A 353,649-nucleotide genomic window follows, 5' to 3' on the forward strand; every position below is an offset into this window, starting at 1 on the left:
CCCACCCGGTTCAGGAACTCGGGACGATCGAGGCAGGCTCGAAGGAGGTAACCACCGCATCGAATGACGAGGGCCGCCCGCCGCCGCGGTCGAAGAGTGTTCGCCGTTCGAAAGCGCTCGAACGCAGAAACGGATAGCGGGCCAGAACCCTGTCACGCACCGTCGGCAAATGCGCAGCCATCAGCCCGACAGGCTTGACGAGGCCCGGATACGATCGCGGCTCGCACCAGGTTTCATGCAGGAACACGCGCCGGTAGAACGCCTGATGCTCGGGACGTACGATCGCCAATCCATAGTCGGCATTGAAATAGACGCCGGCCATGGAGCCCAACCTGACAGTTACGTAGGGAAGCTCAGGAAAATTTCGCGCCTTTTCGGGGTCGGCAACGAAGCGCGTTGAATCGATAATGACCCTCCCCTTGTCAAGCTCGGGGTGGAGGACCTCGCCAAACAGCTCGACTGAAGGCGACATCCGCCATTCGGACGTCAGCACGCTCACGCGAATTGAGCTGTAGAGCTCACCGTGAAAATAGACGCCGAAGGTCCAGGCGTTGGGAGCGTCTTCATATTGATCGATCACGCGCCCGTCAGTCGAAGGCTGGATAGCCCCCTCGCGAAGGTAGGCCCGGTAGCGGAGCCTGTAGATCTCGTCCTTTTCTTCGGGAGTCTGCGCCAATCGATAGTCGACTTGATCCAGCGGATCGGGACTCCGTCCCAAGGCCATGGGGCGTGCTTCGGCCGGGGACCTCATACTGTACTCCTAACGCTTCCAAGCAACTTCTGCGAGCGGGGAAAGGATTAACAGCTTGTTAACAAGATTGCAAAGCTTTCAGGAAGTTAAGGTTACTCCGAGGGGGCAAATTCCCCCGTATTTTCACGGGGATGGGGGATCAGGCGATGGACCGTGAGGGGACCGGAACCAGCACGCTGTCCGGCGGACGGCGGCCGTGCGAGGCATTCAGCAACTGACGAACCCGCACCGCGGGCACCGGCGGGCTGAACAGATAGCCCTGGGCCTCGGTTACCGCACCATCGGCGCTGATCAACTCGAGCTGCTCGTTGGTCTCGATGCCCTCGACCACGACGGACATTCCGAGGTCGGCCGACAGCCGTGCCACGCCGCGCAGCAGCGTCAGCGGCCGGTCGCTGTCGATCCCTTCCAGGAAGGAGCGGTCGATCTTGACCTTCTGCAATGGGAAGTTGTGCAGGTAGCTCAGGCTCGAATAGCCGGTGCCGAAATCGTCGAGCGAGATCCGCACGCCGAGCGAATGCAATTGCGACAGCACGTCGTGCGTCAGTTGCGTGTTACGCAGCAGCGAGGATTCGGTGATCTCGATTTCGAGCCGGTTGGCCTGTAGGCCGGAGACCTCAAGCGCGTAGCGGACTTCGCTCAGCACGTCGCGCTGATGGAATTGCTGCGGCGAGAAGTTGACCGCGACGCTGACGCCCTCGGGCCACTTCATGCATTCCATACAGGCCTTGCGCAGAATCCAGCGGCCGAGATCGACGATCAGGCCCATGTCCTCGGCGACCGGAATGATATCGGTCGGCGAGACCGTGCCGCGAACCGGATGATTCCAGCGCAGCAGCGCCTCGCAGGTGGATATCCGGCCCGACTTGAGATTGACGAGCGGCTGGAAGAACAGCTCGAACTCCTCGTTGGCCAGCGCCTTGCGCAGGTCCAGTTCGAGGATGCGGCGGGATTCGACGACCTGCGCCATCTCTTCCCGGAAGAAGCAGAACGTGCCGCGGCCATCGGCCTTGGCGCGGTACAGCGCCATGTCGGCGTTCTTGAGCAGCGTGTCGGCGCTGACGCCGCGCGAGGTCATGGCGATGCCGACGCTGGCGCCGATCTCGACCAGATGATTGTCGATCTTGTAGCGCTCGCTCAGGCGATCTACGATGCGCCGGGCGAGACCTGCGGCGTCATCGGCCGAATGGATGTTCTGCTGGAACACCACGAACTCGTCGCCGCCGAAGCGCGCCACGAAGTCCTCGGGCCGCAGCATCTCGCGCAACCGTTCAGACACCGCGCACAGCAACTGGTCGCCGCAGGGATGGCCGAGCGTGTCGTTGACCTGCTTGAACTGGTCGAGGTCGACGAACAGCAGCGCCGACAATTGTTCGGCGCCCTGCTGGACAGCCAGAAGCCGCCCGATCTCATCCCGGAAATTGACCCGGTTCGGCAGCGCCGTCAGTTCGTCGTAACGCGCCAGATGACTGATCCGGGCTTCTGCATTGCGGCGTTCGGTAATATCTTCCAGCAGCACGACCGCGCCGCCGCCGGCCATCGGCTGGAAGGTCCACGACAGCGACCGATTTCTGGCGAAGTCGGGATCAGCGGTAACGACGCCCCTCGCCTGCGAATTCTCGATTTCATCGAGGATTATCTTGCCGCTCGCCGCCGAGATCGATCCGGCGCTGACACAGGCCGCGATGATGTCGGAAGCACTCGCGCCGCTTTGCACGAGACCGTCGGATAGCTCCATCATTTTGCTGAAACGATAGTTCATCACCGCAAGCCGGCCGTCGGCCCCAAACATACACAGACCATGCGGCATGTTGTTCAGCGCGGTATCGAACTGATCAGCCAGCGCCGCCTCGCGCTCGCGCGCGACGTGTGCTCGAACGAAGATCCGCTGCAAGTCGGTCGAAATCTGCTTCAGCGCCAAAAAAAACACCGCGCTGACGATCGCCATTCCGATGTAATAGGGGGTGCCGCGAAGCGCCAGCGCAATCGCCGTCGGTCCGCAGGCGAGTGCAATCTGCACGTGGAATATCCACGGCCTTCCATAGGTCCGGCCCGCACCTCCAGCCACGTACCCGGTGGTGACGGTCAGGCAAATCATGTGGGCCACAGCATCATCGCTGCCGAGCAGAGTCACCGTGCACCATAGCCCGAGCGCAACGGCATAGATCATCGCCCCGATCTGATAGCGCACCTCCCAACGCGCGGCTTCATCGGCGGTCAGAGCGGATCTGCGGCTGCTGTAGCGGTGCATGTCGAGGGCGCGGGCGGTGCCGGACAGCACGAGAAAAGCAACGCATGGCCAGAGCAGGTCTTGTCCGGTCTTCACGGCGGTCATGGCCGCGGCAAAGGCAACCATCACCGCGCCCGCGAACAGCGGCGCGGGATTTTGGAAAAGCGAATCGATCAGCGCCGAGTAAGTTGACGGCGAGACCTTCTGATCCGGCTCTTCGGTTTGACTTGCAAGCTGCATTTTAGGGGCGCGCATCCTATTCGGGTAGGTAGTTTTACCCGCTGCAGATGAAGTCTTTCTGAGGGAATATCGTTACCGAGACGTTGTTTTTTGCGGCGCACGACTAAAATATGCCCGAAAAATCAGTGGGCTAGGCAATGTTTGCCGGTTAACAGCTGGTCCCTTGCGGGACCGGGTTCCATTATGACAACAGCGGCGACCATGCCGGGTCGGAGGCAAAACCGGGCGTTGGTACCCGCAATTCGTTACGACCTGAGATATCGACCGTGTAGAGCGAGGGTCCGCCGCTGCCGCCGGGCTCGCGAAAGAACATCACGACCCGGCCGTTCGGCGCAAAGGTCGGCCCCTCATTGTGGAAGCCCGAGGTAAGGATCCGCTCGCCCGAACCGTCGGTCTTCATGATGCCGATCGCGAACTGCCCGCCGCCCTGCTTGGTAAAGGCGATGTAGTCGCCGCGCGGCGACCACACCGGCGTCGAATAGCTGCCCTCGCCGAACGAGATGCGCTGCGCGCCGCCGCCGGTGGCCGGCATCACGTAGATCTGCGGCTTGCCGCCGCGATCGGATTCGAAACAGATGCGGGCGCCGTCGGGCGAATAGGACGGCGAGGTGTCGATCGCCGGCGTGTCGGTCAGCCGCGTCGTCGATTTCGAGCGCAGATCCATCACGAACAGGTTCGAGTTGCCGCCCTGCTGCAGGCTCATGATGATGCGCTGGCCGTCCGGCGAGAACCGCGGCGAGAACGACATGCCGGGGAAGTTGCCGACGATCTCGCGCTGCCCGGTCTCGACGTTGAACAGATAGACGCGCGGATCGCCCTGGCCGAATTCCATGTAGGTGATTTCCTGGGTCGACGGCGAGAACCGCGGCGTCAGCACCAGGTCGGAGCCCTTGGTCAGGTATCGGACGTTGGCGCCGTCCTGATCCATCAGCGCCAGCCGCTTGACGCGGCGCTCCTTCGCCCCGGTCTCGTCGACGAACACGACACGGCTATCGAAATAGCCCTTCTCGCCGGTCGTGCGTTCGTAGACCTGGTCGGAGATGATGTGCGCGATCCGCCGCCAGTATTCCGGCGAGGTCTGGAATTGCTGGCCGGCGAGCTGCTGCTGCTGATTGACATCCCAGAGACGGAATTCCGCTTTCAGGCGGCCGTCGCCCTGCCGCGTCATGCGGCCGGTGACCAGGAACTGCGCGCCGATCTGCTTCCAGCTCTGGAATTGCGGCGCCTTGTCGCTATCGACGATACGCTCGATGAAGGCGGCCTGATCGATCGGCGCGAACAGCCCGCTGCGCTTGAGGTTGTTGGTGATGACCTGCGTCACACCGACGCCGACCTCGGCATCGCCGGGCGTGCCCGCCACGAAATTCGGGATCGCGATCGGGAGCGGAACGAACTCACCTTCGGGAATGGGGATCCGCTTCGGCGCTTGCGCAAATGCGCTGCGAACCGGCGCGGCGGTGATCGTGCCAAGCGCGGCCATTCCAGAAATGATCTGCCGGCGGCTCAGGCGGAACGGCATGTTCGGCAATCCATCTTTGTCAGTCATCGCTTCAAACTTTGCTCATATCTGTCATTGCCAACGGGTGTCCGCTGCGTGACAAAACCGTTAGACTTTTTCCTTGAACACCGGCGCGAAATATTTCCATTCCTCGTAAAGGGCCGCCGGCAGCTTGTACGGCTGGCATTCGATGATCGCGCGCAACGCGCTCTCCTGATAGACGCGAAGGTAGGGGGTCGCCGGAGCGCTTTCCGGAATTGGCGAGCCTTCAAGGGTGCCGTCGCGCTTCAGACGAATGGCAAACGCGGCTTCAGGCTTCTGCGATTCGATTCCGCCATAGGGCTTCTTCCAGCATCGCTCGACCTGCTGCTTGAACATCGCGCCCCAGGTTGCGGAATTGTCCGCAGCCGTGCCCTTCGCAAGGCCGAGCGCTGCGTTCGAATTCAGCGTGTCTCCGGTCGTGGCCTGACGCGACGGGTCACGCTTGTCGAGCAGGGCCGCGATCTGGTTCTGATCGAAGTGCCGTTCGACAATCCGCTTCTGCGGCTCCGGCGGCTTGGCCGCCTGCACCGGCTTCGGCGGCGGCTTCTTCTCTTCCTTCTTGATCGCCTCGGCGATCGGATCGGGCTTGACCGGCTCGGGCTTCTTCTCGACCGGCTTCGGCTCTTGCTTCGGCTCTTCCTTCGGCTTCTCGACGACCTTCGGCGGGTCGGGTTTCTTCTCGACCGGCTTTTCCTCGGCCTTCGGCTGCGGCGGCGGTGCGGTCTCGGTCACAACCGGCGCCTTCTCGGTGATCTTGCCGACGGCATCGTCGACGGGCTTGGCTTCAGCGACCTTCTCGACCAGCGGCTTCGGGTTTTCCTTCTTGCCGGTCTTCATGCCGGCCATGACCTTGGCGAGCTCATTGGGCGAAATGACATCGACCGCGACCGAATCTTCCGGCTGCATTTCTAGGGCCCTGGTCGAGAACGACAGCATCACCCATCCCAGCACGAGGACGTGCAGGGCAACCGATGCCAGGACCGTCTTGTCGACCTTGACCTTCACTTGAGCTTTCCCGCTCCCTCGTCAGCCGTCGCGTGCCGCTTCATGGCTCATGAGCCCTGCTCTGGGATGATGACGATATTCGCCTTGAATCCCGCCGTCCTAATATACCCCAATAATTTCATCATATCCGTGTAACAGACGTCCTTGTCGCCGCGCAGGTATACCACGCTCTCGGCTTCCGACCGGGTCTCCCGGATCGCCTTGATCTTGGGCAGCAGGTCATTGGCCGAAATCAGCGTATCCCCGAGATAGAGCTCGACGTTCGAATTGCAGGCCCCGCCGGTGCGCTTGACAGAGAGCGTCAACGGCGGCGTGTTGGCCTGGATCTGCTTGCTGCCGCTGGCGACCGGCAGGTCGATATCGATGCTCGAGGTCATCAGCGGCGCCGCCACCATGAAGATGATGAGCAGCACCAGCATCACGTCGACCATCGGCGTGACGTTGATCTCCGCCATCACGGCGGCGCGACGCCGGCCGCGGCGTCCACCGCCACCGGACGAACCTGCCATGTTCATCGCCATGATCTTGATCTCACGATGCGCTCGTCATTTGCCGTCCTCACGCCCGCTCGTCGATCTGGCGGGACAGGATCGCGGAAAATTCGTCGGCGAAGCCTTCCAGCCGCTGCGCCTGCCGGTTCACCTCGGACGTGAACTTATTGTAGAAAATGGTCGCGGGGATGGCGGCGATGAGACCGATAGCGGTCGCAAACAGCGCTTCCGCAATGCCGGGCGCCACCACCGCGAGCGAAGTGTTTTTCGAGGCCGCGATCGACTGGAAGCTCGACATGATGCCCCAGACGGTTCCGAACAGGCCGACGAACGGTCCGGCCGAGCCGACGGTCGCCAGCACCAGGAGCCGCCGTTCCAGCCGCTCGACCTCGCGGGCGATGGAGACATTCATCACCTTCTCGATCCGCATCTGCAGGCCGGCAAAGGAGCGTGTCTGGCTCTCGAACGAGCGCTTCCACTCGCGCATGGCCGCGACGAAACACGCCGCCATCGATTGCGTCGGTTTCGCTGACAACGCGCGGTAGAGTTCTTCGATCGACTGCCCCGACCAGAACGCCTGCTCGAAACGGTCCATGGCGCGCTTGGTGCGGCCATAGAGGAAAATCTTGTCGATCGCGATGGCCCAGACCCAGACCGAACAGGCCAACAGCCCCAGCATGACTGTTTTCACGACCCAATGGGCCTGCATGAACAGGGCGATCAGCGATACGTCGGCGGAGACCAACGGCAGGGCTGCCGGAGCCACGTCGGCGGGATTCATGAGCGGTATCCTCTCAACGCAAGTGTCCCTATTTCCTCCGGGAGCAAACGGCTGCCGGTACCACAGCCGCGCGTCGGGCGCGGCGATATGCGCCAGCGCGAGAGCCTCTCTAGGTGTCGCATGGGGGCCCGCCGAAAGCCGGGTATTTGCTTCCCCTGCCAACATGTCAAAACGAGGGCTGTCAGCGCGTCATTCCGTCCCTAACCAGACGCCAAGCTTGGTTAACTTTAGGTTACCAAAGGGAAATCCGGCTGCCGGAAATCGAGGCAGGCCGGGCGGTTACGGGGCTCGGGGTCCGGGTTCCATGCCCCCGAAAGTGGTGCCCGGCCGGTCGCCTCGCCCTTCGCGACGGCCGCTTTGCGGCCTCCGCCTTTCCGCGTCATGCAGTCCCGTAGGATGGGTGGAGCGCAGCGATACCCATCGCCACACACACCGACGTGATGGGTATCGCTTCGCTCCACCCATCCTACGAAAAAACGATTTCGCCTTCTCGCGGCGCATCGCGCCCGAGGTTGCTTGATAACTTCCCGCCCTCTTGTTCAGAGGGCGCAGGGAAGACCGGGTGCTCGCCGCACCCGCGGTCTCGCGTGCCAATGCACACGGCAAAAGGCGGCACACGAGCATACAGGTTCAGCGGAAACACTCCGGCCTTCCCTGCGCAATGGCTTTACGGCTTACTTCGTGCTCTTCCCGGAGAACGGCTTTTTTGCCTCCGTCGCCCCCGAGAAGCTTCGCTTCTCCTGGGACTTAGCGCCAGCACCGCGACGCCCGAACCACACGACTTCGCCGTACGCTCGAGCCACACACGTCAGTCGCAGCTCTCGCGTCCATCGCATCTCACCGCGCGTTCGTGACGATGGCCAACGCCCCTCATCCGCCGTGAGACGGGCGGAGTTATGGGACTGATTTGGGTGAGAACGAAAGCAGAATATTTTTGTGCCAGGGGCTGGACAGGTTTTGGGTGATTTGCCCGTCGTGCCGGTTTGTCGCAGGCCAGCGAATGAAATTGCGCTTGTGCGCGAAGCAAATCAGTTCGCGGTGCGTAATGAATTGTAGCCCGCATGAGCGCAGCGATATGCCGGTTTTCTCTCGCATGGGTCCCGGGGTCGCGGAGCCTGTCATCGGGCGCGCATTCGCGCGACCCGTTGGCTCGCCCGGGCTACACTCAGACGGAAACCTTCTCCGGACAATTCGTTAGCCGCGCGGGAACGCCGACCGCGGTGCAGCCGGGCGGTACGTCATGCTCGACCACGGCGCCGGCGCCGATCTTGGCGAAATCGCCGATGCTGACGCCGCCGATAATGCTCGACCCGGCGCTGAGTAAAACGCCCCTGCCGATTTTCGGGGCGCGGTCCGGCTCCGAATGTTTTCGGCCGATGGTGACGTTCTGCAGGATCGTCACCTCGTCGCCGATCACGGCGAAGGCGCCGATGATGATGCCGGTGGCGTGATCGAGAAAGACCTGCGTGCCGATCGATGCGGACGGATGAATGCTGACCTGAAGCTGATCAGACGACAGGCTTTGCAACAGCAGCGCGAGATCGTAACGGCTCTCGCGCCAGAGCAAGTTGGAGACGCGCCAGGCCTGCAGCGCGACGTATCCCTTGAAGTTCAGCAGCGGCGGCAGCAGCGTCGTCGTCGCGGGATCGTGAACGGCGATGCTCTGCAAATCGCGGCTTGCGGCGTCGACCAGATCGGGCGAACGACCAAACGCGTCGCAGGCAAGCTGCGCAAACCGCGCGCGATCCGCCGGACTCTTGCCGAGCCGCGCGCCGATCTGGTGCGCCAGCGCGTGAGCGAAGTCAGGATGATCGAGAATAGCCGTTGACAGCGCCGCGCCGAATACCGGGTCGCGCGCCATAGCGCTTTCCGCTTCACGCCGGATCGTTTGCCAGAGCAGATCGACAGATGGCGTTGCATTCATGGAAGCCGTCCCGAAATAGCCGCTGGTTCGTAACATATGCCGGCCCTGGAACAATGCCAGAGATACAGTTCAAAACGTGCCGCCCGCCTGGCGCTGCTATTTTTGCGCGGGCAGCAAGACGAGCGCCGCGACCAGTCCGGCTACCGATGCAATCGCGGCTACCGAAAACAGCCAGACATAACTGATCGCCGATCCCTCGGCATGGAGCACCGCGCCGAGAACGGCGATACCGACCGCGAAGCCGGCCTGGCGCATAACGACTGTCACGGCAGATGCCATGCCGGCCTGATCGGGAGGCACGAGCGCGACGGCTGCGCCGGACAGTTGCGGGTGCGCGAGCGCCACGCCAACCCCAATGGCGACCATGCCGCAGAAGATCGGAATCATCGGCGGTGCCGAGCCGCCTGACATGAGCGCGATCACAATGGCGGCATTGCCGGCTGCCACGAATGCAAGGGCCAGGGCGAAATGCAGCCGCCATCCTGCCCGGCCGATAAGCCAGCCGCCCAATGGCGGCAGGAACAGCATCGGCAGCGTGGCCGTCAGGAGCGCAAGCCCGGCCACCTCCGAAGACCAGTCGAAGGCGGTAGCGAAGAACAGCGGCAAATAGACCAGCACCGCCCAATAGCCGATCGACACCGCGAACAGCAGTATCGCAATCCCGATCATGGCCCGCTGAACGAACACGCCGGGATCGAGGATCGGTTTGTCGAGGCGCCGCTGCTGAATCGCGAATGCAGCGAGCAGCACCGCACTCAGCGCGAGCCCGCCGGCCAAATGCAGGGTCGAGGTGCGGCCAAGCAGCAGCGCCTCCACCAGCACAGCGAGCGCAGCGGTGAGCAGCATGACACCCAGGAAGTCGAGCGGCCGGGGCGCCGTCTCGCGCGCTTCCGCGACCAGCCGCGGCATACCCCACGCGATCAACGCGCAGGCCGGCAGGTTGATGAGGAAGATCCAGCGCCAACCGATCCACGATGAGACAAGACCGCCGATGGTCGGACCGAGAGACATGGCGATGCCGGACATGACGCCGAGCCAGGCGAATGCGCGCGTGCGCGCCTGCGTTTGCACATAGACCGTTGCGATCAGCGCGAGGCCGCCGGTCACGAGGAATGCTGCGCCAACGCCCTGCAGGGCGCGGGCAGCCCATAAGCTCGGTCCGTCCCAGGCCATCCCGCACGCCAACGACGCGAGCGCAAAAATGCCGTTGCCGGCGAGCATCGCCCGCCGCCGCCCATACCGATCCGCCAACGCCCCCGCAAAGAGCAAGGCGCCCGTGAACGCCAGACTGTAGGCGTCCATGACCCAGGCATATCCAGCCACGCCGAACCCGAGCTGACGTGCGATCGCCGGCAAGGCGATGACCACCGCCGTCACGTCAAAGTTGGCGAGGAAAGCCGCCATCCCCAGAAGCAGCGCCGGCGCCATGGATGGTGCAGGCTGAGCATTGTCGCTGTCGGGCATGTTCGTCGGCTGTGTCATCGGGAGGTCTCGGCGCTGTGCGGTGACTACTGGTGTCCTGAGCCGCCGCCATGTGCCAACGCCAATTGTTCACATCGGCATGAATCTCCTTCATAGTCCCTCGCTATGCGTGCCCTTCCCCCTTTTGATGGTCTGATCGCGTTCGACGCGGCGTTGCGTCATCGCAGCATGACGCTCGCGGCCGGTGAGTTGGGGCTCACGCAGAGCGCGATCAGCCACCGACTGAAAAAGCTCGAGGCCTTTGTCGGCGCGCCGTTGCTGAACCGCACCGGGGTCGGCCTGTTGCCGACGCCGGCCGGCATGACCTTGGCCGAGGGGTTGGGGCGGATGCTCGATGAGATGGCGGAGCTACGCGCCCGCTCGCGCGCGGCGGTGCAGCCGGCGACGCTAAAGATCGGGCTCGGCGCCGCCCTTGCGAACTACTGGCTGGTCAGGCGCCTGCCGGCGTTTGCGTCCACCTATCCGGATGTGGCGATCGAACTCTCCGTCGTCGAAAGCGATGTTCAGGCGCGTGCCCTTGATCTCGACGTGCAGATCCGGTGGCTGCCCAAGGCCGGCGCGCGCGCGACCTCGACCCAACGCCTGCTATTCGACGAGATGGTTTTCCCGGTCGCCATCCCGTCGCTTCTGCCACGCGGGCGGCCGTTGAAGGATCCGGGCGCGCTCGGCACCTTGCCGATCCTGCACAAGGGTTACGTTGGCCGCAACGATGGCGCGGAGTGGTCGTGGCCGGTCTGGTTCGAGCGGCTCGGGATCATGGCTCCCGTTCCAGCCGGGCTTCGCTTCGACAATCTCGGTACGGCACTCGCTGCGGCCTTGCAGGGCAGCGGTGTCGTTGTGGGCCGGTCACTGCTGGTTCACGATGCTCTCGCGGAGCGACGACTTTGCCGCGTCGTATCGTCAAGCTGGGATATGGCGTCCAGCAAAGCGCATATCATCCGCTGGCCCGCGGCGCTCGCCAACGACAAGCGGGTCGCACTGTTCGTCGCCTGGATTGCAAAGGAGGCGGCGAAAACTTCTCTTCGATGAAGGCGCGTCACCGCCTACTTTCGCTCAAGGGTCGGCAACGGACCTAGACGCGTGCGAGAAACGAAGTCCTGCCCAGACGAACGCATCGCAGCAAAAATTGATCAGTTTGGAATTGCAGTAACAACATCGAACTTCCATGCACTCACAACCAGCTTTAAGCCCAGCGCACTCAATCTGAGTTGACCATTGCTGTTGTAAGCGAAAATGGACGCGAAGCAGCTCCCCGCCGTGGCGGCCATGGTTCGCAAGCAACTCCATCCCCGTCGCGATCGTGGCGCTTCCAATAGCCGGGCTCCCCCCGTCTCGCGGGTGCCAAGTCGACCAAGCGAGCAAAACCGCAGTTGGGGGCTGACGCGATATGTCTGAGCGTCGCCATGACGGGCCAAGGGCTCGAAGCCAGGCCCCAAACGACCGCAAAGGCAGCCGCAAAGGCAACGACTACGGTCGCTGCCCTTATAACCCGGCGCAACTTATTAGCACGATCATGGCGCGCCGATACCGCACGGAAACGACGCTGTAAGTTGCCCAGTCGCTGTTCAGGACCTCGGCCAGGACGAACGGGATTGGGGTTTGGAAGGTGCGGCATGGGCTGGCTTGGCCAAGCAATGCGGTCACGGCGGAAAATGATTTAGAACAACATCTCTAATACCTTGTATCACGAATTAAGCGACGAGGCGCGCCCGCATTGGGGGACCTCGGATTCCTAAATGTCCGATATGGGGGTCAAGAACGGACCTCGTGCGTAGCTGGAAGATATCCGTTCTTTCCCTCAGGACCAAACATGAAGCAACGACTACGGCATGTCGGTTTCGGGTCAAAGCGGAAGCCGGACCGGGCTGTTTCCCGAGAACGCCAGGTGCTTAAAAACAAGCCGCCCACCTGTTCTCGCAGATGCGCGGCTGTATCGCCATCAGGCATCATGGGAAGGGCAAGCCCGGTCGGCCGCCAGATGACGAACCGAATGATGGTCACGGCGATCCAGCCGGAATGAGCGATGGCGATTAGAGCGAACTCGTGCTGGGCGCGCGGGCCGAGGAATTCAATTGGTCAAGCGTCCGGATACGCCGAGCGCCTCTACTTTGTTGCCTCATCGGTTATGTCGCTCAACGTCTTTGTGAACGCCGAATAATTGGGTGGCGCTTCCAGTCCATGCCGTGGGTAGATTGTCTTATACAAATAGTCGGCTGAATTATAGGACAGCCATACCTTGCCCTGATCATCCTCCCAAACCAGAGCCTTCGGAGGGTTGTCGATCGCCAGCAATGGCGTCTTTGCCATTACCGGCGTGCCGAGCTTGGGATTTCCAAATATGACCACTGTACGAGGGCGCATATCGATGCCGAATTTCTTTCCCGCGGCAGCGTGGTCGATTTCGGTGAACACAATGAAGCCGGCGCCTTCCCTTGATTTCACGGCCGCCTCAAAGCGCGAAATCGTATCCTTCACCGAAAAATTGCTGGGCTTCGTGATGATGCCGTTGTCCGCGCAAGCCGGCGCCGCGATGATCAGTGCCAAGAAAACGAACATGAACTTCATCGGAACTTCTCCCTAGCTGGATTTCAAACTCCTCAAGAAGCAACTGGCATTCGTCCGACGGGCCCTGCAAGTATGAGCCTCCAAAGGCTATGAGCCTCTAGAAGCGCGTGGTGAGATTAGTCAGCCATTCCGGCGAAACGTCGACCAGGAAGGTTTCAAGCGCCTTGTCCGCTCCGGAAATGATGAGGATGCCGATGACAAGGAGCAGAAGGCCGAGCATGGATTTCATTCCGCCGCCCGCGGCGAGCAATCGGCCCCGCCAGCGCGCCATCGTTTCCCGGGAAAGCCATCCCAATCCCACCAATGGGAGCCCCGCGCCGACACCGAATGCAAGCATTGTCAGCGCGACCTGACCAAGATCCTTGCCTTGGGCGGCAAGCAAGGACGCGGTTCCAAGTGTCGGCCCGACGCATGGGCTCCATACGGCTCCCAGGAGCGCGCCGATCCAAAACTGTCCGGCAACGCCGTTGGTACGGCTCGTCGCCAATCTGCTGTCGGCCCAGTTTCCGATCGGGCCCGCCGCAACTGCGATTTGCGCCTGTAGCCGCGGCACAACAAGCACGACGCCGACGAGCATCATCAGCGTCGCCGCAAGGTAGCGAAGCCGGTCCGCATCCAATCCTATCGAGTGGCCGACCGTCGCCGCAAATAATCCAATGCCGACAAACGAAAGGGACAGCCCGGCAGCCAGAGCCAAAGGTCCCTGACGATGACTTGATGCCGCGCTACCCAGGACGATCGGAAGTAGAGGGAGCACGCAGGGCGAAAGGATCGAGAGGATCCCTGCGAGGAATGCCAACAACATGCTGCCGATCGTCATCGCGGGTTTCCCATCGAACGGGTCAGATCGCTTTTCCGACCATCGCAAAGATCGAGGCCCGCTTGGTATCGCCGACCGAGCGCGCCTCTTCCTTTTCGCCCTTGAAGGCTATCAGGGTCGATTGCGAGCGGACGCCGAAGCGACTGAGCAGATCTTTCTGGCTGTCGAAATCGATGACGAAATAAACGAGATCCCTAAATCTCGGATCGGCCCTTAGATCGCTCAGGATCGGCGCCTGCGCTTTGCAGGTCGGACACCACGGGGCGTTGACCGCAATCAGAATTGGCTTGCCGGCCTTCTGAGCTGCGGCGAACGCCTTGGCATCGAACGCAGGGCCGTTTTCCACCCTTGCCGGCGAAGCGGCGAGAATTCCGACCACGAGCGTGGCGCCCAGAATGGAACGGCGGGTCAGCATGATATTCTCCTTGTTGATCTGAACGAAGTTCGTTTCGGAGGCCACAAATGTTACGCGCCCGTACCAGCAGCGGCATGGACCGCGCGGAGTTCACGGCTGGAAGTTCCCGGCTCAGGTCCCACGAGACTGTAGTGCTGGCTGTACCCGTCGCCGCGGAGGGGTGGCGCCGGTATCAGGCGACTCCCAAAAACAAACCGCCCACCTGCTTTCGCAGATGGGCGGCTGTATCGCCATCAGGCATCATGGGGGCATCACGCCTGAGGCTGAACTCTCACTCGCGACGCGCGCTTTACTTTTGACGCGTTTTCTTCACGCGAACCGGTACCCAACTTCGCTTGAAAACGCTATGCGCGCTTAACCCTGCTGCGGCTGGTCGTTCGGCGGGGTCGGACGCGTCTTGTGCTGCGCCATGAACTGGTCGAACTCTTCCTTGTCCTTGGCGTGACGCAGGCGATCGAGGAAATTCTTGAACTCGACCTGCTCTTCCTCGAGCCGGCGCAGGGTTTCCATGCGGTACTCGTCGAAGGCGCGGTTGCCGCTGGTCGGCGGGCCGAAGCCGAAGCCGCCAAAGCCGCGGCTCTCCATGCGGTTACGCATCCGGTCCATCTTGTACTGCATCCGCTCCATCTTGTTCTGCCAGCGATCTCCGTTGCTCCAGCAACCCATTTTTCTGCTCCCTAGTGTGAAAAAGAGGAGGGCAAGGCCGATCGGCCACCAGATGATGAAGCCGAGAATGGTCACCGCGATCCAGCCGGGGTGCCAGGGGCTCTCAAGCATATGCGGGCGATAGTTCTCTTCCCTCGGGCCGCGCCATCGATTGACATCTGCGGTGTAGGCCATTTCCCTCTCCATGACGGCGATCACGCCGTTGTGAATGTAAATAACATTTACATACCTAAACCATCCCGCGTTTTTGTCAAGCGCGCGGCTCGCCGCACCGTCGAAAAATTATTTGGGGGTTCCCCAGGGACCACCGGCGGGCGGCACTGGCGGCGGCCCCGGCGGTTTGGATTCCGGCCGGCGGTCGGTCGGGAAGCCGAGGCCGCGCAGATAGATCAGCACTTCGGCTTCCAGGAGTTCTTCCGGCGACATCGGCAGCTTGCGCCGCGCCGCATCGCCGCGGCCGAACAGCGAGGCCACGCCATGCGACATCGACCAGATGTGCAGCGCCATCATCATCGCCGGCGGCCGCGGCATGCCGGGCGGTGCCAGCGCAGCAAGTCGCTCGGCAGCAGCGCGAATGATCGCGAAAGCGCGCTCGCTGGCGGCCATCAATGTCGGGTTTGCATCAACGGGAAGCCCAGATTCGAACATCGCCGAATAGAACGCGGGCTCGTTGCGCGCGAAGGCGAGATAGGCCTTCCCTACCCGCTCAAACGCCGTGACCGTGTCCGGCCGGCCGTCGTCCCAGGCCTGCGTCAGCAGCGCCTCGAACTGCTCAAAACCGCGCTGGGCGATCGAGGACAGCAATTCATCGCGATCGCGGAAATGGCGGTAGGGCGCGGCGGGGCTGACGCCGGCCATCCGCGCCGCGTCGGCAAAGGTGAAGCCGGCCGCGCCTTTCTCGGCGATCAGGCCGAGCGCCGCCTGCAGCAGCGCTTCTTTCAGATTGCCGTGGTGGTAGCCGCGCTCGCTGCGGCCTTGGTCCTTTCGCCAGCTCATGTGAAAGGCTTTTACATGAGCCGGCTGAAAAGGTCACTTATTTTGAGGCCGTTAACTGATGTTCATCAAGATTAACGGCGTCAAATTCCGGGCGATTCCAGCCCGCTCCGGTCTAACCGCCCGGGATCGGGAGGACCGGCATGATCTCCACGCGCTCGCCGGGAAAGATCGCAAAGTGCGGGTGGTTCTCGAACAGTTTCGCGGCGGCCTCATGCGAGCCGGCGCGCACCACCGCGAAGGCGCCCATCTCGTTGGCGATGTCGGCAATACCGCTTGCATCGACCTTCTTGGTCTTGCCGAGCGGGCCTCCCATGGCGGCGATCGCCGCCTGGTGCTTTTCGACCCAAGCCTTCCACGCCGCGATTCCCTGCGCCTCCCTGGCGCGCCGCTCAGCCTCGGGCAGCGCATTCCAGGCCGCCATTTTCGCACTGGTCTTGCTGCCGAGAAAGACAGCGAGGAACGTATCGTTGGTGCTCATGAGGTTTCTCCTCTCCTGCGGTTGACGGATCGCGATAGGCGTAGGGTCAGGACCCATAAACTCTCAGATGACGGCTTCGAGCGGACCTCAATCAGCCGGCCGGTGGCTTGTTGACCGCCAATTGAGCGTCGAAGGCACGCTTATAGGCGGGCCGCGCTTCGCCGCGGGCCACATAGGCGGAGAGGCTCGGATATTCGTCCAGTAAACCCGACGCTTTCAACCTGAGCAGCACCGACACCATCATCAGGTCGCCCGCGCTGAACGCGCCATCGAGCCAGTCGGCATCGCCAAGGCGACGGGAAAGTTGGCCCAACCGGTCACGGACGCGATCCTCGACGAGAGGCATGCGTTGCGCGGTCCAGGACTTGTCGCCCTCAAGGATCCTGGCGGTTGCGAGTTCAAGGATCGGCGGCTCCACCGTGCTGAGCGCGGCGAACATCCATGTGATCGCGCGCGCCCTTGCATTCGCATCGTCCGGCAACAGGCCCGCATGGCGCTGCGCGATGTGGAACACGATCGCGCCCGTCTCGAACAAGCCGAGATCGCCTTCCTCAAAGGTCGGAATCTGCCCGAAAGGATGAAGCGCCAGATGTGCGGGTTCCTTCATCGCCCCGAACGAAACAAGACGAACCTCGTAAGGTTGGCCCACTTCCTCCAGCGCCCAGCGAACGCGCGTATCACGCGCCAGCCCCTTGCCGCCATCGGGTGACCGTTCAAAGGCGGTAATGGTGATGGTCATCGTGAGGCTCCTCCTTGGCCGGAATCATCGGCTGCGGGGCTGGCAAGTTATCAAAGCAAACTCACCGCGCCTTGTGCGCATTTCCCTTCTGCAACTCGTCGAAGCCTTTGGCTGCCTGCTGCACCTCTTCGGAGAAATCGGATATCTCCTGCACCTGGCGGATTTCGATGATCTCGTTCTCGGAAGCCGGGCATTTCCTGGCCCAAGCGATCGCCTCCTCGCGCGACTTCACATTGATCATCCAGTAACCGCCGAGCACTTCCTTGGCCTCGGTGAAGGGGCCGTCGGTGACGACAGGCTTGCCGGTGGCAAAGGAAACCCGTGCGCCCATCGAAGGCGGATGCAGCCCATCGAGCGCGATCAGTACGCCGGCGTCCTTGAGCGCCTCGTTGTATTTCATCATCGCCTTGACCCGTTCGGGATCGAGCTGGACGTCCGGCGGCGCGGTCTCATAGCCCAGGGGGATCATCAGCATCATGAATCGCATGGTGGGTGTCCTTTGTTGTTTGGCGCCGGGGCGCGAAGCGAACCCGGAATCTCACGCAACAATCTCGGGATTCCGGGTTCGATGCTTCGCATCGCCCCGGAATGACGGCGGCTATTTCTTCGCGGTCTGCGTCCGCAGCCGCTCTTCCTGCTCGCGCAGTTCGGGGGTGAGCGCTTCGCCGAAATCTTCCGCGGCAAACACCTGGCGGATCTCGATCTCGTCGCCATCGAGGAACGGGGCGCGCTTCATCCAGTCGATCGCTTCATCCAGCGATTTGGTGTTGATCAGCCAGAAGCCGGCGACGAGATCGCCCGAGAGAGCGAACGGCCCGCGGCTGACGTTGCCCTGCCCGCTTCCATACCTGATCCGCACGCCCTTCGCGGTCGGATGCAGGCCCTCGCCCGCCTCCATCACGCCGGCCTTCACCAGCTCCTCGTTGAACTTGCCCATCGCGGTGAGCAGTTCCGTGCTCGGCATTACGCCTGCTTCCGTATCCTTGCTGGCCTTCACAATCACCATGAATCGCATCGCTATTCTCCGTTTTGATCTCCTTGGGCCGGCTACTGTCGCGGCGGCCTTCGTCAACAAGACGAGCGGGCTTTTACGCCCCCGACATGTCAGTGGAAATTATTTTTGGAGACAGATGGCTCCCTTTTCGTCACATAAACAGAGAAGACGTGGATGGCCGGGACAAGCCCGGCCATGACGAAGAAGAGACGTTTGAGGGAGCGGCTCCGCGGGCTACCCGAGCTGTTTGACGAACGCGCCGTTGTCGTAAGCCGCGCCGAAATAGACGTCGATGCGCTTCACCTTGTCGCCCTCGAAGCCGAAAAACTCGGTATTGCGAAAGCTCCTGCCGCCCTTGGCGACGCAACGGTAGGTGACAAAGGCCTCATCGCCTTCGACGAAAATCCGCTCCAGCTTGTGTCGTTCGATCCAGTCGCTGTTGTTCCAGCACCGCTCGAAATAGGCCGGCTTGTCGATGTTATCGTCGTAGGGACTGGTGAAGCGGAAATCCTCGCTGAATGCGTCCTCGACGAACGCGCGATCGTTGGCGAGATAGGCTGCGAAGATCCGGCGGATCGTCTCTGCCTTGCTTGCGTGAACCATTCAACGCTCCTTCTTAGCGCTCCTTGGGCACCATCTGGAAATAGGGCTCGGCCTCTTTCAGCACGCGCACGAATGAGGGACGCGCCTTCAACCGCTCGAGATAGGCCGCGAGATTCGTGTGCATTCCGCCGAACGGCTCGGCCATGTTGCCGTAGAACAGCGACGGCGCCGCGGCGCAATCGGCGAGAGTGAAATCGTCGCCCATCGCCCAGCCGCCACGTGCCATCTGCTGCTCGATCATGGCGTAGGAGGTCCGTAGTTGCGCCCTCGCCTCTTCGACACCGTGCGGATCCGTCTTGTCTACGGGCCTCAACCGGTCGATCATGATCTTCTGCATCGGCAGATGCACATAGAGATCGTAGAAGCGGTCGCGCAGCCGCGTCTGCAGGGCGCGGCCGGCATCGTCAGGAATGAACCGCGTTCGGCCGCGGTAGTTCCTGTCGAGATATTCGACGATGATGCTGGACTCCGGCACGGTCTCGTTGCGCGCATCGTCGCGCAGCACGGGAAATTTTCCTATTCCCCACAGCTTCACCAGCGCGGCGCGCTCGGCGGGATTGCCGAGATCGACCAGGTTCGGCGTGAACGGCGTGTCGTTCTCGTACAGCGCAATCAGCGGCTTCCAGCAGTACGAGGCCAGCGGGTGGAAATGCAGGGTGAGCGACATCGAAAAACTCCCGGTGTAACAAGACGGCCCGCATTCGCGCGCGCCGACATTTGAGCCAAAGATTATTTTGCCACCGCCGGCGTGTAGCGCAGGATCACGATGCCGGTCGACAATGGCCGGCTGTCGACCAGCTTCAGCCTGACCTTCTCGCCCGGCTTGAACAGCGGCGTTCCACCGCCAAGGATGATCGGGTTCACGGCGATGCGGAACTCGTCGATCAATCCGTGCGGGATCAGGCTGGCGGCGAGATCGGCGCTGCCGAACAGGAAAATATCCTTGGCGCTGTCGCGCTTCAGCCTGGCGACGGTCTCGGGTACATCAGCGCCGAACATCTGGGTGTTGTTCCAGTCGGATTTCTTCACCGTGCGGGAGAAGACGTATTTCGGCGCGGCATTCATGAAATCGGCGACCTCGCCGGTCGCGCTCGGCCAGTGATTGGCCATCAGTTCGTAGGTGACCCGGCCGAACAGCAATCCGCCGGCGGCGTTCAACTGCTCGATCGACAATTGCTCGAGTTCCTCGCCCCAGACGTCGGAATGCCAGGAAATGTCCCGGTTCGGGCCTTCGACGAAACCATCCAGCGTCATCAGGTTCCACATGATCAACTTCGCCATCGCGATACCTCCTTTGAAAACCGATTGCGATTTGCAACTGGTTGTATCCTGAGACAACCGGTGCAATATTGCAAGCAGTTTTTGGGGCGCGCTATGACCGCCCGTCTGGAACCGAACATGACCGACACCAGCCGCTCCGGCTGCCCGATCAATCTCTCGCTGGAAGTGCTCGGCGATAAATGGAGCCTGCTGATCATCCGCGACATGATGTTCGGCAACCGGCGGCATTTTCGCGAGCTGCTCACGAAGTCGGAGGAAGGCATCTCCTCCAACATTCTGGCCGACCGGCTGAAGACCCTGCTCGACGAAAAGATCATCACCCGCGAGGACGATCCCACGCACAAGCAGAAGGGAATCTATTCGCTGACGGAACAGGGCATCGAGCTGTTGCCGGTTCTCGCGCAGATGGCGGCCTGGGGTTACAAATATCTTCCCGTCAGCGAGGAGCTCGGCATCCGCGCGCGGCTGCTCAGCGAGGGCGGACCGAAAATGTGGGCCGAGTTCATGGATGAGTTGCGCGAGAGCCATCTCGGCGTGAAGCGGCGCAAGCGAACCGGTCCGTCAGTCGGCGAGCGGCTGCAGGCGGCGTATGAGGACGTCGTCAGCCGCAAATAGTGTTTGCCCGACGTGACCGACATATGCGCGCGCACAACGAGTGGCGCGCGCATAGGTATCTTAACAGGCTATGTCTTTTGCGATGCTATCCGTCATCCTACGGAGAACAGCGTTAACGCATTCTTCTTTCCTTTGATCGAAACATTTGTTCGGGGGCGACGAGGCCTGAAATTGATCGTTCGCCCCATCATTTCCCCCCGCATCCTGGATGAGGTGACCCGTGTTCCAGTTCCTGAACAATTCCTCGACGGACAAGGCGCTTGCCGCCGCCCTCGGCCGCTCACAGGCCGTGATCGAGTTCGGCATGGACGGCACCGTCCTCACCGCCAACGACAATTTCCTCAAAGCCCTCGGCTACACGCTCGGCGAAATCCAGGGCAAGCATCACAGCATGTTCGTCGATCCGTCGGAGCGCGACAGCGCGTCGTATCGTGATTTCTGGGCGGCGCTCAGGCGCGGCGAATACCAGGCCGCCGAATACAAGCGGATCGGCAAGGGGGCCAAGGAAGTCTGGATCCAGGCGACCTACAACCCGGTTCTCGACGGCGGCGGCAAGCCCATCAAGGTGGTGAAATTTGCGACTGACATTACCGCGCGCAAGATCAAGAGCATGGAGGATGCCAGCCAGATCGCCGCAATCAGCCGCGCGCAGGCGGTCATTGCGTTCGAGATGAACGGCACCATCGTCACCGCCAATGAAAACTTCCTGAAGGCACTCGGCTACACGCTCGCCGAAATCCAGGGCAAGCATCACAGCATGTTCGTCGAACAGGCCGAGCGCAACAGCGCGGCCTATCGCGAGTTCTGGGCAAAGCTCAACCGCGGCGAAACCCAGTCGGCCGAGTACAAGCGTATCGGCAAGGGCGGTAAGGAAGTCTGGATCCTCGCTTCCTACAACCCGGTGCTCGACGAGAAGGGCAAGCCGTTCCGGGTGGTGAAATTCGCCACCGACGTCACCAGCCAGAAGCTTTCGACAGCAGACCTCGCCGGGCAGATCGCAGCCATCGGCAAAGCGCAAGCCGTGATCGAATTCAACATGGACGGCACCATCATCGGCGCCAACCAGAACTTCCTCAGGACGGTCGGCTACACGCTGGACGAGATCCGCGGCCGGCACCACAGCATGTTCGTCGATCCGTCCGAGCGCGACACCACGGCCTACCGCGAATTCTGGGCGGCGCTCAACCGCGGCGAATATCAGGCCGCCGAATACAAGCGGATCGGCAAGGGGGCTAAGGAAGTCTGGATCCAGGCGTCCTACAATCCGATCCTCGATCTCAACGGCAAGCCGTTCAAGGTCGTCAAATACGCCACCGACACCACCGCGCAGGTGCTGGTGCGCATGGGCAACGAGCGCGTCCGTGGCATGATGGAAACGGTGGCAGCGGGCGCGGAGGAACTGAACGCCTCGGTTCGGGAAATCTCCGAAGCCATGACCAAGTCGCGCGAGACGGCGGCGACCGCGGTCGGGCGGGTCGAGGCGGCCGACGCCCAGGCCAAGCGCCTGAACGAAGCGGCGCAGGCCATGAGCGGCATCGTGGAACTGATCGGCAACATCACCGGCCAGATCAACCTGTTGGCGCTGAATGCGACGATCGAATCGGCGCGTGCCGGCGAGGCCGGGCGCGGCTTTGCCGTGGTGGCTTCCGAGGTCAAGAACCTCGCCACCCAGGCCAAGCAGGCGACCGACAAGATCGGGGCGGAGATCGGAAATCTCAACGGCATCTCCGGCGACGTCGTCGGCGCGCTCGACAGCATCAGGCAGGCGATCCAGGGCGTCAGCGAATATGTCACGGCCACCGCAGCCGCGGTCGAGGAACAGAGCACCGTCACCAGCGAGATGTCCTCCAGCATGCAGCGCGCCGCCGCGGAAGCGAAGGCGATCTCGCAGCGGTAACGGCTCGGCATCGGCCGGCGCATTGACCCGATACGGGACGTTTCCCGTATCGCATTGGGCCTGCCCGAATCTGCATTGAATTTCACTGCACCGCAGCCGGGACACGGAACGGGGCATGGGTTATACGAGCGGGAAATTCATCGCTCGCCAACGGACCCGCCCATGTCCCCCTCCCCGCAAAAAGTTGCTCTCGTCACCGGCTCCGCGCGCGGCATCGGGCTGGCGACGGCCAAACGCTTTCTCGCCGAGGGCTGGCGGGTGGCGATGCTCGACATCGAGGGCGAATTGCTGCGCGGCGCGGTCGCTGACCTTGCGAACGCTGACAACACGCTGGCGCTGCATTGCGATGTTTCCGATGCGGGCGCAGTGGCGAATGCCATGGCGACGATGAACCGTCACTTCGGCCGGCTCGACGCGCTGGTCAACAATGCCGGCATCGCGGTGTTCGCGCCTCTGCTCGACACCTCGGATGAAGACTGGAGCCGCATCCTGCAGGTCAACCTCACCGGGCCGTTTATCTGCACCAAGGCGGCGGCGCCCCTGATGCGCGAACATGGCGGCGGCGCGATCGTGAACATCACGTCGATTTCGGCGGTGCGCGCCTCCACGCTGCGCTCGGCCTACGGCACCAGCAAAGCGGGGCTGGCGCATCTGACAAAGCAGCTCGCGGTCGAACTGGCTTCGCTCGGCATCCGCGTCAATGCGGTCGCGCCGGGCCCGGTCGAAACCGCGATGGCAAAGCAGGTCCACACGCCGGAAATCCGCGCCGACTATCACGACGCCATTCCGCTCAATCGATACGGCCTCGAGGAGGAGCTGGCGGAAGCGATCTTCTTCCTGTGCAGCGATCGCGCAAGCTACATCACCGGGCAGGTCCTCGCCGTCGACGGCGGTTTTGATGCCGCCGGCATCGGCCTGCCGACGCTGCGCGGCGCGCGGCGGAACGGGTAAGCCTGCTGCTTCCCTCTCCCCGAGTGGGACGACGGAAACGCGGCAAACAAAAAATGCTGGTGCATAACCGGTTCCGATTGAATCAGAACCGAAGCTCCAGGTTCTTGATTTGACGCGTTTTCTCCACGCAAACGCGAATCCATTTCACTCGAAAACGCCATGGCGCCCTTCGCTGCCGCAGCGTGACCTACACGTCGTAAACGCTTAGGTTGTGTCGGCGCGGCGATGGTCCGGCGCCCTGCTCATGGAAAAACTTCACACCGGATCGCGGGAGTGTTGTGTCATGTCGGGAATGCTCATCAACCTGATCATCCAGATCGTCAGCGGCGCCATCGGCGGCAATGTCGCAGGGGGCGCTGCCAAGAACATCGATCTCGGCATGCTTGGAAACACCATCGCGGGCGCCATCGGCGGTGGTGCCGGAGGGCAGCTTCTGGGCATGCTGATTCCACTGCTGGCCAATAGCGCCTCGACGCCCGATATCGGCAGCATCGTCGGCCAGATCGCCGGCGGCGGCGTCGCCGGCGCCGTTCTCACCGCGATAGTCGGCGCCATCAAGAACCGGGCGGCCTGAGCGGTTCGCAATCACGCGCCTGCATAATTGGCGGCGGACATCTGCAAAAAAAATCGCATTTGTCCGCTTGAAAACGCTATTGGTCTTTCGAGCGCTGGTTGACCGCAACCACGCGCCAACCTTCCTCAAGCCGATCGATGCGGGTCAGCGACAGCGGATCGATCACGAAACGAAGCGCCTGCTCGGGCATAAGATCGAGCGCGGTGGCGAGCACGGCGCGGATGGTGCCGGAATGCACGACGAGGATCGCCTCGCCTGCGGGGAGAGCCGCAAGCCCAGCGCTCGCGCGCGCGATCTGGTCGACAAAACTTTCGCCGCCAGGCGGCCGGTTGCTTCCCGGCGATTTCCAGAACTCGCGATAGGCTGGGCCGAGTTCGCGTTCGATCTCGTTGTGACGCCGTCCGGTCCACGCGCCAAAATCCTGTTCGCGAAAGGCCGCCTGTTCGACTGCAACGAGACCCAGTCGCTCGGCCGTCTCCCGCGTGCGGCGCGCCGGACTGCACACCGCAAATGCGCCTCCCGGCAATCTTGCCTTGAGCGCGGCAAAGGCTGCGGCATCGCCGAGATCAGCCGGCGCGTCGGGTCCGTGAATCACCCCGCGCGGTCCGTCGACCGGCGCGTGGCGGATCAGCCAGAGATTTGTCTGGGCGTTCACGGCTGCGCCAACCGTGCGGCGAGCAGGACAAGGATCGCGGTCTCGGCCACCTGCTCGGCGCCGCCGAGCACGTCGCCGGTCTGGCCGCCGACCTGCCGCAGCGCCAGCCACGCGATGCCGAGCCCGCTCAAGCCCGCCATCGCCGCCGCGTAGAACGCGTTGCTCCATGACAACGACAACAGCGCGATCAGCAGCGCCAGCCCGCCGGCGATGGCCGCCGTCGCCGCATCAGGCTGGCCGGCATTGCGGGCCAAGCCATCCTTGCGCGCATAAGGCAGGTTCAGCGACATCGCAGGCAAGACGCCGCGCCCCAGCGCGTGCGCGGCGATCAGGCTCGGGATGACATAGCCGTCCGGGATCGCCGCCAGCGCCGACAGTTTTGCGGCAAAACTCACCAGCAGGATCATGGCGCCATAGGTGCCGAGCCGGCTGTCGCGCATGATCTCCAACTTCGATTCGAGATTGCGGCCGCCTCCGAATCCGTCGGCGACGTCGGCAAGGCCATCCTCATGCAGCGCGCCTGTCATGATGGCGCTGCCGCCCAGGGCCAATGCGGCGGCGGCCAAATCAGGCACGCCGACGGATCGCAGGCCGAGGCACAGCAATCCCACGACGGCGCCGATCAGCGCGCCGACCACCGGGAACATCCGGTGCGCGCGCACGAAATTCGCAGGGATAGCGCCATCGGGATGCGGCATCGGCAACCGCGTCAGGAACGCGACGGCGGTTTTGAAATCGTCGAACCATTCATTCATGGCAGTGTCCGGAGAATCGTTTTAGCGTGCGGCCCCGCCCCGACGTCCCGAGAGAATCGCATGCCCTTCGACAGTCTAGACGACATCCGCGCCTTCTGTCGCGACTTGCCCGGCGGCTATCGGCGATTCGCCGATATCGCCACGCAGCGTCAACAGAATCTGACAAAACCGTCGGGCAGCCTCGGCCGCCTCGAAGAACTCGCGATATGGCTGGCGCAATGGCAGGGCCGCGAGAAGCCGCTTCTGGATCGCGTCACCATTGCCGTGTTCGTCGGCAATCACGGCGTCGCTTCGCGCGGCGTCTCGGCCTATCCGCAGGCCGTCACCGCGCAGATGGTGGCGAATTTTGCCGCAGGAGGCGCGGCCATCAACCAGATCGCAAAGACCGCTGCCGCCGAGCTTCGCGTGGTGCCGATCGAACTCGAACGTCCGACGCGCGATTTCACTGAAGCGGCGGCGATGAGCCCGGAGGAATATCTCGAAGCCGTCGACGCCGGATATCGCACCGTGCCTGAGGATTGCGATCTGCTGGCGGTCGGCGAGATGGGCATCGCGAACACGACGACGGCGGCAATGCTGTGTGCGGCCTTGCTCGGCGGCGGCGCGGCGCGCTGGGCCGGCCGCGGCACCGGCGTCGACGATGACGGGCTGGCGCGCAAGCGCGCGGCGATCGAGACCGCGCTGAATTTCCATCGCGGCATTTTGGGAGACCCGCTGGCGGTGGCGGCAGCGCTCGGCGGCCGCGAACTCGCGGCGATCGCCGGCGCTGTGCTCGCCGCAAGGCAACATACCGTTCCGGTGCTGCTCGACGGTTTCGTGGCAACAGCGGCGGTGCTGCCGCTCGCGCGTCTCGATGCATCCGCGCTCGATCATTGCCGCGCCGGGCACGTCTCGGCCGAATCCGGCCATCGCGATCTCTTGCGCGAAATGAGGCTGCTTCCGCTGCTCGACCTCGACATGCGGCTCGGCGAGGCGTCCGGCGCGGGGGTGGCGATCCTGCTGGCGCGCGCCGCGCTGGCCTGCCACGCCGGGATGGCGACATTCGCAGAGGCCGGCGTCTCCGGCGCGGAGGATTGACGAAACCTTGCCACATATGTCTGCGTAACTGTCTGAGGGCAGACAATGCTGAGGAGCCGCGTATGCGAATAGCGGTCGTCAAGGTAGTCGTTGTCGCCGCCGCGCTGTTCGCGGCGATCGCCCCTGCGCGGGCCGAGGTTCGCATTCTCGCGAGCCCGGGCGGACAGGTCGGCCCGTTTATCGCGCTGTTCGATCGCGTGAACGCCTCCGGCGAGCGGGTCGTAATCGACGGGCCATGCCTGTCGGCGTGCACACTGGTGCTGATGATGGTGCCGACTGAGCGCATCTGCGTGACGCGCCGTGCGGTGCTCGGCTTTCACGCCGCACGGTCGATCGACGGCCGCGGGCGAATTTACGCCGAACCGGAAGCCTCGCGGGATGTGGAGGCAGCCTATCCGGCGCCGGTGCGGGATTGGATCGGCCGCCGCGGCGGATTGACGTCACGGCTGCTGCTGTTGCGCGGGCGCGAACTCGCCGCGATCTACCCGCGGTGCAGGTAGGGATCTGTAGGGTGGGTTAGCGAAGCGTAACCCACCGACCTCTTTGCCGTGATGGTGGGTTACGGCTGCGCCTAACCCACCCTACCAATCACGCGTTACATGTCTTCCTTCGGGCAGTTCACCATCCAGGGAATGCCGAACTTGTCGACGCACATGCCAAAGCCGTTGGAGAAGAAGGTCTTGCCGAACGGCATCCGCACCGTGCCGCCCTCGGCGAGCGCGTTGAACCGACGCTCGGCGTCCGCGGGATCCTCGACCGCGAGTGCGACGGAGATGCCCTGCGGCTGATGGTAATCGCCGGGCGTGGCGTCGGACGCCATCAACACCTCGCCGTCGACGGTGATGCGGGCATGCATGATCTTGGTCTTCCAGTCCGGCGGCATCGGCATGTCGGCGGGACCGTCACCATAAGGCATCATTGCCTCGATCTGCGCGCCCAGCGCCTTTTGATAGTACTTCAGCGCTTCCTCGCAATTGCCGTTGTAGAACAGATAGGGATTGACTTGCATCGCGGTCTCCTTGGGTAACTGGAATTCGAGTGACGAGTTATTTCTCGGTGAGCTTCTTCAAATTGGCAAGACCGGCTTCGAAATCCTTTCCGATCATGTTGTCCAGATTCATGAACACCTGGATCAGCCTGGACATGAAATTTGCGGGACCATGCATCAGCCATGTGACATGGGTGCCATCGCCCTGCGGCAGCATTGTGAACTCGGCAGTGTTGTGGCCTTCAAACGGCGTGAAGAAATCGAGCTTGATGACGATCTTTTGCGGCGCGGAGGCTTCGAGAATTTCCATGCGGCCGGAACCGACATTCTTGTCGCCGGCCCAGGCATAGACCGCGCCCTTGCCGCGCTCTGCGCCGCTATAGGTGCGCTTCATCGCCGGATCCTTCTGCTCGTAGGGCGACCAGCTCAGCCACTGATGAAAGTCGGAGATCAACGGAAAGATCCCTTCCGGCGGCGCCTTGATGCTCACCGAGCGCTGTACCCGCAGCATGCCCGGCTTGGTCGCAGCGAGAATGAGGACCGCGGCGATGGCAACCGCCAATATGACAGCGATGATGACAAGAACTTCAGACATGTCTGGCTCCACAAGATGTTGCCGCTGATCAACGGCGGAACGGGATCAAGGTTTGCAAATTCCGGTCGCGCAGCCACAGCCCACCCCATACCATCAAGCCGAGATAGAGTCCGAACAGCGTGTGCGTGAACAGAGGACTGCCGATCCGTACATGCGAAGCGATCGCGCCGCCGAGATAGCCCGTGAGCAGGATCGCGCCGAGGATCGAGGTCGGCGGTATCGCGTAGAGCACGGTGCAGACGATGGTGATAGCGCCGAGGCCGCGCATCAGCGCATCGCTCGAACCATAGCCCATCCTGTCCATGGTTTCGGTGACGACCGGCCACGGCACCAGCTTGATGGCGCCGTCGATCATCAGGAACACGATGACGAGTGCGCTGAGGACACGGCCGGTCCAGCGCGCGGGCTTCGCGACTGGCGTAGTCTCAGTGATCGTTGTCATGGCTTGCTCCTGTCGTGTCGTCTTGAATGGCTGCTCGAATTCAAGACGAACGACGGGAGGCGGAAACCGACAGAGGGAGTGAATTTTTTTGTGGCGTTCGGCCTTCTTCCCTTCTCCCCTTGTGGGAGAAGGTGGATCGAATGAGCGTCAGCTCATTCGAGACGGATGAGGGGTTTGCATCCGCGGAGAGAACCCCTCATCCGCCCTCGCTTCGCAAGGGCACCTTCTCCCACAAGGGGAGAAGGAAAAAAGCAAGGGGAGAAGGGAAGAAGAAACTACTTCCCCGCTTTTTTGCCGAGGGGCTGGCTGTCGCGCTGGAGGCGGTCGAGATGCATGCGGATGTGGGCGGCTTCGGCCGAGGTGTTCGCCAGCGCAATGGCGCGGTCGAAGGCGGTGCGGGCCTCGTCGTTACGGCCGAGTTGCATCAGGAAGGCGCCGCGCACGCCGAAGAAATGAAAATAGTTCGACAGCCGCGCCGCCAACGGCTCGATCATGTCGAGCCCGGCCTGCGGTCCCTTCACCTTGGATACGGCAACCGCGCGGTTCAGCGTCACCACCGGCGACGGCTGCATGATTTCGAGCGCGCCATACAGCAGGTCGATCTGGGTCCAGTCGGTATCTTCGGGCTTTTCGGCGCGGGCATGCAGCGCCGCGATCGCGGCCTGCACTTGATAAGGCCCGCTGCGGCGATGGCGCATCGCCTTGTCGATCAGCGCCAGCCCCTCGGCGATGAGAGACTTATTCCACTTTGAACGGTCCTGATCGTCGAGCAGGATCACCGCGCCATCCGCATCGAAGCGGGCCGCAGCGCGCGCGTGCTGTATCAGCAGCAGCGCGGTCAGCCCCATGATCTCGGGCTCGCTCTGGAACAGCCGCAGCAACAGCCGCGCCAGACGAATCGCCTCCTCGCACAACGGCGCGCGAATCTCGGCGGTATCGCCCGAGGCCGAATAGCCCTCATTGAAGATCAGGTAGATCATGGCGGCGACGGAGGCGAGGCGTTCCGAGCGCTCCACCGCATCAGGCGTTTCGAACGGCACGTTGGCGTCGGCCACGCGCGCCTTGGCCCGCGTGATGCGCTGCTCCATCGCGGCTTCCGAAACCAGGAAGGCGCGCGCGATCTGCTTGACCGTGAGCCCTGAGACGATGCGCAGCGCGAGCGCGATCTGCTGGGTCGCCGGCAGGTCCGGATGGCAGCAGATGAACAACAGCCGCAGGATGTCGTCGCGGTAGTGCGAGCCGTCGAGACGCTCGGCCAACTGTTCCTCGGCGTCATCGAGATCGGAGATCGCCTCGTCCTCGGGCAACGCCTCCTGCTTCTTGCTTCGTCTGATGTCGTCGATCGCGACATTGCGCCCGACCATGATCAGCCACGCCGCAGGATCGCGCGGCGGGCCGTTCTGCGGCCAGCTCTTCAGCGCACGGAGGCAGGCGTTCTGAAACGCCTCCTCGGCGGTGTCGAGATTGCGGAAATAGCGCAGCAACGCGCCGACCGCCTGGGGGCGAGCCGAAGTCAGCGCGGCATCGATCCAGGCGGCGTCGGTCATGGCTGCACACTCCCCGGCACAAACTGACCGACGGGACGGATCTCGTAAGCGCCGCCGGGATTGGCCGCGCCGAGGTCGCGGGCGACATCGAGCGCCTCATCGAGGTTCTTGCAGTCAACGAGATAGAAGCCGAGCAACTGTTCCTTGGTTTCGGCATAGGGGCCGTCCAGCACCAGCGGCGGATCGTCCTTGCGCAGCGTGGCCGCCGACGTGGTCGGCAGCAGCCGCGCCACCGGGCCAAGCCGGCCCTGTTTGGTCAGTTTGTCCTGCACGACGGCAAGCTTCTTCATGACCGCGGCGTCCTGTTCCTTGGTCCAGGAACCGACGGTATCTTCGTCGTGATAGCAAAGGATGGCGTAAAGCATGGGACCAAGCATCTCCGTTGTCTTGATGACGAACGATTATGCCTTTAGCCGACAGGTGCGTCGAAGAAATTTTGAAATGTTCCGTCGCCGGTCAGGGACCGATGATCGGCGGCGGTGGCGGATTGAAGTGCCGGTAGGTGTGGACGACCGCCTTGGAACAAAGGCCGCACACGACGAGGACCAGAAAGATGATCTTCATCCTGGTCCTGAGGGCCTCGCGCCTCGTCATGCCAGCGTCGCGGTGACAGTTTCGCCAGCAAAGCACCAGCGAAAGCACCACCACCGCGATGATGACGGCCTGGATCACCAGGAGATGCCATACTGCGCGGCGATTTGGCGCGCCTTTTGCTCGTCGGTCTGACGCCGGGTCGCCCCGGAGCGGGAGGCCTGCTTCCCGAAGGCTTGCTTCCTTGAGGCCTGCTGCCTGAAGGCTTGCGGCTTCGCGGCGTCAACGGTGGCAGATGGCGCGGCGGCGGGCGGCGCGGCAACGGGCGTCGCAGATACGGCCGGCGCATCGTCGCCGGCCGGTACCCGATCGATGCGTTCAGCGGCCTGCGCCGAGACGGAAGCGAGAGCGAAAGCAGCGATGAGGACCAATTTGCGCACTTGAAGTCTCCCTTGTTGGATGAAAGGAGGCTAGAGAAGCGGCTCGATCGATTAAGTGATGGAAGTCACGCCGGGTGACGATGCGAAAGGGACGACTGAGAGAATGACAGTGAACAAAGGTGCGCTCGCTATCCTGGTGCATGGCGGGACTGAAAACTGGTCGCCGCGACGCTGGAAAAGCCGGTTCGACGACGTCTGCCCGGACCGCCGCGTGCTGCTGGTGCCGGATAATTCGTTCGATCCCGCCGAGGTGCATTACGCCGCGGTGTGGAAGCCGCGTCCGGGCGAACTTGCCGCCTTCCCCAATCTGCGTGTCATCTTCAACCTGGGCGCCGGTGTCGATGCGCTGATGGCGGACCGCTCATTGCCCGACGTAACGCTGGTGCGCGTGGCCGTCACCGATCTCACCGCGCGGATGACGGAATATGTCGTGCTGCACGTGCTGATGCACCACCGGCAGGAGCTTTACTTGCGGGAGTCGCAGCGCGCCAAGCGCTGGGCGCCGAAATTGCAATGGGCGGCGAGCGCGATCTCGGTCGGCGTCATGGGGCTGGGCATGCTCGGGGCTGATGCGGCCGATGCGCTCAAGCGTCTCGGTTTTCGCGTTTCCGGCTGGAGCCGCAGTCCCAGGACGATCGACGGCATCGATTGCTTTCACGGCGAAGCGCAGTTCGACGCGTTCCTGCGACAGACCGACATCCTGGTCTGCCTGCTGCCGCTGACGCCGGAGACGCGGCACATTCTCAACCGCGCGCTGTTTGAAAAGCTGAACCGCAAAAGTCCGCTCGGTGCGCCGGTGCTGATCAATGCCGGCCGCGGGGGCTTGCAGAACGAGGCCGACATCCTGCAATGCCTCGATGACGGCACGCTCAGTGGCGCCTCGCTCGACGTCTACGCCACCGAGCCGCTGCCCGTGGACAGCCCGTTCTGGACCCACCCAAAAGTGGTGCTGACCCCGCACAACGCCGCCGACACCGATACCGACGAGATATCCAAATACGTCGCGCAGCAGATCGCGCGCTTCGAGGCCGGCGACGCGCTGGAAAATGTGGTGGACCGTGGGCGGGGGTATTAGTATGGCGGCTGAAGCGCGGCCTCATTCAGGCTTGATGTTGCCGGCCGTGACGACATGGCGCCATTTCTCGATCGAAGTATCGATATGGGCCATGTATTGCTGCGGTGTGGAACCGATCGGTTCGTAGCCGATCTCGTCGAGGCGCCGGCGCAGGTCGTCGGATTTCAGCGCCGCCTGTGCCACCGTGCCGAGTTGAGTGACGATGGCTTCCGACAGATTGGCCGGTGCGACGATTCCAAAGTCGGGCGCGGCGTCCACCATCGGCAGACCGGCTTCCGCCATGCTGGGCACGTCGGGGAGTTGCGCGATCCGTCCCGTCGTGCTTCCCAACGCCCGCAGCTTGCCACCGCGAACATGCTCGAGAACGGCGGGGATCGTGCTGAAAGTGAAATCGACCTTCCCGCCGAGCAGGTCGATAATGGATGGCCCGCCGCCGCGATAAGGCACCGGGACAACGTCGATGCCGGTTTCCTGCCGGAATTGTTCGCAGCCGAGATGAACCGCCGTGCCGAGGCCGGCGGTCGCCATGCTCAGCGTGCCCGGCTTCGACTTGGCCAGCGCGATCAGCTCCTTGACGTTGCTGACCGGAAGAGATTCCGAAACGACCAGCAGCAAGGAGGTGCGGGCCAGCAGGGATACCGGCGTGAAATTCTTTTTGGTGTCGTACGGCAGCTTGCTCCCGAACAGGCTGGGATTGATCGTGAACGCGCTGTCGACGACGCCGATGGTGTAGCCGTCGGGCGCAGCAGTCGCAATCGCCTGGGTACCGATGATGCTCGCCCCGCCGCCCCGGTTGTCGATGAAGAGTGATTGGCCGAGCTTCTCGCCCATCGCACCGGCGACGAGGCGTGAGACGATATCCGATGCGCCGCCGGCGGCATAAGGGACGACGACACGGATGGGACGCTGCGGATATTGTTGCGCCTGCGCGCGCCGTCCAGCGAGCGATGTGGCCGCGACGGATGTCAAGCTGGCCAAAAGCGAGCGTCGATCTATACGGATCATGATTTTGTGTCCCGGTTTCTGGTCGGTCGTCAGGCGCGATATCGATCGATGAGGTCCATATCCGGATCACCGCCGAGACCCGGCCCATCGGGAATATCGATAAAACCGTCCGCAATCGGCGCGAAGCTGCCGCAGGGATCGAAGGCAAGATCGCAATAAAATCGTTCCAGGGCGCTCGCGCGCGCCTTGGCTGCCAGCACCTGGATCGTCGCGAGATAGCCCGGGCCGAAGAATGGCGAGTGGGGAACGCAGGTTGTTCCGGCCGCTTCCGACTCGGTGCAGATCCGCCAAAGCGGCGTAAGGCCGCCGATCTTGATCACGCTGGGTTGAACATAGTCGACGCAGTCATCTGCGAGCATCTTTTTGAAATCGAGCGCATTGCTGGCGTTCTCTCCGATGGCGGTCGCAACGCCCGTCGCATGCCTCAGCGCGGCAAGCGATGCGAAATCCTCCGGCGGCCAGATCGGTTCTTCGATCCACAGCAGATCGGATGGCGCCATTTCGGCAACGGCATCGATGGCATTCGCGGGCAACCACGCACAATTGGTATCCACCATCAACGGCACACCGGGGCCCGCCACGCCGCGGGCCGCGGCGACCGCGTCGGCCGTACGCTCGTGCAATTTGATCTGTTTAAACCCCTCACCGAGGGCGCGGCCGACGATGCGTCGAACCCGTTCCAGTTCGCCATTGTACTGCAGCAGGGACGCATAAACCTCGATGCGATCGCGCCTGCGACCGCCAAGCAAGGTCGAAACCGGCACTCCGGCAAGTTTGCCGCGGATGTCCCATAGCGCGATGTCGAGACCGCTGATGGCGTGAATGGTGGCGCCCGCGCGACCTAGATTATGCAGCGTTCGCTCAATCCGCGCCGGCAACGCCACATCGTCGACTTTCTGGCCGATCGCCAGCGGCGCGACCCATTGGTCGATCGCCGGAACCACCGCCGACCAAAAGCCGCCATAGGCTTCGCCCCAGCCCACCGTGCCACCATCGGTCGTGACCCGTACCAGAACGGTATCGAGCGTGGTGCGTGGCCGGCCCGCGAAGGCCGGTGAGGGCCCCCAATGGTCAAATGGAATCCGCAGCGCGAATGCCGTGATCGCCGCAATCCTGGGCGTGCTCATGGAAATGAACCTTCGACGATCCGGCTTGCCCTTTGATGACCAAAGGCCGGCCATACGGCCTGTCTGGGCGTCCCAAGCCATTGTCGCCGCAACATGCATGTGTTCAAAATACCAAAAGCTGCATCAATCATGCTCTGAGGTTATGATGTTGAGCGTTCGGGAGTTGGAGGTCTTTCGCCGGGTGATGGAGCTGGGCACCGTTACCGCGGCCGCAGAGGCACTTCATATTTCTCAACCGGCCGTCAGCCGGACCCTCCAGCAGGCGGAACGACGGCTCGGCTTCCCGCTGTTTTTGCGCCGCAAGAAGCGATTGCTGGCTACGCCGGAGGCGCAGTCGTTGTTTTCGGAGACCGTCAGGGCGTTCGCCGCCTTCGATCTCGTCCAGAAGCGCGCGGCCGACCTCGGCGCGGGGCGCGCGGGCGGGCTCAACATCGCGGCGATTTCGGCCTTCGCAAATGCGTTGCTTCCGAAGGCCGTCGCAACGTTCTGCAAATCGCGGCCTGATGTCGTTGTCACGCTTCAGTCGATGAGCGCGTTGCAGGTCGCCACCCACGTCGCCAATCACCAGGCAGATCTGGGGTTCGTCATCGATTCCATCGCGACGCCGGGCGTGTCTGTGAGCGACCTCTGGGCCACCGACTTCGGATGCGTCATGCCGCGCACGCATCCGTTGGCGTCAAAGCTTCATGTCGTGCCCGCCGATCTCGAGCAGGAAAGGTTGATATGTCTGAGCCGGCAGCTGCCTTTGGGGATCCTCGCGGTGCGCGTTTTTGCCGATGCAGACATCCCGTTGAAGACTGCAATCGAGGTATCGCAGTCCACCGTGGCATGCGCGCTGGTGCGGGCCGGCGCAGGTCTGGCGCTATTGGACGGGCTCGGAACGATGGGGATGCCGGCAACAGATCTGGTGATGCGGCCGTTCCATCCTTGCCTCAAGGTAATGGGCAGGCTCGTCCGGCCGCGCCACATGCTGCAGTCCCGGTTGACCCGCGATTTTATCGACACACTGAGCGAGGTCATAAAAACCCAGGATAGCTGCGCCGATAGCGTCGCGATATCCTGGGCCGTCAGCGAGAAGAATTCGTGAGGTTGGCGCTTCCCGGCCTGGGCACAATGCTGGAGGACAGATCCGTCATCCCGTCCAGCGTGATCGCACCGGTTGCGAGACTGGTGCGCAATGGCGCACCAGTCGGGGACGATATTGGCGTTCGCCGGCCTCACCCCTTCGCGGGCAGCGCGTGCGCAAAGCTCCAGGAATGGCCGAACGGGTCCATGATGCGGGCGTAGCGCGCGCCCCAGAACGAATCCCACGGCTCCAGCGTGACGGTGGCGCCGGCGTCCCTGGCGCGTTTCACCGCCGCATCGCAGTTCTCGAATTCGAGATGCATGGTCACCGACGTGCCCTTGATCTGATCCGGCGGAAACACCGCGTCGACACCGTGGGAGCCACGATGTTCGGGAAAGTCGTCCATGACGAAGATCCGCGCGCCGTTGACCTGGATTTCCGAGTGCATCAGGCGCTTGCCGTCCTCGGCCGGCATCCGGACAGTTTCGGTGGCGCCGAGCGCCTTCTTGTAGAATTCGAGGGCTGCGTTGGCGTCGCGGACGACGAGATGGGGGGTGACGATCTGGACGGCTTCAGTCAAGGCGCACTCCTGAGTTGGACACGTTATGAAGACGAGCGAGGAAGCTGGAAACCGACAGCTACTCAAAGAAAGATCGTCGTCCCTGCTTTCGAACGCAGGGACCCATAACCACCGGCGTTTGTCGTATGGGAGGTCCCCCACCACCGCGTTCTACCGATAGATCACGCGGTATGGGTCGCCGCGTTCGCGAGGACGACGGAAGAGCTATTTCGCCGGCCCGACCATCACGTCGATCGCGCCATTGACGATCGCCTCCAGTTCTCCGCGCGGCGTTCGCGCGCGGGCGCGAACGGCGATCGAGTGAAGGGTGGCGGAGGCGAGTTGCGCCAGCACGGCCGGATCGGCGCTGTCCGATAGTTCGCCCTGCTCTTTCGCCCGCCGGAAACAGGCCGCGAAGGCCTTGTCCATTCCGGTCAAGCCTTCCTGCACCATGGCGCGGATGTCGGGATCGGCGACCGCCTCGGAGGCGGCCGTCATCAAGGTGAAGCAGCCGCGGGGACCTGCTTCCCCGGACAAATAGATGTCGAGCGCCACCGCATAGATGCGGCCGAGGCGCTGCCGGATCGGCAGTTCGTCGCGGAAAATATCGGCCATCGCCGCGCTCGCGTCCTCGCGATAGCGGCGGTAGCTCTTGATGAACAGCTCGCGCTTGTCGCCGAACGCGCCGTAAAGGCTCGGCCGGTTCATGCCGGTGGCGGCAGAGAGATCGTCCAGCGAGGTCGCCGCGAAGCCATCCTTGCGGAACAGATCGAGCGCCTTGCCGAGCGCGACGTCCGGCTGGTAGGCGCGCGGCCGGCCGCGACGCTTCGGCGCCACGGGATCGTCGATCTTCGTCACAGGCGGCTTTTTACTTTTTTGTACCATTTCGCAATAAATTCCTTGACCACGCCTATATTATGCGGAACAGTATAAAAATCAATCCCTGCCCGCCTGAGCGCTGGCCCGGTTGATCAACCGCCAAGGAGGCAAACTATGGATCTGTATTTTTCGCCGCTCGCCTGCTCGCTGGCGACCCGGATTGCGCTGTATGAAGCCGGCGCCGAGGCCAACTATCTCGAGGTCGATCCCAAGACCAAGGTGGTGCAGAAGGACGGCTCGGATTTTCGCGCCGTCAACCCGCTCGGGCTGGTGCCGACGCTGCGCACCGATGACGGCACGGTGCTGACCGAAAACGCCGCGATCCTGCAATATGTCGCCGATCGTTTTCCCAACGCCGGCATCTCGGCGGCATCTGCGGAGGAGCGCAGCCGCCTGCATCAATGGCTCTGCTTCATCGGCACCGAACTGCACAAGGCGCTGTTCGTGCCGCTGCTCGACAAGACGGCGCCGCAGGACGCCAAGACCTACGCGCTGACCAAGAACCTCTCGCGGCTCGACTATCTCGATAACTACCTGAAGGGCCGCGAATTCCTGCTCGATCATTTCAGCGTGGCCGATGCCTACCTCGTCACCATCATCAACTGGACGATGGCGACGCCTCCGGTCGAGCTGGCGAAATGGCCTAACGTGAAAGCCTATTACGAGCGGCTGCGCGCCCGCCCCAGCATCGCGAAAGCCTCCGCCGAGGAGTTCGAATTGTACAAGGCCGAACTCGCGCGGCACAAGGCTGCGGCGTAAGCAAGCGTAGCCCGGATGGAGCGGAGCGAAATCCGGGTAAACTCGCGCGACGTGCTGAGCCGTCCCGGATTGCGCTGCGCTTCATCCGGGCTACGAAACGTCAGACTGGCGGCGCGAGCAACCGCGCCGTCAGATCGCTCAGCGCACGGCGAAAGATGCCGGCGTCATTGCGCGCCCGTGCCAGCACCAGCGCACCCTGAATGGTGAGCAGCGCATCCTCGGCGCGCCGCTGCGCCTGGCTCCTGCTCAATCCGGATCGCCGCAATAGCGCCGCCAGCGCGACCTGCCAGCGCGCAAAATAAGCATCGACCGCTTCGGCAAACGTATCGCGCGCCGCTCCGAGCGCGACCAGGCCGACCAGACAGACGCGATCGCCGGAATGAAAATACTGGTCGACGCCCGCGATCATCGCGGCGATCGCGCGCGCGGGGTCGTCGGCTTCGCGCAACGGCGCATAGATGTTGAGTTCGAACCAGCCGTCGATGTCGGCCAGCACCTCGGCAGCCATCTGCTCTTTGCCGCCGGGGAACAGGTGATAGAGGCTGCCCTTGCCGAGCCCGGTGGCCTCCGTGATCAGCGTCAGCGAGGCGCCTTCATAGCCATGCGCGCGAAACACCTCGCCGAGCGCGCGCAACACTTGGCTGCGCTCGACGCCCTTCTTCAGCATGGCGTCACAGCGGGTCCTCGCCCAGCCCCGCGACATCGGCCGGGCGCGGCCCAGGCGCCGGCCAGTGGAAGCGCCGCTCGCTCTCCTTGATGGCGATATCGTTGATGCTGGCCTCGCGCCGCCGCATCAGGCCGTGTTCGTCGAACTCCCACTGCTCGTTGCCGTAGGAGCGATGCCACTGCCCGGCATCGTCGTGCCATTCATACTGGAAACGCACGGCGATGCGGTTTTGATCGAACGCCCAGAGATCCTTGATCAGGCGATAGTCGTACTCCTTCGCCCATTTGCGGGTGAGGAATTCGACGATCGCATCGCGTCCCTGGAAGAATTCGGAGCGGTTGCGCCAGCGGCTGTCCTCGGTATAGGCGAGCGACACCTTGACCGGATCGCGCGAATTCCAGGCGTCTTCCGCCATGCGCGCCTTCTGGGCGGCGGTTTCGCGGGTGAAGGGCGGCAGCGGCGGACGCGACATGAGGCTTCTCCGGGATTGGTGATCCCGAGATCATTGTACCGATCGGTACAAGGAGTCAATCGGCAAGAATCAATCCGGCGCCAGGTCAGCCTTCATCAACTGCCGCAGCGATTTCGGGATCGGCTGCGCTTTGCCGTTGCAGATGAAGGCGACGCGCACCGCGGCCTTGATCAGCACCTCGTCGGCGCGCCGCACCTCCTGCGCCAGCGTAATCGAAGCGCCCTTCACCGCGACCGGCCAAGTCACGACGTCGAGCACGTCGTCCATGCGCGCGGGGCGCAGGAAATCGAGCTGCATCGAGCGCACCACGAAGGCAAAGCCCGGCGTCTCCTCCTGCGCCTGTTCGAACAGCGCATGCTGCGACGCGCCCATGAGACGGAGATGATTGGTGCGCCCGCGCTCCATGAAGCGCAGGTAGTTGGCGTGGTAGACGATGCCGGAGAAATCGGTGTCCTCGTAATAGACGCGGACCTGCATGTGATGGCGGCCGTCACGGATCTCGCCGTCGAGATTGAGTAATGTCACTTGCGGTTCCTGATCGCGCTGCAATGCACTGGTTTTGCGCAAAATCGGGTAGGCACGCAAGCGCTGCGGTGTTCCTGCAGGCTACGCCACCGCGGGCCGCGCCGCGCCCAGCGTCACCAGCACGATTTCCGGCGGCACCCCGAGACGGAACGGCATGATGCTGCAACCGAGGCCGCCGGAGACCACGACGTCGCAGTTCATCTTGATGTGGCCGTAGGCGAGTTGCTGTCCGGACGGCGCGACCGGCGACCAGCCGAGCATCCGCACCTGGCCGCCATGCGTATGCCCGGAGAGCTGCAGCGCGACGCGCGAAGGCACGCGCCGGGCGACGTCAGGCTCATGCGCCATCAAAACGACGGGGGCATCGTCGGTGATTTTCGTCAGTGTCGCGCCGAGATCGTCGACGCCGATGCGCTTGAGCGGCCTGAAGCGGCGCGCCGGCATATAGGCGAGCTGGTCGCCGAGACCTGCCAGCCAGAACGAATGGCCGTTCTTGCTGAGTTTCTTGGCGTCGTTCTCGTAAACCGGAATGCCGGCAGCCTCCAGCGCTCGGCCTGCGGACGGCAATCCCTGCCCGTGGCGCTGCACGTCCTTGTCTTCCCACCAATCGTGATTGCCGAGCACGGCGTGCACGCCGAGCGGCGCCTTCAGGCCGGCCAGCACGGTCGCCCATTCGGCATCGGGAATGAAGCGCGTCACCTTGCGATGTCCGGCCACATAGTCGCCGAGCATGACGACGATGTCAGGCTTGAGCGCATTGGTACGCTCGACGATCTCCTGGATATGATCGAGCGACATCCAGGGATCGCAGGCGTGGAGGTCGGCGATCGCAGCGATCCTGAGCTTGAGCCCAGCGGGCCATTGCGGCGGTGAGATATTGTACCGCACGACGCGAAGCCGGACGACCGGCGCACTGAACCCGTAAGCGGTGGTCGAGACGCCCAGCGCGCCCAATCCACCCATGGCTTTCAGAAAATGCCGGCGAGTTAACATGTGATCCAATCGTGATGCAGTGCAAACATGGTGGCGGATTGAGCCTGAATTGCGGTGCGATTGTGCAGTTCGTCAGCAGAGCTCCAGCAGCTTCTCACCAGCGGTTCTGCCCCACCAGCGCATCCAGCCGCGCCTTCAGCTCATCGGGCGCGCGGTAATACCATACGCCGCCGAGCAGATCGTGGAAACGCTTGTCGGCAGACGCCTCGCGCTCGATGCGGTCGATGGTCTCCACGCTGATGACGTCCTCTAGCGGACCGGCGGCAAGCAGCGACAGCATCACCGGGTTGGTCTCGATCTTAAGGATCTCGACGATGAGGTCGATTGCCTTATCGGGGTACTCCTCCCGCAGATCGCGCTCGTAGTCCATCATGGCGAAGAAATTGTCATCGCGGTCGCGCGTCGAACCCATAGTTTGTTGCACTCCACGGCAAGCAGACCCGGCGCCGAAGCGCGCCTGGCATTTGGCATTGCTGGAATGATCAGGTTCGAAGCGATCAATCGTCGCTGTCGCCGTTGCCGAAAAGGCCGAACTGCGCAGGGTCGCGCGCGGGTTCGGCGAGGCCGAGATGGCGGAAGGCGTGCGAGGTCAACAATCTGCCGCGCGGGGTGCGCTGCAAATAACCGCACTGGATCAGGAACGGCTCGATGATGTCCTCGATGGCGTCGCGCGGCTCCGACAGCGCCGCCGCCATGGTCTCGACCCCGACCGGCCCGCCGCCGTAGTTCAGCGCGATCGTCGTGAGATAGCGCCGGTCCATGGCATCCAAGCCTGCGGCATCGACCTCCAGCGCGCTCAGCGCGTGGTCGGCGATGGCGCGGTCGATGGAGTTCGCGTCCGCCGCGGAAGCAAAATCCCGCACGCGGCGCAGCAGGCGGCCGGCAATGCGCGGCGTGCCGCGGGCGCGGCGCGCGATCTCGTTGGCGCCATCCGGCGTCATGCCGATGTTGAGCACGCGGGCGCCGCGGGTGACGATCTTCTCCAGCTCTTCCTCGGTGTAGAAATTCAACCGCACCGGAATGCCGAAACGGTCGCGCAGCGGGTTGGTCAACAGCCCTGCGCGCGTGGTGGCGCCGACCAGCGTGAACTTTGCCAAATCGATCTTGACCGAACGCGCCGCCGGGCCCTCGCCGATGATGAGGTCGAGCTGAAAGTCCTCCATCGCGGGATAGAGCACTTCCTCGACCGCCGGGCTGAGGCGATGGATTTCGTCGATGAACAGAACGTCGCGCTCTTCGAGATTGGTGAGCAGCGCGGCGAGATCGCCGGCTTTTGCGATCACCGGGCCTGATGTCGCGCGAAAACCAACACCGAGTTCGCGCGCCACGATCTGCGCCAGCGTGGTCTTGCCGAGGCCGGGAGGGCCCACGAACAGCACGTGATCCAGCGCCTCGCCCCGCTTGCGCGCGGCCTCGATGAAGATCGAGAGATTCTTGCGCGCCTGCGCCTGCCCGACGAACTCCGACAGCAATTGCGGACGCAGCGCGGTGTCGCCGACATCGTCGGAACGGCGCTCGGGGGTGACAATGCGGGAGGGAGGATTCATGTGGCGATGCTACCACGATGCCACGGCTTCGCGAGCCACCAGCACAGGGACGTCGGCCCGATCGCAAGGACAGCGAGCATCACGGAGAGAGTAAGGGCGGCGCGCGCAGACCGGACATCCGGCAAAATCACGGCCGATGATTCCAAGGGCACGACGAACATGCCGAACACGACGAAGCCGGCGACGGCAATGGCCGCGGCCAGCCACGCCATCGAGATCATATTGATGCCGCCATAGACTGCAGCCAGCGCGAATATCAGCCCGGCTGACCGACGGCAAGAACGACGCGAGCGCCGTCACGAATGCAAGCAGTCCTACGGCAACCGAGATCACGGTGCGCAGCGCGTCGAGTTCGAGAAGTGCGAGAAACATTTGCAGCAGCGCCGCGCCAAACGCGACCACGATCAGCGAAATCAGCGCCGCGATCGTCAGCGGTCCTACAATGGAGAAAATCAGGACGATGCCGATCGCGCGCGCGAAACGGCCGACGATGGCACCGGCTGAATAATCGCTGGCCGCAGGCGTGACGATGCGGGGGGACGGGTTCACTCGCTGCCCCGCTTGTACTTGTTGGGCAGGAGTTCGCCGATGGTCACGACTTTCGGCGCACGGCCGTTGTCGGGAACGATGACCCGCGCGTTGGCGTCATAGTCGTGGATCAGCTCGCGACAGATGCCGCAGGGCGAGACCACCGCGATCTTGCCGGGCTCCCCGGGCTTGGGGTGACGCACGGCGACGATGGTTTCGATGCCGTGGTCGCCGGTTTCGGTGATGGCACGGCCGATGGCGATCGCTTCGGCGCAGACCGCGATCCGGCCGATATAGGCGTCGATATTCACGCCGGTGACGATACGGCCGTCCCGGGTGCGCATGGCGGCGCCCACCTCCTGCCAATCGTCGCGATAGCGCTGGCTGATAGCTTCGGTGGCGGCGGCAATCAGCTCCTCGTCATTGTTGCTCAGCATGGTGGAGAATGCATTCCTTTGTCAGTCGGTGGCCGGCCGACCCCAGTCTATTTCGACAATTCCTTCAAGCCCAGCCGGATCAGTTGCGCGATCTCGGCTTTCTCGCCCGCGCTGCGGGAGGCGGCGGCGATGGCGGCGGCGGCCTGCGGCTGGCCGTAGCCTAGATTGACCAGCGCGGAGATCGCGTCGGTCACCGGGCGCGGCGCGCGGTGATCGTCGATTGCGCCGGCAAGATGCACCACGGCGGGATCGACATTGGCGAACGCCGGCGCCTTGTCTTTCAATTCAGAGACGATGCGCTCCGCGACTTTCGGGCCGACGCCCGGCGTGCGCGACACCGCGGCCTTGTCGCGCAGCGCGATGGCATTGGCGAGTTCGGCCGGCGGCAAAGTCGACAGCACCGCGAGTGCTACCTTGGCGCCGACGCCCTGCACGGTCTGCAGCAGGCGAAACCATTCGCGCTCGGTATCAGTGCGGAAGCCGAACAGTTTTATTTGATCCTCGCGGACATAGGTTTCGATGGAAAGCACCGCCGCATCGCCGGGCGACGGCAGCGCCTGCAGCGTGCGCGAGGAGCAATGCACCTGATAGCCGACGCCGCCGACGTCGAGGATCACGTAATCCTCGCCGTAGGAATCGATCAGGCCTTTGAGCTTGCCGATCATAGGCTCGCCACCTTCAGCCGCAACGCCGCGCCCTGGCGGTGATGGGCGTGCGTGATCGCGATTGCCAGCGCGTCGGCGGCGTCGGGGGATTTCGGCTCGGCCTTGGGCAGCAGGATCTTCAGCATCACGGCGATCTGGTTCTTGTCGGCATGCCCCGCGCCGACCACGGTCTTCTTGACCTGGTTGGGCGCATATTCCGCGACCGATATGCCGAACATCGCGGGCGCCAGCATGGCGACGCCGCGGGCCTGGCCGAGTTTCAGCGTGGCGACGCCGTCCTTGTTGACAAAGGTCTGCTCCACCGCGGCCTCCGCCGGCCTGAAATCGCCGAGGACTGTGGCGAGCCCCTCATGGATCGCCAGGAGGCGGCTGGCCAGCGGCAGATCGTCCGGCGGCTCCACCGAGCCGCAGCCGATGAAGACAAGCCGGTTGCCCTCGGTCTCGATCACGCCCCAGCCAGTGCGGCGCAGGCCGGGGTCGATGCCGATGATCCGGACGGGTTGGCGAATCGGTGGGGGTGTCATGGCGTAGTGATAACGCCAGAGCCGGGTGAACGAAACATAAAGAGAACGGAAATCCCCGCGAAAGCGTGCCCCGGGCGTCGGCTCACCTCAGTTACTCGTCGTCCCTGCGAACGCAGGGACCCATACGCCGCGGCCCTAATTGTTTTGGGAGGTGTCGGTCATCTCGCTTTTATCGATAGGACAACGCGGTATGGGTCCCTGCGTTCGCAGGGACGACCAACTACCTGCAACCAATTACCCGCCCATCTTCGCGACCAGCGCGTCGGAAATCTCGAAATTGGCGTAGACGTTCTGGACGTCGTCGTGCTCGTTCAACAGGTCCATCAGCTTCAACAGCTTCTCGCCGGTCTCGTCGTCGACCGCGATCGTGTTCTGCGGCTTCCAGGTCAGCGCTGCCTTGCGGGCTTCGCCGAATTTCGCTTCCAGCGCCTTCGCAACCTCGCGAAAGGTTTCCTGCGAGGCGTAGATCTCGTGGCCGCTTTCGCTGGAGACCACGTCGTCGGCGCCGGCCTCGATCGCCGCATCCAGCATCGCGTCGTCGGAAGCTTTGCTGGCGTCATATTCGATGACGCCAGTGCGGTCGAACATGAAAGCGACCGAGCCGGTTTCGCCGAGATTGCCGCCGGACTTGGTGAAGAAGGTGCGGACATCTGAGGCGGTGCGGTTGCGGTTGTCGGTCAGCGCCTCGACGATCACGGCGACGCCGCCGGGCCCGTAGCCCTCGTAGCGGATTTCGTCGTAGCTCTCGCTGTCGCCGCCGGTCGCCTTCTTGATGGCGCGCTCGATATTGTCCTTCGGCATGTTCTCCTGGCGCGCCGCGATGACGGCCGCGCGCAGCCGCGGATTCATGGCCGGGTCCGGGGTCCCCAATTTGGCCGCCACCGTGATTTCCCGCGCCAGCTTGCCGAACAGTTTCGACCTCTGGGCATCCTGCTTGCCCTTGCGGTGCATGATGTTCTTGAACTGGGAATGGCCGGCCATGCAGGGGTCTCTTGGATTCGTCCGGGAGGGATGCGGGTGAAGCGCGGCCTTATAGGCCGCCAATCGGCCGAAATCAAAGATTTGCGAACCCATGAGGGTATGCAAGTACTGCCGCCTGCCGGAATGTCAGGCAGTTGTTAACCATGATTTCATGCTCGGATGAGAGGATTTCGCACCTGTCCTCAACTTTTAAGAGACGTCATGGCGTTCGGTTTGTTCAAAAAGCGGGTGCCGGAACCGGCTGCGCCTGCCGCTGAAGCCAAGGTTCCACAGGCCATGGCCGGGACTGAGGCCGTCATTGCCGATGGCGATTCGGCCAAGGCAATCCTTGAACTGCTGGAGCTCGAACTTGGCGCGATGATCCGCCAGCTCGAACGCGCGGCCAACTCGGTCGCCGGGGGCGCCGAGGCGACGGCTGCGACGCTGTCGACCATCCGCCGGCGCACCGATGCCCTGACGAACCGGACCAACGCCGCCCAGGGCACCGCGACCACCTTTTCGCACGCCGCCGACAAGTTCACCCAATCGGCGCAGGGCATCGGTTCCCAGGTGCGCGACGCCAGCAAGCTTGCCGACCAGGCCAGCGAGGCCGCCCGCGAAGCCAGCGCCAATGTCGACCGCTTGCGGGAATCCTCGGCGGCGATCGGCAATGTCGTCAATTTGATCGCGCAGATCGCGCGGCAGACCACGCTCCTGGCGCTCAATTCAACGATCGAGGCCGCACGCGCCGGCGAGGCCGGGCGCGGCTTCGCGGTGGTCGCGACCGAGGTGAAGGCGCTCGCGGTGCAGACCCAGAACGCGACTGAAGAGATCACCAAGAAGATCGAGGCGCTGCAGCGCGACGCCGCGGGCTCGGTCGACGCCGTCCATCGCATCTCGCAGGCAATCGAGGCGATCCGCCCGGTATTCGAGAACGTCAATGGCGCGGTTGCCGAGCAGAACGCGACAACAGGCGAAATGGCTGACAATGCGGCTTCCGCGTCCAGTTTCATCGGCTCGGTCGGCGACAGCGCCACCGAGATCGATCACGCGACCAAGGAAGCCGAAGTGCATGGCGAAAGCGTCGCCCAAGCGGGACGGGCCGTCACCACATTCGCGCAGAAGCTCAAGTCGCGGTGCGCCGTGCTGCTGCGCCAGGGAGAGAAAGAAGGCGACCGCCAAGACCGCCGCAAGGACCAAAGGCTGCCCTGCAGCCTCAAGATCGAAATTGCCGCCCCGCGCGGGACGATATCAGCACCGGTCTACGAAATTTCCATGGGTGGCCTTCTGGTCAGCGGGGCAGACGCGGAAACGCTGGCGCAGGGCCAGAGCTTCAACGCGACGCTGCAGGATATCGGCGCCTGCCGGATTCGCATCGTCCAGCGGTCGAAGGCCGGCACACACGCGCAGTTCGAAAGGCCGGATGCGGCGCTGACCGAGAAGATCGAAGACAAATTATGGTCGATCCAGGACGACAATACCGAAGCCGTCACCCGCGCGATGGAAGCCGGCGCGGCGCTGAAGAAGATTTTCGAGAATGGCGTCGATAGCGGCGCTATCTCGATCGAGGACATGTTCGACACCAACTATGTCGAGATCGCAGGCAGTAACCCGGTGCAGTACCGCACCAAAATCCTGGACTGGGCCGACCGCACGCTGCCGCCGTTTCAGGAGGCGTTCCTCGCCAGGGACAAGCGGATGGCGTTCTGCGCCATGATCGACACCAACGGCTATTTGCCTGTTCACAACAAGATCTATTCGCATCCGCAGCGGCCGGGCGATGTCACCTGGAACACCGCCAACAGCCGCAACCGCCGCATCTTCAACGATCCGGCAGGCCTTGCCGCCGGGCGCAACCAGCGCGCCTATCTGATCCAAAGCTACGCGCGCGACATGGGCAACGGTAACACGGTGATGATGCGCGAGATCGACGTGCCGATCCGCGTCAAAGGGCGCCACTGGGGCGGGTTCCGCACGGCCTATCGCCTCTAGTGCGCTCTCAGGCAAGACGCCAAGGCGCGAATCACTCTCTAAACTTGGAATTGGAATGCGATCGCCGCGGCGTGCCGATCGTCGGCTCTGACTGGAGAAAGCTCGAACATGTCCGTTGTGCAGCGTGCAGTGCTGGACACTCATTCCAACCAGACACTGGCCGAACGACTCATTGACCAGCTTGCCGACCGCATCGGCGGGCTCGGCGTGGAGCTTGCCGATATCGCCGGCAACGTCCAGGAGGTCGCAAGCCGCGTCGCGAACCAGTCGGAGCGGTTCCATCACTTACAGAAGACGGCCGAGACGATGGTCTCGGCCAACCGCGACATCGCTAACGCATCGCAAGCGGTGCAATCGACCACGTCCGCAGCCGTCGAAGAAATCGTTCAGTCGCACAGCGCGGTGAATACGGCTGTCAGGCACATCGCCGAACTCGTCGAAGCGGTCGGCCGCATCGAGGCCCGGCTCAGCGCCGTCGGCTCGGCCCTGTCGCAGGTCGCAAAAGTTTCCGGCTCGATCGAGGCGATTGCGAAGCAGACTAACCTGCTGGCGCTCAATGCCACGATCGAGGCGGCGCGCGCCGGAACCGCCGGCCGCGGCTTTGCCGTGGTCGCGAGCGAAGTGAAGAGCCTGGCGGAGGGGACTCGCCAGGCCACGCAGCAGATTTCCGATACCATGCGCGATCTCGACGGCCAGATCGGCAGCCTGATCAGTGAGAGCAGCGACGCCTCACTCCGCGCCAAGAGCGCCGGTGAAGGCGCACAGCAGATCAGCGGCATCATCGCGCGCGTGCACCAGGGCGTCGCGTCCGTAGGCCAGGAGATTGACGGCGTCGCCAGGGCTGCGACCTCCAATCTCGGCCATTGCGACACCGTTATCACCGAGCTCAGCGAGCTCGCCAAGGGCGTCGACCTTTCCTCGCGCGACCTCAAGCACGCGGACGACCAGGTGGCAAAGTTGCTCGAGACCTCCGAAGGCCTGATCGCGCTGATCGCCGACAGCGGCGTCGAGACCTCGGATGCACCGCTGATCCGCGTCGTCGTCGACACCGCGAAGCGCATCGCGGCCGAGTTCGAGGCCGCGATCGACCGCGGCGAGATCACGGCCGACCAGTTGATGGACGAAAAGTATCGCGAAATCGCCAGCACCGATCCGAAGCAATATCTGACCGACTATGTCGCCTTCACCGACCGCGTGCTGCCTTCCATCCAGGACCCGATCCAGAAGAGCGATCCGCGCATCGTGTTTTGCGTCGCCTGGGCCAAAGGCGGTTATCTGCCGACCCACAATCCGAACTACCGCCTGCCGCAGGGCAAGGACCCGGTCTGGAACAATGCCAATTGCCGTAACCGCCGCCTGTTCAACGACCGCGCGGTGAAGAAGGTGGCGGCGAACACAAAACCGTTTCTGCTGCAGACCTACCGGCGCGACATGGGCGGCGGCAATTTCGTGCTGATGAAGGACCTGTCGTCACCGATCTTCATCCGCGGCCGCCACTGGGGCGCATTCCGGATGGGCTTTCGGCAGAGCTAACCCGTAATCGGTTGTCGAGACTTGGCCTCGGCGTGCCTGCCAGCGTCAAGGGCCGCAACTGGGGCGGCCTCCGCACGGCCTCCGAGCCGTAGCCACGCGCCTGACCTGCGCAGATTTCATCTAAGTCGCGCATCGCTTCGCGCGATTCGTCGCAGGCTGCCTGGAAAATGCGCAGCACAACGGCCCTTTGTGTAAGAGCCGTCCGATTTTTTCGTAATGGCACGATTATCAGGGATGCAGCCAGACTCCGGGATTGGCATATCGCTCCCTCTCCTTGAACCTTCGTCGCCTGAGCTGGTTGTAGACAAGCTCAGAATCCAGGCTTGAGAAATCCGGCCTCTTCTTGCGCACGACAGCGGGCCGGTGAGGGTCATCGTACTGACGCGTGGATATGACATCCACAGGCGGTAAAGCAGGCGGAGAAGAAGAATGACGCATTCTGGGACAGCAGCGCCCGCAAGGCGCATCACCGCAGTGCCCGAGAAAATTCCGGTAACGCTGAGTGTCAACGGCAAGTCGGTCAAACTTCTGGTCGCACCATGGACAACGCTCCTGGATGCTCTACGCGACCATCTCAATCTGACAGGCACCAAGAAAGGCTGTGACCACGGCCAATGCGGTGCATGCACCGTTCTCGTCGGGGGACGGCGGATCAATTCCTGCCTGACGCTCGCCGTGATGCAGGAAGACAGCGAAATCACCACCGTCGAGGGCCTCGCGCGCGACGGCGAGCTACATCCGCTGCAGCAGGCCTTCATCGATCACGACGCGTTTCAGTGCGGCTATTGCACGTCGGGACAGATCTGCTCGGCGGCCGGGCTGATCGCGGAGGGCAAGGCAAGAACGGCCGACGAGATTCGCGAACTCATGAGCGGCAACATCTGCCGCTGCGGCGCCTATCCGAACATCGTGGCAGCGATTCAGCAGGCGATGGAGCGATCATGACCCCGTTTCAGTACACGCGCGCAACCGACGTCGCCGACGCCATCAAGCAGATCGCGACAGATCCTTCCGCAAAATTCATTGCGGGCGGCACCAATCTGATCGATCTGATCAAATATGATATCGCGACGCCCACACGGCTGATCGACATCTCGCGTCTGCCGCTCAGGAATGTCGAGGAGACCGCCACCGGCGGCGTTCTGATCGGGGCGATGGTGCCGAATACCGACCTCGCCTATCATCCCCTGATCGAACAGCGCTATCCGCTACTGTCACGGTCGATCCTGGCTGGCGCGTCGCAGCAGCTGCGCAACATGGCCTCGACCGGTGGCAACCTCGTGCAGCGCACGCGCTGCTTCTATTTCTACGACGCCACAACGCCCTGCAACAAACGCGAACCGGGCAGCGGCTGCTCAGCGATCGACGGCGTCAACCGTATCAATGCAATCCTTGGAACAAGCGGCTCCTGCATCGCGACGCATCCGTCGGACATGTGCGTGGCGCTCGCAGCGCTCGAAGCGACCGTGCATGTCACAGGCCCGGCCGGGACGCGCACCATTGCGTTTGCGGATTTTCACCGGCTGCCCGATAACACGCCGCAGAGCGACACCAATCTAGAGCCCGATGAGATCATCACGGCGATCGAGCTTCCGGCAAAAGGTTTCAGCACGAACTACTCCTACCTGAAGATCCGCGATCGCCTGTCCTACGCGTTCGCACTCGTATCGGTGGCCGCAGCGCTCGAACTTGACGGCGACACGATCAAGGAGGCACGCTTGGCGCTCGGGGGCGTTGCGCACAAACCATGGCGCAGTTCGGCGGCCGAAGCGGCCCTGCTCGGACAACGCGCCGACGCGGCTGCATTTGCGCGAGCCGCCGATTGGCTGCTGCACGGCGCCAGAGGCTACGGACACAACGACTTCAAGATCGGCCTGGCGCGGCGCGCCATCGTGCGAACGCTTGGTCAGGCTGCGCGGGGAACGCCGCAGTCGATCTCCGACAAGAAAATACGGTGAGCGCCATGGCAAGCTATATCGGAACAGCGACCTCCCGCGTCGACGGCCGGGCCAAGGTCACCGGCGAAGCCAAATACGCCGGCGAGTTCAGCGTTCCCGGTCTCGTCCACGGCTACGTCGTCGATTCGACCATCCCGAAGGGGCGGATCGTGCGCATCGATACCAGCGGCGCGCTGGGCATTGCCGGTGTGATCGACGTGCTCACCCATCGCAATCGGCCGCCAATGGCTGACAAGGATGACGCCTACAAGGACGACGTCGCGCCCGAGAAGGGTTCGCCCTACCGCCCGCTCTACGACGACAGGATCCAGTTCACCGGGCAGCCGGTCGCGCTGGTGCTGGCGGAAGACTGGGAAACCGCGCGTGTCGCCGCCTCGCAGGTGAGGATCGAATACCAAAAGGAGCCACACGTCACCGACCTGCACGCAGAGCGCAGCAGGGCGTTCGCCATCGACGTGCCGGAGAAGCCGCGCGGCGATGCCGAAAAGGCATTTGCGTCCGCCGCCGTGCGCCACGCGGCCGAATACTCCATTCCGACCGAGCACCACAATCCGATGGAATTGTTTGCCTCGACCGCGATATGGGAAGCCGGCCAGCTCACCGTCTATGACAAGACGCAAGGCGTCCAGAACGTCCAGCAGTATCTTTGCAAGGTGTTCAAGCTGCAACCGGGTGCAGTTCGAGTCATGTCGCCCTATATGGGCGGCGGTTTCGGCGCGGGACTGCGTCCGCAATACCAGGTCGTGCTGGCGGTGCTGGGAGCGAACGCGCTCAAACGCCCGGTGCGCGTCATGCTGACGAGGGCGCAGATGTACGCGCTCGGCTACCGGCCGGCGAGCATCGAAAGGCTTGCGCTCGGCGCGAGCAGCAGCGGCACCCTCGATTCGATGCAGCATGAAGCCATCGCCGTGACGTCGCAGTTCGAGGAATTCGCGCGCAACGATACTGGCTGGGGCAACCTGCTTTACAGAAGTCCCAACGCGAAATTCGAGCACAAGCTCGTCAAGCTCGATCTGCCGACGTCCTGCGACATGCGGGCGCCGGGCGCGGCGACCGGCGTCTACGCGCTTGAATGCGCGATGGACGAACTCGCCATCGCGCTGAAGACCGATCCGGTGCAACTGCGGCTGCAATGCTACTCTGACCGCCATCAGGGCGAGGACCTTCCCTACACCAGCAAGCAACTGCGCGAATGCTACCGGCAGGGAGCGGAGGCGTTTGGCTGGGACACGCGCAACGCGGAGCCACGCTCGATGCACGACGGCAGCGAGGTGGTCGGCTGGGGCATGGCATCGGGCGTATGGGAAGCGCTGCAGATGCCGGCCACGGTCCGCATCGTGCTGACGGCTAACGGTCACGCGGAAGTCGCGACCGCCGCCTCCGATATCGGCACGGGGACCTACACGATCATGGCGCAGGTGGCCGCCGACATGCTCGGCCTTCCCATCGACAATATCAGCGTCAAGCTCGGCGATTCGACCCTGCCGCAATGTCCGGTGGAAGGCGGCTCGTGGATTGCGTCATCCGTGTGCAACGCCATCGCGAATACGGCCCGCGCGATTCGCGGCGACCTGCTGGAGCTTGCGAAGGCGACGAAGGATTCGCCGCTCTCCGGCGCCGGCGTAGACGACGTCGCGCTGGTGGATGGCAGGATTGCCAGCAAGCGCGATGCGAACCGTGCGGTCTCGATCGCGAGCGCGATGCAGTCGGGCAAGGCCGAGCGCATCACGCGCGAGGAAACCAACATGCCCGCCGAAGACAAGTCTCACGCACGCAATGTCCACTCCGCGATCTTCGCGGAGGTCAAGGTGGACGAGGAACTCGGAGTGATCCGCGTGACGCGCGTGGTCAAAGCCGTCGCCGCGGGCCGCATCCTCAACCCAAGGACGGCCCACAGCCAGATCATGGGCGGCGTGGTCTGGGGGATCGGCATGGCGCTGCACGAGGAAACGCTCTACGACCATCGCTTCGGGCGGGTGATGAACGCCAACATTGCCGAATACCATGTGCCCGTGAATGCCGACATCCATGACATCAAGGTCATCTTCGTCGACGAACCGGACGAGATGGTCAACCCGCTCGGCATCAAGGGCCTTGGCGAGATCGGCATCGTCGGCGTCGCGGCGGCGGTCGCCAACGCAGTCTATCATGCGACCGGAAAGCGCGTGCGCGACCTGCCGATTACGCTCGACAAGGTGGTTCAGTTCGATTGAAGCGGTCGCGGCTGGTGGTGGAAATGTAAAGAGCCGGCGCAACAATCACCAGCCTGCGCATCGACGTTCTCTCCGTGTCCGTATTCGTCAGACCCAGAATCCCGGCACTGCCGGCTCGAGCCTGCCGCCGATCCGCACCGGCGCGACGCGCAGCGCGAGGCCGGTGGCATCATCGGTCTCGACCGCAACGCCTGAGAGTGTCGCAACGCCGGCCGCCGGTTCGAAGCGGCCTGAGGGAATGCCGGTCGTGAAGCGCCGCAGCGGCTCTTCCTTCTGCATGCCGATGATGGAATCATAATCGCCGGTCATGCCGGCATCGGTCATGTAGGCGGTGCCACCGGAAAGGATCTGATGATCGGCGGTTGGCACATGGGTGTGGGTGCCGACGACGAGGCTGGCGCGGCCGTCGCAGAAAAAGCCGATGCCTTGCTTCTCGCTCGACGCCTCGCCGTGGAAGTCGACCACGATCGCGTCCGCCGCCTCGCGCAGCGGACAGGCCTCGAGTTCACGGTTGAGCACCGCGAAGGGATCGTCGAACGGCGTCATGAAGACGCGGCCGATGGCGTTGATAACAAGCGCGCGCTTGCCGTTCTTGGTATCGACCAGCGCCGCGCCGCGGCCCGGCGTGCCCGTTGGGTAGTTCGCGGGGCGGATCAGCTTCGGCGCGCGCTCGATGAACACCAGCGCCTCGCGCTGATCCCAGGCGTGATTGCCAAGCGTGATGGCATCAGCGCCGGCGTCGAGGAATTCCTGATAGATCGCCTCGGTGATGCCGAAACCGCCGGCGGAATTCTCGCCGTTGACGACGACGAGGTCGAGGGCCCAGTCACGGACCATGCCAGGCAGATATTCCGCGATCGCGGCGCGGCCTGCCCGGCCGACCACGTCGCCAACGAAGAGAATACGCAAAGTTCAGCTCCGGAAATCGAACACTTTCTTTTCCGTTAGCACATAATCCAGCGCCACGTCGTGCGGCAGCGCGGGAACGCCTTTTATTTCCTGCAACGAGAAGGCGGTGCCGACAGCCGTGATGGCCTTCACTTTACGCAAATGGGCGAGCGTGAAGTCATAATGGCCTGCGCCATAGCCGATGCGGTGGCCCTCGCGGTCGAACGCCGCCAGCGGCACCAGCATGATATCGGGAATGAGTTCGGCGGCGGCCGGCGACGGCTCGAGGATGCCGAGCGGCCCCATCATCAGCCGGTCGTCGGGCGACCATGCGCGAAACGCCAGCGATTTTCCGCGCGCCATCACCGCCGGCAGCGCCAGCTTCGCGCCTTGTTCGGCGAGCTTGCGCATCAAGGGTGTGGGATCGATCTCGCTGCGGATCGGCGAATAGCCTGACACGACCATGCCGGGCAGAATCGTAAACGGCACGCCGTGCTTTGCCATGGCCTGCGCCGCAGCGGCGCGCTGCTCGTCGCTCAACGCATCGCGTTTCGCCAGCGCGGCGGTGCGGAGGTCGGCTTTGGACAGGGGTGCCGTCATGCGGGGTCTTGTTCTGCCGTCATCAGCAAGCACAGGATTTCGACGCAATCGTAGCCCGGATGGAGCGCAGCGAAATCCGGGGCCTTGCCGCAATCGAACAGCCTGTCCCGGACTGCGCTTCGCTCCATCCGGGCTACGCTGGGCACGCCGCAGCAACGGCAATGCACCGAAGAACTTTGGAAACAAACCTACCAACAAACAAAAGTGCGAAGCCGCGAACGCCGTTGAAGCACTCGATCCCGGAGTTCCCTACGAAAGTAGGTGGGCACCATATGCCCGGATCCACGGACCCGGCCAGGGACAGTTCCCTAAAGGATCGATAAGGCCCCGGGGATATATGGCTCCTGACGCACGACGCAGCTTCGCGGAACCAATGTAGGGGTTACGGACCGAATCCGCCAGCGCTAACCCAGCCCTTCACCCGATCGCGACGCCGCTGCCGATGGTGCGGTTGAGCATCTGCGTGGTTTTTTCGATGCGGTCGGCGGCGGCGTTGAGCGCGTTGGCGACCGCGACCTGGGTGGCCTTGGCGCGGTCAGAGGCGGCGACACGAACGTTGCGCAGGGTTTCGAGTTCGCCCTCCAGCGCGCGGATGCGCGCGTTGGCATCGAGCAGTTCGTCGCACACGGTGAGCGCGGCCATCACCGTGAGGCGCGCATCGCCGATCTCGCCGAACTTGCCGCGCAACTCGCCGACCCGCGTTTCCAGGCTCTCGGCGAGCTTTAAGAGCCGCACTTCCTGCCCTTCCTCGCAGGCCATGCGGTACTGCCGGCCGTTGATGGTGACGTTGATGTGGCTCATTCACTCTCTCCGGCATCGAGCACCGCCCGGATGGTGCCGATCGCGACATCCAGTTTTTCTGATACCTCGCGATTGGTGCGCTCCAGCCGCCGCGTCTTCACCAGCGAGCCGTCGAGTTCGTCGGCGAGCCGCGAGCGATCGGCGCCAAGCGCCTGGATGCGGCTCGCCAGTTCGTTCTCGTCGCGGTCGGCGTCGCGCCGCCGCTCGGCCGCGGCCTCGAGCGCATCGAGCGCCATCATCAGACGCCGCGTGGCGGCGTCGATGTCGGCATAGACCGGCTCGGCATTGCCGGCCCCGTTGGTGTAACGATCGCTCATGGGAGGCGCGCGCACCTTGGCGTAGGCCCGCCGCACGGCAGCAAAATCCGCGGTTCGGCAAGCGGTTAGAGCACGAAATTTACGTGGCAAGCGAGCCGAGTGCAACGCCGACGCGAAGCTATGCACTGCTAAGCAACTTTTAGCACCGGAACGGCGTTTCCTCGCCTTGGACTCATGGGTTTGAGGTGCTATCCAGCCCGGACTTCCCCCCAGGCTCACGCCCGTATTGCGGCCTTTCGCCCGGTACGTACCGCAACCAAGCACCTCATTTCAGGCGGATTTTCATCATGACGCAGGTCGATCATACCCGTATGGCCAATGCGATTCGCGGGCTTGCCATGGATGCCGTCGAAAAGGCGAAATCCGGCCATCCCGGCTTGCCGATGGGCACCGCCGACATTGCGACCGTGCTGTTCACACAGTTCCTCAAATTCGATGTGACGGCTCCGACCTGGCCGGACCGCGACCGTTTCGTGCTCTCGGCCGGACACGGCTCGATGCTGCTCTATGCCTTGCTGTACCTGACCGGCAACAAGGACATGCCGCTCGACCAGCTCAGGAACTTCCGCCAGCTCGGCTCCAAGACGCCGGGGCATCCGGAAAACTTCGAGACCAGCGGCGTCGAGACCACCACTGGCCCGCTCGGCCAGGGCCTTGCCAACGCGGTCGGAATGGCACTTGCGGAAAAGATGCTTGCCGCCGAATTCGGCAAGAAGGTGGTGGCCCATCATACCTATGTGCTCGCCTCCGACGGCGACCTGATGGAAGGCGTGTCGCAGGAAGCGATCGCGATGGCCGGGCACTGGAAGCTTAACAAGCTGATCGTGCTGTATGATGATAACGGCATCTCGATCGACGGCCCGACTTCGATGGCCGATTCGGTCGACCAGGTGAAGCGATTCAAGTCCGCGGGCTGGGCGGCGGAGCTGATCGACGGCCATGATCCGAAGGCGATTGCGGCCGCGATCACCCGCGCGCAGAAATCCAACAAGCCGTCACTGATCGCCTGCAAGACCACCATCGGCTACGGCGCGCCGACCCGGGCCGGCACGGCGAAAGCCCATGGCGAGGCGCTCGGCGCCGACGAACTCAAGGGCGCCAAGGAAAAGCTCGGCATCTCGCTTGAGCCGTTCTCCGTACCCGACGATGTCTTGAAAGCATGGCGTGCGGCCGGCAGCCGCGGCGCTGCCGCGCGCGAGGAATGGGAAAGCCGCTTCGCTGAACTCGGCAGCCGCAAGCGCGCCGAGTTCGAACGGCGCATGCGGCACGAGCGGCCGGCTTCGCTGGCAAAGGCGCTGCGCGCGCACAAGAAGGCGCTGCTGGAAACGCCGCAGAATGTCGCGACGCGGAAATCTTCCGAGTCCGCGATCGAGGCGATCGCAGCAGCGATGCCGATGGAATTTTTGGCCGGCTCCGCCGACCTCACCGGCTCCAACAACAACAAGGCGAAATCGGCCGTGGCGTTCTCGGCCAAGACGCCGAAGGGCCGCTTCATCCATTACGGCATCCGCGAGCACGGCATGGCGGCGGCGATGAACGGCATCTTCCTGCATGGCGGTTTTGCGCCGAACGGCGCCACCTTCCTGGTGTTCACGGACTACGCGCGGCCTGCGATGCGGCTCGCCGCGCTGATGGGCGCGGGTGTCGTCTACGTGATGACCCATGATTCAATCGGGCTCGGCGAGGATGGCCCGACGCATCAGCCGGTCGAACATCTCGCCGCGCTGCGTGCGATTCCCAACATGCGCGTGTTCCGGCCCTGCGACGCCGTCGAGGTAACGGAATGCTGGGAGCTGGCGCTCAACCGTATCGACGGCCCGACGGTGCTGGCGCTGACCCGCCAGAACCTGCCGCAACTGCGCACCTCAGCGCCAAACGACAATCCTTGCGCGCATGGCGCCTATGAGCTGGTCGCGGCGCAGGGCGAAGCCAAGGTGTCGCTGTTCGCCTCGGGCTCGGAGGTCGAGATCGCGGTGGCCGCCCAGAAGCAGCTGGCTGAGCGCGGCATCGCGTCGCGGGTGGTCTCGGTGCCCTCGCTCGAACTTCTGCTTTCACAGCCGGCGGAGCGGCGGAAGGCCATCATCGGCAACGCCCCGGTCAAGATCGCCATCGAGGCCGCGGTGCGCTGGGGCTGGGATGCCGTGATCGGCCCGGATGGTGAATTCGTGGGCATGCACGGTTTCGGTGCCAGCGCGCCCGCCAAGGACCTTTTCAAGCACTTCGGAATTACCGCCGAGACCGTCGTTAACGCTGCCGTGAAGCGCTTGGGCTGACGGTTGAGATTGCTGGGAAAAAGGACTACCTAGACCCCCATCTTGACCGTTCCCGCCCGGCCGAACCGGGCGTTCCGCCGTAAGCACCTCCGTGGAACGTCTCCGCGGGGCCGGCACCGGCTATTAGAGGAGAAACGAGCATGGCAATCCGCGTCGGGATCAACGGATTTGGCCGCATCGGCCGCAATATCTTGCGAGCCATCGCCGAATCCGGCCGCAAGGATATCGAGGTGGTCGGGATCAACGATCTTGGCCCGGTCGAGACCAACGCCCACCTGCTGCGCTTCGATTCCGTGCATGGCCGCTTCCCCGGCACCGTGACCGTCGACGGCGACTCGCTCAGCCTCGGCAATGGCAAGATCAAGGTTTCCGCCGAGCGCGATCCCTCCAAGCTGCCGTGGAAGGCCCTCGGCGTCGATATCGCGCTGGAATGCACCGGCATCTTCACCGCCAAGGACAAGGCCTCAGCCCATCTCACCGCCGGCGCCAAGCGCGTCCTGATATCGGCGCCTGGCGAGAACGCCGATGCGACCATCGTCTACGGCGTCAACCATGACACCCTGACCAAGGATCATTTGATCGTCTCCAACGGCTCCTGCACAACCAACTGCCTCGCGCCGGTCGCCAAGGTGCTGAACGACACTGTGGGCATCGAGACCGGCTTCATGACCACGATCCACGCCTATACCGGCGACCAGCCGACGCTCGATACCCTGCACAAGGATCTCTATCGCGGCCGCGCGGCGGCGATGTCGATGATCCCGACTTCGACCGGTGCTGCAAAGGCGATCGGCCTCGTGCTGCCTGAACTGAAGGGCAAGCTCGACGGCGTCGCGATCCGCGTGCCGACCCCGAATGTCTCGGTGGTCGATCTCAAGATCGTCGCCAAGCGCGCCACCGACGTCAAGGAAATCAACGCGGCGATGAAGCGCGCCTCCGAGCAGCAGCTCAAAGGCATCCTCGGCTATACCACTGCGCCAAACGTCTCGATCGACTTCAATCACGATCCTCACTCGTCGACGTTCCACGAGGACCAGACCAAGGTGCAGAACGGCACGCTGGTGCGGGTGATGTCCTGGTACGACAATGAGTGGGGTTTCTCCAATCGCATGGCCGACACGGCCGTGGCGATGGGGAAGCTGCTGTAACTGATTTCGTCATGCCCAGCCTTGTGCCGGGCATTCTTGTCTTGTTGAACCGTCATTCCGGGATGGTCCGAAGGACCAGACCCGGAATCTCGAGATTCCGGGTTCGATGCTTCGCATCGCCCCGGAATGACCGCCGAGAGTCCGAGTCCGCCAATGTCGAAAACATTCCGCACCCTCGATGACGTCGACGTGAAGGGCAAGCGCGTGCTGCTGCGCGTCGACCTCAACGTGCCCATGGAGAACGGCCGCGTTTCCGACGCGACCAGGCTCGAGCGCGTCGCGCCGACCATCACCGAAATTTCGGACAAGGGCGGCAAGGTCGTCCTGCTCGCCCATTTCGGCCGGCCAAAGGGACGCGACGCCAAGGATTCGCTCAAACCCGTCGCCGCGGCGCTTGGGCAGGTGATCAAGAAGCCGGTCGCCTTCGCCGACGACTGCATCGGTGAGGCCGCCGCCAAGGCCGTGGCCGCCATGAAGGATGGCGACATCCTCTGCCTGGAAAACACCCGCTTCCATAAAGAGGAAGAGAAGAACGATCCCGCGTTCGTAGCCGAACTCGCCAAGCTCGGCGACATCTGGGTCAACGACGCGTTCTCGGCCGCGCACCGCGCGCATGCCACGACCGAAGGCCTCGGCCACAAGCTGCCCGCCTATGCCGGCCGCACCATGCAGGCCGAACTCACTGCGCTTGAGAAGGCGCTGGAAGCGCCGACCAAGCCGGTCATCGCGATCATCGGCGGCGCCAAGGTATCGACCAAAATCGACCTCTTGGAAAACCTCGTCAGCAAGGTCGATGCCCTCGTCATCGGCGGCGGCATGGCCAACACCTTCCTGCACGCGCAAGGCGTCGGCGTCGGCAAGTCACTGGCGGAGAAGGATCTCGCGGCGACCGCGCTGCGCATCATGGAAAAGGCCAGCGCCGCGAACTGCGCCATCATCCTGCCCGTCGATGCCGTGGTCGCCTATCACTTCGCGGCCAACTCGCCCTCGCACGCCTATGGGCTCGACGCCATTCCGGCCGACGGCATGATCCTCGACGTCGGCCCGCAATCGACCGCGCGGATTCACGCCGCGATCGACGACGCCAAGACGCTGGTCTGGAACGGCCCGCTCGGCGCATTCGAAATGACGCCGTTCGACCGCGGCACGGTGGTTGCGGCCAAGCACGCGGCAGAGCGGACCAAGGCGAAGAAACTGATTTCGGTTGCGGGTGGCGGCGACACCGTTGCGGCGCTGAACCAGGCCGGCGTATCAGGCGATTTTTCCTATGTTTCGACGGCCGGCGGCGCGTTTCTCGAATGGATGGAAGGCAAACCGCTGCCTGGCGTGGAAGTTCTGAAGCAGCGTTAAACCAAGATTTAATGGAGCGCCAAAGGCGCGGCAAGTACAGGAGAATTTGAATGGCTCGCATTACCTTGCGTCAACTGCTCGATCATGCAGCAGAACACGATTACGGGGTGCCGGCTTTCAACATCAACAATATGGAGCAGGCGCTCGCCATCATGGAGGCCGCCTCCGCGCTCGATGCGCCCGTCATCATTCAGGCCTCGCGCGGCGCGCGCTCCTACGCCAATGACGTGATGCTCAGGCACATGATGGACGCGGTGACCGAAATCTATCCGCAGATCCCGGTCTGCGTGCATCTCGACCACGGCAACGAACCTGCCACCTGCATGACCGCGATCCAGGCCGGCTTCACCTCGGTCATGATGGACGGCTCGCTGAAGGCCGACGGCAAAACGCCCGGCGATTGGGACTACAATGTCGGCGTGACCAAGACCGTCACCGACATGGCCCATCTCGGCGGCATCTCAGTGGAAGGCGAGCTCGGCGTGCTCGGCTCGCTCGAGACCGGCATGGGCGACAAGGAAGACGGCCACGGCGCGGAAGGCAAGCTGTCGCACGACCAGCTGCTCACCAATCCCGATGAAGCCGTGAAGTTCGTCAAGGAGACCAGGGTCGACGCGCTGGCGATCGCGATGGGCACTTCGCACGGCGCCTACAAGTTCACCCGCAAGCCGGACGGCGACATCCTCGCCATGAAGGTGATCGAGGAGATCCATCGCAAGCTGCCGAACACGCATCTGGTGATGCATGGTTCGTCCTCGGTGCCGCAGGACCTGCAGGAGATCATCAACGCCAACGGCGGCAAGATGAAACCGACCTGGGGCGTGCCGGTTTCCGAAATCCAGCGCGGCATCAAGAACGGCGTGCGCAAGATCAACATCGACACCGACAACCGCATGGCGATGACCGGCCAGATCCGCAAAGTGCTGAAGGACAATCCGGAAGAGTTCGATCCGCGCAAATATCTCAAGCCCGCGATGGAAGCCATGGCCAAGCTGTGCAAGCAGCGGCTGCAGGAATTCAATACCGCAGGCCAGGCCAGCAAGATCAAAAAGGTGCTGACGACGGCCGAAATGGCCAAGCGGTACAGCAAGGGTGAGCTGGACCCCAAGACCGCCTGACAAGATCGCCTGAGCAGGCCGCCCGCGCCTCGCAAACACCCCCGCTGCGACGAACGTTTTCTAGGCAATTGCCCGAGAACCGCCTATTTTGGTGCGCAAGGGCATGATGTTTCTGGAGAACTTCGATGAATCTTGCTGACCTCAACAAGGTTGCCCTCGCCATGGTCACCCCGGGCAAGGGCATTCTCGCCGCCGACGAATCCTCGGGCACGATCAAGAAGCGTTTTGACGCCATCAAGGTCGAATCGACCGAGGAGAACCGCCGCGACTATCGCGAGATGCTGTTCCGCTCCACCGAGGCGATGAGCAAGTACGTCTCGGGCGTGATCCTGTACGACGAGACGATCTGGCAGAACGCGAAGGACGGCACGCCGCTGGTCAAGCTGATCGAGCAGTCCGGCGCGATCCCCGGCATCAAGGTCGATGAAGGAACGCAAGCGCTGCCGCAATGTCCGGGCGAATTGGTCACCGTCGGTCTCGACAAGCTCGCCGAGCGCCTGAAGAAATATTACGAACGCGGCGCGCGCTTTGCGAAGTGGCGCGCGGTGATCGATATCGGCAGCGGCATTCCTTCCATGACCGCGATCAGCGTCAACGCGCACGCGCTGGCGCGCTATGCCGCGCTGTGCCAGGCGGCGCAGATCGTCCCCATCGTCGAGCCGGAAGTGCTGATGGACGGCGATCACGACATCGACCGCTGCTATGACGTCACCCAGCGCGTGCTGAACGAGACGTTCCAGGAATTGCGGGTCCAGCGCGTCGAACTCGAAGGCATGGTGCTGAAGCCCAACATGGCCATTTCAGGCAAGAAGTGCGCGAAGCAGGCTTCCGCCGAGGAAGTCGCGGAGAAGACTGTTCGTCTCCTGAAGGCGTGCGTGCCCGCAGCCGTGCCCGGCATCGCCTTCCTCTCCGGCGGACAATCCGATGAGGATGCTACCGCGCATCTGAACGCCATGAACCGGATCGGCGGCCTCCCTTCCCGTTTGCCTTGGCGGCTGACCTTCTCCTATGGCCGGGCGTTGCAGGCGGCGCCGCAAAAGGCATGGTCGGGTAAGGCCGAGAACATTGCCGCGGGCCAGCGCGCCTTCACACACCGTGCGCGGATGAATGCGCTGGCGAGCAAGGGCGAGTGGGAAACCGGCCTTGAAAAGAAGGTCGCCTAGACTTGGCGAATAAACACTTGGCTAATAAACCTGTTCCGCCGCGCCCGGCGCCGCGCCTCTATCTCGCGACATCAGAGGTGGACGATCCGTCGCAGCTCGCAAGCATCCTTCCGGAGCTATTGGCGGCGGCCGACGTCGCGGCGGTGCTGCTGCGGCTGAAGCAGACCGACCAGCGCACCATGATTTCGCGTGTGAAGACACTGGCGCCCGTGATCCAGAATGCCGGCGCGGCGCTGCTGCTCGACGGCCATGTCGAACTGGTGGCGCGCGCGGGCGCCGACGGCGCGCATCTGAACGGCCTCGCCGCGCTGGAGGATGCCTTGCCGTCGCTGAAGCCGGACCGCATTGCCGGCGTCGGCGGTCTTGCCACGCGGCACGATTCGATGGCCGCGGGCGAACGGGGCGCGGACTACGTGCTGTTCGGCGAACCCGACGCCGAGGGCCAGCGGCCCTCGGTGGACGCGATTGCCGAGCGCCTGCAATGGTGGGACGAACTGTTCGAACCGCCTTGCATCGGCTTTGCCGCCTCGCGCGAGGAGGCTTTCGAATTCGCAGCCGCCGGCGCGGATTTCGTGCTGGTCGGCGATTTCATCTGGGCCGACCCGCGCGGCGCCAAGGCGGCGCTGACCGATGCCGGACAGGCGATCGCGCAAGCGTACGAAGCGGCGTTCGGAAAAGCCAAGGCTGGCATTGATAAGACCGGCACTGACAAGGCCGGGCACGGATAACGCCGGACCATGAAACTCCTGCGACCCATATCGCTGCTTGCGGGCCTCTTGATGACGACGACCGGCGCCACCGCGCAGATCTCGCTGACGCCGCCTGCCGCGCAGCCGCCTGCGAGCGCCGCGAAAAAGGAGGCGCCCAAGCCCAATGCTCCGACGGCTGCGAAAAAGCCTGCTGCGACACCGACGCCGACGCCGTCGGCGCCGCTCAAGCCTGCGGTAACGACCAAGCCCGCAGCAACGCCTGTGCCCTCGCCCTCGCCGACGGCCGCTTTCGAGGACCCGAACGTCGACAGCGTCTACGGCGCCTACCAGCGCGGCCTCTACAAGACGGCCTTCGACCTCGCGACCACGCGTGCGCAATATAACGGCGACGCCAAGGCGATGACGATGCTGGGCGAACTCTATGCCAACGGGCTCGGCATCAAGCGCAACTATGCGAAGGCCGCCGAGTGGTACCAGCGCGCGGCGGACGCCGGCGACCGCGAGGGCATGTTCGCACTCGCCATGATGCGGCTGGCGGGCCGCGGCGGCCCCACCAATCGCGAACAGGCGGTCAAGCTATTGGCGTCCGCGGCCAAGCTCGGCAACCCCAAGGCGGCCTACAATCTGGCGCTGCTCTATCTCGACGGCAATACGCTGCCGCAGGACGCCCGGCGCGCCGCCGAGCTGCTGCGCGTCGCAGCCGACGCCGGCAACCCGGAAGCGCAATACGCGCTGGCGACCTTCTACAAGGAGGGCACCGGCGTGCCGAAGGACATCGAGCGGGCGGTGCGGCTGCTGCAGGCGGCTGCGCTGGCCGACAATGTCGATGCCGAGGTCGAATACGCCATCGCGCTGTTCAACGGCACCGGCACGCCGAAGAACCAGCCGGCCGCGGTCGCGCTCTTGCGCAAAGCCGCCCGGCAAAACAGCCCGGTCGCGCAAAACCGGCTGGCCTGGCTGCTGATCTACGGCGTAGGCACCCCCCCGGACAAGGTCGAGGGCTTCAAATGGCATCTCGTCGCCAAGACTGCCGGCAAGGGCGACCCCAAGCTGGACGAATTGCTTGCCGAGCTCAGCCCCGAGGATCGCGCCAAGGCCGAGGCGGCGGCGCGCAAATGGACCGGAACCGCCGACAAATCACGCCTTGACGGCGGCACATCAGCAGGGCACCCAGTCCCTAAACCCTGACGGCATTGCGCCGTTCCCTCACACCATAAGCTCACATCATGCTCTACTCAGCCCTCATCAACGTCATGGTGAAAGCCGCGCGCCGCGCCGGCCGCAGCCTCAAGCGCGACCTCGGCGAGATCGAGCATCTGCAGGTGTCGCTGAAGGGGCCGGCGAACTTCGTCACCAAGGCCGACAAGCGCGCCGAGGAAATACTGTACGAGGACCTCGCCAAGGCGCGGCCGGGCTACGGCTTCATCGGCGAGGAAGGCGGCAGCCGCGAAGGCGCCGACAAGACCCACACCTGGATCGTCGATCCCCTGGACGGCACCACCAACTTCCTGCACGGCATCCCGCAATTTGCGATCTCGATCGGCTTGCGCCGTGAAGACACCATCATTGCCGGCGTGATCTACAACCCCGCCAATGACGAGCTCTACATCGCCGAACGCGGCAAGGGCGCGTTCCTCAACGACCAGCGCCTGCGCGTCGCCGGCCGCCGCAGGCTCGATGAATGCGTGGTCGCCTGCGGCCTGCCGCATATCGGCCGCGGCGACCACCAACTGGCACTGAACGAAATGGCCGCGCTGCAGAACAAGGTCGCCGGCTTCCGCCGCTTCGGCGCCGCCTCCCTCGACCTCGCCTTCGTCGCCGCCGGCCGCCTCGACGGCTACTGGGAACGCAATCTCTCGCCTTGGGATATCGCGGCGGGGCAGATCATGGTGCGGGAAGCGGGCGGGACGGTGACGGGCATCGAGGGCAAGGATGATGCGCTGAAGACGGGGAATGTGTTGTGCGGGAATGAGTACGTGCACGGGGAACTGGTGAAGATACTCGGGCCGCTGGGAAAATAGGGCGACGGTTCCAGGCCACGCCCCGTCGCATCATCCGCGATCGGGTGAGGCAGCCTTCCGGAGGCGGCGGAAGGACACGGAGGAGCCTTAGCGCTCCCAGCCAAAATATTGAAAACAACCCCATGCACAGTAGCCGGTACTCGTCGAGTGCCGAAACAGACATTTGACACGTCGGGCAAATCAGCGCGACAAGACCATCATCCACCGAAGGTCGCGATTGTAACAAGTCGTGCGGGGACCATAGGTCGCCGGCAGGTCGCGCCATGGCGCACCTGAACCCAGGACCCAAAAGATGCCATCGCGCACGCGGCGGTCATCTACTCGCCGAACGCCGCGGTGACATTCCATGCCAGGCAGCGTAACCTTGCATTTCTGAGGTGTGTACCTTTGGAGGCGATGCATGAAGCCGCACCTTGAGCAGTTCGCATCCTACAATCGTTGGGCCAACGCACGCCTCTATGAGGCAGCGCTGGCGATCGACGAAGCCGACTATCAGCGCGACGTTGGCGCGTTCTTCAAGAGCTTGCACGGAACGCTCAATCACCTCCTGCTGACCGATCGCATCTGGATGAAGCGCCTGACCGGCGAGGGCCAACATCCCAATCGGCTCAACTCCATCCTCCACGAAGATCGGTATGACCTCGCATTGGCCCGTGCTGACGAGGACGACCGGATCGCGAGCTTCGTTTATTCGCTCGATGAGGCGGCAATTTCCGGGACTCTCACGTATGTAACGACATCCGGGAAGTCGTTCGAGCAGTCCAGAGCGGCAATCCTTGCGCACCTATTTAACCACCAGACCCATCATCGTGGTCAGGCTCACACGATCCTTTCGATTTGTACTGGTCGGGAACCGCCGTCACTGGATTTGGTCGGAATGCAGAGAGGAGTGCCAGCGCCAGATCTTCGTTCCCTCGCAAACCGTGGGACTTCGTGACGGTCAAAGCCAGCATTCGGGAGCCAGCGGCAGCTCCTGGCACTTTTGCGAAGTGCCAACCGACGCGGAGAGTGTCTGCTTATCGGGGTAGACGGGAAGTGGTCGGCCTAAATTCTCGGGTCGCTGATTTCACGACATATTGGTCGACTTCTCTCCCGTAAAGGCGCACCGTTCCTGTGACGGTTGAACTGAAGCGTCCCAACGTTTGCGCAAACTTATCTAAACCACACTCAAGGCGGCCTAACATGCGCGCCCCAGACCCCGTCGTAACGTTTATTGTAGTTCTCGTAATCGGCCTTGCCGCTGGCTTTCTGTTCGACCGGCTTGCGGGGCCGTCATGGCTTGCTCGTCAGTTCTCCGGATCAACCCGCGGCATCGTCACAAGCGCATTGGTGGGTACGGCTGGCGCGTTGATTGGCTATCACATCGCGGTGCTTCTCGCGCTCGGCGGCGGGATAGTGACGTCGGCAATTGCAGCGGCGCTCGGAGCGACTGTGGTGCTGTTCGCTTGGCGGATGACGAAATAGTAAAAATATTTCTGCTCGTGGTACTTTCGAGACATGCCGACCGACGCGGAACGCCCTCGATATAGGCGCCGGTGCGCTGCGTGAGCGGCACCGCCGTTTCGAGCATGGATTGCATGGCCGGGGTGTTTTGGGTTGGTACCAAAATCGTCTTCATCGTCAGCCCCGCTCGTTGCAAATGAACGAAAGTCCCACGCAGCCAAGACGGCACTGACGTTCGACAGGCTAAGATCTTCGAGGCAAGACCGCCAAGACTTCGGCCTAAGGTTCCGTCGGCGTTGCTTGTGACCCCAGCGGAGGTGATCGAATAAACGGGAGTGATGTCGCTTTTTGGCCGACTCGAGAGCGCCGCACTGCAGCATTTCGCTCCCGCAAACCGACCGTCCCCTCGCGGCTTTTGATGATCAGGGCTATTCTTTCTCTCCGATCGTGGTTTCGGCGAAGCGCGTGAATGGCAAGAAATGAGCCGCACAGCTTTCGTTTGGTGATCAAATGGCGCACAGCGGTCAAAAGGGCTTCGGCATGACCAAGCACGGCCGATCAGGGCACGCGACCCGATCGCCGCGTTTCCGCTTCCTGCAGAAGATCGAAGCACAAAAGAACGATCGCAGGGACCGCTCTCGGATCAAGGACCCGAAACAGTCCGTCGAAGAGCTATTCCATCCCCGGAAGCCAACATGAACCTGACGAACTAGCTAAGTCCGGGTCTATGTCGGTTGCTGGAGGAAAAACGGGCTACGTTTGCGCTGTTAGAGACTTCCGAGTCTGCCCCGAAGGTCGACCTGCTGTGCTGTTGTGGGCAACACTCGGAATCGCCTCCCCGTTCATGCGCTCGCGGGGCCGTAATTCGCTTCGACGCTCCGGGAGTCCTTCGGCTGACTGTGAGTGCTCCTCCTTCCCACCGCCGCTCCACCATTAACACTGGTCTGACGCAGCTCTGGCCTCGCAGGATGCAAAGTACTCTTCGGATTGCGACCGAAGGCCTGCTCGGCCTGGCGCGAATCCGAAAGTACGCGTGGACTTGGGTGACTGCCCAGAGACGACTCGCTCGATGCCAGAGGCTTTCAGGTGACTCCCACCGTCAGACGGAAATGAGCGCATAGGGTAACCCTGAAGGCTTCTGCACGCCCATGGCGACGTTGTACACCCGCGCTCCGGCGGGCGTGCGGCCCTCATACTTCCCGCGATGCGCATGACCATGCACGACGGCGCATACTTTGAAGCGGTCAATGGTCTCTGCAAGGCGCGAGCACCCGAGGAAGGGATAAATTTCGAGAGGTTCACCCTCCACCGTGTCGACAATCGGGGCATAGTGAAGGACCACGACGGCGCGCCGGCTGTTCACCGTGCGCATGATGTTCTCCAGCCGCATCGCTTCATTCATCGCTTCGGCAACAAACGTCTTGATCGCCGGCTCGCCGAAAGAGCTTAGCATTCGTGGACCAAATCCGCCGACAAAGCCCTTCACGCCAATAAATGCCACGCCATTAACTTCGGCTGCCTGGCCATCGAGCAGGTGTACGCCCGCGTCACAAAGGATTCGCTTCACCTCGTCGGCATGTCCCGACTCGTAATCGTGGTTCCCAAGGACGCCGATTACCGGGACAGAGCAGACACGCAGCTCTTTAGCGAGGATTTCCGCCTGTGCCGGAGTTCCGGTATCGGTGAGGTCGCCGCAAAGGACCAGGGCGCCGGCACTCTTCGAGATTGCTTGAAACAATTCGCGAAGCGAGCCCGACTGCCCATCCTTCACATGAAGATCGCCGATGCTTGCAAATGTGAATGAACTTGCATCATCGGTCATTGCCGCACTCGTCTTCGACGTTCAGGAAGCCCCATTTCTCGGTCGCACTTCGGTAATCGGAGCTGGAAAGCAACCGACCGCGGCAGAGTTTCGTCGCCGGTGGCGGACCTTCCCGCTGCCGACTCAATCGTTCAAGAAGATCGTCAAGCAGCCAATCTGGAATGGCATCTCGCTCACTCGGATAGATCCAACGAAACATGAGCAGATGACAAAGCAGTATCTCCCAATGTGGGTTCATGTACATGATCAGGCGCTGCCAATCGATTGCCTCTCGCTGCTTAAGAATGAGATGGACGATATCGACGCCATCATGACGGTTCCGCTTCTGGATAAACGCCTTGGTCCAGATCAGCTCGGTGGGGTTGATCACAGGCACGCAATGCCCGAGCACTTGAGCCTGTGCTGCATACTGAAACCACTCTTCCTGAACCGGCACGGCGCCATTGCTGGAACCAAAGATGACGTCAACGAAATCGCGACCGCAGTGAACTTTTCCCAGCCAACTCTCATCCGCCGATACCCGATTGTTCCGCTGTAGGTGAGAGAGCAGGCGAGGGAATTCCGCGGCAGTCGTAAAAATGTCCAGGTCCTTTGTCGGGCACCGCGCGTGGGTATAAAGATTTACGGCGTACCCGCCTCCGATCATGAACGGAAGGTCCGATTCGAGGAGATCCCTCAGGACACTTGAATAGAACTGCTCCGTATGGGTAAGCGACGCGAGCTTGAACGCATCGACATCTGTCGAACATTCCGTACCCGGCGCTGGGCGATCTCGCGCGTGCACTGATCACTCCCATTTGGTCCTGAATACTAATCGGCGCGCATCGTGGAAGTTCCTTTGAGTTCCGAGTTGAACGACTCGGCGCGAACGGCCGGGCGCGTGCGAAAGAGCAGGACAAACGCTTCCTAGCGACGCGCGCTCGCGACGAAAGGTGGCGGATGTCCTTCAAATTCGTCTCGAGAGGCAAACGGTCACGCACTGCGAGCGCGCTTCAACATTGCAATAACAGCGGCGATGACCTGGCGCGATCACTCTCAAAACGAACGGTCGCCGCAATCATTCCGATAGTCTCATCCAGGCGGCTGCAACCCCGGCGAAGTCAGCCATTCGTCGATATGAGCGGCATCGCGCGCCTTCTTCAAAAGAAAGTCTCGATCCTCTAAAAGAAGATCTCGATCCTCTCCCGGCGGCAGACGCTCGGCTTGCCTTCTGACCTGCTCGGCTTCTCGGAGAAGGCTCTCTTCAATCGAGGTCGAGGGCCTGCTACGGTGCTTCATGAGGGGCCTCCGTCGTTTCGGTTCCCCGCCCGAGGCCCATTGATAACCCCGCTGACCAGGGCCGGGTTCCCTCTCCGCACGGTAGGAGCATCATGTTGATCGGCATGCTATCGGGCGCTTTCCCAGGCGCTACGTGCCTGCGCTCGAATTGCAGAATTGAACGGGATTTCCCTTCCTCCATCGCGGTCCTATCAGACCAGACCTTTGCTGGGTTTTTTGCTTCAGGAGTTCGGTACCATCCCTACCATTGGCGATAGAATTGATGTTAAGGGATGGCGATTCGAAATCGTCGACCTCGACGGCAGGCGCATAGACAAGGTTTTGGTCAGCTGGCTTGGAGCCTCAATAAATGCTTGATAGCTGCTCCTGGCACCTTGAGACATGTCCGCCTATCCTGAGAATGTCCGTTCGCCGGGGTAGACCGGAAGTCGCCGTCATCCGGTCTAACCGACGCGATTGACTCCAAACGGACATCCGACCAGAGACGCCCCGCAACGCTAGGTCTGGAAATGTTCGTCTTTCTGCTAATTCGTTCGCGGACTTGCAGCGACTAGGTAGAGCCCGACCACCAGACAAATGATGGCGGTCACGAGAAGGCCAGCCAAGACCTTCTCTGAACCAAAGGATAGACTGACGGTGTACATGTGGTCCTTCCACACGATCCATCCGGCCACGACGAGCACCACGGGCAATACCCCTAAGACGAGAAGCGCTATCCCGATTGGCCTCTGCATTTGCGATGTCCTAGTTTTTGCCCGGCTCCGGGATGATGCCCATTTCGCTGAGCATTCCCTTCCATCCGCAGTTCGGACACTGAACAGCAGCTCTTTCATCATCGTGAGCATTTGCGCCTTCCTGATAATCAAAACCAGGGCTTCGGCATTTCGGGCAACAACCCACGCCAATTCGTTTGACGATCTTTTCCCAAGCCATTTCGTTCATTCCAGCCCAAGGCGACCTCTTTCCTATCAGGCCAAGCCCGCGATGTCGCCTCCTGACCCTGGCTGTGTGAAAACGCTGCACTTGATGTGATTCGTGCGATATGATTCCCGCACGATTTGCGGGGGGCTCGGATGAAGCGCTTCATTGAGGGTGCGGATCGTGGGCAGAGCATGCTGTTTCCTGAATGCGTGGAAGACTGGATCGGCGAGGACAATCCAGTTCGCGTCATCGACGTCCTCGTCGACGGCCTCGATCTGGCCGAGCTTGGGTTCGGCGGGGTCGATCCCGAGGCAACCGGCCGGCCGTCGTACCACCCCTCGATTCTCCTCAAGCTGTACATCTACGGCTATCTGAACCAGGTGCAGTCGAGCCGGCGGCTCGAACGAGAAGCCGGACGCAATGTCGAGGTCATGTGGCTGCTGGGTCGGCTTGCGCCTGATCACAAAACGATCGCGGACTTCCGCAAAGACAATGGCCTGCGCTTCGCAAGGTATGTGCGCGCTTCGTCGAACTCTGTCGTGAGATGGGTCTTCTCGCGACGACGAGCGTTGCCATCGATGGCAGCAAGTTCAAAGCCGTGAATAACCGGGACAAGAACTTCACACGGGCGAAGGTGGAACGGCGGCGGGCCCAACTTGAGGAGAGCGTCGCGCGCTATCTGAGCCAACTTGACACGGCCGACCGGCAGGAGCCGACGGAGGCGCTGGCCGCGAAGGTGACAAGACTTACCGAGAAGCTCACAAAACTGAAGGAGGAGATGGGCAAGCTTGCCGTCTACGAGAGGCAGATGCTTGCGTCACCTGACCAGCAAATCTCGCTGACCGATCCTGACAGCCGTTCGATGGCGACGAGCGGCCGCGGCTCCGGCGTCGTCGGCTACAACGTGCAGGTCGCCGTGGATACCAAGCACCACCTGATTGTGACGCATGAGGTAACGAACAGCGGTTCAGATCGGGCTCAATTGGCGAGTGTGGCCAAGCAGGCGAAGGCCGTTCTACAGACCGAGACGCTCGAGGCTGTTGCCGATCGCGGCTACTTCAGCAGCGTGGAGATCCTCGCCTGCCACGAGGCCGGCATCACAGTAACTCTGCCCAAGCCGCAGACGTCTGGCGCCAAATCGGATGGGCGTTTCGGCAAGCAGGACTTTGTCTATTTGCCGGAGGAGGACGCCTATCGCTGTCCGGCTGGAGAGCAACTGCCATATCGCTTCACAAGCGAGGAAGATGGCAAGCGGATAAGACGTTACTGGACCAACGCTTGTCAAAATTGTTCGCTCAAGTCCCAGTGCACGACAGGGCCAGAGCGGCGGATTCCACGATGGGAGCATGAGCACCTGCTCGACGCCGTGCAGCAGCGCCTTGATGCGAACCCGCTCGCCATGCGCCAGCGTCGCGAGACGGTCGAGCATCCGTTCGGCACGATGAAGGCCCGCATGGGGGCGACACACTTCCTCACCAAAACGCTTCCAAAAGTAGCTGCCGAGATGGCTCTCTCGGTCCTGGCCTATAATCTGACGCGGGTCATGAACATCGTCGGGACCAAGCCGCTGATGGCTGCGGTCGCGGCCTGAGACCGAACGAGTCCTGGCTTCTCACCAACTTCCCTGGAAGAGCGTTTTTACACGACCAAGACCCAACGCGGAAGTCAGGCGCCTTCCGTCTTCATTGGCCACCGACGCGCGGAAACTTGTTGGCGCTCTTACTCGGGGCAGCCATTGGACAGGCGGATGTTCTGAAGGCGAACGTTGTTCTGGCCTGGGATTAGAACAACCCGCTCGACTTCGAGAAGCTTGGCGTCGCGAAGGCTGAAGAGAAAGCGGACGCCCAGATGCGCCGGCAAGCCCTCTGGAGATGGCGAGTCGCGGAACTGAACTCCGATATAATGCGGCACTATCGACTCGTCATGATACCAGGAGCCTGTGATAAAAAGGCTGCGAAAGGAGCCACTCGAAACCAGCCTTAGTAAGCATGGTTGAACGCGGGTTTCCCCTCCAGAGGACAGGAAGTTCAGTTGCTGCAAGGTCCCCGCATCGGCTTCTGAGAAGGCAACGTGTAGGCGCGTTGTCTGATAGGCCGACGGAAGCTCCGGGATGACGCCATCCGCGTGGACGGAAAGGATACGATCCTGGTGCGCAAATGCCGCGGTGGCGATCACCATAAAAGCGACAAGAAGCGTGGTGCGTTTCATTGGCTTGACATTCGATCACAGTTGCTGCGGCACGCGGGTTCGTCCGCGGCGCAATGCGGACTGCCTCTAGCACGAGACGTCTTATTTTGACGATCTCAGAGTCCGGAAATGGCACTTTTCGGAAGTGGTGGTCCCGATGCGTGATGTCCGCAGTTGGGTGAAGACCGGAAGTAGTCGGCCGACGACCAAGATGACGCGATTGACCCACTTCAGACATTGGCTTTGGGCAGCCGAAAACTCGACACAATTCTATCGTCGGTGGGTTGATCAATTCTCTTGGCTGAATTTTTGGGGGCGGTTTTGGTGCTCAAAAAGTATTTTGCTTTTGCCTTGGTCCTTTGTTGTTTGGTCTCTCCTGCCGAGGCAGCAGGCATCCAGCTTATCGACTCAGGCCCCGGCTTGGCTGGCGCTATTTGGTATCCATGCGTAGGTGAACCGAAAGATGTAGCACTCGGCAAACTTGCGCCTCCCGTCGATATCGCTTTACCTGGCGTAAAGAATTGTCCCGTCGTTGGGGCGAAGTTGCCGCTTGTTATTTTCTCTCACGGTCGGGGCGGTTGGTTCGGCGGTCACAATGATACTGCAGAGGCGTTGGCCAACGCTGGCTTTGTAGTCGCAGCCGTCAATCATCCCGGCGACAGCGGTAGCGATTCTTCGCAGCGAGACAGCTTGTCCGTCCTGGCGTCACGTCCGGCGGATATGATCCGCTTGCTCGATTTCATGTTGAGTAGCTGGAAGGACCGAGCCGCCATCGATCCCGCCAAAGTCGGTTTCTTCGGCTTCTCCGCCGGTGCCTATACAGGCCTGGTGTTGGCGGGAGGAAATCCGGATTTCCGCAGGATAGCGCCTCTCTGTACGGAGTCGAACAAATCGAGAGGTTGCGAACAGTTTCGCAACAACGACATTCCATCCAACCTGCCGCATGAGCCCCGAATCCGGTCCGCTGTGCTTGCCGATACCGCAGTGAACTTTGCATTTACAAAGGAAGGCTTGGCCGGGGTCCAAATCCCGCTGCTGATCTGGCGATCTGAGTTGGGAGGTGGAGGCGTGGACCCGAAAAATTCGCTACTCACCGCCAACAATCTTCCGGGCAAACCAGACATTCGCACCGTGCCGGCCAATCACTTTGCCTTCCTGCCACCGTGCCCACCGCAACTCGCAACGGCGGTGCCGCGCATCTGCACCGACCTGCCCGCTGGCTTCGATAGAGCGGCCTTTCATCGCGATTTCAACGCGAGCGTTGTGACGTTTTTTCGGGATAGTTTGGCTAGTGATGGCGCAGCTCGCTAACTTTGTGGGATTGCTGGAATGACCGCTGTTGGCACCTTTGAGACATGCCCGCCTGTCATGAGAATGTCCTTTCACCGGGGTGGACCGGAAGTCGGGTTAAATCGACGCGATTGACCCAAAAAATGCGACGTCACGCAGCACTTAGGCGGATCGCTTCCAAGCGTCGACAGGCCGACACCAGAATGGTATAAGCCCGGCTTCCATCTAGGATTTCCCGATGTTGATCAGGATTATTTCCGAGTTCTGAGCCGATAACGCGCCGCCGGTCCATCGCAGGATGGACTCGACGAGTACATTCACGGCACGGAGCGATCCAGATGGCTTCATCATCTCTTCCGGTTCTCTATTCAACGCCGCGCGCAGAGGCGGTGGCGGATTTTGTCTCAATGCACTACGACTTGCCCGGCTCGATTGCGTGCAAGCTGTTGCGCCGCGGCTTCAACGACACCTTCGAGGTTCGGACCAAGAACGGCGAGCGTTTCATTTTTCGCATCTCAACGCGACGCGCGCGCGGTGACGCCGACGTTGCCTCGGAAACCGCGTTTCTCGCTCATCTGGACAGCCAGGGCATTCCCGTGGCTGCCGCCATTCCGATGCGTGACGGATCGCTTTTTACGTCGGCATTTTTTCCGGAAGGTCAGCGTCCCGCTGTCCTGTTCCGCTATGCAGAAGGACGCCCGTCTCAGGCAGGAAGTTCCGCCGCCGACGCAAGAGCAAACGGGGTGACCCTGGCGCGGATTCATGATGTCGCCGGCAGCTTCGCCTCAGGCGACGAGGGCCGCTACCGGCTCGACATTGACCATCTGCTGCACAGACCCTTATCCGCCATATTGGCGCTTGAGGATCTCAGCGATTCCGTGCGCACAGGGTTGGTCGATTTGACTGGGCGATTGTCAGCTGGGTTCGCGGAACGGGACGGACTTTCCTGGACGCGCTGCCACGGTGATTGCCACGGTTACAACGCCGTCGTTGCGCTGCAGGGACCCATGGCCGGCCAAGCGGTCTTCTTCGATTTCGACGATGGCGGTCCGGGATATCTGGCTTACGATGTCGCGGTATTTCTCTGGCGTTGTGTTACGTTCGGGCGAAAGCAACACGCATTCTGGCACGCCTTCATTGAAGGCTATCGCACGATACGCGAAGTGCCGCCTGCGGATCTTGAAGCCGTGCATCTTTTCGTTCCCATCCGTCACATCTGGCTTATGGGGGAGTATGCCAGTCGTATCCACGAATGGGGCAGGCAAGCCGCGGCCGCTGATTGGATCGCCGCACAGCTGGATTTCATGCTGTCGTGGGAAAGGAGAAACTGGCGCCAGGGCTGTTCTGAGCAAATCGGATTCTCTGGGGCAAAGGCCCCTATGTCGCTTGTTGGCACTTTTCAGACCTGCCGATCCTCGCAGCGAACGTCGGCTTTGAGGGGTAAAGCGGAAGTGGCGCGGGCGTCGCCAAACCGGCGCGAGGACGGAGAAGTCAGTGGAGCCGTTCTCGCCGGGTGTGAGGCCGTCGTGAAGGTCGTTAAACCTCATGAAGCGCGCAGCGAGTTCAACTTCAGTCGAGCGGCTAGCGCTTCGGCTTCCTTTTGGGTTCCTTCAGAAGCATCCGTTGCGCCCTCAACTCCGCACGTTTCTTTATCTCGGCCTTGATCTTAGCAATCAAGGTCTTCGCTTCAGGTGGGCGTACTTTGAGGGTTGAACCCACTAGCGCCTCGACGTTTTCGCTTTCTTTTTCTTCGCAACGTTCTTCTTCCCAACAGCCTTACGCCCGGCAGTTGCGGGTGAATGCTTGGCCGCCCTCTTTGATTTTTTAGCAGCGGATTTCTTTGCAGACTTCTTGGCGGTTTTCTTAGCCGCCTTTTCTGCGGCTGCTTTCTTCGGCGGCGTCTTCATCGATGCGCGTTTGACCCGGGCCTTCCGCTTCTTTGGAGCAACAGGGGGTATAGGCATCGCCGCCGCATCGGCGACTAACGGCACGTCCATTACGGTCATCTTCTCTTCTTCACCTGGCGTAGCGGCTGACTTCGCAGCGTCCGCTATCGAACTCGCCATATCCTTCACGGCCTCTGTCGCCTTCTCAATTCGAGACCTATCGCCCTCGTCGTCGTCCATGGCGCCCTCCCATGAGTCGGAAGGGCAATATAGCTCATTTGGCGCTCGCCGCATACGTGGCGGGCAACGTGCCCGACCATCCCATCGCTAATCTCATCCTGACGGAGGAGAACACGGCCAAGGCGGCCAGTGCGGCAAGGGCGCGCAACAACCCGCCCAGGAAATACTGACTGCCGCCAACGCCGGGGTACGCGCAGGGTCACGAGCTTGCCGCCGTCCGCCAACGCGATAGGCTCGTCAAACTTGCGGCTCCAGCCTGTTGAACGCTTCGACATCTCCCTCGCCCCCGGGCGCATACACGAACTACTTTTTTTGCTGATGTCGGAGAGCACGAGCAAAAAAGTCGCGAGCTATCGTGTCCAAGACCGCGGAGATTTGTTCGCCTGACTCCGGAGCCCTTTCGAGTCGTTCGGCCTCGCGAATGTAGTCTAACGACAATTCGCGCAAGCGCTGGACTTCGGAATCATCCGGCAAGGGAGCGATTTGAGCCAGCAAGTGTAGTGCGCGCGCACGCGCGCGTTCGCTTCTGGAGCCATCCATGATGGGCCTCCAAGATTGTTATCGTGAGCTTCTGATATTGAAGACCGCGGTTGCGGTCTGTTCTCCCCAGCCCGAACCATAACATTCGGCACACATTGGGAGGGCCGTTGAGCCCGGCTCGATTAAACTAAACGCGCTTCCTTGTGTCTGGTTCCCGACACTAGGGCTTCGCGCTGTGAGCCGCTTAAACGGCTGCCATCCCGATCAGCCGCGCGGTCAGGGCGCCGGCATCACAATTCGTTTTTCGTCACCGGATTGGGCTCTGGCGCACGGTCCCGAGTTAGCTGCTCGCCCGCGCCGAAGAGGTGATCGAATAGAGCTGTTGTTTTCTGCGGTGCATGAGTCCGTTCATGGCACATATCGTCGTTTCGCTGCTATGCAGCAGCACGTCGGGTATCGGGGCATAGCGGACGCCGGCGCGGTGTCAGCCCGGCAAATTTATGGCTTCATGGACTGGATGCATCGGCCGCCGCCTGCGCCAAGGCTTCTCGACGGCCCGAACCCGCAAGTCCCGGCGAGGTGCTGGCGTCGCGGGGTCACGGAGCATGACAACGTCTATCGCTTCACTGGCGCCGGCGGGCCGACCAACTCGGCTCCCGCGGTCTCCTCTACCTTCTCCCGGTCTCCCGCCAGCACGCGCTGCACGGAGACGAAGAACACCGGCACCATCAACAGCGCCAGGATCACCACCGCGATCATGCCGCCCATGACGCTGGTGCCGAGGGCCTGCTGGCTGGCGCCGCCGGCGCCGGTCGCGATCGCCATCGGCAGCACGCCGCAGACGAAGGCGAGACCCGTCATCAGGATCGGGCGGAAGCGCAAGCTGCACGCTTCGATCGTTGCCTCGACCAGCGGCTTGCCCTGCGCGCGCAGATCCTTGGCGAATTCGATGATGAGGATGGCGTCTTTTGCGGCCAGGCCGATGATGGTGATCAGGCCGACGGTGAAATAGACGTCGTTCGGCAGGCCGCGCATGGTGGCGGCAATCACCGCGCCGCAGATGCCGAGCGGCACCGTCAGCAGCACCGCGAGCGGAATGGTCCAGCTCTCATAGAGGGCGGCGAGCAAGAGGAACACCACCAGCACCGAGAGGCCGAGCAGGAACGGCGCCTGCGAACCCGACAGCTTTTCCTGCAGCGACTGCCCGGTCCATTCGAAACCGAAGCCGCGTGGCAGCTTGTTGGCCAGCCGCTCCATCTCGGCGATGGCGTTGCCGGACGTGAAGCCGGGCTTGGCTTCGCCGGAGATGCGCACGGCGGGATAGTAGTTGAAGCCCGCGATCTGGGTCGGCCCCCTCGACCACTGCACCGTGGCAAAGGCGGAGAACGGCACCAATTGCCCGCGACTGTTCTTGACGTTGTAGTTGAGGATGTCGTCGGCGTTCATGCGGCTGGCGCGGTCGGCCTGCACGATCACGCGCTGCATCCGGCCGCGGTTCGGGAAGTCGTTGATGTAGTTCGAGCCGAGATTGGTCGAAATCGTCTGGTTGATGTCCTCGAAGGTGACGCCGAACGCGCCTGCCTTTTCCCGGTCAATCATCAGATTGACCTGCGGCGCCGGCGGCAGGCCCTCGACATAGACCTTCTGCAGCACTGGGCTGGCATTGGCTTCGGTGATCAGCCGGTCCGCGGCGGCGACCAGCGCCGGATAGCCTTTCTGTCCGCGGTCCTGCAGGCGGAACGAGAAGCCCGAGGAATTGCCGAGATTGTCGATCGGCGGCGGCTGCAGCGCGGAAATTTTTGCGTCGCGGATCGAAGACAGCTCGCGGTTGACGTCGGCGACGATCGCCGCAGCGGAGTCCTTTTTGCCCCGCTCCGACCAGTCCTTCAGCGTGATAAAGGCCTGCGCGGTGTTCATGCCCTGGCCGAGGAAGCTGAAGCCGGTCAGGAACGTGACGTCCTCGACGCCGGCGCGCTCGCGGAGATATTTTTCGACCTGCTCGACCGCGGCCTCGGTACGGGCATAGGACGAGTCGGACGGCGTTTGCACGTCGGTGGTGATAAAACCTTGGTCGTCGACCGGCAGGAAGCCGCCGGGCAGCCGCACGAAGGCCCAGCCGAGGCCGATGAACAGCACCGCGTAGATCGCCATCAGCCGGCCGGTGCGCTTCAGCGATCCCTTGACGGTGCGCGTATAACCGCCGCGGCCGCTCTCGAGCACACGGTTGAACCAGCCGAATACGCCCTTCTTCGCATGACCATGGCCTGCTTCAACCGGCTTCAGCAGGGTCGCGCACAGCGCCGGCGTCAGCGAAAGCGCCAGCAGCGCGGAGAACGCGATGGCGGACACCATGGTGACCGAGAACTGGCGGTAGATGATGCCGACCGATCCCGGGAAGAACGCCATCGGCACGAACACCGCCATCAGCACCAGCGTGATGCCGATGATGGCGCTGGTGATCTGCGACATCGCCTTGCGGGTCGCTTCCTTCGGCGGCAGGCCCTCCTCCGCCATGATGCGCTCGACGTTCTCGACCACGACGATGGCGTCGTCGACGAGGATGCCGACCGCCAGCACCATGCCGAACATCGTCAGCATGTTGATGGAATAGCCGGCGGCCATCAGCATCGCGCAGGTGCCGAGCAGCGCCACCGGCACCACGATGGTGGGAATGATGGTGTAGCGGATGTTCTGCAGGAACAGGAACATCACGATGAAGACCAGCACCACCGCCTCGACCAGCGTCATCAGCACCTTGTTGATCGAGGCCTTGACGACGGGGGTGATGTTGTAGGGGATTTCGTAGCCGATATTGGTCGGGAAGAACTTTGACAGTTCTTTCATCTTGGCTTCGACGGCGCTGGCGGTCTGCAGCGCGTTGCCGGTCGGCGACAGCAGCACCGAAAGGCCCGCGGTCGGCTTGCCGTTCAGCCGCGTGTTGAACTGGTAGCTCAGGCCGCCGATCTCGATGCGGGCGACGTCGCGTAGCCGCACGGTCGATCCGTCCGGATTGGCGCGCAGCGTGATCGCGCCGAATTCGTCGGGCGAGGACAGCTGGCCCTTGACCAGCACCAGCGCGGAAATCTTCTGCTCCGGCGTGCTCGGCTCGGCGCCGACGCTGCCCGAGGCGACCTGCGCGTTCTGGGCTGTTATCGCCTTGTTGACGTCGTCGGCGGTGAGGCCGTAACCGACCAGCCTGGCCGGATCGACCCAGATCCGCAGGGAACGCTCGGTGGAATACAGCGTGGCGCGGCCGACGCCGGGAATGCGCCTGATTTCGCCGAGCACGTTGCGGATCATGAAATCGCCGAGACCAATTTCGTCGAGCGAGCCATCGGTGGAGTTCAGCGTGATGATCTGCAGCACGGCGGAGGAGGCTTCCTCGACCAGGATGCCCTGCTGGATCACCGCGCGAGGCAGCCGCGCCTCGACGCGCTTGAGGCGGTTCTGCACTTCGACCGAGGCCGCGCCGGTTTCGGTACCAGGCACGAAGTTGGCGATGATTTCGACCTGTCCCAGCGAGTCAGAGGTGGATTCGAAATTGAGGATGCCGGAGGCGCCATTGAGCTCCTCCTCGATCAGGCGCGTGACGCTGTTGTAGAGATTTTCGGGCGACGCACCGGGATAGCTGGTCGAGATCGAGATCGAGGGCGGCGCGATGATCGGATATTGCGCAACCGCGAGCAGCGGAATCGAAATCGCGCCGATCAAACAGATGAAAAGCGCAACCACCCAGGCGAAGATCGGCCTGTCAATGAAGAAGGAGGGCATATCCCGATCTCAGCGGGCGGCTTGCGTCGCCGGCGCACTCGGTGTCGCCGGCGCGCCCGGTATGGTACCCACCGAGGCATCCGCATCGATCCACGCCTTCGCCTTGACCTTGTCGCCGGGCACGAATTTCTGGAACCCGTCGACGACGACGCGGTCGCCGTCCTTGAGGCCCTCGCTGACCAGCCACAGGCCGTCCTGCACCGCGCCGGTGCGGACCGGCTGCGTCGCGATACGGCCGTCATCCTTGACCACGAACACCTCGCTGCCGCCGCCGGCATCGCGTTGGATCGCCTGCTGCGGCACCGCGATGGCGTCGGAATCGATACCCTGTTCGATCAGGACGCGGACATACATGCCGGGAAGCAGTTCGCGACTGGGATTCGGGAACTGCCCGCGCAGCGTGACCTGTCCGGTATAGGCATCCACCTTGGCTTCGGAAAACAGCAGCTTGCCGGGAATCGGATAGACCGTTCCGTCGTCCAGCACGAGGCGGACCTTGGCTGCGTCGGGCGCAATCCGGTCGAGATCGCCATTGTCAAAGGCACGGCGCAGCTTGTGCATCTCCGAGACCGATTGGGTGAAGTCGGCATAGATCGGGTCGAGTTGCTGGATCGTGGCGAGACTGGTGGTCTCGTTCTGCACCACCAGCGCGCCTTCGCTTACCAGCGCGGCGCCGACGACGCCGCTGATCGGCGCACGGATCGTTGCATAATCAAGGTTCAGCTTGGCGCGCGCGACTTCGGCCTTGCGGCTGCCGACCTCGGCCTCGGCCTGGCGCTGGGCCCCGATGGCCTTTTCATTCTCAGCCTCGGGCGCCGCGCGCTGGCTGGTCAGTGTCGAGATGCGCCGAGCATGCTGCGAGGCGAGATCGAACGCGGCCATAGCCTTGTCCAGCGCGGCTTCGCTCGCCTGCAGTTCGACCTCGAACGGCTTGGGGTCGATCCGGTACAGCGGATCGCCGGCGTTCACCTCGGTTCCCTGCTGGAACAAACGCTCGACGATAATCCCGGAAACGCGCGTGCGAACTTCCGAAACCCGGGTGGGCGCGATCCGGCCGGGCAATTCACGCAGGAGGGCGCGGGACTGAGGCCGTACGGTGAAGGTGCCTACTTCAGGCTCTTGCGGTTTTGCCGCGGCGGTAGCGGCGATCGGTTCATTGCAGGCAGCCAAAAGCGGCGCTATCGCAGTCAACATCAAAACGATGCATGCCGATCGCGTTTGTAGTCCGGACATTGAAAGCATTGCCCCAGTTCAGGTTGGAAAGCGCGAATTGAGCATTCGCGACGTTATCGTCGGAAGACGTCGTAAGCGGTCTTTGGAACTCACGGTTGTTGATGGAACATAGGATAGGGAGAGCCTGCTGCGACGCAATACGGTTTCGTGGCGGCCCAATGTCACACAACGCTACCGCGCTGAATTAACGTCGGTTTTTCCGGAGTCACTCGATTGTGAGCCGGGGTTCCATCTACTTATTCGCAGGAGTAGCCCGGATGGAGCGAAGCGCAATCCGGGGAATCGGCATCCGTTCGACGGCCCCGGGGTTCGCGGAGCCTGTTATCGGGCGCGCATTCGCGCGACCCGTTCGCTCACCCGGGCTACGGGCTAACCGGCGGCCGCCTTCAGCCGGTAATGGCTGACGCCCCACTCGCTGCCGCCGGCGTAACCGAACAGGCCTGCGGTGGCGAGCAGCAACCAGCGCCAGCGCCGCATCCACAACGCGGTCTCGCCGCCATGGACCTTGCGAAGCACGCGCTCGATTTCGTAGCGATGCGTGTCGAAGTTCTCCAGCCAATCCTGCGCGGTGCGCTGATAATGCACGCCGCTCCAGCGCCATTCCTTTTCGACCCCGAACAGATCGGCATATTGCCGGATCAGATGATGGCTCGGCATCACGCCGCCGGCAAAGAAACGTTGCGCGATCCAGTCCTCGCCATCGGCGCGATCGAACAGATAGGCGCCGGAGCGGTGGGTGAAGATGTGCAGGAAGAAGCGGCCATCGGGCTTCAACCACGCGCACACGCGGGTCATCGATTCGCGCCAGTTCATCATGTGCTCGAACATCTCGACGGAGACGACACGGTCGAACTGCGCATCGGGCGCGAACACGTTCATGTCCTGCGTAATGACGCGCAAATTGGCCAGGCCTCGCTGGGCGGCTTCGCCCTCGACGTATTCGCGCTGCGCGTTCGAGTTGGAGACCGCCGTGACCAGCGAATGCGGAAATTGCCGCGCCATCCAAAGCGACAGCGAACCCCAGCCGCAGCCGAGTTCGAGGATCGATTGCCCGTCGGCCAGGTCGGCATGCTCGACAGTCTGGCGCAGCGCTTCCTCCTCGGCCTCCTGCAGGGTCGAGGCCGCCTCCCGGTAGAAGCAACAGGAATATTTGCGATTGGGACCGAGCACGCGGGCAAAGAACTCGGCCGGCACCTCGTGGCCGCGGACATCGGGCTCGTCGCTATATTCGGCGATGGCGCGCGCCGCCATTTCGTCGGCGAGCCAGGCATCGCTCTCCGCATTCCCGGTGGCGAGCCGCGTGGCGGCGCGCGAGCAGAGCTGGTGGATTGCGGCCCGGATAATGGCGTCGGGCAGCGGCACGCGCTCGGCGGTTCCCATGATCGTGGAGACGAAGCTCATGTGACCACTCCCTTGGGTGGAGAACGGGCTGCAGTGGCTGGTCTATCTCGGAGCAGGTGCTTCTTTCGAACAGCCGCTGGACCGGGCGACCGCCCCACGGGGGGCCCGTCACGACTGAAAGCGATACGGGGACGGCCCGCCGGTCCCTCGTGATACAAGGCCGTCATGAAAAATCCCGGTTGGACATCGAAACGTTCCAAAATACGCTGATGTCAAAGCCGGGTTTCGGGAAGAGGTTCCACCATCGTCCACTCGAAATCGCGGCTTCGCAGCTTTTTTCTCCAGCCCGCTGTGCCATATTGGTTCCCAGCTCGGCTTTTCGTAACGGATGACACCCCGCAAATGCCCCCAGGCCACTCCTCCCGCTCCGAAATGGAGATCGAACTGAGCAAACTGTCCTCGCCCCGGATTTTTCTGGTGCGGATGCTGGTGTTCCTGGTGCTGTGTGCGCTGGTGACGGTCGTGCTCTACAAGCAGATCATCGCGGCGTTCTTTGCCAATCCCGGCCTCAACGCCCTGATCGGCGCGGTGCTTCTGATCGGCATCATCCTGTCGTTCCGGCAGGTGATCCGGCTCTATCCCGAGGTCTCCTGGGTCAACAATTTCCGCATCGCCGATCCGGGTCTCGCGATCGACCGGCGTCCGAGACTGCTGGCGCCGATGGCGGCGATCCTTGGCGGCGAGCGCTCGGGGCGGATGACGATTTCGCAGCAGACCATGCGGCACCTGCTGGATTCGATCGCGACGCGGCTGGATGAAGCGCGCGACATTTCCCGCTACATGACGGGCTTGCTGGTGTTTCTCGGCCTGCTCGGCACCTTCTGGGGCCTGATCGAAACGGTCGGCTCCGTCGGCAAGGTGATCGACGGCTTGAAGGTCGGCGGCGATTCGGGCGCCCTGTTCGATACCCTGAAGGACGGGCTGGCCGCCCCGCTCGGCGGCATGGGCATTTCGTTCTCGTCCTCGCTGTTCGGCCTCGCCGGCTCGCTGATCCTGGGCTTCCTCGACCTGCAGTCGAGCCAGGCGCAGAACCGCTTCTACACCGACCTCGAGGACTGGCTCGCCTCCACCGTTCGCGAATATGGCGATGGCGCGTCCGGCCTCGGCGGCGAATTGCAACATGCGATGGAACGGATACGCGCGGTGGTTGAAGAGAGCGGCAGCGGCCGCAGCACCACGGCGGCGATGGCCAACCTCGCCGAGGCCATCCAGGGCCTGGTCGCACATATGCGCACCGAGCAGCAGATGATCCGCGAATGGGCCGACGGCCAGGGCGAGCAGAACCGCGAGATCAAGAAGCTGCTGGAGCGGATCGCCAAGCAGCCCGAGAAGAGCTGAAGAAGTGGAATGTTCGTGTCCCGGACGCGGCGCAGGCGGCGTTGCACGCCGCACCGCGTCCGGGACACGAGATTGTCGGAGAATCGGAAATGGCCCTCGCCCGTGCACGCCGCAATGATTCCGGTTTCAACTACTGGCCGGGGTTCGTCGACGCACTGTCGACACTGGTGCTGTCGATCGTGTTCCTGCTGTCGGTGTTTTTGGTGGTGCAGTTCTTCCTGTCGCAGGAGGTCACCGGCAAGGACAAGGCACTGGAACAGCTCAACGCCAAGATCGCGCAGCTCAACGACCTGCTGTCACTGGAAAAGCTCGGCAAGATCACGCTCGACGACCAGGTCGGGCAATTGCGCGCCGGCCTCGCCGCCGCGGAAGGCGAGCGCGACCGTATCAAGGGGCTTTACGAGGGGCTGGCCGGCGCCGGCAGCGACGCCCAGGGCCGCACCAACGAGCTCAACAAGGCGCTGGAATCCGAAAAGACAGTGTCCTCGCGCGCGCTCGCCCAGATCGAGGTGCTGAACCAGCAGATCAGCGCGCTGCGCCGCCAGCTCGCGGCGCTCGAGGAAGCGCTGGAAGCGTCCGAAAAGCGCGACAAGGAATCGCAGGGGCGGATTGCCGATCTCGGCCAGCGCCTGAACGTCGCGCTGGCGCAGCGCGTGCAGGAATTGTCGCGCTACCGTTCGGAATTCTTCGGCCGCCTGCGCGCCATTCTGGGCAATCGCCCCGATATCCGGATCGTCGGTGACCGTTTTGTCTTTCAGTCGGAAGTATTCTTCGATACCGGCCAGGCGCTGTTGCTCCCCGAAGGCCGCGCCGAACTCGACAAGCTCGCCACCGCACTGATCGACCTGGACAAGCAGATTCCAAGCGAGATCGCCTGGGTGCTGCGGGTCGACGGCCACACCGACATGCGGCCGATCAACTCGCCGCTGTTCAAGTCGAACTGGGAATTGTCGTCGGCGCGCGCCATCTCGGTGGTGCAATACCTGGTTTTCCTCGGCGTCCCCGCGCAGCGGCTGGTCGCCGCCGGCTTTGCCGAATTCCAGCCGCTCGATCCAGCACCCAACGAAGACGCCTACAAGCGCAACCGCCGCATCGAACTGAAGCTGACGGAACGGTAGGGTGACCTTCACGCACACCACGTCGTCATGGCCGGGCAAAAGCGCGAAGCGCGTCTTCGCGCGGACGTCCCGGCCATCCACGTCTTGTGGATCGGCTAAAAGAAAGACGTGGATGCCCGGGAAAAGCCCGGGCATGACGATTTGGGTATCGGCTTGACCCCATCCTTCACACTCCGTCCCTATCGCGCCGAGGACGAAGAAGCGGCAATCGAGCTGTGGCGGCTGACCTGGCAGCAGGCCTATCCCGGAATCGACTTCACCGCACGCGTGCCGTGGTGGCGCGAGCGCTGGCGCAATGAGCTGGTGGCGAACGCTGCGATCATCGTCGCCGAACAGGCGGACGCGCTGATCGGGTTCGTGACCATCGACGGATCAGGCTATCTCGACCAGCTCGTGGTCAGCCCCGATCACTGGGGCTCGAAACTTGCTACCGCACTGGTCGATGAAGCCAAGCGCCTGTCGCCCGATGGCGTCACGCTTCTGGTTAACAAGGACAACGCGCGCGCCATCCGCTTCTACGAACGCAACGGCTTTGTGCACGATGGCGAGGACGTCAACCCGACATCGGGGCGGCCGGTCTTGAAGATGGCATGGAAGGGGTAGCAGCGGGCGACGCCCAACTTGGGCGCTCTCTTCGTCGTGCCCCGCGAAGGCGGGGCATCCAGTACGCCGCGGCCTTTCGATTCCACCACTGACGTCTCTGGAATACTGGGTCACCCGCCTTCGCGGATGACGACAGCGGCGCAAGTTCAAATCCCCTCAAATTGCAGCCGCGCCAATCGCGCGTAGAGCCCGTTCGCTGCAACCAGCTCCGCATGCGTGCCCTGTTCGACGATCCGGCCCTGGTCCATCACCATGATGCGGTCGCAGGACAGCACGGTGGCAAGGCGATGGGCGATCACGAGCGTGGTGCGGTGGCGCATCAATTCTTCCAGCGCGGTCTGCACCAGCGTCTCGCTTTCCGCATCGAGCGCGGAAGTGGCTTCGTCGAGCAATAGCAACGGTGCGTCGCGCAGGATCGCGCGCGCGATCGCGATGCGCTGGCGCTGGCCGCCGGACAGCGTCACGCCACGCTCGCCGAGCTGCGCCTCAAAACCACCCGGCAGCCGGCGGAGGAATTCGGTGGCATGGGCGAGATCGGCGGCGCGCTCGACTTCGGCATCGCTGGCGTCAGGTCGGCCAAAGCGGATGTTTTCGCGCGCGGAGGCCGCGAACACGACCGAGTCCTGCGGCACCAGCGCGATGCGCGAACGCACGTCAACCGGATCGGCCGATCTGACCGGCACGCCGTCGAGTGAAATCGTGCCGCGTGCCGGATCGTAGAAGCGCAGCAGGAGGTGAAACAGCGTGCTCTTGCCCGCCCCTGACGGGCCGACGATCGCGACCTTCTCGCCGGCCTTGACCGCGAGCGAGACATTGTCGATCGCAAGCATGTCCGGCCGTGTCGGATAGGCGAAGCTGACATTGTCGAAACCGACGTCGCCGCGCGCCTGCTGCGGCAGTGCGGCCGGCTGCGGCGGCGCGGTGATCTGCGATTTGACCCGCAGGATTTCGAACAGCCGCTCGGCGGCGCCCGACGCAGCCGAGACTTCGCCCCAGACTTCGCTGAGTTGCCCGAGACCGGTCGCGGCGAACGCCGCATACAGCACGAACTGGCCAAGCCGGCCCGGCGTGATCTGGCCGGTCAGCACGTCGTGCGAGCCGACCCAGAGGATCGCGACGACGCTGGAGAACACGATGAAGATGATGATCAGCGTCAGCACCGCGCGCGCCCGCGTCGAGCTGCGCGCCGCCTCATAGGCCTGCTCGACCTCGCCGCCGAAGCGGTTGGTTGCCATCCGCTCGCTGGTATAGGCCTGCACGGTCCGGATCGCGCCGATCAGTTCGGAGGCGTAGGCGCTGGCGTCCGCCAGCGTATCCTGCGCGTTGCGCGACAGCCGCCGCACCCAGCGCCCGAACGCGACCAGCGGAATCACGATCAGCGGGATCGCCAGCAGCACGAAGCCGGACAATTTCGGGCTCGTGATCACCATCATGGCGGTGGCGCCGATGAACAGCATCATGTTGCGCAGCGCGATCGATACCGACGCGCCGACCGCTGATTTGATCTGGGTGGTATCGGCGGTCAGCCGCGACACCAGTTCGCCCGAGCGCGCGGAATCGAAGAACGCCGGCGACAGCGAGACCAGATGCGTGAACACGTCGCGCCTGATATCGGCGACGATGCGTTCGCCGATCGTCATGACGAGGTAGTAGCGCGACGCGCTTGCCGCAGCCAGCACCGCGACAATGGCGATCATGACGCTGAAATAGCTGTTGATCAGGGCGATGCCTTCGGGGCTGAAGCCGAAATCGATCATGCGCCTGACCGCGATCGGCACCACCAGCGTGGTGATTGCCGCGACCGTCAGCGAGATGAAGGCGAGAGCCGCCCGTCCGCGATAGCGCGCGACGTAGGGCGCCAGCGCCAGCAGCGGGCGGAGCCTGGCGCTCGTCTTGGCCGGCGACTGCGTCAGCTGGGCCTCGATAAAGGCCTCTTCCTCGAGCAGGGCGTCGCGCCGTGGAGGCGTGCCAGGGGGGGCTTCAAACTGTTCCGCTGCGCTCATGAAATCCGACCGGTTTTGCCGCCCCCAGATAGGCCCCGCAGCCCCCTCTGGCAAATCCGGGAGATTCCCAATCGGGGGTTATACGTAGCTTGTTTTGGCGGGCGGCTTACGTTATAGAGCCGCCAAATCCCGTATCCCCTGACTTTTGCGACGGGCGCCGGCGCGCCGAAGGATATGCCATGAAAGCCGAAATTCATCCGAATTATCATACGATTACGGTCGTGATGACCGACGGGACCGAGTACCAGACCCGCTCCACCTGGGGCAAGGAAGGCGACAAGCTGAACCTCGATATCGACCCCAAGTCGCATCCGGCCTGGACCGGCGGATCCCAGCAGCTCCTCGACCGGGGCGGCCGTGTGTCGCGCTTCCAGAAGAAGTTTTCGGGCTTCCTCAAGAAGGACTGAGGGTTTTCGGACCCTCCCCGTACCGATCCAGAATGCAAAAACGCCCCGGTTTTCCGGGGCGTTTTTTTGTTTGCTGTTCGCTGTCGTCATTCCGGGGCGATGCGAAGCATCGAACTACGATGCGCAATTGCGCATCGGAGAATCTCGCGATTCCCCAGTGCGCAATTGCGCACCTGAGGTCTGGTCCTTCGGACCATCCCGGAATGACGGTTGTGGTTTTTAGACTTACTGCTCGAACGCCGCTTTCAGGCGGTTGAGCTGCGGCACCAGCGGATTGCCGATCGGGGCCCGTTCAGCAACGGGCGCGTGGATCGAGGTGTCGAGGCGGCGGACCCGCGTCTGCAGGCTCATCGAGCGCGCAATCAGATCCTGCAATTGCTGCGGCAGCTTTGCGATCATCTCCTCAGTGCCGGGATCGGCAGCCGTGAGCTTGACCTTGGTCTTTTCCCGATTGGCCTGGGTCAGCGTCATCTCGCCTTCCTTGACCGCGCGATGCAGCAACAGCCAGGACGCGAGCTGCATCAGGCGGGTGGTGAGGCGCATGCTTTCGGTTGCGTAAGTCAGGCTGACGGAGCGTTCGAGCGCCTTGGCCTCATTACGGCCGTCGCCGTCGAGATAGGCAGCGGTTTCCTCGACCAGATCCATGCCTTCCCGGAACAGGGTTCCGAACGCCGCAGAATTGGTGAGCCGCTCGCTGAACAGAACGAGCGCGGATTCGCTTTGCGAACGGTCCGCCATGGTTAACGCCCTCACGCCACTATTTGCCCCACCGGCTGTGAACCACCGGCTTATGATGAACAAATCATTGCTCGGGCGAGATCGAGAGTCCAGCGGCAACCGGATTTATGGTTTCCAGCGTATGGGGGCACAAAATAGCCGCGCTCCGCACAAAAAAGAGCCGCCGTTTCCGGCGGCTTTTGAAGTTGATAACAGGGAGGCGTCAAACAGAGTGGACAGGAGCCACTCGGTGTCCAAACGAGGACGATGCCAGTCATAAAGGAGAAAGCTTAATCCTTCGTAAACGAGCGATTTTCTTCAGAGATTATTTGCCATGTCGGCCAGTGGCCGAGTTTTTGGATTGACTCCAGCCCCTCGTCGTCCCTGCGAACGCAGGGACCCATAACCACCGGTCGTGATGAGCGAGGGAAAGTCGGCCAACGGCCTTGCCAAAACAGACGGGCCGCGGCGTATGGGTCCCGGCGTTCGCCGGGACGACGTGGTGAGAGATCGCGTTCGAAGATCTTACGTTTTGAAAAAACTGTCCGCAGCGTCCTTTGACGCGCGCTTTTTGGTGACGGCTTCTTGCAGCCGTTCGATCTCCGAATTCATCAGCGCGATCCGTTCGGTCAATTCCTCGACTGACAGCAGCGACAGGTCCTGGCCGATTTCGTGGGTGATCTTCTTCCGCGGCTTGTCGTCATCCTCGATCGCCATGCGTTTCTCCTTGGGCTCGGCGGTCCCCGGAGCGGTTGCCAGCCGGGGCCGGGCTGGCTAATCAGGGGCCGCCTCAATTCTCAGCCTTTCGCAAGGACAAATCATGGAAAAGCTGCCCGCGCAAATGACCGTCGTCGGCATCAGCAAGCCCGGCGGCCCCGAGGTGCTGTTGCCCGAAACCCGCGCCGTGCCCCTGCCCGGTCCGGGCGAAATCCTGGTCAAGGTGATGGCCGCCGGCGTCAACCGTCCCGACGTTGCCCAGCGTTCCGGCGCCTACCCGCCGCCGCCCGGCGCCAGCGACCTGCCCGGCCTTGAAATCGCCGGCGAAGTGGTAGCCCTCGGCGAAGGCGCGGCCAAGCACAAGCTCGGCGACAAGGTGATGTCGCTGGTGGCGGGCGGCGGCTACGCTCAATATTGCATCGCGCAAGACGCGCAGGCGATGGCGGTGCCGCCATCGCTTTCGATCCAGGAAGCCGGCGCGCTCCCGGAAACGCTGATGACGGTCTGGCACAATGTGTTCGAGCGCGGCGCGCTGAAGCCGGGCGAAACCTTGCTGATCCATGGCGGCTCATCCGGCATCGGCACCATGGCGATCCAGCTCGCGAAAGCGTTCGGCTCGAAAGTGATCGTGACCGTCGGCTCGCAGGACAAGATCGACGCCTGCCTGAAACTGGGCGCTGACCGCGCCATCAACTACAAGACCGAGGACTTCGTCGCCGTGGTCAAGGCGGAGACCAACAATGCGGGCGCCAACCTGATCCTCGACATGGTCGCCGGCGAATATGTCGATCGCAACTACGACGCCGCCGCGGTCGATGGCCGAATCGTGCAGATCGCAACCCTCAACGGACCCAAGGTCACCGTCAACATTGCCAAGGTGATGGTGAAGCGGCTGACCCATACCGGCTCGACACTGCGCCCCCGTACTAATGCGGATAAGGCCGCGATGGTCGCGGCAATCGAGGCCAAGGTCATGCCACTCTTGCGCGAAGGACGGGTAAAACCGCTGATGGACAGCTCATTTCCGCTGGAAAAGGCCGCCGATGCGCACCGGCGGATGGAGACCAGCGCACATATTGGCAAAATTGTGTTGGCGGTTTAGCCGATCGCAAGTGGAGCGAAGGTGGAAACCCTTTGATTCACTTTGCTTTCATGTCATTTATCGCGGCAACGCCGACCCGTTCGCTGGGCCGGGAGGGTCGTTGTTCGCGGAGTACTGACATTGCGTCTGATCAGGTGCCTTGCGCAGTTTGCGCTGGGCCTCATGATTGTTGCGGCGGCGCCTCCGGCGCACGCCATTGACGCTGTCAGCGTCCGCAGCGACGCGCCTGCCATCGACCTCACCGCCGTCCTCGACCACCAGCGCAGCGAAACCGACCGCATCCAGGTTTCGACGGCGCCGGGAACCGACGGTATCGTCCGCCGCATCGAGGTCCGCGCCCGCGAAGGCGGGCAGAACTGGGTGGTGTTCGCGCTCGCCAACAACACCGACGACCAGCTCGACCGCCTGATCGTCGCCCCGCACTATCGCATCGTGTCGTCCGGCCTGCTGTGGCCCGATCTCGGCCTGTCGCGCATCGCGACCATCACGCCATCAGTCGGCGATCGTCCCGAGCGTCAGGAAAGCGCGACCGCCGACATCTTCCGCATCACGCTCGATCCCGGCGCCGTCGTCACCTTCGTGGCGGAATTGCGCACCGACAAGCTGCCGCAGCTCTATCTGTGGGAACCCGACGCCTACAAGGACAAGGTGAACTCGTTCACGCTCTACCAAGGCATCGTGATCGGCATCTCCGGCCTCCTGGCCCTCGTGCTCACCATTCTGTTCGTGGTCAAGGGCAGCATCATGTTCCCCGCCGCCGCCGCGCTGGCATGGGCGGTGCTGGTCTATATCGGCGTCGATTTCGGCTTCTGGGGCAAGGTGCTGGACATGTCGAACAACGCCGAGCGCGTCTGGCGCGCGGCGGGCGAAGCGATCCTGGCGGCGACGCTGCTCGTGTTCCTGTTCGCCTATCTCAATCTCAGCCGCTGGCATGTGCGCTATTCCCACATCACCGTCGGCTGGCTGGCCTTCCTCGGCTCACTGGTGGCGCTGGCGCTGTTCGATCCCGCGGTCGCCTCCGGCATTGCGCGGATCTCGCTGGTGCTGATCGCCTTCGCCGGCTTCACGCTGATCGTCTATCTCTCGACGCATGGTTTCGACCGCGCGGTGCTGTTGATTCCGACCTGGTTCCTGCTGGTGGTCTGGGTGATCGCGGCCGGCATGACCGTGGGGGGCTCGGTCACCAACGACATCGTGGGCCCGGCTTTGCTCGGCGGCCTCGTGCTGATCGTGATGCTGATCGGATTTACGGTCATGCAGCACGCCTTCGCCGGCGGCGGCGCGACCACCGGCATCGTATCCGACATCGAGCGCCGCGCGCTGGCGCTAACCGGCTCCGGCGACCTGATCTGGGACTGGGACGTCTCCGCCGACAAGGTGTTCACGAGTCCCGAAACCGAAAGCCTGCTCGGGCTGAAACGCGGCACGCTGGAAGGTCCCGCCGCAAAATGGCTCGAGGTGCTGCACCCGCTCGACCAGGATCGCTTCCGCGCAGCGCTGGACAGCGTGCTCGACCAGCGCCGCGGCCGGCTCGTGCAGGATTTCCGCCTGCGCACGCCCGACGGCCATTTCATGTGGTTCGCGCTGAAGGCGCGCCCGGTGGTCGGCTCCGACGGCGAGGTCTCGCGCGTGGTCGGCACGCTCACTGACGTCACCGACATCAAGAACGCCGAAGAGCGCATGCTCCACGACTCCGTGCATGACAACCTCACGGGTCTTCCGAACCGCAAATTGTTCATGGACCGCCTCGGCGCGGTGGCCAATTTCACCAAGAGCATGCCAACGCTACGGCCGACGCTGATGGTGATCGACCTCGACCGCTTCAAGCAGGTCAATGATTCCGTCGGCATCGCGGTCGGCGACTCCATCCTGCTGACGCTGGCTCGGCGGCTGACGCGCATCCTGAAACCGCAGGACACGCTGGCGCGGCTGGCCGGCGACCAGTTCGGCCTGATCCTGATATCGGAGCAGGACCCGGCGCGCATCACCGCGTTCGCCGAAACCATCCGCAAGACAATCCGCGCGCCGATCGCCTTCAACGACCGCGAGATCTTCCTGACCGCCTCCATCGGGCTCGCGCTGTCGGATCCGCAGACGCAATTGACGGAGGAGATCATCAAGGACGCCGAGCTTGCGATGTATCACTCCAAGCGCATCGGCGGCGACCGCATCGATGTGTACAAACCGGCGATGCGCGCGCGGAAAACCGACCGGCTGACGCTGGAAAGCGAATTGCGCCGCGCCATCGAGCGGCAGGAAATCACGATACTCTACCAGCCGATCGTGCGGCTGGAAGACCGCTCCATTGCCGGCTTCGAAGCGCTGGCGCGCTGGGACCATCCAAAACTCGGCCGGATGTCGCCGTCGGAATTCATCACGATTGCCGAGGAAATCGGCCTGATCGTCGATCTCGGCATGTTCGTGCTCGACCAGACCGCGCGGCAGCTTTCGGTGTGGCAGCGCGCGATGCGCTCGCGCGAACCGATCTTTGCCTCCGTCAACGTCTCCTCCCGGCAGTTGCTGCGCCACGATCTGATCCACGATATCCGCACCGTGCTGTCACGCTCGTCGGTGGCGCGTGGCACGCTCAAGCTCGAACTGACGGAATCGCTGGTGATGGAGAATCCGGAGCACGCGGCGCAGATGCTGACGCGTATCCGCGAGCTTGGCACCGGGCTGTCGCTCGACGATTTCGGCACCGGCCATTCCTCGCTGGCCTATCTGCAGCGTTTTCCGTTCGACACCATCAAGATCGACCAGTCCTTCGTGCGCACCACCAGCCGCGGTACGCGCCCCGTGATCCTGAAATCGATCATCGCGCTGGCGCACGACCTCGGCATGGACGTGGTGGCGGAAGGCGCGGAGACGGATTCGGATGCGGTCGAGCTCTATCAATTGGGCTGCGAATACGCGCAGGGCTTTGCTTTCGGCGAGCCGATGGATGCGGATGCCGCGATGCGGCTATTGACGGAAGAGCGGCTGGAAGCGGCGAGTTAACTGTCGTCCCGGCGAAGGCGGCGACCCATAGCCGCAGCTTTTCTGTGAGACGATAACGCCCTGTGGTGATGGGCCCCCGCCTTCCCTACACGCGGCGTGCCACGCCTTACCACCAGCCCGGTTGCATCGGACGATAGTACTGGCCGCTGCCGCGGCGGCGCGTATTGCCGGTTTGGGGGGCCGGATCGCGCGGGAAATTGAAGAAGCCAAAACCGTTGTCGCCCTGGACGTCGTCGCTCGCAATGAGGACATCGGCCGACGGCCGGCGCGTTATAAAGCCGCCCTGCGGCTCGGTGCTCAGCACCGCGACGAACTCGGTGCGATAGTTGGTCTCGCTGCTCAGCGGCTCGTCCGAGATGACGATCGAGGATCGCGGCAACGCGGTCGGCGCGATGCGATCGAGCACATCCTGCGGAATCGTGATGCGGTCGAGCGCGGCCTTGGCGTTGTCGCCGTTGTCGATCGTGACCGCGGTCCAGCGCAGGGCCGCCCCGTTGCGCGCCACCGCCGTGAGCACATGCGTGCCGATCGGTCTTTCCGGATTACGGATCGTGACCGGAACCTCAATCGTCGCATCGAACACGATGCCGCCGCCGTCCGGTGCCGGCTTGTGCGTGGGGCGGCGCACGTAAAGCTTCTGCGTTGCGCGGCTGATGTAGATCGAGACCGGCTCGAGCGCGAGCTTCGCCTCGCTCGCCGCTCTGGCGGTGTCGGCCTTCCTGGTCTCGGCCGCCTTGGCGGCGTCCTTTGCGGCAGCAGCGGCGCCGGGTTTCGACTGCGCGTCATTCCTGGCAGTGTTGATCTGGTTCGCCAGTTCCGCGGACTTGGCGGCGGCCTTTTGCTTGAGGTCCTCGGCCCGCGCCTTGGCCTCGTCGGTCTTGGCGGCAGCGAGCGTCTTGTCGGCGTAAGCGAACTCGGCGTCGGCGCGGGTCTTGAGCTGTTCCAGCTTGCGCAGCGACACCTTGAGCGACGCCGCCTCGCGCGCCACTGCCGCGGCGGCTTTCTTCGCCTCTTCGGCCGTCCTGGCGGCCTCCGCCGCCTCGCGGGCGAGCGTCTCGGCGCGCGTCGGTGCAGCCGCAATGGCCTCCGACCTCGGCACGAATAGCACCGGGTGGGAGAACTCGACCGGCTCGGCGTCATCAGGCGAGACGATTACCCGCATCCCGATCCGCGTCCTGTCGAACAACTTCTCGGCAAAGCCAAAGGGCATCCGGACGCAGCCGTGCGAGGCCGCATATCCGGGCAGCGGCCCGCCGTGCAGCGCGATGCCGTTCCAGGTGATGCGCTGCATGTTCGGCATCTCGGCATCGTCATAGAGGCTTGAGCGGTGGTCCTTGTTCTTCTCGAGGATGGCGAACACGCCCGCGGGCGTCTCGCGTCCCGTGGTGCCCGTCGATACCGGCGCGCGCAGGATCCAGCCGTCGGCGTCGTAGATAGTGACCTGCTGGGTCTTGATCGACACGATCGCCATGATCGGCTCGCCTGCATCGCGCGGCGCCGCCGTCTCGGTGGCAGGCTTGGGGCGCGCCTGTTTCGCCGCGGCGTCGGCGGTCAGCGCCGTCAGTGCGGCCATCACCGCGAGCGTCACAATGGCGGGGGAACCCCAACGCTGCATCGCCACGGTGGATCGCGCCGTCGTAGATCGATTCGCCATGCCATGCCCCGGTTGAAATGACCGTCCGTGCTTGCGTCGATCAGGTGTCAGATCGCGACTCCTGGACCAACTAGCCGCTGCCACCATCCGCGCCGCCAATTCGCTCCTTAAGACGATCGGCACGTTCCGTTGGCAGTTCTCTCAATATACGACAGCCCGCGCAGCAGGAAGAGAGACTCGCGGCTGAAATTGGCGCTTTTTGGACGTGCAGCATGAAGCGAGAGGACGTCTACCCGAGAGGGAGAGCGGACGTCCCCGTCATAATGCCCGACTTCCCAAAGTGACGCAAAGCGCCATTGCACAACGTGCGCCATTCGGTTCGCTCGATCATGCTTTCCTCGCTGTCGCTATAGCGCTTCCGCCGCGTCATGCACATAGAGCCAGCCGATATTGGCGATCGAGCGGTCGCCGGACGCGGCCAGCGCCTCGTCGCGGGCGCGTTGCGCTTCGCCGTCGGGCAGATGGAAGCGGCTGCGGTTGGCGGCACTCGCCTCCTGCAGTTTCGTGGCGCGCGGCTTGCGCACCGCCTCATAGCGTGCCAGCGCGCTCGCGATGTCGTCGGGCATGGCCTTAAGAAGCGTTGCGAGCGCGGCGCCGTCCTCGATCGATTGCGCGGCGCCCTGCGCCATCATGGGCAACATGGGATGGCAGGCGTCGCCCAGGAGCGTGACACGACCGGCGCTCCAGCACGGCAGCTCGGCGCGATCGTGCAGCGCCCAAATGAAGGTCTGTGGAAAGGCGCTGATCAGGCTGCGTACCATCGGATGCCAGCCCTCATAGCGCGCGAGCACATCGGCTACCTCGCCTTTGTCTGTCCAGGACTCCCGTGTCCAGTCGCCGTGCTCGACGACGCAGACGACGTTCATCATCCGCCCGCCCGAGACCCAGTAGTGCACGACATGGCCGTCCGGTCCCAGCCAGCAATACGAAACAATCTCAAAGCCGAGATGCCTGATGCGCTCGGCCGGAACCAACCCGCGCCAAGCGACGCAACCGGTGAAGCGCGGCTTCTCGGGACCGAAGACGAATTCCCGCACGCGTGAATGGATGCCGTCGGCGCCGACCAGGAGGTCAGCTTCCGCAGTCGCGCCGTTTTCGAACCGCGCAATCACGCGCTCGCCCTTCTGCTCCAACCCTGTGAGCTTGTGACCGACATGCAAACGCTCTTGCGGCAGCGCGTCGGCCAGAAGATTTACAAGGTCCGCGCGATGGAAGTGGTAGTACGGCGCGCCGAAGGCAGCCTCGACCTCAGGCCCGAGTGGAGCGCGCTGCAAGATGCGTCCATCGTCCCAGCGCCGCTGATGCACCGCGCGTGGCCGTGTGCCGAAGGCGTCCATCGCGGCCCGGAGGCCCAGCCGCAGCAGGATCCGAGAGGCGTTGGGGCTGATCTGGATGCCTGCGCCGATTTCGGCGATGTGCGGCGCCTGCTCATAGACGTGAACGTCGAGCCCCACCTGAAGGAGCTGCAGCGCCGCCGAAAGCCCGCCGATGCCGCCGCCGATAATTGCGACTTTCATGGGAACTGTTTTGGACCGCGAATCTGTTTGAGCATAGGCGTCGGGCATCGCGCACTCTTCTACCTGGCAGGCTGGCGTTACCGCATTGTTCGCCAAAATCCCGGCAGTTGTGAGATCACAGGAGCGCGAGCCTTCGGATCCGGATCATGCCCTAATCCCTGGCTCGCAATATGCTGATCCGCGTTTCATCGACGAAACTCTTGATGTCCTGATCGGGCCGGCGGAACAGACTGCGTTCGACAATGAGCGAACGGCCGGCGACCGTCTTGGTGCAGCGTTCCCTGAGATAGACGCCACCCACCGGCTGGTCTCCTGCTTCGGGCCGACCTTCACTGCACGTCCAGCCTTCCGGGCCGTAGCGCGATTTGGCCTGTAGCCCCAGGAGAAACGCCTTCTTGCGGATATAGAGCCGCGCCTTCGGATCGGTCTCGATCTGCAAACCGGCGACATGGCCGGTATCGTCGATCAGCAAGGTCAGGATCGCGGGATGACCCGCCACCATCGTGCCGTCGCGGCTGGTCGATGGATCGTAGCCAAATCGGATCGCCCGCGTTCCGCTCGCGTCGGCAGGACAGTCACGCCAGTTCTTCCAGCCAGCCAACGTTCGCTTCTCTTCCGCCGCGCAAGAGAAGTCGACATAGCCGGACTCCGCCAATTCGGCCGCAGCCATTCCGAGGCGAATGTCGCGCAGATCGTTGCCGCCGAACTCTTCCGCCCGTGCCGGAGAGTGCGCAAGTGCGACGGACTGCCAGGCAAGCAGGCCTGCGGCAAGAACTCCCGATAGCGTCAGTCTGTCCATCACTGGCCCTTCCCCGTGCTGGCGGTCGTATGATCCGGCTGCTGAGTCTTGTAGACGTCGCAGACCCGCGACGTGCTCGAGAAGAAAGCGACGCATTCCGCGTAAGTGGGTTCGCCGGCTCCCTTGATGTGGGCGATCACGTAATCGGCGACGGCTTCGATATCTTTCGGCCGCAGGAACGTTGCACCCTCGGGCGGTATCTGTGCCCCCGCATCCTGGCGGTTCATGCCGTGGCATTTCACCTCATCGTAGCCGCCGCGTATAAAGAACGGCATCCCCGTGCCCGGCCGCCCGCAGCCGACGGTTTCAATGATCTGATCCCGCGTCAGCTCGGTCTTGCGCAGCGACAGCGCATCGCCGCCATAGCCGCCGCCGCCATTGCCGTGCCATTTGTGACAGCCCACGCAGTTTGCGCGACTGAATACCGCCTTGCCGGCATTGGTCGGGTCCGAGGCCGGCGGCTGCGCCGACTGACCGCAGGCAGCGGCTAGCATCGAAAAATTCAGGGCGACGACGCTCGCGAGCAGCACGCCCGCACGCGCCGCTAGTCTGTTGAAGATCATCATTGCGTCTCTTGTCGAGGAAGCGGAGGCCCGCGGTTGACGGGCCTCCACTTTCGAGAATGTCAGAGCGAGAATACGTAGAGCATCGATCCCGGCTGTATTTTCTTCAGTTCGGGCGTCGAATCGATGAACCACTTGTCCCAGGCGCCGCCCAGGCCGACCAGAATGGCGATGTACTGCTTGCCATCGACCGTAAAGGTCATCGGCGGTGCGTTGACGCCGCCGCCCGTGTTGAACTCCCAGAGCTTCTGCAATGACTTGGCGTCAAGCGCATGCACTTCGCCGGATGGCTGACCGGTGAAGACGAGATCGGGAGTCGCAAGCATGCCGCCCAGATTGGGGAACGGCGTTTCCATTTTGCCGGCTATCTTGCCGGTCGTTACATCGATCGCCGTCACGCTGCCGGTGATCTTGAACGGCTGGCTCGGGCCGCCGCCGGTCCAGAACTCCCGCGGTTTCAGTTTGTCCGGCGTCATCACCTCCACCTTGATGCGATTGCAGCTCTCGATTACCGGGATGTACCAGAGCTTCAGATCCGGATTGTAGGCCGTCGGCGGCCAGTTCTTGCCGCCCATGTTGCCGGGGCAGATATCGGTTTCCATGTTGGTGCGGCTTGGCGTCACCGACGCGATATAGGTCTGCACGGACTTGTTCGGGTCATACTCGATCGGCTTGCCGCTCTCCGGGTCGAGCCCCTTGGTCCATGTGACTTTCTTCACGAACGGAAGGCCCCAGACGAACTTGCCGTTGGTGCGATCGATCGCATAGGCGAAGCCGTTGCGGTCCGCTTCGAGCGCGAGCTTCCGCGGACCACTGGGCCCGGGGACATCGACCAGCACGTTTTCCGCCACGCTGTCATAGTCATAGGGGTCATTTGGTGTGTGCTGATAGTGCCACTTGATCTTGCCGGTCGTGGCATCGAGCGCCAGCGAGCTGTCGGTGTAAAGGTTGTCGCCCGGCCGATATTCATTATCCCAGTCCGGTCCGGGATTGCCGATGCCCCAGATGATGGTGTCGGTTGCGGGATCGTAGGTGCCGGTCACCCAGGTCGAACCGCCGCCGGCCGCAGCCGCGTTGTTGCTGTCTTTCCAGGTTTCGCTGCCGGGCTCGCCCTTGCCCGGGATCGTGTGGGTGCGCCAGACCTCCTTCTGGGTCGCCAGATCAGTTGCGGCGATCCAGCCACGGATGCCGTACTCTGCGCCGGCCACGCCTGTTATCGCCATGTTCTTGACGATCAACGGCGCGCCGGTGATGACCTCACCCTTGTCCGGATCGGCCACATTACGCTGCCAGGCGACCTGGCCGGTTTCCTTGTTGGTCGCGATCAGCCGTCCATCCAGCGTATGGGAAATGACGAGATCGCCCCACAAAGCGACGCCGCGGTTATCGACGCCGCAACACGCCACCGCACCAGCCCAGTCACGGTCCGTCTTGGGATCCATCTTCCAGACCAGCACGCCGCGGCCGCCATGCGCGTCGATCTTGTAGACCGAACCCCATCCATCGGTGACGTAGAGGAAGCCGTTCTCGGCAATCGGCGTGCCTTCGAGCCCGCCATGGCTCCAGATGCCGCCGCCTTCGATACCGCCGAGATGCATGGTCCAGGCGACCTTCAGGTTCTTCACGTTATCGCGGTTGACCTCCTTCAGCGTGGAGAACCGGTGAGCCGCGTAATTCTGATGATGATGAAGCCAGTTGCCCGGCTCCTTGTCGACGTTGAGCAGCCGTTCCTGATTGACCTGGTCTGCAGCGGAGACTGTCAGTGCGCCCATCACGCTTGCGGCAGCACCTGCTACGACAAGCAGACAAGCTCGCGTCAACATTTTTGTGTGACCTGAAGATCGCTCCATGAGTAATGCCCTCCCTTGTTGGCAAGTTCTTGTGGCAGTTCATGTTGGATTGAACGTCCGGCATATCCGGGCGTTTCGCTGTCGGGCCCCATTCAGCGGACTTCACCAGTCCGCTGTCGCGATCACGGCGTTCGTGAAACCTGCACCTCCGTTTCCTTGGTTCCGGCTTTCTGGAAAACGACGGCGCATGTAAACGTCTCGCCGTCGAGGAGCTTCTGCCGCGTCTGCAGCAGCATCACGTGATAGCCGTCGTGCTTGAGTTCGATCGTCTTGCTCTCCGGGATCGGAATGGACTTGATCTCGCGCATGGCGGGCGCGCCTTCGCCGCGATCGACGGTGTGCTTTACAGCGAAATTCGCAAACGGACAGCGGACGCGCAGGATCGCGTCGGCTTCGGCCGCATCGTTTCTGATCGTCATCAGCAGCGGGAGATCGATACCAATCTCGTCGGACGCGGGCACCCGCGCGCTCGTCACCTGCAGTGCGTCGCCGGCAGCAGCGAAACCGGGCGTCAGCCCAAGTCCAGCGCCAAGGCCGGCAACCAGTCCGAGCGCGAGAAACCGGGATCTGCCGGGCAGCGCAGCCCACCCTGCCCGATCAAGCGCACCATCAAGGCTCGATGTCGCTATGGCGGTCATCGGCTATCGCCGCGGCCATCAGAGATTTACAGGCGTGGGACGCCCAAACGACCCTGTCGTCGGAATCATCGGCGCCATCCTCCCAGATCGATTCTTCTTGTCTTTTTACTTGCGCCCCAGGGAGAACCAAATCATCCCAAATTGAGGCGACGGTAGGGCCGGTGCTTGGAAAATGATTCCAACAGCAGCTGGTCCACCGTATTCCATACCAATCGATATCCGGCACGGAAGACCGGCGCTGCGTGCGCCGGCGTGAGCCACGCGCGCTCACCGCCTCGCCGGAATCTTCTTGAACTTCACGCTCTTCCCATCCGCTTGCCGCGTTGCGATGTAGCCTGCTTCGAGACAGGCTTCGCGCTGCGGCATCTTCTCCTGCGGGCTGCGCAACGTCTCCCACCAGGACGCGCGCTGCGCGGCGCGCGGCAGGGCCGCGTCGATGATCTCCTCGATCTGTTCGAAGCTCAGCACGAATTCAGGAAGTTTCTGCTTCTTCAGATAGTCCCTCAGCAGGTCGTAGTCGTTCACCCGTGTCTCCAAATGGCGATTTGCATAAAACCGTAGCTCCCGGCAACCAAGCGTTAACTGATTATCCTATCGCTGTCGCCGTTTAAGGCCGCAACAACATATCCGGCCGCATACCGGAAGGGTTGGAGCGGACTATGCCATTTGGACGGCAAAGCGATGTGACCAGAATTGCCTGGTTCAGGAGAGATTCCGGCCGCCGGCCCTGGCGGTTGTCGGCGAAGCTGTTGATCGCGTCGTCGATCGCGACCGTGATCGGCTTCTCCACGATTTGCGCCAGCGTCATGCTCGACATGCGCCGCGGCGAGGAAGAGCTCGCGCGCCAGACCCTCGAAAATCTCGCCGCGGGCATCGATGCCGACATCAGCCGGAACATCGAACTCTATGACCTCTCGCTACGCAACGTCGCCAGCAATCTGGTGATGCCGGAGATCATGAGCGTCAGCAAGGAGATCCAGCATCTGATCCTGTTCGATCATGCCGCCACCGCCAAACATTTCGGCGCAATCCAGGTGTTCGACGCGCAGGGCAAGCTGACACACGATGCGGCCAGCCTCGATCCGGCGCCGGAGGATCGCAGCGACGAGGAGTATTTCCAGGTCCATCGCGCCAATCCCGACGTAGGCCTGTACATGAGCCGACCGATGCTGCGCCGCAGCGCCTATTCGATCGTGCTCAGCCGGCGCATCAACGACACCGATGGTGGTTTCCTCGGCGTCGTGGTGGGCTCGATCCGCTTCACTTATTTCCATGACTTGTTCGGCCGGCTCACCCTCAACCCCGGCGATACGATCACCGTGTTGCGCCGCGATCGAACGATCATCATGCGGACGCCGTTCGACCTGGATGTCATCGGGAAGAACCTGGCGGAGCGGCCAAAATGGCGCGCGGACAATTTGAAGGAAGGCATCGCCTATGCCGGCGTCGGACCGGTCGATCCGACACCGCGGCTTTACGTCCGAAGCGGCAGCACGAACTTGTTCTTTGTCGTGGTCGGAAAGCCGCTGGCGAGCATCCTGAACCTTTGGCACCGGGAGGTGCTGCGGATCGGGGCGGTCATGACGACGCTGATCCTGTTCGTGGTCGGCACCACGCTGTTCCTCGCCCGCGAGATCGGCCGCCGCGCCGAGGCGGAAGAGAAGCTCGAGGAACTCGCGACGACGGACGCGCTGACGGGGCTGAAGAACCGGCGCAAATTCGATATCGAGATCGATCTGGAGTGGCGGCGGGCAGCGCGCAACAAGACCCCTGTCGCGGTGCTGATGATCGATGCGGACCACTTCAAGGCCTACAACGACACCTACGGACACCAGGCCGGCGATCAGGTGCTGGTCGGCATTGCGATCTGCATTTCGGACTCGGTGCGGCGGTCGGGCGACTGTCCGGCGCGCTACGGCGGCGAGGAATTCGCGATACTCCTGCCGGGCCTCTCGGCGGTGGAAGCCTTCACCGTTGCCGAGACCATCCGCCTGAAGGTCGAACAATGGGCGGAAGACCCCAGCGTGACGACCGTCAGTATCGGTGTGGCGAGCATGACGCCCACGGCAGCCATCGACTGGTCCTATCTGATCGAAGCGGCTGACAAGGCGCTCTACGCCGCCAAGGCCAACGGCCGCAACCAGTCCGTGCTCGCCGCGGTCCCGCAGCTCGCGCTGGTGGCTTAAGGCACGGCTGTCACACAACCGTCATTGCGAGCGAAGCGAAGCAATCCATCCATCAGCGTATGCGGAGCGATGGATTGCTTCGTCGCTACGCTCCTCGCAATGACAGGGAAAGGCCGCTACGCCTTCGCCCGTCACTTCTCCAGATACTTCTTCATCTCCGCGCGCAGGCCATCACGAAGGTCGTCGCGCGCCATGCCGTAGGCGATGTTGGCGCGCAGGAAGCCGGACTTCGAGCCGCAATCGTGCCGCTCGCCCTCGAACTCCACGCCGTAGAAGCTTTGCGTTTTGGCGAGGGTTTTCATCGCGTCGGTGAGCTGGATCTCGTTGCCGGCGCCGCGCTCCTGGGTCTCCAGGATCTTGAAGATTTCCGGCTGCAGGATGTAGCGCCCGGTGATCGACAGGTTGGACGGCGCCGTGCCCTTTGGCGGCTTCTCCACCATGCCGTCGACCTCGAACATGTTTTTCGCGAGCCGCTTGCCGACGCCGCAGATGCCGTATTGGTGGGTGAGATCGTCGGGCACCGCTTCCACCGCGAGCAGATTGGACTTGCCGCCGAGCTTGGCCGCAGCCTCGATCATCTGCTTCAGGCAACCCGGGCTGTTCAGCACCAGCTCGTCCGGCAGCACCACCGCGAACGGCTCGTCACCGACGATGTCGCGCGCGCACCAGACCGCGTGGCCGAGGCCGAGCGGCGCTTGCTGGCGGGTGAAGCTGGTAGCGCCGGCCTCGGGCTGGTCGCGCGCCAAAATATCCTGCTCGGCCTTCTTGTTCCCGCGCGCAGCCAGCGTGGTGTCGAGCTCGAACATCCGGTCGAAATGATCCTCGATCACGCCCTTGTTGCGCCCGGTGACGAAGACGAAATGCTCAATGCCGGCCTCCTTGGCCTCGTCGACCACGTATTGGATCAACGGCTTGTCGACGATGGTCAGCATTTCCTTCGGCATCGCCTTGGTGGCGGGCAGAACGCGGGTGCCGAGACCGGCGACCGGGAAGACGGCTTTGCGGATTTTCATGGGATGTCGAGGGCCTTGGAAATGAGGAATTTTGGAACGGGGAAAGTGCTCTGATTGCACGTTGGTAGCCGGTTTGCATCCCCCAACAAAGGCGGATGTATGGTGCCAATTGTTTCGCCTGCCCTTGCGCCGACCGGGGGCGACGACGAAATTCCGCCTCTGTTAAGCTGTTGGAAACCGTGGCAGAGCCTTCTGAACCGGGGTGAGAAGCAACGGACGGACACTGAATGGGTTTGCCTGAACGAGCGATGACCAATCGAGCCGGCGCGATTCTAATCGCGGCCGCGCTGGTGTGTTCCAGCCAAGCCGTTTTTGTCAGCCCATCTCAAGCCCAATCCTCCGACAACGGGATTTCGAACTTCTTGGGCAACATCTTCCAAGGTCCGAAATCCGGCCCGGCGCCGCAGGCCGCGCCCGGCCCCGACGGCGGTCCGCCGCCCTGGAGCGGCGAGGACGGCGCCTCCGGCCATCCGCTGATGACGGCTTCCGCGATCCGGGAGGCGGCTGCGAACTTTCAAAATTGCGTTGCCGCGATGTGGCCTGATGCCGCACGGCGCAACATCACGCAAGCGAATTTCGAGCGCTTCACCGCAGGTCTCGCGCCTGATCTGCGCATCATGGACCTGATGGATTCGCAGCCCGAATTCACCAAGGCGATCTGGGACTATCTCGACATCCTCGTGAACGACAACCGCCTCGCCAAGGGGCGCGAGATCCTCGCCAAGTACAAGCCGCAGTTCGACGCGGTGGAGAAAGCCTACGGCGTCGACCGCTACGCAATCGCCTCGATCTGGGGCATCGAGTCGAACTACTCGACGCAGATGGGCGACCGCAACGTGGTGCAGTCGACGGCGACGCTGGCCTGCGTCGGCCGCCGGCAGGCCTATTTCAAGGACGAATTCCTCACCGCGCTTGAAATCCTCAACCGCGGCGATCTGCGTCCCGAACAGATGCGCGGCTCCTGGGCCGGCGCGTTCGGGCCGACGCAGTTCATGCCGACCGCCTTCAAGCGCTACGCCGTCGATGCTGATGGCGACGGCCGCCGCGACGTCGTCGACAACGCCGCGGACCTGATCGCCTCCACCGCCAACAACCTCAAGAAGGACGGCTGGCAGACCGGCCGGACCTGGGGCTACGAGGTAGTGCTGCCGGAAGGTTTCAATTTCATGCTGGCAGACAAGGCCAAGGCGATGACGATCGCGCAGTGGCAGAGCCAGGGAATGAAGCGGGCCGACGGCAAGCCGTTCCCGGATTCGACCGAGAAGGCCTACCTGCTGGCGCCTGCCGGCACGCAGGGGCCCGGCTTCCTGATGCTGCAGAATTTTCGGGTGATCATGAAATACAACCCGGCGGAGGCCTATGCGCTGGCGATCGGCCATTTTGCCGACCGCCTGCGCGGCGGACCCGCCTTCGTGCAGCCCTGGCCACGGCAGGAACGAGTGCTGTCGCGCGCCGAACGGCTGGAACTGCAGCAGCTTTTGGCCCAGCGCGGCTTCTACAAGGGCACACCGGACGGCCAGTTCGGTGGCCAGACGCGGGAGGCGCTGCGCAGCTTCCAGGCCTCGATCGGGGCGCCGGCGGACGGATTTGCCTCGTCCGACGTGCTGGAGCGGCTGCGGGGGCGTTAAATCCCTTCGGTTTGACGCGTTTTCTTCACGCGAACCGGTCCACTTCGCTCGAAAACGCTATGAAAGTAACCCTGAAAACCACGATTCGGCTTGAGCCTTGACGGTCAGGCCGGAACCCCGGTTTATGGGGAAAATCTGCCCGCTTGCGGCCCGATTTCGCTATTATATTTGACACATCCACGACCCATTGCGACCGAGCCGGAATGCGAAAGCCAAAGTCCTTCTTGCACGTGTTCACCGACACCGGCCCGCTGGTGGCGCTGGCGGTTGCGATCGCGCTGCTGATCGGGATCGTGGGCCCTGCCTCGGCGCAGTTTTTCAATTTCGGAGGGCCCTCCCGACCCGCCCCGCGCAGCGGCGGCAGCTGGTTCGGGGGCGATTTCTTTGCGCCATTCCAGCAGCAGGCCCCGCAACAAGCGCCGCGCCAGGATTTTTCCCGCGCGCCTGGGCCCGCCAAGCGCGACACCGTGCCGGAACGTAACGTGCTGGTGCTGGGCGACGCGATGGCGGACTGGCTCGGCTATGGCCTGGAAGACACCTATACCGAGCAGCCCGACATGGGCGTGATCCGCAAGCACAAGACCGTCTCCGGCCTGATCAAGTATCAGCCACGCGGCGAGCCCGCCGATTGGGCCGCGGCCGCCAAGGCCATCCTCGCCACCGAAAAGCCTGATGCCATCGTCGTCATGCTCGGCCTCCACGACCGCGTGGCCATCCGCGAGGCGGCGCCTGAGAAGAAGAGCGACAAGAAAGACGACAAGAAGGACGCGCGCGCCAAGCCGGGCGATGCAAAGCCCAGGCCCGAAGGCTCGACTGATACCGCCAAGGCCGATGCCGGCAAGGCTGATGGAACCAAGGCAGACACTGCCAAGGTTGATACTGCCAAGGCTGACACTACCAAGGCTGATACCGCGAAGGCTGACGATGCCGAGGACGATGATGCGGCACAAATCGCCGCCCCCGAAAAGAGCGCGCGCGCGGGCGGCGGGCTTTACGAGTTTCGCGACGAGCGCTGGGTCGAGCACTACGCCAAGAAGATCGAAGAGCTGATCGGCGTACTGAAATCCAAGGGCGTGCCGGTGTTGTGGGTCGGGCTGCCGGCCATCCGCGGCCAGAAGGGAACGTCCGACATGCTGTTCCTCGACGCGCTGTATCGTGACGGCGCGGGCAAGGCCGGCATCACCTATGTCGATGTCTGGGATGGCTTCGTCGATGAAGCCGGCCGCTTCCTGCAAAAAGGTCCCGACTTCGAAGGCCAGATCCGCCAGTTGCGCACCGCCGACGGCGTGTTCTTCACCAGGCCCGGCGCGCGCAAGCTCGCGCATTATGTCGAGCGCGAGGTGACGCGCCTGCTTGCCGCCCGCTCCGGGCCGATCGCCGTGCCGATCGAGCCGGCAACCCCAGAGGCCAATGTCGCGCCTGGCCAGCCGGCGCCGCGTCCGCTGGCCGGACCGGTCATGCCGCTGGTGGCCTCTTCCGTCGGCACCGATCAGTTGCTCGGTGGTCCCGGCTCGCGTCCGGCCGGGGTGGATGCACTGGCTGCGCGCACGCTGGTAAAGGGTGAAGCGCTGGCGGCACCGGCCGGCCGCGCCGACGATTACGCCTGGCCGCGCCGGGAAATCGGCCGCGAGCAGGCCAAGGGCGATACGCCGGTAGCAGCCGCATCGCCGAGCGGAACGGTGGCGGCGGTGCCCGGACAGAGGCAGCTTTTGCTTCCGCCGCCGCAGCAAACGTTACAGCAACAGAAGAAGCCGCCACAGCAGCCGATGCAGATCCGACCCCCGCAAAACAACGGGCCGTCGCTGCGCGATTTCTTCGGCGGGTTCGGCGCGGCGCCGCGTCAGCCCGCGCCGCCTGCGGCCGCACCGCCGCGTGGACCCGTGGCCCCGGGACCCATGGCCCCGGGCGTGCCGCGCCCGCCGGGCAATGTCGGACGATCGGCCGAGGTCCCGCCGGGCAATCTCACGCGATTCTGACGCCTCACGGTGAGACGCGGGCCGGACGATGCATCCGCATCGCCGGGGCCGGACGATGCATCGCATCGCATCGCCCGGCAAACCAATGAAGACCGTTCTAGAGCCCCGTTCCGATGGAATCGGAACGGAGCTCTAGATTTTTGCTTTGACGCGTTTTCTTGACGCGAACCGGTCGCCACTTCGCTGGAAAACGCTCTAGCCGTAATAGCGCCAGCGCGGCGGCGGACGGCGCGGCGGACGTGTCATCAACAGTGCCAGCGCAAATCCAATTCCACCTGCGACCAACAGCGCGCCGAGCGGATTTTCCCGCACGGTCTTCGCCACCACTTGCTGACTGCTGCGAACGGTGTCGCCGCTGTTTTCATAGGCGTCCTTGGCATAGTTGACGGCGGCGTCGGTGGCGTCGCGGGCCGCATCCTTGGCCTGGCCGTAGAGATTCTGCACCGTGCCGGCCGCCTCGCGCGCGCGGCCTTCGGCTTGCGTCTTCGCATCGCCAGCCATGTCCCCGACAGTGCTTTCGACCTTACCCGCAAAATCCTTGGCCGAGCCGACAATCCGATCCTTGTCCATCGCGGTCTCTCCTGTTTTCAGGGAAAACTAACCGGCGAGACCCCGTTCGGGTTCCTAAAGCGCTCGAAATGCCCCGGTTCAGAACGCTTGGCTCAAAGTATAAGCCCGCCATCTACCACGATGGTCTGGCCGATGATGTAGGACGAAAGCGGCGAGGCCAGGAACAGTGCCGCACCGGCCATGTCGGCGGGCGTACCGAGCCGCTTCAGCGGGATCCGCTCCAGCGCGCCTTCGAGGCGTTTCGGATTTGATGTCGTCGCCTTGGTCATCTTGGTGTCGACCAGGCCGGGCGCGATGCCGTTGACGCGGATGCCGTTCTCGGCCCACGCCTCGCCGAGCGTGCGCGTCAAGCCCATCGCGCCGGTCTTCGAGGCGTTGTACGCCGGATTACCCATGGTGGAATGATAGGCGGCGGTCGAACTGACAATGATGAGCGAGCCTTGGCTGGCGCTCAGCATCGCGTGAAATTTGGTCGCGCACGCCATCAGGCTCATCAAATTGACTTCCAGCACCTTGCGAAAGCCATCCATCTCGAATTCGCCGCGGCGGTAGATCACCGCGCCCTGCGCCAGCACCAGCACGTCGAGTTTTGCAAATGGCGGCTTCAAGGCTTCGATCGCCTGCGGGTCGCTGACGTCGAGCCGGAAGTAATCGAGACCTTCGAGATGTGATCCTTCGTCAGGCGAATAGTCCGCTGCACTTGCGCGGGTACCGCAGACGGCGACATGCGCGCCCTTGGCGCGGAAGGCCTGCGCGATGCCGTTACCGATGCCGCTGGAGCCGCCGACCACCAGCACCTGCCTGCCGCTGAAATCCAGTTCGTTCATCGCTCGCGATCCTTCTTTGTTGATTTGTTGGGCTCTAGTTCCAGCCTTCGCCGAGGCAATTGACCATCAGGACACGATCGTAATATCGCCCGTCCCGCTTGAGACCCCTCTTTTCATAGCCGTACTCGACAAAGCCCGAGGCGCTGTAAAGCCGGCGCGCGTCGTCGTTCTCGCTTACCACGGTCAGTTGAATCATCTCGACGCGTTCGCGTGCATGGTTGAGAACCGCCGCGACAAGCTTCTTCCCAAGCCCCAGATTTCTTGCGGTGTTTCGCACGTACATGCCCCAAAGCGTCGCCTTATGCGCTTGCTTCGAACCTTCCTGCGCGGCATATGCCGCCACGCCCGCAAGCGTCCCATCGAGGAAAGCGCCGAAGATGTCGGCGCGGCCAAGGACGGCTTCGAACCACGACAGCGGCTGCGCGTTTTCCTTCTCAAACGTGCTGCCGAATGCTTCGGGACTTATCCGAAGACCTTCCAGCCGGATCTCCCTGTACAGGGCAGCATCCGAAGGCTCCAGGCGTCGGATCTGCAGGTCACGAATAGTGGTCATGTTTGCATCTCGCTCGACGTCGTTTGACCTGTCTGCGGATCGGTGCCAGCCTTGTCAATCCTGCACCTTTCCGGACCCCATCATGTCAGACTTCAAACGGCTCAGCCGCTCGGTCAAAGGCCTGACCGTCCTCGTCACCGGCGCCGCGAGCGGCATGGGCCGCGCCACCGCGCGGGTGTTCGCCGCCGACGGCGCCAACGTCGCCGTCACCGACATCAGCGCCGAGGCCACTCAGGCCGTGGCCAGCGAAATCGCGGCAAGCGGCGGCGCCGCAAAAGCGTGGACGCTCGACGTCGCCGACCGCTACAACATCACCGCCGTCGTCAACGAGGTCGCGGCGCATTTCGGCGGGCTCGATATCGTCGTCAACAATGCCGGCATCTCGGTGCGCGTCGCAATTGACGACGAGGGCTATGACGAGGCCTGGGCAAAAGGGTTGGCGGTGATGCTGACCGCGCATCAACGCATCATCCGCGCCGCGTTACCCTATTTGCGCAAATCGAAATCGCCGCGGATCGTCAATATCGCCTCCACCGAGGCGCTCGGCGCTACCGCATTGCACAGCCCCTACTCCGCCGCCAAGGCCGGCGTCGTCGGCCTGACGCGTTCGCTTGCGGTCGAGCTCGGCCGCGACGGCATCACGGTGAACTGCATCTGCCCGGGGCCGATCCTCACCGGCATGACCGCCCGGATCGCCGCCGAGCACAAGGCGATCTACGCCAAGCGCCGCACTGCGCTCGGCCGCTACGGCGACCCCGAGGAAGTCGCGCACATGACGCTGAGCCTGTGCCTGCCGGCGGCCTCGTTCCTGACCGGCGCCGTGATCCCCGTCGACGGCGGGTTGATGGCGCGAAACGCGTAACGGGCATGCGTCCGTAGCGTTGACTTGGGCACGTCAGGGAGTAATTTTTATCGCAAAGGGAGCGGGACAAACCGCCCGCGGCATACAGGACAGACGCCATGACGGTCACGATCCGGCAGCTTCATCCGCATTTTTTCGGCGAGGTTTCGGGCGTTGATTTGCGCAATCCCCTGACCCCGCAGGAAGCGGCCGATATCGAAGCCGGCATGGACAAATACGCAGTGCTGTTGTTTCGCAATCAGGACATCACGGACGAACAGCAACTGGCCTTTGCGTTGAATTTCGGCGAGCGCGAGAAGGCGCGGGGCGGCACCATCACCAAGAAGGAAGACTACCGCCTGACGTCAGGCCTGAATGACGTTTCAAACCTCGGCAAGGACGGCAAGCCGCTGGCGCGCGACAACCGCACCCATCTGTTCAATCTCGGAAACTGCCTGTGGCATTCCGACAGCTCGTTTCGCCCGATCCCGGCAAAATTTTCGCTTTTGTCGGCGCGAGTGGTGAACCCCAAGGGCGGTAACACCGAATTCGCCGACATGCGCGCGGCCTATGACGCGCTCGACGATGAGACCAAGGCCGAAATCGAGGACATGATCTGCGAGCATTCGCTGATGTATTCGCGCGGTTCGCTCGGCTTCCTGGATTATAGCGACGAAGAGAAAGCGATGTTCAAGCCGGTGCTGCAACGGCTGGTGCGAACGCATCCGGTGCACCGCCGCAAGTCGCTGTATCTGTCATCGCATGCCGGCGCCATCAAAGGCATGAGCATGCCGGAGGCGCGGCTGTTGCTGCGCGACCTCACCGAGCACGCCACGCAGCCGGAATTTGTCCACGTCCACAAATGGACGTTGCATGACCTCGTGATGTGGGACAACCGCCAGACCATGCACCGCGTCCGCCGCTACGACCAGTCGCAGCCCCGCGACATGCGCCGCGCAACAGTGGCGGGCACCGAACCGACGGTGCAGCAGCAAGCGGCGGAGTAGGAAATCTCTACGTTGTCGTCCCTGCGAACGCAGGGACCCATACCGCGTGATCCATCGATGAGGTGCGGTAGCAGACGCGCTGCGTTAGCCGGTTGCTGTTGTGAGTTGTTGAAGCGAAGCCGTCGCCCAGTGTGCCCATTTCGCCGGCCGCGGCGTATGGGTCCCTGCGTTCGCAGGGACGACACCGAGAGTGTGGTACAGTTCGCAGACGCCGGCCTACGCGTGCCCGGCCTCGTTCGACAGCATGCCGGGGTCGATGCCGATCTTGCGCAGCGCGCGCAGGTATTTGTCGTCGACGTCGTCGCCGAAGATCAAATCCGGATCGGCGTCGCAATGCAGCCAGCCATTGTGCTGGATCTCGTTCTCGAGCTGGCCCGGCGCCCAGCCGGCATAGCCCAGCGCCAGGATCGCGTGCTTCGGTCCGGTGCCCTTGGCGATCGCCTTGAGGATGTCTACCGTCGCGGTCAGGCAGATGCCCTCGTCGATATTGAGCGTCGCATCCTTGATGAAGAAATCGCTGGAATGCAGCACGAAGCCGCGGCCGGTATCGACCGGGCCGCCCTTCAGCACCTGCATGGTCTCGGCGTTTTCCGGCAGCTTGATCTGGTCGGCCTTCTGGATGATGTCGAGTTGCACCAATAGGCCGGGAAAATCGATGCTGCCGGCCGGGCGGTTGACGATGATGCCCATCGCCCCTTCCGAGGAATGCGCGCACATGTAGATGACGGAGCGCTCGAAGCGCGGATCGCCCATGACCGGCATGGCGATCAGCAGCCGGCCGTCCAGGTAGCCCTCGCCGGACGAATTGTCGCCAATACCGGCGGCTTTGCGGCGAACGGGCTTCGATGTCTTGCCTTCAGGGCTCATCCGCAAAGGCCTCTCTTGCTGATTCATATCCTGATATCGGGTGCGGTTTCTGTCAATCAAGCTTCCGGCATCATTCGGCGGCCGATCACACGCAATTCAATGGTTTGCGCCGCAACTTGCCTGTAAAGACGTCCCATGATCGTGATGGTTCCCCTGCGCGCCGCGCTCGGCGTCGCCGCTTTGTGTGTTGCGTGTGCGACGTCGGAGGTTCGCGCCGAGGATGCCTCGCCGTGGCAACGCGACGCGCATTCCGCGGTGCGGCTGCTGGCGGGATCGCGCAGCGGCCCGGTGCTGCTCGGCGGCGTGGCCATCCAGTTGCAGCCCGGATGGAAGACCTATTGGCGGACGCCCGGCGATTCCGGCGTCCCGCCCCGCTTCGATTTCTCAAAATCGGATAATGTCGAAGCCGTGACCGTGCTGTGGCCGGCACCGAAGAAGTTTGACGATGGCGCCGGTGGCACCGCGCTGGGATACAAGCAGCAGGTCGTGCTGCCGTTGCGGATCGTCGCCAAGAATGCCGACAAGCCGGTGACGCTGCGCGCCCACATCAATTATGCCGTCTGCGACAAGCTCTGCATTCCGGTCGAAGCCCATGCCGAACTCGCCTTTGCCAGCGTGGCAAGCACCGAGGACGGCAACCTGTCCGATGCGCTCAATACCGTGCCGAAGCCCGCCAATGTCGGCGACCCCAATCCGCTGACCATCCGCGACGTCAAGCGCGAGGGAAAGAACAACGTGCTGGTCGACGTCACCGCGCCCGAGGCCAAGGAAGTCAGCCTGTTCGTCGAGGGGCCGACGCCGGACTGGGCGCTGCCGGTTCCCAGGCTCGTCGAGCAAAGCCCGCCCGGCGTCAAACGCTTTGCCTTCGAACTCGACGGCCTGCCGCCCGGCGCCAGCCCGGAAGGCGCCGCGCTCAAGCTGACCCTGGTCAGCGGCGACCGGGCCTATGAGTTCAACGTCAGTTTGAATTGACGCGACTTGCCGTCCCTCCGGACGTGCCCAGCCGCGCCACGATGCCGCGACGTGTTTCCGCCACGGTGCAGCGACGCTTTCTGGTCTGAGGAGAGCCGGCGCTTGGCAGCAAGCTCTCCTCTTCAGCAACGTGTACTCCTAGCTTTTCTGCCCGCTGATTTGCTGCGCGCGCACATAGCTCTTGCAAGCGCCGCGCATGTCGCCCTTTGCCATGGCGGCATTCGCCGCGCCCATCTCTTTCATCATCGCAAATTTGCCGGGACTGTCAGGCATAGCGTTGCCGGACGCGACGAGCTTGGCCATGTTTTCGCTTGTGCAAGCCGGCTTCTGCGCCTTCTGCGCCGAAGCCGGGCTGAAAGCCAGCGCAGTGGCGACTGTAATAGAGGTAACAAGCAGTTTCATATTTATCCTCCCCGGCCGCACCATGCGACCGGACCTAAAAGTTGGAAAAGGCCGGAAAAGTTCCAGCGAGCTGGATCGCGTGGGCCGGGCGATCTCGGCAACGAGCCGCGAGATGGCTGGTAACGGCGCCCGGAACCCCAATCCAACCCAATCTTAACGAATGGTTGATACATCCGACTATCGCCGCCGCCTCGCGGCACGTTTCGGGGATGCACCCTTGTGGCCGTGATGGATACGCAATCCGCAACCGCCTCGCCTACCGGCGTGACCGCGCGCCTGCGCGCGCTGCTTGGCGGCTCCAGTGAGGCCTCCGTCACCAGGCGGCTGGCCGGCACCATCTTCGTCATCCGCGTCTTCAGCGCAGCGCTCGCCTATTTCGCGCAGATCCTGCTGGCGCGCTGGATGGGCGGCTCGGATTACGGCGTCTATGTCTATGTCTGGACCTGGGTGCTGCTGCTCGGCAGCATGATGGATTTCGGCATCTCGGCATCCGCGCAGAAGATCATTCCGGAGTATCGAACCCGCGGCGAACATGCCCTGCTGCGCGGCTTCCTCTCCGGCAGCCGCTGGATCACGTTCGCCGTCTCTTCCATCGTCTCGCTGCTGCTGGCGGGCGTGGTGAAGGGATTGTCGCCGTGGATCGACGCCAACGCGATCGTTCCCCTCTATATCGGCTGCCTGACGCTGCCGGCGTTTGTCGTCGCCAACACCCAGGACGGCATCGCCCGCTCGCATGACTGGATGCGGCTCGGCCTGATGCCGCAATTCATCGTGCGGCAGTCGCTGATCATCGGCCTGACCGCCGGCGCCTTCGTGCTCGGTTTCAATCTCGGCGCTACGGCTGCGATGTGGGCCAGCAGTGCTGCGGTATGGATCGCGATGATCGGCCAGATGATCGTGCTGAACCGCAGGCTCGGCGGCCACATCGCGCCTGGCCCCAAGGCCTATGATTTCCGCGGCTGGCTCGCGGTCTCGCTGCCGATCCTGATGGTCGAGGGATTTTACCTGCTGCTTTCCTACACCGACGTGCTGGTGCTGCAGCAATTCCGCTCCTCCGAAGAAGTCGGCGTCTATTTCGCGGTGGTGAAGACGCTGGCGCTGGTTTCCTTCATTCACTATGCGATGGCGGCGACGACGGCGCATCGCTTTGCCGAGTATCACGCGCAGGGCGACAAGCCGCGGCTGTCGGCCTATGTGGCGCATGCGATCCAGTGGACGTTCTGGCCGTCGCTGGCCGCGACCATCCTGCTGCTGGCGCTGGGCAAGCCGCTGCTGTGGCTGTTCGGACCGCAATTCGTGGTCGGCTACGACATCATGTTCATTGCCGCCGCTGGCCTCGTGGTGCGATCCGCCATCGGCCCGGTCGAGCGCCTGCTCAACATGCTCGGCCACCAGCACATCTGCGCGCTGGCCTATGCGCTCGCCTTCGTCATGAACCTCGTGCTGTGCGTGATGCTGGTGCCGCGCTTCGGCGGCCATGGCGCTGCGGCCGCGACCTCGATCTCGCTGGCGTTCGAGACGGTGCTGCTGTTCTGGATCGTGCGCCGGCGGCTCGGACTGCACGTGCTGGCGTTCGGCAAACGCGGCCTCTAGAGCCCGCATCGGCGATGGCAGAACATCGGTTTCGCCCTGCACCGGCAAATTGCCACCGGATTCCGGTGCACGCATGAAATATTCGTATTTCGCCCGATCCCCCGCCATCGATAGGACGTTCATCTCCTGCGTTGATATATATTCGCACATGCGAAATGGAATTTGCGCCCGGAAATGATTGATCCGCTTTACGTTGCATCGGGATTCGGCGTCGGCCTGCTGGTCGGGATGACGGGCGTCGGCGCGGCTCGCTGATGACGCCATTGTTGCCAGGAGCGCCACCCATTAGGATTTTAGGTGTGCGCTCCCGGGAGCCGTTCGCAATTCCTACTCCGCGGTCCAGCCGCCGTCGATGGAGTAGTTGGACCCGGTGATCTGGGCTGCATCGTCGCTGCACAGGAACAGTGCCAGCGCAGCAACCTGCTCTGACGTCACGAACTCCTTGGTCGGCTGGGCGTCAAGAAGCACGTCCTTGATGACCTGCTCCTTGGTCATGTTGCGCGCCTTCATGGTCTCCGGGATCTGGTGCTCGACCAGCGGCGTCCAGACATAGCCCGGGCTGATGCAGTTGCAGGTGATCTTGAAGGTCGCAACCTCCAGCGCCACCGTTTTTGTCAGCCCGGCGATGCCGTGCTTGGCCGAGACATAGGCCGACTTGAATGGCGAAGCCACCAGCGAATGCGCTGATGCGGTGTTGATGATGCGGCCCCAGCCGCGCTTCTTCATGCCGGGTACGGCGGCGCGGATGGCATGAAATGCCGATGACAGATTGATCGCAATGATCGCGTCCCATTTCTCGATCGGAAACTCCTCGATCGGGGCGACGAACTGGATGCCGGCATTGTTGACGAGGATATCGACCGAGCCGAAGGTCTTCTCGCCGAGCGCGACCATTTCGGCGATTTCGGCGGGCCTGGTCATGTCGGCAGGCGAATGCACCGCGCGGACTTTGAAATCCGTCTCGATGCCGGAACGCTCGCGCTCGATATCGGCCGGGACGCCCATGCCATTGAGAACGATATTGGCGCCGGCGCCGGCGAAAGCGCGCGCATAAGCCAAGCCGATGCCGCTGGTCGAGCCGGTCACGACGGCGGTTTTGCCTTTCAACGTACCCATATCAATTCACTCCTGTTTGCCTTCGGCTGGGTTTGAGCCCTTCCCCGTGAGATCGTAAGTCGCCATGGTCTGCCCGGGTTGCGGCCGCTCCAGCCGTTCTTTGTTACGCATCGACAAATGCACATCGCGAACACCCGCTTCCCAATGTTCGACCATGGCGACATGCGAGAAGTCGTAGTCCTTGGAATTTGTCTCGTAATTCTTGCTCTTGTAGATCAGGTGCACGACCGTGACGGTGTTTTCCTTCGACGCCTTGCGCAGGAATTCGACCGACGGATCGTTGTTCAAATGATCCGGTAATTTGCTGAGCAGATCGCGCACCGCCTTCCGCGCGTTGTGGATCTGCTTGTTCTTGTCGGTACTCGTGCGGGTGCGGCTGGAATAACGGATGTCCTTTTCCCGCTCGGCGGCCTCGAGCAGCGACGTCGGCAGGTCGCCACGCGCGCTGAACAGGTCGACCTGGAAGATCAGGAGATCGCGGTTGAACTCTTCTTCCAGCACGAAATCGAGCGGCGTGTTCGAGGCGATGCCGCCGTCCCAGTAATGCTCACCTTCGATGACAACGGACGGAAAACCGGGTGGCAGCGCGCCGGAGGCCATGACGTGCTCGGGGCCGATCTTCTTGCCGGCCTTCCTGAACTCGACATTGTCGAAATATCTGAAATTGCCCGAGGTGACGCCGACCGCGCCGACGCTGAACCTCATCTTCAGATCGTTGATGCGGTCGAAATCCACCAGCCGCTCGAGCGTTTTCTTCAGCGGCGCGGTGTCGTAATAGCTCTGCGACTGCGGGCTGCCGGGCGGCCACAACGGTGCAGGCGGAATCCGCGGCGTGAAGAAGCCGGGCACGCCGAAGGTCGCGATCAGTGCGGCTGAGGTTTCGTTGAACAGCGAGCGTGCGCGCTCACCTGGTGTCACCGGATTCCACGACACCGGAGATGACACCATCTCCCAGAATTCCTTCAAACGGTCGACGCGCGTTTCCGGTCCGTTGCCGGCAATGATCGCGGCATTGATGGCGCCGATCGAAATGCCCGCGACCCATTCCGGTTCGAAACCCGAGCGACACAATGCCTGAAAGGCGCCGGCCTGATAGGAGCCGAGCGCGCCACCGCCTTGCAGCACCAGCACACGCTGCGCTTTGGCGGGCGTGGTGGCCGGCACAGAGTCGGAAAGATCCATCGTGACCATCGACTAGTGGACAAAGACAGTGGCACCGTGGCGACAGTTCGCCACCGCGTCAATTGGCGAGATCGAAGCAAGGATCACGCCGAGTTTACCGTCTCGTGAGGCATCGAAGCCCGTAACCGGACCTGCTTCAGGTTGATGCAAGGATGAGCGTCCAGAACACCTTGTATTTGGTGTTTGGAGCATAGGCCGCCGCGATGCCCAATTTTGTGACACCGTTCTTGAGCATATTGGCCTTGTGCGGCGGCGAGTCGCGCCAGCCGGAGAAGGCTTCCGCCAGGGTGTGATATCCGGCCGAGACATTTTCGACGGCGAGCTTCGCCGGATAGCCGGAGGCTCCCAGCCGCTTTTCCAGAGGGCCCTTCACATTGTGGTCCATCTTGTTGCGCGCCGCCATCGCCTGCGACTGCTGCTCGGCGAGCCTGGTCAGCTCAGGATCGACCACCACGGTGCCGAGGCCGTTGTTCTGGCGGTATTGCGAGATCATGATCGCGGCCGCGACCGGATCGAGCGTGGCGCCGGGTTGCGCCATGTCGAGATACATGGCCGGCTGATCCGGGATCTTGACGTCTGCCGAGCAACCGGCAAGCAGCAAAAGCCCGATAATGGCGGTAGTCGCCCGTTTCACTGAAAGAATCCCCCAAAGAATCCCGAAGGCTGGACGCGGCCGTTGTTGCATACCAACCGTGGCTGAATGGTGAACGGGGGAGCGATTTGGGGGCAGCCGACGCGGCGGTAGCCCGGATGGAGCGCAGCGCAATCCGGGAACGGTCCGTCCGCGGCGCAAGCGGCCCCGGATTACGCTGCGCTCCATCCGGGCTACGGGGCTACGGAATTCAATCCTGTGCCGCGAAAATTCGGTAGCGGCGGGGCTGCAGGCCGATGATCTCGCCGGCCTGGAGTTCCCGGTCCCGGGGGGCGTCGATCTCGATCACGGTCTTGCCCTCGCCGCCCGAGAGCGTGACCTCCGCCCGCTGGATCGGGCCGAACGAGCGGACATGGCGCACCGCGCCCTCCAGCGAGCCGGTTCCCGCCGGCCCGATCTGCATGTCGTGGCGGCGGACGAACAGTTTTGAGGCGCCGGAGGCCGCGCCATCGGCGGCGATATTGAGCGGCTGGCCGCCGAGCCGCACCGAGCCGCCGAGAACCTCCACCGGCAGCACGATGGATTCACCGATGAAGCCGTGGACGAAAGCGGTGGCGGGATTGTCATAGACATCGCCCGGCGTGCCGATCTGCTCGATCCGGCCCTTGTCCATCACCACGACGCGGTTGGCGACTTCGAGCGCCTCTTCCTGGTCATGAGTGACGAAGATCGAGGTGACGTGAATTTCGGAATGCAGCGAGCGCAGCCACTGCCGCAGCTCCTTGCGCACCTTGGCATCGAGCGCGCCGAACGGTTCGTCGAGCAGCAGGATGCGCGGCTCGATCGCCAGCGCGCGGGCAAGCGCAATGCGCTGTCGCTGGCCGCCGGACAACTGGCTGGGATAGCGGTTGGCCAGCCAGTCGAGTTGCACCAGATCCAGCAGCTCCTTGACGCGGGCGCGGATCGTGGCCTCGTCCTTGCGGATGGCGCGCGGCTGTACGCGCAGGCCAAAGGCGACGTTTTCGAACACCGTCATGTGGCGGAACAGCGCGTAGTGCTGGAACACGAATCCGACATGGCGCTCGCTGGCGCCGTGTCCCAGCGCATCCTCGCCGTCGATCCGCACCTCGCCGGCATCGGGCCAGTCGAGGCCTGCAATGATCCGCAACAGCGTGGTCTTGCCCGAACCGGATGGTCCAAGAAGCGCCAGCAATTCGCCCTTGCCGACCTTCAGATCGACGTTATCCAGCGCAGCAAATGCGCCAAACTTCTTGACGATGTTTTTGACTTCAATGGTCACTTGGATGGTCCCTTGAATAGTCGCTTGGGCTTTGCGCTTCGTCCAGACGCTGTTCGAGCACTGTCTTCACGACCAGCGTGATCAGGGCCAGCATCGCCAGCAGCGAAGCAATCGCAAACGACGCCACGAATTGATACTCATTATAGAGAATTTCGACCAGCAGCGGCATGGTGTTGGTCTCGCCGCGGATATGGCCCGACACAACAGACACCGCGCCGAACTCGCCCATGGCGCGCGCGTTGCACAGCAGTACGCCATACAACAGGCCCCATTTGATATTGGGCAGAGTGACGCGGAAGAAGGTCTGCAGGCCTGACGCTCCGAGCGAGGTCGCCGCTTCCTCCTCCTGCGTGCCCTGCTCCTGCATCAAGGGAATCAGCGAGCGGGCGACGAACGGGAACGTCACGAAGATGGTGGCGAGCGCAATGCCCGGCACCGCGAACAGGATGTGGACGTTGTTCGCCTGCAGCCACGTGCCCCAATAGCCCTGCGCCCCGAACAGGAGCACGAAGACGAGACCCGAAATGACCGGGCTGACCGAGAACGGCAGGTCGATCAGCGTGATCAGAAAGGTTTTGCCGCGGAATTCGAATTTCGCGATCGCCCAGGCCGCGATCACGCCGAACACGAGGTTGAGGGTGACCGAGATCGCCGCAACCAGCAGCGTCAGCCTGATCGCCGAAAGCGCCTCCGGCTCGGCGAGTGCAGCAAAATAGGCGCTGATGCCTTTCGAAAAGGCCGATGCGAACACCACGACCAGCGGCAGCACGACAAAGACGGTGAGGAACGTGACAGCAAGCGCGACGATGATAAAGCGGACGGGTGCCGGCTCGGTCCGCAGGTCTTTTGGTGAAGTAACCGCGCGTGCCCGGTCGCCCGCCTCGCGGTGCGACGGCGGGGAGATCGCGAGGTCCGCCGTCGACGTATAGGCCCTTAGCGGCGTCGCCGGAGTCACAAAGCTCGTTTGCGTCGACATCGTCAGGTCCTCAATGCGCGGGAATGCGGGTTTGCGCCCAGCGTTGCAGGCGATTGACGACGAGGATGATCAGGAACGAAGCCAGCAGCATGATGACGGCGATGGCCGTCGCATCGGCATAACGAAATTCGGACAACCTGATCACGATCAGGAGCGGCGCGATTTCCGACACGTTCGGCAGATTGCCGGCAATGAAAATGACCGAACCGTATTCACCGACGGCGCGCGCGAATGCCAGCGCAAAACCTGTCAGCAGCGCCGGAATAAGACTCGGCAGGATCACCCGGAACACCGTGTGCCAACGGTTGGCCCCGAGGCTCGCGGCCGCCTCCTCGATTTCAGGATCGAGATCGATCAGCACCGGCTGAACCGTCCGCACCACGAACGGAATGCCGATGAAGACCATCGCAATGAAAATTCCGATCGGCGTGAATGCGACCTTGATGCCGAGTTCGGCGAGCGGCGCGCCGAGCCATCCCTTCTGCGCGAACAATTGCGTCAGCGCCACACCCGCCACCGCGGTCGGCAGCGCAAAGGGAATGTCGACGATGGCGTCGAATATCCGCCGGCCCGGAAAACGATATCGCACCAGCGCCCAGACGATGATCGTGCCCATCACCAGATTGACGCAGGCGGCGGCAAAGGAGAGGCCAAATGAAATTTTCAGCGCGTTCAAAGTGCGGCGGCTGGTGAGGATTTCCCAGAACTGTCCGGGCGAAAGCTCGAGCGTCTTGAGGAACAGGCCGGCGAGCGGGATGAGGATGATAACGGAGAGCCATGTCAGGGTCAGGCCCATGGTGAGCCCGAACCCGGGCAAGCTCGTCCGCCGTGCGACCGCTGTGCTCACAAATCCCCCTGCTTCCGCTACGGCTGGCCGTCAGCCAGATCAATTCTTGTAAATCTGGTCGAAAATGCCGCCTTCGCCGAAGTGATCCTTCTGCGCCTTGGTCCAACCACCAAAAACGTCGTCAATCGTGAAAAGTTCGACCTTGGCGAAGGATTTTTCGTACTCCCTCGCAATTTCCGAATCGCGCGGACGATAGGAATTGCGTGCGGCAATTTCCTGACCTTCCTTGGTATACCAATACTTCAGGTAGGCCTCGGCGACGGCGCGGGTGCCTTTTTTGTCGGCAACCTTGTCGACGACCGCGACCGGCGGCTCGGCGAGAATCGACAATGGCGGCGCAACGATCTCGAACTTGTCCTTGCCGAACTCGCGCTGCGCCAGGAACGCCTCGTTCTCCCACGCCAGCAGCACATCGCCGACGCCGCGCTCAACGAAGGTCACCGTCGAGCCGCGCGCGCCGGTATCCAGCACCGGCACGTTCTTGAAGAGGTCGGCGACGAATTTCTTCGCCTTGTCGGCGGAGCCGAATTTCTTTTCCGCAAAGCCCCACGCCGCCAGATAATTCCAGCGCGCACCGCCCGAGGTCTTCGGGTTCGGCGTGATCACCTGCACGCCGGGCTTGATCAGATCGCCCCAATCCTTGATCGCCTTGGGATTACCCTTGCGCACCAGGAACACGATCGTTGACGTATAAGGCGACGCATTCAGCGACAGGCGCTTCTGCCAGTCCGGCGCCACCAGGCCCTTGGCGGCGATGGCGTCGATGTCATAGGCCAGCGCCAGCGTGACCACGTCCGCCTGCAGGCCGTCGATCACCGCGCGCGCCTGCGAGCCCGAGCCGCCATGCGACTGCTTGATCTCGACGCTCTTGCCGGTTTCCTTCTGATAGGCCGCCGCGAACACCTTGTTGAAATCGGCGTAGAGTTCGCGCGTCGGATCGTAGGACACGTTGAGCAGGGTATGATCGGCAGCGAAGGCCGAACTCGCCCAGAGCAATCCGGCAACAAGCGGCAGAATGCGACGGATCATCGGTGATCTCCATTCGGCTAGATGAAACATATCATCAAGCGGGAAGCGCATAAGTCGCGACGAAAGGTCGCTTAGTCAACGAAACCGCATTTCATTGTTTTTGGTTCCGCAGCTTCGTTGTCCTATGAAGTCCAGGTTCTAGGAAGTTTTCATCGTATGGATGCCGCATTCGGTCTTTTGCCTGCCCCGCCAGCGGCCGGCACGGGCGTCTTCGTCCGGCGCGGTCCGGCTCGAACATGGCATGCACCCGACCGACAGATAGCCCGAGGCGATCAAGGGATGTGGCGGCAATTTGGCGAGCTTGTAGATCGCCTCGATCTCCTCGCGCGACACGTTGGCGAACGGATTGAATTTCAGCTTCGCGCCGTCGTCCTCGACGACGGGAATCTCGGCGCGCGCGCCGCCCTGAAAGCGCTTGCGCCCGTTGATCCAGGCCGAGAACGGCTTGAGCGCCCGCGCCAGCGGTTCCACCTTGCGGATACGGCAGCAGGCATCGGGATCGGAGAACCACAATTCGCGATCGGGATCCTGGCGTGACAGCGCCTCTTCCAGCGGCTTGATCGAGCGAACGTCACGAAGGCCGAGGGCTGCGATCAGCCTGTCGCGATAGGCGAGCGTCTCCTCGAACAGCCATCCGGTATCGAGGAAGATCACGGGAATGGCGGGATCAACATCCGCCATCACCTTGAGCAGCGCCGCCGATTCCGTGCCGAACGACGACACCAGAGCAAGCTGTTCGCGGCCGACGAGCTTAAGCGCGGTCTCAATGACACGCGCCGGCGAGGCGTCACGCAGGGTATGGTCGAGCGTCTGCGCCGAATGAAGGATCGCCGCATCTGCGGCGAGGCCGTGCTGTACGATCATGCTCACTGGCCGGCACTCTCCGAATGACGCAACTGCATCCGCCGATTGAGCGCGGTGACGCGGCCATCGCCGGTCGGCTGGTAGAACACCGAATAGCGTTTCATGGTCTCGGCGAAGGCATCGGCGTCCGCATCCTTCTTCACCTCGAACGCGTCGAAGCCGGCGCGCGACATGAACACGAACTGGTCGCGCAGCACCTGGCCGGTGGCGCGCAGCTCGCCGTCATAACCATGCCGCTCCCGCAAGAGGCGCGCCTGGCTGTAAGCGCGGCCGTCGCGGAAGGACGGGAACACCAGCGCTACCGCGGCGAGACGATCGAGATATGGAACGAGATCATCGAGATTTCGATTGTTCGGCCAGATCACGCCGACCCTGCCAGCGTGCTTCAGAATGGCTTCCGGATCCTCGAGGAACCGCGCCGCCGGAACAAGGATCGCTCCATCGCCCGGCAATTCGGCGCCTTCGGCAATATGGACGAACAGGTCGGGGGTAATTCTTCCGTTCTTAACGAGTGGCATAGACCCGCTCCTTGAATGGCTCGACGCCCAGACGCTTCACCGTATCGACGAACAGTTCCTCGGGACGGTCGCGCAGCGCGAGATAGGCTTCGACAATGTCTTCGATCACATCGGCAACTTCCGCATAGGGAACGGCCGGGCCGATCAGCGCGCCCATCTGCGCGTTCTCGTCGGCGCGGCCGCCGATCGTGATCTGGTAAAACTCCTCGCCGTTCTTCTCGACCCCGAGAATACCGATGTGGCCGACATGGTGATGGCCGCAGGCGTTGATGCAGCCGGAGATGTTGATGTGCAGACGGCCGATCATTTCGGCGGTGTCATGATTGGCGAAACGCCGGGTCAGTTCCTGCGCGATCGGAATCGAGCGCGCATTGGCCAGCGAGCAGTAATCCAGCCCCGGGCAGGCGATGATGTCGGTGACCAGATTGACGTTCGGGGTAGCGAGCCCGATCCGGTCGAGCGCCTTCCATAGCTGCGGCAGGTCGCGCTTGGCGACATGGGGCAGCACCAGATTCTGCTCGTGACCGACGCGGATTTCGCCGAAGGAATACTTGTCGGCGAGATCGGCGACCGCATCCATCTGGTCGGCGGTGGCATCGCCGGGCGGGCCGCCCACCGGCTTCAATGACAGCGTCACGATCGAATAGCCCTGCACCTTGTGCGGGGCCACAGAGTTCTTGCGCCAGCGCTCGAACAACGGATCATGCGCGGCCTGCTTCAGCTCGTCCGGCATGTGCGGCAGCTTCTCATAGGCCGGATAGGAGAAACGCGAGCGCACTTCCTCGATGACGGAATGGTCGAGCGTCAGGGCGCTGTGACCCATCTGCTTCCATTCCTCATCGACCTCCTTGGCGAACTTCTCGATGCCGAGCTCATGCACCAGAATCTTGATGCGCGCCTTGTAGATGTTGTCGCGGCGGCCGTACTGGTTGTAGACGCGCAGGATCGCCTCGACGTAACTCAGGATATCGCGGCCGTGCACAAACGGCTTGATCGTCTTGCCGATGAACGGCGTGCGGCCGAGACCGCCGCCGACCAGCACCTCAAAACCGGTTTCGCCGTCGGCATTCCTGTGCAGGCGCAGGCCGATGTCGTGGACCTTGATCGCGGCGCGGTCGTGCTCGGACGCAGTGATCGCGATCTTGAACTTGCGCGGCAGGAACGAGAATTCCGGATGCAGCGTGGTGTGCTGGCGCAGGATTTCTGACCAGATACGGGGATCCTCGACCTCGCCCGGCGCGACGCCGGCCCACTGGTCCGAGGTGACGTTGCGCATGTTGTTGCCGGACGTCTGCATCGCGTGGATGCCGACCTCGGCGAGTTCAGCGAGCGCATCGGGCAGATCGGAAAGCTTGATCCAGTTGAACTGGATGTTCTGCCGGGTCGTGAAATGGCCGTAGCCGCGGTCGTAGCGGCGCGCGACATGGGCAAGCCGCCGCAGCTGCTTCGACGACAGCGTGCCGTAGGGAATGGCGACGCGGAACATGTAGGCGTGCAGTTGCAGATAGACGCCGTTCTGCAGCCGCAGCATCTTGAATTCGTCCTCGGTGAGTTCGCCGGAGAGGCGGCGCTTCACCTGGTCCCGGAATTCGGACACGCGTTCATTGATCAGCGTGCGATCGAGTTCGTCATATGCGTACATGATGGATCAGCCTTAAGCCGGAAGCAGGTCAATGGTGAGACCCTTCGACCGGATGCGTTCGCGCAAATTGCCGGGTTTGATTTCGCCGCTGTCCTTGAGCTCGACCGGCGCGATATAGGCGCCGATCGCGCCGACGTCGTCGGCATTGGCTTCGTTGAGCAGCACCCGCGCCTCATCGGAAGTGTGGACGATCGCAGCGTCCGACAAGCTTGCCGACCAGCCCTGCTGCGCGGTGCGATAGATCACGATGCCATCCGAGGTGCGGTTGGCGGTCACCATCGAGGGACCGGTGATCTTGATTTTTTGTTGAAGCGGAGAGGTCATTCGGCAGCATCCAGCAGTTTGGAGATGACTTGATTGAGGTTGGACTGGCGCCACGGCGCGGAATGCGCGACGACGTCGCCGATGATGAGGACGGCAGGACCGCCATCGATTTTTTCGACCAGCGCAGGAAGATTCTCGAGCGTGCCGACCACGGCCTGCGCATCCGCCCGCGTCACCCGCGCGAACACGCCGACGGGCGTTTGCGGCAACCGGCCGGCGGCCAAAAGACCCGCGCGCACCGACGGCGCGGCCGTCATGCCCATGTAGACTACGATGGTCATCTTCTTGTCGGTCAGCACCGACCAGTCGACCGTCTCGGCGTCCTTTGCCTTGTGCGCGGTCAGGAAAGTGATGCGCAGCGCTTCGTGACGGTAGGTCAGTGGCGCCTCGAACTGCGCGGCGGCACCGAGGCCTGCGGTAATGCCGGGCACCACCGAATAGGCGACGCCGGCTTCGCGCAGCACTTCGATCTCCTCGCCGCCGCGGCCGAAGATGAAGGGATCGCCGCCCTTCAGCCGCACCGCGCGCTGTCCGGCCTTCGCAGCGTCAATCAGCAATTTGTTGATCGCGTCCTGGCCGATGCCGGGTTTGCCGACACGGCGGCCGACCGGAATGCGCGCGGCGTCGCGGCGGATGCGATCGAGAATTTCCGGCGAGACCAGTTCGTCGTAAAACACAACATCGGCATCCTGCAGCGCGCGCAGCGCCTTGATGGTGAGCAGATCCGGATCGCCCGGACCGGCGCCGACCAGCGTCACGCGGCCCTCGGCCTTGCCATCCTTGCTCGCGCCGGCGAAGGCGGAGGGATCGGCGATTTCGTTCAGTGCTTTTTCAGCCTCGTCCTTGCGGCCGGCGAGCACCAGTGCGCCGATCGGGCCGTCGATCACACGCTCCCAGAAGCGGCGGCGCAGCGGGAATTCGGGAATGCGCGCATGCATCGATTTGCGAAAGCTGCCGATGAAGCCGGCGAGATCGCCGATCCGCGCCGGCAGCACCGCCTCGATGCGCTCACGCACGCGACGCGCGACCACCGGCGACGCGCCGCCGGTGCCGACGGCAACGACGACGTCGCCGCGATCGACGATCGCGGGAAAGATGAAAGTGGAATGCGCGAGATCGTCCATCACATTGATGGGCAGCCCTACCGCCTTCGCGCGCGCCGACATCGCAACACCGATATCGCCGGCGCCGGCGCAAAGGATTGCGATCACGCCGGACAGATCGGAAGTGAGCGGATCGCCGGTGGCGCGTTCGATCCGGGCATCAACAGCCGCATCGAGCCCCGAAACGTCATGGCTGCCGTCGGTCGCATACCAGCGGATGTTCGCTCCGGCCGATGCCAGCAGGCGCAACTTCGCGCGCACGAGTTCGCCGGCTCCGACGAGCAGCACCACGCCGCTTTGCAGATCGAGAAACACGGGCAGGAATCGCATGCGAAACTCGCTTCCCCCACTTCGGGGTTGACTGGAATTATTTTCTATATATGTGTCGTTCAACGCTCGCAAAGAGAAAATTATTTCTTCTCTATTGCAGCGCAACTTTAGAATTTTTCCACTCCGAAGTCCAAGGCCCAGAGATGCATCTTCTCGACAATGAATCCGGCGGACACGGGTTGCGGCCCGCAGCCTTCACCAAGGCATCCTCGTTGCCGAAAATTTTGGCCGACGGACGGCTGCCGCCGCCCTCGATGGACCATCTCGACGAACTCGAGGCGCAGAGCATTTACATTCTCCGGGAGGCGTTCGCGCGGCTGAAGAAGCTCGCGTTGCTGTGGTCACTGGGGAAAGACTCCAACGTGATGATCTGGCTGGCGCGCAAGGCCTTCTTCGGCCGCGTGCCGTTTCCGGCGCTGCACGTCGACACCGGCAAGAAATTTCCCGAGATGTATGCGTTCCGCGATCGCTTCGGCAAGGAATGGGATCTCGATCTCAAGATCGAGCCCTGCCCGCCGATCGACGCCGTCGATCCCACCCTGCCGCCGGCCGCGCGCTCCGCCGCGCGCAAGACCGAGGGACTCAAATGGGCGCTGACCAAATATGGTTTCGACGGCTTGATCGCCGGCATCCGCCGCGATGAAGAAGCCACGCGCGCCAAGGAGCGCGTGTTCTCGCCGCGCGGGCTCGAAGGCGGCTGGGACGTGCGCGATCAGCCCCCGGAATTCTGGGACCAGTTCAACGCGTCGCCTCCAACAGGCGCGCATCTGCGCATCCACCCGATCCTGCATTGGACCGAAGCCGACATCTGGGCCTACACCAAGCGCGAGAACATTCCGATCATCCCGCTGTATCTGTCGAACGACGGCAAGCGCTATCGCTCGCTGGGTGACCAGGACATCACCAACCCGGTGGCTTCGACCGCTTCCAGCATCGATGAGATCCTGACCGAACTCGACGGCACCAAGGTGCCGGAGCGCGCCGGCCGCGCACTCGATCACGAAACCGAAGATGCATTCGAGCGGCTGCGTGTCGCCGGCTATCTCTGACGGATATTTGGTGTGAGCGTCGCAATGAACATGATCCTCCCCGCCAGCGTCTCGGTCACGCCGAACGGCACCACGTCGATGCCAAATGGCACGACGCGACCGCAGGTCCGCATCGTCATCGTCGGCCATGTCGATCACGGCAAATCCACCTTGGTCGGACGCCTGCTGCACGAAACGGGCAGCCTTCCCGAGGGCAAGCTGGAAATGCTGAAGGCGGTCAGCGCGCGGCGCGGCATGCCGTTCGAATGGTCGTTCCTCCTGGATGCGCTGCAGACCGAGCGCGACCAGGGCATCACCATCGACACCACGCAGATCCGCTTCCGCACCCGCTCGCGCGACGTCGTGCTGATCGACGCGCCCGGCCATGCCGAATTCCTCCGCAACATGATCACCGGCGCCTCGCAGGCCGACGGCGCGGTGCTGATCATCGACGCGCTGGAAGGCGTGCGCGACCAGACCAGGCGGCACGGCTATCTGCTGCACCTATTGGGCATCAAGCAGGTCGCGATCGTCGTCAACAAGATGGACCGCGTCGATTTCAGCGCGGATCGTTTCAAGGAAATCAGCGACGAGATTTCGGCGCATCTGATTGGCCTCGGCGTGACGCCCACAGCCGTGATTCCGATTTCCGCCCGCGACGGCGACGGCGTTGCCGAACACACGCCGCGGATCGGCTGGTATCAGGGACCGACCGTGGTCGAAGCGCTCGATGCGCTCGAACCGGCCCGGCCGCTGGAGCAACTGGCGCTGCGTTTGCCGGTGCAGGCGATCTATAAATTCGACGACCGCCGCATCGTGGCGGGCCGCATCGAATCCGGCAGCTTGAGCGCCGGCGATGAAATCGTCATCATGCCGGCCGGCAAGATTGCGAAGATCAAGACCGTCGAGAGCTGGCCGGTGACCCCGCTCACGGGCAGGCATGGCGCCGGCCGCTCGGTCGGCATCACGCTCGACCGTGAATTGTTTATCGAACGCGGCGACGTCATCGCCCACGCCGGCGCGACCCCGCGCGATACGCGACGAATTCGCGCGCGCATTTTCTGGCTGCACGACAAGCCGCTGTCGAAGGGCGATCAGATCCTGATCCGCCTCGGCACGCGGGAAAGCCGCGCCAGTGTCGTCGCTATCGAGAAGGCCGTCGATCCCGGCGAACTCTCCAATGAAGAGACCAAGGTGATCGCGCGCAATCATGTTGGCGAAATCGATATTTCGCTGGCGCAGCCGATCGCGGCCGACCCCTATCAGGAAAATCCACGCACCGGACGGCTGGTGATCGAAGTCAACGGACGCATCGCCGGCGGCGGCCTCGTGCTGTCGGTCGACGCCGGACAGCGCGCCGTCCCGATCGACATCGTGCCGGTCGAATCCGCATTGCGCCCCGAGGAACGCTCGGCGCGCTATCGCCACAACGGCGCGGTGATCTGGCTGACCGGCCTGCCCGGCTCCGGCAAATCGACGCTGGCGCGCGCGCTGGAGCGGCGATTGTTTTCGCGCGGCGGTTCGCCGATCCTGCTCGACGGCGACACCTTGCGCGCGGGCCTCAACGGCGACCTCGGCTTCTCGCCGCAGGACCGCACCGAAAACATCCGCCGCTTGGCGGAAGTCGCAACGCATCTGGCGCGCAACGGACACATTGCGGTTGTCGCCGCGGTGTCACCGTCGGCGGATGATCGTGCCGCCGCCCGCCGCATCGCCGACACGACGTTCCGCGAGATCTATGTCGCAACGCCGGCCGAGATCTGCGAGAGCCGCGACCCCAAGGGCCATTACGCCAAGGCGCGCGCCGGCACGTTGCAGGCCTTCACCGGCATCGGCAACGACTACCAGCCACCGGCCCAAGCAGAGCTCAGCATCGACACCTCGACCAAATCCGTATCTGACGCGACCGACCAGATCGAGCGGATGCTGGCCGAGACTGGCATCCTGTTCGACGAACTGGTCGATCTGGCGGCCAATATCTAGGCTTTTTGGGGCCTTCTCATCGACCCGGCTTTAGGGCTAAAAGGGCGGCCAACGCCGCCCCTTTGGCGCGTTTTTTGCTGCTTTTCGTCTGAAAACAGCCCGTAAGCGCCAATTCTTTTGAGAAAGCCCATCATGAATCGTGTCGACGCCCACGGATTGAAGATCGCCCCTGTCCTGTTCGATTTCATCGCCAGGGAGGCGACCCCCAAGACTGGGATTTCCCCCGACGCGTTCTGGGCCGGTGTCGCTGATATCATCAAGAAGCTGGGGCCGAAAAACCGTGAGCTGCTCGCCTTGCGCGACGCGCTGCAGGCCAAGATCGACGGCTGGCATCGCGCCAACAAGGGCAAGCCGTTCGACATGAACGCCTATACGGCCTTCCTCAAGGAGATCGGCTATCTGCTGCCGGAGCCGGCGACCAAGGCAGTTGAGACCGCCAACGTCGACGAGGAAATCGGCAAGATCTGCGGACCGCAGCTCGTCGTTCCCCTGACCAACGCCCGCTACGCGCTGAACGCGGCGAACGCGCGCTGGGGCTCACTCTATGACGCCTTCTACGGCACCGACGCGATCCCGCACGATCCGAACGAGGCTGGCCGCGGCTACAACAAGGCGCGCGGCGACAAGGTGATCGCCAAGGCAAAAGCCTTCCTCGATGCGGCCGTGCCGCTCGCGACCGGCAGCCACACGGACGTGACGTCGTACAGCATCATCGCCGGCCAGCTCGCCGTGAAGCTCAAGAGCGGCAATGCCACCGCATTGAAGTCTGCTTCGCAGTTCGCCGGATATCAGGGCGATGCTGCCGCACCAACTGCGGTCCTGCTGGTCAACAACGGCATGCATGTCGAAGTGAAGATCGACCGCAGCCACGTCATCGGCAAGGACGATCCGGCCGGCGTCGCCGACATGATCCTGGAATCGGCAGTCTCCACCATTCTCGACATGGAAGACTCGGTCGCCGCCGTCGATGCCGAAGACAAGGTGCTGGTCTATCGCAACACGCTCGGCCTGATGGACGGCACGCTCTCGGCGGATTTCGAGAAGGGCGGCAAGACGCTGAAGCGCGCGCTCAATCCCGACCGCGTCTACAAGACGCCCGACGGCAAGCAACTCACGCTGCACGGCCGCAGCCTCTTGCTGATGCGCAATGTCGGCCATCACATGTTCACCGACGCCGTACTCGACGAAAAGGGCGAGGAGATTCCGGAAGGCCTGCTCGACGCCGCCGTCGCCGGCCTGCTCGCCATCCACGACCTCAAGGGCTCTTCGAAGACGAAAAACAGCCGCACCGGCTCGGTCTACATCGTCAAGCCGAAGATGCACGGCCCCGACGAAGTCGCGCTGACGTGTGAGCTTTTCGGCGAAGTCGAGAAGCTGCTCGGCCTGTCGGAAAACACCATGAAGGTCGGCATCATGGACGAGGAGCGCCGCACCACGGTCAACCTCAAGGCCTGCATCCAGAACGCGTCGAAGCGGATCTGCTTCATCAATACCGGCTTCCTCGACCGCACCGGCGACGAAATCCATACCTCGATGGAAGCGGGCCCGATGATCCGCAAGAACGACATGAAGGCGCAGCCCTGGATCAAGGCCTATGAAGACTGGAATGTCGACATGGGCCTGATCGACGGCCTGCCCGGCCATGCCCAGATCGGCAAGGGCATGTGGGCGGCGCCCGACAAGATGGCCGACATGCTCACCCAGAAGCTCGGCCATCCGCAGGCCGGCGCGACCACCGCGTGGGTGCCGTCGCCGACCGCGGCCACGCTGCACGCGCTGCATTATCACCAGGTCAACGTGATCGCGCGCCAGCAGGAACTCGCCAAGGGCGGCCAGCGCGCAAAGCTCTCCGACATCCTCACTATCCCAATGTCGCAGTCGAACTGGGCGCCCGACGACGTCAAGCAGGAGATCGACAACAACTGCCAGGGCATTTTGGGCTATGTCGTGCGCTGGATCGACCAGGGCGTCGGCTGCTCCAAGGTGCCCGACATCCACGACGTCGGCCTGATGGAAGACCGTGCGACGTTGCGCATCTCGAGCCAGCATCTGGCGAACTGGCTGGCGCATGGCGTCGTCAGCAAGGACCAGGTGATGGAATCGCTGAAGCGGATGGCGGTCGTGGTCGACAAGCAGAACGCCGGCGACCCGCTGTACAAGCCGATGGCGCCCGCCTTCGACGGCGTTGCGTTCCAGGCCGCCTGCGATCTCGTCTTCAAGGGCCGCGAGCAGCCGAACGGCTACACCGAATACATCCTCACCGCGCGCCGCCGCGAGGCGAAGGCCGCTGGGTAAATCACGTCACGATGCCGCATCGGTCGCCGGGAACGCCTGAGGCATCGATCCGTTGATCGCCATCCCAATAGCGATGGAGATGGCGATGGATTGGAACAGGGTCGAAGGGAACTGGAAACAGTTCAAGGGCGCCGCCAAGGAGAAGTGGGGCAAGCTCACCGATGACGATCTCGACGTGATCGAGGGCCGTCGCGAACAACTAGAAGGCAAGCTGCAGCAGCGCTACGGCTTTGCCAAGGACCAGATCCACAAGGACGTGGACGACTGGTTCAAAAGCTTGAAATAGGCTGGCGCTTCCGAACGTAAAAAGCCCCGGCACCTGCCGGGGCTTTTTTGCTTTGGCAGGCGGGCGCTAGATGACGGCGATGTATTTCAGGAGCGAGATCACGCCGAGGATGATCACGATGACGCGGGCGATCTGCTTGGCGCGGCCATCGAGCGGCAGCAGGTTGATGAGATAAAGAACGAGAATAACGACCAGGAACGTGATGAGTACACTGACGAGCATGCGGTCCCCCCTCGGCATTTGCCGAAAAATGCGCCGGTAGTGTTTTGTTAACGTGAAGGGGCGCTTCGGGTTCCCGCTAGCGGAACCTCAACTCGTCCAGAAAACCTCCATCATTTCAACGATCCTAGTATTTATACGGCAATAAACGCTGTCTAACTGTTTACCGTTTTCCCGCCAAATGGCCCGCGAGCCTTTGGGGGGAGCATCATGTTGAATCGTCTGACCGTATCCGCGCTGCTGAAGACCGTCATCCTCGTCACCTCCTTCTGCGTGGTGGTTGGATTTTCGCTTAACGCCTGGGATTCCTGGAGCCGCTTGCAGGCCGCGAGCCGCATCGCCGTGATCGCGGATGCCTCCGCGAACATGTTCAAGGCAATGCACAATCTGCGCACCGACCGCTCCACGACCAACCGGCTCCTGAATTCCGACGCGCCGATGGAAGCCGATATCGAGAAATATCTGCGCAACATTCGCGACACCGAAATGCCTGCGATGAACAACGCGCTCGGCCTGCTTGGGGAAATCCAATTCGCCCAGCAGCCGACGCTGGTGCCTGAATTCGATCGCCTGCTCAAGGCGGTGACCTCGCTGCAGAAGGAATTCTGGGAAGCCATGAGCAAGCCGAAGGCCTCGCGCCGCCCGACGCTGGCCAAAGAATATATGGACACGACGACGACGATGCTGGAAACGCTCGACAAGCTTTCCGGTGCGGTTGCCGCCGCCATCAATCACCAGGACGCGACGATCGACCAGCTGCTGGCGATCAAGCAGATCGCCTGGCTGTTGCGCAACACTGCCGGCGAAGCGTCGCTGATCGTCGCGATCGGGCTCAACAGCGGCAAGATCACGCCGGAGGCGAAGCTCGCCTATACGAAATATGCCGGCGGCATCGACGCCGCATGGAGCGCGCTGGAATTGACGGCGGCGGGGATGCAGCTGCCTCCGGCGATTTCCGCCGCCATGGCCGCAACCAAGACCGGCTATTTCGAGCCGCAATATCTTGCCTTGCGCGATCGGCTGCTGACGCAGATCGCCGCCGGCGAGAAGGCGGAATTGACCCCGAACCAATGGACTCCGATCACGGTCGGACGTCTCGCTACCGCCGTCGGCGTGGCGGAAGCCGCCCTCGACGCCGCCAGGGATCGTGCCGCGCTGCTGCGCTCCACCGCACAGCGTTCGCTGGTGATGCAGCTCGCCCTGCTGACCGGCGCGCTGGCGCTCGCGTTCGGCGCCATGGTGATCGTCACCCGCCGCGTCATCAAGCCGCTGCACACCATGCGCGACGCCATGCTGAAGGTTGCGGCCGGCGACCTCAACGTCGATACCGGCTACGCCGCGCGTCACGACGAAATCGGTGCGCTGGCCGGCGCGCTGGAGACCTTCAAGCAGCAGGCCGCCGACAAGGTCCGGATCGAGGCGCAGGAGCGCGAACGCAACGCCGGCGCCTCGGCGCGACAGCAGGCGATCGAGAGCTATGTCGGCGAGTTCGAGAGCATGGTGCGCCAGACGCTCAGCCAACTCGGCGACGCTTCCGGCCAGATGCGGACCACCTCGTCCGGCCTGTCGACGATCTCGCGCCAGACCAACGAGCGCGTCCAGGTCGCCGAAAAGGCTTCCGGCGAGGCCTCGATGAGCGTCGAGACGGTGGCTGCGGCTTCCGAAGAGCTCAGCGCCTCGATCAACGACATCAGCCAGCAGGCGGCGCACGCCGCCGGCATCGCCAGCCGCGCGGTCGGCCAGGCGCGTGACACCGACGGCACGGTCCAGGGGCTCGCCCAATCGGCGGGACGGATCGGCGAAGTGGTAGGTCTCATCAACACCATCGCCGCCCAGACCAACCTCCTGGCGCTCAACGCCACCATTGAGGCCGCGCGCGCCGGCGAGGCCGGCCGCGGCTTCGCGGTGGTCGCCTCCGAAGTCAAATCGCTGGCGAGCCAGACCGCGAAGGCGACCGAGGAAATCTCCGAGCAGATCGCCGACATTCAGAAGGTCGCCGGCGAAGCCATCGACGCCATCAAGAACATCGGCGGCATCATCGGCGAGGTCAACGAGGTCGCCACCGCGATCGCCGCCGCCGTGCAGCAACAGGGCGCCGCCACCCAGGAGATCACGCGCTCGACGCAATTCGCCGCCCAAGGCACCAAGAACGTGTCCGACAACATCACCGGCGTGAAGGCCGATGCGGACGCGGCAGCCGCCGCCGCCGAGGATGTGAAGCAGGCTTCCCAGACGCTGGAGACGCAGAGCCAGCAACTGGGCAATCAGGTCACTGATTTCCTCGGGAAGATCCGCGCGGCCTAATCTTCAACCTCGCCCCGCTTGCGGGGGTCGAGACGAGCGAAGCTCGCTCTTAGGTCGCCGCGCTCTTCGCGCGGCGGGGGTACAGGTCCAACAACTGCATTCGCGGAGAGAGCCCCTCACCCCGACCCTCTAAGAGCGAGCTTCGCTCGTCTCGACCCCGCGAAGGGCGGGGCGAGGGAGAGGCAGCGATCTCGCTTCATCCCACCAACACTTACTCCCTCGCCACCACCGGCACGCGCCCATACTTGGCGCGGACCTTGTCAGAGGCGGGCGAGAAATTCAGCTCGGCGCCGCGCCTGTCACCGCTGCGGCCTGCGACCAGAAGGCCGTTCTGGCCGGCGACGATGTCGCCCTTGCGCAGCGTCGGGTCGTCCTCGATCTTTACAGGCGCGAGCCCGACCTGGTCCTTGCCGTTGCAGGTGCAGCCGGCGACGAGCTCGTTGCGATAACGGAACGCGTTCGGCAGCTCCGAATAGGCCTTGCCGTTTTCGCCGATCGCATGGTCGATGCTGCTGCCGTAGAACAATTTGGTCTCGCTCGCCGGGCAGAAGCTGTTGCAGGACGCCGCACGGCTCGCATTGTCTGCGGCAGTGACCGGGAAATAACGCCCGTCGCAAGTCCGCACGCAAAACGCCTGGCCTCCGCCGCCGCCATAGCGCGAACGCGCCTCGCCCCGCTGGACAGCGTCGTCGTCGTCGCCGAACGGTATCTGGATATAAGGTTGATGGCGCGGGCGGGCGAACCCGCCGAACAGTTGCGAGAAGAAGTCCTGGGCCTGCGCGGCAGGCGCCAGCACCGAAGCGCTCACCAGCGCGGCTGCCCCCCATGCCGCCAGTTTCCCTGATTGCATCAAGCTTCTCCTCTCATGCAACATAACGCGTCAATTCAGTTAAACCGCGGCGCCGTCAGGTTCAGCGCCTGGCGGCCCGAGGGTGTGATCGCGACCGGGCGCGGATGCACGCCGGCCGGACGGGCTGTGATGCCAGTCCTGCTATCCCCGCCTCGCGCCATGACCGGCGCATTCTTCGGCAGCACCACGACCTTGGTGCCGACATCGACCCGGCTGAACAGATCGATGACGTCCTCATTGGTCAGGCGGACGCAGCCCGATGAGACGAATTTCCCGATCGTCGAGGGATCGTTGGTGCCGTGGATACGGTACTGGCTGGTGCCGAGATACATCGCCCGCGCGCCGAGCGGATTGCCCGGCCCGCCGGCCATGAAGCGCGGCAGATAGGGCTGGCGCGCGATCATCTGGGCCGGCGGATGCCAGTCCGGCCATTCCGCCTTGCGGCTGATGGTCTGCACCCCGGACCAGGTAAAACCTTCGCGACCGACGCCGACGCCATAGCGAATGGCACGACCCTGTCCGAGCACGTAATAGAGCGTGGTGTTGCCGGTATCGATGATGATAGTGCCGGGCTCCTCCGTCGTACCGAAGGCGACGACGGCGCGGCGAAGCCGCTCGGGCGTCGCGCCCTCGTCGGAGGCGATCACCTCATCGGCGGGATATCCATTCGGCTGGTTCGAAGGGTAACCGAGCGTCTGCGCGTTCGCGCTCGAGATCACTAACGGCGTCAGAAAGACGGCGCTGACGAGGACGAGCGCGCTTGCCACGCGCGACGAAAGCCGGCGATCGGAGGACGGTATCATGGGCCTGCCCCGCTGGATGTGTGCATCATTGGATGCTCTGCACAACAAACGCGGCCACAGGCCGACGGTTCCGTGCGGCTGACGCCACGCCACAGTGCGCCTGATGCGACGCCGCTCACGCCTGCGCGATTGGAACCCGCGCGTTCGCGTCACGTTATGATCGCAGTCTGGTTTGCGACGTCGCCTTTGCCGTGTCATCGCCGCTTCGGGCGAGGGAAAGCCATTGTGAGCGTCATTCCCACCAAGCCTTCGACTGCCAAGCCCTTGGCTTCCAAATCTCCACCGACAAAGCCGTTGTCCCGTGAACGCCAGCTCCCCCACGAGCAGGAAGCCGCGCCGGCCCCCGACAGCAAGACCGAATTGCCGCCGGTCATCCGCCGCACGGAAGTGGTGGCCACCGCCCTCGTTGGCCTGCTGATCATCTGCGTCATCGCCGGCCTTTACCTTGCCAAGGCGTTCTTTCTGCCGATCACGATGGCCTTCATCGTCGGCACCATGCTCTCGCCGGCCGCCAATCTCCTGGAGCGCTATCGCATCCCGCGCCCGGTCGCGGCTGTACTGATCGTGGCGGTCGTCAGTGCCGCCTCGGCCTTCATGGTCAGCCTGATCGCATCACCCGCGGTCGAATGGAGCGGCAAGCTTCCTGAGCTGGGGTCGCTGCTGAAGGAGAAGCTGCACGTGTTCGACCGGCCGCTCGCGCTCTGGCAGGAGTTGCAGAGCATGCTCGGCGGCCCCGACACGCTCACGACATTGCATCTGCCAAAGATCGACTGGGTGCAGCCGACATTGGAGTTCCTGTCGCCGACCTTTGCCGAATTCCTGCTGTTCATTGCGACGCTGATCCTGTTCATCGCGAGCTGGCGGGACCTGCGCCGGGTCTTGATCATGAATTTCGGCGAGCGCGCGTGGCGGCTGCGGGCGCTGCGGATCCTCAACGAGATCGAGGACCATCTCGGCGGCTACCTCCTGATGGTGACCATGATCAATGTCGGTGTCGGCATTGCCACCGGCCTGATCTGCGCGGTTGCGGGCATGCCCAATCCGGCCAGTCTCGGCGCGCTGGCCGCGATCCTGAATTTCATCCCGATCATCGGTCCTGTCGCGATGTTCGCCGTCCTGGTCGTGGTCGGTCTCGTCGCGCTCCCCACCATCAGCGCCGGCCTGCTGGCGTCGGCGATATTTGCGGTCATGACCTTCCTGGAAGGCCATTTCCTGACGCCGATGATCGTCGGACGCCGGCTGGCGCTCAACGCGCTCGCCGTGTTCCTGGCGCTGGCGTTCTGGACCTGGCTGTGGGGGCCGATGGGCGCGTTCCTGTCGTCGCCGCTTCTGATCGTCGCGCTGATCGTGAAGGAGCATCTGATGCCGCCGGATTCGCCGCAACTGCCGGAGGATTAGCAAACTCCGCATCGGGAACTTCCCCTTCGACGGGGCGTTTGTTCCGCACCTGATTTCAGTACCTGGGAGCTTTCGATGTCGACGACGAACGGTGAAGCCGCGGCGAAAAATCCGACCGACAAAGCGACCTATGAACGCCTGCAGAAGGATGTAATCGCCGTGAAAAACGATATCGCAGCCCTGACCGAGCAGATCACCGATGCGTTGAACAATTTTGCCGGCAGCGCCTCCAAACAGGCGCGGCGCGGCTACAAGCAGGCGCGCGTCAATGCGGAACAGGCTGTGGAGGATGTGTCCGAACGCGGCAGCGCGATGATGGATGCCGCTCAAGACGCAGCCTCGTCCATCGAGGAGACGCTGGAAGACGCCATTACGCAGCGTCCGCTGGCAGCCGTGGGCCTCGCGCTCGGCATAGGCTTGCTGATCGGCTTGACGTGGCGCAGGTAGTTTTGGGGCAGGTAGTCCTGGATCCGGGCGCACATCGCTAATAATGGTGCGCCGCGTGGTTTGTTGCGCTGTTGTTTTCAGGTCGAGGTGTTTCAGATCGAGGCTTGGCCATGTTTCAGCGATGGATTGACGATTTCAAGAATTCGGCCAGCAGCACGCTGCGGCTGACATCGCTGGCGGCAGCCGCGGCGATGGCGTTGCTCATCACCGCCGCATTTCTGTGCGCCGCTGCCTTCGTGTTCGTTCTGCAAAATTACGGCCCGGTGCAGGCCTGCCTGACCGGCGCGGGCTTCTTCTTCGTGGTCACTCTGATCGCGGCCGGTTGCTACATGGTCCGCAAGAAGCAGATCGAGGCGCGCGCCGAACTGGCGGCGAAGATGGCAAAATCCACCGCGCAGACCGTGCTGTCCGATCCGATGCTGGTTGCGGCCGGCATCCAGGTGATCCGCGCCGTCGGCGTCAAGAAGCTGATCCCGATCCTTGCGGTCGGCGGGCTGGCGCTGGGATTTCTCGCCAGCCGCGCCAATGCGAGCGGCAGTACCAGCGAAGCACCGGCGGAGTAGGACGACGGAAGATTTCAGGTGTGATTGACGAGCCGACATAAATCCGCGATCTCGCGGCGCATTGCGCCCGAGGTTTGCGGAATATTTTTGCGAGAAGAGCTGGACAGGTTTTTACTGATTTGCCCGTCGTGTTGATTTGTTGCAAGTGAGCGTCGAGATTGTGCTTGCGCGCAAAGCAAATCAGTTCGCAGTCCGTAGATGGGGTAACGGCTTCGCGACACCGTGGCGCGATCAGGTCACGCAGCGGCCGGGCTGAAGCAGTTTTGCGACCTCGGTCAAAACACTGACCGGCGGTTCGCAGGCTACCGTCATCTTCTTCGTCGGGCCGGGCTTGGCCGGCGCCGGTGCCGGCGGGCGGTTCCGCGCCTCGTCCTGGACTACGGGCTCTTGGGCCACCGGCGCCTGGACCACGGGAACCCGTACCACCACCGACGTATCGTCGAGGCCGACGCTGCGGATCGTAATCGTGTCGCTCTGGCCTGACGCAGCTCTGGGCGCCGCGCGGTCGGCCTTGGCGGCGCGGTTGATGTCGGTTGCGGGTGCAGTCGCGGCGAGTTGCCGACGGCCGGTGAGGTCATGGCCTGACGCGAGCTGGAAGGCGCCAAATGTCGCGGTAATGGCGAGAGCAGCTAAAATTGCTTTGAAAATCTGTGACATGCCGGTTTTTCCCTCGCCCTATGGCGATCACGGACACAACCCGAACCGAGCCGAAGGGGGTCCGGCGCTTGTTGATCACTTAACCGTGTACGAAAAATATTTGCGGCACCATGGAACGACTCCAGGGGGCTCGGAGTCATCCCGGCAGCCGGTTATTCCCCCTGCCCCATTGACCGGCGACGTAGGGTGCGACCGTGGTGATGCCGGTCGCACCCTGCTTTTTTGATGAGTCAGCTTCTCAAATTCTCAAGGCGCCAGCTTCCTCAAAGCGCGTTCCAGCAGGTCCAGCCGGTCCTGGCCCCAGAAGATCTCGCCCGAAGGCAGCACGTAGCTCGGTGCACCGAAGACGCCCGCGCTCAAGGCTTCCTGCGTGAACTTCTCATACAGCGCGTCGAGTTCAGCGTCTGAAGGCCCGCTTGCGCGCAACTCCGCCGCGTCGAGACCGGCGCGCTCGGCGGCCAGCGCAATCGTCGTGGGGTCAGCGAGCGTTTCCTCGCGTTCCCACAGCGCACGCCCGAGCTCAAGCGACAGCCTGTGGGCATTCTTGCCCTGCAGCCTGGCCGCGATGACCAGGCGGACCGCCGCGGCGTCGTCGCAGGGGAAATGTTTCGGCTCGAGATTGATGGGAGCGCTCCGCACCTCGCGCCAGCGCTTCAACTCCATCATCCGGTAGGCGCGCCGCTGCGGCGAGCGCTTCGGCAGGGGTAGCCCGCCGGTCTGCTCAAAGATCGGTCCGAACTTGCAGGGCTTGATGTTGACGGTCGCGCCGTTGCGCTCCGCAATCTCGGCGAACGGCGCGCTGCCGAGGTAGGTCCATGGCGAGTTGAGCGACAGGTAGTAGTCGATGGTAACCGGCATAATCCGAGGTTTTTCCGTGCAGGCGGACGTCACGCAAGCGAACCTTGCGAGCGTATGCCAGCATACTCATGGCAGACCGCCTTCAGTGCAAGGCGTTCGTGATCTTGTGATCGAGATGACCGGTCTTGTAATCGCGGCGAAGCTGACTCAGCGATGTCTCGTTCAGGTAAGGCAAAGCCTCGCTCAGTTTGTCGGTTGGGGGATAACCGGCGGCAAAACTTTGCCCGTAAATCTTGCGCAATGTGCCGATGGGGGTGGCTCCGTGCTTGTGGCCGATTTCACCATCCTGCTTGCGGTTGTCGAGACCTGCCTTGCTCATGCCGCTCTCCCTTGTGCCGATGCTCAAGCATCCTCCCGCTGGGACGGAATGGCAATCGTGCACTGCAACCGGAATTAAAGCGGCTTGGCGCTCGGACCAGGCGGTACGGCGGGCAACTTTACCGGCGATTGACTACCGTCTCGCCGCCCGCATCTCATCGCTCGGCTTCACATCCTGCGACCGGCTATAGATCGCGACCGCCGCGATCAGCACCAGCGTCAGCGTGCCGAACAGCGCGCGGTAAGCATCCTCGGTGCGCGCGCCGCTGGCCAGCGGCTCGAATGCGCCGATGATGATTCCGGACAGCGTCTGCATGCAGGCGACGCCGAGCATCACTGAGGTGTTCATGGTCGAGATGCCGCGCCCGATCAGGCGATCCGGGAAGATGCCGCGGCCGTGCGTCATCACCATGGTGCTGGAGGCGGAGAAGAAGCCCATGGCGATGATGACGCCGACCGGCAGCCACACCGGCGGGTGCGAAAACAGCGCCAGCATCGCGAGCAGGACAATGATCACCAGCGTGCCGCCGATCGCGATGCCCTTGCGGGTGTCGAGCCGGCGGTCGAGCGGGCCGAAAGCGAGCATGCCGGCCTGGTAGGCGATCACGGCGCAGAGCAGGACGTTGCCGGCCGCGATCGGGCTCAACCCATGCACCTCGCGCAGGAATGCGCCGCCCCACAGACCCTGCACGGTGAAGGTGCAGGCATAGTTGCAGAAGTTCAGCGCCAGGATCGGCTTCAGGCGCGGGTTGCGCAGCACCTCGATCAGGCCGTTGAGCATCTCGCCGGGCGGCTCGACCTTGCGGCTCAGGAAGGGATGACCTGATGGCGCGTCGCGCACCACCAGCCAGATCGCGATCGTTGCAAGCGCCGTGAAGACGACGACGGCGCAGAACACCGCCCGCCAGCCGACCGCTTCCGATGCCCAGGCGAGCGGCGTGGTGGCGGCAAGGTTGCCGAGCAGGCCGATGGACAGCACCATGGCTGTCATCGTGGAGAAGCGGTCCGGCGGAAACCAGCGCGAGATCACCACCATGCTGCCGATCAGCATCACGCCGCAGCCGGCGCCCATCAGGGCGCGGCCGGTCAACAGCACCGGCCAGCTCGGCGCCAGCGTGAACAGGGCGCCGCCGAGGCTGGCCACGATCAGCATGCCAACCACGGTATAGCGCGGCCCGAAGCGATCGAAGAAGAAGCCGCAGGGAATCTGCATCGCGGCGAAGCCGAAGAAGAACGCCCCGGTCAGCGCCCCCAGCGCTTCCGGCCCGATGGCGCGGTCGCGCATCAAATCGAGACCGATGGTGACGTTGGAGGCGCGGAAAAAATGGCTGGCGACATAGGCGGTGGCCATGGTCGCAACGATGATCAGGCCCCGGCGGTGGGGGAAAGGCCGCTCGGCGGACTGCATCGGTTAAAGGGACGTTTCCCGTTTATTTTCTTGTTGCTGCAGCGACCCTATGCGGGCGTGGGGCGCAGTTCAACAAGCAATCCGGTCCATCGCGCCTTCCGCAAAGCCAACAACACGCCGGCGGGCGTCAACGCTGTTGGTGCGCGAAAAAAAATCCGGCGCGCAAGTGGGGCACGCCGGATCAGTCCGACCAGCTTTCAAATCGAGGCTGGTGGCCCGAGCCAGGGGGAGGTGCCTGGCCGCGAACACGGGTGTCGTCCACAATCGCCAGTCCCAGGTGAAGTCGCCGGGATTGGCGCTGAATCAGGAGAGAGGATCATAACGCCGGCTCAGTGAACCCGGGGTGAACTGGTTCACATGGCACGCTCAATCAGAAATCATTTCGCGAGGTCACCTGATCGTCGCTCGCGAACGAAAATTGCGGCGACCGAGGTGACGAGGCAGGCGGCGCCGACGACCGGGAGGAAAGATCGACGATGCGCAGACAATTCGTAACATACATCCTGCCTCGACGTGACGACATTACGATCCGCGCGCGCCATGCTCAATTGTACCGAGGTAAGTGGCCCATATCGAAACGGATGAACCGGCTATACGAAGGTTTATGAGCCCGGCTTTGCGCAGCGGAACCGGGTACGCTCGACACGGCGCAGACGTGGAGGAAATTCGCTCCGCAACAATGGTGTTGTTGCCACCCAGCCCACTCGCAAGCGGCAGAGGGCACAGTGGCGGCGAAACAGGCGGCCCTTCACTGAGCGAACGTATTCCGACGGCGATGCAAAAAGCGTTTCAGCGATTTCCATGCAGGCGCGAAGACAAATCCGACGACCGGAATCGATACGGCGCCGACCAGCAGGCCTATCGCGCCGGACATGGCGGCCTCGACCGCCCATTCGAGGATCGCGGCGAGCGGCGGGAATGCGTGGGCCACGGCTTCGGCAGCAGCCTTGACGGCATGGTGGATTGACGGCGGACCGTAGACCTCGACGCCATGCAGAATGATGCCGCCGCCAACCCAGATCATGGCGGCAGTGCCGACCACGCTCAGAATCTTCAGAAGCACGGGCATGCCGCGAACGATGCCGCGTCCGAACGCGCGGCCCATGGCCGAGGCGTGATCGTTCCGCGCCAGCGCCACACCGAAATCGTCGGCCTTCACGATCAGCGCCACCACGCCATACACGGCGACCGTGATTCCGATCGCCACGACCGCCAGCACAAGCGCCTGCTTCCAGATGCTCCCCACCGGGAGGGCCGCCAGCGTGATCGCCATGATCTCGGCCGAGAGGATGAAGTCGGTCTTGATCGCGCTTGCGACCTTCTCGTCTTCGACCGACTGCGCGTTCAACGAGACCGTGCCGAGCTGGGCTTCGTGCTGGTGCGCCTGATGGGGCATGACGGCCTCAAGCACCTTCTCCACCCCTTCGTAGCAGAGATAGGCGCCGCCCAGCATCAGCAGCGGCGTAATCGTCCAGGGAAGGAAGTAGCTGAGCACCAGGGCCGCGGGGAGCAGGACCAGGAGCTTGTTGCGCAGCGAACCCGTTGCGATCTTCCCGACAATGGGAAGTTCGCGCTTCGGCTCGAACCCGATCACGTAACCGGGCGTGACGGCGGTATCGTCGATGACGACACCTGCCGCCTTCGCACCCGCTTTGGCAGCCTGGCTGGCCACATCATCGAGGGACGCTGCAGCCACCTTGGCGATACCAGCGATATCGTCGAGAAGGCCGATCAACCCGACACTCATCGATCCTTGCTCCACATCATCGGGAGGGTCGTCGCCGGGAGGACCGTAGCAGATTGGCCCAACAAAAATCCGGCGCGCAGTGGGGAGCGCGCCGGATCATTCCAAACTCTACGCTAACAGGCTTCGATCAGCCCGTGGCGGCGCGCGGCGCGCGGTTGCGCGAGTTGCGCTGGAAGAACAGCGCCTGGCTCGCAACCGCGGAGACCATCGCGGGCTGGAACGGTTTCGAGATCAGGAACGCCGGCTCGGGGCGTTCGCCGGTCAGGAAGCGCTCGGGGTAAGCGGTGATGAACACCACCGGCACCTCGAACACCTTCAACAACTCGTTGACCGCATCCAGGCCCGACGAGCCGTCGGCGAGCTGGATGTCGGCGAGGATCAGGCCCGGCTTCTTGTTCTTGGCGAGCGCCACCGCATCGGCATGGGTGCGGGCAACGCCGATCACGTTGTGGCCGAGGTTCTTCACGAGGCTCTCGAGGTCCATCGCGATGAAGGTCTCGTCCTCGATGATCAGGACGTCGGTGGCGATTTCCGCCGCCATCTCGCGGCCGGCGGCATCCGTCAACGCGCGCGTCTCGGGGATGTCGGTATTGAGAATGAACGCCACCTCCTCCTCGGAGAAGCCTTCGAGGGAGAGCAGCAGGAACGCCTGCCGCGGCAGCGGCGTGATGTTCGACAGCCTGCGCTCCGGCGGCAACGCCAGCGTCGCGACGTCGGGGTTGTCGTTGAGCGCGACCGAATTCCATATCTGGGTGAACAGCTTGAACAGCCCGGCGCGCGGGCCATGCCGTTCGTCGAGCAGCGAGCCGTCCTGCAGCAGGGCCTCCAGCATGGCGGCCACATAGGCATCGCCCGAGGCCTGGTTTCCGGTCAGCGCACGGGCATAGCGCCGCAACAGCGGCAGATGTTCAGCAACGAGCTGTGATCGGGACATCCCCATTTCATCCTTATCCTGGGCCGTATCCTTGGCCATACTTAGGGTCTCAGCCGGGCGGACGTAACCTTATGCGCCCGATCGGGCGTCAATTTTAGTTTCGGCGGGGGGACCCCGGTTCCCCTGTCACCCCCGACTACTCACGTAGGGCAAAAAAGTTCCAGAAAAAGTTCCGGGATTTCGGAACCTTCCGCACGTATTCGCATTAGCCTTCAACCTACAACGCGGCAGCCTAGGGCCCAATTTCGAGGTAACCTCTTGAAACCACAGAGACTTAACTCTCGGGGAAGCGTGGATCAGACCATGAAGGAAGTAAAGAAGCAGGGCGGGCTTAACGCCGAGATTCAATCCAGGATCGGGCACCAGCTTCGCGCCATGTACGACGACGTGGTCCGACAGGGTGTGCCGGACCGCTTTGCGGAGCTGATCCGGAAGCTCGATGGGCCGGAGGCGGCGGCGGCCCAGATCGACGACCCAGCAAAAAACGACGGGAGGGACTAATGCCTCTCACAGACTCTCTTCGCGACGACATTTTGGCGTCGGTACCCAGCCTGCGCGCGTTCGCGATCTCGCTCTCAGGTAATGGCGACCGTGCGGACGACCTGGTTCAGGAAACGTTGCTGCGCGCCATTGCCAACATCGACTCGTTCCAGCCCGGCTCGAACCTGCCGGCCTGGCTGTTCACCATCCTGCGCAACCTTTTCCGCTCGGACTACCGGAAGCGGCGGCGCGAGGTGGAGGACGCCGAGGGCAATTACGCGAAAACCCTGAAGACCCAGCCGGCGCAAAATGCGCATCTGGAGTTCGAGGAGTTTCGCACCGCGCTCGACAAGCTGCCGCAGGACCAGCGCGAAGCGTTGATCCTGGTCGGCGCCTCCGGCTTCTCCTATGAGGACGCAGCTGCGATCTGCGGCTGCGCGGTCGGCACCATCAAGAGCCGCGTCAACCGCGCGCGCTCGAAACTCTCCGCGCTGCTCTATGTCGATGGCGCCGAGGATTTCGGACCTGACGAGACCGTGCGCGCGGTGATCGGCGGCAACGGCGGCTGATGACGCTATCGAAATGACATGGAAAAGGCGGCCTGCGTGGCCGCCTTTTTTTGTTGTCGATGTCGTAGCCCGGGTGAAGCGCAGCGCGACCCGGGATTCACTTCCGACGCCTCCACGGCGTAGACCGGCCCCGGATTGCGCTTCGGTCCATCCGGGCTACGCCAGTTTGCGAATTCAGTGCAGGCCGCCGAACTTGCCCTACCGCAGCGGTGCGGAAATCTGCTCCGTCCTGTCGCGCTCGTTCATGTCGACGACGGTGACCATCGGCGCGGTGAGTTCGTAGACGTAGCTGACGTCGGTGAAGTAGCGCTTCGCGGTGCCGCCCATTGCCTCCGGCGCGACGCGGTCGAGCAGGATGAGGCCGAAATCACTGTCTTCCCGCCGCGTCGCCGCGCTGGTGTTGAACTCTTCCCAGCGGAAATGAAAGATCGTGTCCGGCTCCTCGCCCGAGACTTCCCAGTTCGCCACGATGTGCGGGTGCTTGCCGACCAGCGACAGGCCCTCGTCGGAATGCGAGGCCAATTCGAAGAGCAACAGCGACAGCGACTGCGCGGCGCGCGCGCTGACGGCGATATCCGGGCCGTTGACGACGATGCGGTCGGCATGCGGGATGGCGCGCGACTCGAACAGGCCCTTGAGCTTGACGCCCTGCCACTGGCTTTCGCTGAGCAGCGTCACCACGTTCGACATCGCATGGATGCGGCCGATCAGCAGCTCGCGCGACACGTCCATGTCGGAGCCGTGGCGCAGCGTGCGCGTCACGATCGACTGGATCACGGCGAGGATGTTCTTGACCCGGTGGTTGAGCTCGTCGATGACGGCGGTCAACCGCCGCTCGAAACCGATCCGGACCTGGATCTCGCGGCTGAGCCGCAGATTGTTGTAGGCGACATAGCCAAACAGGCCGCAGACGATGCCGGTGAGCGCGAAGCCGATGGCCGCCACGATGATCGCCGTCTGCTGCGCGCGCTGTATGGCATTGTTCTTCGCATAATAGCCCAGCGACCAGTCGCGGCCGCCGAACGTCACCGTCCGCACCACCGACGGCAACGGATCGCCTTGCTTGACCGGCCGCAAGGTGATGACGCCCTGGTCATTGGCGACATATTCGTCGCTGACGTCATCGGGGTCCTTCAGCACCACCGAAAACAGCGAGCGGTCGTCGTTGGTCAGCATCAGCGGCGCCAGCTCGTAGGAAAAGGTGACGAAGCCCACGGGCTCGGCGGTGCCTTCCTTCAGGATCGCGGAGGCCAGCACGATGCCGATCGGTCCGGCCTTCCGCAGCAGCGGTATTGGGTCAGACGCCACCGGCTTGCCGGAGGCCGCCGCCTGCGCCAGCATCGGCCCGATCACCGAATGCCGGTCGTAGGCGCGGCCCGGAAAGCCCAGCGTATCCGCGCTGCGCGGTTCGAGGTCCATCAGGACGTCGAGCGGCTTGTCGATCGCCTTGATGTCGAGCGGCCGGTCGTCGTAATCGCGGATCGCCGGGTTGGTGAAGCCGGCGCTCTTCAGCTCCGCCTGCGCCACGGCCAGATCGCCCGGCTTGAGTCGCGCGATCCAGTTCGCGATCACGAAATCGGTCTTGAAGGCGTAGATCGCCGAGCGCAGCGGCTGCAGCATATTGGCCTTCACCGCCGACGGCGCGCGAAACAATCCGGATGCAACGCGAGCGAGCAATTCGCGCTCGGTCAGCCGGTCCTGCACCAGGCTGGCATGGACGTCGATCGCGCGCGAAAGCGCGATGCCGTCGATCGCCAGTTCCTGGTCGTGGACGCGATAGGCCGCGAGACCGGAGAGCAGAACTCCGATCAGCGCGATAAAGCCGATAATGAAGCCCAGCCGAACCACTCGCTTACTCAGGAATGACGTGTTGGCGAAGACGTATCGGAAACAACTCGAGGCCTGCCGGGGCAGAGGCACATGGCAATAGCGCGAAGGCCAACCGCGGCGAATATGACGGAGCGTTCATCAGCACGCAACTGACAGGTGGCAGCGAGGTAAACAACACGGCCGCCGTTAACGCTGATTTGGCGGGGCCAGAGGTTGATAATCTGACAGCGCCGATTTGGTTCCGGCGAGGACGGACAAATCCGCAGGGCTGCGGCGACCGACCGAGTGTTAATGTTAATGCACCGCCCGTCCCGGCCGCTTGTCCGGCCGCTGATCCGCCTACCCGGCTTTGACCTACCCAGCCTTGATCTACCCAGACTTTGACCTACCCAGCCTTGGCCTTCGCGGCCGGGCGCAGGCCGCCCTTGGTCTCGATGAAGCCGATGATGCGATCGAGCCCCTCGCTCTTCTTCAGGTTGGTCATCACGAACGGCCGCTCGCCCCGCATCCTTTTCGCATCAAGCTCCATCTTCTCCAGCGACGCACCGACATGCGGCGCGAGGTCGATCTTGTTGATCACCAACAAGTCCGAGCGGGTGATGCCCGGCCCGCCCTTGGAGGGGATCTTGTCGCCGGCGGCGACGTCGATCACGTAGATCGTCAGATCGGCGAGTTCGGGCGAAAACGTCGCGGCGAGATTGTCGCCGCCGGATTCGATCAGCACCATATCGAGATCGGGAAATTTCGCGCGCATATCGGCAACGGCTGCGAGATTCATCGAGGCGTCCTCGCGGATCGCGGTGTGCGGGCAGCCGCCGGTCTCGACACCGGCGATGCGGTCCGGCGTCAGCGAGCCCGAGCGCACCAGAAACTCCGCATCCCATTTGGTGTAAATATCGTTGGTGATCGCGGCGATGTCGTAGCGCTGGCGCATCGACTTGCAGAGCAGGTCCATCAGCGCAGTCTTGCCGGAGCCGACGGGACCGCCGACGCCGATGCGGAGGGGACCGTGAGATTTAGACATGTCGAACATTCCCTCGCCTATCGTCGTCCCTGCCTAGTGCGCAATTGCGCACGGGCGCAGGGACCCATACCGCGTGATCTATCAATAAAGCAGAACGGCCGACGCGGTTTGTAACAACCGGGGCCGGTGGCTATGGGTCCCTGCGTTCGCAGGGACGACGAAAAAGTGTGTCGCATCATGACCGGAACAACCGCGTATATTGCGTTTCGTGGCGCAGGCTGGCGAGATCGGCGCGGAAGGTGGCGCTGCCGAGATCGTCGATGGAAGCTTCCAGCGCGCGCTTTGCCGTGGCTGCGACATCGGCTTCGAGGCTTGCCAGAATGCGCTGGCTGTCGGTTTGTCCGAGCGGCACCAGGCGGGCGCCGGCGGAAATCCAGTTCGACACCACGGCATGCAGGAAAGCGTGCACCGCCGGCGCCAGCGGCACGGCGTGCGCCGCGCTGACGATTCCGACCGCGACGGGATAGACCATGCCGCCGCAAGCAGCCACCATGCCGTCGAGCCCGTCGCTGGCCCAGGCTGAGCGCGCGATCTCGATGAAGGCGCGGCCCTGTGTCGAGGTCTCGAGCTGGCGCTCGCGCGAGGGCACGAACGCGGCGGCCAGTTCGGCGATCTCGCGCAATCCAGAATCGTCCTGCGCGGATGCGGCGCGATGCGCCTGCGCCAGAAACACGGCATCGCAGAAGCCCGAGCCGTCGCCGAGCATCGCGGCCAGCCAGTCGCGCAGCGATGCGGCATCCGTGATGTCACCCGCCTCCACCGCCCATTCGATGCCGCTGGAATAGGAGAAGGCGCCGACCGGAAAGGAGGGCGACAGCCAGGTCATCAGCCGGTACAGCGCCGCCGCCTCATCCGCATTCATTCCGCTGCCCGCGTCGGCCGGCGCGCGCTCACTTGTGGTCATGAGCATGGGAGTGATCGTGGTGGTGATGATCGTGGTCGCAATGTTCGTCGTGGTGATGGTGATCATCATGATGATCGTGATCACTGTTGTGATCGTGATCGCCGTGATGATGGTGATCACCGTGGTGATGATGGCCATGATCATGCGCGGCATGATCGTGAGCCGCCTGCGCATACGCCCCGCCCTCGGGATCGAACGGCGCCTCGATCTCGATGATGCGCGCGCCGAGCCCCTTTACCATCGCCTCGATGACGTGATCCCTGCGAATGCGCAGGCCTTTTGGCATGATCTGCGTCGGCAGATGGCGGTTGCCGAGATGCCAGGCGACCCGGACCAGATGCAGGGGATCGGCGCCACGGATTTCGACTAGCGGCTCGGCGGCCGCGACCACCTCGATCAGCCGGCCGTCTTCCAGTACCAGTGCGTCGCCGCCGCGCAGCGCGACCGCGTTTTCCAGATCGAGCAGGAATTCCAGTCCGCGCGTCCCCATCATCGCTATCCGCCGCCGGTGCCGGTCGTCGAAATCGAGCACGACGGTATCGGCGGCGTCGTTCGTCCAGCGATGCTGGCCCAGGACTTTTGTCGCGCGGATCATGGCAGCCTGCTCAAAGACACGTCAAAATTTCTCCACCTTGCCGTCGCTGATGATCTCGATCACCGTCGGCGCCGTCTTCATCTGCGAGGAATACTCCCGCCACACCTTCATATGGGGCGCACGGCCATGCGCATTGAGGTCGTCGCGGGTCTCCCAGCGCTCCACCACCACATACAGATTGGGATTGTTCACGCTGACATGACCGTCATAGGAGATGCAGCCCTTCTCCTTGAGCGTTTCGGCGGTACAGGCCTGGTGCCCCCTGATGAAGTCGTCCTTGTTTTCCGGCTTCATCGGCGTGGTGGCGATGACGTAGATCATGAGCTTATCCCTTGTTTTTCTTGATTAGCGAACGTCGACCTTTTCCGGCGTGATCACTTCGATCTTCGGCGGCGCCGACATGCATTTCACGGCGACGCGGCCAAACGTCTTCATGTGCTCGGCGCCACGATGCGGCACCAGCGCTTCGGCGTTTTCCCACTGCTCTACGAACACCATTTTCGAGGGATCGGTGACGCTTTCATGCAGGTCATAGGCGATATTGCCCGGCTCTTTCCGGGTTTCCTTGATGCAGGCGGCGGCAGCCGCGATGAATTCGGCGCGCGTTTCAGGCTTCACGGTCAGCGTGGCAACGACGTAAATCACTTCAATCCTCCCGGACTTTTGTTCTGGCTTTGATCGCCCGGGAGAAACCCTAGTACATGAAATACCTCTGCGCCATGGGCAGGACCTCAGCCGGCGCGCATGTCAGAAGCTCGCCGTCTGCGCGCACCTCATAGGTCTCGGCGTCGACCTCGATTTTGGGCGTGGCGCCGTTATGGATCATGCTCTTTTTGGAGATGCCGCCGCGGGTGTTTTTCACCGGGTAGAGTTTCTTCGCAATGCCGAGCTTGCGCGCCAGCCCGCCCGTGATGGCAGCCCTCGAGGTGAACACCACCGAAGAGGCCGTCAGCGACTTGCCGTAGGCGGCGAACATCGGCTGGTAATGCACCGGCTGCGGCGTGGGAATGGAGGCATTGGGATCGCCCATCGGCGCCGCCACGATCGAGCCGCCCTTGATGATGCAATCGGGCTTCACGCCGAAGAAGGCCGGCGACCACAGCACGAGATCGGCGAGCTTGCCTTTCTCTACTGATCCGATCAGCTTCGACACGCCATGCGCGATCGATGGGTTGATGGTGTATTTCGAAATGTAACGCTTGACGCGGAAATTGTCGTTGTCGTTGCCCTTGTCCTCGGGCAACGCGCCGCGTTGTTTTTTCATCTTGTCGGCGGTCTGCCAGGTGCGGATGATGACTTCGCCGAGCCGGCCCATCGCCTGCGAGTCCGACGACATCATCGAGAGCGCGCCGAGATCATGCAAAATGTCTTCCGCCGCGATGGTTTCTTTCCGGATGCGGCTTTCGGCAAACGCCAGATCTTCCGCGATCGACGGATCCAGGTGGTGGCACACCATCAGCATGTCCAGATGCTCGTCGATGGTGTTGCGGGTGAACGGCCGCGTCGGGTTGGTCGAGGACGGCAGCACGTTCTTCAGCCCGGCGATCTTGATGATGTCAGGCGCATGGCCGCCACCGGCGCCCTCGGTGTGGAAGGCATGGATGGTGCGGCCCTTGAAAGCCTTTATGGTATCCTCGACGAAACCTGACTCGTTCAGCGTGTCGGAATGCAGCATCACCTGCACGTCGTAATCGTCAGCGACGGCGAGGCAATTGTCGATCGCGGCCGGCGTGGTGCCCCAGTCCTCGTGCAGCTTCAGCGCGCAGGCGCCGCCCTTGATCATCTCGACCAGCGCGGCGGGGCGCGCGGCGTTGCCCTTGCCTGATATGCCGAGGTTGACCGGGAACGCGTCGAACGACTGGATCATCCGCCCCATGTGCCAGGGACCGGGCGTGCAGGTGGTCGCAAACGTGCCGTGCGACGGCCCGGTGCCGCCGCCCAGCATCGAGGTGACGCCGCTCATCAGCGCGTGCTCGATCTGCTGCGGGCAGATGAAATGAATGTGGCTGTCGAACCCGCCGGCGGTGAGGATTTTTCCTTCGCCCGCAATGATGTCCGTGCCGGGGCCGATCACGATGGTGACGCCGGGCTGGATGTCGGGATTGCCGGCCTTGCCAATCGCGGCGATCATGCCTTCCTTGATCGCGACGTCGGCTTTGACGATGCCCCAGTGATCGACGATCAGCGCATTGGTGATGACGGTATCGGCCGCGCCCTGCTTGTTCGTCACCTGCGACTGCCCCATGCCGTCGCGGATCACCTTGCCGCCGCCGAACTTCACCTCCTCGCCATAGGTGGTGAAATCCTTTTCGACCTCGATGATGAGATCGGTATCGGCCAGCCGCACCTTGTCGCCGGTGGTGGGCCCGAACATGTCGGCATAGACGGAACGTTTGATTTTGACGCTCATAGTTTCCCCTGCACGTCGCCGCGAAAACCGTAGATGACGCGTTTGCCGGCAAGCGCAACGAGCTGCACGTCGCGGGACTGGCCGGGCTCGAACCGCACCGCGGTGCCGGCCGCGATATCGAGCCGCATGCCGCGGGCTTTCCTGCGCTCGAATTTCAGCGCCGGGTTGGTTTCGAAGAAATGGTAGTGCGAGCCGACCTGGATCGGGCGGTCGCCGGTATTGGCCACGGTGAGTGTCACCGTCTTGCGTCCAGCATTGAGTTCGATCTCGCCGTCCTTGATGAAGAGTTCGCCGGGGACCATCTGATGCTCCTACCTGATCGGCTCATGCACGGTGACGAGTTTTGTGCCATCGGGAAACGTCGCCTCGACCTGGATGTCGTGGATCATCTCCGGGATGCCGTCCATGCACTGCGCTCGGGTCAGCACCTGCGCGCCTGATTGCATCAGTTCGGCCACGGTGCGGCCGTCGCGCGCGCCCTCGACGATGAAGTCGGAGATGATGGCGATCGCTTCGGGATGGTTGAGCTTGACGCCGCGCTCGAGCCTGCGGCGTGCCACCATAGCCGCCATCGAGATCAAGAGCTTGTCCTTTTCGCGGGGGGAGAGATTCATGCGGGCACTCGGGTGATTGAAGACCTAATTTAGCCAAAGCCTTGGGAGCGCCACGCCGCTGGCGCGGCCGAGCACTGCCATCATATCGGCGCGGAGCCGGGCCGCATCTTGGGCACAGAAGCGCGCCATTGCAAATCCATTCCAGCAGGAGATGCCGACCTCGCCGCCGAACGTTTCAGAGGCCTCGCGGATCCGCTCCACCAAGGCCTCATCGCCTGGCACGATCAGCGCCGTGCCGATCGCGACGCCGCCGTTGGCAATCGCCCGCCGCGCCAGTTTTTCGCCGATGTCCCCGTCGAGCCGGATGGTTTCCGCAAACACGAGGCGACCGCCGCGGCGCAGGCGCCAGCGGTCGACGAACTCGCCGTGCAGCATCCGCTCGCCCATTGCCGCGCGGCCGAACACCACGATTTCGCAGAGCAGAAGCGAGGCGTCTTCGGCCAGGTCGATGTCGATGCGCCTGATAATCCGCGCGCGGTCGAACAGGATGGTCTCCTGCGGCAACCAGGCGAGGTGCGCGCCCGCCTCCGCTTTCAAGGCGATATTGAGTTGGGCGGCGGGACCGGCCGCGCGATAGACTTTCTCGGCCGCCGCCGTCGTCAGCGTCAGCCGCGATCCCTCGCCTGCCGCGATATCGATATCGAAACGGTCGCCGCCGGCAATGCCGCCGGCGGTGTTGACGAACACGCCCGACAGGCCTTCGGCCTCGGGCGAGGGAAAGCGCACGCGCAACGAACCCGATTCATGCAGATCACCGCGGCGAGTGGCGCCGTCCTTGACATGCACGCCGAACCGCACCGCGCCCTGGGCGCGGTTGGCCGCGAACGTCGCTGAAGTCGCGCGCGTGCTATCGGTCCGCATCCGTCCCCCAAACGCTGGCGCCCGATACGCCTTACAGCGCCATCTGGCGGCTGATCTCGGCGGGATCGAGGTTGGCGCGGTCGCAGGCATATTTCACCGCACCGCGATCCATGACCGCAAAATTGTCGCCGAGCTCGCAGGCAAAGTCGAGATATTGTTCGACCAGCACGATCGCGATGTTGCCAAGACTGCGCAGATAGGTGATGGCGCGGCCGATGTCCTTGATGATCGAGGGCTGGATACCTTCGGTCGGCTCGTCCAATAGCAACAGTTTCGGCCGCATCACCAGGGCGCGACCGATCGCAAGCTGCTGCTGCTGGCCGCCGGAGAGGTCGCCGCCGCGCCGGCCCAGCATCGTGTTCAGCACCGGAAACAGCGAGAACACGTCGTCGGGGATATGGCGGTCGTCGCGCTTGAGCGGGCCAAAACCGGTCTTGAGATTTTCCTCCACCGTCAGCAGCGGAAATATCTCACGGCCCTGCGGCACAAAGCCGATGCCGCGCCGTGCGCGCTCGTAGGGTTTGAGGCCGGTGATGTCGTTGCCGTCGAGCGTGATCGACCCGCCCGCGATCGGGTATTGACCGACCATCGCGCGGAGCAATGAGGTCTTGCCGACCCCGTTGCGGCCGAGCACGCAAGTGACCTTGCCCGGCTCTGCGGACAATGAGACGCCGCGCAGCGCCTGCGCCGCGCCGTAGTAAAGGCTGATATTTTCGACCTTCAGCATGGATCAGCGCCCCAGATACACTTCAATCACCCGCTCGTTCGACGAGACCTGATCGATGGTCCCCTCCGCCAGCACCGTGCCTTCGTGCAGGCAGGTGACCTTGACGCCGAGTTCGCGGACGAAGGTCATGTCGTGCTCGACGACCATGACCGTCTTTTCCTTGTTGATTTCCTTCAGCAGCTCCGCGGTCTGATGCGTCTCGACGTCGGTCATTCCAGCGACGGGTTCATCGACCAAAAGCAGTTTTGGATCCTGCGCCAGCAGCATGCCGATCTCCAGCCATTGCTTCTGGCCGTGCGACAGGCTCCCTGCCAATCTGTTGCGCGCATCGGTCAGGCGGATGGTTTCCAGCACGCGGTCGATCCGCTCGGCTTCGTCCCTGCTGCCGCGCCAGAACAGCGTGCCCTTGACGCTATGATCGACGTTGAGCGCGAGCAGCAGATTGTCCTCGATGGTCTGGCTCTCGAACACCGTCGGTTTCTGGAACTTGCGGCCGATGCCGAGTTCAGCGATGCGGGTCTCATCAAGCCGCGTCAGGTCGGTGATGCCGTCGAACAGCACCGTGCCTTCGTCCGGCCTGGTCTTGCCGGTGATGATGTCCATCATCGTGGTCTTGCCGGCGCCGTTCGGGCCGATGATGGCGCGCATCTCGCCGGGCTCGAGCGTCAGCGACAGATTGTTGATGGCGTGAAAGCCGTCGAACGAGACGTGCACGCCGTCGAGATAGAGCAGCGCGGAAGTGGTCCTTCCCTCCATGACACTCATGCGCTCACTCCGCCGGCTTTGGTTCGCCGACACCGTCTTCGAGATCGGCGCTTTCGGCATTGGCAGCCATTTGTTTGGCCTTCCGCCCCTCCCACCATGCGTTGAAGGTGCCGATGATCCCCTTCGGCAGCAGCAGCGTCACCAGGATGAACAGCGCGCCCAGCATGAACAGCCAATACGGCGCCAGCGGACCCGATGTGAAGACGGTCTTTGCGTAGTTGACGACGACGGCGCCGAGCGCAGCACCGACCAGCGTGCCGCGGCCGCCGACCGCGACCCAGATCACGGCTTCGATCGAATTGCCCGGCGCGAATTCGCCGGGATTGATGATGCCGACTTGCGGGACATAGAGCGCGCCGGCAACGCCGGCCATGCAGGCCGACAGCGTGAACACGAACAGCTTGTAGGACTCCACGCGATAGCCGAGGAAGCGCGTGCGGGATTCGGCGTCGCGGATCGCGATCAAGACCTTGCCGAGTTTCGAGGTCACGACCGCCCGGCAGATCAGGAAGGCCAGGATCAGCGCGAGACAACTCAGCGCGAACAGAGCGGCGCGGGTGCCGTCGGCCTGCACGTTGAAGCCCAAAATATCCTTGAAGTCGGTCAGGCCGTTGTTGCCGCCGAAACCGAAATCGTTGCGGAAGAACGCCAGCAGCAGCGCGTAGGTCATTGCCTGCGTAATGATCGACAGATAGACGCCGGTGACGCGGGAGCGGAACGCCAGCCAGCCGAAGCAGAACGCCAAGAGGCCCGGCACCACCAGCACCATCAAGGCCGCGAACCAGAACATGTCGAACCCGTACCAGTACCACGGCAGGCTTGGATAGTTCAGGAACACCATGAAGTCGGGCAATATCGGATTGCCGTAGACGCCGCGGCTGCCGATCTGGCGCATCAGGTACATGCCCATCGCGTAGCCGCCGAGCGCGAAGAACGCGCCGTGGCCGAGCGAGAGAATACCGCAATAGCCCCAGATCAAATCGATCGAGAGCGCGAGAATGGCGTAACAGGCGTATTTGCCGAACAGCGCCACCAGATAGGTCGGCACCTGGAACATCGAGCCCGCCGGCAACAGCAGATTCGACAGCGGGATCAGCACGCCGAGCGCGGCGACCACCAGGATGAAGATGCTGGCGCCGCGATCCAGCGAACGCGTCAGAACGTGCGGCGTCATGCTTCCACCGCCCGGCCCTTGAGTGCGAACAGACCGCGTGGCCGCTTCTGGATGAACAGGATGATCAGCACCAGAATGGCGATCTTGCCAAGCACGGCGCCCGCCACCGGCTCCAGGAACTTGTTGGCGATGCCGAGCGTGAAGGCGCCGACCAGCGTGCCCCAGAGATTGCCGACGCCGCCGAACACGACGACCATGAAGCTGTCGATGATGTAGCTCTGGCCGAGGTTGGGGCTGACATTGTCGATCTGCGACAGCGCCACGCCGGCGATCCCGGCAATGCCGGAGCCGAGACCGAAGGTCAGCGCATCGACACGGGAAGTCGCGATACCCATCGAAGCCGCCATGCGGCGATTTTGAGTGACCGCGCGCATCTCAAGCCCGAGCGCGGTGTAGCGCAGCATGGCGAGCAGGATGACGAAGACGGCCAGCGTGAAGCAGAGGATCCAGAGCCGGTTATAGGTGATGGTGATCTGCCCGAGTTCGAACGCGCCGCTCATCCAGGAGGGATTGCCGACTTCGCGGTTGGTCGGGCCGAACATGGTGCGCACCGCCTGCTGCAGCACCAGCGAGAGGCCCCAGGTCGCGAGCAGGGTTTCCAGCGGGCGGCCGTAGAGAAAGCGGATGATGCCGCGTTCGATCAGGATGCCAATCGCACCGGCGACGAGAAACGCCAGCGGCACCGCGATCAACAGCGAGTAGTCGAACAGGCCGGGATAGCGGGTGCGAATGACTTCCTGCACCACGAAGGTGGTGTAGGCCCCTAACATCACCATCTCGCCATGGGCCATGTTGATGACGCCCATGACGCCGAAGGTGATGGCAAGCCCGATCGCGGCGAGCAGCAGCACCGAGCCCAGCGAGAGGCCGTACCAGGCGTTCTGCACCATCGACCACATGGCAAGGTTGCTCTGGATCGAGGCGATCGCGCTGGCGGCGGCGCGCGCGACATTGGGCGGCACGTCACTGCCCAGCCCGGTCAATAGCGCCATCGCTTCCTGGTCGCCGCGCGCCTTGACGATGGCGACGGCTTCGAGCTTTTCCACCTCGGTCGCATCGCTCTTGTAGAGCAGGATCGCAGCGCGGGCCTCGGTGAAGGCCGCCTTGGCGCCCTTGTCGGTTTCCTTGGCGAGCGCGCCGTCGATCACGGCCAGTGTGCTCTCCTCATGGCTCTTGAAGACCGACTGCGCGGCCGCGATCCGCTTGGCGGGATCGGGCGACAGCAGCGTCAGGCCGCCAAGGGCCGCCTCCACGGTGCGGCGCAGGCGGTTGTTGAGGCGGACGGCGGCCGCACTATCGGGCAGCTTGTCGACGGCGGCGCCGGTGGCGGCATCGATGATCTTGCCGTCGCTCCCTGTAACGAAAACCTTCTTGGATTCAGGATCGGCCGACAACCGGCCTTCCTGCAGCGCGCTGATGATTGGAAAGGCCAGCGGATTGCCCGAGACAGCGACCGCGCCGATCGCCTCGTCGGTGTCGGAAAAATCGTCATTGGCGAATTTGGCGACCGCATCCTCGAACGGACCCGCCAGCGCCGGCACGGCGTAGGCAGCGGTCAGGAGGATTGCGAGCAAAACCGCGCGAAAACGATCGAGGAAATTGGCAGACACAATACGACCCCGGCAGGAGTGTGGGGAGAAGGCGGCGGCACCGCCGCCTTCTCCGGTCTCTTGGTAGTTCTCTTGGAAGTTATCGTTGCAGGTCAGACGATCATGATCCTCTCGGATCAGATCGGGATCAAGATCCCTGACCGCCGCACTTGTTGGTCTTGGTGTTGTAGTTGCCGCACTTCTTGCCGACCCAGTCGCCGATCAGGTCCTTGGAACCGTCGAGCTCCTTCGACCAGGCGTCGCCAGCGACAAGACCCGGGGTCTTCCACACCACGTCGAACTGGCCGTTGGCTTTGATTTCGCCAATGAACACCGGCTTGGTGATGTGATGGTTCGGCAGCATCTTGGAGGTGCCGCCGGTCAGGTTCTTGGCTTCAATGCCGGGCAGCGCGTCGATCACCTTGTCCGGATCGGTCGACTTCACCTTCTCGACCGCCTTGACCCACATGTCGAAGCCGATGACGTGCGCTTCCATCGGATCGTTGGTCACGCGCTTCGGATTCTTGGTGTAGGCCTGCCAGGCCTTGATGAACTTCTCGTTGGCCGGGTCCTTGATCGACTGGAAGTAGTTCCAGGCGGCGAGATGGCCGAGCAGCGGCTTGGTGTCGATGCCGGCGAGCTCTTCTTCACCGACCGAGAACGCAACAACCGGAATGTCGGTCGCCTTGATGCCCTGGTTGCCGAGCTCCTTGTAGAAGGGAACGTTGGCGTCGCCGTTGATGGTGGAGACCACGGCCGTCTTCTTGCCGGCCGAGCCGAACTTCTTGATGTCGGCCACGATCGTCTGCCAGTCGCTATGACCAAACGGTGTGTAGTTGATCATGATGTCTTCCTGCTTGACGCCCTTCGACTTCAAGTAGGCTTCGAGGATCTTGTTGGTGGTGCGCGGATAGACGTAGTCGGTGCCGGCCAGCACCCAGCGCTTCACCTTCTCGTCCTTCATCAGGTAGTCCACCGCCGGGATCGCCTGCTGGTTCGGCGCAGCACCCGTGTAGAACACGTTGCGCTCGCTCTCCTCACCCTCGTACTGCACGGGGTAGAACAGGATCGAGTTCAGTTCCTTGAATACCGGGAGCACGGACTTGCGCGACACCGAGGTCCAGCAGCCGAATACGACCGAAACCTTGTCCTTGGTGATCAGCTCGCGCGCCTTTTCAGCGAACAGCGGCCAGTTCGAAGCGGGGTCGACCACGACGGCCTCAAGCTTCTTGCCAAGCACGCCACCCTTCTTGTTCTGCTCGTCGATCAGGAAGAGCACGGTGTCCTTCAGCGTGGTTTCGCTGATGGCCATGGTGCCGGAGAGCGAGTGCAGGACGCCGACCTTAATGGTCTCCTGCGCCTTGGCGTTTGAAAATGCAGCTAGGCCCAAAACCAGGCCGGCGGTCGCCGCCAGCCAGCGACGGCGGCTCATCGTCGTTATATCGTGAGTCAATTGAGTAAGCATGAGGTGTCATCTCCCTGACGCAGTCGCGTTAAACGCTGCGAACGGCCCCACGGCCGCCTGCGTTAACGGAATCGCAAGAACCATGCCACGGTTCGAAAACGAGATAAGCCCATATAATCGCTCTTGAATTCCGGGCCTGCGGAAACCAGCGGCGACAAATTTGCTTATTTTTTAGACTGCAAAAATGTATGCTTTGGCGGCAAACTATCTATTTTTTGTGCAAAAGCCGCAATTTGGCTAAATTTCTTGCACGAATTTTGGTCGTTTGGAGCGCTGACGGGCGCAACAGCGTGGTCTGGCTGACCGGTTTCCTTAACCGCGCAGACGACACGCGCGGAATTCACCTTGAAAGCGCCGCACGGGTGCTCCATATGATCTGCGTGACCTAGAGAATCATCAGGTCCTTGCGAGCCGCGTGTTCTGAGCCCGTTCAACGGTTTCTGGCTTGCCCCTTTTCAGCTAGCACAACCGACGCCCCAAACACGCGGGTGTCTCAGACACACTCGCGCGCTCCTGGCCATTGAAGCCGGGCGCCTGCTTTTTTGATGGAAAGAACCCTCTTTTGACCTCCTTTCAGGATTTCGGCCTCGCCGATCCCATCTCGCGTGCACTCCAGGAAGAAAATTACCACACGCCCACGCCCATCCAGGCCCAGACCATCCCTCTCGCAATGACCGGCCGTGACGTCGTCGGCATCGCCCAGACCGGCACCGGCAAGACGGCGGCCTTTGCGCTGCCGATCCTGCATCGGATCCTGGAAAACCGCATCCGGCCGCAGCCCAAGACCTGCCGCGTGCTGGTGCTCTCGCCGACCCGCGAATTGTCCGGCCAGATCCTCGACAGCTTCAACGCCTATGGCCGCCACATCCGCCTGAGCTCGGCGCTGGCGATCGGCGGCGTGCCGATGGGCCGCCAGGTCCGCTCGGTGATGCAGGGCGTCGAAGTCATGGTGGCGACCCCCGGCCGCCTGCTCGATCTTGTCCAGAGCAACGGGCTGAAGCTCGGCCAGGTCGAGTTCCTCGTGCTCGACGAAGCCGACCGCATGCTCGACATGGGCTTCATCAACGACATCCGCAAAGTCGTCGCCAAGCTGCCGATCAAGCGGCAGACGCTGTTCTTCTCGGCCACCATGCCGAAGGATATCGCGGAACTCGCCGAAGCCATGCTGCGCGACCCCGCCCGCGTGGCGGTGACGCCGGTGGCCTCGACCGTCGAGCGCATCGCCCAGCGCATCATCCAGGTCGATTTCTCGGCCAAGTCAGGGGTGCTGGCGCAGCTTCTGAAGCAGGAACCGGTTGACCGCGCGCTGATCTTTACCCGCACCAAGCACGGCGCCGACAAGGTCGTGAAGACGCTGGCCAAGGCCGGCATCTCAGCCAACGCCATTCACGGCAACAAGTCGCAGAACCACCGGGAGCGCGTGCTGGCCGCGTTCCGCACCGGCGAGATCCGCACCCTGGTCGCGACCGACATTGCCGCCCGCGGCATCGACGTCGACGGCATCAGCCATGTGGTGAATTTCGATCTGCCCAACATCCCGGAAACCTATGTCCACCGCATCGGCCGCACCGCGCGCGCCGGCGCCGAAGGCGTTGCGATCTCGCTGATCGCGGGCGCCGAGGAGATGGGCTATCTGCGCGACATCGAGCGGCTGATCCGTATCACGCTGCCGCGGGAAGACCGTCGCACGCCCGGCAGCCGCGACGCCGCACCGGCCCCCTCGCAGCGCCCTGCACAGCAGCACCGGGGTGGACGGTCCGCCCCGCGAGCCCACACCGCCAGGTCCCAGGACTCCAGAGGACATGACTCCAGAGGACACGAATCCCGTGGGCACGAAACCCGGGGACATGAATCGGCGCCGGGATCAAAAGGCCCTCGCCGACCCCGCCGCGGTGGTGGTAATAATGCCGCGCCGCAGCCGAACCGGCACGAGCAGCCGCGTCCGGCGCAGCAGGCCGGCAAGAGCCAAGGCGGGAAAAGTGAGGGCGTTCAGGGCGTCGCCTTCTTGCATCGCGAGAGCCGTCCGAATACTCAACCCAACCGTACCCACCGACCGCAGCGCTAGCTTCGATCGACCTGGAGACCACCATGGCTAAAGAAGAGCTGATCCAGTTCGAAGGACTGGTGACCGAAATCCTCCCCGACGCGCGCTACCGCGTGCAGCTCGACGCCGGGCACGAAATTGTTGCCTACACCGCCGGCAAGATGAAGAAGAACCGGATCAAGACGCTGGCAGGCGATCGGGTCACGATCGAAATGTCACCCTATGATCTGGAGAAGGGCCGCCTGATCTTCCGTCACAAGGACGAGCGCCCGAGCACCGGTGCCCCGCGTGGGGGGCCGCCGCGCGGCGGTCAGTTCCGCCGCCGGTAAGCGTACCCTGACGTCAGCGAAAACGCGCCCGATACGCCCATATCGTGCGCGGTCGCGGCCGGCTGGCCGGCCGAATCAAAAAAACGTGCACGTCAGGATTGTTTTGACCACTACTATCGAATAATATTAGCCATCGATTTTCGGCCGGACGACATTAGCTATCCACCGGTACAGCCGGTTTAGACGCTGACGACCCTTCCAAAAATTCGATCTCACCAGCCCATCGAAGGGTGGGCTACGACTTGTATATCTGAGAAGGGACTACCCCCGTGAGCATGGGAACCGTGAAGTGGTTTAACGCAACCAAGGGCTATGGCTTCATCCAGCCGGATGACGGCGGCAATGACGTGTTCGTGCACATCAGCGCTGTCGAGCGTGCCGGTCTTGGAACGCTGCGTGAAGGCCAGAAGATCTCCTACGAAATCGTGGCAGATCGCCGCTCTGGCAAATCTTCGGCCGACAATCTGCGCGCCGCCGGATAAAGCGATTTTCCAGGGCGCGCGCGCCATGGAAAATCGCCTCTGAATAAAGCGAAAGGCCGCGCCCATGGCGCGGCCTTTTTCATGCGGCGATTAGAGCGGGATGACTTTTCTTCGAATCGTCATCCCGCTCTATCTCTTTGATTTGAGCATGATCTTTTCGGAAAACCGGGGGCCACTTTTCCGGATCATGCTCTAGCTCTCGACGAAGAACCCGCACGTGTTGCGGCTTCACTGAGCCCTCGTAGTAAACAGATCGTAACCCATGTCCTGATATCCGGCTCCTGAAATCGGTCGCATCCGAAATCAGCCTGTTTTTCGATGATCGGATTAAGGGGCACTTAGGGGAGGCCGGGCTACGATCGCGCGCTTTTGGATAGCCAGGGGGCGCCCGTGCCATTTCGTCTTCAGCAGTATGCTTACCGTTTCCGCCGCGATCGACGCGGCAACGTCGCGATCATTTTTACGGTCGCGGCGATCCCACTGATATCGGCCATTGGTTGCGCGGTGGATTACTCGCAGGCGACCAGAATGAAGGCCAAGCTGCAAACGGCGGCCGACGCCGCCAGCATCGCCGCGCTTTCGCAGAAGTCGCCCGGCTTTATCGCGGCCTCGACAATGACAGGCAACGGCTCGGTCACCGCCGGAGTTACGGATGCCAACAATGTCTTTGACGCCAACATGACCGGCATCACCGGCTATCAACTTGTGAATCGCACCAGCACCGTTACGAAGACCGGAATCAAGCTCGCTGCCAGCGTCACGTACACGGCCGACGTACCGGTAACCTTCCTGAAAGTGATTGGGTTTCAGAAACTGACGGTAACGGGCGTTTCAAGTTCGGCCGCCACGTTGCCGCCGTACCTCGATTTTTATCTGACGCTGGACGTCTCGGGGTCGATGGGCCTGCCGTCGACCCCCGACGAGCAGACGCGGTTGGGCAAGATCAACCCGGATAACTGGGTCCAATACCGCACCGCCTCCGGCGTCAGCTGTACCCTGGCCTGCCATTTTGCGGCGAAAAACAGCGCGTGCGTCGATCCCCCTGTCACTGCCCCTACCGCTCCGCCTGCCAATCCCCCTACCAGTACCAATTCGTATACCCAGCAATACAATACGAATGGTTATTGCATGGGCTATATTTATTCGCGCCTCGAACAGACCGCCCTCAAGAACCTCATCGACCAGCCGTCGACCTGGTCCGTACCGAAGCAGGTTCCTGGCTTGCCGGTGGCGATGCTTCCGGACCTGAATAATACGGTTACTCCTGGCGCAGCGAATTCTCTGATTAAAGGCAACTCCAAGAGCAAAACGTATAGCCTGACGGCGGTTTCATCCTGCCCGACCGATGGCACCGACGCCTGCATCCAGTTGCGCCTCGACGCGGTCGGCTACGCCGTGACCAAGTTGTTCGAAACCGCGAACGCCTCCAAGAAGGTTGACGACCAGTTCCGGATCGGTCTCTACCCGTTCATTCACAAACTCTATCCCTATTTTGCGCTGACCAAAAACATCAGCGGATCTTCTACCACCCCCGGCACCATCAACTACGCCGCCGCAAACCTTGCCACGCTGCTTGACACAAATACGAGTACGGACCTTGGCTCCGGCGGCACGCATATCACGACCGCGCTTACTACGGTCAACGGCCTCATCTCCGGCGGCTCCGGCGCCGTCGGCGACGGCAGCACGCCGACCACCCCGCAGCCTTACGTCTTCCTCGTCACCGACGGCGCACAAGACAACCAATTCAAAGACGTTCCCAACGGCGGCTGGCACGGCAGCAACCGCGCCACCACGATTGATAACCAGGGCACCCTGGCGACCGTTCCCTCCTGCGAAACCCTCAAGGGCCGCGGCGTCATCGTTTCCGTGCTCTATATTCCCTATCAACCGGTCTCACCCGTGGTTACGACCTTTGCCGGCGACGAAGACACCTATGCCAACAACAACATTCCGTATATTCCGGCCAGCCTGCGGAAATGCGCGTCGCCTGGCTTCTTCTACACCGCGAACTCGCCCACTGAAATCGCCGCGTCGCTGAACGCCATGTTCAACCACGCGCTGCAGACCGCGCATCTTACGAACTGACCGGGCAGAAGGCGGTGCCGACGACGCCTTGAAGTAAACACCGAGCCTCAGAAAGCCCCGGAGCGATCCGGGGCTTTTTATTGATCGGCCGCACAGGGTGGAGACCGTGATTGCGCGCGACTCGATGGCGTAGAGCGGCAAGGCCATCGGACGAACCGCGGAGACGCCAAGCGTCGATTTGTGCCGTTGATTTGGGCCGGCCATCAGACCTCCAACGGGCCGTTTGGCCGCGGGGCTCGTCTTAAATCGGCCAGGATTACGGATGACCCACGAGGCCGGCGTTTTCTTCTTCGCGTTCTGTCTTACGGCGGCAGGTGTGCAGAAGGATCACGATGAAATCGGTTGTCCGTTCCATAGCCGGCACAAGCAGGCGATGAATCGGGGAATTCCGGGTTGCTCGCTCGCAATAGATCGCGATCCGATCGGATTGAATTGGATCACGGATGTCTTTGTGGATGATCTGCCGGCAAACGCTTCGCGTTTGTCTCGAGCGAAAACGGTTCCCGCTTTGCGCCAACGCGGCCCTGCGGGTCCGATCATGCTCTGGCAGCCAAAGTCCCACGACGGCGTTGGGCAGAGGCCCCTTGTGTCATTGGAGCGTGATGACTTTTCTTCGAATCGTCATCCCGCTCCATCTCTTTGATTTGAGCATGATCTCCGCGCAAACGCGTTCCGCGTTTGTCGCGAGGGAAAACCGGTATCCACTTTTCCGGATCGTGCTCTAGTGGAGAGTCCGGACGCATCCCCGCCTTGGATGTAACGCTGCTATACGGGGCCGCTTTCCTATGCAGCGGATCACGCCGGCGCTTACCGAAGCCTGAAAAAATGCAGCGCCACGAATACAGCGCCGATCCTCCTCCAAGAGAAGGTCGCGGTGAACGGTGGAAGTTGCGAAGGTTATCCGAGGCTACCTGCCGTCACTTCGGCGTCGCACAGTCGGAGAAGCCAGCCGTCGGATATAAGACGCAGAGCACCGTCCGCGGACGCGTGTAAGCGGTATCGTTAAAGGGGATGCCAGTCTTCGCCACCATATACCCGATGGCCGGTACATACCGGTAGCCGACCTCGCTCCAGATCACAAATGTCCCCTTGGCCGCGACGAGACCTGGCGGCAACGCCACAACATCACCCGGATTATGAGGCGCCGCCGCCGCGATCGTGACAACGCCTGCTGAACTGATCGTCAAACCCTTGCTCCACTGAACCCGAGCAACTCCCGAGGTTTTATCGACGTAAACCTCCGTGACCGAGGATATCAACGGCGATGGCGAATAGGGTGTCATGATCGCCTTTGCCGCTTCACCAAAACTCATGATATCGGCATCCGTCACACTCGCCATCTGAGACGTCAGATCGGAAAGCGTTCGCGCCACCTGGGTGGCCTTGCGATCCACGGCAATAGCCGACGATAACTCGACCACTCCGAAGTACATCACCACCATGATTGGAAAGACAAAAGCAAACTCGACGGCCGCGAGACCGCTGCAATCATCCAACAGGCTGCGCACGCGAAGCGACATCTTCTGCATCGGGGATACCATCATCGCATCACGGCTCTACATGAAAAGCGGCGGTCGCAGAGAGTAGCCGCTTGCTGCCGTTGAGATTTCCAATGTTGTAGCCGAGTTTGGTCACGAACAGCGGCCATTCATAGAAGGCGCGAACGACGATGGTATTCGGCGAGCCCGCTGGCGGCACAGAATATGAGAAAGGTCCGGTCAGGCTTCCACTGACGATCGGATCGGTAATCGTAATCGTGGTGCCTGGGGCAAAGACCTTCACATCCACAGTAATGTTCGCCAGATTGCCTGCGCAGTTGAACATCACCTTGATGCGATCGCAGAGTTTGGTCTTGAACGTAGTTTCGGTCATGGCGCTGTCGTGAGCCTCATGCGTGAGCATCAGCCGCGCGGCGTCCTGCGTTCCCTGCTCCAGAAGCTGGCCTGCGAAAAATACAATCGCCGTCTCGAGAATCGCAAACAGCATGCAGAAGAACAACGGCGCAACCAGCGCGAACTCGACGGCGGCCGAGCCCCGTCGGTTGCGGCGAAATCGGTCCAGCGGATTTTTGACAGAGACGGTTGCAACAGCGGGTGACGACATCGAAAATCCCCAGACGGCAGCGGTTATCCGCCTGCAAGAACTATCTGAAAGTGATTGTGGAAGTGTTTCGTCGAACCGAAGCAGAGCGGTCCGGCCCGCTAACCGGCCGTTAACTGTCTTCAGAGGCCCTCACGCAGGCGGGATCGATTCGCGGAAAGGATGATGTGCTGACGCGCCGACAAGCTTGCGCCGAGCCGTCGGGAAGAACCGGCTGGGTGTCTAGAGCAAGGCGGAAAAATGGTTCGCGTGCAGAAATACGTCGGAGCAAAAACCGGAGCTTCGGTTCTGATTCGATCAGAACCGAAAGCGGTCAGTTTGCCTATTTAGTCCCGGCGGCGGCGGCTTGACCGCTGAGAGAACCGGCCTGATCGATCGCGGTCTTGAAGTAGCCATCGCCGTCGCCGAGTGTGACGCGGCGCTGGCAGATCGGCATGCAGCTATAGGATTCCCGCTCGACGCCGCGGTAGACGGTGACGAGCTGATCGGTCGGGCCTTCGACCTGGATCTGGCGGTCCACCAGCACCTCGCCGTTGCGGTCCATGGCGATGAAATTGGTCGCGCCGTAGCCCTTGCCGGTGACGACGACGATGCCGCCGCTCTGCAGGGTCACGTCTGCAATCAGCGGGTTTCCGACCACGATGGTGGAGACCTTGGCAGGAAGCTTCACGAGCTTTGCCTGATCGACATAGACGGCGATGCGGTCGGGATCGGGCGCGGCCAGGCAGACGGCCGGCCACAGCAGGAGACCTGCGGCGAGGGAACGCAATCCAAAACGCGCGTGCGCGCGAATACGCTGGGACTTGAACGACATACTTTACCCCGGGGCATCAACAAGCCGGCAATGGCGATACGCAGCGGAACCGGCGCCCGACACGGTGAATCTGACGACAATTCATGAACAAAGGGCAAATAGGCCCCGAAACGGGGCAAGAAATCCGCGGCAAGCGTGATTAATAGATCATGATCTTCGCGCAAACGCGTTCCGGGTTTGGAAAACCGGCAACCGTGTTTCGCTTGCGACAAACGCGCTCCGCGTTTGCGCGCAGATCATGTGCTATTTGCGGAACGGATAGGCCAGCTGCCCGATGATTTCGCGGGGAAACGAGGACTGATCGTCCACGCCATATTGGACCGGCAGCGTGCCTTTCGGCATCCGGAAGGTCCCGAACAGGATGTCCCAGAGCGGAAAGGTGCCCGCGAAATTGGTGTCGCCGCCCTCCTCGCGGGGGGTGTGGTGCCAGCGGTGAAACACCGGCGTCGCCACGACATATCTAAACGGGCCGAGTGTCCAGTTGAGGTTGGCGTGAACGAACGCCGAATGGAAGATGTTGAACGGCCCGAGCCAGAGCATCACGCCCGGCGAAATGCCGGCCATCAGCAGCACGACATCGACCCCGATGGTACCTAACAGCAGGTTGACGGGGTGAAAGCGCGCCGCCGAGATCCAGTCCACATCCTCCGACGAGTGGTGGATGGCGTGGTATTTCCAGAACCCGCCGCCATGGAACATGCGGTGCAGCCAGTACATCATGAAATCGGCCGCGATCAGGAACAGGATCGCCTGCAGCCATAGTGGCAGCCGCGACAGCGGGCCATGGCCGTTGTCGTAGAAGGCGATCAGCTCGTCGGCGTCGCGAATTCCAAACACCAGGGCGGCGCCGAGCACCAACAGCCCGATGCGGAACACGCGCGCGAACAGCGGCACCAGGAACCAGTAACAGATGTCGGTGACGAGCTCGCGCTTGCGCCACCAGGGCCTGCCGGGGTTACAGGCCCAGAAATGCGCCAGCACCGAGAACACGAGCGCCAGCGCGATCGTGACCGGCACCACCTTGGCCAAGGTCTGGCCGAGCATCTCGACGACTTCGGTCGGCAGGTTCATTGCGACCGGCGTACCAGAATCCCTGCCTCGCCGCCAGTTCGCGCCTCCGGTTTCTACCCCGGATCAAGTCCGGGGCAGGCTTTCGCTCGAAGCGCTATGGAGATCGACCGGATCAGTTGGCCGTGCGAACGTGCAGGACGGCGTTCTCATCGGCATAGGCGCGCCGCCAGCCGCCGATATGATCGAGCAGGCCGACCGCCGGGGTGTGCGGCGTCAGCAGCACGGCATCGATGTCCCACCTCTTGAGAATGTCGAGAAACTGGTTGACGTCCTTGAGCTGCATCGCGCGGTAATAGGCCATCTCGAACGCTTCGCCGTAGAGTTCGGCGCGCCCGTCGATGAAAACGGGCATCTGCCGCCAGATCAGATAGCCGCCGAACGGAAGATCGTTGAGAACCCGCTTGGAATTATGCGCCCTTAGCGCATCGACGGCCGCGGCCGGCGACTGGCTTTCGGGCAAGGTAAAAGGGGTGTTGGCCGCGAGCAGCCATGTCCAGCCGCCGAGCAGGACCATCACCGCGGCCATCACGGGCATCGGTGCGCCGGTACGGGCGAGCCAGGCCGGCCGCAGCGCGAACTGCGACGCCACCGGCGCGAGCACCACGATCGGCAGCAGCAGCGCGAAGATCTCGAGATTCCTGACATGCGACAGCGCCATGTGCAGCAGGCCCAGCACCAGCGCGATCCGCGGCGGCGACAGCTTGACGCCGCCGTAGAGCATGCCGGCGATCAGCGCGAGGATAGCCAGCTCGAACGCGCCGAACTTGCTGAAGTTCGCCGGCATCCATTCATAGATCAGATGCAGGAGCTCGCCGAGGTCGAGAATCTTGCGTGCGGCGAGGATCGATCCCCAGCCGTAAGGCGTGACGCAGCAGGCTGCCAGGGCGCCGATGCCGAACGCGGCCCAGCGCAGCATCAGCGATCTTTGTTGCGAGCGCTCGGCATTCCATAGCGCGTCGACCGCGAACGCACCGACCAGCACCAGGCCAAACACGAACCCGCCGTGCAGGTTCGCCCACAGCGCGATCAAGGGCAGCAGCCATGGCGACGGCGCCTGGCCGCGCTCGCTCGCCGACATCAGCCCGTCCGCCCACGCCAGCATGATCGGCAGCACCAGCACGTGCGGGCGCGCCAGAAAATGCTCCATTGAAAGCACCAGCGCCGCCATCGCGACGGCGACCGCATAGGCTGCGGGGATGCGGCGGCCAAGAATACGAACAAGCAAAGCGAAGGTCGCGGCGATGCAGCCCGCCGCGAGAACCACCGGCCCGGTCCAGCCCGCCAGATTGTAGCTCGTCGCATACAGCACCTGCGCCAACCAGGACGACGACGTCCACGGCTCGCCTGCCTTGGTGAAGGAGTAGATGTCGACGCGCGGCAACGCGTGGTGATCGAGGATCCATCGGCCCACGGCGGTCTGCCAGTAGGTGTCGGAATCTCTCAGGAATATGCCGCCAATGCTCAACAGCAGCACGTAGACGACGATCCCGGCCCAGAGCCATGCAGGTACCCGGCCGAGGATGGAGCGCCTCTCGTTGGTTGCTGCTGCAATACTTGTATTCATGCCGGCAGCCCGCGAGCCGTCAGAAATCTCCGCCTGCGGCAGCCGGAATATCCCGCACGGGATGTCCAGAGCCATGCCGGGACGTCGGCAAGGCTGAAGGCTTTCTCGCGCTGGATCGCTCCGGCTTCAGTGCTCATGCGAAACTGCCGGCCTGACTATTGGCGGAACGGATAAGCCAGTTGCCCGCCGATCTCGGTCGGGATCTCCTGATCGTCCACACCGTAACCGTCAGGCAGTCGGTTCTCCGGCATGCGGAACGTGCCGAACAGGATATCCCAGAGCGGGAAGGTGCCCGCGAAATTGGTATTGCCGCCCTCTTCGAGCGAGGTGTGATGCCAGCGATGGAAGACTGGCGTGGCAAGCACGTATTTGAACGGCCCGAGCGTCCAGTTCAGGTTGGCGTGCACGAAGGCGGAGTGGAAGGTCGTGAACGGTCCGACCCACAGCATGATGTTGGGAGAGATACCCGCTATCAGCAGGATGACGTCGACCAGGATCGTTCCGATAAACAGGTTGACGGGGTGAAATCGCGCCGCCGAGATCCACTCCAGATCCTCCGAGGAATGATGGATGGCGTGGTATTTCCAGAACCCGCCGCCGTGAAACATGCGGTGCAGCCAGTACAGCATGAAGTCGGACGCAACGAGGAATAATATCGCCTGCACCCAGAGCGGAAGTTCCGACAGCGGCCCATGGCCATTGTCGTAGAACGCGATCAGTTCGTCGGTCTCATGAATGTTGAAGAGGACGGCGGCGCCGAGCACCAATAGCCCGATGCGGAAGATGCGCGCGAACACCGGCACGAAGAACCAGTAGCAGATGTCGGTGATGAGTTCGCGCTTGCGCCACCAGGGTTTGCCCGGATTGCAGGCCCAGAAGTGCGAGAGCACCGCAAACACAAGGCCGAGCGCGATCGTGACCGGCACGACCTTCGCCATCGTCTGGCCTATTACCTCGATGACTTCCATTGGCAGACTGGACATGGCGGCCTCGTTCAATCGGAGGCTTCAGGGGTATCTGCTCGCGCTTAAGGAGCCGTGAATCAACGGAGCCGACCGACGTAGCATGCGAGCACGACGAACGGCCTCTGCAGTCCGCTTGCATTTAATCGCATGCCTTAATGCGGTGTTTACTGTGCTCAAGAACTGCAAGTTCCAAGCATTTTTGGGTGGTCGAATTAACTGCGTCGAAATTGTCGCACCCTAGGGTCGCGCCATGGTCACGGTGCTGAGAACGCCGGAAAGACCAAACTTAAGTTCGACCAGCCACTGTGTACACAGGAGTTATCATCTATGAAGAATCTCGTTTCGCGTTTCGTGAAGGATGAGTCCGGCGCCACCGCCATCGAATACGGCCTGATTGCCGCCGGCATCGCGATCGCGATCATCACTGCCGTCAACGGCCTCGGCGGCAAGCTGTCGACCAACTTCAACACCATCTCGACCTCGCTGAAGTAAGCGAAGCCTCACGCAGGTGCTTTAAAGGCCCCGGCAGCGCCGGGGCCTTTATCGTTATTGGCCTTGACGGATGATCCGGATCACAGGGCTGCGGCGGAACACGCTTTACGCTTTGTTGAAAGCAGGCTGCTAGCCTGTCCACTCCTCCAACGTGCCAGCTTAGAATGACCGTCAGCGAGAGGATGATGCCCCAAAGCGTTGTTCGGCCGGCTACGTGGCGCGGCGATGCCATGCTGGGACTGGCAGGGGCCCTGTTGGCGTTCTGCCTGCATGCGCTGGCCGGTTTCCCGACGCTTGCTGGCAATGGCGACAATGATAGCCTGCTCCGACTGGTCGAGATTCGCGACCTCATCGGCGGGCAGGGCTGGTTCGACCTGCACCAGTACCGCATGGGCCCGGCGGGCGGCTTCGTAATGCACTGGTCACGCCTCGTCGATGCAACGATCGCGACGATCATCCTTGCGGTAACCGCCCTTACCGGAAAGCTGGCGACGGGCGAAACTTTCGCGCTGTTCGCCTGGACCACACCGTTGATGGCGGCGGCGCTGGCTTTCCTGCTGCGGATTGCGCGCACCGTCGGCAACGATTGGGCGGTGATGCCGGCCTTCATCATCTGCGCCGCCGCGCTTCACTTCAGCGGCGTCTTTGCGCCCGGCGATATCGACCACCACAATGTCCAGCTCACGCTCTGCCTCGCCGCCATCACCGCCCTGATCGTTGGACGCAGTTATTCGGCCGGGATCGCCGCAGGCGCCGCCTGCGCGTTGATGCTGGCCGTCGGCATGGAGACCCTGCCCTACGTTGCCGTAGCCGGGCTGACCGCATCGGCGGCCTACCTGCTGGGCGAACGCGAGGAGGCTGCCAAGGCGGCAGGATTCGGGCTGGGCCTCGCCGGCGTCGGCCTTGCCGCCTTCGTTGCGACCGTGCCCGCGAGCGGCTGGCTCTCTCCCCATTGCGACGCCTATTCAATCCCGCAATTCGCTGTTGCGGCGATCTCCGGACTCGGCCTGGCAGCGACAGCGGCTTCTCCCGCGCTTGGCCGCAGCTTCGGCGGAAGGCTCGGGGCGTTGCTGGCGCTCGGTATCGCGGTTGCCGTCATTGCGGTGACAGTCTTTCCGCAATGCCTCGCCGATCCCTATGCCGCGCTCAATCCGAGGCTGCAGCAGTTCTGGCTGAACCAGGTGACCGAGGCGCAGTCCTTCTGGCGCGTGCTCTCCGACGATTGGGTCAAGGCCGCAGGCATTTACGTCACGCCCATCCTCGCGCTCGTCGTGCTCGGCTTGCGCCTGCGCCGGCGTAGCAACGCGGCGGGATGGATATTGATGGCATTCCTGACCGCAACCTTCGCCGTCAGCCTCTGGCAGGTGCGCGGGGCGACCTTCTCGCTGCCGCTCGCAGCCGTCGCGCTCGCGGCCTGGGTTGGCGACTGGCGACACCGCACCGCCTTGACCTCGGATCGCACCTCCATGCTGCGCATGGCGCTGGTCTGGCTGATTTCCCTGAATGTCACCTGGAGCGCGGCCGCCCATGCGGCCTCGGCCGCCCTCACAGAGACGGGCTCTGCGGCTACCCCCGCAGGTACATGCGAGCGTCCTGCCGACTACGCCCTCCTCGCTGCGCAGCCGCCGACCACCGTGCTTGCCATCTCCAACCTCGGCTCACCGATTCTGGCGCACACGCCTCATCGCGTGCTGGCCGGGCCTTATCACCGCAACGTCATCGGCAACCTGCTCGCGCTCGATGCATTCATGGGCACGGCAGAGCAGGCGCGACCGACGATCGAGAACAACCGAATAGGACTTGTCGCCATATGCCGCGGCAACGCCGAGACGGCACTGCTGACCGCGCCTGCGCCTGCCGGCCTGCTCGCCGCGTTGACCCGCAGCGAGCCTCCGGACTGGCTCGAGAAGTTGCCGCAGGCGACAGGCGAGCCGCTCGAGATCTATCGCGTCCGACCGCGCAGTTGATGCCGGCCGGGCCGTTTTCCGATCATTTACCTCTCGTCAATAGGCTGCGCTGACGCGCAGCGCGCTCTCTCCCAACCCAACGGGCCATTACGCCATGATCCTCGATACCGCCCGCCTCCTGCTGTTTCCGGCTCTGATGGCATTCGCAGCCGCGAGCGACCTGTTCACGATGACGATTTCGAACCGGGTGTCGCTGGCGCTGATCGCCGGCTTTGTGGCGCTCGCGGTGCTGGGCGGCATGGGCCTGCACGACATCCTCCTGCATTTCGGTGCCGGCGCGGCCGTTCTGGTGGTGGCCTTTGGCTGCTTCGCGATGGGATGGGTCGGCGGCGGCGACGCCAAGGTCGCGACCAGCGTGGCACTCTGGTTCGGTTTCGACCATCTCCTCAATTATCTGCTCTATGTCTCGCTGCTCGGCGGGGCGTTGACGGTGCTGCTGATTCAGTTCCGGCAATGGCCGCTGCCTTCCCTGCTTACGGGACAGCCATGGCTGAACCGGCTGCACGACAAACAGAGCGGGATTCCCTACGGCATCGCGCTCGCCATCGGCGCGCTGATCGTCTATCCGCAGACCGAATGGATCAAGGCGATCGACCTCGCTCACCTCGCGATGCGCTGATCAAACGTCGCTAACTTTCCGTTAAGGCAATTTACACACGCCTCATTAACCATGCTTTGACGAATAGCTGGTCAACTCCCATCACGGCGGCGGAAGCGTCGCAGCGTAATGTGGAAAGTGAAGCGTAATGAATACCGCACGCATTGTGGTCCTGGCCATCGCCATCGGCGCCGGCGGCGTTGCCGCATATCTCGCCAGCGGGTCCGACGACAAGCCAGCGCCGGCCCAGCCGGTCACGCAGCTGCAGACCGTCGATATTCTCGTCGCCAAATCGGATATCGCCCTTGGCCGCTCGGTCAAGCCGGACGATCTGCAATGGCAGACCTGGCCGGCCGCGACCGCCAGCAGCAGCTTCATCAGCCGCGCCAGCAAGGCCGACGCCATCAAGGAAATCACGGGCTCGATCGCGCGCGCGCCGTTCATCGCGGGCGAACCGATTCGCGAACAGAAGCTGGTGAAGGCCGACGGCTCCGGCTTCATGGCGGCGATCCTACCCGCCGGCTACCGGGCCATCTCCACCGAAATTTCACCGGAAACCGGCGCCGGCGGCTTCATCCTGCCGAATGACCGCGTCGACGTGATTCTCACCAAGCGCGACAAGAGTCCGGACGGCAAAGGCCCGGATATCCCCAGTTCAGAGGTCATCCTTGCCAATGTCCGGGTTCTGGCCATCGACCAGGCGCCGAAGGAAAAAGAAGGCAGCAGCTCGCTGGTCGGCAGGACGGTCACCCTCGAATTAAAGCCCGAGCAGGCCGAGACGCTGGCGCGATCGCGCCAGAACGGCTCGCTGACGCTGGCGCTGCGCAGCATTGCCGACGCCAACGCGGTCGAGAAGCCGGACGACCAACAACTCAACAAGCGCGGCGAAAGCCTCAACGTCATTCGTTACGGCGTTGCCAGCCAGCAGACGATGCAGAAGTGACCGAAAGGACGCACGATATGAAGTGCAGGGAAATTCAGCCGATGATGCGAACGTTCATCGTCCGCGCCCTGTCGTTTTCGGCTGTGGCTGCTCTCACGCTCAATCCGGCGCTGACGCCGGTGCTGGCGAGCGACTATCGCGTTGCTGCGCCGGCCACCACCGACGGACAGATGAACGCACGGTTCGTTTCGCTCGGGATCGGCAAATCGTTCGTGATCGACCTGCCGCGGGAGATCAAGGACGTACTGGTCGCCGATCCAAAGGTCGCCAACGCCGTCGTCCGCTCGACCCAGCGCGCCTATATCATCGGCGCCGCGGTCGGCCAGACCAACATCGTCTTCTTCGATTCCACAGGCGCGCAGATCGCGGCCTACGACATCGCGGTCAAGCGCGACCTCAACGGCGTGCGCGCCGCGCTGAAGCAGTCGCTGCCGAATTCGGACATCCTGATCGAGGGCGTCGGCGACGGCGTGGTATTGAGCGGCACCGCGGCGAGCCCGATCGAGGCGCAGCAGGCCGCCGATATCGCCGCCCGCCTGGTGAACGGCGCCGAGAAGGTCGTCAATTCGATCGCCGTTCGCGGCCGTGACCAGGTGATGCTGAAAGTCACGCTCGCTGAAGTCCAGCGCTCGATCATCAAGCAGCTGGGCATCGATCTCAGCGCCAACCTGACTTACGGCACAGCTGTTGTTAATTTCAAAAATATCACCCCGTTCACCGCAAACAGTGCGCCGCTTGTCGCCGGCAACGCCCTTGCCGGGAGTTTCGGCTCGCTGCCGTCCGTGCAGGCGACGCTGCGCGCGATGGAAAGCGCCGGCGTGGTGCGGACCCTTGCTGAGCCTAACCTCACAGCCATTTCCGGCGAGTCCGCAACCTTTATCTCCGGCGGCGAATTTCCAATCCCAACCGGCGTGACCTGCCAAACAACAACGTCCGGTAGCGTCGGACAATGCGTCCAGACAGTCAGCTTCAAGAAATTCGGCATCTCCCTCAACTTCACGCCGGTCGTGCTGACGGAAGGACGGATCAGCCTTCGGGTGATGACCGAAGTGTCGGAAGTCTCGACCGAAAACGCTCTGACCGGCGGTGCCGGTGGAACGACCATTCCCTCGATCAAGACCCGCCGCGCCGAGACGACGTTGGAAATTCCGTCCGGCGGCGCGATGGCGATGGCCGGCCTGATCCAGGAACAGACCAAGCAGGCGATCAACGGCCTGCCCGGTCTGGCGCAACTGCCGGTTCTCGGCACGCTGTTCCGCAGCCGCGACTACGTCAACAACCAGAGCGAACTGATGGTTCTGGTCACGCCCTATGTGGTGCGCGCGGTGGCGCAGAAGGACCTGTCGCGGCCCGACGACGGCTTTGCCGCCACCTCGGACCCGCAGGCCGACCTGCTCGGCAGCATCAATCGCATCTACGGCGTTCCGGGCCGTGTCGAGAAGGCACGGAATTATCGCGGCACCTACGGCTTTATAACGGACTGAGGCGGGACGATGACACCGAGGACGAAATCAAAGAAGCCCGCCGATCCCAGGCGCGCCCTCTGCCTGGCGGGAGCGCTGATCGGTCTTTCCGTGGCGCTCAGCGCCTGCAAGCACACCACCGATGTGGTGACGACGGCGGGCGTGCCTGACGACTATCGCCTGCGCCATCCGATCGCGGTCCAGGAAGCCGACCGCTCGATCGTGGTTTTCGTCGGCCGCGGACGCGGCGGCCTCTCCGCCTCCCAGCGCGCCGACGTGATGTATCTGGGCCAGACCTGGATGCGGGAAGGCACCGGCGTCATCAGCATCGACGTGCCCGTCAATACGCCGAACGCGCGGGCAGCCGAAGATTCATTGCGCGAGATCCGGGCAACACTTGCCGCCGCCGGCGTGCCACCGCGCGCCACCAGTGTCCACCAGTATCGCCCCGAAGATCCCAGGCACATGGCTGCGATCCGCCTCAACTATCCGAAGATTTCAGCGGTGGCCGGCCCATGCGGGCTGTGGCCGGAGGATCTCGGACCGTCGATCAACAACAGGAGCTATTTCGAAAACAAGCCGTATTACAATTTCGGCTGCTCCAATCAGCGCAATCTGGCGGCGATGGTCGACAACCCGTCGGATCTCGTGCAGCCGCGTCCCGAAACCCCAGCCTTCGCGCCGCGCCGTGGTGTAGCCTTCGACAAATATCGCAAGGGCACCTCCACCGCGACCATCTATCCCGAGAGCGACAGGGCCAAACTCAGCGATACCGGCAAATGATCACTTACTCGCGCCAGAATACAGAACAGCAGCCGGAAATGACGGCGCCGTCCACCGAGGATCACATCGCGCCGGCGCCGCGGGTGTCGGTGCAGGCTTTCTGCGAGACGGTGGAAACTGCGGCCGCCGTGCAGTCGGCGGGCGAAGACCGCCGCCTCGGCAAGGCTCACCTCAAGATTCAGATGGGCGGCATGGCCGCCGCGGTCGAGGCCTACCGCTCGGCCCCGACCCCGAACGTCATCATCCTGGAAACCGAAAACCGCAACGACATTCTCCTCGGCCTCGACCAGCTCGCCACCGTCTGCGACGCCGGAACCCGCGTGATCGTGATCGGACGCATCAACGACGTCATGCTCTATCGCGAACTGGTGCGCCGCGGCGTCAGCGACTACGTCATCGCCCCGGTCAGCGCCATCGACGTCGTGCGCTCGGTCTGCAACCTATTCTCGTCGCCGGAAGCCAAGGCCGTCGGCCGCATCATTGCCGTCGTCGGCGCCAAGGGCGGCGTCGGCGCGTCCACCGTCGCCCACAACGTCGCCTGGGCGATCGCCCGCGATCTGGCGCTGGATTCCGTGGTCGCCGATCTCGACCTCGCTTTCGGCACCGCCGGCCTCGACTACAATCAGGACCCGCCGCAGGGCATCGCGGATGCGGTGTTCTCGCCCGACCGGGTCGATACCGCGTTTCTCGACCGCCTGCTGTCGAAATGCACCGACCACCTCAGCCTGCTGGCGGCGCCGGCAACGCTCGACCGGGTCTACGATTTCGGTGCGGAGGCGTTCGATTCGATCTTCGATACGCTTCGCACCACGATGCCCTGCATCGTGCTCGACGTCCCCCACCAATGGTCGGGATGGACCAAGCGCGCCTTGATCGCAGCCGACGACATCCTTATCGTCGCGGCGCCCGATCTCGCCAATCTGCGCAACACCAAGAACATCTTCGACCTCTTGAAGGCATCCCGGCCGAACGATCGCGCCCCGCTCTATTGCCTCAATCAGGTCGGCATCCCGAAGCGTCCGGAGATCCCCGCCGCCGAGTTCGCCAAGGCGATCGAAAACCACCCGATCGCCACGATACCGTTCGAGCCGCAAATTTTCGGTTCGGCCGCCAACAACGGCCAGATGATCGCGGAGATCTCCGCAACCCATCGCACCACCGAGATGTTCCTGCAGATCGCGCAGCGGCTCACCGGCCGCGGCGAGACCAAGAAGCCGAAGAGTTCGTTGCTGTCACCTTTGATCGAGAAGTTGCGGGCCAAGAAGTAGGTCGCCTGCGTGGAGTGCCATCGTGTTCGGTAAGCGTAGTGGAAATGATAGCGATACGCGGGCGCTAAGGCCCGCCATCCAGGCGCCGGAGCCGGTTGCCGCCGCGGTAGCGACGCGCGAGGTCGCCGCGCCGACCGTGGCTTCGCCGCCGATCGCCCCCGCCAAGGCGCCGCCCGCCCCCGCCATGGAGGCGCGGCGATCCGACAATTACTACCAGGTCAAGGCGACCATCTTCGGCGCCCTGATCGAGGCGATCGACCTTGCCCAGCTCGCCAAGCTCGACGGCGAGTCCGCGCGCGAGGAAATCCGCGACATCGTCAACGAGATCATCGCGATCAAGAACATCGTGATGTCGATCGCCGAGCAGGAAGAGCTGCTCGACGATATCTGCAACGACGTGCTCGGCTACGGCCCGCTGGAGCCGCTGTTGTCGCGCGACGACATCGCCGACATCATGGTCAACGGCGCCGGCACGGTGTTCATCGAAGTCGCCGGCAAGATCCAGAAGACCGGCATCCGCTTCCGCGACAACCAGCAGCTTCTCAACATCTGCCAGCGCATCGTCAGCCAGGTCGGCCGACGCGTCGACGAATCCTCGCCGATCTGCGACGCCCGCTTGGCCGACGGCTCCCGCGTCAACGCCATCGTGCCACCGCTGGCGATCGACGGGCCCGCCCTCACCATTCGTAAGTTCAAGAAGGACAAGCTGACGCTCGACCAGCTGGTCAAGTTCGGCGCGATCTCGCCGGAAGGCGCGCAGATCCTGCAGATCATCGGCCGCGTTCGCTGCAACGTTCTGATCTCGGGCGGCACCGGCTCGGGCAAGACCACGCTGCTGAACTGCCTGACCCAATTCATCGAGGAGGACGAGCGCGTCATCACCTGCGAAGACGCCGCCGAACTTCAGCTGCAGCAGCCTCACGTGGTGCGGCTGGAAACCAGGCCGCCCAACATCGAAGGCGAAGGCCAGGTCACGATGCGCGAACTGGTCCGCAACTGCCTGCGCATGCGCCCCGAACGCATCATCGTCGGCGAAGTCCGCGGACCCGAGGCATTCGACCTGCTGCAGGCCATGAACACCGGCCACGACGGCTCGATGGGAACGCTGCACGCCAACAACCCGCGCGAAGCCCTGTCACGCTGCGAATCGATGATCACGATGGGCGGCTTCTCGCTGCCCTCGCGCACCATCCGCGAGATGATCTGCGCCTCGATCGATGTCATCGTGCAGGCCGCGCGCCTGCGCGATGGCTCGCGCCGCATCACCCACATCACCGAGGTGATGGGCATGGAAGGCGACACCATCATCACCCAGGATGTGTTCCTGTACGACATGATCGGCGAAGACGCGAACGGCAAGATCATCGGGCGGCACCGCTCGACCGGCATCGGACGTCCGCGGTTCTGGGAACGGGCGCGATATTACGGCGAAGAGAAGCGGCTTGCGGCCGCGCTCGACGCGGCCGAAGTCACCGAAACGACGTGAGGAGTCCATGAGCATACAGACGCTCGCACTGGCGTTTCTCGCCGCTACCGCCATTGGCGGCCTGGCCTGGGTATTCATCTATCCATCGCTGTCGGGCCAGAGGAAGGCCGAATCCCGCCGCGCCTCGATCGCGCGTTCCGACGCGCCGGCGCGCCAGGTCGAGAAAAGCCAGCGCTCGCGCCGTGAGCAGGTCGAGGGATCGCTGAAGGAACTCGACGCCCGACGCAAGAAAGAGAAGTCCGTCCCGCTCACCACCCGCCTTGCCCAGGCGGGTTTGGGATCCTGGACGCCCCAGAAATTCTGGATCGCGTCCGGCATTTCCGGCGCGGTCGGATTCGTGCTCGCCTTTGTGATCGGCGGCAGCCTGCTGGGCGCCGCTGTGATGGCTTTCGGCACCGGCCTCGGCCTGCCGCGCTGGGTCCTGGGCTTTCTCAAGAAACGCCGCGAGAAGGCGTTCCTGAAGGCGCTGCCCGACGCCGTCGACGTCATCGTGCGCGGCATCAAGGCCGGTCTGCCGCTGTTCGAATCGATCAAGGTGGTGGCAGCCGATTCACCCGAGCCGCTAAAGAGCGAATTCAACGCCATCATCGAAACCCAGACCATCGGCATGCCGCTCGGCGACGCCTGCGCGCGGCTGTATGAGCGGATGCCGTTACCGGAGGCGAACTTCTTCGGCATCGTGGTCGCGATCCAGCAAAAGTCGGGCGGCAACTTGTCGGAAGCGCTCGGCAACCTCTCCAAGGTGCTGCGCGACCGCAAGAAGATGGGGGAGAAGATCAAGGCGATGTCGACGGAAGCCAAGGCCTCCGCGAGCATCATCGGCTCGCTGCCGCCGATCGTGATGCTGCTGGTCTGGATTTCGACGCCCGACTACATCTCGCTGCTTTGGACCCATCACATCGGTCAGTTCATGCTGGTGTGCTGCCTCGGCTGGATGACGATCGGCATCCTGGTGATGAAGAAAATGATCAATTTCGACTTCTGATGGTGCGGCCATGATTGAATTTCTGATCGCCAAGATGCACGACGCGCGGTTCATGACCATGCTGCTTGCCGCCATCGCGGCGAGCGCGACCGCCTATACGCTGATCATGCCGCTGTTTGCCGGCGAAGGCCTCGCCAAACGCATGAAGGCGGTGGCCAGCGAGCGCGAACGGCTCCGGCAGCGCGAGCGCGACCGCCTCGTCAAATCGGAAAAAGTGTCGCTGCGGCAAAGCCCGAAGCAGCTCGTTTCCAAGGTGGTGGAAGATTTCAACCTGACCAAATGGCTGGCGCAGGAAGCCGCGCGCGACAAGCTGATCATGGCCGGCTATCGCGGCCACGCGCCCTACGTCACGTTCCTGTTTGCCCGCGCGGTGACACCGATCGTGCTGTTTGCCGGCGCGGCCCTCTACGTGTTCGTGATCGCGCAGATGGACAAATCGCTGACGATCAAGCTCGGCATCTGCGTCGCCGCCGCCTATCTCGGGCTGCAGGCACCGATGCTGTTCCTGCAGAACGCCATCGGCAAGCGCCAACTCTCGATTCGGCGCGCCTTTCCCGACGCGCTCGACCTGCTGCTGATCTGCATCGAGTCCGGCATGTCGGTCGAAGTCGCCTTCCGCAAGGTCGCCACCGAAATTGCATCGCAGTCGATCGCGCTGTCGGAGGAATTCTCGCTGACCACGGCCGAATTGTCCTACCTGCAAGACCGCAAGGTGGCTTACGAGAACCTGGCCAAACGCACCGGCCTCGAGGGCGTGAAATCGGTCTGCCTGGCGCTGATGCAGTCGGAACGCTACGGCACCCCGCTCGGCCAGAGCCTGCGCGTGATGGCGCAGGAAAACCGCGACATGCGGATGAACGAGGCCGAGAAGAAGGCGGCAGCGCTGCCGCCGAAGCTGACCGTGCCGATGATCGTGTTCTTCCTGCCGTGCCTGTTCATCGTCATTCTCGGACCGACCTACATCAAGATCCAGATGATGCCGTAAGGCGAAAGGCGCGGCGGACGCCGCGCCGTTTAGCCGTTGCCGGCGCGCGGCCTTGCTGCCTCGCCAAAACTTCAGCGAGCCAGCACCGGCAGGTCCAAGCGAAGTCTTGGCGTGGAAGCCTTGCACAGCGGGAAACGAGACGGGGCGGTACGACGCGACACCCGGCCTGATTTACGAATAGCTCTGGAATGCTGGATCCGCCTTCGCTCTCCGAGCTACGGCGGACAAGTCAGCCGCGGGAGCCTGTCATCGGGCGCGCATTCGCTGGTGATGACGACGGCGGCGATGCTCAGTCGGGCCGGTTGAGGGCTGCGACCGGGACGGTCGCCTTGTTGCCGGCAGGACGCGAATTGTCCTTGTCCTTGCGGCTCAACATTTCCCGCAAATAGGCCACGTTGGCGGTCGCCTCGTCGGCCGGCAGGTCGCCCTTGGCGATGGTCTCGGCTTCCGCGAAGCGGCCCTGCAGGCCGACTACGAGCGCCAGGTTCTGCCGCACCCTTGCGTCGGCGCGGGGATTGGAATGGGCGCGCCGCAGCGTCTCCTCGGCTTTCGGCAATTCCCGCGTCAGCATGTAGGAGAGACCGAGATTGGACAGCACCGACGGCTCTTCCGGCACGATCTTCAACGCGCTCGCATAATAGCCGCGGGCCTCCTCGTGCTTGCCCATCTTGTCGAGCGTGGTGCCCTGCACTGAAAGAATGCGCCAGTCGGGATTGGCGGGCGAATGGGCGCGGCTGAGCACGTCAAAGGCCGCCTGCGAATTGCCGTTATCGGCGAGCGCGCGGCCGTAAGCGGCAAGCAGAGCCTTGTTGCCGGAATTGGCGATGGTGGCCTGTTCGAGCACGGCGGCGGCCTGCGCCCGCTGGCCGGTGGCGCGGAGCGCCTGGCCGTATCCCAAGGCCGCCTCGGCATCCTTGGGATTGGCGCGATATCGCTCGCCGTAAACCTCGACCGCGCGGCGCGGATCGTCGGGAACGGCTTGCGCTTTTGGTGACGATGACGATGAGGTCAGCGACCCCGTTATGTCGGACATGGTCTGGCAGCCGCCAAGGCCTGCGGCGAGAACCGCCGTCACGGCCGCGGAGGAGAGGAACCGAGCGAGAGACCCGGCAAGAGACCGGGAATGGCTGGACTGTCGACGCATGGGCACTTCAACTCACGGGGAAATGGCTGACGAATGGAGCCGAACGAGCCAGCAATAGACTGTTAACCCTAACGGCCGGTTAATTGGCCGTGCTATGCCATCGGCACCACCCCACCCGTCCCCTTTCGCGAGACCCGCATGCAATCCCCGTTCGAGACCGCGCCCGACGCCGCTGCCATTCCGATCATTTTCGCCACCAAGACGAGTTGGGCCGGAATCGCCAGGGAGCTTCCCGAGCAGGCCCGGCAGTTTGCGGCGGCCAATGACTTCACCGCCAAGCCCGGCAAATGCCTGACGTTGCCCGCGCCCGACGGGAAGATCGCACAGGTCGTTTTCGGCATCGAGGACGAGAGCAGCAAATCCCGCGACCTGTTCAGGCCCGGCACCCTGCCGGGCCAGCTGCCGCCGGGCGTCTATCGCTTTGCCAATGCGCCGCATGATGTGCGGCTCGCGACGCTGGCCTTTGCCCTCGGTACCTATCGGTTCGGCCGCTATCGCAAGGCGGAACGGCCCGACGTCCGGCTGGTGCCGCCCGACGGCATCGATGTCGCCGATATCGCGCGGATGGCGGAGGCGGCAGCACTTGCGCGCGACCTGATCAATACGCCATCGAACGATATGGGCCCGGAAGAACTGGCGCAGACGGCGCAAGCGTTGGCGACGCGATTCGGCGCCACGTTCAACTGCATCGTCGGCGATGAGCTCGTGAAGCAGAACTTTCCGCTGATCCACGCCGTCGGCATGGCCTCGACGCGCGCCCCGCGCCTGATCGATCTGAGCTGGGGCGATCCCGCCCATCCCAAAGTGACGCTGGTCGGCAAGGGCGTCTGTTTCGACACCGGCGGCCTCGACCTGAAGCCGTCGAGCGGCATGTTGATCATGAAAAAGGACATGGGCGGCGCCGCCAACGTGCTGGCGCTGGCGCAGATGGTGATGGATGCGAAGCTGAAGGTCCGGCTGCGCGTGCTGATCCCCGCGGTCGAGAACGCGGTGGCCGGCAACGCCTTCCGCCCGCTCGACATCTTCAAATCGCGCAAGGGACCGACAGTGGAGATCGGCAACACCGACGCCGAGGGACGGCTGGTGCTGGCAGATGCGCTGGCGCTGGCAGACGAAGAGAAGCCGGATCTACTGGTGGACCTCGGCACCCTGACGGGAGCGGCGCGGGTGGCGTTGGGGCCGGATTTACCGCCCTTTTACACCCATGATGAGACGCTGGCCGAAGCCGTTGCCGCCCACGCAAAAGGGGAGAACGATCCGTTGTGGCGAATGCCGCTGTGGCCGCCTTACGATTCCTGGCTGGACTCAAAAGTGGCCGACATCAACAACGCACCGTCGGGCGGCTTTGCCGGCTCGATCACCTGCGCGCTGTTCCTGCAGCGCTTCGTCACCGATGCAAAGAGCTGGCTGCATGTCGATATCTACGGCTGGACGCCTTCGGCAAAACCCGCGCGTCCCGAAGGCGGCGAATGCCAGGCCGCACGCGCGATCTATAAACTGCTGAGCGAACGCTATGGATGATCCGCGCCTGACGCCAGCACGGCCCGAAGTCGCCGCTAAATATCTCGAAGGCAAGGTGAAGGCCGCGCGCTTCGTCGTGGGCGAGGAATTTGGCGTGCGCGATGCCATCGCGCCAATGCGCGAGGGACCTGTTGCGGATGCCATGCTGTCGACGCAAGCGCTGAAGGGCGAGCACGTCACCATCTACGACCACAACGGCGAAGGCTTTGCCTGGGGGCAACTGAGCAGCGACGGCTATGTCGGCTGGATCCCGGACGCTGCGCTGACAAAGCCTGCGGCCGCGCCGACGCACAAGATCACGGCTTTGCGGACGTTCGCGTTCCCGGGCCTGTCGGTCAAGCTGCCGCCGGTCGAGACGCTATCTTTGGGCGCGTGCGTAACGGTTGCCCGTGAAGACGGCGCGTTCGCCGTCACGAACGAAGGCTGGTATCTGCCGCGACGGCATGTCGGTAGCCTCGACGTGATGGAAAAGGATTTCGTCGCGGTCGCCGAACGTTTCGTCGGCACGCCCTATCTCTGGGGCGGCAAGAGCTCGCTCGGCATCGATTGCTCCGGCCTCGTCCAGGTTTCGCTGAACGCCGCCGGCACCGGCTGCCCGCGCGACAGCGATATGCAGCAGGATGGCTTGGGCCGGACGCTCGACGCAGCCGAGGTGAAGCGATTACAACGCGGCGACCTGATTTTCTGGAAAGGCCACGTCGCCATCGTCCGCGACGCCGACACCATCGTGCACGCCAACGCGCATCACATGGCGACCGTAGTGGAAAACACGCGAGAGGCGATTGCGCGGATCAAGGCGGCCGGCAGCGAGGTGACGGCCATCAAGCGGTTATAGCTTCGCTATCTCCACGTCATTGCGAGGAGCGAAGCGACGAAGCAATCCATCTGTCCCCGAGCCGAGACGTGGATTGCTTCGCTGCGCTCGCAATGACGTGGAGAAGCCGCGGCGTACTGGATGCCCCGCCCCAGTGCGCAATTGCGCACAAGGCGGGGCATGACAGCAACCCTATAAATCCGGCACGGCCTCGATCCGGAACGCGGCGGCGAACAGCGCGCGGGTGTAGTCGCTCTTCGGATTCTTGAAGAGCTCCGCGGCAGGGCCCTCCTCGACCACCTTGCCGTGCCGCATCACGATCAGATGGCTCGCCAGCGAAGCCACGACGCGCAGATCGTGCGAGATGAACATATAGGTCAGGTCGCGCTTGCGCTGCAGCTCGCGCAGCAGGTCGACCATCTGCGCCTGGAACAGCATGTCGAGCGCTGAGGTCGGCTCGTCCAGCACGACGAAGTTCGGCTCCAGCACCACCGCGCGCGCGATCGAGATACGCTGGCGCTGGCCGCCGGAGAATTCATGCGGATAGCGGAATCGCGTTTCCGGATCGAGACCGACGTCTCGCAGCGCCTTGACGACGCGCGTCTCGCGCTCCTCATACGACAGCGACTTCTGATGCACGCTCAATCCCTCGGCGACGATATCGCCGACCGACATGCGCGGGCTCAGCGCGCCGAACGGATCCTGAAACACGATCTGCATGTCGCGGCGGAACGGCAGCATGGCCTTGAAGCGCAGGCCCTGGATGTTGTTGCCGAGGAACACGATCGGGCCATCAGAGGAAATCAGCCGGAGCAGCGCCAGCCCCAGCGTGGTCTTGCCCGAGCCGGATTCACCGACAACGCCGAGCGTCTCGCCCTTGCGCACCGCGATGCTGACGCCATCCACCGCCTTGATATGACCGACGGTCGAGCGCAACAGCCCCCGCTTGATCGGAAACCAGACCTTGAGATTGTCGGCCGACATCACCACCGGCTCGTTGGGCCGCGGCGGCGCCGGATCCGGCTTCGGCTCTGCTGCAAGCAGCGCGCGGGTATAGGCATGTTTCGGCGCGGTGAAGACCTCTTCGACCGGTCCCTGCTCGACGATCTTGCCCGAATTCATCACGCAGACGACGTCGGCGATGCGGCGGACGATGCCAAGGTCATGGGTGATGAACAGCATGCTCATGCCGAGCCGCGACCTGATTTCGGCGAGCAGCGCCAGGATCTGGGCCTGCACGGTGACATCGAGCGCGGTGGTGGGCTCGTCCGCGATCAAAAGGTCCGGCTCGTTGGCGAGCGCCATCGCGATCATGACGCGCTGGCGCTGGCCGCCGGACAATTGATGCGGATAGCTCTTCAGCCGCGTTTCGGGATCGGGAATGCCGACCTGCGTCAAAAGCTCCAGCGTGCGCGCCCGCGCCACCTGCCCGCCGATGCCGCTGTGCAGCGAAAGGATCTCGCCGATCTGCGCCTCGATCGTGTGCAGCGGATTGAGCGAAGTCATCGGCTCCTGGAAGATGATCGAGATGTCGTTGCCGCGGATCTTGCGCATCTCGTTTTCCGAGGCATTGAGCAGCTCGCGGCCCTTGAAATGGATCGTGCCGGAGGGATGCGACGCGGTCGGATAGGGCAGCAGTCTTAGCACCGACAGCGCGCTGACCGACTTGCCGGAACCAGACTCGCCGACCAGCGCCACGCACTCGCTGCGCTTGATCGAGAATGAGACGCGGTCGACCGCAGTCGTGGCGCCGCTCGGCTGGTGAAAAGCCACCGAGAGATCGCGGACATCGAGCAAGGGCTGATTGATGGCGTCCATGCCCGGCCCCTACCTGAACGTCTTGCGCGGATCGAAGGCGTCGCGCGCGGCTTCGCCGATGAAGATCAAAAGCGACAGCATGATCGCGACCGAGAAGAAGCCGGTAAAACCGAGCCACGGCGCCTGCACATTGGCCTTGCCCTGCGACAGCAATTCGCCGAGCGAAGGCGAGCCGGGCGGCAGGCCGAAGCCGAGAAAATCCAGCGCTGTCAGCGTCATCACCGAGGACGACACGATGAACGGCAGGAACGTCATGGTCGCTACCATCGCGTTCGGCAGCAGATGCCGAAACATGATGACGCCGTTGGAGACGCCGAGCGCACGCGCCGCCTGGATATATTCAAAATTTCGTCCGCGCAGGAACTCGGCGCGCACCAACCCGACCAGCGCCACCCAGGAGAACAGCAGCAAGATGCCGAGCAGGACGAAGAAACCCGGCGGCAGCACCGCTGAAATGATCAGGAGCAGATAGAGTGAGGGGATCGCAGTCCAGATCTCGATGAACCGCTGGAAGGAGAGATCGATCCAGCCGCCGAAATAGCCCTGCACACCGCCGGCGGCGATGCCGATGACCGATGAGATAATGGTGAGCGTCAGCCCAAACAGCACCGAGATGCGAAAACCATAGATCAGGCGGGCGACGACGTCGCGGCCCTGATCATCGGTACCAAGCCAGTTGTACTCGAGGTCGCTGCAGCCCTTGAGCCCCTTCTTCTGCACGACCTCTTTGCATTGCGCTTCCGTCAACATCCAGGTTGGCGGGGACGGCGCCGGCGTCGGCAGGTCGAGATTGTGAGTGGTGTAGGAATAGCGGATCAGCGGCCAGACGATGGTGCCGCCCTTGGCCGCGATCTGCTTCTGCAGGTAGGGATCCCGATAGTCCGCGGCGGTCTCGAAGTCGCCGCCGAAGGTCGTTTCGGAATAGCTGACGAAGGCCGGCCAGTAGAGATGGCCGTCATACTTGATCAGGAAGGGCCGGTCGTTGGCGATCAGTTCGGCGAACAGCGAAACCACGAACAGGATCGTGAAGATCCAGAACGACCAATAGCCGCGGCGGTTGGCCTTGAAGTTCTGCCAGCGGCGGCGGTTGAGCGGCGAAGGCGCAAAAACATGACTCACGACCGGGACCGCCGCGCCGAGCGGCGACTGCGTCGAGGTCTCAACCGGTTGGCGTGCAGTGATCGTCATCAGACCTCGCGCGCCTCGAAATCGATCCGCGGGTCGATCCACATGTAAGTGAGATCCGAGATCAGATTGATAAGGAGGCCGACCAGCGAAAAGATAAACAGCGTGCCGAACACCACGGGATAGTCGCGATTCAGAACGCTCTCGAATCCGAGCAGACCAAGACCGTCGAGCGAGAAGATGGTTTCGATCAGGAGCGAGCCGGAAAAGAAAGCGTGAATGAACGCGCTCGGGAAGCCCGCGATCACGATCAGCATCGCGTTGCGAAAGATGTGACCGTAGAGCACCTGCCGCTCGCTGCAGCCCTTGGCGCGCGCGGTCATCACATACTGCTTGCGGATCTCGTCAAGGAACGAGTTCTTGGTCAGCAGCGTCATGGTGGCAAACGCCCCGAGCGCCATCGAGATCAGCGGCAGCGTGAGGTGCCAGAAATAGTCGATGATCTTCCAGTACCAGGGGAACTGCGACCAGCCGTCCGAAGTCAGGCCGCGTAGCGGAAAGATGTTGAAGAACGAGCCGCCGGCGAACAAGATGATCAGCAGGATCGCGAACAGAAATCCCGGAATTGCGAAGCCGATAATGATCACCCCCGAGGTCCAGGTATCGAACTTCGTTCCGTCCTGCACGGCCTTGCGGATACCGAGCGGTATCGAGATCAGATAGGTCAGAAGCGTCATCCATATCCCGAGCGACATCGAGACCGGCAGCTTTTCCTTGATGAGCTGGATCACGCTGACGTCCCGGAAATAGCTCTTGCCGAAATCGAAGCGGGCGAAATTCCACACCATCAGCGCAAAGCGCTCATGCGCCGGCTTGTCGAACCCGAACTGCGCCTCGAGTTTCTTGATGAATTCCGGATCGAGGCCCTGCGCGCCGCGGTATTTTGAATTGACGGCATCCGCCGCTGCGCCGGTCTGAGGCCGAGCACCGAAATCGCCGCCGGAGGAGCCCGACACACGAGAGGCCGCCCCGGTATCTGAACCCGAGAGTTGCGCGATCACGCGCTCGACCGGCCCGCCGGGCGCGAACTGCACGACCACGAAGGAGACGAACAGGATGCCGAGCAGTGTCGGCAGCATCAGGAGAACGCGGCGGGCGATATAGGCGGCCATGGACTATTTCGCCTGCTCGAGTTTCGCGGCCTTTGCCGATTCGTACCACCAGGTTTCCGGCGCGCCGCGGGCATAGCGGGGCTTGGTCGGTGGGAAACCGAACTGATCCCAATAGGCGATCCAGTGCGAAGCCTTGTTCCAGTGTGGAATCCAGTAACGACCGGAACGAAGAACACGATCGAGGGCGCGACAGGCGTTGTTCAGTGCGGCCTGCGTCTGCGCGCCCACTGCCTTTTCAGCCAACGCGTCGACCACCGGATCCGCGATGCCGGCAAGGTTGTTGGACCCCTTGGTATTGGCGGAATCGCTTGAGAAGTAGTTGCGCAGCGAGCTTCCCGGAATTTGCGGGAAGATAAACCGCGCGATGGCGATTTCGAAATCGAAGTCCTTGAGCCGCACCTCGGCTTGCGCCGGGTCGACCAGACGAATGTTCGCATCGATGCCGAGCACGCGAAGGTTCTTGATGAAGGTCTGATGATGCGGCTCGAACGAACGCTCGGTCAGCAGGAACTCGACCGATAGCTGTTCGCCCTTCGCATTGAGCCGGCGGCCGTCCCTCACGGCCCAGCCCGCACTGTTGAGCAGGTCACCCGCGCTGCGCAAGAGCTTGCGATCCTGCCCGGACCCGTCGGTCTCCGGGGGTATCCATGCCGGCCCGAATACCTCCGGCAGCAGACGGTCGCGGAACGGCTCGAGCAGTGCGATCTCTTCCGGCGACGGCTCGCCGCGGGCCATCATGTCGGAATTCTGGAACACTGAATGCGTGCGCTGGTAGGAACCATACATCAGGTTCTTGTTGGTCCATTCGAAGTCGAAGGCGATCGTCAACGCCTCACGAACGCGCCTGTCCTTGAACTTGTCCCGCCGTGTGTTGAGCAGCCAACCCTGCGCGCCGGAGGGGCGCTCGTCCGGAATGACCTCCCGCTTGACACGTCCCTCGCGGATCGCGGGAAAATCGTAACGCGTCGCCCAGACCCGTGAGGTGAACTCCTCGCGGAAAAGGTAGTTGCGGCCGGTGAAGGCCTCGAAGCCGGCCTCGCGGTCACGGTAGTACTCGTCACGTAAAATATCGAAGTTGTACAAGCCGCGGCAAACCGGAAGGTTCTCGCCCCACCATTTCTTCACGCGCTCGAATTCCACAAAGCGGCCTTGTTCGAAACGAGCGACGCGATAGGGACCTGATCCCAGCGGCGCTTCCAGCGAAGTCTCATCGAACGGCCGCGTCGAATAGTACTTCTCGGAAAAGATCGGCATCGCGGCCGCAAGCGACGGCACGTCAAGGCCGCGGGTCGGCTGGAAGCGCAACTGCACCGTCCGCTTGTCCTCGACCGTGGCATCGGCGAGATCGCGCAGCACGGAAGCGTACGCAGGATGTCCCTTGCTCTTCAGCGTCGTCAGCGAAAACGCAACATCGGATGCCGTGATCTCGCTGCCGTCGTGAAAGGTAATGCCTGGGCGCAACTGGAAACGGAATACCAGCCCGTCGGGGGATACGGTCAAATCCTCTGCCGCCAGGAGATAGACCGCGTCCGGCTCGTCGAACGCCCGCGCCATCAGCGATGCAAAAGTTAGCTCCATTCCGTTCGCCCTGTCGCCCTTGACGATAAAGGCGTTGAGCGAATTGAAAGTCGAGCCACCCGCCCCAACGAGTTGCGAGAACATCCCGCCTTTCGGCGCATCCGCATTCACGTAGTTGAAACGACGAAAGTCGGCGGGATATTTCAGTTCGCCGAATGCAGAAAGGCCGTGGAGCTTTTTGCCGCCATTGTCCGCGAACGCGGGAGCGAGGCGAGCAGCCGCCAGCGCGCTGACACCGAGACCGAGCACATGCCGGCGAGAGAATTGCGCCATGCGCATGATGTCCTTCAAGACCGTCTTCCGTTCCGCGCTGCCTTTTCCGCGTCCCACCACCATAGCGACGGGAAGCCCGACTGACCGTATTTCGGCAATTCGGATGGCCTGCCGAAGCGATCCCAGCGTGCGGTCCGGACCTTGGGATAATTCCACTGCGGCACGACATAGTGATTCCACAGCAGCACGCGGTCGAGCGCCCTGGTCGCGGCAACAAGGTCATCCCGACCCTTGGAATAGATCAGTCGCTCGATCAATTTGTCGACGGCCGGATTCTTGATGCCGATGACATTGCGCGAACCCGCCATGTCCGCCGCCTGCGACCCCCAATATTCGCGCTGTTCATTTCCGGGCGACAACGATTCCGCCCACGACGAGACGACCACGTCGAAATCCCAGCTGCGAAGCCGATTTTCATACTGTGTCGGATCGATTGTGCGCACGCTGACGGCGATGCCAAGCCGCTCCAGTGAGGGCTTGAAAAACAGCATGACGCGTTCGAAGGACGGGTCTGCACCGAGCAATTCGAGCGAAAATTGCGCTCCCGTCTTGCTATCGACAAGCTTGCGCTCGCGCACCTCATAGCCGGCCTCCTTCAGCAGGCGCAGCGCCTCACGAAGATTTTCGCGAACCGCTTCGGGACTGCCGCCGACGGGATTGGTAAAGGGCTTCGTGAATACCTCGGGCGGCACCTCCGCGCGGACGGCTTCGAGTATTTCCAGCTCCCTGCCTTCGGGCAGGCCGCTTGAAGCCAGTTCAGTGCCATCGAAATAGCTGCTGATGCGCTTGTACTGACCGAAGAAGATCTGCTTGTTCATTTCCTCGAAGTCGAATGCATAATTCAGCGCACGACGCACCCGCGGATCCCTAAACTGCTCACGCCGGATATTCAGCGCGAATGCCTGCATGATTCCGGAACTGCGGTTTGGAAACTCCTCGAGCAGCACGCGCTTGTCATTGACGGCCGGGAAGTCGTAGGCCGTTGCCCAGTTCTTGGCGCTGTTTTCGGTGCGCCAATCAACCTGGTCGCCCTTGAACGCCTCGAGTGCGACCGTCGAGTCCCGGAAATATTCCAGGCGCAACTCGTCGAAATTGTTGCGGCCGACATTCGTGCTGGAATCGCGCCCCCAATGGTCCTTCACCCGCTCCAGCGTTATCGTCCTTCCCGGCACAAACTCCTTGATGCGGTAGGGGCCCGAGCCCAGCGGCTTCTCCAGCGTTGTCGCAGCGATGTCGCGCTTGCGACCCTCGCTGTCGGTGCCCTCCCACCAATGCTTCGGCAAGATCGTGAGCTGTCCGACAATCTGCGGGAGCTCGCGATTGCCTGGCGCATCGAAGCTGAACTTTATCTCGCGATCACCGACCTTTTCAGCTTTCACCACATGGCGGTAGTAAGCCGAGTACTGCGGATGATGTTGCTTGAACGCATTAAGGGAGAAGATGACGTCCTCAGGCGTGACAGGCTTTCCGTCGTGCCATTTCGCCTCTTGCCTGAGACGGTACGTGACCCAGGAGAAATCCTCGGGATGGCTGACGGCGTCGGCCAGTTCGCCGTATTCGGTCGAAACCTCATCCAGCGACTGCGTCATGAGAGATTCGTAGATCAGCTGAACGCCGCCTGCGAGCGAGCCTTTGACGCCGGCCACCACGAGGTTGAAGTTATCAAACGTCCCGATCTGTATTTGACGTACGATGCCGCCCTTCGGGGCTTCCGGATTGACGTAATCGAAGCGCTTGAAGTCGGCCGGGTATTTGACCTCGCCGAACAGCGAGAGCGCGTGCCGCCACTGCAATTCGCCCGATGCGGGCTGGCCGCGGGCCGCATCAATCGCGGAGATGTTCGCAGTAAGCCCGAGCGCCGGAGCCAAAGTGGCCGCGGCACCGCTTTGCAGAAGATGTCGTCGGGTAATCGCCAAATGCAGAATTCCTGTTGCTGACGCCAGTATCCGTGCTTTCGAAGTCCGCGATCCGCGCCGGCCCGGTGACACGGACTACGCAAACAACGAGGCCCCGAGCTAGTGAGGACCCAATATAAGGCAAGGGTTCGACAGATTACGTTGCTTTTTCCTCATGATAGCAGCTTGGGAACACCGCCGCTGCGGCGAAAAGTCCCGGTAACAACTCCGACAACGACAGTGCGATCCCTCATAGCGAAACGGCCAGGCAATGCCTGGCCGCAATGTCGCGCGGAAGTCCCTGCAGGACTGTCGAAATCTTACTTTGCCGCGGTCGGCAGCGGGGCCGGGCTTTCCGAAAGGCTGCGCAGATAGGCGATCACGTCGGCGCGCTCGCTGTCCTTCGGAATGCCGGCAAAGCCCATCGCGGTGCCCGGAACAAAGGCCTTGGGATTGGCAAGGAACTTGTTGAGATCGTCATAGGTCCAGGTGCCGCCCTTGCCCTTCATGGCGGCCGAGAAATTGAACCCGCCACGTCCCGCCCCCTTCGGCTCGTTCAGGACATTGTAGAGGTTCGGGCCGACGCGGTTCGGGCCCCCCTTCTCGAAGGTGTGGCAGGCGGCGCACTTCTTGGCGGCCGCGGTGCCCTTCTCGACGGAAGCGGTCTGCAAAAGCTTCTCGATCGGCTCAGAGGGAGCTGCGGCTTCCTTGGCTCCACCGTGAGAGGCGTCTTCCTTCACGGCGATCTCGAAGCCCGGCTTTTCCGGTTTCACGGGCGCGAAAATCGCCTGGGCGGCAAAGCTGGTCACAAGGAGAACGAGACAGGTGCCAAGGATGGCACCGAGAATCTTGTTGAGTTCGAAGGAGTCCATAGTGGGATCAGGCTCCAGGCCGGAAAGGTCGACTGAAGGCCGGCAAAACGGCCGCGGATACGCATCAGGAATCAGCCTTTTCGCGCCGCACCCTCAGCACGGTTGAGATATCGGTTTGCCCGGGCTCTGGCAACCCGTATAAACGGCCCGACTTTCCACCGATCCCCCATTATTTCCGGCCTGTTTTTGCTGGCCGACTGACCTCGTTCCGGATGACCGAAACCCGAATTCTGGTGCTGATTCCCGCCCGCATGGCGGCGACCCGCCTGCCCGGCAAGCCGCTTCTCGACATCGGCGGCCTGCCAATGATCGTCCACGTGCTGCGGCGGGCCGAGGAGGCCCAGATCGGCCGGGTGGCGGTCGCCACCGACACGCCCGAGATCGCGGCCGCCGTGAAGGCCGCCGGCGGCGAGGTGGTGATGACCCGTGCCGATCATCCCTCCGGCTCCGACCGGATCCATGAGGCCATGCGGACGATCGATCCCGATGGGCGGGCCGAGATTGTGGTCAACCTGCAGGGCGACTTTCCCACGATCGCGCCGGAAACGATCCGGGCCGCGCTGCCGCCGCTCGACGACCCCACCGTCGACATCGCGACGCTGGCCTCGCAGATCCATACCGAGGAAGAGGATCGGGCCCCCAGCGTGGTGAAGGCGGTCGGCTCGCCGATCGGCCCGAACCGGCTTCGTGCGCTCTATTTCACCCGCGCCACGGCGCCCCATGGCGACGGCCCGCGCTACCACCATATCGGCCTCTACGCCTACCGCCGCGCCGCGCTGGAACGGTTCGTGGCGCTGCCGCCGTCTCCGCTGGAACAGCAGGAGAAGCTCGAGCAGCTCCGCGCGCTGGAGGCCGGGATGCGGATTGACATCACCATCGTCGACAGCGTCCCCCGCGGGGTCGACACCCCGGCCGACCTCGAAACCGCCCGGCGCATGCTGGCAAAAACCTGAGCCGCTGCTAAAAGGCCCCGCATGACCAAGAAGCTCAAAATCGCATTCCAGGGCGAGCCTGGCGCCAATTCCCATATCGCCATCGTCGAGGCCTATCCCGACGCCGAGCCGTTGCCGTGCGCGACCTTCGAGGACGCGCTGTCGGCGATCTCCTCCGGCGAGGCCGATCTCGGCATGATCCCGATCGAGAATTCGGTCGCCGGGCGCGTCGCCGACATCCATCATCTGCTGCCGGCCTCCGGTCTCTTCATCGTCGGTGAATGGTTCTTGCCGATCCGCCATCAATTGATGGCGCCGAAGGGCACCAAGCTTTCCGACATCAAGACGGTGGAGAGCCACGTCCACGCGCTCGGGCAATGCCGCCGCATCATCCGCAAGCTCGGCATCAAGCCGATCGTTGCGGCCGATACCGCCGGCAGCGCGCGCGACGTTTCCGAACGCAAGGACAAGAGCGTGGCCGCGATCGCTTCGCGGCTGGCCGCCGACATCTACGGCCTTGATATTTTGGCCGAGGACGTCGAGGACGAGACCCACAACACGACCCGCTTCGTTGTGCTGGCGCGGGAGGCGAACTGGGCCAGGCAGGGCTCAGGCCCGCTGGTCACCACTTTTGTTTTCCGGGTGCGCAACCTGCCCGCCGCGCTCTACAAAGCGCTCGGCGGCTTTGCCACCAACGGCGTCAACATGACCAAGCTGGAAAGCTACATGGTCGACGGCAATTTCTTTGCGACGCAGTTTTATGCCGACGTCGACGGCCATCCGGATGACAAGGGCCTCGCCTTTGCGCTGGAAGAGCTAAAGTTCTTCTCACGCGAATTCCGCATCGTCGGCGTCTATCCCGGCCACCCGTTCCGCGCGACGTTCAGCGAGAAACAGGATTAAGGGACGCGCACGGATCTGTTCGCGCCTCCCGGCGCACGACTGCTGTGGGCGCGGAGAGCGCAGATTCGTGACGTGCAACAGCCGGACCTTACCAGCGAGCGGCAAGTTGCGCGGCATTAGCGGTGCAGCGGATACGGATATTATGAAAGCGGTACTCGCGACGTTATCAGCCGGCGTACGCCCCCTCTCCGATCACCACCGGCCGTTACCAGCCCCACCCTGGACGCGGACCCCACCCTGGACGGGGACCCCATCCTGGACGCGGACCCCACACGGGCCGCGGGCCCCAAGCTGGCCCGCCCCAAGCATAGGCGCCGCGCCATCCCGGACGCCACACGGGGCGCGGGCCCCAACCGCCATAGGCGCCCCATCTCGGACCCGGACGCCACCAGCAGCGACCCCAGGCGTTGCAGACCCAGCGGACCTGCTCGGTATTCGGAGCCTGGCGTGAGATCTGGTCGGCATGCGGAAGCCCGTTCGGCATCGCGGCGGAAGCTGAGCCGGCGGCGAGCATAACGCCGCCGAGGGCGGCCAACCCAACAACTGCAGATTTCAGTTCCATTGTTTGTCTCCTTGGCTGGGAGACTTCGACAACTTCGTTGACAACGCTTGGTTGCTTCTGAGGCTCGAACAAACGCAGGCATGCAGTGCAGGAATGCTGAAAAAGCAGGAATGCTCAAGAGCAGGAATGCTCAAGAAAATGAGATACAGATTCGCAGAAAGTCATCCCTATCTAGGCGGCGGCTTTCTTGCTTGGCCCGAACGCTTCCGCGAGCAGGCTGTACGACTTCTTCCGCGCGTCGTGATCGTAGACGGCAGTGATGATCATCAATTCATCCGGCTGACTTGCCGTAATCATCGGCTGCAGCTTCGCCATGATCGTCGCCGGACTGCCAACGAACAGCCGCGAGCGGTTGCGTGCAACGGAAGCGCGTTCGGAAGCCGTATAATTATAGGCCAGCGCTTCCTCGACGCTCGGCAGCGGCAGGTATTGTCCGCGGTCGCGGCGCAGGCGGTTGAGGTCCATCGAGGAGGCGAGCTGTTCGGCTTCCGCATCGGTTTCGGCGGCGACCGCTGCGATGGCGAGGATGCCGTGTGGCGCGGCGCGCCAGCCGGATGACTTGAAATGGTCGCGGTAGTTGATCATCGCCGCGATCGCGTCATAGGACGCAAAATGATGCGCGAACGCGAAGCCCATGCCGACTTGCGCTGCCAGTTCCGAAGAGTAGTCGCTCGAACCGAGCAGCCAGATCGGCGGCAGTGGCGTATCGTCAGGCATCGCCACCACGTTGTTGTAGGGATGGCCGGCCGGGAAATCGCGGGTCTCCCACAACACCAGTTCACTCAAGCGTTCGAGGAAGTCATCGCCCTCGCGGCGGTCGAGCCGGCTGCGCAGCGCGTGCGCCGTGGCGCCATCGGTGCCGGGCGCGCGGCCGAGGCCGAGATCGATGCGGCCGGGGAACAGCGCCTCCAGCATCTTGAAGCGCTCGGCCACCACCAGCGGCGCATGGTTGGGCAGCATCACGCCGCCGGAGCCGACGCGGATGTTGTTCGTTACCGCGGCGATCTGGCCGATCATCAGGTCGGGCGCGGGGCTCGCCACCGAGGCCAGATTGTGGTGCTCGGCGAGCCAGTAGCGGACATAGCCGAGGCCATCGACATGGCGCGCCAGATCGATGCTGTTCTGCAGCGCGTGGGCCGGACGGGTGCCTGTGGTGACGACGGAGAGGTCGAGGACTGAAAGCGGGATCATGGCGCTAAACTAATGCGGTAAGCGAGGGCGACAAAGGCCCGGCCGGCGCAGATCAGGCCCGCGCTTGTGGGGAAAGCAGCGGCGGGACGCGGACCATGAGTGGGACAATATGTGACAAGTTGACTGCATTGATAATCTACCCACAAACCTGAACACCTGCTATGGAAGCCGTCGTCTGTATAACTATATGTTTATATTAGATAATAGCTGAATTAGCTGCTGCCCACCGTCATTTCCATGAAGTCAATATTTCGCATATTCGTACATTAATTGGGCTATTTCCCATCAACGATGGGCTGTTTGGCCAGGCTCGTTTGGCCTATTTTAGCTGACTGCCGCTAGGGCTTGATGCCGGCCCATCCTTTCGGAGCTTTGTGAAGTGCCATGACCGAGGTTACGCCCCCCGCTTTCGACGGCCATCGCGCGCTGCATTCACCCAGGATCTCCTTCGAGTTCTTCCCGCCCAAGACGGAAGAGATGGAGCGGAGCCTGTGGGAGACCATCAACCGGCTGGCGCCGCTGACGCCGAATTTCGTGTCCGTGACCTATGGCGCCGGGGGGTCGACCCGGGAGCGCACCCATTCGACCATCGCGCGCATCCTGAAAGAGACCCGCCTGACGCCAGCGGCGCATCTGACCTGCGTCGGCGCGCCGAAGGGCGAGATCGACGAGGTGGTGGCGCGCTATCACGAGATCGGCGTCCGCCACATCGTGGCCCTGCGCGGCGACCCGACCACCGGCATCGGCACCGCCTATCATGCCCACCCGGACGGCTATCAGAGCTCGCCCGACCTGATCGAAGGCATCAAGAAGCGCTATCCCGATATCGAAATCTCGGTTTCGGCCTATCCCGAAAAGCATCCGGAGAGCCCGACGATCGATGCCGATATCGACACGCTCAAGGCCAAGGTCGACGCCGGCGCGGCGCGCGCCATCACGCAGGTGTTCTTCGATAACGACCTCTACTTCCGTTACCTCGATCGCGTCCGCGCCCGCGGCATCGATATTCCGGTCGTCCCCGGCATCATGCCGATGCACAACTTCAAGCAGGCCCGCAGCTTCGTGACCCGCGCGGGCACGACGGTGCCGACCTGGCTGGCGGACAAGTTCGATGGCCTCGACGACGACGCCGAGACGCGCAAGCTGGTCGCCGCGACCGTCGCCGCCGGCCAGGTGCAAAAACTCGCCAAGCATGGCGTCGACACCTTTCACTTCTACACCATGAACCGCGCGGACCTCGTGTTTGCGATCAGCCATCTCCTGGGCATCCGTCCCAATGGCGCACAGAAGGCCGCTTGATCCGATGACTGCCAAGATTTCGCCCAAGCGAACCGCCCTGCTCGCCGCCGCCCGCGAGCGCATCCTGGTGCTCGACGGCGCCATGGGCACCATGATCCAGGGCCTGCAGTATGACGAAGCCGCGTTTCGCGGCGCGCGTTTCGCGGATTTTCATCGCGATGTCCGCGGCAACAACGACCTTTTGATCCTGACGCAGCCGCAGGCGATCGAGGACATCCACGCGGCTTACCTGCGCGCGGGCGCCGACATCGTCGCGACCAATACGTTCTCCTCGACCTCGATCGCGCAGGCCGACTACGACATGTCGGACCTCGCCTACGAACTGAACCGCGACGGCGCAAAACTCGCCCGCGCCGCGGCGATGCGCGTCAGCGCCGAGGACGGCAAGCCGCGCTTCGTCGCCGGCGCATTGGGACCGACCAATCGCACCGCGTCGATCTCGCCCGACGTTTCCAACCCCGGCTATCGCGCCGTCACCTTCGACGATCTGCGCAAGGCCTATGGCGAACAGATCAACGGGCTCCTGGACGGCGGCGCCGACCTGCTGTTGGTCGAAACCATCTTCGACACGCTGAACGCCAAGGCGGCACTCTACGCCATTTCCGAAATCACCGAAGAACGCGGCATCGACGTACCCGTGATGATCTCGGGCACCATCACCGACAAATCCGGCCGCCTGCTGTCGGGACAGTTGCCGGAAGCGTTCTGGAATTCGGTGCGGCACGCCAAACCGATCACCATCGGCTTCAACTGCGCGCTCGGCGCCGAAGATCTCCGCGCGCATATCGCCGACATCGGCCGTGTCGCCGACACGCTGGTGTGCGCCTATCCGAACGCCGGCCTGCCCAACGAGTTCGGCCAGTATGACGAGACGCCCGAATACATGGCCCGCCTGATCGGCGAGTTTGCCGAGGCCGGCCTCGTCAACATCGTCGGCGGCTGCTGCGGTACCACGCCAGGCCATATCGCGGCGATTGCCGCCGCGGTTGCCCCGCACAAGCCGCGGGCCGTGCCTGTGATTGAGCCGCGGCTGCGGCTGTCGGGCCTCGAGCCGTTCGAACTGACGCCGGCGATCCCGTTCGTCAACGTCGGCGAGCGCACCAACGTCACCGGCTCGGCGAAATTCCGCAAGCTGGTCACCGCGGGCGATTACACCGCAGCCCTGCAGGTGGCGCGCGACCAGGTCGAGAACGGCGCGCAGATCATCGACGTCAACATGGACGAGGGCCTGCTCGACTCTGAAGCGGCGATGGTGACCTTCCTCAACCTCGTCGCCGCTGAGCCCGACATCGCGCGCGTGCCGGTCATGGTGGACTCCTCGAAATTCAACGTGATCGAGGCCGGCCTGAAATGCGTTCAGGGCAAGCCGGTGGTGAACTCGATCTCGATGAAGGAAGGCGTGGAGAAATTCATCCACGAGGCCCGCATCGCCCGCCGCCATGGCGCCGCCGTCGTGGTGATGGCGTTCGACGAGGTCGGACAGGCAGATACGTTTGCGCGCAAGACCGAAATCTGCAAGCGCGCCTACGACATCCTGGTCAACGAGGTCGGCTTTCCGCCCGAGGATATCATCTTCGATCCGAATATTTTTGCGATCGCGACCGGACTGGAAGAGCACAACAATTACGGCGTCGACTTCATCGAGGCGACGCGCTGGATCCGCCAGAACCTGCCGCATGCGCACATCTCCGGCGGCGTCTCGAACCTGTCGTTCTCGTTCCGCGGCAACGAGCCGGTGCGCGAGGCCATGCATTCGGTGTTTCTCTACCACGCCATCAAGGCCGGCATGGACATGGGCATCGTCAATGCCGGACAGATGATCGTCTATGACGACATCGACCCCGAGTTGCGCCAGGTCTGCGAAGACGTCATTCTCAACCGCGACTCGGGTGCCTCGGAGCGGCTGCTGGCGCTGGCCGAAAAATTCCGCGGCAAGGAGAAGCAGACCAAGGAGCAGGATCTTGCCTGGCGCGAATGGCCGGTCGAGAAACGGCTGAGCCACGCGCTGGTGCACGGCATCACCGAATTCATCGAAGCAGACACCGAAGCCGTCCGCAAAACGGTGGAGCGGCCGCTGAACGTGATCGAAGGGCCGCTGATGGCCGGCATGAACATCGTCGGCGACCTCTTTGGCGACGGAAAAATGTTCCTGCCGCAGGTGGTGAAGTCGGCGCGCGTGATGAAGCAGGCGGTCGCCTATCTGATGCCGTTCATGGAAGAGGAGAAGGCGCGCAACCTCGCCAACGGCGTGACCGGCGACGGCCGCAACGCCGCCGGCAAGATCGTGCTCGCCACCGTCAAGGGTGACGTCCACGACATCGGCAAGAACATCGTCGGCATCGTGCTGCAATGTAACAATTTCGAGGTGATCGACCTCGGCGTGATGGTGCCCGCCGCCAAGATCATCGAAACCGCCAAGGCGGAAGATGCCGATATCATCGGGCTGTCCGGCCTGATCACGCCCTCGCTCGACGAGATGAGTTTTCTGGCCGGCGAAATGGAACGGCAGGGCATGAAGATGCCGCTGTTGATCGGCGGCGCCACCACCAGCCGCGTCCACACCGCCGTCAAGATCGACCCGAACTACAAGGGCGGGCCGGTGGTGCATGTCAACGACGCCAGCCGCGCCGTCGGCGTGGCGTCGTCGCTGCTCTCGCCCGAGCGGCGCGAGGCCTATGCCGCCGACATCCGCGCCGAATACGCCAAGATTTCCGCGGCGCATTTCCGCGCCCAGGCCGACAAGAAGCGGTTGAAGCTGGCCGATGCGCGCGCCAACGCGGTCAAGGCCGACTTCGCCAAAACGCCGCCGAAGAAGCCGGCGTTTCTGGGCATCAAGAGCTTCGACGCCTATGATCTGGCCGAACTCGCCGAATACATCGACTGGACGCCGTTCTTCCAGACCTGGGAATTGACCGGACGCTTCCCGGCCATCCTCGACGATCCCAAGATCGGCGAGGTCGCGCGTTCGCTCTATGACGACGCGCGCAAGATGCTCGATCTCATCGTCAGGGAGAAATGGTTCAAGGCCCGCGCCACCATCGGCTTCTGGCCGGCCAATGCCGACGGCGACGATATCGCCGTCTATGCCGACGATACGCGAGCCAGGAAGATCGCGACCTTCCACACGCTGCGCCAGCAACTGGAGAAGCGCGAAGGCCGCTTCAACGCCGCGCTGTCGGATTTCATCGCCCCCGCGTCGTCCGGCGTGCCCGATTATGTCGGCGCCTTCGTGGTCACCGCCGGAATCGGCGAGGACGCGGTCGCCGACCGCTTCAAGAACGCCAATGACGACTACTCCTCGATCCTGTGCAAGGCGCTGGCCGACCGTCTGGCGGAAGCCTTTGCCGAGCGGATGCATCAGCGCGTCCGCAAGGAATTCTGGGGCTACGCGCCGGACGAGGCGCTGGCTTCGGATCAACTCATCCTCGAACAATATGCCGGCATCCGCCCGGCGCCCGGCTATCCCGCGCAACCCGATCACACCGAGAAGGCGACGCTGTTCCGCCTGCTCGACGCCGAAAACACCGCCGGGGTGAAGCTGACCGAGAGCTTTGCGATGTGGCCGGGCTCGTCGGTGTCGGGACTTTATTTCTCGCATCCCGAAAGCTTCTATTTCGGCGTCGGCAAGATCGAGCGGGACCAGGTCGAGGACTATGCCGCGCGCAAGGGCATGAGCGTGGCCGAGACCGAGCGCTGGCTGGCGCCGGTGCTGAACTACATTCCGTCGCAGGAGCAGGCAGCGCCGACGCCGGCACCGGTGGCGACGGAGATCGTACCCGCCAACGATGTCGCCTCGCATCCGCCCGGCTGCACCTGCGCCGTGCATCTGGCCTGGCGGAAGAAGGCCGTGGGGGCGTAGTAGGTGCTTCCTTCCCTTCTCCCCTTGTGGGAGAAGGTGGCGCGGAGCGCCGGATGAGGGGTCTGCGTCCGCGGAGACAGACCCCTCACCCGTCTTCGCTTCGCGAAGCCACCCTCTCCCACAAGGGGAGAGGGGAAGAAACAGGCGGGATTTCCTCCCATGAAATTCTTCTCCTTCTGGCGATCGCTGGCGAGCTTTCGCGTTCGCATCGCGCTCAATCTGAAAAGCGTCCCGGCCGAGGTGATCTTCGTCGACCTCGACGCCAACGCGCATCGTGACCCCGAGTATCGCAAGATCAATCCGCAGATGGCGTTGCCGGCGCTGGTCGAGGATGACGGCACCACGCTGTTCCAGTCGCTCGCGATCCTGGAATATCTCGACGAGAGATACCCATCTCCGCCGCTGCTGCCCGCCGATCCAGCCGGCCGCGCCCGTGTCCGCGCGCTGGCGCTGATGGTTGCCTGCGAAGGCCATCCGCTCTTGGTGCCGCGGGTGCGGCGCTATCTCGACCACGAACTGAACCTTCGCGATACGCAGCAGGCGGCGTGGCGACGGCACTGGATCGTGGAAACGCTGGCGGCGCTGGAGGGGCATCTGGCTGATAACAAGGACACTGGCCGGTTTTGTCATGGCGATGCGCCAACGCTGGCGGATATCTGCATGGTGGGGCACGTCACCGTCGCGATCACGCAGCAGATCGACCTGAAAATCTATCCGACGGTGAAGCGCATCTTCGAGACCGCGATGGCGTTGCCGGAATTTGCGAAGGCGCATCCGCTGGCGCAGCCGGACACGCCGGAGGCGATGCGGCCGAAGGCCTGAAAGCGAGGCTGGCGGCCCGGCGGCGCGACTCCCCGGACACGCCGCACCCGGCCTGACAAAAATCGCGAAAACAACCCCATGCAAAGTAGGATTGGGCCCGCGGCTCACGCTCGCGCGAGCGCAGCGGGCCGGCAAGACGAAAAGGCTCCGCGGTCGTGGCGCGGCCCGCCCCCACCGAGCTCAATCGCCGCTCGGCGGCGCGAGCGGCTGCACGATTTCCTTGAACGGCGGCAGCGCCTCGCAAGCGGCAGAATGCGCCTTCAATGCGGGATAGCGCGCGTCGAACAGCGCGGGATGCGCCTCGCCGGTGAAGCGCAGCACGCAGGCAACCGCGATGTCGGCGTGGCCGATCTTCTCGCCGGACCAATACGGTGTCTTGACCGCCGCGCGCTCCTTTTCCAGCACGTCGAGCACGCCCGATATCTGCGACTTGCAGCGCTCGACCCACAGATCGAGCTGCTTCTCCTTCCGCAGCACACGCTCGTAAAGCAGGCTGACGCCCTTGTCGCCGAGCCCCATCGCCAGCGCGCAAATCCGCAAATGCCGGCGCCGTGTCTCGCCGCTGCGTGCGATCATCGCCTTGTCGGGGCCGACGACATCGTCGAGATGATCCAGGATCATCGCGCTCTCGATCAGCGCCTCGCCGTCATCGAGCACCAGCGTCGGCACCCGCCGCAGCGGATTATAGGGTGCGATCTTGTCGGCATCACCGAAGGTCGACCACGGCTTGTGCTCGAAAGCGAGACCATACAGCCGCATGGCGATGGCGACGCGGCGGACAAAGGGGGAGTCGTATTGGCCGATCAGGATCATGCTCGTTGTGCTCTCTCCGCTTGTCATGGCCGGGCTTGACCCGGCCATCCATCCCTCCTTGGGAAGATTCTTTTCGAAGGGTGATGGATGCCCGGGTCAAGCCCGGGCATGACGAGGTTGCTTTGGGTCGCGCCAAGCGTCATCCTAAGTACGTTAAGGCGTATTGCAACTCACGAGTTACACATCATGTTTCAATGGCGGCCAATCTTCTTCGCGCTTCCGCTATTTGTCCTCGCCGCACCGGCCCATGCTCAATCCGCCCCCGCCGGCTTCCAGTCGCCGTCCAAAAACATCGCCTGCCAGTATTTCGACTACGACAAGCAGAACATCCTCCGCTGCGACATCAGCGCCATGGAAACCAAGCCGCGCCGGCCTGCCGATTGCGAGCTCGACTACGGCGGCGCCTTCGAGATGAACGCCAAAGGCCCCGCCACCCGCCTCTGCCACGGCGACACCGTGATGGACAAAGCGCTGCCGGTGCTTGGCTATGGCGAGGTGTGGCAGCGCGGCGGGTTTACGTGCAAGTCCGAGCAGGCGGGGATTACCTGCTTCAATGCGGATCGGAGAGGGTTTTCGCTGGCAAGAGCGAAGCAGGAGATGTTTTGAAATCACTCTCTCTGTTCGTCATGGCCGGGCTTGACCCGGCCATCCACGAAAAAGTTATTCTGAATCGACGCCGCCATGCCAAGAGCATGTGCCGCGTCCAGAACTGCGACTTAACCAACCATCCTTGCAGATGCTGCCGTCACTACCATCGCATGAAGTGACGACTCTTATCGCAAGGCCAATACCCAACAACGCCAAAACACCGCCTGCTATGATCATTTCCATGGCACGTGCTCCTGTTGCGAATCGGAAGCCCCAGAAGTTCATAACCTAGCACAATTCGGACGAGAACGTGCCGCAGCCCTAACGCTTCCGGGCTCAACGAATCATTCGCCGACCTGACTCGGCCTAAGTCTGCGATCCTCTCATCCATCGACAGAAACGACGGGAAAACTCCGCTTCTACTGTGGAAAAGTCGGATAACTCAACTCTTATCCAGTTGCCTTTGCGAATCTCGACTATTGCGGGGAGGATTATATTGGCCGGGGAATTCCATGGATATTTCTCGATACTTCAAATTGAAAAAGACGCAGGCCGAGCTCGATTTCGTGAACGTTGATCCGACACGCGACATTCCATTATTTGTCGACCCTTACGCACTCGAAATAAAGAGCGATGAATGGTCGGGAAAATGCGCAGATGACATTCGATCGTTTTTTACGGCCGTGGTGACCGCGCTTCGAACCGATCGTCCGCATGCAGAGACACTGATGTCGCAATTGCATGAAGCAAAGGAAACATTCTTAGGTCTTTCCAAAGGCGAGCCACAGGGTAGCGGCGTTGGTGACTTTCAGGCCGCTCAATTGTTAAACAAGCTGGCAAGCAGCCGGGCGGTCGCGAGCGGCGTCCTCTCGGATTTAGCTGAGGCAGAACTTTTTGTTGAAGGAATCGGTCGCGATAGAATTTCTGATTTGACGACAAATATAATTCGAGGACGTTTGATTGAGTATACGCAGGCACAGTGCGCATTGTTTGGAATTCCACTGACGAAGGATCGATCAGTCGGCCCCGTCTGGGATTCGACAAATGAACGATGGACGCAAGGCTATCACGATCTTCCGGTGGCTCACGGCAAGGCCGTGATCCTGGTACCGAAGTATTCTGTGAGAAAAAAGCTATCTCTCGATAGTCAAGAATTTTACAATCATCACATGATTGAGTTTTTGAGAGAGGAATATACGACTCCAAATTCTAGCTTAGCGTACGTTCTGAAGTCCGGCCGAATTAGAGTTACAAAGAAGGACGTCAAAGCTCGCCATCCTTTCGTCAAGGACGACCTGGCTGATTTCGTAAGCAAGCACCCAGAGGTGCTAGAAAAGTACAAGGAGTTGAATGGTGCACGCGGGCCACTCAGTCCGAAAGATCTGGACGAGGATTTCGACGAGAGAACTTTTTCCGAGGCTCTGATTAATTCTTTGCAGAGAATTGCGCCAGGACCCGCCGCCGCTGGTGAATATCACTCGTTCATGATCGGGGTTCTTTCTTTTCTGTTCTTTCCGGGGTTGATCTGTCCCATCAAGGAACATGAAATACACGCTGGTCGAAAACGAATCGACATCAGATTTACCAATGCTGGGGATCGCGGCTTCTTTCAAAGCATCCTTCAGTCCCCTCAAACAAGGGCGCTCAGTGTTCCGGTGGAATGCAAGAACTACTCCAGAGAGATTGCCAATCCTGAACTTGATCAGATCACCGGACGGTTTGGCCATACGCGAGGATTTTTCGGCATGATTTGCTGCCGTTCAATCGACGACAAGACCAAATTTATCGAAAGGTGCCGCGACACCGCATTGGATTCCCGAGGCTACGTAATTCCGCTGGACGACGAAGATATTATTCAGATGCTAGGCGCTGTCTCAAGCGCCAATAGAAAAGCAATCGAGATGCTTTTAAGAAAAAGATTTGATGGGCTACTATCCTAGTATCACTAACCTACTCCCCCTCATCGCTCGCCAGCACGCCCTTCACCGCCCTCGCCCAGCCTGCAAGTTTCCGCTCGCGCGTCGCCGCGCTCATCGCTGGCTTGAAGCGGTGCTCCAGCCGCCAGTTGTCGGCGAACTTTGCCGGCTCGGGATAGACACCGGCGTTCAGGCCCGCGAGATACGCCGCCCCGAGCGCCGTGGTCTCCTGGATCATCGGGCGGTCGACTGGCGCATCGAGCAGGTCCGCAAGGCGCTGCATGGTCCAGTCCGACGCCGTCATGCCGCCGTCGACGCGGAGCACGATGTTGGCGACGGTCGCATCCGGCCAGTCGGCGCGCATCGCGGCCCAGAGGTCAAATGTCTGATAGCAGACGCTTTCGAGCGCGGCGTGCGCGAGTTCGGCAGGGCCGGTGTTGCGGGTCAGGCCGAACAGCGCGCCGCGCACGCGGGGATTCCAATAGGGGGCGCCGAGGCCGACGAAGGCCGGCACCAGATAGACGCTCTGCATGGAATCGGATTTGTCGGCGAGCGGGCCGGTTTCGGACGCCTGCTTGATGATGCCGAGGCCATCACGCAGCCACTGCACGGAGGAGCCGGCGACGAAGATCGAGCCTTCGAGGGCGTAGGTGCGCCTTCCCTTGAGTTGATAGGCGATGGTGGTGAGCAGCTTGTTCTTCGAGGCGACCGGCGTGGTGCCGGTGTTGAGCAGCGCAAAACAGCCGGTGCCGTAGGTCGACTTGATCATGCCGGGCGTGAAGCAGGCCTGGCCGATGGTGGCGGCCTGCTGGTCGCCGGCGATGCCTGAAATGGCGATCGCGCCGCCGAACAGGCTTGGGTCGCTGTCGCCGAATTTGGCGGAGGAATCTTTTACCTCTGGCAGCATCGAGCGCGGCACGCGCAGGAGTTTCAAGAGCTCATCGTCCCACTCGCCGGTGTGGATGTTGAACAGCAGCGTGCGCGAGGCATTGGTGGCGTCGGTCGCATGCACACGGCCAGCGGTCAGGCGCCACAGCAGATAACAATCGACGGTGCCGAACATCAGCTCGCCGCGGCCGGCGCGTTCGCGCGCGCCCGGCACGTGGTCGAGGATCCAGGCGACTTTCGTTCCCGAAAAATAGGGATCGATGATCAGGCCGGTTTTGGCCGAAATCGTGGGCTCGTGGCCTTCGGCTTTCAATTTGGCGCAGATGTCTGATGTACGGCGATCCTGCCAGACGATGGCGCGGTGCACGGCCTGCCCCGTCGCGCGGTCCCACACGACCGTGGTCTCGCGCTGGTTGGTGATGCCGATCGCGGCGATGTCCTTTGCCGTCAGGCCGGCCTTTTCCAGCGCCTCGCGGCAGACCGCGACCGTCGAGGTCCAGATATCCTCCGGCTCGTGCTCGACCCAGCCGGACGCCGGAAAATGCTGCGGGAACTCCTGTTGCGCCGTGGCGGCGATGGAGATGTCGCCGCGGAACACGATGGCGCGCGAGGACGTGGTGCCCTGATCGATGGCCAGTACAAAGGACATGACGTTGCTTCCCTGGGAGGTTTTGGTTGCGAGAGAGGCAATCCGATTGGGAGGCGAAGGTCAATATCTCAGCGGCAAGCGAGCTCCCTTCCTTCTCCCCTTGTGGGAGAAGGTGGCAGCCGAAGGCTGCCGGATGAGGGGTCTGCATCCGCGGAGACAGACCCCTCACCCGTCTCAATCGCGCTTTGCGCGATTGATCCACCCTCTCCCACAAGGGGAGAGGGGTTAGAAAGAAGCTACGTCGCCGCTGTCGTCACGCCGCCATCGACCACGATGGTCTGGCCGGTCATGAAGGTGGAGGCATCCGAGGCCAGATACGCGACCGCGCCGGCGATTTCGTCGGGCTCGCCGATGCGGCGGAGCGGGGTGCCGGCGGTGCGGCGCTTGAGCATTTCCGGATCTTCCCACAGCGCCTTGGCGAAATCGGTTTTCACCAGGCCCGGCGCCACGCAATTGACGCGGACGCCCTTCGGGCCCCATTCGCCGGCGAGGCTGCGGCACAGCGCGAAATCAGCCGCTTTCGAAATGCCGTAGGCGCCGATCACAGTAGAGCCGCGCATGCCGCCGATGGACGAGATGATCACCACCGAGCCGTTGCCGCGCTCCGCCATTTGCGGGATCGCCAGCGCGCAGAGCCAGATGTTGCTCTTGACGTTACTGCCCATGATCTTGTCGAAGGCCTCGTCCTTGATGTCGAGCAGCGGGCCGTAATACGGATTGACCGCGGCGTTGCAGACGAGGATGTCGACCTTGCCGTAATGCTTTGTCGTGCCCGTGACCAGCGCCTCGACTTCCTCGCGGCGGGAGATGTTGCAGGGAATGACATGGGCGTCGCCGCCGGACTTTTTGATGCCGTCGGCGACTTCCTGACAGGCGTCAGCCTTGCGGCTGGAGATCACGACTTTTGCACCGAGTTTTGCCAGCAGTTCGGCGGAGGAGCGGCCGATGCCGCGGCTGGAGCCGGTGATGATGGCGACTTTGCCGGTGAGATCGAACGGGGTGTTTTTCATTGTTGTTGGCTCCCTGATTTCGCTCTCTCCCCGTCATTGCGAGCGTAGCGAAGCAATCCATCTATCCCCGTGCGGAGCCATGGATTGCTTCGCTACGCTCGCAATGACGGAAACTGTGTTCGTCATTCCGGGATGGTCCGAAGGACCAGACCCGGAATCTCGAGATTCCGGGTTCGATGCTGCGCATCGCCCCGGAATGACAAGATTAAACCAACCCGCCCGCGTCGGTGACGCGGCGGAGGTGGTAGTCGGTGTCGCCAAAGGTGTTTTCGATCATGGTCAGCCGCTTGAAGTAGTGGCCGATCTTGGCTTCCTGGGTCATGCCGATGCCGCCGTGAAGCTGGATCGACTGCTGGCCGATGAACTTGCCTGATTTGCCGATCTGCACCTTGGCGGCGGCGACCGCGGTCGCGCGCTCCCTGGCGCTGTCGAAATCGGCCGCCATGGTCGCGAACATCGACATGCTGCGGGCCTGTTCGAGGGCCACGAACATGTCGGCGGCGCGGTGCTGCAGGGTCTGGAAGCTGCCGATCGGCACGCCGAACTGTTTTCGCGTCTTGAGATATTCGACCGTGCTCTTCAGCGATTCATCCATCGCGCCGACGGCTTCCGCGCACATCGCGGTACGGGCTTCGTCCACCACGCGCTCGATCAGCGCCAGAGCGTTCTCGGGATCGCCGATCGCGGCATCGGCGCCGACCTCGACGCCGGTCAGCGTGATATCAGCAGCATGCAGGCCGTCCTGGGTCGGATAGCCCTTGCGGGTGACGCCCTTGGCGTTCGCCGGCACCAGGAACACGCCGATGCCGCTACGATCGCGCTGCGCGCCCTTGGTGCGCGCGGTCACGATCAGGGTGTCGGCGTTCTCGCCGTTGAGCACGACGAATTTTTCGCCGTCGATGACCCATCCCGCGCCCTTCTTCTTGGCTGATGTTGCGACATCGCCGAGATCGTAGCGCGAGTTCTTCTCGAGCTGCGCAAACGCAAAGGTCTTGCTGCCGTCGATGATGCCGGGGATATGCGCGGCCTTCTGCTCAGCCGAGCCGCCATGGCGCAGGAAGCCGCCGCCGATCACGACGGTTGCGAGATACGGCTCCAGCACCAGCGCCTTGCCGAGCGCTTCCATCACGATCATGGTTTCGACCGCGCCGGCGCCAAAGCCGCCATCGGCTTCCGCGAACGGCAGGCCCAGCAGGCCCTGCTCAGCGAGCTTGCCCCAGACAGCCTTGCTCCAGCCGCCCTTCTCCTTCTGGTACTTCTTGCGCGCATCGAAATCGTAGGAGTCGGTCAACAGACCGTCGATGCTTTCCTTGAGAAGGCGCTGCTCCTCGGACAAATCAAAATCCATGTTCTTTTGCTCTCTCAAATCATGCCTGAGGCATGGAAATCGAACGAACCCGTAGGATGGGTAGAGCGAAGCGAAACCCATCGCACTGTTCGGACTTGTTGTGATGGGTATCGCTTCGCTCCACCCATCCTACGAACCGGCTTCTTAACCTCGCCCCGCTTGCGGGGAGAGGTCGGCGCGTAGCGCCGGGTGAGGGGGTACAGGTCTCTCGGCAATCATTGCTGGGAGAGAGGCCCCTCACCCCGACCCTCTAAGAGCGAGCTTTCGCTCGTCTCGACCCCGCAAGAGAGCGGGGCGAGGGAGAAGAAAGATCAAAGCCCCAGCACCGCCTTGGTGATGATGTTGCGCTGGATCTCGTTGGAGCCGCCGTAGATCGAAACCTTGCGGTTGTTGAAGTAGCTCGGCGCGATCTGGGCGGTCCAGTCCATGGTCTCGTTAGAGCCGTCGTCGCCATGCACGTCGTAGGGCGCGGCGAACGGGCCGATCACTTCCATCAGGAGTTCGGTGGTGGTCTGCTGGATTTCCGAGCCCTTGATCTTCAGCACCGAGGACGCCGGGTTGGGCTTGCCCTTGCCGTGCTTGCCTTCATCCGCGACGACGCGGAGCTGTGTCAGCTCGAGCGCCTTCAGCTCGATCTCACAGGCTGCCAGCTTCTCACGGAAGCCCTGATCCTCGATTACGGGCTTGCCGTTGGACTCGACCTTGGAGGCGAGCTCCTTGATGCGGCGCAGCCGTTCCTTGGAGACGCCGACGCGGGCGATGCCGGTGCGCTCGTTGCCGAGCAGGAACTTTGCGTAGTCCCAGCCCTTGTTTTCTTCGCCGATCAGATTCTCGACCGGCACCTCGACGTCGTCGAAGAAGACTTCGTTGACTTCACGGCCGCCGTCGATGGTCTCGATCGGGCGCACGGTGACGCCCTTCGACTTCATGTCGAACACGATGAAGGAGATGCCCATCTGCTTCTTCGCCGTGGTGTCGGTGCGGCACAGGCAGAAGATCATGTCGGCGTGCTGGGCCAGCGTGGTCCAGGTCTTCTGACCGTTGATGATGTACTTGTCGCCCTTGCGCTCGGCCTTGGTTTTCAGCGAGGCGAGGTCCGATCCCGAGCCGGGCTCCGAAAAACCCTGGCACCACCAGTCGTCGACATTGGCGATGCGCGGCAGATACTGCTGCTTCTGCTTCTCGTTGCCGAAGGTGTAGATGACGGGGCCGACCATGCTGACGCCGAAGGCGAGCGGCGCGGGTGCCGGGTGCATCTGCAGTTCTTCGTTGAAGATGTAGTGCTGCACGGAGGTCCAGCCGGTCCCGCCATATTCCTTCGGCCAGTGCGAGCAGCCCCAGCCCTTCTTGTTGAGGATGCGCCACCAGGTAACCATCTCGTCCTTGGAGAGGTGACGCCCCTCCACCATCTTGCGCCGCGTCTCCGGCGGCACGTTGTCCCGGAAGAAGGCCCTCACCTCCTCACGAAACGCGATTTCTTCCTTGCTGAAAGCGAGATCCATCGGATCCTCCTTGTGAGCGAATGAATTACATTCGTAGTAACGCGAACTCTTATCTCTCGTCGTCCCTGCGAAAGCAGGGACCCATAACCACCACTGCTAGTGTTACTAAAGCCGTCTCCCCATGTGCCCCAAAGCGGGGCCGCGGCGTATGGGTCCCTGCGTTCGCAGGGACGACGGCGGAGTTTAGGAACGACCTCCTGATGCGGCTTGTTGTTTTGGTGACGCAGTCTGCGAAGGCTGTTGCTGCATGCGCAGTTCGTGGCGCGACAATTTGCCAACCGCCGTGCGCGGCAGCTCGTCGACGAAATCGAGCGCAGCCGGCAGTTCGTGCCTGCCGATCTTGCCGGTCAGGAACGCACGCAATTCGTCCAGCGTGAACGGCTTGGCGCCGTCGCGCAGCTTGATGAAGGCCTTCGCAGCCTCGCCGCGGTAGTCGTCGGGAATCCCGATCACGATCACTTCCTGCACGGCGGGATGGGTGTAGATCGCCTGCTCGATCATCTGCGGATAGACGTTGAAGCCGCCGGAAATGATCATGTCCGTCTTGCGGTCGACCAGGTAGAAATAGCCGTCGGCATCCATGTAGCCGATGTCCCCGGTGAGGAAGCGATCGCCGACAAAGGCCTTCGCGGTTTCTTCCGGCCGGTTCAAGTAGCCTTTGGTGACGTTCGGGCCGCGGACGCGGAGTTCGCCGGTTTCGCCCACCGGCATCAGCTTCGTCGGATCTTCCAGCGATACCACGTCCACTTCGATGCCGGGGAGCATCAGGCCGATCGAGCCTGGCTTGTCCGGACCTTCCTTGGGGTGGGCGGTGCCGGGGGAGCCGGTCTCTGTCATACCCCAGCCGCTCTTCAGCTTCATGCCCACCCTGCGTTCCAGGATCCGTGCCACTTCCACCGGCAGCGGCGCACCGCCCGAGCCAGCGATGACCAGCGACGACAAATCGCGCTTGTCCAGATCCGGCAAGGCGGCGATCGCGATCCACATCGTCGGCACGCCGGGAAACACCGTCGCGCGCTTCACTTCGATGTCGCGCATCACAGCCTCGACGTCAAAACGCTGGTGCATCGAAATAAGATTGCCGCGCAGGATCGACGACAGCAGCACCACCGTCAGCGAATAGATGTGGAACAGCGGCAACACGCAGATCACACGCTCGATCGCGTTGCGCTCGGCGCGCCCCGGCTTGCCCCAGGCGTCGAAGATCGACACCGCCGAGGTCAGATTGCCGTGGCTGAGCATCGCGCCTTTTGGAAGCCCTGTGGTGCCGCCGGTATATTGCAGCAGCGCGACGTCATCGGGCGAAATCGCAGGCCATTGCTCCGGCTTCGCCGCGCCGTCGGTGAATTGCCTGTAAGTGACGACCGCAGGGTTGTCCGGCAGCGCCGTCTGCGGCGCTCCGATCGTGCCCCATTGATCGTCCTCGCAAACGATCAAGCGATCGAGCAAACCCTTGTCCAGCAATTTCAGCGCGGTCGGCAACAGCGCCGAGAGACTGCTGGTGACCAGCACGCGCGCACCGGAGTCCGTGAGCTTGTGCGACAGCGCGATCTCGCCGTCCAGCGGCGACAGGTGCACGACGCGGGCGCCCGCTTTCAGACCGCCGAAGAAATTGATGGGATGATCCGGCGTATTGCCGAGGAACAGCGCGATCGAACTGTTCCTGCCGTAGCCGGCGCGCAGGAAGGCGCTGGCCGCGGTCTCCACCAGTGCTTCAAGCTCGGTGAAACTGATCGGCCGGTCGCGGAATTCGATGGCAGGGCGCGATCCGAATTCGGCGACCGCTGCCGACAACAGGTCGGGCAGCGTGCCGCGCGCGATCGGATCGTCCCAGCGAACGCCTTCCGGATAGAACTGCTCTCCGGGGCGCCCCATCAAGCCGCCTTCGACTGCGCGGCCAGCGACGCAAAGGTCTTGCCTTCATCGGCGAGGCGCTTGAGCAGCGGGGCCGGTTCGAGCGAGGGATCGTTGGTCTCCTTGGCGTAATAGGAGAGACGATCGGCGATGTGCTTGAGCCCGACCTGGTCGGCGTAGAACATCGGGCCACCGCGATAGATCGGCCAGCCATAGCCGTAGAGCCAGATCACGTCGATGTCGCTCGGACGCGCCGCGATGTTCTCTTCGAGGATGCGCGCACCCTCGTTGATCATCGGGTACATCATGCGCTCCAGGATCTCATCGTCGCTGACGACGCGCTTCTTGCGGCCGAGGCGCTGCAGGGTCTCGTCGATCAGTTTTTCGACTTCCGGATCCGGCAGCGCCGCGCGGGAGCCGGCTTCATACTTGTAGTAGCCCTTGCCGGTCTTCTGGCCGAAGCGCCCGGCCTCGCACAGCGCGTCGGCGATTTCCGACTTGATGCCGCGGTCCTTGCGCGAACGCCAGCCGATATCGAGGCCGGCGAGATCGCTCATCGCGAACGGGCCCATCGGCATGCCGAATTTTGTCACGACCGCATCGACCTGCTGCGGCAATGCGCCTTCGAACAGCAGCTTTTCCGACTGCTTGCCGCGCTGGGCCAGCATGCGGTTGCCGACAAAGCCGTCGCAGACGCCGACCACGGCCGGCACCTTTGCGATCTTGCGCGCGATCGACACCGCAGTGGTCAGCGCATCCGGCGCGGTCTTGTCGGCGCGGACAATCTCGCACAGCTTCATCACGTTGGCCGGCGAGAAGAAGTGCATGCCGAGCACGTCCTGCGGACGTTTTGTCACCTTCGCGATCTCGTCGATGTTGAGATACGAGGTGTTGCTGGCCAGCACCGCGCCCGGCTTGGCGTGCTTGTCGAGCGCCTCGAACACTTCCTTCTTCACCGCCATGGTTTCGAACACGGCTTCGATCACAAGGTCAGCATCCCTAACGTTCTCCAGGCCGACCACGCCCGTGATCAGGCCCATGCGCTTGGCCGGGGCATCCGCAGGGATGCCGCCGCGCGCGGCCGTCGCCTCGTAGTTCTTCTGCATCACGCCCAGGCCGCGCTTGAGCTGCTCCTCGCCGGTCTCGATCAGCGTCACCGGGATACCGGCATTGGCAAAGGACATCGCGATACCGCCGCCCATGGTGCCGGCGCCGATGATGGCGACGCGTTCCACCGGACGCGGCTTGGTGCCCTCGGGCACTCCGGCGATCTTGGCGGCTTCCCGCTCGGAGAAGAAGGCGTAGCGCTGCGCTTTCGACTGGTCGCTGGCGACGAGCTTGAGAAAACCTTCGCGCTCCTTCTTCAGCCCCTCGTCGAACGGCAGTTCGATCGCGGCGCGCACGGCATCCGCGGCTGCAAACGGCGCTTCCAGCCCGCGCGCCTTCTTGGTCAGGGCTGCGACCGCATTGGTGAAGATCGAAATGTCGGCCTTGGCCGCCGCGAGCTTGGAGTCGTCGTCGCGCAGCTTGCGCAAGGGACGCTTCTCCGCCAGCACCTTGAGCGCAAAGGCCTCGCCGCCCGAAGCCGGACCTTCGACGATCTCCTCGATCAGGCCGTTCTTGAGCGCATCCGCCGCGCCGATCGGATCGCCGCTGACGATCATCTTGACCGCGAGTTCCGGGCCGACCGCGCGCGGCAGCCGCTGGGTGCCGCCGGCACCCGGCAACAGGCCGAGTTTCACTTCGGGCAGGCCGAGCTTGGCTTCCTTGGTCGCGACGCGATAGTGGCATGCCAGGGCGACTTCGAGACCGCCGCCAAGCGCCGTGCCGTGAATCGCGGCAATGATCGGCTTCGGCGAGTTCTCCATCAGGACAAGCACTTCGGCGAGACCCGGGGGCTTCGGCGGCTTGCCGAATTCGGTGATGTCGGCGCCGGCGATGAAGGTGCGGCCGTCGCAGGTCAGCACGATTGCCTTAACTTCCGCGTCCGCAATCGCGCTCTTCATGCATTCGAAAATACCGCCGCGCACCGCGGCGCTGAGCGCATTTACCGGCGGGCTGTTGACCGTGACGATGGCGATGACGTCATGACGCTCGAGTTTTACCACTTCGCTCACGGGATTCTCCCTGGATCGTTTGTTCTCTGGATCGTTTGTTCTTGGATGCCGCTCGACTTGCGTTGAGTGGCTACGGTCGATTTTCGTCAATTTCGCACTGCGAAATTTAATTCCACATCTTGACACGGAGGGTTATTTTGAAGCACGTCCGTTGTCAACGAGCTCATCAGCAGTAGCGGGTAATGAAGCGTCCAGGGAAAAAGGTGGCGACTGATCGCAGCTTCGTCGTTGCGCTTTCCCGCGGACTTGATGTGTTGCGCGCATTTCATCCCAACGACGGGCTTCTCGGCAATCAAGAACTCGCCGCCCGTACCAATTTGCCGAAGCCAACCATTTCCCGGCTGACCTACACCCTGACCAAGCTGGGTTATCTTACACCCGTTCCGCGCTTCGAGAAGTATCAGCTCGCGCCATCAGCCATGGCGCTGGGGTATGCCGCCCTTGCCAATCTCGGCGTTCGGCATTTGTCCGAACCTTATCGTGAAGAACTGATGCGCGAGACCGGTGGCGCCGTCGCGGTCGGCGGACGCGACCGTCACAGCATGATCTATTTCGGGCAAAGCCGTACCGGGCTGCTCGGCGTACAGCTCGATGTCGGTTCGCGCGTGCCGATCGCGACGACCGCGATGGGGCGCGCCTATATCTGGGCGCTGCCCGAGGATGAGCGCGCCACCTTGTTGCGCGAACTGCGCGACCATTACGGCAATCGCTGGCCCAAAATGCGTGACGGCATCGAGCGCGCGGGCGAGATGCTCGCGCGTCACGGATTCACGATCTCCGCAGGCGAATGGCAGGACGATGTGCACGCCGTAGGTGTACCGTTGAAGCTCAGCGACGGAACCGGACCATACGCATTCAATTGCGGCGCGCCTGCTTTCCGCTTCACGGAAGATCGCCTGATCAACGACATTGGACCTCGCCTTGTCACGATGGTAAGGAACATCGAGGCAGCGCTGGGCGGCGCGGCACCGCAATCAAAAAAAACAGAAAACAAGAAGTTGAAAGCAGGAGGAAAAGTTGCACGTGTGTCCGAGGGGATCAGATAGCCTTCATCACGACTGGCGAAAATCTTCGCGTGGTCATTCCCGCCCTGTGATCAGCGCGGGCGAGACCCGATGACGCAGGCCCAGCTCGCGCAGGGAAATGCTCCCCTGCTCGCGGTTCGCGACGTCAGCGTCGTGTTCGGCGGCATCATCGCGTTGAACGGCGTGTCGTTTAACATGCACAAGGGAAACATCCTTGGACTGATCGGTCCGAACGGCGCCGGCAAGACGACGTTGTTCAACTGTCTCTCCCGACTCTATCAGCCGAGCTCCGGCGATATTCTGATGGAGGGCGTGAGCATTCTGACGCGTCCGCCGCACCGGATCGCCGAAATCGGCATCGGCCGCACCTTCCAGAACGTCGCGCTGTTCCCAAATCTCTCGGTACTCGACAACGTTCGCGTCGGCACCCATTCCCGTTCCAACAGCGACATCATCAGCGACTCCCTGCGACTGGGCTGGGTGCGCCGTGGCGAGGCCGAACTCAACAGGCACGTCCACGAGATCGTTAGCTATCTCGGCCTCGATGACGTCGCCCACACCATCGTGTCCGGCCTGCCGTTCGGCACCCAGAAGCGCGTCGAACTCGCGCGCGCGCTGGCCGCCGATCCCAAGATCCTGCTGCTCGACGAACCCGCCGGCGGCCTCAATCACGAAGAAGTCCACGTGCTTGGCGACCTGATCAAGCGCATTCGCGACGAGCGTCACATGACGGTGCTGCTGGTCGAGCATCACATGGGTCTGGTGATGTCGATCGCCGACCATGTCGTCGCCCTCAACTTCGGCCGCAAGCTCGCCGAGGGAACACCGGCCCAGGTCCAGGCCGACCCGGATGTCATCAAAGCCTATCTGGGGAGCAAAGACCAATGACCTCGATGCTTAACGTCAAGGATCTCCGCGCCTATTACGGGCAGGTCCAGGCGCTTCATGGCCTCTCCTTCGCGCTCAACGAGGGCTCGCTGACCACCCTGCTCGGCGCCAACGGCGCCGGCAAGACCACCACCCTGCGCGCGATCTGCAACATGGTGCGTTCGACCGGCGCGATCGAGTTCGAGGGCAAGCCGCTCTCCGGCAAGTCGACCGAAAACGTCGTCCGCCTCGGCATTGCGCATGTGCCGCAGGGCCGCGGCACCTTCACCACCATGACGGTGGAGGAAAACCTGCAGCTCGGCGCCATCACCCGTAACGACAAGAAGGGCGTGGTGGCCGACATCGAGCGCATGTACGAGCACTTCCCGGTGCTGAAGGAACGCCACACCCAGCAGGCCGGCACGCTGTCGGGCGGCGAGCAGCAGATGCTCGCGGTCGCACGTGCGCTGATGCTGCGGCCGCGGCTGATGCTGCTGGACGAGCCGTCGTTCGGCCTGGCGCCCTTGATCGTACGCGAGCTGTTCAAGATCCTCGGCAAGATCAACCGCGAGGACAAGGTCACCATCCTGGTGGTGGAGCAGAACGCGCAACTGGCGCTGGAACTCGCCGACCAGGCCTATGTGATCGAAACCGGACGGATCGTGATGTCGGGCAACGCCAAGGACATCGCGACCAACGAAGACGTCCGTAAATCCTATCTCGGCTACTGAGGAGCAGGACAATGGAGCTTTTTACCAACCAGGTCCTGGCCGGTATCGCCACGGGCGCGATTTATGCCTGTATGGCGCTTGCCGTCGTGATGATCTACCAGGCGATCGACCATCTTAATTTCGCCCAGGGCGAAATGGCGATGTTTTCGACCTTCATCTCCTGGCAGCTGATGCAGTGGGGCATCCCGTACTGGTGGGCCTTCCTCGCCACGCTGATCATCTCCTTTGCCGGCGGCATCGCCATCGAGCGGCTGCTGTTCAAGCCGCTCGCCAAGGCTCCGATCCTGACCAACGTCGCGGGTTTCATCGCATTGTTTGCGATCGTCAACTCGGTGGCCGGCCTGATCTGGGACTTCACCATCAAGCAGTATCCGTCGCCGTTCGGATCCTCACCCTTCCTCGGCAGCCAGCTGATCTCGACCCACCAGGCCGGCATGATCGGCGTCACGCTGGGACTGCTGATCGCACTTTATTTCTTCTTTCAATTCACCCGGATCGGGCTTGCGATGCGCGCCGCCGCCTCGCTGCCGGAATCGGCCCGCCTGGTCGGCATCAACACGTCGTGGATGATCGCACTGGGCTGGGGCATGGCTTCCGCCATCGGCGCGATCGCCGGCATCCTGATCGCGCCTGTCGTGTTCCTGGAGCCGAACATGATGGGCGGCGTGCTGATCTACGGATTTGCCGCGGCCGTTCTTGGCGGCCTGACCTCACCGCTCGGCGCCGTGCTCGGCGGCTTCCTGGTCGGCGTGTTTGAAAATCTCGCCGGGACCTACATTCCCGGCGTCGGTAACGAACTGAAACTGCCGATCGCGCTTGCGCTGATCATCACCGTCCTGGTTGTCAAACCGGCTGGACTGTTGGGCCGGCCCATCGTGAAGCGAGTTTGATCATGAGCGCAGTCGAAGAAGTCGTCACAGAAGCACCGGCCGTCGATGCCGTTCCGAAGCGAGCGATGACGCTCGGCCTGGGCACCTCGCTGGTGGTGCTGGCCGCGCTGGCCCTCGCGCCGCTGTTCGTCAAGAACTTCATCATCTTCCAGATGACGATGCTCCTGATCTACGGCCTTGCTGTTCTGGCGCTGAACATCCTGACCGGCGGCAGCGGCCAGTTCTCGCTCGGCCAGAGCGCGTTCTACGCGGTCGGCGCCTATACGTCGGCGATCCTGATGGAACATGTCGGGATGAACTACGCGCTGACGCTGCCGATCGCGGGCGTCATCTGCTTTGCCTTCGGTTTCGTGTTCGGCCAGCCGGCGCTGCGGCTCTCCGGCGTTTACCTGGCGCTGGCGACCTTTGCGCTTGCGGTCGCCATGCCGCAACTCCTGAAGCTCGGCTTCTTCGAGCATTGGACCGGCGGCGTGCAGGGACTGGTCGTGACCAAGCCCGATGCGCCGTTCGGCCTGCCGATGGGGCAGGACATGTGGCTGTATTACTTCACGCTCGTGATCACGATCGGGATCTATATCGCCTCGGTCAACCTGCTGCGCTCGCGCTCGGGCCGCGCCTTCATGGCAATCCGCGACAACGAGATCGCGGCCTCCGCCATGGGCGTCGATGTGGCGCTGTACAAGACGCTGGCGTTCGGCGTCTCGGCCGGCATCACCGGCGTCGCCGGTGGTCTCGGCGCCATCGCGGTGCAGTTCGTGGCCCCGGACGGCTACACCATCACGCTCGCGATCTCGCTGTTCCTCGGCATGGTCGTCGGCGGCGTCGGCTGGCTGCCGGGCTCGATCGTCGGAAGCGCCTTCATCATCTTCGTGCCGAATATCGCCGAAGGCATCTCCAAAGGCCTCTCCGGCGCCGTATTCGGCGTACTTCTGTTCCTCGTCATCTTCCTGGTACCGCACGGCGCCAGGCAGGTCGCGATGGTTGCCCAGCAACTCATAGGAAAGCTGAAAAGGTAACCCTCACTCAGGAGCAGCAATGCGTTCCGCAACAATAAGAAGCGCCGCCTTCTGGACGGCGCTCATCACTTTCGCTGCCACAAACTCGTCGAGAGCGACGAGGTGCTGGTGGTCTTCAGTGCCCTCGGCACGCCGTCCAACACCGCGGTTCATAAATATCTGAACGCCAAGAAGGTGCCGCAACTGTTCGTCGCCACCGGCGTCAAGCTCAAGGCCAGCGGCGAGGCTGCCATTAACTAATATTCCGCCGGACGGTAGTTTCCCGGTGATCAGACTAAATATCGCCTCCCGCGACGCTGTCGCGGGGGGCTTTTTGTTGCTGGACGGGACCGAAAGGTATTCAATGTTCGCAACGGGCCGCCAAGCGCTCCAATCTAAAACAGTGACACAGTCATCGATCCCAGGGAGATCAAAAAATGTCCGTTATCAACTTGCGACTGGGAGCCTTTGCGGCTGCCCTCGCACTGCTCGCCGCGACCAGCAGCGGCGCATTGGCACAAAAGAAATACGACACCGGCGCCACCGACACCGAGATCAAGATCGGCAACATCATGCCCTACAGCGGGCCGGCCTCGGCCTACGGCGTGATCGGAAAAACCGAAGAGGCCTATTTCAGGAAGATCAACGCCGAGGGCGGCATCAACGGCCGCAAGATCAACTTCGTCAGCTATGACGACGCCTACAGCCCGCCGAAGACGGTGGAGCAGGCGCGCAAGCTGGTCGAGAGTGACGAGGTGCTGCTGATCTTCAATTCGCTCGGCACGCCGCCGAACACCGCGATCCAGAAGTACCTGAACACCAAGAAGGTGCCGCAACTGTTCGTCGCCACCGGCGCCACCAAGTGGAACGACCCGAAGGACTTCCCCTGGACCATGGGCTGGCAGCCCAACTACCAGAGCGAGTCGGCGATCTATGCGAAGTACATTCTGAAGAACAACCCGAACGCCAAGATCGCCGTGCTTTATCAGAACGACGATTACGGCAAGGACTATCTGAAAGGCTTCAAGGACGGGCTCGGCGCCAAGGCCGCGTCGATGATCGTCATTGAGGAAAGCTACGAGGTTTCCGCGCCGACGATCGACTCCCACATCGTCAAGATGAAATCGTCCGGCGCCGACGTCTTCTTCAACATCACCACGCCGAAATTCGCGGCACAGGCGATCAAGAAGAACATGGAGATCGGCTGGAAGCCACTGCACTTCCTCAACAACGTCTCGGCCTCGATCGGCAGCGTGATGAAGCCGGCCGGGTTCGAGAATGGACAGGACATCATCTCGTCGCAGTACTTCAAGGATCCAACCGACGCGCAATGGAAGAACGATGCCGCGATGAAGGCATGGAACGAGTTCCTGGATAAGTATTATCCGGAAGCCAACCGGTCCGATGCATCGGTGATGTACGCCTATATCGTCTCTCAAGGCTTGGTGCACGTGCTTAAGGCCTGCGGCGACGACCTCACCCGCGCAAACGTCATGAAGCAGGCGGCCAGCATCAAGGACCTCGAACTCGGCGGCCTGCTGCCTGGGGTCAAGGTCAACACGTCGGCGACCGATTTTGCTCCGCTCTCGCAATTGCAACTGATCAGGTTCAAGGGCGAGAACTGGGAACGCTTCGGCGAAATTCTCTCGGGCGACGTCGGCGGCTAACGCTGCTTCGCGAGCTCTGCTGAAGATGCAGCCCCTGCGGCTTTTGCCGCAGGGGCTTTTTGTTTGTGAGGCTTCCGGCAAGATGCTAATCACGACGCTGTCAAAAGAGCCTTGTTAAGAGGTCCGGCGGTTACATTAAGAAATGAAAAGGGAGAGACAGAAATGTCCACAATGAAAAAACTTGCGGTTGTTTCGACCGCGTTTGGACTACTCGCGGCAACTTCGAGCGGCGTTCTCGCACAGAAGAAATACGACCCCGGTGCAAGCGATACCGAAATCAAGATCGGCAACATCATGCCCTACAGCGGACCGGCTTCCGCCTATGGCGTGATCGCCAAGACCGAGGAAGCCTATTTCAAGAAGATCAACGCCGAGGGCGGCATCAACGGCCGCAAGATCAACTTCATCAGCTATGACGATGCGTACAGCCCGCCGAAGACGGTGGAGCAGGCGCGCAAGCTGGTCGAGAGCGACGAAGCACTGATCGTCTTCAATCCGCTCGGCACGCCGCCGAACACGGCGATCCAGAAATACCTCAACAGCAAGAAGGTGCCGCAACTGTTCGTCGCCACCGGCGCCACCAAGTGGAACGATCCGAAAAACTTCCCGTGGACGATGGGCTGGCAGCCCAACTACCAGAGCGAAACGCAGATCTATGCCAAGTACATTCTGAAGAACAAGCCGGACGCCAAGGTCGGAATCCTTTATCAGAACGACGACTACGGTAAGGACTATCTGAAGGGCTTCAAGGACGGACTCGGCGCCAAGGCCGCATCGATGATCGTCCTGGAGGAAAGCTACGAAGTCTCCGAGCCGACGATCGATTCCCACATCGTCAAGCTGAAGGCGAGTGGCGCCGACGTGTTCATCAACATCACCACGCCCAAATTCGCGGCGCAGGCGATCAAGAAGAACGCCGAGATCGGCTGGAAGCCGCTGCACTTTCTCAATAACGTCTCGGCCTCGATTGGCAGCGTGATGAAACCGGCCGGCTTCGAGAATGCGCAGGACATCATCTCGTCCAATTACCTTAAGGATACGTCTGATCCGGAGTGGAAGAACGACCCCGGCATGAAAGCTTTCGATGAATTTCTGGCCAAATACTACCCCGAGGCCAACAGGATCGATAGCTTTGTGATGTACGGGTACACAGTCGCGCAGGGCCTCGTGCATGTGCTCAAAGCCAGCGGCGACAATCTCACCCGCGAGAACGTCATGAAGCAGGCAGCCAGCATCAGGAATCTCGAGATCGGCAGCTTGCTGCCAGGTATCAAGGTCAACACCAGCGCTACAGACTTTGCCCCCATTTCGGCGGTCCAGCTTCAGAAGTTCAAAGGCGAGACCTGGGAACGCTTCGGCGAAGTGATTGATGCCGAGGTCGGCGGCTAATCGCAAAATGCTATCGACCGATTGTTAGCCAGTAATGCCCCCGCAGGCACCCTGCGGGGGTTTTCTTTTGCGGCGATTGGATGGATAACCTGACTTCCCGTCCCTCTTCGTCCCCGAGCAGACATGACCGACCGGCGTCCCCTCTTGCGTGCGATCTTTGACGCGGCCGTTGCGGCCGCGCATCCCGATGTCGTGCTCGCGGCCCATCTGCGCCCGGCGCCGAAGGGCAAGGTGATCTGCCTCGCCGCCGGCAAGGGCGCGGCCGCGATGGCGGCTGCGGCCGAACGGCACTATCTCGACACGCTGGGGCTCGATCCGTCGCGACTGACCGGCATTGCCACCACGCGCCACGGCCACGGCGTGCCGACGCGCCGCATCAGGGTCGTCGAGGCCGGCCATCCCGTGCCCGACGAAGCCGGGTTGAAAGCCGCCGACGAAACGCTGCGTCTCGCTGCGGAAGCAACCGCCGACGACCTGCTGCTGGTGCTGTTGTCCGGCGGTGGTTCCGCGAACTGGATCGCGCCGGCCGACGGCGTTTCGTTTGCACAGAAGCAGCAGGTGAACCGCGCGCTGTTGCGTTCGGGCGCGCCGATCGGCGAGATGAATATCGTCCGCAAGCACCTGTCGCGGATCAAGGGCGGACGGCTGGCCCGCGCCGGACAGCGCGCCGCCGAAATCGTTACGCTGGTGATCTCGGATGTGCCGCATGACGATCCGTCCGCGATCGCATCGGGACCGACGGTGCCGGATCCGAGCACGCTGGCGGACGCCCGCGCGCTGGTGGCGAGGTACAATCTCACGGTCGACGATGCTATCAGGCGCGCCCTCGAAGACCCTGGGAATGAGAGCTGCAAGCCCGGCGATGGCGCGTTTGCCCGCGCGCAGTTCGAGATGATTGCGAAACCGAAGGCTTCGCTCGACGCGGCTATCAAGGTCGCAAAGGACGCGGGATATGAGGTCATCGGCCTCGGCGCCGATCTCGAAGGCGAGGCGCGCGATGTTGCGGCCGATCATGCGCGCCTGGCGCTGAAGGCACACAGCGAAGGCAAACGCATCGCGATCCTTTCGGGCGGCGAACTCACGGTGACCGTGCGCGGCAATGGCCGTGGCGGCCCCAACCAGGAATATGCGCTGGCGCTGGCGGATCTTCTAAAGGACACGTCAGGTATTGTGGCGCTGGCGGCGGACACCGACGGTGCCGACGGCGGCGCCGGCAACGCAACCGATCCGGCCGGCGCCGTGATTGATCAGACCACGTTTGCCAAGATGAAGTCGCTCGGGCTGGACCCCGCGGCCTATCTCGCCAACAACGATGCCACCGCGTTCTTTTCCGCCAGCGGCGATCTGCTGCTGACCGGCCCGACGCTCACCAACGTCAATGACGTCAGGGTGATTTTGGTGGACCCCGCCTAGGTTTTGCGAACCGTTGCCGGCATCCTGTAGGTGTTAAAGCGACGTTAACGCTCTGTTGAGCAAGTTGCGAGGAACCGGCGCGCATTGGCCGGTCTCGAAGGCGCAATTCACCAGCTTGGGCTTCTAATGGGCGCGCTCCTGGAGGAGGAGAGCCGCCGATAGCGGCTGGGGAAACGCCATATGACGGATCACGGCCAGATAACCGCCCCGCGGTCAGCGCCCCTGAGTGCGCGGCTCGAAGAGGCGATCAACCATTTATCGCTCGGCATCGCCATTTTCGACGAGAAACGCGAAGTCGTTTTCTGCAACGAGCGTTACAGGGAAATGTACGGGCTCTCGCCCGAACAGGTGAAGCCGGGGACGCCGACCCATGAACTGATCCGGCATCGGCTGAATCTCGGCCTGAAGGTGCAGGTCGCAGTCGATGACTACATCCGCGAGCGCGTCGGCCGCGACATCGCACTCGACACCACGATGCAGGAATTCACTGACGGCCGGATCATCGCCTACACCGTCTACCCGATACCCGGCGGCGGCGGAATGGCGACCCACGAGGACATCACCGAGCGCGAAGAGCTCAATGCCCGGCTGAAGAAACAATACGAACTCGGCAAGGCGCAGGAAGAGACGCTGCGCGTCAGGAACTTCCAGTTCGACACCGCCATCAACAACATGTCGCAGGGGCTCTGCTTCTTCGATTCCGACCACCGGCTGATCGTCTGCAACGATCGCTTTGTCGAGATGTATGATATTGCGCCCGAGCGCGTCAGCCCCGGCATGTCGCTGATCGAGATCGTCGACCTGCGCTTCGAAGCCGGCAGCTTTCCCGCCATGACGCGCGATGAATATCTTCAATGGCGCACCAACGTCGCGGTTTCCAACGAGCCGAAAGACAGCATCGTCGAATTGATGAACGGACGCACGTTCAAGATCCGGCACCGCCCGATGCCCGGCGGCGGCTGGGTCGCCACGCATGAAGACATCACCGAGCAGCGCCAGTCTGAGGTCAAGATCGAATACATGGCGCACCACGACGCGCTGACCGATCTGGCCAACCGGGTGCTGTTGAACGACCGGCTCGAATATGCGCTGGGCAGGATTCAGCACGGCGAAATGGTGGCCGTCCATCATCTCGACCTCGATCAATTCAAGGCCGTCAACGATACGTTCGGCCATCCCTGCGGCGACAAGCTGCTGAGGATCGTCGCCGAGCGGTTACGCGGGCTCGTTGGCGACGCCGATACCATCGCGCGGATGGGCGGCGATGAATTCGTGATCGTGCAGGCCACGATCGCAGACCCCGCCGAAGCCACTTTGCTGGCGCAGGGCGTCATCGATGCGCTGAGCGAGCCCTATGACATCGACGGCCAACAGGCCGTGATCGGCGTCAGCATCGGCATTTCGGTCGGTCCCGGTGACGGATCGAATCCCGACAAATTGTTGCGCAACGCCGACCTCGCGCTCTACCGCGCCAAGAGCGACGGCCGCGGCACGTTCCGCTTCTTCGAGCCCGCGATGGATTTGCAGATGCAGACCCGCCGCGTCATGGAGCAGGACCTGCGCAAGGCGCTGCCGGCGGGCGAATTCGAGCTGCACTACCAGCCGGTCGTCAACCTGGCGAGCAAGGAAATCAGCGGCTTTGAAGCCTTGATACGCTGGAATCATCCGGCCAAGGGGTTGATCTCGCCGGCCACCTTCATTCCGCTGGCCGAAGAGATCGGCTTTATCGTCCCGCTGGGCGAGTGGGTCATCCGGCAGGCCTGCGCCACCGCGGCGCAATGGCCCGACAACCTTCACGTCGCCGTCAATATTTCAGCGATCCAGTTTCGCAGTCCCGGCCTGATGCAGGTGATCGTCAGCGCGCTCGCGGCTTCCGGCCTCGCGGCCACACGGCTGGAGATCGAGATCACCGAGAGCGTGTTGCTCCACAACAAGGAGGCGACGCTCGCGGTGCTGCATCAGTTGCGGGCGCTCGGGATCCGGATCGCGATGGACGATTTCGGTACCGGATATTCGTCGCTGACGTATTTGCAGAGCTTTCCGTTCGACAAGATCAAGATCGACCGCTCCTTCGTCAAGAACATCACCGAGGATTCGAGCTCGCTCACCATCGTGCGGGCGGTTGCCGCACTCGCCAATGGCATGGGCATGACAGCTACTGCCGAGGGCGTGGAAACCGCCGAACAACTCCACAGCATCGCTTCCGAAGGATGCACGGAGATGCAGGGCTTCCTGTTCAGCAAGCCGCTTCCCGCCGCCGAGATCGAGCGGCAATTCCTGTCGGGACGCGGGCCGCGCGAGGCTCAAGGCCGTATCGTCGCGGCCTGATTGAGCTACATCGTCATTCCGGGGCGATGCAAAGCATCGAACCCGGAATCTCGAGATTCCGGGTCTGGTCCTTCGGACCATCCCGGAATGACAGGCAACATCAAAACTCCGCCGCGATCTTCGACAGCATTTCGAGCAGGGCTACGCGGTTGGCGGGGCCCAGCAATTCGTTGAGCCGCGCCTCGTGCTTGCTGGCAACCAGCTTCTTGGCGCGCGCCAGCACCGCCCTGCCCTTGTCGGTCAGAAGCAGGATGTGCGAGCGGCGATCGTTGGTCGAACGCATCCGGGCGCACAGGCCGCGGCTCTCCAGCGCATCCAGCATCGATACGAAATTCGGCCTGAGGATGCCGAGCGTGTTGGCGATTTCGGTCTGGTTGCGTCCGGGGTTGCGGTCGAGCAGCAGCAGCACCGAGAATTGCGCCGGCGTCAGTTGCAGCGGCGCGACGCAGCGCAGAAAATCCTCGAACACCTTGAGCTGTGCACGCTTGAGCGAATAGCCGAGCAGTTCGGCCAGCTCGCCCAGTTGCAGCCCGGCATTATCAGCGGCGCCGCCCGCAATTTCCTTGCCGTTGCTGCGCGGCGACTTGACGGCATCGGTCGCTGCCTTGGAAACTGTCATGGCGTGAGGCTCGCACTCGAAAAAGGCTTGGCCGGCGGCCGGGCCCTTGATGTTATATTTGATAATTGTTATTGAATATATCAAATATCGGCGCCTTTCAACTGCCGAGATATCGGACGGCCGGCGGACCGCGTGAGGTCAGGACCGGCGACGCTTTTAGGGGGAGCGCCAGTCTTGAATACGACGATCATGCTGTTCCTGCTGCAGGACGGCATCACCAATGGCGCGATCTATGCGCTGCTCGGGCTGGCGCTGGTGCTGGTGTTTGCTGTCACCCGCGTCATCCTGATCCCGCAGGGCGAATTCGTCACGTTCGGCGCGCTCAGCTACGCCGTGCTGGCGACCGGCAAGGTGCCGGGCACCGCGTGGCTCGCCATGGCCATGGGCGTGGTGGCCTTCGCGCTCGATCTGTTTAACGCACGGCGCTCGCTGCGGCTCACGCGGGTTGCGCGCTCCTTTGCCCTCAACATCGTCCTGCCGGCGGCGATCCTGGCCCTCGCTTATGCGCTTGCCGGGCCCAAGACGCCGATCGCGATCAACATCGCGCTGTCGCTTTTGATCGTCGCGGCGATCGGACTGTTCCTCTACCGCATCGCGTTCCAGCCGATCGCCCATACCTCGGTGCTGGTGCTGCTGATCGCCTCCGTCGGCTGCCATCTCGCCTTGCAGGGCCTGGGCCTGGTGTTCTTCGGCGCCGAAGGTCTGCGCGGACCGGCGCTGTCCAACACCGCATTGACGATCGGCCCGCTGCGCTTCACCGGCCAGAGCCTTGCGGTCTATGGGCTGACGATTGCCTTCATCATAGCGCTGTGGCTGTTCTTCGGCTTCACGCGGATGGGCAAGGCGCTGCGTGCCACCGCCGTCAACCGGTTAGGCGCCCGCCTCGTCGGCATCCGCACCACGCTGTCGGGACAGATCGCTTTCCTGCTGGCGTCCCTGATCGGCGCCATTTCCGGCATCCTGATCGTGCCGATCACCACGCTCTATTACGACACTGGATTCCTGATCGGCCTGAAAGGTTTTATTGCCGCGATCATCGGCGGGCTGGTGAGCTATCCGCTGACGGCAGTGGCGGCCCTGATCGTCGGCAGCGTCGAGGCGTTCTCCTCGTTCTACGCCAGCAATTTCAAGGAGGTCATCGTCTTTACGCTGATCCTTCCCGTGCTGGTGCTGCGTTCGCTCGCAGCGCCCGCGGTCGAGGAAGAGAAGGACTGACGGCGATGAATCAGCGGCTTCCCCTCATCACCTTCGCAGCTGTCATGGCGGCGATCCCGTTCATCCCCGGCGTGCCGCCGTTCTGGATCGTGCTGCTCAACAATATCGGCCTCGCCGCGCTGGTGGCCATGGGCCTCGTGCTGTTGACCGGCGTCGGCGGCCTCACCTCGTTCGGCCAGGCAGCGTTCTGCGGCTTCGGCGCTTACACCACAGCGGTATTGACCACCGCCTATGGCTTCTCGCCGTGGCTGACGCTGCCGCTCTCGCTGCTGGTCAGCGGCATCGCCGCCGTCTTGCTCGGCATCGTCACGGTGCGGCTGTCCGGCCATTATCTGCCGCTCGGCACCATCGCCTGGGGCATCGGGCTGTTTTATTTGTTCAGCAAGCTTGAATTCCTCGGCCGCAATGACGGCATCTCAGGCATTCCGCCGCTCTCGATCGGCAGCTTCCGGATGCTCGATCCCGGCACGATCTATTTCGCGATCTGGATCGGGGTATTGATCTCGGCATTGCTGACCATGAACCTGCTGGATTCCCGCACCGGCCGCGCGATCCGCGCGCTGCGGCGCGGACACATCGCCGGCGAAGCGTTTGGCGTGCAGACGCCGCGCGCCAAGCTCCTGGTGTTCATCTATGCGGCGGTGCTGGCGGGCCTGTCCGGCTGGCTCTACGCGCATTTCCAGCGCGCCGCCAATCCGACGCCGTTCGGCGCGCAGGCCGGCATCGAATATCTGTTCATCGCCGTGGTCGGCGGCGCCGGTTATGTCTGGGGCGCGGTGCTTGGCGCCGGCATCGTGGTGATCCTGAAAGAGGTGCTGCAGAGCTATCTGCCGTATGTCTTCGGCGGCCAGAGCCAGCTCGAGACCATCGTGTTCGGCATCCTGCTGGTCGTTCTGCTGCAACTGGCGCCGACAGGCGTCTGGCCGTGGCTGATGGCGCGATTGCCGTTCAAGCCGGGCCGCAAGGTACCCGATACGTCGCTTCCCCTCGCCAAGCGCGAGCGCGCGCCGGCCTCTGCCGCCGCGCTGCTCCAGATCGAGAAAGCGCGCAAGCAGTTCGGCGGCGTGATTGCCGTCAACGACGTCTCCTTCGACGTCCAGGCCCGCGAGATCGTCGCCCTTATCGGTCCCAACGGCGCCGGCAAGAGCACGACGTTCAACCTGATCACGGGCGTGCTGACCACGACCGGCGGCACCATCTCGGTGCTCGGCCGCAAGGTCGACAATGCGCCTCCGCAGGAAGTTGTAAAACTCGGCGTCGCGCGCACCTTCCAGCACGTCAAGCTGGTGCCCGACATGACCGTGCTGGAGAACGTCGCGATCGGCGCGCATCTGCGCGGGTCTTCGGGCGCGATATCAAGCATGTTCCGGCTGGATCGGGCCGATGAAGCAAAGCTGCTGGCAGAAGCGGCGCGCCAGATCGAGCGCGTCGGCCTCGGCGACCAGATCGACCAGTTGGCGGGAAGCCTGTCGCTCGGCCAGCAGCGCATCGTCGAGATCGCGCGTGCGCTGTGCGTCGATCCATTGCTGCTGCTGCTCGACGAGCCGGCCGCGGGATTGCGCCATATGGAGAAGCAGCGGCTCGCTGCCCTCCTCCGTCAACTGCGCGACGGCGGCATGTCGGTGCTGCTGGTCGAGCACGACATGGGTTTTGTGATGGACCTCGCCGACCGCATCGTGGTGCTGGATTTCGGCACCAAGATCGCCGAGGGCACGCCGGCTGAGATCAAGACCAATCCCGATGTGATCAAGGCCTATCTCGGAGCCACCGCATGAGCGCGCTGTTATCGGTCTCCGACGCCCATGTTTCCTACGGCAAGGTCGAAGCCGTGCGTTCGGTTTCGCTCGACGTCGCCGATAACGAGATCGTTACCATCATCGGCGCCAACGGCGCCGGCAAGACCACGCTCTTGAACGCCATCATGGGCGTGCTGCCGCTCAAGGGCGCTACCGCCTTCGCAGGCCTGGACATGGCCGCACTCGACATCGAGGATCGCGTTGCGGCGGGCCTGTGTCTGGTGCCCGAGCACCGCGAATTGTTCGGCACCATGAATGTCGAGGACAATCTGGAGCTCGGCGCCTTCCGGATTCCGAAGGCTACCGCAGCAAAATCGTTCGAGCGCGTCTATACGCTGTTTCCGCGGCTGAAGGAGCGGCGCAAGCAGCTGGCCGGCACGCTGTCGGGTGGCGAGCAGCAGATGCTGGCGATGGGCCGCGCGTTGATGGGCACGCCAAAACTATTGATGCTGGACGAACCGAGCCTCGGGCTGGCGCCGATCATCGTTGCCGACATCTTCCGCACCATCGGCGAACTGCGCGCCGCCGGCGTCTCGGTGCTGCTGGTCGAGCAGAACGCGCAAGCCGCGCTCAAAATCGCCGACCGCGCCTATGTCATGGAGCTCGGCGAATTCATCCTGTCCGGATCGGCCAGGGACATCGCGTCCAACCAGCGCGTCGCGGCAAGCTATCTCGGCTTCCAGCACGAGGGCGCGAGCGGGATCTAGGGGTGACCCCATAAGTTCAGAGTGATCGGTGGACGTCCGCTTTGGTGCGCATTTCCGGACTCAAGTTGGAAATCGCGTGATGTCCGAACCCGGCGCAGCGAACCGCGCGCCCCCTTCGACGGGAGCCGGCGGGCTTCGCCAGCCCTTCCGAAGTCACCCGACCCTCAAATTCTCCGCCGAAGTCTTCCCCTTGTTGGGCACTTCCTCATAGCTGACCTTTGCACCCTCATTGAGTGTGCTGAGCCCAGCTTTCTCGACCGCGGAGATGTGCACGAAAACATCCTTGCTGCCGTTATCGGGCTGAATGAATCCATAGCCCTTTGTCGCGTTGAACCACTTCACCGTTCCAGTTGCCACCTTGGTCGTCTCCCATATCCGATAGGACCTCAAGACAACCTCATGCCGATTTGGAAGGCAAGCAAAACCCGCCGGGGTGAGCCGGCGGGGCCCGGACTATCGGCTGGTGCCTGCCTTCCTTCCAAATATCCGCGAATTAACTCGCTTTTGAGTTCCCTGGAGGCGCATACTCGGACAATCACCGCTCCGCCTCCTGGGCATTACCGGTGACAGAGAGTGTTGCGCTCCCGCCTATTCGAGGGAAGCATCATGCCCCAGTCTCAACGCCTGTCGTCCGTCATTCCATTCGTTGCAATTGAGCGCCCCGCTTGTCCGACGTGCAAGGCCCCGATGATGCTCGTCAGTATCGAGCCAGCACGCCCGGGCGTCGACTTGCATACCTTTGAATGCGCTATCTGCAACCACGCACATACGACCCTTGCCGCGTATGAAGACCCTATGAAGTCCAAGTCCCTTGGACGCTGGCTTCAAGGCGATTTGCATCCACCCAGGTAAGGCGCGCCGGCGTGAACCTTCGGATTTTGTAGTACTTGAAGGACTAGCGCCCGCAAAGCGTCCCTGATTGAAATCGCAATGTCCGCGATCGTGGCGCCAACAATGTCCTGTATGTTCGGCAATTGCCGCAATGGGAATTGCCGAAGTCCGGAAAGACGGCAAACTAAACTTGCCACTAGCGATGGATTCGCCGTAGCCGCTCCTGATTGCTTTTGACAGGTTAAGCCACTCGTGCCGGCATCAAGCGCCTTAGTTCTTTCCGGGCGGCGGTTCGCTCGCTACTTCCTCTGCCAGTAGCTTTAAAAGCTTCTCCTGCCGCGCGTCAGCTTTCGCTGCCGCCGCTTCCGATGCAGCCACGAGACTGCGATAGAGCTTAAGGTTTTGCCGGCGAATGAAAAATTGATGTTCCATAGCTACCTCCTCTGAGGGCATGGACCGAAGCGCATCGTGCGCTTAAGAATGGAGGATGGGAAGTGTGGACGTGGCGGACCACTTGCCAATTATCGCGACCTTTGCCTTCAGTTACCCCTCTCGCGCTAAGCAGCACGTCCAACATATGCATATGCGCTTTTACTTTGTCGCACCCGGAGTGCGATTCAAATGCCTTTGCGATTTTCGTAGCGCCGGCGTTAATGCAGCCGGAAGACTCCGTCCACGGCGCGTAGTTCGGCAGGCTTGATCAGTTTGGAGTGCGCGACGGTGACCGCAAACAGCGGACCTTCGAGCCTTGTTTCCCAGAACGCAAGGAAATCCTTCAACGCCGGGAAATCCGGAAACATATCGTAGTCCTGCCAGACGTAAGTTTGCAGCAACCAGCGCCGATCCGGACGGCGATAAACGATTTCCGCTGTTGTCAGTCCGTAGCCTAAGAGCTGGTTCCTGAAATCCCTGGAAACCGCATCTTTCTCGACCATGCCAACCTCCAGCTCAACTGAAGAGTAATGCGTGATCCTCAATTCGCCAAAAAGGGAAACGTTCAATAGGTCATAGCAATCAACGCGCTACCAGCATGTTACTTCACCTGCCAGCAGTCGCTGCCTCCTCCAGAAACTCAAGTCGCAGTCAAACATCGTGGGCCGAAGCCCTTGCGCCACAGTGTCACAGGCTTATGTCAAGGGCGGCTAGCACTCGCTCATTGCGACTGCCAATCCAGAAATAATCACAAAAAGCCATGGAGGATCGCATGAAGTTCCGTCCGCTCCACGATCGCGTCGTGGTCAAACGCATCGATGCCGAAGACAAGACCGCTGGCGGCATCCTCATTCCGGACAGTGCCAAGGAAAAGCCCTCACAGGGCGAAATCGTCGCCGTAGGCCCGGGTGGCCGTGACGAAGCCGGCAAGCTGATCCCGATCGACCTCAAGGTCGGTGACCGCGTGTTGTTCGGCAAGTGGTCGGGCACCGAGGTCAAGCTCGATGGTCAGGAACTTCTGATCATGAAGGAAAGCGACATCATGGGCGTTCTCACCGACGTTCCCGCCGCCAAGAAGAAGGCCGCTTAAGCGCTTTAGCCCGTTCCCTCATCCTGAGGAGCCGGCGCAGCCGGCGTCTCGAAGGAAGAGGCCCTGCAATCCAAATCTCATCCCTCAGGAATCCGCCCAATCGCGTGGACCTTGGGATCTGGGAATACGGAGATCATCATGTCAGCCAAGGAAGTCAAATTCGGCGTAGATGCCCGCGACCGCATGCTGCGCGGCGTCGACATTCTCCACAATGCCGTCAAGGTGACGCTCGGTCCCAAGGGCCGCAACGTCGTGCTCGACAAGTCATTCGGCGCTCCCCGCATGACCAAGGACGGCGTCACCGTCGCCAAGGAAATCGAGCTCGAGGACAAGTTCGAGAACATGGGCGCGCAGATGGTGCGCGAAGTCGCCTCCAAGTCCGCTGACGCTGCCGGCGACGGCACCACCACCGCGACCGTTCTCGCGGCTGCGATCGTCCGTGAAGGCGCCAAGTCGGTTGCCGCCGGCATGAACCCGATGGACCTGAAGCGCGGTATCGACATGGCGGTGGAAGCCGTGGTCGCCGACCTCGTCAAGAACTCCAAGAAGGTCACCTCGAACGAGGAAATCGCCCAGGTCGGCACCATCTCCGCCAACGGCGACGCCGAAATCGGCAAGTTCCTGGCTGACGCCATGAAGAAGGTCGGCAACGAGGGCGTCATCACGGTTGAAGAAGCCAAGTCGCTCCAGACCGAGCTCGAAGTCGTCGAAGGCATGCAGTTCGACCGCGGCTATATCTCGCCCTACTTCATCACCAACGCCGACAAGATGCGCGTTGAAATGGACGACGCCTATGTCCTGATCAACGAGAAGAAGCTCTCCTCGCTGAACGAGCTGCTGCCGTTGCTGGAAGCCGTGGTGCAGAGCGGCAAGCCGCTTCTGATTATCGCCGAAGACGTTGAAGGCGAAGCGCTCGCCACCCTTGTCGTGAACCGTCTGCGTGGTGGCCTCAAGGTTGCTGCCGTCAAGGCTCCGGGCTTCGGCGATCGCCGCAAGGCCATGCTGCAGGACATCGCCGTTCTGACCGCTGGTCAGGCGATCTCGGAAGATCTCGGCATCAAGCTCGAGAACGTCACCCTGCAGATGCTCGGTCGCGCCAAGAAGGTGATGATCGACAAGGAGAACACCACCATCGTCAGCGGGGCCGGCAAGAAGGCCGACATCGAGGCGCGCGTGCAGCAGATCAAGGCGCAGATCGAGGAAACCACCTCGGACTACGACCGTGAGAAGCTGCAGGAGCGTCTGGCCAAGCTCGCGGGCGGCGTCGCGGTGATCCGCGTCGGTGGCGCGACCGAGGTCGAGGTAAGGGAGCGTAAGGATCGCGTGGATGACGCGATGCATGCGACCCGTGCGGCGGTGGAAGAAGGCATCGTGCCGGGCGGCGGCGTCGCCCTGCTCCGGGCCTCCCTGCATCTCAAGGGCCTGCGCACCAAGAACGACGACCAGAAGACCGGCGTCGAGATCGTGCGCAAGGCGCTGTCTTGGCCGGCCCGCCAGATCGCGATCAACGCGGGCGAAGACGGTTCCGTCATCCTCGGCAAGATCCTCGAAAAGGACCAGTATGCCTACGGCTTCGACTCGCAGACCGGCGAATATGTCAATCTGATCTCCAAGGGCATCATCGACCCGACCAAGGTCGTTCGCGTGGCGATCCAGAATGCAGCCTCGGTTGCGGCGCTCCTGGTCACCACGGAAGCCATGGTGGCCGAAGTGCCGAAGAAGAACGCAGGCGCCGGCATGCCTGCGGGTGGCGGCGGCATGGGCGGCATGGGTGGTATGGACTTCTAAGTCCAACCATTCAGAGCATAAGAAAGGCCCGGTAGCGATGCCGGGCCTTTTCTGCATCCGCTACATGTCTGTCTCGGCGACGATAGCTACATGGAGGCGACCGCTCTCAAGGGATCGAGTTGCAAGCGGGCTGGAAGAGTGCGAATTTCCGACCATGTCTTCGTCGATTTCGCGAGCCGGATAATGGCGCCACTCCGCACGCTCTATCCACCGATTGAGCCGTACAAAGTTGGTTTTGTAGATGTCGGCGACGGCCATGCGATATACTACGTCCGGCACGCTATGCGTTTCAGTTACACAAGGCCTGGCCTCAAGCCGACTTTCATCTGATCGAGGGCGCCGGCCACGCCTACGATGAACCCGGCATTCTTGATGCGCCGATCAAAGCGACGGATCGTTTTGCGCAGCAAGTCTGACCGGTTACCACCAAACGGATCATGGCCGGATATTTTCGCCCATGGATCATTTTCGACCTGGACGAGGTCCCACGTTAAGTCCCGCCATGTGGGCTTGCTCCCGAAGGCGGATTTCGCGCCGGCCCCTATTAACGAAGCCTTAATCATGATGCGAGTTCCAACCTGCTCGTTGTGAGCTGCACAACTTCCTGAACACGCGCGGCCTTCTAACCTTGCGATGCAGCAACCATTTTCCGTCGGACGCCGGGCGTCGATGATGGCTGCCGGGTTACAAGGTCAGACGATGCGCGCCTCCGATTATCCGACAGTCGAAACCCCCGAATTCCTGCTGGCGGCGCTTGAGCAGGCGAGCGAGGCCGTCGTCATCGTCGACGGCAGCCTGCGCATAAGCCATTTCAACGCTGCGGCTGAATCGATCTGGGGCGTTCGCCGCCAGGAGATTCTTGGACTCGATGCAAGCTGTCTCGGGCTCAATGACCTCACGCAAAATTCCGAAATCACGATCCGGCGCAGTAACGGCAGCCGGCTTCGGGCGTCGCTATCGGTGTCGCGTGTCGAGATCGACGGCCGCAGCAACTACATGGTCTTTGTTCGCGACATCACCGCCGAGGTCGAACGACGCGAGAGGATCGCGTTGCTCAATCTGGTGGCCGACAAGACCAACCGCGCGGTCGTCGTCACCGACCGCAAGCTGCAGGTCGTCTATACCAACGCCGCGTTCTCCGGAATGTTCGGATACTCACCTGAAGAAGCACAAGGACGGCAGGCGAGCCAGCTGCTTGCCGGCCGCTCCACCAATCGCAAGACGCTGCCCAAGCTACGCCGCCGAATCTACGATGAGAGCGGCGCTGAAGACGAAATCCTGGCCTACGACAAGAACGGCGATGAAATCTGGGTCTCGGCCATGGTCAAGCCGTTCCGCAGCGCCCGCGGGCGCGTCAAGTACATCTTCGCCCTGTTGACCGATATCTCCGAGAACAAGCAGTTGCGGTCGCTGCAGCAATTGATCATGAGCGCGTTGGCCGACGAACTCCCGATCACCGAGATTGCCGACCAGCTCTGCCGGCGCGTTGAAACCATTGCACCTGATGTCGTAGCTTCGGTGCTGCACGTCGATTCCGACGGGCTGGTGCACCCGCTGGGTGGACCGAGCCTGCCTGAAGATTACTCTCGCGCGCTTGAAGGCATCGCCATTGGTCCGGCTGTCGGCTCGTGCGGGTCGGCGGCGTATTTTGGCAAGCCTGTACTGGCCGAAGATATCGACACCGATCCGCGCTGGCAGCCGTACAAGGCGCGGCCGCTCGAGGTCGGCCTGAAGGCCTGCTGGTCGACGCCGATCAAGGCCAAGGACGGCCGCGTGATCGGGACCTTCGCCTTCTATTTCAGGGAATGTCGCGCACCGAGCCGCTGGCATCAGCGCATCGTCGACGCCTGCGTTCACCTCGGCGCGCTGGCGATCGAGCGAAAGGAAGCCCGCGCCCAGATCGCCCGGCTCGCCTACCATGACATGCTGACCGGGCTGCCGAACCGTGCGCAGTTGCGTGAGCTGATCAACCAGGCCATCGAAGACTGCGCGCCGCAGAAGCAGCTCGCGCTGGTGTTCCTGGATCTCGATCACTTCAAGGACGTCAACGACACTCTCGGACATTCGGCAGGCGACGCCCTGCTGATCGAATTTACAAAACGGCTGCGCGCCCGTATCCAGTCGTCCGACCTGCTGGGACGCCTGAGCGGCGACGAGTTCGTCATCGCGCTACCGAATTGCGATCCGGCCCGCGCCTCGCTGGTCGCCTCCAACATCACCGAAGCGCTAACGTCGCCGCTATGGATCGACAACAGGCAGGTGCCGATTTCCGCCAGCATGGGCATCAGCATCTATCCCGACAACGCTACCGATATCGATACGCTGATACAGCAGGCCGATGCGGCGATGTACAAGGCCAAGCAGGCGGGCCGCTCCACCCACCGCTTCTTCAGCGCCGACATGAACCGGCTTGCCGAGCAGCGGCTCGTCTTCAGCGCGGCACTCCGCCAGGCCATCGCCAATGACCGGTTGAGGCTCGTCTATCAACCGCAGACCCGAACCGTCGACGGCGCCCTCTACGGCGTCGAAGCGCTGTCCCGCTGGCACGATCCTGATCTTGGCGAAGTCCCGCCTTCGAAATTCATTCCGCTGGCCGAGGAGGTCGGCCTGATCGAGCAGATCGGCCTGTGGTCGATCCGCGAGGCGTGCCGGCAAATGGCCGCGTGGCGGCAAGCCGGACTGGACGTCCCCTGCGTGGCGGTCAACCTGTCGCCGCTCAATTTCCAGAATGCGAAGCTTGCTGCCGTGGTGGCGGAGACCCTCGCAGCCAACGACCTCCCACCCCAGACATTGATGCTCGAGATCACCGAAGGCGTGCTCGTGAACGAGCGTTCGGCCGCGATCGACACCATGAATGCGATCCGCAAGCTCGGCGTCGGCCTGTCGCTGGACGATTTCGGAACCGGCTATTCAAGCCTGAGCCGGCTGGCGCACTTGCCGATCCGCGAATTGAAGATCGACCGCAGTTTTATGCGCAACATCGAGCGTGATGCCAGCGCGCTTGCGATCGCCACCGCCGTCGTCCGTGTCGGCCAGAGCCTGAAAATGGCCGTGGTCGCCGAGGGCGTCGAAACCGAGGGACAACGCAAGCTGCTGGCCGGGCTCGGGTGCGACGTCGTGCAGGGATATCTCTACGCGCCTGCGATGTCGCCCGAAGCGTTCGAGCGATGGCTGCTCGACCATGTCGCCGAGCAGGCGCGGGTGATGCGCAGATGCGTCGACGAGGCCCGTTCGCAGCCGACGCCGTCGCTGGTCGCTTCCACGGGGGGATAGCCGACGACGTAGGGTGGGCAAAGGCGCGATTGCGCCGTGCCCACCATCTCTCTCGTTCGCCGCTCTATGGTGGGCACGCTTCCGCCTTCGCTCGTCGAGCTACGGCGGACAAGTCGCTTTGCCCACCCTACGGACCGCTACAGACCGCGCTTCTTACTTCGCTGGAACGTACTTTCCGTCCTTCACGGTCAGGATGATCCGCGAGCGGTCGTCGAGGCCGTAGCGATCCTTTTCGGTGAAGTTGTAGACACCCTGGCTGGCCGCGATTTCCTTCTCGGACATCAGCGCCAGGCGGATCGCCTCGCGGAAGTCCGGCGTTCCCGGTTTTGCCGTCTTCAGCGCCACCGGCACCACGCGCTTGAGCACTTCAAATGCATCATAGGAATGGCCGGCGAACTGGCTGCGGCTGTTGGCGCCATACTTGGCTTCATAGGCGGTGTTGAGCGCGAGGCCCGGCTTCTTGGTCAGCGCGGTGTCGGGTTGCGTCTCCGGCGACATCACCGGACCCGACGCCATGATCACGCCTTCGGCCGCGGGACCTGCGATGCGGATGAAGTCCATGCTGGCGGCGCCGTGGGTCTGGTAGATCAGGCCCTTGTAGCCGCGCTCGCGCAGCGTGGTCTGCGGCAGCGCCGCGGCGGTGCCGGAAGCGCCGACCAGGATCGCATCCGGATTGGCGGCGAGGAGTTTCAGAACCTGTCCTGCGACCGACGTATCCGGGCGCGCAAAACGCTCCTCGGTGGCGAGCGTCATTCCCATAGGAATGGCCTGGTTCTTGAAGTCGTTGAACCAGAGATCGCCGTAGGAATCGGAGTAACCGATATAGCCGACGGACTTGATGCCGTGCGCCTTCATGTGCTCGTACAGCACCTTGCCCATGATCGGGATAGGCTGCGGCATGGCGACCGACCATTTGATGCGCGCCTCGGTGATCGGAAACGGCGCGAGGCCGATATGCGGAATGCCGGCCTCGTTCGCCACGGTGGCGACCGCGACCGTGGAAGGCGTCGTCGACGACCCCATGATGATGTCAGCCTTGGACTCGGTGACGAAGCGCCGCGTGTTCGTTGTCGCCGTGGTCGGATCACCGCCGTCGTCGAGCGTGATGATCTTGATCGGCACGCCGCCGATTTCCTTCGGCACGAAGTCGAGCGAGTTGCGCTCGGGAATGCCGAGCGCCGCGGCGGGACCCGTCGTGGTGATGGAAATGCCGACTACGATCTCGTTGGTTTGCGCCATCGCCGGCAAGCCCGTCAGAGCAAGCGCCGCCGCGACGGAAGCAGCGGACAGAAAAGTCTTATTCATTCATTCCTCCCTGGATTATCTATTTATCGTTTTAAGCAAAGTCCCGTGGGCTATTCAGCCCCTTCTTTAGGTCATGCGCAGGCCTAAGTCAGCCCCGCATGAATCGCTCGATGATCTCCGGCGGCATCGGCGCCGATTTCAGCTTCGCAGGGTCGTCCGGATGCTTGCCGACCAGCACGCGGGTCTCGAACGCCTCGATCGCCAGTGCCTCGCCCTTGAACACGTTGTGGATCACCTCGAAAGAGGATCGCTTGAAGCTCTCGATCCGGCTTTCGATTCTGATCCAGTCGCCATGGGTCGAGGGGATGTGGAATTTGGCCCGCGTGTCGACCATGGGGATGCCGACCAGGCCATATTTGTGGATGAGGTCCTGCTTCGAATAACCGGCCGCTTCGAACATGATCGAGGTCGAATCGTCGAACATTGCGAAATATCGCGGGTAGTAAACGATGTTGGCGGGATCGCAATCGCCCCACTGGATCTGCACGTCGCGCCGGTTAACGAACATCGAGTACTCCTAGCGCGGCGCCATGCGAAGCGCGGCATCGAGCCGCACCACTTCGCCGTTCAGGTAAGGGTTGTCGATCATGTGCAGCGCCAGCGAGGCGAACTCGTCAGCTTGACCGAGCCGGCGCGGGAACGGGATCGAAGCGGCAAGCGAATCCTGCGCTTCCTGCGGCAGGTTGGCGAGCAGCGGTGTAAGGAAGAGGCCCGGCGCGATCGTCAGCACGCGAATGCCGAACTGCGCCAGCTCGCGCGCGATCGGCAGCGTCATGGCGACGATGCCGCCCTTGGAGGCCGAATAGGCTGATTGGCCGATCTGGCCGTCATAGGCCGCGACGGAAGCCGTGGAAATCACGACGCCGCGCTCACCGGTCGCCAGCGGCTCCAGCTTCGACATGCCTGCCGTCGCCAGCCGCAGCATGTTGAAGGAGCCGATCAGGTTGACCTTGATCACCCTGTCGAAATCGCTTAGCGCCATCGGACCTTCCTTGCCGATCACGCGCTTGGCGACGCCGATGCCGGCGCAATTCACCAGCACGCGCGCCGGGCCGTGGGCGGCCGCAGCCTTGGCGATCGCGGCTTCCGCCGAAGCCGCATCGGAAACGTCGCAGATCACGGCCGTGCCGCCGATCTCGGCGGCGACGGTTTCAGCGAGCGCGGCGTTGAGATCGCAGACCGCGACCTTGGCGCCCTGCGCCGCAAGCCGGCGCGCGGTCGCCGCGCCCAATCCCGATGCGCCGCCGGTGACGATGGCGGCCTGGTCCTTCAACTGCATGGTGTCCTCCCTGACAAACTATTCTTCGAGTTCATGACAGCGTAATCACCTGCGCCGGCGGCGCGGGCGAATAAATCTCCTCGATCAGCGCGCTGCGATTTTCGAGCACCGCGCGCTGGTTGATCGAGCCCTTGTCGGTGACCTCGCCGCGATCGATCGACAGCGGCGCATCGAGCAGCACCGCGCGCGTGATCCGGGTCGACGAACCCGTGGCGCCAGCCACCAGCTGCTGGAAGCGCTCGCGGAAGGCCGCAACAATCAGCGGGTCGGACGCAGCAGTGGCAATGTCGTCAGGCGGAAGCGTCGGATTGATCAGGCGGCAACCGTCGAGGTCCAGCGCCACCAGCGCCGATATTTCGTCGCGGTTGATGCCGGCAATGACGACGTCACGCACCAGGGGCGCACAGGCCGCAACGAAGCGCGCGCGCAACGGCCCAACGCTGACCCAGGTCCCGCTGGCGAGCTTGAAGTCTTCACCGGTACGGCCGTCGAAATCGAACCCGGCATCGAAATTATCAGGGTCGACCGGCTTCAGCGCATCGCCCATTTTGTAGAAGCCCTCCTCGTCGAAGGCCTTCGCGGTCATGTCAGGCTGACGCCAGTAGCCGGGCATCACGTTCGGCCCCTTGGCGCGAACTTCCAGCTTGCCATTGTTGGGCACGAGCTTCGCGTCATTGCCCAGCACCGGCAGCCCGACATGGCCGGAGCGGCTGGTGAGCGGATTGACCGACATGAAAAATGGCGCGGTTTCGGTGGCGCCGAGGCCGGTCAGCATCGGCACGCGATAACCGGTTTCCCGGACCGAAAGTTCGTCCAGGCTGTTCCAGACGAAGGCCGACAGCGCGGCGCCCGAGAAGAACATCGCATGCAGGCGAGCAAAGAACTTCTTCCGCAAGGCCTCATCGTCGCGCAGATAGGGCAACAGCGATTCATAGCCCTTGGGCACGTTGAAATAGACCGTCGGCGAAATCTCCTGCAGATTGCGCACGGTCTCCTCGATGCCGCCGGGCATCGGCTTGCCCTCGTCGAGATACATCGAGCCGCCATTGTACAGCGTCAGCCCGATATTGTGATTGCCGCCGAAGGTGTGATTCCACGGCAGCCAGTCGACGATAACCGGCGGCTCGTCCTTCAGGAACGCCAGCGTCTCGCGCAGCATCACCTGGTTGGCGCAGATCATGCGCTGGGTGTTGATGACCGCCTTCGGGTTACCCGTCGAGCCCGACGTCAGCAGGAATTTGGCGATCGTCTCCGGGCCGATAGCTTCATGCACGGCATCGAGGCGCGGGTGCAGCGGCGTTGCCATCAGGTCCGCCAGCGTGGTGACGTCGCGGCCGGGCACGGCGCCGCGCGAGGCCGCGATCTCAGTGCCGAAGGAAACGTTGGCGGCCAGCGCATCGGCGAATTTCGTGGCGTCGTCGGCGAAGACGAGGCCGGGCGTCAACAGCTTCATCAGATAGCCGAGCTTGCCGTAGTCCCGCGACACCAGCGAATAGGCCGGCGATACCGGGCAGAAGGGAATGCCGGCATAGAGCGCGCCGAACGCGATCAGCACATGGTCGATCGAGTTGCCGGAGAGAATGACGACCGGCTTCTCGACTGAGAGGCCGCGCGCCAGCAGCGCGGACGCGATGTGCCGCGAGGAGGCGAGCAGCTCCGCATAGGTGATCTGCCGCCAGCCCCGCGCCGCGTTCCGCTCCGCCATGAAGACCCGATCGGGCGCAGCTTCAACCCAATGATGCAGGCGGTCGGTGATGCGCACGGGATAGTCGAGCAGTTGCGCTTTCGGGCGCAGATAGATGGTGCCGTCGTCGCGGCGCTCGACATGCACCGCGGGCGTGCCGAACGAGATCGGGCGCAGCGGATGATTTGCGCGCACGGCTGAATCGATCGAGGCGGACATGCTGGGCGTGGCGCTCATGTCAGGTCGGCTTCACCTTTGCAGTCTTGTGGTCGAGAAACGCGCGAATGCGGCGCTTTGCCTCTTTGTCGCTCTGCGCCACCGTCGCCATCAGGGATTCCATCAAAAGGCCCGTTTGCGGATTGGCCTCCGCGATCATAGGCAATGCCTGCAGCACGGCGAAATTGGTCAGCGGCGCGTTCGCAGCGACGCGTTCGGCCAGTTCCAGCGCCTTCGGCAGCGCGCCGCCGGCATCCGTGAGGTATTGCGAGAAACCATAGGCCGAGCCTTCGGTGGCCGAATAGACCCGCCCGGTGAGCATCATGTCGATCATCCGCGCCACGCCGATCAGCCGCGGCAGCCGCACCGAGCCGCCGCCGCCGACGAAAATGCCGCGCTGGCCCTCGGGCAGCGCGAAATAGGCTGACGGTTCGGCGACGCGGATATGCGCCGCGCAGGCCAGTTCCAGGCCGCCGCCGATCACCGCACCCTTCAGCGCCGCGATCACGGGAACGCGGCTATACTGGATGCGGTCGAACACCCGGTGCCACATCTGGGAGTGCCGCAGGCCCTCGGTCGCGTCATGCTCGGTCAGTTCGGACAGATCGAGGCCGGAGGAGAAATGATCGCCGACGCCATGGATGACCACGGCGCCAACGCCATCAGGCAGATTGGAGAAGCAATCCTGGATCGCGAGGATGATGCCGTCGTTCAGCGCATTGCGCTTGGCCGGGCGGTTGAGGCCAACGGTCAGCACCGCGCCCGTCTGCTCGATCTTGAGCAGGTCGGATTGACCCGCAGCGGCGGTGGTGGCGTTTCCCATGGGCGTATATTACTTCCTGTGCAGAATAGTTATATTTTATAACGATTGTAGGAGGAGTCAATACGCGCGGTAAGCCACCCCTCCGGGGGAGGGTGAAGCCCTTACAACACCTGGTGCACGTCGATGACGACGCGGTCGGCGTGGCGGGCGGCGGAGCCGATGAACAGGTTTTCCATCAACCAGCGATATTTCGGAGCCCCGGTCTCGAACCGCGGCACAGTGCGGCAATAGATCAGGTTTGGATCGACCGGCTCGCCGCGCTTGAGTTTCTGCAGCAAGTCGACCGGGCCGAAGCGCAGGCCCTTGTTCTCGACATAGACGACCGCGCCGTCGTCGGTCTCGAAAGCGTATTTCGCTTCCAGCTCGATCAGTTCGTTGGGCCGGATGATCTGGAAGTCCGCGCCGAACGCGCAGACCTTGCCGTTGATCCCCTCGCCCTTCACCTCGCCGCCGATGATCGGAATGATCCGGCGCACGCCGGTGCCGATCTCGCCCGCCGAGGTCACCTCGCCGATCCGGGCGGTGATGGTGAAGACGTATCTGGTCGAAAGCTGCGGGGTCATCGCTAGTGAGCCATCATGCGGGTCGGCAGCCAAAGCGCCAGCATCGGAAATGCGATCAGGATCACCAGCCGGATCAGGTCGGTCACGACGAACGGGATCACGCCGCGGAAGATCGTCGAGAATGACACGTCCTTCACCACGCTCTTGATGACAAAGACGTTCATGCCGACGGGCGGATGGATCAGGCCGAGTTCGACCGTCATGACGATGATGATGCCGAACCAGATCGGGTCGAAGCCGAGATGGGTGATGACCGGGAAGATGATCGGCACGGTGAGGATGATCATGGCCATGGCGTCCATCAGGCAGCCCAGCACCAGATACATCACCATGATGAGAGCAAGAATGCCGTAGGGACCAAGCCCAAGGCCGGTGAGAAGTTCCGTGACCTTCTGCGGGGTCTGCGTCACCGTCAGAAAATAGCCGAAGATCAGCGCGCCGATCAGCACGGTGAAGACGGCAGCCGCCGTGCGGGTGGCTTGCAAGAGCGACGCGAGGATCTTTTCCTTGTTCAGCCGTCCGGTGAGCAGGCCAATCAGGAACGCGCCGGTGGCGCCAACGCCGCCGGCCTCGGTCGGCGTAAAGCGCGGCAGAAACGGCAAGCCGTAAAGTCCGCCAATGACGAAGATGAACAGCAGTACCGGGGCCCAGATGCTCTTCAGGCCCGCAAAGCGCTCGCGCCACGGGATCGGCGTGCCCCTCGGCAGGAAATCAGGCCGAAACCAGCCGATCAGCGCGATGGTCAGCATGTACATGGTCATCGCGAGTATGCCGGGAATGATGCCGGCGATGAACAGCTTTCCGATGTCCTGCTCGGTGATGATGCCGTAGACCGCAAGCACCGTGGACGGCGGCAGCATGGCGCCCAGCGTGCCGCCGGCCGCGATCACGCCGGTGGCGAAGGATTGCGGATAGCCGAAGCGGCGCATTTCCGGATAGGCCACGGCCGAGAAGGTTGCGGCGGTCGCGACCGACGAGCCGCAGATCGCGGCAAAGCCGCCGCAGGCGCCGACGGTGGCAATGCCGAGCCCGCCGCGCAGATGACCGACAAAGCCGTTGGCGGCGCGGAACAGCTCCTGACTCATGCCGGAATTGCTGACGAAGGTGCCCATCAGCAGGAACATCGGGATGACGCCAAAAGTGTAGTCGGTCACCGTGCGCATCGAGGTCTGGCCGACCAGTTTCAGCGCCGGCGTGAAGCCGACGAGGTAGCCAAAGCCGCAGACACCGACGAGCCCCATCGCCATGCCCACGGGCACGCGCAGCAGCATCAGCGCAAACAGCGCGACAAATCCCAGGACGGCGACCGCGTCTGTGCTCATCGCCTACTCCACGGCCTTGATCTTGGGTTCTTCCTGCATCTCTTCCGGATGGAAGATCAGGCGATAGGTGCGGATCGCGATCAGCAGCACCGCAGCGCCATCGCCGGCCCAGGCAACGGCAAAGAACGGCCAGGTCGGCATGTGCAGGTCGAAGGTGAGAACGTTGTCGTTGTAGGTGCCGCGCACCTTGTCGAACAGCGTCCAGGTCTGCACCGCCACCACGAACAGCAGCACCAGCGTGGCGAACACGTCGATCATGCGCTTGTATTTCGGGCCGACATTGGCCCAGACCAGATCGACGGTGATGTGGCCGCCGCGATAGCTGGTGGCGGCGATGCCCCAGAAGATCAGAATGCCGAGCAGCATGCGCCCGATATCGAACGAGTCCGGAATGTTGTAGCTGAGCGTGTTGCGCAGGATCACGGCCAGGAAAATGTTCAGCGCAACGATGCCGACAAAGGCGGCAGCGATCCATTCGATCGTGTCGATGAACCGGTCCATCCACGCGCGACTCATGGCGGCTCCGAGAGGCTGACTGTTTTCTGTTTGAGCATGATCTCTTTCGGAAAACCGGTATCCACTTTTCCGGATCATGCTCCCGGGGGTAAGGAAAAGCCGCGGCGGAGGCCCCGCCGCGCCGGGGTTACGGGATCAGGCTATTCCGCGAGCGCATTGTGCTTCTTCAGCGCCGCGCGCAGCTCCGCCATTGCCGGATCGGGGTCGACGCCGTTCTTCTTGACGCCGTCGCCCCAGGTCTTGGTCAGTGGTTCGGAAGCCTTCTTCCACAGCGCGATCTGCTCGGGCGTGAGCTTGTAGACCTCGTGGCCGGTGTCCGCCTTGATCTTCGCGATGCCGGCATCTTCCATCTTGCCCCAGTACTCACCGACACGGCCGGAGGCCTCGGTGTTGCAATTGTTGTCGATCGCCTTCTTCTGCTTGTCGGACATCTGGTTGTACTTGTCCTTGTTGATGACGAAGGCGAAGGTCGTGACGTAGAGCGGCGCCTCCATGTCGTACTTCGTCACCTTGTCGATGCCGAACAGAAGCAGCGAGCCCCAGGGGAAGGTGACCGCGTCGGCCACGCCGCGTTCGATGATGTCGCGCACTTCCGGCGCCGATGATTGCACATTGGTGCCGCCGAGCGACGTGACGAAGTTGGCCATGGTGGCGTGCGCCGGGCGGATCTTCATGCCCTTGACGTCGTCAGGCACCACGATCTTCTTGGTGCGCGAATGGAACGACGACGGCGAATGGATGAAGGCGAGACAGAACTTGACGTCCTTCATCTCCTTCTCGGCATATTTGCGGTACCATTCGTCCAGCGCCATCGAGCCGCCCTTGGCGTCCGACATCAGGAACGGCAGCTCGCCCGCGCCGATGATCGGGAAGCGGCCGGGCTGATAGCCGGGGTTGACGTAGGTGACGTCGGCGATGCCGTCGCGCGCCATGTCGTAATGATCGAACGCCTTGCCGAGCTGCTGCGCCGGAAACACTTTTGACTTGATGGTTCCGCCGGAATCCTTCTCGACCGCGGCCGCCCAGTCTTCCAGCGACTTCTGCAGCGGATGCGAAGCCGGCACCCAGTGCGAAATCTTGAGGTCGATATTCTTCTCCTGCGCCACCGCAGGTGTCACGCTGGCGGCCAGCAGCAGCGCCAGAAATGTTTTCCTCATCGACATTTTCTCCCTTGGCACGTGGGGCTGTTTTCGATGCCCGATGTTGTTAGTTAACATGTTATCTAAGTCGCTGGTGTTTTCAAGGCGGACGTTCGGCCGCGACGCCTGCTCTCCCCGCTGTTTGCTATAGGTGCACTGCCGCGAAGTGCACCGTATTGTTTTGCGCCAATGTCCTTTGCCAAAACCGTTATATGATATAACTACCACTGCAAGTCTGGGGACCGCTACCCGCGGACCCCTAACCTATAATACCGGGAGGAGCGGGTATTGAGGACAAAAGTAGCAATCATAGGTGCAGGTCCGGCAGGATTGTTGCTTGGGCAACTATTACACCTTTACGGCATCGAAAACATCATTCTCGAGCGCCAGACGCCGGAATATGTGCTCGGCCGGATCCGCGCCGGCCTGCTCGAAGAAGGCACGGTGGCGCTGCTCGACGAGGTCGGCGCCGGCGCGCGCGCCCATCGCGAGGGGCTGGTCCACCATGGCGTGGAGCTCGCGTTCGGCGGCGCGCGCCATCGCATCGACATGCACGCCGCCACCGGCAAGACGGTCATGATCTACGGCCAGACGGAAGTAACGCTCGACCTGATGAACGCCCGCAAGGCGGCCGGGCTCACCACGGTCTACCAGGCCGCCGACGTCAAACCGCATGATTTCGATAGCGACCGCCCGCGCGTCAGCTATGTCAGGGATGGCCTCACGCACGAGATCGAATGCGACTTCATCGCCGGCTGCGACGGCTTTCACGGCGTCAGCCGCGCCAGCGTAAAACCGTCGACAATCCAGACCTATGAGCGGATCTATCCGTTCGGCTGGCTCGGCATCCTGTCGGAGACCCCGCCGGTCAGCTCTGAGCTGATCTATTCCAACCACGCGCGCGGATTTGCGCTCTGCACCATGCGCTCGACCCGCCGCAGCCGCTACTATGTGCAGTGCCCGCTCGACGACGATATAGCGCAATGGCCGGATGAACGCTTCTGGGACGAGCTGAAGCGCCGGATCGACCAGAAGGCGGCCGACGAACTCGTGACCGGCCCCTCGATCGAAAAGAGCATCGCGCCGCTGCGCAGCTTCGTCGCCGAGCCGATGCGGTTCGGCCGGATGTTTTTGGCCGGCGACGCCTCCCACATCGTGCCACCGACCGGCGCCAAGGGGCTGAACCTTGCCGCCAGTGATGTGCACTATCTTTCGCAAGCGTTTCGCGAGTATTATGACGAGAAGTCCTCCGCCGGCATCGACGGTTACTCGGCCAAGGCGCTGGCGCGAGTCTGGAAGGCGGTCCGCTTCTCCTGGTGGATGACCTCGATGCTGCACAAATTCCCCGACGAGGGCGAATTCGGCGCACGCATTCAGCTTGCCGAGCTGGATTATGTCGTCAACTCGAAGGCGGCCTCGGCGTCGCTGTCGGAGAATTATGTGGGGTTGCCGTTTTAGGTTCTTTCGCGTCATTGCGGCAGCGACGAATCGTAGCCCGGATGGAGCCACCGCGATTCAAACACCCGCCCAAATCCCGTTTAAAACTTTGTAGGTGATGCGCTGCACACCCCGATAGCGTTCAATGACGAGAAACATCGTCAACCCGCGAGCCGCACATGACCGCACCCGACATCCCCGAAGGTTTTGAGCGCCACACCCGCAAGAGCCCGCTGACCGATCCCTGGGAGCCGCTGTATTCAAAGCGGACCGACAAGGCCGTGATCCTCGGGCTGCGGCTGGCAAAGCCGCACACCAACGGCCGCGGCATGATCCATGGCGGCCTGATTGCTGCGCTTGCCGACGGCGCCATGGGCCATAGTTGCGCCCATGTGATGGGCGGGGTGTCGTCGCTGGTGACAATCGGGCTCGCGGTCGATTTCGTCGGGACCGCCGAGGTCGGGCAATGGCTCGCGGTCGAGAGCGATGTCGTCAAGACCGGCAAGACGGTCTGTTTTGCGCAGAGTTTGATCAAGGCCGACGGCGTCGTGATCGCGCGGGCCAACGCGACGTTTCGCGTGGTGCCGAAGAAGGAACCGGTGAGCTAGCCAAAATGCCAGTCGCTGGTCTCGGTCACCAGATCGATGAAGGTGCGCACCTTGGCCGACAGCAACCGCGATGTCGGATACACGATGTGAATCGGCATCGCCGGCTGCTCAAATTCCGCCAATACGATTCTAAGCCGCCCCGCTTTGAGCGATTCGGCGGCCTGATAGGCCATCACCCGCGTCAGTCCGCCGTCCGCTTCCGCATATTGGATGGCGGCGTCCGAACTGTTGGTGGCGAAGCGCGGCGTGCTGGCGACGCGGATCTCGCGGCCATCCTCGACGAAGCGCCAGTCGAGCGCCGCCGTCATGGCGCCGAACTGAATGGTGTCATGCGAAGGAACCTCCCCTGGCCGCCCCGGGTCACCGCGCGCTTTGAGGTATCCGGGTGAGGCCACCACGATCCGCCGCATCTCGCCGACATGGCGCGCCACCAGCGTCGAGTCGGGCAGATGGCCGATTCTAACAGCGAGATCGACACCGTCCTCGACGAGATTGACCATGCGGTCCGACAAACGAAGGTCGACGGCGACATCGCCATAACGTTTCAGGTAGGCGGTCACGATTCCGCCGACGTGCAGCCGGCCGAACCCGACCGGCGCCGAGATGACGAGCTGCCCCTCCGGCCGCGTGCGCTCGCCCTCGATGGCGCCCTCGGCCTCCCCGATATCGGCCAAAATCCGCCGCGCGCGCTCCAGGTAACGCGAGCCAGCGTCGGTCAGCGTCACCTGCCGCGTGGTCCGCTGCAGCAATCGCGCGCCGAGGCGATCCTCCAGAGCCGCAATCAGCCGCGTGACAGCAGACGGCGACAGGCGGAGCTTCCGGGCCGCGGGGGCAAAACCTCGCAGGTCGGCCACGGTGACAAAAGCCTGCATGGCATCGATCCGGTCCATCCAACTATTGCATAATCCGCAATAGTGAAGTGTCAATTCCGAAGATTGTTTTAGTTATTTGAACATCCATTTTGAAGCGGAAGGACGACCGTTTTGGCGCCCATGACGGGAAGGCTCCTGGGAGGCTCAGATGTCTGACGTTCACACCTATTCCAGCGACGTCGCCTTCACCCCGGCGGTGAAGGCGATCCAGACCCGCAAGGGCTCACGCGAGGCCTATGCAAATGTCGAGGCGCGCGGCGGCTGGCGCACCGAGATCGACGAAAATCTCGCCGGCTTCCTCGCCGAGACCAACAGCTTCTATCTCGCGACGGCTGCCGCGGACGGCCAGCCCTATATCCAGCACCGCGGCGGGCCGAAGGGCTTCATCAAGATTCTCGACAAGAACACGATCGCGTTTGCCGATTACAGCGGCAACCGGCAGTACATCACGCAAGGCAATCTGTCGGAGAATCCGAGGGCACATATTTTCGTGATGGACTACACCCATCGCCGCCGCGTGAAGATCTGGGGCGAGGCGCGCGTGGTGGAAGACGATGCAGCCTTGACCGACGCACTGATGCCAAAGGGCTACAAGGCGCGCCCGGAGCAAGTGATCCTGTTTCGGATCACAGCGTGGGACACCAATTGCCCGCAGCATATCCCGCAGAAGTTCGACGCCGCTGACGTCGCGCAGGCGCTTGCCTTGCGCGATGCCCGTATCGCCGAACTCGAAGCGGAGCTGGCCGCATTGAAGGGCAAGCCCGCGCCGGCGATGCCGTAATCAGGCGGCTTGCTCTTGCTGCACCGGCGCCCAGGCGAATTCCGGGTAGTACAGCAGCATCATCCGGTCGACATAGGCGGTGAGGTTGGCGAACTGCTCGGTCCGCTGCCGCAGCGGCGATTCGAAGAACGGCGTCAGGATTCCGGCGAGCGCGCCGAAGGCGGTGGCGTCCATGCCGCATGGCGTTTCGCCCATCAGAAACGGCTTGTCGCCAAGCTGCACCGACAACGCAAACAGCGAGCGCACGGCGAGATCGACGTCCTCTTCGGGCGCGTGACGTCCGAGGCCGCTGAGCAGATAATTCTCGGCGACGCGGAACTGCGCGTCCTCGCGCAGCTTTTCGCGCAGGTGCAGCGGCACGCTGTCAAAGAAATGCGCGGGGCCCTTGGCAAAATTATCGCCATCGACCCAGCGCGCGCCAACCAGTGCCCAATAAACGTGGTGTTCGATCATCCGCTCGAACGCCCAGGCCTGCGCACGCGCCTGCAGGCTGAGCGGCGCGTCGAAATCGAAACCGTATTTGGCTTCCAGATGCGCGCGAATGAAGGTGGAATCGGCGATTGTCTCGGCCTCATCGACGATATAGGGCAACTGCCCCTTCGGCGAAGCCGGCGGCTTGGCCTTCTCCTTGCGATAGGCAAGACCGGCCATTTTCAGCTGGACCTCGGTTTTGGTCACAAAGGGGCTGATCTCCGGCAGGCCGAAGCCGGCGCCGAAGCCATAAAGGGTAATCATGCTGGTCTCCCGATCTCCAAAAAACGTGTCCCGAGGCTAGTGCCCCCCTGCTGCCACCATGGTGTCAGCAGCAACAATGCCGGCCGCGGCCCTCCTCTGGCCGCGGCGTGCGGGCCTTGCGCACCCACGAGACAAGCTGCCCTTGCGCAAAGGCGCACATTGCTGTGAATGAGCGCCACGCCAGCTCAACCATCGCCCAGCGCAGATCGGTGGTGACGCACTGGATGGAAACCAGCTGTTCCAACGCAAATCCCTGGGCATTTTCGAGAGGTCCGGGGCTTCCCCGGAAGCCGAAATCGCTGAAAATCGTCATGGACAAATTCCCTTCACTTGAGGTGTTGTCCCGATATACCCACCCCCTGCTGCCAACATGCTGTCAGCATCGGGCAGGTGCTTTTAGAAAAGAGAACGCGCCATGCGACGGGCCGACCGGCTGTTCCAGATCATTCAGGTGCTTCGGCGCACAAGGAAGCCTTTGACGGCGGATGCCATCGCCGCCGAGTTGGAAACCTCAAAGCGAACCATCTACCGCGATATAACGACGTTGATCGAACAGCGCGTGCCGATCCGCGGCGAAGCCGGCGTGGGCTACATCCTGGAAAAGGGATTCGACCTGCCGCCCTTGATGCTCACGCCGGATGAGATCGAGGCCTGCGTGCTCGGCGCGCAGTGGGTGGTGGGCCACGCCGATCCCGCGCTGGCGCGCGCCGCGCAGGACCTGATGGCCAAAGTCGCCGAAACCGTGCCGGAGCGCCTGCGGCCCTTCGTGCTGGAGCCGGCCAGCCGCGCCCGATCGGCATGGAACCGGGAGCCCGACCGCATCGACATGGTGCGGACCCGGACACAAATCCACGAGGGCAAAAAGATCACGCTGAACTATCGCGACGAGCACGGGCGCGGCAGCCAGCGTACGATCTGGCCGATCGCAGTCGGCTATCACGAGGCGGTGCGGATACTCGCGGCGTGGTGTGAACTGCGCAAGGATTTCCGCAGTTTCCGCACCGACCGCGTCGTCGACGCGGTCTACCATGACGAAAAATATCCGGAGCGGCGCGACATCCTGCGGGCGAAATGGCGGCGCAGCCTGGTCTGGGAAGCGCCCAAGGATACCTGAAGAGGATACCTGACGCGGGTGGCTGGCCGCGGCCGTCGTTCCGGGCTAAACGCAGGCATGCAAGGAATCGCCGCCGATCACGAAAACCCCTGCCAGGCCTGCGGCGCCTGCTGCAGCTACTCGCAGAACTGGCCGCGTTTCACCACCGAGGACGATGCGGCGCTCGACCTGATCCCGGAAGGGCTGGTCAACGAAAGATTGTCGGGAATGCGCTGCGACGGCGACCGCTGTTCGGCGCTGTCAGGCAAGGTCGGCGAGGCGACGGAGTGCCTGGTCTATGCGGTGCGGCCCGAAGTGTGCCGCACCTGCATGCCCGGCGATGTCGAATGCGCGATGGCGCGAAAGCGCCACGGATTGCCGGTGCTTCCCGTCGTCCCTGCGAACGCAGGGACCCATACCGCGTGATTTATCGATAAGGCAGTTTGGCCGACGCCTTCTGTAACAACCGAGGCCGGTGGCTATGGGCCCCTGGAAGGGGGAGGATGGAGGCGGCTTTGCTTGAGCAATCTGCAGCGGCGCGTTGGCTAACGCAGAGCGTCTGCGCCCCCGTGCTTTCTCGATAGATCACGCGGTATGGGTCCCTGCGTTCGCAGGGACGACCGAAGAGCTGGACTGACTTACGCCGTCACCGCTTCCGCAATATCCTCGTCGTCGATTTCGTCCTCGATCGGTTTGAAGGTCGAGAGCGGCTTGGTCGAAAGGGTGATCGGCTTGCGACCGCCGTGGGATGACGATGAGGCGGAACGCGCGGCGGGTTCGCGCGACAGCGCATAGAGCGTTGAACCGACCCGGCCGCCGAAATGAATCAGCTCGCGTTCGGTGCAGCTTGCTGCAATCGCAACAGCTAGCGCGTGCAGATGGCTGCGGCGGTAGCAGAATAGCGCCAGCATGGCACGGACCTCGGACGAAACGCTCTCCACCAGAAGCGGCAGGCCGTTTGCATTGGCGCGATACATCTCGCCAAGCAGCTCGTCGCGGACCGGACAGAAATCGTTCTCGAAGGCGTCGCGGCTTGAAAACATTGCGGGTTCTCCCTTTGCGGAAGATGCAATGCAATACTCTAATGAAAGGTTAACCACGCGCATCAGTAGTGCTCCGGGTGTCTTGCCAGACACACCCGAATCGAAAATCGGAACATGATTCGCACCAGAGCGAATGCTTAGCCTTCCGATACCGGAGCAGGATTGAAACAGGGAGGCCGCTGCCGCCGCTGGCCGCGCGGGATCAGTTCGCCGCCATGAAGATCGACAGGCCGAAACCGGTGAGGTGGTGCAGCGCCTGATCGACGCCGATCAGCGTCCAGAACCACGGATGCTCGTTCTCCATCGTCACGCCGTAGCGGGAAGCGAAGATCCCCTTGATACGGTCGATGGTGATGTGAATCGCGAAGTCGATGAAGGCGACGAACCAGAATCGCGGCGCGACGATCAGGATCAGCGCCATCGCTACCGCGAGGTGGACGAGGCAATGCGCCAACAGCGGCAGGGCCCAGCCGGTCTTTTGATCCTTGCCGATCGCCATCCAGGAATTCTGCAGCATGAAATCGGCAATGATGTGCTTCACGGTCAGAAGCAGCATCCATCCTATCAGCGCACCTACCGGGACCGAAGACGACATCGAAGGAAACAACAAAGCTGACGCCCTTTTCTGGGACTGGAGAGGTAGCGAAAAACCGGGACCTAGGCTGTCAGCGCAATGTTGTTGTCAAACCCGGACTGTTCGAACGTTGCCTTTATTTATGACATCTCCCGGGCCGGAATGCACCTGTGGGTAGTCTGAAAATCGCACGGTGTGGCGGAACTGCGATACTGCGGCGCGGCGCGCAGCGTGGTTCGCGGGGTAAGGTTACCGGCCGGCCCGGTTTGCAATCCCATAGGAGCGGGCTATCATTGGCCGTCGGGCAAATTATCGTTCTTTTCTAGGCATTTACGAATTCATTTGGACGGCCTGCGGCCTGCTCGGCGGCGACACGTCCCTGACCTCCGGGTACGAGCCATGAGTGCTGAAGCCCCAACGCCGCATCCGGAAATGCCGCGTCGCCGTTCGCGGGTCGTCAAGAGCAACCGGACCCAGATCCTGCTGTTTTCCATCCTGACCCTGATCCTGACCGCCGCCGTGGTGTGGGGTGGCCGGGCGTGGGTTCGCAATTCCGAGACGCTGGTGTTTGCCGTCGGCGAGGCCAACGGCCCCGAGGCGCGCTTTGCCGCCCGGCTGGCGGCCGTGCTGAAGAATAATTCCTCGCGGCTGCAACTCAAGATCGTGCCCAACGGCGACAATGCAAAGGCGTTGTCGCAGTTCGACCGCAAGGAAGCCAATCTCGCGATACTGCGCACCGACGCCAGGATTCCGCCCCGCGCCCGTGCGCTGGCAATCCTCGATCACGACCTGCTTCTCTTGATCAGCCCGAACGGCAAGAAGATCAAATCCATTGCCGAGCTGAAGAAAAAGAAGATCGCGGTCGTAGCCGACAGCGAGAGCGGGGCTGCGCTGGTGCGCAATATTCTCGAATTCTCCGACACCCCGGATGCGGCACGGGTCCAGATGGCGCCGCCGGGCGCGACCTTCGACCAGCTGTTCGCCGCAGGATTCGGTGCCGTGGTCAAGATCGCGCACGCCTCGCAGATCGTGAAGGACAAGAGCTACGAGCAGTATACCAGGCGCGGCGGTTTCACCCTGAATGCGATCGATTCGGCGAAAGCAATCGCCAGGAAATACCCGGCGATTTCAGAAGAAACGGTGGCGACCGGAATGCTGTCCGCCTCGCCCGCTGTCCCTGCGGAAGACGTCGACACGATCGGGCTGGAATGGCTATTGGTCGCCCAATCCAAGCTCTCGACCACGACCGTGAGCGATCTGGCGCGGATCATCTACGAGAACAAGGCCGAGCTCGCGCTCACCGACGGCTTCGCCTCCAAGATCGAGCCAGCCGCGACCGACAAGGACGCCTTTATCGTGGCGCATCCGGGCGCTGCCGAATACATCAACGACGAGATCAAGTCCTTTGTCGAGCGCTACAGCGACCTGATGTATGTTGCGCTCGCCGCGCTCAGCATCATCGGCTCGATCTTTGCCGCCATCTACACCAAGGTCACCCGGATCGCGCCGGAGAAGGCCAGCCAGCTCGCAACCGCCATTCTCGATATCGGCGAGCGCATGGAATACGCCAAATCGCTGGACGCCCTTGACGAACTTCAGGACGAGCTGGAAACGATCCTGCGCGGCGTGGTGATCGGGTTGCGCGACGGCACCATCAGTAGCGACGGGCTGGATACCTTCAAGCTCGGCTATGAATTCGTGCGCGACGAGATCGGCTTGCGCCGTGAACATCTCAAGCGGCACCCGCCGTCCCAGGACGACAAGGTGGTGGCCGTGAAAACCGCGCAGAGCGCGTAAAATCAGGCCGCGTTCGAGCCGGCCGGCAGCCGCGCCCGGATTTCGGCGATCTTGCGCTTGAGCGCCGCCTGCTGCGGGTCGGGCAATGCGGCGGCGCGCGCCTCGGTCACCGCCCCGGCAAGATCCGTCAAGGCCAGCACGCCATCGAAGGTCGGCTTGACCAGGCCGTCGATGATCGCATTCCAGTCCGCCAGGCCCTGACGATAGACGTCGCCATATCCCTCGATCATGGTCGCGGTCTGCACGATCGCGGGCGCGGCCTGGGGCTGCTTGGTCAGGCTGCGGTCGATCATGTGCAGCCAGCGTTCGACCCAGACCCGCTCCTTGGCGTAACGCACCGAAAGCAGCCGCCAGCGCCGCAGCCCCGCCTCGATCTTGAGGCGGCGGATTCCGAACCGGCTTGCCGTACTGAAACGGATGGAGACCCGCTTGTGCAACCAGCCCGCCCATTCGAGTGCGTCGAGCAGATACTCGGCGATAACAGCGGGTAGCGCGCCGATCAATTCTTCTAACCGGAATTTCCTGACGTCGACGGATCCGGCCGGCGCGCCGGGCCGGCCGTCGAGTTCGGCAAGCTTGAGCTGCGCGATCCGGATCGGATCTTCATAGGTCATGCGCACCGCCATCAGCCGTGCAATTTCGGTCAGCATCACCTCGTCGACGCCTTGTTTGCCGACGAACCGCCGCAGCCGGTGGACGTAAAGCTCGGCGTAGCTGGTTCCTTGATAGTTGATCAGGAGATGGATGGCGTCGCTCGCCACCGCCATCACCGGCTCCGGCAATCCCTCGGGCAAAAACGGCGGCGTGTCGTCATCCTCGCCGATGAAATCCGCGAACAGATAACGCAACGACGACAGGATACCGCGGTCTGACACTCCCTTGGGCTCCCGGCCTCTATGCAGGCTTCGGCGCGGCGGCGGATGCCGTTTGCTGGTTCAACTGCTGCTGCAGCGTCTCGAGGTTCTGAAACAGCCGGGCGCTGGACAGGCGAAGGAAGTAGAAGCCGAACGCCGGGTTCTGCACGTAGAGCTCCTCGACCTTGCTGTAGCTGACGCTCAGGACGAGGCCGGCTTCCACGCATTCCAGCGTCTGGGTTCGCATGTTCGACGGCGACAGCATGCCGAGTTCGCCGACGATGGCGCCGACCGGCAGCACGATACCCGATTCGACCAGCTTGAACTTGCCGCTGACGATATAGAGCATGTCCTCGGCCTTTTCGTCCTTGTAGAACAGGATCTCGCCGGCCGCGCATTGGCGCTCGGTCATGAACGGCTTCAGCCATTCCATCGAGAGGTCGCTGTTGACGGACTTCTTCACGTCGCGCACCAGTTGCAGCATCTGGTGCAGGCGATAGGAGTTGACGACCAGCATGGCGAGCTGCACCACGATCACCAGGTAGTTGCGGGCCGGGATCGCGGTCAGGATCAGGATCACGTTGGCGAGAATGCCGAACACCCGCAACGGGATCATGGTCTTCATCGTGGTGGTGGCGACCACGAAAATTGTCGCAAATAGCGCGCCGGCGGTTCCTGCGTGTTGTGCCAGATGAGACGTATCCATCGGAAACCAACCAATATCTAAACGTGTTTTCACGATTCTGCTGCAGTGCCCGCTATCGTAATGTCCGCGGGACCATTTTGATATACGAGGAAAGAACGACGATTTGTCGGGTTTCTCACGATTCCCGGGTAAAATTCGCCCCTCACCCCCGGCTCCCGGTCGCGGGCGGGCCGGCTGCCCTAGGACGCATGGCGCCGTGTGAAGGCCGTCGTTGACGGCCTCCCCGCTGGCAGGCACTTTGCGGACATTGGTCACGCTGCGGCTTGACTGTTATCCAGCTCTCATCGCACCCGTCAGGCCCCTCCTCACCGATGTCCAAGCGGCTCGTTCTCTCGGCACTGGCTCGGTTCACCGCCAAGACGGCCGGCCGCAACATGACGAAGGCGGCCTATGCCGCCGTCGCGGCCGGCGTCGCGGCGATGGTGGTGCTCACCGTGGCCCCCGCCTACGAGGCGGCGCACCATTGGGTCGACGCGGTGCTGTGGACGTGCCTCGTCTATTTCGTGTTCGAATGGCTGGTGCGGCTGCGCCACATGGAGCGGCAAGGGCGGCTATCGCTCTACGCGCTCTCCAGCAGCGGGGTCGTCGACGCGATCGGCGCCCTTGCCGTGCCGGCAGCCCTGCTCTCGGGCATCGAGCCCAGGACGGCGTGGCTGCTCAGCATCCTCTGGGTGCTCAAGGTCGTTCCGGGCATCCCTGGGCTGCGGCAATTGCGCCGCGTGCTGGTACTGGAATCAGGGCCGCTGCTCAGCGTGCTCGTGATCTTCCTGATGGTGGTGTTTCTGGCGTCGGTCGCGGAATATTTCCTGGAGCGCGACGTGCAGCCGGCGACCTTCGGCAGCGTGCCGGCGGCGCTGTGGTGGGCGGTGGTGACGCTGACCACGACCGGCTATGGCGACGTGGTGCCAATCACCCCGCTCGGCCGCATGGTCGGAGCGCTGGTGATGATCTCCGGCCTCGGCGTGTTCGGGCTCTGGACCGGTATTCTGGCGACCGGCTTTGCCGCCGAGACCCGCCGCGACAATTTCCTGAAGACGTGGGAGACCGTCAGCAAGGTGCCGTTCTTCGCGACCCTCGGCCCGGCCGCGATCGCCGACGTCACGCACATGCTGCGAACGATGGACCTGCCGGCGCGCACCATGATCATCCGCAAGGGCCAGCAGGGCGATTGCATGTATTTCATCGCCAATGGCGAGGCCGAGGTTGAATTGCCCGGCAAGAAAGTGGCGCTCGGCGAGGGTGCGTTCTTCGGCGAGATGGCGCTGCTCGGCAACAATGTGCGCGGCGCCAACGTCACGACCACCAAGGTGACGCGGCTGCTGGTGCTCGATCTCGTGGATTTTCGCCTGCTGATGGCGCGGCATCCTGATCTGGCCGAAACCATCGATGCCGAGGCCCAGCGGCGCGCGCAGGAAAACAAATAGATCAAACAAGCAAGAACAATGGAGAACAGCATGCGTGAAGCAGCCGAGGCGGCAAGCGCGCCGATACTTGAAGTCACAGGCGCACGCGCCACCATCCGCCTCAACCGGCCGAAACATCTGAACCGGCTGCAGAGCGAGGATCTCGGCGACCTCGTAAAGCTGTTCGACCGGATCGAAGCCGATCCCGCGATCCGCGTGCTGGTGCTGACCGGCACCGGCCGCGCTTTCAGCGCCGGCTACGATCTCAATTCGGTGGCGGACCGCGCAACAAGCGCGAACGCGCAACCGAGCGCGGGATCGGCATTCGAAGCGGTGGTCGACCGTCTGGAGGACCTTGGCGTACCGACGATCTGCCGGCTCAATGGCGGCGTCTATGGCGGCGCGACCGACCTGGCGCTCGCCTGCGATTTCCGCATCGGCGTCGATACGGCTGAAATGTTCATGCCGGCGGCGCGGCTCGGCCTGCACTATTACAAGAGCGGCATCGCCCGCTATGTGTCGCGGCTCGGCGTCGACAACGCCAAAATGCTGTTTCTCACCGCGCAGAAAATCTCGGCACCCGAAATGCTGCGGATCGGCTACCTCACCGCCATGGTGCCGGAGGAAGCGCTCGACGAGGAAGTCGATCGGCTCGCCACCATCCTGGCCGGCAACGCGCCGCTGGCGATGCGCGGCATGAAGCGCGCCATCAACGAATTCGCCCGCGGCAAACTCGACGAGGAAGCCGCCGACCTCCGCCATCGCGAGAGCATGCGCAGCGCCGAGATCAAGGAAGGCATCAAGGCGTTTGCCGAGAAGCGCCCGCCGAAATTCTGAGAAGCCAAAATTCTAGTTTCGACGCGTTTTCTTCACGCGAACCGGTTACCCACTTCGCTCGAAAACGCTATGGAAAAATTCAGGCTCGCTTGGTCCGCATCGCGCGGACCTGCTTGATACCGGGATCCCGCGCAAGCGCCTGGTAGCGCTTGCTGTCGACCGCATAGATCGCGACGCGCCCCTCGGCATCGGCGTGCACGCCCCAGCCGAAGCGCTTGCCAAGCCCTGATGCGCGCAGGCACGCCTGACCCCTGGAGAAGAATTCGTCGCGGGCAAGGCTTCGCGCCTTCTTCGTCGTCTTCGCATCGAGCTGCCGGCCGTGGGCGGAGGTCGCGAATATGACGTCGTCGGAGGTGTACTTGTAGGGCGCTTCCGCAATCATCCTGTATTGCAGGCCAGCGACCGTCGGATTCCCCGCGCGGGCCGGCGGGCTCCTCGCCGGCGCGCGCGGGGCAATCCTCCGCGACCTGGATGAAGGTGTCGAAACAGTTGGTCGTGTGAACTGTCTTTGTCATCAGGGAACCCGTGGTGCGCTCATCCGCAAGCTGCGGCGTGCTGGGCCGCCATTTCGGCATCGGACGCGGTGATCCGCTGGAAGGCGGGCCGCGACGTGATGCGCTCGGCATAAGCCGCAAATACGTCCTTTCGCGGCACGAGGCCAAACATCATCGTCCAACTGAACGCCACGCCCCAGAGAATGTCGGCTGCCGTCATGCGGTCTCCGAGCAGATAGGGTCCTTTGGAAAGTTGCGTCTCCAGTACACCAAGCATGGTCTCGTAATCGGAATATGGCGATTGCGTCAGCGGCGCCGGCTCGCGCTTCATGAATTTGTCGATCAGGGCCGGCTCGAAGGACGAACCGTAATAGGCGATCCAGCGCAGATACGGGCCGCGGCTGGGATCGTCGAGCGCGGGTGTCAGCCCGGCTTCCGGAAACAGGTCGGCGAGATAGATGTAGATGGCCACCTGCTCGGTCACCAGCGCCTCGCCGTGGCGAATCACCGGCACCTTGCCCAGCGGGTTGACAGCGAGATAGGCCGGCTGGCGTTGTTCCCCGGCCTTCATGTTCAGGACATGGAGATCGTGGGGGGCTCCCAGTTCCTCCAGCAGCACCCGCGTGCCCGTCGCGCGGCTCTGCGGCGAATAATAAAGCTTGATGCGGTCCTTGCTGGTCATTGGCAGTCTCCATTGGGCCTCTCGGGCAACGGGCCTTGTATGCCTGACCATACCTGACATCCTGTGTCAGGTATGGTTTAAGGGGGACCATGCGCGCGAGCCGGCTGCTTTCGATCCTCACCACCCTGCAGGCGCGGGGACAGGTCACCGCGCCCGAACTCGCGGAGGCCTGCGAGGTTTCGGTGCGCACCATCTATCGCGACATCGATGCGCTCGCCGCGGCCGGCATTCCCGTCTATGCCGAGCGCGGCGCGGAAGGCGGCTATCGCCTGCTCGATGGCTATCGCGTGCGGCTGAACGGACTGTCGCAGCCGGAGGCGGAGGCGCTGTTCATGACGGGACTGCCGGGGCCGGCAGCCGCGCTTGGCCTCGATGCCGCGATGCTGGCGGCGCAGACCAAGCTGATGGCGGCACTGCCGGCCAACCTGCGCCTGGACGCCGGCCGGATGCAGGAGCGCTTTCATCTCGATGCCCCAAGCTGGTTCGGCGAAGCCGAGCAGCCGAAGCATCTGCGCGCCATTGCCGGTGCGCTGCTGCGCGAGAACCTGATCGAAATCCGCTACCAAAGCTGGAGGGCCGAGAAGCGCCGCCGCGTCGCGCCGCTCGGTCTCGTGCTGAAAGGCGGCAGCTGGTATCTCGCGGGAAGCGTCGATGGCAGCGTGCGCACCTATCGCGTGGCGCGCGTTCTCGACTGCAACATTCTGGACGAGCGCTGCATCCGGCCCGCCGGTTTCGATCTCGCCGCATACTGGCAAGCCGCAACGATCCGGCTCGAAGCCGAGATGCATCCGAACCACGCCACCGTGCGGCTGTCGCCATCAGGCATAAAACTGCTCGACGCCTTGAGCCAGCCTTACGTGAGGACGCGCACCCGTATCGAGGAGGCCGCGGATGCCGCCGGCTGGCGGATCGCCGTGGTGCCGATCGGAAAAACGGTGTGGCATGCGGCAGCCGAGCTGCTGCGTCTCGGCGCGGAGGCGGAGGTGCTGGCACCGGCCGAGCTGCGCGACAGGATGGCCAAACTCACCCAGGCCATGGCCGCACGCTACCAGACGGCGCAGGATGGTTACCAGGATGACAAGGATGTCCGCCGATCTCGCGCCACGAAACATTCCTGAAACACGATTCTCCCGTTCGCACGTGAACGCAGACCGTCGTTAGCCCGACTGATGGGCAGGGACGCAACAAGGCCTCGTGCCAATCAATTGGAGAGTATTTAAAATGTTTCGCAAGATGACCCTCGGACTGATCGCCGCCGCCTCGCTCACCATTGCCGCCGCATCGCCCGCTTCCGCCGGCGGCTTCTACCACGGCCATCATCACTGGGGACATGGATATGGCTGGGGTCCCGCCATCGGCGTCGGCTTCGGTGGCGTCTATGTCGACACCGGTTTGAACGGCTGCCTGCAACAGCGCTGGGTCGAAACCCGCCGCGGCATGCGCCTGCGCACCGTGAACGTCTGCGCCTACTGATCGACAGTTTTTCAATAATCATCCCGCCCGCCAGCTGCGCGGCCGGGATTTTTCTGCCCGGGAATCGTGCCTGGTCCGGCCAATTTGACCATCGCCTGCGCTGGCCATATTGTAGTGCATGCGGTGCAAGCCGCTCCCGGGCCCGCGGGAAGGGTTGAACCCACTTGCAGCTTTCGAGCAACATCTAGAGCCTTTGTGCAGCCGGTATTGCGGGCCGTCGGCGATGTCATGCACGGAGGTGTTTGATGAACCGGTCTCCCGATCGATTGAACCTCGATCATCTGAAGAAACAAGCCAAGGAATTGATCCGCCGCTATCGAAGCCGCGATGCGGCGGCGATGGCGCGGTTTCGGCACGCGCTGCCAGCAACGGCGGGCCTCAGCGATGAAGACCTTTCGTTCCGGGGATTGCGCCTGCACGATGCGCAATCATGCATCGCGCGCGAGCACGGTTTTGCATCCTGGCCCGACTTGAAGCGTTACGTTGAGGTGCAGGCGGTCGCGCAGAAAGAGCGCGCCGTTCGCGTCCTGCACTGGGCTCAGCTCATTTATTCCGGCGACGTCAGCGGCACGGCCAACCGCGCAAACCCGCGCGTGGCTTTACGGATTCTGGCCGATGATCCCGACCTCGTCGCAGGCGACCCTTATCTTGCCTGCGCGATCGGCGACGAACGCGCGTTGCAGCACGCGACGCAGGCCGATCCGGCATGGGTCAACCGATCAGGTGGCCCGTTGCGATTGCCGCCGCTTTTGGCGGCCGCGTATTCGAGCCTGCTACGCGTGGAGGAATTTCGCGAGCGCCTGCATCGCAGCGTGCAGCTGCTCATCGCGGCAGGCGCGGACGTCAACCAGCACATCTACAGCCGCTGGCCGCCGGGATCCCTGAGCGAGCCGGATCAGCGCTGTCCACTCTCGACGCTCTACGGCGCCGCGGGTAGCAACCACGACCCGGTATTGACCAAACTATTGCTCGAAGCCGGTGCGGACCCCAACGACGGCGAATCGCTCTATCATTCCTTGGAGAACCCGGCGTGCACGCGCCTGTTGTTGGAGCATGGCGCGCGGATCTCAGAGAGCAATGCGATCTACCGTTCGATCGATCTCGACGACGACACCGCGCTGAAACTGTTGCTGCAACAGGGCGGCGACCCGAACGAGCCCGCGCAAAATGCGCCGCTGACCGATTGGGGTTCGCCGCTCTTGTGGGCGATCTATCGCCGGCGGCCCCGTCATGCGGATGCCCTGCTGGCCGCGGGTGCCGATCCGTCGCGAGCTGCTCCGGATGGCGTCAACCCGTACCGGCTGGCGCTGCGGTTCGGTCTCACAGAAATTGCGGCCCTGCTGCGCGCGCGGATCGACGTCCCTGAAATCTCGGAGGAGGAGCGTTTCGTCGCCGCATGCGCGCGTGGCGATGAGGCCGAGGCGCGGACGATCGGGGCACTGCGGCCCGACCTGCCGGCCTCGCTGTCGCCGGCACAATTGCGATTGCTGCCTGATATGACAGCAGCAGGCGCCGACGACGCCGTCAGGCTGATGGTCAGGCTGGGCTGGCCGATTGCGGTGCGCGGCGGCGACTGGGACGCCTCTGCCCTCAATCTCGCAGTGTTCAGCGGCAATGCCGGACTGACGCGCTTCCTGCTCGAACACGGTGCGAGCTGGACGGAACAGCACGGCTATGGCGACAACGCCAGCGGCACACTCGGGTGGGCATCCCTTAACGAGCCGGTCGAAGGCGGAGACTGGGTTGGTTGCGCGCGCGCCCTGCTTGATCACGGCATGCCGCACGCAACGGTAGTCCCGGATGATCCCGAATGTGTCCTCATTGCAGGAATCAGAAAGCGGTTCTCCGACGAAGTCACTGAAGAACTGTTGGGCTAGTCGCACGTGCGCCAGGCCGTTCATGGCCGGGTTCAAGCGATTGGCTTGACCCCGAAACCCTACACCCTGCCCTTCAGCGCGTCGCCGATTTCGTCGAGCACCTTGGGATCCTCGATGGTGGCCGGCATGGTCCAGCTCTCGCCGTCGGCGATCTTCTTGATGGTGCCGCGCAGGATTTTTCCCGAGCGCGTCTTCGGCAATCGCCCAACCGTGATCGCGAGCTTGAAGGCTGCGACGGGCCCGAGCTTGTCGCGCACCAGCGCCACGATCTCCCTTTCGATCTCGGCGGGCGCGCGCGTCACGCCGGCCTTCAGCACCAGGAAGCCGCAGGGCACTTCGCCCTTGATCGCGTCCTTGATGCCGAGCACGGCGCATTCGGCGACGTCGGGATGCGAGGCCAGGATTTCCTCCATGCCGCCGGTGGAGAGCCGGTGGCCGGCGACATTGATGATGTCGTCGGTGCGGCCCATCACCCAGACATAGCCGTCGTCATCCTTGTAGCCGGCGTCCGAGGTCTTGTAGTAGCCGGGAAACTCCGTGAGGTAGGCTTCCCTGAAACGCGCATCCTGCTCCCACAGCGTCGGCAGGCAGGCCGGCGGCATCGGCAGCTTGATCACGATTGAGCCCATGGTGCCCGCGGGCACCGGCCTGGATGCCTCGTCGACGACGTCGACCTGATAGCCCGGCATCGGCACCGTCGGCGAGCCGTGCTTGACCGGCAGCATACCGAGCCCCACCGGATTGCCGGCGATGCACCAGCCGGTTTCGGTCTGCCACCAGTGATCGATGACCGGCACCTTCAACTGCGCTTCCGCCCATTCCACCGTCGGCGGATCGGCGCGCTCGCCGGCCAGGAACAGCGTGCGGAATTTCGACAGATCGTATTTGCGGATGAACGCGCCGTCCGGGTCCTCCTTGCGGATGGCGCGAAAGGCGGTCGGCGCGGTGAACAGCGCGACCGCCTTGTGTTCCGAGATCACGCGCCAGAATGCACCGGCATCCGGCGTGCCGATCGGCTTGCCCTCATACATGATGGACGTGGCGCCATGAATCAGCGGACCATAGACGATGTAGCTGTGGCCGACCACCCAGCCGATGTCGGAGCCGCACCACCAGACTTCGCCGGGCTTGACGCCGTAGAGGTTGAACATCGACCACTTCAGCGCGACCAGATGCCCGCCATTGTCGCGCACGACGCCTTTCGGGATTCCCGTGGTGCCCGACGTGTAGAGAATGTAGAGCGGATCGGTCGCCAGCACCGGCGTGCACGGCGCGGCTTTGCCCGCAGCGAGCGCGGCGCCGCGCAACGCTGCCCAGTCGTGATCGCGGCCGGCTGTGAGTTCGCAAGCCTGCTGCGGCCGCTGCAGGATGATGCAGCTCTCGGGCTTGACGCTGGAAAGCCTGATCGCCTCGTCGAGCAGCGGCTTGTACTGCACGATGCGGCCGGGCTCGATGCCGCAGCTTGCCGAAAAAATCAGTTTTGGCTTGGCATCGTCTATACGGCTGGCGAGCTCTTTCGCCGCGAAGCCGCCAAACACAACCGAATGTACCGCTCCGATCCGCGCACAAGCCAGCATCGCAAACACCGCTTCCGGCACAAGCGGCATATAGATGATAACGCGATCGCCTTTTGTGACTCCAAGGTTCTGCATCACGGCGGCGAGCGTCTGCACCTCCCTCAGCATCTCGGCATAGGTGAATTTCGAGATGGTGTTGGTGAGCGGCGAATCGTGGATCAGCGCCACCTGATCGGCGCGTCCGCCCGCGACATGGCGGTCAAGCGCGTTGTAGCAGGTGTTGACCACCCCTCCGGCGAACCAGCGGCCGTAAGTCCCCATCGAGGGATCGAAGATCTTTTTGGCCGGCTCGATCCAGTCGATCTCGCGCGCCGCCTCGGCCCAAAAGCCCTCGGGGTCGCTGAGCGAGCGGGCATGGACCTCGTGATAGCGGCTGTTGTTCTGGATGTTCATGGCGCCTCTCCCGGTCACCCCTACGCCGTCATGCCCGGGCTTGTCCCGGGCATCCACGTCCTCTCTTCGAAGAAAGCAAGACGTGGATGGCCGGGACAAGCCCGGCCATGACGGCAGGGCAAGCATTTATTCCAGGCATTGTCACGGGAAGTTGCGCCAGATCAAGCCGAGAATAGCTTGGCTGTTCAGTTAGGTCCTATTGCCGGACGATCGTGTTGAGCTTCTCCAGCCGGTCTTCCGTGGCCTGACGGAGGTCGTAGCCGCGGCGGCCGAACGAGGCGTTGCGCTTCTCGAGAAAATCGCGCTGCTGCCGCGTCAGCGCCAGCGCCGCGCGACGGCTGTCGGCTTCCGCATTCGCGATCACGCGGTGCTACGTGTTGACCTGTGTCCGTGCATAGCCTAGGGAGATTTCCATGAAACGCACGATGATCATTGTCAAACTTTGGTGGCTGGCCTGCTGACAGGGCGGCCGGACGTTTCATGCATCTGGGGCCGCCGCAAGGGCGGCCTTTTGTTTTGATGATCCCCCATGCGGTGGTCCCCTCATCTCACGAGGACACCTTATGACCAGACCCGTTATTCTGACAGGCGACCGCACCACGGGCCCGCTGCACATTGGCCACTATGCCGGATCGTTGCTCAACCGTCTGCGATTTCAGGACACCCACGAGCAGTTTCTCCTCCTGGCTGATACGCAAGCCTTGACCGACAATGCTCACACCCCCGACAAAGTGCGGCTCAGTGTGATGGAGGTGGCGCTCGACTATCTTGCCGTCGGGATCGACCCAGACAAGTCCACGATCTGCCTGCAATCCCACCTGCCCGCGCTGGCCGAGCTGTCGATGCTCTATTTGAACTTCGTGACCGTCGCCAGATTGGAACGCAACCCCACGATCAAGGACGAGATCCGCGGCCGCGGCTTCGGACGCGACATCCCGGCAGGCTTCCTGTGCTATCCTGCGGCGCAGGCGGCGGACATTACCGCGTTCAAGGCAACTGTAGTACCGGTGGGTGAGGATCAGGCGCCGCTGATCGAACAAACCAACGAGATCGTGCGCCGTATCAACACCACGGCCGGACGGGCAGTCCTGCCGGAAGCGCAGGCCGTCATTCCGCAGGCGGGGCGGCTGCCGGGCGTGGACGGGAAAGCGAAAATGTCGAAATCCGGCGGCAATGCCATCGTCCTTTCGGCCTCGCCGGACGAGATCGCGGCGGCAGTGAAGGCGATGTTCACCGACCCGAATCATCTGCGGGTCGAAGATCCCGGGCGAGTGGAAGGCAATGTCGTATTCACCTATTTGGATGCTTTCGACGAGGACCGCACCACGCTGGAAGAGCTGAAGGCACAGTATCGGCGGGGAGGAATAGGCGACAGCAAGATCAAGCGCCGCCTCGAAGACATCTTGCAGGCGCTGATTGGGCCGACGCGAGAACGAAGGACGCAACTGGCCAAAGATCCGGCTTATGTGCTCGACGTGATTCGCCGCGGTACGGAAAAGGCGCGGAGCCGGACCGAGACAACGAAGCGGGAAGTTGTCGAAGGCCTCGGACTGTTCATGTTGTAGCCTAGTAGCCGACGATCCCGTTGATCTTTTGCAGGCGGTCGCGCATCGCCTTTTTCAGATCGTAGTCGGGCCGGCGGCCGTATTCCGCATCGCGCCGGGCAAGGTATTCCTGCTGCTCCCGCCGCAGCGTGCGCGCTTGCTGCGGGGTCATCTTTGCGGCGGCCGCCTTGACATAGGCCGCGTGGACTTCGCGATCGAGATCGGCGAGTTCGGGATTGGCGCAGATCGCCTTCTCCACCTTGCGGCGGGCAGTTGCGCAGTTGAAGCTCGGCTTGCCGGCGATCGCCTTCAGCACGCCCTGTCGCTCCGCCTCCTGCGCTAGCGCCCGGTGGTTGGCCCTTGCGACGACGTGATCCGGATTCAGCTTGATCGCCGCGGCAAAATCGGCCACCGCCTTGGGCAGATCACCTTTCTTACGCCAGAGTTCACCGCGCGCATTGTGAGCATCGGCGTATCCGGGATCGAGCCGCAACACGCCGTCATAGTCGGCGATCGCGCGGTCGATCATATCCTTGCGTTCATAGGCGGAGGCGCGCGCAATCAGCGCCTTGATGCGGTCGGCCTTTTCGGTCTTTGCATTGTCGATCAGCGCGCCGCACGTGCTGAGCGTCTTGTCGTCGTCCTTTGCATGGGCAGCAGCAAGGCACGGCGCCGGGTCGATCTTCAGATCCTTGACAGGCTCGGCGCCGGTCGCCCACGCATCATGTGCAAACACAACCCACAGCAGAGAGGCCGCGACCAGGTTGCGGATATCGGGATAGCCTCGCACCAATTGATCCGGAAAGCGCTGTCGATTGCGGCGCGATCCTAGCAAGCGACCTGCGTTTTCGACAAGCAACCTGCAAATTTCCCGTTCGCACAAGAACAGATTTTGGCAGAAACGTGACCCGCGGGAAACGTAATTCTCTTCACAGACGGAAGAATACAATCCGTGAGAAAATCTGCTGTGAACCTTTTGCAGTTCTAGCGGACTCAACAACCATGACCACATTGACCGACTTCAATCCGCCGCGCGCCATCGCGCAATCCCAATCAGGTTACTTCTTTTTCTACATGGCGCTGGCCTGCATGGCCGTCGCTTTTCTCGGCTTCGCACCGACCTACTGGCTGCCGCTGGCGAAGCGCTCGTTCTCGGCCTCCCCGGTCGTGCATTGTCACGGGCTGCTGTTTTTCGCTTGGTCGCTCTATTTCGCATTCCAGAGCTGGCTGGCTGCGTCGGGCAAAATCGCCCGACACCGCGCCATCGGCATGATCGGCGTCTCGCTGGCCACCGCGATGACTATCTTCGGCTTCCTGGTCGCGGTCAACGCGATGAAGCGCTCGGCGGCGGCCGGACTGACCGACGAGGGAATCGCGTTCGCGATTGTTCCGCTAAGCGGAATTCTGTTCTTTGCGGTCGTCTTTGCGCTGGCGATTTCAGCCATCCGACGGCCGGAAACGCACAAGCGGCTGATGCTGCTGGCCAGCATCTCGCTGCTCGACGCCGCGGTCGCGCGCTGGTTTCTAACCTTCCTGGCGCCTCCCGGCCCGCTCGGCCCGCCGCCGGTGCCGGTGACCATCCCGCCCGCCTTCGTCGCCTATCTCCTGCTGGTGGCCGCCACCGTCCACGACTGGCGCACGCGCGGCCGGCCGCATCCGGTCTATGTCTACGGCGGCCTCGCGCTGATCGCCGTCAAGCTCCTGAACTGGCCGATCAGTGCTACGCCGCTCTGGCATTCCTTCGCGGGCGGCATTTTGGCGATGGCGCAGTAGCCGAATTGGGCGACTGTCCGATTCTTCCAATCAGGAAGACCCGCCGGCTTTTATGCTAGATTGATGGCGACATCGATCTCGGCAGGCGGGAATCCCAGATTTGCTAGCATTCGAATGGATTATCGGGCTGCTGCTTGGCGCGGTGCTGCTGTCCGCGCTGGCGCGGCGGCTCAAGGTGCCCTATCCGACATTTCTTGCGATCGGCGGCATGTTGCTGGCCTTCGCGCCGTCAGGTCCAAAGTGGACGCTGGAGCCCGATCTGGCGCTGGCGCTGTTCGTGGCGCCGGTATTGCTGGATGCGGCTTTCGACACCTCGCTGCGCGACCTCCGCAACAACTGGCTGCCGGTATCGACACTGGTGCTGGTCGCTGTTGGGGTCACGACCGCCGCCGTCGCTGTCGTCGCGCACTGGCTTCGCCCGGACATGCCATGGGCGGTCGCGATCGCGCTCGGCGCCATCGTGGCACCGCCCGACGCCGCGGCGGCCACTGCGATCCTGCGCCAGGTCAACCTGCCTTACCGCATCCAGAAGATCCTCGAGGGCGAAAGCCTGCTCAACGATGCCAGCGCGCTCCTGATCTACCGCGTCGCGGTCGGCCTGGTTGCCGCCGAGCACATGAAGGTGCACGAGTTCGTGCCGTCCGTTGCGCTGGCGCTGTTCGGGAGCCTCATTGCCGGCTTCCTGTTCGCGAGGGTCTGGACGAAGATCACGCGCCGCATCACCGAGGCGCCGAGCGCAATCATCACCCAATTCGCCGGCACATTCATGGTGTGGATCGTCGCCGAGCATATCGGGCTGTCCGGCATTCTCACCATCGTCGCCTATGCGATCACGATCGCCCGCACCGCGCCCGAGCGTACCCCGGCGCGGCTGCGCGTGGCCTCCTATGCGGTGTGGGAAACCGTCGTGTTCGTGCTCAACGTGCTGGCGTTCATTCTGATCGGCATGCAGCTCAATCCGATCTGGTCCGGGCTCGACGACGAGGTGCGGTTCAAGTACTGCAGCTTTGCCGCCGCGATCCTCGCCGTCGTGATCCTCGCCCGCATCGCCTGGGTGATGCCATATGGCGCATTGCTGCGCGCCTTGAACGCGCACGGCCTGCTTCCTTCCCATGTGTCTCCCGCGGTACCGACGGTGGAACGCGGCATCATCGTATCCTGGTGCGGGATGCGCGGCATCGTTACGCTGGCGGCCGCCTTCGCGCTGCCGGAGAGCTTCCCGTATCGCGATCTCATCCTGCTGACGGCCTTTGCCGTGGTGCTGGGGACGCTCGTGATCCAGGGCCTCACGCTGCGGCCGGTGATCCTCGCGCTGAAGTTCGAGGGGGACGACCCGGTCGCGCGCGAGGCCGCTCAAGCCCGCTGCATCGCCTATCGCGCCGCGCTCGAGGCGATCGAGTCCGATCCGTCCGAGGAGGCCGAAATCCTGCGGCTGGAATACCGCGCCGTGCTGCTGCGTGCCGAAACCGAACCCGAACTCGGCATCGCGACCAGCGAGCTGCCGGCCGATCCGCTGCGCCGCCGCGCCATCGGCGCGGCACGAGTGGCGCTGCTGAGGATGCGTCAGTTCGAGGAGATCGGCGACGACGCCTTCCACCAGGTGGAAGAAGAGCTCGACCGCGCCGAATTGAGCGCACAGGCATAACGCGGCAATAGCGCGTCACGCACCCGACTTGCTCGTGATCCCGCCATCGACGATCAACTCGATCCCGGTGACGTATTTCGATTCATCGGAGGCCAAAAACAGCGCGGCATTGGCGACGTCCCAGGCATCTCCCATGTGCCCCATCGGCACCTGCGCGTCGCGCGCCCGCCACATCGCCTCGACATCGCCGGCCGAATAGCTGGCTGCCAGCCCCGCGGAGTGCTCGACCATCGGCGTCTTCATCAGGCCCGGCAGGATGCAGTTCACCCGGACGTGATCGCTCGCGAACTGCACGGCGGTGGTCTTCGTCATCTGGTTCATCGCCGCCTTCGAGGCGCCATAGGTGACATAGGAAATTCCGAGATGGCGGATGGAGGCGATCGACGAGATGTTGATGATCGAGCCACCGCCTTGTTTCTGCATCACGGGAATGACGTGCTTCATGGCGAAATAGGCGCTCTTGAGATTGACGGCGAAGACGTGATCCCAGCTCGCCTCGTTCACCTCGACGACATTTCCCATTTCGGCGATGCCGACATTGTTGTCGAGCACGTCGATGCGGCCATAGGTCTTGCGGCACGCCGCCACCATCGCCTCGACCTCGGCTTCACGCGAGACGTCGGCGGTGAAAGCCGCCGCCTTGCCGCCCTCGCCCGTAATGATGTCCACGGTTTCCTTGGCTGCCGCCGCATTGCGATCGACGCAGAACACCTGCGCGCCCTCACGCGCAAAGGTGACCGCGGTCGCCTTCCCATTACCCCAGCCGGGACCGATCGATCCCGCCCCCACCACCATCGCCGTCTTGCCCTTGAGCCGTTCCATCGACCTCTTCTCCCTTGCGAGTTCTCATCTTCTTGTAGCCCGGGTGAAGCGCAGCACAACCCGGGATTCTTGTTTGGTGGTTTCCCCGGATTGCGCGGAGCCTGTCATCGGGCGCGCATTCGCGCGACCCGTTGGCTCCATCCGGGCTGCGGTCAACCTATCCGATAAGCTAAAAAGATGCCCCTGGCATCCGCCCACAAGGCCCTTGCCACGGTTACCCAAATTGGACTGAATGCGCCCGCGAAAGACCCGGGGGACACCGGGTCTGGGAGTTAACGGGGTCCCCGGGGAAAGCATGGCAGTAGACAAGACAACGCCGACCAATGACGAGGTTGTTGCGGTATCCGACGAAGCCTTGCACAAGGCAGAAGCCTACATCGAGGCAGAGGAAGGCGCGGCCAACCGCCTGATGGGCTGGGCGGGGAAAATCTCGACCACGATTGCCGTGGTCATGAGCCTGTTTCACCTCTATGCGGCCTATGCCATCGTTCCGACCCAGGAACTGCGCTACACCCACGTCGCCTTCACGCTGGTGCTGAGCTTCCTGCTGTTTCCGCTGGCCACGCGATTCCGCAACCGCGTGCGCTGGTGGGACATCGTTCCCGGGATCGTCGCGGTCGCGACCATCGTCTATGCGCTGTGGGGCGGCGAGGATTTCACCGACCGCGCCACCGCGCCCGACCGCTGGGACGTGATCGTCGGCATCGTCTTCATCGTGCTGCTGCTGGAAGCGACGCGGCGCACGACGGGGGCGATCATGCCCGTGGTGTCGCTGCTGTTCGTCGCTTACGCCATGTTGGGTCCGTATCTGCCGGCGCCGTGGACCCATCGCGGCTACGACGTGGCGCGGCTGGTCGGTCACCTCTTCATTACGCTGGAGGGCATTTTCGGCGTCGCCGTCGACGTATCGGCGACGCTGATCATCCTGTTCACCATCTATGGCGCATTCCTGCAGCAATCCGGCGCAGGAAAATTCTTCATCGATTTCTCGCTGGCGCTAATGGGCGGCAAGCCCAACAGCGCCGGCCGCACGGTTGTGCTGTCGTCATTCCTGCTCGGCGGTCCCTCCGGATCAGGTGTCGCCACGACCGTCATGATCGGCACCGTGGCCTATCCGATGATGGCGAAAGCAGGCTTCGAGAAGAGCGCCGCGGGTGGCTTGCTGGCCGCGGGCGGGCTGGGCGCGATCCTGTCGCCGCCGGTGCTGGGCGCAGCCGCGTTCCTGATCGCCGAATTTCTCAAGATCAGCTATCTCGACGTGATCTGGATGGCGACCATCCCGACCTGTCTTTACTACATGTCGCTGCTGTTCATGGTCGAACTGGACGCCAAGAAATTCCACGCCAAGAACGTGACCTTCACGCCCGAGATGTCGCTCGGCCAGATGACCAGGCGGTACGGCTTCCACTTCATCTCGCTGCTCGCCGTCGTCGTGTTCATGATCATCGGCTACTCGCCATCGCTGTCGGTGTTTTACGCCATCGTCGTCACTTTCGCGCTGAGCTTCCTGCGTCCGGAAACCGCGCTGATGCCGACCAAGCTGGTGAAGGCACTGGCCGACGGCTCGATCGGCGCGCTCAATGCAGCGACCACCTGCGCCTGCGCCGGCATCGTCGTCGGCATCGTGACGCTGACCGGTCTCGGCCTCAAATTCTCGTCGATTGTCATTGCCTATGCCGGCGGCAGCCTCTTGCTGACCGCGATCTACACCTCGCTGATCGTCTGGATCATTGGCCTCGCCGTGCCGGTGACCGCGTCCTACATCATCTGCGCGGTCATCGCCGCGCCCGCGCTGATCAAGCTCGGCGTGCCCGATTACGCCGCGCACATGTTCATCTTCTATTACGCTGTGCTGTCCGAGGTATCGCCGCCGACGGCGCTGTCGCCGTTCGCGGCGGCGGCGATTACCGGCGGCGATCCCTACAAGACCACGCTGCAATCCTGGAAATACACGCTGCCGGCGTTCCTGGTGCCGTTCGTGTTCGTGCTCGACCCGCAGGGTGTCGGCCTGCTGCTGTCGATCCCCAAGGGCGGATCCTGGGTCGACATTCTCGAAATCACGATCAAGACGAGCCTGGGCCTGCTGGCGCTGGCCGCGTTTGCCCAGAACTGGGCGCTGCGACAAAATACAGCGGTCGAGCGCGGCCTGCTTCTGCTATCCGGATTGCTGCTGGTGTTCCCGAGCCTGATCGAGGCGATCGTCGAATGGATCATCGGCCGCGATATCAGCTACACCTATGTGCCGGGCCTGATCATCGGTCTCGGCGTGGTATTGTGGCAGGCCAGAACGCGGTCGCCAACGCGACCGGCGCTCACTACTTAGTCAGGGAACGATTGAGGATGAAAAGAATGAAGAAGACCGTAGCCATACTGGCCATGACGATTTCCGCAGGTCTCGCCTTTGCGGGCGCAGCCCACGCCCAGCAGAAGACCATGTCGATCGGAACCGGCGGCACCGGCGGCGTCTACTATCCGCTCGGCGGCGCCGTTGCCAACGTGCTGTCGAAGAACCTTCCCAACATGCAGGCCACCGCCGAGGTCACCGGCGGCTCGGTCGACAATCTCAAGCTGATCGGCGCCGGCAAGAGCGAGATGGCCTTCACGATGGCCGACGCCGCGCTCGATGCGCTGAAGGGCGAGGACAAGTTCAAGAGCGGCAAGCTGCCATTGCAGGCGCTGCTCGTGGTCTATCCTAACCGCATGCATGTGGTGACGGTGGAAGGCTCTGGCATCCAGACCATGGCAGACCTGAAGGGCAAGCGCGTCTCGACAGGGTCGCCCGGCAGCGCGACGGAAGTGATGGCGTTCCGCGTCATCGAGGCCGCCGGCCTCGACAAGGACAAGGACCTGAAGCGCGAACGGCTCGGCGTTGCGGAATCCGTCAACGCCGTCAAGGACCGCAAGATCGACGCGTTCTTCTGGGTCGGCGGCATCCCGACCGCCGCGGTGACCGATCTCGCAGCGACTCCCGGCATCAAGATGAAGCTGATCGACCATGGCGACCTGGCCGAGAAGATGAACGCCAAATACGGCAAGCTCTATTCGCCGAGCAAGATCAAGGCAGGCTCGTATCCCGGCTACGACAAGGATAATTCGATCACCGAGGTCTGGAACCTGATCGTCACCGGCGACAAGATGAGCAATGAGGACGCCTACGCCATCGTCAAGACGCTGGTGGAGAAGAAGGCCGATATCGTCGCCGTGCACAAGGAAGCCGAGAGTTTTTCGCTCGACAACCAGGTGCAGGAACGTTCGCCGATCCCGTTCCATCCCGGCGCGCTGAAATACTTCAAGGAAAAGGGTATCGGCGGCTAGGCTCTCCGGCTGGACAACGCGGAAGCGCTCTCCGGACACTGGTTACAGTGACCGCGGTCTGTCGAAGACCGCGGTCATTTTTTTGCCGGAAGAAGAGTTGTGCGTTGCGTCATTGCTGCTCCTGCGAAGAAAAAGCGGAAGACGATACCAAGCCGCTGATATCGCGGCGCCGACAAGCGACCACAGGCGTTAACGCGCGGGGGCTGATCAAATATTGCCCAGGCAAAGCATCAGCTCACCGAAGCCCATGAAATGGATGGGCTTATCCGGCCCTCGGCAGCGGATCGCGGAGCCAGGAAGGCTTCCTAAAGTTTTATTCTTGTCGGCGGCTTTAACCCTACCGAAGTAATCCTGTGACCTCCCGCAAAATTCCGTAATTGCGACCTCAACGCGGATGTACCACTGGCGCCGGGGTATCTGTTGGAGGGCGGCATGGAGCAAATCAATATTGGCGAGCATTCGCGCGCAGCGCACTTCGGGCACCGGAAGCTGACGCCCAGGGCCTGCGTCGTCGACAGCAAAAAGCACCTGCGATTGTTCCTTTCCGACGCTCTTGAGGATCTCGGCTTCGTGACCTGCGAATGCGGTCAGGCCGGCGATATGGCGGGCGTATTGCAGGCGGAGCAGCCGGACCTGATCGTGCTCAGCGTATGCGTCGACGGGATCAATGTCGGCGAAATCCTCGAGGCAATCGTCCGCAAGAATTTCGGCGGCAAGGTCCTCGTCATCGGTCAACCCGACTCGATTATGGTAAAGGCCGTCCGGCAAATTGGCGACGAATACGGCATCGCCATGCTGCCCTCGCTGCAGACGCCGTTCGGCGCGGCAAGCCTGCGCGCCAGCGTCGCGGCGCTGCTGCCGGCGGAGCCGGCGCCAAGCCCCGCCGTCGACGTCGCCGAGGCCTTGAAGGCCGGCTGGCTCGAATTGTGGTACCAGCAGAAGATCAACACCCGCACGCTGGTACCCAGCGGAGCCGAGGCGCTGGTGCGGATGCGGCATCCCGCCTGGGGCGTGGTCCCGCCGGCCTATTTCATTCCCGACGACAAGGATCCGCATTTTCGCAGCCTGTCCGAATTCGTGGTCGGCCGCGCCATCGAGGACTGGCGCTATCTGCTGGAGAGCCAGGGTCCGGTCGACCTTTCGATCAACCTGCCGGTATCGTTCTTCGGCAATGCCGCGGCGGTGCGCGATCTGGGCCGCGCCATGCCCGCCCACCCGGCATTCGCTGGACTTTTAATCGAAATCAACAGCAGCGAGGTGATCGATCAGCCGGATCTGGCGGTGGACGCCGCAAGACGTCTGCGCCTGCACAATATAGCGATCGCCATCGACAATGTCGGCGCGGAATGGCCTTCCCTCCTGGAACTCCGGAGCTTCCCGTTCGTCGAGCTGAAGGTCGACCAGCAATACATCAACGGCTGCGCGGACGACCGGCTGAAGCAGACGGTATGCCGGCGCATTATCGAACTGGCCCGGGACAACGGCGCCCGCGCCATCGCCCAGGGCATCGAGACCCGCGCCGATTTCCTCGCCGCTCACGACATGGGGTTCGATCTGGTCCAGGGCTACCTGTTCGGCAAGCCGGTGGCGGTGCGGAAATTTGCCCGGTCGTCACGCCCCCAACTCGCAGCCAGTTCCGACAAGACGCAATGAGCGTGCCTCAATCGAACTTCATGTCGATGCATTTGGAGATGTCGGAGCCGAGGCCGGACGAGATGATGATGCAACCACGCACCTTCAGCGTATTGTTGTCGCTGGCCCATACCGCATAGCCGCCGGGACCGAAGAACGAATTTGTGTTCGGCGGCTCGGTTTCGGTGGCATCGAACGAATAGCTCGAATCGGCATCGAAGATGCGGGGCTTCTTGGCGCAGCTTCCGTCGGCCTGGACGTTGATGACTTCCTTGTTGTCCCGCGTCAGCGCCAGCGAAACCTGGCAGCGGAAATATTCCGTCGTCTTGGTGTTGAACACGTAAGCATAGGATTTGCAGGTCGAGGTGTTGAGCTTGCCCGCGCTCAATCCCCGGCTGCAGGCGATCCGCTGGTTGTTGGAGAGCTTGAAATTGTCGGCCTCTGCCGCTTGAGCCAGCGTCATGAACGACAACGCAACACCAAGACCGATCTTCATGACGTGTTTCATCTGACCATCCCTAAGACGTTTTTCGCAATGCATGCTTGTAGCTGGAAAGGCGAACATAGTCGCGAAGTCGAACGCGGGAAATCACAAAGTCTCAAGGAAGGTGTGATGCGTCGAAGGTGCCAATTGACGGCACAATGCCGTTCGTGATTTGTTCAAAACGTGGGGCACGAGGCCGAATGGCTGTGGGGAGGATGGATGATGACGAGCATTTCAACGAAGACGGTTTTGACGGTGGCCGTCCTGGCGGGGTTCTCGACCTGCGCATTTGCGCAAGCCGCCGCGCCGACACCCTGGGAGCTTAAGTCTGACATGGGCTATGCCTACGGCAAGGACGGCAAGACGCTCTCCTACAAGATGGGCACCAACAATGCCGGCACGCTGCTGAAAGGCGCCAAGAAGGTGCCGAAGGGGACGTTGTTCTTCATCGGGCAGAACGGACAGCTCTATATGCGCTCCGGGCCCTATCTGGAGGGCGACGGCAAGTTTATGTTCGGGTCGGATTGAGGCGTCTTCTACCTCCTTCTCCCCTTGTGGGAGAAGGTGGCGCGAAGCGCCGGATGAGGGGTTCTATCCGCGGAGAGAGACCCCTCAACCGTCTTCGCTTCGCGAAGCCACCTTCTCCCACAAGGGGAGAAGGGAACAGGCAACCTAAAACGCTGCCGCCAATTCCTTCGCGCCGGGCTTGCCGGAGTTGAAATCCATGCGCTCGTCGGTGACCGCGAGCAATTTCGCCACCGTGTTGTGGCGGATCGCGACAGGGTTGCGTTCGTAACCGCCGCGCTGGAAGAAATTCGAGGTCGGCACCCGTTCGCGCATCGCCTGCGGCATGGTCACCATGTCGAGGCCGGTGCCGTCGCCGGTCAGGTTCATCATTTCGAGTTCGGCGGCCGAGAGCGGGCGATTGTAGCCCTTGGCACGTGCGAAGATCACCGATGTCAGCAGCTTGTGGGTCTGCAGCATCGGCCCGACGTCGATATCGAGCACCATGGCGTGCACGGCCCAGCCTTGTGGCGTATTGGCGAGCTTCTCATGCTCGGACCACGTGTCCGGCACGGTGCGCGTGAACGCCACCATCTTTTTTAGCACGGCAAGCTTGTGATCCATTGCCTTGCGCGACGCGCCCGACAGCGTCGCGGCCCTTGCCGTCAACTCCTTGATTAATTCGTGGCCCTGTTCGGCCAATAATTCGACGCTGTTGGTGGTGAGCAACTGGTTGTAGCCGATCGCGGTCGAGATCGCGCGGGAGCCTGGCTTCGAGGGATTCAGCCCCGATTGCATGTCATAATTGCCGTTGCCGCCGGTCTCGAACGAATAGACCCGCACCGCCTGCTCGCGCGTCAGGCCGGCAGCCAGCGCGTAGCGGGCATAGGCGCGCTTGAAGTCGACTTCGGCGGCCGGTCGTTGCGGCGTGAACTGGAACTGCTCGGCGGCGGCCTTGAGAAAATCGGCGACGACGGGAATGGGCTTGCGCTCGCGCGGCGGCTTCTCTTCCTCCGGCTCCGGACTAACCGGCTGCTTCGGACCGCTGTAGACCGGCGGCTGCGTCAGCACATAATCGTCAAGCGCAATGGCCTGGCGTTCCCGGCGCTTGGCGTTGCGGCCCTTTCGTTTCTCCGAGATCGAAGACCAATAGGCCCCCGCCTCCTCCTCGAACGCGGCGCGCGCTTCCTGATATTCTTTCAGCTTGCGGCGATATTCGGCGATCGCCTGCGGCGAGGCTCCTTGCGCCATCGCGTCTGCGGTCGAGGGAGAGAGTACGTCCGCTTCGACCGCCATAGCAGGCGGCGCGCCCGCGAACAGCGCGAGCGCGACAAATCCGGAACCCATGCGAATCAATGGCAGGCGCATGGCCTCGTTGTAGCAAGCGTGCCCGTGAAGTCAGCCCCGAAACGGCCCGAACTTCCGCGGCGCTCTTTCTTCCTTCTCCCACCTCAACTCGGGTTTACCCGAGTTGAGCATTAAATTTGGTTGAAGTCGGATACATCCGACTTCGATGGGAGAAGGGAAGGGAAGAGTCACATCTCGCCACCTACTCCTGCTCGACACCGCTGGCCTTCACGAGCAGCGACCATTTCTTCTCATCCTTGTCGATGAAGTCGGCGTAGTCTTCCGGCGTGCCGGGCGTGATTTCGGTGCCGTCATTGACAAGCTGCTTCTTCACCTCGTCGGAGGCGAGCGCGTCGCGCAGCGCCTTGTTGAGCTTGTCGATGATCGGCCGCGCCGTACCGGCGGGCGCGACGAGGCCGTAATAGAGCGAGGCGTCGAAACCGGACAGCCCCGCTTCGATCATCGTCGGCACGTCGGGCAGCAGGCCGGAACGGGTGATGCTGGTGACTGCGAGCGCGCGCAGCTTGCCGGCGGAGACATTGGGATGCGAGGCCGGGATCGGCGCGAACGCCATCGGAATGTGGCCGCCAAGGAGATCGGTCAGCGCCGGGCCGGTGCCCTTGTAGGGGATGTGCACCAGCTTGATGCCGGCGGCACGGGCAAAATATTCGCCGGTGATGTGGCTCGCGGTACCGGCCCCGGCCGAGCCGAAATTGACCTTGTCGGGATTGGCCTTCGCATAGGCAACCAGTTCGGCGACGCTTTTTGCGGGGAATGACGGATGCACCACCAGCGAATTCGGCGCGTTGCCGATCAGGCCGATCGGCGCAAAATCCTTGCGCGGATCGTAGCCGGGATTCCTGTAGAGCGAGGGGCCGATCGCCAGCGTGCCGGTGTAACCCAGCAGCAGCGTGTAGCCATCGGGATCGCTTTTGGCGACCGCCTTGGTGCCGACCGTGCCGCCGGCGCCGGGACGATTGTCGACCACGACCTTCTCGCCGAGCAGTTCGCCGATCTTGTCGGCAATGGCGCGGCCGACGATCGAGGTGCTGCCGCCGGGCGCGAATGGAATGACGAGCGTGATGGCGCGGGCGGGATAGTTTTGTGCTCGCGCTGAATCGATGGCTACGCTCTGGCCGAGCAATGCGGCGACGACACAAAAGCTCTTGATCCACGTGGACATGATGAGCGCGCTCCCGGGACTGTTCTTGTTATTGGCGCGGCCATCGTTGCTGAAACAACCGGCATTCGCAAGCTGACTTCCGAATGAGGTGCTTACATCGTCATTGCGGCCATCGCGTCTCACATCGTGAGATGGATGCGCAGTCCTACCTCCACGCGAACACCGGCTGTTCCAGTTCCGCGACGCGGGTGCTTCTTCCCGCCAGCACTTCGGCGAATTGATAGATCAGCGCCGCCGTCGGCGCGTGGATGTGCTGACCGGCATGGCGGAAGCGGATCACGCGCCGCGTGCTTTCGGGGATCGTGGTGAAGCTGAAGGCGTCGTTGCGTTCGATATCGGCGAGGGCTACGCGATGCACCGAGGCGACCTCCGCGGGGTTGGGCACGAGATCTGCGCTGGTGCTCACCCAGACCACCACAGGCGTAATGAGATAGCCTGACCGCGTCGGGTAATCGTCGAGCAGGCCGAGCACATCGCCCTCGCCGAGGCCAACGCCGAGTTCCTCGTGAAGTTCACGCAGCGCGGCCTGCGCCTGCGTCTCGCCGTGGTCACAGCGTCCGCCCGGCAGCGCCCATTGCGCGGCGTGTGAACGCAGGGTCGCGGCACGGCGGGTCAGCAGAAACGTCGCCCCGCCGCCGGTATCGGCTTCCGTCAGCGCAATCGCCACCGCGGCGCGTTTCAGCCCGGATACCCCCTCGCCGGACGGTACCCGTGCAAATGCCGCGCAAAGCTCTGCGATATTCCGCCGGGTGGTATCGTCAAATGACCGGGCCATCCCGCTTGACTACAACACAAGCGCATCAGATGAAATGACCCGGACCGCATGACAACCCGCAGGGAATGGACACCACGACATGACAACCAAGGCCGCGGACAAACTCAAATCCGACGGCTGGAAGATCGTCGAAACCTCAGGATTCCTGCACCTGATCGGCCCGCTATGGCAGCGCGTGATCGACGGCACGCACGAATACGCACTTGCTACCGAGGACAAGCATCACAACCGCCGCGGCCTGGTGCAGGGCGGCGTGATCATGACTTTCGCCGACCGCACCTGCGGCATGACCGCCCGCTTCGTCTCGGGCAAGCCGACGCTGGCAACCGTGCAGCTCGATACGCACTTCGTCGAAGCCGGCAAGATCGGCGAGGTTTTGGTGTCGAAGCCGCATGTGGTGCGCTCGACCCGCAGTCTCATTTTCATCACGACAGAGGTGACCGTCGACAAACGCTGTATCGCGATGGCGAGCGGCGTGTTCAAGATATTGAAGAGTGAGAGCTAGGATCCGTCATTCCGGGGCGATGCGTAGCATCGAACCCGGAATCTCGAGATTCCCCGGTGTGCAATTGCACACCTGAGGTCTGGTGCTAACGCACCATCCCGGAATGACGGCGTATCTGGAGGAGACCCACCGATGCAATACCGCCAGCTTGGCCGCAGCGGCCTGAAGATTTCGCCGATCTGTCTGGGCACCATGATGTTCGGCGGCCCCACCGACGAGGCGACGTCGTCGCGCATCGTCGCAAAGGCGCGCGAGGCCGGCATCAACTTCATCGATTCTGCCGACGCCTATAATGGCGGCCAGTCCGAGCAGGTGGTCGGCCGCGCCATCTCCAACAACAGGCACAACTGGATTCTGGCGACAAAGCTCGCCAACCAGATCGGCGACGATCCCAATCGCGGCGGGCTGTCGCGGCGCTGGGTGCTGCAGGCGGCGGAAGAAAGCCTGAAACGGCTCGGCACTGATTTCATCGACATCTACTATTTGCACAAGGAGGACCACGCGACGCCGCTGGAGGAGACGGTGCGCGCCATCGGCGACCTGATGCGCCAAGGCAAGATCCGCTATTTCGGCGTGTCGAACTACCGTGCCTGGCGCGTCGCCGAGATCTGCAACATCTGCGACAACAACGGCATCGACCGCCCGATCGTCAGCCAGCCCTATTACAACGCCATGAACCGCATGCCGGAGGTCGAGCATTTTCCGGCCTGCGGCTATTACGGCCTCGGCATCGTGCCCTATAGCCCGCTGGCGCGCGGCGTGCTGACCGGCAAGTACAGACCGGATGCTGCGCCCGACAAGGACACCCGTGCGGGGCGCGCCGACAAGCGCATGATGCAGACCGAATGGCGACCGGAATCGCTGCAGCTCGCCCAGGAGATCAAGCGGCATGCCGAGGCCCGCGGCATCACCGCCGGACAGTTCGCGGTTTCATGGGTGCTGAATTCATCGTTCGTCTCGGCTGTCATCGCAGGTCCCCGCACCGAGGAACAATGGGACGATTACCTGAAGGCGCTCGACTATCGCTTCACGGCCGAGGACGAGGCGCTGATCGACCGCCTGGTGGTGAGCGGCCATCCCTCGACGCCGGGGTTCAACGACCCGGCCTATCCAATCGAGGGACGGCGGGCACGAACGGATGGCCAGGCCCGATGAGCTGACAGAATGGCCCTCTGGCGGCCTACCACCTTTCGTTGCATCAGCACTGGTATGTACGGTAACGGGATAGTAACCTCGGAGGCCGAAAACTACCCTGTTCAAGCGGAGGTCCAGGTGGTGGACGAGCACAGAATAGCACCACGGCGGCGGCTGTTGAAGGCGGGCAAGATTTCGTTTGGCGGCGGCGCTGCTTTCGATTGCACGATCCGCAATCTTTCCGAAACCGGCGCCGCGCTCGAGGTGATCTCCCCCGTCGGTATTCCCGAACGCTTCACGCTGGTGGTCGAAGCCGACCAACGCCATCTGCCGTGCCGCGTCGTCTGGCGGAAAGAGAAGCGGATCGGGGTTCATTTCGAAACCTGACCGACGCCGACGCAGCACAGGCGGACCTGCAGATCGCAGCAGGTCCGACCCGATACGTCGTGACCGGACCCGCCGCGAAATGATCGCTCCTGCAGGCGTCAGTGTCTGGATTCGAGGCTGACGATAACGCCGGTGGGCTCGGGCTCGTGCGGCGACAGTTTCGTCAACGTCTCATCGCTCCAATAGGCAAGGTTTACGATCATGCCGACGGGCGCTTCCGGCTGGGAAGCCTCGGTCGGTTCCAGGACGTTGAGCCCGCCGCTGTCGATGAAGAAGGTGTGATCGCCAAACATGCTGGCCAGTTGCGGAACCACCGGATGATCATCCGGGAGCGCCTGGGCTTCGAATTGCATGAGAGCGCGTTCCACCTGTGCCGAGTTCAATTTCATGCACGACTCCTTGACTAGCTTTGGTTGGTTTCTGGTTGGTTGGTTGAGGACCGCGCAACGGCCAAGACCACACGCGGCTGCTCCTTGCGGAGGATCAAGCGTCAAGAGTGTCGGATCCTGATCGCTCGTCCCCACCAGCACCGCGCGCTGGTTCGCAAGTTCGCTTTCAAATCCGCCGCAGGGCGAATTGAGTTCGGAACAGTGGTGCCTCCTGGCGCCCGTTCAACCCGGCAACGAAATCAAATTCGCAATGTTCCGAACAAAGCCAAATGTTCCAGACAAAAAACAAGTGTGAAAATCTTGTGGCGGCCGCCAACCGTGGCCCGACTACCTCCCGTCAGGAATGGGATGCAGCCTCGCCAGTTCGTCGAGCGGCAGATGCGCCTCCGCATCGCTCAGCGCGAAACGGACAATGACATCCTGACGCCCGACCTGCCCCCAGAGCCCATCCGATGACCATTTCTGCGGCATGGGGCCGCGCAGACCTTCGACCCAAACAAAATACCATTCCGTCATCGATGCTCCTCCTGGCGCCTGGTCGGGAACCAGATGCGTCGTAGCCTCGTTGAGAGACATTGTCGGTCTCGAACACGATAAGGCCGATCGGCGCGTGCCGGCTGCTTTCCGGTATTCAGCGACGCCTCGGGAAGTCCGGTACACTCCTGTGATAAGGATTTCGTCATGGAAATCAGCAATTTCAAGGACATGTACCTCGCCGAACTGCAGGAACTGGTGAGTGTCGAGGACCAGCATGCGGAAGCCCTGCTGCGCATGGCGGCGGCCGCGTCGCATCCGGCGTTGAAGGATGCCCTGGTGGACCATCATGCGGAGACAATGAGGCAGAAGGAACGCCTTATCAGCATCCTTCGCAAGCATGGCGCCGACCCGACGGCGCATGTCGATCAGGCCATGCAGGCCCTCATCGGTGAAACCCGCAAGATGCTCGGCATCCTGGAGGGAGACGATCTTCGCGATGCGGGCCTGATCGCATCCGTCCAGAAACTCGAGCACTACGAGATCGCCGCATACGGCTCCGCCGCAGCACTTGCCGGCCAGCTCGACCTGCGTGACGACCAGATGCTGTTGCACGACAGCCTCCTGGAAGAGAAAGAGGCCGACGCCCTTCTCACCGATATCGCCAAGGGCGAAGTCAATCCGGACGCGCTGGCGGCGTGATTGTCGGCTAAAGCGTTTTCCAGCGAAGTGGAGGCCGGTTCGCGTCAAGAAAACGCGTCAAACCAGGAATCCAGAGCCTGCAACACTGCGATCCATGTAGCCTGAGCGTTCTGACAGAACCGCACAGAGACCGCCCTGGGGCGGTCTTTTGCTCTGCACGAAATGGTCTACTCTGCCAGGATGAACTGGCTCCTGGTCACGGCCGCCTTGGCCTGCAATCCCGGCGACCGCCTGGTTGACCTGCGCGACAAGATTCCGCGCGGCCTGAATTCGATCGACCTGATGGTCACCGTCGAACCCTTCTATGCGCGCTTCTACATCTACCAGCCGGGTTTCCCGGACAGCCTCCAGCATTGCTGCGGCAACAAGCCTTCTTCGATTATCAAGGTGCCCGTTATCGACGGCCGTTTCTGCATCAGACAAAGTCAGCCGCGGATGAAATGGACGGTTCGCGCCCTCTTCAGGCCCGATATTCAAATGTAGTGTCGCCTCAAGCGAATTGCGCGAGGCCGTGGCCGACGGACCAATTCTCTTTCGCGGACTCGAGAACGTTCACGAACACGTTCTCCGGCCGGATGCCGGGGTTTTTGCCGAGCAACTCCGCGGTCCGCCGGAACAGCGCCTTCTTCTGTTCCGCCGTGCGGGTGTTGAACACGGTGATCTGGATGTACACGACGTCTTCGCTTCGGGCGATTCCAAAACAGGACGCGCCGTAGCGGAAGTTCGCAGCGTCATGCTCGCTGATGGTCATGAACTGGTCGTCTTCGGGCACGTTAAGCGTCTCCCGCATCGCGCGGTAAAGGCTGTCGAAGATCGCCTGCCGGTAGGCTTCCGGCTTTCCGGCACGCAGTGAAATGTGAATGAGCGGCATCGCGGGTCCTTATCTCGAGCCGGTAACGCGGACGCGCGCCTGGCGGCTCCCGCACGGGTGGTTCACCCCATCGACGAAATGAGCTATCAACAGTTTTTGACACGCTGTCGAAAAACGATATTCGGATTCTTGACGCCATGTCAAATACTTTTTGGCCGGCATCAGGCGATTGGGTTGAACCGATGGCGTACAGCGGAGGGAAACGTGAGGCCGCGAGAGTTTGACCACGACGACGTCCTGCGCATCGCCTTCGATCAATTCTGGCGCAAGGGGGTGCGGGGCACACAGCTCTCGGACATCGCGCGTGACACGGGCGTCCAGCGCGGCAGTCTCTACAATGCCTTTGGCAGCAAGGAAGCGCTGTTTCTCTGCGCCTATGAGCGCTATGCTGGCGAATATGTGAGCGCTCTTCAAAAGGTGCTCGGCGCGGGGACCTTGCGCGAGCGCCTCACCGCGTTTTTCGATCTGACGATCAAGAACTTCCGTTCCGGCTCGCCGCCCCGTGGATGTCCGACCACACGGGGACTGATGGAGCTGACGTCGGTCGAAGGTGAAGGGCTGGACGAGAACGCCCGCAAAACCTTCGCGGATCTGGTGGCGCGCATCACCGGCCTGGTTCAGGACGCCTTGTCCGAGGGCGTCGAGCGCGGCGAGTTCGACGGAGACCCCGAGACCGCAGCATTACACATCGTCACCGTGACGCGCGGCTTGGCTGTGCTCGAACGCGCCTTCGGCGATGAGGCCCAGCTTCAGAAGATCGCCGCGCATACGGTCGATCTCGTGCTTGGCAAGAAGGGTTGAACCCTTTCCGGCCCCGCGACGACAAAATCCGCATCATCGCTTCAGGGAATTGCCGGTCATGAATTCGCCAGAGCCAGCCGTCCGGCCGGCATCGAACAGCAGCCCTGCCCGCCGCACCGCCGTGGCGGTGATCTTGAGCGGGCTGGTCTTTGTCGTGCTGTGGATCATGGTGTTCAGCATGGTCACGTCGCTATTGATCGGAGCCGGCTGCTGCGTCGTGATCGTTGCAGCAAGCTCCCTGTCGGACCTGTTCGAAATGCTGCTCGATGCGGTGGCTACCGTCATCTTCGGCGTGCTGGCGGCCATCGCGGCGATCTTCGGAGCGATTCTTGGCCTGTTCGGATTTTAGGTCCGCCGCTCGCGACAGGTTCTGGATACCGATGCGATTGGCCTGTTCGGATTCAACTGTCAAACAGCGAGAGCGTATGCGTCCGCGTTCTCGCGGCATCAAGCGCCCGAGCTTTGCTTAAGCTAGGCTACGGCTTGCCGCTCGCTCTCGGAAAGGACTTGCTCGGAAAGGACTCGCGGCAACAACTCGCCGAACGGCATGGGCTTGCTGAAGAAATACCCCTGGCACATGGCAATTCCGAGCGAGCGGATCTTTTCGACCTGTTCGTGTGTCTCGACGCCTTCAGCGACGATCGAGAGGTTCAATGTCTTCGCAAGCTGGACGATCGATCCGAGGACCGCGAGGGTCTCGGAGCGACCGATCTTGTCGATGAAGGACTTGTCAATCTTGACCTTGTTGAACGGAAAGGCGGTCAGATAGGACAGTGACGAATAGCCGACGCCGAAGTCGTCGAGCGCAATGGAAACGCCAAGCCTCTTCAGGCGTTCGAGCGTCTTGAGATTTTCCTGGCTGTCAGCCAGAAAGACGCTCTCGGTGATCTCGAGCTCGAGCCGTGTTTCGGCAAGTCCGCTGTCTGTCAACGCGACCATCACGCAATCGACGAGATTGCCGCTCGCAAATTGCAGAGCAGACAGGTTGACGGCAACCTTGATATCATCAGGCAGCATCACGGCGTGGCGACACGCCTTGGCGAGCACCAGATTGCCGAGCTCGCCGATCAGTCCACCCTCTTCCGCCACCGGAATGAATTCAGCGGGAGGGATCAAGCCTCGGGTCTTGTGGCGCCAGCGCGCCAGGGCCTCAACCGACGTCGCGCGGCCCGTAGAGAGCTCGAACACAGGCTGATAGAAGACCTCAATCTCTTCGCGCCAGATCGCCTCGCGCAGCTCGATTTCAAGGATGTCGCGCTGGTCGGCTTCGGCCTTGAGCTCCGGCGAGTAGAGATTGAAACAATTTCGACCGGCATTCTTCGACTTGTAGAGCGCAAGATCGGCATTGCGAAGAATTTCATCGGTGCGCGTGCCATGCTCGGGCACCACGGCGACGCCGATGCTGCATCCGATCACGACCGGGTGGCCGTCTATTTCATAGGGTTCGGCAATTGCCTGGACCAACCGCGCGGCGAGTGTCGCGGCGCTGTCCTGCAGCGCGGACGACCCCGGCACCACGACCAGCGCAAACTCGTCACCGCCGATCCGGGCCGCCGTATCGACCTCCCGGACCTGCGCCTTGATCCGACCAGCGACCTGCTTGAGAAGCGCATCGCCGCATTGGTGGCCGAGTGCGTCGTTGACGGACTTGAACCTGTCGAGATCCAGCAGGAGCACGGCGAACGGCGCATGCTGCAGAAGATACTTGTCCAGCGCTTCGTCAAGCGACCCCTTGAACAGGTTACGATTGGCAAGGCCGGTCAGGCTGTCATAGTGAGCCAGCCTCTCGATCCGGTCCTCGGAAGCCTTGCGTTCGGTGATGTCTTCATGCGTCGCAACCCAGCCACCGCTCTCGCGCCGTCCATAGGAAATATAGATGACGCGGCCGTCCGGAAACTGCACCGTGTTCGAGGTCTGTTCCGATTTGGCGAGCCGCTCGTTCAGGTCAGCCAGATAGGCGTCGAGATCGCGCACAGCGTTCTGCTTTGCAAACACTTCCCGGAAATTCATGCCGATCCGGACATCCTCCGGCGAAAGCCCATAGGCGTCGAGCCATTGTCGATTGAACGCGATCAGGCGATCCTGACCATCGAACATGCTCAGCCCTTGCGGCAGGTTTCGCAGCGCATCCTCGAACTTGCTCACGGAGTCGCGCAATTCGCGCTGTGCGGCGTAGAGAGCCTTCTGTCTTCGCCAGTGGAGCGCGGTCGCCGCCAGGATGATGAAGGTGAGCAGAAGCGCTCCGCCGAGATAGATTTTCTGCCTGGATTGAGCGCGCGAATAGATCTCCTGCTCCGAAATGCCGGCGGTAAAGATCAGCGGAAAAGCGTGCGATCTGCGCGCGGTGACCAATCTGTTGCTCCGGTTCGGGCGACCTTCGCTCCGGCCCCAATTCCAATATTGGCTATGGGAGCTGTCCCGTAACTCGCCTTCAACGTGGCCGGGACTGCGCTGTGCCAGCACCGTGCTCTGATCTATTCCCCGCGCGGCGAGCACGATGTAGTCGGCATTTCTGAGAACAAGGGTTCCTCCGACACCAAGCTTTGCGGTGTCGTAGAACCTGCCAATCAGGTCCACACTGATCGAGCCTACAACGACGCCCGCCGGATTTTTGTCGTTGTCGAACAACTTTCTTGCGAGCTGGATGGTCCATTTGTTCGATGCCCGCCCGAGCACCGGCTTTGCGACATAAAGCCGATCTTCGGCCATCTCCATCACCTTGATGAAGTGCTCCCGGTCCCCGAGATACATCGGCGGGCCGGAGTAGCCGGTCGTCGTATCGAACAAATAGCCGTCCCGTCCGATCAGCGCGAACTGAACCACGTCGCCGCTGGCCATCTGGGCTTTATCGGCCCAGAATTTCAGGCTGAAGGTGTCCGGATTCTGAACGTAAAGCGCCCGCGCGACCCGCAGTGACTGATCCACCCTTTCGAATATCCGCTCGGTATTTTCCTCAAATAATTGGGCGACACTGTTTCCGTGCGCCTGCGCCTGTTGCAGCGCTTCCACCCGTTCCGAAGACGTGATTGCGAAGTAGCCGATCCACACCAGCGGCAAGAAGAACAACGCGATTTGCAGCGGGGCATTTCGCACGATCGCTTTGGCGGCTTTGCGGACCAATCTGCGGGCGTGAATCACGGCGCGCGCTCCCGCGCAAGCCGGAACCGCAGAGTGACGCTCTCGGAGCACTGCAACGCCATCAAATATGACACCGACTATCTCCGCCTGAACCGCCCGAGGTCCGCAGGGGCGCGCGGCCGGGCACTGCCGAGATCTTGCAATCCTCGAAACGTAGGGTCGGCAGCCTTAAGTTTTGGTTTCGCGCGGGCTCAATGTTTGCGTCAAAACCCCCGTAAGATCACGGAGATAGAGGCAGTCCCAATGGAACCAGCGAGAGGGTATGCGCGCGCGTTCGCGCGAGCCTTGCGTAGCTTCCGCCCTTAACCGAAGCACGCTTCTGCGTGACCGTTTGGGACGGGGGCGCGAGAACTGCGCGCCGACCTGCGCTGACGAGCTCGCTGGCTTGGGATCAAGCTGCGCACGACAGCAGGTAGCCCGCATGAGCGAAGCGCGACATGCGAGGATCGGCACTACCCCAACCCGGATCACGGAGCCTGTCATCACTGCGCGAGCGCCATTGCGCTCGTCGCGGTGCGCCTTCGCGCGACCCGTTGGCTTATCCGGGCTACGCCTGCTGGATTTGACCTCGGCGAGAGGTTAGAATTTGGAGCGGCCCGCGCCTTTCTCAGGAGGTCCGACCATGACACGGCACCTTTTTTTCGCGATTGCGCTCATAGGCACCGGAGTGCTCCTCAACCCACCGGCAGAAGCACAGCAATGGCAATGTGAAGACAGAGCCGCGAATTGCTTGGGCGGGTGCACCGACAGGGCGGCAGGGATAAGTGACTGGGGACATCAGGGCAAATGTTTGCGCTGCGACCGGCAACTGATCAAATGTGTGCGCAACGCGAACATGCGCCGGTATAGTTCTTACTGAACTCGATGGCATGCCCGTGCGGGCGCGCTGGGAGGCGGTATGACACGTTGGACCGCGAGTGTCGTCGCAGGTTTGCTGGTGGGCCTTCCTGGCGCTGCGAGCGGTCAGGTGAACTGCGAAGCGATACCTCATGGGCCGGCGCGCACCGATTGCTATCTCGGCCTAAGTCAGTTCTATCGTGCGCAATCGGATCTTGCCGCGGCCAGAGCGCTAGCGCAATCAGACGCCGCGTGGTATCGGGCAATTACCGGAACAGACCCTCCGAAGCACAAACCACGTCGGCGACGATAAAGGCTCAGCAAGTAGCCTGCATGAGCCAACGGGTCGCGCGAACGGCCGCCCGCGACGAGCGCAATTGCGCTCGCGCAGTGATGACAGGCCCCGCGATATCAGGGGATCGGCCACCAACCAAAGCCGGGTGCCGCTTCCGCCTACGCTCGTTGAGCTACAGCGGACAAGTCGCTCATGCGGCTATGCTTGCTGTTCGCTGTTCTTCGCCGAGCCGAGCAGTTACAAGGCGGTACGCGTAAATCGTCGGTCGCACTGTCCTGGCGGCGGGGTGACCGGCCAACAACAAGAAAAGGGTGGAATGTCATGCATCGTAAGCTCGTCGCGCTGGTTGCAGCAGTAGTCGGTTTCGCAGCTTGCGGACCAGCCTGGGCGGGATGGCCGGACGACAAGCCAATCGAAGTCGTCATCGGTTTTGCTCCGGGCGGCGGAACCGACGTCATGGCACGCAAGCTGCTGCCGGTCGTCGAGCAGAGATTGGGCGGAAAGGCCAAATTTGTTGTGCTGAACAAGCCTGGCGCCGGTGGAGAGATCGCGTTTGCCGCGATTGCGCGCGCGGCGCCGGATGCTTACTCGATCGGCGTCGTCAACGTGCCCGGCTACAATTTCATCCCGATGACGAGAAAGACCCAGTACGGCATGGACGAGATCCGCTTGATCGCGCGCGTGGTGGACGACCCGAGCGTGATCGTAGTGCCTGCGGAAAGCAAGTTTACAACGCTTGCGGACGTTCTGGCTGCGCTGCGCAGCAAGCCGGGGTCGGTAACATTCGGTCACAATGGTGCGGGCACGAATGGTCATTTGGCGATCCGCATGTTGGCGAACGCTACCAAAGTTGAGCCTAACGAAATTTCCTATCGGGGAACGGCCGCACAAAGGACTGATCTTTTGGGCGGCCATTTGGGGGTCGGAATGGTAAGCCTCAGCGAAGTTCCTGAATTGCACGGCACCAACAAGGGACCACTCCGCGCCATTGCCATCCTGTCGAAGCAGCGTTCTCCGTCATTGCCCGAAGTTTCGACGGCGGAGGAAACAGGCATCCCGGTTACGATGACCGCGGAACGCGGCTTCGCCGCACCGAAGGCCGTTTCGGACGAGGTAGCCAAAAAGCTTGAAGCTGCCATCGCCGATGGCTTGCGCGATCCGGAATACCTCAAGAGCTCGCCTGGCGATGCCCCCGTTATTGCCTTCATGCCCGGCGCCGAATGGCAAAAGCGTCTCGACGACATGTCGCAAGCGTTGCGGCCGTTCGCGGAAGAGATGAAGGCGCAAGAGCAGAAGTGAGACGCGCCACGTTGGGGCGCCTTCTCGGTCTCAGTTGGGCCTCAAGCCGATCTATTCGGAGCGGGCGCGACTGCGCCGATAAGGCAGTAAGTAGCCCGCATGAGCGAAGCGATATGCGGGGATCGGCACTAACCAGGACCCGGATATCGCTTCGCTCATCCGGGCTACGCGCTTGCTTATTTGGCGAGAACGATTTCCAGTATGCTTAGATCGTCGCCAACAGAGCAGATGCGGTCAGCGAATGCAGTGGTACTTGATCATAGTTTCGGTCGCCACCACCGGCGCATTTGGGTGGTTTGCGCTCGAACTCATTGGTCGGCCTATTCGACGTTTCTTTGACCTGCGCCGGTCTGTGCGCCATCAAATGCTTTCTCTAGCGAACGTCCCAGCGCCGCAACCTCGCGAGACCTGCGTCACATCCGAGCAGATACGGCAATACGATAGAGACTTAAAAAATGCGCGCGAGGCACAACGCATTCTGCGTGATTTGGCCTCTCAGATGCTGGCGTTCGCCGAGAGCGAAAGGGCGGCCTGTATTGCAATCAGGCCGTTTGGCTTTGATCCCTCGTCGGCTGGCAGCGGCCTGATCGGACTTTCGAACACGCTCGACCACCACGGGACCGACCGCACGAGCTTTCGCAAGAATGTCGAACGGGCGCTGCGGTTTAGCTAGGCTGCTTGCTCATGGATGCATGGACAAGCTGTGGCGAGGTATGATGCATTTCCTCAGACAGCGCCCCAAGGAGTTCGGCACGCAATGGGTGTCACGATGTGCAAAACCCACGGACGGGTCCCTCCGCCGGGGGCGGGCCGTAGATCCGGCCCGCCAGCGCCACCTCAAGCGGTTACGAGGAAATTCGAGGCGTTCAACTCGTTCGGAAGGAGACCCACGAGCAGCACCTGATCGCCCCCGCCGAGATCAAGGGTGGTACCCGAAGCTCCCGCGCTCAGATTGTCCAGCGGGTCGAAGTCGGCTCCAAAGCCTTCCAACACCACGACGTCCTGCGTTACGTCGAAGTCGGTAATGGTATCATCGCCTCGTTCAGACTCGCGAAAGACAAACTGATCAGCCCCACCGAAACCGGCGAGGGTGTCGTCGCCGGCGCCACCTTCGATCGTATCAGCGGCATTGCCGCCGATGATGGTGTCATTCCCGCGGTCTCCGAAGAGGCGGTCGGGCGCGTGATTCGCCAACTGCTGGTTGGCGACCGCCCGGATGAGGTCGTCACCGTTACCACCAAAGATCGTATCGGCGGCAACGTCGCCGCCTCGCAGCGTATCATTCCCGGCGTCCCCAAACACGACGTCGCCCGTAGGGTCGTTCCAGATAATGGAATCATCGCCGGCACCGCCGAAGACTGTATCCCTTCCAGCCATGCCGCCAACGTCGTCGTTGCCGCGACCGCCGAAAACCAGGTCATTGCCAGCGCCTGTATTGATGTCATCGTCTCCCTGGCCGCCCCTGATAATGTCGTCGCCGTCGCCGCCTTCAAGTCTGTCGTTCCCGGCAAGGCCACGGATGATGTCATTGCCGCCGAGCCCGGGAAGAAAATCGTCGCCGGGCGTTCCGACGACAACGTTGTCGTTATCGTCTGCGATTGCGATCAACTGACCCCGGATCTCGCCCCCCATAAATTCGTTCGTATGGACGTTGAAATAGATCGGGATTTCCGATCCCACCGGAGCTGAACCGAATTCGTCGGCGAAGTTGGCGATTGAAACGTTGGCGGGGTCAGTCGTCTCCCATCGACCACTAACCGTCCAGGAGCCATCCGTATTCAGGGCGATGTTGAGATCATCGTCGTCCTGTGCCGGGTTGATCTGCCCGAAGACAACGGGCCCGTTTGCTCCTCGCATTTGATTGTGAAAATGCGTGGAGGTGACGTCGTCGTCGGTCGCGGGCGTCTGCGCCGAACCACCCGTAACCAGGCCGTAATCGACGCCCTCGATCCGGAACGTATAGCTCGCGGCAATTTCCGTGCTGTCAAAGATGACAGTGCCGAGACCGCTTGCAGTCGAGTTGTTCGGGGGGACTTCCTGAGTGCCTTCGAGAACCACGCGGAACGCTGTAGACATGAGAGCCTCCTCTGCTGTTTGCTCAGCAGGTCGGCGGCCAGCGACGCCGGCCTGCACATGTGGCAGATGTTGCACCGGCTCGCGCCGGCATGGATTAGGCGCCGCGTCGCTCCGCTAATCGCGGAATCGGCGCTTGGTCCTTCTCGCGGTATTTCGGCCGAGAACAAGGGATCGCTGGATCGCGCCAACCCAGGTCCGCCGCTGTAGGCCATCGACCCGGCGTTATTGTGATTTGTTTATATCGATCGACACATTGTGATCGATGCAATGTCCGGTTGCCGACAATGAACCTGTGTTCGGTTCCACCCCTGCGCGCGCATCTCGATCGCGCATATCCCTGGAACCATCAGTTTCTAAGCGGCCTGCATCTCCGGAGGATGGGCTTGAACGTTCCTTTCGGAATCATGTTGTCGATCGGATTTAAGCCCGCCTCGTAAACCTGAACGAGAATTTCGTCCGGCCGGGGCACCGGCCGAGGAATATCAGCGAACGCGACCTGATCTGCCTTGCCATAACGCTTGAAGACAAGTGCTTTCATGTTTCTCTATATCCGAAGGGTCTTCGCTGTGCGACGACAGGAGGCGGCGCTTGCAGCGGCCGCGCACCGTCAGAAAGCTCGGGCGGTACGGGCAGGCTGCGACGCCGTTAGCAGATCAAGCCGCAGGTCCTTTCGAATCCCCGCATCTACCAGGCCAGCAGGCGCAAATCTGCGAAGAAAGCGCAGGCGCTTCGCTAGCCTGCCGGCCGCGTATCGGAGTTTCGGGTGCGCCGCGTTGGCCGCTGTTAGCACCGTGTCGGCAACCACACCCGGCTGCTCGGCAGTGGCCATCACCTCATTCACCCGCTTGTTCACGCCCGCACGGGCCTCGCGATATTCATCGAGCTTGGCATCCGGCTCCATGAAGTTCGCGTCGAATGGCGTCTTCGTGTACGCGGGCTCGATGACCGAGACCCGGATGCCCCTCGTGCGCAGTTCATGGTCGAGCGATTCCGAATAGCCCTCCACCGCGTGCTTGGTCGCGGCATAGAGCGCGCCATACGGCATCGGCAAAAAGCCAAGCACGGAGCCGATGTTGATGATGCGACCACTCCCCTGGCGTCGCATGTGAGGCACGACGGCGCGCGTCATCCGGATCAGTCCGAAAAAGTTCGTCTCAAAGATCGATCGGGCCTGATCGATCGAGCTCTCTTCCGCTCCGGCCGGGGCAACACCGAAGCCGGCGTTGTTCACGAGCAGATCGATGCGACCGTCTCGCCGCATCACTTCGCTGACGGCGGCTTGCACAGATTCATCGCTGGTCACGTCGAGCGGCAGCATCTCGAAGGATCGCTTGCCAGCCTGGGCTCCCCGTCTGCTGGTACCGTAGACCTTGTAGCCGGCTTTCGCGAGCCGATCCGCCGTGGCCTCGCCGATGCCTGACGAAGCGCCTGTAACGAGCGCAATTTTCCCTTTGGGCTTGGCCATTTACTTCTCCTGATGACACTGGACGGCGGGGGCACGATCAAATTGCCTGCAGACGCCTGCATCGGTTCGCTGCTTTGGTTCCAATATTTTAGTTACGATCGTAATTATTAATTAAGATGACGATCGTAATTATACTTGTCAAGCCCCGCCGCGGGCTTTTAAGATCGGCGGTATGCGCGTTTCCAGGGAAAAGGCGGCCGAAAACCGCGACCGAATTCTCAAGGCTGCGTCGCGCCTCATGCGCGAACGTGGCATCTCCGATGTGGGCGTTGACACGCTGACCGAAGCGGCCGGGATGACCCACGGCAGCCTCTACAGTCAGTTTGGGTCCAAGGAGCGGCTTATCGAAGAAGCGGTCGCCGACGCGATAGCCGCCAAAGGGCAGGAACTGCGCGAGGGGTCGACTCTCGGCGGCTACGTTTCAGAATACCTCTCGGCGGCGCACCGCGACCAGCCGGGAAGCGGCTGCCCCTTTGCTGCTTTGTGTTGCGAGATGCCGCGCCAAAGCCAGGGCGCGCGCGAGCGGTTCACAGCCGGATTGAGGGGCATGGCCGGCTGGCTGAGTGGCCGAATGGGCTCCGGTATCAAGCAACGCCAGCGCGATGAGGAGGCGCTCGCGACCCTCGCCTCTCTGGTCGGGGCGCTCGTGCTCGCCCGCGCCGTGAGCGATCCCAAGCTATCGGACGATATCCTTCGCTCGACCAGGAAAAGGTTGGGACGCTGATCTCTCAGCGCAGCCGGACGGATCCTGATACATCGCGCCTGGTACATGCGGCGCGCATCGCCTGTCCGATTCGGGTCGATGAACGATTTGTCACGGCGATTAAACGCAGATGGCGCGCACCGTTCATCAAAGCTGGGGGAGTTGCGTCAGAAACAGCCCGCGGCGCAATCGCTTAGGCGAATGGCATGGTGCCCAGGGGCGGGATCGAACCACCGACACTGCGATTTTCAGTCGCATGCTCTACCAACTGAGCTACCTGGGCATACCCGCGAGCCCAAAGGCCGGGCGAGCGGGCGGTTTATAGAGAGGTCGGACGGTCATGTCCACCCAGCTTCGCCTTCGGCTTCGCTGGGCGCGGCCCGGCTTCGTACCCATCCACAAATTGTTGGGAAAACTCGGCTATTCGGCGTCTTCGGGGTCCGTCTCGCGGCCGGGGATGACGTACTTGCCCGATAGCCAGCGGTTCAGGTCGACATCCCGGCAGCGCGGGGAGCAAAACGGCGCCGTGGCCGGGCTCGCCGGCTTACCGCATTCCGGGCAGGGCTTCGATCCGCCCTTCGATTCCCCGGCTTCGGCGGGCGGCTTAGCTGGCATTGAGCCAGCCGAAGCGGATCGGGAAGCCCTCGCCGCCCAACAGCGTGACCGATTCGTAGAGCGGCAGGCCGACGACATTGGTGTAGGAGCCGACCATCTTGACCACGAACGATCCGGCGATGCCCTGCACGGCGTAGCCGCCGGCTTTGCCGCGCCATTCGCCGGAGCCGATATAGGCCTGGATGTCGTCCTCGCTTAAGCGCTTGAAGCGCACGCGGGTTTCGATCAGGCGCTGGCGGAACGCCTCCTTCGGCGTCACCAGGCAAATGGCTGTGTAGACGCGGTGATTGCGCCCCGACAGCAGCCGCAGGCATTGCGCGGCCTCATCCACCAGATTGGCCTTCGGGAGAATGCGGCGACCGACCGCGACCACCGTATCGGCGGCGAGGATGAAGGAGCCGCGCAGTTCGTCGTCGAGCTGGACGGATTTCAGCGCAGCGTCGGCCTTGGCGCGCGCCAGGCGGTTGGCGCAGGCGCGCGGCAGCTCGCCCCGCTTCGGGGTCTCGTCGACATCGGCCGGGCGCAGCGCGTCGGGCTCGATGCCGGCCTGGTTGAGCAGGCTGAGCCGTCGCGGCGAACCGGAAGCGAGAACGATTTTGGGGCGGCCAAGCATGCGGGATGTGTCGGGGATTGGATTCGGATGGGATGCGCGCGCGGAACCTATCGGATGGCGCTCCATTCCACAACCGGGGAACAAGTGCTTGTTGTCATTACGAATCTTTCGTCGTTCCTGCCTAGTGCGCAATCGCGCACGGGCGCTGGGACCCATAACCACAGGCCGATGTCATTGAAACGACAATCGGCGACTGGCACTTCCTAAAGTCGCACGGCCGCGGCGCCGCGGTGAGCGCAATTGCGCTCACGCCAGGGGTTCCTGCGTTCGCAGGAACGACGGGAAGCTACCCGCTCGCCGCGCCGGCCTTGGCAAACCGGCGGCGGATGCGCATCGACAGGCCGTCGCAGACTTCGCGATAGGCGGCGAGCTTCTGCTCGCGGTTGCCTTCCATGCCGGTCGGGTCCGGCGTCGGCCAGTATTCGACATCGGCGGCCATGGTGCGCGTCAGCTCCAGCGCCTTGTGATGGGCTTCCGGCGACAGCGTGATGATGAGATCGAAATTGAGCCCTTCCCAGTCCTCGAGCTCCTCGAACGTCGTAGGCTTGTGGCCGGAAATATCCTGGCCGAGCTCGGCCATCACGGCGACGGCGAACGGATCAAGCTCGCCCTTCCTGACGCCGGCGGATTTCACGTAGAGCGCCTGCGGAAACATCTGCTGCAGCAGGCTCGCCGCCATCGGCGAACGCACGCTGTTTAGCCCGCATGCGAACAGCACGGCCTGCGGGTTGCGCGCGCGGGGCGCATCCATGCGTCACGAAATCCTTGCGGCAAAGGTGGTCATGCCTGCCTTCTTACGCATGACCTTGTCCGAAAACCGCTTCGCACTTTTCGGGGTCATGCGTCCTGCCCCTTCCAGTGCAGTACACAGATCAGCGTGAACAGCCGCCGGGACGTTTCGAAATCGATCCGCACCTTGCCCTTCAGCCGCTCCTGCAGCGTGCGCGAGCCTTCGTCATGGATGCCGCGGCGGCCCATGTCGATCGCCTCGATCTTGTCCGTGGTAGCCGTGCGGATCGCCTGGTAGTAGCTGTCGCAGATCATGAAATAATCCTTCACGATCCGGCGGAATGGCGTCAGCGACAGCAAATGCGCGACCACCGGCGTGCCGTCCTCGCGGCGGATGTCGAACATCAGGCGGTTGCCGGTAATCGCGAGGTGCAGCGTGAACGGGCCCTCGCCCGCCCCTTCCGGCGCGAACAGGTTCTGCTCGATCAGATCGTAGATCGCAATCGCCCGCTCATGCTCAATATCGGGCCCGGAACGCCCGATCGATTCCTCGTCGAGCGTCACCGCGACGATGCGGTTGTGCTGGTCATCGTCTGGTGGCGGCTTGTTCATGGCAAATTGAGGCGCAATCCGACGGAGCGTGAATGGGCGTCCAAACCCTCGGCCTTGCCCAAGGTCATCGCGGCAGGCCCCAGCGCGCGCAACTGGTCCGGCCCGCATTTGAGAATCGAGGTGCGCTTCATGAAGTCTAGCACGCCGAGCCCCGACGAAAACCGCGCCGAACGCGCCGTCGGCAGCACGTGGTTGGAGCCGCCGACGTAATCGCCGATCGCCTCCGGCGTATGGGGCCCGAGGAAGATCGCGCCGGCATTGCGGACTTTTGCTGACAAGCCTTCCGCATCCGCGGTCATGATTTCCAGATGTTCGGCGGCGATGGCATTCGCAAGCTCCACCGCCTCGTCGAGCTGTTTGACCATGATGATGGCGCCGAAATCGTTCCACGAGGTCCGCGCGATGTCGGCGCGGGGCAGCGTGGCGAGTTGCGATTGCACCGCGCGTTCGACCTCAGTGGCCAACGCCGCGCTGTCCGTGATCAGGATCGACTGCGCGCTCGCATCATGTTCGGCCTGCGCCAACAGGTCGGCGGCGATCCAGCCGGCGTTTCCCGTGTCGTCGGCAATCACGAGCACCTCCGAGGGACCGGCGATCATGTCGATGCCGACCTTGCCGAACACCTGCCGCTTGGCGGCGGCGACATAGGCATTGCCGGGGCCGACGATTTTCGCCACCGGCGCGATCGTCGCGGTGCCATAGGCGAGCGCCGCCACCGCCTGGGCGCCGCCGACGCGATAGATCTCGGAGACGCCGCCAAGGTGGGCGGCCGCCAGCACCAGCGGATTGAGCTTGCCGTCGGGCGAGGGCACCACCATGACGACCCGCGGCACGCCGGCAACCCTGGCCGGCACCGCATTCATCAGCACCGACGACGGATAGGCCGCCGTGCCGCCGGGCACATAGAGGCCAACCGCATCGACCGCGCTCCAGCGCCAGCCGAGTTCGACGCCGAGCGCATCCGTGAAGCGCTCGTCCTTCGGCAATTGCCGCTGGTGGAACAATTCGATCCGGTCGCGGGCGAATTTCAGGGCATCGACGGTTGCGGCGTCGCAAGCCGTGAGCGCGGCATCGACCTCGGCCGCGGTCACGCGCAGGCCGGCGGCGTCGATGTCGAGCCGGTCGAATTTCCTGGTCGCCTCGAGCAGGGCCGCGTCACCGCGCGCGGCCACGTCATCGACAATGGCGCGGGTGGCGCGCTCGACATCGGCCGAAACCTCGCGCTTGGCGGCGAGGAATTGCTTGAAGCGTGGGTCGAAATCGGCGCTGCTGGTATCCAGGCGAACGGGCATGGCGGCTTTCTGAGAGACAGCGAAGGCCCCTGCTCAATGGCGCGGCGGCCAAGGGCCGTCAACCCTCCCCGTCGTCCCGGCCAAGCGAAGCGCGAGCCGGGACCCATAACCACCGAAGTCCAAATTGGGCCACGCTGGGGCGGCAATCCGCTTCACGGCCTACATTCGTGGTTATGGGTCCCCGCGTCCGCGGGGACGACGATAGAGAGGGGTCCCCCTACCCCTCCGGCCCCAGGGGGGCCATGGCGAGGTCGCTGGTGCCGAGGTCGCTGGTGCCGAGGTCGGTCAGCTCGCACTCCAGGCATTCGACGTCCAGCCGCAGCGCCTCGCCGTGGCTGAACAAGAGAAGCGCGCTGCCGCCGGGGGCTTCGCCGGGGTGGAATTCGATCCCGACCAGTTCCAGCACCGCTCTCGGCTGCGCCAGATCGATGTTGCGCGACTTGCAGGCCAGAACGCGGTCGAAGCGCAGCGCCGCGATCGAACGGCGCGGCTCGGTTCCGCCGGACAGCGTCTGCTCCCAGTCCAGCCGGTCGATGCCGACCACCAGCCGCTTTTCGTCCTGCCGCCAGACGATGTCGGACGCCTGGACTCGGGCGTCCTGCACATGGGCCGATATGACGGCGAGATCATCGGCATCGAGCGCAATCAATTTGAGCTGTTCGGGTGCCGACATTCCCAGGAATCCCTACCTTTATTTTGCGCGTATCCTGATCGCCAAACCGGCACCCATCCCCGGATCAAGTCCGAGGACATGCTTTTGCGGGATACGCGCGTTAGTCGCTGATGCGCTGGATCGACGCGCCGCACGCCGAGAGTTTTTCCTCAAGCCGTTCGAAACCGCGATCCAGATGATAGATACGATTGACCATGGTTTCGCCCTCGGCGGCAAGCCCTGCGATGACCAGCGACACAGACGCCCGCAGGTCCGTCGCCATCACGGGCGCGCCGCGCAGTTTTGCGGTGCCGTCGATGGTCGCGGTTTCGCCATCCAGTGATATACGCGCGCCGAACCGCGCCAGTTCCTGGACATGCATGAAACGGTTCTCGAAAATCGTCTCGGTGATCCGCGAGGAACCGCCGGCGCAGGCCATCAGCGCCATCAATTGCGCCTGCAGGTCGGTCGGGAAACCCGGGAACGGCGCGGTCGACACCGTCACCGGCCGGATCCCGGCGCCGTTTCGGGCAACCCGGATACCGTCATTGTTGACGGTGATGAGGGCACCTGCCTCTGTCAGCACGTCGAGCGCCGACTGCAGCAGCTCGGGACGGGCGCCGGAAAGCTGCACGTCGCCGCCGGTCATGGCGACGGCCATCGCATAGGTGCCGGCCTCGATCCGGTCAGGCAATACGGTATGCCGCGCGCCGTGCAGCTTCTCGATGCCCTCGACCACGATCCGCGGCGTGCCGGCGCCGGTGATGCGCGCGCCCATCTTGTTCAGGCAATCGGCGACATCTGCGATTTCAGGTTCGCAAGCCGCGTTGGTGATGATGGTCGTGCCCTTCGCAAGCGTCGCCGCCATCAGGGCTACATGGGTGCCGCTCACCGTCACCTTGGGGAAATCGATTCCCGCGCCGCGCAGGCCGCCGGGCGCCTTCGCGACCACGTAGCCGCCGTCGATGGTGAGCTCGGCGCCGAGTTTTTCGAGCGCCATAATCAGAAGGTCAACCGGCCGCGTGCCGATGGCGCAGCCGCCCGGCAGCGAGACTTTTGCCTCGCGCATCCGCGCCAAAAGCGGCGCGATCACCCAGAAGCTGGCGCGCATCCGCGACACCAGGTCGTAAGGCGCCGTGGTGTCGATGATGTTGGCTGCCGAGATGTGCAGGGTCTGGCCCTGATATTGGTGGTCGCCGGGCCGCTTGCCGGCGGACATGATGTCGACGCCGTGGTTGCCGAGGATGCGCTGCAACTGCGCGACGTCGGCGAGCCGCGGCACATTGTCGAGGATAAGCGTTTCCTCCGTGAGCAGCGCTGCGATCATCAGCGGCAGGGCTGCGTTCTTCGCGCCCGAAATCGCGATGGTGCCGTTGAGCTTGCTGCCGCCGACGATACGAATGCGGTCCATGCCCACCTCCCTTGCGATGCGCGCGATTTATGGAGCCTCGCGCGTCCATGGCAAAAGCCGCGAGATTTGCGGCGATTTGATGGGGTTCCATCATTACAGAGCGCCGAAGCGCGAACTATGGTGTGCAATTGCAACATCAGAGAATACGCTCAACGCGAAATGGATTCTCTGATGTGCAATTGCACATCAAAGCTCAACCAGCGGGCTAGCCCGGAATGACAAGACTAGATCGCGTTGATATCAGCGCTCTCCAGTATCGGCTTCGGATACCCATCGCGCGCCACCTTGATCATGGCGCGGCCGAGCTGTTCGCTCGTCGTCATGTGGTTCGGCGTCGCTCGTACCATCCAGGACAACAGCGGCGCGGTGACGGCGTAGACCACGTTGATCCATCCGGTCTTCGATCGGACGCCGTGCAGCGGCTGGATGCCGGATGGCCGGAACATGTACGCCGCCTTGAACGGCAGCTTCAAGAGATCGTTCTCGGTCTTGCCCTTGACCCGCGCCCATCGCAACGGGCCCTGCTCGGTTGAGTCCGTGCCGCGGCCGGTGACGTAGGTGAACACCATGCCGGGGTTGAGCCGCGCCAGCGTCGTTGCCGCTGCCATGGTGACGTCGTAGGTCAAGTGCCGGTAACGCTCCGCGTCCATACCGATCGAGGAGACGCCGAGGCAGAAGAAGCAGGCGTCGTATCCCGCAAGCTGCGATTCGATCGCGGAGAAATCCGTGAAATTGTCGTGCAGGACTTCATGCAGCTTGGCGTGCTGCACGCCGGTCGGACTGCGCCCGACCGCGAGCACTTCTGTGACGCCGGCATCGATCAGGCATTCGCGGAGCACGCCCTGCCCGACCATGCCGGTGGCGCCAAACAAAATCGCCTTCATGTCAGGGTGAGCTCCGCTCATCCCTTGATGAACGCTAACAGGTCGGCGTTGATGGTGGCCGCCTCGGTGGTCGGCATGCCGTGCGGAAAGCCCTTGTAGGTCTTCAGCGTGCCGTTCTTCAGAAGCTTTGCCGACAATGGCGCGGAGTCCTCGTAAGGAACGATCTGGTCGTCGTCGCCATGCATCACCAGCACCGGCACGGTGATCTTCTTGAGGTCTTCGGTGAAGTCGGTCTGCGAGAAGGCGACGATGCCGTCGTAATGCGCCTTGGCGCCGCCCATCATGCCCTGGCGCCACCAGTTCTGGATGATCGCTTCCGAGGGCTTGGCGCCCGGCCGGTTGTAGCCATAGAACGGACCCGACGGCAGCGCGCGATAGAATTCCGAGCGGTTGGCGGCAAGCTGCGCCTGCAGGTCGTCGAACACCGATTTGGGCAATCCGCCGGGATTGGCCGGGGTCTGCACCATCAGCGGCGGCACAGCGCTGAGGATCGCCGCCTTCGCCACCCGGCTCTCGCCGTGGCGGGCGATATAGTGCACCACCTCGCCGCCGCCGGTGGAATGACCGACGTGAACGGCGTTCTTCAGGTCGAGATGCGCCGTCACGGCCGCGAGATCATCCGCATAATGATCCATGTCGTGGCCGTCGGCCACCTGGCTGGACCGGCCATGGCCGCGGCGGTCATGCGCGATGACGCGGAAGCCGTTGTTGACGAAGAAGATCATCTGCGTGTCCCAGTCGTCGGCCGAGAGCGGCCAGCCGTGGCTGAACACAATGGGCTGACCCTTGCCCCAGTCCTTGTAGAAGATATCGACGCCGTCTTTGGTGGTGATGATGGGCATGGGAATTCTCCTCTTGCTTGGTTGCAGTCAACGGCACACGGTTCCGGCGAACGGCTGTTCGCCGGACGGCAGGTGATATTCGATGGAGTCTGGTCACGCGGGGCGGAAGCGCCGCCACACGCCGATGATCATGACGGCGAAAAACACCAGCACGATGCCCTGGGCCACTGCGAATACCGGCCCCGCGGGCGGGTTACCCGGCGCCAGCGCCGTCAGCGCGGGTATCTTGAGGAAGCTCTGAACCACCAGCACGAACACATTGAGATAAAGCGAGGCCAAGGCGGTGACCACATAGATCCAGCGCCACGCGCCGGCGAGCTTCATGCCGTACAGCGCGATGCAGGCAATCGCGAGCAGGATAAAGGAGAGGATGCCGAACAGGTGCGACGGCAGCAGCTTTTCGAACAACAGAGGCGGAATCACAAAGCCTGTGGCGCTGGTCAGGATGGTGAACAGCAGGAAGATCGCGGTGAGACCCGGCTGAGACCTCGAGCCGAGCATTCCGAACATCACAATCAGGCCCGCGACGATTGCGATCAAGCTGATGACCACATGGACCATCACGAACGTCGCCACACTCATACCCAGTATCATGATGCGCCCCCTGCATTGGAAACCTTCTAAAGGTTACGACGCGGCGCGGAGAATTTCCACACGCATCGCGTGCGGCGGCGGCATTGCAGGCATGTGCGCGCATGAATGACGCATCAACCAAAGTGGTATGATGCACGAAATATTTGCATACCTGTCATAAATGCCAGCAGTGAAGGCGCGGAGGAATTGAATCTAATAGTAGCGCGGGATTGGACCGTCGTGCGGCGTCTTGCGGTGCGACAGGTCGAACAGCACTTCGTCGACATAGCACCAGCCCCAGCCTTCCGGCGGATCGTAGCCTTCGATCACGGGATGGCCGGTGGCGTGAAAGTGCGCGGTGGCGTGCTTGTTCGGCGAATCGTCGCAGCAGCCGACATGGCCGCAGGTACGGCAGATCCGCAGATGCAGCCACTCGCTTCCGCTTTTCAGGCACTCCTCGCAACCGAGCGCGCTCGGCGTGACCGTTTGAATGCCGGCGATATGGTTGCAGCCCTTTTTCGTCACCGCTTCATACCTCGCGTGTCTTGACGTATTGGCGTATCGGCGTATTGGCGGCCGCCCATACGCTGCATCATAGCGACGGTTTCACGGCGTCGGCGAGATAGCCGTGCAGCGCGGCCACCACCTGCGCGCCCTCGCCGATCGCGCCGCCGACGCGTTTGACCGAGCCGGCGCGCACGTCGCCGACTGCGAACACGCCGGGCACCGAGGTTTCCAGCGTCGGCACCGGGCGGCCGAGATTCTGCTCGGACTGCGCCCCCGTCACCACAAAACCCGCGCGGTCGAGCGTTACGCCGCAGCCGTTCAGCCAATGGGTCGCCGGGTCGGCGCCGACGAACAGAAACAGGCTCCGGACATCGAAATGGTGCTGTTCGGGCGCCAGCCGGCTCTTCCAGCGCACGCGTTCGAGCGAGCCATCCTCGCTGCCCTCGACCGCAACCACCTCGGCGTTGAAGATCAGTTCGATATTGGGGGCCGCCTCGATGCGTTCGATCAGATAGCGCGACATGCTGGCCCCCAGCCCGCCGCCGCGGATGATCATATGGACCTTGCGCGCATGGCCGGACAGAAACACCGCGGCCTGGCCTGCGGAATTGCCGCCGCCGACCAATACGACGTCCTGGCCGACGCACAGTTTGGCCTCGATCGGCGAGGCCCAGTACCAGACGCCGCGGCCTTCGAATTTCTCGAGATTCTCGATCTCGGGCCGCCGGTAACGCGCCCCGCTCGCCACCACGATGGATTTGGCGCGCAACGACTGCCCGCATTCGGTCGCCAGCGCAAACACGCCGTCGCGCTGCGAACAATCCAGCGACCTGACACAAACCGGAATCAGCATGTCCGCGCCGAATTTTTGCGCCTGGGTGTAGGCGCGACCGGTGAGCGCCTGCCCGGAAATGCCGGTCGGAAATCCCAGATAGTTTTCAATGCGCGCGCTGGCGCCGGCCTGGCCGCCGAAGGCCCGCGCATCGAACACCGCGACCGACAATCCTTCGGACGCGGCATAGACCGCGGTGGCGAGACCGGCGGGACCGCTGCCGACGACGGCCACGTCGTAGAGCTTCTCATGCGCCTGGTTGGTGATCATCCCCACCGCCAGCGCCAGCGACGTCTCAGACGGATTGCGCAGCACGGTGCCGTCGGGGCACACCACCAGCGGCAGATCGGCGCGCGAGGGCAAATAGCGCGCGATGAGGTCGGCGGCGTCCTTGTCGGTTGCGGGATCGAGCACGTGGTGCGGCTGGCCGTTGCGCACCAGGAAGTTCTGCAACCGCGCCGTGTCGCCGAGCGAGCTCGGTCCGATCAGCACCGGCCCGCCGACGCCGCCCTGGATCAGGCTGACCCGGCGCAGGATCAGCGCGCGCATGATGCGCTCGCCGAGTTCGGCTTCCGCGACCAGAAGCGCGCGCAATTGATCCGGCGGAATCAGCAGCGTTTCGACGTCGCCCTCGGCATGGCCGTCGACCAGCGCGACGCGGCCGGAGAGCTGGCCGATCTCGGCCAGAAACTGCCCCACGCCCTGGTCGATGACCGGGGTGACATGGCCGAGGCCATCGCGCTGGGTGATCGCTACGGTGCCGGACAGCACCACGAACATGCCGGGGCCTACCTTGCCGGTTTCGAACAGGGCTTCGCCGTCCTTGTAGATCCGCAGCTCCCCGAACCGGCGCATCCGCTCGATTTCAAGCGGCGTCAGCGTCGGGAATGTCTGCTCGTGACGTGGAAACGCGAAAGAATTGGCGCCGGTCGCCGGACCGGCCGTGATGTCTGCACTCATTATCGCCGCCTAAAAAAGAAACAGAATTGTGCAGAGACGAGCCATGCAACGCGGCGAGCGATCAGGATTTTCCCTCTGCGCTACTGGCTCGGCTTTTCTCCGCTGGCGTCATCTAGGGAGGCATCGGCGGTTTCGGAAGATGCACCGCCATCGCTGCGCCCGCGGGCCTGCGACTTTCGCCGCTTGAGATTCTCGCGCAACGCCAGCTTCAGCCGGTCCCGTCGTGAATCCTTCACACCCGAGTCGCTTTTTCCCGCAACGCTGTCCTGATTGTCCTTCATCGTCAGTCCGTCGAACACGCCTTGAGCGAAACGACGTCGGGGGACGCCGTCGCCGAAAGATGGCGGGGTGCGACCATCCATACTGCAACCGTGCGCCCGGCACATCCGGCGATTCGGCCGAACAGCTCTTTCACCGAGGCCGGATCGAGCTGATCGATGCCCTCGAATTCCTCGGAATGCGCTGGCAGGTGCATCGCTGCACCGGACTCAAAATTGCGAAAACAACCCCATGCAAAGTAGGAATGGGCCTTACATCATCCGAAAACGCAAGACCTGGTAGGGCGTGGACTCTTGAGAGGGCAGCATGCCCGGGATTGGGCCGGGCATCACGAGAATTGGAGCGAGCTGGAGACCAGGCGGCGTACGCCACAAATATTCGACAGGCCTGCGCGACCCGCAGTCCGGCCGCTCAGGACGAGATCGGGAACCAGAGTAAGGCCCAAACTTGCCGAATTGCCTGATGTCGCGATCCTCAGCACCGGTTTTTCACGATTTTGGGCCCTTTCGGGCCCGCCCGCGTGCTTGCGCCAGAGGGGCCCTTGTGGCAAGAACCGGCCGCCTAGTGGGCGGCCGTTTGGGCCGATTCCCCCAATACCGGGCATGCTGCCGTAGCTCAGTGGTAGAGCACTCCATTGGTAATGGAGAGGTCGACAGTTCAATCCTGTCTGGCAGCACCAGTCTTTCCAGCATTTCTGAGAATTTACGGCCTTTCCCACACTTGGCGTCCCACACAGCCGCCCCTTCGGAAGGCCGTTTATCCCGACTTCCAGTTGATAAGAAAGATTCCTCTTTCGGCAGGTCGGTCGCGATCGGGCGTCCGCCGAGCAGAGACCCAAGGCCCCGGTTCGGGCCCCATGAGCGCGTCGCAGCCAAAGGCGCCCTTGATTCCGAAGTCTGTAATGGCATCCGATTTTCAAGAATTTAACCGGGAGGCGCTATCGCTGGTCGCGCGCTGCGCTGCCTCAGAACAGCGGGGACGGGGACCGGGATGTGCACGGCTGCGTGGTGCAATCTCGACATTTGACGTGTAGGCTGCAAATCATGGCCAAAAGCGATCTCATTGTTTCGTTGGTTCGCGCTGGCGTCGCCGGCGACAAGACCATGCTGCGCTCAACTGTCGAAGCGCTGATGGCCGACGAAAAAGCAAAGAGTCATCACACCCTCGTTGATCGTCTTGAGCGCGCCCTCCAATCGGTAGCGGTGACTTCTCCTAGCATGACGACGTCGGCCAGGGCGCAGAATGCCGCCGGCAGAGATACCATCCTTGAACAAACTCCCCGCATTCGCATGGATGAGTTGGTGCTCCCGCTGCCCGCACGTTCGGAGGGCAACCAGCTCATAGAGGAACATGCACGCGCCGAGGTGCTGAGGGCGCACGGTTATGAACCTCGCCATCGGATTTTGCTGTCTGGACCGCCAGGAAACGGCAAGACATCATTCGCCGAATCAGTAGCCGAAGCGCTTTCCTTGCCCTTCTTCGTCGTTCGATATGATGCACTCATTGGAAGCTATCTTGGCGAGACCAACGCCCGATTGCGGGCGTTGTTTGACTACGTTCGAACGCAATCCTGTGTTCTGTTTTTCGACGAGTTCGACGCAGTTGGAAAAGAGCGTGGGGACGATCACGAGACCGGCGAGATAAAGCGGGTTGTATCGTTTTTGTTGATGCAGATCGACACTCTACCGAGTTACGTTCTCACGATCGCGGCGACGAACCATGCCGAGCTTCTCGACAGAGCAGTCTGGCGCAGATTCCAGTTAAAAATCTCTTTTCCGGCTCCACAAACCGAACAAGTTGCTGCTTTTATCGAACGAATCATTGCATCTTGGCCCGATCAACCTAAAATGTCTGCCAGCGAAATCGCAACCTCATTGGGAGCGACTTCATATGCGGAAGCTCGTGATTTTTGTCAAAACGTTAGACGCAGACAGATTTTAGGTCTCGGCGAAGTAGAGATTAACTCTGCGCTTTTTTCCGAACTTCAATCTTGGGAAGCGCGCGTGAAGCCCGAGAACATTTATGGCGATAGATCCGACAAAGCCCCTGCTAAGACTAAACGTCGGCGAGCAGGAAAGGCGAAATCCCGGCCACGGCGGCGGATCACCTAAACCCGCGAAGTTTTCGCGAGCGGGGCAGAGGGCTGCGTTCGGTCCTTTATGGACCCGATTAGAGCGCGTACTGAAAAACGATCCTGCAGCGCTTGAACTTCGTCGCGATCCATCCGCATTGGCGCCGGAGCGCCTTTTGGTTTTCGAACTACGTGGTTCAGTCCAGTCGTTTGCGAAAGCAATACGACGTGTACCCGGCTTAGAATTCATCGACGAAGAGGAAATAGAAGGCGACGACCCCAGCGAGTCGCCTGTTGTTTATTTGCTCATCCCTGATCTCGCCGCTTTGCGCCAAATGCTTTCCATGTGGAAAGATTGGCTCAGAGGAACAAAGCCTAAGCACGGTCTCACTGCTTTTCGCGATGTGTTCGATACCCTCAAGAATCTGAGACCTTGGGGACCTCAAGACCGGGTTCTTGAGGAAGATAGAAGAGAGATAGCATCACAGCTTGATCAAACCGGAGCCATTCGGGTCGAAGTCGAATTGGTTTTCCGTTTCTCGGACGGCATCGCACAGACCGCTGAAGAGGCCGTTAGCACTTTTGTGGCCAGTGTCGGCGGACGCGTGATCAGCCAATCGCGCATCACTAATATCGCATACCATGCTCTGTTGGTGGAACTTCCCGCCGAAGCAGCACGGGGCTTGTTGACGAGGACCGCGTCAAGCATAGCCGGGCTCGATCCCATTATGCATATTCGCCCGCAAAGTTTGGCCACGACAATTGATGTAGCAGAGCGAGAGGAAACGGCGATCGTCGAGCTGCCGGAACAGCAACGTCGCGAGCCCATCTTAGCACTCCTTGACGGTGTGCCGGTTTCTCAACATCCGTTGCTCGCTGGTACTTTGAGCGTTGAAGACCAATTTGGTTTGGAGCCCGGAACGCCCGTCGCAGACCGTCATCACGGCACTGCAATGGCTTCACTGATCGTGCACGGAGATAGGAACGTTCCGCAGCCCTCATTGGGCCGCCGCGTGCATTGTGTGCCCCTTTTGGGCGCGCAAGATCAGTTTCCTCCTGATAGGCTCATCGTTGACCTCGTTTATCAAGCCGTGATCGCGATGTGTGCCGGTGAAAGTTCCAGTGCGCCTGGCGTTCTGATCATCAATCTATCTTTGGGAAATTCGCGAAAGCCATTTCACAATAAAATGTCGGCATGGGCGCGCCTGCTAGACCGTTTGTCGCACCAATTCGGCATTCTGTTTCTAGTGAGTGCCGGCAATCATTCTGGCGCGGTACATTTCGCGGCCCTGAATACGTTCGGCGCCTTCGAGGCTCTTACAACTCAGCAGCGCGCAGAATCGACGATCAGAGCGTTGGGAAATCATGTTGGCGAGCGCAGGCTGCTGTCGCCGTCAGAAACGGTCAACGGATTGACCATCGGAGCCGCAAATCAAGACGCCGTGAGTGACGTTGACCGACTCGGTGCTCGTGGCCAATCGGAACCGTGGCACCCTCTTGTGTGCTCGAATCCGTCGAGTGCTTTGGGGCCCGGCTTCGCCAACAGCGTAAAGCCGGACATCCTACTGCCGGGTTCGCGCGAACATTTTCGACTGCTATCGAGCGGCTCGTCCTTGCAACTTGTGCCGAGTGCGGCTTCACGGGCCCACGGAATAAAGGTCGCCGCACCGCCCCAAGCCGGGCGAGAGAATTGGGAGCACTATACGTGCGGGACGAGCGCCGCCACCGCGATCGCCTCCCGCACTGCTCATCAGATCCATGACGCGCTTGAGAGCGAATATGGCGCTCTTTTTACCGAACTACCGAAGCAGCAGCGAGCGACGCTCTTAAAAGCGTTACTTGTTCACACCGCGGCTTGGCCTGTCGAAACCGCAGATATCATCAAAGCAGTTCTAGGTCCCCCCGATCCAACCAAACATACTCAGCAAAAAGACAACATTCGACGCTTTCTTGGGTACGGCGTTGCTGATCCAGATGCAGCCGTCGCATGTGCAGCCGACCGAGCGACATTTTGGGCGGTCGGCACTTTGGAGCCGGATCAAAAACGCAGCGTCACCGTACCTGTACCTCGCTGCGTGAACGGATTGCCGCGACCGCACGCTCTTAGTGCCACCCTCGCTTGGTTCACGCCGATACTTCCCGGGAGACAAATTTACAGGTCAATCCGCCTGATTATCTGTGAGCCTGGCGACGAACTCGGCATGCTTCGAGTTGATGGATCGAGACGACAACCTGACCAAAATCAGAGCAAACGAGGCACCGTCTATTCCAGACGGTGGGAGGGCGACGGAGCGCCCGTCGTCAGCGCCGAACAAACAATCAATCTCGAAGTTCAACGAGAGCCCGATCAAGGCATCACAGTCGACGAAGGCGTTCCGTTTGGACTGGCCGTGACGTTTTCTATGCCCGGAGTTGTCGAAGTTTACGAGCAGTCGCGCGCACGGATTGCACCAAGGCCTCGCGTTCCGGCATGACATAGTTCGAACAGATATTAGAGCAGGCAGGAAACGGGAACGCCCGTATCGCGATCATTCCGCGTGGATCGGCAGGCGCCGTCACCCCGCCAGCGCCACTTTCCGGAACGCCTTGACCAGCGCGCCCTCCAGCTTGCCGTCCATGCCGCAGAGGATCTGGTAGGCGTCCTGCCGGGCCATTGGCGGCCGGTATGGCCGGGACTCGACAAGTGCTGCGAAGATATCCGAGATCGTCAGCAACCTGACCAGATCGGAAATCTGCGAGCCCGCCAGTCCATCCGGATAGCCGGAGCCATCCAGATATTCGTGATGATGCCTCACGCCATCCAGAATTTCCGGACTGATGCCCGATACGCCCTTCAACAGGTCATATCCGATCACGGGATGACGCCGGATGATCTCCTCCTCCTCGGGGTCGAGGCGGCCCGGCTTGTCCAGGATCGACAGCGGGATGCGCGCCTTGCCGATGTCGTGGAGGGTCGCCGCGATTCCGAGCCGCGAGACGTCGCCGCCGGAGAACCCGACATCCAGCCCAAAGGCGACCGCAACACCGGTCACCAGCAGGCAGTGCTGAAACGTGCCCTCGTGATAGCGCCGCACCTCGTCGAGCCATGTCGAAAGTCCATCCTGCCCGACACGGGCGATGATCTTCGACGTCGCACGCTTCGCATCGACAAGCTTCAGCGGCCTGCCACGGCGCACATCCGAAAACATCGAGGCGAAGGCCGCCACACCTTCGTCCATCTGCAATGTCGGATCCGCAGCTTTATCTTCCTCGGCGGCTTCCGCCGCCTCGATCTGCGTGACCTTGAGAATGGCTTCCTTGGGGCGTGAAATGATCGCGGTCGCGCCGAGGGCATAGGCCTGCGCAACCATCGGGCGGGAGAGATTGTGAACGACGAACAGCCTCTCGGGAATGCGGACGAGGTCCTGCAAAATGAACTTGAGCTGATCGACGCGCGTCATCTGCCGCAGGTCAATGTCGACCATCAGCACGCCATGCGACCTGATCCCGGTGCCGTCGCCGCCCAGCACCCAGGGAACCACGGCGTGTTGCGGTTCGAGCATCGCGCGAATCGCCGGTAACTTCGTCGGTTCGTCTGTGACAAAATAGACGAGCATCCAAAAACTTCCGTACCCGGTACTATTGAGGTATCTGCCCTTTAAAATTGAAGCATTGAAAAGAAAATGAACTCTTTTGTTATTGGTTCAGACGATCGAGTTCCGCACTCGGCGCCATCGCATCTCAAGCATTTTAATCAACATCAAACTTGGCTACCTTGCCGTTAAGCAGCCACCACGTATAACTACGTACCTCAAACAGGTGAGTACGCCGGTCGTGTTCCGAAGGATCGTCAGACCGAGGGCAACGTCCGTGAATGATCCCCTGTCGTGCCGCAGCGTGCCGGGAACAGAGAGATTGGGGCTGCGCGCCCTGGTTTCGATCGGCTGCCTGTTCGCCGGCCCGGCGTTCGCGCAGGTCGATCTCGCCGGCGCGACAGCCAAACTCACGCTGCAGGTCGCCACCGACATCCTCGGCGAAAAATGCCGCCGCGTCGAGGCGCCGAATCCCGCATCGTTCGCATCGGTATCGCTGCACCGGACCTTCCACGACGATTTCGACGCGCATCCGCTGCTGGACGCCAGATGGGCGCCGTATTACGCCGGCGGCGCTGCCTGGCCGGAAGCGCGCTATTGGGGCGGCGAGGGCTCCGACTTCAGGCGCAAGAGCACCTACAACGGCGAACAGCAGATCTATGTCGATCCGCGTTATGGCGGGCGGGAAACAACGCCACTCGGCCTCGATCCGTTCAATGTCAAAGACGGCATTCTCTCGATCACAGCCAGCCGCACCCCGCCTTCGCTCAAGACCGTGCTGTTCGACAATGAATATATCTCGGGCATCCTGACGACGCAGAGCCGGTTTTCCCAGAAGTTCGGCTACTTCGAAATGCGCGCCAAGGTACCGGTCGGCGTCGGCGTGTGGCCGGCGTTCTGGATGCTCGCCGATGACGGTGGCTGGCCGCCGGAAGTCGATATCATGGAGGGCCGCGGGCAACGGCCCGGTGACATCGTGATGACGACGCATTGGCGAATACCGGAGACGCAGCGCGTGGAACGCTGCGGGTTTGACTTCATTGTGCCGGACGCTCCGACCGCGTTCCACGACTACGGCGTGCTGTGGCAGCCGGATCGCATCACCTATTTCATCGACCGCCAGCCGGTCTCCGAGATCAAGGTCCCGGTCGGCTTCCACGACCCCATGTACATGATCGTGAACCTTGCGATGGGCACGAAGACTCTCGAGGGCGTGGGATTCGTCGATGGCGAATCTCCCAATATTGTCGCATTCGAGATCGACCGGATATCCGCCTACCAGATCGACGAACGCTGACCGGAGATGACGATGTTCGGAAAATTCTCGCGTCGGCATTTTGCAAAGCTTGCAGGCTTGTCTGCGCTCGGCATCGCCGCGGCGCCGGCCGACGTCGCCGCGCAAGCGGCACCGGAGCGGCCAGGGCCTGCGAGTTTTCCAAAAGACTTCTTGTGGGGCACCGCCACCTCGGCCTACCAGATCGAGGGCGCCGTGAACGAAGACGGCCGCGGCCGCTCGATCTGGGACACGTTCGCGCATACTCCCGGCAAGATCGGGGACGGTACCACGGGCGATTTCGCCAACGATCACTACCACCGCTACAAGGAAGACGTCGGCCTGATCCGGGAATTGGGCGCCAGGGCCTACCGGTTTTCGATCGCGTGGCCGCGGGTGTTTCCGGACGGAACGGGGGCGCCCAACCCCAAGGGCCTAGACTTCTACGACCGCCTCATCGACGAGTTGCTCAAGCACGGCATCGAGCCATATGCGACGCTCTATCACTGGGATCTGCCGCAAGCGCTCGAGGACAAAGTGGGCGGCTGGCGATCCAGCGAAACGTCAAAAGCATTCGGCGATTATGCCGCCCACGTGGCAGCGCGCATCACTGATCGCGTCAGGTCGATCTTCACGATCAACGAAGCCGGAAGGTTCGTGAATTTCGGCTATGGATGGGGCGTCGATGCCCCCGGCCTCAAACTGCCGGACGCAGACGTCAATCAGGTCCGCCACCATGTGGCGCTGGCGCACGGCCTCGCCGTGCAGGCGATCCGCGCGCACGGGCGCGCGGGCACCAGAGTGGGTCCGGCCGAAAACATCGCGGCCTGCGTGCCGGCATTCGACACACCCGAAAACGTTCGCGCCGCCGAGACGGCGACGCGCGAATTGAACTCAGGCCTCCTCGGCGTCATCCTGGAGGGCAGATACACCGACGGATTTCTTCAGTTCGCGGGCAACAATGCGCCGAAATTTACCGCCGAAGAACTCAAGATCATTTCCTCACCCAATGATTTCGTCGGCCTCAACATCTACGCGCCGCAGTTCTACATCGCCGCTTCCGACAAGGCGCCGGGCTGGCACGTGCTGCCGTTCCCGGCCTCGTTCCCGCATATGGATTCGGAATGGCTGCGCGTCGGACCGGAGACGATCTACTGGGCGCCGCGGCTGGCGGCGAAGGTCTGGAACATCAAGACGATCTACATCAGCGAGAACGGCACCTCGTCGGAGGACAAGCTGCGCGCCGACGGCCAGGTCTACGACCTCGATCGCATCATGTACCTGCGCAATTATCTCGGGCAGTTGCAGCGCGCGACGTCGGAGGGCGTGCCGGTCCGCGGCTATTTCCTCTGGAGTCTGATGGATAATTTCGAATGGATCTTCGGCTATAAGCAGCGCTTCGGGCTATACCACGTCGACTTCGAGACGCAGCGCCGGACGCCGAAACTGAGCGTCGCCTTCTATCGCGACGTGGTGGCGCGGAATGCGATCGGCGTCTGAACAGCGCGGTTCATTTCTACCCAGCCGAGAGAAGCACACGATGATTGAGTGGTTCGACGACCTTACGCCGGGGATGCGTTTCAAGAGCGGAAATGTGCAGATCACCGAAAGCGACATCAAACGCTTCGCTGCGGAATATGATCCGCAACCGATGCATCTGGACGAAGCCGCTGCCGCAAAAACCGTATTCAAAGGTCTTGCGGCTTCGGGGTGGCATACGGCTGCGATAGCAATGAACCTCGCCGTCCAAATTCGGCCGTTCGGTCCTCATCCCCTGATTGGGATGGGCGTCGATGAGCTACGCTGGATGGCACCGGTGCGACCCGGCGATACGCTCCATCTCGAAGGTGAGGTTGTTGGCCTCACGCCATCGCGAACAAAGCCGCAGGGCATCGCGCTGGTGAAATGGACTATGTTCAATCAGGGCGGCGAGGCCGTCTATACCTTCACCCCGATCGCTATCGTTCCTTGCCGGCCCCAACCGACCTAGGGCAGCTCGGCCCATAGCCCGCTCTCAATCGTACCGCGCGGCTTGCCGCAGCGGCGCCGCGATCTCCCCGATGGAGCGCGACTTGCCGTCGATTGCCACAGTCGTGACCGGTTGCTGCGCCAGCTTGCGCGATGATTCGTGACCCATGAATACACCTGCCGCGGCGAACAGCAGCACGACATAAAGTGCGAACATGGCGCCGACCCATTTCCAGTAGATCTGGCGGGCGTCGGGGGTAAGGCTCTCGAGTAATTGGCGCATGGGTTGCCTCCTCATCAGGAAACCTTATGCATTGCGTATAGCCCCGACCCTGGAAGCCGTATGTGACGTACTTCACAGATGTCGATTTGAGACGGAGAAGCCGTGACCGGAGCGGAATTGAAGAAACTTCGCCAGCATCTTGGTGAGGCCATCGGCCAGCCGCTGTCGGTGGCTGACATGGCCAAACTCTGCGGGCTGCCGGCTGCCGATGGCGCCGACACCATCCGCCGATGGGAGGTCACCGGGCCGACCGGGCCTGTGGCGGAGCTGCTGCGCATCCTGGCGATGGCCAGCGACCACTATCCGATCCTCGAAATGTTCAACGTGTTCGACCGCCACGACGTCCCGGTGAAGGATCGCCCCGCCCGCCGGCAGGCCTTCCGCGAACAGATGCGCGGCGACGTGCGGCGCCGCATTGGTTAAGCAAAGCTTGCCGGGAAGCCGCGTGGGGCCCGAAAATTAAGCCTTTCCTAACCTTTGATTAGGCCTTCATTAAGTACAAAAAACGTTTGTCTGCCAATGGGTTGGGTTCGTATCCGCTGTCGCTTCCAAGTGACAGCATTTTAGTCAAATGCCGTCTATGTGCGTGGGCATGGAAGGCGCCCCGCACGAGGGTGTCGCCGAACGGTTTTCGGAGACCAACATAATGAAGAAGATCCTCGCAGCCCTCGTGGCCTTCGCAGCCCTCACCGCCGCCGCGCCCGCCACTGGCGCCGATCTCGGCGCGCGCCCCTACTACAAACAGCCGCCCGTCTATGCGGCGCCGCTCTACAACTGGACCGGCTTCTATATCGGCGGCCATGTCGGCGGCGCCTTCAGCGGCAGCAACGACTTCAACGGCGCGGTGTTGAGCGATTCCAGCGCCCGCGTGCTCGGCGGCATTCAGGCCGGCCTGGATTGGCAGTTCGCGCAGAACTGGGTGCTCGGCACCGAGGGCCAGTATTCCTGGCTCGGCAAGAGCAACCTCACCGCCACCTTCCCCGGCGGCTACGTCTATACCAACGATCAGCGCGGCCTCGGCTCGATCACGGCCCGCATCGGCTACACTTGGGGTCCGGGCCTGGTCTATGTCAAAGGCGGTTACGCCTATTCCGACAACAACGAGAGGGTGACGCTGGGCGGCGTTCCGACCGCCTTCCTGCTCAATGGCAACCACAGCAACGGCTGGACCGTCGGCACCGGCCTCGAGTACATGGTCGCCCCGAACTGGTCGGTCAAAGGCGAGTACATGTATTACGACTTCGGCAGCACCCGCTTCGTGACCCCCGCCGCGCTGGCGCCGTTCGGAAGCTTCCATACCGACGACCACACGCTGAAGCTCGGCGTTAATTATCGCTTCAACTTCGCGAGCCCCGTGGTTGCACGTTACTGAACGCATTCAACTGCGAATTGCGGAAGGCCGGCTTTCACGCCGGCCTTTTGTTTTTGGCCGTTTTCCGGTTCACGGAAAAAATCCATCAAAGCGGGCAATCCGCTGTCAAAAATGCGGCGAAAGCCCCTTCCGGTTCCAAACTTGTTAACCGGGTACCGTGATACTGCCGCGCGAGGAAACACCTCAAGGTAGCGTAGACGGGACAGCGGGAAAATGTCGGCACGATCCAAATCACGGCTCAAGGGTTTTCGCTTCGGCGTCAGGGGCAGTCTGTTTGCCGCCTTCGCCGTCATCGCCGGCATGGCGATCGTCATCTCCGCCGGCGCCGGCCTGATGCTCGGGCGGCTCGGCGGGACCATGGTCGATCTGAGCGGACGGGATATCCCCCGTCTCGCCGCCAGCCTGCAGCTATCCGCGCAGAGCGCCAGCCTCGCCAGCCAGGGGCCGGCGCTGCTGGCTGCGCGCAGCGAAGAGGCGCTGAACGATCGCACCAGGAAAATGAAGGAAACCCAGGCGGTCGCGCTGCAGAAGCTCGGCGAGATCGTCGAACTCGGTGCCGACAAGGCGGTCGTCGCGGCACTCACCGAGAACATGAAGAACATCGATGCGGTGATCAAGAGCCTCGGCTCGGCCGCGCGCGAGCGGCTCGAACTGGGCGCCCAGCACGAAAAGCTCTACGACGCGGTGCGCAAGGCCCAGCGGCGCTTCGTGGCCGCGGCCGGCCCAGCAGCCATCGACGCGCAGACCGAGCTCTACAGCATCTACGCGGCCCCCAACTTCTCGCAGGCCGAAGCCATCCGGGCACACAAAACCGCCGACCAGCTCGCCGATATCGCCGCCAGCGGCAATCTCATGGCGTTCGACATGATCGCCGCGCTTTCGACCACCAGCGGCGAAGTGCTCGAAGCCACCGCCCGGGACTTCCGCACCGCGCAGGCGCGCGTGAGGGCGAATCTCGAAGCGCTGCCCAAGACCACGGCGATGCGGTCCGTTCAAAACACAACCTTGAGCCTGCTGGCGCTTGCCGACGGCAAGATGGGCGTCTTCAAGGTCCGCCAGCAGGAACTGGACGCGGACGATTTCGGCCAGACCATTCTGGAGGAAACCCGCAAGCTCAATGTCGGCCTCGGCATCAGCGTGCAGCAACTGGTCGACGCCGTGCAGAAGGAAACCGACGCAGCGGCCTGGCAGGCGCGTCAGGAGATCTCGTTCGGGACCATGGTCATGCTCGCCCTCGGCGTCATGACGCTGGTCGGTTCGATCCTGTTCGTCTGGCTCTATGTCGGCCGCAACATCCTGCGGCGGATCAGCAACCTGCAGCGCTCGATGCAATTGCTGTCCAGCGGCGACCTCGAATCGGAGGTCTATCAAAGCCACCAGGAGGACGAGATCGGCGCCATGGTGGATTCGCTGCAGGTGTTCCGCGAGAGCATGATCCAGAGCCGCGCGCTCTCCGCCGAGCAGGACAAGGATCGCATCGCCAAGGCCGAGCGCGCCAACCGCATGGAAGCGCGCATCGTCGAGTTCGAATCCACCGTTCGCACCGCGCTCGACAGCCTGTCGTCCGCGGCTGGCTCGATGCAGTCGACCGCGCAAAGCATGTCGGCGACCGCCGATCAATCGAGCGCACTGGTGACCGCGGTGGCGACCGCCGCCGAGCAGACTTCGGCCAACGTGCAGACCGTGTCGTCGGGCACCGAGGAATTGTCCTCCTCGATCGAGGAAATCGGCCGTCAGGTCATCACCTCGGCGGAGATCGCCCGCAAGGCGGTCGACGACGCCGGCGCGACCGATGCCACCATGCAAGGGCTTGCGGACAACGCCGCCCGGATCAGCGTGGTGGTCGATCTGATCCAGACCATCGCCTCGCAGACCAACCTCTTGGCGCTGAACGCCACCATCGAGGCGGCGCGCGCCGGCGACGCCGGCCGCGGCTTCGCCGTGGTCGCTTCCGAGGTGAAGAGCCTCGCCAACCAGACCGCGAAGGCCACCGACGAGATCCGTCAGCAGATCGTCAGCATGCAGACGGTGACGACGACGGCGGTCTCCGCGATCAGGGACATCAGCAACACGATCAGCGAGATCAACGAGGTGACCACCGCGATCGCGGCCGCGGTCGAGGAACAGGGTGCGGCGACACGCGAGATCGCGCGCAACATCCAGCACGCCGCCGGCGGCACCAGCGAGGTTTCCACCAACATCGTCGGCGTCTCCAGCGCCTCGGCGGAGGCCGGAACGGCGGCCGGCCAGGTGCTGACCGCCTCCGGCGCGCTGCGCCGCGAGGCCGACGTGCTGCGCGAGGAAATCGACGCGTTCCTGTCGAACATCCGGGCGGCATAAAAACACCGTCATTCCGGGGCGTCCGAAGGACGAACCCGGAATCTCGAGATTCCGGGTTCGCATCTTCGATGCGCCCCGGAATGACAGCCAGCCCGTTTTTCGGCTGGCGCGGCGCCGCCTCTGCCGCTAAGCCGGTAGCATGCATTCGAAAACCGACATCGCGCAGTCCTCGGCCGAGGCACTGCGATACCCCTTCGAAAACCACCCCGGCCACGATCAGGTCGTCGAGGTGGTGCCCGGCGTGCTTTGGGTCCGCCTGAAGCTGCCGTTCCGGCTCAATCACGTGAACATCTATCTGCTGGCCGATGGCGACGGCTGGGCGATGATCGATTCCGGATTCGGCAATGAGGAATCCATCGCGGCCTGGACCACCCTGTTCGAGGGGCCGCTCCGGCATGTGAAGGTGACGCGGCTGATCGTCACCCATTCGCATCCCGATCACGTCGGCCTTGCCGGCTGGATCACGGAGCGTTTCGACTGCCCGCTGCAGATGTCGCAGGTCGAATACCTGCAATCGGTCTATCACCAGAACCGCGGCACCGAGGAGCGCCGCAACGCGCAGCGGCTGTTCTTCCGCCGTCACGGCATGGACGAGAGCCTGACCGACCGGTTGCTCGGCCGCGGCCAGGACTATTTGAAGCGGGTTTCGGTGCTGCCGCCGTCCTATCGCCGCATCTCGCATGGCGACGAGGTCGTGATCGGCACGCGACGCTTCAAGGTGATCACCGGCGGCGGCCATGCGCTCGACCAGGTGATGCTGTATTGCGCCGCCGACAAGCTGTTCCTCTCCGCCGACCAGGTGCTGAGCAAGATCTCGCCCAATGTCAGCGTCTGGGCCGTCGAGCCCGACCAGAACTCGCTCGGCGAATATCTGGCCTCGCTCGCCAGCCTCACCACCACGCTGCCCTACGACGTCATGGTGCTGCCCGGTCACGGCGTGCCGTTCTACGGGCTGAAGACCCGCATCAAGCAACTCGCCGACCACCACGAGGACCGCTGCCGCCTGATCGCCGAAGCCTGCCGGGAAGTGCCGCAGACTTCCAAGGAACTCGTGCCGGTCGTGTTCCACAAGCACGTGCTGGACGAGCACCAGATGGGCTTTGCCGCAGGCGAACTGGTCGCCCACGTCAACTACATGCTGGTCGAGGGCCGCCTGACCTGCGAGGTCGGCGACGGCATATTGCGGTTCCGCACTACCTGAGCAGCCGGCCTGCGCTGCCGCCTTGGGTAGCTAGTTGAGAGTGGACGCTTCTCGGCGTTGCCGGGCCATGATCAGCGCGTCGACGTCAGGCGACCGCACCACCGTCCCGTCATGGGCGAAGGTCTCATGGTTGGCCTCGATCGTTCCGGGGTCGTAGAGGTAATTGACCATGATGCCGAAGGATTCGTCGATGCCGCGCGGCGCGGCATTGCCGAGCCAGTTGATGCGCTCCAGCCGCGCGCCATTGCCGAGATGGAAGCGCGCAACCGGATCGATCGGCGGCTTCGATGCGACCGGTCGCGTCAGATAGGTCGCACAATGGTGCATCAGCCAGGGACGCAGCGCCTCATTCCGCGACGCGTCGCGCCACCACCCGTCAATCTTGAGTTCGGCCAATGCCGCAGCATCGGCCTCGCTCGCATCCGCCAGCGTGCCCGTCAGCCAGCGTCGAAAGCCCGGCACCGGCGACAGGGTGGAGAAGCGGGTCAAATGCGGCAGCTCGGCCTTTAATTCCTCCACCACCTGCTTGATCAGGAAATTGCCGAACGAAACGCCGCGCAGGCCGTCCTGGCAGTTCGAGATCGAATAAAAGATCGCCGTGTCCGCGCGCTGCGCCCGCTGCCGCGCGGCATCGTCGTCGCCGTCCTGGACCAGCAGCGGCTGCACCGCTCCGGCGAGTCCCTGCACCAGCGCGACTTCGACAAAGATCAGCGGTTCGCCCGGCAGTGCCGGATGAAAGAAGGCAAAGCAGCGCCGATCGGGCGCGAGGCGCCGGCGCAGATCATCCCAGCCCTGAATCTCGTGCACCGCCTCATAGGCGATCAGCTTGTCGAGCAGTGCTGCCGGTGACTGCCAGTCGATCCGTCGCAGTTCGAGAAAGCCGCGGTTGAACCAGGATGCGAACAGATGCTTGAGATCGCCATCCAGCGACTTCAGAGCCGGCTCGTCGCGCAGATGCGCCGTCAGCTCCTTGCGCATGGCGACCAGCGCGCCGGTACCGCCGGTTGCCATGTTCATTCGCCGCAACAGCTCCTGTCGCGGCGGATCGGCGGCTTGCGCCAGCCGCGCTGCGCTCTCGGCCGTGGCGCCGGCAAGATAGGCTTGCGCGGCCGCCCGCAACGCGGCGGCGTCGGGCAGGAAGTTGGTGGCGAGATGGCGGTGGAAACGACTACGATCGTCGGCATCGAGGCCGCGCAGGACGTCGTGCAGCTCGCGCGCGACCACCGCGCCGGAGGCTTCGCCGCGTTCGGACAGCAAGGCTGCCGCGAGCCGCTTCGCCTGATCGAGCGGCGCGATTGCATCGGGCGCTGATCCGGCGTCGGCGCTGCCGCGCAGGCCGAGCGAAATCCGAAGCCGCTCCAGCCAGGACGACCCTGACTGTGCGTCGCGCAAATGGCTGGTTCGGGCGTTCTTCATGACGTTTATCCTTCTGCGGAATGGAGCGCCGGCTTCGCCTGGACGTCGGCCGTTGCGGGCTTCGCGACTGACGGCCGAAGGAATTTCGCCGGCGGCGCGTAAAGACCGCCGGAGCAGGCGACGAGATCGCCGAGCGTCTGCGCGGCGAGCAGATCGCGTGTTGCCGTCGTGGTGTCGATGCCGAGATCGGACGGCCGCATCACGATGCCGCGCCTGCGCAAATCCTCGGTCATTTCAGCCGACCGCGCGCGCCCGAATTCGGTGTCACCGGCAATGGCGCGAAGCGCCGCCGCGCGTTCCGCCACTGAGCGGCAAAGCAGGAGATTTGCGACACCTTCCTCGGTGATCACATGGGTGACGTCATCGCCGTAGATCATCACCGGCGGCAATGCGAAGCCCGCGGCCGCCGCCAGGTCGAACGCATCCAGCCGCTCGACAAAGCTCGGCGCGCCGTTGGGCTGCCGGGTCTGGACCATCTGCACGACAAGCTTGCGCCCGCGGATGGTTTCGCCGGCCTCCCTGCCCGCGCGCAACCAGGCCGGACTGTCATGCCGCCGTCCGCGCGCATCGGCGCCCATATTTGGTGCGCCGCCGAAACCGGTGATCCGGTCCTTTGTCGCCGTGGAGCTGTTGCCCTCGGCGTCTATCTGCAGGGTGCCGCCGATGAAGAGGTCGCAGGCATATTGCCCGGCGACCTGGGCCAGCGCGCGGTTCGAACGCAAATTGCCGTCACTGCCCACCGGAAACACGTCTGCACGCGCCGACATGTATCGCTCCATGCCGAGCTCGGAGCCGAAGCAATAAACGTTATCGACGAAGCCGGCCTCGATCGCGGGGATCAGCGTCGGGTGCGGATTGAGCACGAAGTGGCTTGCGACCTTCCCCTTTAGTCCGCGCGCCGCGGCGAAGGTCGGAAGGATCAATTCGATCGCCGCCGTGGCGTAACCGATGCCGTGATTGAGCCGCTGTACTTCGTAGGGCTCATAGACGGCGGCAATCGCCATCATCGCCATCAGGATGTTCTGGTCGCGGACCTTTGCGGGATCGCGCGTGAACAGCGGTTCGATGAGGTATGGCTTTGGGCCGGGGACGACGAAGTCGACCCAATCGCCGGGAATATCGACCCGCGGCAGGCGATCGACGATCTCATTGACCTGTGCCACCACGATCCCGCCACGGAAGGCGGTCGCCTCGGTGATGACAGGCGTGTCCTCGGTATTCGGCCCCGTGTAGAGGTTGCCGTCGCGGTCGGCCTTGTCGGCCACGATCAGCGCAACGCGCGGCGTCAGGTCGACCAGCATCCGCCCGTAAAGTTCGAGATAGGTGTGGATCGCGCCGATCTTCAGCGAACCCATCGCGACCAGTTCGGCGAGCTTGCGGCTTTGCGGGCCTGCAAAGGAAAAGTCGAGGCGGCTGGCGATGCCGCGCTCAAACACCGCGAGGTGATCGGGCAAGGCCAGCACCGACTGCACCATGTGAAGATCATGCAGCCGCGCAGGATCGGCCTTGGCGAGTGCAGCAGCGAGAAAATCGGCCTGCTTCTGATTATCCCCTTCGACCGCGACGCGGTCGAAGGGCTCGATGACGGCCTCGAGCAGCGTCGTGGCCCGATCAGGCGGACAGACTTTTCCGTCGCCGCAGACCGATTGAGCCCTGCGCAAGCGATCGCCGCGGTTTGTCGATCTCGGGGTTGGTTGTTGTGACATCGTGAGCCCTTCCATGGTCCGGGGTACCGATGACCGAAGGTAGGGGCGGGATATTGATTATAGAAACGATATTTTATAATATGATTGATCGCAAAACATAATCAGTTGCCATGCTCGAATTCGACCTCCTCCGCACCTTCGTCGCAGTCGCCGATTGCGGTGGTTTCCACCGTGCCGCCGAGCAGCTCCACCTCACGCAATCGACGGTAAGCCAGCAGATCAAGCGCCTCGAACTCGAGACCAGGCGGCCGCTGTTCCGTCGCACCACACGGACGGTCGCGCTGACCGACGACGGCGAGATGCTGCTGGACGACGCGCGGCGGCTGCTGCAGCTCGAAGAAGCGGCGCGGCGTCGCCTCCACGCCCCGCAACTATCCGGCATGGTGCGCCTGGGCGCGGTCGAGGAAGTTGCCAGCGGTTCGCTGCCGCCCGCGCTCGGCCGCTTCGCCAAATTGCATCCGCACGTGAAGCTCGAGGTGCAGATCGGCGTCAGTTCCGAACTGATCGGAGAGCTCGACGCCGGGCGGCTCGACGTGGTGCTGGCCAAGCGTCCGCTCGGTACATCACGCGGGCGGCTTGCATGGCGCGAGCCGCTGTTGTGGGCCGCCGCAGACGCCTTCGAACTCGCTCCCGGCGCGCCGCTGCCGCTGGCGCTGTACCGCGAACATTCGGTGTCGCGTGAGGCCGCCCTTCAGGCGCTACGCACCAGCGATCTTTCCTGGGAGATCGTCTACACCAGCCCCAGCCTGACCGGTGTCCGCGCCGCGGCCTTGGCCGGCCTTGCCGTCACGCCATTGCCGGTGAGCGCCATCGTCAGTGGCCTGCGTGTTCTCGGTGCCGCAGTGGGCCTGCCGCGCCTTCCGGATCTCGAATTCGCGATCTTTGAACGGGATCGGCCCGCGGCCGCGGCGGCGGCACTGGCGGCAACGCTGGCATCTCTGGCGCCGGCAGCAGAGCAACCCGTTCGCAGGACCAGGAAGCGCAACTAGCGCCTTGATCCCGATCAACATTTGCGCCGCGTTGGTGGCATCCCGGAGGGCGCCGAAATGTGGGAATTCGCATAGACAGCAAAGCTGGAAAGGCTCTAAAAAGGCGCGAAGCCAATCCGGCCGGTTCCGGTTCCAGGTCCTTGTGATGGATTACAGCAAATTTTTCAGTGCCGCCCTCAACCGCCTGCATGACGAGCGGCGCTACCGCGTTTTTGCCGACCTTGAACGGATCGCAGGCCGTTTCCCGCATGCGGTCTGGCACTCGCCGAAGGGCCCGCGCAATGTCGTGATCTGGTGCTCCAACGACTATCTCGGCATGGGCCAGCACCCGAAAGTGGTCGGCGCCATGGTCGAGACCGCCACGAGGGTCGGCACCGGCGCCGGCGGCACCCGCAACATCGCGGGCACCCATCATCCGCTGGTGCAACTCGAACAGGAACTGGCCGACCTGCACGGCAAGCAGGCTTCGCTGCTGTTCACCTCCGGCTACGTCTCGAACCAGACCGGCATCTCGACGATCGCAAAACTCATTCCGAACTGCCTCATTCTATCTGATGCGCTGAACCACAATTCGATGATCGAAGGCGTGCGCCAGGCCGGCTGCGAGCGGCAGATTTTCCGCCACAACGACATGGCGCATCTGGAAGAACTTTTGATCGCGGCGGGTCCCGAGCGGCCCAAGCTGATCGCCTGCGAGAGCCTGTATTCGATGGACGGCGACGTAGCCCCGCTCGCAAAGATCTGCGATCTCGCCGAGAAATACGGCGCCATGACCTATGTCGACGAGGTCCATGCGGTCGGCATGTACGGTCCGCGCGGCGGCGGTATTGCCGAGCGCGACGGCGTCATGCATCGCATCGACGTGCTGGAAGGCACGCTCGCCAAGGCCTTCGGCTGCCTCGGCGGCTACATCGCCGGCAATGCCGAGATCATCGACGCGGTCCGCTCCTACGCTCCGGGCTTCATCTTCACGACGGCGCTGCCGCCCGCGATCTGTTCGGCCGCAACGGCCGCGATCCGCCACCTCAAGACCTCGAACTGGGAGCGCGAGCGCCACCAGGATCGCGCCGCCCGCGTCAAGGCGATCCTCAACGCCGCCGGCCTCCCAGTGATGTCGAACGAGACCCATATCGTGCCGCTGTTCGTCGGCGATCCCGAGAAGTGCAAGCAGGCGTCCGATATCCTGCTGGAGGAGCACGGCATCTATATCCAGCCGATCAACTATCCGACGGTTGCCAAGGGAACCGAGCGGCTGCGGATCACCCCCTCGCCCTACCACGACGATGGCCTGGTCGATCGGCTTGCGGAAGCGCTGCTGCAGGTCTGGGACCGCCTCGGCCTGCCGCTGAAGCAGCAATCGCTGGCGGCCGAGTAACCCTACCCCTCCAAACCTTCGCAAATTGGGCCGGTAGCGCGGTGCGCTGCCGGCCCAAAGCGCTTATACTCGCCTCTTCCGGCCCCGGCGGTTTCGAACGCTCCAAGGCCGGGAAGGGAGACAAGCAGCGATGCTGCACGACTGGGGCGTAATCGCCGCCGCGTTCGCCTATATCGGCCTGTTGTTCGGCGTCGCCAGCTATGGCGACCGGCTGTCGCCGGGTCAGCGCGGCCGTGCCGGCATGCTGATCTATCCGCTGTCGCTGGCGATCTACTGCACTTCCTGGACCTTCTTCGGCTCGGTCGGCTTCGCCACCCGCACCAGCATCGACTTTCTCGCGATCTATCTAGGCCCGATCCTGATGGTCGGGCTATGCACGCCGTTGTTGCGGCGCGTGATCCAGCTCGCCAAGTCGCAGAACATCACCTCGATCGCCGACTTCATCGCGGCGCGCTACGGCAAGAGCCAGGCTGTCGCCGCCACGGTGGCTGTCATCGCGATCGTCGGATCGGTGCCTTACATCGCGCTGCAGCTCAAGGCGGTGGCGTCCTCGCTGGAGACGATCCTGAGCGAGGACAAGCTGTTCTCCTCGATGCCCATTATCGGCGACATCGCGCTGGTCGTGACACTGGCGATGGCGGCATTCGCGGTGCTGTTCGGCACCCGCCAGACCGACGCCACCGAGCACCAGCACGGCCTGATGCTGGCGATCGCCACCGAATCCATCGTCAAGCTGGTGGCCTTTCTCGCCGCCGGCGCCTTTGTCACGTTCTGGATGTTCACGCCCGTCGAGCTGATCGAACGCGCGATGAAGACCCCGGAGGCGGTGCGCGCCATCAACTATGTGCCGTCGATCGGCAATTTCCTCACCATGACGCTGCTGTCGTTCTGCGCGATCATGCTGCTGCCGCGGCAGTTTCACGTCAGCGTGGTCGAGAACTCCAGCCCCGAGGAGGTCAGCCGCGCCCGCTGGCTGTTTCCGCTCTATCTGATCGCCATCAACCTGTTCGTGATTCCGATCGCGCTCGCCGGCCTCGTCACCTTCCCGTTCGGCGCCGTGGACAGCGACATGTACGTATTGGCGCTGCCGATCGAGGCGGATTCCCCGCTGCTGAGCATTGCCGTCTTCGTCGGCGGTCTGTCGGCCGCGACCGCGATGGTGATCGTGGAGTGCGTCGCGCTCTCCATCATGGTCTCCAACGACATCGTCTTGCCGCTGGTGCTGCAGCGCAGCCCGGCGACGCGCGACGGCAGCAAGGATTTCGGCGACTTCCTGCTCAGGATCCGGCGCTTTGCGATCTTCGCCATCATGGTGATGGCGTATTTCTACTATCGCGCGCTCGGCAATGCGCAGCTGGCGGCGATCGGCCTATTGTCGTTCGCAGCGCTTGCCCAGCTGGCGCCGGCCTTCTTCGGCGGCCTGTTCTGGCGCAAGGGAACCGCCCGCGGCGCCATGACCGGCATGCTGGTCGGCTTCGCGGTATGGGCCTATACGCTGTTCCTGCCGAGCTTCCTCGAGGGCAATCCCACCGGCCTGCTGCTGCTGCAACACGGACCGTTCGGCATCGAGGCGCTGCGTCCGCGGGCATTGTTCGGCGCCGATCTGCCGCCGCTGATGCACGGCGTGCTCTGGTCGCTCTCGCTCAACATCCTGACCTACATCGTGATGTCGATCGCGCAACGGCCGTCGTCGATCGAACGGCTGCAGGCGGATCTGTTCGTACCCAACACGCTGACGCCGATCGCGCCGACGTTCCGGCGCTGGCGGACGACCGTTACCGTGCAGGACATCCAGACCACGGTGGCGCAATATCTCGGCCCCGAGCGCGCTGCCCAGGCCTTCGAGGCCTTTGCCGCCGGCCGTCCCGGCAATCTCGATCTGGCCGCGCCCGCCGATTTCGAATTGCTGCAACACGCCGAACGCCTGATCGCCTCCTCGATCGGGGCCGCCTCCTCGCGCCTCGTGATGTCGCTGTTGCTGCGCAAGCGAACCGTCTCCGCCAAGGCCGCGCTGAAGCTGCTCGACGATTCCCACGCCGCGCTGCATTTCAACCGCGAGATCCTGCAGACCGCGCTGAACCATGTGCGCCAGGGCATCGCGGTGTTCGATGCGGATTTGCAGTTGATCTGCTCGAACGCCCAGTTCAGTGAAATTCTGGCGCTGCCGCCGCATCTCGTGCAGCTCGGCATCCCCTTGCAGGAAATCCTCGAATTCATGGGCGCCGTCAGCCCGGCCGACTTCAGCGACTCCGACGGGTTGCTGCAGCGGCGGCTGGATGCCTACACCACCGAGGGCGAGCCCTATCTGGAGCGCCTGCCCGACCGCCACATGGTGATCGAGGTCCGCTCCAACCGGATGCCGGGCGGCGGCTTCGTCGTCACCTTCTCCGACGTCACGCCGAGCTTCGAGGCCGCCGAAGCGCTGGAACGCGCCAATGCGACGCTGGAAAAGCGTGTTCGCGACCGCACCGAGGAGCTCACCCGCCTGAATTCCGAACTGGCGCAGGCCAAGAGCACCGCCGAGGACGCCAACATCTCGAAAACGCGATTCCTGGCAGCCGCCAGCCACGACATCCTGCAGCCGCTCAACGCGGCGCGGCTCTATGTGACGAGCCTGGTCGAGCGGCAGAACGGCGGCGAGGATTCGCGCCTGGTGGAGAACATCGACGACTCGCTGGAGGCGATCGAGGAAATCCTCGGCGCGCTGCTGGACATCTCGCGGCTCGATGCGGGCGCGATGACGACCTCGATCTCAAGCTTCAAGATGGCCGACCTGATGCGCTCGCTCGAGATCGAGTTCGCGCCGATCGCCCGCGCCAAGGGGCTGGAGCTGACCTTCGTGCCCTGCTCGCTGCCGGTGCAATCCGACCGCTCGCTGCTGCGCAGGCTGCTGCAGAATTTCATCTCGAACGCCATCAAATACACCCCGCGCGGGCGCGTGCTGGTCGGCTGCCGCCGCCACGGACAATCGCTGCAGATCGCGGTCTACGACACCGGCGTCGGCATTCCCGTGACCAAGCGCAGCGAGATCTTCAAGGAATTCCATCGCCTCGAGCAGGGCGCGCGGATCGCCCGCGGCCTCGGCCTCGGCCTGTCGATCGTCGAGCGGCTGGCGCGCGTGCTCAACCACGGCATCGCGATCGATGCCAATGTCAGCGGCGGCTCGGTGTTTTCGGTGACCGTGCCGGTCGCCAAGGCGATCGACCACACCGCCGCGGTCACCAGCGCGACGCCGCTCTCCAAAACGCCGATAAGCGGCGCGCTGGTCGTCTGCATCGAGAACGACCCGGCGATCCTCGACGGCATGAAGACGCTGCTGACGGCGTGGGATGCCGAGGTGATCGCCGTGACCGACCCCGACGCCGCGATCGCGGCGATCGAATCCTCCGGCAGCAGCGTGACCGGCCTTCTGGTCGACTACCATCTCGACCGCGGCAACGGCGTCGCCGCAATCCGCGAGATCCGCCGCCGCTTCGGCGAAAACATTCCGGCGATTCTGATCACGGCGGATCGCAGCCCAAATGTCCGGGCGGCCGCGCGCGAGGAGAACATCGCGATCCTCAACAAGCCGGTCAAACCGGCGTCGCTGCGCGCCCTGCTCGGCCAGTGGCGGGCGCAACAGCTGGTGGCGGCGGAGTAGAATCCGTCGTTGCAAGACCGTAGGATGGGTGGAGCGCAGCGATACCCATCACCTCGCCACGTATTCAACGCCGCTCACCATAATCCCCATCCAGACTAGAAACATCACCTGCCCAATCTTCGGGGTAGACACCGTCTCGAACCATGCGATGGAACGACGAATAGGGCCAATCCCTGACCCGTTTGACCAGCCGATGTTTGACCGGGTTGATGTGAACGTAGTCGATGTGGCGCGCAAAATCGGTTTCATCGCGGATTGTGTGCTCCCAATACCGTCGCTGCCAGATGCCGCGCTCTCCTTTCCCAGCACGACTGCTCGAAATCGGCTCGCCGAAAGCAAGCTTCCGGGAAAACGAAGTCTTGATAAGCCGCCACCGCGTGGCGAAATCCGCATCGCCTTCCGGTAGCGTCCAGACCGTGTGGAGATGATCAGGCAACACGACAACCGCATCGATCACGAATGGATAATGCTGCCGCGTCTCGCGGAAGGCTGTCCGCAATGCATCAGCATTCTCAGTTAGCAATCGTAGCCGGCGATCCGCCAGATTGACCGTGAAAAAGAAGCTGCCTCCAGCAATGAAGTTGCGGCGGTAACCGGTCATTGGCGGATTCTCAAATGGTGGGATGATGGGTATCGCTGCGCTCCACCCATCCTACGGCCCGTCGCTACGTCGTCGGCGTGCCCTGGCGCCACTGGCCGCCGGAGATCTTCGCCGCCGCGATCACGGCCTGCGTGCGGCTCTCGACGCCGAGCTTCTGCAGGATCGCCGAAACATGCGCCTTGATGGTCGCTTCCGACACCCCGAGCTCATAGGCGATCTGCTTGTTGAGCAGGCCCTCCGACAGCATCATCAGCACCCGCACCTGTTGTGGCGTCAGCGTCACCAGCCGGTCGCGTAAGCGCGCCATGTCGGGATCGTCGGCCGAGGTGAGATCGGTGTCCGGCGGAACCCAGACGTCGCCCTCCATCACCTTCAAGATGGCGTCGCGCAGGGTTTCGACGCCGAAGCGCTTCGGAATAAAGCCGGAGGCGCCGAAATCCAGCGAGCGTCGGATCGTGCCGGCATCGTCGCTCGCGGACACGATCACCACCGGAATAGCCGGATACTGCGCGCGCAGATAGATCAGGCCGGAGAATCCCGAGATCCCCGGCATGGTGAGATCGAGCAGGATCAAATCGACGTCGGAATCCCGTTCCAGCAGCGCGGTGAGATCGTCGAACGATCCGGCCTCGCTGACGACGGCCGACGCCACCACACTGCCCACCGCCTGCCGCAAAGCATCGCGGAATAGCGGGTGGTCATCGGCAATGACGAGATGGGTATTGGCAGCGGCGGTCATTCAGTTCTTGCGCGAGGTTGCAACGGCACGGACGGGAACAGGCCCGCTGCGTGGATTCAATTGTCCTCCGCCGGGCGGCCGCATGCAAGGCGCAAATATCGCCCTGCGCAGAAGCGGTTAACCGCCCCCTTGTGCATCGCACAATGACTTGACCGGCGGTCACGCAGGTCGGCAGGGCGCGGGTATTGGCCGTCAATCTCCGCGCGGTCCTTGATTGGCGATTGGCACGACAAGCCATCAGCTCTTGAACGGGACGTCGCGAAGCAATTCGTCGACGGATGCCACCGCTTCAAGCGCCGCCCGCAACCGATCCCTGTCGTGAGCTGACAGCTGATTCACCGAGACGGCATTGGAGGGCGGTATGCCGTGAGTGACATCGTCAACCTGCTGCGACACGATCAGATCGAGAAATACGCCATGCGCTTCGCCAAGCGCGTCCAGATCCGTTTCGCTGACATGGAGCAACGCCTTTACGCCGGCCAATCGAGCCGGCGTCGATCGATCCATCACGTGATAGCGGATCGCCATGGCGCGCGCTGCGGAAACGACCCCGAACAGTCCTGCCCTCTTTAGATCGATGCGGCCCTCTTCGGTGCGGATGCCGCCAAGAAATCTCAGGCTCCGGGGAACGCTGATCCCCTCGACCAGAAGCTTGGCGAACGCAACCTGCCCCTCGGCTGCGGCGAAGGCAGCCCGCCGCACGGCGACGGCAAGACTGCCGTCGCCGTGGACGGCGCGCAGGTCGAAGAAAATATCCACGGACAGCAGGTCCTTGGGATCGGATCGCGCGATCCAGTGGTCGATGCGGCTCTGCCAGGTCGCGACCGAGCCGCGCCAGGGCGGATTCTTTGCCATGACGCCGCCCTTGCAGTAGGGCACGCCGGCCTCGTGCAGGATATCCGCGACCAGCGTCCCCAAGCCTGCGAACCAACGATCCTCGCGCCCCTCCGGCTCGCCCTGTTCGAAAATGACGGCATTGTCCTGGTCCATCGCCAGCAGGCTTTCGCCGCGACCGGCCGATCCAAGAACGATCGTTGCGTAGCGGCATGGCGGGCCGCCCTCGCCGCGTTCCCGCATGATTCGCTCGGCGATCGCGGCGGCCTGTCCGGTGAGCCCACCGAGTTCGCGGGAAATCACTTCCGCTATGTCCCGGCCGGATAGTCCCTCGGCCAGCAGCGCTTCCGCGACCCCCGGCAGCTTGGCCCAGGCAACCGCCAGGCCGTGTGCGTCCACCGCATCATCGATCTCCTCGCCGAGCGAAATAGCCTCCCCGGCGCGCAGGCGGAGCAGGTCACGCGCGGACAATGCGCCGACCACGTGGCCTGCCTCATCGACGACGCCGAGGTGGCGGGTCTTGAGACGGTTCATGCGGCCGATTGCTCGATAGACGAACGCGTCATCGAGAACCGCAGCCAGCGGCCGGCTCGTGATTTGTTCGACCGGCAGATCGAGCGCGGCGGCGCCGAACCGGTCGATCGCAGATAGCAGGTCGCGTTCCGTGACAATGCCCGCTTCCGCCGCCTTGACGACGCCGGCAACCGCATGCGGCGCCACGAAGACAGCCGATATTCTTTCGCTCGCAAGCCGCGCGAGCACGTCGCGGACTGAAATGTCGGCCTCCACAAAGACCGGAGGCGTCCGCATGATGTCGCGATTGCGATGCCGATAGGCATAGCTGTCGAAGCGCTTCAGGGTGCGTTCCGCATCGGCGCGTTCCGGAGCTGCGACGGCCTCGATCCAGCCGCTCCGCGCCTGATCGTCGAGTACGGAGGTGAGAGCGAGGCAGGCCCGTTCGGCCTCGGCGATGGTGCGGATCCCGTGATCGCGCAGCTTCGGCACCAGCGCCAGAAACATCCGCGACGCCGTCGTGGCGTCACCGAGCGCGGAATGCCTGCCTGCGACGTCGACACCGAGCCATGCGGCGAGCTCCTCCAGCGAATAGCCGACCAGTTCCGGTGCGGCAATCTGCGCCAGCAGCCGCGTGTCTAGCGTGCGTGGTCGTGTCCACGGTAGACCGGCGAGGTCGCATTCCCGCCTCAGCACCGCAAGATCGAATCCGACCGAATGCCCGATCACGACGGCCTGACCGAGAAACGCGGTGAACCGCGGCCAGACATCGGCGAACAATGGCGAGCCGGCCACCATGGCATCGTCGATGCCGTGAATGCGGGTCGTCTCGGCGGGGATCGATTGACCGGCCGGCCGCAGCAACTGACGGAACTTGTCGCCAGCCACCAGCTTTCCGGCCGACAATCGCACGCCGGCCAGCTCAATCACCCGCGCCTTGCGTGGATCGAGCCCGGTGGTCTCGGTATCGATGACAACGGCGTCGAGCGACAAAAGCGGGACGACGCCACTTGTCTTGTCCATCGCTTCTCCCTGCCGGCAGCCGCACGCGGGGTGATGATCGAAGAACTATGCCACGGCAGCCTTGGTCATTGCCCGTTCCAGCGCCGCCCTGTCCATGCGCGAGATCAATTCATCGTGGATGTTGCACAGGCTGACCCGGAGATAATTCCGCGTGGTCTGGAAATCCCGGCCGCGCAGCTTCTCGTGGATCGGCATCATTGCAAAATAGGCTTCCGCCACCGGCTCGGGAATGTCCATCACCCGTTTGGGGGCGTGCCCTCCGACGAGATCAAGCCGATGCGCCAGGTTGCTGCGCGCGGCCAGCCATGCCTCTTCTCCAATCGACGGCGGAACGGGATAGCGGTCGAAAACCGAAAGAACGACTGATATCAGCTGGTCGAGCATTTGGCGGCGCGGCATCCCGGACTGGGAAGCGAGCACCCCTTCGACCATTTCGCCGACCATCGAGAGTCCCAGCGGAAAGGCCTGCCAGCGAGCGTGCTCGACGGATTGCGCAAACCCCTCTTCGGCAAACAGAACCTTGGCGTAGTGACCTGCCCGCGCACGCGAGTATTCGTAGATGCCCTTCTGCACGATGAAGGCCGATTGCGCGTTGATGAAGTCGGCAAGCTCCTCACGGTCGCGAATCGGCGGACGTGGACGAAATAACTTTTCGAACAGCTTCATCGCACTCTTTCCTGCCAAATGGACCAGGCCGGTTCGCCAGTCTATCCGGCATTTGCCAAGCTCGCACGCTCAAGTGCTGCATTGCCGCTCTTAGCAGCTGCAGCATACTTCTTATTCCCCCAAAGTATTATCGAGTTGGAACCGCCGCTGGTGTTAGCCTTCGTTGACTCCAAACCGGCGCTAGACCGGTTGAAGCCGCGGCATGGGGGGCGCCGCACTGAAGGGATTGCATTCCCCTCGATCATTCAATCCCGGCGCTGACCGGGGTCTTGAAGGAGGATTTGCAACTCATGGCTAACTCCACTGATCTGAAAGCGAAAGAAGAAGCACATTGGGCAAAGACATCGCGCCTGATGTGGACGCACCTGGCCGTCTGGTTCTTCTTCGGCTTTATCATCCACATGTTCGTGAAGCCGCTCAACAATATCATCATTCCGATTCTCGGTTTTCCGCTCGGCTTCTACATGGCCGCGCAAGGCTCGCTCATCGTGTTCGTGGTCATGCTGTTCATGTTCGCGAAGCAGCAGGACAAGATTGACCGCGAATTCGGCTTTGCCGAGGAAGATTGAGGGGGATCGACCATGGCTACACAAGGCACTGCCAGCACCTCGGACTTCATCAAGAATCTGGGGAAGATGTACGGTACTTATACCGGCGGCTTCATCGGATTCATCCTCTTCCTCGCGGTTCTCGAGCAAGTCGGCGTTCCGAACAAGATCCTTGGCTATCTGTTCGTGTTCTTCACGCTCGCGGTTTACGCGATCATCGGAGTGATGACGCGAACGGCAGAAGTCTCCGAGTATTATGTCGCCGGACGGCGTGTCCCGGCTTTCTACAACGGCATGGCGACGGGCGCTGACTGGATGTCGGCGGCATCTTTCGTCGGCATGGCCGGCACCTTGTTCCTGCTCGGCTATGACGGGCTGGCCTGGGTGCTCGGATGGACCGGCGGCTTCGTGCTGGTGTCGATCCTGATCGGACCATACCTGCGCAAGTTCGGCGCCTATACCGTGCCCGACTTCCTGTCGTTCCGGTACGGCGGCAATTTCGCCCGCGCGCTCGGCGTGATCGTGCTGGTTGCCTGCTCCTTCACCTATGTGACGGCGCAAATCTATGGCACCGGCCTGATTGCCTCGCGATTCCTCGGGATGCAGTTCGAGCTTGCCGTTTTCGCCGGACTTGTCGGCATCCTGCTCTGCGCGATGCTGGGCGGCATGCGGGCGGTGACCTGGACGCAGATCGCACAATACATCGTGCTGATCATCGCCTATCTGACCCCGATCGTTATCCTGTCCACCAAGAATTACGGGATTCCGATCCCCGAACTCACTTACGGACAGGCGATTGCGGATATTACCGCGCGCGAGCAACAAATGCTGGCGAACGGCCTGACAACAGCCGCAGCGCTGAAGCCGCACATCCAGCCCTTCATCAACTATAGCCCGCTCAACTTCTTTGGGATCATCATGTGCATGATGGTCGGCACGGCTTCGTTGCCGCACATCCTGATGCGTTACTTCACCACCCCGTCGGTACGTGAAGCGCGCCAGTCCGTGGCGTGGTCGTTGCTGTTCATCTTCCTGCTGTACTTCTCGGCGCCGGCCTACGCGGCGTTCTCCAAGCTGGAAGTCTACACCAACATCATTGGACGCGACCTGACGGCCATCCGCCCTTGGCTGTTCAGCTGGGGCGAGCTGGGGCTGATCCAGATCTGCGGCAAGAACGCAGGCAGCATCGATGCGATTGTTGCAGCGTGCAAGGCGATTGCCGGACATCCCGGTGTCGTCAGACTGCAGGACTTCGTGATCAACACCGACGTGATCGTGCTCTCCACGCCTGAGATCGCGGGACTTCCGTATGTGATCTCGGGTCTGGTCGCCGCCGGCGGTCTCGCCGCCGCGCTGTCCACCGCTGACGGGCTGCTGCTCGCCATCGCAAACGCGCTGTCGCACGACGTTTACTACAAGATGATCGACCCCAACGCGCCGACCATGCGTCGGCTCACGGTGGCTCGCGCTCTCCTTGTGGTCGTCGCCGTGATCGCGGCCGCGACGGCTGCAACCAAACCCGGCGACATCCTGGCCATGGTCGGCTGGGCGTTCTCGCTGGCGATGGCCGGCAACTTCCCGGCTCTCGTGATGGGCGTCTGGTGGAAACGCACGACAGCGGCGGGCGCGGTCTGCGGCATCATCGCCGGGTTCGGATTGTGCCTGTTCTATCTCGTGACAACGCGGTACTTCCCGGGCGCAGGCGTGAAGTACTTCGGCATGACCTCGCTGACCAGCCCGCTGACGGGGGCGCCGCTGGTCGACATCGCGAAAGCCATGGCATTGCCCAATGCCATGGAAAGCTTCCCCACCCTCGCCCACCCGATGGCCAACAAGGTCGGCTGGTTCGACCTCAACAACATCAACTGCGGATTGTTGGGAACGCCACTGGGCTTCGCGGTCATCTACATCGTCAGCAAGCTCGGCAAGGAGCCGTCGGCGGAAATGCAGGCCTATGTCGACGACATCCGCAAGCCGCGGGGCAGGACGGTGCTCGAGGAGAGGACGACCTGACGCTTCTCAAACTGGATATCGACAGACGGGGCCTTTCAGGGCCCCGTCTTTGTTTGTCGCATCATATCTGCCTTGCCCGGACATCCTGCCCTTGCCATTGTTAGAGAACGGCGGATTGCAATAATCGGCCTTTGTCTCATCAGATGGTGTCAGGCAGCGAGGAGAAACTCCCTTGGATTTCGCAAGCTCTCTCTCCGCATACTGGTACTTCCATCTGCCCAACTTTGTTCTTGCAGTATTGATGTACACGCTGCTCGGCCGCGTCCTGCTCGGTTTGATGGTGGATGCAGACTCGCCGAATTACATCTGGCGGTTCTTTTGCCGGATCACCGACCCCGTCGTCGCCGCCGTCGCGATCGTGACGCCGAAGGTGACCCCTCCGGTGCTGCTTTGGCTGTTCGGCTTCGTCTGGCTGTTCTGGCTGCGCGTCGTGCTTCACTACACGTTGCTGTTGCTGAATCTCGCGCCCAGGATCGGCGGAGCAGCGTCATGAACCGCAATTTCTATTTCATCGGGATTGCGTTTTTCGGAATGATCAACGGCATCTTCAACCAACTCGCGCTGATTTTCACGCTGCTGTACGTCCAGTTGCTCGCCGGCCCACTGCTGTTCGGCAGCCTGTCTCTGACACTGATGTTCGCGTCGCTGATGGTCTCGACCGCGACCGTCATTCTGGGTGGAATTCCGGCGGCGCTCTACGAGCGGGCCACCGGCGCATCGGAATCAACCAACGCGTCGCTCTGGATATGGCTTGCTGGAACCGCCATTCTCGCGCTTCCCGCCGCCGGCAATTTTCTTAAAATCGGCCTCTAGCGTACCGGTTCCGGAGTTGAGGCCAGGAGGCCTAGCGGCTACGCTGGGCCTCCATTGGATGCGGGCGATGGAGTGGCGGATCATGGATGAGATGAGCCGTATTGCCTATGAAACGGTGCTGCGTGCCTGCGGCTTCGCATCGCTTGCCATATTCTGCGTCATGATCGGCCTTTCTTTTCTTCCGCGATCTGCTTTCCAGGCCGGCGGCTTTCTCAGCATGACGATGACGCTCGTGCTCATTTTCAAGGCACGCGAAGCAAGGACAAAAGACCACCGCCGGACCGAGATGTGGCTCTATCTGCCCAAGGAGAGCCGGCCGCCGCAGGCTTTCGCCCAACAGATGATTTCAAGCCTCATGCGGGAGACGTATTTGTCGTTCGCGCGCTGGACTGCCATCATCTCGATTGTGATGTGGACCATCGCACTTATTTTCTCGGCCATTGGACTTTAGTCAGGGGCCGCACTCCACACGGGCAGATTCATTCAACAGTTGCCGCGGCTTGATCGACGCAAAGCGGTGCTATGCCCCGCCGAAAGTACTATTGGGCCATTACTCCCGAACATGTAGTCAGGCCTGCAATTACGCGTCGATCTGACGCAACGCACATCTTTGCGATCATAAAAAAGGGGAGCGATTCGGAAATGTCTACAATAACTGCCACGTCCGGCAAGGCCGCCGGGATGACGAAGGACGAACGTTTCGTCATTCTCGCGTCTTCGCTCGGTACTGTCTTCGAATGGTATGACTTCTACCTGTTCGGCTCGCTTGCCAGCGTGATCGGCGCGCAATTCTTCGGCGTCATCGATCCCGCAACGAATCAGCCGATGTTCAACCAGGCCACCCGCGACATCTTCGCGCTGCTGGCGTTCGCCGCGGGCTTCATCGTTCGCCCCTTCGGCGCCATCGTGTTTGGTCGCGTCGGCGACATCGTCGGCCGCAAATACACCTTCCTGGTCACCATTCTGATCATGGGCCTGTCGACCTTCATCGTCGGCATATTGCCCAACGCGGCGACCATCGGCATTGCGGCGCCGATCATTCTGATCGCATTGCGCCTGCTGCAGGGCCTCGCGCTCGGCGGCGAGTACGGCGGTGCGGCGACTTACGTCGCGGAGCATGCCCCGATGGGCAAGCGCGGCTACTACACCTCGTTCATCCAGACCACGGCAACGCTCGGCCTGTTCCTGTCGCTGCTGGTGATCCTGTTCACCCGTTCCGCACTGGGCGAAACCGAATTCGCGAAATGGGGCTGGCGCATTCCGTTCCTGGTCTCGGTGCTGCTGCTCGGCATCTCGGTCTGGATCCGGCTGCGGCTGAATGAATCGCCGGTCTTCCAGAAGATGAAGGACGAGGGCAAGGGCTCCAAGGCGCCGCTGACCGAGGCCTTCGCCAACTGGAGCAACGCCAAGATCGTGATCATCGCCCTGATCGGGGGCGTGATGGGCCAGGGCGTGGTCTGGTACACCGGCCAGTTCTACGCGCTGTTCTTCATGCAATCGATCCTCAAGGTCGACGGCTACACCGCCAACCTCTTGATCGCCTGGTCGCTATTGTTCGGTACCGGGTTCTTCGTCGTGTTCGGTGCACTGTCGGACAAGATCGGCCGCAAGCCGATCATTCTGGCGGGCTGCCTGATCGCGGCGCTGACCTTCTTCCCGATCTTCAAGATGATCACGACCAACGCCAACCCGGCGCTGGAGAAGGCCATCGAGTCGGTCAAGGTGGAAGTGGTCGCAGACAAGGCAGGCTGCGGCGACCTGTTCAACCCGGTCGGCACCCGTCAGTTCACCGCGCCTTGCGACACGGCCCGCGCCTACCTCGCGCAGCAGTCGGTCAAGTATTCGACCAGCTACGGCGCGGCAGGCTCCGGCGTGAAGGTTGTCGTCAACGGCAAGGACGTTCCTTACACCGACGCCAAGGCCTCCAACCCGCAAGTGCTGACGGCCGTACAGGGCGCAGGCTATCCGAAAGCAGGCGACGCCCAGATCGTGAAGATGTCGCACCCATTCGACATCTTCAAGCCGCAGGCCGCGGCGGTGATCGGCCTTCTGTTCATCCTGGTGGTCTACGTCACCATGGTGTACGGGCCGATCGCGGCGATGCTGGTCGAACTGTTCCCGACCAAGATCCGCTACACCTCGATGTCGCTGCCCTATCACATCGGCAACGGCTGGTTCGGCGGCTTGCTGCCGGCGACCTCGTTCGCGATCGTGGCCTCGACCGGCGATATCTACGCGGGTCTGTGGTATCCGATCATCTTCGCGTCGATAACGGCAGTGGTCGGCTTCTTCTTCCTGCCGGAAACCAAGGACGTCGACATCACGAAGTAACCGGTTTCGTTCGGCGGCGGCCGGACGAAGAAACGACGAACCGGCCGCGGAGCGATCCGCGGCCGGTTTGCTTTTGCGGGAGCCTCAATCTGTGGCGCCGATGAACTGCAACACGATCTCGCGCCGGTGCGGCCGCGCGCGGTGCTCGACCAGATAGATCGCCTGCCAGGTGCCCAGGGCGAGCGCGCCCTGCAGCACCGGGACGTGCAGCGAGGTCGCGGTCAACATGGTCTTGATGTGCGCCGGCATGTCGTCCGGCCCCTCGGTATCGTGGCGCCAGCCGACATTCTCGGGCGCGAGCCGGTTCAGCGCCGTCGTCAAATCGACGAGCACGGCCGGATCGGCATTTTCCTGGATCGTCAGCGACGCCGAGGTATGACGAATAAACAGCGTCACCGCGCCTTCGCGCGCATGCACTTCTCGCACGAACTTCGCGACCTCGGCCGTGAGATCGGTAAAGCCCACGCCTGAGGTCTGCACGGTCAGCAGCGAAGATGTGATGGTGCTGGCACTGACGGACGAGGGCGTGGTGCGAGAGAGGGATTTGGGTGCGGCCATGATTTGGATCTCTCAACACGTCGTCCCTGCGAAAGCAGGGACCCATAACCACAGGGAGTTCTTGTTTGCGCGAAGTCGTCGAACAGCATTTGCAAAAACGAAAGGCCGCGGCGTATGGGTCCCTGCGTTCGCAGGGACGACCCGAGAGGACGACAAGCCGTCCCCCGTCAAATCTTGCCGTTGACGTCCCTCTGCACCCGGTTGGCCATCTCGATCAAGCGCCGCCAGGCCCGCTCCAGGAACGACATCATGCGATCCATGTCGCGGTCGCTCGGCAGCGGAATCTCGATCTTGCGCTCGGCCTCGGCTACCTTCGGCTCGCTCTTCTTCAGCGAATCCGATTTCGGCAGCGGCTCTTCGATCTTGCCGGGCACGGTCGGCTCGCGCTCGGCGAGTTGGGCCTTGAACCTTTCATTCTCGGCCTGCAGCCGGACAATGTCGGCTTGCAGACGGCCGATTTCCGTGTCCATCGCCGCGCGTTCGTCGGGGACGGCGTAGCAGGCCCAGCCCGCGCCCGAATTGTTGCAGGTCGAAATCGCGCCGGTTCTTGTATCGAGCCGAAGCACGCCCTCCCCCGTCGGTGACAGCGCATAGCGGCCGTTCTCGGTATCGGGCGCGGCTCCCGCGAGCGCGTGGCCGCCGACTGTGAGACAAAGCGCCAGCACGGCGGGCCTTAAGAATTTCGAGGACGATTTCGCTGTGCTCATGGGCTTGCTCCCGCCTCAGGACAGTACCGGTTTCCTCGACCGCCGGGGCGCTTTCAAGGCACCCCTTACACGACTGAGCTATAGGGCGCGCGGCCGGACTTCAACGCATCTTCCAGCAATTCGAGGCGGTCCTGCCCCCAGAACACTTCGCCCTCGAGCACATAGACCGGCGAGCCGAATACGTCGGCCGCGAGCGCATCCTGCCGGTTCTGCTCATACGCCGCGCTGACTTCCTCCGCGCCGGAGCGCTCCACCAATTGCTTGCCGGGGAGCCCCGATTCGTCGGCGAGTTTTTCGATCGTTGCGGGATCGGCGAGATTGAGCTGATCTTCCCAGACGGCGGCAAAGGCCCGGCGCAAATAGCGGTCGGGATCGTGGCCGGCCTCGAGCGCCGCGATCACGACGCCGTCGGCGAGGCGGGCATTGAATGGCCAGTGCGCCGGCTGCAGATTAAATTTCAGTCCGCGCTTGTCGCGCCAGCGCTGCAGTTCGACCATCCGGTAGCGCTGCCGGACCGGGTGGCGCTTCATCAAAGGCAGGCCGCCGGTCTCCGAAAACAGATCGACCAGCACCACCGGCCTGTGATTTACCTTGAGATCATAAGTACTTACCAGGCGCCTAAAGGACTGATGCCCGATATAGGCCCAGGGCGACTGGAGCGAGAAATAGTAATCGACCTGACGCGGCATGCGGGCTCCGGGGACGGGGATTTTCGCTTCGCTTTGGACATCCCAACAGAGCGTTCAAACGGGTGCAAGATCGATCCGTGTGGCAATACTGCTGCACTGCGATCGAAGGTCCACAGGGCCACGGGCGACATTCAAATAAATCCAGAAAAATCAAAGCACTAGCTGGTTACGGCCCAATCTTGACTTGAATAGACGCGGTAAGTATGGTCCGCGCGGCTTTCAAGGGTGACGGGCGTAATTTCCATCAACCGTTGGCATCGTTTAATGTCTTGGGCATGGCCGAAGACAAGAATGACAACGCAAGTGGAAATCGCGATCAGCCGTCCTCCGACGAAGCTGCGCTTTCCGCAAGGCTCGGAAGTCTGGATCAACGGTTGTCCGAAATTCGGGACAGCCGCAAAATCAAGACTGATCAACCCGGAACTGAAAGCGGAGACAGAGCTGCCAGAGCTTCTGCCATGGCGCTTGGTTTCCGGCTTTCCTCGGAATTGGTCGCGGGCGTTGTCGTCGGAGCGGCGATTGGCTGGGGGTTCGACCGTTTATTGTCGACATCGCCGTTCGGTTTCATCGTGTTTCTGCTGCTCGGCTTCGTCGCCGGTGTGGTCAACGTGGTGAGAACTGCAGGCGCAGGTCCAGGCAGGCGCTGAGCGTCGACGGGAAGTCACGACATTTGAAATTCGATTGCCGGCCAGGCCGGTGGATAAAGAGCCGCGCGGATGAAAATCGACCCGATCCACCAGTTCAATATCGAACCCCTCTTCACGATCGGCCATATCGGCAACCACACGATCGCCTTCACCAACTCGTCGCTCTACATGTTCCTCTCGGTAGCGGTGATCTCGCTATTGATGATCGGCGGCATGGCGCAACGGCAGCTGGTTCCCGGACGGCTGCAGTCGATCGCCGAAATCTCCTACGAGTTCGTCGCCAGCACGATCCGCTCTACCGCCGGCTCGGAAGGCATGAAGTTCTTCCCGCTGATCTTCTCGCTGTTCATGTTCATCTGTATTTCGAACCTGATTGGCATCATCCCCTACACGTTCACGGTTTCGAGCCACATCATCGTCACCGCGGCGCTGGCCTTCCTGGTTTTCTTCACCGTCCTGATCTACGGGATCTACAAGAACGGCCTGAAGTTCTTCAAGATTTTCGTGCCCTCCGGCGTGCCGATCTACATCCTGCCGCTGGTCATGTTCATCGAAATCCTGTCGTTCTTCCTGCGGCCGGTTTCGCACAGCGTACGTCTGTTCGCCAACATGCTGGCCGGCCACATCGCGCTGAAGGTGTTCGCGGGCTTCGTCGCCATGCTCGGCGTCTCGCTTGGCGCGCTCGGCTGGGTCGGCGGCATGCTGCCACTGGCGCTCACCGTTGCGCTGACAGCGCTCGAACTGCTGGTCGCATTCCTGCAGGCCTACGTGTTCGCGATCCTCACCTGCATCTACCTCAACGACGCCATTCATCCGGGACACTAAGCGTCCGGGGAATTTCCACCCTCACTCTGTCTTATCTCTCAAGGAGCTCTAGAAATGGAACCGGCAGCAGCTAAACTTATCGGCGCGGGCATCGCATGCATCGGCATGGGCGGCGCGGGCGTCGGCGTGGGCATCATCTTCGGCAACTACCTCGCCGCAGCGGTGCGCAATCCTTCGGCAGCCCAGGGCCAGTTCGGCAACCTGATCTTCGGTTTCGCCGTGACCGAAGCGCTCGGCATCTTCTCGCTGCTGATCGCGCTGCTGCTGCTGTTCGTTCCGCTCTGAGCTGCACCCTATCGCGCTGCCCGGTCCGGGCGGCGCGCTGACAGCAACAGGAGAACTCCGTGGCTGAAAAGAGTCATGGTACCGGCGCCCACACCGGAGCAGATGGCGGACACGGCGGAGGATTTCCTCCGTTCGAGTCGAGCACGTTTGCTTCGCAGCTGGTGTCGCTCGTCATCGCATTCGTCGCGCTCTATGTGATCGTATCCCGCATCGCGCTGCCGCGCGTCGAAAGCGTGATCGACGCACGTCAGAACGCGATCGAGGGCGATCTGGCCGCGGCGCAGAAGCTGAAGGACGAGTCCGACGCTGCGCTGAAGGCGTATGAGACGGAACTCGCTTCGGCGCGTTCCCGCGCACAAGCCATTGGCAACGAGACCCGCGAGAAGCTGAACGCGGCCTCGGAAGCCGAACGCAAGAAGCTGGAAGACCAGCTGACCACCAGGCTTGCCGCCGCCGAGAAGCAGATCGCGGCGACCCGCGAGACCGCGATGAGCAATGTCCGCGGCATCGCCGCGGATGCTGCCGGCGCGATCGTGCAACGCCTCACCGGCGTGCTGCCCGACAAGAAGACGGTGAGCAAGGCCGTCGATGCTACGTTGAAGGGATAGACGGATGTTTGCCCAACCGGAAACCTGGGTCGCGATTGCCTTCGTCATCCTGATGGTGCTGTTTGCCTATCTCGGCATCCACAAGACGGTGCTGACGGCGCTCGATCATCGCGCCCAGCGTATCAAGGCCGAACTCGACGACGCCCGCCGTCTCAAGGAGGAGGCCGCAAAGCTGCTCGGCGAGTACCAGACCCGGCGCGCCAGCGCCGAGCGCGAGGCTGAGGAGATCATCGCCAACGCCAAGGCCGAAGCCGAGCGCATTGCGACCGAGGCCAAGGCCAAGATGGAAGACTTCGTCGCCCGCCGCACCAAGACCGCGGAGAGCAAGATCGCGCTCGCCGAAGCCCAGGCGCTGGCCGACGTCCGTGCCGCCGCCGCCAATGCCGCCGTCGAAGCCGCCTCGACCATCCTGTCGAAGTCGGTCAAGGGCTCGGTCGCCGACGACCTTCTCGCCAAGGGCATTGCCGAGGTTCGCGCCAAGCTGAACTGAGCGCTTTCCACCCATCCATCAAAAACCGGCGCGAGACGATCGCGCCGGTTTTTTATTGCTTCTTCTTTTTCGGCGCCGGGCGTTCGGGCTTCAGGGCCTGCGGGTCGAAGCCGATATAGAAGATGTAGCTGTCGCCGTCGGCGCCGGGAGGCGCCGGATAAGTGAGATCTTCGGCCACCAGCGTGAACGGCTCGCTGCCGCCTTCCGTCATGGAGACCGTGGTCTGGTAGGCCTTGGTGGCGATGGTCTTTTCGGAGATGCCGCCGTGCACCACCGCGACGCGTATAGGGACCTGGACCGAGGGTGGCGCGCCGGCCGGGCCGGCAATGACGCGGCCCTGAATGCCGATCCGCGCCGTGATCACGCCGCCATTGACGCTGCATTCGCGGGCCATTTTGGAGATCGTCACCTGAAAGCGCAGGTCGTTGCCGACCGGCTGCTTGCCGGGTGCCGCGACGGCGTAGGTGGCCGCGCCGGCCCTGACCGTGACCGGTGGACAGGTCAGATCGCCCGTGTCCTGGGGCGCTGCCGGTGCATTGGTGGCCGGCTGCTCGTCCGACTTACCGCCGAACAGGCTCTTGAAACGATCGGTAATCGATTGCGCCGATGCCGGCGCCACCATCAGGCAGGCCAGCCCGCCCGCGACTGCGGCTGCCGCCATCACCCTGGCCAAACGATTGTTACCCATGCGACGTCCCTGAAATCCCATCGTCTCACGTCATTGTTCCCGGGCGGCGTTATAGCAGCCCAATGGCGGCGAACCCAAGGCACCCAAAAGGCTTGGAAATCAACGGTTCAGCCGCGGAAATCCTCATGCAGCAGGCCGAACAGCAGATGGTCCTGCCAGACGCCATTGATGCAGAGATAGCGCCGCGCCAGCCCCTCGCGGGTGAAGCCGCATTTCTCCAGCACCCGGATCGAAGGCGAATTGGAGGGAATGCAGGCGGCCTCGATGCGGTGCAGATTGAGCTCGCCGAACAGCGTCGGCAGCAGCACCCGCAGCGCCGCGGTCATGTAGCCGCGGCCGGCATGGGGCTCGCCGACCCAATAGCCGATGGTGCCGGCCTGCACGATGCCGCGGCGGACATTGGCAAGCGTGATGCCGCCGATCATGGCGCCGTCAGACTGGCGGAAGATGATGAACGGATAGGAGCGGTCGGCGGCGATATCTTCGGCGTAGCGGCGCAGCCTTCGGCGAAAGCCGGCGCGGGTCAGATCGTCCGACGGCCAGATCGGCTCCCACGGCGTGAGGTAGGCGCGGCTTTGCTCGCGCAATTGCGCCCATTGCAGGAAATCCGCCATTTGCGGCGCGCGCAGCAGGAGGCCGTGGCCGCGCGGCACGAGCGCGGCCGGTCCGCTGGTTGGCAAACGAAACAGGGCCATGCCCTTAATTCTCCCGCCCGAATTGCCTCTCCCTCGCCCCGCTCTTGCGGGGAGATGGTCGGGGTGAGGGGCTCTCTCCACGAGTTGCAATCGCGGAGAGAGCCCCTCACCCGGCGCTTCGCCGTAGCCGAGGCTATCGCCTCGGCGTTTGCTAAGTACGGCCGCCGAAGGCGGCCTATGCTCTCCCCGCAAGAGCGGGGCGAGGTTGAAACGCTAATGCAGCAGCGTCTTCGCCTTCGACCTGGTCAATCCTTCCGCAAAAGATACCGCCGTGTCCAGCCCCCTGCCGCTGCCAAGTGCTACGACCGCCGGCCGGCTGCGGGACAGCAGCGCATGCGCGGCGTTGCGGGTCGATTCAACGCTGACCGCATCGATTCTGGCGACCAGCTCTTCCACCGTCTGCGGCCGTCCATAGGCCAGCACGTGCCGCGCCAGCTGTTCGGCCCGGGAGGAGCAGCTTTCCAGCGCCATCAGAAGCCCTGCCTTCATCTGCGCCTTGGCGCGGGCGATCTCGGCTTCGGTCAGGGTTTCCACCGCATCATTGATGACGTCGACGATCACTTCCATCATTTCCGGCGCGTCGCCGGGATCGGTGCCGGTATAGAGGCCGAAAAAGCCGGTGTCGGAATAGGGCGCGTGGAAGGTGTAGATCGAGTAGCACAGGCCGCGCTTCTCGCGCACTTCCTGGAACAGCCGCGACGACATTCCGCCGCCGAGCGTATTGGTGAACACCTGCAGCGAGAACAGCGACAGGTCGGTCTGCGGCACGCCCTCGAGCGCCAGCGTCAGATGCGCCTGTTCGAGGTCACGATGCACCACGCGCGAGCCGCCTTTGCCGAACATCGCCGGTACCGGCTTCGGCGCCGGCGTGGCGTTGAAGCTGGCAAATCTTTGCGCCACTTCCTCCACCACGCGCTTGTGGTCGACCGCGCCCGCGGCCGCCACCACCATGTCGGGGCCGCGGTAGTGCGTCGAGAGATAGCCGCGCAGCATGTCGCGATCGAATTTCTTCAGGGTCTTGGCGGTGCCCAGCAGCGAACGGCCCATCGGCTGGTCCGGAAAGCAGAGTTCGTTGAGGTGCTCGAACACGACGTCGTCAGGGGTATCCTGCGCCGCGCCGATTTCCTGCACAATGACGCTCTTCTCGCGCTCGAGTTCATCCGGCACGAAGGATGGATTGGCGAGGATGTCGGAGAGCACGTCGAGCGCGAGCGGCACGTCGGCCTTCATCACCCGCGCATAATAGGCAGTGGTTTCGGTCGAAGTGCCGGCGTTGAGATCGCCGCCGACCGCCTCGATTTCCTCCACGATCTCCCGCGACGAGCGCCTGGTCGTGCCCTTGAAGGCCATGTGTTCCAGAAGATGCGAGATGCCGTGCTCGTTCGGCTTCTCGTCACGGCCGCCGACGCCGGCCCAGACGCCGAGCGCCGCTGTTTCCAGATGCGGCATGGTGTCGGTAACGACGGTCAGGCCGGACGGCAGCTTGGTTACGTCAACGCTCATCCGGCAACTCCCTGCTTCGCGGCACGGCTCACCGAGCGCACGAATCGCTCCACTTCAGCTGAATCGTTTTTCATCACCGTGATGTGTTCGGATTTGGTCATGAGACCGTCGAGCCACACCGGCAATTGCGGCCGCACGCCGCAGGCGGCTTCCACCGCATCGGGAAACTTGGCCGGATGCGCGGTCGACAGCACGATGTTGGGGATCTTCGAATCCGAGGTGTCGCGATCCGCCACCGCCAGCGCCACCGCGGTATGGGGATCGACGAGGTCGCCGGCCTCGCGCCAGGCGGCGCGGATCGCGGCAGCCGTCTCGGTCTCGTCGGCGCGCCCGGCGTCGAATTCCTCGCGGATCGCGGCGAGCATGGCGTCCGGCAGCACGAAACGTCCGGATTGTTTCAGCGAAGCCATCAGGCGGCGAACGCTGTCGGGATCGCGGCGGCCTGCTTCGAACAGCAGCCGCTCGAAATTCGAGGAGACCTGGATGTCCATCGACGGCGAGGCCGAGGCGTGAACCTCGCGCACTTCGTAGATGCCGGTCTTGAGGGTGCGCGGCAGGATGTCGTTGACGTTGGAGGCGATGCGCAGCCAGCGGACCGGCAGCCCCATCTTCTTGGCGACATAGCCTGCAAAGATGTCGCCGAAATTGCCGGTCGGCACGGTGAAATCCACTGTGCGCGCGGGCGCGCCGAGGGCGACAGCGGAAGTGAAATAATACACGACCTGGGCCACGATCCGCGCCCAGTTGATCGAGTTGACGCCGGACAGCGAGACCGCGTCGCGAAAGCCGTGATGGTTGAACATCGCCTTCAGGATCGCCTGGCAATCGTCGAAGGTGCCCTCGATCGCGAGCGCATGCACATTGGCCGCGCCTGATGTCGTCATCATCCGCCGCTGCACGTCGGAGATCCGCCCGTTCGGGAACAGCACGACCAGATCGACATTGTCGAGACCCGCAAACGCATCGACGGCGGCGCCGCCGGTATCGCCTGAAGTCGCGACCACGATGGTGGTGCGCTGGTTGCGCTTGGCCAGCACGTGATCCATCAGCCGCGAGATCAACTGCATCGCGACGTCCTTGAACGCCAGCGTCGGGCCGTGGAACAGCTCCAGCACGAATTGATTGGGCCCGACCTGGTTCAGCGGCACGACGGCCGGATGGCGGAACGTGGCGTAGGCTTCATTCGCCATGCGCCCAAGGTCGGCGTCGGAGATTTCACCCGCGACAAACGGCCGGATCACGTCGACCGCGACTTCCCAATAAGGCCGGCCGAAAAAGGAGGCGATGGTCTCGTGCGAGAGCTGCGGCCAGACCTCGGGCACATAGAGGCCGCCGTCGCGGGCGAGCCCGGTCAGCATCACATCGCAGAAACCCAGGACGGGGGCCTCCCCCCGCGTCGAAATATAGCGCGTCAAACCACCCTCCAAAGGCGCAAGCCATATGCCAAGCCTTTGATATTGATCATGTATTTTGCCGCGCCAAGCGCGGAGCGAGAGGCACCATAAAGCGTTTTGGGGCGAAGGGGAAATGCCATGGGGGAGAAAAAGATGAGGGGTGGCGGGGGTGGCTACCCGGTTGGGACGGAGCCGGCTGTCTCCCCGTCATTGCGCGCGAAGCGAAGCAATCCATCCTTCGGCGCACGAGGTGACAATGGATTGCTTCGCTTCGCTCGCAATGACGGTGGATATAGTTCGCGTTCTCGCGGCGCATTTGCGTCCGGGCAGCTTCGTAGCCCGCGCGTGCTCAGCTACTCATATCGAAGCGCATCAACCGGATCGAGCCGCGCCGCGCGCCACGATGGATAGAGTGTCGCGAGGAATGACAGCGTCAGCGCCATGATTACAACGGCGGCGGTCTCGCCAACATCGATCTCCGCCGGCAGCTTCGACAGAAAGTAGAGTTTTGGCGGAAACAATTCAGTATTGGTGAGCCAGGAAAGAAATTGCCGGATCGATTCGATATTCAGGCAAATCAGCATACCGACGAGAAAACCGGTCAGCGTGCCGGCCACGCCGATTGCGGCGCCCGCGATCAGGAACACCCGCATGATCGATCCTCGCGAGGCGCCCACGGTGCGCAGAATGGCGATATCGCTGCCCTTGTCCTTTACGAGCATGATCAGGCCCGAGACGATGTTCAGCGCAGCGACCAGCACGATCAAGGTCAGGATCAGAAACATGACGTTGCGCTCGACCTGAAGCGCGGCGAAAAACGCCGAGGTACGCCGGCGCCAGTCGACAAGAAACACCGGCCGCCCGGCAGCTTCGGCCACCGGCCGTCGGAAGCCGTCGACCTTGTCGGGGCTGGCTTCGATGAAAACTTCGATCGCGCTCACGTCATCGGCGCGATTGAAATAGGCCTGCGCCTCGGCGAGCGGCAGAAAAACCATCACGGAATCATATTCCGACATGTCGATGCTGAACACCGCCGCGACCTTGTAAGGCTTGATACGAGGCGCAATGGCCTTCGACGTCACGGCTCCGCCGGGTGCTACCAGGGTGATGTTATCGCCGGCACGCAGCGACAATTGATCGGCAAGCCTGCGTCCGATGGCGACCCCTTGTCCCTGCTCAAATGCATCCAGCGAGCCCTGCTGGATATTGCTGGCGATCGAGGCGAGCTTGTTGAGATCATCGGGGCGAATACCGCGAACGAGTACGCCAGAGGCATTGTGCGCCGATGACGCCAGCGCCGGACCGTCCACCACAGGAGCGGCAAGCCGAATGCCTGGAACCTGGCTGATGCGTTCAGTGACGTCCTGCCAATCCGTCAGCGGCTGTTCGATTGGCTGCACCACGAGATGACCGTTCATGCCGACGATCTTGTCGATCAGTTCCTTGCGAAAGCCGTTCATGACGGCCATCACGATAATCAGCGTCGCAACGCCGAGCATGATGCCGAGGAACGAGAAACCGGCAATAACGGAAATGAAGCCTTCCTTGCGACGCGCCCGCAAGTAGCGCCCTGACACCAGCCATTCGAACGCCGCGAACGGCAGGGGGCGCGGGGATTTTTCCATGGCCTCACTCTAGCGCGTTTTTGGTACGATTCGAGCGCTCGCTTCGATGAACAATCTTCATCCACTGCCATATTCCCGCCATGCCTGATCGGGCAGCACGAGCATGCGGGCGTGGAATGAAGCCGGTGACGAGAATGATCGACCGCGCTGCGGCCGGCATGAAGCACGACGTCGATGGCGATGTGGGCCTACGGTCTCAGAACGATCGCGCCGGCCGGCCTTCGTGTTCGAGAATTATGACATCTTCGGCATCGAAGGAAACCGAGCCTAGGATGTCGCCTGGTGTGAAGGTTTTCGGATGCCGGCCCCATGACCCAAATGTATGGTCCGGCCGCGCGTTGCAAGAGGTTTCGTCAACCTGGCAGATGCGGTCTTGCATCAATGTATCCGGCCTCTGATTGGAGCGTGTGGTGCTCCGGGCCATCATGGATATCAGC

339 protein-coding genes, 2 tRNA genes, 1 other RNA gene and 6 pseudogenes are annotated in these 353,649 nt (G+C 62.8%); 146 read left to right on the forward strand and 202 right to left on the reverse strand.

Features of this window, described 5'->3' with window-relative positions; translation table 11 throughout:
- Window positions 1-10: 10 nt before the first annotated feature.
- The 8 genes from C7G61_RS11195 to C7G61_RS11235 all read right to left on the reverse strand — a co-directional run bounded on the left by C7G61_RS11195 (window position 11) and on the right by C7G61_RS11235 (window position 10,444).
- Window positions 11-751 (reverse strand): N-acyl amino acid synthase FeeM domain-containing protein, encoded by a 741-nt coding sequence (locus C7G61_RS11195; protein ID WP_108514165.1) that lies wholly within the window; start codon window positions 749-751, stop codon window positions 11-13.
- Between the two features lie 139 nt (window positions 752-890).
- Window positions 891-3,221 (reverse strand): putative bifunctional diguanylate cyclase/phosphodiesterase, encoded by a 2,331-nt coding sequence (locus C7G61_RS11200; RefSeq protein ID WP_108514166.1) that lies wholly within the window; start codon window positions 3,219-3,221, stop codon window positions 891-893.
- Window positions 3,222-3,402: 181 nt separating this feature from the next.
- Window positions 3,403-4,740 carry a Tol-Pal system beta propeller repeat protein TolB gene (tolB, locus tag C7G61_RS11205; protein WP_108514466.1) on the reverse strand — a complete coding sequence of 446 codons (1,338 nt, stop codon included), beginning with the start codon at window positions 4,738-4,740 and terminating at the stop codon, window positions 3,403-3,405.
- A gap of 87 nt (window positions 4,741-4,827) precedes the next feature.
- Entirely contained in the window at window positions 4,828-5,766 is a 939-nt protein-coding gene (locus C7G61_RS11210; RefSeq protein ID WP_108514167.1) for a protein TolA, read from the reverse strand.
- A gap of 47 nt (window positions 5,767-5,813) precedes the next feature.
- Window positions 5,814-6,287 carry a biopolymer transporter ExbD gene (locus tag C7G61_RS11215; protein WP_108514168.1) on the reverse strand — a complete coding sequence of 158 codons (474 nt, stop codon included), beginning with the start codon at window positions 6,285-6,287 and terminating at the stop codon, window positions 5,814-5,816.
- Window positions 6,288-6,324: 37 nt separating this feature from the next.
- Window positions 6,325-7,038 carry a protein TolQ gene (tolQ, locus tag C7G61_RS11220; RefSeq protein ID WP_108514169.1) on the reverse strand — a complete coding sequence of 238 codons (714 nt, stop codon included), beginning with the start codon at window positions 7,036-7,038 and terminating at the stop codon, window positions 6,325-6,327.
- A 1,165-nt stretch (window positions 7,039-8,203) separates the two neighbouring features.
- Window positions 8,204-8,962, reverse strand: a complete 759-nt coding sequence (locus C7G61_RS11230; RefSeq protein WP_108514170.1) for a serine acetyltransferase domain-containing protein — start codon at window positions 8,960-8,962, stop codon at window positions 8,204-8,206.
- Window positions 8,963-9,058: 96 nt separating this feature from the next.
- Window positions 9,059-10,444, reverse strand: a complete 1,386-nt coding sequence (locus C7G61_RS11235; protein WP_244608255.1) for an MFS transporter — start codon at window positions 10,442-10,444, stop codon at window positions 9,059-9,061.
- 105 nt (window positions 10,445-10,549) lie between these two features.
- Between C7G61_RS11235 and C7G61_RS11240 the strand changes: the two genes are divergently transcribed.
- The gene (locus tag C7G61_RS11240) at window positions 10,550-11,473 is read left to right on the forward strand and encodes a LysR substrate-binding domain-containing protein (RefSeq protein ID WP_108514171.1); all 924 of its coding nucleotides are present in this window, start codon (window positions 10,550-10,552) and stop codon (window positions 11,471-11,473) included.
- A gap of 169 nt (window positions 11,474-11,642) precedes the next feature.
- Here the strand turns inward: C7G61_RS11240 and C7G61_RS47195 are convergent, their stop codons facing one another.
- The 13 genes from C7G61_RS47195 to C7G61_RS11305 form a co-directional block, all read right to left on the reverse strand.
- A complete protein-coding gene (locus C7G61_RS47195) occupies window positions 11,643-12,059 on the reverse strand; it encodes an excalibur calcium-binding domain-containing protein (RefSeq protein ID WP_338026070.1) in 417 nt (138 codons plus the stop codon).
- Between the two features lie 488 nt (window positions 12,060-12,547).
- On the reverse strand, window positions 12,548-13,009 hold the full coding sequence (locus C7G61_RS11250; protein ID WP_108514172.1) for a DUF302 domain-containing protein: 462 nt from the start codon (window positions 13,007-13,009) through the stop codon (window positions 12,548-12,550).
- A gap of 97 nt (window positions 13,010-13,106) precedes the next feature.
- A complete protein-coding gene (locus C7G61_RS11255) occupies window positions 13,107-13,829 on the reverse strand; it encodes a cytochrome c biogenesis CcdA family protein (protein WP_420836753.1) in 723 nt (240 codons plus the stop codon).
- A 22-nt stretch (window positions 13,830-13,851) separates the two neighbouring features.
- Entirely contained in the window at window positions 13,852-14,244 is a 393-nt protein-coding gene (locus C7G61_RS11260; protein WP_108514470.1) for a thioredoxin family protein, read from the reverse strand.
- Window positions 14,245-14,598: 354 nt separating this feature from the next.
- Complete coding sequence (locus C7G61_RS11265; protein WP_108514173.1) at window positions 14,599-15,084, reverse strand: DUF2852 domain-containing protein; 486 nt, start codon at window positions 15,082-15,084, stop codon at window positions 14,599-14,601.
- A 108-nt stretch (window positions 15,085-15,192) separates the two neighbouring features.
- Window positions 15,193-15,906 carry a TetR/AcrR family transcriptional regulator gene (locus tag C7G61_RS11270; RefSeq protein ID WP_108514174.1) on the reverse strand — a complete coding sequence of 238 codons (714 nt, stop codon included), beginning with the start codon at window positions 15,904-15,906 and terminating at the stop codon, window positions 15,193-15,195.
- A gap of 112 nt (window positions 15,907-16,018) precedes the next feature.
- On the reverse strand, window positions 16,019-16,384 hold the full coding sequence (locus C7G61_RS11275; RefSeq protein WP_108514175.1) for a hypothetical protein: 366 nt from the start codon (window positions 16,382-16,384) through the stop codon (window positions 16,019-16,021).
- Between the two features lie 91 nt (window positions 16,385-16,475).
- On the reverse strand, window positions 16,476-17,123 hold the full coding sequence (locus tag C7G61_RS11280; protein ID WP_108514176.1) for a glutathione S-transferase family protein: 648 nt from the start codon (window positions 17,121-17,123) through the stop codon (window positions 16,476-16,478).
- Between the two features lie 61 nt (window positions 17,124-17,184).
- Window positions 17,185-17,610: a YciI family protein gene (locus C7G61_RS11285; protein WP_108514177.1), complete on the reverse strand. Its 426-nt coding sequence runs from the start codon at window positions 17,608-17,610 to the stop codon at window positions 17,185-17,187.
- 111 nt (window positions 17,611-17,721) lie between these two features.
- Window positions 17,722-18,138 carry a YciI family protein gene (locus C7G61_RS11290; protein WP_108514178.1) on the reverse strand — a complete coding sequence of 139 codons (417 nt, stop codon included), beginning with the start codon at window positions 18,136-18,138 and terminating at the stop codon, window positions 17,722-17,724.
- A gap of 213 nt (window positions 18,139-18,351) precedes the next feature.
- Complete coding sequence (locus C7G61_RS11295) at window positions 18,352-18,720, reverse strand: nuclear transport factor 2 family protein (protein WP_108514179.1); 369 nt, start codon at window positions 18,718-18,720, stop codon at window positions 18,352-18,354.
- Window positions 18,721-18,733: 13 nt separating this feature from the next.
- Window positions 18,734-19,387, reverse strand: coding sequence for a glutathione S-transferase family protein (locus tag C7G61_RS11300; RefSeq protein ID WP_108514180.1), 654 nt, complete (start codon window positions 19,385-19,387; stop codon window positions 18,734-18,736).
- Between the two features lie 62 nt (window positions 19,388-19,449).
- Window positions 19,450-20,001 carry a dihydrofolate reductase family protein gene (locus C7G61_RS11305; RefSeq protein ID WP_108514181.1) on the reverse strand — a complete coding sequence of 184 codons (552 nt, stop codon included), beginning with the start codon at window positions 19,999-20,001 and terminating at the stop codon, window positions 19,450-19,452.
- Window positions 20,002-20,118: 117 nt separating this feature from the next.
- Here C7G61_RS11305 and C7G61_RS11310 point away from each other — a divergent pair, with 117 nt between their 5' ends.
- The 4 genes from C7G61_RS11310 to C7G61_RS11325 all read left to right on the forward strand — a co-directional run bounded on the left by C7G61_RS11310 (window position 20,119) and on the right by C7G61_RS11325 (window position 24,038).
- The gene (locus tag C7G61_RS11310) at window positions 20,119-20,616 is read left to right on the forward strand and encodes a winged helix-turn-helix transcriptional regulator (protein ID WP_108514471.1); all 498 of its coding nucleotides are present in this window, start codon (window positions 20,119-20,121) and stop codon (window positions 20,614-20,616) included.
- A 220-nt stretch (window positions 20,617-20,836) separates the two neighbouring features.
- The gene (locus C7G61_RS11315) at window positions 20,837-22,513 is read left to right on the forward strand and encodes a methyl-accepting chemotaxis protein (RefSeq protein WP_108514182.1); all 1,677 of its coding nucleotides are present in this window, start codon (window positions 20,837-20,839) and stop codon (window positions 22,511-22,513) included.
- Between the two features lie 162 nt (window positions 22,514-22,675).
- A complete protein-coding gene (locus C7G61_RS11320; protein WP_108514183.1) occupies window positions 22,676-23,464 on the forward strand; it encodes an SDR family NAD(P)-dependent oxidoreductase in 789 nt (262 codons plus the stop codon).
- 283 nt (window positions 23,465-23,747) lie between these two features.
- Entirely contained in the window at window positions 23,748-24,038 is a 291-nt protein-coding gene (locus C7G61_RS11325; protein WP_108514184.1) for a hypothetical protein, read from the forward strand.
- Between the two features lie 76 nt (window positions 24,039-24,114).
- Here C7G61_RS11325 and C7G61_RS11330 read toward each other — a convergent pair whose 3' ends face one another.
- Window positions 24,115-24,693: a histidine phosphatase family protein gene (locus C7G61_RS11330; protein ID WP_108514185.1), complete on the reverse strand. Its 579-nt coding sequence runs from the start codon at window positions 24,691-24,693 to the stop codon at window positions 24,115-24,117.
- A complete protein-coding gene (gene cobS / locus C7G61_RS11335) occupies window positions 24,690-25,448 on the reverse strand; it encodes an adenosylcobinamide-GDP ribazoletransferase (protein ID WP_108514186.1) in 759 nt (252 codons plus the stop codon). The genes C7G61_RS11330 and cobS overlap by 4 nt, the downstream gene beginning before the upstream one ends.
- 60 nt (window positions 25,449-25,508) lie before the next feature.
- Here cobS and cobT point away from each other — a divergent pair, with 60 nt between their 5' ends.
- Together cobT and C7G61_RS11345 are read left to right on the forward strand one after the other, a co-directional pair.
- Window positions 25,509-26,525, forward strand: coding sequence for a nicotinate-nucleotide--dimethylbenzimidazole phosphoribosyltransferase (gene cobT / locus C7G61_RS11340; protein ID WP_108514187.1), 1,017 nt, complete (start codon window positions 25,509-25,511; stop codon window positions 26,523-26,525).
- A gap of 62 nt (window positions 26,526-26,587) precedes the next feature.
- The gene (locus C7G61_RS11345; RefSeq protein WP_108514188.1) at window positions 26,588-27,025 is read left to right on the forward strand and encodes a hypothetical protein; all 438 of its coding nucleotides are present in this window, start codon (window positions 26,588-26,590) and stop codon (window positions 27,023-27,025) included.
- A 95-nt stretch (window positions 27,026-27,120) separates the two neighbouring features.
- On the opposite strand, the gene C7G61_RS11350 is transcribed toward C7G61_RS11345, so the two are convergent.
- The 7 genes from C7G61_RS11350 to C7G61_RS11380 form a co-directional block, all read right to left on the reverse strand.
- Window positions 27,121-27,534, reverse strand: a complete 414-nt coding sequence (locus C7G61_RS11350) for a VOC family protein (RefSeq protein WP_108514189.1) — start codon at window positions 27,532-27,534, stop codon at window positions 27,121-27,123.
- 37 nt (window positions 27,535-27,571) lie between these two features.
- The gene (locus tag C7G61_RS11355; RefSeq protein ID WP_108514190.1) at window positions 27,572-28,108 is read right to left on the reverse strand and encodes an SRPBCC family protein; all 537 of its coding nucleotides are present in this window, start codon (window positions 28,106-28,108) and stop codon (window positions 27,572-27,574) included.
- A 28-nt stretch (window positions 28,109-28,136) separates the two neighbouring features.
- Window positions 28,137-28,550 carry a DoxX family protein gene (locus tag C7G61_RS11360; protein WP_108514191.1) on the reverse strand — a complete coding sequence of 138 codons (414 nt, stop codon included), beginning with the start codon at window positions 28,548-28,550 and terminating at the stop codon, window positions 28,137-28,139.
- A 275-nt stretch (window positions 28,551-28,825) separates the two neighbouring features.
- Window positions 28,826-30,097, reverse strand: coding sequence for an RNA polymerase sigma factor (locus C7G61_RS11365; RefSeq protein WP_108514192.1), 1,272 nt, complete (start codon window positions 30,095-30,097; stop codon window positions 28,826-28,828).
- Complete coding sequence (locus C7G61_RS11370; RefSeq protein ID WP_108514193.1) at window positions 30,094-30,462, reverse strand: YciI family protein; 369 nt, start codon at window positions 30,460-30,462, stop codon at window positions 30,094-30,096. Before C7G61_RS11370 ends, C7G61_RS11365 begins: the two co-directional genes overlap by 4 nt.
- 91 nt (window positions 30,463-30,553) lie before the next feature.
- Window positions 30,554-30,769 (reverse strand): hypothetical protein, encoded by a 216-nt coding sequence (locus C7G61_RS11375; protein ID WP_108514194.1) that lies wholly within the window; start codon window positions 30,767-30,769, stop codon window positions 30,554-30,556.
- Window positions 30,766-31,068 (reverse strand): hypothetical protein, encoded by a 303-nt coding sequence (locus C7G61_RS11380; RefSeq protein ID WP_108514195.1) that lies wholly within the window; start codon window positions 31,066-31,068, stop codon window positions 30,766-30,768. Before C7G61_RS11380 ends, C7G61_RS11375 begins: the two co-directional genes overlap by 4 nt.
- Window positions 31,069-31,177: 109 nt before the next feature.
- Between C7G61_RS11380 and C7G61_RS11385 the strand changes: the two genes are divergently transcribed.
- Window positions 31,178-32,143 carry a 2-hydroxyacid dehydrogenase gene (locus C7G61_RS11385; RefSeq protein WP_108514472.1) on the forward strand — a complete coding sequence of 322 codons (966 nt, stop codon included), beginning with the start codon at window positions 31,178-31,180 and terminating at the stop codon, window positions 32,141-32,143.
- A 21-nt stretch (window positions 32,144-32,164) separates the two neighbouring features.
- Here the strand turns inward: C7G61_RS11385 and C7G61_RS11390 are convergent, their stop codons facing one another.
- Together C7G61_RS11390 and C7G61_RS11395 are read right to left on the reverse strand one after the other, a co-directional pair.
- A complete protein-coding gene (locus C7G61_RS11390; RefSeq protein WP_108514196.1) occupies window positions 32,165-33,148 on the reverse strand; it encodes a Bug family tripartite tricarboxylate transporter substrate binding protein in 984 nt (327 codons plus the stop codon).
- A gap of 29 nt (window positions 33,149-33,177) precedes the next feature.
- Window positions 33,178-34,275, reverse strand: coding sequence for a mandelate racemase/muconate lactonizing enzyme family protein (locus tag C7G61_RS11395; RefSeq protein ID WP_108514197.1), 1,098 nt, complete (start codon window positions 34,273-34,275; stop codon window positions 33,178-33,180).
- Here C7G61_RS11395 and C7G61_RS11400 point away from each other — a divergent pair.
- Window positions 34,247-35,362 (forward strand): LysR family transcriptional regulator, encoded by a 1,116-nt coding sequence (locus C7G61_RS11400; RefSeq protein WP_145963596.1) that lies wholly within the window; start codon window positions 34,247-34,249, stop codon window positions 35,360-35,362. The two genes, C7G61_RS11395 and C7G61_RS11400, sit on opposite strands and share 29 nt — an antisense overlap.
- Before the next feature lie 130 nt (window positions 35,363-35,492).
- Here the strand turns inward: C7G61_RS11400 and C7G61_RS11405 are convergent, their stop codons facing one another.
- Window positions 35,493-35,921, reverse strand: coding sequence for a VOC family protein (locus C7G61_RS11405; RefSeq protein ID WP_108514199.1), 429 nt, complete (start codon window positions 35,919-35,921; stop codon window positions 35,493-35,495).
- 204 nt (window positions 35,922-36,125) lie between these two features.
- A complete protein-coding gene (locus C7G61_RS11410; protein ID WP_108514200.1) occupies window positions 36,126-36,785 on the reverse strand; it encodes a TetR/AcrR family transcriptional regulator in 660 nt (219 codons plus the stop codon).
- Window positions 36,786-36,893: 108 nt separating this feature from the next.
- Between C7G61_RS11410 and C7G61_RS11415 the strand changes: the two genes are divergently transcribed.
- On the forward strand, window positions 36,894-37,538 hold the full coding sequence (locus tag C7G61_RS11415) for a glutathione binding-like protein (protein WP_108514201.1): 645 nt from the start codon (window positions 36,894-36,896) through the stop codon (window positions 37,536-37,538).
- Window positions 37,539-37,638: 100 nt separating this feature from the next.
- Here C7G61_RS11415 and C7G61_RS11420 read toward each other — a convergent pair whose 3' ends face one another.
- The 11 genes from C7G61_RS11420 to C7G61_RS11470 form a co-directional block, all read right to left on the reverse strand.
- Window positions 37,639-38,205, reverse strand: coding sequence for a TetR/AcrR family transcriptional regulator (locus C7G61_RS11420; protein ID WP_108514202.1), 567 nt, complete (start codon window positions 38,203-38,205; stop codon window positions 37,639-37,641).
- A 4-nt stretch (window positions 38,206-38,209) separates the two neighbouring features.
- Complete coding sequence (locus tag C7G61_RS11425; protein WP_108514203.1) at window positions 38,210-38,677, reverse strand: nuclear transport factor 2 family protein; 468 nt, start codon at window positions 38,675-38,677, stop codon at window positions 38,210-38,212.
- A gap of 69 nt (window positions 38,678-38,746) precedes the next feature.
- On the reverse strand, window positions 38,747-39,202 hold the full coding sequence (ybgC, locus tag C7G61_RS11430) for a tol-pal system-associated acyl-CoA thioesterase (protein ID WP_244608256.1): 456 nt from the start codon (window positions 39,200-39,202) through the stop codon (window positions 38,747-38,749).
- Window positions 39,203-39,283: 81 nt separating this feature from the next.
- Window positions 39,284-40,195 (reverse strand): metallophosphoesterase, encoded by a 912-nt coding sequence (locus C7G61_RS11435; protein WP_108514204.1) that lies wholly within the window; start codon window positions 40,193-40,195, stop codon window positions 39,284-39,286.
- Window positions 40,196-40,289: 94 nt separating this feature from the next.
- Window positions 40,290-40,607: a DUF6869 domain-containing protein gene (locus tag C7G61_RS11440; protein WP_244608257.1), complete on the reverse strand. Its 318-nt coding sequence runs from the start codon at window positions 40,605-40,607 to the stop codon at window positions 40,290-40,292.
- A gap of 85 nt (window positions 40,608-40,692) precedes the next feature.
- Window positions 40,693-41,742: a Holliday junction branch migration DNA helicase RuvB gene (gene ruvB / locus C7G61_RS11445; protein ID WP_108514205.1), complete on the reverse strand. Its 1,050-nt coding sequence runs from the start codon at window positions 41,740-41,742 to the stop codon at window positions 40,693-40,695.
- A 9-nt stretch (window positions 41,743-41,751) separates the two neighbouring features.
- A complete protein-coding gene (locus C7G61_RS11450) occupies window positions 41,752-42,291 on the reverse strand; it encodes a hypothetical protein (protein WP_244608258.1) in 540 nt (179 codons plus the stop codon).
- Window positions 42,288-42,707 (reverse strand): cytidine deaminase, encoded by a 420-nt coding sequence (locus tag C7G61_RS11455; RefSeq protein WP_108514206.1) that lies wholly within the window; start codon window positions 42,705-42,707, stop codon window positions 42,288-42,290. Before C7G61_RS11455 ends, C7G61_RS11450 begins: the two co-directional genes overlap by 4 nt.
- 47 nt (window positions 42,708-42,754) lie before the next feature.
- Window positions 42,755-43,372, reverse strand: a complete 618-nt coding sequence (gene ruvA / locus C7G61_RS11460) for a Holliday junction branch migration protein RuvA (RefSeq protein ID WP_108514207.1) — start codon at window positions 43,370-43,372, stop codon at window positions 42,755-42,757.
- Window positions 43,369-43,896 (reverse strand): crossover junction endodeoxyribonuclease RuvC, encoded by a 528-nt coding sequence (gene ruvC, locus C7G61_RS11465; protein ID WP_108514208.1) that lies wholly within the window; start codon window positions 43,894-43,896, stop codon window positions 43,369-43,371. Before ruvC ends, ruvA begins: the two co-directional genes overlap by 4 nt.
- Before the next feature lie 234 nt (window positions 43,897-44,130).
- Complete coding sequence (locus C7G61_RS11470) at window positions 44,131-44,877, reverse strand: YebC/PmpR family DNA-binding transcriptional regulator (RefSeq protein ID WP_108514474.1); 747 nt, start codon at window positions 44,875-44,877, stop codon at window positions 44,131-44,133.
- A gap of 201 nt (window positions 44,878-45,078) precedes the next feature.
- Between C7G61_RS11470 and C7G61_RS11475 the strand changes: the two genes are divergently transcribed.
- The 5 genes from C7G61_RS11475 to C7G61_RS11495 all read left to right on the forward strand — a co-directional run bounded on the left by C7G61_RS11475 (window position 45,079) and on the right by C7G61_RS11495 (window position 52,552).
- The gene (locus C7G61_RS11475) at window positions 45,079-46,848 is read left to right on the forward strand and encodes a methyl-accepting chemotaxis protein (protein ID WP_108514209.1); all 1,770 of its coding nucleotides are present in this window, start codon (window positions 45,079-45,081) and stop codon (window positions 46,846-46,848) included.
- 108 nt (window positions 46,849-46,956) lie between these two features.
- Window positions 46,957-48,381, forward strand: coding sequence for a methyl-accepting chemotaxis protein (locus C7G61_RS11480; protein WP_108514210.1), 1,425 nt, complete (start codon window positions 46,957-46,959; stop codon window positions 48,379-48,381).
- A 429-nt stretch (window positions 48,382-48,810) separates the two neighbouring features.
- On the forward strand, window positions 48,811-49,326 hold the full coding sequence (locus tag C7G61_RS11485; RefSeq protein WP_108514211.1) for a (2Fe-2S)-binding protein: 516 nt from the start codon (window positions 48,811-48,813) through the stop codon (window positions 49,324-49,326).
- Complete coding sequence (locus tag C7G61_RS11490) at window positions 49,323-50,339, forward strand: FAD binding domain-containing protein (protein WP_108514212.1); 1,017 nt, start codon at window positions 49,323-49,325, stop codon at window positions 50,337-50,339. The genes C7G61_RS11485 and C7G61_RS11490 overlap by 4 nt, the downstream gene beginning before the upstream one ends.
- 5 nt (window positions 50,340-50,344) lie before the next feature.
- Window positions 50,345-52,552, forward strand: coding sequence for a xanthine dehydrogenase family protein molybdopterin-binding subunit (locus C7G61_RS11495; RefSeq protein WP_108514475.1), 2,208 nt, complete (start codon window positions 50,345-50,347; stop codon window positions 52,550-52,552).
- 87 nt (window positions 52,553-52,639) lie between these two features.
- On the opposite strand, the gene C7G61_RS11500 is transcribed toward C7G61_RS11495, so the two are convergent.
- The 5 genes from C7G61_RS11500 to C7G61_RS11520 all read right to left on the reverse strand — a co-directional run bounded on the left by C7G61_RS11500 (window position 52,640) and on the right by C7G61_RS11520 (window position 55,158).
- Entirely contained in the window at window positions 52,640-53,461 is an 822-nt protein-coding gene (locus tag C7G61_RS11500; protein ID WP_108514213.1) for a TIGR00282 family metallophosphoesterase, read from the reverse strand.
- A gap of 3 nt (window positions 53,462-53,464) precedes the next feature.
- Entirely contained in the window at window positions 53,465-54,040 is a 576-nt protein-coding gene (locus tag C7G61_RS11505; protein ID WP_108514214.1) for a 5-formyltetrahydrofolate cyclo-ligase, read from the reverse strand.
- 205 nt (window positions 54,041-54,245) lie between these two features.
- Window positions 54,246-54,406, reverse strand: a non-coding RNA gene (gene ssrS, locus C7G61_RS11510) — 6S RNA.
- 51 nt (window positions 54,407-54,457) lie between these two features.
- On the reverse strand, window positions 54,458-54,841 hold the full coding sequence (locus C7G61_RS11515) for a cell division protein ZapA (RefSeq protein WP_108514215.1): 384 nt from the start codon (window positions 54,839-54,841) through the stop codon (window positions 54,458-54,460).
- Window positions 54,838-55,158 carry a DUF4164 domain-containing protein gene (locus C7G61_RS11520; RefSeq protein ID WP_108514476.1) on the reverse strand — a complete coding sequence of 107 codons (321 nt, stop codon included), beginning with the start codon at window positions 55,156-55,158 and terminating at the stop codon, window positions 54,838-54,840. Before C7G61_RS11520 ends, C7G61_RS11515 begins: the two co-directional genes overlap by 4 nt.
- Window positions 55,159-55,445: 287 nt before the next feature.
- Here C7G61_RS11520 and tkt point away from each other — a divergent pair, with 287 nt between their 5' ends.
- From tkt to C7G61_RS11560, 8 genes are all read left to right on the forward strand, one after another.
- Window positions 55,446-57,431, forward strand: a complete 1,986-nt coding sequence (tkt, locus tag C7G61_RS11525) for a transketolase (RefSeq protein ID WP_108514216.1) — start codon at window positions 55,446-55,448, stop codon at window positions 57,429-57,431.
- Between the two features lie 140 nt (window positions 57,432-57,571).
- Window positions 57,572-58,579, forward strand: coding sequence for a type I glyceraldehyde-3-phosphate dehydrogenase (gap, locus tag C7G61_RS11530; RefSeq protein ID WP_108514217.1), 1,008 nt, complete (start codon window positions 57,572-57,574; stop codon window positions 58,577-58,579).
- Window positions 58,580-58,732: 153 nt separating this feature from the next.
- Window positions 58,733-59,929, forward strand: coding sequence for a phosphoglycerate kinase (locus C7G61_RS11535; RefSeq protein ID WP_108514218.1), 1,197 nt, complete (start codon window positions 58,733-58,735; stop codon window positions 59,927-59,929).
- Window positions 59,930-59,979: 50 nt separating this feature from the next.
- On the forward strand, window positions 59,980-61,047 hold the full coding sequence (gene fba, locus C7G61_RS11540) for a class II fructose-bisphosphate aldolase (RefSeq protein WP_108514219.1): 1,068 nt from the start codon (window positions 59,980-59,982) through the stop codon (window positions 61,045-61,047).
- 125 nt (window positions 61,048-61,172) lie between these two features.
- Window positions 61,173-62,210 (forward strand): class I fructose-bisphosphate aldolase, encoded by a 1,038-nt coding sequence (locus C7G61_RS11545; protein WP_108514220.1) that lies wholly within the window; start codon window positions 61,173-61,175, stop codon window positions 62,208-62,210.
- 17 nt (window positions 62,211-62,227) lie between these two features.
- The gene (locus C7G61_RS11550) at window positions 62,228-62,938 is read left to right on the forward strand and encodes a thiamine phosphate synthase (RefSeq protein WP_108514221.1); all 711 of its coding nucleotides are present in this window, start codon (window positions 62,228-62,230) and stop codon (window positions 62,936-62,938) included.
- Between the two features lie 9 nt (window positions 62,939-62,947).
- Entirely contained in the window at window positions 62,948-64,108 is a 1,161-nt protein-coding gene (locus C7G61_RS11555; RefSeq protein ID WP_108514222.1) for a tetratricopeptide repeat protein, read from the forward strand.
- Window positions 64,109-64,146: 38 nt separating this feature from the next.
- A complete protein-coding gene (locus C7G61_RS11560) occupies window positions 64,147-64,941 on the forward strand; it encodes an inositol monophosphatase family protein (protein ID WP_108514223.1) in 795 nt (264 codons plus the stop codon).
- A gap of 201 nt (window positions 64,942-65,142) precedes the next feature.
- Here the strand turns inward: C7G61_RS11560 and C7G61_RS11565 are convergent.
- A pseudogene (locus tag C7G61_RS11565) lies at window positions 65,143-65,289 on the reverse strand (transposase); the annotation flags it as partial.
- Window positions 65,290-65,341: 52 nt separating this feature from the next.
- Here C7G61_RS11565 and C7G61_RS11570 point away from each other — a divergent pair.
- Entirely contained in the window at window positions 65,342-65,878 is a 537-nt protein-coding gene (locus C7G61_RS11570) for a DinB family protein (protein WP_108514224.1), read from the forward strand.
- A 245-nt stretch (window positions 65,879-66,123) separates the two neighbouring features.
- Window positions 66,124-66,405: a transglycosylase gene (locus C7G61_RS11575; protein WP_108514225.1), complete on the forward strand. Its 282-nt coding sequence runs from the start codon at window positions 66,124-66,126 to the stop codon at window positions 66,403-66,405.
- A gap of 1,078 nt (window positions 66,406-67,483) precedes the next feature.
- On the opposite strand, the gene C7G61_RS11585 is transcribed toward C7G61_RS11575, so the two are convergent.
- From C7G61_RS11585 to C7G61_RS11595, 3 genes are all read right to left on the reverse strand, one after another.
- Window positions 67,484-68,206, reverse strand: coding sequence for a metallophosphoesterase family protein (locus tag C7G61_RS11585; protein ID WP_108514227.1), 723 nt, complete (start codon window positions 68,204-68,206; stop codon window positions 67,484-67,486).
- Window positions 68,196-68,990: a hypothetical protein gene (locus C7G61_RS11590; RefSeq protein ID WP_190241772.1), complete on the reverse strand. Its 795-nt coding sequence runs from the start codon at window positions 68,988-68,990 to the stop codon at window positions 68,196-68,198. The genes C7G61_RS11585 and C7G61_RS11590 overlap by 11 nt, the downstream gene beginning before the upstream one ends.
- Window positions 68,991-69,277: 287 nt before the next feature.
- Window positions 69,278-69,484, reverse strand: a complete 207-nt coding sequence (locus tag C7G61_RS11595) for a hypothetical protein (protein WP_108514228.1) — start codon at window positions 69,482-69,484, stop codon at window positions 69,278-69,280.
- 156 nt (window positions 69,485-69,640) lie between these two features.
- Here C7G61_RS11595 and C7G61_RS11600 point away from each other — a divergent pair, with 156 nt between their 5' ends.
- Window positions 69,641-69,841, forward strand: a complete 201-nt coding sequence (locus C7G61_RS11600) for a transporter associated domain-containing protein (protein WP_274542270.1) — start codon at window positions 69,641-69,643, stop codon at window positions 69,839-69,841.
- Window positions 69,842-70,228: 387 nt separating this feature from the next.
- Here C7G61_RS11600 and C7G61_RS43870 read toward each other — a convergent pair whose 3' ends face one another.
- Complete coding sequence (locus tag C7G61_RS43870) at window positions 70,229-70,417, reverse strand: hypothetical protein (RefSeq protein WP_145963597.1); 189 nt, start codon at window positions 70,415-70,417, stop codon at window positions 70,229-70,231.
- A 140-nt stretch (window positions 70,418-70,557) separates the two neighbouring features.
- Here C7G61_RS43870 and C7G61_RS11610 point away from each other — a divergent pair.
- Window positions 70,558-71,996 (forward strand): annotated as a pseudogene (locus tag C7G61_RS11610) (IS1182 family transposase).
- Between the two features lie 128 nt (window positions 71,997-72,124).
- On the opposite strand, the gene C7G61_RS11615 reads toward C7G61_RS11610, so the two are convergent.
- Window positions 72,125-72,613, reverse strand: coding sequence for a hypothetical protein (locus tag C7G61_RS11615; protein ID WP_108514231.1), 489 nt, complete (start codon window positions 72,611-72,613; stop codon window positions 72,125-72,127).
- Between the two features lie 276 nt (window positions 72,614-72,889).
- Here C7G61_RS11615 and C7G61_RS11620 point away from each other — a divergent pair, with 276 nt between their 5' ends.
- Both C7G61_RS11620 and C7G61_RS11625 read left to right on the forward strand, forming a co-directional pair.
- Window positions 72,890-73,903 (forward strand): alpha/beta hydrolase family protein, encoded by a 1,014-nt coding sequence (locus C7G61_RS11620; protein ID WP_244608259.1) that lies wholly within the window; start codon window positions 72,890-72,892, stop codon window positions 73,901-73,903.
- Between the two features lie 317 nt (window positions 73,904-74,220).
- Window positions 74,221-75,201 (forward strand): annotated as a pseudogene (locus C7G61_RS11625) (phosphotransferase enzyme family protein); the annotation flags it as partial.
- Between the two features lie 399 nt (window positions 75,202-75,600).
- Here the strand turns inward: C7G61_RS11625 and C7G61_RS11630 are convergent.
- The 4 genes from C7G61_RS11630 to C7G61_RS11650 all read right to left on the reverse strand — a co-directional run bounded on the left by C7G61_RS11630 (window position 75,601) and on the right by C7G61_RS11650 (window position 82,893).
- Window positions 75,601-76,008, reverse strand: coding sequence for a hypothetical protein (locus tag C7G61_RS11630; RefSeq protein WP_108514233.1), 408 nt, complete (start codon window positions 76,006-76,008; stop codon window positions 75,601-75,603).
- A gap of 1,095 nt (window positions 76,009-77,103) precedes the next feature.
- Complete coding sequence (locus C7G61_RS11640; RefSeq protein ID WP_108514235.1) at window positions 77,104-80,259, reverse strand: multidrug efflux RND transporter permease subunit; 3,156 nt, start codon at window positions 80,257-80,259, stop codon at window positions 77,104-77,106.
- Window positions 80,260-80,268: 9 nt separating this feature from the next.
- A complete protein-coding gene (locus C7G61_RS11645) occupies window positions 80,269-81,492 on the reverse strand; it encodes an efflux RND transporter periplasmic adaptor subunit (protein WP_108514236.1) in 1,224 nt (407 codons plus the stop codon).
- 369 nt (window positions 81,493-81,861) lie between these two features.
- Window positions 81,862-82,893, reverse strand: coding sequence for an SAM-dependent methyltransferase (locus tag C7G61_RS11650; RefSeq protein WP_108514237.1), 1,032 nt, complete (start codon window positions 82,891-82,893; stop codon window positions 81,862-81,864).
- A 342-nt stretch (window positions 82,894-83,235) separates the two neighbouring features.
- On the opposite strand from C7G61_RS11650, the gene C7G61_RS11655 reads away from it, so the two are divergent.
- The 3 genes from C7G61_RS11655 to C7G61_RS11665 all read left to right on the forward strand — a co-directional run bounded on the left by C7G61_RS11655 (window position 83,236) and on the right by C7G61_RS11665 (window position 85,952).
- The gene (locus C7G61_RS11655) at window positions 83,236-84,231 is read left to right on the forward strand and encodes a flagellar motor protein MotA (RefSeq protein WP_108514238.1); all 996 of its coding nucleotides are present in this window, start codon (window positions 83,236-83,238) and stop codon (window positions 84,229-84,231) included.
- Between the two features lie 89 nt (window positions 84,232-84,320).
- Window positions 84,321-85,349, forward strand: coding sequence for a peptidoglycan -binding protein (locus tag C7G61_RS11660; RefSeq protein WP_108514239.1), 1,029 nt, complete (start codon window positions 84,321-84,323; stop codon window positions 85,347-85,349).
- A gap of 153 nt (window positions 85,350-85,502) precedes the next feature.
- Window positions 85,503-85,952, forward strand: coding sequence for a GNAT family N-acetyltransferase (locus tag C7G61_RS11665; RefSeq protein ID WP_108514478.1), 450 nt, complete (start codon window positions 85,503-85,505; stop codon window positions 85,950-85,952).
- A 146-nt stretch (window positions 85,953-86,098) separates the two neighbouring features.
- On the opposite strand, the gene C7G61_RS11670 is transcribed toward C7G61_RS11665, so the two are convergent.
- Window positions 86,099-87,955 carry an ABC transporter ATP-binding protein/permease gene (locus C7G61_RS11670; RefSeq protein ID WP_108514240.1) on the reverse strand — a complete coding sequence of 619 codons (1,857 nt, stop codon included), beginning with the start codon at window positions 87,953-87,955 and terminating at the stop codon, window positions 86,099-86,101.
- 179 nt (window positions 87,956-88,134) lie between these two features.
- Here C7G61_RS11670 and rpmE point away from each other — a divergent pair, with 179 nt between their 5' ends.
- Window positions 88,135-88,362 carry a 50S ribosomal protein L31 gene (gene rpmE / locus C7G61_RS11675; protein WP_108514241.1) on the forward strand — a complete coding sequence of 76 codons (228 nt, stop codon included), beginning with the start codon at window positions 88,135-88,137 and terminating at the stop codon, window positions 88,360-88,362.
- 225 nt (window positions 88,363-88,587) lie between these two features.
- Here rpmE and rcdA read toward each other — a convergent pair whose 3' ends face one another.
- Both rcdA and C7G61_RS11695 read right to left on the reverse strand, forming a co-directional pair.
- Window positions 88,588-89,100 (reverse strand): protease adaptor protein RcdA, encoded by a 513-nt coding sequence (gene rcdA / locus C7G61_RS11685; RefSeq protein WP_108514242.1) that lies wholly within the window; start codon window positions 89,098-89,100, stop codon window positions 88,588-88,590.
- Between the two features lie 504 nt (window positions 89,101-89,604).
- Complete coding sequence (locus tag C7G61_RS11695) at window positions 89,605-89,796, reverse strand: DUF1192 domain-containing protein (protein ID WP_108514243.1); 192 nt, start codon at window positions 89,794-89,796, stop codon at window positions 89,605-89,607.
- A 103-nt stretch (window positions 89,797-89,899) separates the two neighbouring features.
- Here C7G61_RS11695 and C7G61_RS11700 point away from each other — a divergent pair, with 103 nt between their 5' ends.
- Window positions 89,900-90,898 (forward strand): NAD(P)H-quinone oxidoreductase, encoded by a 999-nt coding sequence (locus tag C7G61_RS11700; protein ID WP_108514244.1) that lies wholly within the window; start codon window positions 89,900-89,902, stop codon window positions 90,896-90,898.
- 120 nt (window positions 90,899-91,018) lie between these two features.
- Window positions 91,019-93,895 (forward strand): EAL domain-containing protein, encoded by a 2,877-nt coding sequence (locus C7G61_RS11705; protein WP_190241773.1) that lies wholly within the window; start codon window positions 91,019-91,021, stop codon window positions 93,893-93,895.
- 106 nt (window positions 93,896-94,001) lie between these two features.
- Here the strand turns inward: C7G61_RS11705 and C7G61_RS11710 are convergent, their stop codons facing one another.
- From C7G61_RS11710 to C7G61_RS11740, 7 genes are all read right to left on the reverse strand, one after another.
- On the reverse strand, window positions 94,002-95,549 hold the full coding sequence (locus tag C7G61_RS11710) for a L,D-transpeptidase (RefSeq protein WP_108514245.1): 1,548 nt from the start codon (window positions 95,547-95,549) through the stop codon (window positions 94,002-94,004).
- A 347-nt stretch (window positions 95,550-95,896) separates the two neighbouring features.
- Window positions 95,897-97,066 (reverse strand): FAD-dependent monooxygenase, encoded by a 1,170-nt coding sequence (locus tag C7G61_RS11715; RefSeq protein ID WP_108514246.1) that lies wholly within the window; start codon window positions 97,064-97,066, stop codon window positions 95,897-95,899.
- Between the two features lie 151 nt (window positions 97,067-97,217).
- Window positions 97,218-97,865, reverse strand: a complete 648-nt coding sequence (locus tag C7G61_RS11720; RefSeq protein WP_108514247.1) for a hypothetical protein — start codon at window positions 97,863-97,865, stop codon at window positions 97,218-97,220.
- Window positions 97,865-98,359, reverse strand: a complete 495-nt coding sequence (locus tag C7G61_RS11725) for a c-type cytochrome (protein WP_108514480.1) — start codon at window positions 98,357-98,359, stop codon at window positions 97,865-97,867. Before C7G61_RS11725 ends, C7G61_RS11720 begins: the two co-directional genes overlap by 1 nt.
- Window positions 98,360-98,490: 131 nt before the next feature.
- Complete coding sequence (locus tag C7G61_RS11730) at window positions 98,491-100,200, reverse strand: PQQ-dependent dehydrogenase, methanol/ethanol family (RefSeq protein ID WP_244608260.1); 1,710 nt, start codon at window positions 100,198-100,200, stop codon at window positions 98,491-98,493.
- A gap of 200 nt (window positions 100,201-100,400) precedes the next feature.
- Complete coding sequence (locus tag C7G61_RS11735; RefSeq protein ID WP_108514249.1) at window positions 100,401-100,916, reverse strand: copper chaperone PCu(A)C; 516 nt, start codon at window positions 100,914-100,916, stop codon at window positions 100,401-100,403.
- Between the two features lie 267 nt (window positions 100,917-101,183).
- Complete coding sequence (locus C7G61_RS11740) at window positions 101,184-101,441, reverse strand: DUF7662 domain-containing protein (protein ID WP_190241774.1); 258 nt, start codon at window positions 101,439-101,441, stop codon at window positions 101,184-101,186.
- Between the two features lie 167 nt (window positions 101,442-101,608).
- Between C7G61_RS11740 and C7G61_RS11745 the strand changes: the two genes are divergently transcribed.
- Window positions 101,609-103,102, forward strand: a complete 1,494-nt coding sequence (locus C7G61_RS11745) for a GGDEF domain-containing protein (protein WP_420836757.1) — start codon at window positions 101,609-101,611, stop codon at window positions 103,100-103,102.
- Between the two features lie 131 nt (window positions 103,103-103,233).
- Here the strand turns inward: C7G61_RS11745 and galU are convergent, their stop codons facing one another.
- Window positions 103,234-104,115, reverse strand: coding sequence for a UTP--glucose-1-phosphate uridylyltransferase GalU (gene galU, locus C7G61_RS11750; RefSeq protein WP_108514252.1), 882 nt, complete (start codon window positions 104,113-104,115; stop codon window positions 103,234-103,236).
- A gap of 227 nt (window positions 104,116-104,342) precedes the next feature.
- On the opposite strand from galU, the gene C7G61_RS11755 reads away from it, so the two are divergent.
- Complete coding sequence (locus C7G61_RS11755; RefSeq protein WP_420836754.1) at window positions 104,343-105,743, forward strand: lytic murein transglycosylase; 1,401 nt, start codon at window positions 104,343-104,345, stop codon at window positions 105,741-105,743.
- Between the two features lie 203 nt (window positions 105,744-105,946).
- Window positions 105,947-107,719 carry a DUF459 domain-containing protein gene (locus C7G61_RS11760; RefSeq protein ID WP_108514254.1) on the forward strand — a complete coding sequence of 591 codons (1,773 nt, stop codon included), beginning with the start codon at window positions 105,947-105,949 and terminating at the stop codon, window positions 107,717-107,719.
- 195 nt (window positions 107,720-107,914) lie between these two features.
- On the opposite strand, the gene C7G61_RS11765 is transcribed toward C7G61_RS11760, so the two are convergent.
- The 3 genes from C7G61_RS11765 to C7G61_RS11775 all read right to left on the reverse strand — a co-directional run bounded on the left by C7G61_RS11765 (window position 107,915) and on the right by C7G61_RS11775 (window position 109,669).
- The gene (locus tag C7G61_RS11765) at window positions 107,915-108,289 is read right to left on the reverse strand and encodes a CsbD family protein (protein WP_108514255.1); all 375 of its coding nucleotides are present in this window, start codon (window positions 108,287-108,289) and stop codon (window positions 107,915-107,917) included.
- Between the two features lie 92 nt (window positions 108,290-108,381).
- Window positions 108,382-109,116, reverse strand: a complete 735-nt coding sequence (locus C7G61_RS11770; protein ID WP_108514256.1) for an SDR family NAD(P)-dependent oxidoreductase — start codon at window positions 109,114-109,116, stop codon at window positions 108,382-108,384.
- 34 nt (window positions 109,117-109,150) lie between these two features.
- Window positions 109,151-109,669 carry a GNAT family N-acetyltransferase gene (locus C7G61_RS11775; RefSeq protein ID WP_108514257.1) on the reverse strand — a complete coding sequence of 173 codons (519 nt, stop codon included), beginning with the start codon at window positions 109,667-109,669 and terminating at the stop codon, window positions 109,151-109,153.
- Between the two features lie 82 nt (window positions 109,670-109,751).
- Here C7G61_RS11775 and C7G61_RS11780 point away from each other — a divergent pair, with 82 nt between their 5' ends.
- Both C7G61_RS11780 and C7G61_RS11785 read left to right on the forward strand, forming a co-directional pair.
- The gene (locus tag C7G61_RS11780) at window positions 109,752-110,531 is read left to right on the forward strand and encodes an SDR family NAD(P)-dependent oxidoreductase (RefSeq protein WP_108514258.1); all 780 of its coding nucleotides are present in this window, start codon (window positions 109,752-109,754) and stop codon (window positions 110,529-110,531) included.
- Window positions 110,532-110,629: 98 nt separating this feature from the next.
- Window positions 110,630-111,517 (forward strand): TauD/TfdA dioxygenase family protein, encoded by an 888-nt coding sequence (locus tag C7G61_RS11785; RefSeq protein ID WP_108514259.1) that lies wholly within the window; start codon window positions 110,630-110,632, stop codon window positions 111,515-111,517.
- Between the two features lie 216 nt (window positions 111,518-111,733).
- Here the strand turns inward: C7G61_RS11785 and C7G61_RS11790 are convergent, their stop codons facing one another.
- Window positions 111,734-112,384: a YqgE/AlgH family protein gene (locus C7G61_RS11790; RefSeq protein ID WP_108514260.1), complete on the reverse strand. Its 651-nt coding sequence runs from the start codon at window positions 112,382-112,384 to the stop codon at window positions 111,734-111,736.
- A gap of 135 nt (window positions 112,385-112,519) precedes the next feature.
- On the opposite strand from C7G61_RS11790, the gene C7G61_RS11795 reads away from it, so the two are divergent.
- A complete protein-coding gene (locus C7G61_RS11795) occupies window positions 112,520-113,356 on the forward strand; it encodes a protein-disulfide reductase DsbD domain-containing protein (protein WP_108514261.1) in 837 nt (278 codons plus the stop codon).
- Between the two features lie 138 nt (window positions 113,357-113,494).
- Here C7G61_RS11795 and C7G61_RS45975 read toward each other — a convergent pair whose 3' ends face one another.
- Window positions 113,495-113,659, reverse strand: coding sequence for a hypothetical protein (locus C7G61_RS45975; protein WP_244608262.1), 165 nt, complete (start codon window positions 113,657-113,659; stop codon window positions 113,495-113,497).
- A gap of 318 nt (window positions 113,660-113,977) precedes the next feature.
- Between C7G61_RS45975 and C7G61_RS11805 the strand changes: the two genes are divergently transcribed.
- Both C7G61_RS11805 and C7G61_RS47375 read left to right on the forward strand, forming a co-directional pair.
- Window positions 113,978-115,351 carry an oligosaccharide flippase family protein gene (locus tag C7G61_RS11805; RefSeq protein ID WP_420836755.1) on the forward strand — a complete coding sequence of 458 codons (1,374 nt, stop codon included), beginning with the start codon at window positions 113,978-113,980 and terminating at the stop codon, window positions 115,349-115,351.
- A 174-nt stretch (window positions 115,352-115,525) separates the two neighbouring features.
- Window positions 115,526-115,620: pseudogene (locus C7G61_RS47375) on the forward strand (sulfite exporter TauE/SafE family protein); the annotation flags it as partial.
- A gap of 58 nt (window positions 115,621-115,678) precedes the next feature.
- On the opposite strand, the gene C7G61_RS11810 reads toward C7G61_RS47375, so the two are convergent.
- From C7G61_RS11810 to cysG, 12 genes are all read right to left on the reverse strand, one after another.
- Window positions 115,679-116,467 (reverse strand): 3-hydroxybutyrate dehydrogenase, encoded by a 789-nt coding sequence (locus C7G61_RS11810; protein WP_108514263.1) that lies wholly within the window; start codon window positions 116,465-116,467, stop codon window positions 115,679-115,681.
- Window positions 116,468-116,473: 6 nt separating this feature from the next.
- Complete coding sequence (locus C7G61_RS11815) at window positions 116,474-117,649, reverse strand: DUF3734 domain-containing protein (RefSeq protein WP_108514264.1); 1,176 nt, start codon at window positions 117,647-117,649, stop codon at window positions 116,474-116,476.
- Between the two features lie 136 nt (window positions 117,650-117,785).
- Window positions 117,786-118,334: a CAP domain-containing protein gene (locus C7G61_RS11820; protein ID WP_108514265.1), complete on the reverse strand. Its 549-nt coding sequence runs from the start codon at window positions 118,332-118,334 to the stop codon at window positions 117,786-117,788.
- Window positions 118,335-118,491: 157 nt separating this feature from the next.
- Window positions 118,492-119,541 carry a sulfate/molybdate ABC transporter ATP-binding protein gene (locus C7G61_RS11825; RefSeq protein WP_108514266.1) on the reverse strand — a complete coding sequence of 350 codons (1,050 nt, stop codon included), beginning with the start codon at window positions 119,539-119,541 and terminating at the stop codon, window positions 118,492-118,494.
- Window positions 119,531-120,517 carry a sulfate ABC transporter permease subunit CysW gene (cysW, locus tag C7G61_RS11830; RefSeq protein ID WP_108514267.1) on the reverse strand — a complete coding sequence of 329 codons (987 nt, stop codon included), beginning with the start codon at window positions 120,515-120,517 and terminating at the stop codon, window positions 119,531-119,533. The genes C7G61_RS11825 and cysW overlap by 11 nt, the downstream gene beginning before the upstream one ends.
- Window positions 120,518-120,527: 10 nt before the next feature.
- Window positions 120,528-121,334: a sulfate ABC transporter permease subunit CysT gene (gene cysT / locus C7G61_RS11835; RefSeq protein WP_108514268.1), complete on the reverse strand. Its 807-nt coding sequence runs from the start codon at window positions 121,332-121,334 to the stop codon at window positions 120,528-120,530.
- 69 nt (window positions 121,335-121,403) lie between these two features.
- Window positions 121,404-122,393: a sulfate ABC transporter substrate-binding protein gene (locus C7G61_RS11840; protein WP_108514269.1), complete on the reverse strand. Its 990-nt coding sequence runs from the start codon at window positions 122,391-122,393 to the stop codon at window positions 121,404-121,406.
- Window positions 122,394-122,531: 138 nt separating this feature from the next.
- Window positions 122,532-123,257 (reverse strand): phosphoadenylyl-sulfate reductase, encoded by a 726-nt coding sequence (locus C7G61_RS11845; protein WP_108514270.1) that lies wholly within the window; start codon window positions 123,255-123,257, stop codon window positions 122,532-122,534.
- A 2-nt stretch (window positions 123,258-123,259) separates the two neighbouring features.
- Entirely contained in the window at window positions 123,260-123,775 is a 516-nt protein-coding gene (locus C7G61_RS11850; protein ID WP_108514271.1) for a DUF934 domain-containing protein, read from the reverse strand.
- Window positions 123,762-125,417, reverse strand: coding sequence for a nitrite/sulfite reductase (locus C7G61_RS11855; protein WP_108514272.1), 1,656 nt, complete (start codon window positions 125,415-125,417; stop codon window positions 123,762-123,764). Before C7G61_RS11855 ends, C7G61_RS11850 begins: the two co-directional genes overlap by 14 nt.
- A 12-nt stretch (window positions 125,418-125,429) precedes the next feature.
- A complete protein-coding gene (locus C7G61_RS11860) occupies window positions 125,430-125,741 on the reverse strand; it encodes a DUF2849 domain-containing protein (RefSeq protein WP_108514273.1) in 312 nt (103 codons plus the stop codon).
- Window positions 125,738-127,174: a siroheme synthase CysG gene (gene cysG / locus C7G61_RS11865; RefSeq protein ID WP_108514274.1), complete on the reverse strand. Its 1,437-nt coding sequence runs from the start codon at window positions 127,172-127,174 to the stop codon at window positions 125,738-125,740. Before cysG ends, C7G61_RS11860 begins: the two co-directional genes overlap by 4 nt.
- A 254-nt stretch (window positions 127,175-127,428) precedes the next feature.
- Here cysG and cysD point away from each other — a divergent pair, with 254 nt between their 5' ends.
- The 4 genes from cysD to C7G61_RS11885 all read left to right on the forward strand — a co-directional run bounded on the left by cysD (window position 127,429) and on the right by C7G61_RS11885 (window position 132,766).
- Complete coding sequence (cysD, locus tag C7G61_RS11870) at window positions 127,429-128,223, forward strand: sulfate adenylyltransferase subunit CysD (protein ID WP_108514482.1); 795 nt, start codon at window positions 127,429-127,431, stop codon at window positions 128,221-128,223.
- A 24-nt stretch (window positions 128,224-128,247) separates the two neighbouring features.
- Window positions 128,248-130,185, forward strand: a complete 1,938-nt coding sequence (gene cysC, locus C7G61_RS11875) for an adenylyl-sulfate kinase (RefSeq protein WP_108514275.1) — start codon at window positions 128,248-128,250, stop codon at window positions 130,183-130,185.
- 132 nt (window positions 130,186-130,317) lie between these two features.
- On the forward strand, window positions 130,318-132,480 hold the full coding sequence (locus C7G61_RS11880) for a malate synthase G (RefSeq protein WP_108514276.1): 2,163 nt from the start codon (window positions 130,318-130,320) through the stop codon (window positions 132,478-132,480).
- A gap of 85 nt (window positions 132,481-132,565) precedes the next feature.
- Entirely contained in the window at window positions 132,566-132,766 is a 201-nt protein-coding gene (locus C7G61_RS11885; protein ID WP_190241775.1) for a CsbD family protein, read from the forward strand.
- Window positions 132,767-132,832: 66 nt separating this feature from the next.
- Here C7G61_RS11885 and C7G61_RS11890 read toward each other — a convergent pair whose 3' ends face one another.
- Entirely contained in the window at window positions 132,833-132,988 is a 156-nt protein-coding gene (locus C7G61_RS11890) for a Thivi_2564 family membrane protein (protein ID WP_108514277.1), read from the reverse strand.
- A 207-nt stretch (window positions 132,989-133,195) separates the two neighbouring features.
- Between C7G61_RS11890 and C7G61_RS11895 the strand changes: the two genes are divergently transcribed.
- Complete coding sequence (locus C7G61_RS11895; protein ID WP_108514278.1) at window positions 133,196-135,289, forward strand: methyl-accepting chemotaxis protein; 2,094 nt, start codon at window positions 133,196-133,198, stop codon at window positions 135,287-135,289.
- A gap of 211 nt (window positions 135,290-135,500) precedes the next feature.
- Here the strand turns inward: C7G61_RS11895 and C7G61_RS11900 are convergent, their stop codons facing one another.
- Window positions 135,501-136,139 (reverse strand): DUF2865 domain-containing protein, encoded by a 639-nt coding sequence (locus C7G61_RS11900; RefSeq protein WP_108514279.1) that lies wholly within the window; start codon window positions 136,137-136,139, stop codon window positions 135,501-135,503.
- A 35-nt stretch (window positions 136,140-136,174) separates the two neighbouring features.
- The gene (locus C7G61_RS11905) at window positions 136,175-136,942 is read right to left on the reverse strand and encodes a L,D-transpeptidase (protein ID WP_108514280.1); all 768 of its coding nucleotides are present in this window, start codon (window positions 136,940-136,942) and stop codon (window positions 136,175-136,177) included.
- A 294-nt stretch (window positions 136,943-137,236) separates the two neighbouring features.
- Here C7G61_RS11905 and C7G61_RS11910 point away from each other — a divergent pair, with 294 nt between their 5' ends.
- From C7G61_RS11910 to C7G61_RS11920, 3 genes are all read left to right on the forward strand, one after another.
- Window positions 137,237-138,340: an AI-2E family transporter gene (locus C7G61_RS11910; protein WP_244608272.1), complete on the forward strand. Its 1,104-nt coding sequence runs from the start codon at window positions 137,237-137,239 to the stop codon at window positions 138,338-138,340.
- A gap of 75 nt (window positions 138,341-138,415) precedes the next feature.
- A complete protein-coding gene (locus C7G61_RS11915; RefSeq protein WP_108514282.1) occupies window positions 138,416-138,787 on the forward strand; it encodes an ElaB/YgaM/YqjD family protein in 372 nt (123 codons plus the stop codon).
- A 110-nt stretch (window positions 138,788-138,897) separates the two neighbouring features.
- Complete coding sequence (locus tag C7G61_RS11920; protein ID WP_108514283.1) at window positions 138,898-139,350, forward strand: hypothetical protein; 453 nt, start codon at window positions 138,898-138,900, stop codon at window positions 139,348-139,350.
- A 231-nt stretch (window positions 139,351-139,581) separates the two neighbouring features.
- On the opposite strand, the gene C7G61_RS11925 is transcribed toward C7G61_RS11920, so the two are convergent.
- The 6 genes from C7G61_RS11925 to C7G61_RS11950 all read right to left on the reverse strand — a co-directional run bounded on the left by C7G61_RS11925 (window position 139,582) and on the right by C7G61_RS11950 (window position 145,272).
- Entirely contained in the window at window positions 139,582-140,007 is a 426-nt protein-coding gene (locus C7G61_RS11925) for a hypothetical protein (protein ID WP_108514284.1), read from the reverse strand.
- A gap of 246 nt (window positions 140,008-140,253) precedes the next feature.
- On the reverse strand, window positions 140,254-140,865 hold the full coding sequence (locus tag C7G61_RS11930) for a 2-hydroxychromene-2-carboxylate isomerase (protein WP_108514285.1): 612 nt from the start codon (window positions 140,863-140,865) through the stop codon (window positions 140,254-140,256).
- Window positions 140,866-140,947: 82 nt separating this feature from the next.
- Window positions 140,948-141,184, reverse strand: coding sequence for a hypothetical protein (locus C7G61_RS11935; protein WP_108514286.1), 237 nt, complete (start codon window positions 141,182-141,184; stop codon window positions 140,948-140,950).
- 132 nt (window positions 141,185-141,316) lie between these two features.
- A complete protein-coding gene (locus C7G61_RS11940) occupies window positions 141,317-142,591 on the reverse strand; it encodes an MFS transporter (protein ID WP_108514287.1) in 1,275 nt (424 codons plus the stop codon).
- 748 nt (window positions 142,592-143,339) lie between these two features.
- Entirely contained in the window at window positions 143,340-144,338 is a 999-nt protein-coding gene (locus tag C7G61_RS11945) for a DUF808 domain-containing protein (protein WP_108514288.1), read from the reverse strand.
- Window positions 144,339-144,465: 127 nt separating this feature from the next.
- On the reverse strand, window positions 144,466-145,272 hold the full coding sequence (locus C7G61_RS11950) for a response regulator (protein ID WP_108514484.1): 807 nt from the start codon (window positions 145,270-145,272) through the stop codon (window positions 144,466-144,468).
- A 303-nt stretch (window positions 145,273-145,575) separates the two neighbouring features.
- Between C7G61_RS11950 and C7G61_RS11955 the strand changes: the two genes are divergently transcribed.
- A complete protein-coding gene (locus tag C7G61_RS11955; protein ID WP_108514289.1) occupies window positions 145,576-145,773 on the forward strand; it encodes a NepR family anti-sigma factor in 198 nt (65 codons plus the stop codon).
- The gene (locus tag C7G61_RS11960) at window positions 145,773-146,321 is read left to right on the forward strand and encodes a sigma-70 family RNA polymerase sigma factor (protein ID WP_108514290.1); all 549 of its coding nucleotides are present in this window, start codon (window positions 145,773-145,775) and stop codon (window positions 146,319-146,321) included. Before C7G61_RS11955 ends, C7G61_RS11960 begins: the two co-directional genes overlap by 1 nt.
- A 198-nt stretch (window positions 146,322-146,519) precedes the next feature.
- On the opposite strand, the gene C7G61_RS11965 is transcribed toward C7G61_RS11960, so the two are convergent.
- From C7G61_RS11965 to urtA, 15 genes are all read right to left on the reverse strand, one after another.
- Window positions 146,520-148,169, reverse strand: coding sequence for a CHASE domain-containing protein (locus C7G61_RS11965; RefSeq protein ID WP_108514291.1), 1,650 nt, complete (start codon window positions 148,167-148,169; stop codon window positions 146,520-146,522).
- Between the two features lie 367 nt (window positions 148,170-148,536).
- Window positions 148,537-149,175, reverse strand: coding sequence for an urease accessory protein UreG (gene ureG, locus C7G61_RS11970; protein ID WP_108514485.1), 639 nt, complete (start codon window positions 149,173-149,175; stop codon window positions 148,537-148,539).
- 175 nt (window positions 149,176-149,350) lie between these two features.
- Complete coding sequence (locus tag C7G61_RS11975) at window positions 149,351-150,085, reverse strand: urease accessory protein UreF (protein ID WP_108514292.1); 735 nt, start codon at window positions 150,083-150,085, stop codon at window positions 149,351-149,353.
- Window positions 150,066-150,674 carry an urease accessory protein UreE gene (ureE, locus tag C7G61_RS11980; protein ID WP_108514293.1) on the reverse strand — a complete coding sequence of 203 codons (609 nt, stop codon included), beginning with the start codon at window positions 150,672-150,674 and terminating at the stop codon, window positions 150,066-150,068. The genes C7G61_RS11975 and ureE overlap by 20 nt, the downstream gene beginning before the upstream one ends.
- 21 nt (window positions 150,675-150,695) lie before the next feature.
- Entirely contained in the window at window positions 150,696-150,995 is a 300-nt protein-coding gene (locus C7G61_RS11985; RefSeq protein WP_108514294.1) for a putative quinol monooxygenase, read from the reverse strand.
- A 24-nt stretch (window positions 150,996-151,019) separates the two neighbouring features.
- The gene (locus C7G61_RS11990) at window positions 151,020-151,319 is read right to left on the reverse strand and encodes a putative quinol monooxygenase (protein WP_108514295.1); all 300 of its coding nucleotides are present in this window, start codon (window positions 151,317-151,319) and stop codon (window positions 151,020-151,022) included.
- A 49-nt stretch (window positions 151,320-151,368) separates the two neighbouring features.
- A complete protein-coding gene (gene ureC / locus C7G61_RS11995) occupies window positions 151,369-153,084 on the reverse strand; it encodes an urease subunit alpha (RefSeq protein ID WP_108514296.1) in 1,716 nt (571 codons plus the stop codon).
- Complete coding sequence (locus C7G61_RS12000) at window positions 153,081-153,386, reverse strand: urease subunit beta (protein WP_108514297.1); 306 nt, start codon at window positions 153,384-153,386, stop codon at window positions 153,081-153,083. The genes ureC and C7G61_RS12000 overlap by 4 nt, the downstream gene beginning before the upstream one ends.
- Window positions 153,387-153,395: 9 nt before the next feature.
- The gene (locus C7G61_RS12005) at window positions 153,396-153,698 is read right to left on the reverse strand and encodes an urease subunit gamma (protein WP_108514298.1); all 303 of its coding nucleotides are present in this window, start codon (window positions 153,696-153,698) and stop codon (window positions 153,396-153,398) included.
- A gap of 24 nt (window positions 153,699-153,722) precedes the next feature.
- Window positions 153,723-154,559 (reverse strand): urease accessory protein UreD, encoded by an 837-nt coding sequence (locus C7G61_RS12010; protein WP_108514299.1) that lies wholly within the window; start codon window positions 154,557-154,559, stop codon window positions 153,723-153,725.
- A gap of 31 nt (window positions 154,560-154,590) precedes the next feature.
- Window positions 154,591-155,286 (reverse strand): urea ABC transporter ATP-binding subunit UrtE, encoded by a 696-nt coding sequence (urtE, locus tag C7G61_RS12015; RefSeq protein ID WP_108514300.1) that lies wholly within the window; start codon window positions 155,284-155,286, stop codon window positions 154,591-154,593.
- A gap of 3 nt (window positions 155,287-155,289) precedes the next feature.
- Window positions 155,290-156,051 (reverse strand): urea ABC transporter ATP-binding protein UrtD, encoded by a 762-nt coding sequence (gene urtD, locus C7G61_RS12020; protein ID WP_108514301.1) that lies wholly within the window; start codon window positions 156,049-156,051, stop codon window positions 155,290-155,292.
- Between the two features lie 4 nt (window positions 156,052-156,055).
- Entirely contained in the window at window positions 156,056-157,225 is a 1,170-nt protein-coding gene (urtC, locus tag C7G61_RS12025) for an urea ABC transporter permease subunit UrtC (protein WP_108514302.1), read from the reverse strand.
- A complete protein-coding gene (urtB, locus tag C7G61_RS12030; protein WP_420836758.1) occupies window positions 157,222-158,799 on the reverse strand; it encodes an urea ABC transporter permease subunit UrtB in 1,578 nt (525 codons plus the stop codon). The genes urtC and urtB overlap by 4 nt, the downstream gene beginning before the upstream one ends.
- A gap of 163 nt (window positions 158,800-158,962) precedes the next feature.
- Window positions 158,963-160,246: an urea ABC transporter substrate-binding protein gene (gene urtA, locus C7G61_RS12035; RefSeq protein WP_108514304.1), complete on the reverse strand. Its 1,284-nt coding sequence runs from the start codon at window positions 160,244-160,246 to the stop codon at window positions 158,963-158,965.
- 595 nt (window positions 160,247-160,841) lie between these two features.
- Between urtA and C7G61_RS12040 the strand changes: the two genes are divergently transcribed.
- The 5 genes from C7G61_RS12040 (at window position 160,842) to C7G61_RS43885 (ending at window position 165,865) form a co-directional block, all read left to right on the forward strand.
- The gene (locus tag C7G61_RS12040) at window positions 160,842-162,344 is read left to right on the forward strand and encodes a DEAD/DEAH box helicase (protein ID WP_108514305.1); all 1,503 of its coding nucleotides are present in this window, start codon (window positions 160,842-160,844) and stop codon (window positions 162,342-162,344) included.
- A gap of 23 nt (window positions 162,345-162,367) precedes the next feature.
- Entirely contained in the window at window positions 162,368-162,652 is a 285-nt protein-coding gene (gene infA / locus C7G61_RS12045; RefSeq protein WP_074819689.1) for a translation initiation factor IF-1, read from the forward strand.
- A 269-nt stretch (window positions 162,653-162,921) separates the two neighbouring features.
- Window positions 162,922-163,134: a cold-shock protein gene (locus tag C7G61_RS12050; RefSeq protein WP_002714433.1), complete on the forward strand. Its 213-nt coding sequence runs from the start codon at window positions 162,922-162,924 to the stop codon at window positions 163,132-163,134.
- A gap of 390 nt (window positions 163,135-163,524) precedes the next feature.
- On the forward strand, window positions 163,525-165,222 hold the full coding sequence (locus C7G61_RS12055) for a TadE/TadG family type IV pilus assembly protein (RefSeq protein ID WP_108514306.1): 1,698 nt from the start codon (window positions 163,525-163,527) through the stop codon (window positions 165,220-165,222).
- A 262-nt stretch (window positions 165,223-165,484) separates the two neighbouring features.
- Window positions 165,485-165,865 carry a hypothetical protein gene (locus C7G61_RS43885; RefSeq protein WP_145963598.1) on the forward strand — a complete coding sequence of 127 codons (381 nt, stop codon included), beginning with the start codon at window positions 165,485-165,487 and terminating at the stop codon, window positions 165,863-165,865.
- Window positions 165,866-166,139: 274 nt separating this feature from the next.
- On the opposite strand, the gene C7G61_RS12060 is transcribed toward C7G61_RS43885, so the two are convergent.
- The 6 genes from C7G61_RS12060 to C7G61_RS12085 all read right to left on the reverse strand — a co-directional run bounded on the left by C7G61_RS12060 (window position 166,140) and on the right by C7G61_RS12085 (window position 171,754).
- Window positions 166,140-166,751 (reverse strand): TadE/TadG family type IV pilus assembly protein, encoded by a 612-nt coding sequence (locus tag C7G61_RS12060; protein WP_244608263.1) that lies wholly within the window; start codon window positions 166,749-166,751, stop codon window positions 166,140-166,142.
- Window positions 166,752-166,770: 19 nt separating this feature from the next.
- The gene (locus tag C7G61_RS12065; protein ID WP_108514308.1) at window positions 166,771-167,325 is read right to left on the reverse strand and encodes a TadE/TadG family type IV pilus assembly protein; all 555 of its coding nucleotides are present in this window, start codon (window positions 167,323-167,325) and stop codon (window positions 166,771-166,773) included.
- Between the two features lie 319 nt (window positions 167,326-167,644).
- On the reverse strand, window positions 167,645-168,136 hold the full coding sequence (locus C7G61_RS12070; protein WP_108514309.1) for a pilus assembly protein N-terminal domain-containing protein: 492 nt from the start codon (window positions 168,134-168,136) through the stop codon (window positions 167,645-167,647).
- Window positions 168,137-168,379: 243 nt separating this feature from the next.
- The gene (locus C7G61_RS12075) at window positions 168,380-169,207 is read right to left on the reverse strand and encodes a sterol desaturase family protein (RefSeq protein ID WP_108514310.1); all 828 of its coding nucleotides are present in this window, start codon (window positions 169,205-169,207) and stop codon (window positions 168,380-168,382) included.
- A gap of 112 nt (window positions 169,208-169,319) precedes the next feature.
- Window positions 169,320-170,771: a hypothetical protein gene (locus C7G61_RS12080; RefSeq protein ID WP_108514486.1), complete on the reverse strand. Its 1,452-nt coding sequence runs from the start codon at window positions 170,769-170,771 to the stop codon at window positions 169,320-169,322.
- 155 nt (window positions 170,772-170,926) lie between these two features.
- The gene (locus C7G61_RS12085) at window positions 170,927-171,754 is read right to left on the reverse strand and encodes a sterol desaturase family protein (protein WP_108514487.1); all 828 of its coding nucleotides are present in this window, start codon (window positions 171,752-171,754) and stop codon (window positions 170,927-170,929) included.
- Window positions 171,755-172,063: 309 nt separating this feature from the next.
- Between C7G61_RS12085 and C7G61_RS12090 the strand changes: the two genes are divergently transcribed.
- The 10 genes from C7G61_RS12090 to C7G61_RS12135 all read left to right on the forward strand — a co-directional run bounded on the left by C7G61_RS12090 (window position 172,064) and on the right by C7G61_RS12135 (window position 182,706).
- Window positions 172,064-172,228: a Flp family type IVb pilin gene (locus tag C7G61_RS12090; protein WP_108514311.1), complete on the forward strand. Its 165-nt coding sequence runs from the start codon at window positions 172,064-172,066 to the stop codon at window positions 172,226-172,228.
- A gap of 185 nt (window positions 172,229-172,413) precedes the next feature.
- Window positions 172,414-174,195 (forward strand): GtrA family protein, encoded by a 1,782-nt coding sequence (locus tag C7G61_RS12095; RefSeq protein WP_145963599.1) that lies wholly within the window; start codon window positions 172,414-172,416, stop codon window positions 174,193-174,195.
- 94 nt (window positions 174,196-174,289) lie between these two features.
- On the forward strand, window positions 174,290-174,814 hold the full coding sequence (locus tag C7G61_RS12100; RefSeq protein WP_108514313.1) for an A24 family peptidase: 525 nt from the start codon (window positions 174,290-174,292) through the stop codon (window positions 174,812-174,814).
- A 127-nt stretch (window positions 174,815-174,941) separates the two neighbouring features.
- The gene (gene cpaB / locus C7G61_RS12105) at window positions 174,942-175,736 is read left to right on the forward strand and encodes a Flp pilus assembly protein CpaB (RefSeq protein ID WP_108514314.1); all 795 of its coding nucleotides are present in this window, start codon (window positions 174,942-174,944) and stop codon (window positions 175,734-175,736) included.
- Between the two features lie 17 nt (window positions 175,737-175,753).
- On the forward strand, window positions 175,754-177,220 hold the full coding sequence (locus C7G61_RS12110; RefSeq protein WP_108514315.1) for a type II and III secretion system protein family protein: 1,467 nt from the start codon (window positions 175,754-175,756) through the stop codon (window positions 177,218-177,220).
- A gap of 9 nt (window positions 177,221-177,229) precedes the next feature.
- The gene (locus C7G61_RS12115; RefSeq protein ID WP_108514316.1) at window positions 177,230-177,982 is read left to right on the forward strand and encodes a CpaD family pilus assembly protein; all 753 of its coding nucleotides are present in this window, start codon (window positions 177,230-177,232) and stop codon (window positions 177,980-177,982) included.
- Window positions 177,979-179,250, forward strand: coding sequence for a CpaE/TadZ family protein (locus tag C7G61_RS12120; RefSeq protein ID WP_108514317.1), 1,272 nt, complete (start codon window positions 177,979-177,981; stop codon window positions 179,248-179,250). Before C7G61_RS12115 ends, C7G61_RS12120 begins: the two co-directional genes overlap by 4 nt.
- 22 nt (window positions 179,251-179,272) lie before the next feature.
- Complete coding sequence (locus tag C7G61_RS12125; protein WP_108514318.1) at window positions 179,273-180,736, forward strand: TadA family conjugal transfer-associated ATPase; 1,464 nt, start codon at window positions 179,273-179,275, stop codon at window positions 180,734-180,736.
- Between the two features lie 7 nt (window positions 180,737-180,743).
- Window positions 180,744-181,721: a type II secretion system F family protein gene (locus tag C7G61_RS12130; protein WP_108514319.1), complete on the forward strand. Its 978-nt coding sequence runs from the start codon at window positions 180,744-180,746 to the stop codon at window positions 181,719-181,721.
- Between the two features lie 10 nt (window positions 181,722-181,731).
- Window positions 181,732-182,706, forward strand: coding sequence for a type II secretion system F family protein (locus C7G61_RS12135; RefSeq protein WP_108514320.1), 975 nt, complete (start codon window positions 181,732-181,734; stop codon window positions 182,704-182,706).
- Between the two features lie 289 nt (window positions 182,707-182,995).
- Here the strand turns inward: C7G61_RS12135 and C7G61_RS12140 are convergent, their stop codons facing one another.
- Window positions 182,996-183,850, reverse strand: a complete 855-nt coding sequence (locus tag C7G61_RS12140; protein ID WP_108514321.1) for a tetratricopeptide repeat protein — start codon at window positions 183,848-183,850, stop codon at window positions 182,996-182,998.
- 138 nt (window positions 183,851-183,988) lie between these two features.
- Between C7G61_RS12140 and C7G61_RS12145 the strand changes: the two genes are divergently transcribed.
- Both C7G61_RS12145 and C7G61_RS12150 read left to right on the forward strand, forming a co-directional pair.
- Window positions 183,989-185,371 carry a leucyl aminopeptidase family protein gene (locus C7G61_RS12145; RefSeq protein WP_108514322.1) on the forward strand — a complete coding sequence of 461 codons (1,383 nt, stop codon included), beginning with the start codon at window positions 183,989-183,991 and terminating at the stop codon, window positions 185,369-185,371.
- Window positions 185,364-186,206 (forward strand): C40 family peptidase, encoded by an 843-nt coding sequence (locus C7G61_RS12150; RefSeq protein ID WP_108514323.1) that lies wholly within the window; start codon window positions 185,364-185,366, stop codon window positions 186,204-186,206. The genes C7G61_RS12145 and C7G61_RS12150 overlap by 8 nt, the downstream gene beginning before the upstream one ends.
- A 171-nt stretch (window positions 186,207-186,377) precedes the next feature.
- Here the strand turns inward: C7G61_RS12150 and C7G61_RS12155 are convergent, their stop codons facing one another.
- The 6 genes from C7G61_RS12155 to C7G61_RS12180 all read right to left on the reverse strand — a co-directional run bounded on the left by C7G61_RS12155 (window position 186,378) and on the right by C7G61_RS12180 (window position 194,918).
- Window positions 186,378-188,003 carry an ABC transporter ATP-binding protein gene (locus C7G61_RS12155; RefSeq protein WP_108514324.1) on the reverse strand — a complete coding sequence of 542 codons (1,626 nt, stop codon included), beginning with the start codon at window positions 188,001-188,003 and terminating at the stop codon, window positions 186,378-186,380.
- 9 nt (window positions 188,004-188,012) lie between these two features.
- Window positions 188,013-189,191, reverse strand: coding sequence for an ABC transporter permease (locus C7G61_RS12160; RefSeq protein WP_108514325.1), 1,179 nt, complete (start codon window positions 189,189-189,191; stop codon window positions 188,013-188,015).
- Window positions 189,191-190,300, reverse strand: coding sequence for a microcin C ABC transporter permease YejB (locus tag C7G61_RS12165; protein ID WP_108514326.1), 1,110 nt, complete (start codon window positions 190,298-190,300; stop codon window positions 189,191-189,193). The genes C7G61_RS12160 and C7G61_RS12165 overlap by 1 nt, the downstream gene beginning before the upstream one ends.
- A gap of 3 nt (window positions 190,301-190,303) precedes the next feature.
- Entirely contained in the window at window positions 190,304-192,151 is a 1,848-nt protein-coding gene (locus tag C7G61_RS12170) for an extracellular solute-binding protein (protein ID WP_108514488.1), read from the reverse strand.
- Between the two features lie 14 nt (window positions 192,152-192,165).
- Window positions 192,166-194,067: an extracellular solute-binding protein gene (locus C7G61_RS12175; protein WP_108514327.1), complete on the reverse strand. Its 1,902-nt coding sequence runs from the start codon at window positions 194,065-194,067 to the stop codon at window positions 192,166-192,168.
- 299 nt (window positions 194,068-194,366) lie between these two features.
- On the reverse strand, window positions 194,367-194,918 hold the full coding sequence (locus C7G61_RS12180) for a c-type cytochrome (protein WP_108514328.1): 552 nt from the start codon (window positions 194,916-194,918) through the stop codon (window positions 194,367-194,369).
- 212 nt (window positions 194,919-195,130) lie between these two features.
- Between C7G61_RS12180 and C7G61_RS12185 the strand changes: the two genes are divergently transcribed.
- Both C7G61_RS12185 and C7G61_RS12190 read left to right on the forward strand, forming a co-directional pair.
- Window positions 195,131-195,871, forward strand: coding sequence for a 3-deoxy-manno-octulosonate cytidylyltransferase (locus C7G61_RS12185; RefSeq protein WP_108514329.1), 741 nt, complete (start codon window positions 195,131-195,133; stop codon window positions 195,869-195,871).
- Between the two features lie 21 nt (window positions 195,872-195,892).
- Window positions 195,893-196,753 carry a prephenate dehydratase gene (locus C7G61_RS12190; RefSeq protein WP_108514330.1) on the forward strand — a complete coding sequence of 287 codons (861 nt, stop codon included), beginning with the start codon at window positions 195,893-195,895 and terminating at the stop codon, window positions 196,751-196,753.
- Between the two features lie 733 nt (window positions 196,754-197,486).
- Here the strand turns inward: C7G61_RS12190 and C7G61_RS12200 are convergent.
- Entirely contained in the window at window positions 197,487-198,506 is a 1,020-nt protein-coding gene (locus C7G61_RS12200; RefSeq protein ID WP_108514332.1) for an LLM class flavin-dependent oxidoreductase, read from the reverse strand.
- Between the two features lie 384 nt (window positions 198,507-198,890).
- On the opposite strand from C7G61_RS12200, the gene metF reads away from it, so the two are divergent.
- From metF to maiA, 3 genes are all read left to right on the forward strand, one after another.
- A complete protein-coding gene (metF, locus tag C7G61_RS12205; RefSeq protein ID WP_108514333.1) occupies window positions 198,891-199,805 on the forward strand; it encodes a methylenetetrahydrofolate reductase [NAD(P)H] in 915 nt (304 codons plus the stop codon).
- A 4-nt stretch (window positions 199,806-199,809) separates the two neighbouring features.
- Window positions 199,810-203,664: a methionine synthase gene (metH, locus tag C7G61_RS12210; RefSeq protein ID WP_108514489.1), complete on the forward strand. Its 3,855-nt coding sequence runs from the start codon at window positions 199,810-199,812 to the stop codon at window positions 203,662-203,664.
- 159 nt (window positions 203,665-203,823) lie between these two features.
- Entirely contained in the window at window positions 203,824-204,486 is a 663-nt protein-coding gene (maiA, locus tag C7G61_RS12215; protein WP_108514334.1) for a maleylacetoacetate isomerase, read from the forward strand.
- 180 nt (window positions 204,487-204,666) lie between these two features.
- Here the strand turns inward: maiA and C7G61_RS12220 are convergent, their stop codons facing one another.
- Complete coding sequence (locus C7G61_RS12220) at window positions 204,667-205,299, reverse strand: glutathione S-transferase family protein (RefSeq protein ID WP_108514335.1); 633 nt, start codon at window positions 205,297-205,299, stop codon at window positions 204,667-204,669.
- A 117-nt stretch (window positions 205,300-205,416) separates the two neighbouring features.
- On the opposite strand from C7G61_RS12220, the gene C7G61_RS12230 reads away from it, so the two are divergent.
- Both C7G61_RS12230 and C7G61_RS12235 read left to right on the forward strand, forming a co-directional pair.
- Entirely contained in the window at window positions 205,417-205,905 is a 489-nt protein-coding gene (locus C7G61_RS12230) for a DUF6636 domain-containing protein (protein ID WP_244608264.1), read from the forward strand.
- Window positions 205,906-206,399: 494 nt separating this feature from the next.
- Window positions 206,400-207,827 (forward strand): hypothetical protein, encoded by a 1,428-nt coding sequence (locus C7G61_RS12235; RefSeq protein WP_108514338.1) that lies wholly within the window; start codon window positions 206,400-206,402, stop codon window positions 207,825-207,827.
- Window positions 207,828-207,837: 10 nt separating this feature from the next.
- Here the strand turns inward: C7G61_RS12235 and glpK are convergent, their stop codons facing one another.
- The 6 genes from glpK to C7G61_RS12265 form a co-directional block, all read right to left on the reverse strand.
- Window positions 207,838-209,340 carry a glycerol kinase GlpK gene (gene glpK / locus C7G61_RS12240; RefSeq protein ID WP_108514339.1) on the reverse strand — a complete coding sequence of 501 codons (1,503 nt, stop codon included), beginning with the start codon at window positions 209,338-209,340 and terminating at the stop codon, window positions 207,838-207,840.
- 236 nt (window positions 209,341-209,576) lie between these two features.
- Window positions 209,577-210,350, reverse strand: coding sequence for an SDR family NAD(P)-dependent oxidoreductase (locus tag C7G61_RS12245; RefSeq protein WP_108514340.1), 774 nt, complete (start codon window positions 210,348-210,350; stop codon window positions 209,577-209,579).
- 205 nt (window positions 210,351-210,555) lie between these two features.
- Entirely contained in the window at window positions 210,556-211,698 is a 1,143-nt protein-coding gene (gene pimD, locus C7G61_RS12250) for a pimeloyl-CoA dehydrogenase small subunit (protein ID WP_108514341.1), read from the reverse strand.
- A 311-nt stretch (window positions 211,699-212,009) separates the two neighbouring features.
- Entirely contained in the window at window positions 212,010-213,200 is a 1,191-nt protein-coding gene (pimC, locus tag C7G61_RS12255) for a pimeloyl-CoA dehydrogenase large subunit (RefSeq protein ID WP_108514342.1), read from the reverse strand.
- Window positions 213,201-213,383: 183 nt separating this feature from the next.
- Complete coding sequence (pimA, locus tag C7G61_RS12260; RefSeq protein ID WP_108514343.1) at window positions 213,384-215,075, reverse strand: dicarboxylate--CoA ligase PimA; 1,692 nt, start codon at window positions 215,073-215,075, stop codon at window positions 213,384-213,386.
- Window positions 215,075-217,171 (reverse strand): 3-hydroxyacyl-CoA dehydrogenase NAD-binding domain-containing protein, encoded by a 2,097-nt coding sequence (locus C7G61_RS12265; RefSeq protein WP_108514344.1) that lies wholly within the window; start codon window positions 217,169-217,171, stop codon window positions 215,075-215,077. The genes pimA and C7G61_RS12265 overlap by 1 nt, the downstream gene beginning before the upstream one ends.
- 182 nt (window positions 217,172-217,353) lie before the next feature.
- Between C7G61_RS12265 and C7G61_RS12270 the strand changes: the two genes are divergently transcribed.
- From C7G61_RS12270 to C7G61_RS12315, 10 genes and pseudogenes are all read left to right on the forward strand, one after another.
- The gene (locus C7G61_RS12270; RefSeq protein ID WP_108514345.1) at window positions 217,354-218,217 is read left to right on the forward strand and encodes an IclR family transcriptional regulator; all 864 of its coding nucleotides are present in this window, start codon (window positions 217,354-217,356) and stop codon (window positions 218,215-218,217) included.
- 69 nt (window positions 218,218-218,286) lie between these two features.
- Window positions 218,287-219,084 carry an ABC transporter ATP-binding protein gene (locus C7G61_RS12275; RefSeq protein ID WP_108514346.1) on the forward strand — a complete coding sequence of 266 codons (798 nt, stop codon included), beginning with the start codon at window positions 218,287-218,289 and terminating at the stop codon, window positions 219,082-219,084.
- A complete protein-coding gene (locus tag C7G61_RS12280; protein ID WP_108514347.1) occupies window positions 219,081-219,794 on the forward strand; it encodes an ABC transporter ATP-binding protein in 714 nt (237 codons plus the stop codon). The genes C7G61_RS12275 and C7G61_RS12280 overlap by 4 nt, the downstream gene beginning before the upstream one ends.
- Window positions 219,795-219,805: 11 nt before the next feature.
- On the forward strand, window positions 219,806-220,684 hold the full coding sequence (locus C7G61_RS12285; protein WP_108514348.1) for a branched-chain amino acid ABC transporter permease: 879 nt from the start codon (window positions 219,806-219,808) through the stop codon (window positions 220,682-220,684).
- 2 nt (window positions 220,685-220,686) lie between these two features.
- Window positions 220,687-221,700, forward strand: a complete 1,014-nt coding sequence (locus C7G61_RS12290; RefSeq protein WP_108514349.1) for a branched-chain amino acid ABC transporter permease — start codon at window positions 220,687-220,689, stop codon at window positions 221,698-221,700.
- Window positions 221,701-221,772: 72 nt separating this feature from the next.
- Window positions 221,773-221,901, forward strand: a pseudogene (locus C7G61_RS12295) (ABC transporter substrate-binding protein); the annotation flags it as partial.
- 215 nt (window positions 221,902-222,116) lie between these two features.
- Window positions 222,117-223,346, forward strand: coding sequence for an ABC transporter substrate-binding protein (locus C7G61_RS12300; RefSeq protein ID WP_108514350.1), 1,230 nt, complete (start codon window positions 222,117-222,119; stop codon window positions 223,344-223,346).
- Between the two features lie 162 nt (window positions 223,347-223,508).
- Window positions 223,509-224,735: an ABC transporter substrate-binding protein gene (locus C7G61_RS12305; RefSeq protein WP_108514351.1), complete on the forward strand. Its 1,227-nt coding sequence runs from the start codon at window positions 223,509-223,511 to the stop codon at window positions 224,733-224,735.
- Window positions 224,736-224,858: 123 nt separating this feature from the next.
- The gene (locus C7G61_RS12310; RefSeq protein ID WP_108514352.1) at window positions 224,859-226,148 is read left to right on the forward strand and encodes a glycerate kinase type-2 family protein; all 1,290 of its coding nucleotides are present in this window, start codon (window positions 224,859-224,861) and stop codon (window positions 226,146-226,148) included.
- Window positions 226,149-226,328: 180 nt separating this feature from the next.
- Window positions 226,329-228,476, forward strand: a complete 2,148-nt coding sequence (locus tag C7G61_RS12315) for a sensor domain-containing protein (protein ID WP_108514353.1) — start codon at window positions 226,329-226,331, stop codon at window positions 228,474-228,476.
- A gap of 100 nt (window positions 228,477-228,576) precedes the next feature.
- On the opposite strand, the gene C7G61_RS12320 is transcribed toward C7G61_RS12315, so the two are convergent.
- Window positions 228,577-229,095 (reverse strand): MarR family winged helix-turn-helix transcriptional regulator, encoded by a 519-nt coding sequence (locus C7G61_RS12320; RefSeq protein WP_108514490.1) that lies wholly within the window; start codon window positions 229,093-229,095, stop codon window positions 228,577-228,579.
- Between the two features lie 174 nt (window positions 229,096-229,269).
- Between C7G61_RS12320 and C7G61_RS12325 the strand changes: the two genes are divergently transcribed.
- The 3 genes from C7G61_RS12325 to C7G61_RS12335 are packed head-to-tail and all read left to right on the forward strand — an operon-like array spanning window position 229,270 to window position 232,813.
- Window positions 229,270-230,310, forward strand: a complete 1,041-nt coding sequence (locus C7G61_RS12325; RefSeq protein WP_190241776.1) for a branched-chain amino acid ABC transporter permease — start codon at window positions 229,270-229,272, stop codon at window positions 230,308-230,310.
- 5 nt (window positions 230,311-230,315) lie between these two features.
- Window positions 230,316-232,085, forward strand: a complete 1,770-nt coding sequence (locus tag C7G61_RS12330; protein WP_108514354.1) for a branched-chain amino acid ABC transporter ATP-binding protein/permease — start codon at window positions 230,316-230,318, stop codon at window positions 232,083-232,085.
- Window positions 232,082-232,813: an ABC transporter ATP-binding protein gene (locus C7G61_RS12335; RefSeq protein ID WP_108514355.1), complete on the forward strand. Its 732-nt coding sequence runs from the start codon at window positions 232,082-232,084 to the stop codon at window positions 232,811-232,813. Before C7G61_RS12330 ends, C7G61_RS12335 begins: the two co-directional genes overlap by 4 nt.
- Window positions 232,814-232,966: 153 nt before the next feature.
- Here the strand turns inward: C7G61_RS12335 and C7G61_RS12340 are convergent, their stop codons facing one another.
- The 3 genes from C7G61_RS12340 to C7G61_RS12345 all read right to left on the reverse strand — a co-directional run bounded on the left by C7G61_RS12340 (window position 232,967) and on the right by C7G61_RS12345 (window position 234,579).
- Entirely contained in the window at window positions 232,967-233,170 is a 204-nt protein-coding gene (locus C7G61_RS12340) for a cold-shock protein (protein ID WP_074278830.1), read from the reverse strand.
- A gap of 744 nt (window positions 233,171-233,914) precedes the next feature.
- Window positions 233,915-234,076 carry a hypothetical protein gene (locus C7G61_RS44575; protein ID WP_190241777.1) on the reverse strand — a complete coding sequence of 54 codons (162 nt, stop codon included), beginning with the start codon at window positions 234,074-234,076 and terminating at the stop codon, window positions 233,915-233,917.
- A gap of 218 nt (window positions 234,077-234,294) precedes the next feature.
- Window positions 234,295-234,579: an usg protein gene (locus tag C7G61_RS12345; protein WP_108514356.1), complete on the reverse strand. Its 285-nt coding sequence runs from the start codon at window positions 234,577-234,579 to the stop codon at window positions 234,295-234,297.
- Between the two features lie 269 nt (window positions 234,580-234,848).
- Between C7G61_RS12345 and C7G61_RS12350 the strand changes: the two genes are divergently transcribed.
- From C7G61_RS12350 to C7G61_RS12370, 4 genes and pseudogenes are all read left to right on the forward strand, one after another.
- Window positions 234,849-235,166 carry a co-chaperone GroES gene (locus C7G61_RS12350; RefSeq protein ID WP_108514357.1) on the forward strand — a complete coding sequence of 106 codons (318 nt, stop codon included), beginning with the start codon at window positions 234,849-234,851 and terminating at the stop codon, window positions 235,164-235,166.
- A gap of 138 nt (window positions 235,167-235,304) precedes the next feature.
- Complete coding sequence (gene groL / locus C7G61_RS12355) at window positions 235,305-236,954, forward strand: chaperonin GroEL (RefSeq protein WP_108514358.1); 1,650 nt, start codon at window positions 235,305-235,307, stop codon at window positions 236,952-236,954.
- A gap of 260 nt (window positions 236,955-237,214) precedes the next feature.
- Window positions 237,215-237,370, forward strand: a pseudogene (locus C7G61_RS12365) (prolyl aminopeptidase); the annotation flags it as partial.
- Window positions 237,371-237,653: 283 nt separating this feature from the next.
- Window positions 237,654-240,227: an EAL domain-containing protein gene (locus C7G61_RS12370; RefSeq protein ID WP_108514360.1), complete on the forward strand. Its 2,574-nt coding sequence runs from the start codon at window positions 237,654-237,656 to the stop codon at window positions 240,225-240,227.
- Window positions 240,228-240,380: 153 nt separating this feature from the next.
- On the opposite strand, the gene C7G61_RS12375 is transcribed toward C7G61_RS12370, so the two are convergent.
- The 9 genes from C7G61_RS12375 to C7G61_RS12415 all read right to left on the reverse strand — a co-directional run bounded on the left by C7G61_RS12375 (window position 240,381) and on the right by C7G61_RS12415 (window position 249,092).
- Entirely contained in the window at window positions 240,381-241,532 is a 1,152-nt protein-coding gene (locus C7G61_RS12375; RefSeq protein WP_108514361.1) for an ABC transporter substrate-binding protein, read from the reverse strand.
- 88 nt (window positions 241,533-241,620) lie between these two features.
- Complete coding sequence (locus tag C7G61_RS12380; protein WP_108514362.1) at window positions 241,621-242,040, reverse strand: acyl-CoA thioesterase; 420 nt, start codon at window positions 242,038-242,040, stop codon at window positions 241,621-241,623.
- A 9-nt stretch (window positions 242,041-242,049) separates the two neighbouring features.
- Window positions 242,050-242,811 carry an SDR family NAD(P)-dependent oxidoreductase gene (locus tag C7G61_RS12385; RefSeq protein WP_108514363.1) on the reverse strand — a complete coding sequence of 254 codons (762 nt, stop codon included), beginning with the start codon at window positions 242,809-242,811 and terminating at the stop codon, window positions 242,050-242,052.
- A 31-nt stretch (window positions 242,812-242,842) separates the two neighbouring features.
- Window positions 242,843-244,732, reverse strand: coding sequence for a feruloyl-CoA synthase (locus tag C7G61_RS12390; protein ID WP_108514364.1), 1,890 nt, complete (start codon window positions 244,730-244,732; stop codon window positions 242,843-242,845).
- 1 nt (window position 244,733) lies between these two features.
- Complete coding sequence (locus tag C7G61_RS12395) at window positions 244,734-245,534, reverse strand: crotonase/enoyl-CoA hydratase family protein (RefSeq protein ID WP_108514365.1); 801 nt, start codon at window positions 245,532-245,534, stop codon at window positions 244,734-244,736.
- A gap of 101 nt (window positions 245,535-245,635) precedes the next feature.
- On the reverse strand, window positions 245,636-246,097 hold the full coding sequence (locus C7G61_RS12400) for a DUF3237 domain-containing protein (protein ID WP_108514366.1): 462 nt from the start codon (window positions 246,095-246,097) through the stop codon (window positions 245,636-245,638).
- 2 nt (window positions 246,098-246,099) lie between these two features.
- Window positions 246,100-247,419 (reverse strand): TRAP transporter large permease, encoded by a 1,320-nt coding sequence (locus C7G61_RS12405; protein WP_108514367.1) that lies wholly within the window; start codon window positions 247,417-247,419, stop codon window positions 246,100-246,102.
- A 3-nt stretch (window positions 247,420-247,422) separates the two neighbouring features.
- Window positions 247,423-247,935, reverse strand: coding sequence for a TRAP transporter small permease (locus tag C7G61_RS12410; protein WP_108514368.1), 513 nt, complete (start codon window positions 247,933-247,935; stop codon window positions 247,423-247,425).
- A gap of 140 nt (window positions 247,936-248,075) precedes the next feature.
- Complete coding sequence (locus C7G61_RS12415) at window positions 248,076-249,092, reverse strand: TRAP transporter substrate-binding protein (protein WP_108514492.1); 1,017 nt, start codon at window positions 249,090-249,092, stop codon at window positions 248,076-248,078.
- A 270-nt stretch (window positions 249,093-249,362) separates the two neighbouring features.
- On the opposite strand from C7G61_RS12415, the gene pobA reads away from it, so the two are divergent.
- The gene (gene pobA / locus C7G61_RS12420) at window positions 249,363-250,532 is read left to right on the forward strand and encodes a 4-hydroxybenzoate 3-monooxygenase (RefSeq protein WP_108514369.1); all 1,170 of its coding nucleotides are present in this window, start codon (window positions 249,363-249,365) and stop codon (window positions 250,530-250,532) included.
- A 158-nt stretch (window positions 250,533-250,690) separates the two neighbouring features.
- Complete coding sequence (locus tag C7G61_RS12425) at window positions 250,691-251,119, forward strand: PaaI family thioesterase (RefSeq protein ID WP_108514370.1); 429 nt, start codon at window positions 250,691-250,693, stop codon at window positions 251,117-251,119.
- Here the strand turns inward: C7G61_RS12425 and C7G61_RS12430 are convergent.
- Window positions 251,116-252,009: a LysR family transcriptional regulator gene (locus C7G61_RS12430; RefSeq protein WP_108514371.1), complete on the reverse strand. Its 894-nt coding sequence runs from the start codon at window positions 252,007-252,009 to the stop codon at window positions 251,116-251,118. The genes C7G61_RS12425 and C7G61_RS12430 overlap by 4 nt on opposite strands.
- 130 nt (window positions 252,010-252,139) lie before the next feature.
- Between C7G61_RS12430 and C7G61_RS12435 the strand changes: the two genes are divergently transcribed.
- A complete protein-coding gene (locus tag C7G61_RS12435; RefSeq protein ID WP_108514372.1) occupies window positions 252,140-252,772 on the forward strand; it encodes a pyridoxamine 5'-phosphate oxidase family protein in 633 nt (210 codons plus the stop codon).
- On the opposite strand, the gene C7G61_RS12440 is transcribed toward C7G61_RS12435, so the two are convergent.
- Both C7G61_RS12440 and C7G61_RS12445 read right to left on the reverse strand, forming a co-directional pair.
- Window positions 252,773-253,507, reverse strand: a complete 735-nt coding sequence (locus C7G61_RS12440; protein WP_108514373.1) for a glutathione S-transferase family protein — start codon at window positions 253,505-253,507, stop codon at window positions 252,773-252,775.
- 64 nt (window positions 253,508-253,571) lie between these two features.
- On the reverse strand, window positions 253,572-253,820 hold the full coding sequence (locus tag C7G61_RS12445; protein WP_108514374.1) for a hypothetical protein: 249 nt from the start codon (window positions 253,818-253,820) through the stop codon (window positions 253,572-253,574).
- A 102-nt stretch (window positions 253,821-253,922) separates the two neighbouring features.
- Between C7G61_RS12445 and C7G61_RS12450 the strand changes: the two genes are divergently transcribed.
- Both C7G61_RS12450 and C7G61_RS12455 read left to right on the forward strand, forming a co-directional pair.
- Window positions 253,923-254,621 (forward strand): helix-turn-helix transcriptional regulator, encoded by a 699-nt coding sequence (locus C7G61_RS12450; protein ID WP_029676419.1) that lies wholly within the window; start codon window positions 253,923-253,925, stop codon window positions 254,619-254,621.
- Window positions 254,622-254,678: 57 nt separating this feature from the next.
- Window positions 254,679-255,026 carry a YkgJ family cysteine cluster protein gene (locus C7G61_RS12455; protein ID WP_108514375.1) on the forward strand — a complete coding sequence of 116 codons (348 nt, stop codon included), beginning with the start codon at window positions 254,679-254,681 and terminating at the stop codon, window positions 255,024-255,026.
- Window positions 255,027-255,238: 212 nt separating this feature from the next.
- On the opposite strand, the gene C7G61_RS12460 is transcribed toward C7G61_RS12455, so the two are convergent.
- Together C7G61_RS12460 and C7G61_RS12465 are read right to left on the reverse strand one after the other, a co-directional pair.
- Window positions 255,239-255,643, reverse strand: a complete 405-nt coding sequence (locus C7G61_RS12460; RefSeq protein ID WP_108514376.1) for a hypothetical protein — start codon at window positions 255,641-255,643, stop codon at window positions 255,239-255,241.
- A gap of 202 nt (window positions 255,644-255,845) precedes the next feature.
- A complete protein-coding gene (locus C7G61_RS12465; RefSeq protein WP_190241778.1) occupies window positions 255,846-256,199 on the reverse strand; it encodes a DUF3307 domain-containing protein in 354 nt (117 codons plus the stop codon).
- Between the two features lie 417 nt (window positions 256,200-256,616).
- On the opposite strand from C7G61_RS12465, the gene C7G61_RS12470 reads away from it, so the two are divergent.
- The gene (locus tag C7G61_RS12470) at window positions 256,617-258,014 is read left to right on the forward strand and encodes a TAXI family TRAP transporter solute-binding subunit (protein ID WP_108514377.1); all 1,398 of its coding nucleotides are present in this window, start codon (window positions 256,617-256,619) and stop codon (window positions 258,012-258,014) included.
- Window positions 258,015-258,016: 2 nt separating this feature from the next.
- On the opposite strand, the gene C7G61_RS12475 is transcribed toward C7G61_RS12470, so the two are convergent.
- Both C7G61_RS12475 and C7G61_RS12480 read right to left on the reverse strand, forming a co-directional pair.
- Entirely contained in the window at window positions 258,017-258,889 is an 873-nt protein-coding gene (locus C7G61_RS12475; protein ID WP_108514378.1) for a DUF6537 domain-containing protein, read from the reverse strand.
- A gap of 19 nt (window positions 258,890-258,908) precedes the next feature.
- A complete protein-coding gene (locus tag C7G61_RS12480; RefSeq protein WP_108514379.1) occupies window positions 258,909-259,574 on the reverse strand; it encodes a Crp/Fnr family transcriptional regulator in 666 nt (221 codons plus the stop codon).
- A 311-nt stretch (window positions 259,575-259,885) separates the two neighbouring features.
- Here C7G61_RS12480 and C7G61_RS12485 point away from each other — a divergent pair, with 311 nt between their 5' ends.
- Both C7G61_RS12485 and C7G61_RS12490 read left to right on the forward strand, forming a co-directional pair.
- Complete coding sequence (locus C7G61_RS12485) at window positions 259,886-260,998, forward strand: cyclic nucleotide-gated ion channel (protein ID WP_108514380.1); 1,113 nt, start codon at window positions 259,886-259,888, stop codon at window positions 260,996-260,998.
- Between the two features lie 30 nt (window positions 260,999-261,028).
- Window positions 261,029-261,814 carry an enoyl-CoA hydratase/isomerase family protein gene (locus C7G61_RS12490; protein ID WP_108514494.1) on the forward strand — a complete coding sequence of 262 codons (786 nt, stop codon included), beginning with the start codon at window positions 261,029-261,031 and terminating at the stop codon, window positions 261,812-261,814.
- Window positions 261,815-261,893: 79 nt separating this feature from the next.
- Here the strand turns inward: C7G61_RS12490 and C7G61_RS12495 are convergent, their stop codons facing one another.
- Window positions 261,894-262,196: a DUF6157 family protein gene (locus C7G61_RS12495; protein ID WP_244608265.1), complete on the reverse strand. Its 303-nt coding sequence runs from the start codon at window positions 262,194-262,196 to the stop codon at window positions 261,894-261,896.
- A gap of 152 nt (window positions 262,197-262,348) precedes the next feature.
- Window positions 262,349-262,990 (reverse strand): glutathione S-transferase family protein, encoded by a 642-nt coding sequence (locus C7G61_RS12500; RefSeq protein WP_108514381.1) that lies wholly within the window; start codon window positions 262,988-262,990, stop codon window positions 262,349-262,351.
- Between the two features lie 89 nt (window positions 262,991-263,079).
- Here C7G61_RS12500 and C7G61_RS12505 point away from each other — a divergent pair, with 89 nt between their 5' ends.
- From C7G61_RS12505 to C7G61_RS12515, 3 genes are all read left to right on the forward strand, one after another.
- Entirely contained in the window at window positions 263,080-264,108 is a 1,029-nt protein-coding gene (locus C7G61_RS12505) for a helix-turn-helix transcriptional regulator (RefSeq protein ID WP_108514382.1), read from the forward strand.
- A gap of 103 nt (window positions 264,109-264,211) precedes the next feature.
- Window positions 264,212-264,463 (forward strand): hypothetical protein, encoded by a 252-nt coding sequence (locus C7G61_RS12510; RefSeq protein WP_108514383.1) that lies wholly within the window; start codon window positions 264,212-264,214, stop codon window positions 264,461-264,463.
- Between the two features lie 245 nt (window positions 264,464-264,708).
- Window positions 264,709-266,340, forward strand: coding sequence for an ankyrin repeat domain-containing protein (locus C7G61_RS12515; RefSeq protein WP_108514384.1), 1,632 nt, complete (start codon window positions 264,709-264,711; stop codon window positions 266,338-266,340).
- Window positions 266,341-266,399: 59 nt separating this feature from the next.
- On the opposite strand, the gene C7G61_RS12520 is transcribed toward C7G61_RS12515, so the two are convergent.
- Window positions 266,400-268,310, reverse strand: coding sequence for a propionyl-CoA synthetase (locus tag C7G61_RS12520; protein WP_108514385.1), 1,911 nt, complete (start codon window positions 268,308-268,310; stop codon window positions 266,400-266,402).
- A gap of 196 nt (window positions 268,311-268,506) precedes the next feature.
- The gene (locus tag C7G61_RS44580; protein WP_190241779.1) at window positions 268,507-268,674 is read right to left on the reverse strand and encodes a hypothetical protein; all 168 of its coding nucleotides are present in this window, start codon (window positions 268,672-268,674) and stop codon (window positions 268,507-268,509) included.
- 199 nt (window positions 268,675-268,873) lie between these two features.
- Here C7G61_RS44580 and trpS point away from each other — a divergent pair, with 199 nt between their 5' ends.
- The gene (trpS, locus tag C7G61_RS12525) at window positions 268,874-269,875 is read left to right on the forward strand and encodes a tryptophan--tRNA ligase (RefSeq protein ID WP_108514386.1); all 1,002 of its coding nucleotides are present in this window, start codon (window positions 268,874-268,876) and stop codon (window positions 269,873-269,875) included.
- Window position 269,876: 1 nt separating this feature from the next.
- Here the strand turns inward: trpS and C7G61_RS12530 are convergent, their stop codons facing one another.
- On the reverse strand, window positions 269,877-270,644 hold the full coding sequence (locus tag C7G61_RS12530; protein WP_244608266.1) for a tetratricopeptide repeat protein: 768 nt from the start codon (window positions 270,642-270,644) through the stop codon (window positions 269,877-269,879).
- Between the two features lie 212 nt (window positions 270,645-270,856).
- Between C7G61_RS12530 and C7G61_RS12535 the strand changes: the two genes are divergently transcribed.
- Window positions 270,857-271,627 (forward strand): hypothetical protein, encoded by a 771-nt coding sequence (locus C7G61_RS12535; protein ID WP_108514387.1) that lies wholly within the window; start codon window positions 270,857-270,859, stop codon window positions 271,625-271,627.
- Window positions 271,628-271,727: 100 nt separating this feature from the next.
- Window positions 271,728-273,272 (forward strand): cation:proton antiporter, encoded by a 1,545-nt coding sequence (locus C7G61_RS12540; protein WP_108514388.1) that lies wholly within the window; start codon window positions 271,728-271,730, stop codon window positions 273,270-273,272.
- Between the two features lie 15 nt (window positions 273,273-273,287).
- On the opposite strand, the gene C7G61_RS12545 is transcribed toward C7G61_RS12540, so the two are convergent.
- Window positions 273,288-274,094, reverse strand: coding sequence for an SDR family NAD(P)-dependent oxidoreductase (locus C7G61_RS12545; protein ID WP_108514389.1), 807 nt, complete (start codon window positions 274,092-274,094; stop codon window positions 273,288-273,290).
- Window positions 274,095-274,389: 295 nt separating this feature from the next.
- Between C7G61_RS12545 and C7G61_RS12550 the strand changes: the two genes are divergently transcribed.
- The 3 genes from C7G61_RS12550 (at window position 274,390) to C7G61_RS12560 (ending at window position 279,062) form a co-directional block, all read left to right on the forward strand.
- Window positions 274,390-276,417 carry a TRAP transporter permease gene (locus C7G61_RS12550; protein ID WP_108514390.1) on the forward strand — a complete coding sequence of 676 codons (2,028 nt, stop codon included), beginning with the start codon at window positions 274,390-274,392 and terminating at the stop codon, window positions 276,415-276,417.
- 26 nt (window positions 276,418-276,443) lie between these two features.
- Window positions 276,444-277,409: a TAXI family TRAP transporter solute-binding subunit gene (locus C7G61_RS12555; protein WP_244608267.1), complete on the forward strand. Its 966-nt coding sequence runs from the start codon at window positions 276,444-276,446 to the stop codon at window positions 277,407-277,409.
- A gap of 432 nt (window positions 277,410-277,841) precedes the next feature.
- Window positions 277,842-279,062 (forward strand): EAL domain-containing response regulator, encoded by a 1,221-nt coding sequence (locus C7G61_RS12560; RefSeq protein WP_108514392.1) that lies wholly within the window; start codon window positions 277,842-277,844, stop codon window positions 279,060-279,062.
- A gap of 7 nt (window positions 279,063-279,069) precedes the next feature.
- Here C7G61_RS12560 and C7G61_RS12565 read toward each other — a convergent pair whose 3' ends face one another.
- Window positions 279,070-279,549, reverse strand: a complete 480-nt coding sequence (locus C7G61_RS12565) for a hypothetical protein (RefSeq protein ID WP_108514393.1) — start codon at window positions 279,547-279,549, stop codon at window positions 279,070-279,072.
- A 198-nt stretch (window positions 279,550-279,747) separates the two neighbouring features.
- On the opposite strand from C7G61_RS12565, the gene C7G61_RS12570 reads away from it, so the two are divergent.
- Window positions 279,748-280,053: a hypothetical protein gene (locus C7G61_RS12570; RefSeq protein ID WP_108514496.1), complete on the forward strand. Its 306-nt coding sequence runs from the start codon at window positions 279,748-279,750 to the stop codon at window positions 280,051-280,053.
- A 144-nt stretch (window positions 280,054-280,197) separates the two neighbouring features.
- Here the strand turns inward: C7G61_RS12570 and C7G61_RS12575 are convergent, their stop codons facing one another.
- The 3 genes from C7G61_RS12575 to C7G61_RS12585 all read right to left on the reverse strand — a co-directional run bounded on the left by C7G61_RS12575 (window position 280,198) and on the right by C7G61_RS12585 (window position 283,334).
- Entirely contained in the window at window positions 280,198-281,397 is a 1,200-nt protein-coding gene (locus C7G61_RS12575; RefSeq protein WP_108514394.1) for a hypothetical protein, read from the reverse strand.
- A gap of 181 nt (window positions 281,398-281,578) precedes the next feature.
- A complete protein-coding gene (locus C7G61_RS12580; protein ID WP_145963600.1) occupies window positions 281,579-282,559 on the reverse strand; it encodes a Bug family tripartite tricarboxylate transporter substrate binding protein in 981 nt (326 codons plus the stop codon).
- A 145-nt stretch (window positions 282,560-282,704) separates the two neighbouring features.
- On the reverse strand, window positions 282,705-283,334 hold the full coding sequence (locus C7G61_RS12585; protein WP_108514396.1) for an NUDIX hydrolase: 630 nt from the start codon (window positions 283,332-283,334) through the stop codon (window positions 282,705-282,707).
- A gap of 79 nt (window positions 283,335-283,413) precedes the next feature.
- Here C7G61_RS12585 and C7G61_RS12590 point away from each other — a divergent pair, with 79 nt between their 5' ends.
- The 3 genes from C7G61_RS12590 (at window position 283,414) to C7G61_RS12600 (ending at window position 285,360) form a co-directional block, all read left to right on the forward strand.
- Window positions 283,414-283,839 (forward strand): PaaI family thioesterase, encoded by a 426-nt coding sequence (locus tag C7G61_RS12590; protein WP_108514397.1) that lies wholly within the window; start codon window positions 283,414-283,416, stop codon window positions 283,837-283,839.
- A gap of 132 nt (window positions 283,840-283,971) precedes the next feature.
- Entirely contained in the window at window positions 283,972-284,994 is a 1,023-nt protein-coding gene (locus C7G61_RS12595; RefSeq protein ID WP_108514398.1) for an aldo/keto reductase, read from the forward strand.
- Window positions 284,995-285,114: 120 nt separating this feature from the next.
- Window positions 285,115-285,360, forward strand: coding sequence for a PilZ domain-containing protein (locus tag C7G61_RS12600; RefSeq protein ID WP_108514497.1), 246 nt, complete (start codon window positions 285,115-285,117; stop codon window positions 285,358-285,360).
- 98 nt (window positions 285,361-285,458) lie between these two features.
- On the opposite strand, the gene C7G61_RS12605 is transcribed toward C7G61_RS12600, so the two are convergent.
- Together C7G61_RS12605 and C7G61_RS12610 are read right to left on the reverse strand one after the other, a co-directional pair.
- Entirely contained in the window at window positions 285,459-285,749 is a 291-nt protein-coding gene (locus C7G61_RS12605) for a hypothetical protein (RefSeq protein ID WP_108514399.1), read from the reverse strand.
- Between the two features lie 327 nt (window positions 285,750-286,076).
- Window positions 286,077-286,325, reverse strand: coding sequence for a hypothetical protein (locus tag C7G61_RS12610; protein WP_108514400.1), 249 nt, complete (start codon window positions 286,323-286,325; stop codon window positions 286,077-286,079).
- A gap of 105 nt (window positions 286,326-286,430) precedes the next feature.
- On the opposite strand from C7G61_RS12610, the gene C7G61_RS12615 reads away from it, so the two are divergent.
- Entirely contained in the window at window positions 286,431-286,925 is a 495-nt protein-coding gene (locus C7G61_RS12615; RefSeq protein WP_108514401.1) for a YciE/YciF ferroxidase family protein, read from the forward strand.
- A 180-nt stretch (window positions 286,926-287,105) separates the two neighbouring features.
- Complete coding sequence (locus C7G61_RS12620; protein ID WP_108514402.1) at window positions 287,106-287,408, forward strand: hypothetical protein; 303 nt, start codon at window positions 287,106-287,108, stop codon at window positions 287,406-287,408.
- A 7-nt stretch (window positions 287,409-287,415) separates the two neighbouring features.
- Here C7G61_RS12620 and C7G61_RS12625 read toward each other — a convergent pair whose 3' ends face one another.
- Window positions 287,416-287,796: a tautomerase family protein gene (locus tag C7G61_RS12625; protein WP_108514403.1), complete on the reverse strand. Its 381-nt coding sequence runs from the start codon at window positions 287,794-287,796 to the stop codon at window positions 287,416-287,418.
- Window positions 287,797-288,000: 204 nt separating this feature from the next.
- Between C7G61_RS12625 and C7G61_RS12630 the strand changes: the two genes are divergently transcribed.
- Both C7G61_RS12630 and C7G61_RS12635 read left to right on the forward strand, forming a co-directional pair.
- Complete coding sequence (locus tag C7G61_RS12630; RefSeq protein ID WP_108514404.1) at window positions 288,001-288,597, forward strand: TetR/AcrR family transcriptional regulator; 597 nt, start codon at window positions 288,001-288,003, stop codon at window positions 288,595-288,597.
- Between the two features lie 58 nt (window positions 288,598-288,655).
- Window positions 288,656-288,946: a hypothetical protein gene (locus C7G61_RS12635; RefSeq protein ID WP_108514405.1), complete on the forward strand. Its 291-nt coding sequence runs from the start codon at window positions 288,656-288,658 to the stop codon at window positions 288,944-288,946.
- 122 nt (window positions 288,947-289,068) lie between these two features.
- Here C7G61_RS12635 and C7G61_RS12640 read toward each other — a convergent pair whose 3' ends face one another.
- Window positions 289,069-291,735 carry a bifunctional diguanylate cyclase/phosphodiesterase gene (locus C7G61_RS12640; RefSeq protein ID WP_145963601.1) on the reverse strand — a complete coding sequence of 889 codons (2,667 nt, stop codon included), beginning with the start codon at window positions 291,733-291,735 and terminating at the stop codon, window positions 289,069-289,071.
- 1,453 nt (window positions 291,736-293,188) lie between these two features.
- Here C7G61_RS12640 and C7G61_RS12645 point away from each other — a divergent pair.
- Window positions 293,189-294,166: a tripartite tricarboxylate transporter substrate binding protein gene (locus C7G61_RS12645; RefSeq protein WP_190241780.1), complete on the forward strand. Its 978-nt coding sequence runs from the start codon at window positions 293,189-293,191 to the stop codon at window positions 294,164-294,166.
- A 253-nt stretch (window positions 294,167-294,419) separates the two neighbouring features.
- A complete protein-coding gene (locus C7G61_RS12650; protein WP_145963602.1) occupies window positions 294,420-294,839 on the forward strand; it encodes a hypothetical protein in 420 nt (139 codons plus the stop codon).
- 164 nt (window positions 294,840-295,003) lie between these two features.
- Here C7G61_RS12650 and C7G61_RS12655 read toward each other — a convergent pair whose 3' ends face one another.
- From C7G61_RS12655 to C7G61_RS12670, 3 genes are all read right to left on the reverse strand, one after another.
- Window positions 295,004-296,242 (reverse strand): CHRD domain-containing protein, encoded by a 1,239-nt coding sequence (locus tag C7G61_RS12655; protein WP_108514409.1) that lies wholly within the window; start codon window positions 296,240-296,242, stop codon window positions 295,004-295,006.
- Between the two features lie 346 nt (window positions 296,243-296,588).
- Window positions 296,589-296,780, reverse strand: coding sequence for a hypothetical protein (locus C7G61_RS12665; protein ID WP_244608268.1), 192 nt, complete (start codon window positions 296,778-296,780; stop codon window positions 296,589-296,591).
- Window positions 296,781-296,849: 69 nt separating this feature from the next.
- Window positions 296,850-297,707, reverse strand: coding sequence for an oxidoreductase (locus C7G61_RS12670; RefSeq protein ID WP_108514411.1), 858 nt, complete (start codon window positions 297,705-297,707; stop codon window positions 296,850-296,852).
- A 172-nt stretch (window positions 297,708-297,879) separates the two neighbouring features.
- Here C7G61_RS12670 and C7G61_RS12675 point away from each other — a divergent pair, with 172 nt between their 5' ends.
- Window positions 297,880-298,431, forward strand: coding sequence for a TetR/AcrR family transcriptional regulator (locus tag C7G61_RS12675; RefSeq protein WP_108514412.1), 552 nt, complete (start codon window positions 297,880-297,882; stop codon window positions 298,429-298,431).
- A 186-nt stretch (window positions 298,432-298,617) separates the two neighbouring features.
- On the opposite strand, the gene C7G61_RS12680 is transcribed toward C7G61_RS12675, so the two are convergent.
- The 15 genes from C7G61_RS12680 to C7G61_RS12750 all read right to left on the reverse strand — a co-directional run bounded on the left by C7G61_RS12680 (window position 298,618) and on the right by C7G61_RS12750 (window position 309,407).
- Window positions 298,618-298,693: transfer RNA gene (locus C7G61_RS12680), tRNA-Phe, on the reverse strand.
- A 137-nt stretch (window positions 298,694-298,830) separates the two neighbouring features.
- On the reverse strand, window positions 298,831-299,025 hold the full coding sequence (yacG, locus tag C7G61_RS12685) for a DNA gyrase inhibitor YacG (RefSeq protein WP_108514413.1): 195 nt from the start codon (window positions 299,023-299,025) through the stop codon (window positions 298,831-298,833).
- Window positions 299,015-299,638 carry a Maf-like protein gene (locus C7G61_RS12690; protein ID WP_108514414.1) on the reverse strand — a complete coding sequence of 208 codons (624 nt, stop codon included), beginning with the start codon at window positions 299,636-299,638 and terminating at the stop codon, window positions 299,015-299,017. Before C7G61_RS12690 ends, yacG begins: the two co-directional genes overlap by 11 nt.
- Before the next feature lie 286 nt (window positions 299,639-299,924).
- Window positions 299,925-300,389 (reverse strand): arsenate-mycothiol transferase ArsC, encoded by a 465-nt coding sequence (locus C7G61_RS12695; protein ID WP_108514415.1) that lies wholly within the window; start codon window positions 300,387-300,389, stop codon window positions 299,925-299,927.
- Window positions 300,390-300,475: 86 nt separating this feature from the next.
- Window positions 300,476-300,979, reverse strand: coding sequence for a UPF0262 family protein (locus C7G61_RS12700; RefSeq protein ID WP_108514416.1), 504 nt, complete (start codon window positions 300,977-300,979; stop codon window positions 300,476-300,478).
- Entirely contained in the window at window positions 300,976-302,271 is a 1,296-nt protein-coding gene (gene hisD / locus C7G61_RS12705) for a histidinol dehydrogenase (protein ID WP_108514417.1), read from the reverse strand. The genes C7G61_RS12700 and hisD overlap by 4 nt, the downstream gene beginning before the upstream one ends.
- Window positions 302,272-302,488: 217 nt before the next feature.
- Entirely contained in the window at window positions 302,489-302,944 is a 456-nt protein-coding gene (locus tag C7G61_RS12710) for a DUF2948 family protein (protein ID WP_108514418.1), read from the reverse strand.
- 100 nt (window positions 302,945-303,044) lie between these two features.
- A complete protein-coding gene (gene murA, locus C7G61_RS12715) occupies window positions 303,045-304,334 on the reverse strand; it encodes a UDP-N-acetylglucosamine 1-carboxyvinyltransferase (protein ID WP_108514419.1) in 1,290 nt (429 codons plus the stop codon).
- 224 nt (window positions 304,335-304,558) lie between these two features.
- On the reverse strand, window positions 304,559-305,218 hold the full coding sequence (locus tag C7G61_RS12720; protein WP_108514420.1) for an NAD(P)H-binding protein: 660 nt from the start codon (window positions 305,216-305,218) through the stop codon (window positions 304,559-304,561).
- Window positions 305,219-305,235: 17 nt separating this feature from the next.
- The gene (locus C7G61_RS12725; RefSeq protein ID WP_108514421.1) at window positions 305,236-306,060 is read right to left on the reverse strand and encodes an alpha/beta fold hydrolase; all 825 of its coding nucleotides are present in this window, start codon (window positions 306,058-306,060) and stop codon (window positions 305,236-305,238) included.
- Window positions 306,061-306,153: 93 nt separating this feature from the next.
- Window positions 306,154-306,654: a hypothetical protein gene (locus C7G61_RS12730; RefSeq protein WP_108514422.1), complete on the reverse strand. Its 501-nt coding sequence runs from the start codon at window positions 306,652-306,654 to the stop codon at window positions 306,154-306,156.
- A 192-nt stretch (window positions 306,655-306,846) separates the two neighbouring features.
- On the reverse strand, window positions 306,847-307,158 hold the full coding sequence (locus C7G61_RS12735; protein ID WP_108514423.1) for a UBP-type zinc finger domain-containing protein: 312 nt from the start codon (window positions 307,156-307,158) through the stop codon (window positions 306,847-306,849).
- 67 nt (window positions 307,159-307,225) lie between these two features.
- Window positions 307,226-308,932 (reverse strand): FAD-dependent oxidoreductase, encoded by a 1,707-nt coding sequence (locus tag C7G61_RS12740; RefSeq protein ID WP_108514424.1) that lies wholly within the window; start codon window positions 308,930-308,932, stop codon window positions 307,226-307,228.
- 80 nt (window positions 308,933-309,012) lie between these two features.
- The gene (locus C7G61_RS12745) at window positions 309,013-309,231 is read right to left on the reverse strand and encodes a hypothetical protein (protein ID WP_420836756.1); all 219 of its coding nucleotides are present in this window, start codon (window positions 309,229-309,231) and stop codon (window positions 309,013-309,015) included.
- Window positions 309,216-309,407, reverse strand: coding sequence for a hypothetical protein (locus tag C7G61_RS12750; protein ID WP_108514426.1), 192 nt, complete (start codon window positions 309,405-309,407; stop codon window positions 309,216-309,218). Before C7G61_RS12750 ends, C7G61_RS12745 begins: the two co-directional genes overlap by 16 nt.
- 408 nt (window positions 309,408-309,815) lie before the next feature.
- Here C7G61_RS12750 and C7G61_RS12755 point away from each other — a divergent pair.
- From C7G61_RS12755 to C7G61_RS12765, 3 genes are all read left to right on the forward strand, one after another.
- Window positions 309,816-309,890, forward strand: a tRNA-Thr gene (locus tag C7G61_RS12755).
- A gap of 364 nt (window positions 309,891-310,254) precedes the next feature.
- Window positions 310,255-311,322, forward strand: coding sequence for an AAA family ATPase (locus tag C7G61_RS12760; RefSeq protein ID WP_190241781.1), 1,068 nt, complete (start codon window positions 310,255-310,257; stop codon window positions 311,320-311,322).
- A complete protein-coding gene (locus tag C7G61_RS12765) occupies window positions 311,234-313,756 on the forward strand; it encodes a S8 family peptidase (protein ID WP_108514427.1) in 2,523 nt (840 codons plus the stop codon). Before C7G61_RS12760 ends, C7G61_RS12765 begins: the two co-directional genes overlap by 89 nt.
- 81 nt (window positions 313,757-313,837) lie before the next feature.
- Here C7G61_RS12765 and C7G61_RS12770 read toward each other — a convergent pair whose 3' ends face one another.
- A complete protein-coding gene (locus C7G61_RS12770; protein WP_108514428.1) occupies window positions 313,838-314,878 on the reverse strand; it encodes an HD-GYP domain-containing protein in 1,041 nt (346 codons plus the stop codon).
- Window positions 314,879-315,131: 253 nt separating this feature from the next.
- Between C7G61_RS12770 and C7G61_RS12775 the strand changes: the two genes are divergently transcribed.
- From C7G61_RS12775 to C7G61_RS12785, 3 genes are read left to right on the forward strand one after another with little or no spacing between them, the layout of a single operon-like run.
- A complete protein-coding gene (locus C7G61_RS12775; RefSeq protein ID WP_244608269.1) occupies window positions 315,132-316,151 on the forward strand; it encodes a glycoside hydrolase family 16 protein in 1,020 nt (339 codons plus the stop codon).
- Between the two features lie 12 nt (window positions 316,152-316,163).
- Entirely contained in the window at window positions 316,164-317,627 is a 1,464-nt protein-coding gene (locus C7G61_RS12780; RefSeq protein ID WP_108514499.1) for a GH1 family beta-glucosidase, read from the forward strand.
- Between the two features lie 40 nt (window positions 317,628-317,667).
- A complete protein-coding gene (locus C7G61_RS12785; protein ID WP_108514430.1) occupies window positions 317,668-318,117 on the forward strand; it encodes a MaoC family dehydratase in 450 nt (149 codons plus the stop codon).
- A 24-nt stretch (window positions 318,118-318,141) separates the two neighbouring features.
- Here the strand turns inward: C7G61_RS12785 and C7G61_RS12790 are convergent, their stop codons facing one another.
- The gene (locus C7G61_RS12790) at window positions 318,142-318,378 is read right to left on the reverse strand and encodes a hypothetical protein (RefSeq protein WP_108514431.1); all 237 of its coding nucleotides are present in this window, start codon (window positions 318,376-318,378) and stop codon (window positions 318,142-318,144) included.
- 102 nt (window positions 318,379-318,480) lie between these two features.
- Between C7G61_RS12790 and C7G61_RS12795 the strand changes: the two genes are divergently transcribed.
- The 4 genes from C7G61_RS12795 (at window position 318,481) to C7G61_RS12810 (ending at window position 323,291) form a co-directional block, all read left to right on the forward strand.
- Entirely contained in the window at window positions 318,481-318,801 is a 321-nt protein-coding gene (locus C7G61_RS12795; protein WP_108514432.1) for a helix-turn-helix domain-containing protein, read from the forward strand.
- Window positions 318,802-319,024: 223 nt separating this feature from the next.
- Window positions 319,025-319,750, forward strand: coding sequence for an outer membrane protein (locus C7G61_RS12800; RefSeq protein WP_108514500.1), 726 nt, complete (start codon window positions 319,025-319,027; stop codon window positions 319,748-319,750).
- A 213-nt stretch (window positions 319,751-319,963) separates the two neighbouring features.
- Window positions 319,964-322,090: a methyl-accepting chemotaxis protein gene (locus tag C7G61_RS12805; RefSeq protein ID WP_108514433.1), complete on the forward strand. Its 2,127-nt coding sequence runs from the start codon at window positions 319,964-319,966 to the stop codon at window positions 322,088-322,090.
- 139 nt (window positions 322,091-322,229) lie between these two features.
- Window positions 322,230-323,291, forward strand: coding sequence for an MBL fold metallo-hydrolase (locus tag C7G61_RS12810; protein ID WP_108514434.1), 1,062 nt, complete (start codon window positions 322,230-322,232; stop codon window positions 323,289-323,291).
- A 30-nt stretch (window positions 323,292-323,321) separates the two neighbouring features.
- On the opposite strand, the gene C7G61_RS12815 is transcribed toward C7G61_RS12810, so the two are convergent.
- A complete protein-coding gene (locus tag C7G61_RS12815) occupies window positions 323,322-324,707 on the reverse strand; it encodes a malonyl-CoA decarboxylase (protein ID WP_108514435.1) in 1,386 nt (461 codons plus the stop codon).
- 5 nt (window positions 324,708-324,712) lie between these two features.
- The gene (gene mdcA / locus C7G61_RS12820) at window positions 324,713-326,413 is read right to left on the reverse strand and encodes a malonate decarboxylase subunit alpha (protein ID WP_108514436.1); all 1,701 of its coding nucleotides are present in this window, start codon (window positions 326,411-326,413) and stop codon (window positions 324,713-324,715) included.
- Window positions 326,414-326,523: 110 nt separating this feature from the next.
- Between mdcA and C7G61_RS12825 the strand changes: the two genes are divergently transcribed.
- The 3 genes from C7G61_RS12825 (at window position 326,524) to C7G61_RS12835 (ending at window position 332,417) form a co-directional block, all read left to right on the forward strand.
- Window positions 326,524-327,402 (forward strand): LysR substrate-binding domain-containing protein, encoded by an 879-nt coding sequence (locus C7G61_RS12825; protein ID WP_108514437.1) that lies wholly within the window; start codon window positions 326,524-326,526, stop codon window positions 327,400-327,402.
- Between the two features lie 145 nt (window positions 327,403-327,547).
- Entirely contained in the window at window positions 327,548-328,777 is a 1,230-nt protein-coding gene (gene hemA / locus C7G61_RS12830; protein WP_108514438.1) for a 5-aminolevulinate synthase, read from the forward strand.
- 130 nt (window positions 328,778-328,907) lie between these two features.
- Complete coding sequence (locus C7G61_RS12835; RefSeq protein WP_108514439.1) at window positions 328,908-332,417, forward strand: PAS domain-containing hybrid sensor histidine kinase/response regulator; 3,510 nt, start codon at window positions 328,908-328,910, stop codon at window positions 332,415-332,417.
- Between the two features lie 64 nt (window positions 332,418-332,481).
- On the opposite strand, the gene C7G61_RS12840 is transcribed toward C7G61_RS12835, so the two are convergent.
- From C7G61_RS12840 to C7G61_RS12855, 4 genes are all read right to left on the reverse strand, one after another.
- Window positions 332,482-333,018 carry an REP-associated tyrosine transposase gene (locus C7G61_RS12840; protein WP_108514440.1) on the reverse strand — a complete coding sequence of 179 codons (537 nt, stop codon included), beginning with the start codon at window positions 333,016-333,018 and terminating at the stop codon, window positions 332,482-332,484.
- 64 nt (window positions 333,019-333,082) lie between these two features.
- Window positions 333,083-333,757 carry a response regulator gene (locus C7G61_RS12845; RefSeq protein WP_108514441.1) on the reverse strand — a complete coding sequence of 225 codons (675 nt, stop codon included), beginning with the start codon at window positions 333,755-333,757 and terminating at the stop codon, window positions 333,083-333,085.
- Between the two features lie 237 nt (window positions 333,758-333,994).
- On the reverse strand, window positions 333,995-336,127 hold the full coding sequence (locus tag C7G61_RS12850) for a DUF294 nucleotidyltransferase-like domain-containing protein (RefSeq protein WP_108514442.1): 2,133 nt from the start codon (window positions 336,125-336,127) through the stop codon (window positions 333,995-333,997).
- Between the two features lie 45 nt (window positions 336,128-336,172).
- Window positions 336,173-336,793, reverse strand: coding sequence for a hypothetical protein (locus C7G61_RS12855; protein WP_108514443.1), 621 nt, complete (start codon window positions 336,791-336,793; stop codon window positions 336,173-336,175).
- A 290-nt stretch (window positions 336,794-337,083) separates the two neighbouring features.
- Between C7G61_RS12855 and C7G61_RS12860 the strand changes: the two genes are divergently transcribed.
- The 6 genes from C7G61_RS12860 (at window position 337,084) to C7G61_RS12885 (ending at window position 342,498) form a co-directional block, all read left to right on the forward strand.
- On the forward strand, window positions 337,084-337,362 hold the full coding sequence (locus tag C7G61_RS12860) for a DUF4212 domain-containing protein (RefSeq protein WP_108514444.1): 279 nt from the start codon (window positions 337,084-337,086) through the stop codon (window positions 337,360-337,362).
- A gap of 12 nt (window positions 337,363-337,374) precedes the next feature.
- Window positions 337,375-339,354 (forward strand): sodium:solute symporter family protein, encoded by a 1,980-nt coding sequence (locus C7G61_RS12865; protein ID WP_108514445.1) that lies wholly within the window; start codon window positions 337,375-337,377, stop codon window positions 339,352-339,354.
- Window positions 339,355-339,526: 172 nt separating this feature from the next.
- Entirely contained in the window at window positions 339,527-339,847 is a 321-nt protein-coding gene (locus C7G61_RS12870; protein WP_202975772.1) for a YggT family protein, read from the forward strand.
- The gene (locus tag C7G61_RS12875; RefSeq protein ID WP_108514447.1) at window positions 339,844-340,167 is read left to right on the forward strand and encodes a hypothetical protein; all 324 of its coding nucleotides are present in this window, start codon (window positions 339,844-339,846) and stop codon (window positions 340,165-340,167) included. The genes C7G61_RS12870 and C7G61_RS12875 overlap by 4 nt, the downstream gene beginning before the upstream one ends.
- An 82-nt stretch (window positions 340,168-340,249) precedes the next feature.
- Window positions 340,250-340,618 carry a hypothetical protein gene (locus C7G61_RS12880; RefSeq protein ID WP_145963603.1) on the forward strand — a complete coding sequence of 123 codons (369 nt, stop codon included), beginning with the start codon at window positions 340,250-340,252 and terminating at the stop codon, window positions 340,616-340,618.
- Window positions 340,619-340,848: 230 nt separating this feature from the next.
- Window positions 340,849-342,498: an MFS transporter gene (locus C7G61_RS12885; RefSeq protein ID WP_190241786.1), complete on the forward strand. Its 1,650-nt coding sequence runs from the start codon at window positions 340,849-340,851 to the stop codon at window positions 342,496-342,498.
- 84 nt (window positions 342,499-342,582) lie between these two features.
- On the opposite strand, the gene C7G61_RS12890 is transcribed toward C7G61_RS12885, so the two are convergent.
- From C7G61_RS12890 to C7G61_RS12900, 3 genes are all read right to left on the reverse strand, one after another.
- Window positions 342,583-343,056: a secondary thiamine-phosphate synthase enzyme YjbQ gene (locus C7G61_RS12890; RefSeq protein WP_108514450.1), complete on the reverse strand. Its 474-nt coding sequence runs from the start codon at window positions 343,054-343,056 to the stop codon at window positions 342,583-342,585.
- 167 nt (window positions 343,057-343,223) lie between these two features.
- Window positions 343,224-343,763 carry a hypothetical protein gene (locus C7G61_RS12895; protein ID WP_108514451.1) on the reverse strand — a complete coding sequence of 180 codons (540 nt, stop codon included), beginning with the start codon at window positions 343,761-343,763 and terminating at the stop codon, window positions 343,224-343,226.
- Window positions 343,764-343,828: 65 nt separating this feature from the next.
- Window positions 343,829-344,452, reverse strand: a complete 624-nt coding sequence (locus C7G61_RS12900; protein ID WP_108514452.1) for a 2-hydroxychromene-2-carboxylate isomerase — start codon at window positions 344,450-344,452, stop codon at window positions 343,829-343,831.
- 275 nt (window positions 344,453-344,727) lie between these two features.
- Between C7G61_RS12900 and C7G61_RS12905 the strand changes: the two genes are divergently transcribed.
- From C7G61_RS12905 to C7G61_RS12925, 5 genes are all read left to right on the forward strand, one after another.
- On the forward strand, window positions 344,728-345,099 hold the full coding sequence (locus tag C7G61_RS12905) for an AtpZ/AtpI family protein (RefSeq protein WP_108514453.1): 372 nt from the start codon (window positions 344,728-344,730) through the stop codon (window positions 345,097-345,099).
- A 69-nt stretch (window positions 345,100-345,168) separates the two neighbouring features.
- A complete protein-coding gene (locus C7G61_RS12910) occupies window positions 345,169-345,924 on the forward strand; it encodes a F0F1 ATP synthase subunit A (protein WP_108514454.1) in 756 nt (251 codons plus the stop codon).
- Between the two features lie 54 nt (window positions 345,925-345,978).
- On the forward strand, window positions 345,979-346,209 hold the full coding sequence (locus C7G61_RS12915; RefSeq protein ID WP_016847054.1) for a F0F1 ATP synthase subunit C: 231 nt from the start codon (window positions 345,979-345,981) through the stop codon (window positions 346,207-346,209).
- A gap of 59 nt (window positions 346,210-346,268) precedes the next feature.
- Window positions 346,269-346,817 carry a F0F1 ATP synthase subunit B family protein gene (locus C7G61_RS12920; protein WP_108514455.1) on the forward strand — a complete coding sequence of 183 codons (549 nt, stop codon included), beginning with the start codon at window positions 346,269-346,271 and terminating at the stop codon, window positions 346,815-346,817.
- A 4-nt stretch (window positions 346,818-346,821) separates the two neighbouring features.
- A complete protein-coding gene (locus C7G61_RS12925) occupies window positions 346,822-347,307 on the forward strand; it encodes a F0F1 ATP synthase subunit B family protein (RefSeq protein ID WP_108514456.1) in 486 nt (161 codons plus the stop codon).
- 52 nt (window positions 347,308-347,359) lie between these two features.
- Here C7G61_RS12925 and C7G61_RS12930 read toward each other — a convergent pair whose 3' ends face one another.
- From C7G61_RS12930 to C7G61_RS45660, 6 genes are all read right to left on the reverse strand, one after another.
- Complete coding sequence (locus tag C7G61_RS12930; protein WP_108514501.1) at window positions 347,360-347,968, reverse strand: hypothetical protein; 609 nt, start codon at window positions 347,966-347,968, stop codon at window positions 347,360-347,362.
- 134 nt (window positions 347,969-348,102) lie between these two features.
- Window positions 348,103-348,690 (reverse strand): GNAT family N-acetyltransferase, encoded by a 588-nt coding sequence (locus tag C7G61_RS12935; RefSeq protein WP_108514457.1) that lies wholly within the window; start codon window positions 348,688-348,690, stop codon window positions 348,103-348,105.
- A gap of 213 nt (window positions 348,691-348,903) precedes the next feature.
- Entirely contained in the window at window positions 348,904-350,193 is a 1,290-nt protein-coding gene (locus C7G61_RS12940) for a M16 family metallopeptidase (protein ID WP_108514458.1), read from the reverse strand.
- Complete coding sequence (gene thrC / locus C7G61_RS12945; RefSeq protein ID WP_190241782.1) at window positions 350,190-351,608, reverse strand: threonine synthase; 1,419 nt, start codon at window positions 351,606-351,608, stop codon at window positions 350,190-350,192. The genes C7G61_RS12940 and thrC overlap by 4 nt, the downstream gene beginning before the upstream one ends.
- Before the next feature lie 332 nt (window positions 351,609-351,940).
- A complete protein-coding gene (locus tag C7G61_RS12950) occupies window positions 351,941-353,212 on the reverse strand; it encodes a lipoprotein-releasing ABC transporter permease subunit (RefSeq protein ID WP_108514460.1) in 1,272 nt (423 codons plus the stop codon).
- A 196-nt stretch (window positions 353,213-353,408) separates the two neighbouring features.
- A partial coding sequence (locus tag C7G61_RS45660) for a hypothetical protein (RefSeq protein WP_210205912.1) occupies window positions 353,409-353,649 on the reverse strand: 241 nt, incomplete at its 5' end.

The sequence above is a fragment of the Bradyrhizobium algeriense genome (genome assembly GCF_003062295.1).
GTDB lineage: Bacteria > Pseudomonadota > Alphaproteobacteria > Rhizobiales > Xanthobacteraceae > Bradyrhizobium > Bradyrhizobium algeriense.

Bases quoted from the DNA above. Each gene is read 5' to 3' on its own strand.
- C7G61_RS11755 (WP_420836754.1), top strand. From the start codon at position 104,343: ATGGGTTTGCCTGAACGAGCGATGACCAATCGAGCCGGCGCGATTCTA.
- C7G61_RS12835 (WP_108514439.1), top strand. From the start codon at position 328,908: ATGCTGCACGACTGGGGCGTAATCGCCGCCGCGTTCGCCTATATCGGC.
- C7G61_RS12885 (WP_190241786.1), top strand. From the start codon at position 340,849: ATGACGAAGGACGAACGTTTCGTCATTCTCGCGTCTTCGCTCGGTACT.
- C7G61_RS11395 (WP_108514197.1), bottom strand. From the start codon at position 34,275: ATGAGCACGCCCAGGATTGCGGCGATCACGGCATTCGCGCTGCGGATT.
- fba (WP_108514219.1), top strand. From the start codon at position 59,980: ATGGCTCGCATTACCTTGCGTCAACTGCTCGATCATGCAGCAGAACAC.
- C7G61_RS11645 (WP_108514236.1), bottom strand. From the start codon at position 81,492: ATGTCCGGACTACAAACGCGATCGGCATGCATCGTTTTGATGTTGACT.
- C7G61_RS11615 (WP_108514231.1), bottom strand. From the start codon at position 72,613: ATGAAACGCACCACGCTTCTTGTCGCTTTTATGGTGATCGCCACCGCG.
- C7G61_RS12950 (WP_108514460.1), bottom strand. From the start codon at position 353,212: ATGGAAAAATCCCCGCGCCCCCTGCCGTTCGCGGCGTTCGAATGGCTG.
- C7G61_RS11660 (WP_108514239.1), top strand. From the start codon at position 84,321: ATGGCCCTCGCCCGTGCACGCCGCAATGATTCCGGTTTCAACTACTGG.
- maiA (WP_108514334.1), top strand. From the start codon at position 203,824: ATGAAATTCTTCTCCTTCTGGCGATCGCTGGCGAGCTTTCGCGTTCGC.
- gap (WP_108514217.1), top strand. From the start codon at position 57,572: ATGGCAATCCGCGTCGGGATCAACGGATTTGGCCGCATCGGCCGCAAT.
- C7G61_RS43870 (WP_145963597.1), bottom strand. From the start codon at position 70,417: ATGGCTTGGGAAAAGATCGTCAAACGAATTGGCGTGGGTTGTTGCCCG.
- urtA (WP_108514304.1), bottom strand. From the start codon at position 160,246: ATGAGCCGCCGTCGCTGGCTGGCGGCGACCGCCGGCCTGGTTTTGGGC.
- ureG (WP_108514485.1), bottom strand. From the start codon at position 149,175: ATGTCTAAATCTCACGGTCCCCTCCGCATCGGCGTCGGCGGTCCCGTC.
- C7G61_RS12770 (WP_108514428.1), bottom strand. From the start codon at position 314,878: ATGCTCGTCTATTTTGTCACAGACGAACCGACGAAGTTACCGGCGATT.
- C7G61_RS11240 (WP_108514171.1), top strand. From the start codon at position 10,550: ATGCGTGCCCTTCCCCCTTTTGATGGTCTGATCGCGTTCGACGCGGCG.
- C7G61_RS12940 (WP_108514458.1), bottom strand. From the start codon at position 350,193: ATGAGCGTTGACGTAACCAAGCTGCCGTCCGGCCTGACCGTCGTTACC.
- C7G61_RS11655 (WP_108514238.1), top strand. From the start codon at position 83,236: ATGCCCCCAGGCCACTCCTCCCGCTCCGAAATGGAGATCGAACTGAGC.
- infA (WP_074819689.1), top strand. From the start codon at position 162,368: ATGGCTAAAGAAGAGCTGATCCAGTTCGAAGGACTGGTGACCGAAATC.
- C7G61_RS12270 (WP_108514345.1), top strand. From the start codon at position 217,354: ATGAAGCGTCCAGGGAAAAAGGTGGCGACTGATCGCAGCTTCGTCGTT.
- C7G61_RS12460 (WP_108514376.1), bottom strand. From the start codon at position 255,643: ATGTTTTCAAGCCGCGACGCCTTCGAGAACGATTTCTGTCCGGTCCGC.
- C7G61_RS11770 (WP_108514256.1), bottom strand. From the start codon at position 109,116: ATGAACGAACTGGATTTCAGCGGCAGGCAGGTGCTGGTGGTCGGCGGC.
- C7G61_RS11940 (WP_108514287.1), bottom strand. From the start codon at position 142,591: ATGCAGTCCGCCGAGCGGCCTTTCCCCCACCGCCGGGGCCTGATCATC.
- C7G61_RS12505 (WP_108514382.1), top strand. From the start codon at position 263,080: ATGCGCGCGAGCCGGCTGCTTTCGATCCTCACCACCCTGCAGGCGCGG.
- urtE (WP_108514300.1), bottom strand. From the start codon at position 155,286: ATGCTGAAGGTCGAAAATATCAGCCTTTACTACGGCGCGGCGCAGGCG.
- C7G61_RS11295 (WP_108514179.1), bottom strand. From the start codon at position 18,720: ATGGTTCACGCAAGCAAGGCAGAGACGATCCGCCGGATCTTCGCAGCC.
- C7G61_RS11885 (WP_190241775.1), top strand. From the start codon at position 132,566: ATGGATTGGAACAGGGTCGAAGGGAACTGGAAACAGTTCAAGGGCGCC.
- C7G61_RS11845 (WP_108514270.1), bottom strand. From the start codon at position 123,257: ATGATCGTACAGCACGGCCTCGCCGCAGATGCGGCGATCCTTCATTCG.
- C7G61_RS12725 (WP_108514421.1), bottom strand. From the start codon at position 306,060: ATGCCCATCATCACCACCAAAGACGGCGTCGATATCTTCTACAAGGAC.
- C7G61_RS11490 (WP_108514212.1), top strand. From the start codon at position 49,323: ATGACCCCGTTTCAGTACACGCGCGCAACCGACGTCGCCGACGCCATC.
- C7G61_RS11535 (WP_108514218.1), top strand. From the start codon at position 58,733: ATGTCGAAAACATTCCGCACCCTCGATGACGTCGACGTGAAGGGCAAG.
- C7G61_RS12670 (WP_108514411.1), bottom strand. From the start codon at position 297,707: ATGGCCAAGCCCAAAGGGAAAATTGCGCTCGTTACAGGCGCTTCGTCA.
- C7G61_RS11840 (WP_108514269.1), bottom strand. From the start codon at position 122,393: ATGATCCGTCGCATTCTGCCGCTTGTTGCCGGATTGCTCTGGGCGAGT.
- C7G61_RS12930 (WP_108514501.1), bottom strand. From the start codon at position 347,968: ATGGCGGCAGCCGCAGTCGCGGGCGGGCTGGCCTGCCTGATGGTGGCG.
- C7G61_RS11900 (WP_108514279.1), bottom strand. From the start codon at position 136,139: ATGCAATCAGGGAAACTGGCGGCATGGGGGGCAGCCGCGCTGGTGAGC.
- C7G61_RS12785 (WP_108514430.1), top strand. From the start codon at position 317,668: ATGATTGAGTGGTTCGACGACCTTACGCCGGGGATGCGTTTCAAGAGC.
- C7G61_RS12470 (WP_108514377.1), top strand. From the start codon at position 256,617: ATGAGTGCTGAAGCCCCAACGCCGCATCCGGAAATGCCGCGTCGCCGT.
- C7G61_RS11215 (WP_108514168.1), bottom strand. From the start codon at position 6,287: ATGGCGATGAACATGGCAGGTTCGTCCGGTGGCGGTGGACGCCGCGGC.
- C7G61_RS12815 (WP_108514435.1), bottom strand. From the start codon at position 324,707: ATGAAGAACGCCCGAACCAGCCATTTGCGCGACGCACAGTCAGGGTCG.
- C7G61_RS11515 (WP_108514215.1), bottom strand. From the start codon at position 54,841: ATGAGCCACATCAACGTCACCATCAACGGCCGGCAGTACCGCATGGCC.
- C7G61_RS12380 (WP_108514362.1), bottom strand. From the start codon at position 242,040: ATGTTCGTTAACCGGCGCGACGTGCAGATCCAGTGGGGCGATTGCGAT.
- C7G61_RS11890 (WP_108514277.1), bottom strand. From the start codon at position 132,988: ATGCTCGTCAGTGTACTCATCACGTTCCTGGTCGTTATTCTCGTTCTT.
- C7G61_RS12390 (WP_108514364.1), bottom strand. From the start codon at position 244,732: ATGAGCGCCACGCCCAGCATGTCCGCCTCGATCGATTCAGCCGTGCGC.
- C7G61_RS12605 (WP_108514399.1), bottom strand. From the start codon at position 285,749: ATGAAATTGAACTCGGCACAGGTGGAACGCGCTCTCATGCAATTCGAA.
- C7G61_RS12480 (WP_108514379.1), bottom strand. From the start codon at position 259,574: ATGGATACGTCTCATCTGGCACAACACGCAGGAACCGCCGGCGCGCTA.
- tkt (WP_108514216.1), top strand. From the start codon at position 55,446: ATGACGCAGGTCGATCATACCCGTATGGCCAATGCGATTCGCGGGCTT.
- C7G61_RS12155 (WP_108514324.1), bottom strand. From the start codon at position 188,003: ATGGACGCCATCAATCAGCCCTTGCTCGATGTCCGCGATCTCTCGGTG.
- C7G61_RS12720 (WP_108514420.1), bottom strand. From the start codon at position 305,218: ATGAAGGCGATTTTGTTTGGCGCCACCGGCATGGTCGGGCAGGGCGTG.
- C7G61_RS11280 (WP_108514176.1), bottom strand. From the start codon at position 17,123: ATGACCATCACCATTACCGCCTTTGAACGGTCACCCGATGGCGGCAAG.
- ureE (WP_108514293.1), bottom strand. From the start codon at position 150,674: ATGATCCGCGCGACAAAAGTCCTGGGCCAGCATCGCTGGACGAACGAC.
- C7G61_RS11300 (WP_108514180.1), bottom strand. From the start codon at position 19,387: ATGTCGCTCACCCTGCATTTCCACCCGCTGGCCTCGTACTGCTGGAAG.
- C7G61_RS11915 (WP_108514282.1), top strand. From the start codon at position 138,416: ATGTCGACGACGAACGGTGAAGCCGCGGCGAAAAATCCGACCGACAAA.
- C7G61_RS11255 (WP_420836753.1), bottom strand. From the start codon at position 13,829: ATGACGATCGGCAGCATGTTGTTGGCATTCCTCGCAGGGATCCTCTCG.
- C7G61_RS11195 (WP_108514165.1), bottom strand. From the start codon at position 751: ATGAGGTCCCCGGCCGAAGCACGCCCCATGGCCTTGGGACGGAGTCCC.
- C7G61_RS11230 (WP_108514170.1), bottom strand. From the start codon at position 8,962: ATGAATGCAACGCCATCTGTCGATCTGCTCTGGCAAACGATCCGGCGT.
- C7G61_RS12465 (WP_190241778.1), bottom strand. From the start codon at position 256,199: ATGCTGCTTCTGACCGTGAAGCACATCATTGCCGATTTCATGCTGCAG.
- C7G61_RS11960 (WP_108514290.1), top strand. From the start codon at position 145,773: ATGCCTCTCACAGACTCTCTTCGCGACGACATTTTGGCGTCGGTACCC.
- C7G61_RS12880 (WP_145963603.1), top strand. From the start codon at position 340,250: ATGGATGAGATGAGCCGTATTGCCTATGAAACGGTGCTGCGTGCCTGC.
- C7G61_RS11780 (WP_108514258.1), top strand. From the start codon at position 109,752: ATGTCAGACTTCAAACGGCTCAGCCGCTCGGTCAAAGGCCTGACCGTC.
- C7G61_RS12655 (WP_108514409.1), bottom strand. From the start codon at position 296,242: ATGTCTACAGCGTTCCGCGTGGTTCTCGAAGGCACTCAGGAAGTCCCC.
- urtD (WP_108514301.1), bottom strand. From the start codon at position 156,051: ATGAGTGTCATGGAGGGAAGGACCACTTCCGCGCTGCTCTATCTCGAC.
- C7G61_RS12100 (WP_108514313.1), top strand. From the start codon at position 174,290: ATGATCCTCGATACCGCCCGCCTCCTGCTGTTTCCGGCTCTGATGGCA.
- C7G61_RS11945 (WP_108514288.1), bottom strand. From the start codon at position 144,338: ATGAGTGTCGGGTTGATCGGCCTTCTCGACGATATCGCTGGTATCGCC.
- cobS (WP_108514186.1), bottom strand. From the start codon at position 25,448: ATGAATGAATGGTTCGACGATTTCAAAACCGCCGTCGCGTTCCTGACG.
- C7G61_RS12910 (WP_108514454.1), top strand. From the start codon at position 345,169: ATGAAAATCGACCCGATCCACCAGTTCAATATCGAACCCCTCTTCACG.
- C7G61_RS12110 (WP_108514315.1), top strand. From the start codon at position 175,754: ATGAAGTGCAGGGAAATTCAGCCGATGATGCGAACGTTCATCGTCCGC.
- C7G61_RS12185 (WP_108514329.1), top strand. From the start codon at position 195,131: ATGACCGAAACCCGAATTCTGGTGCTGATTCCCGCCCGCATGGCGGCG.
- C7G61_RS12760 (WP_190241781.1), top strand. From the start codon at position 310,255: ATGGCCAAAAGCGATCTCATTGTTTCGTTGGTTCGCGCTGGCGTCGCC.
- C7G61_RS12130 (WP_108514319.1), top strand. From the start codon at position 180,744: ATGAGCATACAGACGCTCGCACTGGCGTTTCTCGCCGCTACCGCCATT.
- C7G61_RS11905 (WP_108514280.1), bottom strand. From the start codon at position 136,942: ATGATACCGTCCTCCGATCGCCGGCTTTCGTCGCGCGTGGCAAGCGCG.
- C7G61_RS11285 (WP_108514177.1), bottom strand. From the start codon at position 17,610: ATGCGATTCATGATGCTGATGATCCCCCTGGGCTATGAGACCGCGCCG.
- C7G61_RS12375 (WP_108514361.1), bottom strand. From the start codon at position 241,532: ATGAATAAGACTTTTCTGTCCGCTGCTTCCGTCGCGGCGGCGCTTGCT.
- C7G61_RS12635 (WP_108514405.1), top strand. From the start codon at position 288,656: ATGAATTCGCCAGAGCCAGCCGTCCGGCCGGCATCGAACAGCAGCCCT.
- C7G61_RS12315 (WP_108514353.1), top strand. From the start codon at position 226,329: ATGACGGATCACGGCCAGATAACCGCCCCGCGGTCAGCGCCCCTGAGT.
- C7G61_RS12410 (WP_108514368.1), bottom strand. From the start codon at position 247,935: ATGAGTCGCGCGTGGATGGACCGGTTCATCGACACGATCGAATGGATC.
- C7G61_RS11365 (WP_108514192.1), bottom strand. From the start codon at position 30,097: ATGACCGACGCCGCCTGGATCGATGCCGCGCTGACTTCGGCTCGCCCC.
- C7G61_RS12120 (WP_108514317.1), top strand. From the start codon at position 177,979: ATGATCACTTACTCGCGCCAGAATACAGAACAGCAGCCGGAAATGACG.
- C7G61_RS12575 (WP_108514394.1), bottom strand. From the start codon at position 281,397: ATGCGCCTGCCATTGATTCGCATGGGTTCCGGATTTGTCGCGCTCGCG.
- C7G61_RS11785 (WP_108514259.1), top strand. From the start codon at position 110,630: ATGACGGTCACGATCCGGCAGCTTCATCCGCATTTTTTCGGCGAGGTT.
- C7G61_RS12490 (WP_108514494.1), top strand. From the start codon at position 261,029: ATGCGTGAAGCAGCCGAGGCGGCAAGCGCGCCGATACTTGAAGTCACA.
- C7G61_RS11720 (WP_108514247.1), bottom strand. From the start codon at position 97,865: ATGGACAGACTGACGCTATCGGGAGTTCTTGCCGCAGGCCTGCTTGCC.
- galU (WP_108514252.1), bottom strand. From the start codon at position 104,115: ATGAAAATCCGCAAAGCCGTCTTCCCGGTCGCCGGTCTCGGCACCCGC.
- C7G61_RS12555 (WP_244608267.1), top strand. From the start codon at position 276,444: ATGAAGAAGACCGTAGCCATACTGGCCATGACGATTTCCGCAGGTCTC.
- C7G61_RS11790 (WP_108514260.1), bottom strand. From the start codon at position 112,384: ATGAGCCCTGAAGGCAAGACATCGAAGCCCGTTCGCCGCAAAGCCGCC.
- C7G61_RS12825 (WP_108514437.1), top strand. From the start codon at position 326,524: ATGCTCGAATTCGACCTCCTCCGCACCTTCGTCGCAGTCGCCGATTGC.
- trpS (WP_108514386.1), top strand. From the start codon at position 268,874: ATGACCAGACCCGTTATTCTGACAGGCGACCGCACCACGGGCCCGCTG.
- cpaB (WP_108514314.1), top strand. From the start codon at position 174,942: ATGAATACCGCACGCATTGTGGTCCTGGCCATCGCCATCGGCGCCGGC.
- C7G61_RS11415 (WP_108514201.1), top strand. From the start codon at position 36,894: ATGGATCTGTATTTTTCGCCGCTCGCCTGCTCGCTGGCGACCCGGATT.
- C7G61_RS12810 (WP_108514434.1), top strand. From the start codon at position 322,230: ATGCATTCGAAAACCGACATCGCGCAGTCCTCGGCCGAGGCACTGCGA.
- C7G61_RS11520 (WP_108514476.1), bottom strand. From the start codon at position 55,158: ATGAGCGATCGTTACACCAACGGGGCCGGCAATGCCGAGCCGGTCTAT.
- C7G61_RS11290 (WP_108514178.1), bottom strand. From the start codon at position 18,138: ATGCGATTCATGGTGATTGTGAAGGCCAGCAAGGATACGGAAGCAGGC.
- C7G61_RS11725 (WP_108514480.1), bottom strand. From the start codon at position 98,359: ATGCTAGCCGCTGCCTGCGGTCAGTCGGCGCAGCCGCCGGCCTCGGAC.
- C7G61_RS12610 (WP_108514400.1), bottom strand. From the start codon at position 286,325: ATGTCTCTCAACGAGGCTACGACGCATCTGGTTCCCGACCAGGCGCCA.
- C7G61_RS12560 (WP_108514392.1), top strand. From the start codon at position 277,842: ATGGAGCAAATCAATATTGGCGAGCATTCGCGCGCAGCGCACTTCGGG.
- C7G61_RS11975 (WP_108514292.1), bottom strand. From the start codon at position 150,085: ATGCTCATGACCACAAGTGAGCGCGCGCCGGCCGACGCGGGCAGCGGA.
- C7G61_RS12895 (WP_108514451.1), bottom strand. From the start codon at position 343,763: ATGAGCACAGCGAAATCGTCCTCGAAATTCTTAAGGCCCGCCGTGCTG.
- C7G61_RS12485 (WP_108514380.1), top strand. From the start codon at position 259,886: ATGTCCAAGCGGCTCGTTCTCTCGGCACTGGCTCGGTTCACCGCCAAG.
- C7G61_RS12435 (WP_108514372.1), top strand. From the start codon at position 252,140: ATGTCTGACGTTCACACCTATTCCAGCGACGTCGCCTTCACCCCGGCG.
- C7G61_RS12165 (WP_108514326.1), bottom strand. From the start codon at position 190,300: ATGGCCGCCTATATCGCCCGCCGCGTTCTCCTGATGCTGCCGACACTG.
- C7G61_RS11935 (WP_108514286.1), bottom strand. From the start codon at position 141,184: ATGAGCAAGGCAGGTCTCGACAACCGCAAGCAGGATGGTGAAATCGGC.
- C7G61_RS11850 (WP_108514271.1), bottom strand. From the start codon at position 123,775: ATGCCACTCGTTAAGAACGGAAGAATTACCCCCGACCTGTTCGTCCAT.
- C7G61_RS11480 (WP_108514210.1), top strand. From the start codon at position 46,957: ATGTCCGTTGTGCAGCGTGCAGTGCTGGACACTCATTCCAACCAGACA.
- C7G61_RS11235 (WP_244608255.1), bottom strand. From the start codon at position 10,444: ATGACACAGCCGACGAACATGCCCGACAGCGACAATGCTCAGCCTGCA.
- C7G61_RS12065 (WP_108514308.1), bottom strand. From the start codon at position 167,325: ATGTCGTCACCCGCTGTTGCAACCGTCTCTGTCAAAAATCCGCTGGAC.
- C7G61_RS12800 (WP_108514500.1), top strand. From the start codon at position 319,025: ATGAAGAAGATCCTCGCAGCCCTCGTGGCCTTCGCAGCCCTCACCGCC.
- C7G61_RS12135 (WP_108514320.1), top strand. From the start codon at position 181,732: ATGATTGAATTTCTGATCGCCAAGATGCACGACGCGCGGTTCATGACC.
- C7G61_RS12005 (WP_108514298.1), bottom strand. From the start codon at position 153,698: ATGAATCTCTCCCCCCGCGAAAAGGACAAGCTCTTGATCTCGATGGCG.
- C7G61_RS12695 (WP_108514415.1), bottom strand. From the start codon at position 300,389: ATGGATGCGCCCCGCGCGCGCAACCCGCAGGCCGTGCTGTTCGCATGC.
- murA (WP_108514419.1), bottom strand. From the start codon at position 304,334: ATGGACCGCATTCGTATCGTCGGCGGCAGCAAGCTCAACGGCACCATC.
- C7G61_RS12855 (WP_108514443.1), bottom strand. From the start codon at position 336,793: ATGAAGCTGTTCGAAAAGTTATTTCGTCCACGTCCGCCGATTCGCGAC.
- pimD (WP_108514341.1), bottom strand. From the start codon at position 211,698: ATGGATTTTGATTTGTCCGAGGAGCAGCGCCTTCTCAAGGAAAGCATC.
- C7G61_RS11560 (WP_108514223.1), top strand. From the start codon at position 64,147: ATGCTCTACTCAGCCCTCATCAACGTCATGGTGAAAGCCGCGCGCCGC.
- metH (WP_108514489.1), top strand. From the start codon at position 199,810: ATGACTGCCAAGATTTCGCCCAAGCGAACCGCCCTGCTCGCCGCCGCC.
- C7G61_RS12675 (WP_108514412.1), top strand. From the start codon at position 297,880: ATGCGCGTTTCCAGGGAAAAGGCGGCCGAAAACCGCGACCGAATTCTC.
- cobT (WP_108514187.1), top strand. From the start codon at position 25,509: ATGCCCTTCGACAGTCTAGACGACATCCGCGCCTTCTGTCGCGACTTG.
- C7G61_RS12115 (WP_108514316.1), top strand. From the start codon at position 177,230: ATGACACCGAGGACGAAATCAAAGAAGCCCGCCGATCCCAGGCGCGCC.
- C7G61_RS12645 (WP_190241780.1), top strand. From the start codon at position 293,189: ATGCATCGTAAGCTCGTCGCGCTGGTTGCAGCAGTAGTCGGTTTCGCA.
- C7G61_RS12160 (WP_108514325.1), bottom strand. From the start codon at position 189,191: ATGACGATCACTGCACGCCAACCGGTTGAGACCTCGACGCAGTCGCCG.
- ruvB (WP_108514205.1), bottom strand. From the start codon at position 41,742: ATGAATCCTCCCTCCCGCATTGTCACCCCCGAGCGCCGTTCCGACGAT.
- C7G61_RS12905 (WP_108514453.1), top strand. From the start codon at position 344,728: ATGGCCGAAGACAAGAATGACAACGCAAGTGGAAATCGCGATCAGCCG.
- C7G61_RS11350 (WP_108514189.1), bottom strand. From the start codon at position 27,534: ATGCAAGTCAATCCCTATCTGTTCTACAACGGCAATTGCGAGGAAGCG.
- C7G61_RS11425 (WP_108514203.1), bottom strand. From the start codon at position 38,677: ATGTCGCGTCCGCCGCTGCCGCCCTTCACCCGCGAAACCGCCGCCCAG.
- C7G61_RS12845 (WP_108514441.1), bottom strand. From the start codon at position 333,757: ATGACCGCCGCTGCCAATACCCATCTCGTCATTGCCGATGACCACCCG.
- C7G61_RS12000 (WP_108514297.1), bottom strand. From the start codon at position 153,386: ATGGTCCCCGGCGAACTCTTCATCAAGGACGGCGAGATCGAACTCAAT.
- C7G61_RS45975 (WP_244608262.1), bottom strand. From the start codon at position 113,659: ATGGCCAAGCTCGTCGCGTCCGGCAACGCTATGCCTGACAGTCCCGGC.
- C7G61_RS11670 (WP_108514240.1), bottom strand. From the start codon at position 87,955: ATGAGCGCAGCGGAACAGTTTGAAGCCCCCCCTGGCACGCCTCCACGG.
- C7G61_RS11440 (WP_244608257.1), bottom strand. From the start codon at position 40,607: ATGGGTTCGACGCGCGACCGCGATGACAATTTCTTCGCCATGATGGAC.
- C7G61_RS12150 (WP_108514323.1), top strand. From the start codon at position 185,364: ATGGATGATCCGCGCCTGACGCCAGCACGGCCCGAAGTCGCCGCTAAA.
- C7G61_RS12010 (WP_108514299.1), bottom strand. From the start codon at position 154,559: ATGCGGACCGATAGCACGCGCGCGACTTCAGCGACGTTCGCGGCCAAC.
- metF (WP_108514333.1), top strand. From the start codon at position 198,891: ATGACCGAGGTTACGCCCCCCGCTTTCGACGGCCATCGCGCGCTGCAT.
- C7G61_RS12075 (WP_108514310.1), bottom strand. From the start codon at position 169,207: ATGAACCTGCCGACCGAAGTCGTCGAGATGCTCGGCCAGACCTTGGCC.
- C7G61_RS12450 (WP_029676419.1), top strand. From the start codon at position 253,923: ATGCGACGGGCCGACCGGCTGTTCCAGATCATTCAGGTGCTTCGGCGC.
- C7G61_RS11575 (WP_108514225.1), top strand. From the start codon at position 66,124: ATGCGCGCCCCAGACCCCGTCGTAACGTTTATTGTAGTTCTCGTAATC.
- C7G61_RS12495 (WP_244608265.1), bottom strand. From the start codon at position 262,196: ATGATTGCGGAAGCGCCCTACAAGTACACCTCCGACGACGTCATATTC.
- C7G61_RS12620 (WP_108514402.1), top strand. From the start codon at position 287,106: ATGAACTGGCTCCTGGTCACGGCCGCCTTGGCCTGCAATCCCGGCGAC.
- rcdA (WP_108514242.1), bottom strand. From the start codon at position 89,100: ATGGCGGACCGTTCGCAAAGCGAATCCGCGCTCGTTCTGTTCAGCGAG.
- C7G61_RS11760 (WP_108514254.1), top strand. From the start codon at position 105,947: ATGCGAAAGCCAAAGTCCTTCTTGCACGTGTTCACCGACACCGGCCCG.
- C7G61_RS11545 (WP_108514220.1), top strand. From the start codon at position 61,173: ATGAATCTTGCTGACCTCAACAAGGTTGCCCTCGCCATGGTCACCCCG.
- pimA (WP_108514343.1), bottom strand. From the start codon at position 215,075: ATGGGGCGCCCCGGAGAGCAGTTCTATCCGGAAGGCGTTCGCTGGGAC.
- yacG (WP_108514413.1), bottom strand. From the start codon at position 299,025: ATGCCAGCTAAGCCGCCCGCCGAAGCCGGGGAATCGAAGGGCGGATCG.
- C7G61_RS12095 (WP_145963599.1), top strand. From the start codon at position 172,414: ATGCCCCAAAGCGTTGTTCGGCCGGCTACGTGGCGCGGCGATGCCATG.
- C7G61_RS11855 (WP_108514272.1), bottom strand. From the start codon at position 125,417: ATGTACGCATATGACGAACTCGATCGCACGCTGATCAATGAACGCGTG.
- C7G61_RS12510 (WP_108514383.1), top strand. From the start codon at position 264,212: ATGTTTCGCAAGATGACCCTCGGACTGATCGCCGCCGCCTCGCTCACC.
- C7G61_RS11265 (WP_108514173.1), bottom strand. From the start codon at position 15,084: ATGGCCTACACCGCAGATGTCAATCGATGGCGCGGCCCGAGGGAAGAG.
- C7G61_RS11305 (WP_108514181.1), bottom strand. From the start codon at position 20,001: ATGGCGAAGTTGATCATGTGGAACCTGATGACGCTGGATGGTTTCGTC.
- groL (WP_108514358.1), top strand. From the start codon at position 235,305: ATGTCAGCCAAGGAAGTCAAATTCGGCGTAGATGCCCGCGACCGCATG.
- C7G61_RS11895 (WP_108514278.1), top strand. From the start codon at position 133,196: ATGTTGAATCGTCTGACCGTATCCGCGCTGCTGAAGACCGTCATCCTC.
- C7G61_RS12300 (WP_108514350.1), top strand. From the start codon at position 222,117: ATGTCCGTTATCAACTTGCGACTGGGAGCCTTTGCGGCTGCCCTCGCA.
- C7G61_RS12415 (WP_108514492.1), bottom strand. From the start codon at position 249,092: ATGAGGAAAACATTTCTGGCGCTGCTGCTGGCCGCCAGCGTGACACCT.
- C7G61_RS12385 (WP_108514363.1), bottom strand. From the start codon at position 242,811: ATGCAGTTGAAGGACCAGGCCGCCATCGTCACCGGCGGCGCATCGGGA.
- C7G61_RS43885 (WP_145963598.1), top strand. From the start codon at position 165,485: ATGACCCACGAGGCCGGCGTTTTCTTCTTCGCGTTCTGTCTTACGGCG.
- C7G61_RS11730 (WP_244608260.1), bottom strand. From the start codon at position 100,200: ATGGGCGCACTGACAGTCTCCGCTGCAGACCAGGTCAATCAGGAACGG.
- C7G61_RS11325 (WP_108514184.1), top strand. From the start codon at position 23,748: ATGTCGGGAATGCTCATCAACCTGATCATCCAGATCGTCAGCGGCGCC.
- C7G61_RS12535 (WP_108514387.1), top strand. From the start codon at position 270,857: ATGACCACATTGACCGACTTCAATCCGCCGCGCGCCATCGCGCAATCC.
- C7G61_RS11410 (WP_108514200.1), bottom strand. From the start codon at position 36,785: ATGGTACAAAAAAGTAAAAAGCCGCCTGTGACGAAGATCGACGATCCC.
- C7G61_RS11810 (WP_108514263.1), bottom strand. From the start codon at position 116,467: ATGGGTACGTTGAAAGGCAAAACCGCCGTCGTGACCGGCTCGACCAGC.
- cysG (WP_108514274.1), bottom strand. From the start codon at position 127,174: ATGCGATTCCTGCCCGTGTTTCTCGATCTGCAAAGCGGCGTGGTGCTG.
- C7G61_RS12335 (WP_108514355.1), top strand. From the start codon at position 232,082: ATGAGCGCGCTGTTATCGGTCTCCGACGCCCATGTTTCCTACGGCAAG.
- C7G61_RS12590 (WP_108514397.1), top strand. From the start codon at position 283,414: ATGACAACCAAGGCCGCGGACAAACTCAAATCCGACGGCTGGAAGATC.
- C7G61_RS12145 (WP_108514322.1), top strand. From the start codon at position 183,989: ATGCAATCCCCGTTCGAGACCGCGCCCGACGCCGCTGCCATTCCGATC.
- C7G61_RS11820 (WP_108514265.1), bottom strand. From the start codon at position 118,334: ATGCAACAACGGCCGCGTCCAGCCTTCGGGATTCTTTGGGGGATTCTT.
- C7G61_RS11505 (WP_108514214.1), bottom strand. From the start codon at position 54,040: ATGACGGCACCCCTGTCCAAAGCCGACCTCCGCACCGCCGCGCTGGCG.
- C7G61_RS11955 (WP_108514289.1), top strand. From the start codon at position 145,576: ATGAAGGAAGTAAAGAAGCAGGGCGGGCTTAACGCCGAGATTCAATCC.
- C7G61_RS12570 (WP_108514496.1), top strand. From the start codon at position 279,748: ATGACGAGCATTTCAACGAAGACGGTTTTGACGGTGGCCGTCCTGGCG.
- C7G61_RS11585 (WP_108514227.1), bottom strand. From the start codon at position 68,206: ATGACCGATGATGCAAGTTCATTCACATTTGCAAGCATCGGCGATCTT.
- C7G61_RS11200 (WP_108514166.1), bottom strand. From the start codon at position 3,221: ATGCAGCTTGCAAGTCAAACCGAAGAGCCGGATCAGAAGGTCTCGCCG.
- C7G61_RS12280 (WP_108514347.1), top strand. From the start codon at position 219,081: ATGACCTCGATGCTTAACGTCAAGGATCTCCGCGCCTATTACGGGCAG.
- C7G61_RS12405 (WP_108514367.1), bottom strand. From the start codon at position 247,419: ATGAGCACAGACGCGGTCGCCGTCCTGGGATTTGTCGCGCTGTTTGCG.
- C7G61_RS12690 (WP_108514414.1), bottom strand. From the start codon at position 299,638: ATGCTTGGCCGCCCCAAAATCGTTCTCGCTTCCGGTTCGCCGCGACGG.
- C7G61_RS12395 (WP_108514365.1), bottom strand. From the start codon at position 245,534: ATGGGAAACGCCACCACCGCCGCTGCGGGTCAATCCGACCTGCTCAAG.
- C7G61_RS12320 (WP_108514490.1), bottom strand. From the start codon at position 229,095: ATGACAGTTTCCAAGGCAGCGACCGATGCCGTCAAGTCGCCGCGCAGC.
- C7G61_RS12245 (WP_108514340.1), bottom strand. From the start codon at position 210,350: ATGAAAAACACCCCGTTCGATCTCACCGGCAAAGTCGCCATCATCACC.
- C7G61_RS12700 (WP_108514416.1), bottom strand. From the start codon at position 300,979: ATGAACAAGCCGCCACCAGACGATGACCAGCACAACCGCATCGTCGCG.
- C7G61_RS12615 (WP_108514401.1), top strand. From the start codon at position 286,431: ATGGAAATCAGCAATTTCAAGGACATGTACCTCGCCGAACTGCAGGAA.
- glpK (WP_108514339.1), bottom strand. From the start codon at position 209,340: ATGTCCTTTGTACTGGCCATCGATCAGGGCACCACGTCCTCGCGCGCC.
- C7G61_RS11650 (WP_108514237.1), bottom strand. From the start codon at position 82,893: ATGAGCTTCGTCTCCACGATCATGGGAACCGCCGAGCGCGTGCCGCTG.
- C7G61_RS12545 (WP_108514389.1), bottom strand. From the start codon at position 274,094: ATGGAACGGCTCAAGGGCAAGACGGCGATGGTGGTGGGGGCGGGATCG.
- C7G61_RS11270 (WP_108514174.1), bottom strand. From the start codon at position 15,906: ATGAGCTGGCGAAAGGACCAAGGCCGCAGCGAGCGCGGCTACCACCAC.
- C7G61_RS12520 (WP_108514385.1), bottom strand. From the start codon at position 268,310: ATGAACATCCAGAACAACAGCCGCTATCACGAGGTCCATGCCCGCTCG.
- C7G61_RS12275 (WP_108514346.1), top strand. From the start codon at position 218,287: ATGACGCAGGCCCAGCTCGCGCAGGGAAATGCTCCCCTGCTCGCGGTT.
- C7G61_RS12565 (WP_108514393.1), bottom strand. From the start codon at position 279,549: ATGAAACACGTCATGAAGATCGGTCTTGGTGTTGCGTTGTCGTTCATG.
- C7G61_RS11360 (WP_108514191.1), bottom strand. From the start codon at position 28,550: ATGACAACGATCACTGAGACTACGCCAGTCGCGAAGCCCGCGCGCTGG.
- C7G61_RS12235 (WP_108514338.1), top strand. From the start codon at position 206,400: ATGGATATTTCTCGATACTTCAAATTGAAAAAGACGCAGGCCGAGCTC.
- C7G61_RS12290 (WP_108514349.1), top strand. From the start codon at position 220,687: ATGAGCGCAGTCGAAGAAGTCGTCACAGAAGCACCGGCCGTCGATGCC.
- C7G61_RS11860 (WP_108514273.1), bottom strand. From the start codon at position 125,741: ATGACCTCTCCGCTTCAACAAAAAATCAAGATCACCGGTCCCTCGATG.
- C7G61_RS12580 (WP_145963600.1), bottom strand. From the start codon at position 282,559: ATGTCCACGTGGATCAAGAGCTTTTGTGTCGTCGCCGCATTGCTCGGC.
- C7G61_RS12445 (WP_108514374.1), bottom strand. From the start codon at position 253,820: ATGACGATTTTCAGCGATTTCGGCTTCCGGGGAAGCCCCGGACCTCTC.
- C7G61_RS47195 (WP_338026070.1), bottom strand. From the start codon at position 12,059: ATGCCGCACCTTCCAAACCCCAATCCCGTTCGTCCTGGCCGAGGTCCT.
- C7G61_RS12220 (WP_108514335.1), bottom strand. From the start codon at position 205,299: ATGATCCTGATCGGCCAATACGACTCCCCCTTTGTCCGCCGCGTCGCC.
- C7G61_RS12915 (WP_016847054.1), top strand. From the start codon at position 345,979: ATGGAACCGGCAGCAGCTAAACTTATCGGCGCGGGCATCGCATGCATC.
- C7G61_RS12085 (WP_108514487.1), bottom strand. From the start codon at position 171,754: ATGTCCAGTCTGCCAATGGAAGTCATCGAGGTAATAGGCCAGACGATG.
- C7G61_RS12750 (WP_108514426.1), bottom strand. From the start codon at position 309,407: ATGCACCTGCCAGCGCATTCCGAGGAATTCGAGGGCATCGATCAGCTC.
- C7G61_RS12455 (WP_108514375.1), top strand. From the start codon at position 254,679: ATGCAAGGAATCGCCGCCGATCACGAAAACCCCTGCCAGGCCTGCGGC.
- C7G61_RS11630 (WP_108514233.1), bottom strand. From the start codon at position 76,008: ATGGACGACGACGAGGGCGATAGGTCTCGAATTGAGAAGGCGACAGAG.
- C7G61_RS11695 (WP_108514243.1), bottom strand. From the start codon at position 89,796: ATGGCGATCGAGGATGACGACAAGCCGCGGAAGAAGATCACCCACGAA.
- C7G61_RS11320 (WP_108514183.1), top strand. From the start codon at position 22,676: ATGTCCCCCTCCCCGCAAAAAGTTGCTCTCGTCACCGGCTCCGCGCGC.
- C7G61_RS11735 (WP_108514249.1), bottom strand. From the start codon at position 100,916: ATGACCGCCATAGCGACATCGAGCCTTGATGGTGCGCTTGATCGGGCA.
- C7G61_RS11390 (WP_108514196.1), bottom strand. From the start codon at position 33,148: ATGATCCGTATAGATCGACGCTCGCTTTTGGCCAGCTTGACATCCGTC.
- C7G61_RS11930 (WP_108514285.1), bottom strand. From the start codon at position 140,865: ATGCCGGTTACCATCGACTACTACCTGTCGCTCAACTCGCCATGGACC.
- C7G61_RS12900 (WP_108514452.1), bottom strand. From the start codon at position 344,452: ATGCCGCGTCAGGTCGATTACTATTTCTCGCTCCAGTCGCCCTGGGCC.
- C7G61_RS12330 (WP_108514354.1), top strand. From the start codon at position 230,316: ATGAATCAGCGGCTTCCCCTCATCACCTTCGCAGCTGTCATGGCGGCG.
- C7G61_RS11880 (WP_108514276.1), top strand. From the start codon at position 130,318: ATGAATCGTGTCGACGCCCACGGATTGAAGATCGCCCCTGTCCTGTTC.
- C7G61_RS12500 (WP_108514381.1), bottom strand. From the start codon at position 262,990: ATGACCAGCAAGGACCGCATCAAGCTTTATTATTCGCCGCAGAGCCGC.
- C7G61_RS12840 (WP_108514440.1), bottom strand. From the start codon at position 333,018: ATGACCGGTTACCGCCGCAACTTCATTGCTGGAGGCAGCTTCTTTTTC.
- C7G61_RS11355 (WP_108514190.1), bottom strand. From the start codon at position 28,108: ATGTCTGAAGTTCTTGTCATCATCGCTGTCATATTGGCGGTTGCCATC.
- hisD (WP_108514417.1), bottom strand. From the start codon at position 302,271: ATGCCCGTTCGCCTGGATACCAGCAGCGCCGATTTCGACCCACGCTTC.
- C7G61_RS12805 (WP_108514433.1), top strand. From the start codon at position 319,964: ATGTCGGCACGATCCAAATCACGGCTCAAGGGTTTTCGCTTCGGCGTC.
- cysW (WP_108514267.1), bottom strand. From the start codon at position 120,517: ATGTCGACGCAAACGAGCTTTGTGACTCCGGCGACGCCGCTAAGGGCC.
- C7G61_RS12370 (WP_108514360.1), top strand. From the start codon at position 237,654: ATGCGCGCCTCCGATTATCCGACAGTCGAAACCCCCGAATTCCTGCTG.
- pimC (WP_108514342.1), bottom strand. From the start codon at position 213,200: ATGGATCTCGCTTTCAGCAAGGAAGAAATCGCGTTTCGTGAGGAGGTG.
- C7G61_RS11420 (WP_108514202.1), bottom strand. From the start codon at position 38,205: ATGCTGAAGAAGGGCGTCGAGCGCAGCCAAGTGTTGCGCGCGCTCGGC.
- C7G61_RS12860 (WP_108514444.1), top strand. From the start codon at position 337,084: ATGGCTAACTCCACTGATCTGAAAGCGAAAGAAGAAGCACATTGGGCA.
- C7G61_RS12345 (WP_108514356.1), bottom strand. From the start codon at position 234,579: ATGGTCGAGAAAGATGCGGTTTCCAGGGATTTCAGGAACCAGCTCTTA.
- mdcA (WP_108514436.1), bottom strand. From the start codon at position 326,413: ATGTCACAACAACCAACCCCGAGATCGACAAACCGCGGCGATCGCTTG.
- C7G61_RS11485 (WP_108514211.1), top strand. From the start codon at position 48,811: ATGACGCATTCTGGGACAGCAGCGCCCGCAAGGCGCATCACCGCAGTG.
- C7G61_RS12740 (WP_108514424.1), bottom strand. From the start codon at position 308,932: ATGAGTGCAGACATCACGGCCGGTCCGGCGACCGGCGCCAATTCTTTC.
- C7G61_RS12180 (WP_108514328.1), bottom strand. From the start codon at position 194,918: ATGGACTCCTTCGAACTCAACAAGATTCTCGGTGCCATCCTTGGCACC.
- C7G61_RS11640 (WP_108514235.1), bottom strand. From the start codon at position 80,259: ATGCCCTCCTTCTTCATTGACAGGCCGATCTTCGCCTGGGTGGTTGCG.
- C7G61_RS12765 (WP_108514427.1), top strand. From the start codon at position 311,234: ATGGCGATAGATCCGACAAAGCCCCTGCTAAGACTAAACGTCGGCGAG.
- C7G61_RS11470 (WP_108514474.1), bottom strand. From the start codon at position 44,877: ATGGCCGGCCATTCCCAGTTCAAGAACATCATGCACCGCAAGGGCAAG.
- C7G61_RS12710 (WP_108514418.1), bottom strand. From the start codon at position 302,944: ATGTCGGCACCCGAACAGCTCAAATTGATTGCGCTCGATGCCGATGAT.
- C7G61_RS12080 (WP_108514486.1), bottom strand. From the start codon at position 170,771: ATGAATACAAGTATTGCAGCAGCAACCAACGAGAGGCGCTCCATCCTC.
- C7G61_RS11700 (WP_108514244.1), top strand. From the start codon at position 89,900: ATGGAAAAGCTGCCCGCGCAAATGACCGTCGTCGGCATCAGCAAGCCC.
- C7G61_RS12400 (WP_108514366.1), bottom strand. From the start codon at position 246,097: ATGACCCCGCAGCTTTCGACCAGATACGTCTTCACCATCACCGCCCGG.
- C7G61_RS12550 (WP_108514390.1), top strand. From the start codon at position 274,390: ATGGCAGTAGACAAGACAACGCCGACCAATGACGAGGTTGTTGCGGTA.
- C7G61_RS11710 (WP_108514245.1), bottom strand. From the start codon at position 95,549: ATGGCGAATCGATCTACGACGGCGCGATCCACCGTGGCGATGCAGCGT.
- C7G61_RS11570 (WP_108514224.1), top strand. From the start codon at position 65,342: ATGAAGCCGCACCTTGAGCAGTTCGCATCCTACAATCGTTGGGCCAAC.
- C7G61_RS12070 (WP_108514309.1), bottom strand. From the start codon at position 168,136: ATGTCGTTCAAGTCCCAGCGTATTCGCGCGCACGCGCGTTTTGGATTG.
- C7G61_RS12090 (WP_108514311.1), top strand. From the start codon at position 172,064: ATGAAGAATCTCGTTTCGCGTTTCGTGAAGGATGAGTCCGGCGCCACC.
- C7G61_RS12305 (WP_108514351.1), top strand. From the start codon at position 223,509: ATGTCCACAATGAAAAAACTTGCGGTTGTTTCGACCGCGTTTGGACTA.
- C7G61_RS12625 (WP_108514403.1), bottom strand. From the start codon at position 287,796: ATGCCGCTCATTCACATTTCACTGCGTGCCGGAAAGCCGGAAGCCTAC.
- cysD (WP_108514482.1), top strand. From the start codon at position 127,429: ATGGACCATCTCGACGAACTCGAGGCGCAGAGCATTTACATTCTCCGG.
- C7G61_RS12850 (WP_108514442.1), bottom strand. From the start codon at position 336,127: ATGGACAAGACAAGTGGCGTCGTCCCGCTTTTGTCGCTCGACGCCGTT.
- C7G61_RS44575 (WP_190241777.1), bottom strand. From the start codon at position 234,076: ATGGAACATCAATTTTTCATTCGCCGGCAAAACCTTAAGCTCTATCGC.
- C7G61_RS11495 (WP_108514475.1), top strand. From the start codon at position 50,345: ATGGCAAGCTATATCGGAACAGCGACCTCCCGCGTCGACGGCCGGGCC.
- C7G61_RS12925 (WP_108514456.1), top strand. From the start codon at position 346,822: ATGTTTGCCCAACCGGAAACCTGGGTCGCGATTGCCTTCGTCATCCTG.
- C7G61_RS12790 (WP_108514431.1), bottom strand. From the start codon at position 318,378: ATGCGCCAATTACTCGAGAGCCTTACCCCCGACGCCCGCCAGATCTAC.
- C7G61_RS12310 (WP_108514352.1), top strand. From the start codon at position 224,859: ATGACCGACCGGCGTCCCCTCTTGCGTGCGATCTTTGACGCGGCCGTT.
- C7G61_RS11985 (WP_108514294.1), bottom strand. From the start codon at position 150,995: ATGATCTACGTCATCGCCACCACGCCGATGAAGCCGGAAAACAAGGAC.
- C7G61_RS12730 (WP_108514422.1), bottom strand. From the start codon at position 306,654: ATGATACTGGGTATGAGTGTGGCGACGTTCGTGATGGTCCATGTGGTC.
- C7G61_RS11250 (WP_108514172.1), bottom strand. From the start codon at position 13,009: ATGAAGTTCATGTTCGTTTTCTTGGCACTGATCATCGCGGCGCCGGCT.
- C7G61_RS11345 (WP_108514188.1), top strand. From the start codon at position 26,588: ATGCGAATAGCGGTCGTCAAGGTAGTCGTTGTCGCCGCCGCGCTGTTC.
- tolQ (WP_108514169.1), bottom strand. From the start codon at position 7,038: ATGAATCCCGCCGACGTGGCTCCGGCAGCCCTGCCGTTGGTCTCCGCC.
- C7G61_RS11795 (WP_108514261.1), top strand. From the start codon at position 112,520: ATGATCGTGATGGTTCCCCTGCGCGCCGCGCTCGGCGTCGCCGCTTTG.
- C7G61_RS12170 (WP_108514488.1), bottom strand. From the start codon at position 192,151: ATGGCGCAATTCTCTCGCCGGCATGTGCTCGGTCTCGGTGTCAGCGCG.
- C7G61_RS12190 (WP_108514330.1), top strand. From the start codon at position 195,893: ATGACCAAGAAGCTCAAAATCGCATTCCAGGGCGAGCCTGGCGCCAAT.
- cysC (WP_108514275.1), top strand. From the start codon at position 128,248: ATGAACATGATCCTCCCCGCCAGCGTCTCGGTCACGCCGAACGGCACC.
- hemA (WP_108514438.1), top strand. From the start codon at position 327,548: ATGGATTACAGCAAATTTTTCAGTGCCGCCCTCAACCGCCTGCATGAC.
- C7G61_RS11310 (WP_108514471.1), top strand. From the start codon at position 20,119: ATGACCGACACCAGCCGCTCCGGCTGCCCGATCAATCTCTCGCTGGAA.
- C7G61_RS12585 (WP_108514396.1), bottom strand. From the start codon at position 283,334: ATGGCCCGGTCATTTGACGATACCACCCGGCGGAATATCGCAGAGCTT.
- C7G61_RS12350 (WP_108514357.1), top strand. From the start codon at position 234,849: ATGAAGTTCCGTCCGCTCCACGATCGCGTCGTGGTCAAACGCATCGAT.
- C7G61_RS11775 (WP_108514257.1), bottom strand. From the start codon at position 109,669: ATGACCACTATTCGTGACCTGCAGATCCGACGCCTGGAGCCTTCGGAT.
- C7G61_RS12935 (WP_108514457.1), bottom strand. From the start codon at position 348,690: ATGGCCCTGTTTCGTTTGCCAACCAGCGGACCGGCCGCGCTCGTGCCG.
- C7G61_RS12200 (WP_108514332.1), bottom strand. From the start codon at position 198,506: ATGATCCCGCTTTCAGTCCTCGACCTCTCCGTCGTCACCACAGGCACC.
- C7G61_RS11595 (WP_108514228.1), bottom strand. From the start codon at position 69,484: ATGAAGCACCGTAGCAGGCCCTCGACCTCGATTGAAGAGAGCCTTCTC.
- tolB (WP_108514466.1), bottom strand. From the start codon at position 4,740: ATGCCGTTCCGCCTGAGCCGCCGGCAGATCATTTCTGGAATGGCCGCG.
- C7G61_RS12425 (WP_108514370.1), top strand. From the start codon at position 250,691: ATGACCGCACCCGACATCCCCGAAGGTTTTGAGCGCCACACCCGCAAG.
- C7G61_RS12440 (WP_108514373.1), bottom strand. From the start codon at position 253,507: ATGATTACCCTTTATGGCTTCGGCGCCGGCTTCGGCCTGCCGGAGATC.
- C7G61_RS12875 (WP_108514447.1), top strand. From the start codon at position 339,844: ATGAACCGCAATTTCTATTTCATCGGGATTGCGTTTTTCGGAATGATC.
- C7G61_RS12060 (WP_244608263.1), bottom strand. From the start codon at position 166,751: ATGCAGAAGATGTCGCTTCGCGTGCGCAGCCTGTTGGATGATTGCAGC.
- C7G61_RS12665 (WP_244608268.1), bottom strand. From the start codon at position 296,780: ATGAAAGCACTTGTCTTCAAGCGTTATGGCAAGGCAGATCAGGTCGCG.
- C7G61_RS11925 (WP_108514284.1), bottom strand. From the start codon at position 140,007: ATGTCACAGATTTTCAAAGCAATTTTAGCTGCTCTCGCCATTACCGCG.
- C7G61_RS11275 (WP_108514175.1), bottom strand. From the start codon at position 16,384: ATGAGCACCAACGATACGTTCCTCGCTGTCTTTCTCGGCAGCAAGACC.
- C7G61_RS12285 (WP_108514348.1), top strand. From the start codon at position 219,806: ATGGAGCTTTTTACCAACCAGGTCCTGGCCGGTATCGCCACGGGCGCG.
- C7G61_RS11715 (WP_108514246.1), bottom strand. From the start codon at position 97,066: ATGAAAGTCGCAATTATCGGCGGCGGCATCGGCGGGCTTTCGGCGGCG.
- C7G61_RS11370 (WP_108514193.1), bottom strand. From the start codon at position 30,462: ATGCTTTACGCCATCCTTTGCTATCACGACGAAGATACCGTCGGTTCC.
- C7G61_RS12595 (WP_108514398.1), top strand. From the start codon at position 283,972: ATGCAATACCGCCAGCTTGGCCGCAGCGGCCTGAAGATTTCGCCGATC.
- C7G61_RS12430 (WP_108514371.1), bottom strand. From the start codon at position 252,009: ATGGACCGGATCGATGCCATGCAGGCTTTTGTCACCGTGGCCGACCTG.
- C7G61_RS11475 (WP_108514209.1), top strand. From the start codon at position 45,079: ATGGCGTTCGGTTTGTTCAAAAAGCGGGTGCCGGAACCGGCTGCGCCT.
- C7G61_RS11555 (WP_108514222.1), top strand. From the start codon at position 62,948: ATGAAACTCCTGCGACCCATATCGCTGCTTGCGGGCCTCTTGATGACG.
- ureC (WP_108514296.1), bottom strand. From the start codon at position 153,084: ATGAGCGTCAAAATCAAACGTTCCGTCTATGCCGACATGTTCGGGCCC.
- C7G61_RS11435 (WP_108514204.1), bottom strand. From the start codon at position 40,195: ATGTTAACTCGCCGGCATTTTCTGAAAGCCATGGGTGGATTGGGCGCG.
- ruvC (WP_108514208.1), bottom strand. From the start codon at position 43,896: ATGACACCCCCACCGATTCGCCAACCCGTCCGGATCATCGGCATCGAC.
- C7G61_RS12780 (WP_108514499.1), top strand. From the start codon at position 316,164: ATGTTCGGAAAATTCTCGCGTCGGCATTTTGCAAAGCTTGCAGGCTTG.
- rpmE (WP_108514241.1), top strand. From the start codon at position 88,135: ATGAAAGCCGAAATTCATCCGAATTATCATACGATTACGGTCGTGATG.
- C7G61_RS11920 (WP_108514283.1), top strand. From the start codon at position 138,898: ATGTTTCAGCGATGGATTGACGATTTCAAGAATTCGGCCAGCAGCACG.
- C7G61_RS12890 (WP_108514450.1), bottom strand. From the start codon at position 343,056: ATGGCCGCACCCAAATCCCTCTCTCGCACCACGCCCTCGTCCGTCAGT.
- urtC (WP_108514302.1), bottom strand. From the start codon at position 157,225: ATGACGCCGCACGTTCTGACGCGTTCGCTGGATCGCGGCGCCAGCATC.
- C7G61_RS11455 (WP_108514206.1), bottom strand. From the start codon at position 42,707: ATGCTGAGCAACAATGACGAGGAGCTGATTGCCGCCGCCACCGAAGCT.
- ruvA (WP_108514207.1), bottom strand. From the start codon at position 43,372: ATGATCGGCAAGCTCAAAGGCCTGATCGATTCCTACGGCGAGGATTAC.
- C7G61_RS12515 (WP_108514384.1), top strand. From the start codon at position 264,709: ATGAACCGGTCTCCCGATCGATTGAACCTCGATCATCTGAAGAAACAA.
- C7G61_RS12140 (WP_108514321.1), bottom strand. From the start codon at position 183,850: ATGCGTCGACAGTCCAGCCATTCCCGGTCTCTTGCCGGGTCTCTCGCT.
- C7G61_RS11950 (WP_108514484.1), bottom strand. From the start codon at position 145,272: ATGTCCCGATCACAGCTCGTTGCTGAACATCTGCCGCTGTTGCGGCGC.
- C7G61_RS11260 (WP_108514470.1), bottom strand. From the start codon at position 14,244: ATGCTGACCCGCCGTTCCATTCTGGGCGCCACGCTCGTGGTCGGAATT.
- C7G61_RS11815 (WP_108514264.1), bottom strand. From the start codon at position 117,649: ATGGATCTTTCCGACTCTGTGCCGGCCACCACGCCCGCCAAAGCGCAG.
- C7G61_RS12865 (WP_108514445.1), top strand. From the start codon at position 337,375: ATGGCTACACAAGGCACTGCCAGCACCTCGGACTTCATCAAGAATCTG.
- C7G61_RS11765 (WP_108514255.1), bottom strand. From the start codon at position 108,289: ATGGACAAGGATCGGATTGTCGGCTCGGCCAAGGATTTTGCGGGTAAG.